The following is a 461,373-nucleotide window of genomic DNA, read 5'->3' on the forward strand; positions in this document are numbered from 1 at the left end:
CACAAAATTACAATTTCTCACGCTTGGTACACGCACCGTATACGCAATGCACAAGAACGAAAAACGCCCCGGGCGCAGAGCACTCCGGGGCGTAGATGGCCGTGGCAATTGCCCGTGATGACAAGGCAGTTACATACGGCAGTGGTGGGTCGCGGCTTATTCGGCCGGACGACCTACCAGTGAACGACGCTCTTCACGGGCTTCGGTCAAGGAGACCTTGATGATGTCGCCCAGTGAGTAACGCAGCTCGTCTTCGATGCGCACGCGGCCTTCCTTGTCATCGATCGCGACCTTCTTGCGATCGCTGTGGATCAGCGGTGCCGGAATGAAGACGCTGGCGCCATTCTCTTCCAGACGCACACGCATGCCGCCACGACGGATGTCGATGATCTCGCCAGTGAAGACCTGCTGTTCTTCGGCGGCCTTGGTCAGGTAGCGCACGTAGAGCCAGTCCTTCACATCGCGCTCGGCCATGCGGTTGAGACGACGACGTTCGCTGAGGTGCTCGGTCAGCTGCTCGGTGGCTTCCGCCGGCACGTCCTGGCCGAGAATCACGCGCTTGATCAAGCGGTGGTTGACCATGTCGCCGTACTTGCGGATCGGCGAGGTCCAGGTCGCGTAGGCTTCCAGACCCAGACCGAAGTGCGGCCCCGGCTGAGCGGACATCACGGTGTAACCCTGGAAGCGACGCATGCGCACGTCCAGCCAGGTGTCTTCGCGGCTGTCCAGCTCCTGACGGATCAGGCGGTAGCCTTCCAGGCTGCCCAGCTGTTCCGGCGTGGCGGTGATGTTCTGACCAGCCAGGAACTCGATGGTGTCGTCGTACTTCTCCGGCGCGAAGCCCTGGTGCACGTTGAAGATACCGTGACCGATGTGCTTGGAGAGCAGACGTGCGCAGCTCAGGTTCGCGGTGATCATGGATTCTTCGATCATGCGATTGCTGATGCGGCGGTGGTCGGCACGTACGTTGAGCACGTTGCCTTCCTCATCCAGCTCGAACTCGAAGTCCGGACGCTCGCGGAAGACCTGGGAATTGCGTGCACGCCAGGCGATACGCGCCTGGGTGAAGGCTTCCAGCTGACGCAGACCTTCGGCCAGCTCTTTGGTTTCCGGCTTCCAGCTGCCTTCCTGGCCTTCGATCCAGTCGGAGACGTTGTCGTAGGTCAGGCGGTGGTGGGAGCGCATGGTGGCCGCAAAGAACTTCGGCTCGCCGATCACGCCATCGGTATCGATGTCGACGATGCACATCAGCGTCGGGCGGTCTTCACCTTCCTTCAGCGAGCACAGGTCGTCGGCCAGGATTTCCGGCAGCATGGTGACGTTCTGGCTCGGCAGGTAGACGGTGAAGGAGCGCGTGCGCGCCTCTTCGTCGACACGGCTGCCTTCCGGGACGTAGGCGGTCGGGTCCGCGATGGCGATGCTCAGGGTCCAGCCGCCTTCCGGGCGCTCGACGATGTGCAGGGCGTCATCCATGTCACGCGTCTTCTCACCATCGATGGTGAAGAAGGGTACGTGGGTCATGTCTTCGCGAGTCAGGCCTTCCTCGAGCAGCGGCCAGTCAGTGCCGCCCTCCGGAGAGGCCTGTTCCAGCGCGTGACGCGCCAGGGTGACGCGCCACGGCACACGCGGGTTGTCCACGGTGGCGATGACTTCCTCGATCTGGGCGAAGAAGCTGCGGTCGTCCTTGCGCATCGGGTGACGCAGCAGACGTGCCACGACCCAGTCGCCATCATTGAGGGCTTCCTCATTGATGCCACGCTTCACACGCGCTTTCATGCGCGTGTTGATGGAGGGATGATCCGGCATCACGTTCAGGCGGCCATCACGCTTGCCGACACGAGCGACGAAGCGATCGACACCCGTCTCAATCAGCACTTCCGGCTGTACGGACTTCTTCTCACCTTCCACCTTGACGGTCGCTTCGACGGTATCGCCGTGCAGTACCTGCTTCATGGCGGGTGGCGGCACGAAGTAAGACTCGCCGTCCTCGCATTCGAGGAAGCCGAAGCCCTTGTCGGTGCCTTTGATCACCCCCGTGACACGGGGAATTTCCTGGCGGATTTGATCTTTCAGCTGCGCCAGCAGCGAATTGTTCTGCAGCATTTCGGAAGTTCTGTTGGCGGGGTCAGTGGCTCACTATACGGACATGGAGCATGGGGGGAAAGCTACCAGATGGCCCAACGCCCGCGCGGGTTGCGCGCAGGCGTGGATGAGCGGCAGGTCAAGCGCGGGCAAGCCTGGTGAAAGCGGCCTGCCGGTGTACTTTGCCACAGGCTCGGACGTGCACTCAGTCGGCGGTCGTCGTGGCGTTCAGCAGACCCGAAACCGGCGTATCACCGTCGAACAGGGTGAAGATGGGCGCCTTGCGATGACGGCCACCGATCTCGCGGGCCTTGATCAAGCCAAGCAGGAACTCGGCGACATTGGCCCGCGAGACCTGCATCTCGTCGGAGTCATCGGCGTTCTGGGTCAGCTTGCCGCTGCCGCTCTCGTTGGTGAGACGGCCGGGCTTGACGATGACATGACGCAGGCCACTCTCGGCGAGGCACAGGTCAGCGGCCTTCTTGGCCGCGAAGTAGGGGCGCATCGCCGCCGGACCGGCCAGCGGTGTCTCGGAGCGAATCGAGCTGACCTGGATCACGCGCGACAGCCCGAATTCGGCAGCCAGCTCAGCGGTGCGCATCGCACCGTGCAGGTCGATGGTCAGTGTCTTGTCCGGGCCGGTATTCGGGCCGGAGCCCGCAACGAACACCGCCTGATCGCAGCCATAGAAGGCCTGGCGCATCTCGCCTTCCAGATCGCCCAGAACCGTCGGGATGCTGCGTTCATGGAACCAGCTCTGCTGCTCGGTCGAGCGGATCATCGCGACGACGGGTTCGCCGGCGGCCTGAGCCTTCTCGCAGAGTTGACGACCGATCTTGCCGTTGGCACCGATGATGAGCGTCTTGCGCATGCTGTCTGCTCCTTCGCGAATCAAATGGCGAGGCGGCTGGCGAGTGATATTGCCACTCACTGCCGCGCCCCTCCTGGTACAGCAAGGTCTGCGGGCTGAGCCACGTGACTTCAAGGGGACTGCTGTTCGATGGCGGGCATTACGCGGCGACTCGCTCGCGGGATGAAGTCTGCGATGGACAAGCATTAAAGGCGGCTGTCATCTCTGTCTGTGGCACGGGAGCCTTGCTAGGATGGCGCTGCCAGGCACGACTCCCTCAAGATTGCGCCAACGACAAGGATGCCCGATGAGCCGCATAGCCCACCCCGCCACTGATGATCACAGCGACACCGCCGCATGGCACGGCGCCGCCTTCCCCTCCGAGAGCGCGATCCGGGTCGGGCTGATCGGTTATGGCATGGCGGTGCGCACCTTCCACGCGCCCTTGATCGAGGCCACGGACGGGCTGGCGCTGGTGGCGCTGTCCACCTCGCGGCCCGAGGTCGTCAGGGCCGAGCGCCCGCAGCTGGAGGTGGAGGCCACCCCGGAGGCCTTGCTTGCGCGTGACGATATCGACCTGATCATCATCGCGACGCCTAACGAGACTCACGCCCCGCTGGCCTCTGCGGCGCTGGCGGCAGGCAAGCATGTGGTCGTCGACAAGCCCTTCACGGTGACGCTTGAAGAAGGCGAGGCCCTGACCCGCCAGGCCGAGCAGGCCGGACGGGTGCTGGCGGTATTTCACAATCGGCGCTTCGATGCCGACTTCCTGACGCTGGCGGAATTGATCAACGACGGCACGTTGGGGCGCATCGCGCATCTGGAATCCCACTTCGACCGCTTCCGCCCGACGGTGCCGAACCGCTGGCGTGAGCAGGCACTGCCCGGCAGCGGCCTGTGGTATGACCTCGGCCCGCACCTGCTGGATCAGGCGCTGTGCCTGTTCGGTGAACCGAGCGCCATCCAGCTCACGCGTCGCGCCCAGCGCGAGGGCGCGGTGACCGATGATTTCTTCCACGCCGTGCTCGATTACGCCCACCATCCAGGGCACCCCGGGCTGGTGGTGGAGCTGCACGCCAGTGCACTGACGGCGGCGCCGACGGCACGCTTCGCCGCGCACGGTACCCGTGGCAGCTATGTGGTGTTCGGGCTCGACCCTCAGGAGGATTGCCTCAAGGCCGGTGACTGGCCCTCGCGTGACCCGCAGGAGCGCCATGCGCGCCAGTGGGGGCGGGATGCGCGTCCCGGAATGCTGACCGTGCTGGAGGCCGACCCAGACGGTGCCGAAGGCGAGCAGGTGCTGGTGGGCGGCACCCATCAGGGCCGCGATGGTGACTATCCGGCCTGGTATGCGGGGCTGCGCGACTGCATTCGCGGCCAGGGCGGCAATCCGACCTCGCCTCATGAGGCACTGCGCGTGATGAAGTGGCTGGAGGCCGGCATCGCCAGCGAAGGCTGAAATCCTCGAAGGCTGAAAGCATCGAAGGTGAGATGACTCACGAAAGACGCGCGCCCTGAAGGCCCGAATGGCCAGCTATCAGAGGCGCGCGTCTTGTTTTTCAAGGCAGTGGCAGCGGAGGCGCGGCCTGCTCAGCTCGCGTCGTCCTCGCCCTTGTCGGCCTTGCGCATGCGCGAGAACAGCTCCGCGCGCAGCTCACCGATGCGCGGCACCTCCTCGGCATGGAAGGGGATGGGGCGCAGCAGGCGCATGGCGCGCAGGCCGAGACGTGCGTTCATCAGGCCACTGCCCAGCCCCTGACCGGCCTTGGTGGAGAGGCGGCCGGCCAGATTCATCGACAGCAGGTCCATGCTGGCCTCGGCGGCCAGTTCGCTGGCACCGGCGAAGACCATCGAGGCCAGCACCTCCTTGAACAGCCGCAGGCGGCTGGCATAGCCCAGCTCCAGCCCGTAGAGGCGCGACAGGCGCTCCATCATGCGCAGCCCGCGCCAGGCCACCAGACTCATGTCGACCCAGGTCAGCGGCGAGACCGCCACCATCACCGCCGTCTCGCCGCTCATGCGCGAGATCAGACGCCGCGCCTCACGATCCCGCGGCCCCAGCACGTGGAAGGCGAACAGCTCGCGGCGCTCCGACGGGGAGTGATGCGCTTCACAGGCGGCGCGCCAGGCGCGCACGCCGGCATCATCATCGCCGAGCTTCATCTGACGACGCAGCTGTTCGAGCAGGTCTTCCTGCTGGCTGTCGGCTTTGCCGCCTGCCTTGCCCGAGTCCTCGTCAGGCGTGGGCTGCGCATCACCGCGCTGGCCAAAGCTTTTTTGGCTAACGCCTCCTTGACCAAAGCTCTCTTGGCCAAAGTCATCCTGCTGATGTTCTTCCAGCTCGGCGCGCAGCGCGACGTGCTTGCGCAGGTGACGCAGCCTGAAGAGCTCCTTGCCCAGCGCACGGGCGCCGAGCCCGATGGCGCCAAGCCCCAGCAGGCCCCAGGCGCCGGCGATCAGATCACCGCCCATGGCCGCCTGATAGAGCGCATGACCGGCTTCGACACCCCCGAGTGTCAGGGTGCCGAGCAGCAGCCATTTGAGGCCGCGATGACGTGGCCGGGCGCTCAGCGTCGCATCGAGTCCCGGCGTGGCGGGTTCCGGTTCGGCCGCCGCCAGGGGCTGGCTTTCCATCTCCGGCGAGAAGTGACGCGCGCCGCGCAGGGCCTCTGCCGCGCTCTCGGTGGGGCGCTCGGCATAGGTGGTCGAGGCGGCATCGGCCTGCGCCGAATCGGGGCTCGTGAAGCGTTTGCCCGGGCGCGGATGGCGGGATTCGATGGTCATTTCAGGTGGTCTCCCAGCAACCAGTCGAGCACGGCGTCCATGCGAATGTGAGGTGGCGCATTGCCGTCGATCTTCGGCGGCGCGAAGTGGGGGAAGTCGAAGCGACTTTCGGCCCAGAAATTCGGGTCGGGCAGCCGCGAGGGCACCTCGCCTGGGAACAGCAGCACGGACTCGCGGCCGGCGCCTTGCGTATCCGAGTTGCTCGCCCCCTCGTGCTCGCCGAGCAGTTGTCCCGCCAGCGCCGGATGACGTTGGCCATTCTCGACCACCTCACGCGCCTCGCTGGCGCGGATGGCGGCGATGGTGAAGGCCTTGAGCGGCACATCGCGATAGCGCAGGCGCTTGAGCGGGTCCGCCAGCAGCTGTTCGAGCAGGTCGCGCATCGCGCCATGCTGCTCTGGCGTGACGTGGTCGGCCTTGGTGGCGGCGATGGCCAGGCGGTCGATGCGGCGGTCCATCAGGCGCGCCAGCAGGTGGCGGCGGCCATAGGCGAAGCTGTCGAACAGCTTGTCCAGCGCACGGCTCAGGTCGCGGAATGGCGCCGGGCCGGCATTCAGCGCGCCCAGCACGTCGATCAGCACGATCTGGCGGTCAAAGCGCCGGAAGTGGTCATGATAGAAGGGGCGCACCACGCGGCGGCGATAGTGATCGAAGCGGCGTGCGAGGGTGCGATACAGGCTGGCTTCCGGCAGGGCGGCCAGCGCGTCGGGTGTCCAGTCACCGAGTCCCGGCAGCGGGAAGAACTGCAGCACCGGCGCTTCGTCCAGCTCGCCGGGCAGCAGGAAACGGCCCGGTGTCAGGTCGACGAAGCCACCCTTGCGGCGCGCGGCGTGCAGATAGTCGGTATAGAGGCTCGCGATCTCGGCGAGGCGGTCTTCATCCACCTCACTGTCCGGTGTCAGGCCCTCGATGGCTGCCATCCAGTCATGCGCCCAGTCGCCACGCCCGTCGGCCAGCTGGGTCTCGCACTCGCTGCTCCAGCCGCTGAAGTCCTGCTCCAGCATCGGCAGGTCCAGCAGCCATTCGCCGGGATAGTCGATCAGGTCCAGCGTCAGGGTGGCGCGCTGGCTGTCGAGCATGCGCGCGGCGCGCGAGGTGGGGCGAAAGCCGATCTTGAGACGCAGCTCGCTGATGCTGCGGGTCGGCGTCGGCCATTCGGGGCCGTGCGGCGAATGCTGGCCGGACAGCGAGCGCAAGCCGGCTTCCAGCGGGAAGCGCGGGATGGAGAGGTCCGGCTGGCTGACGCGTTCCGCGCCGAGCAGGCGGCCATCGCGTGCGGCGGGCAGCAGTTCCAGACGCGCGCCGAGTCCGGCATGACGCAGCTGCTCGATCAGCGAGACGAGAAAGGCGGTCTTGCCGGCACCGGACAGGCCCGTGACGGCGAGCCGCAGCTGGCGGTCGAGACCGCGCTCCAGCAGGTCATGTGCTTCGCGGCCCACATCGCGGGCAAGCTGGCGGGCGTTGCGGGTCATGGTGTTGAACATCAGGCATTCCCTGTCAGTGGGGGCGAGGCGGCGGCGCGATGTGATGGCGTCCTGGCAGCTGATGATGAGCTGGGTGATGGCCGGGACTTGTCAGCGTGCGCCGCACGGCTCGCCATCATCCCTCTATCTGCGGGCGATCGGCGCGCAAGGCAAGCTGACGCCACGCCAGCAGGGCGATGGGCAGCAGGCAGGCGGGGATCAGCAGCAGGTTGAGCAGCGCCCAGCCCAGCGTACTGACCAGGGGGCCGGCCAGCAGCGCCGTCACCGCCCCGGTGGTGAAGACGAGGAACTCGTTGGCGGCCTGGGTGCGGGCCTTCTCGTTGGGGCGATGGCAGCGGGTCAGCAGCGTGGTGGCGGGCAGGAAGGTGAAGTTCCAACCGATGCCGAGCAGGATGAGACCGAGGAAGAACCCCTGGGTTCCCGTCAGGTAGTCGGCGGCCAGCAGCTGTGCGGTGGCAAGGCTTGCCAGCAGAAAGCCGCAGCCGGTCACGATCATGGTGCCCGCCCCGAAGCGGTCGACCAGCCGCCCGGTGAAGAAGGACGGCAGAAACATGGCGACCACGTGCCATTGAATGGTGGTGGCGACGTGATCGAAGCCGTGTCCGGCATAGGCCATGGCCAGCGGTGTGGCCGTAATCGCCAGATTCATCACCCCATAGCCGACCATCGCGCTGAGCACGGCCAGCAGGAAGGTCGGTTGACGCAGGATCACGCCCAATGGGCGTGCAGGCGCCACTGCATCATCGTCGGCTGACTGGGCGTTGCCGTCACGGGGCAGGCGGATGAAGGCCAGCAGCAACAGCGCCAGCAGATAGAGCGCCCCCAGCCCGATGAAGCTGCCCAGGAAGGGGGTGTCGGCCAGTGCATGACTGGTACGCGCCAGCCAGGGCCCGAAGAAGGCCGCCAGCACGCCACCGCCCATCACCAGCCCGATGGCGCGCTCACGTTGCTCCTCCGGGGCGGCCTCCATCGCGGCGAAGCGATACAGCTGGCCGAAGCCGATACCGATGCCCACCAGCCAGGTGGCAAGCAGGAACAGTCCGAAATGCTGCAGATGCAGCGCCAGCACGGCCAGCCCCGCGCCAGCCAACCCGCACAGATTGCCGAGCACGAAGCCGCGCCGCCGCCCGAGACGGGCGGTGATCAACGAGGCGGGAATGGTGGCGCACATCAGGCCCAGCCACTGGGTGGCGACCGGCGCGGTCGACCAGCTGCTCGAGGCCAGCTGAGCACCGATCAGCGGTGAGACCGCGATCAGCAGGATGTTGCCGCTGACCAGCAAGGCCTGACACAGCGACAGCAGCGTGACGGCCAAGGGCAGGCGTGCCCGGTCGGCAGCGGGAGAAGATAGTGGCATGAAGGCGCAGCTCCGTCGGATGTCGGCGCCCGGCGCGCCTGATCTGATTATGCCTGTGCTCCGCTCAGGCGTTCCAACTCCGTGTTCAGGATTGCGCTCACGTTGAGCCTAGTCTCCCGCCCATTCCCGCAGGCTGCCCTGGCGCACGCGGCGGATGGCATGTGACAGCTCGCCCTGCTCGGCAAGACGATGGATGACCGCAGGCAGCGCAGCGCGGACTTGCGCGGCTGACATGCCGGGGGAAAGTTCCGGGGCATACAGCATCTTGAGCAGTACGTAATCCAGCGGGCTCAGCCAGGTATCCACCGTGACGTCACTGAAGACGGAGGGGAAGACCCTGTCTGAATCATTGGGCAGCCCCATCAGCTGGGCGCTCTCCTCGACGACGCAGTCCACCAGACGCGCCTTCTGGCGGGCATAGTCCGCGGGAATCAGGATCAGGCCGCTGGTGATGGCGTGATCCGGCCCGGTCTTGAACAGCGTCAGGCACACGCCTTCACGCAATGCCTTGCGCATGCCCGGGGTGGCGGCCTGCTGCTTGCCGACGTAGGCGGCGGCCTCGCGCGTCATGTGGTCCCGGGCGATGAAGGCGATGCGCAGGTTGGCCTTTCCGGCGGAGGACACGAAACTCAGCGGCTGGCCGGTGATGGCGGCCAGATGACGAAACTGGACCTCGCTCATCTGTCGCTGCATGCGCGAATTGCCCAGCTGCGAATCGACCCGCACCTTGATGGGCGCCTGCCAGCGCACCAGCGAGGCGCTGCTGCCGGGTTGGTATTCACGCTTGAGTGCCACTTCCATGAAGCTGTCCGTCAGCACATCGGCCCGCTGCCAGCGCTCGGCGGCCTGGCTCGGGCTGACGACGGCCAGACTGGGCAGCAGCAGGGCGATGCCCAGCGCCTTGAGCGCCCTGAGCGAGGAAAAGAAAGGAGCCCTCAGCGAAGAGGAGAAAGAAGCCCTCAGCGTGGAAAAAAACAGCCCTTTGAGCTGGCGATGGGGTAAGCAGGGCATGGGCGACCTCTTCAGGGAACATGCAGTTCAGCATGCCTGAAATGCACACGCCCCGCGTGTCCGAGAGGGCAACGCGGGGCGTGATACTCAATTGATGACGATTTGTCGTTTTGAAGCGGCGACTATCAGGCGTCAGATGAAGGCCAGATAGATGGCGATCACCAGCACGACCAGCAGCAGCGCGCAGACCTTGGCGCCTTTCCAGGGCGTCATGTCGATGGCGCCGACATCCTGCTGGATCCACGGCTCGTCACGCGGCGCCAGCTTGCCGATGATCAGCATCATCGCGATCAGCAGCACGAACACCAGGCCGACGAAGTGGAACTCGTGGATCACGTCGAGCACGCCGGAGAAGGCCGGCACGAAGTAGACCACCCCAATCACGCTGCAACCGATCAGCAGTGCCAGGTTGGCGGCGATGGTCGGCACGCGACGCGTCAGCAGCCCCATCAGCACCACGGCGAAGATCGGGATGAAGTAGATGGCATTCATCTTCTGCAGGTAGCCGAACAGACTTTCCTGGCCGGCCAGCAGCGGCGCGAGGGTCATGGAGGCGATCGCCAGCACCCAGCCGAAGCCCTTGGAGACCTTGACCACTTCCTCGTCGCTGGCCTCACGACGCAGATGCGCCTTGTAGATACCGGTGGAGAACAGCGTGGTGGTGGCGTTCAGCGCCGAGTTGAAGGACGACAGGATCGCGCCGACCATCGCCGCGGCGAAGAAGCCGGTCAGCGGCGCGGGCAGCACATCGAAGACCAGCTGGCCGTAGGCGCTGTCGGCCTTGACGCCGGAAGAGGCATAGAGGTGATAGGCGATGATGCCGGGAATCACCAGATACAGCGGGCCCAGCAGCTTGAGGGCACCGGTCAGCAGCACGCCTTTCTGGCCCTCGGCGAGGGTCTTGGCGGCGAAGGTGCGCTGGATGATCTGCTGGTTGGTACACCAGTAGAAGAAGTTGATGATCATCACGCCGGTGAACAGGGTCGAGAAGGGCACCGACTGGCCTTCACCGCCCATGGAGTTGAATTTCTCCGGATTGGCGGCGGTCAGCGTGTCCCAGCCGGCCATCACGCCCTGGCCATCACTCACCGCATCGAGGCCGAAATAGACGATCAGCATGCCGCCGATCAACAGGCCCACGCCGTTCAAGGTGTCGGAGATCGCGATGGAGCGCATGCCGCCGAACAGGGCATAGATGGCGCCGATGATGCCGACCACCCAGATGGTCATCCACAGCAGTGCATTGGGCGAGCTGATGCCGGTCAGCGAGGGCAGATCCAGCATGCCCTGCAGGCCGATGGCACCGGAGTAGAGGATGATCGGCAGCAGGATCACCGCGTAGGCGAACAGGAAGATCAGGTTGGTGATCAGCTCGGTGCTGCGGCCATAGCGCAGGGCCAGCAGCTCGGGCAGGGTGGTGATGCCACTCTTGAGGAAGCGTGGCAGGAAGAACATCGCCATCACCACCATGGCCAGTACCGCCATGACTTCCCAGGCCATCACCGACAGGCCATCGGTGAAGGCGGCGCCATTCAGGCCGACCATCTGTTCGGTGGACAGGTTGGTCATCAACAGGGAACCCGCGATCAGCGGGAAGGTCAGGCTGCGTCCGGCGAGGAAATAACCGGTGGAATGCGAGGTGTCATCGCGGTGTGTCCACCACCAGGTCAAGGCGGCGACCAGGCCGGTAAAGAACACGAAAGAAACAAGTGTCAAGGCATGCATGGGGGAGAATTCCTTTAGGCGTGCGGCGGCGAATCATGAGGCGGTGGGCAGGTGACCCGGGTAGCGATTCGACGCCGATCCAGCCGTGGCGATGCAATGCACACAGCAAGCTGTGTCATCGTCCGTGAAGAGACTCACCGGTAACATTCACGGCAAGACTGGCGCTAGTGTAGGTATCTCCCGATTTCTCGCTATCCGCCATTTGTAGAACATACGTAGGTTTCGGGGTGTGGTTGGCGTCGATTGAGCGTTGAGAATGAACAGGCGGTCATTGCTTCTCAGTCTCTGGTATCAGGCATTGATCGCAGTGTCGTAAAAAGACACATGTCGCGGCTTTCACCGCGTATTGCGGGTCATCCTTCATGCTCAATCAGAGACGCCAGCGCCCCGCCATCGGTAAGGATGACGGGGCGCTGGCGTACTCATTTCATACGCTCATGTCGTGCACTCATATCGTGAGGTCATGGCGATGACGATGACATGTGGCGTGCGATCGCGCTATGCGAGTGGGGCGATCAGCCGGCGAAGGCCAGATAGATGGCCATCACCAGTACCAGCAGAATGATGCTGGCGATACGCGTGCCAGCCCAGGGCGTCATGTCGATGGCACCGACGTCCTGCTGGATCCAGGGTTCGGCGCGCGGTGACAGCTTGCCGATCACCAGCATCATGGCGATCAACAGCACCAGCACGATGGCGATGAAGTGGAAGTTGTGCACCCGATCGACCAGCTCGGAAAGCGTCGGCACGAAGTAGAACAGGCCGATGACTGCGCAGCCGAGCACCAGCGCCAGGTTGGCGGCGATGGCCGGCACGCGCTTGGACATCAGCCCCACCACGATCACCGCCAGCAACGGGATGTAGTAGATGGAGTTCACCTTCTGCACGTAGACGAACAGGCTTTCCTGGGTCGCAAGCAGCGGCGCGATGGCCATCGCGGCGGCGGCCATGATCCAGCCGGCCCACTTGGAGGCCTTGACCACCTCTTCATCGCTGGCCTGCGGCTTGAGGCGTGCCTTGTAGACATCGAGGCTGAACAGGGTGGCGGTGGAGTTGAGCGCCGAGTTGAAGGACGACAGGATCGCGCCGACCATCGCCGCGGCGAAGAAGCCGGTCAGCGGCGCGGGCAGCACATCGAAGACCAGCCGGCCATAGGCGGCGTCGGCCTTGATGCCGTCACCGGCGTAGAGCTGGAAGGCGATGATGCCCGGCAGCACCAGATACAGCGGGCCCAGCAGCTTGAGGGCACCGGTCAGCAGCACGCCCTTCTGGCCTTCGGCGAGGGTCTTGGCGGCGAAGGTGCGCTGGATGATCTGCTGGTTGGTGCACCAGTAGAACATGTTGAGCAGCAGCACCCCGGTGAACAGGGTCGAGACCGGCACTGACTGGTCATCCCCGCCCAGCGAATTGAGCTTCTCCGGGTGGGTCTCCTTGAGCGTCTCCCAGCCGGCGAGAATGCCATTGCCGTCGCCGACACGGTCCAGCCCGTAGTAGACGATGATCATGCCGCCGATCAGCAGGCCGATGCCGTTCAAGGTGTCGGAAATGGCGATGGAGCGCAGGCCACCGAAGAGGGCATAGATGGCGCCGGCGATGCCGACGGCGATCACGGTGCCGGTCAGCAGTACCATCTGCGAGTCGATGCCGGTCAGGGCGCGCAGGTCGAGCACGCCCATCAGGCCGAGGGCGCCGGAGTAGAGAATGCTGGGCAGTAGAATGATGGCGTAGGCCAGCATGAAGATCAGGTTGGCCAGTAGCTGGGTGGTGCGATCGAAGCGCAGTGCCAGCAGTTCCGGCAGGGTGGTGATACCGCTCTTGAGGAAGCGTGGCAGGAAGAACATGGCCATCGCGACCAGCGAGACCACGGCCACCACTTCCCAGGCCATCACGGAAAGGCCGTCGGTGAAGGCGGCGCCGTTGAGGCCCACCATCTGCTCGGTGGAGAGATTGGTCATCAGCAGGGAGCCTGCGATGATCGGGAAGGTCAGACTGCGTCCGGCGAGAAAATAGCCGGTGGAATGTTGATGGTCGTCACGACGGGTCAGCCACCAGGTGATCACGGCGACCAGCCCCGTGAAGAACACGAAGGAGCTCAGGGTGAGGGCGTTCATGGCATTATCCTTGTTGAACAACAGGGCTCGGAGGCCTGCTTGCTCAGCTGCCCATCGTCTGCAGAACATGCCTCACCGTTGGCGCGCGGTACCACGAGACACGCTGTCAGCGACCGACATCTAGCGTGCCGATCAGTGTCAAAGAAATGCCTGACCCTCACCATTGACAATTTGTCTGACATTTTTCTGCAATTGTCTGATTCGTGCAGACATAGCCTGCCAGCGGCTGTCGACCTGTCGCCATGACCAGAACGCCCCGCCTCTTGCGTGTCGGTCGACAGCAGGAGGCGGGGCGTTGTCGTTGTCAGAAGCTGGTATCGGAAGTCGGTGTCAGAAGCCGATAGTCAGCAGCGAGTGCCACATGCCGACATCAGAAGCGAGTGCCAGAAACCGACACCGCTGTCAGGCGCTGGCGGCGGCGGGGGTCAGCACCTGCTGGTAGAGCGAGGCACCGTGGATGTCCTTCAGCGTCACGGTCAGCGCTTCGCTCTCGGGGTCGAGATCCACCTGGCCGAAGAACTGGAAACCCTCGCTGGGCGACATGTTGGCCCGCCCCTCAGGCGGCGCCTTCACGAATTCGAGTTTCGGCCCGAAGGTGTTGTCCAGCTCACCGGGACCGAAGGTGCCGGCGTGGATCGGGCCGCTGACGAATTCCCAGAACGGCGTGAAGTCCTTGAAGACGGCGCGCTCGGGCGAGTAGTGGTGCGCGGCGGTGTAGTGCACATCGGCGGTCAGCCAGACCAGATTCTGGATGTCGTGATCGCGCACGAACTTGAGCAGTTCGGCAATCTCCTGCTCGCGCCCCAGTGCCTCGCCATCGCCATTGGCGCCGTTCTCGAAGTTGCCGCCGTCACGCACCAGCAGCCCGATCGGCATGTCGGAGGCGATGACCTTCCAGGTAGCGGTGCTGGCCTTGAGCGACTGCTTGAGCCATGCCAGCTGATCGCGACCCAGGAAGTCGGTCTGTGGCCCGCGCCCCGTCTGGCGGTTGGCGGAATTGGCACCGCGGAAGCTGCGCATGTCGAGCATGAACATCTCGAGTCCCGGCCCGAAGCTGAAGTTGCGGTGGATGCGCTCCGGCGCGGCTGGGCCGGTGCGCAGCGGCATGTTCTCGAGGAAGGCGCGACGCGCATTGGCGGACAGCACGTCGAGATTCTTCTCGGTGTAGCGATCATCCTCGAGAATCTCGCCCGGGTACCAGTTGTTGGTGGTCTCGTGGTCGTCCCACTGGGCGAACATCGGCACTTCGGCATTGAAGCGGCGCAGGTTCTCGTCCATCAGGTTGTAGGCGTACTGGCCACGATACTCGTCCAGCGTTTCTGCCACCTTGGACTTGGCGGGCGTGACGATATTGCGCCACAGGCTGCCGTCGTGCTGGGTGACGCTCTCCTCGAGCGGGCCATCGGCGTAGATGGTATCGCCGGAGTGCAGGAAGAAGTCCGGCTTGACCTGGCGCATGGTCTCGTAGAGGCGTAGGCCACCGAAGTCCGGGTTGATGCCCCAGCCCTGACCGACGGTGTCACCGGACCACACGAAACGCAGCGCACGCGGTGTCTGGGCGCTCGGCGGCAACACCAGGCGACCGGCGGTGGCCTCGCTGATGGCGCGGTGATCATCCAGCGCCGCGTAGCGCACCCGATAGAAGACCTCGCCGCTGGCGTTGGCGCGAGTGCCGATGCGGGTCAGGTCGAGCTTGCTGGTCAGGCCGTCCGCCGGCAGGGCCACCGGGCCACGCATCTGGAAGGCGCCGCGCATCTCGGGATTGTCGGCCAGTTCGATCAGCATGCGTGCCGGCTTGTCGCTCTGGCTCCACAGCATGGCGCGGCTGGCGGTCACGTCGCCGCTCATCACGCCGGAGGGCATGCGCGGGCGCCGTCCTTCGGCCATCACGATGGCGGGAGCGCCGAGCAGGCCCGTGGTCGCCAGCAGCCCGACCCCGGCACCTTGCAGGCCGCGCCCCAGCAGCTGGCGGCGGTCCATCCGTGACGGGGCGCCGGCGGGGGTGACTGTCGAAGCGTCATTGCCGGCTGGCGCAGCGCTTGGCGAAGCGGGGGATGTAGGGGTGGTTTGAGCGGCGTGGGACTTGCGAGAGGAACGCAAAGGCAGCAGATCAGACAGACGGCGGGACATGACGGGCTTCCTTGTAACGGTCTGGCGTCAGGTTGGGATAGAGAGTGGCAACACAAGTGACATCAGGGCACCAGCCAGCGCGGGACATGCCGCAAAGGCTGACAGCGCTGATGGGAGAGGCTACTTTCCACGCTCAAGATGAAGATCCGGTGTCAGAACCATGATCGCCCCGCGCCGCTCAGGCCCGACACTCGCAGTGCAAGGTGGTGCGCTCAGCCAGGCCTGTCGCGCGGCTTCCTTCCCGACTCCACCCAAGGACACCTTCGATGCCCCCCTCCATGCCCCCCTCAAGCCCCTCGGAATCCCCGCAACCTGACGCCGCCAGGCTGATCGCGGACAGCCATCCCCAGGCACGGCAGGTACTCGATTACTGGTTCACTCAGCTGACGCCCAAGGACTGGTTTCGCAAGAGCGATGCCCTCGATGGCCAGCTGCGTGAGCGATTCGCCGCGCGGCTCGAGCAGGCACTTGCCTGTGAGCTGTGGGAGTGGCGGGCGAGCGTCGGTGGACGGCTGGCGGAAATCCTGCTGCTGGACCAGTTCGCGCGCAATATCCATCGCGATACTCCGCGCGCCTTCCGTGGCGACAACCTGGCACTCGCGCTCTCCCAGCAGGCCGTCGCGCTGGGCGACCTGGACCGCCTTCCGCTGGCCTGGCAGCCCTTCGCGATCATGCCGTGGATGCACAGCGAATCGTTGCGCATCCATGAACATGCCGAACAATTGTTCGCACGCCCCGGTCTCGAGCACACCTTGCGCTACGAGCATCTGCATGCGGACATCGTGCGTAGATTCGGCCGCTATCCGCATCGCAATGCGATTCTCGGTCGCGAGTCCACGCCGGAAGAGATCGCCTTCCTGGGCCAGCCCGGCTCCTCATTCTGACAAATGAAAGATCGCCCCCTTTTAATTGTGTGACGTCGTCTCCAAGACTTGTACAGCGGCGCCAAGCGCCTGTACATCAGCAAGGAAGGAGACAGCAGATGGGTATCATTCTCGGGTTGATCATCGGTGGTCTGGCCGGCTGGATCGCAGGCAACATCATGCGCGGCGGCAGCTTCGGCATTCTTGGCAACATCGTCGTCGGTGTCGTCGGCGGCCTGCTGGGCAGCGTCATCTTCAAGCTGCTGGGGCTGGCCTCCACCGGCATCATCGGCTCGCTGGTCGTCTCGGTCGTGGGGGCGGTGGTGTTGCTGTGGATCGTCTCGAAGGTCAAGTCCAAGGCCTGACGGCGCGGTGTCGAGCCCCGTCAGGCGCGAATTAGCAAGCGCAAGCAGCAAGCGCAAGTAGCAAGCGCTAGCAGCAAGTGCAGTCGTCAACAGCAAGTGAAGTCCCTTGCGGGTGTCTGGATGGATTCGATGTAGATACCCGCAGCAGCAACGCCTCTTGTCACCCGGGGCACCTGACTGCCCGGTGATCTGTCACGGCGCCGAGAGGTGCCTTGTTCGAGAAGTGCTTTGACAACAAGCACTTTCACGACAAGTGCTTTGAGAAGAAGTACCTGGACAAGAAGTACGCCGGCAAGAGGCGGCAAGGCCGAATCATCCTTCAGCGCCACACTAGTGGCGCGTTGCGGATCTAGCGAAAACAGGAGCGTTTGAGCATGGCGAGCAATGAGCACGATTCAGCACCCTCTTCCCAGTCGAATGCCGACAGCGCGAAGTGCCCCTATCACGAGGGCCAGAATCGCTCGGCGGAGGGAGAGAACCCCTATACCCATCCCAACCGCAATGGGCCGCACGACACCAAGCCCAATGCCGGTGATGGCCATGCCAAGGACGAGGCGCTGGAGACCTATCGCGCCGACGCCGAAGGGCATGACCTGCGCACCAACCAGGGGCTGCGCATCGCGGACAACCACAACTCGCTGAAGGCGGGGGAACGCGGTCCGACCCTGATGGAAGATTTTATCTTCCGCGAGAAGATGAACCACTTCGACAATGAACGTATTCCTGAGCGTATCGTTCACGCGCGTGGCGCGGCCGCGCACGGGTATTTTCAGGCCTACGACAATGCCGCCAGGTATTCCAAGGCCGGCGTGTTCAGCGACCCGTCCAAGAAGACGCCGGTGTTCGTGCGTTTCTCGACCGTGCAGGGCTCGCGTGGCTCCAACGACACGGTACGTGACGTGCGTGGCTTCGCGACCAAGTTCTACACCGATGACGGCAACTGGGACCTGGTCGGCAATGACATCCCGGTGTTCTTCATCCAGGACGCGATGAAGTTTCCTGACTTCGTGCACGCCGTGAAGCCGGAGCCGCACAACGAGATTCCCCAGGGCCAGTCAGCCCACGATACCTTCTGGGACTTCGTGTCACTGATGCCGGAAACCACTCACACCGTGCTGTGGACCATGTCGGACCGCGCCTTCCCGCGCCATTACCGCAACATGGAAGGCTTCGGTGTGCATACCTTCCGTCTGATCGACCGTGAAGGCGTGTCGCGCTTCGTCAAGTTCCACTGGAAGCCGGTGGCCGGTACCTGCTCGCTGATCTGGGATGAAGCCCAGAAGCTGTGGGGACGTGACCCGGACTTCAACCGTCGCATGATGTGGGATGACATCAAGAGCGGCGCGCCGCTGGAGTGGGAACTGGGCATCCAGGTGGTCGAGGAGAAGGACGAGCACAGCTTCGACTTCGATATCCTCGATCCGACCAAGCTGATCCCCGAATCGCTGGTACCGGTGGTGCCGATCGGCAAGATGGTGCTGGACCGCAATCCGGACAACTACTTCGCCGAGACCGAGCAGGTCGCCTTCAATCCGGCCAACATCGTGCCGGGGATCGACTTCTCCAATGATCCGCTGCTGCAGGGGCGTCTGTTCTCCTATCTGGATACCCAGATGCTGCGTCTTGGTGGGCCGAACTTCCACGAGATTCCCATCAACCAGCCGGTGTGCCCGTTCCACAACAACCAGCGCGATGCCCAGCATCGTCAGACCATCAACACGGGGCAGGCGTCCTACGAGCCGAACTCCATCGATGGTGGCTGGCCGGCCGAGACACCGCCGTCCCAGGACGCCCATGGCGGTTTCGAGCCGTATCATGAGCGCATCGAGGCGCACAAGGTACGTGCGCGCAGCGCCTCCTTCGGGGATCACTATTCCCAGGCCACCCTGTTCTGGAACAGCCAGACTGACGTGGAGAAGGAGCACATCATCGCGGCCTACACCTTCGAGCTTTCCAAGGTCGAGCGTCCGTGGATCCGTGAGCGGGTGATCACCGAGATCCTGCCCAACATCGATCTGGAGCTGGCACGTCGCGTCGGTGAGAATCACGGCATCGAGACACCGACCAGCAAGCCCGCGCCGGACGGTGAACTGGGCACCAGCCAGGTCGACAGCGACCCGGCGCTGAGCCTGATGGCGCGCCTGCCGGACTCCATCGCCACCCGCAAGGTCGCGATCCTGGCTGCCGATGGCGTCGCCATGGAAGATGTTCGCTCGATCAAGGAGCAGCTGGCCGCCGAGGGTGCCGAAGGGCTGTTGATCGCCCCGAGCATGGCGCCGATCAAGGCCGGAGACGGCACCATGCTGTCGCCGGATGCGATGCTCAATGGCCTGCCGTCCGTGACGGTGGATGCCGTCGTCGTCGCTGGCGGCGCGGGTAGCGTCGAGGCGCTGAGCGGCTCGGGCCTGGGACTCTATTATGTCCAGGAAGCCTACAAGCACCTGAAGCCCATCGTGGCGATCTGCGAAGGCAAGGAGCTGCTGGCCGCCGCCCGCGTGCCGGTCGAGGAGGGCGTCATCCTGGTGGATGATGTGCTCGCCGCCAGCCTGCCGCTGCGTGATGCCCTGATGGCTCACCGTGTATGGTCGCGTGATGCGCGTGCCAACCAGATGCCGGCATGAGGCGCTGACGCCCCACAAGGTATGATGTGACCCATATAGCCCCCTGACCTGCGAAGGTCAGGGGGCTTTTTCATGGTCATGATGCGGTCATTTCCGGACGTGAAGATGTGATGGCGGAGAAAGGTGAAAACAGGGTTGGTGACACCTCCGGGTTGAGAGCCGTCCTGCGGTTCTCGCCGCTGAGGGTGGCTGATAGGCTCAGTGATAGAGGCTGATTATCGAAGGCATGCTGGTAATTGATTATCGCTAGAAGCACCAGGTGCGTAAGGTAAGCAGGCATCAAGGGGCCACAAGCCAGCACATGCCGGGCAGGCATTGGCCCCGACCCGATTCGACAATGGGCTGCAGGCCTTCACATCAAGCAGCGCATGAAAATGTGACATCAGCAGCATCTGGCCTTGCCAGTCGAGTTTGATAGCGCTTTTTTCTACCTGACAGGAGAACGTCTACATGTCCCAGACTCCACGCTATACCACAGGTAACGGCGCCCCGGTGCCTCACGATGACATCAGCCAGACAGCGGGCCCGAATGGTTCACTGACCTTCGACAACTGGCGTCTGTTCGAGAAGCTGGCGCACTTCAACCGTGAGCGCATTCCGGAGCGTGTCGTCCACGCCCGTGGCGTCGCCGCCTACGGCACCTTCACCCTGGCCCGTGACCTGTCTGACCTGACCATCGCCCGCTTCCTGCAGGGTGTCGGCAAGCAGACCCCGTTGCTGGCGCGTTTCTCCACCGTGGCCGGTGGCCAGGACAGCGGCGACAACACTCGCGACGTGCGCGGCTTCTCCTTGAAGTTCTACACCGAGGATGGCAACTGGGACATGGTCGGCAACAACACGCCGGTGTTCTTCATCCGCGAGCCGTCCAAGTTCCCTGACTTCATCCACACCCAGAAGAAAGACCCGCGCACCAACATGGTCGACTGGCAGAACCGTTGGGAATTCTGGGCCAACCATCCGCAGGCGCTGCATCAGGTCACCATCCTGATGTCCGACCGCGGTATTCCGAAGTCGCTGACCACCATGAACGGCTACAGTTCGCACACGCTGAGCCTGTGGAACGACAAGGGCGAGCGTGTCTGGGTCAAGTGGCACTTCAAGACCGACCAGGGCCACGAGACGCTGACCGACGATCAAGCGGCGCAGGTCGCACCGGACTTCCACCAGCACGACATGTTCACCCGCCTCGAGCGTGGCGAGCGTCCGAGCTGGACCGTCAACCTGCAGGTGATGACCGAAGCGCAGGCACGTGACTACCACATCAACCCGTTCGATCTGACCAAGGTGTGGCCGCACGGTGACTTCCCGCTGATGGAAGTCGGCAAGATGGAGCTCAACCGCAACCCGGAGAACTACTTCGCGGAAGTCGAACAGTCCGTCTTCTCGCCGTCCAACTTCGTGCCGGGTATCGGCGCCTCCCCGGACCGCGTGCTGCAGGCTCGTCTGTGGGCCTACGCCGATGCACACCGCTACCGTGTCGGTGCCAACGCCGAGCAGCTGCCGGTCAACCGTCCGGTCTGCCCGGTCAACCACTACCAGCGTGATGGCGTGATGGCGGGCATGTGCCCGGTCACCGGTCACGGTGGCGGCCCGCTGGGCGGCCAGGTCGGTCAGGGTGTACCGGGAGAAACGAAGGAAGGTGGCCAGTACTCACGCACTAACTTCTACCCCAACGAGCGTGCCGATCAGGGCGCCCCGGTGCCGGACGCTACCGTCGCCGAGCCGGCGATGCCGCTGGAGCAGAACGCCTGGATGGGCTATCACGACAACAGCGATGAGGATAACTACAGCCAGGCCGGCAACCTCTATCGTCTGTTCGATGAAGGCCAGAAGACGCGCATCACCGACGTCATCGCCGGCACCATGGTAGGCGTCAGCCACGTGGTCCAGGACAAGATGATCGCGCACTTCCGTCAGGCGGATGCCGATTATGGTGATCGTATCGCCACCAAGCTGGCCAAGCTCGATCCGCGCTGAGTCAGTCATGTTGCACCCTTCGTCAGGTCAGTAGTGACCCTTTGAGCTGACGAAAACATCAAGGCCCCCGCCGGGTAACCGGCGGGGGCCTTGTCGTATGCGGCTGTCAGGGTGCTATCCGACAGTCACAGCGCTGTGCGAAAGACACGCAAGCACAGGCACCTCAGTCGTCGCGCGTGGCCTCATTGCCGTCGGCTTTCTCGCACACGCCCAGCGCCCACAGCAGGAAGGCGTCCTGGCGCGCATTGTCACGCCACGCCTTGAAGCGACCCGAGGCACCGCCGTGGCCGGAGCTCATGTCGGTGCGCAGCAGGACCGGGTGCGGCGTGCAGTCCATCTGGCGCAGACGCGCATACAGCTTGGCCGGCTCCCAGTAGGGCACGCGGGTGTCATGCCAGCTGCCCTGCAGGAACAGCGGCGGATAGGGCGCGGCACTCAGGTTGTCCAGCGGCGAATAGGCGCGGATGCGACGCCGCGCCTCGTTCTCGTGCGGGTTGCCCCACTCGGTGTATTCCGCGGTGGTCAGCGGCAGCTCCGGATTTTCCATGGTGCGCAGCACATCGACGAAGGGCACATCGAGCACCGCGGCGCAGAAGGCCTCGGGACGCTTGTTGAGGCTGGCGCCGACCAGCAGACCACCGGCGCTGGCACCGTAGGCGGCGATGCGATCCGCGGCCCCGACGCCTTGCTCGACCAGCGCATCACGCGCGGCGAGGAAGTCGTTGAAGCTGTTTTCCTTGTGCTCCAGCTTGCCGGCCAGATACCAGGGCTCGCCACGGTCCCCGCCGCCACGCACGTGGGCGACCGCGAAGGCGACGCCGCGCGTCAGCAGTTCCAGGCGGGCGATCGAGAACCAGGGGTCCAGCGTCTCGCCGTAGGCGCCATAGCCATAGAGCAATACCGGCAGCGGGGCGTGGGGGTGGCTTGCGTCATCACACAGGTCGCGCCGCATGACCACCGAGACCGGCACCTGCTCACCATCGTCGGAGGTCGCCCACAGACGGCGGCTGATCAGATGCTCGGGCGCGAGATCGCCATGCACGGTCTGACGCTTGAGCAGGCGGCGCTCCCCCGTGTCGAGGTCGAGCTCGATCCAGCTCGGCGGCGTGGTGAAGCTTTCCTCGCGGATGCGCAGGCGGCGAGCATCGAAATGCGGGCAGTCACCCAGCCCCTGGCTCAGCGGTTGCTCCGGCATCGCCAGGCGCTCGTCGCGGCAGATCGTCTGTGTCGGCGCCGTGCCCTCGAATTCGATCACGCGCAGCCAGGCCTGGGCCTGACGGTGGTCGCGTTCATCGACCATCAGCCCCCAGCTGAAGGCTTCGACACCTTCCAGCGTCACCTCATCGCGGGTGGCGATCAGCGGCTGCCAGTCGCCGGGCGCATGCTCGGAGGCGATATCGAGCTGGAAGTGCGGCGCTTGCCTGTTGTGCAGCACATAGAAGTGGCCGGGGCGGTGATCGACGCCGTACTCGACACCGGTCTCGCGGGCGCGCACCAGGCGCATCTCACCCAGCGGGGCATCGGCCTTGAGCAACCAGGTCTCGCTGGTGTCCTTGGAGGCGGTCTCCAGAATCAGCCAGGCGCGTGAGCGGGTCTTGCCCATGCCGACCCAGAATTCGCTGTCTTCCTCGCGATAGAGCAGCGTCTCGGCGCGGCTCGTGACATTCAGACACCAGATCTCGAAGGGGCGCTGAGTGCTGTCATAGCGCGTGAACAGCAGGTGCTGGCCGTCCTCGGCCCACACCAGGTCCGGCCCGATATCCTCCAGCAGACACTCGTCATCGTGGCCGGCGTTGCGTGAGTCGCCATTCGCCGCGTTCAGTGTTGCAAGACGCAGGCTGAACACCTCGTCGCCGCTGGTGTCCAGAGTCCATGCCAGTTGCTGCTCATCCGGGGAGATGGCCATATCGCCCAGCTCGACGAAATCGTGATGGCGCGACAGGCTCTGCAGGTCCAGCAGGCATTCGTGCTGGCGGGTATCGGCGGGGTCGGCGCCGATCGCATGGCGCCACCAGACCGGATAGTCGGCGTCAGCGGCGGTCTCGCTCCAATAGACGTAGTGATCCAGTGCCTCGGCCAGGCTTGAGACGGCCAGTTCGCGGCGCGCAAGATGGCCGTGATAGAGGGCGTCGCTCAGCGGCGCGAGCGGGGCGAACCAGCGATCACTCTCGGCGTTGGCCGCCGTGAGAAAGGTGGTGACCTCTGGCGTGTCGCGTTCTTCAAGCCAGTGCCATTCGGGGTCATCGGCACGATAATGGCGCTGGACGGGGCTATCGGGCATGGCTACCTCTTGAAAGTGGGGTGCTCGAGTGTGTCGGGCGGGCATGGAGTGTAACATTGAGCCTGTCCCACAGCGTGCGCAAGCCCTTGTCTCATGGGAGGCATCGCCGCCGTGAGAGATGAATGCGCAGCCTCTGGTGCCACGCAACGTGTGGCCCCGATGATGGGATGACTCGATGGCTGAACTGAGGTGCCGGCTGCTTCTGCACAGGACAGGCACCCCTCAGAATGTCAGTCTCGACAGGATGTTATGACAGGAGTGAAGGGCATGATGATTTCCGATTCGCTGCCGCAGATGTGGCTGATCTATTTTGGCCTGGCGGCGGTAGTGCTGTTTACCGGCTATATGGCGGTGCGAATACTGCCGCGTTTCCTGCGCTGGATCCTGGTCGGCGGTATCGCCGGCATGATCGCCGTGCCGACCAGTTTTCACGTCACGGCCAGCGTCGCGGAAGATGCCTACACCGGCCTTGCACCGGCCATCGTGGCCTTTGCCGTCAGCGTGGTGCAGAAGGATGGTGGTGGCATGGCCTCGGCCTTCGGCATGCTGGTACTGGGCATCGGGGCCGGCGTGGTGCTGGGCCTGGTGATCTGGTGGCTGGGTCGCGGACGTGAACAGCGTCGCCGCGCCGCCCAGCAGCGCCGCGAGCCTCATGGCCACGAGCAGGAGGATGAGGAAGTGCGCGAGGGCCACGCCGCTGGCGCCAGCTTGCGTAGCGAGAAACGTGGCACGTCGGCGCGTACCCGCGCAGGCCGTGACCGTCAGGAACCGTCGCTCTGATCGAGCGTCGTTCGATCAGCGCCAGCCGTGCATTGTCCGAGCGTGGACTAAGGATCTGTCATGCCCCGTGATGTAGCTGTCACTTCGTCTCTTGAGCCAGTCCGTTCACCTGGGCTTGCGTCCGGCTCTTCATCCGGCCCTCTAGCGAAGGGCGCGGGGGCGCGCTGGCTGGCGGCCCTGATGCTGGCGGGCATCAGCCTCGCGTCGCCCTCGGCCTTCGCCGAGCAGGCATCATCAGCGGAGAACCCCTCGGTCAGCGAGCCGGTGAGCGAGTCGGTGAGTGAGCCGGCAAATGAGTCGGCAAGCGAACAGGCTGAGCAGATGCCGTTCGTGGCCCGGGATGTCGCGAGTGACGCGAATGCTGCCAGTGGCTCGGCGCGCGACATTGTGCCTGACCTGCGCATGGCGATCGATGTCTCCGGCAGCATGAAGCACAACGACCCGACCAATCTGCGCGCCAGTGCGCTCGACCTGCTGGTCACCTTGCTGCCGGAGCGCTCGCGTGCGGGGCTGTGGGGCTTCGGTGAGCAGGTGCAGCCCCTGCTGGCGCTGGGCGCGGTCGATGCGGGCTGGAAACAGGCGGCCCGCGGGCTGGAAGGGCGGCTGGACGATTACGAGCAGTACACCGATCTCGAGGCGGGCCTGCGTGCCGCCGCCGAAGGCGCCGATGCGAGCATCGATGGCCAGGGGCCGCGTCAGGTCATCCTGCTCTCCGATGGCATGGTCGACCTGCGTGAGCCGAGCAGCGAGAAGACCGCCTCGGACAGCGCCTCGCGCCAGCGCATCACCGATGAGCTGACGCCACAGCTGGCGGCGCACAACGTCACGGTGCATACCGTCGCGCTGTCGCGCAATGCCGATATCGATCTGCTGCAGCAGGTTGCCGATGGCACCGGCGGGCTGGCGACGGTCGCCGAGACCCCGGAAGACCTGCTGCGTGCCTTCCTCGGGGCGCTCGACCGTATCGTGCCCGGCGAGCTGGTGCCGCTCGAGGACAAGCGCTTCACCATCGATGGCAGCGTCGAGGAATTCACGGCGCTGGTCTTCCATGGCCCCGATGACAGCGCGCCGGTATTGATCGCACCGGATGGTCAGCGCTATTCGCTGGCCGACAAGGCGTCGTTGCCCGAAGGCGTGCGCTGGGAACATCAGCCGCGCTATGACCTGATCACCGTGACCGACCCCGAGGCCGGGCAGTGGCGTATCGAAGGGCAGGTGGGCGTCGATAGCCGCATCACCGTGGTGTCAGACCTGGCGCTGGTGTCGCGCCCGCTGCCGGCCACGCTGTATCGCGGCTTTGGCTATTCCCTTTCAGCCTCGCTGGTCGACGGTGCACGTGATGTCGCTGAGCAGGACTTTCTGGCGACGCTGGACGGCAATGCGCGTCTGGTGCCGGAAGACGAGGGTGGCATGTCAGCAGAAACGGCAGCCGTGACCAGCGCCCAGCAGCGCGGTCTTGAGCGTGACGGCGCGCAGTTCAGCGTCAACATGCCGCCGCCGCAGCAACCGGGTGGCGCTCGCCTGACGCTGACCATCGAGGGCCAGCGCGATGGCGCGCCCTTTGCACGTCAGTTGAGCCAGCGCACCAGCGTGGTCGACCCACTGCTGGTCGAGCCGATCGGTGGCAATGCGCAGAATGCGACGCCGCCGAGCGCGCTGGAGGTCAGCGCGCGTCATCCGTTGCTCAACACCGCCAACACCCAGCTGGACGCGACGCTGCAGGGCGAGCCGTTGAGTGTGGCGGAAGCGGGCGAGAGTCGCTGGCGTATCGAACTGCCGCCGCTGGAGCGTGACGTCAGTGCCGATGTGCAGATCAGCGCGCGCATCGCGCTGGGCGGGAGTTCGCGGGTGATCGATCTCGCGCCCTATACCCTCAATGAGAATGCGGCGCGGCGTGCCGCCAATCTGGATCGCTCGCCCATCGAGGGTGAGTCCTTTGGTGAGATTCAGGGCCTGGATCAGGCGGTAGAAGAGAAGGAAGACCTCAATGATCTGCTGATGAAGGGCCGTCTGCCCATCGACAAGGTGCCTGCGTTGATCAGTCAGTGGTTCGAAGGAGCTTCGGACTTTGCCCAGCGTGAGGCAGAATCACCGCAAAGCCGCATGATCGCTTACGCCGTGGCCGGTGTGATCGGCCTGCTGGTAGTGATCATGCTGGTGCGTCGCATGACGCGCAAGCCGACTCAGCGGGAGGAACCCCATGTGTGAACTGCTCGGCATGAGTGCCAATGTGCCGACCGATATCTGCTTCAGCTTCGCCGGTTTTCTGCAGCGAGGCGGTGGTACTGGTCCGCACCGCGATGGTTGGGGAATCGCCTTCTATGAAGAGGGCGGTTATCGCGAATTCCGTGACCCGCATCCGTCGGTGGATTCGCCCATCGCGCGCATGATTCTCGATTATCCGATCAAGTCGCAGATGGTCATCAGCCATATTCGCCAGGCCAATGTCGGCCAGGTGACACTGGCCAATACCCACCCGTTCACGCGCGAGCTGTGGGGCCGTCAGTGGTGCTATGCCCACAACGGTCAGCTGGCGGACTGGCAGGCACTGCCCCTGCCGTACTATCGCCCGGTGGGCAGCACGGACAGCGAGCACGCCGCCTGCTTCCTGCTCGGCGAGATCCGGCGCGCCTTCCCGAATCCGCCGGCGCGGTGCGAAGACCTGTGGCGGCATCTGCACGCCCAGTGCGAGCGTCTGCGCGGGCTTGGCGTCTTCAATCTGCTGCTCTCCGATGGCGTGCATCTCTACGCCTACTGCTCCACCAAGCTGGCGCACATCACGCGCCGTGCGCCCTTCGGGCAGGCGAGCCTCACCGACTTCGAGATGAGCGTCGACTTCCAGCAGCACACCACCGATGCCGATGTGGTCTCGGTGATCGCCACCGATCCGCTCACTGACAACGAGCAATGGCAGCGCCTGCTGCCGGGGCAGCTGGTGGTGTTCCGCGAAGGCGAGCTGGTCGCCAGTCTCGGTGGCGAGTTGCCGCTGAGCCAGGAAGAGCCAGGGCAGGAGCAGGCCGAGAGCGGGGCGGTCGATCGCACCGCGACCGCGCGCCGCAAACCCGACTGGCTGGCTTCAGACTTGAGCTGCTGACGTTTGGCTGAGTCGCTGACGTTTGGCTGAGTCGCTGACGCTGAGTGACGTAGAAAGAGCTTGAATGCCAGACACACGAAGGGCCGCAATCGCGGCCCTTCGTGTTTGCGGCTTTTGCCTGGTCAACGCGTGAGGCTCAGCCTTCGACGTCGTCGAACATGCCGGCGAACATCGGCGAGGACAGGTAGCGCTCGCCGCTGTCCGGCAGGATGACGACGATGGACTTGTCGGCGTAGGCCGGGTCTTCCGCCAGACGCAGCGCCGCGGTCATCGCCGCCCCGCAGGAGATGCCGCACATGATGCCTTCTTCCTGCATGATGCGACGCGCCATGGCCATGGCGTCTTCACTGGCGACCGGCTCGACACGATCGATCAGCGCCAGGTCCAGGTTGTCGGGAATGAAGTTGGCGCCGATGCCCTGGATCTTGTGCGGGGCCGGCGTGATCGACTCGCCCTGCATGCGCTGGGTGATGATGGCGGATTCCGCCGGCTCCACCGCCACGGCTTCGAGTGACTGGCCGCGCACCGTCTTGAAGTAGCGGGCGATGCCGCTGATGGTGCCGCCGGTACCGACGCCCGCCACCAGCACGTCCATCTCGCCATCCAGCGCGTCCCACAGCTCCGGGCCGGTGGTCTCTTCGTGGATGCGCGGGTTGGCCGGGTTGGAGAACTGCTGCGGCAGGAAATAGCGTTCCGGTTCGGCCTTCTGCAGCTCGCAGGCCTTGTCGATGGCGCCCTGCATGCCCTTGGCCGGATCGGTCAGCACCAGGTTGGCGCCGAGGGATTTCAGCACCTTGCGACGTTCCATGCTCATGGAGGATGGCATGGTCAGCGTGACGGGGTAGCCACGCGCCGCGCCGACGAAGGCCAGCGCGATGCCGGTATTGCCGGAGGTCGGCTCGATGATCTCCATGCCCGGCTTGAGCACGCCGCGCTCTTCGGCGTCCCACACCATGCTGGCACCGATACGGCACTTGACCGAGAACGCCGGGTTGCGGGCTTCCACCTTGGCGTACAGGCGTGGATGGCTGCTGAGGCGGTTGATCTTGACCAGCGGCGTATTGCCGATGGCTTGCGAGTTGTCCTGATAGATCTTGGCCATGCGAGGTCCTCTGGGTATCTGGCGGCTAGACAGCGAGCATGCCCGCTGCTTGAGTGAAGTGATGACGCTCAGCAGCGCCTGTCGCGACTGTATGAGCATAAGGTTAAGGGCTAGCCGAGCGCGACTCAAAGGCCTGAAGCGCATAACGACATGGCAAGGTTGGCAGTCGCGGCTAGCCTCTGACCAAGGTCGTACAAGAGTAGTGATCTGATTTAACGAGACTTTTTGGGATGTGAACGATGGTTTCAATCGGTCGTTTTACATCGTTGGCGTGACTGGTTAAGGTGAAGCGCGGCGGCCCTGGAGGTTCTTGCCGGGGTGTCGTCGGTGTATTGCCGGCACCTGCGCGCGCGCTGTCGCGCCGTCCTTTTCCCCATCACGCCGTCATTCATGTCATTGTTCACATGTGGGCGTGACGCCCTGATAACAACAAGTGCTGAATTCTCGCCTGTGGCTGCCAGTGAAAGACTCCGCGCCCGGCCACGATCCAGCAGACGAATGCAGTCATGGAGCCCAAGCCATGCATGATGCCAATCCTGCCAACGCCTCGGCAGACCCGGAAGCCGACAAGGCGTCTGATCACGCTGGCCCCGTGACCGGGGACGCCAACCTGATCGTCAGTGGTGAGCCGTTGTCCGGTCTCGAGGATTACCCCTCGATTCTCGAGGTCTTCGAGGCCAGCTGCGCCAACTATGCCGAGCGTCCGGCCTTCAGCTGCATGGACAAGACGCTCAGCTACGCCGATGTGGACCGCCTGTCGCGCAATTTCGCCGCCTGGCTGGAACACGAGACCGGCCTTGAGCCCGGTGATCGCATCGCCATCCAGCTGCCGAACCTGCTGCAGTTCCCGGTGGCGGTGTTCGGTGCATTGCGCGCCGGTCTGGTGGTGGTCAACACCAACCCGCTCTACACCGAACGCGAGATGCAGCACCAGTTCCATGACTCCGGCGCTCGCGCCATCGTGATTCTGGCCAACATGGCGGACAAGCTCGAGAAGGTGCTCAAGCGCACCGACATCGAGGAGGTCATCATCACCGAGATCGGTGACCTGCATGACTTCCCCAAGCGTCCGCTGATCAACCTGGCGGTGCGCTACGTCAAGAAGATGGTGCCGAAGTACCACCTGCCCGACGCACACGGCCTGCGTGACGTGCTCAAGCGCGGGGCGGGGCTCTCGCACACGCGTGTCACGCGCCAGCCCGAGGACATCGCCGCGCTGCAGTACACCGGCGGTACCACCGGGGTTGCCAAGGGCACCATGCTGACCCACCGCAATCTGGTCGCCAACATGCTGCAGGCGCGCGGCGTGATCAGTGATGTGCTCAATGAAGGTCAGGAGGTGCTGATCGCGCCGCTGCCGGTCTATCACATCTATACCTTCACGGTGAATTGCCTCTACAGCATGGAGAGCGGCAACCACAGCGTGCTGATCACCAATCCGCGCGATATCGATGGCTTCATCAAGACACTGGCCAGGACACCGTTCACCGCCTTCGTCGGCCTCAATACGCTGTTCTCGGCGCTATGTCAGCGTGATGACTTCAAGGCGCTGGACTTCTCGAGTCTCAAGCTGACCATCTCCGGCGGCATGGCGCTGACGCGCAGCGCGGCCGAGCGCTGGGAAGCCGTCACCGGCTGCCCGATCGCCGAGGGCTACGGCATGACCGAGACCTCGCCCATCGTCAGCTTCAATCCGCCGCGCGAGCTGCAGCTGGGCACCATCGGCAAGCCGGTGCCGGGCACCGAGCTCAAGGTGGTGGACGCCGATGGTGTGACGCTGGGGCGCGATGCGCCGGGCGAGCTGTGCGTGCGCGGCCCCCAGGTGATGAAGGGTTACTGGCAGCGTGACGACGCCACGCGTGAGGCGATGGATGACGAGGGCTTCATCCGCACCGGCGATATCGCGGTCATCCAGCAGGATGACTTCGTGCGCATCGTCGATCGCAAGAAGGACATGATCATCGTCTCCGGCTTCAATGTGTTCCCCAACGAGATCGAGGACGTGGTCAGCGGCCATCCGGATATCGTCGAGGCGGCGGCAGTGGGCGTGCCGGACGAGCAGAGCGGCGAGGCGATCAAGCTGTTCGTGGTCTCAAGCAACCCGGATCTGGATCGCGACACCCTGCGAAGCTGGTGCAAGGAGCAGCTGACCGGCTACAAGGTGCCGCGCTTCGTCGAATTCCGCGATGAACTGCCCAAGACCAACGTCGGCAAGGTGCTGCGCCGTGAGCTGCGCGACAGCGAAGAGAGCGGTGGCAATACGCCGCTACGCGAGCACTGAGAAAAGCGCTGAGCCGGCGGCGTGGCAGGGAACAAGCGCCGCCAAGGTTGGGCGCGGCTACGCGCAGGGCTACAATGGACGGCCCGTCACTTGTTGACGGGCCGTTTTGTCATTCAGGTGTCATGGCTTGCTGCCTCGTGCAGGCGAGCGTGAGGCTGAATTCCCGAGAGTTTCCGGCTGCGCGCGTGGCGTGTGGTCGCTGGTTGAGAAGAGGCAGTCCTTGAGCGACACCGCTACCGCACCGTCCGAACATGCGCGTCTTGAAGCCCTCGCGGCTCGCCTTGAACGCGCCCTGAGCCGTGATCAGCGCGAGCTGGGCAAGCGCCTGGCTGGCCTGCGGCGGCGTCTCAAGGAAGGCAAGCCGGTCGATCGTGCCATCAACGATATCGAGAGCCGCCTGGAGGCGAGCATCGCCCAGCGCGCCGCCCGCGAGACGGCACTGGCACGCTGGCAGACCCCCGCCGCGCTCAACTATCCGCCGGAACTGCCGGTGGTGGAGCGTCGCGAAGACATCCTCGCCGCGCTTGCCGAGCATCAGATCGTGGTGGTCGCCGGTGAGACCGGCTCGGGCAAGACCACTCAGCTGCCCAAGCTGTGTCTGGAGATGGGGCTGGGGCGCAACGGCCTGATCGGCCACACCCAGCCACGTCGTCTGGCGGCGCGCTCGGTGGCGGCGCGTCTGGCCGAGGAGCTCGAGACGACACTCGGCGAGACGGTCGGGTATCAGGTGCGCTTCAACGACACCACCGGCCCGTCGACGCTGATCAAGCTGATGACCGACGGTATCCTCCTGGCGGAAACCCAGCATGATCCGGACCTGAGCCGCTACGAGGCGATCATCATCGATGAGGCCCACGAGCGCAGTCTGAACATCGACTTCCTGCTGGGTTATCTCAAGCGTCTCACCGCGCGCCGTCCGGACCTCAAGATCATCATCACCTCGGCGACCATCGACGTGGAGCGCTTCAGTCAGCACTTCGCGGCCCAGGATGGCACGCCGGCGCCCATCGTCTCGGTCAGCGGGCGCAACTTCCCGGTCGAGACCCAGTACCTGCCACTGGTGCGCGACGCCGAGGATGAGGAAGACCTCAGCCTGCAGGAGGGTATCCTGCGCGCGGTGGAAGAGTTGTCGGTGATCGAGCGCGAGAAGGGCTGGATGCAGGGCCCGCGTGACGTGCTGATCTTCCTGCCCGGCGAGCGCGAGATCCGCGCCACCGCGGACACCCTGCGTCGCGCCCAGCTGCGTGATACCGAGGTGCTGCCGCTGTACGCGCGCCTCTCCAACGAAGAGCAGAACCGCGTCTTCCAGCCGCATCGTGGCCGCCGCATCGTGCTGGCCACCAATGTCGCCGAGACCTCGCTGACCGTGCCGGGCATCCGCTACGTGATCGACCCGGGCCTGGTGCGCATCAGCCGCTACAGCTATCGCTCCAAGATCCAGCGTCTGCCGGTGGAACCGATCAGCCAGGCCAGCGCCAACCAGCGCAAGGGCCGCTGCGGGCGTATCGCCGAAGGCCTGTGCATCCGCCTCTACAGCGAGGAGGACTTCCTCGCGCGTCCGGAATACACCGAACCGGAAATCCAGCGCACCAACCTGGCCTCGGTGATCCTGTCGATGCTGTCGCTCAAGCTGGGCGATATCGAGAAGTTTCCCTTCGTCGATGCGCCGGACTCGCGCTTCGTCACCGATGGCTTCCGCCTGCTGCGCGAACTGGGCGCGGTGGATGAACACAACCGTCTGAGCCGTGATGGCCGCACCCTGGCGCGTCTGCCCATCGACCCGCGTCTGGCGCGCATGGTGCTTGAGGGCGCCTCGCGCGGCTGCCTGCGTGAAGTGCTGATCATCGTCAGCGCGCTGTCGATCCAGGACCCGCGCGAGCGCCCTGCCGACAAGCGCCAGCAGGCCGATCAGATCCACCATGAGTGGGATGACGACAATTCCGACTTCGTCAGCTGGCTGAATCTGTGGGAAGGCTTCGAACTGGCGCGGGATGCGCTGGGTGCCAACCCGCTGCGCCGCTGGTGCAAGGCGCGCTTCCTCAACTATCTGCGCCTGCGCGAGTGGCATGACACCTTCCGTCAGCTCAAGCAGCTGACGCGCGACCTGGGGCTGGAGATGACCAGCGCCCAGCATGAGCGCGACACCGAGGCCCAGGCCGAGGTCACCGCGCGGGTACTGGCCTCACCGGGGCAGGGTCGCCGCCCGTCGGTGGCCATCGATCACGAATCACTGCATCGCGCGCTGTTGACCGGGCTGCTCTCCAATCTTGGCCTCAAGCAGGAAAATCGCGAGTATCTCGGCGCGCGCAACCGACGCTTCTTCGTCCACCCGGGCTCCGGCGTGGCCAAGAAGTCGCCCAAGTGGGTGATGGCGGCCGAGATGGTCGAGACCACCAAGCTCTACGCGCGTCAGGTCGCGGCGATCAAGCCCGAGTGGGTCGAGCCGCTGGCCGAGCATCTGGTCAAGCGCAGCTACAGCGAGCCGCACTGGGAGATGAAGCGTGCCCAGGTGGTCGCCAGTGAGCAGGTGACCCTGTTCGGGCTGCCCATCGTCACCGCGCGCAAGGTGCATTACGGCCCGCTGGCGCCGGAAGAGTCTCGCGAGCTGTTCATTCGCCGTGCGCTGGTCGAGGGCGAATTCCAGACCCGTGCGCCGTTCTTCGCCCACAATCGCGGCCTGATGGATGAGGTCGGTGAGCTTGAGGACCGCGCGCGCAAGCGTGACATCCTCGTCGACGAAGAGACGCTGTTCGCCTTCTATGCCGAGCGGATTCCGGAAGGCATCTACAACGGGCGCAGCTTCGACAAGTGGCGCAAGGAGGCCGAGCGCGACAACCCCGATGTCCTGCATCTGAATCTCGACGACCTGATGGCGCGCGACGCCGAGGAAGTCACCGTCGCGCGCTACCCCGAACAGCTGCACCACAATAGCGTCGCCTACCCGCTGAGCTATCACTTCGCGCCCGGCGCGGTGGATGACGGCGTGACGATGATCGTGCCGGCGGCGATGCTCTCGCAGCTGCCACGCTATCGCATCGAATGGCTGGTGCCGGGGCTGTTGCGCGACAAGGCCATCGCGCTGATGAAGTCGCTGCCCAAGCAGTACCGCAAGCAGGTGGTGCCGATTCCCAATTGGGTCGACGCCGCACTTGAGGCGCTGACCCCGGACGACGTGCCGCTGACCGATGCGCTGGCCGAGTTCATGCGCGTCAAGACTGGCTTGCGCCTGCCGCAGGATGCCTGGGCGCCCGAAACGCTGGAACCGCACCTGAAGATGAACCTGCGTATCGTCGATCAGGACGGCAAGGTGCTGGGCGAAGGGCGTGATCTCGAGGCGCTGGAGGCTCGCTTCAAGGACTCGGCCGCGGCCGCCGCGCGGGCGATGGCCAGCCGCAGCCGTGAAGCCGACAGCGAAGTGCTGGAAGATCTGCCGGAGGCGCCGATCGCCACCTCGCACAGCACCACCCAGGCGGGCATTCGCGTCGAGGCCTATCCGGCGCTGGTGGTGAAGGCGGCAGCGCCTGCCGACGGCGGCATGAGCGCCAAGCAGCGCAAGCTGGCGCGCAAGACCGGCAAGAACAGCGCGCCGTCCAGCCATGCGCCTGCCAGCGCGACGGCTCAGGTCGAGCAGAATCTGAGCGTGGAGCTGTTCGATCATCCGGCCAAGGCCGCCGCCGCGCACCGTGATGGCATCACGCGTCTGGCGATGGCACGCCTGCCGGACCAGGTGCGCTATCTGGACCGTGACCTCAAGGCGCTGGAGCGCTGTGCGCTGCTGTTCGCCAAGGTCGGCACGCGTCGCCAGCTGGCGGATGACTTCATCTACAGCGTCTTCGAGCAGGTGATGGCCGTCGAGCCGCTGCCGCGTTCGCGCAGCGAACTGCAGGCGCGTCTCGATGACAGGCGGGCCGAGCTGGTGCCGCACGCCGAGGCGCTGCTCAAGCCGCTGGAAGCCGCACTCAAGCAGCATCTGGAGCTTTCCAAGCGCCTCAAGGGCAAGATCGACTTCTCGATGGCGCTGGTGGTGGCTGATCTCAAGGCCCAGCAGGCGCGCCTGATCACGCCGGGCTTCATCCAGGCCTCCGGTGAATGGCTGCATCAGCTGCCGCGCTATGTGGAGGCGATGCTGATCCGTCTCGACAAGGCGCCGCGTGAGCGCATGCGCGACCAGCGTGACATGGAGGAGGTCAAGGGCTTTGAATCCCGCCTTGATGCCCGTCTGAGCAAGGCGCGCGAGCAGGGGCTGCCGGATGCGGAGCTGGAAGAGTTCGGCTGGTGGCTGCAGGAACTGCGCGTCTCGCTGTTTGCCCAGCAGCTCGGCACCCTGGAGACCGTCTCCGCCAAGCGCCTCGAGAAACGCTGGCAGGAGCTGATGGCGCGCCGCTGATGTCCTGAGGCTGGGCTCTGCCCTGGCTGAAGCTCTGTCATGGCTGAAGCTCTGCCTTGTCTGGGCCATTCCAGGGCGCTGTGCGTGGCATCAGGGGCTTGCGTGACCGGTACGTGGAGGCGTGCCGCGGCGGGATGGCCCAAGCTGCAGACAGGAATTGCTGTTTAAGCATTCACTGTGATCGCCCGACAAATGCTGACTCGGGCGTCTGGAATCGCCGAGACAGCGTACACTGAACATGGGGCATGACGACGCGGCGCCGGGTCGTGCCCCGCTCAATTCTGGTGATATCCCGCGGGATAGCACTGTCAGGAGTGGATGCATGCCAAACAATGACAATGATCACGCTGCCGATACGCAACACGCCAACGCCGGTCAGTCCATGAGCGCCAGCGGCAATCATCGCGTACTGATCACCGGCAGCGGGCTCTACACGCCGCCCAATGCCATCAGCAACGAGGCATTGGTGGCGTCCTTCAATGCCTGGGTGGCGGCGGACAATGCCGCCAATGCCGACGCCATCGCACGTGGTGAGCGTGAGGCGCGCACCGAGTCCAGCGCCGAATTCATCGTCAAGGCCTCGGGTATCCACAGCCGCTACGTGCTGGATGCCGAGGGCATTCTCGACCCGGAGCGCATGCGCCCACGCCTGCCGGCGCGCGCCAATGACCAGCCCTCGGTGCAGTGCGAGATGGGCGTGGCGGCCGCGCGTGAAGCGCTGGCGGCGGCGGGCGTCAACGCCGCGGACCTGGATCTGGTCATCGTGGCCTGTTCCAACCTCGAGCGCCCCTATCCGGCGGTGGCGGTGGAACTGCAGGCCGCGCTTGAGGCCGGTGGCTATGCCTTCGACATGAACGTGGCGTGCAGCTCCGCCACCTTCGGCATCGAGACCGCTGCCAACGCGATTCGCAGCGGCAGTGCCAGGCGTGTGCTGATGGTCAATCCGGAGATCTGCAGTGCGCATCTCAACTTCCGCGACCGTGACAGCCACTTCATCTTCGGGGATGCTTGCACGGCCGTGGTGCTGGAGGCGGCGGATGTCGCCACGCGCACCGATGGCTTCGAGGTGCTCGGCACGCGACTGGTGACGCGCTTCTCCAATGCGATACGCAACAATTTCGGCTTCCTCAATCGCACGGCGGTGCTTGAGGACGACGTGGCATCCGCGATGACACTCGACAGCGCAAGCCATCGTGTAAAGGCCGATGACAAGCTGTTCATCCAGGAAGGGCGGCGCGTCTTCCGCGAGGTCTGCCCGATGGTGGCCGAGCTGATCACCACCCATCTGGGCGAGATCGAGGCAGACGGCGGTGATGTTGATCGCATGTGGTTGCATCAGGCCAACCGCCACATGAACGACATGATCGCGCGGCGTGTGCTGGGGCGTGACCCGTCGAGCGAGGAAGCGCCGATCATTCTCGATCGCTACGCCAATACCAGCTCCGCGGGCTCGGTGATCGCCTTCCATCTCCATCACGCTGATCTGGCGCCGGGGAGCCTCGGGGTATTGTGTTCTTTCGGGGCAGGCTACAGTGCCGGCAGCGTGCTGCTGAAACGCTGCGGTTGAAGCAGGACATTGCGCGAATCCACGTGGCCTGTGCTGGCTCTTGGCGGGCGCGGAACGTATAAAGAAGACCGGACCTGACAGCCAGGGATGTGGCAAGGACCGCTGCAGGAATCCAATAGACTTACAGGTGACGAGATGCACACGATCAAGACTTCCCTGCCGGCACTGCTGGCCATGTCCCTGCTGGCGGGTTGCGCCAGTACCGGAGACAGCGAGCCGAACCCTCAGGACCCCTGGGAGGGCTTCAACCGTAACGTCTATACCTTCAATGACACCCTGGATCGCTATGCCCTCAAGCCGGTCGCGCAGGGCTATGACTATGTGACGCCGGAGCTGGTACAGGATGGCGTGGGCAACTTCTTCTCCAATCTGGGAGAGGTCAGCACCATGTTCAACTCGGTGCTGCAGTGGAAGTGGGCCAATGCCGGTGTCTCCACCGGCCGTCTGCTGCTCAACTCCACCGTCGGCATCGGCGGCCTGTTCGACCCGGCCAGCGAGCTTGGCTGGACAGTGGATGAGGAAGACTTCGGTCAGACCCTCGCCGTCTGGGGCGCAGGGCAGGGGCCGTATCTGGTGCTGCCGCTGTTCGGTCCGAGTACCGTGCGTGATACCGCGGGCATGCCGGTGGATTACTTCGCTGATCCCGTCAACTACGTCGAAGACGACAAGGTGCGTTACGGCCTGAAGGCGCTGGATCTGGTCGATACCCGTGCCGGTCTGCTCGAGCAGGAGAAGCTGATCCAGGGCGATCGTTACAGCTTCATTCGTGATGCCTACCTGCAGCGCCGCAACTTCGAGATCAACGATGGCAAGCTGGGCGATGATCCCTTCGCCAGCGGCAGCTTCGATGATGCCGATCTCGACGGTGCCTTCGCACCGGAAGACGACAGCCAGTAACGCGTCACCCGCAGCAGGCGACCGGTACCGTGAAGGGTCAGTGGTGCCGGTCGCGAGGGCAAGCAGCATCAAGACTGCGAGTGGATGGCAGTAAGGACGGGAATGAGGGGTTGGCATGGCGGATGAGCAAGGCAAGCGTCTGTTGATCGGTCTGATTGATCTTCCCGGCTCGCGGCGTGATGCGCTGGCGAACCTGTTGACGGATGAACGCTGTGCGGTGGCGGCCTGTGATGGCATCGCGACACTGCCCAGCGGGGTGGCGGTGGTGGTCGCGCATGTCGAGGCCGTTTCCAGTCATGAGTGGGCGCGGCTGGCCGAGCGCCTGCCGACGGTGGTGGTGGCCGAGAGCCGTGGCGATGAATGCCTGCTGCCGGCGGTGGAGGCCGGGCTGGTCGATTACCTCATCTCGCCGCGCGAGCATGGCTCGGTATTGCGCAGTCTGCTCAAGCGGGCGGCGGAGCATCACCAGCTGGCCCATGAGCACGCCAAGGCACGCGCGCGCCTCGAGGAGCTCAACGAGCACCTGGAGACGCATCTGGCGCTGCTGCGTCAGGACCAGCAGGCCGGTGGCCAGATCCAGCAGCGTCTGCTGCCCCAGAGCGGGCAGCACATCAACGGCGTCAGTTACGAGTACTGCCTGTCGCCGTCGCTGTATCTGTCGGGTGACTTCCTCGAGTATCAGGCGATCGACGAACGCTTCAGCCTGTTCTACTTTGCGGATGTCTCCGGTCATGGCGCCTCGTCGGCCTTCGTGACCGTGCTGCTCAAGCTGCTGTTCGCACGCGCGATCCGCCACTGGGAGGAACATACGCCGGAAACCTTCGGCCCCGAGTGGCTGGCGCTGCTCAACCGTGAACTGATCGACAGTGGTATCGGCAAGCATGCCACGGTGATGTGTGGTGTGATGGACCGTGACACGCGCACGCTGCATTACACCCTGGGCGCCCAGCTGCCGATGCCGGTACTGGTCACGCCCGATGGCGAGCTGCGTGAGCTGGAAGGCAGCGGTCGGCCGGTGGGGCTCTTCCCAGACACCCGCTATCCAGCGTATCGTGTGGCGCTTCCTGAGCGGTTCCGTCTGTGGCTGGCCAGTGATGGTGTACTGGAATGCCTGCCGGGCGAGGCGCTGGAGGACAGGACTCGAGCACTGCATCAACGGATTCTGAGCAGTGAGGATGTGCAAGGATTGCGTCGTGGACTGGCGCTGGATGGCGAGCTGCCGGATGACCTTACCTTGATGACGCTGACAGGATTCCATGATGGATGAAGGACGTATCCAGGCCGTGTTCGAAGACGGCCTGTTCGTGCTCAAGCTATCCGGTGATGTACGCCTGACGCTGTGTGCCACGCTGGATCAGCAGGTACAGCGCGTGGCTGCGGTTGAGGGACTGGAAAGCGTGATCATCGATCTGCGCGAAGCGACCAATGTCGATTCCACCGCACTGGGCTTTCTGGCCAAGCTGGCGCTGGCGGTCCGCGACCGGCTGGTGATGCCGGCGCAGGTGGTGGCTGCCCATCCCGACGTGCTGACCATGCTCAAGGTGATGGGGTTCGACGAGGTGGCCAGTGTCGTGGACGCCGGCAGCCTGCCGGAGGCGGACCAGGCCGATCTGGACGGGGCTTCCTGCTGCAACGCGCCAGCGCTGAACGAGTCTCAGGATGACGCCGATGCCTCGCCCCAGCAGGAACAGGAGCTGCGCGGACGCATTCTCGAGGCTCACCGGCTGTTGATGTGCCTGAACGGCCACAACCGCCTGGAGTTCCAGCCGCTGATCGAGCTGCTGGAAAGCGAGGAGCATCGCCAGCCGCACTGAAGGCGCGCTGGGACGTTGAGCCTCACAGCACGCTGCTGAAAGCACGAATCTGACAGCGCGATCCAGACAGCACGTTTCTGAAAGCACAAAAAAGCGCCTGCCGTGAAATACGGCAGGCGCTTTTTGTTGCCTTGGCCATTCAATGAGCTCTTGCTTAACAAGAGCTCATCATCGGCGTTATGCTCCGTTGGCTCAGTGGCTGCGCAGTTCGGCCAGCAGAGTCTCGAGCTTGCGCTGATCGGCCATGAACTTGCGGATACCTTCGCCCATCTTCTCGGTGGCCATGGCGTCTTCGTTCATGTCCCAGCGGAAGTTGGACTCGGTCAGCACTTCCGGCACGTTCTGCTCGGCATCGGCGGCCAGCAGGCGACGTTCCAGCGGGCCGGTGCTCTCGGCCAGCTCACCCAGCAGTGCCGGCGAGATGGTCAGGCGGTCACAGCCGGCCAGCGCTTCGATCTCGCCGGTGTTGCGGAAGCTGGCGCCCATCACGATGGTCTTGTAGCCGTGACCCTTGTAGTGCTCGTAGATGGCCTTGACCGACTTCACGCCCGGGTCGTTGTCGCCGCTGAAGTCGGCATCCGGCTGATTGGCCTTGTGCCAGTCGAGGATACGACCGACGAAGGGCGAGATCAGCGTCACGCCGGCATCGGCACAGGCCTGGGCCTGGGCGAAGCTGAACAGCAGCGTCAGGTTGGTGCGGATGCCTTCGCGCTCGAGCTTCTCGGCGGCGCGAATGCCTTCCCAGGTGGAGGCGGTCTTGATCAGGATGCGTTCCTGACCGACGCCATTGGCGGCGTAGCGCTCGATGATGCGATGCGCGCGACGGATGGTCTCGTCGGCATCGAAGGACAGGCGGGCGCTGACCTCGGTGGAGACATAGCCCGGCACCAGGCCGGCGATCTCGGTACCGATATCCACGGCCACGGCATCGACGGCATCATCGATGTCGGTGGCCTTGCGCGCGACTTCGGTCAGGCGCTCGCGACGTGACGGGTCCTGAGCGGCCTGCAGGATCAGTGACGGGTTGGTGGTAGCATCAGTGGGCGCGAAGCGACGAATGGCCTCGAGGTCACCGGTGTCGGCGACGACGGTGGTCATTTCCTTGAGTTGGGAGAGCTTGTCCTGTGCCATGCAAGAGTTTCCTGTACTGAGCGTGAGCCACCCGAAGGGGTGAGTGGCCCTCATGAATAAGGCAAGAGGTGAAGGGCAGGGGCCGCCGGAGCGAGCGCTGCCACCGAGTGTGCACCCACGCCTGCCGGCTGTGAAGGCATCGCGGGCCGATCGCCCCAAGTGGATGATCCGCGGGGATTTCATCAGCGTGATGTGACATTCGTCACCTGTGTAGGTCAACTGTATCAATTGTGCGGCGGCGCGCCCACTGTCGTCATCTGACGGCAAGGGCGTGGCGTTTTCGGCACGTGGACATACCATCGACAAACGATTGCAGGAGGGGATGTGGACAAGCGTCAAACCCGTCAGCTGGCCTTGCTGGTCGCGGCCAATACGGCCCTGGCTCCATTGGCCATCGATGCCTATCTGCCGGCATTGCCGGCCATGGCAGAAGACCTGGCGACCACGGTGCACCATACGGAGCTGTCGCTGTCGGTCTTCCTGCTCGGCTTCTCGCTGGGGCAGCTGATCTTCGGCCCGCTGTCAGACCGTATCGGGCGCAAGCCGGTCCTGCTGTCAGGCATCTTCGTTTTCCTGCTGGCGAGTCTGGCCATCACTCAGGTCGAGAGCCTCGAAGGGCTCTATGCGCTGCGCTTCCTGCAGGCGCTGGGCGGCGGCGCCTCGGTGGTCAATTCCTCGGCGATCGTGCGCGATTGCTTCAGTGGCCGCGAGGCGGCCAAGGTGCTGTCCACCGTCGCGGTGATCATGATGCTGGCGCCCTTGATCGCGCCTGCCATCGGCAGTCTGCTGCTGGGCATGGCGGGCTGGTGGCTGATCTTCGCCTTCCTGGCCGCCTATGCCGCCTTCCTGCTGGTGGTGCTGCCGCTGCGCTTGCCCGAGACCCGACGCAAGCGCGAGGCGGACGAGCCGCCGGCCAGTCTCCTGCAGGTCGCGCGTGACTATGCCAGCGTGCTGCGCCACGGGCCGGCGATGGGCTATGCGCTGACGCAGGCGATGGGCTTCGGTGGCATGTTTGCCTTCATCACCGCGTCGCCCTACGTCTATATGCAGCATTTCGGAGTGACGGCGGCCTGGTACCCGGTGCTGTTCGGCGCCAACATCCTGTTCATGTTCACCGCCAACCGTCTCAACGTGCGCCTGCTGTCACGCCTGTCGCCGCCGCGCCTGCTGCGCATCGGCATCGGTATCCAGCTGTCTGCCGCCATCCTGCTGGTATCGGCGTTGGCGCTGGGGCTGGACCTGCTCTACGTCATCGCGCCGCTGCTGATGGTGTTCGTCGGGGCCAACGGCATGGTGGCGCCCAACGCGATCTCCTCGGCGCTGGAGTATTTCCCGCGCATCAGCGCCACGGCCAATGCGCTGATCGGCAGCATGCAGTTTGCCAGTGGCGCCGTGATCGGCATGTTGATCGCAGGTCTGGCGATGGACAGCCTGTGGCCGATGATTCTCGGCATGCTGGGCACGGCGCTGGTCAGCAATATTCTGCTGCGGGTGCTGGCAGGGCGTCGCGCCCTGGCGCGCCATGAGACGCCGTCCGACTGAGAAAGGCTTGAGCCGGCGACTGTCACACAGTTGTCATGAATGCTTGGCAAGGTACTCCCTGTAGACAAGAAGCCACCTCACTGGCTCATTCCTATCGCAAGGAGTTTCAGGCATGAAGGCGTTCCTCAAGTCCGGTCTCGCAGTGGCTGTCATCGCTGCATCAGTTGGTGCTGCAGAAGCCCGTGAACAGCTGCGCATCGTGGGTTCTTCCACGGTCTATCCGTTCTCCAGCTACGTCGCTGAAGAACTGGGTGCCACCAGCGATTTCCCGACTCCGGTCATCGAATCCACCGGTTCCGGCGGCGGCATGAAGCTGTTCTGTGAAGGTGTCGGTGACAGCACTCCGGACATCACCAACGCCTCTCGCCGCATGAAGACGTCTGAATTCGAGCGCTGTGAAGAGAACGGCGTGACCGATATCACCGAAGCCATGATCGGCTTCGACGGTATCGCCTTCGCCCAGTCTGTCCGCGATGGCAGCATGGACCTGACCCGTGAGCAGATCACCCTGGCGGTCGCCGCTCAGGTGCCGGTCGACGGCAAGCTGGTCGACAACCCCTACACCAAGTGGTCCGAGATCGACTCCTCCCTGCCGGACCGCAAGATCACCGTCTACGGGCCGCCTTCCACTTCCGGTACCCGTGACGCCTTCGAAGAGCTGGTGATGGAAGTCTCCACCGAAGAGATGGAAGGCTACGGCGGTGAGGGTTACACCAACATCCGTCAGGACGGTCACTACATCGCTGCCGGCGAGAATGACAACCTGATCATCCAGAAGCTGGTCGAGAACACCGAAGCCTTCGGTATCTTCGGCTACTCCTTCCTCGAAGAGAATGCTGACAAGGTCGTCGGTGCTTCCATCGATGGCGTGCAGCCGGAAGCCGATGCCATCTCCTCTGGCGAGTACCCGGTCTCCCGCTCCCTGTTCTACTACGTGAAGAACCAGCACAAGGATGACGTGCCGGCTCAGCAGGCCTACAACGACCTGTTCATGAGCGAGAAGATGATCGGTGAGCTGGGCTACCTGAAGGGCATCGGTCTGATCCCGCTGCCGAAGGAAGAGCGCGCCACGCTTCGCGAGCAGGTCGCTGAGCGCACCAAGCTGACTCTGGCCGATCTCCAGAAGTAAGCAACGCAGCTGACCCTCTGACGCGGCCGGTTGCCCTTGGCAGCCGGCCCGTTTGCTTGACTGGTCGCAGGGTTTCGCAAGGCATGAAGCCTTCCCCCTGTGAACAACGCGACTCCGGGACCCGAAAGATGCAGACTCAGCAGATCTTTCTCTTCTTCATAGGCATCGTGGCGCTGGCTGGCCTGGTGGCCTTCTTCAGCGGCCGCAGCAAGGCACAGCGTGTGCGTGCCAGCGGTGCTGAAATGTACGCCCAGCCGGATCAGTACGGCTGGTTCACGGCAATCTCCAGCGCAGGGCCTGCTCTGCTGGTCGGTCTGGCAGCCGTCGTTGCGATTGCCACCGCAGATATCGATATCGAAGGCATGCAGCTGCTGATCGCCAGTCTGGTCGTCGCAGCCGTCGGCCTGGTCATCGGCCTCGCCTTGGTGAAGCCTGATTTCCATGCGCGCAATGCCATCGAGACCCTCATTCGTTATGTGTTGATCGGCGCGGCGATGATCTCCATCGTCACGACGTTCGGCATTCTGGTCTCGATCATCTTCGAGGCCATCCGCTTCTTCCAGATGGAAAGCTTCTGGACCTTCATCACCGGCACCACCTGGGATCCGGGCAACAGCTTCCAGATGGCCGCCGGCCGTGGTGAAGGTGTCGAGAGCACCGCCAACTTCGGCGCCGTACCGCTGTTCGCCGGTACCTTCATGATCACCCTGATCGCGATGCTGGTGGCCATTCCCATCGGTCTGCTCGCCGCGGTCTACATGGCAGAGTTCGCCCCCGAGAGCGTGCGTACCGTCGCCAAGCCGGTGCTGGAAGTGCTCGCCGGTATCCCGACCGTGGTCTACGGCTTCTTCGCCGCCATCACCGTCGCGCCGCTGATCGTCGACATCTTCTCGCCGCTGGGCATCGAGGCGTCCTACAACAACGCGCTGGCGCCGGGGCTGGTCATGGGCATCATGATCATTCCGTTCATTTCCTCACTGTCCGATGACGTCATCACCTCCGTGCCGGACACCATGCGTCAGGGCTCTCTGGCGCTGGGCATGACCCACGGCGAGACCATCCGCAACGTCATCCTGCCGGCCGCGCTGCCGGGCATCATCTCCGCGTCTCTGCTGGCCATGTCACGCGCCCTCGGCGAGACGATGATCGTGGTGATGGCGGCGGGCATGCGTCCGAACCTGACCGCCAACCCGCTGGAAGACATGACCACCGTCACGGTGCGCATCGTTGCCGCGTTGACCGGCGACCAGGAATTCGCGAGTGCCGAGACACTGTCGGCCTTCGCGCTGGGTCTGGTGCTGTTCGTTGTCACTCTGCTGCTGAACATGGTCTCGGTGGTCCTGATCCGCCGCTTCCGTGAGAAGTACAGCGCCAACAACCTCTGAGGCCGAGACTAGACATGAGCCATTCATTCGACGATATCTCGGCCCAGCTGAAGGGCCGTCATCGCCGCACCAAGCGCCTGAAATTCATGTCCATGGGCGCACTCGCCCTGGCCGCCACCTTCCTGGTGGTCTTCATCGGCGACATGGTCATGCGCGGCTACCCGGCCTTCCAGCAGGCAGAACTGCACGTGCCGGTCACCTACAGCGAGCAGTCGCAGGAAATCCCGCTGGCAGCGGTGGAAGAAGACGTGCGTGACCTGGTCAGCCGCGGCTGGCTGCGCCAGCTGCCGCGCGACATGGCCGCTGACGCCAGCCTGATGGGGCAGACGATCGACCGCTGGGTGATCGCCGATGACCAGGTCGATCAGTACCTCAAGGGCCACAAGTCACACCTGAAGCCCAAGCAGACCGCCGTGCTGGACCGCATGATCGAGAACGGCACGGCTGAGCTCAAGTTCAACATCAACTTCTTCACCACCGGTGATTCGAAGTTGCCGGAATACGCCGGTATCTGGTCGGCCGCGATGGGCACGATCCTGACGCTGCTGGTCACGCTGGCCTTCGCCTTCCCGGTCGGCGTGCTGACGGCGGTCTATCTGGAGGAGTTCGCTCCGGACAACCGCTTCACCCAGGCCATCGAGATCAACATCAACAACCTGGCGGCGGTGCCGTCGATCCTGTTCGGTCTGCTGGGTCTGGCGATCTTCATCAACTTCTTCGGCATGCCGCGTTCCTCCCCGCTGGTCGGTGGTCTGACGCTGGGTCTGATGACCTTGCCGGTGATCATCATCACCACGCGCTCGGCGCTGCGCAGCGTACCGGACACCATTCGTCAGGCCGCTTTCGGCGTCGGCTGCTCCCGCTGGCAGGTGGTGCGTGACCACGTGCTGCCGCTGTCACTGCCGGGGATTCTGACCGGTTCCATCATCGGCCTGGCACAGGCGATGGGCGAGACCGCGCCGTTGATCATCGTCGGCATGGTGGCCTTCATTCCGGATGCGCCGACCGCCATCACCCAGGCTGCCACCGTGCTGCCGGCCCAGATATTCACCTGGGCGGGCGAGCCGGAGCAGGCCTATGTTGAACGTACTGCGGCGGGCATCCTGGTGCTGCTGTCAGTGCTGATCCTACTCAATGCCGCAGCCGTGATGCTGCGCAAGAAATTCGAGCGTCGCTGGTAGGCAGCTGCGAGGCGGCCCGCCGATTGGCCGGTCGCCTTCCACCCTTAGCCCTGGCCCACGACTCATCAAGGAATACGAGACATGAACAGCACCGTCGCCACTCCCGCCAAGCCTGCCGCCGCCACTCGCCCCGGTAGCCCGGTCGTCATCAATGAAGATGCCAACCACGAGCTGGCCATTCGCGTGGAAGACCTCAACCTGTGGTACGGCGAGAAGCAGGCGTTGAAGAACATCAACATCGATGTCTTCCAGAAGAACGTCACCGCCCTGATCGGCCCGTCCGGTTGTGGCAAGTCGACCTTCCTGCGCTGCCTGAACCGCATGAATGACCTGATCCGCAGTGTGCGCATCGAAGGTCTGGTCGAGATGGATGGCCGTGACGTCAACGCGCGCAACATGGATGAAGTGGCATTGCGTCGTCGCGTCGGCATGGTGTTCCAGAAGCCGAACCCGTTCCCCAAGTCCATCTACGACAACATCGCCTACGCACCGACCATGCACGACCTGGTCAGCCGTCGCGCCGACAAGGATGATCTGGTCGAGAGCGCGCTGCGTGATGCGGGTCTGTGGGAAGAAGTGAAGGACATTCTCGACCAGCCGGGCACTTCGCTGTCCGGTGGTCAGCAGCAGCGTCTGTGCATCGCGCGTGCCATCGCGGTCAAGCCGGACGTCATCCTGATGGATGAGCCGACCTCGGCACTCGACCCGATCTCCACCGCGACCATCGAAGACCTGATGGACAAGCTGAAGACCCAGTTCTCCATCGTCACCGTGACGCACAACATGCAGCAGGCGGCACGTGTCGCCGATTACACCGCCTTCTTCCACATGGGTGAGCTGGTGGAGTACAACGACACCAAGACCATGTTCTCCAACCCGAATACCAAGAAGGCCGAGGACTACATCACCGGTCGCTATGGCTAAGCGGCGCCTGCGTCAGGGGCTCGGATGGCTGAGCCCCTGATCGCTGCCTGAGAGCATCGCAGGCCGCACGACGACACGAGGCCCGGATCATTGATCCGGGCCTCGTGTCATTTCAGGGCAATGCTTTGTCTGCCGCCTGTCTCGTATCAGTCTTCCAGTTCGACGGCGATCGCGGTGGCTTCGCCGCCACCGATGCACAGCGCCGCGATGCCGCGCTTCTTGCCGCGACGCTCCAGCGCGTTGATCAGGGTGACGATGATGCGCGAGCCGGTGGAGCCCACCGGATGCCCCTGGGCGCAGGCGCCGCCGAAGACATTGACCTTGTCATGCGGGATGTCGTGGGCGTCCATCGCCAGCAGGGTGACCACCGCGAAGGCCTCGTTGATCTCGAACAGGTCGACGTCTTCTGTCGTCCACTCCAGGCGCTTCATCAGCGAGTCGATGGCGCCGATGGGCGCCAGCGTGAATTCGCTGGGGTGCTGGGAGTGGGTGCTGTGACCGAGGATACGCGCCTTGACGGCCAGCCCGCGCCGTTCGGCTTCATCACGGCGCGTCAGCACCAGTGCCGAGGCGCCATCGGAGATGGAGCTGGCATTGGCGGCGGTGATGGTGCCGTCCTTGGCGAAGGCCGGGCGCAGGGTGGGAATCTTGTCGAGATTGGCCTGGAAGGGCTGCTCGTCCTGCTCGACCACGCTCTCGCCCTTGCGGCTCTTGACCGTGACGGCGGCGATTTCCGGTGCGATGTCACCCGATTCGGTGGCCGTCATGGCGCGCCTGAGCGATTCGATGGCGAAGTCGTCCATGCGCTGGCGGTCATAGCCGCGGGCATCGGCCACTTCCTGGGCGAACACGCCCATCAGCTTGCCGGTCTCGGCGTCTTCCAGCCCATCGAAGAACATGTGGTCCTTCAGCTCGCCATGGCCGAGGCGATAGCCGCCACGCGCCTGGGTGAGCAGGTGCGGGGCGTTGGACATCGATTCCATCCCGCCGGCCAGCATGATGCGGTTGGTGCCTGCGCGAATCAGGTCATGCGCCAGCATGGTGGCCTTCATGCCGGAACCGCACAGCTTGTTGATGGTGGTGGCGCCGATGCTGTCCGGCACGCCGGCCTGACGCATGGCCTGCCGCGCCGGGCCCTGCTTGACGCCGGCGGGCAGTACGCAGCCGAAGATGCCTTCGTCGACATCGGCCGGCGTGAGGCCTGCGCGCTCGATGGCCGCCTTGATGGCCACGGCGGCGAGCTGTGGCGCGCTCAGCGTCGAGAGTGAGCCCTTGAGGCCACCCATCGGCGTGCGGGCACCGGCGAGAATGACGATGTCATCGGCGCTGGCGGCGGGGCTTGGCGTAGTGCGGGAAGCGGTGGTCATGACGGTCTCCTGTGTCTTGTTATTGGAAGATCGAGTCGTGCAGTCGGCGTTGTGATCACTGCGTGGCTATGCTTTGATCCATTCAATCCCATAAACCAAGCAAGCGCTAGTTATACGATGAATGTAGCCACCGCCTCACCCCGTCGCAAGGAGCTGGTCCGTATCGCTGCCCGCCTGTTCGTCGAGGAGGGTTTCGATCGCACCACCGTCCGCATGCTGGCCCAGGAAATGGGCATCAAGTCCGGCAGTCTCTTCCATCACTTCGCCGACAAGCAGGAAATTCTGTGCGCCGTGATCGAAGAGGGCATGTTCAGTGCACTGGCCATCGCCCGTGAGCATCTGGCGCGCTGCGAGCCGTACCAGGCAAGCGAAGTGACCGCCTCGGCGGCGTCGCAGCAGCAGGCGCGTGAGCGACTGCTGGCCCTGGCGCGTGCACATCTGGACACGCTGCTCACGGATCGCAATGCCCATGTGGTCGCGCTCTATGAGTGGCGGCGGCTGGAGGGCCCGGCGCGCGAGCATCTCGTCCAGCTGCGCGATGACTACGAGGATCTGTGGCGTGACGCCATCGCCTCCGCCGTGGCCGCAGGGCTGCTCAAGGGCGACGCCGCGCTGCTGCGCCAGTTCATGCTCGGCGCGCTCAACTGGACGGTACGCTGGTATCGCCCCGATGGAGAGCGCTCCCCCGATGAGCTGGCCGAGGCGCTGGTCGACAGCCTGTGTCGTCTGCCCTGAGCGAGTGTCTGCTGCACGGCGTCCGTTACACCGCCTCTGCAACTTTTGGCCAGTCGAGCGTCACAATGCTTGCCGCCCGACAGGCTTGTCGCTAACTTGACGTTTACGTTAACTGTAGATGGCTGGCGCCCAGTCATCTCACATCGCCCCGGAGCACCACTCAGGAGCCAGTCACGCCATGACGCCAAGCGATACAACAACAAACCGCACGTCACGCGCCGCCTCTGCTGCATCTGCGAATTCACACGCCATGCAACCCGCCGCCAGCCAGACGCTGAGCGATTATCTGGCCGCCTTCGATATCCAGGCATTGCGCGATGAACTGTTCACCACGCCGCTCGACACCAATGACGAGGGCGAGCTCGGCAATGCCTATGAGGCGTGTGTCGGGCGTCATCTGCGCGCCGGGCAGGGCGAACGTATCGCGCTGGTCCACGAAGACGAACAGGGCCGGGTGCGTGAGCTGAGTTACGCACAGCTCGATGAGCAGAGCGCGCGGATGGCGGCTGCCTTGAAGGCACAGGGCGTGATGGCGGGGCAGCGGGTCGCCTGCATGCTGTCGCGCACGCCGGAGCTGATGATCGCGCTGGCCGCGACCTGGCGGCTGGGCGCCGTCTATCAGCCGCTGTTCACCGCCTTCGGCACCGATGCGCTCGACTATCGCCTGTCGCGCGCCGAGACGCAGATCGTGATCACCGAGACGAGCCAGCGCAGCAAGTTCACTGAGCTTGCCCGCCATCCCGTGATCATCTGCGTGCGCGGTGAGGGAGATGCGCTGGAGGCGGACGATCTCGACTGGCAGACATTGATGCAGAGCGAGCCACTGACCGAGCCGCCGGTGTGGCTTCCGGCGGAGGCGCCCTTCCTGCAGATGTTCACCTCCGGCACGGTCGGCAAGCCCAAGGGCGTGGCGGTGGCGCTGAATGCGCTGCCTGCCTTCTGGCTCTATCAACGCCTGGCGGTGGACCTGCGCCCCGGCGAGCGCTTCTGGAACATGGCCGACCCCGGCTGGGCCTACGGCCTCTACTACGCCATCACCGGCCCACTGTTGCTGGGTGCCACCACCTACTTCATGCAGGCGCCGTTCAGTGCAGAAGGCGGGCTGGCGTTCATGGAGCGTCACCGCATCGACAATTTCGCGGCCGCGCCCACGGCCTATCGCATGCTCAAGGCCTCCGGGCTCGGTGAAGGCGCCTTCGAGCGCCTGAACCTGCGGGTCGCAAGCTCCGCCGGCGAGCCCCTCAACACTGAGGTGGTGGGCTGGGTCGCGCGGGAGCTGGGCTGTGCGGTGATGGACCATTACGGTCAGACCGAGACCGGCATGACCTGCTGCAATCATCACGCGCTGGCCCATGAGGTCGTGGTCGGCAGTGTCGGCTTCCCGCTGCCCGGCTATCGACTGGCCGTGCTCGACGCCGAGTATCGTGAGCTGCCGCCGGGCGAGCCGGGTGTGCTGGCGGTGGATATCGCCCGCTCTCCCGCGCACTTCTTCGCCGGCTACACCTGGCAGGAGAAGCAGCCCTGCGTCGAGGGCTATTACCTGACTGGAGACGTGGTGGTGGCAGAGCCCGATGGCCGCTTCACCTTCGCCGGGCGTGATGACGACATCATCACCACCGCGGGCTATCGCGTCGGCCCGGCGGATGTCGAGAACGCTGTGCTGGTGCATCCGGCGGTGGCGGAATCGGCGGCGGTCGGCAAGCCGGATGCGCTGCGTGGCGAGATCATCAAGGCCTATGTGGTGCTGCGCGATGGCCATGTCGGCAGTGACGAGCTGGCGGAGGAAATTCGCGCCAGCGTGCGTCAGCGACTCTCGGCGCACAGCTATCCGCGCGAGATCGACTTCGTCGACAGCCTGCCCAAGACGCCGTCGGGCAAGATCCAGCGTTTCCTGCTGCGGGCACAGGCGCGCGCGAGCTGAACACCGAGCCATGTACGTGGCTTTCAGGCACGGCCGGCTATCCGACGGGGCTTGTCTGTTACCACGCGCCTGTTACCACGCGCCTGTCACCACTGCCTCTCATCACCTTTCCTGCCATCACCTTTCGGGAGACTCGTTTCATGAAGATCGCCGACCACTGCTTTCTGATCACCGGCGCAGCATCCGGCCTCGGGGCCGCCACGGCCTCACGTATTGTCGCGGCCGGCGGCCAGGTGGTGCTGGCGGACCTTGCCGAGGCCGCACGTGAACAGGCCGATGCGCTTGGGGAGGCGGCACGCTTCTGTCATTGCGATATCACCGACAGCGCCAGTGTCGAGGCCGCGCTGGATGTCGCGGAGCAGACCTTCGGTGCCATCCACGGCGTGATCCACTGTGCCGGCGTGGTGAGCGTCGCCAAGCTGGTGGATCGTGACGGCGAGCCTGCTCCGCTTGAGGGCTTCGAGAAGACACTGGCGATCAACCTGAGCGGCACCTTCAACGTGGCGCGCCTGACGGCGGCACGCATGGCGCGCAATGCCGCCGAGGGCGAGGACGGCGAGCGGGGCATCATTCTCAATACCGCCTCGGTCGCGGCCTTCGATGGCCAGGTGGGGCAGTGTGCCTATAGCGCCTCCAAGGCCGGGGTCGCCGGCATGACGCTGCCGATGGCGCGCGAGCTGGCACGCCATGGCATTCGCGTGATGGCGATCGCGCCCGGCGTGTTCGAGACACCGATGATGGCCGGCATCCCGGAGCCGGCTCGCGAGGCGCTGTGCGAGGCGGTGCCGTTTCCCAAGCGTCTGGGCAAGCCCGATGAGTTCGCGCGTCTGGCCGAGCACATCATCACCAACAGCATGCTCAACGGGGAGGTGATCCGCCTCGATGGCAGCATTCGCATGGCCTGAGGCTGGCGGGTAAGACCTTTATCGTCTGGATCGGGCTCTCTGGATCGGCTCTGGGGAGAGAGCACGGTACACAAGGAATCTTGCAGGACAGGTTATCTCTGGGGGAGATATTGCTCGATCGCGGCTGCGGTCGGGCTTTTTTGTGTCTGTTTTTTGTGTCTTCTTTTGTGTCTGCCGTGCGCGAGGGCGGCCTGGAGACAGGGTTCGCCACTGATGAGACAGGGCTTGCCACCAATGTCGCAGGCCAGAAATCAAACGACCGCTTGACGGTATGGCGAAGGAGGCGTTAATTTCAAACACATGTTTGATAGTGTTGCGTCAGACCTGTTCGCCGCCAGCGACTCGCTTCTTCATTGCTCGAGTGAGTGCTGCGCCGCCTGACAAGCGTCCTGCCGCCACCTGTCGTTGTTCAGGTCAGCGCCGCCGCGTCGCGACGGCTCAAGGAGTAAAGCATGCCGGACTATCAGGCGCCGTTGCGCGACATCCACTTCGTGATGAATGAGCTGCTCGACTATCCCGCGCACTATGCCAGCCTGCCGGGTGGCGATGAGGCCAGCGACGATATCGTGACCGCCATCCTGGAGGAGGGCGCACGCTTCGCGCACGAGGTGCTGACGCCGCTGAACCAGTCGGGCGATCGCGAGGGCTGTACCTTCGAGGGCGGCGAGGTCAAGGCGCCGAGCGGCTTCAAGGCTGCCTATCAGCAGTATGTCGAGGGCGGCTGGCCGAGTCTGGCTGCCTCACCGGAGCATGGCGGTCAGGGTCTGCCGCCGTCACTGGCGATGGTGCTCTCGGAAATGGTCGCCTCCGCCAACCTGTCGTGGGGCATGTATCCGGGCCTGTCGCATGGCGCGATGAATGCGCTTGAACATCACGGCAGCGAGGTGCTCAAGCAGACCTATCTGACCAAGCTGGTCGAAGGCAGCTGGACCGGCACCATGTGCCTGACCGAACCGCATTGCGGCACGGACCTGGGGCTGATCAAGACCCGCGCCGTGCCGTTGGCTGACAGCGATGGCAGCAAGGGCTACCGCATCAGCGGCACCAAGATCTTCATCTCGGCCGGTGAACATGATCTTTCCGAGAACATCGTGCACCTGGTGCTGGCCAAGCTGCCGGATGCTCCGGAAGGCTCGCGTGGCATCTCGCTGTTCGTGGTGCCCAAGTTCCTGCCCGACGCCAATGGCGAGGCCGGTGAGCGCAACGGCGTCAGCTGTGGCTCCATCGAGCACAAGATGGGCATTCACGGCAACGCGACCTGCGTGATGAACTTCGACTCCGCCACAGGCTATCTGGTCGGCCCGCCGCACAAGGGGCTGGCCTGCATGTTCACCATGATGAATGCCGCGCGTCTCGGCGTGGGGATCCAGGGCGTGGCGCTGGCCGAGGCCAGCTTCCAGAATGCGCTGAGCTATGCGCGTGACCGTCTGCAGATGCGTGCCCTGTCTGGCGCCAAGGCGCCTGAGAAGGCGGCCGACCCGATCATCGTGCATCCGGACGTGCGCCGCATGCTGCTGACCCAGAAGGCCATCGCCGAGGGCGGGCGCATGCTGGTGATGTACGCCGCCCAGTTCAATGACATCGTCGAGAATGCTCCGGACAGCGAAGACAAGGCACGTGCCGATACCTTGCTCGGCCTGTTGACGCCCATCGTCAAGGCCTTCCTGACCGAGACCGGCTTCGAGGCGACAAACCATGGCGTGCAGGTCTATGGCGGCCACGGCTTCATTCAGGAATGGGGCATGGAGCAGTTCGTGCGCGATGCACGCATCACCCTGCTCTATGAAGGCACCACCGGTATCCAGGCGCTGGACCTGCTGGGCCGCAAGATCCTGATGAGCCAGGGCGAATCGCTCAAGGTCTTCACCAAGGAGATCCACAAGTTCTGCCAGGCCAGCGAAGGCAGCGAGTTTGCCAATCCGCTCGCTGAGCTCAACCGCGAATGGGGCGAGCTGACCATGGCGGTGGGCATGGGTGCGATGCAGGACCGCGAAGCGGTCGGCGCGGCCAGTGTCGATTACCTGATGTATGCCGGTTACGTCACGCTGGGCTACCTGTGGGCGCGGGCCGGTGAGACGGCCAGGGCCGCGCTGGCGGCCGGCGAAGGGGACGCTGCCTTCTATCAGGCCAAGCTGGATACCGCGCGCTTCTACTTCCAGCGCATCCTGCCGCGCACGCAAGGCCATGCCGCGATGATTCGTGCCGGTGGCGAGACGCTGATGGCGCCGACGGTGGAAGGCTTCGGCAGCGGCTTCGAGATCTGATGACGGTTTCAAGCCTGACAGCAGTTTCAAGCCTTACAGCAGCTTCAAGACTCAGCAGTTCGATGTATCGGCAACAGTCGTGTCTTATGCCTCCAGTCAGTGCGCTCTGACTCGGTACCCTTGGGGAGACTTCGGTCTCCCCATTTTTTGTGCGCTTGGTGTCAGGCAGGAGTTTTTCCCGACACGAGCAATCAATCTCGTTTCAGTCTTGGCTTGTGACAGGCATGCGCCCAAGATAGGCGCATCGAAGGCTGCCCCGCGGTTTCCTCGGGACAGCGACGCGCATGTACTTATGGCAAGTACTGATGGCAAGTACTGATGGCAAGCACTGACAGGATAGGTGGCGCAGGATGCACGCGAACGACACGCCTGACGAAAGATCGCGACACGAGGAAGTGCCGCCCGAGGCGCAGATGGCTGACGCGCAAGCGCCTGACGATAGCGTTGGCGAGCCACGCAGCGTCAGTGAGGGCACTTCCATCGAGGAGGCCGTGACACGCATGCAGGTGCCACGCGACGAGCGTCAGCAGGAGGCGCTCGAACGCTCCGGACGTTCTCGCCATGCGCCCAATGTGCGCCGCGCGCTGGAGATTCACCCCTTGCTGGTCGGCATGGCCGCAGTGGTCATCATCATCGGCGGCCTCAAGCTGGCGGCGGACCTGGTGGTCCCGCTACTGCTGGCGGTGTTCGTCGCTGCGGTCTGCGATGCGCCGGTGCGCTGGCTGGCCCGTCACGGCATCGGGCAACGCTTCGGGGTGCCGATCGTCATCCTGACGGTCTGCGTGCTGTTCTCGTCGCTGACGGCGCTGCTGGTCTCGCGCTTCACCCTGTTCAGCGATGAGATGCCCAAGCTTGAGGAGAGCCTGCGCGAACAGTATCAGAGCATGCTGGAATGGCTGGCGGACAGTGGCGTATCCATCGCGCCGGCCCGCTTCAGCGAGCTGGTCGATCCGGCCTCGTTGACCCAGTGGGTGCCGAACCTGCTGACCGGGCTTGGGGGGCTTCTGTCCTCGAGTGTCATCATCGTGCTGACGGCCACCTTCCTGCTCTATGAGGCGCTGTCACTGCGCGACAAGCTGGTCAGCACGCTGCGCAGCCCGCATGTCAGCCTGCGCCGCTTCACGCTGTTCTCGCTGACGCTACGCCGCTATCTGGCGGTCAAGACCTTGATCAGCCTCGTGACCGGGGGACTGGTCGCGATCAGCTGTCTGGTGCTCGATGTGGAGTTCGCCTTCCTGTGGGCCACGCTGGCCTTCTGCCTCAACTACATCCCCAACATCGGCTCGGCGCTGGCCGCGGTGCCTGCGGTGTTGCTGACGCTGGTGATGCCGGAGGGTGGCGCGGTCAAGGCGCTGATGCTGGGCGGCTGTTATCTGGCGATCAACTTCATTCTCGGCAACTTGATCGAACCGCGCGTGATGGGGCGCACCCTGGGGCTGTCGACGCTGGCCGCCTTCCTGTCGCTGGTGGTGTGGGGCTGGGTGTTCGGGCCGGTGGGCATGCTGTTGTCAGTGCCGATCACCATGACGCTCAAGATCGCCTTCGACTCGCACCCGGGCACGCGCTGGGCGGCGCGTCTGCTGGGCCCCTCCGTGCGCCGGATCCGCCGTCGTCGACGCATGGCGGAGGAATGACCCGCGAGCCAGCTCTGCGTGGATGACCCGCTGCCAGAATGCCAAAGGCCCCGTCACGCTGTGCGTGACGGGGCCTTTGGTTATCGAATCAGTGCGCGGTGGCTGGCGGGGCAGTCACCTGTCAGCAAGTCGACTCAGAGGTTCTGCTCGATGAACTGGCTCAGCTGACCCTTGGACTGGGCACCGACCAGAGAGGCGACCTTGGCGCCGGACTTGAACAGGATCACGGTCGGCACGCCACGCACGCCTTGCTCGGCGGCGATTTCCGGCGCGTCATCGACATTGACGTTGACGATCTTCAGGCCTTCGCCTTTCTCGTTGGCGACTTCTTCGACGACCGGCGCCATCATCTTGCACGGACCGCACCACGGGGCCCAGAACTTCAGCAGGACCGGGGCTTCAGCGTTGAGAACTTCCTGTTCGAAGTTGGCGCCGGTGACATCGACGTGATTGGACATCTTGTTTCTCCAGGGGATTCGTTTCGCTGTCTGCGGCATTGCCGGACATGCAGGCTGCGTCCGATGGTAGCGCCACTTTGCATCACTGACAAATGGGCATTGTCCATCGGCTCAATAGCACGGGGTTATGATCGCTAGTGTTTTTATAGCTGTTTTATTGGTTTGAGGGAATAGCAACGGGGCAGGCAATGTGGATTGCCCGCCCCGACTTTGGTATTGCCTATGCGAAAGATCCCGCAGCAAGGAGAGCTCAGAAGAAGGCGTAACGGATGCCCAGCCCCAGCAGCAGTGTCGTCAGCAGGCCCTGCAGCAGGCCGCTGGGCATGTGGCGCGTCAGGCGTGCGCCCAGGCTGATGGCGGGCAGTGAGCCGACCAGCAATGCGCCGAGCAACAGGAAGTCGACGTTGCCCAACCACAGGTGGCCCAGTCCCGCCACCAGGGTCAGCGGTACGGCGTGAGCGATATCGGTGCCGACGATGCGCGCGGTGCTCAACAGCGGGAACAGCATGATCAGCACGGCAGCGCCGAAGGCGCCGGCACCCACGGAGGACAGGGTGACGCACACGCCGAGCACGATGCCTGACAGCACGGTCAGCGGTGCCGCGTGGCGTACGATGAAGCTTTCCGGGCTGATCAGCCCCAGCAGGCGCTTCTTGAACAGCAGCACGCCGGCGGTGAGGATCAACATCACACCCAGCATGCCCTTGATCAGGCCCGCGTAGGCGGTGGGGTCAGTGAAGAAGGTATGCAGGACCGCAATCGTCAACAGTGCCGCCGGCAGCGAGCCGATGGCCAGGCGCCGGGCGATGGTCCAGTCCACATGGCCCTGGCGATGGTGCGCGAAGGCGCCGCCCGCCTTGGTAATGGAGGCATAGAGCAGGTCAGTGCCCACGGCGATGTGCGGCGGGAAGCCGAACATCAACAGCAGGGGCGTCATCAGCGAGCCGCCGCCCACGCCAGTGACACCGACCGCGAAACCCACTCCGGCGCCTGCCAGCACGTATAGCAGCAGTTGTGTGACTTCCATCCCTACCTACCCCCTTGTCAGGTTACTGTCGCCAATCTACTCTTGAGCGTATATTCCCGAAAGGAATCATTATTCATGATTTTATCGCCCGATCATCTTAGCAAGGTGACCGGCCATGTCCGGGCCACTGTCACGCCGCGTCGCGTCGATGGTGCTTCTCAGGAGAGTGAAGCCGCATGAAACTCCAGCAGTTGCGTTATATCTGGGAAGTCACCCGCCACAACCTGAACGTGTCCGCCACCGCGCAAAGTCTGTATACCTCCCAGCCGGGCATTTCCAAGCAGATTCGTCTGCTGGAAGATGAGCTTGGCGTCGAAATCTTCGCACGCAGTGGCAAGCACCTGACGCGGGTGACCCCGGCCGGCGAGTCCATCGTCGAGCTGGCAAGCCAGGTGCTGCGCACGGTGGAGAACATCAAGCACGTCGCCCAGGAGCACAGTGACGACCGTCGCGGCAGCCTGTCGATCGCCACCACGCACACCCAGGCGCGTTATGCCTTGCCGCCGGTGATCGCCGATTTCACGCGCAAGTACCCGGATGTCGCGCTGCACATGCAGCAGGGCACGCCGAAGCAGATCGCCAACATGGTCAGTGAAGGTCAGGCCGATTTCGCCATCTGCACCGAGTCGCTGGAGCTGTTCAACGACCTCATCCTGCTGCCGTGCTATCGCTGGAACCGCTGCGTGCTGGTGCCCAAGGATCATCCGCTGGCCAATGGCGAGGAGCTGACCCTCGAGTCGCTGGCCAGTTATGCGCTGGTCACCTATACCTACGGCTTCACCGGCCGCAGCCAGCTGGACGATGCCTTCAAGTCCCACGGCCTGGCGCCCAACGTGGTGCTGACCGCCTCGGACGCCGATGTCATCAAGACCTATGTGCGTCTCGGCATGGGCATCGGCATCGTCGCGCACATGGCGGTGGACGAGGTGGCTGACGAGGACCTGGTCGCGCTGGATGCCACGCATCTGTTCGAGAGCTCCACGACCAAGATCGGCATCCGTCGCGGCACCTTCATGCGCAGCTACATGTTCGAATTCGTCGAGCGCTTCGCGCCGCACCTGACGCGCGAGCGTGTCGAAGCGGCACTGGCCGCCGGCCCGCGCCACGAGCACGAGATCTTCCACGACATCGAGCTGCCGGTGCGCTGAGTGCCGGTGGGCTGAGTGCCGGTGGACTGAGTGTCGGTGGACAGTGTCGGTGGACAGTGTCGGTGGACAGCCCCGGTGAACTAAGTCCCGCTCGTCAGATCTGCCACAGCGCAGATGAAAAAGCCCGCCTCCTGAGAGGCGGGCTTTTTGCTGGCTGGGCGGTGCGAGCACACAGCATCAACCACAAGGCTCAGTGTGCCAGGTGCAGGCCACACTCGCGGTTGTCTTCCGCCTTGGTCGGGTCGACGTAGTCGAACTCGTTGGGCAGGTCGTGGGCGACCAGATACTCGTGCATCTGCTTGGATGACCAGTTGAGCACCGGGGCGACCTTGATCAGGCCATCGCCGTTCAGCGAGACCGGCTGCATGCCGGCACGGAAGGCGGTGTCACTGGCGCGCACGGCGGTGAACCACATCTCGGGGTTCAGTTCGCGCAGTGCACGCTCGAAGGGTTCGAGCTTCACTTCACGGGTGAAGGCTTCGTGGCGCGGGTCATCGATATGCGGCGTGAGACCATCGACGGCTTCACGGTGGGCACGCGTGCGCTGCGGCAGATAGATGATGCGGTTCAGGTTCAGCTTGCGCGTCACTTCATCGGCGAAGCGATAGGTGGCATCGGTGTTGTAGCCGTTGTCCATCCACACGATCGGGATGTCAGGACGGAAGCGCGTCACCATGTGCAGAATCACCGCCTCGAAGGGACGGAAGTTGGTGGTGCAGATGGCGTGCTTGTCCAGTGACAGGGCCCAGCGGGTCAGGGCTTCCGGGTCGTTGCCGAATTCGGCATTGATGCGGGCGAGATCGAAGGTATCGGACATGAGGAGTCTCCAGAACGAGGGCACGTCCGATGGAGCGGGGCGCAGGGCTGATCAATGGCCAGCAAAGACCATCAGCAGAGGCGGGTAGCGCTCAAGGAGACGTGCAGGAATGCGCCTACCCTATCAAAGGCAGGCACTACTTCCCCAATACGAATTCGTTCGAACGTTATATGCCATCGAGTTATGGCGCTCATGACGCCTTATAACGCCGCCTGTCAGCCAAGCGCTTCCATCAGACGCTGGATCTTGGCCAGGCTCTCGCGGTATTCGGCCTCTTCCTCGGAGTCGGCGACCAGACCGCCGCCGCCCCACAGATGCACCTGGCCCTCGGCGATCACCGCCGTGCGGATCGCGATGGAGGTATCCATGTGGCCGCGGATATCCAGATAGCCGAGGCTGCCGCAATAGGCGCTGCGGCGCACCGGCTCCAGCTCCTCGATGATCTGCATGGCGCGGATCTTGGGCGCGCCGGTGATGGAGCCGCCGGGGAAGGCGGCGCCGAGCAGGTCCAGCGCATCGCGTCCTTCATCCAGGGTGCTGGTGATGGTGCTGACGGAATGGTGCACGTTGGCGTAGCTCTCCAGCGCGCACAGTGAGGGCACCTTGACGCTGCCGGGCGCGGAGACGCGGCCCAGGTCATTGCGCAGCAGGTCGACGATCATCACGTTCTCGGCGCGGTCCTTGGGGCTTTCAAGCAGCTCGGCGGCAAGTTGGGCGTCCTCTTCCGGCGTCGTGCCACGTGCGCGGGTGCCCTTGATCGGCTTGGTCTCGACCGCGCGGTGATTGACCTCGACGAAGCGCTCCGGCGAGACGGAGACGATCGCCATCTCCTCACCCTGGGGGTCCTGCCAGCTCAGATAGCCGGCGTAAGGTGTCGGCGTGGCCTGACGCAGGCGCAGGTAGGCATCCCAGCTGTCGCCACTGCAGTCGGCGGAGAAGCGCTGGGTCAGGTTGATCTGATAGCAGTCACCGGCATGCAGATACTCCATCACCTGGCGGAAGCGTTCGCCGTAGCCCGCGCGGTCCAGCAGCGGCGCGAAGGGGGTGTCGAGGGCGAAGTCGGCGCTGCGCGGCGCCGGTTGCTCCAGCCACTCAAGCACCTGCCTGCGCCGTTGGGGCGAGGCGATCAGCCAGCTCTGCTGGCGCTGATGGTCACTGATCAATGCCCAGTCATAGAGACCGAGACGCGCCCAGGGTAGCGCGATATCGTCCTCGGTCGTGGCGGGCAGGTCTTCCAGCGCGCGCCCGAAGTCGTAGCTCCAGTAGCCCAGCAGGCCGGCAATGAATGGCAGGTCTTCGGCTGTCAGGTCATGCCGGGCGAGCTCTTCGCGTGCCAGTGTCTGTGGCAGCAAAGTCAGCAGCTGGCGCTGGGCCTCGATCACCGGCAGGCGGGCGAGGCGCTCCAGCGCTTCACTGAACTGGCTCAGGTCACGCATCGACTCCGGCAGCGGGCCAGTGAGCTTGCCGCCGTGTGGGCCTTGCTCCAGCACGGCCAGCGGGTCGCTGCTGATGATGTCGAAGCGGCCACCGGCCAGCGACGGCTGGCCGCTGTCGAGCAGCACGGCGTCGGGACGTGAGCGCAGGCGTGCGAAGCGCGACAGCGTGGAGGCTTCATCCTCGGCGGCGAGGGCGTAGGGCAGGGCGTTGATTTCGAGCGAGATGGTCATGACAGCTTCCGTTGGCGGACAGGGCATTCTAGGCATCCGAAGGCGTTTTGTCCGCCCATGCGTGCGGATTCCGGTGAGGGGCTGTCCTTGTCGGCTTGCCGTTCTCCCGTGCGCTGATTAAGGTGCCTGCCTCTGAACGCCCTGCGCCGTCATCGATGACTGCCCTGACGCACGTGCTGACGTTCGCCCAGCCCTCTTGCCCAGTCTCTTGCCCAGCCCCTGGCACCCCACCGGAGCCCCTGCATGCATCCCGAGTTCGAACATGGCCAACATCTGCTGTCACGTCCCGATCAGAACATCTTCTGGCAGCGTCTCAAGCGGCATGACGCACAGGGCGGGCGTCGACTGCTGATGCTGCACGGCGCGGGCGTGGCCGGCACGCTGACCTGGGCACCGCTGGTCGGGCATCTTACGGCCCATGATGAGCTGATCATCCCGGACCTGCGTGGCATGGGGCAGACGCTGGCGCCGCAGGGCGGCGAGCCTCCTTTCACTCTCGAGCAGGTGGTCGAGGACGTGATGGCGCTGATCGAGACCCAGCGCATCACGCATTTCGACCTGATCGGCTACAGCTTCGGCGGGCTGGTCGCCATGCGTCTCGTCCAGCGTCTGCGCGCCGAGCGCCCGGAGGTGAAGGTCGGCGACATCAGCCTGCTGGAGCCGGCACTGCTGGAGCGCGAATGCCACGCCACCATGGTCAAGGTGCGTGACGGCTACGCCGAGGCGGCGCGCGCCATGCGCGAAGCCTCAAGTCCCGAGGCGGGCATCACCGCCTTCCTCGACCTCATCTCGCCGCACCGTACGCGCAACCCGCGCGCCGAGCGCATGATGGTGGCGCGACTGGCGCATCGTCATCTGGGCTTCGCCAATGCGCTGGACTGTGTCACGCATGCCGTGCGCGAGATCGACCGTGAGGCACTGCTGGCCGACGTGCTGGCCTCAGGCAGCGAGGTGCGCAGCCTGGTCGGCGGCAAGAGCCCGCAGACCCTGCGCGACTATCACAGCCTGCTGGCCGAGCGTCATGCGGGCTGGCAGTCGCTGGAAATCCCCGGCACCGATCACTCGCTGCCTTTCCAGAAACCCCGCCGCATCGGCGCGGAGCTCAGCTTCGTATAAAACATGTGATTGTCGACAAGCCGGCCGATGAGCGGTCTGGCATTGAGACTCAAGACGCCCCGTCAGCCTGTGCTGGCGGGGCGTCTTTCGTCTTGGCTGCTACCGTCTGGAGTGCCTCTGGCATGGTGACGCGGGAAGACTGGCATGGCGGCGCCTCAGGCGGTTCGGCCTTGTTCTGGCAGCCTTTTGTCCAGCGCATGCCAGCTCTCTTACGCCAAAGGTGTAGAGGATTTGGCGGATTGCATCTTGACCCACTCAGGCTCGCTGGCTAGTCTGGCAGTCATTGAATGATTGTCGACAATGGTGCTGAAAGTCCCTCATCGCCATTGTCCTGTCTCAGCCCCTTGTCCAGCCGGATTGCCTGACCGCCATGACCACCGATGCCTTTCACAATGCCACCACCGCTCGAAGCCTCGCGCGCGGCGCCACTGCCGAGCAGGCAGGCCACACCGCCTCCGCGAGTGCTCCGACGCCTGAGGTGCGCACCCTGGCCGAGCGCGTCTTCCACCAGCTGCAGGACGCCATCGTGCGCGGTGAGCTGGCACCGGGCAGCAAGATCACAGAGCCGGGGCTGGCGCAGGCCTATGGCATCTCGCGCGGCCCGCTGCGTGAGGCGATGCGTCGCCTCGAGGTCCATCGCCTGATCGAGCGCGTGCCCCACGTCGGCGCGCGGGTGGTCAAGCTCTCGATGACCGAGCTGCTGGAGCTGTTCGACGTGCGTGAGGCGCTGGAGAGCATGGCCGCGCGTCTGGCGGCGCGGCACATGACGCAGGAGGAGGTCACGCGGCTGCGCAGCGTGCTCAAGACCCACGAGCAGCAGTCGGACCTCAAGACCGGCACCGCCTACTTCCAGAAGGAAGGCGATCTCGACTTCCACTACCAGATCGTCCTCGGCAGCCATAACCACATGCTGATGACGATTCTCTGCGACGACCTCTACTACCTGGTGCGCATGTATCGCACCCAGTTCAGCGCCAGTGGCTCGCGTCCGCAGAAGGCCTTCGTCGAGCACCACCGTATCGTCGATGCCATCGAGGCTGGCGACGAGGAGCTGGCGGAGCTGCTGATGCGGCGCCACGTCAGCGCCTCGCGGGAGAACGTCGCCCGCCGCTATGCCGCCACGCTCAAGGAAGAGCAGGGCGAGGAGTGAACTGCCACACCGCTTGCGACCGGATCACCCCCAACAATTCCAACCCCGTCATGGGCCCAGCCCGGGAGATGTCATGTCACGCCATCTGAGTTCCACCGCCTTGCCAAGCCCCGGCGCCCGCTTCCGCGCGGCGCTGGAAGCCAACCGTCCGCTGCCCATCGTCGGCACCATCAATGCCTATACCGCCATCATGGCCGAGCGCGTCGGGCATCAGGCGATCTACCTGTCCGGTGGTGGCGTAGCCAACGCCTCCTACGGCCTGCCGGACCTGGGCATGACCAGCATGAATGACGTGCTGGAAGACGCGCGCCGCATCACCGCCGCCAGCGAGCTGCCGCTGCTGGTGGACATCGATACCGGCTGGGGCGGCGCCTTCAACATCGCACGCACCATTCAGGAGATGGAGCGCGCCGGCGTGGCGGCCGTGCACCTGGAAGACCAGGTCGCCCAGAAGCGCTGCGGACATCGCCCCAACAAGGCCATCGTCTCCAGTCAGGAAATGGTCGATCGCATCAAGGCGGCCGCCGATGCCCGCCGTGATGACGACTTCTATCTGATCGCGCGTACCGATGCCTTCCAGAAGGAAGGGCTCGAGGCCGCCGTGGCGCGTGCCAATGCCTGTGTCGAGGCCGGGGCGGATGCCATCTTCGCCGAGGCGGTGCATACCCTCGAGGACTACCGCGCCTTCTGCGAGGGCGTCGACGCGCCGATTCTGGCCAACATCACCGAATTCGGCGCCACGCCGCTGTTCAATCAGCGCGAGCTGGGCGACGTCGGCTGCCGGATGGTGCTCTATCCGCTGTCGGCCTTCCGCGCCATGAACGCCGCCGCCCTCAAGGTCTACCAGAACATCCACGACAAGGGTGACCAGAAGGACGTGGTCGACGACATGCAGACCCGCATGGAGCTCTACGACTTCCTCGATTACCACACCTTCGAGCAGAAGCTGGACACCCTGTTCGAGGCCGAAAGCCGCAAGGATTGATGCCAGACGCTCGAGACGGACGCCATGTCTCGCATCAGGAGGCCACTGGCTTCACGGGCCGGCACTTCCGGCCCGACCGTTTCTCCCTCGCTGGCAAACGCCTGGCCGGCGAGGGGCTTGACGCTTTATGCCCTACAAGAAAAAGAACAACTCAATGACGTCACTGCCAAGGAGATCGCGCCATGTCAGATACCACCGCTACCCCGAGCCCTAGTGCCTCCAGCGGCCTGCGCGGCCAGAGTGCCGGCGAGACCGCCCTGTGCACCGTCGGCCAGACCGGCTCCGGCCTGCGCTATCGCGGCTACGATCTGGAGGATCTCGCCGCCCACGCAAGCTTTGAAGAAGTCGCCTATCTGCTGCTCAAGGGCAAGCTGCCCAATCGCGAAGAACTGGACGCCTACATCGCGCGCCTCAAGGGCCTGCGTGGCCTGCCGGATGCCCTGAAGGCAGTACTGGAGCAGATTCCGGCCAGCGCCCATCCGATGGACGTGATGCGCACCGGCTGCTCGATGCTCGGCAATCTGGAGACCGAAGAGAGCTTCGATGAGCAGTCCGACCAGGCCGACCGCATGCTGGCCGTGTTCCCGTCGATCATCAATTACTGGTATCGCTTCAGCCATGATGGCGTGCGCATCGACACCGAGACCGATGACGACTCCATCGGCGCGCACTTCCTGCACCTTTTGCACGGCGAGGCCCCCAGCGAGCTGCATGCCGCGGTGATGAATACCTCGCTGATCCTCTATGCCGAGCACGAATTCAATGCCTCGACCTTCACCGCGCGTGTCTGCGCCTCGACGCTCTCCGACCTGCACTCCTGTGTGACCGGGGCCATCGGCTCGCTGCGCGGACCGCTGCATGGCGGTGCCAACGAGGCGGCGATGGCGATGATCGAGCACTGGCGCTCACCGGAGGAAGCCGAGCGCGAGATTCTCGGCATGCTGGAGCGCCGCGAGAAGATCATGGGCTTCGGCCACGCCATCTACCGTGAACGTGACCCGCGCAACGCCATCATCAAGGAGTGGTCACGCAAGTTGTCCGAGGATGTGGGCGACACTCAGCTCTACGCCGTCTCCGAGCGCGTCGAAGCCGTGATGTGGCGCGAGAAGAAGCTGTTCTGCAATGCCGACTTCTTCCACGCCAGCGCCTATCACTTCATGGGCATTCCCACCAAGTTGTTCACGCCGATCTTCGTCTGTTCACGCCTGACCGGCTGGGCGGCGCATGTCTTCGAGCAACGCGCCAACAATCGCATCATCCGCCCGAGCGCCGATTACACCGGCCCGAAGCATTGCGACTGGCTGCCCATCGAGCAGCGCGACTGACCCTTTCCTCGGCCAGTCAGCGTGCTGGCCGATCGTTTGCTTGACCGCCTGATGAGTCCGGATGCCCATGAATACCGAGTATCGCAAACCCCTGCCTGGCACGGCGTCACCGGGTACCCCGGTCGACTACTTCGATGCGCGTGCCGCCGTGGAAGACATCGCCCCCGGCGCCTACGCCGGTCTGCCCTATACCTCACGCGTACTGGCCGAGAACCTGGTGCGTCGCTGCCCGCCGGATCAACTGCGTGACAGCCTCGTGCAATTGATCGAACGTCGGCGTGATCTCGATTTCCCCTGGTACCCCGCGCGCGTCGTGTGCCATGACATCCTCGGTCAGACCGCGCTGGTCGACCTGGCCGGCCTGCGCGATGCCATCGCCGAGCGCGGCGGAGACCCGGCCAAGGTCAATCCGGTGGTGCCGACCCAGTTGATCGTCGACCACTCGCTGGCGGTGGAGCACGCCGGCTTCGACAAGGGCGCCTTCGCCAAGAACCGCGCCATCGAGGAGCGGCGCAACGAGGACCGCTTCCACTTCATCGACTGGACGCGTCAGGCCTTCGAGAACATCGACGTGATTCCGCCGGGCAACGGCATCATGCACCAGATCAATCTGGAGCGGATGTCGCCGGTGATCGAGTCGCGCGCCGATGAGAAGGGCCATCAAGTCGCCTTCCCGGATACCCTGGTGGGCACCGACAGCCACACGCCGCATGTCGATGCGCTGGGCGTGATCGCCGTCGGCGTCGGCGGGCTCGAGGCCGAGAGCGTGATGCTGGGGCGTGCCTCCTACATGCGTCTGCCGGACATCATCGGCGTGCGCCTCACCGGGCGTCCGCAGCCGGGCATCACCGCCACCGACATCGTGCTGGCGCTGACCGAATTCCTGCGCGCCGAGAAGGTTGTCTCCTCCTATCTGGAATTCTTCGGCGAAGGCGCGGCCAGCCTCACCCTGGGCGATCGCGCCACCATCTCCAACATGACGCCGGAGTACGGCGCCACGGCGGCGATGTTCTACATCGACCAGCAGACGCTGGACTATCTGACGCTGACCGGACGCGAGCCGGAGAACATCGCGCTGGTCGAGCGCTACGCGCGTGAGACCGGGCTGTGGGCCGACGAGAGCGGTCATATCGAAGGCGCGGTGGAATATGAGCGCGAGCTGACCTTCGACCTGTCCTCGGTGGTGCGCACCCTGGCGGGCCCCTCCAACCCGCACAGTCGCGTGCCGACCAGTGAACTGGCCGCACGCGGGATCTCCGGGGTGATCGAGCATGAGCAGGACGAGGACGGGCGCGACCTGATGCCGGATGGCGCGGTGATCATCGCCGCCATCACCAGCTGCACCAACACCTCGAATCCGCGCAATGTCATTGCCGCCGGCCTGCTGGCCAGACGCGCCAATGCGCTGGGGCTGACGCGCAAGCCGTGGGTCAAGACCTCGCTGGCGCCGGGCTCCAAGGCCGTGCAGCTGTATCTGGAAGAGGCGGAACTGCTGCCGGAACTCGAACAGCTCGGCTTCGGCATCGTCGGCTTCGCCTGTACCACCTGCAATGGCATGAGCGGTGCGCTGGACCCGGCGATCCAGCAGGAAATCGTCGAGCGTGATCTCTATTCCACCGCGGTGCTGTCCGGCAACCGCAACTTCGATGGTCGTATCCACCCCTACGCCAAGCAGGCCTTCCTGGCCTCGCCGCCGCTGGTGGTCGCCTACGCCATCGCCGGCACCATCCGCTTCGATATCGAGAAGGATGTTCTCGGGCATGCGCCGGACGGCTCGCCGATCATGCTCAAGGACCTGTGGCCGAGCGACGAGGAGATCGACGCCATCGTCGGCTCCAGCGTCAAGCCGGACCACTTCCGTCAGGTCTACATCCCGATGTTCGAGGCCCGTCAGGATCGCGACGACACGACCAGTCCGCTCTACGACTGGCGCGAGATGAGCACCTACATCCGTCGTCCGCCGTACTGGGAAGGCGGCCTGGCCAGCGCACCGACGCTCAAGGGCATGCGGGCACTGGCGGTGCTGGGGGACAACATCACCACCGATCACCTGTCGCCCTCCAATGCCATCATGGCCAGCAGTGCGGCGGGTGAGTATCTGGCCGCGATGGGCCTGCCGGAGGAGGACTTCAATTCCTACGCCACTCACCGCGGTGATCACCTCACCGCGCAGCGGGCCACCTTCGCCAATCCCAAGCTGATCAACGAGATGGCCGTGGTGGAAGGGGCGGACGGCAAGCGCGAGATAAAGCAGGGCTCGCTCACGCGCCTGGAGCCGGAAGGCAAGGTGGTACGCATGTGGGAGGCCATCGAGGCCTACATGCAGCGCAAGCAGCCGTTGATCATCATCGCGGGCGCGGATTACGGCCAGGGCTCGTCGCGTGACTGGGCGGCCAAGGGCGTGCGGCTGGCGGGCGTCGAGGCCATCGTCGCGGAAGGTTTCGAGCGTATCCACCGCACCAATCTGGTCGGCATGGGCGTGATGCCGCTGCAGTTCGCCGCCGGTACCACGCGCAAGACGCTGGCGCTGGATGGCAGCGAGATCTACGCCGTCGAAGGCGAGCCGGCGCCGGGGGCAGAACTCACGCTGGTGATCGAGCGCACCGCCGGCGACAAGGCAGGCCAGCTCGAGCGCGTGCCGGTCACCTGCCGTCTCGATACCCGTGAGGAAGTCTCCATCTACTCGGCGGGCGGCGTGCTGCAGCGCTTCGCCGAAGACTTTCTGAGCTCCCAGGCACCGGGCGAGCCGGCGGCGGAGGTATCGGCATGAGCCAGCAGGCACAGCTCAGGATTCCCGCCACCTATCTGCGTGGCGGCACCAGCAAGGGCGTGTTCTTCCTGCGCGATGAGCTGCCGGAAGCGGCGCAGGTGCCGGGCCCGGCGCGTGATGCCCTGCTGTTGCGCGTGATCGGCAGCCCCGACCCCTACGCCAAGCAGATCGACGGCATGGGGGGCGCGACCTCCAGCACCAGCAAGACGGTGATCATCAGTCGCAGCGAACAGCCGGACCACGACGTCGACTATCTGTTCGGCCAGGTCTCCATCGACTCGCCCTTCGTCGACTGGAGCGGCAACTGCGGCAATCTCTCGGCGGCGGTCGGGCCCTTCGCCATCGAGAAGGGCCTGGTGCCGGTCGAGCGCCTGCCGCGTGATGGCATCGCCGAGGTGCGTATCTGGCAGGCCAACATCGCCAAGACCATCATCGCTCGGGTGCCGATGTGTGAGGGGCGCGTCCAGGAAAGCGGCGACTTCGCCCTGGATGGCGTGACTTTCCCGGCTGCCGAAGTGGCGGTCGCCTTCCGCGACCCCGCCGCCGGCGAGGGCAGCATGTTCCCCACCGGCAATGTGGTCGATACGCTGGAAGTGCCGGAATCGGTGGTCGCGGGCGGGCGGATCCAGGCGACCCTGATCAATGCCGGCATCCCGACCATCTTCGTCGCTGCCCGCGATCTCGGCTATCAGGGCACCGAGCTGCAGGAGGCGATCAACGCGGATGGCGAGGCCCTCGCGCGCCTCGAGACATTGCGCGCCCACGGCGCACTGCGCATGGGGCTGATCCAGGAGCTGGGCGAGGCCGCCAGACGTCAGCACACCCCCAAGGTCGCCTTCGTGGCACCGCCGGTGGATCACGTCGTCTCCAGTGGTCGCGAGATCAAGGCCGACGAGATCGACGTGCTGATTCGCGCCGTGTCGATGGGCAAGCTGCACCACGCCATGATGGGCACCGCGGCCGTCGCCATCGCCGCTGCGGCCGCGGTGCCCGGCACGCTGGTCAATCTTGCCGCCGGTGGCGGGGCCGATGCTGAGTCTGGGGTCGGACAGACTGGCACCGCGCGTGACTCGGTGTGCTTCGGACATCCCTCCGGCACGCTCAGGGTCGGCGCGAGTGCCCATCGTCAGTCACCTTCGGGTCAGGACGGTGACGACCAGCAAGGCGAGGGCGAATGGACCGTCAGTGAGGCCGTGATGAGTCGCAGCGCGCGTATCCTGATGGAAGGCTGGGTGCGGGTGCCGGCGGAGACCTTGATGCGCTAGCGCCGGTATTGGCAGGCGATGGTCTACTGTCAATATATCTCTCTTGATATTCCTCCTGCGGCATCCCGATGAAAGCCGGCCTGGCATGCATGTGCAGAGGGCCGGCTTTCGCGTTTCCGTGGTGAGGACACAGGTATTTCGGGGGATGTGCCGGCATCGCGGGAGATGCATGCGAGCAAAGACGATCCACGACAGGAGGTCACACATGAGCACGCCATCCTCTGATCAGACGGGCGACAGCCGTCTCAGCGCCACTCAAGCCAGTACAAGTCAGGCCAGTACCAACCAGGCCAGCACCAATCAAGCCAGTACCAATCAGGCCAGCGCCAACCAGCGCCCGGACTATGACCCGGAGCTGCAGCAGATCGCCGACTATGTGCTGGGGTATTGCGATGGTCTGCATACCGCGGATGCGGATGCGGATACGGATGCGGATACGGATGTGGATGGCCTGGCCGGTAAGAGCGAGCGCTCAGGTCCCTCGGCAGAGGCGATGGACACCGCTCGCCTGTGTCTGATGGATACCCTCGGCTGCGGCATCCTGGCGCTGCGCTTCCCGGAATGCACCAAGCATCTCGGGCCGCTGGTGGCCGAGACCGTGGTGCCGCATGGTGCGCGGGTGCCCGGCACCGCCTTCAGTCTCGATCCCGTCAAGGCGGCGTGGGATATCGGCTGCACCATCCGCTGGCTGGATTACAACGACACCTGGCTGGCGGCGGAGTGGGGGCATCCCTCGGACAATCTCGGCGGCATTCTGGCGGTGGCGGACCACCTCTCGCGCCAGCGTGTCGCGCTGGGCAAGCCGCCCCTGGTGATGCGCGATGTGCTGGAGAGCATGGTGATGGCTCACGAGATCCAGGGCGTGCTGGCGCTGGACAACAGCTTCAATCGCGTCGGGCTCGACCATGTCATGCTGGTCAAGGTGGCGACCACCGCCGTGACGGCGCGCTTGATGGGGGCGAATCGCGAGCAGTTGCTGTCGGCGCTGTCGCACGCCTTCGTCGATGGCCAGAGTCTGCGCACCTATCGCCATGCGCCCAATGCGGGCTCGCGCAAGAGCTGGGCGGCGGGGGACGCCACCTCGCGGGGCGTGCGGCTGGCGGACATCGCCCTGCGTGGCGAGATGGGCGTCCCCGGCGCTCTCAGTGCGCCGCAGTGGGGCTTCAATGATGTCTCCTTCAGTCACGGCAATAGCGATCTCGCGCTCAAGCCTGAAGACGAACGGCACCTGACGCTGGCGCGCCCTCTGGGCAGCTATGTGATGGAGAACGTGCTCTTCAAGGTCTCCTTCCCGGCTGAATTCCATGCCCAGACCGCCGCCGAGGCGGCCGTCCAGCTCCATCCCGAGGTGCGCGACCGGCTCGAGGAGATCGAGCGCATCGAGATCACCACCCACGAATCGGCGATCCGCATCATCTCCAAGCAGGGCGCGCTCGCCAATGCGGCGGACCGCGATCACTGCCTGCAATACATGGTCGCGGTGCCGCTGATCTTCGGCGAGTTGAACGCGGACCACTATGAAGATGGCTTCCATGCCGCTTACCCGGAGATCGACCGGCTGCGTGACAGAATGGTCGTCAAGGAAGAGGCGCGCTTCACCCGCGAGTATCTGGAAGCCGACAAGCGCTCGATCGCCAATGCCCTGCGGGTAGTCTTTTACGATGGCAGTGCCACCGAGCAGGTGACGGTGGAATACCCGCTGGGACATCGTCGGCGGCGTGAAGAGTCGCTCGTTCCGCTCGAGGACAAGTGCCGGGCCAATCTGGCCACCTGCTTCCCACCCACGCGGTGCGACACCTTGATGGCGTTGCTGGGCGATCGCGAGCGACTCGAAGCACTGCCGGTGCACGAGTTCATGGCGCATTGGGTGCCGTGAGGTTGCCAGTCGCATGATGCCCCGTTGGCAATCAGTCATCCAATTGACTGGTGCCGTCATCCGGTATGGGTAAACTGGAAGCGGATTGCACAGGAAGATCGACAGGGGCGCTTGCAAAGACTCGCCGGAGAGCGGGACAACGCCTGCCGGGCCTTCATTGCAAAGGCATCATCACAAGGGACTCATCATGAAAACATTTCTGCTGCTGGGCGCCATCGCGCTGATCGTCATCTACGTGATCTCGATCTACAACAAGCTGGTCAGCCTCAAGGCGCGCTTCGAGAATGCCTTCGCGCAGATAGAGGTGCAGCTCAAGCGGCGCTACGACCTGATTCCCAATCTGGTCGAGACGGCCAAGGGCTATCTGAGTCATGAGCGTGGCACCTTGGAAGAAGTGATCAATGCCCGCAACAAGGCGATGGCCGCCTTGAATGCCGCAGCGGCGCATCCCGGCAGCATGGACAAGCTGGCCAGTCTGGCCGGTGCCGAGCAGGGGCTGGCAGCGAGTCTGGGCAAGCTGGATGTGGTGGTCGAGGCCTATCCGGAGCTCAAAGCGGACCAGACCATGAGCGACCTGATGGAAGAGCTGACCGCCACCGAGAACCGCGTCGCCTTCGCGCGTCAGGCCTACAACGATGCCGTCACCGACTACAACGTCTATCGCCAGAGCTTCCCGCAGGTGGTGTTCGCGCCGACCTTCGGTCATCGCAGTGATGCAGGCCTGCTGGCCTTCGATGACAGCGTGAAGATTCGCCAGGCCCCGGATGTCAGCTTCTCTTGAGTCGACCGGTTGATGCTTCTCTCGCAGCGGCCTTGCGCTGTGATCCTGACTGGGTAGATGGCGAGCGCGAATGAATTTCTATCATGAGCAGGACAGTGCGCGGCGTCGTACGCGGCTATTGCTGCTGGCCTTCACGGCCATGTCGCTGGTGGTGTCTCTTGCCGCCGGCGCCGTGGTGCATGTCGCGATCAGCAGTTTCCTGGGGCGTCCGGCCTCCACGACGTTTGAATATGTCTGGCCAGTGGCGAGCATCATCTTTCTGTGCAATGCACTGGTCGCGGCGCGTGAGCTGCGGCGTCTGCAGCAGGGCGGTGCGGTCGTGGCCGCACGCCTGGGCGGCAAGCTGGTGGATGTCGAGACCCAGGACTCGAGCGAGCGGCGGGCACTGAATGTCGTGGAAGAGATGGCGATCGCCGCCAATCTGCCCACGCCGCAGCTGTTCCTGCTGCCGCATGAGGCGATGATCAATGCCTTCGCGGCGGGCTATCGGCCCCATGATGCGGTGATCGCGCTGAGTCGCGGGGCGTTGGAGCAGCTGGATCGCAACGAGCTGCAGGGCGTGGTCGCTCACGAGTTCGCCCATATCGCCAATGGCGATATTCGCCTCAACCTGCGTCTGGCGAGTGCGGTCCACGGCCTGGTGTTTCTCTCCGAGGCGGGGCGCTTCCTGATGGGGGCGGGGCGCATCGGCTTCGTGTTGGGCAGGGCGCGCTCCTCCGGTTCCGACAGGAAAGGCGGCATGCCACAGCTGATGCTGGTAGGTGTGGCGCTGTGGTTGCTCGGCAGTCTCGGCGGGCTGGGCGGCAGGCTGTTGCAACGCGGGGTCGCGCGCTCACGCGAATATCTCGCCGATGCCAGTGCAGTGCGCCTGACGCGTTTCCCGGATGGCATCGCCTCGGCCCTCAAGCGTATCGGTGGCATGGGCTGGCAGGGGCGCATCCAGCATCCGCGCGCCATGACCTACAACCACCTCTTCTTCGTCGAAGCGCGTCCGCCATGGCTGACGGGCTGGTTCGACTCGCATCCGCCGCTGGATGAACGCATCAAGCGCCTGGAACCCCGTTGGGACAGACAATATCTGAGCGCGCGCCAGCAACCGGTGCATACCTTCGAGCAGCAGGGGCCCATCGGGGCCGAAGTGCTTGGCGGGGTCATGGCGGGTATCGCCGGCGCGGCCGTCATGGGCGAGCTGTCGCGTTCCCGGGGTGAACTCGAGAACCTGACGCTGTCGCGCTTTCTCTGCCCGCAGCTGGTGGTGGCGATGATCGCGCCTTCGGAGCTCACCCGGCGTGGGGTCTGGCTCACCGAGCTTGAGCGTCAGCATGACTGGCTGGATGGCAAGCGCGTGCGCGAGGCGCGGCGCAAGCTCGAGTCCTTGCCGCGGGTCGAGTGGATCCCCTTGCTCAATCGGTTGATACCGCGCTGGCGGGAAGCGGATGAGCGCGCGCATCGCATGCTCAAGGCGCAGACACCTCCGCAGGACATGTTCATCTGGTGTCTGTGGCAGTTGCTGCTGGAGTCACTGGACCCGCGAATCGATCGCAAGAGTGACTCGCTGGCCCTGCAGCAATGCCAGCCGGCCTGTCAGCATTGGCTCGTGCTGATGGTCGGACTTATCGACGATGAAGCGCTGCGCGAGGACATCTTCCTGGATGCCAGTGCAGAACTTGGTCTGGCGCTTGCGTATCCGCAGTCGCAACCGGATGGGGATAACCCTGCGCTGCGCTGCCGTCATCTTACGCAGCTGGCTCACCTGCGCCCGATGGACAAGCAGCGCTGGTTCGCGGCGCTTGCCCAGGTGGTGCATGCCGATCAGAAGCTTGCAGAGGAAGAGGTAGCCCTGCTGACTCTGCTGGCGCGCGTCATGCAGCTGCCGGAGGCGCGTCTGGAAGCGGCGCTTGAGACACAGTCGCATTCGCGTGGTGGCTGGCAGGCGCGCCCAGTGTCACGACCCGCGGACGGCAAGGCGGTCTGAGTATCGACCAGGCGAGTGGCTGTTTTCTGCGTCAAAGCCCTTGCCATCAAGCCGATTCCTGCGTAAAGTACGCATCCGCTGCCGGGGACGCATGGCCTTACCAGCGGTGAAAGAGGTTTGCAGGTGATTGTTTTGCTTGGTGTTTTTGAAGTCCGCTTCTAAACCATCGGTTGACAATCCCGGGCGATTCGCTAGAATACGCCGCACTCCTTACGGAACAGGTGATCGAGCAACGCTCCTCACCGCTTGATGATGCTTAGAGGCAGTCGACCGACTCATCATCAAGTGCTTGACTTCTCAAGCGTTCCGGGTAGAATATGCCTCCTCGCTTAGCAGCGACGCTCTTTAAAAATTTGATCAGGTAATTCGTGTGAGCGCTTGCCGATGAGTGGTGACAAGGTCACCAAATATCGGAGCAAGCCTCTCACGAGAAGTTTGACTCTGAACCAAGTTTGGTCTGCTTAACAGACTATCAAGCTTTCAACTGAAGAGTTTGATCATGGCTCAGATTGAACGCTGGCGGCAGGCTTAACACATGCAAGTCGAGCGGAAACGATCCTAGCTTGCTAGGAGGCGTCGAGCGGCGGACGGGTGAGTAATGCATGGGAATCTGCCCGATAGTGGGGGACAACCTGGGGAAACTCAGGCTAATACCGCATACGTCCTACGGGAGAAAGCAGGGGATCTTCGGACCTTGCGCTATCGGATGAGCCCATGTCGGATTAGCTTGTTGGTGAGGTAATGGCTCACCAAGGCGACGATCCGTAGCTGGTCTGAGAGGATGATCAGCCACACTGGGACTGAGACACGGCCCAGACTCCTACGGGAGGCAGCAGTGGGGAATATTGGACAATGGGCGAAAGCCTGATCCAGCCATGCCGCGTGTGTGAAGAAGGCCTTCGGGTTGTAAAGCACTTTCAGCGAGGAAGAACGCCTTGGGATTAATACTCCCGAGGAAAGACATCACTCGCAGAAGAAGCACCGGCTAACTCCGTGCCAGCAGCCGCGGTAATACGGAGGGTGCAAGCGTTAATCGGAATTACTGGGCGTAAAGCGCGCGTAGGTGGCTAAGTCAGCCAGGTGTGAAAGCCCCGGGCTCAACCTGGGAACGGCATCTGGAACTGCTTGGCTAGAGTGCAGGAGAGGAAGGTAGAATTCCCGGTGTAGCGGTGAAATGCGTAGAGATCGGGAGGAATACCAGTGGCGAAGGCGGCCTTCTGGACTGACACTGACACTGAGGTGCGAAAGCGTGGGTAGCAAACAGGATTAGATACCCTGGTAGTCCACGCCGTAAACGATGTCAACTAGCCGTTGGGTCCCTTGAGGACTTAGTGGCGCAGCTAACGCAATAAGTTGACCGCCTGGGGAGTACGGCCGCAAGGTTAAAACTCAAATGAATTGACGGGGGCCCGCACAAGCGGTGGAGCATGTGGTTTAATTCGATGCAACGCGAAGAACCTTACCTACCCTTGACATCCAGAGGACTTTCCAGAGATGGATTGGTGCCTTCGGGAACTCTGAGACAGGTGCTGCATGGCTGTCGTCAGCTCGTGTTGTGAAATGTTGGGTTAAGTCCCGTAACGAGCGCAACCCCTATCCTTATTTGCCAGCGAGTAATGTCGGGAACTCTAAGGAGACTGCCGGTGACAAACCGGAGGAAGGTGGGGACGACGTCAAGTCATCATGGCCCTTACGGGTAGGGCTACACACGTGCTACAATGGCAAGTACAAAGGGTTGCAATACTGCGAAGTGGAGCCAATCCCATAAAGCTTGCCTCAGTCCGGATTGGAGTCTGCAACTCGACTCCATGAAGTCGGAATCGCTAGTAATCGTGGATCAGAATGCCACGGTGAATACGTTCCCGGGCCTTGTACACACCGCCCGTCACACCATGGGAGTGGACTGCACCAGAAGTGGTTAGCCTAACCTTCGGGAGGGCGATCACCACGGTGTGGTTCATGACTGGGGTGAAGTCGTAACAAGGTAGCCCTAGGGGAACCTGGGGCTGGATCACCTCCTTATCGACACTGTCTATCGCTCGCGGCAAGTGCTCACAACGAATTACCTGATCAAGTTAGTTTATCGAGTAGTAGTGTCGGGTCTGTAGCTCAGTTGGTTAGAGCGCACCCCTGATAAGGGTGAGGTCGGCAGTTCAAATCTGCCCAGACCCACCAAAAGCTTCGTGCTTTTGTCGACACGGTTTTGCCGACTTTGGGGCCATAGCTCAGCTGGGAGAGCGCCTGCCTTGCACGCAGGAGGTCAGCGGTTCGATCCCGCTTGGCTCCACCATGAAAGTCCGGTTCAGCTTCTACTACCTGATAACGCTGCACAGTCCACAGTGACAAGCATATCGCCTTCCTCGTGAAGGTTGTGTGACTTCTCACTGTTCTCTGAACAGCCGCTCTTTAACAATGTGAATCATGCTGACGATAGATGTGTGCGCCAAGCGCATGTCTATCAAAACGATATGTCGGAGAGGTCCGACAGATTCGTAATCCTTGACAGACCCCTTGGGGTTATATGGTCAAGCGATTAAGCGCATACGGTGGATGCCTTGGCAGCCAGAGGCGATGAAGGACGTGATAGCCTGCGATAAGCGTTGGCGAGGTGGCAAATACCCTGCGACCCAACGATTTCCGAATGGGGAAACCCACTCACCATCAGGTGAGTATCTATAGGCCAATACATAACCTATAGAGGCAAACCCGGGGAACTGAAACATCTAAGTACCCGGAGGAAAAGAAATCAACCGAGATTCCCCAAGTAGCGGCGAGCGAACGGGGACCAGCCCTTAAGCGTGACAACTGACAGACGAACAAGCTGGGAAGCTTGACGATACAGGGTGATAGTCCCGTAGTCGAAGTCTGAGTCACGTGAAATCGAGTAGGTCGGGGCACGAGAAACCTTGACTGAACATGGGGGGACCATCCTCCAAGGCTAAATACTCCTGGCTGACCGATAGTGAACCAGTACCGTGAGGGAAAGGCGAAAAGAACCCCGGCGAGGGGAGTGAAATAGATCCTGAAACCGTATGCGTACAAGCAGTGGGAGCACCTTCGTGGTGTGACCGCGTACCTTTTGTATAATGGGTCAGCGACTTATATTCTGTGGCGAGCTTAACCGTATAGGGGAGGCGTAGGGAAACCGAGTCTTAACTGGGCGACCAGTCGCAGGGTATAGACCCGAAACCGGGCGATCTATCCATGGCCAGGGTGAAGATTGAGTAACATCAATTGGAGGCCCGAACCCAAGTATGTTGAAAAATGCTGGGATGAGCTGTGGATCGGAGTGAAAGGCTAATCAAGCCCGGAGATAGCTGGTTCTCCTCGAAAGCTATTTAGGTAGCGCCTCACGTATCACCGCTGGGGGTAGAGCACTGTTTCGGCTAGGGGGTCATCCCGACTTACCAACCCGAGGCAAACTCCGAATACCAGTGAGTGCAGCGTGGGAGACACACAGCGGGTGCTAACGTCCGTTGTGAAAAGGGAAACAACCCAGACCGTCAGCTAAGGTCCCAAAATCCTGATTAAGTGGGAAACGATGTGGGAAGGCTCAGACAGCTAGGAGGTTGGCTTAGAAGCAGCCATCCTTTAAAGAAAGCGTAATAGCTCACTAGTCGAGTCGGCCTGCGCGGAAGATATAACGGGGCTAAATCAGGTACCGAAGCTACGGGTTCATCCTCTGGATGAGCGGTAGAGGAGCGTCGTGTAAGCCAATGAAGGTGGATTGAGAAGTCTGCTGGAGGTATCACGAGTGCGAATGCTGACATGAGTAACGATAAGGGGAGTGAAAAACTCCCCCGCCGGAAGACCAAGGTTTTCTGTTCTACGTTAATCGGAGCAGAGTGAGTCGGCCCCTAAGGCGAGGCGGAAACGCGTAGTCGATGGGAAACGGGTTAATATTCCCGTACCGGATGTGGTTGCGATGGGGGGACGAAGAAGGCTAGGTGAGCCAGGCGTTGGTTGTCCTGGTGAAAGCATGTAGGCCGAGGAATCAGGCAAATCCGGTTCCTCTGAGGTCGAGATGCGAGACGAACTGACCACGGTCAGGAAGTCATCGATGCCACGCTTCCAGGAAAAGCCTCTAAGCTTCAGATCACATGCGACCGTACCCCAAACCGACACAGGTGGTCAGGTAGAGAATACCAAGGCGCTTGAGAGAACTCGGGTGAAGGAACTAGGCAAAATGGCACCGTAACTTCGGGAGAAGGTGCACCGGTTCGAGTGAAGGACTTGCTCCGTAAGCTCCTACCGGTCGAAGATACCAGGTGGCTGCAACTGTTTATTAAAAACACAGCACTCTGCAAACGCGCAAGCGGACGTATAGGGTGTGACGCCTGCCCGGTGCCGGAAGGTTAATTGATGGGGTTAGCTCACGCGAAGCTCTTGATCGAAGCCCCGGTAAACGGCGGCCGTAACTATAACGGTCCTAAGGTAGCGAAATTCCTTGTCGGGTAAGTTCCGACCTGCACGAATGGCGTAATGATGGCCACGCTGTCTCCACCCGAGACTCAGTGAAATTGAAATCGCAGTGAAGATGCTGTGTACCCGCGGCTAGACGGAAAGACCCCGTGAACCTTTACTATAGCTTTACACTGGATGCTGATGTTGTCTGTGTAGGATAGCTGGGAGGCTTTGAAACCACGTCGCCAGATGCGGTGGAGCCAACCTTGAAATACCAGCCTGACATCATTGGCGTTCTAACTCAGGTCCGTTATCCGGATCGAGGACAGTGTATGGTGGGTAGTTTGACTGGGGCGGTCTCCTCCTAAAGAGTAACGGAGGAGCACGAAGGTACCCTCAGCACGGTTGGAAATCGTGCATTGAGTGCAAGAGCATAAGGGTGCTTGACTGCGAGACAGACACGTCGAGCAGGTACGAAAGTAGGTTCTAGTGATCCGGTGGTTCTGTATGGAAGGGCCATCGCTCAACGGATAAAAGGTACTCCGGGGATAACAGGCTGATACCGCCCAAGAGTTCACATCGACGGCGGTGTTTGGCACCTCGATGTCGGCTCATCACATCCTGGGGCTGAAGTCGGTCCCAAGGGTATGGCTGTTCGCCATTTAAAGTGGTACGCGAGCTGGGTTTAGAACGTCGTGAGACAGTTCGGTCCCTATCTGCCGTGGGCGTCGGAAGTTTGAGAAGAGCTGCTCCTAGTACGAGAGGACCGGAGTGGACGAACCTCTGGTGTTCGGGTTGTCATGCCAATGGCATTGCCCGGTAGCTACGTTCGGACGGGATAACCGCTGAAAGCATCTAAGCGGGAAGCCCCCTTCAAGATGAGACTTCCCTGAGGCCTTGCGCCTCCTGAAGGGCCCTTGAAGACTACAAGGTTGATAGGCTGGGTGTGGAAGCACAGCAATGTGTTGAGCTAACCAGTACTAATTGCCCGTGAGGCTTGACCATATAACACCCAAGGGGTTTGCGCAGGCAAACCGCCGGGATTGCGACAGGATCGAGACATATCGGTCAGCATGATTCATATTGCGAGTCGCGAGGCCACAAGCCTCGGGACTCAGGCATCGCAAGATGCCACCGTTTCGCCTGACGACCATAGCGAGCGTGAACCACCCGATCCCATGCCGAACTCGGAAGTGAAACCGCTTAGCGCCGATGGTAGTGTGGAGTTTCTCCATGTGAGAGTAGGTCATCGTCAGGCACTTATACTGAACCGCCCCTGTAGCCTTGCTGCAGGGGCGGTTCTCTTTGTGGTGAGAAAAGTTGCGCAAAGCAAGAGACGTACGCGCTTCGTGAGGCGTCTGCTGCGCCCATGACGACGGCCTGAGCGTTGTCACAGCCCCATCACGTACATGCACGCTTGTAGAAGGCAGAGGCGAGAGGCTAGACTCCCCAGCCTTCTGTATTGGAGATGATGATGCAACCTCAAGAACTGTTGCTGTATTGCCGCCCTGGCTTCGAGGCTGACCTGGCCGCAGAAGTCAGCGAGAAAGCGGCGTATATCGGCACGCCGGGTTATCCGATTGCGGCACGCGACAGTGGCTTCGTGCGTTATGTGGTGACGGGTGATGAGCCCGCCAATGCCCTGCATCGTGACATGCCGCTACAGGCGTTGGTCTTCGCTCGTCAGACCCTGGTGGCGCTGGAGCCGCTGGTCGGCATGTCGCGGGAGAATCGTGTCTCGCCGATTCTGCAGCAGGTGGTCGACGCCGGCTGGAGCTTCGAGGAGATCCGCCACGAGATGCCGGATACCAATGATGGCAAGGCACTGTCGGGGCTGGGCAAGGCCGTCGGTCGCCCGCTGGAGTCCGCGCTGAAGAAGCGGGGTGCCCTGCGCCGCAAGGCCGGTGGTCGGGCGTTGCATGTCTTCTGGACGGATGGCGATGAAGTCCAGCTGGGCATGAGCTTCCCGGGCAACCGCAGCGAATATGCCAATGGCATTCGTCATCTGCGTTCGCCGAGTCGTGCGCCCAGCCGCTCCACGCTCAAGCTGGAAGAGGCGTGGCACGAATTCGTGCCGCGCGATCAGTGGGAGCGTCGCATCGCCACTGGCATGCAGGCAGCGGATCTTGGTGCCGCCCCGGGTGGCTGGACCTTCCAGCTGGTCGAGAAGGGCATGTTCGTGTTCGCGATCGACAATGGTCCGATGAACAAGGACCTGATGGCGACAGGACAGGTCGAGCATCTCAAGGAAGATGGCTTCACCTGGGAGCCGCCGCTGCGCCTGGATTGGCTGGTCTGCGATATCGTCGACAAGCCGATTCGCGTGACCGAGATGGTCGAGCGCTGGCTGAAGAAGCGCTGGTGCAACGAGGCCGTCTTCAATCTCAAGCTGCCGATGAAGCAGCGCTGGAAGGAAGTCTCTCGCTGCCTCGACTATCTGGCCGCCAGTCTCGAGCGTTCCAACGTCGGTGCCGAGATTCGCTGTCGTCATCTGTATCACGACCGTGAAGAGGTCACTGTGCACGTGCGCATCACGCACTGACTGGCTGTTGCTCAATCAGCATGCACGAGTGGCACATGCCCCATACAAGAACCCCACGGCCTGCCCAGGTCGTGGGGTTCTTGTATGGGGCGCCTGATGCCTTCGCTCGCCGGAGAGGCGCGCTCAGGTATGCTCCAGCAGGATTATCCGCTCCGGTTGGGATAGCATGGGCGCCAGGCGCGCCATCATGCGATCTCTGGCCGGACTGACCGACCATTCCTGCCATGCTCGCGCATCGCGCCATGAGGTGATCAGGATGCGGTGACCCGCGCGGCCGGTTTCCATCAGATTCTCGCCCGAGATGAAGCCCGGGACATGCGTAGCCTCGCGTACGACTTCACGCGAGGCCTGTTCGTAATCCTGTTCCAGTCCCGGCATGATATGCCGTTCGATCAGAACCTTGATCATGCCTGTCTCCCCTTTTTTGTACGTGCCGCCAGCCAGGGCGGCAGGATTGTCAGGAGTCTTCGATGACCGATATCACATTGCCCGAGGCCGATGCCGAACTGGAAACCAGTGGCCTGTATTGCCCGGAACCCATCATGATGCTGCACAACAAGGTGCGTGAGCTTGCCTCGGGTGATCTGTTGCGGGTGGTGGCGACCGACCCTGCCACCACCCGTGATGTGCCCAAGTTCTGCGCCTTTCTCGGCCACACCCTGGAGCTGAGCCACGAGACGCCGGAACAGTTCCTGTATTACATCCGCATCAGTTGAGCGCCATCCGCAGCCGCTGAGTCGCTGGCCATGACTAGTCCTCAGGCTTCGCGGTCATGGACCTCGACGCAGACCTGGTCGCTCTCGCCGGTCATCATCAGCGCGAGAGCCTCCAGCGTCGCCGGGTCCTGCTCGCGAATCTGATTGGCGATGGCGCGCTGGAAGAAATAGACCACATCATGTCGGCTGCGCCCCGGGTACAGGCAGTCGTCGCCGGCCAGCACGGGTGTCTGGGTGACGCGAGCCTCATCGACCAGCAAGGCCTCGATGTTGCCATCGCTGTAGAGACGCCAGCCGAAGACCTGCTTGAGCTGCCACTGAGTCTCGCCGTTGGTCATGCACAGCGCATGGGTACCCAGCGTGTCCGGCAGTTGCTGCAGCAGCGTCGTCTTGTCCGAGACTTCATAGTCGTAATAGGCCGCGGCATGTTCGAGCTCGAACACCTTGTGGTCAGGCGCCAGCATGAAGACTTCGTCGGTTTCCGGGTCGCGATAGCCGACGAAATGCCCCTGCTGCGGGTCTTCCAGCTCGTGGCAGGGCATCAGCCCCTCCATCCACGGCACCATGCCGACGACTTCACCATCCTCGCGCAGCCCCCAGGCCAGTACCGGAATGCTGTAATAGCTGTCCGGGTCGCTGTCGAGCTGATAGAGCATTTCCAACCCGTCGTGTTCCGGCGCCAGCCGGAGAATACGACGTCGTGCACGCATCCTGTCACGCATGACACTCAGGTCGATGACCTTGGCGGAGCGGGGGGAAGATACTGGTACGCCCATGACGAACCCTCCTCAGCAGCTTGTCGATCGTCCTCGGCGTGTGCTGGTGCGTTCTCTCGCTTCTGCCATGTGTGTCGTCAGCGAGAGAGCACTGCCTTGAATAACCATTAGCACAGCCAGAGCCCTGACGGTAACCCCTCCTTGGACGAAATGACCGTCTATCAGCTTTTTCGTGTTTAAACGCAAAAGCCCCGCGTCACCTTGTCGGGTGTCGCGGGGCTTGCTCATCATGGCGATTCAGGCAGCTGTCAGCCCAGCATCCGGGCCGAGCTTCCTGTTGGAATGCAGGCTGAGATGCAGGCGCTATCCGGCAGGCATCACTGGCTCGCCAATGCCTCGTCGCGCACGCCACGGCGCGCGATGATCCACAGGCGCCAGCCGAGCAGCAGCGCCGCCACGGTCAGGCCGGCCACCATGCCGATCCAGTAGCCATAGACGCCCATCTGCTCGATGGGCCAGGGCGAGATCGGGAAGGCCTCACTGCCGACGCCCAGCAGGTGTCCGCCTCCCAGCCCGACTACCCAGTAGGCGAACATGGTGATCAACATGATGATGCGCGTGTCCTTGAAGCCGCGCAGTGCGCCTGCCATCGCGACCTGCAGGGAGTCCGAGACCTGATAGAGCATCGCCAGGGTGATCAGCGACATGGCCAGGGCCTGGACCTTGAGGTTGCTGGTGTAGAGCGCCACGGCCGGCTCGGCCAGTACCCAGATCACGATGTCATTCACCAGCGCCACCACCAACGAGAAGGCCACGCCATTCCAGGCCACGAAGCGTGCTTCGCGCATGTCGCCACGGCCGATGGTGTGACCGACGCGCACGGTCAGGGCCATCGCCATCGACAGCGGCAGCATGAACAGCAGCGAGGTGAAGTTGAGCGCGACCTGGTGGGCCGCGACCTTGATCTCGCCGAAGCTGGCCACGAACAGGGCGATGACCGTGAACAGCGTGACCTCGAAGAAGATCGCGATCCCGATCGGCAGGCCGACCTTGAGCAGTTCGCCCATCTGCTTGAAATGGGGAGCGCTGGGTTGGCACCACAGCGCCACGGCGCGATATGCGCTGCTGTAACGCGTGTAGGCGAACATGCTCAGGCACATGATCCACATCGCAAGGCCGGTGGCGATACCGCAGCCGGCGGCGCCCATGGCCGGAATGTCGCCCAACAGTCCCGGCAGGGTGATCCCCAGCAGGTCATCCACGCCCGCAGACCCGTAGATCAGCACGTAATTGAGCGGGATGTTCGATATCAGGCCGATCAGGCTGATGATCAGTGCCGGGCGGGTATGGTTCATGCCGTCCGAGTAGGCGCGCAGGACCTGATAGAAGGCGGCACCCGGCATGCCCCAGGCGATGGCCATCAGATAGAGGGTCGCCTGCTCGGCCACGGCCTCAGGCACCTCCATCAGGGTGAAGATCGGCGCGGCCAGATACCACAGCGCAAGCCCGGACAGGCTGCCGAGCACCAGCGAGATCCACAGCGATTGATGCACGTTGCCACGCACCTCACCACTGCGATTGCCCCCCATCAATTGCGCGACCACCGGCGTCAGACCCATCAGGGTGCCCGCCATCAGCAGCAGCAGGGGCACCCACAGGCTTGAGCCCACCGACACGGCTGCCAGGTCCGTGGCCGAGGAGCGTCCCGTCATCAACACGTCCACGGCACTCATGCCTGCCTGAGCCAGCTGCGCGCCACAGATCGGCAGCGCCAGAGTCAGCAGGCGTGAGGTTTCCGCTCTGACGCGGGGAATCAGTGGCGGAGGCGGAGAACCGGGGGCCGTCTGAGGCTTGGAGGGGGTGGATGAATCGGCGGGGGGCACGGCAGGCTCCTGCTAGTAATCGAGAATCATTCTTGCTTGGCGCGCCATCCTAGCAGATAAGCAGGTTTCATGAACGCAAGCTGATGAATTATCACGGCTGTGAGCGACACTGTCAGCTGAAATGACGCGCTATACGCTAGCCACGTACAATGAGCCATCCGACAGAGCAGGTTTTCCTGCCGCCATCGAATGCCCACACACTGCCAGCGCTTGCCGAGAATTGCCGTGTCGTCCCATGAGTCCCTACCTGCCGTCCATTGCTCTGATTCCGCCAGCGGGAGTCCCCGTCGTGCGCATGACCTCGCCACCTTGATGGCATTGTTCGACGGTCTGTTCGGCGACACCTTCAACACCTTGCTGCGCTGTGATCCCGAGGAGCCGCTCTATCTTCCGGCCGGCATGCAGGGGGAAGGCAGGCATGTGCCGGAATCAGAGCTTGGCTATCACCGCATCTATCTGGCACGTGGCTTCTTTTCCAGCGCGCTGCATGAGATCAGCCATTGGTGCATCGCAGGCGCCAGACGGCGGCTCGAGGAAGATTACGGCTACTGGTATGCACCGGATGGCCGCGACGCCGAGCAGCAGCGTGCCTTCGAGAGTGTCGAGGTCGCGCCGCAAGCGCTGGAGCTGCTGTTTCACCGGGCGGTGGGCAAGCCGTTTCATGTCAGCGTCGACAATCTTGAGCTGGAGGTGGATCGAGACGCCTTCGCGCAACGTGTGATGCAGCGCGCCGCCGATGTCGAGCAGCGCGGCCTGCCCGCCCGGGCCGCTGCCTTCCGCCACGCACTCGCCGGTGTCTGGCAGCAGGGGATGCCGCTTGAGCAGGCCATCGCCCATGCCAGGCCCCTGTTGCCTGCGGTGGGGGAGGACGGCCGACTGGCGTGATGCCTTGTCTGAGCATGCCAGGCGGCAGTGGCGTCGCCCGCTGGGCTTGCCTCCCGGTACTCGCCTCCCTGAGCGGGATTGCATTATCTGCAAATCAGCGTTGCACTCACGTTGCAGGTGTCAGGGCTTTGTGATTAGAATGATTCGCATTGACACAATGGTTCCGCTTTTACTGTCCTGCAGGTCTGCTCTTGGCAGTCCTCGTCAGGACAGGACACCTTGAACAGGGGTATTCGATGACTGCTGTATCCATGATTTCTGCATCCTCCGCTCGCAAGCTGTTGTTGAGTGCGCTGGTCGGCGTGACGGCTGTCACGGCCATGCCGGCGCAAGCCCAGGAAGAGGTGAACGTCTACTCCTATCGTCAGGCCTATCTGATCGAGCCGTTCCTCAAGGAGTTCACCGAGGAGACCGGCGTCAAGGTCAACGTGGTATTCGCCAAGCAAGGTCTGGCCGAGCGTCTCAAGCGTGAGGGTCGCAACACGCCGGCTGACGTCCTGCTGACGGTGGATATCGGTCGCCTGCAGGAGCTGGTCGACGAAGAGCTGGTCAAGAGCGTCAATGACGACGTCATCGAAGCCAACCTGCCCGAGCAGTATCACGGTCCTGACAACCAGTGGTTCGGTATCACCACCCGTGCACGCGTGCTCTACACCAGCGTCGAGCGTCTCGAGGCCGGTCAGGTCGCAAGCTATGACGACCTGGCGGACCCGAGCCTCAAGGGCCGTGTCTGTTCGCGTGCCGGGGATCACCCCTACAACGTGGCATTGATCGCCTCGCGTATCGCCCACAACGGCGAGGAAGCGACCCGCGAATGGCTGGAAGGCTTCAAGGACAACCTGGCGCGCAAGCCGCAGGGCGGGGACCGCGATCAGATCAAGGCGATTCGTGACAACGTCTGTGACGTGGCCATCGGCAACAGCTACTACTACGGCAAGATGCTCGACAACGACGAGCAGCGTCCGTGGGCCGAGAAGGCACGCATCGAGTTCCCGGACCAGAACGGTGTCGGCACGCACATGAACATCTCCGGCATGGCGATGACCAAGTACGCGCCGCACGAAGAGAATGCGCTCAAGCTGATGCGCTTCTTGACCGAGAAGACCGCCCAGCACATGTATGCCGAGGTCAATTTCGAGTACCCGGCCAACCCGGCTGCCGAAAGCTCGGAGCTGCTGACGTCCTGGGGCGAGTTCAAGCAGGATGACCTCTCGCTGACCGAGGTCGCCAAATACCGCAAGCGTGCTGCTCAGATGGTCAATGAAGTCGGCTTCAACCAGTAACGGCACTCACCGCTGGCGCAAGCCATCGGGTGGGATGTCATGAACGAAGAGGGGCTGTCGCGATGCGACAGCCCCTCTTCGTTTGAGTGAACAATGTAAAATAGACGCAATTGCAGTTGGCAGGTCAGTGAGGAAGAACAGATGACGCAAGGCAAGCGGCTGTTGGTAAAGCGAGGTGCGAGCCTTGAAGAGGAAGCCTGCACGGCAACCAGCGCGACGGAGCTCGCCCTGGAGCGCGCGACTCACGGCACGTCAGGCGCCGAAGACGCGGCGATAAGACGCCGTCAGCGGCGCCTGGGCACGCACATGGGGTGGTTCGCGACGGCCTGGGGGGTCGCCGCGCTGGTGGTGATGCCGGTGCTGGCCGTCATCTGGCTGGCGTTGTTCGGCGATGATGGCAGTGATCAGGCCGGTGACGGCATCTGGCCGCACCTCGTCTCCACCGTGCTGCCTGACTACGTCATGACGAGTCTGGCGCTGGTGGCCGGCGTGGCGGTGCTCAGCGGCAGCATGGGCGTGGTGTCGGCGTGGCTGACCACCATGTATCAGTTCCCGCTGCGGCGTACCTTCGAGTGGTCGTTGCTGCTGCCGTTCGCGATTCCCGCCAACGTCATCGCCTACATCTACACCGATGTCTTCGAATATGCCGGGCCCTTCCAGGGCGCGCTGCGTGCGCTGTTCGGCTGGGACTCGCCGCAGGATTACTACTTCCCCGAGATACGCAGTCTGGGCGGCGCCATCCTGATGCTGTCGCTGGTGCTGTTTCCGTATGTCTTCATGCTGGCGCGCTCGGCATTTCTCGATCAATCGCCGTCACTGCGCGATGCCAGCCGCACCCTGGGTTGCAATGGCTGGCAGAGCTTCTGGCGCGTGGCGCTGCCCAGTGCACGCCCGGCGATCGCCGTCGGCCTGGCGCTGGCGATGATGGAGGCGCTCAATGATTTCGGCACCGTCGATTACTTCGCGGTGCGTTCGCTGACTGCCGGCATCTTCAATGTGTGGCTCAACATGGGCAGCCTGCGCGGTGCGGCCCAGATCGCGCTGTGCCTGATGATCTTCGTGGTCACGCTGATCTGGCTGGAACGGCATGCCCGGCGCCGGCAGCGTCAGTTCGGCAAGGGCGATCGCTATCGTCGCTATCGTCGTCCGACCTTGCATGGCTGGCGCGCCGGGCTGGCGACACTGGCTTGCCTGCTGCCGCTGCTGTTCGGCTTCCTGTTGCCGGTGGGGCTGCTGACGCGGCATGCCATTCGCTACTTCGAGGAGTCGTGGACGCCGGACTTCGCCGGTTACGCGCTCAATAGCCTGATGCTGTCGGTGAGTGCTGCCGTGCTGACGCTGATCATCGGGGTGCTGCTGGCCTACGCCAAGCGGCTGGATCGCACCGCCAGCGTACAGCAGGCGCTCAAGCTCTCGAGTCTCGGCTATGCCATGCCGGGGGCCGTGCTGGGGCTGGGCGTGCTGGTGCCGCTGTCCGGTTTCGACAACGCGCTGGACAGCTTCCTGCGCGCCAACTTCGGGTTCTCCAGCGGTCTGCTGCTGACGGGCACCATGGGCGCGATCATCATCGCCTATGTGGTGCGCTTCCTCGCTATCGCCGCGGGTTCCATCGAATCGAGCCTCGACAAGGTCACGCCTTCGATGGACATGGCGGCGCGCTCGCTGGGCGAGAACACCTTCTCGACACTGCGCCGGGTGCACCTGCCCTTGATCCGTCCCGGCTTGCTGACCGCGGCGCTGGTCGTCTTCGTGGATGCCATGAAGGAGCTGCCGGCCACCTTGCTGCTGCGGCCCTTCAACTTCGACACGCTCGCCACCCACGTCTATCAGTACGCCTCGGATGAAATGCTTGAGCAGGCGGCGTTGCCGGCGCTGGTGATCGTGGTGGTCGGCATCCTGCCGGTGATCGTGATCTCGCGCACCATCGTGGCCTCGCGCAGCGAGTCATGATGAAGACAGCGTCGGCATCAGCTTATTGCCATATGAGAGTTGTTCCTCGTGTGGAGATCGCCTAGGGTGCAGCGCTCGACACTGACAGAACAACGCCGGAGATGATTCGCACGATGCTCAAGCCTTACGTAGCCAAGATGCGTGGTGGCCCCCTGAAGCGGGGCAGGCCGCATGTTGCCGATGCCTTGTGGTCATGGCTCGGGGCCTTTCTGGGCATGGCGCTGATCGGCTGGCTGTCCTCGCACTATCTGGCGGTCAGCTCGCTGTTGCTGGTGGGGTCCTTCGGCGCGACCTCGGTGCTGCTCTACGGCGCGCCGCACAGTCCGCTGGCCCAGCCGCGCAATGTGCTGGGCGGCAACATGCTGTCGGCACTGGTCGGTGTCGCCTGCTATCACTGGCTGGGCGATGGCTGGCTGGCGGCGGCCATGGCGGTCTCGGTGGCACTGCTGGTCATGCAGTTGACGCACACCCTGCACCCGCCGGGCGGCGCCACGGCCTTGATCGCGGTGATCGGCGGTCAGCCGCTGCACGAGCTGGGCTACTGGTACGCCCTGTTGCCGGTGGGGCTTGGCTGCTTGGCGATGCTGGTGCTGGCGGTGTTGATCAACAATCTGGCGCGTCATCGCCGCTATCCGCTGCACTGGCATTGAACCCATCGGATGCGCGCTTCTGCAGGCGACGGCGGAAGATGGTAGACTGGGCCATCGCCTGACGCGAGCGACTGGCAGCAGCCGGATGAGGTCCCTCTGACCGACTCTTTCTTTTCTGCGCCTGATACGCCTCGCTCCCTCTCCCGGCACGTGCCCGGCCAGGCGCCATTCCTTAATGATCGACCAGCACGTGGCCGGTCAGCCGAAGAGATATTGATGACTGAGACTACTGCCAATTTCGTCCCGGCGTTTGCCTCCCTGGGGCTGTCCGCTCCTGTCCTGAAAGCGATCGCCGAGATGGGCTATTCCACGCCGTCTCCCGTCCAGGCAGGTGCGATTCCTGCCGTGCTGGAAGGCCGTGATGTGATGGCTGCCGCGCGCACCGGGACCGGCAAGACCGCCGGTTTCGCCCTGCCGCTGGTCGAGCGCCTCTCGCAGAGCGCTCCCGCGGGTGCCCGCAAGATCAAGGCCCTGATCGTCACGCCCACGCGTGAACTGGCCGCGCAGATCGACGAGAACGTCACTGCCTATTCCCGTCACCTGAAGCTGCGCAATGCCGTGGTATTCGGTGGCGTGAAGATCAACCCGCAGATCAGCCGACTGTCCTCTGGCGTCGAGATCCTGACCGCCACGCCGGGCCGCCTGCTGGACCTGCACTCCCAGAAGGCCATCGACTTCTCCGATCTCGAGACGCTGGTGCTGGATGAAGCGGATCGCATGCTGGACATGGGCTTCATCCACGACATCCGCCGTCTGCTCAAGCTGCTGCCGACCAAGCGTCAGACGCTGCTGTTCTCCGCGACCTTCTCCGATGAGATTCGCGGCATGGCCAACAAGCTGCTGAATGACCCGGTGGCGGTGGAAGCCAGCCCGCGCAACACCACGGCCGAGAAGGTCGAGCAGCATATCCACACCGTGGAGAAGAGCCACAAGCCTTCACTGCTCAAGCACCTGATCATCAAGGAAAACTGGCACCAGGTGCTGGTCTTCACCCGTACCAAGCACGGTGCCAACCGTCTGGCGACCAAGCTCGAGAAGTCCGGCATCAGTGCCGCGGCGATTCACGGCAACAAGAGCCAGAATGCGCGTACCAAGGCACTGGCCGGCTTCAAGAACGGCGAAGTGCGCGTGCTGGTCGCGACGGATATCGCAGCGCGTGGCCTGGATATCGAGCAGTTGCCGCAGGTCGTGAACTACGAACTGCCCAACGTGCCGGAAGACTACGTGCACCGTATCGGGCGTACCGGCCGTGCCGGCGCCAGTGGGCGTGCCATCTCGCTGGTCTCCAGCGATGAGCGCAAGGAACTCGGCGGCATCGAGCGTCTGCTCAAGGGCAAGCTCAAGCGCGTCGAAGTGGAAGGTTTCGTGCCGGAAGTCGATGTCGAGCCGGAACGTGAACCGCGTCAGCCGCGTGGTGGCCAGCGTTCGGGTGGCCAGCGCTCTGGCGGCGCACGCTCTGAAGGTCAGCGTTCTGGCGGCCAGCGTACTGGCAGCAAGCCTGCCGGTGAAGGCCGTGGCAATGGCGGCCAGCGTTCTGGCGGTCAGCGCTCTGAAGGCCAGCGCACTGGCGGCAAGCCTGCTGGTGAAGGTCGTGGCAATGGCGGCCAGCGTTCTGGCGGTCAGCGCTCTGAAGGTCAGCGTACTGGCGGTCAGCGCTCTGAAGGTCAGCGTTCTGGCGGCGCGCGTTCTGGCGGCCAGCGCACTGGTGGTCAGCCTCAGCAGATCGCACGTGTCGATGATGACAATCGCGGCAACCGTGCACCGGTGCAGCGTGAAGTCGATGGCAATCGCGTCGCGCCGCAGCCGGAGGTGAACGGCAACCGTGCGCCGAATGCGCCGAGCAATGATGAGCGTCCGCGTCGCCGCTCACGTGGTGGTCGCAACCGCTCCAGCGGTGGCAACGGTGGTGGCCGCTCCAACGGCTGAGCCGCGCCGTAGAGGCCAAGGCTGAAACGAGAACGCCCCGACAACCTTGCGGTTGTCGGGGCGTTTGCGTGTCAGGAGCAGGAGCGTCTGTTCAGACGTCTTCTTCCCAGTCGATCTCGTAATCCGGGCCAGTGCCCTGGATGTCTTGCTCGCCACGCACGCCATCACCGCGCAGGCGGGTATGGATGGCCAGCATCACCAGCACCTCGTTGTCCGGACGGAAAGGCTGCAGGCCCTGTTCGAACAGCATGTTGTTGCGCTCGCGCGCCCAGTCACCCGGGGCAAGCTCAGGGTAGAGGCCTTCCGCCGGCGCGAACTCGATGAAAGGGTCCATGTTGTAGGCGTCGAACAGGCGGGCCAGTGCCTGCTCGTCATCCATGACGCCGGTGGTATAGAGCGTGGTCTGGTAGTAGTCCTGCTCCAGCTCCTTGAGCACATCGAGGGGGCTGACGCCGAAGCTGCGCAGGTCGTCCAGGCTGTAGTCGCCCAGCTCCAGCATCTCGCCATCCAGCCATTCGTCGTCCGGCTGGATCAGTACATGCTTCATCTGGCCATCGGGCAGCGCCCAGGCGATGGCCAGCGGCAGACTGGAGTCCTCGCCGGTCTCGACGGCGATGAAGGCGGGGAAGTCCCCTGTTTCGGGTTCATATTCGTGCATGGTGATGTCCAGAGCAGGGAAGCGTGCAGGGAAAGTCGTTGATGCCGATTACAGGCGGAAGAAGCGTGTGGCAGTGGCGGTGGTAGCCTGTGCGAGTTCTTCCATGTCGATACCGCGCAGCGCCGCGACCTCCGCCATGATCCACACCAGCAGTGAGGGTTCATGACGGCGCCCCTTGAGCTTGGCGGGCAGATTGCGCGGTACCAGATAGGGGCAATCGGTTTCCAGCATCAGACGCTCGAGTGGAATCTCGCGGCACAGGCTGCGCAGGTGTTCGCCTCGGCGCTCATCACACAGCCAGCCGGTCAGCCCGATGTGCAGGTCGAGATCGAGATAGCCGTAGAGCGTCTCGCGCTCACCGGTGAAACAGTGCACGACGGCGTGACTGATATCGTCGCGCCAGTGCTTGAGCATCTCGAGCATCTGGCGACCGGCGTCACGTTCATGCAGAAACAGCGGCAGGCCTGTCTCGGCGGCCAGCGTCAGCTGCGCTTCGAACGCCCGGGCCTGTTCGGCGGGGGTCGAGAAGTTGCGATTGAAGTCGAGGCCACATTCCCCCACCGCGACGACCTCTGGCTGCGTCAGTAGCTCTCGGATGCCGCGTTCGACGCCATCGTTCCACTGACTGGCCTCATGCGGATGCACGCCGGCGGTGGCAGAAAGGCCACGATAGCGTGCCGCCAGCGCCTGGGCCTCACGCGAGCCATCCAGGCTGGTGCCGGTCAGGATCTGCCGGCTGACGCCCGCCGCGCGTGCTCGCAGCAAGGTGCCCTCGACGTCGCGCGCGTAGCTCTCATGCGTCAGGTTGACGCCGATGTCGACCAGCGCAGAGGGGCTGGCGAAACGCAGCTCCGGTGCCAGCAGCGTCAGCGCGGCCGCGATATCGGCCTCGCCGAGTTCAAGGTCGTCACACAAGGCGGCAAGCGTCTCGTCGGACAGCCGCTCGCTATCATAGTAGGGCAGGGAGGCAGGATCGGCATGCGGGGGAAGCGCGGACATCGGACACCCTTGGGATCGCGGGGAGGGAGAAGACACGTGACAGCGCAAGGCCGGGCAATAGCCCGTCGGCCTGGCACTCGATAGCGCTGCATGACAGGCGGGCCTTGGCAGTGCAGGGCACGTGACGTGATTGCAAGCGGTCGGCCATTCTACCCAAGGCGCCGGCGTCTTTCAGCCCTTGCGGCGTCTTCCATCGCCTGCACGCTGCGCCTCGGGTAGAATGGCAGCATTCTCCGGCGCGCGTCGCTGGCGGCGGCCTGTCCGCCTGACTCCCACTTCCTCCGTGGCCTTCCCGGCCGTGGACCCGTCACGAGTTGCTGCTGCACATGGCATTGTTACGACTGGAAAATCTTCAGCTGGCCTATGGCCATCACGTCTTGCTCAACGGGGCGGACCTTGTCGTCGAGCGCGGCGAGCGTCTGGCGCTCGTCGGCCGCAACGGCACCGGCAAGTCGACCCTGCTCAAGCTGATCACCGGCGAATTCCAGGCCGATGCCGGTGAGCTGTGGAAGGCGCCGGGCCTCAAGATCGGCGTGCTCTCGCAGGACCTGCCGGCCGCCGAAGGACGCACTATCTTCGATATCGTCGCTGAAGGCCTGCCGAAGGCGGGCGCGCTGCTGGCGGAGTACCATCACCTGATCAGCGACCCCGAGCCGGACCTCAAGCGTCTCGAGCATGTGCAGGTCGCGCTGGAAAGCGTCGATGGCTGGCAGTTCCAGCAGCGTATCGATACCGTGCTGACCCGCCTGGGCCTGCCGGAAGACACCATGATGGAAGACCTGTCCGGCGGCTGGCGTCGTCGTGTCGCGCTGGCGCGTGCGCTGGTCTCCGACCCGGACCTGCTGCTGCTCGATGAGCCGACCAACCATCTGGATCTCGATACCATCGCCTGGCTGGAAGAGCAGGTCGCGGCCTTCTCCGGCGCCGTGCTGTTCATCACCCACGACAGGGCCTTCCTGAAGCGCCTCGCGACCCAGATTCTGGAGCTGGACCGTGGCCGTCTCGGGCGTTATCCGGGCGATTACGCGGCCTACCAGGCCCAGAAGCAGCACGAGATGGATGTCGAGGCCAAGGAGAACTCCGAGTTCGACAAGAAACTGGCCCAGGAAGAGACCTGGATCCGCCAGGGGGTCAAGGCGCGTCGTACCCGCAATGAAGGCCGTGTGCGTGCGCTGGAGAAGATGCGTGCCGAGCGTGGCCAGCGGCGTGAAGTGCAGGGCCGTGCGCGTATCGCCGTCGACTCCGCCGAGCGCAGCGGCAAGCGGGTCGTGGAGCTGGAGAACGTCAGCTATCGCTACGACGAGGCGCAGGAGCAGTGGGTCATCCGTGACCTGAGCGTCGAGATCCAGCGCGGCGACAAGGTCGGCCTGCTCGGGCGCAACGGCGCGGGCAAGACCACGCTGCTGCACATTCTGCTCGGTCAGCTGGAAGCCAGCGAAGGCAAGCGCATCGAAGGCACCAAGCTGCAGATCGCCTACTTCGATCAGCTGCGCAAGGGCCTCGACATGGAAGCCACCGTCTACGACAACGTGGCGCGCGGCAGCGACCGTGTCACGGTCGGCGGGCGTGACATGCACGTGATGAGCTACCTGCAGAACTTCCTGTTCACGCCGGACCGCGCGCGTCAGCCGGTTCGCTCCCTGTCAGGGGGCGAGTCCAACCGTCTGCTGCTGGCGCGTCTGTTCACCATGCCGGCCAACGTGCTGGTGCTCGATGAGCCGACCAACGATCTGGATGTCGAGACGCTGGAGCTGCTCGAGGAGCTGTTGCTCGACTTCGACGGCACCGTGCTGCTGGTTTCCCACGACCGTGCCTTCATGGACAACGTGGTCACCAACATCCTCGCCTTCGAGGGCGACGGGGTCGTCAAGCCGTATGTCGGGGGTTACAGCGACTGGATACGTCAGGGCGGGCATCTGCCGCCGGCGCCGTGGGAAGTCGAGCGTGAGCGTGAGGAAAATCACCGTCGTGATGCCCAGGCAGAAGACGAGCGCCGCAAGCGCGAGGCCGCCCAGGCGCAGCAGGCCAACAAGAAGGTCAAGCTGCCCTACAAGTTCCAGCGCGAGCTGGACCTGATTCCGGCGACCATCGAGAAGCTGGAAGCGGAGATCGCGACGCTGGAAGCCGAGATCGCGGCGCCGGAGTTCTACACCGGGGATGCCAAGACGGTGAAGAACACGCTGGAGAAGCTCAGCCACAAGCAGCAGGTGCTGGAAGAGACGATGGAACGCTGGATGGAACTTGAAGCCATGCAGGAAGGCTGAAGCCGCAAGTGACGGTCTTGAGCACGTACGGTCATGAGTGACGATGCTTGATGACCGTACGGTGCAGAAAGTCCGTCAGCTGAACACACAAGAGGGCTGCCCATGTGCAGCCCTCTTGTCGTCCCTCACATGTCGTCGACGTGAGGTGTCGTCTGGCATGAGGTGTCGTCTAGCCGGCCGTCATCATTCCTCGCTGTCATCCGCGCCGACGCGCACCGCCAGCACGTCGCACTGGGCGCCGTGCAGGACACCCGTGGAGGTAGAGCCCAGCAGCAGCGCAAAGCCATGTCGACCATGCGAGCCGACCACGATCAGGTCCACGTCGTGTTCGGCCGCGAAGCGATGGATCTCGCTGTCCGGCATGCCGACCACCACGTACTGGTCTTCGGCGGCGATATCATGAGGGGAGGCGATCTCGCCAAGTCGTTCACGGGCGTGGGAATCCAGCTGGTCCTGGATGCTGGTCAGGTCCATCGGGATATCACCGCCATAGGCAAAACCCAGCGGTTCCAGCGTATGGATGATGGAAATCTTGGCGCCGTTGCGCTTGGCGATCGGCAGTGCCCGCTCCAGCACCAGATGGGAATCCTTGGTCAGGTCGACAGCGACCAGTACATGCTTGTATTCGTTGCTCATCCTGAGGTCCTCCCGCAGAGGTTGGCCATTCGAGTGGCGTCGTGCACCTGCTTCCATGCTAGGCTTGCCGCCCCCTTGAACACAATGACTTACATCAACGTAATGGCAGTGCGTGATACGCAACTCTGCGGGGCTGCATAGCCTATCCTGCGCTTTCACGCCACGTCCTGCTTGATGAAACCCTTGAATAGACAACCGTTGGATAGACGATGACGACTGCGCTGATCATCATTTTTGTCGTGCTGGCGATGCTGTCGCCGCTGACCTGGTTACGCCCCAGCAAACGCGAGACGCGCACTTCACTGGTCCGCAAGGCGGTGATCGCCGATGGCATGCGGGTGGACCTCAAGGCGCCGGCGCTTTCTGACGCGCCCAAGGGCATCGTCGGTTACCGCCGCCCCTGGCCGACCGAGCGCGATGTCACGCCCTTCATTCTGGTGCAGGATGAATGGGCCAGTGATGCCCTGCGTGAGGCGGTGCCGGGCTATCGCTGGCGCGAAGAGAGCCGCCTGGCGGATGACCCTGATGTCGCCGCGGCGCTGCTGCGCTTCACGCGCACGCTGCCGGAGGATGCCCTGATGCTGGAGTCGTCGCTCTCCGGCCTGACGCTGTGGTGGGGCGAGAGTCTGGATGTGGAGAGCTGCCACGACTGGCGGCGCGAATTCGAGGCCTTGCATGCGTTGTTGATCGACAAGGCGCCTATCTCGCACAAGCGTCGACCGCTGGTGGGCACCGAGCCGAAGATGCCGGACGCCTGACACGCGCAGCCTGCCCGCCTTCAGAAAAAAGCCCCCATCGAGTCACTCGGTGGGGGCTTTTTCATGTTCTGCTTGCGCTCATGTCCTGCTGGCGCGGCCGGCCACTTTCGGTCGGCGTATAGGCTCAGGCGCTCTCCGGCACCTTCTCGGAGATTTCCAGGCCATTGCGCTCCATGACGCGCAGGCATTCACAGAATTGATCGACCTGCGCCTCGCTCAGGCCCTCGAGCATCTCGATGCGAGTCTGCTCGGCGATGGCATCGATCTTCTCGATCAGTGGCAGCGCCTTGCGGGTCAGGAAGATGCGCTTGGTGCGGCGGTCTTCCTCACAGGCGCGGCGCTCGACCAGGCCCTGCTCGGTCAGTTGGTCCAGGGTGCGAACCAGCGACGGGGCTTCGATACCGATGGAGCGAGCCAGATCACATTGGGGCTGACCATCGCCCATGCGCCACAGGTGTACCAGCGTCATCCAGCGAGTCTGGGTCAGCCCTAGTGGGGACAGTCGCTGGTCCAGAATGGCGCGCCACAGGCGCGGCAGGCGGGAAAGCTTGAGTCCGATATCTTCATGCATGGATAGGTCGTCCGCTGAGTGCAAATGTGAAGGGGCTTTTGTCATTGGCGCGCGTCCAGCATCACTCAAACCTGAATGAGACTGATTCCTTGTGCGCGCCGCCCTTCACATCAGCATGCTAGGCAGTCTGGATAATTACAAGCCTGCGAACGAATTTTACGTCCAAGGTCGAGTAACTCAGCGTTCCCGCTTGTGGAGCGACTCATGATGACGACTGTCACAAACCCGGAATCAGGTTGGTGATACGCCAGCCGGGGATGCCGGGCGGCTGGCTGATGGTGCTGTCGGCCAGGGTCGCCAGCTGCGGATCCTCGCTGACCACGAAGCGCAGACTGCCGATGCGCTGTCCGTTCATCGTCTCGACATCGATGCGCCACTCGCCCTCGCTGCCCTGCGGGAAGGCCGTCTTGTGCGTCCAGGCTCGGTAGCCTTCGCTGCGCCCGCCGTTGATGTTCAGGGCGATGCGATCGACGACTTCGCCGTCATGCCGCCAGACGTGATAGACCTTCTCCGACAGGCCGCGCGGGGCGCGGATGGCCGTGAAGGCGTAGAGGCCTCGGGCGGAGAGTTGCGCAGGCGTCAGCTGCATCTCGCCACGGGGTGCGCGCGCCGCGGTATCGAAGTCCGGCGACAGGCTGCTGGCATTGATCCACAGCGTGGCGGGCGGGATCCAGGCGCGTGCCCCCCATGCGCCTACCCCGAGCATCACGCTGATGCCGATCATCGCCAGACCGCCGACCACCCCACGCGCGATGCGCAGGTTGGCGACGCTGGGCAGCGCGAACAGGCTCATGGCGGCACAGGCGGCCAGCAGGCTCTCACCCGTGGTCAGTTCCAGCAGCAGGGGCAGGGTGACCAGTACCACCACGAACACGCACAGGGCGTGGAAGCCGAAGTACAGCCAGCGATGGCGCTCGGCCAGCCGGTAGTAGAAGGGATCGAGAATCGACAGCAGGGTCGCGCCGCACAGCAGCAGCGTGAAGCCCGCCTGGCCGCTGGCCCAGTCGGTGGTCGCCAGGAAGAACGGCAGGGTGAAACACAGTGTCTCCTGCTGGATCAGCTGGGCCACGAAGGTCGCCAGCTTGCGGGGCAGGGCATTCTGGCCGCGGTGGCGGCGCAGACGGCTCCACAGGCCTTCGGCGATCAGGATCAACCAGGCCAGCATCATGCCCAGCGCCAGCATGCCGCCCAGCCATTGCTGACGATTGACAAGGAAGAAACTGCAGATGCCGGCGGCGAAGCCGATGGGCGGCCATAGCCAGTGCCAGCGCTTGGTGCGTTCGACAAGGCCGGTCAGGCGCAGATACAGGGCGGTGAGAGTGCTGCTCATGAAAGCATGATATCGATGAGGCCTTTGAAAGCCTGCTGGCGCGCGAGGAGGTGTCGCGGCCAGCATGCGGGTTGGGAAAGCGTTCAGGGTAACGCGGCTGCCTTGTGCGGTGTAGCGTCGATCTTTGCCTACATCGGCTGTCGATGGCGTGCGCCAGTCTGCCCGGGCCAGTATACAGACGCCCCGTGACCCCCGACCTTTCGCTAATGTCCGCAGGCTTGATCTTTGCCCGTCACTGGCCCAAGCTGGCTGTATTCAAACGCTTGTATGAAGCGCTGTGATGAGAGATGACTCTCGCGCGGTGCCTCTGGAAGCGGCGAGTCCGGCGAGGCCGGTTGCCAGCGCCCTCATGGCCAACGCCAAATGGCAGTGACCCTCGAGCGCCCGGCAGCCCCTTCACCTCTTTCTCTTGTGGAGATCCGTGGATGATCTATTCAGGCAAAACGCTAACCGTCGAGGCCAATCAGGACGCCATCGCCCTGTTGACCCTCGATCTTGAAGGCGAATCGGTCAACAAGCTGGCCAGCTACGTACTCAAGGAGCTGGGAGAGGCGGTCGAGGCCATCAAGGCGACGGCCGATCTCAAGGGGCTGGTCATCCGCTCCGCCAAGGAAGCGTTCGTGGTCGGTGCCGACATCACCGAGTTCCATCAGATGTTCGAGAAGGATGAAGCCTTCCTCATCGACATGAACATGAACATCCATGGCATCTTCAATGCCATCGAGGATCTGCCGTTCCCCACCGTCACTGCCATCAATGGGCTGGCGCTGGGCGGCGGCTGCGAGATCACCCTGACCACCGATTTCCGGGTCATGGCCGACAGCGCCAGGATCGGCCTGCCGGAAACCAAGCTCGGCATCATCCCGGGCTGGGCGGGCTGTGTACGACTGCCGCGTCTGATCGGGGCGGACAACGCCATCGAGTGGATCTGTGGTGGCACCGAGAACCGTGCCGACAAGGCGCTGGCAGTGGGCGCCGTCGATGCCGTCCTGCCGGTGGCCGAGCTGGATGCGGCGGCACTCGACATTCTGGCGCGTGCCAATACCGGCGAGCTGGACTATCAGGCGCGTCGTCTCGAGAAGACCTCGCCGCTCAAGCTCAATGCCATCGAGCAGATGATGGCCTTCGAGACCGCCAAGGGCTTCGTGGCCGGCAAGGCCGGTCCGCACTATCCGGCGCCGGTGGAGGCCATCAAAGTCATCCAGAAGGGCGCGGGGGAATCGCGTGAGCGTGCCCAGGCCATCGAGGCCAAGACCTTCGCCAGGATGGCGCTGACCGACGTGGCCTTCAATCTGGTCGGCCTGTTCATGAACGATCAGGTGGTCAAGAAGAAGGCCAAGGGTTACGAGAAGCAGGCCAGCGAGATCAAGCAGGCCGCCGTGCTGGGGGCCGGCATCATGGGCGGCGGCATCGCCTATCAGAGCGCCAGCAAGGGCACGCCGATCCTGATGAAGGACATCAACGGCGAGGCTATCGAACTGGGCCTGAAGGAGGCTCGCAAGCTGTTCGGCAAGGGGGTCGAGCGCGGCAAGCTGACCACCGAGAAGATGGCGCAGGGCCTGTCCAACATCCGCCCGACGCTGTCCTACGGTGACTTCGGCAATGTGGACCTGGTCGTCGAGGCGGTGGTCGAGAATCCCAAGGTCAAGGCCTCGGTGCTGGCCGAGCTCGAGGACAACGTCGCCGAGGACGCCATCCTGACCTCCAACACCTCGACCATCTCCATCACGCGGCTGGCCGAGTCGCTCAAGCGTCCCGAGAACTTCTGCGGCATGCACTTCTTCAACCCGGTGCACCGCATGCCGCTGGTCGAGGTCATCCGTGGCGAGAAATCCAGCGATGCGGCCATCGCCGCGACCGTCGCCTATGCCCGCCAGATGGGCAAGACGCCGATCGTCGTCAACGACTGCCCGGGCTTTCTGGTCAACCGCGTGCTGTTCCCCTACTTCGGTGGCTTCAGCCTGCTGGTCGAGAAGGGCGCCGACTATCAGCGCGTCGACAAGGTGATGGAGAAGTTCGGCTGGCCGATGGGTCCGGCCTACCTGCTGGATGTGGTCGGCATGGATACCGCGGTGCACGCCAATGCCGTGATGGCGGAAGGCTTCCCGGACCGCATGGCGCGTGACGGCAAGACCGCCATCCAGGTGATGTACGACAACAAGCGCCTCGGCCAGAAGAACGATCTGGGCTTCTACCGCTACGAGGAAGACCGCAAGGGCAAGCCGAAGAAGCTGGCAGATGATGAGGCTCAGGCGCTGGTGGCACAGGTCGTCAGCGAGACGCGCGAATTCTCCGATGAAGACATCATCGCGCGCATGATGGTGCCGCTGTGCATGGAAACCATCCGCTGCCTGGAAGACGACATCGTCGGCAGCCCGGCCGAGGCCGACATGGCCTTGATCTACGGCATCGGCTTCCCGCCGTTCCGTGGTGGCGCACTGCGCTATGTCGACGCCATGGGCGTGGCCGAGTTCGTCGCACTGGCCGACAGCCTGGCCGATGAGCTGGGGCCGCTGTATCGCCCGACCGAGGCGCTGCGCGAGCGCGCCAAGCGTGGCGAAGCCTTCTACTCCTGAGCCTTTGATGGCTGAGCGCCCGAGTGGCCGCCAGCACTATCCGACCAGAATTTTCGGCCCTCGCGACAGCGAGGGCCATGAGGGAGCCAGACAATGAATCTGAATCCAAGAGATGTAGTAATCGTCGATGGCGTGCGTACCGCCATGGCCAAGGCCAAGAATGGCGCCTTCCGACACGTGCGCGCCGAGAATCTGTCCGCCGCGGTGATGCAGGCGCTGTTCGATCGCAATCCCGGCCTGGTGCCGGCCGAGGTCGACGACATCATCTGGGGCTGCGTCAACCAGACCCTGGAGCAGTCCATGAACATCGCGCGCAATGCCGCCATCATGACCGGCATTCCGCGCACCGTACCGGCGCAGACGGTCAACCGCCTGTGTGGTTCCTCGATGAGTGCCCTGCATATCGCCACCGCCAACATCAAGGCCGGCATGGGTGACTTCTATATCATCGGCGGTGTCGAGCACATGGAGCACGTGCCGATGGCACACGGGGTCGACGTCAACCCGGCGGCCAGCAAGCATGCGGCCAAGGCGGCGATGATGATGGGCCTGACCGCGGAACTGCTCGGCAAGATGCATGGCGTGAGTCGTGAGCAACAGGATGAGTTCGGCGTGCGCTCTCACCAGCGTGCCCAGGCCGCCGCCGATGAAGGCCGCTTCGATGACGAGATCATCGGCGTCGAGGGCCATGATGCCGAGGGGCGTCGCGTGATGGTGACCCGCGATGAGGTCATCCGTGGCGATGCCAGCATGGAATCCATGGGCAACCTCAAGCCGGTGTTCGATCCCAAGGGCGGCAGCGTGACGGCGGGTACCTCCTCCGCGCTGTCGGTGGGTGCCTCGGGCATGGCGGTGATGAGTGCCGAGCGCGCCGAAGCGCTGGGCCTCAAGCCCATCGCTCGTGTGCTGTCCACTGGCGTGGCAGGCTGTGATGCCTCCATCATGGGCTACGGGCCGGTACCGGCCTCCAAGCAGGCGCTCAAGGCGGCAGGCCTGACCATCGAGGACATTCAGACCGTCGAATTGAATGAGGCCTTCGCGGCGCAGTCGATTCCGGTACTCAAGGACCTTGGCCTGCTGGAGCGTGTCGATACTGCGGTCAACCTCAACGGCGGCGCCATCGCGCTGGGCCACCCGCTGGGCTGTTCCGGCTCGCGTATCTGCACCACGTTGCTCAACGTCATGAAGCAGCAGAACACGCGCCTGGGTCTGGCGACCATGTGCATCGGCATGGGCCAGGGCGTCGCGACCGTGTTCGAGCGCCTCGACTGAACGTCAGCGCCTTTGGTCAGCGTCTTCGATAAGCGATCAGGCCTCGCCTGATACCTCAAGCGGCATGTCTTCGGACATGCCGCTTTTTCGTTGGCAGGCTTTTGTCTGGAAACGAGAAGGGCGGCGCAGTATCGTGGCAATGGGCGATCGAGCGTCACGTCGCCCCGGGCTTGATGATTGAGGTTACGCGAGGGAGTCGCATCGATGGACTGGAATCATGTCGAGCAGGATCTGCCGCGCGCCACGCCGCCCAGACCCTTGCCACACCCCCTGACCTTCCGGTTGCCGGCGGGCAGTATAGATTGTCACCTTCACCTGTTTGGTGACCCGGTGCGTTACCCATTGGCGGCGGACAGAACCTATGACCCGGCCCCCGTGGGGCTCAATGAAGCACTCGAGATGCATCATGCACTGGGCGCCAGCCACGGCGTGCTGATACAGCCCAGTGTCTATGGCTATGACAATCGCCTGCTGTGCGACAGCCTGCAGAGCTGTCGTGAGCGTGGGCTGGATTACCGTGGCGTGGCGGTTGTCACCCCCGACATCAGTGATGCCGAGCTTGAGCGGCTCTCCGAGCTGGGTGTCTGTGGCGTTCGCCTCAACCTGATCTTCGCCGGTGGGTTGCGCTGGCGGGATGTGGTGCTGCTGGCGGATCGCCTGGCACGCTTCAAGTGGCACCTGGAATGTCTGATCGATGTCTCGACCTTCCGTGACATGGAAGCGCGCCTCGGCAGCTTGCCGGTGCCGGTGGTGATCGACCACATGGGCCATCTGGCGGCCACGCGTGGCCCTGAATGTCCCGGCTTTGCCGCGCTTTGTCGACTGCTCAAGCAGGGGCGCACCTGGGTCAAGCTGTCGGCGCCTTACCGACTGACCACGCGTGGTCGCTTGCCTTACTCCGATGTCACGGCGCTGGTGCGGGCGCTGGTGGCGGCCAATCCGGAGCGCGTGGTGTGGGGCAGTGACTGGCCGCATCCCTATATCGGCGTCGAGATGCCGGAAGAGGACACCCTGGCCGAGCTGATGCAGCGCTGGTTGCCGGAGCGCGAGATGCGCGAGAAGATCTTCCGCGACAATCCGCGCAAGCTTTATGGCTACAAGGCGTTCGTGAAGTCCAAGGCGGATGCGGCGCACTGAGCGAAGAGTTGTCACGCTCGCAGGGCGCAATTGAGTGACGCGGCATCACTTGTATAAGCCGCAAAAGCCGCATAAGCCGAATGACAAGACGCCCCCATCAGCCTGCTGGTGGGGGCGTCTTGATGATTGGCGAAGAAAGACAAGAGGGGAGCCGGAGAGAAAGACAAGAGGGGAGCCGAAGAGAAAGACAAGCGAGGAGCAGGGGAGAAAGACAAGCGAGAAGGCCCGCAGCGTCTAGCGGGTCTGGAAGGCCACGCGCGTGCCATGGGCCAGCAGGCTGGCATTGTCGATCGGCGTCGTGGGCAGGCCGATCATCTCATCCTGTACTTCCGCCCAGGTCTGCACGCCGTGGGTCAGCCCCAGCGGCAACAGCAGGCGGCTGATCCACTGGGTGCCGGTGAAACTCAGGGACTGGCCGTTGTCATCGACCAGACGACTGATGCCAGCGGCGTGATGCAGGCGGACCACATGAAGCCCTTGATCCAGCGTCTGCACTTCCACTGTCAGGGTATTGCCTTCGGCGAGCCACAGCCGCAGGGTCTCGACGTCGACGGCTTCGCCAAGCGTGCTGGAGGAAGTCTGCATGCGTTCTCCCGGGTGTCTGAATCACACCACCTTGTAGGCGTGGGGCAGTTCGGCCAGTGGGCCGCGTCCGCCGGCGAGCGTCAGGGCGAGATCGACCATCCCGTCCCAGATGGGCAGCGTCATCCCGCCCTTGATCGCCATGTCGAGTCGCTGCGAGAACAGCAGCAGCTTGTGCAGGCGCTTGTGGGGCAGGCGGTTGAGCGCCTGTTGATAGAAGGGGCGACGCTTGTCGAAGATCATCGGCTTCTGCGCCTTGCAGGCATGCTCGAAGCTCTGGCCTTGATCGAGGTGCTGGCGCAGCGAGAGCAGGGTGCGCAGCTCGCGGGTCAGGGCCCACAGGATCACCGGCGGCTCGACGCCTTCTCCCCGCAGCCCGAGCACGATGCGGCCACTGCGCTCGACTTCCCCCTTCAGACACGCATCGGCCAGCGTGAAGACATCATAGCGGGCATTGTCCTCGACGCCCTGGACGATGGCATTGCCATCCAGGCGTGCGCCCGGCGGGTGCAGCAGTGCGAGCTTCTGCAACTCCTGATCCGCGGCCAGCAGATTGCCCTCGATGCGCTCGGCCAGCAGGCGAGCGGCGTCCTGATTCAGCTCGAGGCCGTGACGACGGGCGCGATCGCGAATCCAGAAGCCGAGGCGGGAGTGGTCCACCGGCCACACCGCGATGAAGACGCCGACCTTCTCCAATGCCTTGAACCACGCCGTCTGCTGCACCTTGCGATCGAGACGCGCTGCGGTGATCAGCAGGATGTCGCCATCCTTCTCGATGCGCTCGGCGTAGGCCTTGAGGACCTTGCTGCCTTCCTGGCCGGCACTCTGGGTGCCCATGCGCAGCTCGATCAGCTTGCGTGAGGCGAACAGAGACATGCTGGCGGCAGACTCGGTCAGGCGGCCCCACTGAAAGCCGTTCTCGACATGCAGTACCTCGCGCTCCTCGACACCGGCAGCGCGCGCCGCACGCCGGATGGCGTCGCAGCTTTCCTGGTGAATCAGCGGCTCATCACCGGCCACGATGTAGACGGGAGACAGGCGCTTGTTGAGCTGCTCGTCGAGCTTGTCGGGATAGACCTTCATGAATGTCCTTCGATACTGCGCGGGTCTGGTGGGCAAGTGCGCCTAAAGGCTCGGGCGGCCAGTCACGAGCAGGGTGCTAGCCCCGGCGTGATGGTGGCCCTGAACAGGCACGGCCCCATGATGATCGGTTGCCCGATATCGTGGAGCCGTGCCTGGCGAACGTTGCGATTTCCAATCTCTACCAATCTCTACCAATTGCTGCCAGCTTCCTTCCACTTCTCCCGGCTTCGCCTGTCGTCAATCGGCTTGTCGTCAATCGTCTGGCCTTTCAGCACTCATGGATCACGACTCATGACTTACGAACGGGGCGCCTCACTGCGGGAGCGTGGAGCTCAGGGCTTGATCGCGCGCAGGCGCTCAAGCAACTGACGGCTCAGATCACGATTGACTTCCCTGGCCGCACGCTCACGCAGGTCATCGGTGTTGAGCAGGTCGTCATCGTTGGTGTAGTAGAAGCTGCTGGCCTGCAGTTCCTGCTGGTTGGCCAGGTAGGCCCCATCGGACTTGCGCTGCAGCGAGTAGGTCAGGCGATAGGTCAGCTCACGCTTGATGCTGCCGGCATCGCCGTAGGTGATCTGCTGCACGTTCTCACGGACTTTGCCCAGGTTGAGGGTCAGCGGGGCGCTGTCGCTCAACTGGACGTCGGCACGCTCGAGGGCGTCTCGCAGGGCGTCGTGGGTCTTGGTGATCGGTGCCTGGACGTCCAGCTCGGTGATGGCCATCGGCGCATCGTTCACGCCGCGCAGCTGGAAGCCGCAGCCGCTCAGTGTCAGCGCCAGGCCGACGCCGAGGGCGGCCAGCACACGACGGCGGCCAAGGCCGCGGGATGCATGCTCTGATGTGTCTGCTGAAACACTGGAAGACTTCGCTTGCGTCACCGTGACCTCCTGTCATGAACGAGTGTCATGAATATCTTGCGAGAGCGCTGCGTGGGGCCTGTCAGCATCACGCAGCGCACGGAATATGGCCGTCAGAGACCGACATCCTTCCAGCTGCCTGTCGGGCTCTGACGGGACCGGCGACTCGGGCCGCCGGTATCTTGCTCTGCCTGGTCGGGTCGCTATCAGTTGGCGACGATATTGACCAGCTTGCCCGGCACCACGATCACCTTGCGCACCGTCTTGCCATCGGTGTGCTTGGTGACATTGGCATCTGCCAGCGCCGCGGCTTCGATGGCGTCGCGATCGGCATCGGCGGCGAAGGACAGGCGCGCACGCAGCTTGCCGTTGACCTGCACGACCAGCTCGATGCTGTCCTTCTTCATCGCCTCGGCATCGGCGGCCGGCCAGCTGGCGTCGATCACGGCTTCGTCGTGGCCCAGTGTCGCCCACAGCGAGTGGCTGGCATGCGGGATGATCGGCGACAGCAGCAGCACGCAGGCCTCGACGGCTTCACGGCTGACGGCCAGACCCTGCTCGGAGGTGTCCTCGAAGCGGCTGATGGCGTTGACCAGCTCCATCACGGCCGCGATGGCGGTGTTGAAGGTGGTGCGGCGGCCGATGTCGTCGCTGCACTTGGCGATGGTCTCGTGTGTCTTGCGACGCAGCGCCTTGTGATCATCGTTCAGGGCAGACACGTCCAGTGCGCCCGGAGTGCCGGCGGCGACATGCTCGTGAACCAGGCGCCAGACGCGCTTGACGAAGCGGTGCGCACCCTCGACACCGGAGTCGGACCATTCCAGTGACTGCTCGGGCGGCGCGGCGAACATCATGAACAGACGCACGGTGTCAGCGCCGAAGCGGTCGATCATCGACTGCGGGTCCACGCCGTTGTTCTTGGACTTCGACATCTTCTCGGTGCCGCCGATCTCCACCGGCAGACCATCGGACTTCAGCACGGCCTTGACGGCACGGCCCTTGTCGTCGGTCTCGACTTCCACGTCCAGCGGGTTGAACCAGTCACGGCCACCCTTGGCGTTGATGCGGTAGTAGGTATCGGCGACCACCATGCCCTGGGTCAGCAGCTGCTTGAACGGCTCGTCACTGTCGACCAGGCCGAAGTCACGCATCAGCTTGTGGAAGAAGCGCGAGTAGAGCAGGTGCAGGATGGCGTGCTCGATGCCGCCGATGTAGTAATCGACCGGCAGCCAGTAGTTGGCGCGCTCGTCCAGCATGGCATCCTGGTTGTCCGCGCAGCAGAAGCGCGCGTAGTACCAGGAGGACTCCATGAAGGTGTCGAAGGTGTCGGTCTCGCGCTGCCAGCCATCGCCCAGGTCACTGAAGGACGGCATCTTCTTGATCGGCGAACCGCCGGAAGCGTCGAATTCGACTTCCAGCGGCAGAGCGACCGGCAGTTCGTCGTCGGTCAGCGGGATGGATTCACCGTTCGGGCCATTCTTGACCGGAATCGGCGCGCCCCAGTAGCGCTGACGGGAGACGCCCCAGTCGCGCAGACGGAAGTTGGTCTTGACCTCACCACGGCCCTGCTCGACCAGGCGCGCGGCGATGGCATCGAAGGCGCTCTCGAAGTCGAGGCCATCGAAGTCACCGGAGTTGATCAGCACGCCGTGCTCGGTGAAGGCGGCTTCGCTGACGTCGGGCGCATTGCCGTCGGCATCGGCGATCACGGCTTCGATCGGCAGGTCGTACTTGGTGGCGAATTCGTGGTCACGCTCGTCGTGGGCCGGCACGGCCATCACGGCGCCGGTGCCGTATTCCATCAGCACGAAGTTGGCGACGAAGACCGGCACTTCACGGCCCGTCAGCGGGTGGATGGCCTTGAACCCGGTGTCCATGCCGCGTTTTTCCATGGTCGCCATGTCGGCTTCGCTGGTGCCGCCACGCGCGCACTCGGCGTTGAACTCGGCAAGCTCCGCATTGTGCTCCGCCGCGGCCTTGGCCAGCGGGTGAGCGGCGGCGACGCCGACGTAGGTCACACCCATCAGGGTGTCCGGACGGGTGGTGAAGACGGTCAGGGATTCCTGCACCTGGCTGGCCTTGGCATCGAGGCCGAAGCTCAGCTCGACACCGCGCGACTTGCCGATCCAGTTGCGCTGCATGGTCTTGACCTGCTCCGGCCACTCGACCTTGTCGAGGTCGGCCAGCAGCTCTTCGGCGTAATCGGTAATGCGCAGGAACCACTGCGGGATTTCCTTGCGCTCGATCAGCGCGCCGGAACGCCAGCCACGGCCGTCGATGACCTGCTCATTGGCGAGCACGGTCTGGTCCGCCGGGTCCCAGTTGACGATGGAACTCTTCTTGTAGACGACACCTTTCTCGACCAGCTTGGCGAAGAACCACTGCTCCCAGCGATAGTATTCCAGGTCGCAGGTGGCGAACTCACGGCTCCAGTCGTAGGCGAAGCCCAGCGCCTTGAGCTGATCGCGCATGTAGGCGATGTTCTCGTGGGTCCACTTGCCCGGCGCGACGTTGTTCTTCATCGCGGCGTTTTCCGCCGGCAGGCCGAAGGCGTCCCAGCCCATCGGCTGCATGACGTTCTTGCCCTGCATGCGCTGGAAGCGCGAGATCACGTCACCGATGGTGTAGTTGCGCACGTGACCCATGTGCAGCTTGCCGCTGGGGTAGGGGAACATCGACAGGCAGTAGAACTTCTCGCGGTTGGCATCTTCCACCGCCTTGAAACACTGATTTTTCTCCCAGTACTGCTGGGCAGCCTGTTCGATCTGATCGGGAGCGTACTGTTGAGAAGTATCCTGTGAATCCATCGGGTCCGTCACTACCTTGGCATTGGCCGCTACCCGTCACCAGGGACAGGCAGGGCGTGAAGAGGTGGGCGGTCACATCCGGGATGGGCCGCCGCTGTCTGCGATGGGGTCAAGTCTACCCCAGACGCCAGGACTCAGGTAGGGGAGGCGAGTGCTGTGGCGCCAGGCGAATGCGCTTCATGCTGGCAGTGTCACGCGCTTGATGCGTGTCAGGGAGTGGAAGCGTGTGGCTTGTGTCGCAACGCCAACGCCACCATGCTGAAGGTAGAGCGCCATGCCCTCCCGCAGTACGGGAGAAGGTGAAGACACAAGGAGAGTCCATGAGCCAACCACGTGAACCCCGCGATCCCCATGAGCCGATCAGCGCCACGGATCGTGATACGGCTGCCACGTCCTCGCATGACAGTGGCTTTGAAGATACGCCGATGCCCTCGCGCTCAGCCTCCAGTCAGCCGCAGGGCGAAGGTGAAGGGCGTCTCGGCGATGCCTATGGGCGAATCCTGACGCGGCTGGAAGACAGCAGCGGTGAGCTGTCGTGGGATGGCCTCAAGGCCGAGCTGGATGAAGCGGTCAAGTTCGAGGCCGAGGTCGAGGAATTCACGCTCGACGAGCTGGCGCTGCTGCGTGCCTGGGTCGAGCGTGACATGCGCGAATTCCGCCGCCATCTGGCGACCGGCGGAGAAGGGATCGCCAGCTGGCTGGGGATCGATCTCTCGGTGCTGTCGCGCAGTGTCAGTTCCGCGCTGATGTCGATCGCGGACCGCACCGTGGTGGACCGCGCCCACTTCGAGGAAGACCTCGAGGCCGCGCGCGCCGACTACACCAGCGGCGAGGTCATCGCGCCGGGGCTATTGCATTGCGTGCACTGCGAGTCGACCACCACGCTCACGCGGCCCAGCGTGCTGGAACCCTGCCATGCCTGTGGACATCGTTTCTTCTCGCGTGGCGCGCCGCCCGTCTCTCGTCAGCCTCCCGCGGCCGATGAGAGTGATCAGGGCTGATGGCGACACCGTCAGACTGGTTCGCCCCGGCGCATGCCACCTGGAGCGCCGGTCAGCGCCACAAGGCGTTGCAACAGCTGATCGAGCACTTCAATCAGCGCCCGCGTCCACGTGAGGCGGGCCTCTTCAAGCAGATCTCCTATTACCTGTTTCTGCTCGCGGATTATCGCTCGGCCAGCCAGATTCTGGCCCAGGGGCATGTGGAGTGTCCTGCCGATGAAGAGATCGCGCTCAATCAGGTGGTGTGTCTGTCGCGCGCCAATGATGCCGCCGGCTCGCTGGCGGCCGGTGAGGCATTGGCCGCACGAGGCTGTCTCAATCCGGTGCTGTTCGACTCGCTGGCCAGCAGTGCGGCCAGACTCAAGCGCCATGACGAGGCACGCGAGCATGGCAGTCGCGCCCTGGCGCTCAAGGACGAGCAGCATGGGGGCCTGGCGTTGGCGAAGGGCTGGCGACTGCCCGCTGAATCCCCCTCGGCAGTCGCCGCCGGCAAGACGCGCGTGCTGTCCTTTGGCCTCTGGGGCAAGGGGCCGCGCTACCTGAACGGCATGCTGCATAACCTGCTGTTGGCGCCGGTGCTGTATCCGGGGTGGCGGGTTCGGCTCTATCACGATGACAGCGTGCCCGAAGACTTCCTGGCCCTGGCGCGGGAACTGGACGCCGAGCTGATCGAGCGTCCCTCCAGTGACACCCTGAGACAGCGACTGTGTTGGCGCTTCGCGGTCGCCGATGACCCGACGGTGGGCTACTTCGTGGTTCGCGACTGCGACAGCGTCATCAGCCTGCGCGAAGTGCGAGCGGTGCAGATGTGGCTGACGTCCGGGCGCTTCTTCCATGTCATGCGTGACTGGTGGAGTCATACCGATCTGGTACTGGCGGGGCTGTGGGGCGGGGTGGCCGGAGTCCTGCCGCCACTCGAGACATTGCTGGCCCAGTGGCAGCCACAGCATGTCGAGACGCCGAATATCGATCAGTGGTTCATGAAGGAATGCGTGTGGCGGTACCTGCGCGAAAGCCTGGTCAGCCACGACCGGTGTTACTCGTTGCAGATCAAGGGTCGCGACAGCCTGAAGTTCCCGGATGATGTGCTGGGAGAAGCGCCTGGCGGCACGGCGCATGTCGGCAGTGACGAGTGGACGCGCGATCGCGCCTTCCAGCTCCGCCAGCTGGGGCCATGGCTCAAGGAGGCCAGCTGGATGCGTGACAGCGACGACTGAGCGTAATCCTGCGATAAGCGACTGATGAGCGGGTTATATAGACACACGAAGGGCTGCCCATGGGCAGCCCTTCGTGTGTCTTGCCAGCAGTCCTTCGCTTGTCTTGCCAACAGCGCTGTCGGGGCTAGCGACCCACCAGCCAGCCGATCCATTCATGCAGTGCCCAGCGCGACTGGGTCAGCGCGGAGCTGTTGGGGATCCAGGCATCGATGCCCAGCCCGGAGACCGTGGTGTAGCCCACCGGCGCCGGGATGATGGTGCGGAAGCCCTGGTTCTGGAAATTGCGCATCGCGCGCGGCATGTGCCAGGCGCTGGTCACCAGCACGATCTTGTTGATGTCGTCCTGCTCGAGCATCTCGCGCGTGAAGAGTGCATTCTGCTGGGTGTTCTCGCTGCGATTCTCCAGCCAGCGCGCCGGGTAGTCGAATTCATCGATCAGCGAGCGCTGCATCAGCTCGGCGAGGGTGCCGTCATCGGAAGACGATACCTTGCCACCGGTGAGCAGAATCGGCAGCTCCGCGTTGCGGGCCACGCGGACGCCTTCGTCCAGGCGGCTGAGCGTCTCGCCATTGATGCGATCGCGGCCCTGCAGCTCCGGGGCGTCGTAGTAGCGTCCGCCGGAAAGCACGACCACGGCCTGCGCCTGGATCCACTCTGCCGGCTCACTGGGCTGAATGCGCTCCAGCCCTGACATCAGGCGCGTGGAGACGACAGGCGAGGACAGCAGCCACATGCCCAGAATGGCCACGACCATCATGGCGCGTGCCAGGCCCGGCCAGCGCTTGAGCACGAGCATGGCCAGAAACAGCAGCAGGAGAGGCCCGCCGGGCGGCAATACCAGGTCCTTGATGATGCCGAGTAACTCGGTGATGCCCATTGTGGTCTCGCTTGTGCAGAGGCAGTGCCGGGCATCGGCCCGGCAACGGGTAAGGTTGAGCGTTCAAGCGTCTGAGGCCCTGGGGACTCACACGTTCTGGCCCTCAGGCGTCCTGCGGGCGTTGACGGCGCGCCTTGAGGCATTCGTTGATGCCCAGCACAAGGCCCGGCGCCAGCAGCAGCGCGATCAGGATCCACACCGGCAGTAGGCCGTAGTGCATCCAGGGCGTCATGCCCAGTTGCAGGCGGATATCGCCAGTGACGGTGGCCTCCTCGAACTGGGGTGCCTGGGCGATGATCTCACCCTGCGGCGAGATGATCGCCGTGACGCCATTGCTGGTGGCCCGCAGCAGATAGCGGCCGTTTTCCAGCGCGCGCAGCTGAGCCATCTGCAGGTGCTGCAGCGGGCCGATGGAGTGACCGAACCAGGTGTCGTTGGAGACGGTCAGCAGCACGGTAGAGCTCAAGGCGCGCTGGCGGACCAGCTCCGGATAGACGATCTCATAGCAGATCGCCACGCCGATACGCAGACCGCTGACCATCAGTGGCGGCTGCTGGCTGTCGCCTGACTGCATGCTCGACATCGGCAGGTCCAGGAAGCCGATGATGCCCCGCAACCAGCTTTCCAGCGGCACATACTCGCCGAAGGGCACCAGGTGCTCCTTGCGATACTGGGACGACGGGTCATCGATGGGAATCACGCTGTTGTAGAAGCGATTGTCGGCGTCACGCTCGACGATCCCGGTGATCAGACCGGTCTTGGGCGGCAGAGTTGCCTGGATGCGCTCGAGGAAGGGCTCGGCCTGATCGCGCAGCATCGGCAGTGCCGTCTCCGGCCAGACGATCAGGTCGGCATCGTCCTGCACGGCGTGCGTCATCGCGGCGTAGGTATTGGCCGCACGACGCTGCCCTTCGGCACTCCACTTGATCAACTGCGGCAGGTTGCCTTGCAGCAGGGCGACGCGTGCCGGCTGGCCGCCGGACTGCGTCCAGCTGGTCGGCAGCAGCAGACCCGCGCTCCACAGCACGAGTAGCGGCGCGATCGCCCACCAGCGGCGACGCAGCGCCAGATTCCACAGCAACGCCCCGGACAGCGCGATGATCAGCGAGATACCGTAGACGCCAAGCACCGGCACCCAGCTGGCCAGCGGCGAGCCTACGGCGCTGTTGCCCAGCAGCAGCCACGGGAAGCCGGTGAAGGCCCAGGTGCGGAACAGCTCGCTGAGCACGAACACCGCGGCGAATGACAGCACATCGAGCTTGCGCGAGCAGAAGCGCTGCCACAGGCCCATCCACAGCATCGGGAACAGCGCCATGCAGGCCACGAACAGCATCGTCAGCAGCACCGCCAGCGGCATGCCGGTATAGCCATAATCATGGATCGAGACGTAGACCCAGCTGGCTCCGCTGCCGAACAGGCCGACCCCGAACCACCAGGCGCGCAGGAAGCCACCGCCTTCCATGCGCAGCGCCCCGTAGAGCAGGCCTGCGCCGATCGGGCCCAGCCACCACTGCTCGAAGGGGGCAAAGCTCAAGGTGACCAGTACCCCGGCAATGATCGCCAGTACATTGGCCAGCAACGAGGCGCCCGGGAAGCTCCTCGCGCGGGGGGAATCTGACATGCCGCTCTCCTTGTAAAATGCCAGACACATCGGCGGATGTGTCTGGCATTGTCCTCTATCGGGTCAGCCTGTGATCAGGCCATGAATCACTCGCCGCTGATGTGCGCACGATGCTCGGCCGAGGGCGGCGCGTCACCGGTGGCATCTTCCAGACGACATACCTGTACCTGACGAATGCGACGATTGTCCGCATTGAGCACCGTGAAACGCCAGCCAGCGAAATCGGTGGATTCCTGACGGCGCGGCATGTGACCGAAGCGCTGGATCATCAAACCGCCGATGGTGTCGAATTCCTCATCGGAGAAGTCAGTATCGAAGTGCTCATTGAAGTCATCGATGGTGGTCAGCGCGCTGACGGCGAATTGGCCATCGCCCAGCTCGCGGATGTCCTCATCCTCATCGGTGTCGTGCTCATCCTCGATATCCCCGACGATCTGCTCGAGGATATCCTCGATGGTGACAAGGCCTGCCGTGCCGCCGTACTCGTCGATGACCACCGCCATGTGATTGCGGGTCTCGCGGAATTCCTTGAGCAGGCTGTTGAGGCGCTTGGATTCGGGGATGAACATCGCCGGACGGATCGCTTCGCGCAGATCGAAGCGCTTGCGCTCGCTGTCATTTTGCAGAATCAGCGGCAGCAGGTCCTTGGCCAGCAGGATGCCGAGCACCTCGTCGAGGTTCTCGTCGATGACGGGATAGCGGGAGTGAGCCGATTCGAGAATCAGCGGCAGGTACTCCTCCGGGCGCTGATCGACCTGAATGGCCTGCACCTGGGAGCGGGGGATCATCACCTCGCGCACCTGCTGGTCGCTGATTTCCAGCGCGCCTTCGATGATGGCGATGGCGTCCTGATCGAGGTTGAGGCGTGGGCCTACCTCAGCCAGAAACTGGAGCAGCTCGCTACGGGAGCTGGGTTCGTCGGTGTCGCTTGAGAAGGCGCCGAACAGCTTATCGAGCCAGGTTTTCGATTGGCTTCCCGATCGGTCTTCGCTCATGCGTTAGTTTCTCTTTTCCTCGGTGGCGATACCCCATCGTCGTGGTGGTATCGGGGCAGCCGAGTGACCCGGGGACAAGCCCCGAGTCACCCGACGGCGGGTGCTGCCGGTGCGCAGGGGCGCCGGCATCAGTGATTCTCTTCCCGGTAGGGGTCGGCGATGCCGAGCCCTGCCAGCACATGACGCTCGAGCGCTTCCATGCGTTCGGCTTCATCGTCCTCGATATGGTCATAGCCGAGCAAGTGCAAGGTGCCATGGACCAGCATGTGGGCGAAATGATTTTCCAGCGACTTGCCCTGTTCCCGCGCTTCGCGGGCGACGACATGCACGCTGATGATCAGGTCGCCCAGAAAGCGCTGCTCATCAAGAACTTGTTCATCAAGAGCCTGCTCAGCCGCGGTCTCGGGAGCCGCAGAGCCGAGGGCAGAAGACGCGGTGCCAGAAGTCGAGAAGCCAGAAGGCGCGGCATCAGAGACGTCTGCCTCATCAGCTTCGCTCATGGCGTCTGACGCCAGCATGACATCGTCGCTGTTGTGACCGTCGAGACCTTCCTCTTCACCGGCGTCCAGATCGCCCTCCGGCATGCCCGCAAGCGGCAGGCTGTCGTCATCGCCTTCCTCGGCGAAGCGCGCAGCCAGTTCCGGCGGCAGGGCGAAGTCGTCCAGATCCAGCGGCTCATGCGGGAAGGACAGCACGTTGGTCGGGGAGTCCTTGCCGCGATAATCGCGATTGAGGCCCTGACTCTCGGCTTCTTCCACCAGACGCACGGTCAGCTCGTACGGCGCCGCGGCGTCGCTGGCATCGCGCTCCAGCGCGCCGTCTTCCGCGGCGGCCAGCAGCGCAGCCGCCACCCAGGCTTCCAGCTGATGGCTGGCCGGCAGCAGCTGGCCATCGAATTCACTCTCGCCGATGGCCAGTTGCAGGTCCACGACGACCGCAGGGGCTTCGCTCACTGGCTACCTCCCGTCGGGGTGCTGGCAGGCGGCACGTTGCTCTGGGCATTCAGCGCCGCCATGCGGGCTTCGCGCTCGGCCTGACGCTGCTCGCGACGCTCGCCTTCCTGCTGCTCTTCCGCGGCTTCGAAGGTGTCGTAGGCCTCGACGATGCGCTGCACCAGCGGGTGACGCACGACGTCCTTGGCCAGGAAGCGCGTGATGCTGATCCCCGGCGTGTCCTTGAGGACCTCCATCACGTGCGCGAGACCTGACTGGGTGCCACGTGGCAGATCGACCTGCGAGACGTCACCGGTGATGACGGCGGTGGAGCCGAACCCGATGCGCGTCAGGAACATCTTCATCTGCTCGCGCGTGGTGTTCTGGGACTCATCGAGAATGATGTAGGCGTTGTTGAGCGTCCGGCCGCGCATGTAGGCCAGCGGCGCTATCTCGATGATCTGGCGCTCGATCATCTTGTTGACGTGCTCGAAGCCGAGCATCTCGTACAGGGCGTCGTAGAGAGGACGCAGGTAGGGGTCGATCTTCTGGGCCAGGTCCCCCGGCAGGAAGCCGAGCTTCTCGCCGGCCTCGACCGCCGGACGCACCAGCAGGATGCGTCGCACTTCGTTGTTGTTGAGCGCTTCCACGGCAGCGGCGACGGCAAGGTAGGTCTTGCCGGTACCGGCCGGGCCGATGCCGAAGTTGATGTCGTGATTGCGCATCTCGGTGACATAGCCCTGCTGATTGAAGCCGCGCGGGCGCACCAGCACCTTGGGCGTGCGGATCACCACATCACCGTAGGTGGCGCCCTGGTCCTCGGCGGCCTCGACCAGCGCCTCGACGCCGGATTCCTGCAGGAACAGATGAACGGTCTCGGCATCGACTTCGCCGGCGCCGGTCTCGCGATACAGATGCTCCAGCACGTTGGCGGTCGCCTTCACGGCGGCCGCGGGGCCTGCGATCTGGAAGTCGTTGCCGCGGTTGCGCAGGGTGACACCGAGCCGGGATTCGATCAGCTTGAGATGCTCGTCGCGCTGGCCGGTCAGGCTGGCCAGACGCTGCGGGTCTGCCGGCTCAAGCGTCATGTTGAGAATGCGATTGGCTTGCTGTGACTGGTGGCTCAAGGCGTCGAATATCCTGATAGTGATGAGTGACGATGATGCTTGGCGATGAGGGGCAGCCGCGATGGCGGATGCACGCGCTCGATGCACGGGGCGTTCTACCCGCCACGGCGCATGACGGCGCCATTTCAGTGTCAATGGTGACGCGTTGCCGAAGTCTCAAGAGAGCTTAATGCGCGATGGCCGTACAGGGCAATTGTCCTGTACGGCCAGCGTGGCTATCTGCTTGATAGTGGGGGCTGATGGCGCCTCGTCAATGTCGTGAGCGACGAGCGATCAATAGCGGTAGGGCGAGCTGAGCTCACCGCGCAGCGAGTTGGGGTAGGCCTCGGTGATCTCGACATCCACCAGGTAGCCGATCAGCTCGGTCGGGTTGGCGGCGCGGAAGTTGACCACCCGGTTGTTCTCGGTGCGCCCGGACAGCAGGCCCGGGTCACGCGGCGAGAAGCCGGAGACCAGGATGCGCTGGGTGGTGCCGACCATCTTGCGACCGATCTGCATCGCCTGCTGGTTGATGCGCTCCTGCAGGATGAGCAGGCGCTCCTTCTTCACCTCTTCCGGAGTGTCATCTTCCAGATTCGCCGCCGGGGTGCCCGGACGCGCGGAGTAGATGAAGCTGAAGGAGTGATCGAAGCCGATCTGGCCGATCAGGTCCATGGTGTCCATGAAGTCCTGATCGGTCTCGCCCGGGAAGCCGACGATGAAGTCGGAGGAGAAGCTGATGTCCGGACGCAGCGCGCGGATGCGTTCGAGCTTGTCGATGTAGAGGTCACGCTCGTGGCCGCGCTTCATGGCCGCCAGGATGCGGTTGGAGCCCGACTGCACCGGCAGGTGCAGGTGGCTGACCAGCTCCGGGATCTCACCGAAGGCCTCGATCAGCGAGTCCTTGAACTCCAGCGGATGCGAGGTGGTGAAGCGGATGCGGTCGATGCCCTCGACCTGCGCCACGCAGCTGATCAGCTCGGCGAGGTCGATCTCCTCGCCCAGCTGGTTGAGACCGGCGTAGGCGTTGACGTTCTGGCCCAGCAGGTTGATCTCGCGCACGCCCTGGTCGGCCAGGTGGATGACTTCATCCATCACCTTCTCGAAGGGACGCGAGACTTCCTCACCGCGGGTGTAGGGCACCACACAGAAGGTGCAGTACTTGGAGCAGCCTTCCATCACCGAGACGAAGGCGCTGGCACCGTCGCTCTTGGGCGCGGGCAGGTTGTCGAACTTCTCGATCTCGGGGAAGGTCACGTCGACCACGGAAATCTGCTTGAGGCTGTCGCGGCGGGTGTCGAGCATCTTCGGCACGCGGTGCAGGGTCTGCGGGCCGAACACCATGTCCACATGCGGGGCACGCTTGCGCAGGTTGTCGCCTTCCTGGCTGGCCACGCAGCCGCCGACGCCGATCACCAGCTCCGGGTTCTTTTCCTTGAGCTTCTTCCAGCGTCCCAGCTGGTGGAACACCTTCTCCTGCGCCTTCTCGCGGATGGAGCAGGTGTTGAGCAGGATGACGTCTGCTTCGGATTCGTCGCTGGTGACTTCCATCTGATGCGATTCGCCGAGCAGATCCGCCATGCGCGCGGAGTCATACTCGTTCATCTGGCAGCCGTGAGTCTTGATGAAGAGTTTCTTCGCCATTGCCTTGTGTGAACGCTCTGAGCTGCGCGCCCGGGCTTCGTGCGCCTCGCGCCCGGGCACATGATGGCGGCGGGCAGCGTCAGCGGTCAGGAGAAGCGGGCGCGACTTGTAATGAATGAGCCCCGGCGCCGATGGCTGGCCGGGAATCGAGGGCGCGACGATACTGTGCCAAGCGGCACGCTGATCGGGTCGAGGCCAAAATCGGGACGGCACAGTATAGGAGTCTGCCGGCCATGCGGCCAGCCCTGTCGCATCGCTGTCAGCAATGAGGAGGATGCCTGCCAACCACCGGTTCAGCCTGATGGTGGCTGTGGTATCCTCACGAGAAAGCCCGCGCATGCCCTGACGCTACAACAGGGGCTTGGCATGTTTCATAGTTATCAGGCAGGTGTTGCGCAACGCACATCAGGCTGTCAATGGCTTGATTTGTTGAGGTTTTCATGCCGATAGCCCGGCTGCCTGAGCTGGTTAAAATTTGATCGATTTGTTGGCGGGGCAGGCATTTCGCCGTGCGCAGACCTGCCCCTTTGAGGTTGTCCCAAGACTTATCCACAGAAAGTGTGGATGTCTGAAGACACTGAAATGACAGTCTCGGATTTTTCTCGCGGCAATTTCGTTACCGTACGTCCAAGCGCGACAGCGATGCCAGGCAGGACGCCTTGCATTGCGCAACCTGGCAGACACCGCATGGGCAGACAGGGCGAGCCTTCCTTCGCCCAAAAGCGGTCGATCATGTTCGGCATGTGGGGACGCAGGATTCAGCGCGCTTGCTCCTTGTGCCCACACGCCTGACACGGTCGGCTTACGCCCTTAGACAGCCATGAAGAACACGATATGACGCGATTCTCCATTACCAGCACCCCTTCATCTTTCGGCCTCCTGTCACCCCGATCGCCGTGTTCGACGCTTGCGCGCTCACTGCGCCGTGTGGTGCTGGGGGCTGGCGTCGCCGGCAGCCTGCTGCTGGGCGCACCGCTGGCCAATGCGGCCACCGACCGCTGGGTCGCCGATGACCTCACCACCTTCGTGCGCAGTGGCCCGACGGATGGCTACCGCATCGTGGGCACGGTGGAAGCCGGCCAGCCGGTCGAGCTGCTCGAGGTCCAGAATGACTACAGCAAGATCCGCACCGCCAGCGGTGACGTGGTGTGGATTCCCTCCGCTGACCTGCAGGACACCCAGAGCGTCAATGCCCGGGTGCCCGAGCTGAGCGCCAGGGTCAAGGAATTGACTGCCAAGCTCGATGGCATCAATGAGGAGTGGGAAACCCGTGTCGAGGACATGAAGACCGGCCTCGAGACGCGTCAGGCGCGCATCGAGGAGCTTGAGCAGGCCAGCAACAGCCAGTCAGCCGAGCTTGCTCAGGCGCGCAGCAAGATGCAGGACATGGAAACCAAGCTCGATACCAAGAAGCAGGACCTGCTGATGCGCTACTTCATGTACGGCGGTGGCGTGGCGGGTGTCGGCCTGCTGGTCGGCCTGATCGTGCCGCACCTGCCGCGTCGCAAGAAGAAGCGTCACGGCTTCCTGTAAGGCATCCCGGTAACCGATAGCAGAGGGAGTGCGCCAGCTCATGTCGGCACAAGACACGACGATGGACGCGACGCCGGCCAGTGACCCTTGGCTGGCGCGATGGCAGGAAGGGCGGATCGGCTTTCATCTGCCCGCCACGCATTCGGCGCTGGAGCGCTGGTGGCCGCGGCTTGAGATCGCGGCGGGCGCCAAGGTGCTGGTGCCGTTGTGCGGCAAGAGTCTCGACATGCGCTGGCTGGCGGCGCAGGGCTATCCGGTGCTGGGCATCGAGCTTGCACGCCAGGCCTGTGAGCAGTTCGTCGCCGAAGGCGCCGGGGATGTCTCGCGCTATCGGCTGGAGCACTTCGAATGCTTCCGCCAGGGCATGGTCGAGCTGTGGTGCGGAGACTTCTTCCACTTCCATATCGACCATGTCGATCATCTGGACGCCTTCTATGATCGCGCCGCGCTGATCGCCTTGCCGTCGGCCACCCGGCAGCGCTACGCCTTCCATCTGGCGCAGCTGCTGCCCCCGGGCGCGCGTGGCCTGTTGATCAGTCTCGAGCGGCAGACGGAGCAGCATCAGGGCCCGCCGTTCCATGTCGCCGAAGACGAGATTCGTCAGCTTCTGAGCGCCAACTTCACGCTTGAGGTGCTGGAGCGTCGCGCCCCGGATGAGCGCGGTTTGCGTGAGACGGTATGGAGTCTGGTGCGCAAGGGACCGCGTCGCTGACGACTCAGGGGTGACCTTGTCAGTCAGGTCCAGTCTTCTTGAAGGTCCAGTCCTCATGAAAAACGCCACCGCCGCCCAATGGGCGGCGGTGGCGTTTTCGTTGGTGGCGAGCTGCTGATCGAACTTGCTGATCGAGCTTGCTGATCGAACCTACTGGTCGAGCTGGCGGATCAGCGTAGTGTCCTGGAAAGCGCGAGTCAGCGCATCGCCGATCACCTCAGAGACCATCTCGGTGTTCTTCTCCTGGCTCGGCTTGAGGGCATAGCCCTGATCACGCGTCGCGGTATAGCTGCCGGTATAGCGCTGCTTGCCGGACACGGCGACGGCCTTGATCACGCCATTGAGTGTCGCGGTATCGGTGATCAGGCCGCCACGCTTCACGCCATAGGCCAGCTCGGTCAGCGAGATGGTCAGCTCTGCTGCGCCCTGGTTGGCCTGCTCGGCGGACACCGGCACGAAGCCCATGCGGCGCAGGGCGCTGACGGTCTGGGCCTCAAGCTTGGGTGTCAGGTCGCCGGTCGGCACGACCAGATAGCTTGAGGCATTGGTGGCGCCATCGCGAGAGCCGATGCGCTCTGACGGACGCTCATCGAGCACATCCACCACCACCTGTTGCCCGTGGCCGACCACACCCATCTCGCCGACCTGCGGATTGACGTACAGGCGTTGCGGGCTGGTGCCGCAAGCGCTGAGAAGTGCCGCCGTGGCGATCAGTGCCACGCTCATGCAGGTGGTGCGCAACTTGTGCATCATCATCGGGGTTCCTGGGCCTGAGGCCGGTTGTCATGGGAGTCATCTCGGCCATCCGTTGCCAATATCTCGCCTGCAGCGCGGGATGGCCGGAGCGCAATGGCGCGAGTATAGGGCCAGAATGGCGCACGGGCGTAGTGGAAATTCAGGCTCACGGCTGTCCTCTGCAAGCGACAGTGGTCGAGGTATGGCCCATAGCCCATGGCTCATAGCTCATGGCTCATGCACCGTCGACGCGTCTGCTCAAGGCCAGCAGGCCCAGCAGCGGGCCGGGCAGCAAGGCCAGCAGCAGCAGGCTGCCGTGGCCGACGATCAGCGGCGTGAGCAAGGCGATCGAGACCAGCGACAGGCTGAAGCCGAAGGCATTCATCATCGCCAGGGCGCTGGCCTGCAGCTCGACCGGGGTGCCGCCCGCGGCGAGTGCCGAGAACTGCGGCGAGTCGATCACGGCCAGAAGGCTCCACAGCGCCAGCAGTGCCAGCAGCACGCCGTAACTGGCCTCAAGCTGCGTGGCGGCGACGAAGACCAACGTCAGCGTCACCGAGCCGGCGAGCCCGAGACGCGCCACCCACAGACTGCCGCGACTGCGCGAGAGCCAGCCCCCGATGACACAGCCGGGCGCGCCGATGGCGATCACCAGGAAGCTATGCCAGGCCAGGGTGGCAGGAGAGAGCGTCACGCCTGTCGCGCTGGCCATCTGGGTCAGCAGCAGAGGTGTCAGCGCCCACAGGGTGTACAGCTCCCACATGTGGCCGAAGTAGCCCAGTGCGCCGCGCACGAAGCCGGGATATTGCCAGGCCGCCAGGCCTCGAGTGGCACGCGTGAGAAAGGTGTTGCGGCCGTCTTTCGCCGCTGGTGCTTGACGGGGCGCCGAGGTGGCTTTGGCCACCGGTGGGGCCAGCATGGCGACCAGACCGGCACCGACGATGGCCAGCAGCGAGGCGGTGCTGATGGCCGCGCCCCATGGCAGCTGCATGCCTTCGCCCTGTTGCAGTGCGGCCAGCGCATGCGGCAGCCCGGTGCCAAGCACCAGCATGCCGACCAGCCAGGCGAGTGCGGCACCGGCACGGTCCGGTGCGGTCTGCACCATCAGCTTCAAGCCGATGGGGTAGATGCCGGCCAGTGCCAGCCCCGTCAGCACGCGCAAGCCTGAGGCGCTCAGTAGTCCCGGCGCGATCAACAGCGCCAGATTGGTCAGCGCGCCCAGCACGCAGGAAGCCATGAACAGATGGCGCGCCGCGAAGCGGTCCGCCAGGCCGGCAAGCCCCAGCACCAGGGTGCCGACGATGAATCCGCCCTGCACCGAGGAGGTCAGCTGGCCGAGTGCCGCGGCGCTATCGCCGGCGAAGTCCCAGCTCGCCAGCATCGGCGTGAGTACTGCATTGGGGGTGAACCACAGGCTGGTGCCGAATAGCTGCGCCAGGGCGATCAAGGCGACCGGATAGCGGTTGGCCCATTGCCGCCAGCCAGAGATGGGCGGCGTGAGTGACTTGGTTGAGGACACGAGGGCACCTTGTAGGGCTGATGGCGTGATGGCACGGCAAGACGCGAACGGGCGACACCGAAGTGTCGCCCGTCACAGATAGCCCGCCCCAACAATGGGGTCAAGGCGTCATTGATGGGGCAGCTCGGCGATGCGATGCAGAGACTACCCCGTCGTAGCCATCGTCTACAGCCCCATGGCCGAAGAGGTGGAGCGACGCGGGTCAGCACCGCCGTAGAAGGTGCCGTCGTCGATCATGATCGACTGGATGGCGCCCATGGCGTCCTTGGTCACCACCTTGTGGCCCATCGCCTCGAGCAGACGGATGGTGTCCTTGCTGATGCCTGCCTCGATGCGAATCTCGTCCGGCAGCCACTGGTGGTGGATGCGCGGTGCGCTGACCGCCGACTGGATGTTCATGCCGTGGTCGATCACGTTCATGATCACCTGCAGCGTAGTGGTGATGATGCGCGAGCCGCCGGGGCTACCGGTGACGAGGAAGTTCTTGCCATCCTTCATCACGATGGTCGGGCTCATGGAAGACAGCATGCGCTTGTTCGGCTCGATCTTGTTGGCGACGCCACCGATCAGGCCATAGGCATTCGGCACGCCCGGCTTGGCGGAGAAGTCATCCATCTCGTTGTTGAGCAGGAAACCTGCGCCATCGACCACGATGCCGGAGCCGTAGCTGAAGTTGATGGTGTAGGTATTGGAAACGGCCAGACCATTGCCATCGGCAATCGAGAAGTGGGTGGTCTGATTGGACTCATACGGCTGCGGCTTGCCGGGCTTGACCTCACTGGAGGGCGTTGCCTTGTCGAGCTCGAACTGGGCGCGCAATTCCTTGGCGTAGTCCTTGGAGATGATGCCCGACAGCGGCACATCAACGAAGTCGGTGTCGCCCAGATACTCGGAGCGGTCGGCGTAGGCGCGGCGCATCGCTTCTGCCATCACGTGGATAGTGGCGGCGGAATTGAAGCCCATCGCCTGGATGTCATCGCCTTCGAGCATGTTGAGAATCTCGACGATGTGCGCGCCGCCGGAGGAGGGCGGGCTCATCGAGAAGATGTCGTAACCGCGGTAGGTGCCGTGGACCGGTTCGCGGATGGCCGGCTCGTAGGCCTTGAGGTCATCCAGCGTCATGATGCCGTCGTGGCGCTCCATCTCGGCGACGATCAGCCGGGCGGTCTCGCCCTCGTAGAACTCGCGCGCACCATTGGCGGCGATGCGCTTGAGGGTCGCGGCCAGTTCCGGCTGCTTGAACAGCTCACCCGCTTGATAGTTGCTGCCATCCGGCTTGTAGAACACCTTGGCGGTGCTGTCCCACTTGGCCAGGCGGTCCTTGGCATCTCTCAAGCCCTTGGCGAAGCGTGTCGGAACCACGAAGCCGTCTTCGGCCAGCTTGATGGCCGGGGCGAGCGCCTGCTCGAGACTCAGGGTGCCGTAGTCTTCCAGCGCCTTGGCCAGGCCAGCGACGGTGCCGGGCACGCCTGCCGCGCGGTGGGTGAAGCGCGACCACTCGGAGACCGCCTCGCCATTCTCGTCCTGGAACATCGTCTCGCTGGCCGCCGCCGGGGCCTTCTCGCGGTAATCGATGGCCACTACTTCGCCGGTCTTCTCATCCGACACCAGCATGAAGCCGCCGCCACCGATGTTGCCGGAGCGCGGCTGGGTCACGGCCAGCGCGAAGCCTGCCACCACGGCGGCGTCGACGGCATTGCCGCCATCGGCCAGCACATCGCGTGCGACCTGAGAGGCCAGATAGTGGCTGGTCGCGACCATGCCGTGCTGACCTTCCTGGGGGTGGAAACGCTCGCCTTCCAGAATCGCGGAAGACTCGGCGAAGGCGGCGGGAATCGCCGTCGGTAGCAGACCGGCCAGCGGCAACAGTGCGGCGGCGGCCAGCGCCTTGAGATGTCTGCGGTTTGCGAGAGAGGTGTCGAACATGAGAGGTGTCGGTTCCTGTTATCGTTATAAGAGATGCGACATGACGCGTGCAGTGCGAGGAACATGCGCAGAAGGCCAGCGAGCTGCTCACTGGGCCGAGAGAACAGCTTAACTATCAGTTGCTAATGCACCAATTTCAACTTTGCACGGCAATATTCTTGTTGGCGTCTGATCTGGGAAGGGGATGAGGGCTTGGTGTGAGGGCGGCTTGAGGGTGTGAGTCGCAGTGGAGTGCCTGGCGTGGGCCGGCGGCGACGGATCGGCAGCGACGGACCGGCAGGCTGGCGGTGCACATTCACACAGCGCCTGTCTTTTGTGAGAGGGTGGCGTAAAATGCCTCTTCCACTTCTCGCTGGCGCCTGATGACATGTCTGAACTACTGCCGAATGACTTCAAGATTGCCCCGTCGATCCTCTCTGCTGACTTCGCCCGCCTGGGGCAGGAGGTCGAGGATGTGCTGGCCTCCGGGGCCGATATTGTCCACTTCGACGTGATGGACAATCATTACGTGCCCAACCTGACCATCGGGCCGATGGTGTGCAAGGCGCTGCGTGATTACGGCATCAGCGCCGAGATCGATGCCCACCTGATGGTCACGCCGGTCGACCGCATGATCGGTGACTTCGCCGAGGCCGGTGCCAGCTACATCACCTTCCATCCGGAAGCTTCCGACCACGTCGATCGCTCGCTGCAGCTGATTCGTGATGCGGGCTGCAAGTCCGGTCTGGTATTCAATCCGGCCACGCCGCTGTCCTACCTCGACTACGTGATGGACAAGGTCGACATGATCCTGTTGATGAGCGTCAACCCGGGCTTCGGTGGTCAGTCGTTCATCCCCGGTACCCTCGACAAGCTGCGTGAAGCGCGTCGTCGCATCGATGCCTCCGGCTACAACATCCGTCTCGAGATCGATGGTGGCGTCAAGGTCGACAACATCGCCGAGATCGCGCGTGCCGGTGCCGATACCTTCGTGGCCGGTTCCGCCATCTTCAATGCGCGCAGTGACAGCGATGCCAACCGCTACGACAGCGTATTGGCGAAGCTGCGTGCCGAGCTTGCCAGCGTGCGCAGCTGATCGCGTGACGGATGACAGCGCGCGAGCTGGCGAGGCAGTCGACGGCTCGGTTCACGGCGCGGCGCTCAGCGAGTGGTCGCTGTATGTGCTCGAGACGGCCCAGGGGCGCCTCTACACCGGTATCAGTACCGATGTGGCGCGCCGCCTGAGCGAGCATGAGGGCGGCAAGCGCGGTGCGCGGGCGCTGCGCGGCAAGGGGCCGCTGACGCTGTGTTATCAACAGGTGGTCGGCGATCGCTCGCGGGCGCTCAAGCTCGAGTATCGCGTCAAGCAGTTGAGTGTGGCGGCCAAGCGCCGCTTGATCGCCGGTGAGATGACACTGGACAGCCTGCTCGGCGAGACCTGACGGTCTGCTTGATTGAATGCGTGAAATGAAAACGCCCCCGACGGAATCCGTCGGGGGCGTTTTGTTGACTGGCGACCCTGCCGGGCAGGCAGGCTCAGTCTCAGTGCAGTTTCATCTTCGGGCGCAGGTAGCGGTTCAGGCCATCGACCACCACCGTCATGCCGGTCTTGACCACGCCGTGGATCGCCATCTGGTGCATGCGATACAGCGAGGCGTAGAAGAACTTGGCCAGGCGGCCCTCGATGAACAGCGAACGCGCCGAGGCACCGCGCATCAGCGAGCCGACGGCATCGAAGTGCGCCAGCGAGATCAGCGAGCCGTGGTCCTTGAATACGAAGTCCTTGAGCGGCTTGTTGGCCATCGCGGCGCGCAGGTTCTTGACCATCAGGCTGGCCTGCTGGTGAGCGGCCTGGGCGCGCGGCGGGACGCGCTTGTCATCCGGCTGCGGGCAGCTGGCACAGTCACCGAGGGCAAAGATGAACTCATCATCAATGCTCTGCATGGTCTGGTGCACCTTGACCTGATGGTTGCGCTCGGTGGACAGACCCAGCTCGGACAGGAAGGCGGGCGCACGGATACCGGCGGCCCACACGCTCAGGTCGGCTTCGATCAGGGTGCCATCGGCAGTGGTGATGCCGCGTGAGTCGGCGCAGGTCACCCGGGTATCGACGTGGATATCGACGCCCAGCTTGGTCAGCTCCTTGGCGACCGGCTTGCCGATGCGTTCCGGCAGGGCGGGCAGGATGCGCGGTGCGGCCTCGATCAGGTGGACCTTGACCTGGCGGTCTTCCAGCGAGGAGAAACCGTAGCTGTGCAGCATCTTGGAGGCATCGAACAGCTCGGCGGAGAGCTCGACCCCGGTGGCGCCGGCACCGATGATGGCGACGTTGAGCTGCTGGCGCTCACATTCCTCGCCGTTGGCGCTGAAGCGCAGGAAGGTGTCGAGCATGTCGCGGCGGAATTTCTCGGCCTGCTGCGGGCTATCCAGGAAGTGGCAATGTTCGGCGACGCCTTCGGTGCCGAAATCATTGGACACGCTGCCCAGTGACAGTACCAGATAGTCATAGCTGAGCTGGCGGGCGGGCAGCAGCACGTTGCCCTTGGCATCGTGGATGGCGGCCAGGGTCAGCTGCTTCTCTTCGCGCTCCAGGCTTTCCAGGGTGCCGCGCTGGAACTTGTAGCCGTGGGCCTTGGAATGGCCCTGGTAGGAGACTTCATCGAGACCGGAATCCAGCACGCCGGTGGCCACTTCGTGCAGCAGCGGCTTCCAGATGTGCGTGGAATTGCGGTCGATCAGAATGATCTCGGCTTTCTTCTTGCGGCCCAGCTTGTGGCCCAGTTTGGTGACGAGTTCCAGACCGCCGGCGCCTCCGCCAACGACTACGATGCGGGGAATGGCCATTGAGTGCTCCTCAGTGACAAGATTGATGGGAAGGTGTGAAAAGTGTCGGCCGGCTATCGAGTCAGGACATGCAAGGCCCGGAGTCGATAACTGGCGTCGCGATACCGCTATGATAACAAGATAATGAGCGTGCTAAATAGTGCTGCATGCGCGAAATGTCGTTATTTTACGTATATTCGCCATGTGCACGCGAGAACTCGGTGTTGCGCTTTTGGCACCTACACGAATTCTGTCGCTGAAAAGGAGCAAGGATGCACGATCATCCCACATTCACAGGTCCGGTACATCCGTCGCTCAGGGCGATCGAGATGGTCGCCTTCGACCTCGATGGCACCCTGATCGACTCGGTGCCGGACCTCGCCCATGCGATCGACTGCATGCTTGAGCAAGAGGGGCTGGCGGCGCAGGGGGAGGCGCGGGTACGCGACTTTGTCGGCAATGGATCGCGGGTACTGGTGGAGCGCGCCCTGGCAGCACATGGCCTGGCGACCGATGACCTGGCGCGGGTCGAGCAGGCGCATCAGAGCTTTTTGGCACATTACGCCGCCGACCCCAGCTCGCGTACGCGACTCTATCCCGGCGTGCGGGAATGCCTGGAGGGGCTGCGCCAGGCCGGGATCCCGCTGGTGCTGATCACCAACAAGCCGGAAGCCTTCATCGAGCCGCTGCTTTCGCACTTCGCGCTGAGCGAGCATTTCGCGCTGGCGCTGGGCGGCGATAGCCTGCCGACGCGCAAGCCGGACCCCGCGCCCCTGCTGTTCGCCGCCGAGCGGCTGGGAGTGGTGCCGCGTCAGGCCTTGATGGTCGGTGACTCGCGCCACGATATCGCGGCAGGCCGCGCCGCCGGTTTCCGCACCCTGGCGGTGCCTTACGGCTACAACCATGGCGAGCCGATCGCGCGCAGCCACCCGGACTACCTCGTCGACTCACTCGCCGAGCTGGTCGTGGCTGGCTGAGTGACGCTGATTGATGGGAATTGATTGGAATTGATTGACAGAGCGAGGCTGGTGTCCCGCCCGGGCGCACAGTGAGGCATGAGATGGCAGAACTTGCCTCCACCAGCGCTGCCGCCAGCGACCCGCGATGATAGACTGAGTCCCAGACAAGCCGGCCCTGTGTCGGCAACGCACCCTCCGTGGAAGGAACTGCAGGTCATGATGACCCCACAACACTTCGCTGAACTGGCCGAAGCCGGTTACAACCGCATTCCCGTCACCCGTGACGTGCTGGCGGATCTCGACACGCCACTGTCTACCTATCTCAAGCTGGCCGACATGCCGTGGACCTTCCTGCTGGAGTCCGTGCAGGGCGGAGAGAAGTGGGGGCGCTACTCCATCATCGGCCTGCCGTGTCGTGAGCGCATCGAGGTGCGTGGCCAGGTGGTCTCGCATCTGATCAATGGCGAGCAGACCGGCATGACCGAGGTCGAGGACCCCCTCGACTGGATCGAGCAGTTCCAGACCCGTTTCCGTGTGCCGGTCATCGACGGTGCGCCACGCTTCAATGGTGGTCTTGTCGGCTACTTCGGCTATGACACCGTGCGTTATATCGAACCGCGCCTGCGCGGCGTCGAGAAGCCGGACCCGCTGGGCGTGCCGGACATCCTGCTGATGGTCGCCGACGAGCTGGTGATCTTCGACAACCTGTCCGGGCGTCTGATGCTGTTGACCCACGCCGACCCGGCAACGCCGAACGCCTACGAGGCTGCCTGCGAGCGTCTCGAGCGCCTCGAGATCCAGCTGCGCAGCGCGACGCTGAATACCGTCAGCCCCGGCACCGGCGGCGAGCCGGTCAAGGAGACCGACTTCACCTCCGGCTTCACCGAGGAAGGCTTCAAGGGCGCAGTGGAGAAGATCAAGGAATACGTGCTGGCCGGTGATGTCATGCAGTGCGTGCCGTCGCAGCGCATGTCGATTCCCTACCGCGCCGCGCCGCTGGATCTCTACCGTGCACTGCGCAGCCTGAATCCTTCGCCGTACATGTTCTTCTTCAACCTGGATGACCACCACGTCATCGGCTCGTCGCCAGAGATTCTCTCGCGTCTCGAGGATGGCGAGGTCGCGGTGCGCCCGATCGCCGGTACCCGCGTGCGCGGCGCCACCGAAGAGGAAGACCTGGCGCTGGAGAAGGACCTGCTGTCAGACCCCAAGGAAGTCGCCGAGCACCTGATGCTGATCGACCTGGGTCGCAACGATGCCGGTCGCATCAGCCAGACCGGCAGCGTCAAGGTGACGGACCAGATGGTGGTGGAGCGCTATTCCCACGTCATGCACATCGTCTCCAACGTCACCGGCAAGCTGAAGGAAGGCCTGGGGCCGATGGACGTGCTGCGGGCCACCTTCCCGGCAGGCACCCTGTCCGGCGCGCCGAAGATTCGCGCCATGGAGATCATCGATGAGGTGGAGCCGGTCAAGCGCGGCATCTATTCCGGCGCGGTGGGCTATCTCTCCTGGCACGGCAACATGGATACCGCCATCGCGATCCGCACCGCGGTGCTCAAGGACAAGGTGCTGCACGTCCAGGCCGGCGCCGGCATCGTGGCCGATTCCGTGCCGCAGTCCGAGTGGGACGAGACACTCAACAAGGGGCGTGCCCTGTTCCGTGCCGTGGCGATGGCGGAGCGCGGTCTGGACAATCTGGACTGATCGGCGCGTCAAGCATTTCGGGAGTGACTCGCCAGTGTTCGCGGGTCACTCCCTGCAATGGCGCATGTGATTGACACTCCTGGCAGCTCAACGCACTATTGACCCATGACGCTACGTAACCCGCAAGACCTCAGCCAGCAGTGGTGGCGCTCCTGACAAGGGGGCGGCTTTCGCATGTCTGAAGTTCGAGGACGTACGACCAGAAGAATGCCGCCGACCAGGGCGGCATTTTTGTTGCTGGACGGCGGGAACGACACCACAGGAGAGCGGGCAGGCCGGTCAATCACGGCGCATGATCCGCTCCCGAGAATGGACACTGACCATGCAGACATTCACTTCGCAGGACGCCAGCACGCCACGCGTGCTGATGATCGACAACTTTGACAGCTTCACCTACAACATCGTCCAGTATCTGAGTGAGCTGGGCGCGGAAGTGCTGACCGTGCGCAATGACGCCATCACGCTCGAGCAGATCGAGGCGCTCGGCGCTTCACATCTGGTGCTGGGTCCGGGGCCGTGCACGCCCAACGAGGCCGGCATCACGCTGGAAACCATTCGCCACTTTGCCGGCAAGCTGCCGATTCTGGGCGTGTGCCTCGGTCACCAGGCCATCGGTCAGGTCTACGGCGGCAAGGTGGTACGTGCGCCCCAGGTGATGCACGGCAAGACCTCCGCCGTGCGTCACGACAACAGCGGTGTCTTCGCCGCGCTGGCCGAGCCGCTGGAAGTCACGCGTTATCACTCGCTGGTGGTCGATCGCGAAAGCCTGCCCGAGTGTCTGATCGTCACCAGCTGGACGGATGATGACGATGTCACGCCGCAGTTGATAATGGGCCTGCGCCATCGCGAGCTGGATGTCGAAGGCGTCCAGTTCCACCCTGAGTCGATCCTGACATTGCAGGGTCATGAGCTTCTGGCTAACTTCCTGCGTCGCGGCGAGGCTGTGAAAGCCGCCTGAGCGGGCGTTGATCGCAAGAGTCACATCCTATTTTTTCATGCGTCAGCCACCGAGGCTGGCGCCTGCGGAGACACAACATGCAGATGCGTGAGGCGATTGGCGCCGTGATGCGCCGCCAGCACCTGAGCTACGACGACACTCATGCGGTCATGACGGCCATCATGACCGGCGAGGCGACCCAGGCGCAGATCGGGGCCTTGCTGATGGCGCTGTCGATGAAGGGCGAGACCGTCGATGAGCTGGCCGCCGCCGCCCAGGTGATGCGTGAGCTGATGACGCGCGTCACGGTGCGTGCCACCGATGCAGTGGATATCGTCGGCACCGGCGGTGATGGTGCCAACCTGTTCAATGTCTCCACGGCGGCAAGTTTCGTGGTGGCGGCCGCCGGTGGCCATGTGGCCAAGCATGGCAACCGCAGTGTGTCGTCATCGTCCGGCAGTGCCGACCTGCTTGAGTCGGCCGGCATCAATCTGGCGCTGGACGCCGAGCAGGTCGCACGCTGCATCGATGATATCGGGGTCGGCTTCATGTTCGCGCCCAACCATCACGCCGCCATGAAGCACGTGATCGGCCCGCGCCGCGAGATGGGCGTGCGTACCATGTTCAACATCCTCGGTCCGCTGACCAATCCTGCCGGCGCCACCCGTCAGGTGCTGGGGGTCTATGACCCGGCGCTGGTACCGCTGATGGCCGAGGTGCTCAAGCGCCTCGGGGCCGAGCATGTGCTGGTGGTGCACAGCGATGATGGTCTGGACGAGATCTCGCTGGCGGCACCGACGCTGGTCAATGAGCTCAAGGATGGCGAGATCCGCGAATACCGCATCGCGCCGGAAGACTTCGGCATCGCGCGCCAGTCGCTGGAAAGTCTGGCAGTGGAGACCTCGGACGCCAGCCTCAAGCTGGTGCAGCAGGCGCTGCGCGGTGATGAAGGCCCGGCCAGCGACATCGTGGCACTCAATGCCGGTGCGGCCCTTTACGTGGCGGGCATCGCGGACAGTCTCAAGGAGGGTGTCAGCATTGCCGAGGACGTGCAGGCCAGCAAGCTGCCGTTCGAGAAGATGAAGGAATTGGCGGATTTCACCCGTGTCTACGCCCAGGTCAATGATGAAGGAGCGACCCGCTGATGAGCACCGAGCAGACCACTGACAAGGCATTGCCGACCATCCTGGCCAGGATTCTGGCGCGCAAGGAAGAAGAGATCGCCGAGCGCAGCGCCGCGGTGAGCGAGGCGGACCTGCAGACTCTGATCGAGAAACAGAGCGCGCCGCGCGGCTTCATCGAGGCGCTGACGTCGCGCATCGACCGTGGCGAGCCGGCCATCATCGCCGAAGTGAAGAAGGCGTCACCCTCCAAGGGCGTGATCCGTGAAGATTTCGTGCCCGCCGAGATCGCCGTGGCTTACGAGCAGGCCGGTGCGGCCTGTCTGTCGGTGCTCACCGATGCCGACTTCTTCCAGGGGCATGAGGACTTCATGATCGAGGCGCGCGACGCCGTCTCGATTCCGGTGATTCGCAAGGACTTCATCATCCATCCGTATCAGGTGCTGGAAGCGCGTGCCATCGGCGCCGACTGCATCCTGTTGATCGTCGCGGCGCTGGACGACGCGCGCCTGAGTGCTCTGTATCGTCAGGCGCGTGAGCTGGGCATGGATGTGCTGGTCGAGGTGCATGACGGCGAAGAGCTCAAGCGTGCACTGGCGCTGGGCATCGAACTGGTTGGCATCAACAACCGTGACCTGCGTACCTTCGAGACGTCGCTGGAGACGACGCTGGACCTGCTGACCGACATGCCGCAGGGCGTGCGTGTGGTCACCGAATCCGGTATCCATACCCGTGACGACGTGGCGAAGATGCGCGACGCCGGTGTCCATGGCTTCCTGGTAGGGGAGGCCTTCATGCGCTTTGATGATCCGGGTGAAGGTCTGCGGGGATTGTTCTTCGGGGATTGATAGCCGGTAGTTGGCGTTATTCGTTATCTTGTGGATAACAAAATCCCGCATGGCTATGCCATGCGGGATTTTTCATGCCTGTCTGCTGACTTCTGTCCAAAGGCGTGAGGCCGTCATCCTGCTGGAGGCCTGTGGCCGCCATCAGGTACAGGGTCAGGCGTCTGTCTTGACGCTCTCGACTCCCTTGCGTGCCGTGAGCAGAGCCTCGGCGATTTCCTCGACCCCGGCGCCATGACTGTGGCGTGTCACCCAGCTGGGCTCCCAACCGAGTGCCGCACGGTGCTGGATGATGTTGGCCACGCCCACGGTGTGGCGGAAGGTGGCGAACATCGGCGCATCATTGGGCGCATCGCCGACGTACATCACCTCCTGCTCCAGCTGCATGCGGTCCAGGCCGAAGGTCTCGGTGAGGACCCGCACCGCCATGCGCGCCTTGTCGAACTCGCCCTGCCACGCATTGATGTGGATGGAGCTGGCGCGCGCCTGAATACCGGCGGCCGTGAAGCCGGCGATGATGGCGCGTATCTCGCTCTGGGCCAGCGGGCCGACCGCCTGACAGTGGTCCACCGCGACATCGGCGAAGCGGAAGGGCTGGTCCTGGGCCAGTGCTGCGCGCGGATGGTTGAGCAGCAGCTGGCGGGCGACGGTCATGACATGGCGCTGGCGAGCGCGCAGGCGCTGCTCGTCTTCCCACCAGGTGGTGAGGATGCGCTGCCCCTGGCGGCGGAAGGCAAAGGCGCCGTTCTCACCGATCACGCTGGCGACCGGCCAGGCGCGTGCGATGTGATCACACCAGCCCGCACAACCGCCCGTGACGGGGATGACCTTGATGCCGGCGGCATCCAGGCGCTCCAGCGCCGCCAGCGTCGATGCCGCGAGACGCCCTTCATGGGTGAGGGTGTCATCGATATCGGTCAACAGATACCGGATACCCGACAGGGTGCTGGCAGGACAGTGGGCGAAGGCTTGCATGGTGATTCCAGAAATCCTCAGAAGGTAAGCGGGCGCGCGGCTGTCATCAGTCGCGTGTCCCTTCAGTATCGTCGATGCGTGCCGGCTTGCGCGACGCGCCTCGGTTCAGGCAGTGAAGCGCACCGACAGGCTCTGCTGGCTGGCAGCCTCCAGCGCGCTGCGATAATCGGGCTGATGGGGCAGCTCATCGGTGACCAGCAGGTCGATCTCCTCGAGCGGGGCGATGCGGCACATGGCGGCGCGCCCCCATTTGCTGGCGTCGGCGACCAGAATCCGGCGCTGGGCGTGATGGACCAGCGCACGGCTGACCGCGGCTTCTTCCGGGTCGAAGTCGAGCAGTCCTCCGGCATCGAGACCGCCACAGCCGAGGACCGCGATATCGACCTGATGACGCGCGAAGAAGGCCACGGTGGCGCTGCCGACCACATCGAGGTCCTGCGGGCGCAGTTGTCCTTCCGCCAACTGGACGGCGACATCCGGGTGGGTCGAGAGCGCCTGCGCCACCTGCAGGTTGTTGGTGATCACGCGCAGGCCGCGTCGGGCAAGCAAGGCTTCGGCGACCGCCACCACGCTGGTGCCGATGCCCAGCGCCAGGGTGGCGCCATCGGGAATCTCGGCGACCACGCTGGCGGCCATGGCCTGCTTGGCGGTCCGCGCCAGCATGATGCGCTGGGAATGTCCCAGGTTGTAGCCGCCCGGTGGGCGCTCGATGCCGCCGTGACGCCGACGCGCCAGCCCGCGCTCACACAGCACGCCCAGGTCACGCCGGATGGTCTGGGGCGTGACGTCGAAGGCGAGGGCCAGCGGATCGACCGCCAGCTGGCCCTCGCGGGCCAGTCGCTCGAGAATCTGTTGCTGGCGCGGCGTCAGTGCATCATTGCTCGCGTGTTCAACGCTGCGACTGTCGCGCTCGATGCCCGGGGTCATGTCTGGGGTAGCCCTTGCGTGGTGGTGTCGTGCGGTAGAGTGGGCTCGCGATCCTCCTCGCTGAAGATGGCCGGGTCATCGCTGATGACGGCATCCACACCCCAGGCCCAGCGCGGCGCGAAGGCGGCTGCATCGTTGGGCGTATAGCAGAGCAGCTTGTGGCCACGGCTGGTGATGTCACTGGCCGCGGCCCGCGTCAGGGCGCGCCAGTCGGCATGCACGGAGCTTGCGTTCAGCTCATCGGCCAGACTCTGCCAGTCGTCGGGGATGTCATCGTAGAGCAGGCCGATATGCACCTGCGGGTCGCGTTGACGCGTCAGGCGCAGCGCCTGGGGATCAAACGACGAGATGATCAGGTGTGAGGCGGGCAGATGGGCACTGGCCATCGGGATGGCGGCATCGACCAGCGCCTGGGCATCGTGGCCAGGGCTGAGCTTGAGTTCCAGATTCAGGCGCATGTCCAGGCGCGCGATCAGCTCCAGCGCCTGCTTGAGCGAGGCCATGCGCTCACCGGCAAAGCACGCATTGAACCAGCTGCCGACATCGAAGGTCTGCACGCTGTCCCAATCCAGATTCTTGAGCTTGCCACGCCCATCCGAGCAGCGATTCACGCCGGCATCGTGCCAGATGACCGGCGTGCCATCGCCCAGCAACTGCACGTCCAGTTCCACCCATTGAAAGCCTGCCTCATGCGCCGCCTGAATGGCGGCCAGGGTGTTTTCCGGCGCATAGGCCGACAGGCCGCGATGTGCGATCGCCAGGGGCAGGGACAGGACGCTGTCAGTTGAATGTGATGCGTCGGCTGAATGTGACGATGAAACCATGGTGAATCCTCACAGAAAGAATGGCATGTCTGCCCGCTACGCAGCTGTGGCGCTGATCGGTCGAGGCGGATCACTGATGCTCAGACGCGAGACGGATCAGGGCAGGTCTCAAGCATTACCATCCAATGATGACGTTATCAGGGCAAGGGGTTCCGTCGGCCCGCGACAGGACGAAAGCGCTCATTCGATGGCCGCTGTCGCCTGCTCGCGGGTTGCCAGCCGCTTGCCGTCGGCGCCGAACAGATGGGCACGCGCCGGAAGGATGGCCAGGCGCAGCGTCTGTTCTTCCGCGACGGCGTGCTCGCCATCCAGTCTCACCACCAGCGGCTCGCTCTGGCCTTGCAGTCGGCAGTACGCCAGGGTGTCCGCGCCCAGCGGTTCGACCAGCTCGATGCGCGCCTCAAGCTCCGCGGCCCCTGCGGGCAGGGCATCGGCTGCTCCCAGTACCTGCAGGTGCTCGGGGCGAATGCCGAGGGTCAGCTCAGCGCCCGTGGCCAGGCCTTCGCCCTGCAGGGCAATGGTTGCGCCACACGGCAGCGCAAGGCCGGTCTGTGCCTGGGTGGCGCTCAGGAAGTTCATCGCCGGCGAGCCGATGAAGCCGGCGACGAACTGGCTGGCGGGCTGATCGTAGAGCGCCATCGGCGTGCCGAACTGCTCGACATGGCCGCCATTCATCACCACCAGGCGATCCGCCAGGGTCATGGCTTCGGTCTGATCATGGGTCACGTAGACGGAAGTGACCTTGAGGCGCTTCTGCAGGCGACGGATCTCGAGACGCATCTGCACGCGCAGCTTGGCGTCCAGATTCGAGAGCGGCTCATCGAACAGGAAGACCTGCGGCTTGCGCACGATGGCGCGCCCCATGGCGACTCGCTGACGCTGGCCGCCGGAGAGCTGCTTGGGGCGGCGATCGAGCAGCTCGGTCAGGCCCAGCAGCTCGGCGGCCTCGCTGACGCGCTGCTGGATCTCGTCCTTGGGCGTGCGCCGGTTCTTGAGGCCGTAGGCCATGTTGTCGAACACGCTCATGTGCGGGTAGAGCGCGTAGTTCTGGAACACCATCGCGATGTCGCGCTCGGCGGGTTCCAGCTCATTGACGCGCTTGCCGTTGATCTCCAGATCGCCCTCGGAGATGTCCTCCAGGCCTGCCAGGGTGCGCAGGAGGGTCGACTTGCCACAGCCGGACGGGCCGACGATGACGATCAGCTCGCCTTCGCCGAAGGCCAGGTCGATGCCATGCAGGGCCTTGTAGCCATTGGGGTACTGCTTCTTGAGCTGCTTGAGCGCCAGTGTTGCCATGAGTTGTGTATCCAGAGCGGTGGCGTGACGGGCAAGTCTGTCCATCACGGCGTAACGGAGTCAGGGGGCGAGGTGTCGCGGGTCGGAGCGCGAGATCACTTCTCGCTGTCCACCAGGCCCTTGATGAAGTAGCGCTGCATGAACAGGATCACCAGTACCGGCGGGCCCATGGCCAGCAGCGTGGTGGCGGTGACGTCCTGCCACGGCACCAGGCCATCACCGGTGGTCAGCATGCGCTTGAGGCTGACGACGATGGTCAGGTAGTCGGCATCGGTGGTGATCAACAGCGGCCACAGATACTGGTTCCAGCCGTAGATGAACATGATCACGAACAGTGCCGCGATGTTGGTCTTCGACAGCGGCAGCAGGATGTCCTTGAGAAAGCGCCACGGCCCGGCGCCATCGATGCGCGCGGCCTCGACCAGCTCCGCCGGGATGGTCAGGTAGAACTGACGCAGCAGGAAGGTCGCGGTGGCGCTGGCGATCAGCGGCAGGATCAGGCCGGCGTAGCTGTCCAGCATGTTGAGGTCGGCCACCACCTTGAAGGTCGGTAGGATGCGCACCTCCACCGGCAGCATCAGGGTGATGAAGATCAGCCAGAAGCACAGCTTGCGGAAGCGGAACTCGAAGAAGACGATCGCGTAGGCGGCCAGCACCGAGATGATGATCTTGCCGATGGCGATGCCCAGTGCCATCAGCATCGAGTTGAACAACAGGGTCATCACGTCGGCGCCGAGACTGCTGACCGGGTCTGCCAGAAGCTGGCGGTAGTTGTCCAGGCCAGCCTCGCCGATCCAGACGGGGGCGACGTTGGAGTAGAGGTCACCCATCTCGTGGGTACTGGCGCTGAAGGCGATCCAGACCGGCAGGAAGAACAGTGCGCAGCCGACGATCAGCAGGGCATGGCTTGCGATATCAAGCCCGGGGCGGTTGTAGCGCATCAGTACTGCACCTTCTTCTCGACATACTTGAACTGGATCAGCGTCAGCACGCCGACGATGACCATCAACAGCACGGACTGGGCAGCACTCGAGCCCAGGTCCTGCCCGACGAAACCATCTTCATAGACCTTGTAGACCAGGGTGCGGGTCGAGCCGGCCGGACCGCCCTGGGTGGTGGCATCGATGGTGCCGAAGGTCTCGAAGAAGGCGTAGACCACGTTCATCACCAGCAGGAAGAAGCTGGTCGGCGAGAGCAGCGGGAAGGTGATGGTCCAGAAACGCCGCCAGGGGCCGGCGCGGTCCATCGCGGCCGCTTCCAGCAGGCTCTTGGGGATCGCCTGGAGACCTGCGAGGAAGAACACGAAGTTGTAGCTCATCTGCTTCCAGATCGAGGCCAGCACCACCAGCAACATGGCCTGATCGCCATTGAGCTTGTGGTTCCAGTCGATGCCGATGGCGGACAGCAGCTCCGGCAGAATGCCCAGCGTCGGGTCGAACAGAAACAGCCACAGCACCCCGGCCACGGCGGGTGCCACGGCGTAGGGCCAGATCAGCAGGGTCTTGTAGGCGTGTGCGCCGCGCAGCACGCGGTCGGCCAGTACGGCCAGCCCCAGCGCCAATGCCATGGCGCCGAAGGCCACTGCAAAGGAGAAATAGGTGGTCGTCCATAGTGTCGTGAGATATTCCGGCTCGCTCAGCACGCTGACGAAGTTGCTCAGCCCGGTGAATTCCCGCGAGAGCCCGAAGGCGTCCTCGACATAGAAGGCCTGTTCGATGGCCTGGTAGGCCGGCCAGAAGAAGAACACGGCCACGATCAGCAGCTGAGGCGCCAGCAGTATCCAGGGCGTGATGGGGTGTCGATTGAAATGGGCCATGCAGCAGGGGTCTCGCAAGCAAGGAGGGACTGGGTGGTTCCGTCGGTAGCATGGAGTCGGCAAACCTCGGCCGCTCCTGCGCCATCAAGCCGTGAGAGAAGGGAAAGGACACCGGATGTCGGATGCGCTTTCCGCTCTCTGGCTGGAGAAAATAGCGGGAGGGCGAGCCCGGCATGGGCCCGCCCCCGGTGTGGCGATGATCAGCCGTTGGCGCGTTCGAACTTCTCGAGCAGCGAATCGCCGCGCTTGACGGCGTTGTCGAGGCCGTCCTGCACGCTTTCCTTGCCGGAGAAGATCTTCTCCAGCTCTTCATTGATCACGTCACGAATCTGCACCATGTTGCCCAGGCGCAGGCCTTTGGAGTTCTCGGTCGGCGTCGCGGAGGTCATCTGGGTGATGGCGACGTCGGTGCCCGGGTTCTCGGCGTAGAAGCCCTGTTCGCGCGTCAGCTCTGCCGCGGCAGTCGTGATCGGCAGATAGCCGGTGAACTGGTGCCAGTCGGCCTGCACTTCAGGCTTTGAGAGGTACTGGAAGAACTTGGCGACGCCCTGGTATTCCTCATCGCTGTGACCGGACAGCACCCACAGCGAGGCGCCACCGATGATGGAATTCTGCGGCGTCTCGATCACGTCGCTGTCATAGGGCAGCGGTGCCACGCCGAACTCGAAGCCCTTGGCGCTTTCCTTGACGCCGGCATAGCTGGCGGAAGAGCCCATCATCATCGCGCACTCGCCGGAGTAGAACTTGGGTGCCGCGTCATCGAAGCGACCGCCGAACACGAAGCGCTTGTCGGCCTGCCAGTCATCGAGACGCTGAATGTGGTCGACCACGGCGGTCGTGTTGAATTCGAGGCGGGTATCGGTGCCGGCGAAGCCATTGGCCTGGCTGGCGAAGGGCACGTCATTGCGCGCCGAGAAGTTCTCCAGCATCACCCAGGATGGCCAGGTGGTGGTCAGGCCACAGCTGGCGGCGCCGGAATCGACGACCTTCTTGAGCGCAGCGCCCATTTCCTGCCAGGTCTGCGGGAGGGAGTCGACGCCTGCCTTGGCCAGCACGTCCTTGTTGTAGTAGGTCACTGGCGTGGAGGAGTTGAACGGCATCGACAGCATCTTGCCGTCGGTGTCGGTGTAATAGCCGGTGACGGCAGACAGGTAGGCGTTCGGGTCGAAGGCGGTGCCTTCCTTAGGCGCGAAGTCTGCCATCAGCTGATGCACCGGGACGATCGCACCCTTGGCGCTCATCATGGTGGCGGTGCCGACCTCGAAGATCTGCACGATGTCCGGGCCCTTGCCGGCGCGGAAGGCGGCGATGGCGGAGGTCATGGTCTCGGAGTAGTTGCCCTTGAAGACCGGCTTGACGACGTAGTCGTCCTGGCTTGCATTGAAGTCGGCCGCGATCTCGTCGACCTTCTTGCCGAGCCCGCCCCCCATGGCGTGCCACCATTCCACCTCGGTGGCGGCGAGGGCACTGGCGGAGGCGGAGGCGAAACCGATGGCCAGTGCGAGGCTGGCGAGGCGACGAGTCGCGGTGGCAGTCGTACGGGTGCTTGCATGATAGGTCGGGCGGCGCATGGTCAAACTCCTGAGAGGTTCCCCTGGCCAGCTTCCGCAACAAAGAAGAAGGACGCTGGCCGCTGACGATCGATGGCGACGATCAAGTGAACATTTTCTTGTTCTTTTGATGATCGTCCGAAAAGCGTAGACGACTCTATAGCGCCCGCCTTACAACTTTGTGACAGGAAGATGTTCATTCGAGCGAGGCTGAACTTATGGCTGAGCAGCCGGTGTGTGGCGCCGCCAGCTCGGCTCAGGCTGGCAAGCGAGGCGCCGGGGGCAACTCAAGGCCGGAATAAGCGGCCGGCGAGCGAGTGTGCTAGTCTTGCGCGCTGAAAATGCCTGTGGCGGAGAACGCGATGAAAGTGGTTGAAGTGAGTGCCGGTGCCCGACGTGATGCCTGTCTGGCGATGCTGTGCGCCGAAGTCCATGGCCGCGAGGGTGGTCTGGATGCGCTGGTGAGTTACGCCGGCGTGCGTGGGGTGTGGTTCGAGAATGAGATGGCGCGCCTGTTCGCGCTGGTCGACGATGCCGAGCGCATCCACTCTGCCGCGCTGCTGGTACTCGACGAGAACGCACGTGGCCTGAATCTGGCGCTGTGGGCGACACCGACGGTGCATCGCGGTCACGACCACGGCATCGCGCTGGTCTCCCAGCTGTCCGATCACGGCCGCCTGCAGGTGCGCATCACCGACAGCTCACTGGTCAGCGTGCTGCGTCGCGCCGGCATCAACGACTGGCTGGAGGCCGAGGCCGAAGGCGATCAACCGCGCGAGCTGGTCGGCATGAATCCGGCGGCGCGTGTCGGCAACCTGGCGGCCCTCGACGCGCCGCTGCGCCTGGACCGCGAGCGCATCAAGCGCTCCTTCAAGGCGCGCCCGAAGGACTTCGAGACCTACAAGAACGCCTTCGTGCGTGACCTGGAGCACTTCGCGCGTCATATCTGAGGATGAGATGACGCAAGCGAATGACATGCTCACCAAGACAAAGGCCCCGCTCATTGAGCGGGGCCTTTGTGGTTCAGCGATCAGTGATCAGTGATCAATTCCTGCGCCGATCAAGCGGGCGTCGGCCAGTCATCAGGCGGCGTCCTGCTGCGGGTTGGAGGCGGTGCCGTCACTCGCCATCGGCTTGCGCACGAAGGCGTCGAATTCGAAGTGGTCGACGGTCAGCATGTCGAGTACCTCGGCTTCGAAGACGCGCATGAAGTCGCCATCCTCGGCGGACAGGATGCCTGCCTCGACCGCCGCTTCGATACGCGCTTCCGGAGACAGTGCGTCGGCCGGAATCTCGCCCTTGTGGTAGGCCTTGGCCAGCGCCTTGTAGATCGGCTCGGCGCGCGGGTAGTCCTTGAGCAGCGCGTTGTAGCGGGCGAGGGCATTGTCCTGCTGGCCTTCGTCCTGGGCGTCCCAGGTGTTGTCGATCAGCTTGGCACGCAGTGCAGTGTCGGTGGAGACGGCTCGGGCGATCTCGCGGGTCAGGCTGTCCTTGGGCATGGCGAACTGACGGCCACGCGGCAGGGCGATCACGCGCAGGGCAGTGCCCAGTGCACGGTTGGGCAGGTTGGCGAACAGCTCATCCAGTGCCTTTTCCGCGCGGTGCAGCAGCCACTGCATGCTGAAGTGGAACAGCGCCTCTTCGTGTTCGCAGGCTTCGGTTTCGTGCCACTGCTTGAGCGTCAGTGACGCCAGATAGAGGTTGGAGAGCACGTCGCCCAGGCGCGCCGACAGCATCTCGCGCGCCTTGAGGCTGGAACCGAGACTTGCCATGGCCGCGTCGGCAGACAGCGAGAAGGCGGCGCTGAAGCGGTTGATGTGGCTGGCGTAGGGCGTGGCGACGGCGTCGAAGCCAGTGGCCTTGCCGCCGATGCCGAAGCTCTGGGTGAAGGCGCGTGCCGCGTTGCCGAAGATCAGGCCGGCATGGCGGAAGAAGGCCTTGTCGAAGGCGTTCAGGTCATCGGCGTCCTTGGCGGCCAGCTCCTCCAGCACGTAAGGATGGCAGCGGATCGCGCCCTGACCGAAGATCATCAGGTTGCGGGTCATGATGTTGGCACCTTCCACCGTGATCGAGACCGGGGTGCCAGCGTAGGCCACGCCGATGTAGTTGCGCGGGCCAAGCGTCACGCCGCGTCCGCCGTGGATGTCCATGCCGTCGGCCAGCAGCGAGCGGGCCATCTCGGTCAGCTGGCTCTTGAGGATGGCGGAGGGCACCGCCGGCTTGTGGCCATTGTCGATCATGTTGGCGGTGTGCAGCACCGACGCCTGGCTGATGTAGTTCATCGCGGCCATGCGTGCCAGGGGCTCCTGCACGCCTTCCATCTCGGCCACCGGCAGATTGAACTGACGACGGATGCGCGCAAAGCCGGCGCTCCAGCCCAGTGCGTAGCGCGAGATGCCCGCGGAGCCGGACGGCAGGGTGATACAGCGACCCACCGACAGACACTCGACCAGCATCTTCCAGCCCTGGCCGGCCATCTGCTCACCACCGATCAGATAGCTGAGCGGAATGAAGACGTCCTTGCCGAAGATCGGGCCATTCATGAACGGCGCGCCGATCGGGTGGTGACGACGGCCGATGTCCATGCCGTCGGTGTCGCGCGGAATCAGGGCGCAGGTGATGCCGATGTCTTCCACGTCACCCAGCAGGTGCTCGGGGTCGAACATGCGGAAGGCCAGGCCGACCACGGTGGCGACCGGCGCCAGGGTGATCCAGCGCTTCTCGAAGTTCAGGCGAATGCCGACGACTTCCTCGCCGTCATGCATGCCGCGACACACGATGCCGGTGTCCGGGATGGAGGTCGCGTCACTGCCGGCACGCGGGCCGGTCAGACCGAAACACGGAATCTCGCGGCCATCGGCCAGGCGAGGCAGGTAATGGTTCTTCTGTTCTTCGCTGCCGTACTTGAGCAGCAGCTCGCCCGGGCCGAGGGAGTTGGGCACGCCGACGGTGACCATCAGCGTCTCGTTGACCGCCAGCTTCTGCAGCACCAGCGACTGCGCCTTGGTCGAGAAGCCCAGGCCGCCATATTCCTTGGGAATGATCATGCCGAAGAACTTCTCGCGCTTGAGGTATTCCCACAGCGCTTCGGGCAGATCGGCACGCTCACGCGCGATCTCCCAGCTGTTGGTCATGCCGCAGGCGACAGAGCATTGATCGTCGATGAAGGCCTGCTCTTCGCTGGAGATGCCGTCGTTGCGCTGTGCGGTCAGGGTGTCCCACTGCGGCTTGCCGGAAAAGAGCTCGGCGTCCCAGAACACGGTGCCGGCTTCCAGCGCCACCTTCTCGGTGTCCGAGACCTTGGGGGAGACCTTCTTGAACATCGCGAACAGGCGCGGGCTGAGCCACTTGCTGCGCAGGGCCGGCAGGCCACACACCGCGACCAGTGCCGCGCCGATCAGCAGCAGGCAACCCAGTACCGGTGCGTCGACCGCCAGGCCGACGATACCGATGATGGCGAGAACGCCGATGGCCGCGAGGGCCCCGGCTTCGCGTGCCATGACGGCCAACAGACCGGCAACAGCGACAAGGATGAGGATGAGCTGCGTCATGGCAGGATCTCCGGGTGGCGAGGGATGGTGTCTTTGCATGGCGTTTCTACAGCGTAGCAGCCATGCGTTTAGAACAGTTGTTTGAATTCTCTTCAGCGTATCCCATGTTGCCCGACCCTGCAGTACGTCCAAGGTCTAAGGTGTGCGGATTCATTCTCGAAAAGGGCAGTCGCCCGGGGGAGGCAGTCGGCGAGCGCCAGACCGGGCTGAGTGAAAGCTGTCTGGCAGGCATGAAAAAGGCCCCGCAATGCGGGGCCTTGGACGATCGATAGCGCTTGCGTGCGTGAGGTCAGACTACCTGTCGCAGGCGTTGACTCGCACGGGCTATGGCGTTGATCAGTGCTCAGTCATTGATCAGTGCTTAGCCATTGACCAGTGCTCAGTCATTGATCAGTGCTTAGCCATTGATCGGAGCGGAGTCGATCTTGCGCTTGGCGGGCTTCTTGGCCGGCGTGCCGGGTTCGATCACGAAGTAATCGGCGTCGGACGGTGGCAGCGGCGCGCGGCCACGAATCTTGTCGGCCATCTTCTCGGCCAGCATGATCGTCGGCGCATTCAGGTTGCCGGTCGGGATGACCGGGAACAGCGAGGCATCGACGACGCGCAGGTTGTCGAGGCCATGCACGCGACCGGCACCATCGACCACTGAAGTCTCGTCGCTACCCATGCGGCAGCTGCCACACGGGTGGTAGGCGGTCTCGGCGTGGTTGCGCACGTACTCGTCGAGCTCGGCGTCGGTCTGTGCCTGGGCGCCCGGTGCCAGCTCGCGGCCGCGGTAGGGGTCCAGCGCGGGCTGGGCGATGATCTCGCGGGTCAGGCGGATGGCGGCGCGGAACTCTTCCCAGTCACGTTCCTCGGCCATGTAGTTGAAGAAGATCGACGGCGCGGCCTTGGGGTCGAGTGAGGTCAGGCGAACGCGGCCCTTGCTCTGGGAGCGCATCGACCCGACGTGCGCCTGGAAGCCGTGGCCCTGCACTGCGCTCTTGCCGTTGTAGCTGATCGCGATCGGCAGGAAGTGATACTGCAGGTTCGGCCAGGCCTCGTTGTCATCGCTGCGAATGAAGCCGGCGGCCTCGAACTGGTTGCTGGCGCCGACACCGGTGCCCTTGAGCATCCATTCCAGACCGATGGGCGGCTGGTTGTACCACTTGAGGGACGGATACAGCGAGATCGGCTGGGTGCACTCGTACTGGATGTAGAGCTCCAGGTGGTCCTGCAGGTTCTCGCCCACGCCCGGCAGGTGATGGACCATCTTCACGCCCAGCGGCTCGAGATGTTCACGGTTGCCGACGCCGGAGCGCTGCAGGATCTGCGGCGAGGCGATGGCGCCGGCGCACAGCAGCACTTCCTTGCGCGCACGCACGCGGTGGTCCTGGCCCTTGCGCTCGTACTTCACACCGACCGCCGTCTTGCCTTCGAACAGGATGACGTCGGTGGTGGCACGCGTCTCGATGGTCACGTTGGAGCGCTTCTTGGCGGTATCCAGATAGCCGCGTGCGGTGGAGGCGCGACGGCCTTCTCTGGTCACGAAGCGGTCCATCGGGCCGAAGCCTTCCTGCTGGTAGCCGTTGACGTCTTCGGTGGCCGGGTAGCCCGCCTCGATGCCTGCCGCGATGAAGGCATGATAGAGCTCGTTGTTGCCCTGCTTGGGCGTGGTGACCGACACCGGGCCGTCGCCGCCATGGTAGTCATTCGGGCCGATATCGCGCGTCTCGCACTTGCGGAAGTAGGGCAGGCACTCACGATAGTTCCAGTCGGCCAGGATGGGGTCCTTGGCCCAGTTGTCGTAATCCAGCGCATTGCCGCGGATGTAGCACATGCCGTTGATCAACGAGGAGCCGCCCAGGCCCTTGCCGCGGCCACATTCCATGCGACGGTTGTTCATGTGCGGCTCGGGATCGGTCTTGAAGTCCCAGTTGTAGCGCTGACCCTGCAGCGGGTACGCCAGCGCGGCGGGCATCTGGGTGCGGAAGTCGAAGCGGTGGTCGCGGCCACCGGCTTCCAGCAACAGTACACTGACATCGGCGTCTTCGCTCAGGCGGGTGGCCAGCACGTTGCCGGCGCTGCCGGCGCCGATGATGACGTAGTCGTATTCACGCTCGAATTGGCTCATGGAAGGTCCTCTCGTATCGGGTGCCACATGCGGGCACATGACGCCCCGTTCACGACGGGGAGTGGCCACTGCCGGGCTGCTGGATACGTTTGCTTGTCTGTGGTGAGCCGTCGGGGCACCGCATGACAGCAAGCTGCCATCGGGGGCTCAACGACTCATCGGGATTCGGGCACTGCGCGCGGCACTGGCGAGCGACGCAGCGTGCAGCCGGCATGGCGAGTGTTCGACATGCCGGCAGGTGGGGCATCTGGCGCGTTGTCGTACTTGAGGTCCGGTGCTTAGGCCCGGTCTTGAGGTCCGGTTTTGAGAGCCGGTACTTCAGCCTCTGGCGCCAGAGGGTGCTGCTGTCATCAGGCCTTGCGGCCAGTGATGGCTCAGAAGGCGGACTCGAACGGGCCCATCTCGATCAGCACGGACTTGGTCTGGGTGTAATGAGACAGCGTCTCGACACCGTTCTCGCGACCGATACCGGACTGCTTGTAGCCGCCGACCGGCATTTCGGACGGCGACTCGCCCCAGGTGTTGACCCAGCAGATACCGGCTTCGAGCTGGTGAATCACGCGATGCGCGCGGTTCAGGCTCTCGGTGAACAGGCCAGCCGCCAGACCATAGGTGGTGTCGTTGGCGCGACGGATGACTTCCTCTTCACTGTCGAAGGACAGGATGGACATCACCGGACCGAAGATCTCTTCCTGCACGATACGCATGTCATCGCTGCAGTCGGTGTAGACGGTCGGTGCGACCCAGGCGCCCTTGGCGAAGTCGCCTTCGCTCATGCGCTCGCCGCCGACCAGCAGACGTGCGCCGTCCTGTTTGGCGATCTCCAGATAGGAGACGACCTTGTCCAGGTGCTCGAAGCTGACCAGCGGACCGAAGGTGGTGGCGCGGTCCTGCGGGTCGCCGGCCTTGATGCGCGCGACGCGCTCGACGATCTTGGCTTCGAAGGCGTCCTTGACGCTGGCTTCGACGAACACGCGGGTGCCGTTGGTGCACACCTGACCGGAGCTGTAGAAGTTGGCCATCATGGCACCGTCGGCGGCACGGTCGAGATCGGAATCGGCGAACACCAGCAGCGGGGATTTGCCGCCCAGCTCCATGGTGACTTCCTTGAGGCTGGAAGAGGCGGACGCGGACATGACCTTCTTGCCGGTGCCGGCTTCCCCGGTGAAGGAGATCTTGGCGATATCCGGGTGCTCGGTGAGCATCACGCCGACACGGGCATCGCCCTGTACGACGTTGAACACGCCATCCGGCAGGCCGGCTTCGGTGAAGATCTCGGCCAGCTTCAGTGCGCTCAGCGGCGTGACTTCGCTGGGCTTGAAGACCATGGCGTTGCCGGCGGCGAGGGCCGGGGCAGACTTCCAGCAGGCGATCTGGATCGGGTAGTTCCAGGCACCGATGGCGCCGATGACGCCCAGCGGCTCCTTGCGGGTATAGACGAAGGCTTCCTGACGCAGCGGCATCTGGCTGCCTTCGATGGCCGGCGCGAGGCCCGCGTAGTACTCGAGTGCATCGGCACCGGTGACGATGTCGACCGCTTCGGTCTCAGACAGCGGCTTGCCGGTGTCGAGTGTCTCGAGCAGCGCCAGTTCGTCGTTGCGCTCGCGCAGCAGGTCCACGGCGCGACGCAGGATGCGTGAACGCTCCATGCCGGTCATTGCGGCCCACACCTTCTGACCCTGCAGGGCGCTTTCGACGGCGGTATCGACGTCGGCACCGCTGGCCTGCTGGATCTCGGCGATGACTTCGCCGGTGGCCGGATTGACGGTCTCGAAGGTCTCGCCGGAGGTGGCTTCGACCCGACGGCCACTGATGTAGAGGGTCTGGGTCGGGAAGCTTGCGTTGCCGTTAGCCATGCGTGCGCTCCTTACTGGGTTCAGGGGAAGTGGGGGAGTCTGTCGCGTTCAGGGATGCTGCCATGTGACGTGTCAGCTGGTAGTCAGCGTATTCGTAGGCGAGGCGGCGTGCGCGCTCGACATCGAGGCCGGTCGGGTCCAGCGTACCGCGCAACCACAGGCCGTCGATCAAGGCGGCCAGTCCGGCCGCGGAATCACGTGCCTCGTTCAGCGGCATGCAGCGGCGGAACAGGGCACACAGATTGGAGATCAGCCGTCTGTCGTTGACTCGCTGCAGGCGTTCCAGCGGAATGCGATGCATGCTGGAGGCCCAGAAGGCCAGCCAGGTCTTGGAGACGCTCTGGCTGACTTGGCTGCGATCAAAGTTGCCGTCGATCACCGCGCGCAGATGGCTGCGGACGTCATCGTCGGCCAATGCGGCGCGACGCTCACTGACGGCGCTGCGCAGGTCAGTGAGAATCTGGCGCATGGTGGCTTCCATCAAGCCATCCTTGCCGCCGAAATAGTGGCTGATGATGCCGGTGGACACACCTGCGTGACGGGCGATGCGGGCCACGGTCGCGTCGGCGAGTCCTGCCTCATCGATGGCCTGCATGGTGGCCTGGATCAACTGGCGGCGGCGGATAGGTTCCATTCCCACTTTGGGCATCAACGGAGTCCTTTTCGTATATCGGGTCGGTGTGACACTTGGTGTGGCCATGGTACTGGATCATCACCGGTTTGCCGCGAGCGCTGCACCATGCTGTCGTGCGCAAAGTTTTTATTGAACGTTCAATTAACAAAAAGTGTAGAGGCTGGTTCCCGATGCGTCAAGTTGAGGCAAGGTGGGGCGGTCAGGGGGCGGTCAGGGATGGTCAGGAGGGGGAGGCGGGCGAGGCATCGAGGGCCGGTGGCGGCCAGCGATAGGCGGGCGTTCAAGACTGTGGGTTGGCGAGGCCGGTTGGTAAAAGCGCTACAGTGCGGTAGAACATGGAGGGGCAGCATGTCGATCTCAACGTAGGTTGAACGTTGCGCCGACGCTCGAGAGTTGAATGACAACGAACAATAAAACAAGGGGTTAGCATGAAACGATCACCTGGTAAGGTGCTGTTGGCACTGGGCGTCATCGCCGTGCCGGTCATGGCGAATCAGGCCCAGGCCGCCGTGTCGGAGGAATGTCGCACAGTGCGTTTCGCCGAAGTCGGCTGGACGGACATCACGGCAACCACCGCCCTGACGCGTGCCGTGCTGGAGGGGCTGGGCTATGAGACGACCTCTGACACCATCTCGGTGCCGATCGCCTATGCCGGCATGAAGAATGATGACTTCGATGTCTTCCTGGGCAACTGGATGCCGTCGATGGCCTCCATCAGTGACCCTTACATCGACAAGGGGCAGGTCGATCGCCCGCGCGCCAATCTGGAGGGCGCGAAATACACCCTGGCGGTGCCGCAGTATGTGCTGGATGCCGGCGTGACCTCGGTGGCGGACCTTGCCGACAATCTCGAGAAGTTCGATGGCCGCATCTACGGGATAGAGGCGGGCAACGACGGCAACATGATCATTGCCGACATGATCGATGACGACGCCTTCGGCATGGGTGAGTTCGAGATGATCGACTCCTCGGAAGCCGGCATGCTGGCGGAAGTGAAGTCGAAGATTGCCGCCGAGGAGTGGGTCGTGTTCCTCGGCTGGGAACCGCACCCGATGAATACCCGCTTCGAGATGGGCTATCTGGAAGGGGCCGATGATTACTTCGGGCCGAATCTGGGTGGTGCGACGGTGTATACCAATACCCGTGCGGGCTACAGCGAGGCATGCACCAACGTCGGGGCCCTGCTTTCCAATCTCGAGTTCACCCTGGAGATGGAAAACCAGCTGATGGGCGACATCATGGATGGCGGCGAAGACCCGGATGACGCGGCGGCCAGTTGGCTCAAGCAGAACCCGCAGGTGCTGGAGGCCTGGCTCAAGGGAGTCGAGACCGTGGAGGGTCAGCCTGGCCTTGCCGCGGTGAAGACATCGCTGGGGATCTGATCGGCCCGTCGGGCTCGTCTGTTGAGCTTTTGATAAAAAGTGCTTGCAATTCAGCAGCCTGACCTGCAATATACGCCTCGTCGTGTGGCTACATAGCTCAGCTGGTTAGAGCACATCACTCATAATGATGGGGTCCCCTGTTCAAATCAGGGTGTAGCCACCAGTGATTCCAAGGCCTGCATCCGTGCGGGCCTTGTCACATCTGGATGTCGCTTCGTGCGCTTTCGGAGGTGGATCCGGCAGGAGGAATCGAACGAGTTCTGCGGTGGCCTGAATGGCCGAAGGTGGTTGACGCCATTGAGTATTTCCGTATAATTCGTCGCGTGTTCAAGGTTGTTCCTCGATAGCTCAGTTGGTAGAGCAAATGACTGTTAATCATTGGGTCACAGGTTCGAGTCCTGTTCGAGGAGCCAATAGCACATGCAGCATGCTTGAAATGTCAGCCTGATAGCATCCATGATGATGTCACTGACAGATGGATTTCCGGTCGTTCCTCGATAGCTCAGTTGGTAGAGCAAATGACTGTTAATCATTGGGTCACAGGTTCGAGTCCTGTTCGAGGAGCCAATCCAAGGCTTCCTGCCAATGCCGGAAATGACGCTGATAGATGAGTTTCTCGTCGTCAGTTTCGATATCGCCCTGATATCGATCGATATTTTGTTGTTCCTCGATAGCTCAGTTGGTAGAGCAAATGACTGTTAATCATTGGGTCACAGGTTCGAGTCCTGTTCGAGGAGCCAATATCACTTCCCTGCTTCCCCTCGTGTTTTCTGCTGGTCGCACCATCGCTGCCTGAGCCTTGCTTGTTGGCTCTGTGCCTGAGCCCTATTCGCAAGCCCTGTTCATCATTTTTGCGTCTGAGCGCTGTTCGCAAACCCTGCTTCCTCAGTTCTGCTCGCCAGTCCGCTCCTGCTCCGCATCTTGCTTTGGTATTTCGTGCTGCTTCGGCATTTCGTGCTTTCTGCCTCGAGAGCGTGTTCCCGTGTCGCCAGCATTCTGCTGTCATCCTCTGCGCGGCAGCTGCCTGGCGTTGCGATGCATGCCATTCCGTTTCTGCTGCTACGTTTTCTGTCTTGTCGTTGCTTCGTATGTGTTGCTGCCTGTGCATTGTTGTGCGCGCGTTGCTGCCTCGCGCGGCCGTGATGCTGCGTACCACAGGCTTTCTTTGTGGCATGAAAAAAGCCCCTGCGCTCGGTGTTGCATGAGAGCAGGGGCCTTGGCGGTCGACCAGCTTCGTCAGACTCGGGTCATGGTGCGAGTCACGAGAGTCTAGCGATCACCGGTGAGGTGGGCGTAGTCGAGCAGGATCTCGGCACTTTCCTGAAGCTGGGCCTGATCGATCGGGTCCTTGGCTTCCTTGTCGCTGCTGGCTTCTTCGATATCGGCTTCCTGCTCGGGATCACTCTCGGGGGAAGAGATGTGGTCGCTGGCGGCATCGAGTTCGGCAAAGCTTGTCAGTGGCTCGAGGTTGAGGGCACGACGGCGCTTGTTTTCCAGTGCCAGCTGCTCGGCTTCCTGGGCATCCATCTCGCGTTTGCGCTGCTCACGATTGAGGCTGATGCTGGTCTGCTGCGCGCGCAGTGCCTTTGACAGCGCGACTTCGCTCTTCAGGTAGTTGAAGTTGGGGTCCTGTTCGGCGCGGCTCTGGTGGCGGGCGCGCAATGCGGCCAGGTAGCGTGCCGGATCACCGTAGCGGCGATACTTCACCGGGCGTACCTGGTCCCAGGGCAGCGCGTAGTCGAGGCTGGATTCGCCGATCTCCTGCGGGTCGATGACGCTGGGGAAGGCGATGTCCGGTTTGACGCCCTTGTTCTGGGTCGAGTCGCCGGAGATGCGATAGAACTTGGCGCGGGTCAGCTTGATCTCGCCTTCGCTCAGCGAGGAGATGGTCTGCACCGTGCCCTTGCCGAAGGTCTGGCTGCCGAGTATCGGGCCGCGGCCGTAGTCCTGGATCGCACCGGCGAAGATTTCGGACGCCGAGGCCGAGAGGCGATTGACCAGCACGGTCAGCGGGCCGTCATAGTGGGTGCCGGCGTCGGTATCGCCGTAGAGGCTGATACGGCCGCGTGCGTCACGCACCTGCACGGTGGGGCCGCGATCGATGAACAGGCCGATCATCGAATTGGCTTCCTGCAGGGCACCACCGCCGTTGTTGCGCAGATCGAGAATGATGCCTTCCACCTGCTTGGCCTTCAGTTCGTCGATCAGGCGCGCCACGTCGCGGGTGGTGCTGCGGTAGTCGTCTTCACCGGCCTGCCAGGCATCGAAATCGACATAGAAGGCGGGCACATGAATGACGCCGATCCTGTGGACGCCGTCATCGCGCTTGACGTCGATGACCTTGGCATTGGCGGCCTGGTCCTCGAGCTTGACGGTGTCGCGGGTGATGTCCAGTTCACGCGTTTTGGTGACATCCAGCGACTGGGCCGGAATCACTTCCAGGCGCACGACGGAGCCCTTCGGGCCGCGGATCAGGTCCACGACGTCATCCAGGCGCATGCCGACCACGTTGGTCCACTCGCTGTCGCCCTGACCCTGGCCGACGGCCACGATGCGATCGGCCGGCTTGAGCTCGCCATCCTTCTCGGCAGGGCCGCCGGGCACGAGGCTCGAGACCTTGACGTATTCACCTTCGGATTGCAGCAGGGCGCCGATGCCATCCAGCGACAGCTTCATCTGGATATCGAAGGATTCGCCCTGGCGCGGCGAGAAGTATTCGCTGTGCGGATCGATGCTGCCGGTTACGGCATGCATCACCAGCGTCAGGATATCTTCATCGTTGGTCTGCTTGATGCGCTTGAGTTGGTTGGAATAACGCTCGCTGAGCGTCTTGGCGATCTCGTCATCGCTCTTGTCGGACAGTGACATCGATAGCCAGGCGTTCTTGAGGCGCTTGCGCCACAGCTCGTCGAGCTCCTGCTCGCTATCGGCCCACGGGCTATCCTTGCGGTCCAGCGCCAGGCGATCATCCTTGTCGAAATCGAAGCTCGGCTTGGCGTCCAGCGTCTTCACCAGCCAGGTGAGGCGTGCGGTGAGGCGTTGCTGATAGCGCTCGTAGAGGCCATAGATACGCTCGAGATCACCATCGACCATGGCGTCGTCGAAATCGTGACGCAGGTCGCTGAACTCGCTGATGTCCGCATCCAGCAGATAGGCTTTCTGGGGGTCGAGAGTCTTGAGGTATTGCGTAAAGGCGCGGTTGGCCCAGTGGTCATCCAGGGTCACATCTTCGTAATGCCCATAGCGCAAAGACTCGGCAACTTCGCGAGCAGCCTGTGCATCGGCGTCAGTAGGGGTGACCGCGGCACTGGCAGGGCCGGCCATGGCAAGACACAGGGCAACGAATGCCGTGCGCCGGACGTTTGCGAACAGGCTCATCAATGAAGCACTCCCGATTCATGTACACTCTGCTCCCTGAACGACCTCCCCGCAGGGGGTCGAGCGGGCATTGTAGCAGTCTCACGCACCATACACAGTTGTCTGGCGTTGATGCGTTGGGGTTGTGAAAACTCTGTCAGCGCAGGGCTTTGGCTGGCATGCCGCGCTTCTCGACGCCCCGCTGAATGGTGACTGGATGGCAGTCATGTCATCGAAGGGTCGTCACAGGTTTTCCCCATCATGTTTCTTCTTATACAGTGCCTTGCATATATCTTCGAGGACCAGACGCCATCATGACTCATGCGATTGCGGATTCCCGCGTTCCCGCACTGCTCGACTTCCTGTCTTCTTCTCCCACGCCGTGGCACGCGACGGCTTCCATGGCGCAGCGTCTTGAACAGGCGGGCTATCGTCGCCTCAGCGAGACGTCTTCCTGGCAGCTGGTGCCCGGTGAGCGCGCCTATGTCACGCGCAATGATTCCTCGTTGATCGCCTTTCAGCTCCCGAAGGGTGATACGTCACTGAGCTCACTTCGGATGATCGGTGCGCACACCGATTCGCCCTGTCTGCGCCTGAAGCCCAATCCGGCGCAGGCCAGTCAGGGCTGGTTGACGCTGGGCGTCGAGACCTATGGCGGCGTGTTGCTGAGCACCTGGTTCGATCGCGATCTGGGCCTTGCGGGCCGCGTCCAGGTGCGGCATGCGGACGGTCGTCGCGAGACGCTGCTGCTGACGGTCATGCGTCCGTTTGCCTGCGTGCCGAGCCTGGCGATCCATCTGGATCGTGACGTCAACAGCGGGCGTGCCATCAATGCCCAGACCCAGATGTCAGCCGTGGTCATGCAGCTTGGGGAAGAGGTCGGGACGCCCGCGGAGGCCTTCAATGCGCTGTTGATCGAGCTGATCGAGGAGCAGCACGGCGTGCGGGTCGCGGATGTCGTCGACTTCGAGCTGGGCCTGCACGATCTGCAGCCGGCGGCGCAGTCGGGGCTGAAAGGTGAGTTGATCACCAGTGCGCGCCTCGACAATCTGCTGTCCTGCTTCGTCGGTCTCGAGGCTCTGCTGGAGGCCGATGGCAGTCAGGGGGCGCTGTTCGTCACCACCGATCATGAGGAAGTCGGCAGTGCCAGCGCCTGTGGTGCCCAGGGGCCCTTCCTGGCTGATGTGCTCAAGCGCATCAATCACTACGTCGGCTTGGACAGCGAAGAAGGCTATCAGTGCCTCGTGCAGCGCTCCTTGATGATTTCTTGCGATAATGCCCACGCCGTGCACCCCAATTTCGCGGACAAGCATGATGCGGGGCATGGGCCGAAGTTGAATGCCGGGCCGGTCATCAAGGTCAATGCCAATCAGCGTTACGCCACCAACAGCACCACGGCCGGGCTGTTCCGCGAGATGTGTCGCGAGCAGGATGTGCCGGTGCAGACCTTCGTCAGTCGTGCCGACATGGGCTGTGGCAGCACCATCGGGCCGATCACCGCCAGTGAGGTGGGGGTGCCGACTCTGGATGTAGGGCTGCCGCAGTGGGGCATGCACTCGATTCGTGAGACATCCGGCAGTGCCGATGTCGCTATGCTGATCAAGGTGCTGGTAGCCTTCTGCAATCGCGAGCAGCTGGACTGAGTGGTCGAGCCGGATTGTGCTGAGATAGCGGGCGCGTAGCGTAATATCGTAAAAAGACGAGCCTGGAAAAAGGGCGGCCTGCGGGTCGCCCTTTTTGATGCCTGTGACCTGGCTCGAGGGCTGCGGAGCGGGGCGCTAGGTGCGCGAGCGAAGCGCGGTCAAGGTCCGATCAAGGTCTCGGCGCAGAACGCGCACAACGAAAAAGGCCTGACTGCAAGCAGTCAGGCCTTTCGAATCTTGGTTGGTGGCTACACCCTGATTTGAACAGGGGACCCCATCATTATGAGTGATGTGCTCTAACCAGCTGAGCTATGTAGCCGTCCAACGGAGGCGAATATTACGGATTGTCCGTGATGTTGTCAACGCATCAGCGCGAAAAAGTGGCAGGGAATTCATCAGACTAGCGTCCCGGCCGCGCAGCGAGGGCATCAGGTAGGCTGTCGGAGAGAGAGCTGGGGAGAGCCTCTCGCGAGATGGCGCGTGCGATGAGGTCGCCACTGGCGCAGGCCAGCGTGAAGCCCAGGCTGCCATGGCCGACGTTCAGCCACAGATTGTCCGGGCTGTTCGCTTGCCGGGGACGGCCGAGGATCGGCGGCCCCTTGGGCGTACTGGGGCGCAGTCCGGCCCAGGGAGTGGCCTGCGCGAAATCGCCGGCTTCGGGGAAGGTATCGCTGGCCAGCTTGCGCAGGGCGGCAATGCGCTGCTCATCCAGTTCGGGGTGGAAGCTGTCGCGTTCCCGCTGGCCGATATCCACCATCGCCGCGACGCGCAGCTGGCGCGATGCCGACGACTCCAGGTCGGCGTAGACCACCTTGCGTGCCGAGTCGGTGACGCTGATGCGCGGCGCGGCCGTCTCCGGGGTGTCAGCTGCCAGTGGCAGGGTGAGGCTATAGCCCTTGAGCGGCTGCAGGGGCAGGTGGATGCCCAGTGGGCGCACCAGCTCGGCGGCATGATTGCCGGCCGCGATGACGACCTCTTCGACGGCATGGCATTCTCGGCGGCCATCAAGGTGTCTGAGCTCGAGCTGCGCGATGCGACCGTTGCGTGCGCTCAGCGGGGCGACGCGCGTGTTGGCGATGCGCGTGTAGCGCCTGGAGGCCTGCAGCTTGCGCTCCAGCGCCTGACAGAAGGCATGGCAATCCGCCGTCTCGTCCGAGGCGCTGAAGATGCCGCCCGACAGATGGGCTTGCTGATGGGCCAGTGAGGGCTCCAGCGCGATGCATTGGCGCGCATCGAGCACCTGCTGGTCCTGCGGGGCGACGCGCGCGGCGGCCGCCTTGTCGAGCGCCACCGGGTCACGATGGATCACCAGCTTGCCGCGCTGCTGCCAGGCGAAGTCGCCGAGCGCATCTCGAGTGCGCCACTCGCTCATGATCGCCTGGCTGTGCAGGGCCAGCGAGAGCATTTGCGCTGCGCTGGCCTGATGGGTGCGGTGATTGCAGGCGGCCACAAAGCGGGCCATCCAGCGCCATTGTGCGGGGTCCAGATTCGGGCGCAGTTTCAGCGGTGCCTCATTGCCTGCCAAAAGCCACTTGATGGCCTGGCGGGGCACGCCGCTATCGGCCAGTGGCGCCACATAGCGATAGCTCAGCTGGCCGCCATTGGCGTGGCTGGTCTCGCTGGCGACCTCGGCATGGGCGTCGATCAGGGTCACGCAGTGGCCGGCGCGTACCAGGGCGTGGGCACTGGCGAGGCCGATCACGCCGCCTCCGATGAGAGTCACGTGGCGTTGCATGCTGGGCTCCCGGGTCGTGAAGGTCGTGTTGCGTTGTGTTCGAGCTTGCCGGTCGCTGGCGTGAGTGGCGAATGAAAAGGATGTGCTGCGCCATAACCCGAGGTTATGGGGTAATCTGATGCGCAGGCGCTCAATTGCGCCCTCAAGTACGCCCTCAAGTAAGCCCTCTAGACAACCGGACAGGGAGATAGCGCATGCGGCTCAGGGACCTGGAGATCTTTCACGCCGTCCTGCAGGCCGGCAGCGTGACCGGTGCGGCGCGGTTGCTGCATATCTCCCAGCCAGCGGCGAGCAAGGCGCTGCAGCAGGTCGAGCGCCAGTGGGGCATCACGCTGTTCACGCGCAGTGCAGGGCAGCTTCATCCCACCGAGGAGGCGCGCAAGCTGGAAGCGGCCAGTCAGGGAATGCTCGGTCAGCTGGACGATGTGAGACGGCTGGTCGATGGCTTGCGTGAGGGCGAGGCGCGCACGCTCAAGGTGGTGGCGACGCCTGCCATCGCCCAGCAATTGCTGCCGCAGGCGCTGGGTCAGTGGCGCCGGCGTCAGCCGCGGGTCAGCTGTGAGCTGGCGACCCAGCATACCCGCGAGATCGTCGATGCCCTGTTGCTGCATGAGGTCGATATCGCCTTCACGCTGAGTGCGCCGACGCATCCTGCGCTGATGACGCGACCGTTGGTGCGCATGCCGCTACTGGTGCTCGCGCCCGCAGGGTATTGGGCACAGGACTGTCAGCAGACGCCGATGACGGTGGCGGAGTTAGCCGGTCAGCGCCTGATCGCGCTGGGAGCGCACGACCCGCTGGCGCGGCGACTCGATGGTCTGCTGGCGAGCGTGGCGCAGGAAGCTTCAAGCGCTTTGCCATCTTCACCGCGCATCGTGACGCGTGTGCAGACCTATCCACTGGCGGCGGCGCTGGTTCAGGCGGGGGAGGGGCTGGCGGTGGTCGATGCGCTCACGGCGCATGCCGCCACTACGGAGCGCGGCTTGAGCGCGCGTCAGATGCCCCAGGCGGGTGAGCTGGTGCTGAGCGCCGTGTGGCGACGCGAGGCGGGGCGTTCGCGGCTGGCCCAGTCGCTGGCGGACCAGCTCGCCAGGCAGGCCGCGCAGTGGCTGCAGGTGCCGCTGGCAGAGCACTCTACGGTCTGAGTCCATCGCTGGTTGAGGTCTCCACTGGTTGAGACCTCCATGGCTTGATCGGTGTCCCTGCTTGAGCAGTTTCCCGCGCCACAACGCAGAACGGCCCTGACCTCGTGAGAGATCAGGGCCGTTCTGTCAGGACGGGCTGTCAGGGCGTCAGCTGGGCCCGGGCGTCGCCGGGCACCGGTGAGCCATCAGACATTGAAGCGGTAGTGCACCACGTCGCCATCCTTGAGGATGTAGTCCTTGCCTTCCAGGCGCCATTTGCCGGCATCCTTGGCGCCTTGCTCGCCCTTGTAGGCGATGAAGTCGGCATAGGAGATGACTTCGGCACGGATGAAGCCTTTCTGGAAGTCGGTGTGGATGACACCAGCGCCTTCCGGTGCGGTAGCGCCGATCTTGACGGTCCAGGCACGCACTTCCTTCACGCCAGCGGTGAAGTAGGTCTGCAGACCCAGCAGCTCGTAACCGGCGCGGATGACGCGGTCCAGGCCCGGCTCTTCCATGCCCAGTTCGTCGAGGAACATCTCGCGCTCTTCCTCGTCCAGCTCGGCGATCTCGGCTTCGATCTTGTTGCACACCGGCACGACGCTGGCGCCTTCGTTGGCGGCAATGCCGCGCACGATATCGAGGTAGGGATTGTTCTCGAAGCCTTCCTCGCTGACGTTGGCGATGTACATGGTCGGCTTGAGGGTCAGGAAGCCGAAGCCGCGCACGATCTTCAGGTCGTCATCGCTGAGACCGAAGCTGCGCAGCGGCTGGCCTTCGGCCAGGTGCGGCTGGATGCGTTCCAGCACGGCCTTGGTGGCGATGGCTTCCTTGTCGCCGCCCTTGGCGACGCGGGCCAGACGCTGGATGCTGCGCTCGACGCTGTCGAGATCGGCCAGGGCCAGCTCGATGTTGATGGTCTCGATGTCGGCGGCCGGGTCGACGTGGTTGGCGACGTGGATGACGTTGTCATCCTCGAAGCAGCGCACCACGTGCGCGATGGCGTCGGTCTCACGGATGTTGGCCAGGAACTTGTTGCCCAGACCTTCGCCCTTGGAAGCGCCCGCGACCAGACCCGCGATGTCGACGAATTCCATGGTGGTCGGGATCACCTTCTCCGGCTTGACGATCTCGGCCAGCGCGTTCAGGCGAGGGTCAGGCATCGGCACGATACCGGTGTTCGGCTCGATGGTGCAGAAGGGGAAGTTCTCGGCGTCAATGCCAGACTTGGTCAGTGCATTGAAGAGAGTGGACTTGCCGACGTTCGGCAGGCCGACGATGCCGCAATTGAAACCCATGGCGCTAGATCCTGGTGTGACGTATCGAATGGGGCGTGGCACTGGCAGTCGTCTCGACCAGCAGGCTCTGAGTGCACAGGCACTGGGCATGCGGGGAAACGAGTGGGCAGGCACGGAATGAAGACAGGCGGGAAGTGTAAGGCCTCATGCCGCCGAGGTCATCCATTGGGCGCATGTCGCGCGGCAAATGATGCCTTTTGCTGCTGATCGCGTGGCGAGACGCGCGCACGCAAGCGAGGTGATGCGCTGAGCGAATCACCGAAATTCGGAGAGGGGTGATGCCGGGTGATGCAGAGGTTCAGCTCTTGAAGGAATGCAGGCGATTCATGGCCCGTGCCCATTCGCCACTGATGGCGTCGGGGAGGGTCATCACCACTTCGTCGATGGCGTCGTCGATGGCCTGGCGTTCAGCCTTGCCGGGACGCCCGAGCACGAAGTTGGTCACCAGCTTGGCATTGCCGGGGTGGCCGATGCCGATGCGGGCACGATGGAACGACTTGTCGTTGCCCAGTGCACTGATGATGTCGCGCAACCCGTTGTGACCGCCATGGCCGCCACCCTGCTTGTAGCGGGCGGTGCCGGGGTCGATGTCCAGCTCATCGTGGGCGACGAGCAGTTCATCCGGGGCGAGCTTGTAGAAGTTGCACAATGCGGCCACGGCCTGACCGCTGCGATTCATGAACGTCGATGGGAACAGCAAATGCAGATCCTGACCGGCGAAGTGGACCTTCGCGTATTGGCCATGGAACTTGCGTTCCGGACGCAACGTGGTGTGACCGTGGCGCGCAAGAGCGTCAAGGAGCCAGACGCCGGCATTGTGACGGGTGTCTTCGTATTCGTTCCCCGGGTTACCGAGGCCGATGATCGCTTTCACTCGTGACATGCGCTGTCTGGCTCCTTGATCAGGCTGCGTTATTCTGCAGCAGGTGCTTCTTCGCCTTCAGCAGCATCTTCTGCGTCAGCAGAGATGTTCGGACGAGTGACGTTGACCACAGCGGTGTCGTGATCGGCACCGTGGGACAGGGCAACGGACTCGGCGCCTTCCGGCAGAGCGATGTCGGACAGGTGCAGGGTGTGGCCAACTTCCAGCTTGGACACGTCCAGCTCCAGGTATTCCGGCAGGGCTTCCGGCAGGCAGCTGATTTCGACGTCAGTCGCCAGGACGTGCAGGACGCCGTCCTGGTCCTTGACACCGACACAGGCTTCCTGACCAGTGATGTGCAGCGGCACGTTCATGGTCAGTTTGTGGGTCGGATCGATGCGCAGGAAGTCAACGTGAGTCAGCAGCGGCTTGAACGGGTGACGCTGCAGGTCACGGATGACGACTTTCTCGGTCTTGCCCGCAACATTCAGGGTGATGATGGAGGAGTAGAACGCCTCATCGTCAACCGCCTTGTACAGGCTCGGCTTGTCGATCATGACCGGAGTCGGGGCCTGGTCGGCACCGTAGATGATGGCCGGCACGAAGTCGTTCGTACGACGCAGGCGGCGGCTCGCACCTTTCCCCAGGTCTTCACGAACTTCAGCATTCAGTTTGAACAGTTTCATTTTGCAGATACCTCAAGGGTCTAATGAGAATCCGGTAGCCCCCGCGACCAGAGCGCTACCGGATCCATGAGGCCGGCCCGGAGATTTCCGGGCCGGCCGCTTGTCGGCAGATGACGGATCATCTGCCGTTGTCAGTGCCTCTTCCCCGAGCAGCGGCGAGCAGGGCCCGCCGACAGGACTCAGTGGAACATGGCGCTGACGGATTCTTCATTGCTGACGCGACGGATCGCCTCGGCGATCAGGCCAGCGACTGTCAGCTGGCGGATCTTGCCGGAACGACGCGCGGCGTCGGACAGCGGGATGGTGTCGGCAACCACCACTTCGTCGAGGACGGAGTTGGTGATGTTGTCGACCGCCGGGCCAGACAGGATCGCGTGGGACGCATAGGCCACGACGCGGTTGGCGCCATGATCCTTGAGTGCCTCGCCCGCCTTGCACAGGGTGCCGGCGGTATCGATCATGTCATCGACCAGCACGCAGGTGCGGTCCTTGATATCACCGATGATGTTCATCACCTGGGCCTGGTTGGCCTGGGGACGACGCTTGTCGATGATGGCCAGCTCGCAGTTGAGCTGCTTGGCGATGGCACGGGCACGTACCACGCCGCCCACATCCGGGGAGACGACGATCAGGTTGTCATAGTTCTGACGTTCGATGTCGTCGAGCAGGATCGGTGAGCCGTAGACGTTGTCCACCGGCACATCGAAGAAGCCCTGGATCTGATCGGCATGCAGGTCCATGGTCATGACGCGATTGACGCCAGCCTTGACCATCATGTCCGCGACCACCTTCGCCGAGATCGGCACGCGAGCAGAGCGCACGCGGCGGTCCTGACGGGCGTAACCGAAGTAGGGAACGACCGCAGTGATACGCGCCGCAGACGCACGACGCAACGCGTCCACCATCAGGATCAGCTCCATCAGGTTGTCGTTGGTCGGTGCGCAGGTGGACTGCATGATGAAGACGTCCTTGCCGCGAACGTTTTCGTTGATTTCTACCGCAATCTCGCCATCGCTGAACTGACCGACGGTTGCATGGCCCAGGCGGGTATCGAGGGCTTCAGCTACCTTGCGGGCGAGAGCGGGATTGGCATTCCCCGCGAATACCATCAGTTTTGACACGCGCAGCCACCTTTGGAGTCTTGTGGGATCTCGGGAGTGGAGAATTCCGGGTTGACCGGGAACGGCCAGGATTGGCTGGGGTACCAGGATTCGAACCTGGGAATGTCGGTACCAGAAACCGGTGCCTTACCACTTGGCGATACCCCAGCAACGTTCACTTCAACCAGTTGCTGTGCTCAGGCCGAAGCCAGAGCGGCATGTAGAGGGGAGATATTGCAACCGCGTGCCGAGAAGGCGTGCCACATCGGGCGCTCGAGTTCGAGTCGACCCAGCACCTCGCTGGCCTGTCGTGCGTCGTCAAACGCACAGAACACACAGGCGCCGGTGCCCGTCAGTCTGGCGGTGCCGAACTGGTCCAGCCAGTCCAGGGCGTCGGCGACTGCCGGGTACAAAGTGCGCACCACGACTTCACAGTCGTTGCGGCCCCCCTGCAGTGCGCGCGCCATACTAATCGCGAGGCTGGAACGTGTCAATTGCGGGTGGCCGAACACGGCGGGTGTCGCGACCTCGACACCGGGGTGGATCACCACGAACCATGGGGTGTCCAGCGGGGCTGGCACCAGGCGTTCGCCGATGCCTTCGGCCCAGGCGGCGAAGCCACGCACGAACACCGGCACATCCGCGCCGAGCGACAGCCCGAGCTCGGCAAGGGCGTCTTCGCCAAGCTCGAGCCCCCAGAGTCTGTCCAGTGCCAGCAGGGTCGTGGCGGCGTCGCTGCTGCCGCCCCCCAGGCCGCCACCCATCGGCAGCACTTTCTCCAGCGTGATATCGACACCGGGCAATGCGGTGGGTGACGCGACCTTGCCCTGCGCGTGTGCGGCTTCTCGCAGCAGGCGCGCGGCGCGCACGATCAGGTTGGCCTCTTCGGGCACGCCTTCAATAGGCGGTGAGAGGCGGATGGCCTCATCGTCGCGCAGCGTGAAGCTGAGGCTGTCGCCGTGCTCGAGAAACTGGAACAGCGTCTGCAGCTCGTGATAGCCATCGGCGCGCTGGCCCGTGATATGCAGCATGCGATTGAGCTTGGCCGGTGCCGGCAGGGTGAGAGTCATGGTCGATGCGGATGCGGCTGTCGGGGTCGTCATGGAAGAAGGAGAAGGTGTCACGATCACAGCGCCTGCCACTGGTTGACGATGAGCGTGGCGGTGAGGTCGCCGTAGTAGAGCTTCATCTTGCGCGGCAGCCACAGGCCTTCGGCGCGGGTCCAATCCTGATAGTCCACTTCCCAGCCGTCCTGGTAGAGGGTGGTCGGGAAGCCAAGTTGATCTGTCTCGATGTCATGCTCGCCAGCGGCCGGTACGCCGCGCACCCAGTTGTCGAGGGCGCCCAGCGGCAATGACCAGCCCAGTTGCGCCAGCATCAGGCTCTCGGCATCCGGGGCCTCGAAGTCCCCCTCGGAGGAGGAGAGGCGCACACCATCGGCGTCACGCACCAGAGTCGTGCGCCCCGCGCCCAGCGGCCCGGTGATCAGCATGTGGTAGTCATCGCCGTCCTGCTGCCAGTCGAGGTTGGCGCTATGGCCTTCCTCGGGGGTGCGAATGCCGACCTTGCCTGCCAGCTGCCAGTGGGTCAGGGCGGCAAGTTGCGCGTCCTGTTGCTGCCAGTCGCCGTCGCTGCGCGTCAGATCACCGGCATTGTCGCTGGCCATCTGGCTGGCGCAGCCGCTGAGTACCAGTGTCATGGCCAGCAGGGCTGGCCCGAGCAGGCGGCGTGCCTGGCTCAGCAGGGGGAGTGGCAGGGGAGAAGTGATCATGACGCGAAGGCCTTCCGGATGGCGAGAAGATGAGTGACGGTGAGTGAGACTCCACTCACTGACGGGTCAGGATAATGGACTCGCCAGTGGGCAGAAAGTGCCGGGTAGCGTGGCAGTGCCCTTCAGGGCGCGTCGACGACCGGGCGCAGCTCGGGGATGTGCTGGAACAGGGCTTCGAGCTCGCTGGCTTCTTCAAAGCGCTCGCTCAGCTCTACCGCCAGGCCACGGGCTTCATCCTCGCGGCCCAGCGCCCACAGCACCTCGATGAGATGGGCGCCGATCTCGGCATCCTGCTGCTGGGCCCAGGCGGCTTCCAGCGGTGCCAGCGCATTGTCGAGGTCGTCGGTCAGATAGCGGCCCCAGCCGAGGCTATCCAGAATGGCCGCGTCGTCGGGCGACAGCGCATGGGCGCGCTCGATCAAGGCCAGTGCTTCCTCGAGGCGGTCCGTCTCCACCAGCAGGGTGTAGCCGAGCGCGTTGTAGGCTCTGGCGTTGTCGGGTTCCAGCGCGATGACTTCTCGCAGGTCTTCTTCCATGCCGCCCAGCTGATCATCTTCCAGGCGGCGGATGCCGCGCAGGAACAACAGGCTGCCCAGCTCGCTTTCCAGCGTGTTGCGCGTGTCGGTCTCCTGGGTGGCGATGGCTTGCGCAAGCGCCTTGCGGCGCGTGGTGATGCTGCTGCTCAGCAGGGCCTCGGCCTCGGCATGCGCCTCCTGGGAGTCGAGCAGGTCGATCTCGAAGCTGAGCAGCGTCATGGCATGACGCGGATGGCGCAGGCGTTCCACGGCCAGGAACTGACGGGCCTCGTCCGTGCGCTCATGTTCGACCAGCAACTGGGCGGCGCGGGCGCGGCTGGAAATGTAGCGCTCGCCGTCCGGCACCTGACGGTAGTAAAGGATGGCGTTGTCGACGTCGCCGCTGGACTCGGCGGCCAGCCCCAGCAGGGCGTAGGCGGCATCCGGCACCGGGTCTTCGTCGAGCAGCGGCAGCAGCAGGCGATGGGCGTCCTCGGGGGAATCGGCATCAAGATAGAGGCTGGCCAGCGCCAGGCGCAGGCGTGGCGCGTTGGGGTGGCGGGTGACGAGGCTGTCGATGCGTTCGCGTGCCGCGTCCAGATCGCCGCTGGCCAGTTCGGTCTGCGCGGCGCTCAGGATCAGGCGGCTGTCATCGGGAGCGATCTCAAGGCCTCGGGCCACCGCGCGCCGCGCCGCCTCGAGACGCCCCGCACTGCGTTCGATCTCGCTGCGCGCCAGCCAGAGCTCCGCCAATGTGGCGTGAGCGCTTTCCAGGCGCACCAGGCGTGCACGCGCCGCTGTCTCATCGCCCAGCGCTGCCTCGAACAGTGCCGCGGCAATCTCGGGCATCGGCTGCTCGGGATACTGGGCGATATGCGTCTCCAGCATCGCCAGCAGGGGTTCGAGCTCGGCACCGGCATCGATCGCCTGCTCGGCCAGGGTCGCCAGATTGCCATTGCCGCCACTGGCGGTGAGCATCAGGCGCTGCTCGAGCGCGGCCTGCCAGTCGCCTCGCTCGACCGCCAGGCGGGCGCGGATGATGCCGGGCTCGCTGGCGGACTCATCGAGTTGCTGCCAGCGTTCGGCGGCGCGCTCCAGCAGGGCCGGGTTGTCGGCGAAACGGGCCGCGAGCACGGCGCGTCGCGCCAGTTCCGGGTCATCGAAGTGACGGCTGGCGGCCAGATAGCCATTGGCGGCGCGGGGATAGTCACCGCGCTGTCCGGCGAGTTCGGCGCTCAGCAGCTGATTGAGGCTGTCGGCATCCAGGCCCTGCTGGATGGGCGGCGCCGTGGCCAGCGGGTCGGGCTGCGCCATCAGGGGCGCGGAGTCGCTCATCGACTGACAGCCGGTCAAGCCCAGCAGCAATCCGCCCACGACGCAGGACTTCCACCCGGCGCGCGGGCGACGGGGGGCATCAAGGCAGGCGTGCGCGTGCGGGGGGCTATGTTCAGCGGCAGTCGAAGCGTGCATGCAACCTCGCGTTTGTCAGTGGGGGCAGGATGAGAGAACGGGGCGGTCGAGCCGCAGGCCGGGTCATGCGCGCAGCGTGGCGCTGACGAAGGCGTCGTGTCTTGCAGCATAACGGCTGGTGGCGAGCGGGGATAGCGTTGCCGATGCAAGCAAGTGGCATGACCCACCGGATGCCTCGTATGCCGACAGATACGCCGCGCGGGCTGATAGCGATAGCCTGCCAGCATCATGGAAAATCCTCATCGGCTGCGACATGCTGCGGGGTCGCGTGGTCCAGACGCTGTGGTAGAATGAGCGCGCTAATATTACGATCTCAGCCGCTTCGGCAGTCCTGTGTGCCTTTATGTCAGCCGCCTTTGTCCCCATTGAGTCGACAGGTGTAAAGGCACCGAGCCTGCGCGGATTACCTGCTGTCCTGGCCTTGGCCTCGCGGCAGGCCAGCACCGAGAGCCGCCTGACATTGACGCCGATTCCTGCCGGCCAGACCCTGACGACTGACTCCATGACCCTTCTTGCCCTTGGCATCAATCACCGCACCGCCGCCGTTGACGTGCGCGAGCGCGTTGCTTTCACGCCTGCGCAGCTCGATGCCGCGCTGGGCGAATTGAAGCGCCTGCCGGCGGTCTCCGAAGCGGCGGTGCTGTCGACCTGCAACCGTACCGAGCTCTACTGCGTGACCAGTGATGGCGCCAAGTCGGTGCTCGAGTGGCTGGGGCGTTTTCACCGCCTGCCGGTGGAGGAGCTGTCGCGTTGCAGCTATCAGCACCTGGGAGAAGAGGCGGTACGCCATCTGATCCGTGTCGCGGTGGGGCTGGACTCGATGGTACTGGGCGAGCCGCAGATTCTGGGCCAGCTCAAGGACGCCTATCAATTTGCGCGCAACTCGGTGGGGCTGGGCGGTGAGCTCGAGCAGCTCTTCCAGCATATCTTCCAGGTCGCCAAGCAGGTACGTACCGAGACCGGTATCGGCGAGAACCCCGTCTCGGTGGCCTACGCCGCCGTCAGCATGGCCAGCCACATCTTCGATGATTTCTCGCGGGCCAATGCCTTGTTGATCGGTGCCGGCGAGACCATCGAACTCGTCGCGCGTCATCTCAAGGAAGCGGGCATCGCCAACCTGTGCATCGCCAACCGCACCGTGTCGCGCGCCGAGCGTCTGGCCGATGAGCTGGGCGGGAGCGCCATCGGCCTGGAAGGCATTCCGCATGCCCTCGAGAATGCCGATATCGTGATAGCCTCCACCGCTTCCCAGCTGCCGATTCTCGGCAAGGGCATGGTGGAACGCGCGCTCAAGAAGCGCCGCTACAAGCCGGTGTTCATGGTCGACATCGCCGTGCCGCGCGATATCGAGCCGCAGGTCGGTGACCTCGACGACGTCTTCCTCTATACGGTCGATGACCTGCAGGAAGTGATCGATGAGAATCGTCGCCATCGCGAGCTGGCCGCTGCCCAGGCAGAAGAGCTGATTCGCCAGGGCGTCAACGCCTGGTTGCACCTCAAGCGAGTGCGCAGTGGCGGCGAAGTCATCAAGCGCTACCGCAGCCATGGCGAGCAACTGCGCGCCGAATGCGAGGCGCAGGCGCTGGCGGAGCTCGATCAGGGACGCGACCCCCAGGAAGTGGTCGCGCAGCTGGCACGCCAGCTGGCCAATCGCTTCATGCATCACCCGACGCTGGCACTGCGCCAGGCCTCGGGAGACGATCGCCAGGATATTCTTCAGACGGCCCAGACGCTTCTGCTCGCGCCGGCTGATTCATCACAGGACCCTTCATGAAAGACAGCCTCATCACCAAGCTCGACACCTTCCATGACCGCTTCGAGGAGATCTCCGCACTGTTGTCGGAGCCCGAAGTGATCGGGAACCAGGCCAGGTTCCGCGACCTGTCGCGGGAGTATGCCGAGCTTGAGCCATTGATCGAGGCATGGCGCCGCCATCGTGGCCTGAACGAAGACCGTGACGCCGCGCTGGCGATGGCGGAGGACAGTGATCCAGAGATGCGCGACATGGCGCGAGAGGAAGTCCGCGAGACCGAGGCGGCGCTCGAGACGCTGGAAGCCGAGATCACCCAGTTGCTGATTCCGCGCGACCCGGATGATGGTGCCAACGTCTTCCTCGAAGTGCGCGCCGGCACGGGCGGTGATGAGGCGGCGCTGTTCGCCGGCGACCTGTTCAAGATGTACTCGCGCTACGCCGAGCTCAAGGGCTGGAAGGTCGAGACCGTCAGCGCCAGCCACGGCGAGCACGGCGGCTTCAAGGAAGTCATCGCCCGCGTGAAGGGCGAGGGCGTCTACTCGCGCCTCAAGTTCGAGTCCGGCGCGCACCGCGTGCAGCGCGTGCCCGCCACCGAATCCCAGGGGCGAATCCATACCTCGGCCTGCACCGTGGCGGTGATGCCCGAGGCCGATGAAGTCGGTGACGTCGACATCAATCCGGCCGACCTGCGCGTGGACACCTATCGCAGCTCCGGCGCCGGTGGTCAGCACGTCAACACTACCGATTCCGCGATTCGCATCACCCACCTGCCCACCGGCGTGGTGGTGGAGTGTCAGGACGAGCGCAGCCAGCACAAGAACCGTGCGCGCGCCATGTCACTGCTGGCGGCGCGCCTCAAGCAGGCCGCGGTGGATACCCAGGCACAGGCCACCTCCGATGCCCGTCGCAAGCTGGTCGGCTCGGGTGATCGCTCCGAGCGTATCCGTACCTACAACTTCCCGCAGGGGCGTCTGACCGATCACCGCATCAACCTGACGCTCTACAAGCTCAATGAAGTGATCGCCGGCCAGCTGGACGAAGTGATCGAGCCGCTGGTGGTGGAATACCAGGCCGATCAGCTGACCGCACTGCAGGAGCAATAAGGTGAGAATCGATGTCACCCTGGCAGCCGCGACTGCCCGTCTGAGCGAGGCGGGCAGCGATTCTCCGCGTCTGGATGCCGAGCTGCTGCTGGGCGAGGTAATGGGACGAGAGCGCACCTGGTTCTACACCTGGGGCGATCGTGATCTCGGGAGTGAGGCCGGCGCCGAGGGTGTGGCACGTTTCGAGGCGCTGCTGGCGCGTCGCGCCGAGGGCCATCCCGTGGCGCATCTGCTCGGGCGGCGTGAATTCTATGGCCTGACGCTGGCCTGTTCACCGGCCACACTGATTCCGCGCCCGGACACCGAGGTCATGGTGGAGTGCGCGCTGGAACTGGCCGAGGCCACCAGCGGCAAGCTGCTGGATCTCGGCACCGGCACCGGTGCCATCGCGCTGGCCTTTGCGCGTCATCGCCCGCAGTGGCAGGTGCTGGGGGTCGATCTCATCGAGGAAGCCGTGCAGCTTGCGCGTGGCAATGCCGAGCGTCTGGCGATCGTCAATGCCGAATTCCGCCAAAGTGACTGGTTCAGTGCCGTTACCGAGAGCGGCTTTGCGCTGATTACCGCCAACCCCCCTTATCTGGCCGATGATGATCCGCATCTCGCGCTGGGCGATGTGCGCTTCGAGCCGCGCTCGGCGCTGGTCGCGGCCGAGGCAGGGCTGGCGGACTTCCTGCATCTGATCGCCACTGCGCCGCAGCACCTGGCCGCAGGCGGCCACCTGATGCTGGAACATGGCCTTACCCAGGGCAATGAAGTGCGCGAGGCACTGCGTGCCGGCGGCTTCGTCGACGTCGAGACCCTGGAAGACCTGGGCGGGCGCGAACGCATCACGCTGGGCAAGCTGGCCTGATGCTCGTCGGGCGCCGGATAGCGGTGCCCGTGTGTGGTCCCCACTGACATCCTCGCGCTTGGCACCCCTGTAGTGCATTCCACCGTTTTCAGTGGAGTCTGCGTGGAATCCTCGTCACAGTACCGCCAGTGAAGGCGTATCCCCTGTTGGCCGGGTATGATAGTAATGAACCTGCATGATTGGCATGGTCATCTGATAACCCCCTTGTTATCCGACGGCCTGACTGCACGGAAGCCAGGAGCACGGATGATCCTGCTGCAAGTCACCCTGCTGGGAAAACTATTACAATGAAAGCAAAATCACGCTCTCTGGACCGCATCGACCTCAAGATTCTGCGTTGCCTGCAAGAGAATGCCCGTATCTCCTATGTCGACCTCGCCTCGGAAGTCGGCCTTTCCACCACGCCGTGCCTGGAGCGCGTCAAACGCCTCGAGCGCGCCGGCGTCATCCGCGGTTACAAGGCGGTGCTCGACCCCAAGGCGCTCAAGGCCAATCTGTTGGTCTTCGTCGAGATCAGTCTCGAGACGCAGTCGCCGTCGGTGTTCGATGAGTTCCGCCGCGCCGTCTCCAAGCTGCCGCAGATCCAGGAGTGTCATCTGGTCTCCGGTCAGTTCGACTACATCCTCAAGTGCCGGATTCCGGAAATGTCCGCCTATCGTCAGCTGCTCGGCGATGTGGTGCTGACGCTGCCCGGCGTCAAGGAATCCAAGAGTTATGTGGTGATGGAAGAGGTCAAGGAGCAGTTCTCGCTGCATGTGCCCGATATCGAGGAGCTGGATGCCAAGTAATGGCAAGCCCTGTTGTTGTTGTTGGGCAGGGCTCATGGCTTCTCACTTCATTTACCGATAGGCGGCTTTTCTCCCATGCAAGATTCGCAATTGCTGCGCTACTCGCGCCAGATCCTGCTCCCTCAGGTCGACATTGCCGGGCAGCAGCGCCTGTTGGCGGCGCGGGTTCTGGTGATCGGGGCGGGTGGCCTGGGCTGCCCGGCAGCGCTCTATCTGGCAGCCGCGGGCATCGGCACCCTGGTGGTGGCCGATGATGACCACGTCGAGTTGTCCAATCTGCAGCGCCAGATCGCCCATGGTGACGCCGACATCGATCAGCCCAAGGCGCAATCACTCGCCGCCTCGCTGTTGGCGATCAACCCTGATACCGAGGTGATCGCGTTGTCAGAGCGGCTGCAGGGTGAGGCGCTGGCCGAGCAGGTGGCCGCCGCAGACGTGGTGCTCGATTGCACTGATCGCTTCAGCTCACGCTTCCCGATCAACGCCGCCTGCGTGGCAGCGGGCACCCCGCTGGTGTCCGGCGCCGCGATACGCTTCTCCGGCCAGCTGGCGGTGTTCGATCGCCGTGAGCCACAGGCGCCGTGTTATGGCTGTCTGTACCCGCCGGATGAGCTGGGCGATGAAGAGCTGACCTGCGCTGAAAGTGGTGTCATCGCGCCGCTGGTCGGCATCATCGGCGCCTTCCAGGCATTGGAGGCGCTCAAGCTGATCAGCGGTGCCGGCAGCGTGCATCGCGGCCTGGCCACCTTCGATGGCCTGAGCGGTGAATGGCGACGCATGGGCCTCAAGCGCGACCCCGGCTGCCAGGTGTGTGGTCAAGCGTCATGATGTAGCCGGTCAAATCGACGGTATATCTCCAAGTCGCATGTCTTCAGGACAGCATATCTTTAAAAAGCCCCGCAGCCTTTCTGGCTGGCGGGGCTTTTTTGTCGCATGTTGTGGTGGAGCGGCCGGCGCTGCGCATGCCGCGTGTGCGCACCACCAGGGTGCGCCAATGCCGTGGGGTGTTGAAGATTTCTCCCATGCAGCGCAATCAACATGCAGCATTCCAGCGAAACGTGTGGTAAATATCGAAAATATTCCAGTCGATGGTGAATAAACTCAACAAGAGCGGATGAGGAGGTGCATGGGCGGCTTCAGATCAGGCACGCAGAGCGAGTGTGCTGGCTCGTATTCCTACTACCAGGCCAGCCAGCGTGTGACGCTTGACCCATGCCCGCCTCTAGCTGGTGAGCAGCGTGCCGATGTCTGCGTGATCGGCGGCGGTGTCACGGGCTGCTCCGCTGCGCTGCATCTCGCCGAGCGTGGCTATTCGGTCATTCTGCTGGAAGCGCAGACTATCGGTTTCGGGGCCTCCGGGCGCAGTGGCGGCCAGATCCTGCCGGGGCTCGGCACCGATATCGCGACGGTCGAGAAGGCGCTGGGGCGCGAGCAGGCACGCGCCATCTGGGAGATGAGCCGCGAGTCCGTGCGCCTGACCGCCGAGCTGGTTGCCCGGCATCAGATTCCCTGCGATTTCACCCAGGGCTACCTGCATGCCGCGGTCAAGCCGCGTCATGTGCGCGCACTGCAGGAGTTCCAGGCGCGCATGGCACGCGATTACGACTATCACGCGCTGCAGTGGCTGCAGGGCGATGCGCTGCGCGAGCGGGTCGTCACCGACGCCTATCCGGGCGCGTTGCATGATGGCGAGGGCGGTCATCTGCATCCGCTCAACTATACCCTCGGACTTGCGCGAGCTGCCCAGCAGGCCGGCGTCACGCTCTGCGAACAGAGCCGGGTGCGTCAGCTTGACCACGGCCAGAGCGGCGATACACCCGATGGCACCTCACGGCGTGCTCGTATCCATACCGAGCATGGCTGCGTGAGCGCCGAATTCGTGGTCGTGGCCACCAATGCCTACCTCAATGGCCTCGTCGCCTCGCTGGAAGAGCGCATCATGCGTGTCGCCAATTACATCGTCGCCACCGAACCGCTCAGCGAGGCTCAGGTCGCGCAGGTCCTGCCGCAGGATGACGCGCTTTCCGATGCCAACTTCGTGCTCGACTACTACAGTCTTTCTGCCGACAGGCGCCTGCTGTATGGCGGTGAGGTGAGCTATACCGGTCAGGAGCCGCGTGGCCTCAAGGCGCGCATGGACAGCAAGATTCGCCGCCTGTTTCCGGTGCTCGATGGCGTGGCGATCGATTACCGCTGGGGCGGTGACGTGGCCATCACCATGAACCGCGCGCCGGACTTCGGGCGTCTTGCGCCGAATGTCTATTACGCTCAGGGCTACTCGGGACATGGCATGTCGCTTGCAGGATTGGCGGGCAAGCTGGTTGCCGAGACCATCGCCGGTCAGGCAGAACGTTTCGATATCTTTGCCGCCATGCCGCATCGTCCCTTCGTGGGCGGGCGCTGGCTGCGAACTCCTCTGCTGGTCCTGGCGACCAGCTTCTACACGTTGCGTGATCGGCTATAGGCCGAGGCCATGATGAAGGTGCTGCACATTTGACACTGTTGAACACCCCGACAGCCCAAGAGCTGGAAACGACTGGTGAGTAATCGCAAGGGAGGCGCGATGAGCGCGGTGGATGGCAAGGACGCTGGTACGCCCGAGCAGCACATGACGAGAAAGCCTGCCGGCGCGCGGGCGCCTGGCGGCACGCACGCCAGCGAGAGCGTCAGTGAGCATGTCGGTGAGAGCTTCGACGATAACGCCGGTGAGAACCTTGGCGATACCGTCAATGAGAGCGTCGGCGAGAGCCACGGCACCAATGCGGATCAGCCCGCGCTGCCGCGACGCGCGGCATCCTCCATCCAGCTCAAGGGGCTGCACAAGCGCTTCGGCAATGAGGTGGCGGCGCTGGATGGCGTGGACCTGAGCATCCAGCCCGGCGAGTTCTTCACGCTGCTGGGGCCTTCGGGCTGTGGCAAGACGACACTGTTGCGGATTCTGGCCGGTCTCGAGGCGCTGGATGAAGGTCAGGTGGTGATCGGCGGGCGGGACGTCACCGAGGTGCCGCCGCATCAGCGCAGCGTCAACACGGTCTTCCAGTCCTATGCGCTGTTTCCGCATCTGTCGGTGCGCGACAACCTGGCATTCGGCCTGAAGATGCGCGGTGTCGCCCCCCGGGAGCGCGAGGCCAGGGTTGCCGAGATGGCGGAGTTCATCAAGCTGGGCAGCCTGATCGATCGCCGGGTCGACCAGCTCTCCGGTGGTCAGCGTCAGCGCATCGCGCTGGCGCGGGCGCTGGTCTGCGAGCCGGATGTGCTGCTGCTGGATGAGCCGCTGTCGGCGCTGGATGCCGGCCTGCGCAGCCAGATCCAGATCGAGCTGCTGCGCCTGCAGAAGCGCCTGGGCATGACCTTCGTCTTCGTTACCCATGATCAGCAGGAAGCGATGGTGATGTCGGACCGCATTGCGGTGCTCGACAGCGGTAGCCTCCAGCAGGTCGGCTCGCCGCGTGAGATCTACGAGCGTCCGGCCAATGCCTTCGTGGCGCGCTTCATGGGCCATGCCAATCTGTTCGACGTCACGGCTCGCGATGACAGCCGCAGTGACGCCATCCGACTGACCACGCCGCTGGGCGTACTGACCGCACAGGCGCCGGGCACTGGCAGTCTGCTGCTGTTGCGTCCCGAGACGCTGGACCTGCGCCGGCGACCCGCCAGCGAGTTCGAGCGTCACGACGTGCTGGAGAACCACTTGCCGGGCCGAGTGCAGGAGCGACTCTACCGCGGCAGCCACGCCGAATATCGTGTCGAGGTGGCGGGTGTCAGCGTGCAGGTGGTGGTCAACAACCGGGGGGGCCAGTTGCCGGAAGTCGGCGACCAGGTCGATGTGGTGGTCGCCGCGCAAGACCTGATCACGCTGAGGGGATGACGATGGCCTATCACACAACCCTGGCCACCGCGCGCAGCCGCGCGGTGGTCGCCGAGTCACGCCACCTGTTGCTGACGGTCGCGCCCGGTGCACTGTGGATCATCGTCTTTCTGGTGCTGCCCAGTCTCTATCTGATGAGCGTGGCCTTCATGACCAACGGCCCCTATGGGCTGCCGGAAATGCCGTTGTCATTGACCTCGTTTCAGCAGCTGGCCGGACAGGGCTTTCTCGGCTGGAGCCCGGGCAACCTGATGACGCTGGGGCGCTCGCTGTGGCAGACCGTGCTTTCCACTGTGCTGGTGGTGCTGGTGGCCTATCCGATCGCCTATTACATCTCGCAGTCAGACCAGCGCTGGCGGCCGATCATGCTGCTGGCGGTGGTGGTGCCGTCCTGGACCAATCAGGTCATTCGCACCTTCGGCTGGATGAATCTGCTGGCGCCGGGCACGCCGCTGGCGGAGCTGGCGGAAGCCATGGGCATGATCGCGCCCAACATGGGGCTCTATCCGTCCAATTTCGCGGTCACTCTGGGGCTGGTCTACAACTTCCTGCCGTTCATGGTGCTGCCGCTGTACGCCGCCTTCGAGAAGTTGAATCTTTCACTGGTGGAGGCGGCGCAGGACCTCTACGCCTCGCCGCTCAAGACCTTCTGGCACGCGGTCTTCCCCCAGACGCTGCCGGGGCTGTTGGCGGGTGTCGTGCTGGTGGCGATTCCGGCCTTCGGCATGTACGTGATTCCGGAGCTGCTGGGCGGCGGCAAGGGCATGATGCTGGGCAATCTGGTCGCCAATCAGTTCGCTGGCAGCGCCAACTGGCCGCTGGGGGCGGCGGGCGCGATCCTGATGCTGATCGCCACTTTCATTGGACTGTATGCGATGCGCCGTATCGGCAAGCGGCTGGGCGGCGGTGAAGAGGTGGTGATATGAGGCGCGGTGGTTTTCACAAGGGATTGCGGGGCTTCTGGTGGCTGACGCTCGGTTTTCTGTATCTGCCGCTGATCGTGGTGATGCTGTTTTCCTTCAATGCCTCCAACAGTGCCGCCAGCTTCACTGGCGTGTCGCTGCGCTGGTATCGGCGCCTGCTGGGCAATGACGCGATTCTGTCGGCGCTGGGCAATTCGCTGCTGCTGGCGGTGGTGTCGTCATTGCTGGCGCTGATGATCGGCACGCTGATCGGGTATGGCATGTATCGCCATCGTCACCGCAAGCTGGGTTGGCTGATCGTGCTGATCTATCTGCCCATCGTGCTGCCGGACATCGTGTTCGGGATCTCGGAAATGACCTTCTTCGTCAAGATCAATGAGCTGACCGGTCTGCTGTCGCCGGGACTGGCCACCATGACCATCGCACATGTCACCTTCCAGGTGCCGTTCGTGGCGTTGATCGTCTACTCGCGCTTCGTCGGGCTGGACCCGACGCTGTTCGAGGCGGCCAAGGACCTCTACGCGACACCGCGGCAGCGCGTGCAGTTCTTCATGTTGCCGACACTCAAGCCGGCATTGATCTCGGGCTTCCTGCTCTCCTTCACGCTGTCGCTGGATGATTTCGTGATCAGTTTCTTCACCGCCGGACCGGAGAGCGCCACCTTGCCCATCTACATCTGGAGCGCGATACGCAAGGGCGTGACTCCTGAAATCAATGCCATCGCCACGTTGATGATGGCGGCGGTCGCCCTGGCGGCGCTCACGAGTCTGGTGCTGTCGCGCCGGCGCGCGGCGTCGTGAGAATACGCAATATCCACAGGCGGTCTGACACTGCTGTCCTTGCCGACGTCGGGTCTGATCATTCATCACGCACGTCCCATCACTTCTCAAGCACGTTGAGCGGAGCATCACAATGACAAACAACACGCTGCGTTTCGCTGTCGCCATCGGCAGTCTGCTGCTGGCAGGTGCCGTCCAGGCCGAAGACAAGAAGCTGTATCTCTTCAACTGGACCCAGTACATGGACCCGGAAATCATCACCGCTTTCGAGGAGAAGTTCGGCGTCGAGGTGGTCGAGAACTACTACAACTCGCTGCCGGAGATGCTGGCCAAGCTCAACGCGGGCGGCGTCTCCCAGTACGACATCATCGTGCCGTCCAACTATTACGTGCCGCGTCTGATCGAAACCGGCCTGGTGCAGAAGATCGACAAGGCCAAGGTCCCGAACCTGGCCAATGTCGCCGAGCAGTTCAGTGACCCGAATTTCGATCCGGGCGCCGAATATACCGCTCCCTATCAGTGGGGCGTGACGGGACTGGTCTACAACGCCAGCACCTTCAAGGACGCTCCCAAGAGCTGGTCCTTGCTGTTTGATCCTGCCGTCAATGGCTATTACCCCTTCAGCCTGATGGGCGATGGTCAGGTCAGCATGGGGTCTGCCTGTGCCTATCTCGGGCACGGCTACGACTGCACCGACCTGGATGACTGGCGCGAAGCCGCCAGGCTACTGATCGAGACCAAGCACCGCGACAACTTCAGCGGCTTCTCCGATGGCACGCCGGCGCTTCAGCAGCTGGCGCGCAAGGTCACCCATGGCGCGTTGTCCTACAACGGCGACTACCTGTTCTATCTGGAGGAAAACCCGGAGTCCTTCGCTGACATCAAGTTCGTCATTCCTGACGAAGGTGCCGAGAAGTGGGTGGATTCGATGATGATTCCGGCCAAAGCACCGCACCCGGAGCTGGCGAACGCCTTCATCAACTTCATTCTGGATGCCAAGGTCGGCGCGCAGCTCTCCAACTACAACTACTACGCCAGTCCCAACGCCGCCGCTGCGCCGTATCTGGATGAGGTACTGACTCAGCCACCGATTCAGCCCTCTGAGGATGACATGGCGCGCCTGCGTTTCTCACCGAGTCTCTCCGGCCAGCAACTGCAGGTATTTCAGCAGCTGTGGTCTGAGGTGCAGTCGCGCTGAACCGAGGGGCTCTGAACCGAGGGAGCTCTGATTGATGTCTGAGTCGAAGCCACGCATGGAGCATCACGATGACAACTGACACGCTGCGTTTCGCTGCGGCCATCGCCAGCCTGTTGCTGGCCGGTGGCGTCCAGGCCGAAGACAGGAAGCTGTATCTCTTCAACTGGACCCAGTACATGGACCCGGAAATCATCACCGCCTTCGAGGAGAAGTTCGGCGTCGAGGTGGTCGAGAACTACTACAACTCGCAGCCGGAAATGGTCGCCAAGTTGAATGCCGGGGGTGTCTCCCAGTACGACATCATCGTGCCCTCCAGCTACTACGTACCGCGCCTGATCGAGATGGGCCTGGTGCAGAAGCTCGACAAGGACAAGGTGCCGAATCTGGCCAATCTCGCCGAGCAGTTCCGTGATCCGGTGCTGGGGGAGGGGCTCGACTATGCCGCGCCCTATCAGTGGGGTGTCACCGGGCTTGTCTACAACGCCAGCACCTTCAAGGAAGCGCCCAAGAGCTGGTCGATGGTGTTTGATCCGACCATCAATGATGCCTGGCCGTTCGGCTTGATGACCGGTGGTCAGGTCAGCATGGGCATCGCCTGCGCCTATCTCGGCCATGGCTACGACTGCACGGACCTGGATGACTGGCGCGAGGCCGCCAGGTTGCTGATCGAGACCAAGCATCGCGGCAATTTCAGTGGCTTCTCCGACGGCACGCCCGCACTTCAGCAGCTGGCGCGCAAGGTCACGCATGCCGGGCTGTCCTTCAATGGCGACTACCTGTTCTATCGTGAGGAAAATCCGGAGTCCTTCGCTGATATCAAGTTCGTCATCCCCGATGAGGGCACCGAGAAGTGGGTGGATTCGATGATGATTCCCGCCAGGGCGCCACACCCGGAGCTGGCGAATGCCTTCATCAACTTCATTCTCGATGCTCGGGTCGGCGCGCAGCTCTCCAGCTACAACTACTACGCCAGCCCCAATGCCGCGGCAGAGCCGTATCTGGATGAGGTGCTGACTCAGCCACCGATTCAGCCCTCCGAAGAGGACATGGCGCGACTGCGTTTCTCACCGAGTCTCTCCGGCGAGCAGCTGCAGATCTTCCAGCAGCTGTGGTCCGAGGTGAAGGCGCGCTGAGCGCTGGCAATCGGGTCTATCGAAGCAGGCTGCCGAGCGCGTGGCCTGCCCTGTAGCGTTCAAGGAAGGTGTCATGAAGTACGAACCCAATGGTCGCGAAGACGACGAAGCCGTGCTGCAGGAATGGTTCACGGCACATGGCATCACCGAGGTGGAATGTCTGGTCACCGACCTGACCGGCATTCTCAAGGGCAAGATCATGCCGGCGCGCAAGTACCTCAATGGTGGGCGACCGCGCCTGCCGGACTCCATCTTCATCCAGACCGTCACCGGCGGGTATCCGGATGATGAAGACAGCCGCTTCTGGAATCCGGCCGAGCAGGACATGCAGCTGATCCCGGATACCAGTGCCGTCTATCTGGTGCCATGGGCGGAAGACCCCACCGCGCAGATCATCCATGACTGCTATTACCTCAATGGTGATCCGGTGGAGCTGTCGCCGCGCTATGTGCTCAAGCGAGTGCTGGCACTGTATGCCGCACGCGGCTGGAAGCCGGTGGTGGCCCCCGAAGCCGAGTTCTATCTCGTCAAGACCAACAAGGACTCCGACTATCCGCTGGAGCCGCCCATCGGGCGCAGCGGTCGTCAGGAGAGCAGCCGTCAGTCCTATTCCATCGATGCGGTCAATGAGTTCGATCCGCTCTTCGAGGAGATGTATGACTACTGCGAGGCCATGGGGCTGGATCTCGATACCCTGATCCATGAGGAGGGCGCCGGGCAGATGGAGGTCAATTTCGAGCATGGTGACCCGCTGGCGCTGGCCGATCAGGTCGTGATGTTCAAGCGCACGCTGCGCGAGACGGCATTGCGCCACGGCATGTACGGTACCTTCATGGCCAAGCCGATGGCCTATCAGCCGGGCAGCTCGATGCATATCCATCAGAGCCTGGTGGATGTCGCGACCGGCAGGAACCTGTTCGCGGATGATGAAGGGCGGGCCAGCACCCTGTTTCGCAACTTCATCGGCGGCTTGCAGACCTACATGCCGTCCGCGATGCCGTTCTTCGCGCCCAACGTCAATTCCTATCGCCGCCTGATGCGCAGCGAGACCAGTGGCTCCGCGCCGATCAACGTGGAGTGGGGCTTTGACAACCGCACCGTCGGCTTGCGGGTGCCGGTGTCAGATGCCGAGGGGACGCGGGTCGAGAACCGTCTGGCCGGCGCCGACGCCAATCCCTATCTGGTGATGGCTGCCTCGCTGGCCTGCGGCTATCTGGGCATGATGGCGCAGATCGAGCCGCGTCCGCCGGCCGTGGGCTCTGCCTGGGAGGGCGGTAATTCCTTGCCGGACGATATCGGGCCTGCACTGAATGCGCTGCACTCCTGCAAGCCGTTGGCGGATATTCTCGGCGAGCGCTTCGTGAAGAGCTATCTGGCCGTCAAGCGTGCCGAGCATCGTGAGTACTTCCAGGTCATCAGCTCGTGGGAGCGGGAGCACCTGCTGCTGCGTGTCTAGCCCTTCGGAACATGTCCTGTGTGTCTAGCACTGTGTATCTCACCCTGCGGGGCAAGCCCATGAGGGAGCCGAGAGGCCGTGACAGTCGTCACGGCCTCTCGGCGTTTCAGGTGGGGCGCTCTGTGATGGCAGGTTGCTGCTTGTGGTGATTATTGCATGTCAAGGTCGGCGTGATTGGCTCGATGATCCGTGATATCGTGCTTTTATGTTGATTAAAATAACCAAAAGGAAATTGTCATGAGTGCCTCTCTGCCCCTGGAACATGCTGCCTCCTGGTATGCCGCCTCAGCCAATGCCGCGCCCGAACGGCCCCCGCTAGCGGGAGATGTCAGCTGTGATGTCTGCGTCGTCGGGGCTGGCTTCACCGGCATCTCGGCGGCGCTGCACCTGGCCGAGCAGGGCCTCAAGGTGATGGTGCTGGAGGCCGCCCGCGTGGGTTACGGCGCATCCGGTCGCAATGGCGGGCAGATCGTCAACAGCTACAGCCGCGACATGGATGTGATCGAGGAGCGTTTCGGCGCCCAGACGGCACGTGCGCTGGGCGACATGGCCTTTGAAGGCAACCGCATCATTCGTGAGCGTATCACCGGTTATGGCATCGATTGTGACCTGCGCGAAGGCAATCTGTTTGCCGCCTGCAATGCGCGTCAGCTCAAGGGGCTCAAGGAGCACAAGGCGCTGTGGGAGCGCTATGGCAACTCCAGTCTTGAATTGCTGGAAGGCGATGCCTACAAGCGTGAAGTGAGTGCCGAAGGCTATACGGGCGCGCTGGTCGATCACTCCGGTGGCCATATTCATCCGCTCAATCTGGTGTTGGGCGAAGCCGCAGCCTTCGAGTCGCTGGGCGGCGTGATCTTCGAGCACAGCCCGCTGCTGAGTCTCGAGCATGGCAGCCCCGTCGTGCTCAAGACCGCGGGCGGTATCCTGCGGGCCGACCGCGTCGTGATGGCGGGCAATGCCTACCTCAATGGTGTGCTGCCGGAGCTTGAAGGAAAGTCGATGCCCTGTGGTACCCAGATCATCACCACCGAACCGCTGGCGGAGGATGTGGCGCGTAGTCTGCTGCCCAACAACATGGCGGTGGAAGACTGCAATTACCTGCTCGATTACTACCGCCTGACCCGTGACAACCGACTCATCTTCGGTGGCGGCGTCAATTATGGCGGCGAAGACCCCAGCAATATCGAAGCCTTGATTCGTCCCAAGATGCTCAAGGCCTTCCCGCAACTGGCCAAGGTCAAGATCGACTACGCCTGGAGCGGTACCTTCCTGATGACGCTCAATCGTCTGCCTCAGTTCGGCGTGCTCAATGACAACGTCTACTACGCCCAGGGCTATTCCGGGCATGGCGTGACCTGCAGCCATCTGGCAGGGCGCTTGATCAGTGAGGTGATGACCGGCCGTGATGGCCGCTTCGATGCCTTCGCCGGCCTGCCGCACCTGCCGTTCCCCGGTGGCCGCATGCTGCGGGTGCCGCTGTCTGCCGTGGGGGCCTGGTACTACCAGACCCGCGACAAGCTCGGTATCTGATCAGCCTGTTCTCCAGAATGCCCCAAGCCGCCTTCCTTATCGGGAGGTGGCTTTTTCATGGGCTGGAAAGCACGCCTGACCTGGCCCGAAACGCACTGCGCCCCGCCTGTGAAGGCGGGGCGCAGTGCATGTCTGGCCGATTCATGGCGTGAGCGCTGGGTCAGCCGGCGATCCAGAATCCCATCAGCAGGAAGCCCAGCGTCGTGACCAGCGCACCGATCAAGGTGTAGGGCAGTTGCGTCAGCGCATGCTGCATCGGCTGGACCCCGCAACCCTGTGAGGACAGTACCGAAGAGTCCGAGAAGAAGCAGGCGTGGCTACCGAAGCTGGAGGCTGACAGCAGGGCACCGACGATCAGCGGCAGCGAGGTATCCATGTGCAGTGCGATGGGAATCACGATCGGGATCGAGATCACGAACACGCCCCAGGAGGAGCCGGTCGCGAAGACCACGACGGCCATGCTGACGAACACGATGGCCGGCAGGATCGCCGGAGTCAGGTAGGGTGTCAGGCTCTCGATCATGAAGGTGGTCATGCCTAGCTGGTCATTGACCTCGCGCAGCACGAACCCGACCGCCACGATGGCCAGGGGCAGCATCATGGTGCGAAAGCCGTCCATCACCGCGTCCATCAGCGAGGAAAACGACACCAGGCGCTGGGCGAGATACAGCAGGATGGTGAACAGCGTAGCGACGATCACGCCCTTGAGCAGGTCGATCTCGAACCAGGCGCTGGCGCCGATCAGCACGGCCATTGGCAGCACGAAGTTCATCAGACCGATCCATGGGCTGGATTTCGGCGCTTCTGCTTCCGGCAGGGGCTCCGGGGCGCCGTCAGGAATCGGCTGGCCGGCCTTGGCGCGTCGCTCGGCGGCCTTCATCGGTCCGATGTCCGGCATCAGGCCAATGGCGACCAGCATGGCCAGCGCCATCGCGATCCAGCCATACAGCATGTAGGGAATCGCCTGGATATAGAGCGACATGCCGCTTTCGGTGGCACCGCCTTCCTCGAGCAGTTGGGAGAAGTACACCGCCCAGGTCGAGAGGGGCACCAGAATGCAGATGGGCGCGGCAGTCGAGTCGACGATATAGGCCAGCTTCTCACGCGAGACCCCGAAGCGGTCCGTCAGGCGTTTCATCGCCGCCGGCGTCGCCAGGGCATTCAGATAGTCATCGATGAAGATGAGAATGCCGAGGATCACGGTGCCGATCAGCGACTGACGACGGGTCTTGAGCAGGCGACCGATCATGTTGCTGAAACTCAGCGTGCAACCGGACTTCTCCATCATGGCGATGAAGCCGCCCATCAGCCCACAGACCAGAATCAGCCAGGCGATGGTCTCGTTCATCATCATGCCCAGCGAGATATCGGCCAGCTCTCCGATGTAGTCGTCAGGCTGCAGTATCAGCAGACCCGCGAGCGCGCCGATGGCCAGGGCTTCCAGGGTGCGATGGGTCGCGATGGCGACCACCAGCACGATCAGCGATGGCACGAGGCTGATCCAGCCGAACGGCGTGCCGGCCTCATGGGTAAAGGTGATGCCCAGCACCAGTGCCAGGATGACGCCGAACATGGCAATGCTGCGCCCCTTGCCACGGACGCTGACGGAGGGAGCGAAGGGGTGTGGGGGCGCTGGGGGGACGGGAGAGACCTGATTCATGCCCGGGCCTCCCATGCAGCGAGGAAGTGCTCGGTACTGACTTGGTCGGTACTGACTTGCTCGGTACTGAGTTGGTCAGCGCAGCAGCGCTCTGCGGGGAGCCGGTCTGCAAAGCCGTGGCCATGCAGTGAGTGACCAACGAAGTCGCGGGCAGCGACGGTTTTTATGATTGTCATGTCCTGAGCCCTGGAGTTGGTGGAGGGGTCGGTGTGGATCAGATGTTGCGCAGGTACCAGTCGTATTCCAGACGGCTGATGATCTGCATGGCCGCTTCACGCTCCGCGCGACGGCCAGCAATGAAGACGTTCAGGAAGCGCTCGCTGAAGGCGTGGGCCAGTGCTTCACTCTCCTCCAGCAGCGTCAGTGCCTCGGGCCAGCTGTTGGTCAGGCTCGGCTCGAACTGGTCATAGGCATTGCCGGTGACCGGCTCGCCCGGCGAGACCTGATGCGTGATGCCGTGGATCACCGAGGCCAGCAAGGTGGCCAGCAGCAGGTAGGGATTGACGTCGGCCCCGGCGACACGGTGCTCGAGACGACGTGCCTCGTTGGGGCCGGAGGGGATACGGATGGCGACCGAGCGATTGTCGAAGCCCCAGGTCGGCGCCATCGGCACGTACAGGCCCTGCTGAAAGCGGCGATAGGAATTCAGGTTGGGCGCAAACAGCGCCATCGAGGCGGGCATCAGTTCCAGCAGGCCGCCGATGGCGTGACGCAGGGTCTCGGTGCCCAGCGGATTCTCGTCCTGCGCGGCGAAGACATTGTTGCCGTGCTGGTCCAACAGGCTCATGTGCGCATGCATGCCGTTGCCGGCCTCGTCGCCATACGGCTTGGCCATGAAGGTGGCATCGAAGCCGTGGCGCAGGGCGACGCCCTTGATCAGACGCTTGAGCAGGACAGCGCTGTCACAGGCCTTCATGACATCGTCGAGATGGATCAGGTTGATCTCGAACTGGCCCGGCGCACATTCCTTGAGCGCGGTATCCAGCGGCAGCTGTTGGATGCGCGCGGCAGTCTGGATCTCGTCGAGGAAGTCGGCGTACTCATCCAGCTCGCCGATGGAATAGAGCTGGCTTTCGCTGGCGCGCTCGCCTGTCAGCGGGGAGCACGGCGGCTGCACCATGCCCAGGTCATCGCGTTCGCGATCGACCAGATAGAACTCCAGTTCCAGCGCGACGACCGCCGTCAGGCCCATGTCGGCAAGAATATCGACCTGTTTCTGCAGCTGATTGCGCGGGTCGGCAAAGAAGGGGCCATCCTTGTCATCACGCATGTTCATCAGCAGCTGCCCCTGCTTGCCGTTGCGCAGCCAGGGGGCTGCCATCAGGGTGCCGGGGATGGGGCGGCAGACCTGATCACTGTCACCGCTGCTGAGCCCCAGCCCGGTTTCCTCGATGGTGTTGCCGGCGATATCCAGTGCGAAGACGGAGCCTGGCAGGTTGATGCCATTCTCATAGGCCTTTTCCAGATTCTCGCGCGGGATTCGCTTGCCGCGCTGGATGCCGCTGATGTCACTGATCAGCAGATCGATGTTCTCGATTTCCGGATGACGGTCCAGAAATTCTCTGGCCTCATCGACGGGGAGGCTGTACATGGATATCACCTGTGGGCATGGGATGTTGTGGTTTATATATCGCCATCATGGCCATTGTTGTCAAATATTTTACAACACTTGACGGTTTTCGTGGCTGGATGGCTTTGGTGTTATGGCGATAAATCCTTTTTAAACAGTGTGTTGTATGGATTTTTGTGAAATCGTCGTTTCGTCGGGTTGGCAAGGAAAGGCGTTCAGTCTATGTTGATTAAAACATACCAATCATCCAAGGCCTGCTTGTTCGCCTCAAAGGAGATCCCATGCCACCTCGTCCCCTGGTGGGCGTCATTGCCTGCCGTCGCACCGTAGAAGGTCATCCGGCGCATATGGTGACCGACAAGTACGTCAGCGCTCTGCGTGAATTCGGACTGGATCCGGTGGTCATTCCGGTCTGGGAGGATGTCGAGCCCGACGCCGCCAGCGCCCTGCTGGCACGCCTGGATGGTCTGCTGCTGACTGGCAGCTATTCCAACATGCACCCCTCACGCTACGGCGAGACCAGCGCGCCGGAGAATACCTATGAAGACCCGGCCCGCGACGCTGCGGTGCTCTGCTGGGTGCCGCTGGCGCTTGAGTTGCGACTGCCGCTGCTGGGGATCTGCCGCGGGTTTCAGGAGCTGAACGTTGCCTTCGGCGGCAGCTTGCACCAGGCGGTGCAGAAGGTGGCAGGCCTGATGGATCATCGTGAGCCCAAGGGCGATCTCGAGGCGCAGTTCGCGCCATCGCATGCCATCAGCATCTCGCCCGGCGGAGTGCTGGCAGGGCTTTACGCCGCGCCCGAGGCGCAGGTCAATTCCTTGCATCAGCAGGGGGTCGCCCGTCTTGGTGAGGGCCTGAATATCGAAGCGGTTGCCCCGGATGGGCTAATCGAGGCGGTCTCGGTCAGTGGTGCGGCGTCCTTCACGCTGGCGGTGCAGTGGCATCCGGAATGGAAGCCGCGTGAGCACGCCTTGTATCAGGCGATTCTGGAAGGCTTTGCCGCGGCCTGTCGTGACAAGGCCGAGGGTGGCACCTTGCCGACCTGTCACCCGACTCGCGAGGAGGCGTGAAGATGGCAATGAATGACGCTGGCGAACGCCTGAAGGCGCTGGATGCGCGCCACCACCTGCACCCCTTCACCGACTTCAAGCAGCTGGGCGAGCAGGGCAGTCGAATCATCACCGGTGCCAGCGGCGTCTATATCCATGACGCCGATGGCCAGCGGATTCTCGATGGCATGGCGGGGCTGTGGTGCGTGAACCTCGGCTATGACCAGCCGGAACTGGTCGCGGCGGCCAGCCAGCAGATGACGCAGCTGCCGTACTACAACACCTTCTTCAAGACCGCCCACCCGCCGGCGATCGAGCTGGCGGCCGAGCTGTGTCGTCTCGCGCCGGAGCATATCAATCATGTCTTCTTCACCGGTTCCGGTTCTGAAGCCAATGACAGCATGCTGCGCATGGTACGGCGGTTCTGGGCGCTCAAGGGCCAGCCGGAAAAGCAATGGATCATCGCGCGCGAGAATGGCTATCACGGCTCGACCGTCGCGGGCATGAGCCTGGGTGGCATGGCCCCCATGCATGGTCAGGGTGGCCCCTGTGTGCCCGGCATCACGCATATTCGCCAGCCCTACTGGTTCGCGGAAGGGCGTGGAAAGGCGAGTGAAAGCCCGGAACTTGTGACACGGAGCAGAGACGATTTCGGGCGATTGTGTGCCGAAGCACTGGATGCGCGTATTCAGGAACTGGGCCCGGACAACGTGGCCGCCTTCCTGGCCGAGCCCGTGCAGGGTGCCGGCGGTGCGATCATGCCGCCTGACAGCTACTGGCCTGCCATCAAGGCCGTGCTGGCGAAATATGACATCCTGCTGGTGGTGGATGAGGTCATCTGCGGCTTCGGTCGCCTCGGCGAATGGTTCGGCAGTCAGCATTACGACCTGAAGCCCGATCTGATGCCCATCGCCAAGGGGTTGTCCTCCGGTTACCTGCCGATCGGTGGTGTGCTGGTCGGCGATAGGGTCGCCGATACGCTGATCGAAGAGGGCGGCGAGTTCTTCCATGGCTTCACCTATTCCGGACACCCGGTGTGTGCCGCCGTGGCGCTCAAGACCCTCGAGATCATGCAGCGCGAGGATATCGTCACCCGGGTGCGTGACGACCTGGGGCCGTATCTCGCCAGTCGCTGGGCCACGCTTGCAGACCACCCGCTGGTCGGCGAGGCGCGTTCGCTTGGCCTGATGGGGGCGCTGGAGCTGGTGGCCGACAAGGCCAGTGGCGAGCGTTTCGATTCTTCCCAGGCCGTCGGCAACCTGTGTCGTGATATCTGTTTCGAGACGGGACTGGTGATGCGCTCGGTGGGCGACACCATGATCATCTCGCCGCCGCTGGTGATCACGCATGAGCAGATCGATGCGCTGGTCAGTCTGGCGCGCGCGGCACTGGATGAAACGGCGCGCCAGCTGGCGAGTCACGCCGCCGCTTGCTCTTCCGCTGCGCTGAAGGCCACTTCGCCCTCGTCCTCGCTGCCTTCTTCACTCTCCTCTGCTCCATCCTCTGAACCTTCCTCTTCCCTGACCTCGGAATCCTGATCATGAGCCGTCCTCAGACATTGGCCGAATGGCAGGCGCTGGCCGCCCGCCTGACCCCGCAGTTGCAAGGCAATGCCTTCATCAATGACGAATTCGTGCCGGCGGTCAGCGGCGAGACTTTCGAGAGCCTCAACCCGGCCACCGGTGAGCGGCTGGCGATGGTCGCCAGCTGTGACAGCGCCGATGCCGAGATCGCCATTCGTCATGCGCGTGCCGCCTTCAAGAGCGGTGTCTGGTCGCGCATGGCCCCGACCCGGCGCAAGCAGGTGTTGCTCAGACTCGCCGAGCTGATGGAAGCCCATCAGGATGAGCTGGCGTTGCTGGATAGCCTCGACATGGGCAAGCCGGTCACCAGCGCGCTGAACGACATGGCCGGGGCGATCGGCTCGATCCGCCACCAGGCCGAGTCCATCGACAAGCTTTACGGTGAGGTCGCCCCGACCGGTCAGCAGGCGCTGGGCATGGTGCTGCGCGAACCGCTGGGCGTGGTGGCCTCCATCGTGCCGTGGAACTTCCCGCTGATGATGACGGCGTGGAAGATCGCCCCGGCGTTGGCGGCGGGCAACAGCGTCATCCTCAAACCGTCGGAGAAGTCACCGCTGTCGGCGCTGCGTCTGGCGCAGCTGGCGCGTGAGGCCGGTATCCCGAGCGGCGTCTTCCAGGTGCTGCCGGGCTTCGGGCATACCGTCGGGCGTGCACTGGCGCTGTCGATGGACGTCGAATGCCTGGCCTTCACCGGCTCCACCGCCGTCGGCAAGCAATTGATGCAGTATGCCGGGCAGTCGAATCTGAAGCGGGTGTTCCTGGAGTGTGGCGGCAAGAGCCCCAACATCGTCTTCGCCGATTGCGCCAATCTGGATCGCGTCGCCGAAAGTGCCGCTGCCGCCATCTTCTACAACCAGGGCGAGGTCTGTATCGCGGGTTCACGTCTGCTGGTGGAGAACTCGATCCGTGATGCCTTCGTCGCCAAGGTGGTCGCGGCTGCCGAGCGCATGCAGCCGGGCGACCCGCTGGACCCGGCAAGCTTCATGGGCGCGATGGTCGACAGTACCCAATATGAGCGCGTGATGGGCTATATCCGCCAAGGTGTCGAGGAGGGCGCGGCACTGCGCGCCGGCGGTGAGGAGGTCGAAGGGTCCGGACTCTTCATTCGTCCTGTGGTCTTCGATGGCGTCACGCCACAGATGGCGATCGGCTGCGAGGAAATCTTCGGCCCGGTGCTGTCCGTGTTCGGCTTCGAGACCGAAGACGAAGCGCTGGCGTTGGCCAATGACAGTGACTTCGGGTTGGCGGCAGGGGTGTGGAGTCAGGACATCGATCGCATCATGCGCGTGACGCATCGTCTCGAATCCGGTCAGGTCTTTGTCAACAACTGGGCGGGGGGCGATCAGACCATGCCCTTCGGTGGGGTGAAGCAGTCCGGCAACGGCCGTGACAAGTCACATCACTCGCTGGCGGAGTACACCCAGCTCAAGAGTGTCTGGATCGAGCTGAGCTGAATTGGAATGCGCTGAACTGAAATGAAATGAGCTGTGTAGGCCCCCGTGAACTCAGGGGCTTGCGGAGAAAGAAGAGGCCACGCGATTGCGTGGCCTCTTCTTGCTTGCCTTCGCCACAAGGGCTAGAACATCCGCGCCGGCGTCGCGCAGCTGACCAGGCGACACTCGACATCACCGATGTTGCGGAAGCGATGCGGCACGTTGGTATCGAAGTAGTAGGCGTCGCCCGCCTTCAATACCCGCGTGTCGCCACCGATGGTGATCTCTATCTCGCCCTCGATGACCACGCCCGCTTCCTCACCCTGATGGGTGATCATCTCGCGGCCAGTGTCAGTGACGGGCGGGTAGGTCTCGATCATGAACGACAGGGCGCGGTCACGCCGCTTGGCGCCCACCAGCTTGAAGATGACATCGCCGCTGCCGACGTTGATCAGCTCCTCCTCGCTGTAGAACACCTTGGCGGTGTTCTCGAGCTCCATGGTGAAGAAGTCGCCGACACTCATGGGAATGGCGGCGAGAATCTTCGACAGTGAACTCACCGACGGGCTGACCTTGCCCTGTTCGATCAGTGACAGGCTCGAGTGTGTCACACCGCAGCGCTTGGCCAGCTCGCGTTGCGAGATGCCACGCAAGGTACGCAATGCCCGCAGGCGGGCACCGACATCATCTGCCATCAGAACATCCTTCATGTCGCGACGAGTTGAGGAGAGGGGCAAGCCCTTCCAGACCGACGACGGCCAGCCACGGAGCTCCGCGACTGGCCGTCGTTCACGTGCTGGTGGTCGAGATCAGGGGCATCGGCATCAGAGCCGGCGCTGTCCTGATCATCGACAACGCGATCAGCTGAGGCTATCCAGCTTGTCTTTCAGCACCTTGTTGACCTGTTGCGGATTGGCGGTGCCGCGCGAGGCCTTCATCACCTGACCAACGAAGAAGCCGATCATCTTGCCACGCTTGTCCGGCTCGGCTTCCTGATACTGGGTCACCTGGGCCGGGTTGTCGGCGATCACCTGATCGACCACGGCTTCGATGGCACCGGTGTCGGTGACCTGCTTGAGGCCGCGCGACTCGATGATCTCGTCGGCACTCTTGCCTTCGCCATCCCACAGCGCGGCGAACACCTGCTTGGCGGCCTTGCCGTTGATGGTCTCATCGACGATGCGCTTGATCAGGCCACCCAGCTGGGCCGCGGAGACCGGGCTGACGGTGATGTCGAGGTTTTCCTTGTTGAGGCGACCGGCCAGCTCGCCCTGCACCCAGTTGGCGGCCTGCTTGGCGTCGCCGCAGACATCCTTCACTTCCTCGAAGAAGTCGGCCATCTCGCGGCTGGCGGACAGCACGCTGGCGTCATAGGCGGACAGGCCCAGTTCGCTTTCGAAGCGCGCGCGTTTCTCGGCCGGCAGTTCCGGCAGGGTCTGGCGCAGGTGTTCGATGTAGGCCTCGTCCACTTCCACCGGCAGCAGGTCCGGGCACGGGAAGTAGCGGTAATCGTTGGCTTCTTCCTTGGTGCGCATGCTGCGCGTCTCGTCGGCGTCCGGATCATACAGGCGGGTTTCCTGTACGACCTTGCCGCCGTCCTCGATCAGCTCGATCTGACGCTCCACCTCGAAGTGGATGGCGCGCTCGATGAAGCGGAAGGAGTTGACGTTCTTGATCTCCGCGCGGGTGCCGAAGGCTTCCTGGCCCTTGGGGCGCACCGAGACGTTGACGTCGCAACGCAGGGAACCTTCGGCCATGTTGCCGTCGGAGATGCCCAGGTAGGTGACGATGGCGTGGATCGCCTTCACGTAGGCCACCGCTTCCTTGGCGGAACGCATGTCAGGCTCGGAGACGATTTCCAGCAGCGGCGTGCCGGCACGGTTGAGGTCGATGCCGGTCATGCCCTGGAAGTCTTCGTGCAGCGATTTGCCGGCATCTTCCTCGAGGTGGGCGTGGTGGATGCGGATCGACTTGCGCGTGCCATCTTCCAGCAGGATCTCGAGCACGCCAGGACCGACGATGGGCTGATCCATCTGGCTGGTCTGGTAGCCCTTGGGCAGATCCGGGTAGAAGTAGTTCTTGCGTTCGAACACCGAACGGCCGGCAACGGCGGCATCGACGGCGAGGCCGAAGCGCACGGCCATGGCCACGGCCTGCTCGTTGAGCACCGGCAGGGTGCCCGGCAGACCGAGGTCCACGGCGCTGGCCTGGGTGTTGGGCTCGGCACCGTAGGTGGTGGAAGAGCCGGAGAAGATCTTTGACTGGGTGGCGAGCTGAGCGTGAACCTCAAGCCCGATTACGACTTCCCATTGCATCAGGCTTGCTCCTGTCCGAATTCCGGGCGCTGGCGGTGCCAGTCGGTGATTTGCTGGAACTGGTGCGCGACGCCCAGCAGGGTCTGCTCACCGAAGTGCGGGCCGAGAATCTGCAGACCCACCGGGCGCTTGCCTGCCAGGCCGGCCGGCACGCTGACGCCCGGAATGCCTGCCAGGTTGATGGCGATGGTGTAGAGATCCTGCAGGTACATGGACAGCGGGTCCTTGTGCGCGCCGAGATCGAACGCCGGGGTCGGTGCCGCCGGGCCCATCAGTACATCGACCTGGTCGAAGGCATCGAGGAAGTCCTGACGGATCAGGCGACGCACCTTCTGGGCCTTGATGTAGTAGGCATCGAAGAAGCCTTCGGACAGGGTGTGCGTGCCGATGATGATGCGACGCTTCACCTCGTCGCCGAAGCCTTCCTCGCGGGTGCGCTTGTAGAGGTCTTCCAGGTCCTGCGGGTCCTTGCAGCGATGGCCGAAGCGCACGCCGTCATAACGCGACAGGTTGGAGGAGGCCTCGGCCGGTGCGATCACGTAGTAGGTCGGGATGGCCAGGTGGGTATGCGGCAGCGAGATTTCCTGCACGCTGGCACCGGCATCCTCGAAGACCTTGATCGCGGCACGCACGGAGGCTTCGACTTCCTCGGACAGGCCTTCGCCGAAGTATTCCTTCGGCAGGCCGATCTTCAGGCCCTTGAGGTTGTAGTCCAGCCCTTCGACGTAATCCGGCACGCCACGCACCACGCTGGTGGAGTCGCGCGGGTCGGCGCCGGCGATCACGTTCATCAGGCGCGCGCAGTCTTCGGCGGAGCGGGCCATCGGGCCGCCCTGATCGAGGCTGGAGGCGTAGGCGATCATGCCGTAGCGCGAGACGCGACCGTAGGTCGGCTTGAGGCCGGTGATGCCACAGAAGGCGGCCGGCTGGCGGATGGAACCGCCGGTGTCGGTGCCCAGGGCGGCCGGCGCAAGGCCAGCGGCGACGGCGGCGGCACTGCCGCCGGAGCTGCCACCCGGCACGGCGGACAGGTCCCACGGGTTCTTGACGGCGCCGTAGTGGCTGTTCTCGTTCGAGGAGCCCATCGCGAACTCATCGAGGTTGGTCTTGCCGAGAATCACCACGCCTTCGGCCTTGAGCTTCTCGATCACGGTGGCGTCGTAGGGCGCGACGAAGTTGTCGAGCATCTTCGAGCCGCAGCTGGTGCGCACACCTTCGGTGCAGAAGATGTCCTTGATGGCCATCGGCACGCCGGTCAGCGCGGCGGCATTGCCAGCGGCACGGCGCGCATCGGCGGCATCCGCATCACGCAGCGCGTCTTCGCGGCACAAGGTGATGTAGCTGTTGAGCTCGCCGTCGAGGCGTTCGATACGGGCCAGGAAGGCTTCCGTCAGCTCGCGGCTGGTGTATTCGCCGGCCTCCAGGCCTTGCGCCAGCTCACTGAGCGTCTTGTCATGTAGTGCAATGGACGATGACATGTTCGATTCCATCAGTGCAGACGATGCGCCGGGCATCGTCCGCAGAAATTCCGGGGCGGACGGGGCGTGCCGCGTGACGTGGTATCCGATGGCAGCCGGTCACGATGCGTGAGCGACCTGCCAGGCGAGATCACTCGACGACGCGCGGAACCAGATACAGACCCTGCTCTGTGGCCGGGGCCACCTGCTGAAAACGCTCGCGCTGATTCGATTCGGTGACTTCGTCCGCGCGCAGGCGTTGCGTGGCTTCCAGCGGGTGTGCCAGCGGTGCGACGCCGTCGGTATCGACCTGTTGCAGCTGGTCGACCATGGCGAGAATCCGGTCGAGATCCTCGACGTAGGCTTCGGCATCCTGCGAGGCAAGACCCAGGCGTGCGAGGTGAGCGGCACGCAGCACATCTGAATGTTCAAGGGCCATTGAAGTTTCCCTGTCTTGGCTTCGAGAGGCTTGAGGTGACGGCAGGAGTCGGAGACGACCACGCGGAATCGGATTGGCGCGACGAGCGCGAAAAGCCGAATTCGAAAATTGTGGTGTCCCGGCAAACCCGATGCCCGTTACCCTGTAAAACAGCGCGCTTTGCAGCGATGGAGCAATCTGTCGCCGAATGCGCCGTTACAGTGTGATTCGGCGTGAAATGTACCACATCTGCGTCGCTCTGGCAGGCGTGTCAGCTTGCCGCCATGGGGTGGCAATGGTACCGTTCGCGTCTGCACAGGGTTCCGGTCTGGACTAGGTGATCAACTTCCATGTTTAAACGTTTACGTGGGCTGTTCTCGAGCGATCTGTCGATCGATCTGGGTACTGCCAACACGCTTATTTATGTGCGCGGTCGCGGTATCGTGCTCGACGAGCCCTCAGTCGTGGCCATTCGCCAGTCCGGGAATGCCCGCAGTGTGGCGGCCGTCGGTGCCGATGCCAAGCGCATGCTGGGGCGTACCCCCGGCAATATCACGGCCATCCGTCCGATGAAGGACGGCGTCATCGCCGACTTCACCGTTACCGAACAGATGCTCCAGCATTTCATCCGCAAGGTGCATCAGAGCACCTTCCTGACACCCAGCCCTCGTGTGCTGGTGTGTGTGCCGTGCATGTCGACCCAGGTCGAGCGTCGCGCCATCAAGGAATCGGCCGAAGGGGCCGGCGCGCGTGAGGTTTACCTGATCGAGGAGCCGATGGCTGCCGCGATCGGTGCGGGCCTGCCGGTGGAAGAGGCGATGGGCTCCATGGTGGTCGATATCGGTGGTGGTACCACTGAAATCGCCATCATCTCGCTCAACGGCGTGGTCTATTCCGAATCCGTGCGTATCGGCGGTGACCGCTTCGACGAAGCCATCACCTCCTATGTGCGTCGCCATTACGGCAGCCTGATCGGTGAGGCGACGGCCGAGCGCATCAAGGAAGAGATCGGTTGTGCCTACCCGGGTGGCGAGCTGCGCGAGATCGACGTGCGCGGCCGCAACCTGGCCGAGGGCATTCCGCGTTCCTTCACGCTCAACTCCCATGAGATTCTCGATGCGCTGCAGGAACCGCTGGCGGCCATCGTCTCGGTGGTCAAGAGCGCGCTCGAGCAGTCTCCGCCTGAGCTGGCCTCCGACATCGCCGAGCGCGGCCTGGTGCTGACCGGTGGTGGTGCGCTGCTGCGTGACATCGACAAGTTGATCGCGGAAGAGACGGGCCTGCCGGTGATCATCGCCGAAGACCCGCTGACCTGCGTGGCGCGTGGCGGTGGCAAGGCGCTGGAAATGATCGATCAGCACACCTTCGAGCTGCTGTCGAGCGATTGACCTCGTCCGGGGCCGGGCATGCTGTGTGCTGTACGGCTGGTCCCGGCCTGTCGGAGGAAGTGCTATCAAACCCCTGTTCACGCGTGGCCCCGTGCCCGGCTACCGCATGCTGTTGTGCGCGGTGCTGTCACTCGCGCTGATGTTTGCCGAAGATCGCTTCAGCTGGATGGTCGATGTGCGCGCCAGCATGGCGACGCTGGTATCGCCCGTGCAGTGGGTCGTCAGCTTGCCGACGGAAGGCATCAGCTGGGGCGCGCTGGTGTTTGCCGACCAGCAGGAGCTGGCCGACGAAAATCGCGCGCTGCGCGAACAGCTGCTCAATCTGTCCAGCCGTGTGCAACGCATGGCGAGCCTGGCCTCCGAGAATACGCGCTTGCGCGAATTGCTCAATGCCGGGCAGCGTAGCGACATCCCCTATATCACCTCCCAGTTGCTGACCCTCGATGCTGACCCGTTCTCCCACCGCATGGTGGTGGACCGCGGCGAGCAGGATGGCGTGCGCATTGGCTTGCCGGTACTCGATGCCTATGGCCTCGTCGGCCAGGTCATCTCCACCTCGGCCTACAACAGTCGCGTGCTGATGATCAGTGATGCCAGTCACGCCGTGCCGGTGGAGATCAATCGCAATGGCCTGCGCTTCATCGCCCAGGGCAGTGGCAAGATCGATCAGGTCGATGTGCTGCATGTGCCGGACACCGCTGACATTCGTGTCGGTGATCTGCTGGTGACTTCCGGACTGGCGCTGCGCTTTCCGCGCGGCTTGCCGGTGGCACGTGTTACCGAGGTCTATCATGATCCCGGCAAGCCGTTTGCCCGCGTGAGTGCCGAGCCCATCGCGCAGCTGGAGCGCTCGCGCAACTTCCTGATCCAGATGCCGCCACCGGTGGATACCGACAACCTGTATGTCGATGACAGTCTCGATGAGTTGCCGCGTGACAACCTGGCGGCGCCCAGGCCCGAGGGTGACGACGCCGCGCAAGGCTCCGCCGAGGATGCGGCAGACGCTCAGGCACCCACCGATGCTGCCGGGGAGAACAACTGATGGCCTTTCGTCCCCAGACCACCTTGCTGTGCTGGTTCTCGCTGCTGCTGGCGCTGTGTCTGCAGGTCATGCCATTGCCGGATGTATGGCTGATCTGGCGGCCCCAGTGGCTGGGCCTGATGCTGGTCTACTGGTGCATCGTCTCGCCGCAGAGTGTCGGTGTCTTCCACGGCTTCCTGTTCGGGCTGGCGCTGGATGTCCTGCAGGGCGCACCGCTGGGGCACAACGCCCTGGTACTGTCGCTGACGGCCTTCATGGGTGTGCTGCTCTATCAGCGCATTCGCGCCTACTCGCTGTTGCAGCAGGCGTTGCTGGTAATCGTGGTGCTGGGCATCGCGCAGTTGCTGGATCAATGGCTGCGCAGTCTGTTCGGTGCCGGCCCCGTCAGCCTGTCGTTCCTGCTCTCGGCGGTCATCGGCGGCGCATTGTGGCCGTGGCTCTATACCCTGCTGCAGATGCTGCGTCGGCGGGTCGCGGCCTGAGTGCCACTGGCACGTCGCTAGCGCTTCTTATGAGCTTCCAAAAGCCGCCTACGGGCGGCTTTCTGGTACTTGTCAGCCATGTTTCTCTTCACGAGGTCTTCCATGTCATCCAGTTCAAGGTCATCCAGTTCAAGGTCATCCACTTCCAGGCCATCCACTTCCAAGCCATCCACATCTGACACTGAAAGCCCCACTTCCTCACTCTTTGCGAACTCTGACGCCGCGACGCAGCGCAAAGTGATGTCTCAGGGCGTTGCTCAACAGGGCACTGATCAACAGGGCGCTGCTCAAGCGGAATTGATTCTCGCTTCGGGATCGCCGCGTCGACGCGATCTGCTGGCCAGTATCGGCATCCAATGTGAGGTGGCGCCGGTGGATATCGATGAGACGCCGCAGGCCAATGAGTCGCCGGAGCATTACGTGCTGCGGCTGGCGCGGGAGAAGGCGCAGGCCGGTTTCGCGGCCCTGGCGCAGCGGACGGCAGGCCAGACGGCGGGGTGGCGAGTGCTCGGCGCGGATACCGCGCTGGCACTGGATGGACGCATTCTCGGCAAGCCCCGCGATGAGGCTGACGCGCGCGCGATGCTGCTCAGCCTGTCGGGGCGCAGCCATCAGGTGCTCAGTGGCGTGGCGCTGTGTCATGGCGACGCCGGGCGCGACATGCGCTGCGCGAGCGAGCTGGTCGAGAGCCGCGTGACTTTCCGCACCATCACCCCAGAGGAGGCCGCACGCTACTGGGCGACCGGTGAGCCGGCTGACAAGGCAGGTGGCTACGCCATCCAGGGGCTCGGCGCTGTCTTCGTCAGTCATCTCGAGGGCAGTTACAGCGCCGTGGTCGGGTTGCCGCTGCATGAGACCGCAGAGCTTCTGAGCAAGGCGGGCGTTCAGCCGTGGCAACCGCTCTGACGGGCGATGTTCCGCACTGCGTCAGTCGGGTGTCGAGACAGCACTCCAGCGCCATCGTGAAGGACGATGGCTTGCGTGCGTGGCACAAAATACCCGTTGCAGGAAATCCTTAGTCGATAGATCACAGCCGGGGGCTCCCTTGCTATGTCATAATCGCAAGCAACGACTTTACAAGGACTTGCGCTATGAGCGGCGAGGTATTGATCAACCTGACACCGATGGAGACCCGCGTGGCGGTGGTCGAGAACGGTGTCCTGCAGGAAGCCTTCATCGAACGCAGCGGGCGACGCGGCATCGTCGGCAACATCTACCGTGGCAAGGTGGTGAGAGTGTTGCCTGGCATGCAGGCGGCCTTCATCGACATCGGTCTCGAACGGGCCGCCTTCATCCATGCTCAGGAAGTCATGCCGGCGCACACGCCGCATGATGAGCAGCTCTCGATCCGCGAGCTGCTCAGCGAAGGCCAGCCACTGGTGGTGCAGGTCACCAAGGACCCCATCGGCACCAAGGGCGCCCGGCTGACCACGCATCTGTCGGTGCCGTCACGCTATCTGGTCTACATGCCGGACTCACCGCATACCGGCGTGTCGCAGCGCATCGAGAGCGATGCCGAGCGTGACCGACTCAAGGAGCTCACCGAGCAGTGCCTGACGGCGCTTGACCCGGAAGCCCCCGGCGGCTTCATTCTGCGCACGGCGGCCGAAGGCATCAGCGAGGCCGAGCTCAAGCAGGACATGCACTTCCTGCTGCGCCTGTGGCGCAAGGTCAGCGAGCGTCGCCTGACCGCCGCCGTGCCCAGCGTGATCTATGATGATCTGCCGCTGTTCATGCGCACGCTGCGCGACGTGATGCGTGACGAGATCGAGCGCGTGCGCATCGACTCGCGCGAGAACTTCATCCGGCTCAAGGAATTCGCCAGCGAGTTCATGCCCGACATGGAAGGGCGCATCGAGTATTACCCCGGCGAGCGGCCGATCTTCGATCTGTTCAGTGTCGAGGATGAGCTGCACAAGGCGATGGGCCGCAAGGTGCAGCTCAAGAGTGGCGGCTATCTGGTGATCGACCAGACCGAGGCGATGACCACCATCGACGTCAACACCGGGGGTTTCGTCGGTCATCGCAACCTCGAAGAGACCATCTTCAAGACCAATCTCGAGGCGGCGACCGCCATCGCGCGCCAGCTGCGGCTGCGCAATCTCGGCGGCATCATCATCATCGACTTCATCGACATGGAAGAGACCGAGCACCAGCGCCAGGTGCTGCGCGTGCTCGAGAAGTCGCTGGAGCGTGATCATGCCAAGAACAAGATGACCGGCGTGACCGAGCTGGGCCTGGTGCAGCTGACGCGCAAGCGCACGCGCGAGAGTCTGGAGCAGGTACTGTGCGAGGCCTGCCCGACCTGTCAGGGGCGCGGCACCCTCAAGACGCCGGAGACGGTCTGCTACGAGATCTTCCGCGAGATCATGCGCGAAGAGCGCGCCTACAGCCCGGATACCTACATGGTGCTGGCCTCACAGAACGTGGTCGATCGCCTGCTGGACGAGGAATCGGCGGCCGTGGCGGACCTCGAGAGCTTCATCGGCAAGACCATCCGCTTCCAGGTCGAGGCGCATTACACCCAGGAGCAGTACGATATTGTGCTCATGTGATCTGTCAGCCGCCGCGCCTGCGATGAAGCCGGGAGTCGCGTTATCCACATCGTGAGTCTGTCCTGTTCGGAGAACCACCAGTGACCCGTTCTACCTCACCAGAGGCGGCACGTTCTACCTCGCAAGAGGCGGCGCAGGAGGGCGTCGAAGACGCCCCGTCTTCGTCAGCTGCGACGCCAGCGCCACCCTCGCGTGGGCGGCGCTGGGCGCGCAGGCTGCTGATGGCGCTCGCGGTGCTGCTGGCGGTGCTGGCCATCCTGATCGGGGGCCTGCGCTGGTGGTTGACCACGTTGGATTCGCGCAGTGAGTCCATCAGTGACTTCATTGCCACCCAGACCCATTCCAATGTGGGGATGTCATCGCTTGAAGGCCGCATGGATCACCTTGATCCGGCCATCAAGCTGTCGGGGCTGAACCTCTTTCGTCCCAACGAGATGCAGGCGGCGCCGCTGTTGAGCGTGTCCCATCTGGAAACCCGTCTCGATGTACTTTCCTCCCTGCGCCATCTGGCGCCTGTCTTTGATCGCGCCACCGCCACCGGCGTCATCGTGCACCTGTACCAGCGCGAAGATGGCAGCTGGGGCTGGCCGGGGCCGCCGCGTCCTCCCGAAGCGCTCGAACCCGAAGGACAGATGAGCCTTGCGCAGACGGAGCAGGGGCTGGCGCTGCTGGCACGTCAGCGTGTGCGGCTCGAGGACGTGCGCCTGGTGCTGCATGGTCGCAACGATACCCTCAACCTGAATGCCGCCGAGCTGTTGCTGTCGGGAGAAGGCGATCGCGCGCATCTGGAAGGCCAGTTGCGGGTTGGGGAATCGCCTCAGGCCGGTGTCAGTGCCGTGCTGGAAGTGCTGCCGGGAGACGACGGCCTCGCCGACTACTCGGCCCAGTTGCAGGTGGAGCTGGACGCCGGTGCGCTGGCGAGTGTCGGGCGCCTGATGGGCGAGCGCGACAGCCTGATGCTGCGCGACGCCGATGGCAACGCGACGCTGTGGGCGCGCTGGCGTGACGCGCGACTGGAAGATGCTCGCCTGCGTCTCGATCTCAATCGCCTGACGCTGGATCACCATGGCGCCCAGTTGGCGCTCAAGGACATTCATGCGCGTGGCCAGTGGCTGCGCGACCTGGCGGGCAGTGATCGCTGGCAGGCCTGGCTCAATCAGATCTCGGTCGGTGCCACGCAGCTCGATGATGCCCCGGCGGCCGGCGCTCCGGCGGCCGACGCTTCGGCGCCCGGCGTTCCGGTGGCAGATAGTGACGGCCAGACGCCGCAAGCGGCGTCATCGTCAGAAGTCTCCGCGGCGCTTGCCAGTCTGCCCGAGCGTATTTCGCTGTCGGGGGATCTCGCCGAGGGCAGCGTGTCACTGATCACCAGCAGTTTCGATCTGGAGAAGGTGGCACGTTGGCGCAATGTGCTGGCGCTCGGCGAGCTGGGCGATGTGCTCGAGTCTCTCGATCCGCGTGGCACGGCCACCGGCCTCTCCCTGTCGCTGGCCGGGATCGGCCTCGATACCCCGCTGACCATGAAGCTGGCGCTGGGCCTCACCGGCGCCGAGGTGGAACCCTGGCAGGGCGCTCCGGGGCTCGGTCCCCTGGCGGCCTGGGTCACCGCGCAGAGTCTTGATGAGGGTGGCATCGCGAGCCGGATCACGTTTCGCGGTGACCCGGGCATGCGCTTCCACTTCCCCGAGGTCTTCGGCGACGGCTGGCAGCTCGAGGCTGCCGACGGAGTGGTCGAGGTCAAGGTCGATGACAGTGGCAGCAGCGTCTCGGGGCATGACCTGCATATTCAGCGCGCTGGCGCCGATGTGACGGGCGGCTTCGGTCTGCAGATTCCCGCTCAGGATCATGATCGCTTCCAGCTGGATCTCGAGATGCGTGATGTGGATGCCCGCAGCATTCCGCTGGCCTCCTGGTTGCCGATGAAGGTGCTGGACCCGGCGCTGAGCGAGTGGTTGACACGCGATGTCGCGGGGCAGGTCCCTGAGGGCAGCCTGCATCTCACCCAGGTGTGGGATGACGACAATGGCGAAAATGGCTATGGCCCCGGCGATTCGATGGACCTTGAGCTGGCCATCGAGGATGGGCGACTCGGTTATGCCGAGGGCTGGCCTGCGCTGGAGGGCGTGAAGGGCAACCTCGCGCTGCATGACAATACGCTGAGTGCCACGGTCGCGGCGGCGCACTCTCAGCCGGTCACGGCGCTGGGCAGTGCAGCGCCCCTGGCGGTGCGTCAGGCCGACGTCGACATGCAGGACAACACCTTGAAGATTCAGGGTGATGTGACCGGCAGCGTCGAAGCGCTGTTCGATCTGCTCTCGCATGCGCCGCTGGAGGATACCGCTGCGCTGATCGCCGAATGGCAGGGCAAGGGCTCGGTGGATGCGACGATGGATATCCGCGTGCCGCTGGAGGACGCCGAACAGACGCGCATCACGGCGGCGGGCAAGGTCGGCGAGCGCCAGGCGGCGACGCTGGCCTTCCCGGGGCCGGGCATCGAGGTTGACGGCATTCGCGGGCCGCTCGAGTTCGTGCATGACCCATCCCGCCCCGAGGGACGCCGTGAGCAGTTGACCGGCAATCTCTCCGGCAAGTTGTTCGGCGGTGCGGTCAAGGCGGCGCTCAACATCGGGCAGGCAGATTCAAGCAGCAAGGGCGCGATCACCTTCGACGGCAAGGCGCCATTGGCGCCGGTGCTGGGCTGGCTGGGCGCGCCCGAGCACCTGATCGGCGATGCCGCCGAGAACACCCGGGCCGCCTTGCAGGACGGCGAGACCCCGCGTGCGCTGGGCGGCGAGTTCAGCTACCAGGCGCGCCTGATGCTGCCGGATGACGGCGCCAGTCTGGCGCTCTCGAGTGACCTCAAGGGAGTCGCCATCAATCTGCCGGCACCCTTTGGCAAGACGCGCGATCAGGCGGCTCCGCTGGCGGTGGATATCGGGCTCGCGGAGGGTGGCGGCGATGTTCGCCTCGACAATCGCGCCCGCGCACGCTGGAAAGGCGGCAATACGCGTGACGATGGCAGCACGGTGCCGATGACGGGGCAATTGTGGCTGGAGCGTTGGCCGAGTGACCCGCAGTGGCCCACCCAGACCGGCTGGGACATCGCCTGGCGCACGCCGACCCTCGCCCCCGAGCTCTGGAAGCCGTGGGCGGGAGCGCTCTCCGGTGATGGCAGCGCGAGTGGTGAGGGCAGCGCGAGTGATGGGGGCAGCGACGCTGAGCAGAGCGACCCCCTGCGTGCCTTGTCACGCCTGCGCGTTGCCACCGATTGCCTGATGATCCAGTTCCGGTGTACGGGGCCGATGACGCTCGAGGCCGCGCCGCGCCAGAGCTCGCAGCAGCAAGGGCTGGGGCTGGCCGCGACGCTGGATGGTCAGCTCGCCAGTGGCGAGCTGGTGTGGCAGTCAGGCGCCGCGCGACCGCTGATTCTGGACCTGGATACCCTGAATCTCGATGCCCTGTGGCCCGCGGATGCCGAGCAGGAGGCGCAGACTGCCAGTGCACCAAGCAACTTTACCGAGGCTATCGATGTCGGCATCGAGCCGACGCCGTATCCCGCCGAGCTTGCCGACCTGCCCGCGGGCAGTCTGCGCCTGGCACACCTCATCTGGCGCGATCAGCAGCTGGGACCGATCAGTGCCGACTGGACCGCCGACAGCCAGCAGCTGGTGGTGTTGCCGCTCTCCATCACGCTGGGCAAGATCACCGCGGTGGGCAACATCACCTGGGAAGATGCCGGCGCCAACAGTCTGACGCGCGCTCGCCTGTCCGCTGATGGCAGTGACCTGGGCGGGTTGCTCGAGCGTCTCTCCCAACCGCGCGGCATCGAGGCGGACCGCGCCCGGGCCGAGGTCAAGCTGGCCTGGCCCGGCGCGCCGCAGGACTTTGCCCTGTCGCGCTCCAATGGTCGCGTCGAGATCAAGCTGGATGATGGACGCTTCCTGAATCTGGGCTCGACCTCTGCCCGCCTGCTGGGGCTGGTCAATGTGGATAACCTGCTGCGCCGCCTGTCGCTGGACTTCTCTGACGTCACCGACAAGGGGACGGCCTTCGACAAGGTACGTGGCGCAGCGACGCTCTTCGATGGGCGGCTGGAAAGCGATGGCCCCTTGCGTATCGAGGCGCCGTCCACCACCGTGACACTCAACGGGCAGGTCGATCTGCTTCGCGGTACCCTTGATCAACGCATGGCCATCACGGTGCCGGTCAGCCAGAACCTCCCGCTGGCCGCCGTGCTGGCAGGCGCACCCGCCGTGGGCGGGGCGCTGTTCGTGGCCGACAAGATCTTCGGCCGCTTCATCGACAAGGTGACGCAAATTCACTATCGGGTATCAGGCCCCTGGGGCGACCCGAACATTACTCTGGAAAGTGCCGAATGACGCAAAATGCGAGTTCCGGTCGCGTGCTCGACGATGCCGCGGCCCTGTTGCTGACCCCGGGCGGGCTCAGCCTGGATGATCTGGATGCTGGCCTGGCACATGCCATGGGCCCGGGCACCGACTATGCCGACCTCTACTTCCAGCGTATCTGGCAGGAGAGCTGGGTGCTGGAAGACGGCGTCGTCAAGGACGCCAGCTACAACATCGATGGCGGCGTGGGCGTGCGCTCACTGGCGGGGGAAAAGACCGGCTTCGCGTACTCCAATCAGATCGATGCCGCCGCGCTTGCCGACACTGGCCGGACTGCGGCGGGTATCTCGCGCAGCGGCAGCAGTGGCTCGGTCGCAAGCTCGATCATCACCGAGGCACCGTCCTTCTATGCGGGCATCGACCCGCTGAATGGCCTGAGCGCCGAGGACAAGGTCGCGATGCTCAAGGAAGCGGACCGCATCGCGCGCAGCCTTGACCCGTCCATCAGTCAGGTGTCGGCCTCGCTGTCGGCGCTTTACGAGGTGGTGATGGTGCGTGCCAGCGATGGCACCCTCGCCGCGGACCTGCGTCCGCTGGTGCGTTTCAACATCAGCGTGATCGCGGTGCGCAATGGCCGTCGTGAGCGTGGCAGTGCCGGTGGCGGTGGTCGTTTCCCGCTGACCCGTCTGCGCGATGAAAATGTCGCCGAGCGTTACGCGCGTGAAGCCGTGCGTCAGGCGCTGGTCAATCTCGAGGCCATCGATGCACCGGCCGGCCAGATGCCGGTGGTGCTGGGCAATGGCTGGCCGGGCGTGCTGCTGCACGAGGCGGTCGGTCATGGTCTGGAAGGTGACTTCAACCGCAAGGGCAGCTCTGCCTTCTCGGGTCGCATGGGTGAGCAGGTCGCGGCACGCGGCGTCACCGTGGTCGATGATGCGACCCTGGCTGATCGCCGAGGCTCGCTGTCCGTCGATGACGAAGGCACCCCGGGACAGTACACGCCGCTGATCGAGGATGGCATCCTCACCGGCTACATGCAGGACAAGCTCAATGCCCGCCTGATGGGCATGGCGCCGACGGGCAATGCGCGTCGTGAGTCCTTCGCGCACCTGCCGATGCCGCGCATGACCAATACCTACATGCTGGGTGGCGATCGCGATCCGCAGGAGATCATCAAGAGCGTCAAGCGTGGCCTCTACGCGGTCAGCTTCGGCGGTGGTCAGGTCGACATCACCTCCGGGCGTTTCGTGTTCTCCGCCAGCGAAGCCTATCTGATCGAAGACGGCAAGGTGACCACGCCGGTCAAGGGCGCCACCCTGATCGGCAACGGGCCGGAAGCCATGGGCCGCGTCTCGATGATCGGCAACGACCTGGAGCTGGATACCGGTGTCGGCGTGTGTGGCAAGGACGGCCAGTCCGTGCCCGTCGGCGTCGGTCAGCCGACGTTGAAGCTCGATGAGCTGACGGTCGGCGGCACGCAATCCTGAGCGGGTCGCGTTCACAATGAAGCGATGAATACGACGACACCGCCGTGGCAGGGCCATGGCGGTGTCGAGGAAGCGCTTGAGGATCAGTGCATGAGGTTCAGCACGAGAGACGCAGCGCGTGAGCGGCAGACCCCGTGTCAGAGGTCGAGTTCGGCCCGCAGCAGCTTGAAGAGCTTCTTGGCACTGTTGGGCTGTTTGCCGGCGTCACGTTCGGCACGCGCATTGCGGATCAGCTGACGCAGGGCCTGACGGTCCACGTGAGGATAATCCTCGACGAAGATCACGAAGGCTTCATCGTCGTCCAGCAGGCGATCGCGCCAGCGTTCGAGACGCTGGAAGGAAGCATCGCGACGCACGTTCTGCTGCTCCATGGCTTCGAAGACGGCACGCACGGCGTCCAGGTCTTCCTTGCGCATCAGCTTGCCGACGTACTGCATGTGGCGACGCAGGCCTTCGTGACTACGAATGCGATGGGTCTCCTCGATGGCGGCCAGCATGTCGTCAGAGAGCGGGAACTTGGCGCGCTGGCCTTCCGGCAGATCGATGATCTTCTTGCCCAGCGCCTGCAGCTCGATCATCTCGCGCTTCAACTGGGACTTGCTGGGGCGCTCGACGAGCTCCTCGGGTCTTTCTTTACGCATGCCAATTCCAATGAGTCGGGGAAATTTGCGGCAGTATAGCACTGCCGGGCCCCCGTCTCCTCAGAAGGAGAACAACATGAGCCAGGCCTTTGATGCCGTTGCTCAGCAACAACTGCTCGAGCGTCGCGTCAGCGAAGCTCTCGAGCTTGCCCGCAGCCTGGGTGCCGACGCCTGTGAGGTCGGTGCCAGCGTCGATCAGGGCGTCAGCATCTCGGTGCGTGACGGCGAAGTCGAGACGGTCGAGCTGTCGCGTGACCAGGGCATCGGCGTGACCGTCTATCTCGGCAATCGCAAGGGCAGCGCGACATCTTCCGATGCCGGCAGCGACTCGATTCGTGCCGCGGTCGAGAAGGCGGTCTCCATCGCGCACTATACCGGCGAAGACAGTTTTGCCGGTCTGGCGCCGGCCGAGCTGATGGCCACCGACTTCCCTGATCTCAAGGCGCATCACCCTTGGGCGATCAGCGTCGATGAAGCGACTGACCTGGCGCTGGCCTGTGAGCGTGCCGGGCTGGAAGTGGAAGGCATCGTGCAGTCCGAAGGCGCCAGCTTCTCCAGTGGTGAAGGCGTTCAGGTCTATGGCAACAGCCATGGGTTCCTGGCCAGCCAGTGCGGCAGCCGCCACTCGATGTCATGCATGCTGATCGCCAAGGATGCACAGGGCATGCAGCGTGACTATGACTACACCAGCGTGCGCAATCCGGCGGACCTGCGCTCCCCCGAGTCGGTGGGGCGTGAAGCCGCGCGCCGTACGCTGGCGCGTCTGAATGCGCGCAAGGTGGCGACGGGTCGCATGCCGGTGCTGTTCGACCCGCAGATGTCGGCCGGGCTGGTCGGTCACTACCTGTCTGCCATCGCCGGCGGCTCGCTGTACCGTGAGTCCAGCTTCCTGTGCGATAGCCTGGGTCAGCCGCTGTTCCCCGACTGGTTCACGCTGGGTGAGAAGCCGCGGGAAGTTGGTGGCATGTCCAGCGCCGCCTTCGACAACGATGGCGTCGCGACGCGTGACAATGTCTACTTTGCCGACGGCAAGGTGCAGAGCTACATGCTGAGCGCCTACAGTGCCCGTCGCCTGAACATGCAGACCACCGGCAACGCCGGCGGCGCGCGCAATGTGCGCATCACCGCGCCGCTGACCTCGCTCGATGAGATGCTCAAGCAGATGGGCACCGGCGTGCTGGTGACCGAGCTGATGGGCCAGGGCGTCAACGGCGTCACCGGTGACTACTCACGCGGCGCCTCCGGTTTCTGGGTCGAGAACGGCGAGATCCAGCATGCGGTCGAGGAGTTCACCATTGCCGGCAATCTGCGCGACATGGCGGCCAATCTGCTGGCGGTCGGCGATGATGTCGATACGCGTGGCAGCATCCACAGCGGTAGCTGGCTGATCGATGGCATGACCGTCGCGGGCATGTCCGAAGGCGAAGACGAAGAGCTGGAAGGCTGATCGCTGAGGCTTCTCTGATCGTACGACAGGCGAGATGCAACACGGCCGCTCCCGAGGGAGCGGCCGTGTTGTTTCTGGAGCAGTCACTGGAATCCGTCGGGCGTATTACAGGTAGAGCCAGGTCGCCAGCCCGAGGAAGGCCATGAAGCCGATCACGTCGGTCACGGTGGTCAATATCACGCTGCCGGAGAGGGCTGGGTCGATATTGAGCTTCTTGAGCAGTACCGGCAGCAGCGTGCCCGTCACGGCGGCGATCAACAGGTTGATCATGATCGCGGCGCCGATGATGGCCCCCAGCTGGACATCCCCGAACCACACGATGGCGATGCCTGCCACCACCACGGCCCATAACAGGCCGTTGAGCCCCGCGACGATGACCTCGCGCTTGAGTAGCCAGCGGACATTGCCGCTCTTGACGTGCCCCAGCGCGATACCGCGAATCAGGACGGTGAGTGCCTGCGAGCCCGCGATGCCGCCCATGCTGGCGACGATGGGCATCAGCACGGCCAGCGCGGTGATCTTCTGGATGGTGCCTTCGAACATGCCGATCACGGCGGAGGCCATGAAGGCGGTCAGCAGGTTGATGCCGAGCCAGACGGCGCGGCGCCACGAGGTCCGCATCACCGGAGAGAAGGTATCTTCGTCCTCATCCATCCCCGCCATCGACATCACCTGGTGCTCGGCGTCGCCACGGATGACGTCGACCACGTCATCGATGGTGATACGACCCAGCAGGTTGCCATCGCCGCCGACCACGGGCGCCGAGATCAGGTCGTGCTTCTCGAACAGCGAGGCGACTTCGGTTTCCGGCATCAGGGCTGGAATCACCACGCTGTCGGTGTCCATCACTTCGCGCACCGTGACGCCGGGGTCCGAGACCAGCAGGCGATTGATGGGCAGCGCACCGATGAATTCATCGCGGCGCGAGACGACTAGCAAAGTATCGGTGGAGTCGGGCAGGCGCTCGTGGCGGCGAATGTAGCGCAGCACCACGTCCAGGGTGATGTCCGGACGAATGGTGATGGTGTCCGTGTTCATCAGGCCGCCGGCGGTGTCCTCCGGGAAGGACAGTACCGTTTCGACGCGCAGGCGCTCCTGCGCCTCCATGGAGTCGAGGACCTCGAGAATCACCGCATTCGGCAGGCGCTGCAGAATGTCGGCGACATCATCCGGTTCCAGGTTCTCGGTGGCGGCGAGAACGTCGACGGCGTCCATGTCCTTGAGGAAGTCGGTCTGGATGTCTTCGCCAAGGTATTGAAGGACATCGCCCTGCAGCTCGGCATCGACCAGCTCCCAGAGCAGATTACGCTCCTTGGGGGGCGAGGATTCCAGCAAGTGGGCCACGTCCACCGGCGCGAGACCGCGATTGAGCATGCGTCTTGCCTGTTCCAGCTCGCCGCTTTCCAGCGCCTGTGACAGGCGATCAAGTCTTGGCTTGAGTTTACGAGACGTCTTGCTCATCTGTCGGCTTCCCCTGTCGACATGAAGGACAGCGCTGATTCTACCATTGGCTTAGGGGGGCGCGTCGATAAAAGAAAACAGTGTTTCTTATCGAAAGGACTATCCGCGTTCCGCCATTGGCACAAAAGCAGCGTTGCATGGCTGCCAGGCGCAAGGATAGGTGCTGGGATTGGTGTAAGGGTAGGCGCAAGGACAGGTGCAGGAACCGGTGCAAGAACAGGCGCTAGGCATCCTGCGCGAGCAGTTAATGGTGTTGCCAGGGGACCGCCAGAGGGGGCTGGCCGATAAGAGAGCGGGCCGAAAAGATAGTTGACCAAGAAGCGAGCTGGCTGAGGGAGGAAGGCTGAGCGCACAGCGCAAATGCACAGCGCTGTCAGTGGCGGTTATTCGTCTTCCTCGAAACGCGCCTCGAACAGCGCCTCGATGGCCAGCATCGCCTCATCGGCCTGTTCGCCCTCGACATCGATCAGCAACGTGGTGCCGCAGGGCGCGGCCAGCATCAGCAATGCCATCACATTGGCTGCATTGGCGCGTCGCTCGCCATGGCTGACCATCACCGTCGCGCAATAGGGCGCACAGCAATTGACCAGCTTGGTGGCAGCGCGGGCGTGCAGCCCGCGGCGGTTGGTCAATGTCAGCTCACGAGAGGCCATCGCGATGCTCCTGCTGATGCTCTTGCTGATCACTTGTCTCACCCGCGTTGCTCAGCGCGGTGTGAATGCCCAGCTCGCGGTGACGCAGGCGCACCTCAGGCAGGCGCTCGGCGAAGTAGCTCGCCAGCTGCTCGCACAGGTAGACGCTGCGATGCTGGCCGCCGGTGCAGCCCACGGACACCGTCAGGTAGCTGCGGTTGCTGTCCTGATAGGCGGGCAGCCAGCGTTCCAGCCAGCCGGCGATATCGTCATGCATCGCCTGGACGGTGGGGTAGCGCTGCAGGAATTCGGCCACGCTGTCATCGCGACCGGTATCGCCGCGCAGATTGATGTCCCAGTACGGGTTGGGCAGGCAGCGGGCATCGAACACCATGTCGGCGTCGGTCGGCACGCCATGCTTGAAGCCGAAGGATTCAAAGGTCAGCGTCAGGTGGCGGGAGCTGTGCTGGGCGACCTGCTCGGTGATCCGCGAGCGCAGGTCGTGCACGCTCAGGTTGGTCGAGTCGATGACCAGATCGGCCTTCTGGCGAATGGGAGCGAGCGTCTTCTGCTCGATCTCGATGGCCTCGGCCAGGGTATGGTCGTTGTCGCGCGTCAGAGGGTGACGACGACGGGTCGCCGAGTAGCGTTCCAGCAGCACTCGCGAATCGGTGGTCAGGTAGACGACCTGCACGTCCATGCCGCTCTGGCGGACGTTGTCGAGCAATTCGGGGAAGCGGGTCAAGGCTTCCGGCAGGTTGCGGGCATCGATGGAGACCGCGATGCGCCGACGCGCCGGGCTGTCCTTTTCGAGCTGATCGACCAGTGGCGCCAGCAGCATGCCGGGCAGATTGTCGATGGCATAGTAGCCAATGTCTTCCAGCGCCTGGAGAGCGATGGATTTCCCGGAGCCGGAGCGGCCGCTGATGATCACGATCTTCATGAAGTGCTCTCCAAGGGCGAGGTCAACGTCGAAAGAATGCAGGGGTGGGGCAGAAGGCTGCCCGCTATCAGTGCGCTGTACGTCGGCCGATGGAAGGCCAGCAAGACGAAAGCCCGGACGATGTCCGGGCCTGTCATTCAGCGCGCCGGTAATTCGGCGATGGCTTGGGTCAATGCCTCAAAGAGTGCACGCTGGCTGTCTGCCTGGCGCAGGGCCGAGCGATTGGTCGGGGAATTGAGCAATTCCGCAACCTGCCCGAGCAGCGTCAGATGGGTCTCATCCGCTTCCTCAGGCACCAGCAGCACGAACAGCAGATCGATGGGCTCTCCGTCGATGGCATCGAAGTCGATGGGTTCACCGAGCTTCAGAAACGCAGCGATTGGCGTCTTGCAATGCGGGCTGCGTGCATGGGGCACGGCCACACCGTGGCCAATGCCGGTCGACCCCAGTCTTTCGCGCCCGATCAGGCGCGAGAAGACTTCCTGGCTATCCAGGCTGGGAATGTTCTGTGCGATGAAGGTGCTGAAGAATTCAAGCACCCGCTTCTTGCTCCCCCCGGGGACACCGTACAGCGTGCGCTCGGGGGGAAGGATCTGATCAAGTGTCATGGCTGAAGGTCAACGGGTCCCGGTGCCCTGAGAGCGAGCCTGGGACTTTTCCTTGTGTTTGACCAGCTGGCGATCCAGCTTGTCGGCGAGCGCGTCGATGGCAGCGTACATGTTGGGGTCTTCTGCCAGGGCGTGGAGGTCAGCGCCTGCCGCGTGCAAGGTGCAGGCAGCCTGCTGGCGCTCCTTCTCGATCGACAGTGTCACCTGAACATTGGTGATGTTGTCGTAATGCCGTTCGAGGCGAGCGAGCTTCTCGTTGACATAATCGCGGAGAGGATCGGTAAGTTCCACATGATGCCCGGTGATATTCACTTGCATGGACACGCTCCTTTATCCAGCGGGTTGCCATTCAATTGTAACCCTTTTTGACTACGAGCAAACCCTGATCGGACGCTCTGCAACAGGCTTGACGGCCACCGTCTGGCGATGTTTTCGCACCCTTGCCAGTGGCATCAGATGTCGTGAGCGTCTGTACCGACAATGCCCAAGCTTTGCGCAAAGATCAACGCTGCGCTGCATCGTGGCTCAGTGCTTGTCTTCAACTCAGTGAGGGGTATCGGAGTGGACTTCAAGGGCACGTCTGGTGGGTGGTGCGTGAAAGACGCGCAAGAAGGCGGGTTTTCGTCGCCAATCCCTGCATGTACGTCGCCTTTCAGGCGCTTCGATTGCGTGGAGCAAGCGGCGTTCCGGGGGGGGGCTCCGGGTGTCATCCAGGTGCAATGCGCGCAAAAGTGACTTTAAAAACATGCGATTGACGGTGAATGACGCTGCCGGAACGGCGGCTTTTTACCGTCATCCTGCGCGCCGTCATGGCCAATGACGGGCAATTGATGAGCGGTTGACGGCATGACAGAGCGCGCGACAGGCGTACCGCTACCCGCGAAGTCAGAGGCTGATGAGCGGAAAATCCAGCGCTTGAGGTTGGCGGCGGCTGCCATTGTGGAGGTGAAAGCAGGGCATGGCAGCCGCAGGTGACGCGTCAGGCCAGACGCTTGCGCTCGCTGGAGGAGGGGATGCCCATCGCTTCGCGATACTTGGCCACGGTACGGCGTGCGACCTCGATGCCATCGCTGGCGAGCAGATCGACCAGCCGCGAGTCGGAGAGAGGCTTGCGGGCCGGCTCTTCCGCGATCAGCTTGCGGATGCGGGCACGAATGGCGGTGCTTGAGTGGGCGTCGCCACTGCCGCTGCCACCGACCTGGCTCGAGAAGAAGAACTTGAGCTCGAAGACGCCGCGCGGGGTGTGGATGTACTTCTGGGTCGTGACCCGCGAGATGGTCGATTCGTGCATCTCGACCACTTCGGCGATGTTGGCCAGAATCAGCGGCTTCATGCCTTCCTCGCCTTGTTCGAGGAAGTCGATCTGGCGCGTCATGATCTCGCGGCCGACCTTGAGCAGGGTGTCATTGCGCGATGACAGGCTCTTCATCAGCCAGCGCGCTTCCTGCAGGTTGTCCTTGAGGAAGGTGTTGTCGGCGGACTTGTCGGCACGCTTGATCAGGGCGGCGTATTCCGGCTGGATGCGCAGCTTGGGTAGCGCTTCCGGGTTGAGCTCGACCTGCCAGCCGTGGCGTGTATGGCGTACCAGCAGATCAGGGATCACGTAATCGCTGGCGGGCTCGCCCCAGGCGGATGCCGGACGCGGATCGAGCGCGCGCACCAGGCGGATGACGTGATCCAGCTCGTCATCGTCAAGGCTCAGGCGGCGCTTGAGCAGCTTGCGGTCATCGTTGCCCAGTGCCTCGAGGAATTGACGTACCAGGCGGCGCGCCTGCGCCAGCAGCGGCAGATCATCCGGCAGCAGTGCCAGTTGCAGCAGCAGGCATTCGCGCAGATCACGAGCGAAGACGCCGGTCGGGTCGAACTGCTGCAGACGCAGCAATACCTGCTCGAGCTCGGAGGCCTTGAGGCCGGGCAGGCCCTGGCCGCGCAGGCCATCGACCAGCTCGTCGAGTGACAGGCTCAAGTAGCCTGCTCCGTCGACGGCATCGATCAGGCTCTCCGCCATCTGGCGTTCACGGCCATCGAGGTCGGTCATCGCCAGCTGCCAGCGCAGGTGGTCCTGCAGGCTCTCGACGCTGGTATTGCGATCGAAGTCCGGCCCTTCTTCACTCCCGCTGCCACTGCCGGAGCTGGTCAGGCTACCGGCGTGGTCCTGGTAGAGGTCCGACCAGTCACTGTCGAGGGGGTATTCCTCGGGAATCTCGCTCGAGGAGTCGGCAGTGGAGATCTCGCTCGAATCCTGTGTCTCGACGACATCCAGCGACTCGTAGTCCTCGTCGAGCTCCAACATGGGGTTGGACTCGAGGGCTTGCTGAATCTCCTGACGCAGGTCGAGCGTCGACAGCTGCAGCAGCTGGATCGCTTGCTGGAGCTGCGGCGTCATGGTCAGCGAGGTGCCGAGGCGGAGTTGCAGGGTGGGTTTCATGGAGTCAGTCAATTCACGGCAAAGGAACGTGCTTACTACGCTATACCGTGACTCGGGGCACTGACAAGTGGTTGTCGTGAATATTCAAGCAACTTGCATGCCATGTTTCCACCAAGGTGGTATGGACGTCATGCATGCGTCTGATGTCAGACATGAAAAAGCCGCTACGCGATAAAATCACGCAGCGGCTTTTGAAGCTTTCGCCTCCGGTGGGCTCAGCGCATCCGCTGACCCTAGAGCGTGAACTCGTGGCCCAGGTAGACGTCGCGCACCTGCTGGTTGGCCAGGATGGAGTCCGCATCACCGTGGGCGATGATCTGGCCATCGCCGACGATATAGGCGGTGTCACAGATATCGAGCGTCTCGCGCACGTTGTGGTCGGTGATCAGCACGCCGATGCCACGATCGCGCAGTTGGCGCACGATGCTCTTGATCTCGCCCACCGAGATGGGGTCGACGCCGGCGAAGGGCTCATCGAGCAGCACGAAGTCCGGCTCGGTGGCCAGTGCACGGGCGATCTCGACCCGACGACGCTCCCCGCCGGACAGGCTCATGCCGGCACTGGCGCGGATATGCGTGATGCTGAATTCCTCGAGCAACTCTTCAAGGCGTGCCTTGCGGCCATTGCGATCCAGGTCCTTGCGGGTCTCCAGAATCGCCATGATGTTGTCGGCCACCGACAGCTTGCGGAAGATCGACGCCTCCTGCGGCAGATAGCCGATGCCGGCGCGTGCGCGCTGATGCATGGCGGCAGCGGAGAGGTCCTTGTCATCGATGGAGACGTTGCCGGCATCGGCGCGCACCAGCCCGACGATCATGTAGAACGAGGTCGTCTTGCCGGCGCCGTTGGGGCCCAGCAGGCCGACGATGTCGCCCTGGCGGATCTCCAGCGAGATGTCCTTGACCACCTTGCGGCCCTTGTAGGCCTTGGCCAGATGGCGAGCGCTCAGCGTACGCGGAGTAGCAGTCATGACTCAGTTTTCCTTGCTGGCATTGGCGCCGCGCGGCGTCAGAGTCATGTGCACGCGACCGCCTTCGGTCTGCTGTGCCGTCTTGCTGTTGTTGGCGTTCACCTGGCGCTTGTCGAGGAAGTACTCCACGTAGCCGCCTTCGAAGGTGTCATCGCCTTTCTCGAGACGCGCGTTGCCGACCAGCTCCACGCGGCGCTCCAGCGCATGGTAGCGGATGGTGTCGGCCCAGCCCTTGACCAGCTTCTCGTCGGGAGCGGGCTGCTGTTCCAGGTAGGCACGTTTGCCGGTGGCCTTGACCAGCGAGATCTCGCCGCTGCCGGCACGGCTGATATCGACGCGACTGGCATCGAGTTTCATGCTGCCCTGGCGCATCTCCACCTGGCCGGTGTAGGTGGCGGTACCGGCCTTGTCATCAAGCGACAGGGCGTCCGCGGCGATGTTGATCGGCTGGCTGGCATCGCTGTCCAGCGCCATGGCGGCCGGGGCGAAGGTGGACATGCCCAGTGCCAGGCAGAGCGCCATGACACCGCTGTTGAGGGTCTGGCGACAGGCCGTCAAGGGCTTGCGAGTCGTGGAAGTCATGGTGGCTCCTTGGCATGACGGGGTCGCCGCCCGAGCAATGATGCCATCGAGCGGCAGAGAAGAAGGTGGTGCGGCGCGGGTCATGGCGTGACGGCCAGCCCGGCGGGTTCATTCACCGCTGGCAGGCGCTGCCTCGAAGGTGCTGTTGACGCGCCCATCATCGGTGGTGGTGCTGTCGGCGCCCGAGTCGATGCGCTCGGCTTCCTTGCTGGCCTCGCTCTGGCCTGTGCCGGGTTGCAGGACGCTGCGAACACGGCCCTGCAGCACGGCGGAATCCTGTGAGAGGTCGGCGCTGAAGCTGTCGCTTTCGACATGCTGGCCATTCTGGGTGATCACGACCGGCACGTCACTCCAGGCGCGATTCTGATCACGGCTGTAGTGCAGGACATCGGTATCCAGGGTCCAGCGGTCATCGGGCTGGCGCAGTCTGGCATTGCCCTCGAGGGTGAAGGTGTCGCCGCCGGCGCTCAACACGCCACTGTCACCCGTGGCATACCAGCGGCGGTCTTCACTGTCGTTGGTGCGAATCTTCGGGGTCTGCGCCCGGGTCACGTCATCGCCTGGCGTGTGCTCGATATGCGGCGAGGTCATGGACTGGATCGCCACGCCGCGCGCATCGAAGCGTGTCATGTCTGCCCCGTCGAGATAGTAATCCGGCTCACTGCTGTCGACCTCGACATTGACGGTCGATTCCAGGCTGTTGCGCTGCTCGATCAGCGCCAGCACGCCACCGACGAGCAGCAACAGCAGCATCAGCCAGAGACGCGGAGAAGGGCGGGGCAGACGTAACATCAGGGACGCGACTCCTGCAGGTAGGTATCCAGCACCGAGGCCCAGTGGCCCTGTGCCTTGAGCAGCAGATCACAGAGCTCGCGCACGGCGCCATCGCCACCCTGGCGTGAGGTGACCCAGTTGGCCTCGCTCATCACGTAGGCCATGGCGTTGGGCACGCTGACGCCGAGACCGACACGACGAATGGCCTCGCGGTCCGGCAGGTCATCGCCACAATAGGCGACCTCTTCCAGCTCGATCCCGTGCTCGCGGCACAGGTCGGTCAGCGCGACCAGCTTGTCTTCACGGCCCTGGATGACATCCTGAATGCCCAGTTCCTTGGCGCGACGCTCGACCATCGGCGAGCTGCGGCCGGTGATCAGCGCGACGCGAACGCCACTGCGCAGCACCAGCTTGAGGCCATGGCCATCCTGGACATGGAAGGACTTGGTCTCGACACCGTTGGCATCGTAGTGCAGGCGGTTGTCGGTGAGCACGCCATCGACATCCAGCGCCAGAAGACGCACGCGGCGTGCGCGGTCGATGATGTCCTGCGGATATTCTTCGCTCAGGGAATTCGTGTCGCTCATGGTCTTTCTCCTCGCACTCCGTGCATGCTTGACGCTGTCCTGTGAACGGCGCTGATGGGCGTTGAGCGGTGGCGTCTTGCCGGGACGATCTGCCGTCGAACAGAGACAGCGAACGCCCGCGGGAGTTCAGATCACGCCGCTGGCCAGCAGGCCGTGCATATGGATGGCTCCGATGGGGTGCTCATCCTCGTCACAGACTACCAGAACGCTGATGCGGTTTTCTTCCATGATGCGCACCGCTTCGGCGGCCAGCATGCTGGCGCGCACGGTCTTGCCGCCACGGGTCATGACATCATCGACCTTCAGCGCGCGCAGATCGCCATGCTGGTCGAGGGTGCGGCGCAGGTCACCATCGGTATAGACGCCGACCAGGTGGTCGTCATCATCGATCACGCAGGTGAAGCCCATGCCCTGACGCGTGATCTCGAGCAGCGCATCGCGCAGCGGGCTGCCGAGTGCCACGCGCGGCAGGGCATCGCCGTGGTGCATCACGTCCTGAACCCGCAGCAGCAGGCGTCGGCCCAGGCTGCCACCCGGGTGGGAAAGCGCGAATTCCTCGGCAGTGAAGCCGCGGGCCTCCAGCAGTGCCACCGCCAGGGCGTCGCCCATCACCAGCGCGGCGGTGGTCGAGGCGGTGGGTGCCAGATTCAGCGGGCAGGCTTCCTGGGCGACGCTGGTGTCCAGATGCGCCTCGGCGTCACGCGCCAGGGTCGAGCCGGGCTTGCCGGTCATCGAGACCAGCGGGGTGCCCATGCGCTTCAATAGCGGCAGCAGCGCCGTGACCTCGGCGGTCTCCCCGGAGTTGGACAGCGCCAGCACCACATCGGCCGGCGTGATCATGCCCAGATCGCCATGGCTGGCTTCACCGGGATGGACGAAGAAGGCCGGCGTGCCGGTGCTGGCCAGGGTGGCGGCGATCTTGCTGGCGACATGGCCGGATTTGCCCATGCCGGTCACGATGACGCGGCCCTTGGTGGCCAGCATCAGCTGACAGGCGCGGTCGAAGTCGTCATCGAGATGGCTTTCGAGCGCGGCGATGGCCGCTTCCTCAATGGCGAAGGTACGGCGGGCGCTGGCGCGAAAATCCGCCTGGCTGGCCGGAGTCTCATCGGCGGCGGACTGGCTGGCGGCGGTCTGACTTGAAGCAGAGGCGCCAGGCGCGGTGGCGTGCGGGGTGCTGGAAGGCTCGGTCATGATCGAATTGTTGCCTGTGGTTGGCCAGGGCTCAAACCGCGCGGAAAGGGCGTGTCATCCCGCGCGGCGGCGTGGCAAACGATGATGAAGACGCTGCCGTCAGCGAGTCAGGCTGATGGCAAGCCAGGCCGTGTAGGCCAGATAGCAGGCGAGCAGGATAACACCTGGGCCGCGGCCGATGCGCCCACGGCGCTGCCAGATGAGCAGCGCGGCCAGCAGCAGCGTCAGCCCCAGCATCACCGGATAGTCACGGCTGATGGCGCTGCCATCCACCGGGCCCGGCGCCAGCAGGCCCGGCACGGGCAGCACGGCGAGGATGTTGAACAGGTTGGAACCGATGACGTTGCCGATGGCGATGTCGTGATGGCGCTTGAGGGCGCTGGCCACGCTGGCGGCCAGTTCCGGCAGGCTGGTGCCGATGGCGATCACGGTCAGGCCGATGATCAATTCCGGCACGCCGAGTGCCTGGGCGATGTCGGTCGCTCCCCACACCAGCGCACGCGAGCTGGCGATCAGCACCGCCAGCCCGACCAGCAGCCAGAAGATGGCGCGTCCGGTGCTCATCTCGGGCACGTCATCCTGGCTTTCCGCCTCGCTCGGCGAATCGACCTTGAACAGCCACACCAGCGTGAAGACCAGCAGGGCCAGCAACAGGATGCCATCGAGACGCTCGAGCCCGCTGTTGGACAGCGCATAACCGCCCAGCGCCGTGGCCGCCAGCAGCAGCGGAAGCTCGCGGCGCACCAGCCCGAAATGCACCGGAATCGGGGCGATCAACGCCGTGACGCCGAGCACCAGGCCGATATTGGCGATGTTGGAGCCCAGCGCATTGCCGGTCGCGATATCCGGAGTGCCATCAAGAGAGGCCATGATGGAGACGACGATCTCGGGGGCAGAGGTGCCGACGGAGACGATCGTCATCCCGATCAGCAGCTTGCTCATCCCGGCGCGCCACGCAGTGGCCGCGGCTCCTTCGACGAAGCGATCAGCACTCCAGACAAGACCAATCAGGCCGATGACGACTGCAAGGATGGGATATAGCATCAGAACTCTCGGGGCAGGGGGCAGGGCGGTGGCGTATCGCCGGGAACCGCGCCATTAAACGCATCCCCCCAATCCTTTGCAAGACAGTGGCCATGTTCCCATTGTCGAGCCTCTTGCCGAGCGCTTTGTTGAGCGCGTCACCACCCGCGGCACGGCTCTGTTGCCTTGATGAGACTGGCGGCACAGGGGTGGGTTCGGATACGATGTTCGCTAACTAACTTGATCCTTGGATCCCATGACTCGGACATTCGACCTGTTCGCGAGCCGACTGCGTGTGGCTCGTTACGGCGAAGGTCCCTCACAGCGGATGCTTCTATGACTGATTTGCCCGGTCAGACCGCAACCCGGACGGGTGCGGACGGCCAGGATGCGCAGGCTTCTTCACGCGGCGCGGCAGGCGAGATCAATCTCGATGACGCCCTGATTCGTGTCGAAGGCCTGCGGTTCACCCGTGGAGAACGCGAGATATTCTCCGGCATCGACCTCAAGATCCCGCGCGGCAAGATAACCGCCATCATGGGGCCTTCCGGTACCGGCAAGACGACACTGCTCAAGTTGATCGGCGGCCAGTTGACGCCCTCGGCAGGGCGCGTCGAGATCGCCGGCTTGCACGTGCATGGCCTGTCGCGGCGCGAGCTGTTTCGCATGCGCCGTCGCATGGGCATGCTGTTTCAGAGCGGTGCCCTGTTCTCCGATCTGAGCGTGTTCGAGAACGTCGCCTTCCCGCTGCGCGTCCACACCGATCTCCCCGATGCGATGATTCGTGACATCGTGCTGATCAAGCTCGAGTCCGTCGGGCTGCGCGGCGCGCGTGAATTGATGCCGGCCGAACTCTCCGGCGGCATGACGCGGCGTGTGGCACTGGCGCGAGCCATCGCGCTGGACCCGGACCTCATCATGTACGACGAGCCCTTTGCCGGGCAGGACCCCATCTCGATGGGCGTGCTGGTCAATCTGATCCGGCGCCTCAACGATGCGCTGGGCATGACGGCGCTGGTGGTCTCGCACGACATCAAGGAAACGCTGACCATCGCCGATTACGTCTATGTGATCGCCGATGGCAAGGTGATGGCGCAGGGCACCCCCGAGGCGCTGAACGCCGAATCGGACCCGCGTGTGGCCCAGTTCATCCACGGCAAGCCGGATGGCCCGGTGCCCTTCCATTACCCCGCCCCGGACTTCGCCGGCGACATTCTCGATGGTCGCGAATCGGCAACCCGCAGGAGAGAGTCATGAGTGGTCTGAATCGTGGCCCGCTCGGGGCCATCACGTCACTGGGCCGCAGCAGCATCGATGTGATCGCGGCCATCGGGCGTGCCGGCATGCTGCTGGTGCAGGCCGGCATCGGCATTCCGTCCCGTGAGGGCATCGGCCTGTGGGTGCGGCAGATGCACTTCGTCGGTGTGCTGTCGCTGGCCATCGTGCTGGTCTCGGGGCTGTTCATCGGCATGGTGCTGGCACTGCAGGGCTACACCATTCTGGTCGGTTTCGGCGCCGAGGAGGCGCTGGGGCAGATGGTGTCGCTGTCACTGCTGCGCGAGCTGGCGCCTGTGGTCGCGGCCTTGCTGTTTGCCGGGCGCGCGGGATCGGCGCTGACGGCGGAGATCGGCCTGATGAAGGCGACCGAGCAGTTGACCAGCATGGAGATGATCGGCGTCGATCCGCTCAAGCGCATCGTCGCGCCGCGCCTGTGGGCCGGTTTCGTCTCGCTGCCACTGCTGACCATCGGCTTCAGTGTCGTCGGCATCTGGGGCGGCAAGCTGGTGGGGGTCGACTGGCTGGGCATCTACGAGGGCGCCTACTGGAGCAGCATGCAGTCGAACGTCGATTTCATCGGTGATGTCATGAATGGCGTCATCAAGTCACTGGTCTTCGGGCTGGTGGTCAGCTGGATCGCCGTCTTCCAGGGCTATGACCTGATCCCGACCTCGGAAGGCATTTCGCGCGCCACCACGCGTACCGTGGTTTATTCATCTTTGGCGGTGCTGGGACTCGACTTTGTCCTCACGGCCGTCATGTTCGGAGAGATTTGATGAAACGTACCCGCATGCTCGAGTTCGGCGTGGGCCTGTTCATACTCGCTGGTTTCCTGGGAATGGTCTTCCTGGGACTACGTGTCAGCGGCGTCACGTTCCAGCAGGCCGATGACACCTTCGTGCTCAATGCCAACTTCTCAGGGATCGGAAGCCTCAAGGCGCGGTCAAAGGTCACGATGGCAGGTGTTGCCGTCGGCAGCGTCGAGAAGATCGAGCTGGACCCTAAGTGGTTTGACGCCCGTGTCACGATGAAGCTCGACAGCAGCCTGCGTGGCAAGCTGAGCAAGGACACCACCGCCGCCATCCTGACGTCCGGCCTGCTGGGCGAGCAGTACATCGGCCTGAGCACCGGGGGAGATCCGGACGTGCTGGAGGATGGCGATACCATTCGCGATACCCAGTCTGCACTGGTGCTGGAAGAGTTGATCCAGCAGTTCGTGTCCAATTTTTCGAAGAGCTGATTCTCGTAGCGTTGATTCTGGATGCGCTGTTCATCCAAGTGCAGGCATCCGGCGCACGCGTGTGATGCACCGGAAGACCTGACTCGGTGCCTGCGGTTTCACGTTCGAGCACGATGCACATTTTCAAGGAGCAACCCTGATGACCTCTAGCCTCAAGAAGCTGATTCGTCCGTTGAGCGTGCTGAGCCTGTCCGCCCTGATGGCGCTGAGCCCGCTGGCCATGGCCGCCCCGCAGGAGCCGGACGTGCTGCTGCGCGACACGGTCGAGGGCCTGACGACCAAGATCGATAGCCGCGAGAGCTACTACAAGGACAACGTCGACGAGCTGGAAACCCTGGTGGATTCCGCGCTGAAGCCGGTGGTGGATTATCGCTACATCGCCGCCAGCGTGATGGGCAAGTACTTCAAGGGCGCCTCTCCTGAGCAGCGCACCGAATTCTCCAAGGTCTTCCATGACACCCTGATCGGCACCTACGCCAAGGGTCTGGTGAGCTTCGATTACGCCAGGTTGGACGTGAAGGACAGCGAAGGCGAGCGTCGCTATGAAGACCAGGACACCGTCTACATGGACGTGGTCGATACCAAGGGCAAGGTCTACCCGGTGGCCTATTCCATGCGTCTGCGCAACGACGAGTGGAAGGTGGTCAACGTGATCGTCAATGGCGTCAATCTGGGCCTGACCTTCCGCAACCAGTTCGATCAGGCCATGCGTGACAACGGCCGCGACATCGACGCCGTCATCAAGGGCTGGCAGCCGGATGTCGACCTCGAGAAGGGTGAGGGGGATCAGGGCAACAGCTGAGCCCTGTCGTCGCCATGACCATGAAAACTCTCTTCGATCGCGAGGGCGTCACGCTGCAAGCCGGTGACGCACGGCTGAGCCTGAGTGGCCAGCCGGATTTCGACAATGCCGCAGAGCTGGCGGATTCCGGCAGGAAATGGCTGGGGCGCCGCGAGGATGGGGTTTCCATCGATCTGTGCGGCGTGGATAGCGCCAGTACCGCCACCCTGAGCGTACTGCTCGAGTGGCAGCGCCATCTGGCGGAGCATGGTGGGCATGTCGCTCACCTCGCGCTGTCTCCCGCATTGAGCCGACTGGCGGCAGTCTCCGGACTGGAAAACCTGCTGCCGGGGCTGAATGTCGCTGAGATCAGCGCCGAGCCCCCGCTGTCACTCGAGACGTCCTGAGTCAGCGGCGGCCTGACCGTCTGTCAGGCCGCACCGCTCTGCTGGAGGCTCGAGGCTTGTCCGTATCGCCATTCATGCGCGCGGCAACGTGGAGGCAGCGATTGACTGCCAATCGCGTTCCCGCGCGCTTTTGATTACCATGTGCGGTCATATCGCATCGATCGTCGCGCAAGGATTCCCTGCCACGATCCCGACATGTACCGCGAAGGAGTCACCGCCCGTCATGCAACCGAATGATGTCAAGGCCCTGCTCGAGGCTCGTATCGAGAACGTCGATTTTCATATCCAGGGTGAAGGCTGCAATTTCCAGGTCGTCGCCGTGGGGGATGTCTTTGCCGAGCTGAGCCGCGTCAAGGCCCAGCAGCTGGTCTACTCCGCACTCAATGACGAGATCCGCTCTGGCGCGCTGCATGCCATCAGCATTCGTACCTATACCCCGGCGCAGTTCGAAGCTGCCGCCGGCAACGCTCAGGGTTGACCGGAACATTTCATGGATAAGCTGATCATCACTGGCAACGGGCCGGTCAACGGGGAAGTCTGGGCCAGTGGCGCCAAGAATTCGGCACTGCCCATTCTGGCAGCCACGCTGCTGTCGGAAGGTCCCGTGACCATCAGCAACCTGCCGCATCTGCAGGACATCACGACCAGCCTCGAGCTGCTCGGACGCATGGGCGTCGAGCCGGTGATGGGCGACAACATGACCGTGCAGCTGGATGGCTCCAAGGTCGAGCATTGTCACGCGCCCTATGACCTGGTCAAGAAGATGCGTGCCTCGATTCTGGTGCTGGGCCCGCTGCTGGCGCACTTCGGCAGTGCCGAAGTCTCGCTGCCGGGAGGCTGCGCCATCGGCTCGCGTCCGGTGGATCTGCACATCCGTGGCCTGGAGGCGATGGGGGCCGAGATCACGGTCGAGAACGGCTACATCCGCGCCAAGGCGCCGGGTGGCCGCCTGAAGGGCGCGCGCATCGTCTTTGACGTCGTGACCGTCACCGGCACCGAGAACCTGCTGATGGCCGCGACCCTGGCCGACGGCCGCACCGTGCTGGAAAACGCCGCGCGTGAGCCGGAAGTCGTCGATCTGGCCGAGTGCCTGATCGCCATGGGCGCCAGGATCACGGGCCAGGGCTCCGACACCATCGTCATCGACGGTGTCGAGAAGCTGCACGGCTGTGAATACTCCGTCATGCCGGACCGCATCGAGACCGGCACCTTCCTGGTCGCGGCGGCTGCCTCGCGCGGCAAGGTGCGTGTCACGCGTACGCGCGCCGACACCCTGGACGCCGTACTGGCCAAGCTGGAAGAAGCCGGCGCCACCATCACCACCGGTGATGACTGGATCGAGCTTGACATGCACGGCAAGCGGCCGAAGGCGGTCAATATTCGCACGGCGCCGTACCCGGCATTCCCCACCGACATGCAGGCCCAGTTCGTGGCGATGAATGCGGTCGCGGAAGGCACCAGCACCGTGATCGAGACCATCTTCGAGAACCGCTTCATGCACGTGCAGGAGCTCAACCGCATGGGCGCCCACATCGCCCTCGAGGGCAACACCGCGGTCGTGACCGGCACCGAGCGCCTGTCCGGTGCGCCGGTGATGGCGACGGACCTGCGCGCCTCTGCCTCGCTGGTAATCGCGGCGATCGTCGCCGACGGCGAGACCATGGTCGACCGCATCTATCACATCGACCGCGGTTACGAGTGCATCGAAGAGAAGCTGTCCGGGCTGAACGTGATCATCCGTCGCTCCGCCGGCTGATCAGTGCCCCACCTCGCGCTGCCGGCCTTGATTGACCGGCAGCGCGTGCCGAATTCCTACGTACAAGCACGGGCGAATACCCCATGAGCAAGCAACTGGTCGTCGCCCTCTCCAAGGGGCGTATCCTCAAGGAAACCCTGCCGCTGCTGGCTGACGCTGGCATCGAGCCGCTGGAAGATCTCGACAAGAGCCGCAAGCTGCTCTTCGATACCAATCTGCCGGACGTCAAGCTGGTCATCATCCGTGCCACCGACGTGCCGACCTACGTGCAGCTGGGCGCCGCCGATCTCGGCATCGCCGGCAAGGACGTGCTGCTCGAGCATGGTGCCGAAGGCCTGTACGAGCCGCTGGACCTGGAAATCGCCAAGTGTCGCCTGATGACCGCCGGTGTCGTCGGTCAGCAGCAGCAGGGCGCTCGCCGCCGTGTCGCGACCAAGTTCGTCGATGTCGCGCGTCGCTATTACGCCGAGCAGGGCATCCAGGCCGAAGTCATCAAGCTTTACGGCGCGATGGAACTGGCCCCGCTGATGAATCTGGCCGACGAGATCGTCGATATCGTCGACACCGGCAACACCCTGCGTGCCAACGGCATGGAGCCGCGTGAGCTGATCACCGACATCAGCACGCGTCTGGTGGTCAACAAGGCCGCCATGACCATGAAGCACGATCGCCTCAAGCCGCTGATCGATCGCCTGCGTCAGGCCGTGGAAGTCCGCCGCGAGGCGTGATGGCCGCGTGCTGTCGGCATCGACCCGATGGATACCCAAGGTCGCATAGATGACCGTGGCAGAAGATGACTCTCGAAACGCCAGCTGCCGCCCCTGCTCGTCACGATGCTTATCAAGATGATGCGGGCAGGCGCTGGACGGAGCCCGTCCGGTTCAGCCTTCTCTGCCAAGCAATGAGAAAAGAGGTTCGCATGGATACCTTGATCAACCGGCTTGATAGCCGTGATACCGATTTTACTGCCCGCCTGGACCGCTTGCTGTCATGGGAGGGCGTGTCCGATGCCGAGGTACAGCATCGTGTCACCGACATCCTCGCGCGCGTCAAGCAGGAAGGCGATGCGGCGCTGGTGGAGTTCTCCAACCGCTTCGACCGCCTGAATGTCTCGAGCATGGCCGAGCTGGTCATCGGTGCCGAGCGTCTGGCCCAGGCCTATGCCGACCTGCCGGCGGATCAGCGCGAGGCGCTGGCCGTGGCTGCCGAGCGTGTGCGTGTCTATCACGAGCATCAGAAGCCGGAAAGCTGGTCCTTCAAGGACGAGCACGGCAGCCTGCTGGGCCAGAAGGTCACGCCGCTGGACCGCGCCGGGATCTACGTGCCGGGCGGCAAGGCGGCCTATCCGTCTTCCGTGCTGATGAACGCGATTCCGGCGCATGTCGCGGGCGTGCGCGAGATCATCATGGTCGTGCCGACGCCGGACGGCGTGGTCAATGAGCTGGTGCTGGCCGCGGCGCACCTGGCGGGTATCGATCGTGTCTTCACCATCGGCGGCGCCCAGGCCGTGGCAGCGCTGGCCTACGGCACCGAGTCCGTGCCGCGCGTCGACAAGATCGTCGGTCCCGGCAACATCTACGTGGCGACTGCCAAGCGTGCGGTGTTCGGTCAGGTCGGTATCGACATGATCGCCGGGCCGTCCGAGATTCTGGTGGTCAGCGATGGCGTGACCGACCCGGACTGGCTGGCGATGGACCTGTTCTCCCAGGCCGAGCACGACGAAGATGCTCAGGCGATCCTGATCGGGTGGGATGACGAGCACCTGGCCGCCGTCGAGGCCGCCATCGAGCGTCTGGCGCCGACCATGGAGCGTGCCGAGATCATCCTGACCTCGCTGCGTGAGCGCGGTGCCCTGATTCGCGTCAGCGGACCGGAGCAGGCACTGGAGCTGACCAACCGCATCGCGCCGGAGCACCTGGAGCTTTCGGTAGCGAATCCCGAGGAGTGGGTCGAGGGCGTGCGTCACGCCGGTGCCATCTTCATGGGTTCGCACACCTCCGAGGCGCTGGGCGATTACTGCGCCGGGCCGAATCACGTGCTGCCGACCTCCGGCACCGCGCGCTTCTCCTCGCCGCTGGGCGTCTATGACTTCCAGAAGCGCTCCTCGCTGATCCAGTGCTCGCCAGAGGGCGCGTCGGTGCTTGGGCGTACTGCCTCGGTACTGGCGCGTGGCGAGTCACTGACGGCGCACGCGCGCAGTGCCGAGAATCGCATTCTCGACTGAGCCTGAGCCTTGTCTGGTCAGTGAAAAAAGCCCCGCGACGGATGCCGTCGCGGGGCTTTTTGTCATCATGGGGCGGGGTCTGCCCAAGGCGCTGCGCCGATGTTCCGGCTCAGCCCTTGTCCTGCAGGGACGGCTCGACGGCCGCCGGCGTGTTGTCGGGAATCGGGCGCTCGCCGACCTTGACGTCGATGTCCAGCGTCTTGCCGTCACGCAGCAGGCGCAACTCCAGCGCATTGCCGGGTTTGACGGCGGCGATGTCGGCCATCGCCAGGCGAGCATCCAGCAGGCGCTTGCCGCCGATGGCGGTCAGGATATCGCCCGGGCGCAGGCCGGCACGCGCGGCAGGGCCGTCACGCAGCACGGCGGCCACCACCACACCTTGCGGGGCGCTCAGGCCGAAGGAGTGCGCCAGCGACGGCGTCAGCTCCTGCACTTCCAGGCCCAGCCAGCCTCGAATCACGCGCCCGTGGTCGACCAGTGACTCGAGGATGTCGCGCGCCAGGTTGGCGGGGATGGCGAAGCCGATGCCCTGCGAACCGCCGGAGCGCGAATAGATGGCGGTATTGATGCCGACCAGTGAGCCGTCGGTGTTGATCAGCGCGCCGCCGGAATTGCCGGGGTTGATCGCGGCATCGGTCTGGATGAAGTCTTCATAGGCGTTCAGACCAAGATGGTTACGTCCGGTGGCCGAGATGATGCCCATGGTGACCGTCTGGCCGACCCCGAAGGGGTTGCCGATCGCCAGCGAGACATCGCCGACGTGGACCTGGGTGGAATCGGCGATCGCCACGGTGGGCAGGTTGTCGAGGTCGATCTTGAGCGCTGCAAGGTCGGATTCCGGGTCCACACCCACGACCTTGGCGAACGTCTCGCGGCCATCGCGCAGGGCGACCTGAATCTGGTCGGCGCCCTGGATGACGTGGTTGTTGGTCAGGATATAGCCGTCACTGGAGAGAATGACCCCAGAGCCCAGGCTCGACAGCATGCGCTGGCTGCGCAGGGCGTCTTCCCCGTAGAACTGGTTGAAGAAGGGGTCGGACATCAGCGGATGCTTGCTGTCGTCCTTGATCTCGCGCGAGGAGTAGATGTTGACCACCGCCGGGGCGGCGGCGTCCACCGCGGCCTGATAGCTGGCCGGGCCGCTGTTGCGCTGCAGCGGCGGTGCTTCACGCAGTACCGGGTCTGCCGACTCCTCGCGCTGCGCCGCTGACAGCGTCAGGCTCGGAGGTGGCAGCACCTGCTGATTGGCGGCAGAGTTCTGAGATGGGCTCGGGTAGGGGGTGTTGCCGGCCTGCTCGTTCTGCTGCGGGGCGGGCTCGCCCAGACCCAGCGTCGGAAAGCGATCCAGCACGACGACGGCCAGCAGGACGCCGGTGACGACGGGCCACAGTAGCGGGAGCAGTGTGCTGCGAAGAGAACGGGGCATCGGATTACCTGATAAAAATTCCGCGCACCGACGCGATGCTGCGGACATGAAGATGAATAGCCTGAAGATCCACGTGCCACGCGAAGGGATGGCCCCGGTCAAGGCGCGACACGCTTACATGGCGCCGATGCGCCGTTACAATGCTCGCCAGTGTAACACTCGATGACTCTGACTGCTGGAGGCCCAATGGCTGATCGTGACACGCTGATGAAGGCGCTGGATGGCTGTCTGGAGGCGCAGGCCTTCAAGGACTATACCGTCAATGGCTTGCAGGTGGAGGGGCGCCGTGAGGTGCGCCGCGTGATGACCGGCGTGACGGCCAGTCAGGCGCTGCTTGATGAGGCGCTCGCCTGGCAGGCCGACCTGGTGCTGGTGCATCACGGCTACTTCTGGAAGAACGAGCCGGCCCAGATCACCGGCATGAAGCGTCGGCGCCTCAAGACCTTGCTGGCCAATGACATCAATCTGGCGGCCTATCACCTGCCGTTGGATGCGCATCCGACACTTGGCAACAATGCTCAGCTGGCCGAGCGTCTGGGGCTGGTCAGTGAAGACTGTCTGGATGGCGTGCCCGGGCGTGGTCTGGTGCATGTCGGGCGTCTGGCCGCTGAGGTGGAAGGGCTGGACAGCACCGCGCTGGGGGCCGAGTTCAGCCGGCGTCTCGGGCGTGAGGTGCTGGTCGTGGCCGGCCATGATCGCCCCATCAAGCGCATTGCCTGGTGCACCGGCGGCGCTCAGGACTATATCGGTCTGGCCATCGAGGCCGGTGTCGATGCCTTCCTCTCGGGCGAGATCTCCGAGCGCACCACCCATAGCGCCCGCGAAGAGGGAGTGACCTACTTCGCGGCGGGCCATCATGCGACCGAGCGTGACGGTGTGCGGGCCCTCGGCGAGTGGCTGGCCGCCGAGCATGGTGTAGAGCACCGCTTCGTGGATATCGACAATCCGGCGTGACAACTGATGCCGGAAACGACAACGGCCACCTCGAGAGGTGGCCGTTGTCGTTTTCAGATGCCGTGAGAGGTTCACGACAGCAGGGCGATCAGATACGCGGCGGGTTGGCAGCCGGTGTCTCGCCTTCACTCGGTTGCGGCTTGAGGCCGAAGTCCTCTGACAGGGTGCCACGGTTGTCGGCGTAATCACGCGGCAGGTCGACCTTGTCGGTCTCGCTGTCGTCCGGCGTGGTGTCAGTGTCCAGCAGGCGGCGCTTGAGCTGGCTGTCATCGCACAGCGCGGTGGCGCCAGTGGCCAGATGCTGGCGCAGCTCATTGCCGGCGCGCTGGATCTGGTCGGTCAGGTCGCTGGCCTTGGAGAAGTGGTCGTTGAGGGCATCGCGGAACTGGGTCAGCTCCAGCTCGCGCTCAGCCAGCTTCTGGCGGGTCTTCTGGTTGCGGGCCACGTTGGCATTCAGCAGGTGGTAGCACAAGGCGCCGATACCGATGCCAGCCAGAAAACAGGCAATGGCCAGGATCCAGTCAATGTTGCTCTCGTTCACGTCGCTCTCCTTGTGTCACGACTGCGGTGATCGTCACCGCTGGGGCATGGTAGCGCTGAGATACGATGCCGGTATTCAATGATGTTCCATCACGCCGATCTCGGGATCGGTCTGGTGTCCAGCAGGTCGGCGCCGCTTGCCGCCGTCCTTCTTGCGTCAGTCTTGCGTGTCTCTTTCTTTGCGCTGCCCTTCTTTGCGCTGCCTTTCTTTGCGCTGTCTTTCGTGGCTCTGTCCTTCTTGCCTCAGTCTTTCGTGCCGCTTGCGTTTCAAAAGCGTCCACGCGCCATTATATCGGTGTGGTGCAGCGATGCGTCAATTCACGCGGCGCGCGACCTTGGTCGCCTGTCGGCGTAGCCGGCGGGGTGTGGGCGGGTACCAGCCAATGCCTTGCGCGTGATGCGCGCGGCGAAAGTCACGTCGCGCAGCCGATTGCTGGCCGGTGAGTGGGTAAAGTGGCCATCAAGGCGTATAATGCCGCGCAATTTCGTCCTTGCCTGCCCGCCGTGTCGGGTCAGGCGTGATCTTGTTCCTTTCATGTCAGGCGTGCGCCAGTGCGTGGCGCCTGACCTGCAGCGGGTTTCTCAATGCCAGCACCGACGCCTCTCGAGAAGTACCAGGCAGACCTCAAGCGTGATGACTTTGCCTACGATGCCGCCCAGGAAGATGCGGTCCGCCATCTGCAGCGTCTCTACGACGACCTCGTGCGCGCGCCGCGCCAGACGCCCGACAAGGTGTCCGACGCGACGGGTGGCGGCGGGCTGGGCTCCAAGGTGCGTCGTCTGTTCGGCAAGCCGTCACGCACGGCGCCTGTCGATGAAGCGCCCGAGATCATGGGGCTCTACTTCTGGGGCGGCGTGGGGCGCGGCAAGACCTATCTCGTCGATACCTTCTACGAGAGCCTGCCGTTTGCCGACAAGATGCGCACGCACTTCCACCGTTTCATGCAGCGTGTCCACAATGAACTCGGCCACTACAAGGGCGAGAAGAACCCGCTGACTCTGGTGGCGGCCAAGTTCGCCGTCGAGGCGCGCGTGATCTGCTTTGACGAATTCTTCGTCAAGGACATCACCGATGCGATGATTCTCGCCACCCTGTTCGAAGAGCTGTTCAAGCAGGGCGTGGTGCTGGTCGCGACCTCCAATATCGTGCCGGATGACCTCTACAAGGACGGCCTGCAGCGGGCGCGCTTCCTGCCGGCGATCGACCTGGTCAAGCGTCACTGCACGGTGGTCAACGTCGATTCCGGCATCGACTACCGCCTGCGCGCACTGGAGCACGCCGAGCTCTTCCATAGCCCGCTGGGCGACGACAGTGCCGCGCGGCTGGCGCGGGAATTCCGCTCCATCGCCGGTGCCGAAGGCCATGCCGATGAAGGTCTGAGCATCAATCACCGCGTGCTGCACGCCCTGCGTCGTCATGAGGACGTGGTGTGGTTCCACTTCGATGAGCTGTGTGATGGCCCGCGTAGCCAGAATGACTACATCGAGCTGGCGCGTGAGTTCCACACCGTGCTGGTGTCCGAGGTGCCGCAGATGGGGCGCGACAGCGACGACCAGGTGCGTCGTTTCATCAACATGGTCGATGAGTTCTATGACCGTGGCGTCAAGCTGCTGATGAGCGCCGCGACGCCCGTCGAGGACCTCTATACCGGCGGCAACCTGGATTTCGAATTCCAGCGCACGCTGTCACGTCTGCAGGAAATGCAATCGCGTGAGTATCTCGCGCTGCCGCACAAGCCGTGAGACCTGCTGCGAGGGCAAAATAGCCTTTGTGGTAGGCGGGCATGGCATGTACAATGCGCGCTCGCTCGAACTGTTGACCGGTTCTCGAGCCATCCTGAGTCATTCACTCCTGATGGGCGAGGGCAGTCTGGAGATGAGAGGACAGTGACTGCGCAAGCAGCACGCCGCTCGCTGCCAGACGTCGGACAACCAAGAAAAATAGGGATTGGTCGCGCACACAAGTGCAAGACCCGACTATAGGTGATTCATCCATGAAGACGTTTACTGCTAAGCCGCAGTCCGTCCAGCGTGACTGGTTCGTCGTCGACGCAGCCGGCAAGACGCTGGGCCGTATGGCTACCGAAATTGCTCGTCGCCTGCGCGGCAAGCATAAAGCCGAGTACACTCCGCACGTTGATACTGGCGATTACATCGTCGTCATCAATGCCGAGAAAGTCGCTGTGACAGGTCGCAAGGCAGAAGCCAAGACCTACTACCGTCACACCGGTTACCCGGGCGGCCTGCGCTCCATGAACTTCAACCAGATGATCGAGCACAAGCCTGAGCGCGTGATCGAACTGGCTGTCAAGGGCATGCTGCCGAAGGGCCCGCTGGGTCGTGCCATGCAGTCCAAGCTGAAAGTCTATGCTGGCTCCGAGCATCCGCACGCTGCGCAGCAGCCGCAAGAACTGAACATCTGAGGGAAGCATCGCCATGACACAGCAGCACTACGGTACCGGGCGCCGCAAGACTTCTACCGCGCGCGTCTTCCTGAAGCCGGGCACCGGCAAAATCACCGTCAACCAGCGTGACCTGAACGACTACTTCGGTCGTGTGACAGGCCGCATGGTTGTCCGTCAGCCGCTCGAGCTGACCGAAACTACCGAACAGTTCGACGTCTACGTCACTGTTGCTGGTGGTGGTGGTTCTGCTCAAGCCGGCGCTATCCGTCACGGCATCACTCGTGCCCTGATGGCTTACAACGAAGACTTCCGTCCGGCCCTTCGCGCCGCCGGTTACGTCACTCGTGACGCCCGTGAAGTCGAGCGTAAGAAAGTCGGCCTGCGCAAGGCCCGTCGTCGTCCGCAGTTCTCCAAGCGTTAAGAGAACTCGCGTCGACCACAAGAACGTCCAGTGCCCGCAAGGGTGCTGGACGTTTTTTTTGCGGTCTCGCTGCACGATTGACGAAAGCGGCTTTGGTCAAGGTGGCTTTCTTGAGTTGTGAGCGCTCTGTTCTTGCCCTTTAATACAAGCAAGCATCAAGTGCTCGGCAAGTGGATGGCCCAGCATCAAGCGGTAGTGTTTGGGAGATAACAATAAAATGTCAGATCAAGCTGTGAACCGAGGGCGACGCCGCTTCCTCGTCAGCGCAACCACCGTGGTCGGGGCGGTAGGGGTGGTCGGTATCGCAACGCCCTTCCTGGCGTCCTGGCAGCCAAGTGCGCGTGCCCGTGCGGCAGGCGCGCCTGTCACGGCGGATATCTCGCGGCTGGCACCCGGCCAGCAGATGACCATCGAGTGGCGCGGCAAGCCGGTGTGGGTGGTGCGTCGCACCCCCGAGATGATTGCCGATATCCGCGCCATCCCCCCCGCAGAGCTGCAGGACCCCGAGTCACTGCGCCCCCAGCAACCCCCTTATGTCGATGCCGTGTTGCGCTCCATCAAGCCGGAATATGTGGTGTTGGTGGGTATCTGCACGCACCTGGGCTGCTCGCCTGGCTATCGTCCCGAGATCGGAGCGGCGGATCTCGGTGCGGACTGGCCGGGCGGCTATCTGTGTGCCTGTCATGGGTCCAAGTTCGATCTCGCCGGGCGAGTCTTCACCGGGGTGCCGGCGCCTTCGAATCTGGAGGTGCCGCCGCATCGCTACGAGAGTGAGCAGGTGCTGGTGGTGGGTGTCGACGAGGAGGCTGCCTGATGGGGAATCCAAACCGTGCCAAGGCGCCACGCGGCATCATGCGCTGGATCGATGACCGCCTGCCGGCCACCCAGTTTCTGCAGGACCATCTGACCGGCTACTACGCGCCGAAGAACTTCAACTTCTTCTACTTCTTCGGCTCGCTGGCCTTGCTGGTGCTGGTCAATCAGATATTGACCGGCATCTGGCTGACGATGAGCTATACGCCGAGTGCCGAGGAGGCCTTTGCCTCCATCGAGTACATCATGCGCGATGTGGAGTACGGCTGGCTGATCCGCTACATGCATTCCACCGGTGCCTCGGCCTTCTTCGTGGTCATCTATCTGCACATGTTCCGTGGCCTGCTGTATGGCTCCTACCGTGCGCCTCGCGAGCTGGTATGGATCTTCGGCATGTGCATCTATCTGGCGCTGATGGCCGAGGCCTTCATGGGCTATCTGCTGCCCTGGGGGCAGATGTCCTACTGGGGGGCGCAGGTGATCATCTCGCTGTTCACGGCGATTCCGGTCATCGGGGCAGACCTGGCGCAGATGATACGTGGCGACTACCTGATCTCGGGAATCACCCTGAACCGCTTCTTTGCGCTGCATGTCATTGCCTTGCCGCTGGTGATCGTCGGGCTGGTGGTGCTGCATCTGGTGGCGCTGCACGAGGTGGGCTCGAACAATCCCGATGGCATCGAGATCAAGGACCGGAAGGATGAGGCGGGGCAGCCGCTGGATGGCATTCCCTTCCATCCCTATTACACGGTGAAGGACCTCGTCGGCGTCGGTGTCTTCCTGTTCGTGTTCTGTGCGGTGATCTTCTACTTCCCCGAAGGCGGCGGCTACTTCCTGGAGACGCCGAACTTCGAGCCGGCCAATTCGCTCAAGACGCCCGAGCACATCGCGCCGGTGTGGTACTTCACGCCGTTCTACGCCATGTTGCGCGCGGTCAATTATCCGCTGTTCGGCGTGGATGCCAAGTTCTGGGGCGTGGTGGTCATGGGGCTGGCGATCGCCATCCTGTTCGTGCTGCCGTGGCTGGATCGCTCGGCGGTGCGCTCGATCCGCTACAAGGGCTGGCTGTCGCGTATCGCCATCGTCATCTTCGTGGTCAGTTTCGTGACGCTGGGCGTGCTGGGGGTGATGCCGCCCACGCAGGAGCGCACGATCATCGCGCAGCTGGCGACCGTGGCATATTTCGCCTTCTTCATACTGATGCCGCTGTATACGCGCTTCGAGACGACGCGAGCGGTGCCTGACAGGGTGACGGGCCGATGAGCGCGCTGATGGGTGGGTCAAGGGAGTGGCTCAAACGCGGGCTGGCAGCAGGGTTGCTGGCCGTAGTGAGCCTGATGGGGTCGGGCATGGTGAGCGCGGCGAGCAGCGCGGTGCCGCTGGAGACGATGGAGCCGGATCTACACGATCAGCCCTCGTTGCAGCGAGGCATGCAGCTTTACACCAATTACTGCCTCGGCTGTCATAGTCTGCAGTATCAGCGTTACTCGCGTGCCGCAGAGGACCTGGGGATGCCCGAGGACCTGGTCGAGCAATATCTGATTCTCTCGCCAGCGCTCAAGATCAATGACACCATGCGCACGGGCATGCAGAAAGATGACGCGGCCGGCTGGTTCGGCACGCCGCCACCGGATCTGTCGCTCGAGGCGCGTCTGCGCGGCACGGACTGGATCTACACCTATCTGAAGAGCTTCTATCGCGATGCGTCACGACCGTGGGGCGTGAACAATGCGGTCTTCCCCCAGGTCGGCATGCCGCATGTGCTGGAATCGCTGCAGGGCGTGCAGGAAAAGGTCTGTGGACAGAGTGACCTGGCGGTGGCGGGGGCGGAGATCGATCCCGACACGGGGCGTTATGCCTCCTGTGATATCCTAGAGATCACCCAGCCTGGCAGCATGACGGCAGGGGAGTTTGATCAAGCGATGTGGGATCTGACCAATTTTCTGGCCTATGTCGGCGAGCCTTCGCGACTCAAGGCTGAGAGCATGGCCCCCAAGGTGTTAATATTCATTCTGATCTTTACCTTGCTGGCGTATCTTCTCAAGAAGGAATACTGGCGCGACATTCATTGATGGCCCCCGGGGCGGGGTCTCAGTGATAATGGCGAGCCGGCAGTGACGGGCGCGCGGCTGATCAGTCGCGCGCCCGCTTGCGTCGCCTTGAGGTGGCGCAGGCTGACCCTCTGGCAGGGCCCGTTGTGACAAGGGCAGGCCAGAGGAAACTTATCCCCGTTTGTCAGGCCAAAAGCTGACACGGGCATGTCTCGAACAGATGCGAGGACAGTTTCATGGGTGTTGTGGCCAAGCGTTCATCGATGACCTTCTACTCCGGTGGTGACGACCACTTCAGCCACCGTGTACGGATCGTGCTGGCCGAGAAGGGTGTGGCAGTCGATATCATTGATGTGGATGATGACAGCCGTCCGGCCGAGCTGGCCGACCTGAACCCGTACAACAGTGTGCCGACGCTGCTGGATCGCGACCTGGTGCTCTACGAGTCCAAGGTCATGATGGAATATCTGGACGAGCGTTTCCCGCATCCGCCGCTGTTGCCGGTGTATCCGGTGGCGCGCGCCCAGAGCCGTCTGTGGATGCATCGCATCGAGCGCGAATGGGTGCCGATGATGGAAACCATCCAGACAGGCACCAAGAAGGAAGCCGACAAGGCGCGCAAGGAATTGCGTGAAAGCCTGATCGGCATTTCCCCGATCTTCGACGACATGCCGTTCTTCATGAGCGACGAGTTCTCGCTGGTGGACACCTGCATTGCCCCGATCCTGTGGCGCTTGCCGACACTGGGAATCGAGCTGCCGGAGAAGCAGGTCAAGCCGCTGCTGACCTACATGGAGCGGTTGTTCGGGCGTGATGCCTTCAAGGCGTCGCTGTCCGAGGCCGAGCGCGAGATGCGCATCTGATCCGTGCGTGATCCTTCGGTCGCTGATCGATCGGTCACGCATTCGGGCTTTCGTCCTCGCTCATCAGTCTGTGGATGATGGATGTGAGCGATGTGCGGGGCGTTGGCCCGTTGGCGGAATGGACTTCGGTCGTCGCTGACACTCATTGCAGTTCAAGAGGTTCTCCCATGCTTTCCAGTCGCCCTTATCTGGCACGCGCACTCTACGAGTGGCTGCTGGATAACGACAATACGCCGTACATCGTGGTGGACGCCGAGCAGGAAGGTGTCCAGGTTCCGCGTCAACACGTCCAGAACGGCCAGATCGTGCTCAATATCGCACCCGGTGCGGTGCGTGATCTGTTGATCGCCAATGAAGGGGTCAGCTTCAATGCCCGCTTCGGTGGTCAGCCGATGCACGTCAGCGTGCCGACGGCGGCCCTGGTCGCGCTGTATTCGCGTGAAAACGGTGTCGGTATGGTCTTCGGTCACGAGCCAGTGATGCCGGGTGCCGATGAGATGACATTCGGTGAAGCCGCGCCAGATGCCGAGCCGGCCGCCGCAGCGCGCCCGACGCTGGCCAGTGTCGGCAGTGCGCCCGCCGAGGAAGAGGTGCCTGAGTCAGCGGATGCGTCCGTCGAGACAAGTCCAGGCGCTGATGCCGAAGTCGCCGGTGAAGAGCAGGCGTCAGACTCGGCCAGTGACGAGCAGGGGGCTGATGACAATGATCAGCCCAAGCCGCCGCGCAAGGGGCGTCCTTCGCTGCGCGTGATCAAGTAATCACGTCGGCAGGTGGGGGCGATGGATGAGGGTTGGCCATTGTCCGCCTGATGTCGCTCCTGTCATGAAAAATGCCCCGCAGGCTTCGGCCTGCGGGGCATTTTTCATTCTGGGCACTATTTAATCAGGGCACTTTTCGTTCAGGGCGCTTTTCGTTCAGGGCACTTTGCATGTCAGGCATGCAAGCGCGCCACCTCGATCAGTCGAGGTACTCGAAGACCTTGGCGATACGCTGGATGCCGCCGACTTCAGAGACCTTGCTGACGATCTGGTCGGCTTCGGCGCGGGTCACGATACCCATCAGGTAGACGCTGGCATTCTCGGTGAGTACCAGGATGCGGCCGGAGTCGATGTTGGCATCTGCCGCCAGCGTGGCCTTGACGCGCGTGGTCAGCCAGGTGTCCTGCACGCGCTGGCTGGCCGGGGCATTGGCGCTGATTTCCAGCGCGTTGTGCACTTGGCGCACGCGACGCACATCCTTGGCGATGTCCGTGGCCTTCTGCTTCAGCTCGTCACTGGCGACCTGGCCGGTCAGCAGCACCATGCCGTTGTAGGAGTTCACGTTGACGTGGGCATCATTGAAGCGGGCATCGGTCTTGCCGAGATTGACCTCGATCTTGGTCTCGATGCTCTCGTCTTCCACCTGGGCGCCCAGGGTGCGATCGCCATAGTCTTCGTCGATCGGGCCGCTGTTGGTCAGGTCGGCGACGGTGGTGCAGCCGGCTAGCGTCAGGAAGCCGGCGGTGGCCATGAGGGAAAGCAGGTTCTTGGGCGTCATGCCGTTTTCTCCTGGTGAATGCCGTGGGGCGCGCGGATTACTCGTTGCTGCCGAACAGCTGATGATCAATCAGGTCGCACAGGCAGTGGATGGCCAGCAGATGGACTTCCTGGATGCGTGCCGTAGAGGTGGCGGGAACACGAATCTCGCAGTCTTCACTGCCCAGCAGTGACGCCATGTCGCCACCGTCACGACCGGTCAAGGCGACGACACGCATGTCACGGTCGTGAGCCGCCTGGATGGCCTGCACCACGTTGGCGGAGTTGCCGCTGGTGGAGATGGCCAGCAGGATGTCGCCGGGCTGACCCAGGGCGCGGATCTGCTTGGAGAACACCTCGTTGTAGCTGTAGTCGTTGGCGATGGACGTCAGCGTGGAGGTGTCGGTGGTCAGCGCGATGGCCGGCAGGCTCGGGCGCTCACGCTCGAAGCGGTTGAGCAGCTCGGAGGAGAAATGCTGGCTGTCGCCGGCGCTGCCGCCGTTGCCGCAGGCCAGGATCTTGCCGTCATTGACCAGGCTCTGGACCATCATCTGGCTGGCCGCTTCGATGAAGGGCGGCAGCACTTCGCTGGCGTAGGTCTTGGTGTCAATGCTGGCGTTGAAATGGCCGAGAATACGCGATTGGAAATCCATGATGGCTCTTGGTCGTTGGCTTCAGAACGCTTCGAAGGCGTGGCGAATCCAGTGAATGGAACGAGGGGAGGCCCCCTCCACGCCTACCACGTCGAAGCGGCAGGAACATGATAGCCCGTGCTGGGCCAGATAAAAACGCGCGGCAGTGATCAGCCGGCGTTGCTTGGTATGGGTCACGCTTTCCAGTGCGCTGCCGAAGCGGGAGTTGGCCCGGTAGCGCACCTCGATGAAGACCAGGGTCTCGGCGTCACGCATGATCAGGTCGATCTCGCCGCCCTTGGCATGCTGGTTGCGCGTGACGGGTGTCAGGCCACGCGCTGCCAGCCATTGTTCTACCTCCGCCTCGATGACGGCGCCGCGCGCTCGGGCGCGACGCTGGGGAGGCGGGTGCGCCTTGTCAGAGGGCGAGTCGGCGCGTGTCATGTCAGGGCGTGTAGGCTTCGACGGTGCGGCTGTTGGCGCCTTTCAATGGCGGACGCGGTACGCCACCTCTGAATTCAGCCCAGGGCAGCGTGCGCTCGATGCGGCCATCGTGGCGCGGGAAGAGGCTGCCGGTGGCGCCGAAGAGTTCGCCGCCCGCACCGGCCAGCATCAGCGGTACGCGCTGGGCCAGGCGATAGGCATCGACCCCCATGGCGTTGAGCTTGAGCATGCGCGGTGAGGCATCGGACAGGGCGCGGTAGGTGTCGACTTCCGGCAGGGACGCCTTGCCGCCGGAGGAGGCCTCCGGCACTTCCCAGGGAATGTCCACGAAGTCGACGCCATTGAGGTCGCCATCCTGATCGGGCTGCGGTGCGCCATCATAGAGATGGGAGGTGCCGTAGATCGGCAGGTCGCCCGCGTAGTAGAAGTCCAGCATCGGCGGCACCTGACGCGCATAGCTCGGCAGTGCCAGCAGGAAGATCATGTCGATGTTGCCGGAATGGGCGCGGCCGTATTTGCTGCCGGATTTCTTGGCGGACTTCATGCGCGCCTGATCCTGGCTCGAGACCGACAGCAGGTCCTTGACGGCTGAGCTGACGGCGCCCTTGGGGTTGTAGCGCTCGATGGAGACGATGTCGCCGCCCTCCTGCTCGAAGCGGTCGCGGAAGGCGCTGTAGACGCGCTGGCCCCAGGCATTGTTGGGCACCAGAGCGGCGGCGCCACGATGGCCGTCGAGTGCGGCGCGCATGGCGACCTGGCGGGCTTCGTCCTCGGCGGACAGGCCGTACTGGAACAGGTTGTCGGCACGGTTGCTGTCATGGGTGCCGTAGTTGAGGGCCAGTGTCGGCAGCGGCAGGCTGTTCTGGGTCTCGAGCTGACTGACCAGCTTCTTGTCCAGCGGGCCGAGCACGACCTGGGCGCCATCCATGGTGGCACGGGCATACAGGGTCTTGAGGTCCGCGCTCGAGGTGTCATAGAAGCTCAGCTGCGGGGTGGCCTCGGCATTGTCGATGGCGCTGCGATGGCGCGCCTCGATGCCTTCACGGATGGCCTGGGCGATCCGCTTGAGCGAGCCGGACTCGGGCAGGAAGACGGCAATCTTGCGCACTTCCTGGCCGGAGAGCTCGCGCAGGTCGAGTATGCCCTGCGGCATCTGGCGTGCGGCGGGATGCTGCGGGTTGGCGTCCGACCAGTCGTTGATGGCGGAGAACATCTGGTCGATGTTGCCACCGAAGCGACGCTGCAGGCGCAGCAGGTCCGTCCAGCCACTGGCGGTGGGGCTGGCACTGGCCAGCTCATTGAGCTGACTGGGCGAGAGGCGCGTGAGCTGCTCCCACAGGGTGTCGTTGATGCTCAGGTCATCGCTGTCGGCCTGCAGGGCGATCAGGGTCTGGGCGCTGGCCAGGGGTTCGCCGACCATGCCGAGTGCCAGGCCGCGACGCTTGCGCAGTGTGCGCTGGTCATCGCCGGACATCTGGATGCCGTCCTCGAGCACCGAGGTGGCCAGGATCGTGTTCCAGCCGTCCTGCTGCTCAAGCGCGATACGCGACAGCAGCAGGGCCCATTGCACGCGTTCCTGCGGCTCGAGGCTTGTCGGGTCGATGTCGGATGCGATGGTGATCGCCTGCGCGTTGTCGCCGCTGCGTGCTAGGATGTCCGCAGCTTGCAGGCGCGTACTGGCCGCTTGCTGACCCTGTTGCTGCTCGGCCTGAGCGAGCAGGGCATCGGCCCCGGGGCCGCTGGAAAGCGGTGACTGTCCGGCACACCCTGCCAGCAGCAGGGCGGAGGCGGCGAGGCCCGCCAGCGTGCGCAGGCCGGAACGTGAACGGCGCGCGGCCTCCTGCCGGATGGCTGACGAAGTGCCCAGCGTATTGGCTGATGCACGATTCCATGTCTGGCGCATGTACGACGGTCCCTTGGCTGATGGGCGATGTGGTCAGGACTGCATCGCCGCCTACTGTGATGAAGGGTGAAAGGCATCATGGCACTCGGTCGATCAGGGCCACGCATGCAGCGTCCTTCGGATGAAATGTCCCAAGGCAATCTGCCTGTGTCTGACGACCATTTCTACCATTGAGTTCAACGAGTCGAAGCATTGAATGTCCGAGTCTTCTGAAGGCGTATTGTACGTGGTCGCCACGCCGATTGGTAACCTCGATGATCTCAGTCCCCGCGCCGCGCGGGTGCTGGGAGAAGTGGACCTGATCGCAGCCGAGGATACCCGCCACAGCGCGCGGTTGCTGCGTCACCTGGGCCTGGAAGTGCCCATGATGTCCCTGCACGATCACAATGAACGTGGTCGTGTCGACCAGCTGTGTCAGGCGCTGGAGGCAGGCCGACGCGTCGCGCTGGTCTCCGATGCCGGCACGCCGCTGATCTCCGATCCCGGCTTCATCGTCGTGCGCGCCCTGCGCGAGCGTGGCTTCAAGGTAGTGCCGCTGCCGGGGCCGTGCGCGTTGATCACCGCCCTCAGCGCGGCGGGTCTGCCGACGGATCGCTTCACCTTCGAAGGCTTTCTGGCCCACAAGGGTGGCCCGCGTCAGGCGCGCCTTGCCGCGCTGCGCGATGATAGCGCCACCCATGTGCTGTACGAGTCTCCGCACCGCATCCAGGCGCTGCTCGGCGATATCCGCGAGGTGCTGGGCGAGCGCCGGGTCGTGCTGGCCCGTGAGCTGACCAAGACCTTCGAGACCTTCCTTGATGGCACGGCGGCCGAGCTGCTGGCGCAGATGGACGCTGACAGTGATCAGACCCGCGGTGAGTTCGTGGTCATGATCGAAGGAGCGCCGGCACGTGACGGCGACGAGGCGGCCAGTGTCGAAGGCGACGCCCTGTTGCAGGTGCTGTTCGAGGAGGGTGTCGGCGTCAAGCAGATGGCCGCCATCGCCACGCGTCTGGTGGGTGGGCGCAAGAAAGCCTGGTATGCCAAGGCGCAAGCCATGAAGGACGCGGCGGAGGAATAAGCAAACCTCTGTCACGCCAGACTTTTTTGCCGCTGCCATTGTTCGGCCTGCGCGGGCTTCGTCTTGTGAAAGGCCCATGACACTGGTAGTCTTGCGCGCTTGGGAGACGGCCAGACAGTCGCCGCCAGCGCAAGCTGGGGGAGGAAAGTCCGGGCTCCATAGGGCAAGGTGCCAGATAACGTCTGGGCGGCGCGAGCCGACGGCAAGTGCAGCAGAGAGAAGACCGCCTACGTCAGCTTCGGCTGACCGGTAAGGGTGAAAGGGTGCGGTAAGAGCGCACCGCGCGGCTGGTAACAGTTCGCGGCGAGGTAAACCCCACCTGGAGCAAGACCAAATAGGCCCCCTATGCTGCTGCCCGCAGTGGGGGCGGGTTGGTTGCTTGAGCCCTGAAGTGATTCAGGGCCTAGATGAATGACTGTCCACGACAAGACCCGGCTTATCGGCCATCTCCCGCCTTATAACGTCAGTGTGCTGCCAGCCTTCGCGATGCGAGCGATGGCAGCACACCCTGAATTCGCATGACCGGCGCCGTCCGCTGCGTGTTTCGTGAATGACCATTGCAGTTGGATGGCAACGAACACGCTGCCGTGACAGGCGCCGGTTGTCGGTTATGGCACTTGAATTCGTGTTTCAGCCGCTTGCCTGCTGCACGCAGGCGCTGTCTCCGCTCTTATGCTGTCGGTGCCCTTTGCCACCGGCTTTCACTGCTCGCATCGCGTGCCAAGGTCCAGAGTTTCGTCATGTCCAAGCCCAGCGCTCCTTCCGTTACCGAGTCTGCCGATACCGAGTCCGTCGAAGTGGCTGATCGCTTCGCGCATGTCAGTGTCATGCTCGATGGCGCGGTCGATGGCCTGATTCAGGACACGGCCGGCGTCTACTTCGACGGCACCTTCGGTCGCGGTGGCCATTCGCGTCTGATCCTGTCGCGTCTGGCGCCCGAGGGGCGTCTGATCGCCTGTGATCGTGACCCCCAGGCGCTGGCGGAAGCCGCGACCATCGATGACGAGCGTTTCAGTATCCATGCCGGTGAATTCGCGCGTCTTGGCGAGTATGCCGAGCGTGAGGGCGTGCACGGCCAGCTGGATGGCATCCTGCTCGACATCGGCGTGTCATCCCCGCAGCTGGATGATGCCGAGCGTGGCTTCAGCTTCATGAATGATGGCCCGCTGGACATGCGCATGGACCCCACCAGTGGCGAGAGCGCCGCCGAGTGGCTGTCGCGTGCCAGTGCCGAGGACATGGCCTGGGTCTTCAAGACCTATGGTGAGGAGCGTTATGCCAAGCGTCTGGCACGCGCCGTGGTGGAGCGTCGCGCCGAGCGACCCATCACGCGCACCGGCGACTTCGCCAGCCTGATCAAGGATGCCCACCCCAACTGGGAGAAGCACAAGCACCCGGCGACGCGTGTCTTCCAGGCGATCCGCATTCACATCAATGGTGAGCTGGATGAGCTGACCCGCGCGCTGGATGCCGGTCTCGAGGCGCTCAAGCCCGGCGGTCGTCTGGTCGTGATCAGCTTCCACTCGCTGGAAGACCGCATCGTCAAGCGCTTCATGCGTGACAAGGCGCGGGGGGATCAGGCGCCGCGTGGCATGCCGATCCGCGAAGACCAGCTCAACAAGCGTCTCAAGCTGGTAGGCAAGGCGCAGAAGGCCTCGCAAAGCGAAGTCGATGCCAATGTCCGTTCGCGCAGTGCCGTGATGCGCATTGCCGAAAAGCTCAAATAGCGTCAGTGCTCCCTCCGGGGAATCGTGCCTCTTTCTGCGCCTGCCTACCGGCAGGCGCGCGCGCAAGTGGGCTGTGGTGAAAGGACGACACAAGTGTTGCCGTGCTGCAACTCTTAGCGGCTAACGCCACTTGCTGACATAATGCGCCGGGCGCTTCAAACAAGTGAGCGAACATCGCGCCTGCACGTTGGCAGTCTGCAAGGATATTCGTGATGCGGGGCATCACGTTCAGAGTGATTAGGGAGTCGGCATGGCGGGACGGAGACAGGATGGCTGGACGGGTAACTGGCCGATCAAGGTGCAGATGCGTTGGCGTCACCTGTGTTTCGCGGTGCTGATGCTCAGTCTGCTCGGCTCTGCCGCTGCTGTCGTGATCAGCTCCCACCTCTCGCGCGGCCAATATGCCCAGCTGCAGAAGCTGGAAGCGGCGCGCGATGATGCGCGTGCACGCTGGGGCCGCCTGTTGCTGGAAGAGAGCGCCTGGTCGGCGCCGGCGCGTATCGAAAGCATCAGCATCGAGCGACTCGAGATGCGTGTCCCGGATGTCCACGATGTCGAGGTCATTCGCTGATGGCCACGCGTCGCCCGCCTTCGTCTCGCCCGCGCAAAGCCGCCGGCGCTGAGACGCCCGCTCGTACCAAGGCCGCAGGCGGTGCCCGCAAGAGCGCGCGCGCGGCCATGGGGCCAGCCCGCTATCGCATCATGCTCTTCATCGTGCTGGCCGGGCTTGTCGCTCTGGTCGGCCGCATCGGCTATCTCCAGCTCTTCGATCAGCAGTTCCTGCAGGATCAGGGCGACGCACGCACCCTGCGTGTCGACAGCATCAATGCTCACCGCGGCATGATCACCGATCGCACCGGTGAGCCGCTGGCGATCTCCACGCCGGTCATCACCCTGTGGGCCGACCCGCGCAAGGTGCCCGACGACCCCGTGCGGCTGTCATTGCTGGCGCGCGCGCTGGGGCAGAAGCCGGATGACCTGATCGCACGCGTCCGCCGCTATCGTGATGCCGGCAAGGGCTTCATGTACATCAAGCGTCAGATGACCCCGCCGCAGGCCCAGCCTGCCATCGACCTCGATATTCCGGGCGTCAGCCACAAGCAGGAATACAAGCGCTATTACCCCTCCGGAGAAGTCTCCGCCCAGTTGATCGGTGTGACCAACGTCGATGACAAGGGCCAGGAGGGGCTCGAGCTTGCCTACAATTCCTACCTTTCCGGGACACCGGGCAAGCGACGTGTGCTCAAGGACCGCAAGGGGCGCCTGGTGCGTGACCTGCATCTGATCAGCGAAGCCAAGCCCGGTGGCGACCTGACACTCTCCATCGACCTGCGTCTGCAATACATGGCCTACCGTGAGCTCAAGGCGGCCGTGGCGGAGCACCGCGCAGATGGCGGCACCCTGGTGATGATGGATGCGCGCACCGGCGAAGTGCTGGCGATGGTCAATCAGAAGTCCTATAACCCGAACAACCGTGCCGGGCTTGATCCCGCCGGGCTGCGTAACCGCGCGATCACCGATGCCTTCGAGCCCGGCTCGGTGATGAAGCCGCTGTCGATGAGCGCCGGCCTTGCCTCCAGCAAGTATCAGCCGGACTCGGTGATCGATACCACGCCGGGTTACATGCGGGTCGATCAGTTCACCATTCGTGACTTCCGCAACTACGGCAAGCTCGACATGGCGGGCATTCTCTATCACTCCTCGAATATCGGCATGAGCCGCATGGCGCTGAGTCTCGAGGATGATGCGGTGTGGAATCGCTACTATGAGCTGGGCCTCGGTCAGGCGCCGGGCACCGGCTTCCCGGGCGAGACGACCGGCGTGCTGCCGCCGCCGACCAACTGGTCGCGCAGCAAGCGGGCCTCCATCTCCTACGGTTACGGTATCAGCGTCTCGGCGCTGCAACTGGCCAGCGCCTACACCGCGCTCGCCAACGACGGCCGTCGTGTGCCGCCGTCGCTGCTCAAGGTCAAGACGCCGCCAGTCGGTGACCAGGTGATCTCATCGGACAACGCGCACGCCTTGCTTGGCATGATGGAGAAGATCGTGCAGCCCAACGGGCCTGCCAAGCGGGCGGTGGTCGAAGGCTATCGCATCGCCGGCAAGACCGGCACCGTACGCAAGGTGACGGCCGGTGGTTATCAGAAGACCGCCTATCGTTCGTTGTTCGCGGGTGTGGCACCGGTGTCTGATCCGCGTATCGTGACCGTGGTGATGATCGAGAACCCCAAAGGGGAAGAATATTACGGCGGTCTGGTGGCGGCGCCCGTGTTCGGGCGCGTGGTGGGCAAGGCATTGCGCCTGCTGGATGTGCCGCCGGACAGCAAGGTCGGTGAGTAACGCTTTTCATGTGGCACGGTCGTCGGCCTCGGGCGGGCGACTGCGTCTTTTTTCTCATGTAGTGAATACGTTCCGGGACATCGGGAACAAGGAAGGTCTTCCGACATGACTTCACCGCACGATACCAGGCGCCTGGGCGAGTTTCTGGCGCGCCCGTTGGCCACGGCGACAGACATGCTGGCAGCGTTGCTGGCGCTGTGGCCAGGCGCCCTCGATGACGATTGCCGTGCACGGCTTGCCGCGCGCGATGACTGGCACCTGACGATCGACAGTCGCAGTGCCGCGCAGGGCTCCCTCTTCATCGCCATCCCCGGCATCGCCAGCGATGGCCGCGACTATATCGCCGCGGCGCTTGAGGGCGGTGCCGAGCTGGTGCTGGCCGAAAGACCCGCAGGCGGGGATGCACGCCTCGCGCTGCATTCAGACGATGCCAGAGTCGTCTGGCTCGAGAATCTGGGCGAGCAGCTCGGTGAGCTGGGCCGCCAGGCCTTCAGTGTGCCCGAGTCGCTGACGCTGGTCGGGGTCACGGGCACCAATGGCAAGTCTTCCGTCACCCATTACATCGCCGAGCTGGCCGAAGCGATGGGCACGCCCGCCGGCATGATCGGCACGCTCGGCATCGGGCGTCCCGGCGCGCTGGTCGCGGGCGAGCGCACCACGCCTGATGCCCTGGCCGTGCAGGCGGCGCTCAAGGGCCTGAGCCTGGTCGGTGCCGAGCTGATCGCGATGGAAGTCTCTTCCCATGCGCTGGATCAAGGGCGCGTCAATGGTTGCCGCTTCACCGTCGCGGGCTATACCAATCTTTCGCGAGACCACCTCGACTACCACGGCAGCATGGCGGCCTATGCGGCGGCCAAGGCGAAGCTGTTCAAGCGCCCCGAACTCAAGCTTGCGGTGCTCAATGCCGACGATGCGCTGGCGCGTCTGATGCTGGCCGGCATGCAGCGCGGCGTGCGCGTGCTGGCAATGGGGCGTGATGATGTCGCGACCCTGCGCGTGCTGGATGTCTTCCCCGAGCCGCTGGGCCAGGTTGCCGTGATCGCGACGCCGGATGGCGAGCGTGAGCTGGGCCTCAATCTGATGGGGCGCTTCAACCTCGACAACGCCTTGCTGGCAATGCTGATCCTGCATGGCCTCGATTATTCGTTCGAGGGGCTGTTTGCCGCCGCGCCGCGTCTGACGCCGGTACCGGGTCGCATGCAGCGCCTGAGTCGTGATGGCGCGCCGGTGGTGGTGGTCGACTATGCCCACACGCCGGAGGCCGTCGAGACGGCGCTGACCGCGCTGCGTGCCCACCTGCCGGCGCGGGATGATGCCCGGCTGTGGTGTGTACTCGGCTGTGGCGGCGATCGCGACAGCGGCAAGCGCCCGCTGATGGCCACGGCCGCCGAACAGGGCGCCGACCGTGTCGTGATCACCGATGACAATCCTCGCACCGAGGATGCCGCCGCCATCCGTCAGCAGATGATGACCGGCATCCATGCCCGCGAGCGCGTGCTGGATATCGCCGAGCGTGGCGAAGCCATTGCCCAGGTCATCCGTGATGCCGGCGAGCATGATGTCATCCTGATCGCCGGCAAGGGGCACGAGGACTATCAGGAAATCGACGGTCAGCGACTGCCGTTTTCGGATGTGGCCCATGCGGTCGCGGCGCTGGAGCGTCGTGAGCTCTCGATGCTGGAAGGTCAGGAGCGTGACGCATGAGTGCGCCTGAACAGCCCGTTGGTCTGAGCACCTTCGAGGAACTGGCCGCGGTGCTCGGGGCGCAGTTGCCACAGGCATTGCGCGATCAAGCGCTGGGCGCCATCGAGACGGATACCCGCAAGCTTGGTGAGCAGGCCGCACCGCTGTTCGTGGCGCTGAAGGGTGAGCGCTTCGATGCCCATGACTTCCTCGCCCAGGCTCGCGCCAATGGCGCCGTCGCGGCGCTGGTCGAGCGGGCAGTGGATGATCCGCTGCCGCAGATCGTCGTCGCGGATACCCGGCTGGCCTTCGGGCTGCTGGCGGCGGCGCGTCGCCGTGCCTGGGGGAGGCCGCTGATCGCGGTGACCGGCAACAGCGGCAAGACCAGCGTCAAGGGCCTGGTGCATGCCATCCTTGTGCGGGATGCCGCGCGTTTCGAGGCCGAAAGCCTCGCCAATCACGGCAACCTCAACAACGATTTCGGCCTGCCGATGACGTTGCTGCGCTTGAGCAATGCCCACCAGCACGGCGTGGTCGAGCTGGGCGCCAATCATCTCGGCGAGATCGCCTGGACGACGGCCCTGGCGCGCCCGCAAGTGGCGGTGATCACCAATGTCACCGGCGCCCATGTCGGCGAATTCGGCGGCATGGGGCAGATCGCCCAGGCCAAGGGCGAGATTCTGGCGGGCTTGAGCCCGTTGGGAGGGCGACGTCCGGTCGCGGTGCTCAACCGTGATGACGCCTACTTCTCGCTATGGCAGGCGCTGGCCGCAACCGGTCAGGCGGTCGATGTCATCGACTTCAGCGTTGCGGATAGCGTTGCGGATGGCAGCGTGGATAGCGGTGATCGCCCGGCACGCCTGCAGGCACGTGAGCTAGGCGCGGATGAACTCGGGCGTTATGCTTTCGAACTGACGTTTGATGGCCGCTCGCTCGGTCGTGTCCAGCTGGCGTTGCTGGGGCGTCACAACGTGGCCAATGCGCTGGCGGCTGCCGCGGCGTGCCTGGCACTGGGCATCGACAGTGATCTGGTGATCGCCGGACTCGAGAGCGCCGAGAGCGTACCCGGCAGGCTGGGTGTCGTGGCGGGCATCAATGGCTCGCGTCTGCTGGATGACAGCTACAACGCCAACCCCGGCGCCATGCTGGCGGCGCTGGATCTGCTGGCGACACTGCCTGCGCCGCGCTGGTGCCTGATGGGCGCCATGGGCGAACTCGGAGCAGACGCCGAACGTCTGCATGCCGAGGTGGGCGATTACGCCCGCAAGCTGGGCATAGATTTCATTGCCACCTGCGGCGAGGGCGCTCAGGCGACTGCCGCGGCCTTCGGGGCCGGTGGCAAGCACTTTATCGAGCGGGCAGAGCTGGAAGCTTACGCCCGTAACCATCTACCCACCGGGGCCAGTGTTCTGGTCAAGGGGTCTCGCAGCGCTGGCATGGAGAATGTCGTTGCCGCGCTCAAGGTCGACGCATCAAGGTGAATGTGAGTCATGCTGCTGCTGCTTGCTGAGTTTCTGGCCCAATTCAATGGCGCCTTTACGGTTTTCAATTATCTGACCCTGCGCGTGGTATTGGCCACGTTGACGGCACTGTTGCTGTGTCTGTGGCTGGGTCCCTGGGTCATACGCAAGCTCGTCGATGGCCAGATCGGCCAGGCCGTGCGCGACGATGGCCCCAAGTCTCACCTTTCCAAGGCCGGCACCCCGACCATGGGCGGCGTGATGATCCTGCTGTCGATGGCCGTCTCCACCCTGCTGTGGGGCGACCTGACCAACCTGTATGTCTGGGTGGTGCTGGCCGTCACGCTGGGCTTCGGCGCCGTCGGCTGGGTCGATGACTACCGCAAGGTGGTGGAGAAGAATCCGCGTGGCCTGCCGGCGCGCTGGAAGTACTTCTGGCAGTCGGTGGTGGGCATCGGCGCCGCCGTGGTGCTGTATCTGACGGCGAGCACGCCGGCCGAGACGGGTCTGCTGGTGCCGTTCTTCAAGGACGTCGTCATCCCGCTGGGCGTGTTCTACATGGTGCTGACCTACTTCGTGATCGTCGGCAGCTCCAATGCGGTCAACCTGACCGATGGCCTCGATGGTCTGGCGATCATGCCGACCGTGCTGGTCGCCATGGGCCTGGCCATCTTCGCCTACGCCTCGGGCAACCTGAAGTTCGCCGAGTATCTGCACATTCCATTCATCGCCGGTTCCGGCGAGCTGGCGGTGTTCTGCGCTACCATCGCGGGTGCCGGCCTCGGTTTCCTGTGGTTCAACACCTATCCCGCCCAGGTCTTCATGGGCGATGTGGGCGCGCTGGCACTCGGCGCGGCACTGGGGGTCGTGGCGGTCATCGTGCGTCAGGAAATCGTGCTGTTCATCATGGGCGGCGTCTTCGTGATGGAAACCGTCTCGGTGATCCTGCAGGTCGGCTCCTACAAGCTGACCGGGCGACGCATCTTCCGCATGGCGCCGCTGCATCACCACTTCGAGCTGAAAGGCTGGCCGGAGCCGCGCGTCATCGTGCGCTTCTGGATCATCACCGTCGTGCTGGTGCTGCTTGGCCTGGCCACACTCAAGGTTCGCTGAGGACGCATTCGCGATGACCCTCTCTGTCACCTCTCAAGCACCGGCCTCGCCGGTGCCTGCCAAAGGACCGACCCTGGTGGTCGGTCTTGGTGTCTCCGGACAGGCGATCGCTCGCCATCTGAGTGATCGCGGCATCGACTTTGCCGTCGCCGATACCCGCAGCGCACCGCCGGGCCTCGAGAGCCTGCGCGAGCATGCGCCGCAGGCCGAGGTCCATCTCGGCCCACTGGAAGCGCTGGACCTGTCACGCTTCGGCGAGGTGGTGCTCAGTCCGGGCATCGACCCGCGTCAGGCGGTGTTCGATGGGGTTCGCGAGCGGCTGGTCGGCGAGATCGCACTCTTCGTACGCGCACTGGATGAGCGTCAGGCCCGCGATGCGCAGGGCAAGCGGCCAACGCTGGTCGCGATCACCGGCTCGAATGCCAAGTCCACCGTGACCACGCTGATCGCGCAGATGGCCGCGCGTGCCGGTCGTGACGTGGCGGTCGGCGGCAATCTGGGCACCGCCGCGCTGACATTGTTGCTTGAGCAGCCCGATGCCGAGCTCTACGTGCTGGAGCTGTCGTCCTTCCAGCTCGAGACCACACCTGAGCTCAAGGCCGATGTCGCCTGCTTCCTGAATCTCTCCGAAGATCATCTTGATCGCCACGATGGCATGCGCGGCTATCAGGCCGCCAAGCGCAGCATCTTCCGCGGCGCAGGCCTTGCGGTCATTAATGCCGATGACGCCTGGAGCTGGCCGGCCGAGAATGATGCGGTGGCGCGAGTCAGCTTCAGCGTGCAGCTCGGTGAGTCGGCCGATAAGTCGACCGATGAGGCTGCCAGGCAGGCGCAATGGCGCCTGGCGGAGCAGGGCGGCACGCTGTCGCTGTGTCATGTCGAGTCTGGCCAGCTGCGCGGCGTGATGCCTGCTGCGGAGGTGCGTCTTGCAGGCCGCCACAATCAGGCCAATGCGCTGGCGGCACTCGCGATGGGCACGGCGATCGGTCTCGACGAGACGGCGATGGTCGCCGAGCTAGCAAGCTTCGCGGGGCTGCCGCATCGCGGCGAGCTGATCGCCGAGGTGGCGGGCGTGCGCTGGATCAATGATTCCAAGGGCACCAATGTCGGGGCGACGCTGGCGGCGATTGCCGGTCTCGGCCCGACGCTCGAGGGCAAGCTGATATTGCTGGCCGGCGGCCAGGGCAAGGGCGCGGACTTCACGCCGCTGGCGGCGCCATTGGCCCGTTACGCCCGTGAGGCGGTGGTGTTCGGACAGGATGCGCCGCTATTGACGCAAGCCCTGGCCGATGACGTATCCGTGACGCCAGTCATGACGCTGTTGGAGGCCATGCGTCATGCTCGACAGATCGCACAGGCGGGGGACTGCGTACTGCTGTCACCGGCCTGCGCCAGTCTCGATCAGTTCCCCAATTACCTGGCGCGCGGCGATGCGTTCCGTGATTGGGTCACGCAGCACATCATGTCCGGTGCTGACTGCAATTCTGGCCCTGGCGGCAGCGACAAGGAAGCCTGCGATGCGTAACAAGGCCCGGCGAGTCCATGACACCCTGACGGCAGAGCGTCAGCCCGTCGACGGCTGGCTGCTGTTCTGCGCGCTGGCGATCCTGTGTATCGGCTGGGTGATGGTGACGTCTGCCTCCAGCGAGATCTCGAGCGAGCGCTTCGATGGCAATGCCTTCTACTACAGCATGCGCCACGGCATCTTCATCGTGATCGGCCTGGTGGCCGCATTCTGTACGCTGCGCGTGCCGATGTCCGCCTGGCAGCAGCGCAGCTTCGCGATGCTGATGCTGGGCTTCGTGCTGCTGGTGGTCGTGTTGGTGGTCGGGCGCGAGATCAACGGCGCCAAGCGCTGGATACCGCTGCCATTGGTCGGTGGGGTGCAGGCCTCCGAGATCGCCAAGCTGTGTCTGATGATCTGGCTGGCCGGCTATCTGGACCGCCGCCTCGACAAGGTGCGCGCCAGTGTCGTCAACGGCCTCATTCTGCCCTGCGTTCCCTTGTTGCTGATGATCGTGCTGCTGGCGCTGGAGCCTGACTTTGGCTCCATCGTGGTCATGGGCGGTGCCGTGATGGGCATGCTGTTGATGGCGGGCGTCGCCTGGTGGGGCTTCATCGTCTTGCTGGGCCTGGCCGGCGGTGGTGGTTGGCTGTTGGCGATCGCCGAACCCTATCGCTGGGAGCGTCTGACCACCTATACCGACCCGTGGGCCAACATGTATGACAGTGGCTACCAGCTGACCCAGGCGTTGATCGCCTTCGGTCGTGGCCACCTGAGCGGCATGGGGCTGGGCAACAGCGTGCAGAAGCTTTTCTATCTGCCGGAAGCGCATACCGATTTCGTGTTCGCCGTGCTGGCCGAAGAGCTGGGCTTGATCGGGGCGACGGCCGTGGTGGCGCTGTTCGGACTGCTGATCTACCGCGCCTTCAAGATCGGTCGCCGCGCTGAACTCGCCGGCTTGCCGTTCAGCGCCTACCTCGGCTACGGTATCGCCCTCGTGCTGGGGGCGCAGGCCTTCATCAACATCGGTGTGGCCAGCGGACTGCTGCCCACCAAGGGGCTGACCCTGCCCCTGATGAGTTATGGCGGTTCCAGCCTGATCGTCAGTTGCGTGCAGATCGCGATACTGCTGCGTATCGATGCCGAGACCCGCAAGCTGACCCGCACACCGACAGGAAATGCCGCCGCGCCCCGGCGCAAGGCCAAGAAGCCGACCGAGACACCGCAAGGAGCACAGGCATGACGTCATCTTCTTCTACCATCGCTCCCGAGGGGGCGGTTGACTCGGTAGACACTGTCTCCAGGGGCGTCGTGCTGATGATGGCCGGCGGGACGGGAGGGCATGTGATCCCGGCGCTGTCGCTGGCGCGTGCCCTCGCGGCGGCCGGTCACGAGATCCATTGGCTGGGCAGCCCGCGTGGCATCGAGAACCGTCTGGTGCCTGACGCCGGCTATCCGCTGCATCGGGTCGAGGTCGCGGGCCTGCGTGGCAAGGGGCTGGCGGGCTATGCGGCGATCCCGTTTCGTCTCGCGCGTGCCGTCCTGCAGGCGCGGCGCGTGATTCGTGAGCTCAAACCGGTGCTTGTGGTGGGCCTCGGTGGCTTCGCCAGTGGTCCGGGCGGGCTCGCGGCGCGCCTTGAAGGCATTCCGCTGGTCATTCATGAGCAGAACGCCATCGCGGGCCTGACCAACAAGGTGCTGGCGCGGATGGCGACGCGTGTCTACGCCGCCTTCCCGGGCGCCTTCCCGCCCGCTCTCGGGGCTCAGGTGGTGGGCAATCCGGTGCGTGATGAGATCGCGAATGTCGGTGCCGCAGGTCATGCGTCCGAGTCTGCTGTCGAGACGGCAGGCGAGGCGCGTGCGTTGCATCTGCTGGTGATGGGCGGCTCGCTGGGGGCTCAGGCGCTCAACGAGACGCTCGCGCCGGCGCTGGCCTTGCTGCCGGAAGCCTCGCGCCCCGTGGTGCGCCATCAGGCCGGACGTGACAAGCAGGAGGCGACCCTCGCCGCCTATCAGGCAGCCGGTGTCACGGCTGAGGTCAGCGAGTTCATCGGTGACATGGCCGAGGCCTACGCCTGGGCAGACCTCGTGGTCTGTCGCGCCGGCGCGCTGACCGTGGCCGAGCTGGCTGCGGCTGGTCGGCCTGCGGTGCTGGTGCCGTTCCCCCACGCCGTGGATGATCATCAGACCGTCAATGCCGCGGTATTGGTCAAGGCGGATGCCGCGCGCCTGATTCCCCAGAATACGTTGACTGCAGAGCGCCTCGCCGAGACGCTGGCAGAATTGCTCGACCCCAAGATACTCACTGGCATGGCCGCTCGCGCCCGCAATAGTGCGGAACTCGATGCGGTAGCGACCATGCTGGCAGGCTGCATGGAGACTCGCCTTGAACGCTAGCAATTCTGATCGCGGTGCAGGTATGCGCCGCATCCGTCGTATCCACTTCGTCGGCATCGGCGGTGTGGGCATGTGTGGTATCGCCGAAGTACTGGGCAACATGGGCTATGAGGTCAGCGGCAGTGACCTCAAGGAATCCGCCGTCACGGCTCACCTGCGTGAGTGCGGCGTGCGTGTCGCCATCGGTCATGCGGCCATCAATGCCGAAGGCGCGGATGTAGTCGTGGTCTCGACCGCGGTGGACACCACCAACCCGGAAGTGGCCTGGGCGCGGGAGCATCGCATTCCCGTCGTGCGTCGTGCGGAGATGCTCGCCGAGCTGATGCGCTTCCGCCAGGGCATCGCGATTGCCGGCACCCACGGCAAGACCACCACCACCAGCCTGACCGCGACCCTGCTCGCGGAAGGTGGCATGGACCCGACCTTCGTCATCGGCGGCAAGCTGACCAGTGCGGGCACCAATGCCCGTCTGGGCGAGGGCGAGTATCTGGTCGCCGAGGCGGACGAGTCCGATGCCTCCTTCCTGCATCTGCAGCCGTTGATCTCGGTGGTGACCAACGTCGATGCCGATCACATGGCCACCTATGAGGGCGACTTCAATCGCCTCAAGGACACCTTCATCGAATTCCTGCACAACCTGCCGTTCTACGGTCTGGCGGTGCTGTGTATCGATGATGCCAACGTGCGTGAGCTGCTGCCGCGTGTTCAGCGTCAGTTCGTGACCTACGGCTTCAGCGACGATGCCGATTACCGCATCAGCGATTTCCGCCAGGGTGGCGGTCAGCTCAGCTTCACGGCGCTGCGTCCGGAAGGCCATGCACCGCTCGAGATCACCCTGGCGATGCCGGGTGAGCACAATGCGCTCAATGCCCTGGCGGCGATCGCCATCGCCACCGATGTCGGTGTCAGCGATGAGGCCATCGCCCGCGCGCTGGCAAGCTTTGCCGGTGTCGGTCGTCGCTTCCAGGTGCACGGAGAATTCGCGGCACCCGATGGTGAGCAGAGCGTGATGCTGGTGGACGATTATGGCCACCACCCGCGCGAAGTGGAGATGGTGATTCGCGCCGTGCGCGCCGGCTGGCCGCAGCGCCGTCTGGTGATGGCCTACCAGCCGCACCGTTATTCGCGCACCCATGATCTCTATGAAGACTTCGTGCGTGTGCTGTCCGAAGTCGACACCCTGTTGCTGCTGGATGTCTACAGTGCCGGGGAAGCGATGATTCCGGGCGCCGATGGCCGCTCGCTGGCGGGCTCGATCCGTCAGCGCGGTCAGGTGGACCCGCTGTTCGTCGAGCACAAGCGTGCGTTGCCGGACCTGCTCAAGAACGTGCTGCGTCCGGGCGATATCCTGATTACCCAGGGGGCGGGCGATGTCGGTGGCATTGCGCTGGCACTGGCGGGGGCCGACCTCAAGCTTGACGAGGTGACGCTATGACCGTCTCTTCCTCCCCGTCCGGATCGACAGGCGTGAATCCTGAGCTGGCTACGCGCTATGGACGTGTCGTGGTGCTGTTCGGTGGCCTGAGCGCCGAGCGCGAGGTGTCGCTCAAGAGTGGTGCGGCGGTGCTGGCGGCCCTGCAGGGCGCAGGCGTCGATGTGCAGGGCTATGACATGGCGCATGGGCTGGCCGGTCTCGAGGCTTTGCGCCCCGACCGTGTCTTCATCGCCATGCATGGTCGCGGCGGCGAAGATGGCACCTTGCAGGGTGCGCTGGAATTGCTGGGCATCCCCTACACCGGCAGCGGCGTACTGGCCTCTGCACTGGGCATGGACAAGCTGCGCACCAAGAAGCTCTGGGATATCGAAGGCTTGCCGACGCCGCGTTCCTGTCGCCTGGCGGCGGACACGGACTGGCAGTCGGTGCTCGAGACGCTCGGTACGCCGGTGGTGGTCAAGCCGGTGCATGAGGGGTCGACACTCGGCATCCATATCGTCGAGGACGCCCAGGCGCTCCAGGATGCCTGGACGGATGCCAGCCGCTTCGATGCGGTGGTGATGGCCGAGCGTTTCATCAAGGGCCCGGAATACACGGTGTCGGTATTGGACGGCGAAGTCCTGCCGGCCATTCGCATCGAAGCCGATAGTGGCTTCTATGATTACGATGCCAAATACATCGCCAATACCACGCGCTATCTGCTGCCTTGTGGTCTGAGCGCTGCGCGCGAGGCGGAATTGGCCGAGATCTCGCTCAAGGCATTCAACGTGCTGGGCTGCGAGGGTTGGGGCCGTGTCGATGTGATGGAAGATGCGGACGGCGCCTTCTGGCTGCTGGAAGTCAACACCTCGCCGGGCATGACCGATCACAGCCTGGTGCCGCAGTCCGCGGCGCATGTCGGGCTCGATTTCGCCACCCTGGTGCTGCGTATTCTCGACACGACTCTCGCCGAGCGGGACGCAAACGACGCGTCAGTCGCTCAGCAGAGTGGTCATTGATCGATGGCGGCGCGTAGCACTACCGGCGCAATCTTCGGCCTCGTTCTCGGTCTTGCGCTGCTGGTCGCGGGCGGACAGGCATTGTGGACCTGGCTTGACCGTCCCATTGAGCGAGTCACCATCAAGGGTGACTTCGATCATGTCAGTGCTGCCTACCTTCAGCGTCATATCGCGCCGTTGATTCGTGGCCAGAGCTGGCTCTCTGTCCCATTGGGCGAGGTTCGGCGTCGCGCGTTGGCGATCGATTGGCTGAGTGAGGTCAGCATCTCGCGTCGCTGGCCGGATACACTCGAATTCGAGCTGTTTGAACAGCAGCCGGTGGCCTACTGGAATGATGGCGAATTGCTCAATGTGCGCGGTGATGCCTTCCAGGCGGGCCCGGTCACGCAGCTGGGCAATCTGCCCAATCTGGCGGGGCCCAAGGGCAGTGGGTCCGAGGTGCTGGCCGAGCTTGACGCGCTGCAGAGCCAGTTGGGCGGGCTGGGGCTCAATGTCTCCCAGTTGCGATTGGAGCCACGCGGCGCCTGGCGCTTTCAGGTCAATGATTCGGTGTGGGTGATGCTGGGTCGCAATGATCGAGAGGCACGTCTGGCGCGTTTCATGGCGGCCTGGCAGCGGCGTCTGGGTGATGAGGCGTCGCAGATCCGCTACATTGATCTGCGCTACCCCAACGGAGTGGCAGTGGCGTGGCATGGGGAGACGACGGCACCCGAAGAAGGCAAGGACAGTTGAGGCAAATGGCGACACTCACTACATGCTTCGTTTGCGTGTGAGTATTAGCAAAATGGCGACATCGCCAGTTTCATTTGTCGTCAATCCCGCCTATTCTAGCGGGGATTTGCGCCCCTCGGTATTTTAGGCTGGTATGCCCCAAGTGGCTGCTCCTATACTGGGAAGTCAAATCCCTCTGTACGGGTTAAACGGAACGTAAACCCGTTTTGGGTGGTGCGGCAGACATGTTGTCTGTCAAAGCGCGCAATTATTTTCATGATGAACCAGAATCAAGGAGCTGGCCCGACCTATGGCAGGACATTCCAAATCACAGGATATGGTGGTCGGGCTGGACATCGGAACCTCCAAGGTAGTCGCGATCGTGGGTCAGCCGACCGATGATGGCGGTATCGAAATTGCGGGAATTGGCTCCCACCCTTCACGTGGCATGAAGAAGGGTGTGGTGATCAACATCGAATCGACCGTACAGTCGATTCAGCGCGCAGTGGAGGAGGCTGAGTTGATGGCCGGCTGCGATATCCACTCGGTATATGTGGGCATCGCCGGCAGTCATATCAGTTCGATGAATTCCGATGGTGTCGTGGCGATCAAGGATCGCGAAGTGACGCCGTCTGATATCGAACGCGTGATCGACTCGGCGCGCGCTCGAGCGATTTCTGAAGGTCAGCGCATTCTTCACGTGCTGCCGCAGGAATATGCCATTGACCGTCAGGAAGGTATTCGCGAGCCGTTGGGCATGTCCGGGGTGCGTCTTGAGGCGCGCGTTCACCTGGTCACTGCCGCACTGAATGCCGTGCAGAATATCGAGAAGTGCGTGCGTCGCTGCGGGCTCGAAGTCGACGACATCATTCTCGAGCAGCTCGCCTCGAGTCATGCGGTTCTGACCGAGGATGAGCGTGAATTGGGTGTGTGCATGGTGGATATCGGCGGTGGTACCACGGATATCGCCGTCTTCACCGAAGGTGCCATTCGTCATACGGCTGTGATCCCCATCGCGGGTGATCAGGTCACGAATGACATCGCCATGGCGCTGCGTACACCGACGCAATATGCAGAAGAAATCAAGGTCAAGTATGCCTGTGCTCTGACCCAGCTGGCCTCCAGCGACGAGACGATCAAGGTGCCGAGTGTCGGTGACCGACCGGCACGTGATCTGTCCCGTCAAGCGTTGGCCGAAGTGGTCGAGCCCAGGTATGAGGAACTGTTCACCCTGGTCCGCGATGAATTGCGTCGTAGTGGCTATGAAGATCTCGTGGCTGCGGGCGTGGTTCTGACGGGTGGAACGTCACGCATGGAAGGTGTCGTTGAGCTGGCGGAGGAGATCTTCCACATGCCGGTTCGCATCGCTTGCCCGCAAAATGTGCGTGGACTGGCGGATGTGGTCCGCAATCCGATTTATTCCACGGGTGTGGGTTTGCTACATTATGGGATGAAACAGGAGCGGCACACGCCATCGTCGACGACCGTCGCGGTGCGCAGAGAGGAATCTGCCGCGCGACGCGTTCACGGCCAAGAGCACGACACCTCCACGCTGGAGCGGATCAAGGGCTGGTTCAAGGGAAATTTCTGACAGGGATTACAGAAAGACTGTGATCCAGGAGACAGGGCATATGTTCGAACTGGTAGATAACGCACCCTCCAGCAGCGCGGTCATCAAGGTGATCGGTGTTGGCGGCGGCGGTGGTAACGCCGTCAATCACATGGTCGAGAGCAACATCGAAGGCGTCGAGTTCATCTGCGCCAACACCGATGCTCAGGCGCTCAAGCGCGTGGCCGCCAAGACTGTCCTGCAGCTGGGCAGTGAAATCACCAAGGGGCTTGGCGCTGGCGCCAACCCGGAAGTGGGCCGCCAGGCGGCGATGGAAGACCGTGAGCGTATCGTCGAGCTGCTGCAAGGCGCCGACATGGTCTTCATCACGGCTGGCATGGGGGGTGGTACCGGTACCGGCGGTGCTCCTGTCGTGGCGCAGGTCGCCAAGGAGCTGGGCATCCTGACCGTGGCCGTCGTCACGCGTCCGTTCCCGTTCGAAGGGCCGCGTCGTCAGAAGGCGGCGGAGCAGGGCATGAAGGAGCTCTCCGAGCACGTCGACTCCCTGATCACCATCCCCAACGAGAAGCTGCTGTCTGTGCTGGGCAAGAGCGCCAGCCTGCTGAGCGCCTTCAGCGCCGCCAACGACGTGTTGCTGGGTGCCGTGCAGGGGATCGCGGAGCTGATCACCAGCCCGGGCATCATCAACGTCGATTTCGCCGACGTGCGCACTGTCATGTCCGAGATGGGCATGGCGATGATGGGTACCGGTGACGCCATCGGCGAGAACCGTGCTCGTGAAGCCGCCGAGAAGGCCATTCGCAGCCCGCTGCTCGAAGACATCGATCTGCACGGCGCGCGCGGTATCTTGGTCAACATCACGGCAGGCCCGGACCTCTCCATCGGTGAATTCAACGATGTGGGTGCCACCGTGCAGGAGTTCGCTTCTCCGGACGCCACCATCGTGGTCGGGACGTCCATCGACATGGACATGACCGACGAGCTGCGTGTCACTGTCGTGGCGGCGGGTCTCGACGGTCGCGTCGAGAAGCCGGCGGCGCGTGAAACGGCACCGGCCAAGCGTACCGTCGAGAAGCCGGCAGACTACCGCAGCTTGCAGACGCCGACGGTCACCCGTCAGGCCAAGGAAGAGCAGGAAGCGGCAGCCAAGAAGTCGGAGCCGCGCAAGTCGCGTGATATGGATGACTATCTCGATATCCCGGCCTTCCTGCGTCGCCAGGCTGACTGATGCGCACTGACTGACACGTCATTGACGCTCATGTGCCAGTCGGCACGAGGCTGAGATGGCACGGCTCATCATGAGTCTGACTTCACCCATCCGGGGCTTCCCGGGTGGGTGAAGTCGTTTCCGGGGCAGACAAAAGGGGCTTTCGCCGCCGGCGCGGGGCGCTGCCTGTGCGTCACGGGTGCATCCGCCAGTGACGTGGGCGCGTAGGGAAGGGAGGACTTCAAGCTGTCTTGCACATTGATTATCGTTTTATGACAGTGCGAGTGAGAACTGTTTGGTGATTGCGTGTTCATACTCAGCACGAGGCCAGCAGGCGCGCGGGTCAGCCTCAATGGTGCTCGAAAGGCAATGTTGAATTTCCCTAACAGCGGCAGGTGACAATTTGTTGAATTCCTGCATTGCTGTTATCATGAACACTGTTTCCAAATTCAGGCTGACTGGCTATCTCCCTATGATTCGACAAAAAACACTCCAGAATACGATCCGCGCCACAGGCGTTGGTCTGCACTCAGGTGACAAGGTTTACCTGACGCTGCGTCCCGCTCCGGTCAACACCGGCATCGTCTTCATCCGTACCGATCTCGAGCCGCAGGCTCATATCCGTGCCGATGCGATGAGCGTCCGTGATACCACCATGTGCACCGCCGTCTCCAACGGTGAAGCCAAGGTGACGACCGTCGAGCACCTGATGTCCGCCTTTGCAGGCCTGGGCATCGACAACTGCTTCGTCGAGCTGTCCGCGCCGGAAGTGCCGATCATGGACGGCAGCGCCGGTCCGTTCGTCTTCCTGATCCAGTCCGCTGGTATCCAGGAGCAGTCGTCGCTCAAGAAGTTCATCCGCATCAAGCGCGAGATCGAAGTGCGTGATGGTGACAAGGTCGCGACCTTCCTGCCGCACAATGGCTTCAAGGTGTCCTTCGCCATCGACTTCGATCACCCGGTGTTCGAGCAGCAGAAGCAGACCACCACGGTCGACTTCTCTACCACCTCCTTCGTCAAGGAAGTGTCTCGCGCGCGTACCTTCGGCTTCATGCGTGACCTCGAGTTCCTGCGCTCCCAGAACCTCGCGCTGGGTGGAAGCCTCGACAACGCCATCGTCGTCGATGACTATCGCATCCTCAACGATGAAGGCCTGCGTTACGACGATGAGTTCGTCAAGCACAAGGTGCTGGACGCCATCGGTGACCTCTACCAGCTGGGTCACAGCATCATCGGTGAGTTCCGTGGCTACAAGTCCGGTCATGGCCTCAACAACATGCTGTGCCGCGCGCTGCTGGAAAATGCCGACAGCTACGAGATCGTCACCTTCGAGAACTCCGATGCGATGCCGATTTCCTATGCCTCTCCGGCGCTTGCCGTCTGAGTCGAGGCCAATGACATCTGCGAAAGCTGCAAGACGAGGTATTTCAAAAGAAAAGCACTCAGAGAGACAGTACGAGCAGAACACTGTGACCTAGCCCGTCCAGCCTGACAGCACTGCTCCGGCCTTAGCCAGCCGGAGATGGAAACGACAACAGCCGCGCCGCCCTTCTGGGCGGCGCGGCTGTTTGCATGGCAGACAAGAAATGCTTGAGTTGGCTCAGGGCGTCTCGGTGTCGTCGCTCGAATCCGATGCGTGAGCTGCCAGTCGCTCCAGGGCGAGGCGCAGACGCTCGTCCCGGGTATGGGAGGCGCAATCCAGCAGATGTTCCGCGGCAGCCTCTGGCAAGTGGCGTGGTTGGCGCGCGGGCACGAAGGCCGGACGGATCGGGCGGACCTTGAAGGCCAGGCGGGCGAGGGTGGCGAGTTCTGGCAGCTCGCGCAGCACACTGATCAGGCGACGCTGCTCATAGCGCAGCCAGGTCAGCCAGGAGGCGCGGCTGGTGATCAGCGTCAAGGTGTCATCGTGATAGCCGCCGACGAAGACCTGTTCCTGCATGTCTTTGGGCAGTGCAGCACGCAGGTGCAGCTGGGCCTGCTCGAGCATGCGCGCCTGGCGCATGACGCTGCCAAGTTGCCCCTTGCCGTTCAACAGGCGCGCCGCGGGCTGGGCGCGGAAACGCTTAGCCTTTATACTCATGGGCTTGCATGCCGGTTCGGTGATTTCCGGCAATCTATCATGAGCGGGAGTCCGGCAACAGCATGAGCCCTGTCGATGCCACAGCACGCCCTCGTGCGTTACCGGATTCCGGTAGCGGCGCTTCGCGTCGCTGGTCGGTACGCACGGCGCCGCGCTGGCTGCTGGCAGGCCTGCTGCTCAGCTGTCTGTTCCCCGCTGGACTGAGCGCGGCGCAGGTCGAGCGCGTCAATCTGACGCTGGCCAGCATCCAGTTGCTGGCACCCGCGGTGATACGTGCCGAGAGTCGCCGTCAGGGGCTACGCTGCCTGCGCAAGCGGGTGCGTCGTGCGCCCCAGGCCAGTCCCAACCTCCCGCGCCAGCGCTCCTTCGTTTCCTGCACCCGCGTCCTGCTGCGTGGCCTCGTCAATGCCATCGCGCCGCGTGCGCCGCCCCTTCTGTCCTGACACCCCGTTCATCGTTCGCGTCGCGGATGATGAGGTTCGTTTTCTCTTTCGAGCGTAATGCCTGATGGGCCCCGGGCCACATCGAGCTGCCCTGTCATCGCGTTTGGCGGCAGCGCTTGAGTGTCATGATATGTGAAGGCGTGACCCGACCCCGGGTCACGTACAAGGACAGAATATGCTGGGTAAATTCCTGACCAAGGTAGTGGGTTCCAAGAATGATCGCGAAGTGAAGCGCCTGCGCAAGCGGGTCAACGCGATCAATGCGCTCGAGAGCGAGCTTGAGCCGCTCTCCGATGAGGCGCTGACAGCCAAGACCGCGGAATTCCGCGAGCGTCTCGCGCAAGGGGAACATCTCGACAAGCTGCTGCCGGAAGCCTTCGCGACCGTGCGTGAGGCCAGCAAGCGCATCATGGGCATGCGTCACTTCGATACCCAGATGGTCGGCGGCATGGCGCTGCACGAAGGCCGCATCGCCGAGATGAAGACCGGTGAGGGCAAGACGCTGGTGGGGACGCTGGCGGTCTACCTGAACGCACTGACTGGCGAAGGTGTCCACGTGGTGACGGTCAACGACTATCTGGCCACCCGTGATGCCAACTGGATGCGTCCGCTGTATGAATTCCTCGGCCTGAGTGTCGGTGTCATCTACTCCGGCCAGCCCAATGAAGACAAGCGCGCCGCCTATCAGGCCGATATCACCTACGGCACCAACAACGAATACGGTTTCGATTACCTGCGCGACAACATGGCCTTCTCGCTGGAAGACAAGGTCCAGCGAAAGCTGCACTTCGCCATCATCGATGAGGTCGACTCCATCCTGATCGATGAGGCGCGCACGCCGCTGATCATCTCCGGTCCGGTGGAAGAGAATACCGACCTCTACAAGATCATCGATCGCATGGCGCGCGAGCTCGAGCAGTGCAGCGATGAGGAAGATCCGGAAAGCGGCGACTTCACCCTCGATGAGAAGCAGAAGCAGGTCGAGCTGACCGAGTTCGGTCACCAGAAGGTCGAGGCGCTGCTGCGTGCCCAGGAGCTGCTCGGGGAAGAGGATTCCCTGTATGCGGCCCAGAACCTGAGCCTGCTGCACCACGTGCACTCTGCGCTGCGTGCCCAGAACCTGTTCGTGCGTGACGTGGATTACATCGTCAACAACGGTGAAGTGGTCATCGTCGATGAGCACACCGGGCGTACCATGGTCGGTCGTCGCTGGTCTGAAGGCCTGCACCAGGCGGTCGAGGCCAAGGAAGGTGTTGCCATCCAGAAGGAAAGCCAGACGCTGGCATCCACAACCTTCCAGAATTACTTCCGTCTCTACGACAAGCTGTCCGGCATGACTGGTACGGCCGATACCGAGGCCTTCGAATTCCGTCAGATCTACAACCTCGACGTGATGGTCATCCCGACCAACAAGCCCATCGCGCGCAAGGACATGAATGATCTGGTCTATCTGACCGCGGAAGAGAAGTTCAGCGCCATCATCGAGGATGCCCGCGAGAAGGTTGCGGAAGGGCGTCCGGTGCTGGTGGGTACCGCCTCGGTCGAGACCTCCGAGCTGCTGTCACAGATGATGCACAAGGCGGGCGTCAAGCATCACGTCCTGAACGCCAAGCAGCACGTCAGCGAGGCCGCCATCATCGCCCAAGCGGGTCGTCCGGGCGCCGTGACCATCGCGACCAACATGGCCGGTCGTGGTACCGACATCATGCTGGGCGGCAACTGGGAAGCCGAGCTTGCCGAGCTGGAAGCGCCGACCGAAGAGCAGATCAACGAGATCAAGCATGGCTGGCAGGAGCGTCACGAAGCCGTGCTGGCGGCAGGCGGTCTGCACGTGATCGGGTCCGAGCGTCACGAATCACGCCGTATCGACAACCAGCTGCGCGGTCGTGCCGGTCGCCAGGGTGACCCGGGCTCCACGCGCTTCTTCCTGTCGCTGGAAGATAGCCTGATGCGTTTGTTCGGTTCTGACCGCGTGCAGCGTCTGATGGGCGCGCTGGGGCTCGAGAAGGGCGAAGCCATCGAGCACAAGATGGTCTCCAATGCCGTCGAGCGCGCGCAGAAGAAGGTCGAGGGTCGCAACTTCGACGTGCGCAAGCAGCTGCTCGAGTACGATGATGTCGCCAACGATCAGCGCAGCGTGATCTACGAGCAGCGCAACGACATCCTCGAAGCCGACGAGATCGCCGAGAACATCGCCGGCATCCGTCGCGAAGTGCTCGATGACGCCATCTCCCTGCGTGTGCCGCCGCAGAGCCTGCCGGAACAGTGGGACCTGCCGAGCCTCGAGAACGACCTTAAGACCGACTTCAACCTCGATCTGCCGCTGGTGCAGTGGGCGGAAGAGGACGAGCACTTCCGTGAGGAAACGCTGCGTGAACGTCTGCAGGCCGCCCATGAAGCGCTTTATGCCGACAAGGTCGAGGCCGTTGGCCCTGAGCTGATGCGCCGCTTCGAGAAGCAGGTCATGCTTCAGGTGCTGGATACGCGCTGGAAGGAGCACCTGCAGGCGATGGACAACCTGCGTCGCGGTATCCACCTGCGCGGTTATGCCCAGAAGAACCCGAAGCAGGAATACAAGCGCGAAGCGTTCGAGCAGTTCCAGACGCTGCTGGTCAACATCAAGTCCGACGTGGTGCGCATTCTCAGCCACGTGCAGGTGCGTCGCCAGGAAGAGGTCGACACGCTGGAAGAAGAGCGTCGTGCCAACCTCGAGCGTGAGCAGGCCAGCGCCGAAACGCGTCGTGTCGATGAAGATGCGGTCAGTGAAGACGGTGTCCAGGCGGCCGAAGAGGTCGTCGAGGCACAGTACGGTGCGCAGCCTCAGGCCCAGGGCGATGGCGAGCCGATGCGCCGCGATGTGCCCAAGGTCGGCCGCAACGACCCGTGCCCATGCGGTTCCGGCAAGAAATACAAGCAGTGCCACGGCAAGCTGAGCTGACACTGCGCCAAACAGCCTCCCTGTGAGTCACGTCGATTCGGCTCGCAGGGGGCAGTTGTCACAGAACACCATGATTGGAGACGTGAGCGATGGCGGTAGGGCCTTCCACTTTTCCCGCTGACATGCCGGCGGTTTCCGGCTTTCAGATCGGGGTTGCTGAAGCCGGTATCAAGAAGCCGGGTCGTCGTGATCTGGTGATCATGGCCCTCGAGGCAGGGTCGCGTCTTGCAGGCACTTTTACCCGCAATGCCTTCTGTGCGGCACCGGTCCATGTCGCACGTGAGCACCTCACGGCAGGCGTCGAAGGGCCGCGTTATCTGGTGATCAACACCGGCAATGCCAATGCGGGAACCGGCGAGCAGGGCATGACCGATGCTCACGCGACCTGCCAGGCCTTGGCGGAGATCGCCGGCTGCGATGCCCGGGCAGTGCTGCCGTTCTCGACCGGCGTGATCGGTGAACCGTTGCCGATGGATCGCCTGACGGCGGCGTTGCCGACAGCCTTTGCCAACCTGGGCGAGGGCGACTGGTCTGCCGCGGCGCATGGCATCATGACCACCGATACGCGGCCCAAGGGCAGCTGGCGGACGCTTGCGCTGAGCAATGGCGAGAGCGTGACGCTGGCGGGTGTTTCCAAGGGCTCCGGCATGATCTGCCCGAACATGGCGACCATGCTGGGCTTCGTGGCCACCGATGCTGATCTCGCCATCGATCAGGCGGCTCTCGACGCCATGCTGCGCCGGGTGGTGGTCAAGAGCTTCAACAGCATCACCGTCGATTCCGATACCTCCACCAATGACGCCTGCATGCTGGCTGTCACGGGGCAGGCCGGGCGTGTCGAGGGTGAAGACCTGATCGCGTTCGAGGCCGCCCTGGCAGAGGTCATGCTCGAGCTGGCTCAGGCCATCATTCGTGATGGCGAGGGGGCGACCAAGTTCGTCACCATCGAGGTCAGCGAGGCGCGTTCACAGGAAGAGGCGCGTGCCGTCGGCTTTACCGTCGCGCACTCGCCGCTGGTCAAGACAGCCCTCTATGCCAGTGACGCCAACTGGGGGCGCATTCTGGCGGCCGTCGGACGTGCGCCGCTGGAAGAGCTGGACGTCACGGGTGTCGCGATCACGCTCAATGGCGTCACCATCGTCGAGCAGGGCGGCCGTGCCGACAGCTACACCGAAGCCGCCGGCAGTGCCGCCATGGCCGAGGAGGAGCTGGTGATCGGCATCCGCCTGGGGCGTGGACAGCAGGAAGCTCGCATCTGGACATCGGATCTGTCCCACGATTACGTCTCGATCAACGCTGATTATCGTAGCTGACGCCCCAGGGCGGAGGCTTACGCTGAAACGGTAATGCAATATCTCCCGCAGGCTTCGCCTCTCGAGGCGGAGTCGGATGTACAACGCGAGTCAAAGGTACAGGCATCATGCCGAAGCGAAGGGTTCACGTGGCGGCTGCCGCCATCTTAAACGAACAGGGCCAGGTCCTGATTGCACGTCGTCCCTCGACGGTGGATCAGGGCGGCTTGTGGGAGTTTCCGGGTGGCAAGCTGGCGCCTTACGAAACCGGTCTGGAAGCGCTCAAGCGTGAGCTGTGCGAAGAGCTGGGCATCGAGATCATTCGTGCTCAGCCGCTGATCCGTATTCATCACGAATACCCGGACAAGCACATCCTGCTGGATGTGTGGGAAACGCGTCAGTTCACTGGCGAGCCCTTTGGTCGTGAAGGGCAGGCAGTGCGCTGGGTCGAGATCGAGGATCTTTACAAGTACGCCTTCCCGGCGGCGAATCTGCCGATTCTGCGGGCGGTCTCGCTGCCGCGTGAGTATCTGATCACGCCGGAAGAGGCCGATGAGGACGTCTTCGAGACGCGTTTGACGCGTGCGCTGGATGAGGATGGCGTGCGTCTGGTCCAGCTGCGCGCCAAGGAGCTGGATGAGGCGGCCTATATCGTGCGTGCCGAGAAGGCGCTGGCGATCTGTCATGCGCGTGGTGCTCGTCTGCTGCTCAACGCTGAACCGTCCATGCTCGGCAAGGTCGATGCGGATGGTATCCACCTGACCAGCGTGCGTCTGGCGGAGCTGGCGGAAAAGGGCGAGCGTCCGATTGCTGCCAACAAGTGGCTGTCTGCCTCCACCCACGATCAGCAGCAGCTGGACCAGGCCGGCCGTGTGGCGTGTGACTTCGTGTCACTGTCGCCGCTGCGTGTGACGCCGTCGCATCCGGAGCGTCCGCCGCTGGGTTGGCATGACTTCCAGGGGCTGGTCGAGCAGGCGTGCATGCCGGTCTATGCGCTGGGAGGCATGTCCCGCTATGACAGCGATCATGCACGCGCCGTCGGTGCCCAGGGTATCGCATCGATCCGTGATTTCTGGAAATGATGATCGCGCGTTGATGGCAGTTGCCTGAACGAAAAAGACCCTCGAGGCTAGCCTCGAGGGTCTTTTTTATGCCCAGCGTCTTGAGTGTCTAGCTCTGCATCAGCCTGAACCAGCAGGGCTCTGTCGAGCGCTACTGCTGATGCATGTCGCGTTCCATGCGCGCCACCATCTCGTCGATGCTGGTCTCATCCATGGCGGGCTCACCGGCGATGCTGTGGGATTCGTCAGCCCAGGCGCCTAGGTCCAGCAGTTGGCAGCGCTTGCTGCAGAAGGGGCGAAACTCGCTGGCGGCACTCCATACCACGTCGGTACGGCATTGCGGGCAAGCGACAGTCAATGGTGTCTTGCCATTGTGGGAAGCGGTGGCATCAGACATGAGGGGTGTCCTGAAACGGTGTATGGGGGGCGCTCAGTGATCGATAGTAGGCATTCATGGCCACTACCTGTTCACGAAGATGCGCCTGACTTCCGTCATTGTCGATGACATCGTCGGCCTTGGCCAGTCGTGTCTCGCGTGGCAGCTGGGCCGCGAGGATGGCGCGCACCTGCGCTTCGCTGACACCATCGCGGCTCAGCGTGCGCGCCAGCTGAACATCCTGGCTGACATCCACCACCAGGGTGCGTGAGACGAGGCTGTCCTGGCCGGACTCGAACAACAGCGGAGAGACCAGCAGGCGATAGGGACTGGTCATGGCCGCCAGGTGCTGCACGATCCGCTCCCGGATACGCGGGTGGGTGCAGCGCTCCAGCCACTGGCGCTCCTCGGGGGCTGCGAAGATCCGCTCGCGCAGCGCGGCGCGATCAAGCTCGCCCTGCGCCGTGACGATCGATTCGCCGAAGTGGGCAATGATCTCGGCCAGTGCTGTCTCGCCGGGGCGCACGATCTCGCGCGAGACATCATCGGCATCCACCCACTGGATGCCCAGCTCGCCGAACAGCCGCGCGACGCTCGATTTGCCGCTGCCGATGCCGCCGGTGACACCGATGATGGGGCCTTGGGGTACAGAAGTCGTCGTCATGCGCCGATCACGCTCAGGTAGAGGCTCATCAAGGGCGTGCCAAACAGCAGAGCGATCCAGCCGGCAACCGCCAGGTAAGGCCCGAAGGGCATCGGGACGCCGCGCAGACGCGGTACCAGCAGTTGCAACAGGATGCCCAGAACGGCCCCGAGACCGGCGGACAGAATCAGCAGCAGCGGCAACCACTGCCAGCCGAGCCAGGCACCGAGAGCGGCAAGCAGCTTGAAGTCACCGTAGCCCATGCCTTCCTTGCCGGTGACCAGCTTGAATAGCCAGTAGAAGCTCCACAGCACCAGATATCCCGCCATCGCGCCGATCACGGCACTGGGCAGCATCAGAGGCTGGAACAGCAACTGATAGGCGAGGCCTGCCCACAGCAGTGGCAGAGTGATGGCATCTGGCAGCAGCTGGGTGCGGAAGTCGATGACTGACAGCACCAGCAGGGTCAGACAGGCGCCGAAGATCCACAGGCTCTGTGCCTCCAGGCCGTAGATCAACGCGATGGAGGCGCCGAGCGCGCCACCGGCCAGTTCCACCAGCGGGTACTGCGCGCTGATGCGCGTATTGCAGCTGGCGCAGCGGCCACGGCGTTTCAGCCAACCGAGGATGGGGAGGTTGTCATGCCACTTGATCGGCGTGTCACAGCCCGGGCAGCGTGATGCGGGCACCAGCAGATTGAAGCGCGGTGTGTCTTCGGCTTCCAGCTCCAATGCCTCGCGGGCCTCGGCGCGCCATTGGCGCATCATCATCACGGGCAGGCGAGTGATGACGACATTCAGAAAGCTGCCGACCAGCAAACCGAATATACCGGCCAGGCAGGCTTGCAGGGTGGGAGAGAGTTGGGCGAGTGATTCCACGAGTCGTCCTTGTCAGTAAATGACACGGCCGCGTCCTTTTGGTGGCGCGGCCGCTTGGCATGAAAGCTTCTTTCGAGATACAGGCCGCGTGCTAGATCGCGTTGCCCAGCTCGAAGATGGGAAGATACATCGAGACCACAAGCCCGCCCACCAGGGTGCCTAGCACCACGATGATCAAGGGCTCCAGCAATGAGGTCAGCGCATCTACCTTGTTGTCGACATCTTCTTCGTAGAAATCCGCCACCTTGTTGAGCATGGCATCCAGTGAGCCGGATTCCTCGCCAATCGCCACCATCTGTACTGCCAGTGTCGGGAATAACTGGGTATTGCGCATGGCAAAGTTCAGCTGCTGGCCAGTAGAGACATCTTCCTTGATCTGGGCAATGGCGCGCTCGTAGACCTTGTTGCCTGAGGCGCCGGCGGCAGTATCAAGCGATTCCACTAACGGCACACCTGCCTGGAAGGTCGTAGCCAATGTGCGTGAATAACGAGCGACAGACGATTTATCCAGAATATCGCCGAGCACGGGTACCTTGAGCATGAAGCGGTGACTGGCGTAGGCAAACTTCTCAGAGCGCTTGATTCCCTGTGCAATAAGAACGACGGTCAGGATTATCGCGCCTAGCGCAACATACCAATAATTCTGCGCATACTCGGACAAGGTGATCGTCAGCTGAGTAAATGCTGGCAGCTCTGCGCCGAAGCCTTGGAAAAGGCTTTCAAATTGCGGAACTACCTTGATCAACAGGATAGCTGTTACCCCGATCCCGACACCGATCACGGCGATAGGGTAATAAAGGGCTTTCTTGACGCGCGCCTTGAGAGAATCAATCTTTTCTTTATAAGTCGCGACACGGTCAAGCATCTTGTCCAGGGCGCCAGCTTGTTCGCCGGCTTCGACAAGATTGGCAAACAGGTTATCAAAATGCTGGGGGTGTTTGCGCAAGGCTTCCGAAAAGCTGGCGCCTGCTCCCACCTGATTCATCATGTCTTCGACCAGATGACGCATGCCTGGACTCTTCATGCTCTCAGCCACGATGCCAAATGCCTGAAGCACCGGTACGCCAGCACGGATCATGGTCGCCATCTGACGGGCGAACATGGTGACATCCTTGCCACTGACCTTCTTGCTGCCGCCAAACAGGGAGGACTTCTTGCGCAGGCGCTTGAGCACGATCCCCTGGCTGACCAGCGTGTTCTTAACCTGATCGACGTTGGCCGACATCAGCTCGCCCTTGACGTTTTCACCGCGCGAGTTCTTGCCCGACCATTGCCAAGTTTCAATGCCCGCTTTTTTCTTGTCTTTCTTGGCAGTTCTGGGAGTTGCCATGTCAGTTATCGTTCCCTGATAAATGGGGAGCAGGCATTGAAGGTCGAGCCATGATCAATGCCTGGGTCATCTTGTCTTCAATGTGCCTGATGACTGAGCAAAAGTCAGCTATCTGGCGTATTGATCGCTGTCAGCCAGAATGGATAACCATTTCATGCTTGGCCTGCAGCAGCGACTCAGTCCTTGGTGATGCGATTGACTTCTTCCAGCGAGGTCATGCCCGACATCACCTTGCGCAAGCCGCTACGTCTCAGGTCTGAAAGCCCTTCCTTGCGCGCCTGGTCAGCCAGCTCGATAGCGGTGCCCTCACGCATGATCAAGCGGCTCATCTCATCCGAGATCGGCATGACTTCATAGATGCCGACTCGCCCCTTGTAACCCAGCGTGCACTGGCTGCAACCGACGGGGCGGAATATGGTTGCGGCTTCGAGTTCTGCTGCACTGAAGCCATTGTCTTCACTGAAGCCCATCGAAGCCATCGCCTCGGGCGGAATTTCCGCGGGCTGACGGCAGTGGGTACACAGGCGGCGAGCAAGGCGCTGAGCGATGATCAACGAGACGGAACTCGCGATATTGAAGGGGGCAATTCCCATGTTGCTCAGGCGAGTCAGTGTCTCGGGCGCCGAGTTGGTGTGCAAGGTAGAAAGTACCAGGTGACCGGTCTGCGCCGCCTTGACGGCAATCTCGGCGGTTTCCTTGTCACGAATCTCCCCCACCATTACCACATCGGGATCCTGGCGCAGAAAGGCGCGCAGGGCCGAGGCGAAATCCAGGCCTATCTTGGGCAGCACGTTGACCTGATTGACGCCTTCTACCTTGAGCTCGACCGGGTCTTCCGCCGTCGAGATATTGCGCTCCGGTGTATTGAGGATATTCAGGCCGGTGTAGAGCGTCACGGTCTTGCCGCTACCGGTCGGGCCAGTGACCAGGATCATGCCCTGTGGCTGATCCAGCGTCTTCTCGAACATGGCGCGCTGTTCAGGTTCGAAACCCAATGCCTCGATGCCCATTTTGGCCGAGCTAGGGTCCAGGATACGCAGCACCAGCTTCTCGCCGTACACAGTGGGCAGTGTGTTGACACGGAAGTCGATGGAGCGGGACTTGGACAGGCGCAGTTTGATCGCGCCATCCTGTGGCAATCGTCGCTCGGAAATATCCATGCGCGACATGACTTTCAGGCGCGCCGAGATACGGTTACGCATATTAAAGGGGGGGCGGGTGTTCTCGACCAACATGCCATCGATACGAAAACGAATACGATAGGTGGATTCGTAGGGCTCGAAGTGGATATCCGAGGCACCACGCTTGATGGCATCCAGCAGTACCTTGTGAACAAAGCGCACGACTGGCGCATCATCACTACTTGCGGTGATGGCCAGATCGTTGTTGTTATCTTCTTCGCCTTCGAAATCCAGCCCATCAAGCGCTTCGCCATCTTCGCTCAGCATGTCCATGGCGCTTTCTTCGCCGGCTTCCAGGTACTGCTCCAATGCCGGCGTCAGCTGGTCGGCGGCGACCAGGACACTCTCGATCGACAAGCCGGTGGCAAACTGCAGCTCATCAAGATGCGTGAGCGTCGATGGGGAGGGCACGCCAACTGTCAGGCGATGCTCACGGCGATAGAGTGGCAAGACGCCCAGCTTGCGCAGGACCTTCTCGGGCAGCTCATCAATGGAGGGCAGCGAGTCGATACGAAGGGCATCGAGATCCACATACGGCAGGCCGTATTCCCAGGCGGCCGCCAATGTCGCATCACGTGCCGTCACCAGGCCATGCGCGATGATATGCAGCAACAGGCTTTCCCCTGCCTCATTGGCTTCCTGTTCAGCCAGCTGTGCTGCCTGTGGTTCGAGCAGGCCAGAGTCGACCAGTCGAGCGGCAAATCCTTTTAGCGTGTGTTCTGACTGGGGCATGACACTCTTCCTGTTGCAGTTGCCGATGGGCCTACTCGCGCTGCTTCAAACGTGAAGTAGGCACTGATGCGCTGTGCGCAAACTGTGGTGCGGCAAGCCATCGTATTACAAACATCGTCTTGCAGAAGAGTGTAGCTGGATTGCCCAGCGCTAGGAATGGCGCATTCTTGACATGGGAAGGGGATAGAGTGAGTGGAAAGTGCTGGCCAAACGCTGATGGGCTGGGAGTGACGTTGAAGAGAGTCTGAATCTCGATCACAAAGTTTTTGTGTTCGTTGCTTGCAATGTCACTGAGTGTAATCTATTGTAACAACCAAGCAGCCGTCAGCGCCGCCAAGCAAGCGTCTTGCGACATGGCAATGGCACCTGATCTGTGGCTGTGGTATCACTCGTCCCGTCCGGTCGACACCCCGTGATATCAAGATGTTATGCTGGTGAAGATGTTATTGGGAATATTAGAATCAAATGCCCATGCTGACATTCTTCTGTAACATCCTGCTGGTCAGGGAAGGTAACCGGGGTATCAGGACGTACGACCTGATCTCACTACGCAAATGCAAGGGAGTCACACCATGATACGCAAGCAACAAGCTGGTTTTACACTGATCGAGCTGATGATCGTTGTGGCGATTATCGGTATTCTGGCAGCCATCGCGATTCCGCGTTATCAGGATTACGTAGCTCGATCTCAAGTGTCTAGAGCTTATTCAGAAATGGCTGCTATGAAGACTGCAGCAGAAGAAGCTTATGCTCGTGGAGTTAATGCTACCACTGCGGATGCATTGGGTTGGACGTCTTCAGATCTGTTTGATAATGATCCGACAGTTTCTATCACAGCTGACGACTCTACTGATGCTGATACTATCGCTGGAACGTTGAATGGCAACGTAAGTGGTGATTTGTCCGGTACAACTCTTACTCTTACGCGCACTGCATCTGATGGTTGGACCTGTGCTCTGAATTCAAGCTCAGCCGCTGGTGATGCAGCTGACTATGCTCCGTCAGGTTGCACAACTGCCAATCAGTAAAAAACCGCCCTTCGGGGCGGTTTTTTATTGAGTTCAATAAAGCGCTTCTTCTTCCTCGACTACATCCTTCAGCAGCTCCAGGAACAGCTTGTCCGCATCGGAGTGCTCTGCCGGGTCTTCCGGGATATGGATGCTGGTAGTGTCAGAAATCTCGTTGGCGATGATAGCCAGCACCGCTTGCTCATTCTTTCCTTGTTCTGCCCCTTCTTTGAGGCGCGCTCGCGCCACGACCAGTGACTGCTCGAGAATCTTCGGGTCTTGCAGCAGCTTGCGGATGAAACCTTTCAGCTCACTGATGATACGTGTCTTGTGCATTTCGCCGGATGCGTTGCTCATGGCGTGCTCCTTGTCTGGTGGATGTCTGTCTTTGAGTTCGAACGTGAATTCTGGTCTAGATGGCTTTGACTTGAGCTCTCTTGAACGCTCTTGAGCGATGAGGGGGCAACCCAAGCCTGCCTCTGAAGTTCAGGATGCCATGTCTGCCTTTGCCTGCAGTGTAACTCACACGTCAGCGCTGGTGGATATGTGACATCACGCCAATCTCCAGCTTGCCAAACCACTCAAGCCCTGCTGCAAGGCGTTCCATCTCGACGATTGATGCGTTGCGCGAGTCAGTGTCGTGGTTACATTGCAGAGCCGTTTCCGAGGCGGCTTGCGTAGCACAACTTGGCAGCTCCAGCAGGATATCCACATGCGGGGCCGACGAGTCGGTGTCAGCAGGTGTAGTGGCATGGTTGACGTAATGCAGGGTGAGGCCGCTGCGCGCCTGCCAGAGAGGTGATTGCTGCCAGCATTTCTCGAGTGCGGCGATGATGTCGCTACGCAGGGGCAGGGGCTGCTGCAGCGTGGGCTGCGCCAGGCTAGCCTGGCCGAGATGCGAGTCGTCTTCAGGGTCGATGTGATAGAGCACATCACTGAGCTGAGGGAATTCGGCCTTGAGGCGAGCCACGGCGTGATGGCCGATGGCATGGCCTTCCGAGACGCTGATGCGTGGCGCGACCAGCAGGTGGACTTCGAGCACGATACGGCCGGCCAGCGTGCGGCTGCGCAGGTCATGTGCACCACGCACCTCCGGCAGTGACAGCAAGCACTCACGCATGGCGTGTTGCTGTTCGCGTGGCAGGGCGGTGTCGATCAGTTCGCGTGAGGCCTCCCAGGCCAATGAGGTGCCGATCTTGCCTACCATCACGCCAACGACGACCGCCGCGATGCCATCCAGCCAGCTGGCCCCCAGCTGGGTACCGATCAGGCCTATCAGCACCGCCACAGTAGAGAGCGCATCGCTGCGCGAGTGCCAGGCATTGGCTTCCAGCAGCTTGGATTTCTGCTTGCGCGCGACCTTCAGCGTGGCGCGAAAGATACCTTCCTTGCCGAGCAGCGAGATGATCGCGATGCCGATGCCCAGCGCGCCGGGTAGCGGAATGGTCAGTGAGCCGAACATCAGCTCCCAGCTGCGCAGGATACCTTCCCAGCCAATGGCGCCCGCCACGGCCAGCAGCAGGCTGCCGAGCACCAGGGTGCCGAGCGTCTCGATGCGCTCATGCCCCCACGGATGTGAGCGATCCGGTGCCTGGCGGCCGTAGTGAGTCGCCACCAACACGAAGGCGTCTGTCACGAGGTCTGACAGGGAATGGATGCCATCGGCGATCAGCGCCTGCGAGCCGACCAGCTTGCCGATGACAAGCTTTGCGACACCCAGCACGCCATCCAGCGCCGCGCCGATCAAGGTGATGCGCTGTGCTTCACGCTTGGCGCTTGCCGTGCTGGCGGCATCTGCGGGTGACGATTGAGGCATGGGAAGGCTCGCTCAAAGGGGAGTCGGGGGCGCCATGAAGTCAGCGCCTACTTCTGCGCAGGTCGGGCAGGAGTCAGCGCACACAGCTGTCTTCAGAGATCTCGCCGCTGGGGCGCAGGCGCCGCGCGAGGCTGTCAACGCCGATATTGAGTATGGCGGTGAGCACCAGCAAGGCAAATGCCTGATCAAACATCAGGTATTCGAAGCTAGAGTCGATATGGAAGCCCAGCGTTACCACCCCCAGCATGCCGAGAATGGCCGTCTCGCGAATGATGGTCTCGGCGCGGTAGAGCAGCAATGCGAACATGCCGGGAGCGACACGCGGGTTGAGCTCATAGAGCCAGCATTCGAACTTGCCCTGCGGGCGGCTGGGCGGCAGCTGAATCTGGTTGGCATGGCGAGCACACAGGAAGGCGATAATCGCACCGTTGTGCAGCGCCAGCGCCAGCCAGGCGGGCAGCAGTGAGGGCCCCAACAGCAACAGCAGGATGAAGGCCAGTATTAACTCCGGCGTGGTGCGCAGGAAGATCAGCAGGCCGTTGGTCGAGTGTTGCGAGAGACGATTGCCCACGTGGCGGCTGGCCAGCGGCCATAGCAGCATGGCGATCAGCAGACTGCCGGCGGTGCCCAGCAGGCCGAGCAGTAAGGTGTTACCGATGGCGGGCAGCAGATCGGGCAGGTGGCTTGCCCACTGCAGCAGGCCTGTCGCGAGCTCGCCCGAGGTCAGCGACTCGAATGATGCATTGACCAGCGGCGCCGGCCAGATGTCATGGCTGATGAAGCGCCACAGCAGGGTCGGGCTGATATCGGGCCATGGCCCCAGCCACCAGAGGCTGGCGATGGCCAGTACCGGCAATACCCGACGGTGCCCCCACCATGGGAGCGTGGCGATTAGCAGATAGAAGATCCACAGCAGAGCGCCCGCCTCGGCGTAACGGCCCTCGCGAAAGGCGCTTTCCAGATAGAAGCCCAGCGTGGGCAAGCCGACGAAACCGAGCAGAACACTGGCGCGCAGTCCGCATTCGAAGCGATAGCGGGTGTAGCTGGCCATGCGCCGCCACGCCATCGGCAGTTCAGCATACACAAAGCGCATCGCGCGCGAGCTGGCCCAGGGCAGTGCCTTGAGTGGCGCCTGCGGCAGTTGTTCGAGAATCTCAGCATAGACCTTGGCGAAGGTCGCGGCATAGGGAATCGTGATCGCCGCCAATGCCGTGGCGGCCGACAGCCCGAACACCTGCAGCAACAGCAGCGCCCAGAACAGCTCATGTACCGCTCGCAGCCCGGCACAGATGCCCCGCAGCAAGCGTGAGCGAGAGTAGACCAATGCCAATGGCAGCCCGATCAGCGCACCCAGCAGGGTGCCCCACAGCGCAAAAGCGATGGTCAGGATCAGAGCGTGCAGCGGGGATTCCAGCGCGCCGGGAGCCGGCGACGCCAGACCCGTCAGCATGCGGCCCAGTTCCTGCCAGGGATCGCGCGAGGTAACGGAGAGATCGGCGAAGGGCACCAGTACCAGCATGGCGATGACCAGACCACCACCGAGGTGCAACAGGCGCGCACCGTCACTGCGTGCCTGCCACCAGCGAGGAGGATGGCGCAGCTCTGCCGTCATGGTGGAGGGGTCAGCTGACATCGGATGACTCGCGGGTCGCCGCAGCGGGGTACAGGAAATCCAAGTCGCCAGGCGTCAGTCCGTCGGTCGCGACATCCAGCAGCACGTGCCCCTGACCGTCAGCCTGTTTGCCAAGCCCGATCACGCGCGTGAAGTGAGTGAGCGCCAACTCGCGCTGATGAAGCGCTACCACGCTGGTGGCGTGGCGGGCGTGAATCAGCTGGATCAACTGGCTGGCCTGATGTGGGTCCACGCTTGCGACGGGCTCGTCACCGAGGAACAGGTCATGGCCCTGATAGAGCGCGCGTGCGATGGCGACACGCTGGCGCTGACCGCCGGAAAGCGCCTCGACGGAGCGCTCCATCAGGCCGGCAATACCCAGCGGTTCGCACAATGTGGCAACCGCCTGCCAATGAGCCGGTTTCGGGCGCAGCAGATTGAGCAGGTTGGTCAGCCGTGAGTGCTGGTCCAACCGGCCCATGAAGATGTTGTGGTAGACCGACAATTGCGGCACTAGCCCCTGGCGTTGAGGGCACCAGGCGGCTGCTACGTCGCGCTGTTGCAGCGCGGCGCGCAGGGCTTCCAGCAGCGTGGACTTGCCTGCGCCACTGGCGCCGAGCAGGGCGATGCGCTCGCCCGGCAGGAGGCGAATATCCAGATCACGCAGGACCACCTCGGCGCCATGGCCGAGGTGGTCCTGCGAAAGGTGCAGCAGTGGAGAGGGTGTTTCCTGGGTCATGAGCTCAGCGCAGCAGACCGAGCTGCTCACCGACGGTCTTGATCGGCGCGTAGTCATCGTTGCTGGCCGGAATGAAGCCGGAGCGCGGGAAGCTCTCGAGCAGGTCCGGGTCCTTCATGTCCAGCAGCGCCTGGGTGACGTGGGCGGTGAAGTCCGTGCCGAAGTGGCTGTCGGCATCACCACGAATCGTCCACTGATAATCCGGGTAGGCCGGTGTCTGCCACAGCACCTGCACCTTGCTCGGGTCGACCTTGCCGTCCTTGACGGCCGCTTCCCACACCGCGAAGTTGACCGCGCCCACGTCGTAGGTACCGGCGGCGACCAGTGCGATGGTGCGGGAGTGATCGCCGGAGAAGCCGACGCGGCTGAACAGGGCGTCCGGGGCCTGCTGGAACTGCTCGCGCAGATAGTATTCCGGCATCAGGCGGCCCGAAGTGGAGGTCTTGGCGCCGAAGGTAAAGGAGTGGCCTTCGACGGAGTCGGGCAAGGCATCCAGCGGCTCGGCGGCATCGCCGGCCAGCTTGAGGTCGCGACGCGCGATGAAGTAGCTGCGGAAGGCAGCGTCTTCCACGCCTTGGGCGATGGCGACGGAGCCCGGCACCATCTGACGCGCCTGAACACCAGTCAGGCCGCCGAACCAGGCCATCTGGATCTGATCGTTGCGGAAGGCGCTGACGGCGGCGCTGTAGGATTTGACCGGCACATACTCGACATCGACGCCCAGCTTCTCTTCCAGATAGTCGGCGACCTTGTCGAAACGCTCGACCAGGCGTGACTCGTCTTCATCCGGAATCGCCGTGAACTTGAAGGTGTCGGCCTGAGCCAGACTCATGGTCACGGGAAGGGCGGAAATCAGGGTCAGAGCAGCAGTGGCCAGCCAGCGCATGGGAAGCATCCTCAGCATTCACGACATGAGACATCATGCGGCGAGCACCGCATGTCAGGGGGTATGGCGCGTATTGTTGTGTCTTGATCACGCGGGTGCAAGCCCCGCGCCATGCCTGAAGGATCGCTCAAGTGACGCTGAAGAGTCAGTAGCGCGTTGAATGGCTGCGCAGGAAGAGCTCATTTGCCGTGGCTGGGGTTGATGACTTGGTGGCTATTGCTCAAGACTCCGGTGGGAAACGGGTGTCCTTCAAGCTGTCCTTGATCTTCTTGAGGTGCTGTTGGAAGTCTTCTCCACGGCGCAGCGTCACGCCGGTGGCCAGCACGTCGATCAGGGCCAGGTGGATCATGCGTGAGGTCATCGGCATATAGATATCGGTGTCTTCCGGCGCCATGACTTCCAGCACTTCGGTGCACTCGCGTGCCAGCGGAGAGTCCGGTGCGGTGATGCCCAGTACCGCGGCGCCATTGCTGCGTGCGAGCTTGGCGATATCGACCAGCTCACGGGTGCGTCCGGTGTAGGAGATGATCACGATCACGTCGCCGGTATGGCAGGCGGCGGCCACCATGCGCTGCATGAGCACATCTTCATAGGCCATGACCGGCAGGTTGAAGCGGAAGAACTTGTGCTGGGCATCCGCCGCGACCGGGCCTGAGGCGCCAAGGCCGAAGAAGCAGATCTGCTTGGCCTGGCTCAGGTAGTCGACGGCGCGTTCGATGCGTCTGGGGTCCAGTGCGCGACGGGCATCGTCGAGCGCGGCCACGGTGGCGCCGAGAATCTTGTCGCCATAGGCGGCGGCATCATCGTTCTGATCGACACTGCGTGACACATAGGGCGTGCCGCCGGCCAGGCTCTGGGCCAGCTTGATCTTGAAGTCGGGGAAGCCCTTGGCATCGAAGTTGCGACAGAAGCGGTTGACGGTCGGCTCACTGACCAGTGAGGCCTGAGCGAGCGCCGCGATGCTCATGCCGGTGGCCGCAGCCGGGTCCGCCAGAATGACGTCGGCGACCTTGCGCTCGGAGCGATTGAGCTCGTCGAGACGTTCACGGATGCGATTGATGAGGTCGTGTACTGCCATTCGCCTGTTACCCTGCCATTGTGTAGTGAAATAACTACGTAATCTGGGCATCCTAGCCTCACTCGTCTGGTAGGCCAAGCATCTCTTTGGGTCACTTGCTGATCCAAGGGCGCGAAGGACGAGGCGAAAGCGAAAGCGCCGCTGACTACCACTTTTAGGTAAGTTTACCTATTTGTGGGGCGAATTGTCTTGAGTGACAGCGGCGTTATCGCTACATTTGTTGTTAATATAACCAGCCATGTATCGCCAACGCCTTCCCGGTGCCGTGTGTCATTCGAGCCTCTCCTCGCCGCGCCAGCCTGCGCAGCCTTCCAGGAAGCGGGTTCGAAGTCGCCCACCTTGTCGGTCATTTCGGCATACAGGGCAGTTTCGACGGGAGAAATCGGCGGCATGAGTTCCGACATCATTCCGGGCGTGGATATTGCCCTGTTCGGCGCCTTGGGCGACCTCGCCAAGCGCAAGCTATATCCAGCCCTCTATCACCTCGACCGTGACGGTCTGCTCGAGAAGGCAACCCGCCTGATCGGTCTGGCGCGTCAGGATGTCAGCCTCGAATCCTTCAAGGACACCGTGCAGGCGGCGCTCAAGGAGCGCGTCAAGCCGGAACACCTCGAGAAGGAATGCATCGAGCGCTTCCTCTCTCGCATCAGCTATGCGGCGCTGGACTTCAGTACCGTGGAAGGCTATTCCGCGATCGCCGATTGGCGAGTGGATGACAAGGGCAAGCCGTCGCCGCGCCCGCTGATGATCTATCTGTCCGTACCGTCGCGTATCTACGGCGACATCAGCAGCAATCTGCAGGCAGCTGGCTGCCTCGACGAGCACTCGCGTGTCGTGGTCGAGAAGCCGATCGGCTCTGATCTGGAGAGCTCGCGCGTCGTCAACGACGCGATCGGCGCCGTCTTCCACGAATCCCAGATCTACCGTATCGATCACTATCTGGGCAAGGAAACCGTCCAGAACCTGATCGCGCTGCGCTTCGCCAACCCGATGTTCGGCAATCAGTGGAATCAGAACCAGATTTCCCACGTCGAGATCACCGTGGCGGAGAAGGTCGGCATCGAAGGGCGCTGGGGCTACTTCGATCAGGCCGGTCAGCTGCGTGACATGGTGCAGAACCACCTGCTGCAGCTGCTGTGTCTGATCGCGATGGACCCGCCGTCCAACCTGGACGCGGACGCCATTCGTGACGAGAAGGTCAAGGTGCTCAAGGCGTTGCGCCCGATCACCGGCGAGCGTCTCAACACGGATCTGGTGCGTGGCCAGTACATCGCGGGTGCCGTCGACGGCCAGCACGTGCCGGGCTATCTCGAGGAAGAGGGCGCCAACACCGAATCCCAGACCGAGACCTTCGTGGCCTTCAAGACCGAAGTCTCCAACTGGCGCTGGGCCGGTGTGCCGTTCTACCTGCGGACCGGCAAGCGCATGCCGGAGAAGCTGTCACAGATCGTGATCCACTTCCGTCAGCAGCCGCACTACATCTTCGATCCGGACCAGCGCTCGCTGGCGGCCAACAAGCTGATCATTCGTCTTCAGCCGTCCGAAGGCATCTCCCTGCAGGTGCTGACCAAGGACTCCGGTCTCGACAAGGGCATGCGTCTGCGCCCGGGGCCGCTGGATCTCGACTTCAACAGCGCCTTCCCCAAGCGCCGTATTCCGGAAGCTTACGAACGTCTGCTGCTGGAGGTCATCAAGGGCCAGCAGTATCTGTTCGTGCGTCGCGACGAGATCGAACACGCCTGGCGCTGGGTCGATACCCTCATCGATGGCTGGGAATCCCGCGCCGCCACGCCGCGCCGTTATCCGGCCGGCTCCTGGGGGCCCGTCTCCTCGATTGCGATGATCACGCGCGACGGTCGCAGCTGGTATGAGGAGTATTGAGATGAGCGCCACTGTGACTGAGCAGGACCCGCGCGTACAGACCGCACACAGTCTCGCCGAGTATCTGGCCGCTGCCTTGCGTGCTGATCTCGACGTTGATCCGTCAGCGCGTGCGCTGCTGGTGGTTTCCGGCGGCTCCACGCCCAAGCCGCTGTTTGCCGCGCTGCGCGATAAGCCGCTGGACTGGTCGCGTGTCGATATCACCCTCGCCGATGAGCGTTGGGTGAGCGAAGACGCCGATGACAGCAATGCACGCTTCGTGCGTGAGCACCTGCTGAGCGGTGCGGCCAGTGCCGCCACCTTCCATCCGCTGACCAACGCCGAGGCAGAGCCGGAAGACGGTTGCGCAGAAGTGAGTGCTCGCATCGCGGCGCTCCCCTGGCCGGCCTCCGCACTGATTCTCGGCATGGGCGGCGATGGCCACACGGCCTCGCTGTTCCCGGATGGTGACCGTCTGCAGGAAGCGCTGACCAGTGCGGATTGCTGTGTCCCGATGCGTGCACCCAGCGTGCCGCAGGCGCGTATCACGCTGTCTCTCGAGCGTCTGCGCCAGACGCGTCGTACCGTGCTTCATCTCACGGGGACCGACAAGCAGGCCGTGCTGTCGCGCGCGCTGAGCGACGTCGAGGCGGTCAGTGAACTGCCGATTCGTGCCTTCCTGTCCGCGCCGCTGGCGCTTTACTGGGCCCCCTGATCACATCGGCCGCGGCCAGCCACAAGGGAGGCTGGCCGCGGCACAAGGAGAACGCCATGAGCTTTGAAAAACAGCTTCCGTCGACTCGCACCACCGAGATCGACAGCATCTGCCAGAAAGCCTCCGTGCTGCCGGTGATCGCCGTCGAGCGCATCGAGGACGCCGTACCGCTGGGCAAGGCCCTCTACGAAGGTGGCTTGACCGTACTGGAAGTCACGCTGCGTACCGACTGCGCGCTGGAAGCCATCCGTCTGATGCGTGAAGCGCTGCCCAACGCCAGCATCGGTGCCGGCACCGTGCTGACGCCGGAACAGTATCGCCAGGTGGAAGAGCTGGGTGTCGACTTCATCGTCACGCCGGGCACCACCGAAGCGCTGTACCAGTACGGCGTGACCAGCAGCGTGCCGATGCTGCCAGGTGTCGCGACCGTCTCGGAGCTGATGACGGGCTGGCAGTACGGTTACCGTCGCTTCAAGTTCTTCCCAGCGGAAGCCGCGGGCGGCGTCAATGCGATCAAGTCCTTCGGTGGCCCGATCAGCGAAGCTCGCTTCTGCCCGACTGGCGGCATTTCCCTGAGCAACGCCGCCGACTACCTCGCGCTCAAGAACGTGATGTGTGTCGGTGGTAGCTGGGTCGCGCCGCAGAAACTGATCGATGCGGGTGACTGGGATGGTATCCGCGAGCTGGCGCGTGAAGCCTCAGAGCGTTTCCACCGCTGAAGCCTGATATCTGGATGAGTGCTGGCCACTGATCCAGCGGTTGCCTGCCAACGTCATGCACGCCGTCGTGCTTGAGGCTGACAGGCTGCCAGTACTGCTCTCTCTCGACAGCTTGGCTGTTGCTTGTGACCCGTCTCTCGCGAGGCGGGTCTTTTTTATGCGCGTCATCTGGGGAGAGAGGCGAGGCTAACTTGTCTGGCTGGAGTCGCTGGAGTCGCTGGAGTCGCTGGGCTGGTTGTGATGCCGGTCTCAGCGCTGCGGCGTGCTCAGCTGACAGTAGAGGTCATCCAGCAAGGGCAGGGCCAGCCCATGTCGGGCGGCGGCAAGGCGCAATGGGCCAAGGATCGCCTCGACCTCGGTAGGGCGACCGGCGAGCACATCCTGCAGCATCGAGGCGCGATTGTTGGCGGTCGCGCGGATGACCTGCTCGACCAGCGCCTGCCAGCCTTCCCTCGGGGCAGAGATGCCTTCGCTATCCAGTACCGCGCTGATCTCCTCGACCGCCTGGCGCACTATCGGGGCAAATGGCCGGTCGCGCAGCTGGCCATTGCGGATGCGATAGCGTGCCACCAGGGGATTGATCGCCGCATTGATCGCCAGCTTGTGCCACAGGCGAGTCTGGATGTCCGGTGTCTGCTCGCACGCAAACCCCGCAGCCTTGAGCCAGTCACATTGCACGAGAGCGGCCTGGTCGGACTGGCTGTCGGTATCGCCGTCGCCGTCACTCTGCCATGCGCCCAGCCAGGTGTGGCCGCGCCCGGCGTGTTGCACGCCAAGGTGCTGGAGTTCATCCGCGGTTGAGCCAGCGTCAGGCGTCGCGCTTGCGCCAGTCTCGGCTGGCAGCCAGGCGCCTTCGGTAGTGCTGGCGCATAGCAGATTGGCGTGGCGTTCGGCCAGCCACGGCTGAGCGCTCAGGCCATTCTGCCAGCAGGTCGCGGGAGTCTCGGGCGTGATGTGTGGTGCCAGTTGCTGCCAGACGGCGGGTACGCCGTGGGCCTTGGTCGTCAGCCAGATGGCGGAAGGCTTTTTGGATGGCGAGTCTTGTAGTGTGTCAATTGTTGAATAATTTATCTTTGCGCTAACAGCGTGTGATTCTGGCGTGGTCATGTCGAGCATGACCGCTTGCCCCGACATTGCCTGACGCCCCAGCAGCAAGACACGCGGTAGTGCGGATGCTCCCTGCTCACGAAGCTCTCGCTGGCGCGCTGCCATCAGCGAAGCCGCCAACAGACGCCCGATGGCGCCTGGACCGATGATCCACAGCCAGTTATCTTCCGGATCAGTCATTGTGTGCATATTTGTCATCTTGTCATGGAGAGCAGTGCGTGAGCGCGGGAAAGGCCGGTTGTACTTCACCCGACCCGCTGTCAGCTATCGGTCTTGCGCCGTGACCCAGTCGCTCGCTTGCGGGGACTTCTGGATGAGGCACTTTTACGAGAAGCGCCGTCCTTATTGCTGCCAGCAGTGCTGCCAGAAGCTGCCTTGCCTGAAGCAGTCTTTCCCGAAGAGCTGCCAGAAGCGCGCTTCTTGTAGGACGTTGCCTTGCGCCGCGAGCCGCCCTTGCCACCGCCCTTGCGTGGCGCGGGTGTCGCACCGCCGACGCTGGCCAATGCCGTGCTCAGACGGCTGGCGGAGCTATCGGCGAGCAGCGCACGCAGATCCACGATCAGCTCGCTCAAGAAGGGCGCCGCCGGGTCGCCTTGCTCGTGGATCATGCTCAGGCGTTGCTCCCACTGTGCGGTGCGCTCCGGACGCGATACGGCAGGCGGCAGCGCATGAATCAGCGCGCGACCGATACGCGTCGAGCGCATCGCCTGGCCTTCGCGTACCAGATAGCCGCGATTGATCAGTGTCTCGAGCATGCCGGCGCGTGTCGCCTCGGTGCCAAGGCCATCCACATCGCGCAGCGTGCGACGCACCGCTTCATCCTCGACGTAGCGTGCGATGTTCATCATCGCCTGAATCAGGCTGGCGTCATTGAAGGGTTCCGGCGGGCGGGTCTCTTTCTCCTCGATACCACAGTCGAGCACGCAGGCCGGTTCGCCTTCCGTCAGGGCGGGCAGCGGCGGTGGGGTCTTGTCATCGGCGGCTGCGTTCTTGGCAGAGGCCTTCTTGTCAGCCACATCTTTGTCAGCTGCCTCGCTGGCCTCCGCTGTGCGCTGGAACAGCACCTTCCAGCCCTCGTCGATGACGCTGCGGCCACTGGCGCGGAAGGGCTCCTTGGCGAAGCGCAGCTCGACCTTGACCTCGCGATAGCGATAGGCCGGATAGAACTGGGCCAGCACGTTGCGCGTGATCATGCGGTAGAGGTTGGCTTCATCGCGCGAGAGGCGCGCATAGTCCGGCTCGCGCCCGGTCGGCGCCAAGGCGTGGTGCGCGCTGACCTTGCTGTCATTGAAGGCGCGTGAGCGCAGGCTGAAATCGGCACCGCCACTGAAACGTTCAAGCTCGCGGTCACCCACGCAGGCGCTGATCATCAGATTGGCCATGCCGGCGTGATGTTCGCGCGGCAGGTAGCGGCAGTCGGAGCGCGGATAGGTGATCAGCTGATGGCGCTCGTAAAGCGCCTGACAGGTGTCGAGTACCTTCTGGGCGGGCAGGCGAAAACGGCGCGCGGCATCGACCTGCAGCGCCGAGAGCGAATAGGGCAGCGGCGCGGGCTGAGACTTGTCGCTGGCCTCGACACTTTCGACATGGCCATCGCCGAGGGTGGTCAAGGTCGCGAGATGGCGGGCGAGGCGCTCGGCGGGACGGCTATCCAGCAGGCGACCCTTGTCATCGAGTGGCAGCGGGGTGCCCTTGTCCGCCAGACGTTGCAGCCAGGGTGAGCTGGGCGCATGCCACCAGGCCTTGAAGCTGCCCGTCGCCACGCCAGCCTCTATCCACAGCGGGAAGAAGGCGCGGGGCTCGAAGGCCTCGATTTCCTCATCACGGCGCACGACCAGCCCCAGCAGCGGCGTCTGCACACGGCCCACCGACAGCACGCCGTCGTGGCCGGCCTGACGCCCGGTCAATGTCCAGGCGCGGGTCAGGTTCATGCCATACAGCCAGTCGGCGCGCTGGCGCGCCAGTGCGGCTTCATAGAGCGGCTGCCAGCGCTGATTGTCGTCCAGCTTGTTGAGGGCACGGCTGACGGCAGGGCGGTTCATGTCACTGATCAGCAGGCGTTTGACCGGCCCGCGCCAGCGCATGTGCTCCAGTACTTCCTGCACCAGCAGCTGGCCTTCACGGTCGGGGTCGCCGGCATGCACGACCTCATCGGCCAGCTTGAGCTGCTCGCGGATGGTCTTGAGCTGACCGCGCGCCTGGCTGCGTGGCTTGAGCTTCCATTGCTCGGGAATGATCGGCAGGTGATCCAGCGACCAGCGCTTGAAGCGCTCGTCGTAGTCATCCGGCGGGGCCTGCTCCAGCAGGTGGCCGATGCACCAGGTGACACGGGTGTCACCGGCATCGATATAGCCGTCGCGCTTGCTTGAGCGTCCGGGCAGCGCCTCGGCAATGGCGCGGGCGAGGCTGGGCTTTTCGGCGATGATCAGGCGCATCGGGCATCCTGCGGTCAAAGGCTGTCGATATGATGATCCATACAGTATGCCGTTGGCCCGAGGCGGGGATCAATCGTCGTCGAGCGCGCGACGTGCCTGGACGAGGGCGCGATACCAGTCGCGGTTGGCGGTCTGGATCAGCGGGGGGCGATTGGAGAGGTAGCTGACCGGGTGGTGGTCGGCGGGCTGATAGTTGCTGAGCATGTTGAGCGTCGCTTCACGGGCGCCGAAGGTATCGCGCAGGAACTCGATGGCCAGCGGCTCCAGCTCGACGCGGTAGTGGCGCACCAGCGCGATGGCCAGGGATTCGGCGGTGCGAGACAGGTCATCATCGATCTCGCGCACCATGGCGCTGCCCAGGGCCGCCTTGGCCGCCGCGGACTGATTGGGTTCCAGCTGGCCGAAATAGGCGGCATTGGAGCCATTGATGGCGCGCTGCACGGCCGGGCGTGACAGGTGTATGTGGGGCTCCAGCGCGAGGGCGATCTCGACCGCCATCGCCTTGGCCTTGTCGACACCGACGCGCAGCACCGTCTCGCGCGCCTGATAGGCGATCTCGCTGTCGACGCGCTTGATGCGGCTCTCGTTCAAGTGATCGGCCAGATGCTTGCAGACCTCCGCCTTGGCTTCATCGTCCAGCGCGATGGTCTTTTCCTGGATGCGCAGACCACGACGGCCCGGGCCGACCCGCAGGCGGGTGGCGTCATCGGACATCTGCGAGGCGATGTTCTCCCAGCGCTTGGACATCTTGAGGAAGACGGCGTGGCTGCGCCCGACCTGCTCGTAGGCATTGGTCACCGTCTTGTAGAGGCGGATGGCGTTGGTGAGGATGTCGGCCCGCGAGCGCAGCGCGGCGCGGTGTTCACGATCGCCCTCATTGACCGCGATCGCCAGGTGCGTCACCTGCTCGGCAAGGGCGTCCATCGCCTGGGTTGAGCGCTCCAGCAGTACCTCGGCGCGCAGGCCGGAGGCGGCATCCTCCACCAGGGTGCCGGACTGCTCGGCCAGATAGACCGTCAGCGCCTTGAGACGTGACAGGCCGGTGGCCTGACGAATGCGATACCGCGAGCGGGCATGCTCCAGGTTGTCCAGCGCGCGCGCCAGCTTCCAGCGGCCACGGTATTCGAAGGTCAGCAGCGGAATCTTGCGCCCGCTGATCAGCTCGAAGGCCAGAATCAGCATCTCCTCCACGTCCTGCAGGGTCATCAGCAGGTCGTTGTCCTGCTCGATGGCGGCCAGCACACGCTCGATGAAGTTCTCGTCACGCGGCACGCCGCTGTGCAGATCCGGCGCGCGTCCTTCGAAGCGCTCACGCAGCAGGCCGATGGCCTCGGGGGCCAGCTCGGCCAGCTCATTGAACTGGGGCTCGAGCCATTCGCGGTTGAGGCTGTTCATGTCGCGGATACGCGCATGCAGGCCCACGCGACGGTAGACGTCGATCTGGCTGATGATGCGCGCGGCATCACGGTCATCGAGCAGCTCCAGCGCCGCCAGCTCGACCCCCTCCGGCGCCAGGTCCTGCTTGCGCAGCAGCATGGCCGCCGCTTCACGCCGGCGGGCATCGCCTTCCAGGCTCTCGACGATCAGATTGCGCGTGGCGAGAATCAGCTCCGGCACGGTGTCGATGACGCGCTCGATCTTGGCTTCGGTGCGGTCATAGCGCCGTGAGCTGGTCAGGTTGTGGGCGATATTGGCCACGATGCCCGCGACACCGGTGATGACGGTGTAGGAGATGAAGAAGATGTAGTTCTCGAAGGTCGGTTCCTTGCCGTAACCGAGCAGATAGCCGCCCCAGGCGCCGATCAGCGTCACCGGGCCTGCGGTCCACAGGATCTGCATCAGGCTCACCGACCAGGGCACACGCTCCACGGCCTGGGTAATGCGGCGAATCTCGTCGCGGCCCTCACGCTCCAGACGCACCTGGGGCGCGTCGTTGGCAGTGTTGGCTCGGGGACGAAAGGGGCTCGGCAACAGCAAGGCAGGCTTCCTTGATTGAACGGGGTGGGGCTTCTGGCACGACATGGGCTGCCGAGAGGTTCGTGAGCACGAGCCTCGAGCGCAGCGCGGGGCAAAGGGTGTCGTCAACAGTAGCATTGGGCAGCCTTTTGGCTCCAGTGAGCAAGGGCCGCAAGCGGGTCGAGCGTGGTAGAATTTCGCCCGCCACTGACTGGCCAGCGGGTCTCGCCAGGTCGTCAGGCTCACGCTAGGACATCAAAAAGCTCTGGAGGTTGTGTGGAACGAGACTTGGAAGCAGGAAAGGGTGCAGGTGACGGGGCTGAAGTCGTGCTGCTGGACGGCGGCATGGGCCAGGAACTGGTGCGTCGTAGCGGTCGTGAGCCGACGCCGCTGTGGTCGTCTCAGGTGATGCTGGACCAGCCTGAGCTGGTGCGTGACCTGCACCTGGATTTCATTCGTGCCGGCGCGCGCGTCATCACGCTCAATACCTACACGGCCACGCCGCAGCGTCTGGGCCTGGCGGGTGTCGGCGAGTCGATCGCGGCCATTCATGCCGCCGCCGGCAAGGCCGCGCGGGATGCCATCGCCCTGAGTGGCGAGGCGGATGTGCGCGTGGCAGGCTGCCTGCCGCCGCTGGTCGCCACCTATCGCCCCGATGTCGCGCCGAGTGCTGACGAATCCCTGGCCAGCTATCGCCGGCTGGTGGAATTGCAGGCACCGCTGGTCGATGTCCTGCTGTGTGAGGCGCTGTCTTCCTGCGTCGAGGCTCGCGCCGCTGCCACCGCCGCACTCGAGAGCGGCTTGCCGGTGTGGGTCTCGCTGACGGTGAAGGATGATCTGACCGCGACCCTGCGCAGCGGTGAGCCGCTGGCCGACGCGATCAGCATGCTGCAAGCGATGGGCGTGGACGCGATCCTGATCAATTGCAGCGCGCCGGAAGCCATTCAGGGTAGTCTGGAAAATCTGCTGGCCAGCCCGCTGCCGACCGGTGCCTATGCCAACGGCTTCACTTCCATCGCGGAGCTCAATCCCGGCGGCACCGTCAAGGACCTCAAGGCGCGCGAAGACCTTGGGCCTAAGCAGTACGCGGCGCATGCACTGGGGTGGGTCAATGCCGGCATTCGTATCGTCGGCGGTTGCTGCGAGGTGGGCCCGGCGCATATCGCCTGCCTGGCCGAACAGCTCAGGTCAGCAGGTTATCGCTGCGTCAGCCGCTTGAGTGAGTGAACGATGAGGGGCGAGGCTTCCTCGTGATAGACTTCGCCCCTTGATTCGCAGGTTCTGACGGGCATCGCGCCTGGGGAAACGCCGAGGTGAACGCCAAGGCGAAGACCGGGGCGCGGTGCCTGCAGGGCTGTGAAACGCTTTTTTAGGGAGATGCCATGCTTGCCGAGTGGGTCGAACGGCTCTTGAGTTACGCCAGTGGGGCACTTGATGCCATCCGCGCCGATGAATCCTTTCCTGCCTTCATGCAGTGGGCGCATTCGGAGGGCGTGAACTACAGCGGTGGCGACGAAGCGCTGGCGGTAGCGCTGGCGCCGGTGCTGTGGAGCCAGACTCCGCTGGTGCGACTCGATTTCGCGCGCGAGTCGTTGGCACCGCCCGGACGCAACGAGCCTTGCTGGTGTGACTCGGGTCGCAAGTACAAGCAGTGCTGCGACAAGGTGCAGCTGCCGGCGATTCCGGATCATCTAATGTGGATGCTGTCGCTGCGCGAGTTCAAGGGTGAACAGCTCAAGGCGGCGCTGGCCTCTGGTCTCGCGCCGGCGCAGGCGCTGCTCGAGGCGGGGCTGATCAGCGCCGAGAGCGGCAATCGCGGTCGGGCTCAGCAGATCATGGAGGCGCTGTTCGATACCAGCGACTGGTCGCGTCTGCCCGAGCAGGCCGAGCCTGGCTTCGAGCTGCTGCTGGACCTCTATCAGGAGCGCGGCTTCACCCGCAAGAAGGCGCTGCTGCTCGATGAGGTGCTGGAGCGTGGCCCTGCCTTCCTGCGCGGCGTCGCCCTGGAGCATCAATGTCTGCTGCATCTGGACAGCGATGATCTGGGCTCGGCGCGCGCCGCCTTCATTCGTGCCCAGCAGACGCTGCCCGATTCGCCGACGCTGGCGTATATCGAAGCCATGCTGCTGCTGCACGAGGGCCAGCCGGAAGAGGCGCAGGATCGTGCGCGCTTCTGGTGGCGTCGACTGTCCAAGCAGAAGGACATCGAGCCCGGTCAGCTGGAATTCCTGGCGGATCTGGCCGAAAACCCGCGTGCCACGCTCGCCGAGCAGATGGTCAATTCCGATGAGTCGCTGTCGGATTCACTGGCCGCCCTGCAGGCGCTGTTCGAGGTGATCGAGCATCCGCCGCGTCTGGCGCTTGAAACGCAGGAAGATAGCAGTCTGCTGTTCCGTCAGAATGCGGAGCAGGCCGTGACACTCGGGCTCTGGGAGGCGGTCTTCCCGGCGCGTATCGAGGAAGAGGCGGCACTGGCGCTGGATATCGATCCCTGGGATGTCCAGGACCCCAACGAGTGGCTGCAGCAGCTGTGCGCCAGCCCCGAATGGCTGGACGTTCCGGCGGTGTGTCAGGGGCTGATTCTGGCGCTGGCCAGTCGCTTCGGTAGCCTGCCGTGGATGTCGGACACCTTCTTCGTGCCGCTGGCAAAGCGCTTCGATCGTTGGCTCGATCAGATCGAACAGGCCGGCGGCCTGCTGCGCTGGGAAGATGGCGACAACGCCCAGTTGCTGCGCTGTGGGCTGGGGCTGGTGATCGGCATGGAGCGCGGTGAGCGCGAGCGTTCGCGCCAGTTGGCGGAGCGCCTGCTCAAGCTTGACGAGGAAGACAGCCTCGGCCTGCGTGAGCTGGTGCTGGATCAGCTGCTGCGCGAAGGCCGCAACGACGAGGCCGTGGCCCTCGCCGAGCATGATATCGAGCGACGTGCCGTCGATGAGGAAATGCCGCTGTTGGGCATCCTGATGGGCCAGGTGCTGGCGCTCTATCGACTGGGTCGCGACAAGGACGCCGAGCAGGCACTCGAGATCGTGCGGGAAGCCAATTCGCATCTGATCAGCCTGCTGCTGGCGGAGCATCCGCGGCCGGTGAGTCTGGCGGTGGAAGCACCGGAGCCCGGCACGCGTGGTGAGGCCTGGCAGTACCGCACCTTGATGCGCGACCAGTGGAAGCGCAGCGAAGGCGCGCTTGCCTGGCTGGCCAAGCATCGCTGAGCCGGTGTCAAAGGCTGCTCATGCTGCCTGACGAGTGATCGCAAGCGCTCGTATGACTAGACCTCGTGTGACAAGGCCCCGTATGAAAAACCCCGCAGTGCCACGGCACTGCGGGGTTTTTTTGTGTCTCGCCTTGCATCGCGAGGCGGGCTCAGGGGGAAGCGTGAACGGAGGCGATCACTGCTGCTTGCCTTGCTGACGCAGACGCCAGGCTTCTCGAATGGCGCCGCGTAGCCCCGGCGTCTGGCCGACCTGGATGGCCTCCAGCGTCGCGGCGAAGGCATCCGGTGTGGCGCGCCAATCCGGGGGCTGGATGGCACCTGCACTGCTGATGCCGACCCTGTCCAGTGGCGGTGGCGAGCGCTCGGGCAGTGCCCCGAAAAGCCGCATGCGGCTGTCCTGCACCTGGCGCAGGCGATGGCGAAGCTCCTTGTAGCGTGAGCCGAAGGGGCGTGTGGCCAGGGTGATCAGGGCCGCCAGAATCCGCTCTTGCCATTCAGGGCGTGCCGGGTTGCGGTAGGCGACGCCGCGTTGCGAGGCGGCACCTGCCTGGCGGCGGTCCTTGAGCCAGTGCGGGGCCGTCCTGTCGAGCGCCTCGCCTTCGAACAGGATGCCGGCGTTGACCTGCTGGCCACCGTGCACGCGGGTGAAGGGCAGGATGACGCAGTCCTCGAGCATGGCGCCTTCTTCCACGTAGCTGCCCTGTTCGAGGCAGCAGTGTCCCTTGAGCAGCACGCCGGGCTCCACATGGGTGGTGATGCCGGCGAAGCCGCCAGTGAGGCGCGATTCATCCAGGCGGGTCGCGCCGGCGGCGTAGTAGACGTGGTGCAGGTCCTGCTCGCCGGGCAATACTCCGCGCTCGCCATGTGGTGTCAGGCCTGAGTCATCGGCATCCAGTGCCTGCATCACCAGGGCGTGATAGTGCGACAGCGAGGCCAGCAGGGCCGGCCCCAGCCCGGGATTGTCGCGCAGCTCCGGCCAGTGCAGGCGAGCGAGCGACGGGTCTGCCACGCTGGCCGGATGGCAGACCGGCGCGCCTGACGCCATGGCCTGTTCGCTGATCGCGAGGCTGTCATCCTTGAACCACTCCGGCATCAGCAGCACATCGGCGCGCAGCACCGGGGCGGGCAGGGCAGCCATGGCGCCGAGGCGCTTGATCTGCTCGCGCGGGTCTCGCTCGCCGGGCATCGGCAGAATGTCGAGATCGATGCCCCAGCGTGAGCCATCGGCGATACGCGCCCGGAACCACTCGGGGTCACGGGCGATGATCAGGCTGATATGCGTCACGCCTCGCCCGACCAGCAGGTCGAGGTTGCGCTCCAGCACGCTGCGGCCGGCAATCGGCAGCAACGCCGGTGAGTAACGGCGGTCAATCGGCGCGACTTCCTGGCCGAGGCGGTCCGCCAACAGGATCACATGCATTGCACACCTCCTTGGCATGAGTCGTGACACTGGTGCAGCGCAGCACGAATGAGAGAGGGAGTCTCACGCATCAGTAGGCTCCACGGCTGGTCAGAACGGCAGGTATCGTGCGCAACAGCAGCTTGATGTCTTCCTTGATGCCCTGACGATGCAAGTAGAAGATATCCAGATGGATCTGTTGCTCGAAGGAAAGGTCCGAGCGGCCCGACACCTGCCACAACCCGGTCAGCCCCGGCGTGGCATCCAGTCGCATGCGCGCGCGCGCTTCGTAGAGGGCCACCTCGCGGGCGAGGGCGGGGCGCGGCCCGACCAGCGCCATCTCGCCGCGCAATACGTTCCACAGCTGCGGCAACTCATCGATGGACAACTTGCGGATCACGCGACCTACCCGCGTGATCCGCGGGTCCTGCTTCATCTTGAACAGCACGCCACCCTCGCTCTCGTTGGCGGCTTGTAGTTCGCGAAGACGCTCTTCGGCGTCGATGTACATCGAGCGGAACTTCCACAGCTTGAACGGCTTGCCGTGGCGCCCGATACGCTCCTGACCGAACATCACCGGGCCTGGCGATTCCAGGCGGATGGCCAGCATCGTGCCCAGCAGCAGCGGCGACAGCACCAGCAGTACGCCGCTGGCACCGACGATATCCATGGCGCGGCGCGCGCGCGGAGTGAGCCAGTTGCTTGCTCGCCAGCGAAAGTGGCGCCAGTTGGAGCGTGTTTTCATCCACAGGCCGCGGCCGGGAATCGCCTCGCCCCCATATTTTCGTACGCTTAATAAGAAGCCTGGATTGCCAAGTACGTAGCGCTTGAACATGCGGCGTGGCTCCATCAGCAGCCGCCAGGCCCATTCCATGCCCAGTCTGCGCACGATGCCCGGCGCACGCGGGATGCGCTGGGCATAGAAGTCGAACAGACCGCCGACGCCCATGATAAGGGGGACCTCGAGTCGCTCACGATAGGTCGAGATCCACTTCTCCTGTGCCGGCACGCCCATCGCCACCAGTAACAGGTCAGTGCCCTGATTGATCTTCGCCAGCACGTCGTCGATGATTTCCGGGCCGATGAAGCCGTGGTGCACGCCACTGATCTCGAGCGTCGGCCATTGCTCGCGGAGCTTGTCGGCCATCCTGTCGGCCACGCCCGGCGCGGCGCCGAGCAGGAACAGGCGCTTGTTCTCCGCCACCAGCATGTCGCACAGGTGTGGCAGCAGGTCGGTGCCATTGAGGTTGGCTTCGAGCTCCTGGCCGAGCATGCGGCAGGCCATCTTGACGCCGCTGCCATCAGGCAGCAGCAGGTCGCTGTCTTGCAGTACCTGCATGTAATAGCGATCGACCTGGGCCACGTTCAGGCAGTGTGCATTGACGAAATTGACGGTGCGCGGCTGCGGGTCGCTGATCCAGCTCTTGAGCAGGCTCAGGCAGGTGTCGAGACTGGTGTTGACGAAAGGCACCCCCAGCACCTTGACGTGAGGCAGCGTCTTGACGCGCTCAGTGGTGAAGAGGGCTTGATCCAATGGCTGGCTCATCATGGCGACTCCACTTCATGAGCTTCCTGCTGTTGATTCGGTCTGGCCGGCTGCGGGCGCGGCGCATTGTCGATCTTCTTCTTCTGCGCCTTGCCGATGACCCCCTGGGCGAGCCCTTCACAACGCAGATAGAGACTCTTGGGCATCACGCGCAACATCAGGGCGGCCCCTGCCGTGGCAGCGGTGCGCCCGAATTCCGCCTTCCAGATGCCCGGCCATGCCTTGACGGCGCGGCGGCAATACGCCCAGGCAGCATCCCCGTCACGAAGGCGAATCGCCTGACGAGACAGGTAGCGCAGTTGGTAGGCCTGGGCGCGGGGATACCATTGTTCGATGAAGTCAGGCGCATAGGCGCGCGTCAGCTCGACGATCGCAAGCCAGCTCTGGTACTGGCGCTCCAGTTGTGCCGAAAGCCCGCCTTCATTGAGCCGGTAGCGGGTCAGTGGCTCGGGAATGCCTTCCACCGTGGTGCCGGTCTTGAGGGCGATGCGTGTCCAGCACTCGATGTCTTCGCTCTGGCGCAGACTCTCATCGAAATAACAGGGCAGCACGCCCCCCCCCTTGACCTCACAGTCGAAGGCGATGGCCTCGAGAATCTCGCGGCGGATGACCGGTGCCGAGCCATTGCCCACCGGGTTGCGACAGAACAGCAGCCCCGGCGTGATGTCGGTCAGGCTCGGCATCTGGTAGTAGTCCAGCGGTTCGCCGTCGGCATCGATGAAGGCCGAGCGCGAGAAGGACAGACCTACCTCGGGGCGTGCCTCGAGGTGCTCGCGGTGGCGTGCCAGTTTGGCGGGCTCCCAGATGTCATCGGAGTCCAGGAAGGCCAGATAGCGGCCCTGAGCGGCACGCACGCCTGTGTTGCGAGCCCCGGCCAGGCCGCGATTGACCGGATGCGTGATCAGCGTGAGACGCGGGTCGTCGTAGGCCTCGCAGATCGCCCGGCTGCCATCGGGGGAGCAGTCGTCGATGATGAGCAGTTCGAAGTCGCCATCCTCCTGCGCCAGCACGCTGTCGATGGCGGCCGCGACGAATCGTTCGACGTTGTAGATCGGCATGATGACCGAAAAGGTCGGGGTCATGGTCTGGCCTCCTGGACGTCCCTGTCTGGGGAAAGCGATGCGGTGGATGCTGCGTGAGGTGTGTCTGGCGAGTCTGGTGTGTCTGGCAAGTCTGGTGGCGGCGCATCTGTCACCCGGCCGTCCTGAGCGAGGATCAGCCGGCGTGTCCACAGGTAGCCGGGCAGGGCGGCCAGGCTGATACCGACCAGAATGCCGGCCGCGACGCCATTGATGCCGAAGGGCACGCCGGCGAACATGCCGGCGGCGAGCATCAGCGTCATGAAGATCTGCAGCTTGAGGTCTGCCCCGGGCATGCCCTGGGCGCGCAGCAACTGGCCGCAACTGTCGAGCAGGATGCGCGGCAGGGCGGAGAGGCAGATCAGGATCAGGATCGGCAGGGCGCCACGCTCGACCCAGGCCTCCCCGAACAGGATCGGCACATACCAGGGTGCCAGCAGGCTCTGGGCGATGATGGCGGGCACGGCGACCAGCGCGAACAGACGCATGCCGTGGTGCATGCGTGCCAGTCGTTCGCGAGACGTCATGTCGCCGCACAGCTGCGGGAAGATGGCGGTGGAGTAGGCGCGCAAGAGGCCAAGGCTGATGCCGAGTCCGGCATTGAAGGCAAAGAAGTAGACGCCGAGCACGTCCATGGCGAACAGGGCACCGACCAGCAGGTAATCCATCTGCTGACGCAGCACCGAGACCACCTCGACGCCCATCATCGGGCGCGCGAAGCTCATCAGCGGACGCGACCACAGCGTGGAGGGGCGCTCATCGATGCGCCATGATTCGCACCAGCGGTAGGTCAGGGTCCAGATGGGCGTCACGATCAGCTTGGGCAGGATCAAGGCCCAGAACCCGGCGCCCATGGCGGCCAGCAGCATCACGCCGACGGCCTCGCCGATGCTCTGGCCCATCTCGATGCGCGCCGTGATGTGCAGGCGGTTGCTGCGCAGAATTCGCGCCGCGTTGATGGCGGCGGGGGGCAACATCGGGAAGATCAGCGCCAGCGCCATCAGCGGCAGGGTCAGATCGGGAGCGTCATAGAGGTAGGCCAGCAGCGGGGCCAGTGCCATCTGCAGCACCATCAGGCCAAGACACACAACCCAATTGAACCAGTAGGCATCGCGACACAGGCGTTCATATCCCTCGCGCCCGGCCTGCACCAAGGCGGGTACCACGGCGGCATTGGAGATGGCGTGCATGATCTCGTGCGCGGTAAGCACGATGGCGGCGATACCGAAGGACTCCGGCGCGATCATGCGTGCCGCCACCAGGGTCGCGCCCAATCGCGCGATGCGGTGCACCCCTTGCGACATGCCCATCCAGGCCAGATTGCGGATCAGGCGGCCATTGCCACCGTCTCCGCCACCTGTCAGACGTGTCTTGAGTCGCGTGATCACACCCATCGCCTGGCTCCCTGGCTTGTCGTGCCTTTCCAGGCATCTGGTCTTGTCGGTCATGCTTTTGAACGGCTGGTGTAGCCACTCTAGCGCAATGTACTGATGAATTGGCGTGATCTGGCGCAGCCTTGTTCCACTATCCCGTGATCGGGCTAGGTTGCCGTATCGCTGCTGCCGGCATCGGCGGAGGCGGGTGCTGCCCTTGAAAGCGGCTTCTCCACATCCACCGGCCCCATGTTGTGGATATGCCCTTCGCTGGCGGGCAGGCCCGCCAGCTGGTGCGCCTTGCCGATCAGGATCAGGCCCGGCCAGATCAGGTAGGCCAGAATCTCCAGGTTCTCGCCGAAGGAGTAGACGAACAGCAGGCCGACCATGATCAAGCCCAGCTGCACGACAGGGCGGCCGACCACGAAGCGCAGCAGATGCAGCAGGCTGACCAGCATCGGCACCAACAGCGCGAACAGGCCGAAGATGCCCTTGACGAACAGCAGCCCATACCAGCTGTGGTGTGAGCCGATCGGCATGTACTCCACCAGGTGCGGGCCGCGTTCGACGATGCCGTGGCCGAACCACGGCGCCTCGTTGCGCCAGCGATCCACCGCGATGCGCCCCAGCGCGGCCCGCACGCGGGTCGAGTCCGCCCGCGAACCCTTGAAGGCGGCGATGAAGTTGTCGATGGCCTCCAGAATCGGCGCGCCGAGAAAGCCACCGATCAGGCTGACGCCGGAAAAGCTGAACCACAGCCATGGCTTGTGCAGACGCTTGAGCAGGAACATCCCGGCGCTGATCAACACCAGCGACACCAGCGCCATGCGCGAGCCGGACATCAGGATCATCAGCACACTGCCGCCGATGCCGATCGCCTTCCACAAGGGGTGTTTCTCGAGCAGGGCGCAGGCGAAATAGATGCTGGCGACAAAGCCCACCGCCGGCGCCCAGGGCGTGAACAGGCGCCAGCGCGGCATGCCGCTGCCGGGGTCGATCTCATAGAGCGAGACGGCGAAGAATTCCGGCCCCGGCCCGCCGATGGCCTGCAGCGGCGAGACGAAGGGCACCTGGGGCAGCCCCGCCAGCCAGGCGCCGACGAACACCGGCAGCAACAGCATGGTATGCAGGCAGACATGCATGGCCGCGCGGATGATCACCGCCGGGCGGATCGCCAGACAGCCGATGATCGGGAAGACCGCCAGCAGCGCCCAGCCCTTGGCCCAGCCGATGGAGGACTTGATCAGCTTGCCGGTGCCGAGGTTCTCGATCAGGTGGCCGGCCAGCAGCGAGAACTCCATCACGATCATGCCGATGATCCACACCCACAGTGGCCAGGGCAGGCGCGGAAAACGCTGGCGGCCCTTGAGGTGCAGCCAGGCGGCACGCATCACCAGTGACCATGCCAGCACCGGTGCCAACACGTAGAGGCCGCCGACCAGATAGAACAGATAGGTCGCGGTGATCGAGAACCAGATGATGCGTTCTTCCGGGGTCTCGGGGCGGACATCCGCCTCTGGCCCCGCCTTCAGGGAAAACATCGGCGGCTCACACGCTTTGCTGCAGACGCAGCAGGTAGGGTTTTCTGATCCACAGGAGAATCAGGCCGATGATGCTGAAGACGCTCGCGGCGAGCGCACCGACGATGGCCAGCTTGATGCCCAGCGAATCCGCCTTCTCGGGCAGTGGCGGCGGATCGAGGATCTGCAGCATCGGGTAGCTGGCGAAGGGGTCGATCTGACCGATATCAATCTTGGCCAGCGCCGTGGTGTAGACCGCCGTGGCGACCTGTTGCTCGCGCAGCAGGTCCTGCAGCTGGGCAGCCTTGGCGACGCTGTTGTCCAGCCGCTGCTGGCGGGCCGCCAGATTGGCCCGCCCGGTGGCAAGCTCGCTGATCACGCCGCGCCGCTGGGTATCCAGGGTGATCAGCTCGCCGACCAGGGTGTCCTGATTGGCATGGCCGGACGCGGCACGCAGGGCATTCTGGTTGCGCGAGGATTGGCGGGGCAGCAACTGGCGCATGCGTGAGGCCAGCGAGCGCTCGAGGGAATCAAGCCCCGCGGCCAGATTGATGACTTCCGGATTGCGCTCGCCCCATTTGCCGCGCGCTTCATCGAGACTGGCCGCCTGCTCCGCGGCTTGAGTCAGCAGCGCCTGATAGCGGGCGTCGCGCTGCAGGGCGATCACGCCACCGGCCTGGCCGGCGTCCAGTCCCAGGCGACTGGACAGGGTGGCGAGCCGGGCGTTGAGGGCCGACAGCTCGCCATCCCGCGTCTCGAGTGTGTCCTTGAGCGCCTCGACACTCAGCGTCAGTTCCTTGAACTGCTCCATGGATACCAGCCCGGAGGTGGACTGGAACTCGAGCAGCTTGCGCTGGGTTTCCTTGAGCGTGCGGTCGTAGGTCTCGAGCGAGCGGCGGATGACGGCTTCGCGGCGCGCCTGCTCATCATTGCGCAGCTGTTCGATCACCTCATTGAAGGCATCGATGTGCGCATTGGCGCGTGCAAGCGCGGACTTGGCGCTCGGCGCGCTGGTCTGGAAGGCGATCAGCGCGGTCTGGTCGGTCAGCTTGATCTTGGGCTTGCCGTAATCGTCGGGATGCATGTTGACCGTGCTGGCGGCACGCTCGAGCACGGCGGGACTCTCGGCGATGGCGCGATAGTTGACCTTGGGGTCCAGCGAGGAGCTGGAGTAGGAAGAGTTGGCGCTGGTGCTGGCCTGGCCGATGCTCTCGAAGTTCACCGACAGGCCGGAGCCGGTGCCGGGCAGGATCATCGTCCAGCTGGTGGTGTAGGTGACAGGTGCCACGGCGATGAAGGCGATGGTCAACCCCCAGATGACACTCAGGATGGCGGTCGCCAGCAACAGGTAGGCCGCGCGGCGGGTGCGCGGGCGCATGCTGGAGCCACGCGCCGCCCAGCCCAGCAGGACGCCCAGGAGTCGGCGCCCCAGTGAGGGCTTGGCTGCGTCTTGTGGTGTGTCGGGTGAGCGGGACTCTGTCATGCACATCCTTGTCGCGTGGTAGTGATCAGTCGCATTCCATCAACGGACAGGCGATGGGTTACAGCAGAGTGGCCGGCGTCAGCAGGTCAGTCAGCGTGCGGGCGATATCACGGATGTTGGTGACACCGGAGTCATAGCAGCCGACCACATCTTCGGGCATCAGATAGGGATTGACGCCCACATCCGCCGGATTGGCCAGCAGGGCATCGATACCGCGATCGACCACGACCGGCTGATGCGTCATCGGGTTGGTACTGATCAGCACCGCGCGGCGCGAGCCGGAGGTCGCCTGGATACCGCCGACGCAGTTGGCATTGATCACGCCCTGCAGCATGCGCACGCCGTAGGGCACCTGCGAGCGCAACACCGTGTAATTGCTGACGTTGTTGTTGTTGGCAGGGGTGGTCAGGTTGGAGGCATAGATGACGATGCCCGGCGCGGTGAGCGGCGAGGGGCGCATCAGCGCGGCCTGGAAGGCGCCGCTGGAGGGCACGTGGATGCGGTCGCCCACACGCAGCCAGGGATTGGCGGCATACTCGCCGTCGATCAGGCCGCGCATGTCGAGAATCTGTGTCTGGCCGTCGCGAATCAGCTCGATATGGCTCAGGTCCGCGTCGGGACGGATGCCGCCAGCCGTGGTCAAGGCCGCCGACAGACGACGTTGTTGACTGGCATCGCCGCCGGCGAAATCGCGGCGCACCATGCGCTCTTCGGGCAGGCGGGTATTGATGACCGCCTCGCCCGGGAAGAACACCGCGCCGGACACCGCAACGGCCAACGGCGCCCATTCCTCGAGCCGGATGCTGACATGCGCCAGACCCGGGCGAATTAGCTCTTCCTGCACCAGACGCCGGGTGATCTCATCCGCCAGGGCGTCGATGGTCTTGTTGGAGGCCTCGACCGGCGAGAGCCACGGCAGGCGCAGGCGTCCATCATGATCTACCTCGTAGCTGCCATCGAAGAGTTCACTGCCGGCGACCCTGACGCTCAGGCGATCACCCGCCGCCAGCCGCTGGTCATCGCCCGCGGGCAGTTGCATGAAGCGATCATCGGCATGAGGGGCAGGCAGCTCCAGCGGCCAGTGGGTCGCCTGTTGCCAGTGATCTTCGGCGGGAGTGTCGTCCAGCATGATCGGCGTACAGCCGCCCATCAGGCCGGCCGTGATCGCGACACCCAGCAGGCGTCGAAGAGAGCAGACAAGGGAGCTGGGCCGAGTCAGGTCGCGTTTCATCAGGCTACCTCACGAGAAGGCCCTGTCCGGGTGTCACCGCTCGACTCCAGCAGCGGGTCGCGCTGATAGTAGATATCGAAGAGCTCGAACAGGCGCACGCGCTCCAGCTCTGTCTGCATGACCGGCGAGGGTTCGACCACCACCAGCGCCGCCGGGGACAGCGCATCATGCAGGCTGACCAGCACCGAGAGCCCATCGGCATCGATGGCCTCGACATGGCTGAGGTCCACCGCCAGCGTGCCGGTGTGCTCAGGAATCATCGCCAGCATCTCCTGGCGGAAATAGCGCGCGAGCTCGCCTGTCAGCTGGGCAGGCGGCGTGATCATGATGCCTTCGTGAATCCGGGTGGTGATGGGCATGACGGGCTCCCTGTGCTTGATGTCACCGCCTGGCGCCAGCTGGGCCTGCGGTGCAGCTTGTTATCTTTATGCACTATGCCGCATAAGCATCGTTTACCTGCTGTTACAGTGTCAACGACGCCGACTGACTTGCCTCATTCTTTCTTGCTGGGTTTCGTGGTGCTACCTGCTGTTTTCGGGCTCTCCTGCTGTTTTCGGACTGTCCAGGTTGCCTGCGCGGCGTTGTCACTCGCCCGACATGGCAGGTGACTTGTGTGGCGTGGCCAGCATCGCGCCCCAGTGGCGGAAGCGCAGCAACAACAACAGGCCCGGTATGGCGGCCAGCGTGCAGATCCAGAAGAAGCTGTCCCAGCCGGCCGCATCGGCCAGATAGCCGGAGGGCGCGGCGATCACCACGCGCGGGAGGCCCATGATCGATGAGAGCATCGCGTACTGGCCGGCGGTGAAGCGCTTGTCGGTCAGCGCGCCCATGAAGGCGATGAAGGCGGCGCTCCCCATGCCGGCCGCCAGATTCTCGAAGGCGACCACCGCCGCGAGCCACGCCAGCGAATCACCGACGTGATGCAGCCAGACGAAGCCGGCAGTCGATACCATCTGCAGGATGCCGAACCACCAGAGCGCCCGATAGATGCCGATGCGCATGATCATCAGGCCGCCGAAGAAGGTGCCGGCCAGCAACGGCCACAGGCCGAACAGCTTGACGGTCGCACCGATCTGGGAGTTGCTGAAGCCGATGTCCTTGTAGAAGGGCGTGGTCAGATTGCCCGCCACGGAATCGCCCAGCTTGTAGAGCAGGATGAACAGCAGCAGCCAGATGGCACCATCGCGCTTCATGAAGTGGCGGATGGGGTCCCACAGGATCTCATGCAGATGATGGGCGCGCGGCGCGGCCTGTGCTTCGGGCTCCGGTGCCAGCAGGGTCACCAGCATGCAGGCGCCCAGGGTCGCGGCCATGATCAGGTAGGTCACGCGGAAGCCGATCATGTCGGCCAGCACCAGGCCACCGGCCGAGGCCATCAGCATGCCGATGCGGTAGCCATAGACATAGAAGCTGGAGCCCAGCCCCAGCTCGTTGTCCGGCAGATGCTCGCGCCGATAGGCGTCGATCACGATGTCCTGTGTGGCGCTGAAGAAACTGACCGCCAGCGCGATGGCGCCCATGGTCAGCGGCGACATGTGCGGGTCCTGCAAGGCAAGCAACGCGATCAGTGCGGTCAGGGCCAGCTGGGCGATCATCAGCCAGCCACGGCGCCGACCGAGCACCGGCGGCATGATGCGGTCCAGCAATGGCGCCCACAGAAACTTGAGGGTGTAGGGCAGGCCGACGAGCGCGAGCAGGCCCACGGCGTCCAGTGAGACACCGGCATCCGTCATCCAGGCCTGCAGCACGCTGCCGGTCAGCAGCAGTGGCAGCCCGGAGGCGAAGCCCATCAGGAACGTGATACCATGACGGCCAACGAGTAAGCGTAAATCCTTTGAAGTCAAAGCCTTGCCTGTCCATGCAGAGGGTGTGGCCGCGCGTGTCACACGCACGGTGAGCGGCTATCTGCCGCTTGCGTCATTCATGGCCGGATTGTCGCACTGCCTGAGGGCAAGAGCCATGCATTGTCCTGCCGGTCAGCCGACAGGCATGATGCAGGTCGAGACACGCATGAGTGGGGCAGGCAGGCAATGAGAGGTCATCATGAGTGAAGCCCGAGAAGCTGCCAAGGCGCATTGGTATCTGATCCAGTGCAAGGGCGGGGAATCCTTCCGTGCGGCGGAGAACCTCACCAATCAGGGATTTCACGTCTTCCACCCCCTGTTGGAGGTGGAAAAGAAGCGCGGCGGCAAGCTGCGTTGGGTCGAAGAGCCGCTCTTCCCCTATTACCTGTTCATACGCCTTGATCAGATGGATGACAACTGGCGGCCGATTCGCTCGACCCGTGGCGTGCTCAAGCTGGTCAGCTTCGGCAACACACCGACGGCGGTGCCGACGCCCCTGGTGGAAGCCCTGATCGCCAGCGGCGAGCAACGCCAGGAGCAACCGCCGGAGAATGTCTATTTCCGGGCCGGCGAGCAGGTCGAGATCATCGATGGCCCCTTGAGTTCGCTCAGTGGCGTCTTCGAGAGCGCGAAGGGCGATGAGCGCGTCATCGTGTTGCTCAATCTGATCAATCAGCAACAGCGTGTCGAGCTGTCCAGTCGTCAGCTGCGGCGTAGTGAAAGCTGAGCTGCCGTCCTGTCTCATCCGACTTGATCCGCGAGACCGCATTGCACCTTTCTTCTGGAGTGGTTCCCATGGCGATTACTTCCCAGCAGGTCGTCAGCCTGCATTACACCCTGCGCACCGCTGATGGCACTGTGCTGGATAGCTCCCTTGAGCGTGAGCCGATGGATTACCTGCATGGCCACGACAATATTCTGGCAGCGCTCGAGAGCGCGCTTGAGGGCTGCGATGTCGGCGACCGCAAGGTCGTCAATCTGACGCCAGCCGAAGGCTTCGGTGAGCGGGATGAAGGCCTGGTGCAGTACTTCGGGCGTGATGCCTTCGGCCCGGGTGAGATCAACGCCGGCATGCGCTTTCAGGCCCGCACCCCGGAAGGCCAGCGGTCGGTCACGGTGCTGGAAGTCGGTGAGCAGCAGGTCAAGGTCGATGCCAATCATCCGCTGGCAGGTCAGGCGCTGAGCTGGGAAGTCGAAGTGCTGGAAGTGCGCGATGCCACGCGTGCCGAACTCTCGGCCGGTCATCCGCTCGGTCTCGATGTCAGTCATACCGAGATCGAAGACAAGAAGGTGCGTCGCTGAAGTAGGCATTGCGGATGGGTGCGACGCTCAAGCTCATCGTTGCAGCCCCTCTTCAACAACAGACAGCCCCGCTGCCGGAATCCTCGGCAGCGGGGCTGTCTGTTGTTGGGGCCTGTAGCGATGGAGAAAATTGATATGGATCAGTCGTCTGCGCGCCAGCCGCACGGATCGAGCCGTGAAGCCTTCAGGACTTGATGCAGATCAGATTCGTGCGGGGCGTGGAGGGGTAGAGTGTCCTTGTCGAGGCCGCAGCAGGCCGACACAGGCGAAAGAGCTATTGATGTCAGAGCTATTGATATCAGAAGCACTGGTGTCAGCTGCCGACAGAGGCTGGCATTCAGGGAGCCCCTTGGGGAAGGGGCAGGCCAGGATGGCCGCTGTCAGAATCGGGCTTTTGCAGGTGCCGATTCGCCGTCAGGGGAGGGGGAAACCCCGCTAGCCGACCTTCGGGTCGGCTTTTTTGGTTGTGGGGTTCAGTGGGGAAATGGCTAGCACTGCGTTTGCATGACGCTGGCTTGTCTGCGGGCTGCTTGAAAGCTTTTGCCAGTTCTTGCCAGTTCTTGCCAGTTCTCTGGGAGAAAGAGAGTCGCTGGGCAGGCAGCCCCGCAACTGACACGAGGTTGCCTGCCCGGCGAGACGGCTCAACTATTGTTGCTGGCAGTCTTGAGGCTCTCGACTTCCTTGTGGGAGTCGACGGCCTTCCCGGTGGTGGTCTTGTCGATGCTCTGACTTTTCTTGACAGCCTGGCTTTTCTTGACAGTCTGGCTCTTCTGGATAGCCCCGTCTTGCTTGACCGACGGGCTCTTCGTGTTGATGGCCGAGGTCTTCTTGCTTGGCTTGCCCGGCTCGCCCAGCGTCAATGTCGTGTTCATTCGCTTGAGCGTATTGGGGCCGATTCCCTTGATTTCCGTCAACTGTGCCACGTCGGTGAAGGGGCCGTTCGCCTTGCGCCACTCGATGATGGCCTGGGCCTTCTTGCCACCGATGCCCTTGAGCTCGGTCAGTTGTGCGGCAGTGGCGGTGTTGATGTTCATGTCTGCGGCCTGGCTGGTCGGTGACAGTACCAGCAGGCTGGTCACGAGAAGTGTTCCTAGCAGGGTTTTCATGGTCGCTTCCTATGCTCACATCAGGGCGGTCGATTGGAAGTGCGCGGGGCGACCACCCGAGGCCCTGCGCGAGAAATACTCTGGCTCAGGTATTAGATTTGTAGTCATTTAGATTTAAACGATTTCTCATCCTTGCGCGGCTTTCTGCGCTCAACGCAAGAAAGCACTACGAGCGTTAGCCTGCTGATTCGATTCATCTTTCCCTGGGCATACAACGACAGAGCCGAGCGCTATAATGTTGCCCCGAGCCCATGACCTCCTGTCATTGCGCCTGCCACATCGCCTGGAGCCCGGATGCCTGCCACGACTTCCCCCCTGATCATCGCCCTCGACTACCCGGACATGAGTGCTGCGCTTGCCATGGCAGACCAGCTGGATCCTGCGCGCTGTCGCGTCAAGGTAGGCAAGGAGCTGTTCACGCGTGTGGGTCCCGAGATTCTCAAGGCATTGCATCAACGCGGCTTCGAGGTCTTTCTCGATCTCAAATTCCATGACATCCCCAACACCACCGCCCAGGCCGTGCTGGCGGCAGCGGAGCACGGCGTGTGGATGACCAATGTCCACGCCTCTGGTGGGGCGCGCATGATGCAGGCCGCCGCCGAGGCGCTCTCGACTCGCGGCCTCGATACCCAGCTGATCGCCGTGACGGTGCTGACCAGCATGGAACAGACCGATCTGGCCGGTATCGGGCTGGATGTCACGCCGCTTGCGCAGGTCGAGCGGCTGGCGGCCCTCGCCCAGCAGAGCGGCATGCACGGTGTGGTGTGCTCCGCACGTGAGACCCCGAGCCTCAAGGCGCTGTGTGGCCCTGAGTTCCTGAAGGTGACGCCGGGTATTCGCCCGAGCTTCGCGCAGGCCGGTGATCAGCGGCGCACCATGACGCCCGGTGAAGCCATGGTGGCCGGTAGCACCCATCTGGTGATCGGGCGTCCTGTCACCCAGGCGGAGGATCCGCTGGCGGCGCTGGCGCTGATCGAGCAGGAGCTGGGCGCCTGATCGGCTGATTGTCTGCCTCATGGGCAAAAAAATACGCCAGTCGCAGACTCTGCGACTGGCGTATTTTTCATGGCAGTAATCAGCAGCAGTGATCACTGCTGCTGATTACTCGCTCACGTTTTGCGCGACTGCCTCAATCGGCAGACTTGATATGCCAGCTGACCTGAACGCTGCTCTCGAGGCTCAGCTCGCCGGGGCGGTATTCGCTGCCGCTGCTCTTGGCCTCTGCCATGTCGGCACGCATTGCCATCATCTGCGGGCGCGGGCTGTGTGAGGACTCATTGATCGACTGCACGCTGCCCAGGGTTGCGCCGAGGGTCTCGGCCATCAGTTGTGCCTTGTGGCGTGCCTTGGTCAAGGCTTCCTGCAATACCTTGTCTTCCAGGGCGTCCCGTTCACTGATCTGATACTGCACACCGGCCAGTTGATTAACGCCAGCGCCCAGCAGCAGGTCGATGACTTCCGGTACCTTGTCCAGGTCATCGAGAGCGAGGCTGATCGGACGCTCGAGGTGTGTACGGCGCCATTGCTGGGGCTGCTGCTGACCATTGTTGCGCTCGTAGTACTGCTCAGGACGCAGGTTGAGGCTGCCGGCGCTGATCTGACGGCTGTCGATGCCCGCTTTTTCCAGTGCCTGAATCAGTGTCGTCATGCGTGATTCCAGTGACTCGCGCGCCTTGCGGGCTGCCTGGCCCTCGGCCTTGCTGTCGGGAGCCTTGTCATCCACCTTGCGCGCGGGCGTCTTCTCCCACAGGCGCGCCTGGATGGTTGCCTTGTCGGGCGCCGCCTCCAGGCTGGCGCTGGCGCTGACATGCACCAGAGCCGGTGCGGGCGTCTGGTCGGCGCGGGCCAGGTGTGTGGCGCTGGTGGTGCATAGCGCCAGGCCGCATAGCATGGCGGTACGACGCAGGCGCTGGGCGAGGGGGGCGGGGCCTCTGGTGGCGTAGTTCATCAGCATGGGAATTCCCTTGAGTAAAGTGGCAACATTGTTGCCTGGCGCTTGGTGAGGGGCATGAATGCGGGCGCGATAGGCTTGAAAGTATCAGCAATGGGGGCGATGCGTGAAGGTACACGAGAGACTGCGCTGGATACGTGGCGCTGCACAGGCAGTGTTGGTGCTCGTCATGACATTGCTGATGGCGCTGCCTGCCCTGGCCGCAGGGCGTGAGGTGATCGACGATGCAGGCGACGTCGTGACGCTGTCACAGCCAGCGCAGCGGGTGGTCACGCTGGCCCCGCACGCGGCCGAGCTGGTGGCGGCGGCGGGAGGCTTGCCGGCCTTGATCGGTGTGAGTCAGGGCAGTGATCATCCCCCTGCGGTCAGCGAGCTGCCGCGCCTGGCCAGCTATCACGGCCCCAACCTGGAGGCGCTGCTGAGTGCCCGGCCTGATCTGATCGTGGCATGGGGCAGCGGGCTTTCCGGTGAGATGCATGAGCGTCTGACAGCGTTGGGGATGCCCGTCTTCGTCAGCGAGCCCGCCACACTCGACGACGTGCTGTCCAATATCACTCGGCTTGGCACCTTGCTGGGCACCCGTGACATCGCGGATAAGCATGTGACGACGCTCGCAGCGCGCATCGAGCAGCTGGAGCGCGCGCGCGACAGCGACCCCTTGCCGGTCTTCTTCCAGCTGGGGGAGAGCCCGATGACGACATTGGGTGGCAATCACCTGGTCAATGAGCTGATTCGGCGCTGCGGCGGTGAGCCGCTGCTGACGGACTCGCCCGCCGTGGTGCCGCAGATCAATCGGGAAGCCTTGTGGCTGGCCAGGCCGCGTCTGATTCTGCATCCGGTCGCGAAGGGGCCGGCGCGCGAGGAGTGGATTGCCGCCTGGCGCAATGAGGCTGGGCCGCTTTCCGAGGTGGCACTGGCGGGTCTGACTCCTGACCTGATCAGCCGTCCCGGCCCGCGCAGTGTCGAGGCGATGGCAGAGGTCTGCGCTGCCATCGCGAAGGTGCCGGCGTCGGACTGAGGGCATCGGAATAAGCGCGTCGGGCGCTCAGAAATCGATGCCGCGCCGCGCCTTGAGACCATGATTGAAACCGTGGCGAATCTCGGTCATCTCGGTGACGGTATCGGCACAGGCAACGATTTCACGATTGGCATTGCGCCCGGTGATGATGACGGTCTGCACCGCAGGGCGATTCTCGAGTGCCGTCATCACCTCCTCCAGCGGCAGATAGCCGAACTTGACCATGTAGGTCAGCTCGTCGAGCACCACCAGATAGACGCTGTCATCGCGCATCAGGCGCTGCGCTTGCTGCCAAACGGCCTGACAGGCGGCGGTATCGGCCTCACGATTCTGGGTGTCCCAGGTGAAGCCGGTGGTCATGGCATGCACTTCGAGATTGGCATCCTCGGCGAGCCGTTCGCGCTCGCCGCATTCCCACAGCCCCTTGATGAACTGGATGACACCGACCTTGTAGCCATAGCCCAGCGCGCGGGTGATGGTGCCCCAGGCGGCGGTCGTCTTGCCCTTGCCATTGCCGGTGAACACCAGCAGCTGGCCGCGCTCCTCAGTGGCCTGCGCCACCTTGTCATCGACATGCGACTTGAGTTTTTCCATCGCGGCCTTGTGGCGGGTATTGCGATCCGTCATGCGTATGCTCCGTAGTCAAAGGCACAGCACCGTCCCGGGGGACGGTGCTGTGATCGGTGCTGTGGTATGTGTGGCTGCTTGTCGCCCGAGGCTCTTCAATAGAGGCACCCCGGTAAAGCCGCTCAGAAGAAGAAGGTGACGCCACCTTCCACATAACGGCCCTGGGTGTTGTAGCCATTGACCAGTTGGTATTCGCGATCGAAGACGTTATCCAGCTTGGCGCTCAGCTTGACGTTCGGCATCACCTGCCAGCTGGTGCGCAGATCGACCACGCCATAGCCAGCGATTTTATAGTCATCATATTGACTGTTATCACGCCTGCTTGAGCCACGAAGAGTGGTTCCGAAGCTCCAGTCGTCGAATGCGTAATCTACATCGATGCGCGCAAAGCGCTTGGCGCGTCTAGATAATTGGGTATTGTTAGTCTTATCTATAGGATTCTGCCAAGTAGTAGAGGTCTTGATGGTTAAATTATCATTTTTCCAGCCAGTACTTAATTCAATGCCTTGAATGCGGGCCTTATTTACATTGTAAGAAGTTTGAGCATTTTGATCATAGGTAATCAAATTGTCGATATCGGTCTGGAAGGCATTGAGGCCCAGATGCCAGTGGTGTCGCTGCAGGCGCCAGAATAGCTCGGCCGTGGTGGAGGTCTCGGCATCGAGGTCCGGATTGCCGGAGCCATAGGGGTTGTAGAGGTCGATCAGGTTCGGTGCCTTGAATGCGCTGGAATAGCTGGCACCGAGCTGTTGCGCGGCCGTCAGGTCATAGGCGTAGCTGGAGCCGCCCGTCATCTGATGGCCATAACGATTGTCGTCGTCATAACGCAGGCTGGTCGTGACGTGGTGACGCTGTTGCTGAAGATGCCAGCTGCCGTAGACGCCGGTGGCATAGCGGCTATCGACGCTGTAGCCCTCGGCATCCAGGCTTTCCTCGCGATGGTCCACCCCCAGACTGAGCGTGCCGAGGTCGGTGTAGAAGTCGTGGCGCAGGCCGACCTCGTTGCGAGTACTGGCGACACGCCCGGCATCGCTGCCGGCTTGGGTGTTCTCGTACTCATCCCGCGTGCGCGCCACGCTGACCGTCATGTCCCAGTTCGGGTTCAGGTGCGTCAGCAGGCTGGCATCCAATACCATCTGGCTGCCTTCGCCGTGGCAGTCTTCCGAGGCACTGGAGCTGCTGTCGTAGCAGTCGTCATAGTCGTAATCGGTCTCGGTGTTGGCGACGCCGAGGCTGAGCGTGGCCTGCTGACCGAAGTCGTGGCCAAGACGCAGTTCGGCGCCCGTGGCCTCGTAGCCATCCTCTTCACTGCCGGTATCGCGGGCCGAGAAGCCATCGCTCTCATCATGATGGAGATTGGCCGAGAGGCGCGTGTCGTCTTCCACCGAGCTGAACTGGGCGTTCTGGCGGAAGGTGCCGTCGCTGCCGGCACGCAGGGTGACTTCTGCATGCTGACCGACTTCGTTGCCGCCACGCGTGATCAGGTTGATCACACCGCCGATGGCATCGGCGCCGTAGACGCTGGCACGCGGACCACGCACGATCTCGACACGCTCGACGGCGGCGAGTGGCAGGAACTCGAAATGCGCCAGGCCATCGGCACTGTTGGCGACACGCTGGCCATTGACCAGAATCAAGGTGTGGTCGGACTCGGTACCGCGCATGAAGAGGCTGGTCTGGCTGCCCATCGGGCCGCTGCGGGCGACCTCGATGCCATTGCGTGATTGCAGCAGATCGACCAGCGAATTGGCCTGCAGGCGATCGATCTCGTCACGCGTGATGACGTCGGTGCTGGCCAGCACATCATTCTGCAGCTGCGGAATGCGATTGGCGGTGACCTGAACGGTGTCCAGGTCCTCGGATGAATCGGTGGTCAGCGCATCAGCAGCGACGGCGGGCGGGGTCAGCAGCAGCAGGCTACCGACGAGGATGAAGCTGGCCTGCGCAGATGCGCGACCACGAGTGTTGTTGTGTTTCATGAATGATCCTCAAGCGTCAGACGCAATGAGGAGGACAGCGTGACAGGGTGCGCGAGCACACGCCCCCCGCGCGCGCTGATCAAGCAGGCCCGTCGCGGGAGACTTGCCACTGGTGAGGCCCTCCGCATCAACCAGTGTGGAAGCGAGGGCCGGTCTCCGGACTGACGCCTGGTGGACTCCAATGGCAGGAGTCTCACCCTCTCATGCGCCTTCCCACCTCCTTCCCTTGGGGGAGGCCTGAATAACAGGACCTCCCGGAGGCAGTGGCTGGCCGTGTCGATCTTGTCGATCGTGGTCGACCTGCATGAGCGTTGCGATCACCGTTGCGGGGGCAGTACGGGGTTTTCACCCGTTTCCCGAACACCCTGGCTTCAACGTGAACTATTGTCTGGGGCGGGGGTGAGGGAGTCAATCGGCAAACCGGCGTTGCGCAGGCTGCCACCCAGGGCCGCTCAGGTGCGGTCATTCAGGGGGAAAAGTCAGAGGGTAAGCCAGAGGCTGCGTCAGAGGGTAAGTCTTCGGTTGTGCCAGATACGACAACGCCCGCACGGGGCGGGCGTTGTCGAGATGACGGTCTGGCCAGATGGCGGTATCTGCTCGATGGAAGCTCGTGCTACAGAAAGCCAGCTCTCTGGAGACTGGCTCACAAGCGAGCGTCTCTAGAGAGACAGGAACAGACCGGCGAGACTCGCTGACATCAGGTTGGAGAGCGTGCCGGCGAGAATCGCCTTCATGCCCATCTGCGCGATATCACCGCGACGGTTCGGAGCCATCAGCCCCAGACCGCCCATCAGGATGGCGACCGAGGACAGGTTGGCGAAGCCGCACAGTGCAAAGATGATGATGGCTTCAGAGTGCTCGGACAGCTTGATCTGGTGGCTGGCGAGGTCGGCGAAGGCGACGAACTCGTTGAGCACCAGCTTCTGACCGATGAAGCTACCCGCCTGGATGGCTTCGTGCCACGGCACGCCGATGACCCAGGCCACCGGGGCGAAGGCATAGCCCAGCAGCAGCTGCAGCGTGATGTCTTCATAGCCGAACAGGCCGCTGACCCAGCCGACGATGATGTTGCCCAGCGCGATCAATGCGATGAAGGCCAGCAGCATGCCGCCGACATTGATCGCCAGCTGCACGCCAGAGGCCGCGCCGGAGGCGGCGGCATCGATGACGTTGGTCGGGCGATCGATGTCCTTGCCCAGCGCTTCTTCGACGCTCTGGGTCTTGGTCTCGGTCTCAGGGATCAGCATCTTGGCCATCAGCAGGCCACCCGGCGCCGCCATGAAGGAGGCTGCCAGCAGGTACTTGAGGTCGATGCCCAGCGAGGCATAGCCCACCAGTACGGAACCGGCCACCGAGGCCAGGCCACCGGTCATCACGGCGAACAGCTCCGAGCGGGTCATGCCGGCAATGAACGGGCGCACGACCAGCGGGGCTTCGGTCTGGCCGACGAAGATGTTGGCGGCCGCGGACAGGGACTCCGGACGGCTGGTGCCGAGCACCTTTGACAGGCCGCCGCCGAGCACGCTGATCACGACGTTCATCACGCGCAGGTGATAGAGCACCGCGATCAGTGAGGAGAAGAACACGATGATCGGCAGTACGCGCAGCGCGAACACGAAGCCGCCGCCGCCGAAGACTTCGAACATCTTGTCGCTGACCAGGCCGCCGAACAGGAAGTCCATGCCGACGTTGGCACTGGACATTACGGCCTGTACACCTTCGCTGAGCCCAAGCAGCATGCTCTTGCCGGCAGGCACGTAGAGCACGAAGATCCCCAGCATCGCCTGGATGGCAAAGGCACCCAGTACGGTGCGCAGGCTGATGGCGCGTCGGTTTTCAGAGAGAAGGAAGGCAATCCCCAGCAGGGCGAAGACGCCCACCAGGCCCATGACGATCTGCATCAAGCAGCTCCTGAATGCGTAGGTGTTACGTTGAGGACAAGGCAATAGCGCTGGCCACAGGACGTATGGCCAAAACTGGCGCGTACTCTACCAGTATTTTTGCCCTCTGTCGGAGTCTGCCACTAACGTTTGACGGATTTTTTGTGAATCGCGCGAGGCGTGCCTGCGTCAATACGCACGAGGCCCGCCATGGGCGAGCCGCGTGTTTTCCGCCTTGCTGTACCGTCGTGATGTTCCGACGTGATGCTGAGTCTGCCCGCTGTCAGGTGCCGGCGCCCGGCAGTCGACTGGCCGGCAGGGGGCCTGACCCCGAGCCCGGCGGCGTCTGTGAGGACTTGCCGCCCGCGGCCTTGTCGGCCTGGGGAGCTTCCGCCTTGTCGGTCCTTGGCTGGGAAGACTTGTTCAGCTCCGGCGAGTCGGCATGGATCAGGCTGATCAACGTCTCGCCGGCCTTGGGCTCCAGCGCCACGGCCGTGTTGGCGATCCGGATGCGACCCTGACTGCTGATGCAGAACAGCGGCAGCAGGCGCTCTTCATGAATTCTCCGGTAATCCTCGAGGCTGAAGCTCTCGGTGATACGCGCACGCCGGAATTGCGCGCCCTGAGAAAGCAGGCTCGCCAGCTTGGCATAGGTGATCTTGCCATCGAACAGCAGCGGCAGATGCCCCAGCGCCTGGTCCTGCTGGCGCTTGGCATTCTTGCCATTGTCCTCGGCGAGTCGGAAGACACGCCCATGACCCAGGATGTGCTCGAAGTGCAGCGCGGCCAGGCTATTGAGTTCGCGATAGGGCGACAGCGGCATCAGGTGGCCGATGCCGGTCAGCTCGAGATGCTGGGCGGCATGTTCAGACAGCGGATTGCCGTAGTAGACCGGCAGGCCCGCCATGCGCGCTTCCTGCACGGCGTCCCAGTTGGTATCGGTCAGGCGCACCGAGAAGCCGGCATCGACCAGTTCACGGGCGACCTGGCGCGACACCGAGTTGGCGCCCAGGATCAGGAACCCCGAGGGCGGTGGCTCGCCGACGCCCAGCACCTTGACGATGGGACGCGACAGCAGGCTCTGGACTACCACGGTGCCGATGATGACCAGGAAGGTCATCGGTACCAGCATCTCGGCGCCCTCGATGCCCTGGGATTCGAGCTTGAGGGCGAACAGCGAGGCGACCGCTGCCGCGACGATGCCGCGCGGCGAGAGCCAGGCCAGCAGGGCCTTCTCGCGCAGCGTCAGCCCGCTGCCCAGGGTGCACAGCCAGACCGTCAGAGGGCGTGCGACCCACATCAACACCGCCAGGAAGATCCACGCCGGCCACGACAGCAGGGACAGCTGCTCGACGGTCAGGCGCCCCGCCAGCAGCAGGAACAGTCCCGAGATCAGCAGGACCGTCAGGGTCTCCTTGAACTCGATGATCTGCTGGGTCGGCACGCCGCGCATGTTGGCCAGCCACACGCCCATCACGGTGACGGTCAGCAGGCCGGATTCATGGAACAGAGTGTTGGAGATGGCGAACAGCCCCAGCATCACCATCAGGGTGCCGAAGTTGTGCAGCTTCTGCGGCAGCCAGAAATGACGCAGCACCAGCCCCCAGCACCAGCCACCCAGCGCGCCCATGCCGAGCCCGAGGCCCACCGTCTGGGCGAACAGCAACAGGGTGTGCGAGGCCGCATTGCCGGTCATGCCGAGCGCGACGTACTCATAGACCAGTACCGCCAGCAGCGCGCCGACCGGGTCGATCATGATGCCTTCCCAGCGCAGGATCTGGGTCAGGTTGCCGCGCGCGCGCAGCGTCTGCAGCAATGGCATCACCACCGTCGGGCCTGTCACCACCAGCAGGGCGCCGAGCACGGCGGCCATCTCCCAGCGCATGTCGAGCAGATAGTGGGCGGCCACGGTGCCGATCACGCCGGTGATCACCACGCCGGTGGTGACCAGTCGCCTGACGATATGGCCATGGCCGCGCAGGTCCTTGAAGTCCAGCGTCAGGCTGCCCTCGAACAGGATGACCGCTACCGCCAGCGAGACCAGCGGGAACAAGAGATCGCCGAGCAGCTCATCCGGCTTCAGCCAACCCGTGACGGGGCCGGCGAGGATGCCGACGATCAACAGCGGCAGGATGGCGGGCAGACGCATGCGCCAGGCCAGCCACTGGCAGCCGAGGGCCATCAGACCGATCAGGGTCAGGGCCAGAGCAGGTTCGGTCATCGGGTGTCTTCCTTGGAGTCAGCGAAAATGAGCGGTGCCACTGTTGCGGTCACCGCTCATCGTTTCGTTGTGTCTCAGCCGTCTGTCAGTGGCCCTTGCCCCTGCTTGTCTGCAATGTCTTGAAGCAGGGGCAAGGGCCACTCAGCTGCCGCGCGGCAGGCCGAAAGGGCGCAGCCTAGCGATTGATTCCGTGGTATGCAACGTCGCGTTGCCTTATCGCGCTCTCCTCATTTCCTTTCTCTGTCGTGCCCGCGTGATGGCGTCGGGCAGATGCGATCACTCATTGGGCGCGACGCAGCAGCGGCAGCAATGCCTGCAGCGGATGCGGCAACTGGCTGCCGGAGAAACGCTTGCTCTGACTGCGGCACGAATAGCCACTGGCGACCAGCTTGCCCTGATTGGCGTCGTCTTCGACCACGGCCTTCCATGACAGGTCATAGATGGCACGCGAGGTCTCGAGATTGCGCGCTTCGTGGCCGTAGGTACCCGACATGCCGCAGCAGCCGGTGGCGATGGTCCCGAGCTTGAGGCCGAAGGCGGAGTAGACCTGCTGCCAGGCCTTGGCCGAGCCCGGGGCATTGGTGCTCTCGGTGCAGTGGCTCAGAAGCTTCATGCCCGGGTCCATCTTGCCCAGCACCGTCTTGGTGACGCCGACCGGCAGCAGCTTGCGCAGGCTGATCAGCCATTCCTGCAGCAGCAGGACATCGGGCACTGCGTCCGGGCCGAGGGTCTTCACGTACTCCTGACGATAGGTCAGGGTCATCGCCGGGTCGATGCCGACCAGCGGCACGCCGAAGTCGGCGATCGCCTTGAGGCGCTCGGCCTGGGCACGCGCGGTACGCTGGAAGGCGCCGGTGAAGCCCTGCACCTGCAGCGGCTTGCCATTGGGGGCAAAGGGCGCGACGAAGACATGGATGTCGAGTCGCGACAGCAGCTCGATGATGTCGATCACCAGCTGGGCCTCGAAGTGACTGGTGAAGGCGTCCTGCACCAGGATCACGCTTCTGGCCTTCTGGGATTCGGTCAGACGGCCCAGCTGGGTCGGCGTCGCCTCGGACACGCCCCAGCTCTTGAGCTGTCTGCGCAGGCTGGCGCGTGACAGGCGCGGCGCATCGACCATGCCGATCGGGCCTTCCAGCAGACGACTGACTAGCTTGTTGGTCAATAGGCCGTTATAGAGCGGCGTGACGCGCTCGGCCCACGGCAGCACGAATTCGAGGCTGCCGATCAGGTAATCGCGCAGCGGACGCTGATAACGATGGTGATAGACCTCAAGGAAGCGGCTGCGGAAATCGGGCACGTTGACCTTGATCGGGCACTGGCCCGCGCAGGACTTGCACGCCAGGCAACCGGACATGGCGTCGTAGACCTGCTGGTCGAAGTTGGCGTCAGACTGACCCTCAGCCTGTGCGGTACCGGCACGCCGCGCCTTGAGCGAGGCGCTGATGCGCGCGGGCAGACGCGCCAGCCACATGCCGGTGCCCATGAGGCCCGGCGTACGAGCGGCCTGGGCTTCGGCGATCACGTCGCGTCCGGCGTTGCCTTCCAGGCGCAGCCACTCACGCATCAGGCTGGCACGTCCCTTGGGCGAGTGGATGCGCTGGCGGGTCGCCTTCCACGACGGGCACATGGCGTCGTTGGGGTCGTAGTTGTAGCAGGCGCCATTGCCATTGCAGTAGACGGCACTGGCGTATTCCTGCCACACGCGCTCATCGATCTGACGGTCGAGATCGCCGCGCATGGTCACGTCATCGATACGCATCAAGCGGGGGTCGAAGGCCTCGACGGCGCTGTCAGCGTGATCACGCTTGGCGCTCTCGTTGCCCCCTTCGCTGGCGCCAGCGTCACTCGTGCCAGCGTCGTCGCCCAGCGCCACTGACAGGCGCGGGGAGGCGATCTTGCCCGGATTGAGCTGGTTGTGCGGGTCAAAGGCTGCCTTCACGTCCTGCAGCGCACCGTAGAGACTGCCGAAGAAGCGAGGGGAGTACTCGGAGCGCACGCCCTTGCCGTGCTCACCCCACAGCAGGCCACCGTACTTGTGGGTGAGGGCGGCGACCTCATCGGAGATCTCGCGGATCATCGCCTGCTGGGCGGGGTCCTTCATGTCCAGCGCCGGGCGCACGTGCAGCACGCCGGCATCGACATGCCCGAACATGCCATAGCGCAGGCCACGGGCATCCAGCGCGGCGCGGAATTCGGCGATGTAGTCGGCCAGATGTTCCGGCGGAACAGCAGTATCCTCGACGAAGGGCAGCGGGCGGGCTTCGCCGTCGACATTGCCCAGCAGGCCCACCGAGCGCTTGCGCATGCCATAGACACGACCGATCTGCGCGCGACCGCGGGCTTCGGTGAAGCCGAGACGCTCGACGCTGGTATCGCTGACCAGGTGCTCGCTGAAGGCGCGGACCTTGGCATCCAGCACCTCTTCGCTGTCGGCATTGAATTCGATCAGGTTGATGCCGCCGATGGCCGGGGTGCCTTCGGCGCTGGCCGGGAAGAATTCCTCGACGCTATCCCACACGAAGTCCTGCATGGCGAGGTTGAGCACGGTGTCATCCACCGTCTCGATGGAGGTCGGGCGATTGCCCTCGACCGCCATCAACGCCTTGGCGTCGCGCAGTGCATCCATGAAGCTTGCGTAGCGCAGGTTGATCAGCGTCGAGCAGGGCGCGATGGGCAGCGCATTCAGCTCGGCCTCGACCACGAAGCCCAGCGTGCCCTCGGCGCCGCACAGCAGGCTGTTGAGGTTGAAACGCCCATCGGCCTCGCGCAGGTGGGCGAGGTCGTAGCCGGTCAGGCAGCGGTTGAGCGGCGGGAAGATGTCGGCGATTTCCTCGGCGCGCTCATCGGCGATCGCGCGTGCGGTGCGGTAGACCTCACCGATGCGATCCTCACGTGCACACAGTGTCTCGAGCTCGGTGTCGTCGATGGCATGGCTCGACAGTCGTGTCCCGTCGAGCAGGACGCTGTCGAGCGCCAGCACGTGGTCACGCGTCTTGCCGTATTCGCAGCTGCCCTGGCCGGAGGCATCGGTATTGATCATGCCGCCAATGGTGGCGCGGTTGGAGGTCGAAAGCTCCGGGGCGAAGAACAGGCCATGGGGCTTGAGCGCGGCATTCAGCTGGTCCTTCACCACGCCGGCCTCGACGCGCACTCGGCGGTTCTCGACATCGATCTCGAGAATGCGGTTCATGTGCCGCGAGACATCCACCAGCACGCCGTCATTGAGCGACTGGCCATTGGTGCCGGTACCGCCGCCGCGTGGCGCCAGGGTGACGCCCGAAAAGCGTGGCTCGTGGGAGAGGCGCGCGATGCGCTGGACATCCTCGGCATGGCGCGGGTAGACCACGGCCTGAGGCAGCACCTGATAGAGCGAGTTGTCGGTCGACAACACGGTGCGGTTGGCGTAGTCCGGACTGATGTCACCGGCAAAGCCTGCATCTCGCAGGGCGGCCAGGAAGTCCAGATAGAGGGAATCGACGGGGGCGGGCATATCCAGCAGGCGTTCGGTCATGATCTCGCTCGGGCAGTGAGTCGCGTCAGGCAGGCATCCAGGGCCAATGGGCCTAAGCTTACCTGAGCTGGGCGTGTGGCCCCAGCCCAGCGCGGCATTGCGTCACTCGCGAGACGGGAATTCAGGTGAAAGGAGTGAGGAATGACTACGCTGTGAGGAGTCATCAAACCAAGGCGTGTGCGCCCGAATGCAAGCAACAAGGGGGATGATGTGCACATGCTGCGGGCGATTGTCAGGCGTCAGTCGCCGCTTCAGTGGTACCGTCAGCCATCGCAAGGCAGGCCGTCATGGCGTATCCCCTCCGTTTCTTGCCTTGAAGCTGTCTTCCCTCTTCCGCTGAGTCATCAGGAGTTAGCTCATGGCATCGTCCACCTATTCCTCGACCTCCACCTGTCATCGCGAGTCTCGCCAGCCGCCCACGCGATTGGGAGTGCTGGGGGTGGGGGAGTTGGCGGAGCCATTGCTGGTCGCGTTGGCGCGCGGTTGTCAGCGCGAAGGCCGCTCGCGGCATGATCTGGAATTCCACCTCTCGCCGCGCAACGACGTGCGCAGTCACCGTCTGGGCTGGCGTTTCGGTGCCATCCGCCACGTAAGCAATGTCGCGGTGTGTGAATCGAGCCTGTGCCTGCTGGTCGGGGTGCGACCAGAGCAGCTCGAGGCGCTGGCAAGTGAGCTGCGTGAAAGCCACGCACTGAGCAAGGACCATCACCTGATGGTGCTGGCGGCCGGGGTGCCACTGCAGCAGCTGCAGCGCTGGTTCGCGCCGGCGCGAGTGGTGCGGGTGATGACGGGGCTGGCAGTCTGTGAAGGGCAGAGCGCCCTCACGCTCTATCCGGAAGACCCGCTGACGCGCGACCTGCTCGGGCCGGCGGTCCGGCAGATCATCGCCTTCGATGATGAAGCGGCCTTCGAGGCCAGCATGCTGGCGGTCTGCGTGAATGCCTGGCAGATGGCGCAACAGCAGGCGTTGCTCGACTGGTTCCAGACGGTGCCCGGCATGAGCGGCCCCCAGGCGCGCCTGTTGCTGATGGCGCAGTTGCGCGATGCGCTGGCCTTGATGGAAGCCCACCCCGATACCCCGCCCGGCGAGCTTGCCTCGCGTATCGGCACCCCCGGCACCTGGACGGCACGCGGTCTGGAGCAGCTGGGGGGCAAGGAGGGCGCACACCGCCAATGGCAGCATGTGCTGGAGCAACTGCGCGCGGAGATCGAGCAGGGCAGTGCGTCACCCGGCAGTGAATGAGACGCTCTGCCGCCTGATGTCTTCCGCTCTCAGCCACCCCTCAGACACCCGCGATGCCCATTGGTCAGGAGGCGCATCGCGGGTGTCGTGCTTTGTTCAACCTGCCTTTCGTGAGTCGTGGATTCCCCGTGGCTGGCGATTTTCCTACAATGGAGCGCTAGGCGGCACCCTCGGGTGCCAGAGTGGCTGGCGGCCGATCCATGGTGTTGCCCAGCGCTCACTCGCAATGAATCGAGCACGGGGCATACAAGGCACATGGGAACCTGGTTGGCAGTAGCAGCGGGCGGCGCCATCGGGGCGCTGGGACGGTATCTTGTCAGTGGCTGGATCGTCGGCGCCGCCGGGCGTGGTTTCCCGTGGGGGACCCTCGGCGTCAATCTGATCGGCAGCTGCCTGATGGGGTTCCTGTTCATCTGGGTGACCCAGGAGCTCAAGCTGGCCCCCGTCTGGCAGGCGATCATGGTGGCCGGCTTCACCGGTGCCTTCACCACCTTCTCCACCTTTGCCCTCGAGGCGCTCAATCTGATGATGAGCGGACGCATGCTCGCGGGGCTGGTCTATGTCGCCGTCAGTGTGGTGGCGTGTCTGGGCATGGTCGCACTGGGCATGAAGATCGCACGTGTCCTGCTGTGATTCCCGTGCCCGGGCGCGCCATCCTGTCGCCTGGGCGGCTGCGAAGCAGGGCATGGCTGAGGTAGACTAGTGCGCATAACCTTTCCGCGCCGCGATGCGGCCTGAGTGATCCGACGAGAGAGCCTTCCCACATGCTGGACCCGAAACTTCTGCGCGCTGATCTTGAAGCGACTGCCGAGCGCCTCGCACGTCGTGGCTATCAGCTGGATACCGAAGCCTTTGCCGCGCTGGAAGCGCGCCGCCGTGACCTGCAGGTCGAGACGGAATCCCTGCAGAACGAGCGCAACACCCGCTCCAAGTCCATCGGTAATGCCAAGGCACGCGGCGAAGACATCGCGCCGCTGCTGGCAGAAGTCAGTGATCTGGGCGAGCGTCTCGATGCCGCCAAGTCCGAGCTCAATGAGCTGCAGGCCAAGGCCGACGCCATGGCGGCCAGCCTGCCGAACCTGCCGGACGCCGAAGTGCCGGAAGGCGCTGACGAAAGCGACAACGTCGAGCTGCACCGCTGGGGCACGCCGCGTGAATTCGATTTCGACGTGCGCGACCACGTCGACCTCGGTGAGCTCAAGGGCCAGCTGGACTTCGAGTTGGCGGTCAAGATCACCGGTTCACGCTTCGCCGTGATGCATGGCTCCATCGCGCGCCTGCATCGTGCGCTGGTGCAGTTCATGCTCGACAAGCAGACGCTGGAGCATGGCTACGAAGAATATTACGTGCCCTATATCGTCAACCGCGACTCCCTGATGGGCACCAGCCAGCTGCCCAAGTTCGAGGAAGACCTGTTCAAGCTCAACGACGATCGTGATTTCTTCCTGATCCCGACCGCCGAAGTGCCGCTGACCAACATGGTGCGCGACGAGATCATCGACGCCGGCAGTCTGCCGCTCAAGTTCACCGCCCATACCCCGTGCTTCCGCAGTGAAGCCGGTGCCTATGGCCGTGATACCCGCGGCATGATTCGCCAGCACCAGTTCGACAAGGTCGAGATGGTACAGGTCGTCGCAGCGGAGAAGAGCGACGAAGCCCTCGAAGAGATGCGCGGCCACGCCGAAGCCATCCTGCAGGCGCTGGAACTGCCGTACCGTGCCGTGACCCTGTGCACCGGCGACATGGGCTTTGCCGCCGCCAAGACCTATGACCTGGAAGTCTGGCTGCCGAGCCAGGCGACCTACCGCGAGATCTCCTCCATCTCCAACTGCCGTGACTTCCAGGCGCGCCGCATGCAGGCGCGTGTGCGTGTCGAAGGTCAGAAGAAGCCGCAGCTGGTGCATACCCTGAATGGGTCCGGTCTGGCCGTGGGCCGCTGCCTGGTCGCCGTGCTGGAAAACCATCAGAACGCCGATGGCTCCATCACTGTGCCGCAGGCGCTGCGTGGCTACATGGGCGGAGTGGAAACCATCAACGTCTGAGGTGCGTGAATCGCCGTAGTGGATTCGCGTAGTCAAGGCCCCCGCTTTCCCATGGAAGCGGGGGCCTTCGTTTATCGCGAAGACAGAGGCCTTGCCCGATCGCACCACTCGTTATTCCCTCACTCGTTATTTCCTCTGCGTGACTACAACGTAGCGCCAGGGTTGTTATTCTTATTGGTTATTTTAGAGAGTGGTTCTTATGCTCTAAAATGCGATCCATCGAAGGCTGCTCCCCAGCCTCGCCGCGTTTGTGGATGTGCCCCATGGAATTTCTCAATCTCTCCTGTGACCCCTCACGTCTCCAGCTGTGCCTGATCGGTGGCGGCCAGGAGGCTGTCGCGCTGGCCGAGCGTTTCGCCGGCCTCGGTGCAGACCTGTGTGTCTACGGCGATGCCCGCATGCCGATGCTGGAGACCCTGTGTGGTCGTGAAGGTTGGGAGGTTGCCGATACCCTGTTGCCCGTGCCGGCCCCCGGCCAGCTATGGCTGGTCGCCACCGGCAGCGAAGGGCGCGATCGCGGTATCCTGCGTCATGCGCGCGAGCAGCACGTGATGGTGTTCGCGCCGAGTCACCCCCGGGACTCCAGCGTGCGTCTGCCGCCACGCCTGGTGGCCGGCGAGGCGGTGTTGCCCGTGAAGGAGGAAGACCGCTTCACGGGCACGCATGGCCAGGTGGCGTTGGTCAGCGCGGGGCCGGGCGATCCGGAGCTGCTGACGCTCAAGGCGCTGCGCCATCTGCAGCAGGCCGATGTCATCATTCACGATCGACTGGTCAGTCACGAGATTCTGGCGCTGGCCAATCCGGACGCACGTCGCCTGTACGTCGGCAAGGCGCGCAGCGATCACAGCGTGCCCCAGGAAGGCATCAATCAGGCGCTGGTGGATTACGCCCGCGCCGGGCATCGCGTGGTGCGCTTGAAGGGCGGTGACGCCTTCATCTTCGGGCGCGGTGGGGAAGAGCTCGAGACCCTGGCCGGCGCCGGCATCAGCTTCGAGGTGGTGCCGGGCATCACGGCGGCTTCCGGTTGCGCGGCTTACGCGGGTATCCCGCTGACCCATCGCGACCACGCCCAGTCGGTGCGCTTCGTCACCGGCCACTTGAAGGATGGCAGCTGTGACCTGGATTGGGAGGCGCTGGCGCGTCCGGCCCAGACGCTGGTCTTCTACATGGGGCTCGGCAGCCTGGGGCTGATCTGTGAGCAGTTGATCGCCAATGGCCTGGCGGCGTCCACGCCGATCGCGCTGGTCGAGCAGGGCACCACCGCGCGTCAGCGTGTGCATGTGGCAACGCTGGCGGACATGCCGGCGCAGATCGCCGGTCAGGGCCTCAAGCCGCCGACGCTGATCATCGTCGGGGATGTGGTCAAGCTGCACGATTCGCTCAAGTGGTTCTCGCCGAATGCCAACAGCAGTCTGGGGTGGGAAGATGGCAAGCACCCGACGCCGCTGGCCAATGTGGTATCGGTCTAGAGCGACCGTAGCGAAAGCGCTAAAAGCAACGACATGAGCAGTGACAAGACGCCGCCTCGGTAACCCCGGGGCGGCGTCTTGCGTTGTTGGACTGGTTATCGCGGGCCTGATCATCGTGCTGGCGCATGGCTGGGCGGCTCTTGGGCCAAGGTCGAGATGACGTGGCATCTGATTGCGCCTATTGTTTCAAGCATTCGTTTGAATTCTGCTGAGCGAAGCCCGTCGTTCATCACGGGGTGAGAGGCAAATCTTTCGCGAAAGCCCTAAGCACATGAGTCAGTGAGGATAGTGATATGGCCAAGTATCAGGCGCCACTCAAGGATGCACGCTTCATTCTCGATGAGGTGTTCGCCGCCGAGCAGGAATGGGCGGGCATGCCAGCCACCGAAGAGGTGAATGTCGAGCTGGCCGAGGCGATTCTCGAGGAAGGTGCGCGCGTGACCCAGGCCGAGCTGCTGCCGCTCAACCTGAGCGGTGATGCCGAGGGTGCGCGTTTCGAGAATGGCCACGTCACGACGCCCAAGGGCTTCAAGGAGGCCTATCGGGTACTCGCCGAAGGCGGCTGGATGGGACTGGGCGGCAATCCTGAATACGGTGGTCAAGGCATGCCCAAGATGCTCACCGTGGCCTTTGAAGAGATGCTCTACGCCACCAATACCAGCTTCGCGCTCTATCCAGCGCTGAATGCTGGCGCCTGTCTGGCGGTGGACAGCCACGCGCCGGAGTCCGTCAAGCAGGTGTTTCTGCCGCGCATGTATGCCGGCGACTGGCTGGGCACCATGTGTCTGACCGAACCGCATTGCGGCACGGACCTCGGCCTGATCCGCACCCGTGCCGAACCCCTTGAGGGCGATGACCCGCTGCTGGGGCTGCCGCGCTATCGCCTCACCGGCACCAAGATCTGGATCACCGGCGGCGAGCACGACATGGTCGACAATATCGTGCATCTGGTGCTCGCCAAGCTGCCGGATGCGCCGCCGGGGACGCGTGGCATCTCGCTGTTTCTGGTCTCCAGGCACCTGCTCGATGCCGACGGTCAGCCGACGACACCGAATGCGGTCAGCTGTGGCTCCATCGAACACAAGATGGGCATCAAGGGCAGCGCGACCTGCGTGATGAACTTCGACGGTGCCGAAGGCGTGCTGATCGGCGAGCCGCATCAGGGGCTGGCGGCGATGTTCACCATGATGAACTACGAGCGTCTCTCCATCGGTCTGCAGGGGCTGGGGTTGGGCGAGGTGGCCTATCAGAGCGCGATGGACTTCGCCGCCGAGCGTCTGCAGAGCCGGGCACCGACAGGCGCCAAGGCGCCTGACAAGCCGGCCGACCCGATTCTGGTGCATCCTGACGTGCGGCGCATGGCGCTTGAGGTGCGCGTCTGGAACGAGACAGGGCGGGCCTTTGCCGTCTTCGTGGGCCAGCAGCTGGACCGCGTCAAATATCACGCCGATGACGCGGTGAAGGCCGACGCGGATGCGCTGGTGCAATTCATGACGCCGATCGCCAAGGCGCTGCTGACCGACCGTGGCTTCGATGCCACCGTCATGGCGCAGCAGCTCTATGGTGGCAATGGCTACTGCGTGGAGTGGGGCGCCGAGCAGTACGTGCGCGATGCACGCATCGCGATGATCTACGAAGGCACCAACGGCATTCAGGCGATGGATCTGGTCGGGCGCAAGCTCTACCGCAACCGTGGCGGCCATGTGGCGAGCTTTGCCGCCCTGGTGCGAGCCGAGCTTGAGCGTCAGGCCGACGACGCCCAGACCCGCCCGTTCGCCGAGGCCTGCAAGACGGAGCTTGAGCGCCTGGAGCGAGTGTCCGAGCAGTTGCTGGCCCGCGCCGATGACAACCCGGAAGAGCTTGGCGCGGCGGCCTGTGACTACCTCAATCTGGCAGGGCTGTGTGTCTACAGCTATCTGTGGCTGCGCATGGCGCGAGCTGCGGCGCATGGACTGGCGCAAGCAGGTGCCAGCGGTGAGGGCTTCTATCGCCGCAAGCTGGCGCTCGGGGAGTACTTCGTGGCACGCGTGCTGCCGCGCGCCGTCGCCCTGGAAGCCCAGATCAGCGCTGGTGCCGCGCCATTGATGGCCTTCAGCCTCGAGGATTTCGCGCCGGAGCAATGACGCAAGCCACAAGTCACCGTGACCGTCAGTAGCGTCCAATGAAAAGCCCAGCGACCATATCAGGTCGCTGGGCTTTTTGTGTTGTCGGGATCCCTGTCCACCGGGCCGTGTCGGCAAGCTGCATGCTCACAGGCCCGCTCATGACCGCTCGGTCGGTTCATCCTGCTTCAGCAGCCAGTCACGCATGGCGGGGAACAGTTCGACCAGCACGAACAGCGGGCCGATCAGCAGCTGACGCAGGTCATCGAGGAAGGCCGGTTTGCGGCCCTCGATCCGATGGCCGACGACCTGACCGATCCAGGCGACCACGAAGGCTGCCAGCATCATCGGTGTCACCGGCCAGTTGAGCCCGAGCATCACGAACATCAGCGCCAGGCTTGCCAGGGCCCAGACGGCCATCACGCCAAGTACCCTGAGGGAGAAGCGCGCATAGATGGCCAGGACTGCCAGGGTGACCACGCCACCGGGCAGCATCCACACACCCAGCCCCGGTTCACTCGATAGCCCCTGCCCCCCGAGCAGTCTCCACAGCAGGATCAAGCTGGCAGTGAAGATGACAGGCACGCAGACAAGATGCATGCGGATGTTCTCACGATGCTGATGACTGGCCGCGTAGTGCTCGAGAGCTTCATGCAGGTGCCGGTGAGCGGCTGTCTTGACATGAGGGTGCGATAATATACCCATGAGGCATTCTCCAGACAGACATTGAAAATGCCCGCATGCGCAGGTGCGCAGCGGGATCGATGGCGTGTTATGTCAAGGAGCAATGGCGTGAGCCAGCAGGGTCCGGCAACCCTGCTGGCTCCTGTCAGCGTAGCGTATTGCCACGCGGACAGCCTGTGTCAGCACAGGGCTGACTGTCGAACCCGGCACTTTTCAGGCGTGAATCAAGTGGCCCTGGCTCTTCAGAGGTGAAACTGACCGCAGGCTTCCGGCTGATGCAGGATGGCTTCCAGGCGGATGACGTCACTCTGGCCATCTTCCCGGGGCAGCGTGATCTGCTCGCCGACCGCCATTCCCAGCAGCGCGATGCCCAGTGGCGACATGATGCACAGCGCCAGTGAGGTCTCTTGCTCTTCGGGTTGCGGCAGGTGGCTGCGCAGCGACATGCACTCACCATCCTCCGGGGTAGGGTAGTGCAGTGTCAGCTCGCTATCGCCGGAGCGCGACCCCTTGAGGCGCAGGCGGCTGCGCATGCTGACGCGGTCTTCGGGGAAGTCATCGGGGGGCACGATCTCTGCCTGGATCAGGCGGCTTTCGAGGCGAAGGGACAGCTCATCATCGTGTTGCTGAGCGTCGATCAGGCGCTGGAGGCGGTCAGCATCCAGGCGGTTGATGATCAGTCGTTGCCGAGTCATCGTGGGGTTCCTTGTTATCGAGTCACTGCGCGATATCATGCGCAGCAAGACGGCGCCAATCCTGGCTTGGTCAATACGGAGAGACGGACAGGGAATCCATCGGCCGTGATTGTCCATGGATTGTCCGCTAATTAATCCTAGCGGCTTTTGACGGGGTGCGGGAGTCGTCTGATGCCGACAACTTTCATGGCGCTGTCACCCAGGGCTGCCAACCTCACGCGAGACTCATCGATGTCGATTCTCTGGATATATCCGCTGGCGGCGCTCGCCGAGATCGCCGGCTGCTTCAGTTTCTGGGCCTGGTGGAAACTGGAGCGCAGCCCCGGCTGGCTGATCCCCGGCATGCTCAGCCTGGCGCTGTTCGCCTGGCTGCTTTCACTGGTCGACGTCAGTCACGCCGGGCGCGCCTTTGCCGTCTATGGCGGTGTCTATATCGCCGCGTCAGTGGCCTGGCTGTGGCTGGTCGAGCAGCAGTTGCCCAGTCGCTGGGACCTGCTGGGGACACTGGTCTGCCTGGCGGGCAGCGCCATCATCGTGCTGGGCGCCCGTGCGCAATGAGCGCAAATGTCTTGTTTATTAGTATTTTATTAAATATGTCGGGCGTTGAGCATGAGAGCGCTCATTGTTGGGTATACTGCGCCAGGATGAGGCAATGACCCTCGGGATTCGATCTGACGCAATGAGGCACCAGCATGCAGTGGGAATGGTTATGGGGGCTGGGCGGCCTTGGCATCGGCGGTTTCATCGGCTTCTGGCTCGGTCGCTGGCAGCCGCGCAGAGAGGAATGGAATCAGGCCGTGCATCCACTGCTATCGGCATTGGTGGAGGCGGAGCCAGACGTTGCGCGTGGTGAGCGGTTGGCGCTTGATCCCTCGCTGCTCGACGCCTTTCGCCAGGTGGCCTCGCGTCGCGAGTTCTATCGTTTCACCAGCGGAATCGAATACGTGAACCTGCAGCTCGCCGCGGCGCATGCCGCGCATCATGACCGTGAAGAGCGCCAGCTGTTGCTGGATCAGGCGCGTGTCAGCCTGGCCAGTCTGCAGGACAGCCTAAGACGACGCTGAGGTTCGTCCAGACGCGCGAATGCCGCACCGCAGAACGTCCGGGGGCGCAAGGCAGAGGATCGCAAAGCAGGTTGTTTGCAAGGCAGAGTAACGCAGAGAGAGGGCGTGAAACGGGTTTAGCAACCGACGGGAAGGCACTGGCAATGATGATGGGTGCAGAAGGCATCAGATGACACGACGCATGCACGACAGACAAAAGCGGGAGGACTTGCTGACTGCGCGAGGCAGCTGGGGAGCATCAGCAAAGGCTTGCTGATGGTGCGGAAGGGGGGACTCGAACCCCCACACCTTGCGGCACCAGAACCTAAATCTGGCGTGTCTACCAATTCCACCACTTCCGCGAGAAGCAGGGCTGCATTTTACCTGTGACGCCTTTCAAGTCAATCGCTTGTGTCGATTATCCCCTGAATTTTCCCGCCTTGTGCTGCGCCTTCAGCGCCTCACTCCTGTACGACATGCACGCTGCGTGATTCCAGCCCGCAGGGCAGTTGCAGATAGCTGGCGGCGCGCTCGGCGGCGTGGCGTGTATTGGAAAGATCTTCATCGCACATCCACGGTACGACGCCCAGGCAGGGGGCTCGCAGCGTGCGTGACAACGTCGCCATGTTGTCTTCGCTGACCTCGATATCCGCTTCCAGATGGTTGATGACGTAGCCGGCGATCTCCAGCCCATCGCGCTCGATGGCCTCAAGCGTCAGGCGCGCATGATTGATGCAGCCCAGGCGTAGCCCGACGACCAGAATCACCGGCAAGCCCAGCTCGATGGCCAGGTCCGAGAAATCCTCATCGTCATTCAGCGGTACCCGCCAGCCGCCAGCGCCTTCCACCAGCAGCAGGTCGCGCGGTGCGCTTGTCTGCTGGCCCCGTACATGCGCCGCGATTTTCGCCACCTCGAGATTGACCCCCACCTGACGCGCGGCAATGTGCGGCGCGATGGCCGGCGCGAAGCGCCAGGGGTTGATGCTTTCATAATCCGCTTCCGGTTCGCACTGCGCCTGCAATGACAGGGCGTCGGCGTTGACCAGACCATCGTGATTCTCGAAGCAGTCAGAGGCCACGGGCTTGAGGCCCAGCGTGGTCAGGCCGCGCAGGCGAGCACGTGCCAGCAGGGCACTGGCGATGAAGGTCTTGCCGATTTCGGTATCGGTACCGGTCACGAAGGCGGCGATGCCATGTTCGGCTCGCGCAGGTAAAGCAGTTTCCCGTGACGAGCTGTCCGCGGTTTTCATGTCAGTTTTCATTGTATCCGAGCGAGGCAGGTAATTGCCTTCAAGCAAAGTATCAGTGTTGTCCGTACGCAATTCTGAACGGTTTTTCGAGCACAAGTTCAATGACTTGATAGCTTACAGGCAATCCCTTCGCGGTACGCAACGTTTCATGCCGCGCCTTGGCTTGCTGCACCTCAGCGCGTGTCAGGCGCCGGCCAGTGGCGGTCTGTGCCCCGATGCCCTTGATCGAGGCCATGACAGCGGCGACATCGGGATAGTGAAATACCCGCGGGCGTAACTGCCAGTGGCAGCGCAACCCGGCGGCTTCTGCATGGCGGGCAATATGGGTGGCGCTGGGGAAGTGGCGCACGGAATCATCCGCGCGCTGCCAGGCATGGCGTACTTCCTTGAGGGTGCCGGGCCCCAAGGTGTTGATGTGCGCTCGAGCGCCGGGTTTCAAGGTGCGTGACAGTTCCGCGAGCCATTGCCGAGGGCTGTCGCACCATTGCACGGCGAGGCTCGAGAACACCAGGTCCAGACTCGCATCGGCCAGTGGCAGGCGCTCGGCATCGGCGAGTAGCCAGTGCAGGCGTTCAGGGCTGACACTCGCAAGCTCGCTTGTCTGGCGTGCGGCTTCACGCAGCATCTCAAGCGAAAGATCCAGCCCCATGCAGCAAGCCCCAGAGTAGCGCTGCGCCAGTTCGAGCGTCCAATGTCCGGGCCCACAACCGAGATCGAGCACACGGGCATCGGCCGGCAGCCGCTCAGGGAGCGAGGCGAACAGGGTGGCCGCCATGGCGTGCTGCGCCTGCGCCAGCGTGAGGTAGTCGGCAGCGCCGCGATCAAAGGCGCGGGCAACCTGCTGACGGCTCGTGGCAGGCGTGAGCGGGGGCGTTGCAAGCTCTGCAGGCGGCACGCTGACGGCAATCGACATCTCAGGCCTCCTCGCTGATGCGCGTGACGTGGGAGGCGAGGCCCATGCGTGTAAGCAGGGCATCGGCAAGCGCCTCGGTCGCGCTCAATGGCAGGCAGTGGCCGCCCTCGAATTCCGCGACCGCCTGGCCCTGCGCGCGCAGCGCCGCACTCAGGCCCGGTGCCAGCAGCGGGTCCTGCTTGCCGAGCCAGAACTCGAGCGGTAACTCTGATTGAGGCGCCAGCGACATCTGGCGGCTGGCCAGTTCCGCCAGTCCTGCCGCCAGCACTGCTTCACGACTGACGGGGTGACGACCGATCAGTTCACGCAATTGTCTGAGGCAGTCACGCGCAGAGGCCTCACCACTGGCCTGCCAGCGCAGAAAGTGTTGCCAGCTGGCGGCAGGGTTGCGCGCGAAGGCTGCGCGGAAGTCCTCCAGCACCTCTGGTGCCAGAGCGGGGAGCTTCTGCTCAGATGCGGCCTGGTCGATGAAGCTTGGCCCCATGGCCAGCGAGACAAGGGCGGCCGGCGCCTGCTTCTTCGCCAGCGCCTCGGCCCGCAGGGCGCCCAGCGACCAGCCCAGCCACAGGGTATCGGCACCGCCCAGTGAGGCTTGCGAGGCAGTCGGTTCTGAGCCTGCCTGTGACTCGGCTTGCGGGCCTTCTTCTGGCCAATCCGGCGCGATGATCTCCAGCGGGCGTCTCTTTGCCTGATCATCTGCCCCGTCATCTGCCTCATCATTCGTCTCAGTGACGTGAGCGAGGCGTGCATGCAGGCAGGCGATCAAGGGCTGCCAGATGCGCGCATCGATACCCCAGCCGCTGAACAGCACCAGACGAGTCAGCGTCATGGCGTGACTCCTTCTGGGCTGATGGTTGGGGAAGCCGAGCGGGGCTGGGCCTTTTCCGCTGCCAGTACCGCTTCGAGAGCGTCGAGCAGTACCGCGATATCCTCGGCCGTGTGCTCGGCGGAGAAGGTGAAGCGCAGGCGCGAGCTGCCGGCGGGCACCGTGGGCGGGCGGATGGCCGAGACCAGCACGCCGCGCTCGCGCAGTGCCGCGCTCCAGGCCAATGCCCGCGCTTCGCTGCCCAGAATCAGCGGCTGAATCGGGGTCAGCGGGGCGGAGGATGAAATGTTCGTGTCGGCTGACGACAGCCCGAGCGCGAGCCCACTGCCTGCCAGCAGATGCGTGCAACCCTCACGGAACTGCTGCACGCGGGCCTGCAATTGCTCACGGCGCTGCGGCTCGCGCGCGACGATCTCCAGCGCCGCCAGGGTAGCGGCGGCGACATGCGGTGGTTGCGCGGTGGTGTAGATGTAAGGGCGCGCCAGCTGGATCAGGCTCTCGATCAGCGCATCGCTGCCGGCGACGAAGGCGCCGCTGCTGCCGAGCGCCTTGCCCAGGGTGCCGACCAATACCGGCACGTCAGCCAGCGGGGTATCGCGCCCGACCAGGCCTTCGCCATGCTCGCCCAGCACGCCCAGCCCGTGGGCATCATCGATCATCAGCCAGGCGCCGTGCCGGGCGCAGGCCTGGCTCAGGCCCGCGATATCGGCGCAGTCGCCATCCATGCTGAACACGCCATCGCTGATCACCAGCGTGTCATCGGCCCGGGAGCGCGTCAGCTGGCGCTCGAGGTCCTCGATATCGCGATGATGGAAGCGACGCGAGCGCACGGCAGTAGTGCCGGAGGATGCCAGGCGCGCGCCGTCGAGGAGGCTGGCGTGATTGAGGCGATCATGGAAGATCTCGAGGCTGCGACCGGCCTCGCGCGAGGCACTCGCCAGCGCATCGATCACGCCCAGATTGGCCATGAAACCGGTGGAGAACAGCAGCGCGCGTGGCCGCCCGGTCAGCTCGGCCAGGCGAGCCTCCAGCTGGTGGTGAGCGCGCTGGTGGCCATTGACCAGGTGGGCGCTGCCGCTGCCGACACCGAATTCACGCGCCGCGCGACAGCCGGCCTCGACCAGCGCCGGGTGGTTGGCCAGCCCCAGATAGTCGTTGGCGGTGAAGTTGAGCAGCGGGCGCATTCCTGCACCGGCTTCCTGCCCGGCGAGGTTGACGTGGGGGCCCTGTGGCGAATCCAGCGTCAGGCGCCGGCGATAACGGCCGACCCGCTCACGCTGAGTGAGCAGGTCCTCCAGATGCGTGAAGCTGGCGCTGGACTGAGGGCTTAAGCGCGCGCTGGCGGGCGTGTCGGTGGCCACGAGCGATCAGACCACCAGGCCGCAGGGCTTGCGCTCGCGCACCTGGCCTTCGCTGCTGGCGGGCGTCGCCTCGCGCGTGGCGTCATAGAACAGGCTGCCCTCGACATTGGCACGTGCCTGTTCTTCCATGGCGGCCTTCAGGGCGGCTTCGCGCACTTCGTCGCTGGCGACTTCCTGGCGGGTTTCCGGGTGCAGACCGAGGCGCTCGAACAGCTCGCGGTCACGGTTGGCCTGCGGGTTGCCGGTGGTCAGCAGACGCTCGCCATAGAAGATGGAGTTGGCGCCGGCGAGGAAGGCCAGTGCCTGAGTGGAATCGTCCATCTGCTCGCGGCCGGCAGACAGGCGTACGTGACTCTTCGGCATCATGATGCGCGCCACGGCGATGGCGCGGATGAACTCGATGGGATCGAGGTCATCGACATTCTCCAGCGGCGTGCCCGCCACCTTGACCAGCATGTTGATCGGCACCGATTCCGGCTGCGGCTCCAGATTGGCCAGCTGACGCAGCAGGCCGGCGCGGTCGGTGGTGGTCTCGCCCATGCCGAGGATGCCGCCGGAGCACACCTTCATGCCGGCTTCGCGCACGCTGGCGAGGGTGTCCAGGCGCTCGCTGTAGCTGCGCGTGGTGATGATCTCGCCGTAGTACTCCGGTGAGGTGTCCAGATTGTGGTTGTAGTAGTCGAGTCCGGCATCCGCGAGCTTTCTGGCCTGATCGGTATCGACCATGCCCAGCGTCATGCAGGTCTCGAGTCCCAGCGACTTCACCTGACGCACCATCTCGGTGACCACTTCGAGGTCGCGCTCACGCGGGCTCTTCCAGGCCGCACCCATGCAGAAGCGGCTGGCGCCGGCGTCCTTGGCGGCACGTGCCTGCTCGACCACCTTCTCGATCTCCATCAGCTTTTCCTTGCCAAGGCCGGTGTTGTAGTGGCCGGACTGCGGGCAGTACTTGCAGTCTTCCGGGCAGGCGCCAGTCTTGATCGACAGCAGGGTGGAGACCTGTACCGCATTCGGGTCGAAGTGCTGGCGGTGCACCTGCTGGGCACGGAACAGCAGGTCATTGAAGGGCAGGGCGAACAGCGCCTCGATTTCCGCGACGCTCCAGTCATGGCGTACCACGCTGTCATCGGCAGGCGCAGGGATATTCGTGGCTTGTGTGGTCACGCGGGAGGCTTCTACGGTCATGAGCTTGAGGTCCTTCATCAGGCGGGCAGAGCGAGAGCGCGCTGAGCCGGTCATCCGTGGGTGAGTCCGGGAGTCGGCAGCCGAGCTGGCAAGTGGCCAGTCAACGCATCGAGTAAGGTCAGGTTAACTGAGATGATAGAGTTTCCGCGGGCGCTGTCAACGATGAGAGCTCTGCTGGTTGACCACTGGCAGCTGTCGCGACCCTGCGCCTTCTGTCAGCGTCAGCTGACGACAGCCATGTCAGGCGCGACCGAACGGCAGAGCGCTTCAGTGTCACCTCCCCATTCATTTTCCTCTCTACCGTCACGCTCGCCTGATGAGCGAGGGCTGTCATCGCGCCGCGAGTGGTGCGACGCCTGCGAGGCGAGAATCGCGCGCAATCAGCATGCCTGCCCGCGCTGTGCTGAGCCTGTCGCCTCACTGGCATTGAGTCAGCAGGCTTGTGCGCGGTGCCTGTCGTCACCGCCCGCCTTTGCACGCTGCTTTGCGCCGCTGCGGTATGAAGGGTTGCTGGCGGGGCTGTTCCAGCGCTACAAGGACCAGCATCAGCGCCGCGCCGGGCGACTGCTGCGCCAACTCATGCAGCGGGAGCTTGCGCACTTCTGCCGCGAGTGGCGCCAGGCGCATCCTCACGGCGTAGTGATGCTGGTACCGGCAGATGCCTATCGTCGTCGCCAGCGCGGCCATGATGCGCTGGCGGAACTGTGTCGCGGGCTGGGCCCCGCCATTGCTGGCCATCCGCGGGATATGGCGCGGGTGCGCGACAGGCGCATGCCGCACGAGGCGTCAGCCGCGGTGGCCAGGGCAGCGCCGGATCAGCGCCTGCGGGATAGGCGCGGGCGTCTGAAGGCCCAGCGTGGGCGTTATGACATTGACGGCCTCTTGCCCGAGCACGTGCTGCTGATCGATGACGTCATGACCAGCGGTGCGACGCTCGACAGTCTTGCTCAGGCCTGCCTGCGAGCCGGTGCCCGTGAGGTCGATGCCTGCGTGCTGGCGCGGACTCCCCTGGCCTTGCGTGGGGCGCTGTGACCCGCAAACGCGACACGAAGTAGAGCTGCCCGACACATGCCGCCGGGGCTGAGCCTCGAAACGGGCGTTGAGCTCAGCGGGCATGCGGGGTCAATCAGGGAGAAGACTGGCGTGCAGAGGGTCTAATCTCATAGCATGCAAGGTCCGGCAGCCGTTTGCTGGTCCATGCCCGAGGAATTGCCATGCCTATTGATCCTGTTTCCCCCGATGACTCGCAATCTTCCGGCACCTCGCGCGAGTTGGATGCGCGCTCCAATGGCAACACCTGGTCGACGACATCCGCGCCAGAGGGCCATGGAGACACGCGTTTTCATCCCTTCGATGCTCTCGCGCCGGACCGTGTCGTGGCCGCTGTCGAATCGCTGGGCTTCTGGTTGCCCGGCGAGCCGTTCGCGCTGAACAGTTACGAGAATCGTGTCTACCATCTCGCCGATGATGACCGACGCCGCTGGGTGGCCAAGTTCTATCGCCCCGAGCGCTGGAGCCGTGCCCAGATTCTCGAGGAGCACGCCTTCCTGGCCGAGCTGGATGAGGCCGGTGTCCCCGGCGCCCCCGCGTGGGCGAACGAGGCCGGCGAGACGCTGCATCGATTCGAGGGCTTCGACTTCGCTCTCTTCCCGCATGTGGTGGGGCGCGCGCCGGAGCTTGAATCTGCCGAGCACCTCTATCAGCTGGGTGAGCTGATCGGTCGCGTGCACGCGGTGGGGCGCAAGAGCGCGTTTCGCGAGCGGGAGACGCTCTCGCCGCTGCGGATTCTGGAAGAGAGCTGCGCCAGCGTACTGGCCTCCGACTGGCTGAGTGAGCGCCAGCGCGACAGCTACCAGCGCGTCATCGAGGCATTGCGCCCATTGGTCGCGGAGCAGAGCTGGCCGGAAAGCGCCCTGATCCGTACCCACGGCGACTGCCACATCGGCAACATGCTGGGGCGCGATGACAGCTTCGCGCTGGTCGACTTCGATGACTGCCTGAGCGCCCCGGCGGTGCAGGACCTGTGGATGCTGTTGACCGGTCAGAGCGACCCGGAGCTGCACATGCAGCTGTCCGAGGTGCTGGAGGGCTACGAGCAGCATTGTGAGTTCAATCGCAGCGAGCTCAAGTGGATCGAGACCCTGCGCACACTGCGTATGGTGCGTCACAGTGCCTGGGTGGTGCGGCGCTGGTCGGACCCCGCCTTCCCGCAGGCCTTCTCGCATGTGGCGAGCCTGGGCTACTGGGACGACCACATTCGCAGCCTGGAACAGCAGCGCGTCGCGCTGTCTGCGCCGCGTTGGCTGGCCTAGCGATCGCGATATGGCCTGGCAGTCGTGACATGACCTGAAGGTCGTCGCGAGGCCTGAGCCCCTTTGGCGAAGTGAGTGACATCGCCCCTTCATGCGCCCCCATCGGTTACCGATGGGGGCGCATGTGTTGCATGGATACGACAATCGCGTGAACAGACCTGCGTTGACGGCATGCCTGAGGTAGAATCTGGCCCTGACATTGAACACGAAGTTATACGATTTCTTGCCATCTGATCGCTTGTGTATGACTTTTGTGCTTTACCCCTGCTATGCGTGCGCTAGTGCGCGCCCCTGACCGATACCATAGGCAGACGGATGACCGAAGAGATTGCCAACCACTACCGCCAGATCATCACCGCGTTGGGTGAGGATCCAGAGCGTGAGGGCCTGCTGGATACGCCCAAGCGCGCGGCCAAGGCCATGCAGTACCTGACTCATGGCTATCAACAGTCGTTGGAGGAGATCGTCAACGGCGCTGTCTTCACCTCCGATACGGACGAGATGGTACTGGTCAAGGACATCGAGCTTTACTCGATGTGCGAGCATCACCTGCTGCCGTTCATCGGCAAGTGCCACATCGCCTATCTGCCGTCTGGCAAGGTGCTCGGTCTGTCCAAGTTCGCGCGTATCGTCGACATGTATTCGCGTCGCATGCAGATTCAGGAAAACCTCACCAAGCAGATCGCCGAGGCCGTTCAGCAGGTCACCGGTGCACGTGGTGTGGCCGTCGTGGTCGAAGCGCGTCACATGTGCATGATGATGCGTGGGGTGGAAAAGCAGAATTCCAGCATGAAGACGTCCGTGATGCTGGGCGCCTTCCGCGACAATCAGCCGACCCGTCAGGAATTCCTGACGTTGATCAGCTGACAGCAGAGTGAAGACGCCGCCTTTCGAGGCGGCGTTCTTGTCTGGGAGTCATCTCGCGCGTTTCCCTTGATCAGGAGTCCCTGCCGATGCCGATGCATGCCTTGCACGATGAACATCTCGATCACGATCTCGCCACCATTCGCATCAAGAACCTGCGCCTGAGAACCTATATCGGGATCAATGAAGACGAGATCCAGAACCGCCAGGATGTCGTGATCAACGTGGTGATCCGCTATCGCGCGGCACGCGCCGTGCAGTTCAATCACATCAGTGAAGCGCTCAATTACCGCACCATCACCAAGCAGTTGATCCGTCATGTCGAGGAAGGGCGCTTCGCGCTGCTCGAACGCATGACCCGTGAGGTGCTGGATATCGTGATGGCGCACGAACAGGTGCTGACGGCGCAGGTCGAGATCGACAAGCCGCATGCCTTGCGCTTCTCGGACTCGGTGTCTATCACCCTGTCGGACAGTCGCGAAGCGCATGACTAGTCGGCCAGGGCAGGCGTAGAAACGCTCAGGCGTAGAGAAGCTCAGATGTCGAGAAGCTCAGATGTCGAGAAAGTCAGATATCGAGAAAGTCAGGCGCAGAAGCCTGAAGAGTCGGGAGACATGATGTGATCGGGGAAATCATCCATTTCGATGATGCAGAACAGCAGGGCACCATTCGGGACGAGAAGGGCGGTGAGCACGCCTTCGATCTGGTCGGCTGGCGCGGGCGTGGCTTGCCGGGGCCGGGACTGGCGGTGGACTTCGAGCTTCGCGACGGGCGTGCAGTGCAGGTCTTCAATGCGCGAATCAAGCAGCAGAAGGCGCGGCGAGTCGTCTCGATGCCGCCCGAGAGCGAGGCCGGCGAGGCGCCCGGGCCCACGGCTGACGCCGCCAGGCCGGCAACGCGCAAGCGCTGGTGGCTCGCCGGGCTGGCCATCGTGGTACTAGTACTGGCAGGGTTGTGGATCTAGCGCCACGCCCGCATCTAGGCTATATCAGGTTAGTCTTGAGTAGTCTCGGGTAGCCGGGAATCACTGCCTTGACCCACAAGCACGCCTCGGGAGTCTTCATGGAACATCTCAACGATACCAGTCTGTTTCGTCCATTTGCCTATATCGACGGTGGCTGGGTAGCCGCGGATTCCGGCGAGCAGATCGAGGTCGACAATCCTGCCACCGGCGAGATCATCGGCCGCGTGCCTCGGCTGGGTTACGCCGAGACCGAACGTGCCATCGAGGCGGCGCAGCACTCCTTCGCGGACTGGAAGGAGACGCCGGCGCTGGAGCGCGCTGACATCCTGATGAAGTGGTACGCCCTGATGCTGGAGCACAAGGATGATCTGGCGCAGATCATGACGCTGGAGCAGGGCAAGCCCCTCGCCGAAGCCGCCGGTGAAATCCAGTACGCGGCCAGCTTCCTGCGCTGGTTCGCCGAAGAAGGTCAGCGCGTGTATGGCGACACCATTCCGGCCGCCAAGCGTGACCAGCGTATTCTGGTGCTCAAGCAGCCGGTCGGGGTGGTGGGGGCGATCACGCCGTGGAACTTCCCGGCCTCGATGATCACCCGCAAGGCGGGCGCCGCGCTGGCCGCAGGCTGCCCGATCGTGGTCAAGCCGGCCAGCCAGACGCCGTTCTCGGCGTTGGCGCTGGCGGTGCTGGCGGAACGTGCTGGCGTGCCGCGCGGTGTCTTCAACGTCGTGCCGGGCTCGGCCAAGGACATCGCCAAGGCGATGACCGATTCCAGCATCGTGCGCAAGGTGACCTTCACCGGCTCCACGGAAGTCGGGCGTGGCCTGATGGCAAATGCCGCGCAGCATATCCAGAAGATCTCGCTGGAGCTTGGCGGCAACGCGCCCTTTCTGGTGTTCGAAGACGCCGATCTCGATGCGGCGGTGGAAGGCGCGATGGCGGCCAAGTTCCGCAATGCCGGCCAGACCTGCGTCTGCACCAATCGCTTCCTGGTGCAGTCCAGCGTGGTCAATGCCTTCAGCGAGAAGCTGGCCGCTGCCATGAACGCTGAGCTGACCGTGGGCAATGGCCTGGAAGAGGGCGTCAAGGTCGGTCCGTTGATTGATGGCGACGCCGTCGAGAAGGTCACCGAGCATGTGCAGGATGCCCTCGACAAGGGCGCCGAACTGCTGCTGGGCGGCCATCCGCATCCGCTGGGGGGCAGCTTCTTCACGCCGACCCTGATCTCGCAGGTGACGCCGGAGATGAAGGTCGCCCGTGAGGAAACCTTCGGTCCGCTGGCGGCGATCTTCCCCTTCGAGAGCGAGGAAGAGGCGATCGAGATGGCCAACGACACCGAATTCGGCCTGGCCAGTTACTTCTACAGCAGCGACCTCAAGCGTGTCTGGCGCGTATCGGAAGGTCTGGACTACGGCATGGTTGGTATCAATACCGGGCTGATCTCCAACGCCGCGGCGCCCTTTGGTGGCACCAAGGCGTCGGGGTTGGGCCGTGAAGGCTCCAAGTATGGCCTCGAGGAGTACATGGAAACCAAGTATCTGTGTCTCTCACTTGGCTGATCCATCGTCATCGGATCTGCGCTGTCGATCTTTGCTTGAGCCTTGCATCCTCGAACTTTGCCTCCTGGAGCTTTGCATCGCTGATTGATGGCCAGCGCTCAAGGCAGTGATTGGACACGCCATCAGCTGGCAAAAAGCCCGCCCGGGAAACCGGGCGGGCTTTTTCATGCCATGCATTTATCCCACCTGCCTGCGCCGAGTGTGGCTGCAACTTGGCCATGGAATTTTCGCTGCTGATGAGAGCGATCTTTCACTGTTGATGAGAGAACGGCATGCGCGAGAGGTGGGCAAGCTCGCGACAAGAGGCGCATGAGTCATTGGTCGTAGAGATGGAGTGGCTCGAGGATCGATGGCGCTGCGCGTGTCAGACCAAAGCGGTATATCGCGGCCTTTTAGCGCAGATCAGGGCCAAAGACAGGTGTGCTTTGTCGGCATTCTCTTACTTGTGCATATGCTTATTTAAGCTACAGTCAAAGAGCGGGACCTGTGGTGATAGTCTTCAAGGATTGAAGACAGGGCGAGTGGCGTGGCGGACGCGACTCGCCCTTTTTTATTGCCGGAACTCTTATCTCTTATCTCTGATCTCGGGTTCGGATCTTGGCTCTCGCGCCGCAACCCTCATGCCGCAACGCTCACTTCCCAGCCCCCATCTCAGTCCTCACTTCTCGGCTCGCAGGTCTCACCCCAGTGGCGAAAGCCCCATGCCCGCCACCAGGCCTTCCAGTGCATGTCGCCCGGCAATCGAGTTGCCGTAGCCGTCCAGGCGTGGTGACCAGACGCAGATGCTCATCTGTCCCGGCAGGATGGCGATGATGCCACCGCCGACGCCACTTTTGCCCGGCAGACCCACCCGCCAGGCGAAGTCGCCTGCCGCATCGTAAAGCCCGCAGGTCAGCAACAAGGCATTGAGCTGGCGTGTCTCCAGCGGCGAGACCACTTCCTTGCCATCCAGCGGATTGACGCCGCGATTGGCGAGGAAGGCGAAGCTGCGCGCCAGTTCCACGCAGTTCATCGACACCGAGCAGCTGTGGAAGTAGGTATCCAGCAGGTCATCCACATCGGAATGCACATTGCCGTAGGCCTGCATCAGATAGGCCAGCGAGGCGTTGCGCGCCTTATGGTCCATTTCCGAGCGCGCGACCTTTTCATCGAAGCCGATATCGTCGCTGCCGGACAGACGCCTGAGCTGCTCACGCAGGGTGTTCTGGATCGAGACGATGCGCGATACCAGCAGGTCGGTGATCAGCAGGGCACCGGCATTGATGAAGGGGTTGCGCGGAATACCGTTCTCGACCTCCAGCTGCATGATCGAGTTGAAGGCCTGACCGGAAGGCTCACGGCCGACGCGCGACCAGATCTCGTCGCTCTCCAGGCGCTGCATCGCCAGTACCAGCGCATGCACCTTGGAGATCGACTGGATCGAGAAGCGGGTATGCGCGCTGCCGGCGTACTGGACACGGCCATCCACATGGCAGACGGCGATGCCGAACTGGTCAGGGTCGACCTGTGCCAGGGCCGGGATATAGTCCGCGACCTTGCCCTCGTTGAAGCAGCGGCTGGCATCATCGGACAGGCGTTCGAGCAGTGTCTGGAGAGCATCGGGGTCGAGTGGCGGCGTCATGGCAACCTTGAAGCAGCGGTAGAGGGAAAAGGGCGCGAAGCTGGCCGGGCCATCGTGACAACGGCGCCATCGGCATCAGGCCGAGAGTGGCGCGAGGGGCCGGCAGGGCATTCTAGCGGATATGGCCGCAGCTGGCGCGCTCGATGCCGCTGGCAGGGCGTGCCGTCAGGCCGGCTCAATCGCGTGATAGTTGACGCTTATCAGCCAGGTAGTGCAAAGTGATTTCTATATGCAGTTGAGAATCGTTATTATTGGTTAATCAAGGCAGCACGCAGTTGCCTGACCCCATGACATGCGACGCGCTGAGGCTCAGCGTCTCGCTGAGTAGACCGCCCGGAGGGCAGCCAACATGATCAAGACATTGACCTTTGCCAGCATGCACTTCTCCATCGCCTTCGGTGTCACCTACCTGCTGACCGGCGATATCGTGGTCGGCGGCCTGGTCGCCATCGTCGAGCCGGCGGTCAACACCGTCGCCTTCTTCTTCCACGAGAAGGTCTGGAACCGTGTCACCGCACGCCGCCAGCAGGCTGCTGAGAGCGAGGCGAACTCGCGAAACGCCATGAGCGGGGCGGCGCTGGCGGGCTGAGGCTGCTTGCGCGTGGCAGGGATGCGCCGCAGAATCGAGCGACCTTTTCCCGGAGCTCCCCATGCTGAAGCTTGCCCCTCGCATCGTCCGTTCCTCTCTTCCTGCCAGGGCCTCTTGTCCTGCCCAGCCCTCTCACCCTGCCCGCGCCCGCCAACGTCCTCTCGTCCAGGGGGCGTTGGCGTTGCTGCTGGGGCTTGCCGGCAGCCTGTCTGCTCTCGAATCCGTGTCAGCCGACGAGACGCGCGATTATCACTACAGCGACGCCCACCTGCACTTCGTGGACTTCTTCCAGCAGGGTGATGGTCTGGGGGCCTTGCTGGATGCCATGGACGAGGCACAGGTCGATCACGCCCTGGTCACGGGCATTGGCGTCGCCAAGAAATGGCAGCAGGACGCGCCCAAGAAGCCACGTTACTACATGGGCGATGATGCGCCGGTCTACTGGTATTCCGGTACCGACTACATCCTGGCCGAGGCGCTGACTCGCGCGCCCGAGCCGGTACAGGCGCGTTTCTCGCCGTTCATCACCGGCTTCAACCCCACCGATCTGAACGCTGCCGACGAGATTCGCCAGCTGATGGCGATCTATCCCGGCTTCTGGAAGGGCATCGGGGAGGTCTTCACGCGCCATGACGACCTGACGCGCCTGACCGAAGGCGAGACGCCGCGCGCCAATCATCCGGCCTTGATGAAGGTCTATGCGCTGGCGGCGGAGAAGGGGCTGCCGGTGATGGTGCATTCCAACATCACCAGCAAGCGGGAAGGGCATGAGGGCCTGTATCTCGAGGAATTCGAGAGTGCGGTGCGCGACAATCCGGACACGACCTTCATCTGGGCACACGCCGGGACCAGTGCCGAGCTCAATCGCCGTCTGGGGCGCATGACCTGGCTGCACGGCGAGATCGAGCGCATGCTGGAAACCTACCCCAACCTGAATATCGACCTGTCCTGGTCGGTGCTGGAACCCTACCTGCTGGATGATGAGGGACAGCCGCGTTCGCGTTGGGTGGCGCTGGTCGAGCGCTTCCCACAGCGCTTCGTGCTCGGCAGTGATGTGGTCGGACGCTTCGGCTCGGTGGGCGATATCCTCGCCAGCTATACGCCCTTCCTCGATGCGCTGTCGCCACAGGCGGCGCGCAATGTCGCGCGCGACAACTTCCTGCGCTGGGTCAACCTGCCGGTCAAATGACCGCGTTTCTTGTCAGATGCGCATGAAAAAGCCCCCGCCAGCATGTCGCTGGCGGGGGCTTCTGCGTGGGCGCTAGCTTAGGCGCCCGTGCAGGTCAGCGTTATCTGATCAGTGACGGAAGTGACGCATGCCGGTGAAGACCATGGCGATGCCGGCTTCGTTGGCCGCATCGATGACTTCCTGATCGCGCATGGAGCCACCCGGCTGGATGACGGCAGTGATGCCAGCTGCCGCAGCGGCATCGATGCCGTCGCGGAACGGGAAGAAGGCATCGGAGGCCATCACGGAGCCCGGCACTTCCAGACCTTCATCGGCGGCCTTGATGCCGGCGATCTTGGCGGAGTACACACGGCTCATCTGGCCGGCGCCCACACCGATGGTCTGGCCATCCTTGATGTAGACGATGGCGTTGGACTTGACGAACTTGGCCACTTTCCAGGCGAAGGTCAGGTCGTTGAGTTCCTGTTCGCTCGGCGCACGCTCGGTGACGACCTTGAGCTCATCGCGGCCGACCATGCCCTGGTCGCGGTCCTGGACCAGCAGGCCGCCGGTGACACGCTTGAAGTCGTGACCGCCGGTACGTTCGGCCGCCCAGGCATCCGCGACGTCGAGCAGGCGCACATTGGCCTTGGTGGCGACGATGGCCGCCGCTTCTTCGCTGATGCCCGGGGCGATGATCACCTCGACGAACTGACGCGAGACGATCGCCTGCGCGGTCTCGGCGTCCAGCGGCACGTTGAAGGCGATGATGCCGCCGAAGGCGCTGGTCGGGTCGGTCTGGAAGGCACGCTCGTAGGCGGCCAGGGCAGACTCGCCGATGGCGACGCCACACGGGTTGGCGTGCTTGACGATGACACAGGCGGTCTCGTCGAAGGCCTTGACGCACTCGAAGGCGGCATCGGTGTCGGCGACGTTGTTGTAGGACAACGCCTTGCCCTGCACCTGCACGGCCGTGGCGACGCTGGCCTCGGTGGCATCATCCTCGACGTAGAAGGCCGCCTTCTGGTGCGGGTTCTCGCCGTAACGCATGTCCTGCTTCTTGCTCAGGCTGACGTTGTACTGACGCGGCAGGCCTTCGCTGCCCCCTTCGACACGCTGGCCCAGCCAGTTGGCGATGGCGCCATCGTAGGCGGCGGTGTGCTCGAAGGCGGCCACGGCCAGGTCGAAGCGCGCGCCATCGCTGACGGCGTTGTCGTTGGCATCCATCTCGGCGATCACGCGGTCATAGTCCGAGGCGTTGACGACGATGGTGGTGTGGGCGTGGTTCTTGGCGCAGGAACGCACCATGGTCGGGCCGCCGATATCAATGTTCTCGATGGCGTCTTCCAGCGAGCAATCCGGGTTGGCCACGGTAGCGGCGAACGGGTACAGATTGACGATGACCATGTCGATGGGGTCGATGCCGTGCTCGGCCATCACCGCATCATCCTGGCCGCGGCGGCCGAGAATGCCACCGTGGATCTTCGGGTGCAGGGTCTTGACCCGGCCATCCATCATTTCCGGGAAACCGGTGTGCTCGGACACTTCCGTGACGGCAAGGCCGTTGTCCTTGAGCAGGCGGAAGGTACCGCCAGTGGACAGCAGGGCGACGCCGCGGGCGTCCAGGGCACGAGCGAATTCGACGATTCCGGTCTTGTCGGAAACACTCAGGAGGGCGCGACGGATGGCTTGGGGCTTGGCTTGCATGATGCTCCACTCGTGGATCAACAAAAAGACGCCGGGGCACCTGTAAAGGTGCCCCGGCGGGGTCAGATCAGATCAAACTGCTTGAGCTTCTTGCGCAGTGTGCCTCGGTTGAGGCCCAGCATGTCGGCGGCGCGGGTCTGGTTGCCCTGCGCGTGGGCCATCACCGCCTCCAGCAGCGGCGCCTCGACCTCGGCCATCACCATGGCATGCAGGTCGGTGACCTGCTCGCCATCCAGGTGGGCGAAGTAGCGCGCCATGGAGTGCTCGACGGCCTCGCGCAGGGTCTGATGGTGCCGCACGGGCGTCATCAGGGTGGCCTGGCTTGCGTCGTCGGGTGAAAGAGGGTGCCTGCTGGTCATGCTGCGTGACTTCCTTGCGTCTCGGTGCGGGCGATGCCTTCCGGCTCGCCGAACAGGCGGGTCAGGAACTGGCGCTGTTGTTCCGGCTCCTCGAGGGGATTGAAGTGGCGCTTGAGCTCACTGCCATCCTCCCGCGTCGCCAGATACCAGCCCACATGCTTGCGCGCGATGCGCGTTCCCATGTAGTCACCGTAGAATTCGTACAGGGCCTCGAGGTGGGTGCGCATCACGAGGGCGCGCTCCGCATCGCTCGGGCCACAGGCTACCTGGCCGGTGGCCAGGTAGTGATTGATCTCGCGGAAGATCCAGGGGTTGCCCTGGGCCGCACGGCCGATCATCACGGCGTCGGCGCCCGTATAGTCAAGCACATGTCGCGCCTTCTCGCCGCTGTCGATATCGCCATTGGCGAAGACCGGAATCGACACCGCGGCCTTCACGGCGGCGATGGTGTCGTATTCGGCCTCACCGGTATATTTCTGCTGGCGAGTGCGACCATGCACGGACAGCGCCTGGATGCCGGCGTTTTCGGCCATGCGCGCGATGGCGATGGCGTTGCGCGTCTCTTCGCACCAGCCGGTGCGCATCTTGAGCGTGACCGGCACGTCCACGGCGCGTACCACGGCATCGAGAATCTCGCCGACGAGCTTCTCGTCGCGCATCAGGGCAGAGCCGGCGGCTTTGTTGCAGACCTTCTTGGCCGGGCAGCCCATGTTGATGTCGATGATCTCGGCACCCATCTCGGCGTTGAGCGCCGCGGCCTCGGCCAGCATGGCGGCGTCACCACCGGCGATCTGCACGGCACGCGGGCCGGGTTCGCCGGCATGGTTCATGCGCGTGCGGGACTTGACGGTATTCCACAGCCGCTTGTCACTGGTCACCATCTCCGATACCACCAGCCCGGCGCCCAGCTCACGACATTGCTGTCGGAACGGACGATCGGTGACACCGGCCATCGGGGCCAGAATCACGCGATTGGGAAGCTGATGTACGCCGATGCGGGGCAGGTCGGCGGGAAGCGGGGTATCGGTCATGGGTCTCGTGTCATGCGAGTGGTGTCAGGCGCGCGAGCCGCTGTCGTGTCAGGGATTCGCGGGGGCGTCATGATACCTAGAGCGCCGCAGGGTTTGAAGGGCTATTTCATCCACAATGCATCGCGGATGCGTTCTCCCTGCGCGGCTGCGGCGCTCATGGCATGGCTCATGGCGTGGCTCAGCCCATCAGTGGACGCTGACCATTGAGGCGTACCCAGCCATCGCGCTCGGTGGGCTCTTCCATGATCAGGCCGGCCTCACGATAGGCGTCGAGCACCTCTCCCGCCTGGGGCGCGAGAATGCCGGAGAGCGCCAGCAGGCCACCCGGGGCGACGCTGCCCGCGATCTGCGGGGCCAGTTCGACCAGCGGGCCGGCCAGGATGTTGGCGACCACGATCTGATAGCCCGCGTCTGGCAGGCGGTCCGGGTAGCACAGGGTCAGCTGGTCGCTGACGTCATTGCGCTGGGCGTTCTCACGCGAGGCCTGCAGCGCCTGCGGGTCGATATCGGTGCCCAGCGCATCCACCGCGCCGAGCTTGAGGGCGGCGATGGCGAGAATGCCGGAGCCGCAACCGAAGTCGAGCACGCTGTGCTGGGCGAGCTTGCCATCGACGGCCAGCCCATCGAGCCATTCCAGGCACAGGGCGGTGGTCGGATGGGTGCCGGTGCCGAAGGCCAGGCCGGGGTCGAGCATCAGGTTGACGGCGTCCTGTTCCGGCGCATCGTGCCAGCTGGGCACGATCCACAGGCGCTGGCCCATCTTGAGCGGCTCGAAACCGTCCATCCATTCACGGGCCCAGTCACGGTCCTCGAGGATCTCGACCTCGATCTCCGGGCAGGGCTCATCGGGAATCAGTGCCGCCCAGCCGGCCTTGACCCGCTCGCGCATGGCCTCGATGCCTTCGGTGCCATCCCACAGGCCAGTGAGGACAGTCTCGCTCCATAGCGGCGTGCTGCCGAGGTCCGGTTCGAACAGCGGTTGGTCTTCTGCATCCTGCAGCGTGATGGCGCAGGCGCCTTCTTCCATCAGCAGATGCTCGAGAATCTCGGCGTGGTCGGGGGCGATACGCGCCTTGAGTTGCAGCCAGGACATGGTGACTCCTGTCGATGGGCGATAAGAAAGGGGAGGAGGGCACAGACGACAGAAGGGCAGCCGAGGCCACCCTTCTGTCGTGCGTCTATCGGCAACACGCGTCACCGATCTCAAGCGGGGCGTCTTACAGGCCCAGCTTCTTCTCCAGATAATGGATGTTGACGCCACCTTCCTGGAAGCCGGCATCACGCACCAGATCCTTCTGCAGGTCAGTGTTGGTCTTGATACCTTCCACCAGCAGCTCATCGAGGGCATTGCGCATGCGCGTCAGTGCGATCTCGCGGCTCTCGCCCCAGGTGATCAGCTTGCCGATCAGGGAGTCGTAGTGCGGCGGAACGGTGTAGCCGGAGTACAGGTGCGAGTCCATGCGCACGCCCAGACCGCCCGGCGCGTGATAGAGCTCGACCTTGCCCGGAGACGGCATGAAGGTGCGCGAATCCTCGGCATTGATACGGCACTCGAAGGCGTGACCGCGCAGCTCGATATCTTCCTGTTTCACGGACAGCGGCAGGCCGGAGGCGATGCGCAGCTGTTCCTTGACGATATCGATGCCAGTGACCATCTCGGTCACCGGATGCTCGACCTGAACACGAGTGTTCATCTCGATGAAGTAGAAGCCGCCGTTCTCGTACAGGAACTCGAAGGTGCCGGCGCCACGGTAGCCGATCTCGATGCAGGCATCGGTGCACGACTTGAGTACCTTGGCACGCGCTTCTTCGTCCAGCTGCGGCGCCGGTGCTTCTTCCAGCACCTTCTGGTGACGACGCTGCAGGGAGCAGTCGCGGTCATACAGATGGATGGCGTTGCCCTGGCCATCGGCCAGTACCTGGACTTCGACGTGACGAGGGTTCTGGAGGAATTTCTCCATGTACACCGTGCCGTCGCCGAAGGCCGCAGCCGCTTCACCCTGGGTGATGCTCACCGAGGACAGCAGGCTGGCCTTGGAGTGCACCACGCGCATGCCGCGACCACCACCGCCAGCGGCGGCCTTGATGATCACCGGATAGCCGATGCGCTCGGCGATGGCGTACATCTCGTCTTCGTCTTCCGGCACCGGGCCGTCGGAACCCGGCACGGTCGGAACGCCGGCCAGCTTCATCGCCTCGATGGCCGCGACCTTGTCACCCATCATGCGGATGGTGTCAGCGCGCGGGCCGATGAAGGCGAAGCCGGAACGTTCGACCTGTTCGGCGAAGTTGGCATTTTCCGACAGGAAGCCGTAGCCCGGGTGGATGGCGTCGGCGTCCGTCACCTCGGCGGCTGCGATCAGCGCCGGGATGTGGAGATAGGATTTGGCAGAGGAGGCCGGGCCGATGCACACAGCTTCATCCGCCAGGCGGACGTGCATCAGGTCGCGGTCGGCCTTGGAGTGCACCGCTACCGTCTTGATGCCCAGTTCCTTGCAGGCGCGAAGGATGCGAAGGGCGATCTCGCCGCGGTTGGCAATCAGTACCTTGTCGAGCATGGTGACGTGTCCGTTGGGATCAGGAAATGACGATCATGGGCTGGTCGAATTCAACCGGCTCGCCGTCTTCGATCAGAATGGCTTCGACGACGCCATCCTTGTCGGCTTCGATCTGGTTCATCATCTTCATGGCTTCGACGATGCAGACGGTATCACCTTTCTTGACGCTCTGGCCGACTTCGATGAAGGCTTTGGAGCCCGGCGCCGGAGAACGGTAGAAGGAGCCGACCATCGGGGAATTGATGGTGTGACCCTGCGGCGCAGCCGGTGCTGCCGGAGCGGCCGGTGCTTCAGCGGCGCCAGCGGCTGCCGGAGCGGCCTGCTGCATCGGCTGCTGCTGCATCATCATCGGGGCCTGCATCATCGGCTGCTGGGCGAAGCCCTGCGGATGGCGGCTGATGCGAACGGACTCTTCGCCTTCCTGGATCTCGATTTCGCTGATGTTGGACTCTTCGAGCAGCTCGATCAGCTTCTTGACCTTGCGGATATCCATGAAATTAATCCCGATGTAAATGTGGCTGGAAATGGGGGTGTGCAGCCGTGATAGCGGCGGCTGCGGGCGACAGCCCCGACGGCTGTCCCGACCATGGCGATGGCCGGTGAATCCTGGTATCAGGCAGTGATGAGGCCTGATGGCGGTGCGTGAACACCGCTCTGGACGTGCCCTTACTGCGCGAGATCGTCCAGGGCGGCGTCAAGCGCCATGTCATAGCTTCGAGCGCCAAAGCCCATGATCACGCCGCGTGCCACATCGGAAAGATACGAATGGTGGCGGAACGGCTCGCGGGCATGGGTATTGGAAAGGTGCAGCTCGATGAACGGGAGTGCGACGCCGAGTAGCGCATCGCGCAGCGCAACGCTGGTATGGGTAAAGGCCGCCGGATTGATCAGGATGATGGCGGTGCCATCTTCACGGGCAAGGTGAATACGCTCGATCAGCACATGCTCGGCATTGGACTGCAGCCAGTCCAGCTGATGGCCGGCCGCGCTGGCGCGCTGGACCAGACGCTGGTGGATATCCTCCAGCGTGGTGGTGCCATACACCTCGGGTTCACGGGTCCCCAGCAGATTGAGATTGGGGCCGTTGAGTACCAGGATGCGCGCCATGAAAGTCCCTTGTGTCAGCCGTGCTCGAGCACCAGGCTCATTGAGCTGTTAACCCATGAAGAAAATGCAAAGATACCGTCACTATCCACGACGTTTACCTATTGAGCGTAGGCTGTTGCCGTAGTGACGCGGATTCTGCCGAAATTCTCGAACGCTGTCCAGTTTGGCACTGAACCGAAGATTTTGCCGCATTCTTCGTCCTCGCGTGCGTCTCGGCAGCAACTGCGCCGCGCCGGGCCTGTGACAGGCACACCTTTCAGTTGGCGCGCTGTGACGTGCCGCGCAGCTGATCCAGCACCGATGTCAGGTGCTGGCCGAGCTGACTGGCGTCGACTTCTCCCTGGATGCGCGCCGCCGTGAGCTCGCGTTCATCGGCGAAGAACAGCAGGCTGGGAGGGCCGAACAGGCCGAATTGCTTGAGCAGCGCCTGGGTGGCGGCCCCGGTACTGGTGACGTCGGCGCGAATCAGGTGGAACTGGCGCAACTGGCTGGCGACTTTGGGGAAGACCTCGCGCTCCATCACCTTGCACGAGATGCACCAGTCGGCGTAGTAGTCGACGAACACCGGCTGGCCGCGGCTGGCGGCAATTGCCAACTCATGTTCGAGCTCGTTCATGTCGCTGACGGTGGTGAAGTCCAGTGACGTCTCGGCGGCCTGCCCGGATGATGTGCCGCCAGTGAAGGGGGCCAGCGGGCGCAGCGGGTCGCTTGCGCCGCCTGCCACGCCCAGCAGGCTGATCATGCCCCAGCCCAGCGCGACCAGTCCCAGTGCCTGACGGGCACGCGCCCAGCCTCGGGTCTGTGTGCTGAGCGCCCCCAGCGCCACGCCGGTGCCGATGGCCAGAATGGCCCAGCCCAGCACTGCCAGTGAGGCCGGCAGCAAGCGCTCTACCAGCCACAGCGCCACCCCCAGCAGCAGGATGCCGAAGGCCTGCTTGATGCCCTCCATCCAGCCGCCGGCCCTGGGCAGCAGGCTGGCGCCGAAGGTGCCGACCAGAATCAACGGCACGCCCATGCCCAGCCCCAGCGCGAAGAGTGCCAGTCCGCCGGTCATGGCATCGCCACTGGCGGAGAGATAGACCAGCGCACCGGCCAGAGGTGCCGAGACGCAGGGCGATACCACGAGTACCGATAACGCGCCCGCCAGCGCCAGTCCGCCGGGGCCGGCGTTCATCAGGCGCCCTTGCAGCGCGTCGAGCCGTGAGTGCATGCCGCTGGGCAGTCGTAGATTGAAGGCGCCGAACATGGCCAGCGCGAACAGCACGAACAACGCAGCGAAGGGGATCAACACGGCCGGCGCCTGCAGATGCGCCTGCAGGTTGAGCCCCGCGCCGAACAGGCCCATCAAGGTGCCGGCCGCGGCGTAGGTCAGGGCCATGCCCAGGGCGTAGCTCGTGGACAGCAGCAAGGCGCGCGGGCGGCTGGGGCGCTGGCCGACGATGATCGAACTCAGGATCGGAATCATCGGCAGCACGCAGGGCGTGAAGGTCAGGCCGAGTCCGGCGAGGAAGAACAGCCCCAGAGCCGTCAGCAGGCTGGCATCCGCGAACAGTGCGCTGAAGCCGGCATCGGTGCCGCTGATCGGGGCTGTTGTAGTGCGACTTTCCGTCGACGCCGTCGTATCGCTCGACTGGCTGGCGGTCGGCATCAGCTGCGCGAACGGGGCAGGGGCACTCTGCTCACCGGCCTGCAGAGTGACGGTCTCCGGCGGATAGCAGAGCCCGGCATCGGCGCAGCCCTGGAAGGTGATGGAGAGCGGGACCGGGCCGCTGGTCGGTGTGTCGTCATGCACTGCCTTGCCAGTGGAGGCGCTCATAAGCGGGATGCGAATGACCAGCGCATCGTGGAAGACATGCACCTCGCCCATGTAGGGGTCGTTCTTCAGCTCTCCCGGCGGCAGGTCGGCGTCGCCCAGCATGACCTGGTCGCTGGTGGTCGCGAAGCTGAACTGATGCCGGTAGAGGTAATAGCCTTCGGCGCTGGTGAAGCCGACATACAGGGTGTCGCCCTCGCGCCAGCTGCGCGGCTTGAAGGCTTCACTGACCGGCAGGAAATCGCCCTGATTGCCGCCGCCGAACAGGCTGGACGCCGCACTGCTGGAGCCGCTGCCGACGTTTGAGCTTGAGCCTGAACCTGAGTCTGAGCTGAACAGACCGGCATTGGCGGGCAGCGCCGTCATCGCCTGTGCGACCACCAGCGCGATTGCCAGCAGGGTTGCCAGCAACTCAGGGCCCAGCAGACGCGAGAACGCGGAGGGGCGTGCGCGGCCCGTTGGCAGCGCCATGCTGACTTTCAAGAACGAACGAAGCACGGAAGCATCCTTATACAGTGCCGAAAGAACATCCTGCAGGCCTCAAGGCACCGCAGTCTCGCGCCGCCATTATCCTGCTCGGGGGCGAGCGCTGGATCGAGAGCAGGCCCATCATCGCCGCGCACGACTTGCACGCGGATGAATGTGCCACCATGTAGCAGACATCCGCTCGTGTGAGGGCGTGTGAGGACGTATTGACTCGAGTGGTGAAGCCGCCTGCGCGGGTGGCAGTCTGGTCCTTCGCCCCGCCTGCGACTCGGTCCGCGGCTCGGCCCACGACCAGGCCCGTGACCCGGCCCGCAATCCGGAGCGCATCGCACCTTGCCACAGAATCGGCACTTCACCGAGTGCGACTGGCACGTGCAGGGGCGCATGATAGGATAGGACGTACGTCATGAGTACCGGCGCTGGATGCATCGGCGCGGCTCACATCCGTTCAGGCAGGTCTGACTCGTCTCTCACACGGCTTTTTCTACAAGGCTTCATACAAGGAAGAACGCATGGCCCTATTCGGTAAAGGCAGCAAGCGCGGCGCCAATCGCGATGTGCTGGAAACGCCTCAGTATGGCTGGATCTGGAAACCACTGATCGGGCTGTTCGTCATTTACCTGCTGGTCTGCGTTGGCCTTGGTATCTACTGGAGCAGTGAACCGGACGAGTTCAACATCGATCAGGCCACGCGCACCGAACTGGCTCGCGTGCATGGTCTGGCCGCGCCGGTGGCCAAGGTCGAGGGCGAAGAGCCGGCACCGGCTTTCGAGACCCTGCCGACAGGCACCGCGACCGTCGCCACCCTGATGAAACTCAACGATACCCTGCTGCACAAGCCGGGTGGTTATCTCAAGAATGATGTGGCGCCGCCGGGGCTGATGCTCGACAACATGCCCAACTGGGAATATGGCGTGCTGGTACAGGTGCGTGACATGACGCGTGAGCTGCGCAAGGAATTCAGCCGTTCGCAGTCCCAGTCCAGCGATGACAAGGCACTGGGCAAGGCCGAATCCCTGCTGTTCATCGATGCCAATGCCTGGATGCTGCCGGAAGCCGAGCACGAATATGCCGACGCCAACCGTGAGCTGGGCGACTACCTCAAGCGTCTGAGCGATGACACCCAGAACAACGGCCAGTTCTACGCGCGTGCCGACAACCTGGTGGCCTGGCTGTCCGATGTCGAGAATCGCCTCGGTTCCCTGTCCCAGCGCCTGTCGGCCAGTGTCGGCAAGTCGCAGCTCAACCTGAGCCTGGCCGGCGACAAGAGCGCCACCTCGGCCAAGAGCACCCAGACGGAAGAAGAGATCAAGACGCCGTGGCTCGAGATCGATGATGTCTTCTATCAGGCACGCGGCACCTCCTGGGCGCTGATCCATCTGCTCAAGGCAGTGCGTCATGACTTCCAGGGCGTGCTGGAAGATAAGAACGCGCTGACCTCCATCGACCAGATCATCCGTGAGCTGGAAGCGACCCAGACCGATATCGGCAGCCCGATCATCCTCAATGGCTCCGGCTTCGGCTTCTTCGCCAACCATTCGCTGGTGATGGCCAACTACGTCGCGCGTGCCAACTCCGCGATCAGTGACCTGCGCAGCCTGCTCGAGAAGGGCTGATCCCGTGACGCCCGATGTTGGCTGAGGGTTCTCCTCGCCGGTGTCGGGCGTGAGCTGGAAACGAAAAAGCCCCCGTCATTGACGGGGGCTTTTTGCATCGTGATGCCTGAATCGCGCATCACCTCAGAAGGACTCAGTCCTTCTGGTAGGCAGCGGCTGCCTTCTCGATCGCGGCACGGGCGGCATCAGCACCGTCCCAGGAATCGATCTTGACCCACTTGCCTTTCTCGAGATCCTTGTAGTTCTCGAAGAAGTGCGCGATCTGCTGACGCAGCAGTTCCGGCAGATCAGTGACTTCCTGGACGTCGTCGTACAGGGAAGTCAGCTTCTGGTGCGGGACGCAGACCAGCTTGGCGTCTTCACCGGCTTCGTCGCTCATGTTGAGCACGCCGACCGGACGCGCACGGATGACGCTGCCCGGTGCGACCGGATACGGGGTCACGACCAGCGCGTCGAGGGCATCGCCATCGTCGGCCAGGGTGTTCGGGATGTAGCCGTAGTTGGCCGGGTAGAACATCGGGGTGGCCATGAAACGATCCACCATGAGCGCATCGATGTCCTTGTCGATCTCGTACTTGATCGGCGCGTGATTGGCCGGAATCTCGATCGCTACGTAGACGTCGTTCGGCAATTCCTTGCCAGCGGGGATCTTGTCGAAACTCATTGTCGAGTCCTTGGGTTTGCGGGTTGAAGGCCTGCGGGTCAAAATTCCGCTGAATTATACGAACTGGCAGACCGTTTTGCCATTATGCCACGCTCGATCGCCTTGCGTTGCACCAACGAGTGGTGGCACTGCAGGCTGACTCGGGTAACACTTGGGGCCGTCCAGCGCGGCGCAACGGCGATTGTGCGTTCAGCATCGGCTGGCGCTGCGTCACCACCGCATGCATGAAACGTAACGGCAGGATCGAGACGCAAGGAGACCGCCTTGGCGGATGCAGAGCTTTCACTCAGTTACGGTCAGGCCTTCGTGGCTCCCGACCGCAAGCGTCATCGCAGCTCGATGTCGCTGGAGATACCGCTGGAGCGCGGCCCGCTGGCGGCCAAGGGCGGCTGTGCGCTGATCGCCGACACCACCAGCAAGAACGCGATTGCCAAGCAGGCCGGCGACCTTGCCGTGCGTGGCTTTCTGGCCGATTACTTCGCCACGCCCGACAACTGGAGCGTCAAGTATTCCGCGACTCGCGTGCTGCGGGCGCTGAACAGCTGGTGTTACAGCCAGAGCCGCTTCGTGCGGGGCGGCAGTTACGTGACCTCGATTTCCGCCGTCGTCTTCCGGGGCCAGTCGGCGCATCTGTTCCATGCCGGCGACACGGTGGTCTTCCGGCTGCGTGGCGGCGAGTTCGAGCAGATCTCGCGCGACCATGTCACCGATCTCGGCGGCTATCGTTATCCGTCGCGGGCGCTGGGCATGGATGTCAGCCTCGACATCGACTACATCGAGCTGCCGCTCAAGCAGGGCGATATCTTCCTGTTCACGACCCAGGCGGTGCGCGGCACCCTGCTGCCTTCCGATTTCGTGTCACTGATTCGCGATGACGTCTCGGATCTCGATGCCGCCAGTGAGCGCCTGGCCCATGCCGCGGCGGACCGCGCCGATGAGCGCGGCTACACGGCCGATCAGTTCTGCTTCCAGCTGGTGCGCATCGATCGCCTGGCGACTGCCTCTGACGATACGCCGGGGCGCGTCTATGGCGACCTGCCGGTACCGCGTGAGCTGGAGCCGGGCGACCGTATCGATGGCCTGGAAGTGATGGAAGTCATGTCACGCAGCGCGCGGGTACGCGTCTACAAGGTGCGTGACCTCAAGAGCCGGCGCGTGATGGTGATGAAGGCGCCCAGCCCGGAGCTGTCGCTCAAGAACGCCTATCTCGAGCACTTCCTGCTCCAGCAGTGGGTGGTGGACCGCGTCAGCTCGCCCTTCGTGGTCAAGGTGGTGGAGCCGTCACGCCCGCGTGATCATCTCTACTATCTGCTCGAGCATCTGGAGGCGCAGACACTGACCGAATGGGCGCGCATGCACCCGCAGGCCAATCTCGAGCAGCGTCTCGATATCGCGCGCCAGCTTGGCAAGGCCGTGCATGCCCTCAATCGTCGTGAGGTGCTGCACCAGCTGATTCACCCCGACAACGTGATGATCGACCGTCATGGCAAGGTGGTGCTGGTCGATTTCGGCGCCTGCCATCTGCGTGAAGGGGATGGCCATGAGAGCGCCGGTCCGCTGGCGCGTCAGGTCGGCCTCACCGAACACAGCGCGCCGGAATATGCCCTTGGTGCCGATGTCAGTCGACGCAGCGATCAATACGGCCTGGCCTCGGTGATCTACTGGCTGCTGACCGGCATGCAGCCCTACGCCCAGTCGATGGAGCAGCTGCGCACTCACACCGACCTCGAACTGCTGGAATATCAGCCAGCCCGCATGCGCAATCCCCAGGTGCCACAGATCCTGGACGACGCCCTCAGGCGCGCCCTGGACCCGCAGCGCACCCTGCGCTATCGCCGCCTGTCTGAGCTGCTCTACGCGCTGCGCCTGCCGCAGCAGGACCCCGGCAAGGCGCTGACGCCCTCGGAGGCGATACGTGAACCGGCCAATTTCTGGCAGGGCGTCGCCGGCATCCTGCTGTTGCTGCTGGTGCTGTCCTGGCTGCTCAAGTGAGTGCAGAGCCTGATGGCGCTCAAGGCCATGGTGGGAGGAAGAGGTGTATGGGACAGACCGCGATCGTGATCGGGGCGACCGGCGTGGTCGGGCGCGAGGTGGTGGCTGAGCTGATCGCCTGCGAGGCCATCGCCCGAGTCATCACGCTGACGCGCCGGCCGGTGCCTGGCGACTCTGACAAGGTCGAGAACCATGTGGTCGACTTCGCGCGGCTGGAAGACTGGGCCCACTGTTTTCAGGCGGACCTGCTGTTCTCGTGCCTGGGCACCACGCTCAAGCAGGCGGGGTCGCTCGAGGCCCAGCGGCGTGTCGATATCGATCATCAACTGAGTGCCGCCCGGCTGGCGGCCGCCCAGGGAGTGACGCACTACCTGCTGGTCTCCTCCAGCGGCGCCAATCACGCGAGCCGCAATGGCTATCTCAGGATGAAGGGCGAGCTGGAAGTGGCCATCAAGGCGCTGCCCTTTGCGCGTATCAGTGTCTTCCAGCCGTCATTGCTGGTAGGGGAGCGCAGCGAGTTCCGCCTGGGCGAGTCGCTGGCGCGCTATCTGTTGCCGGTGCTCACCCGCTTGCCGGGCCTGCAGCGCTATCGACCGATCCGTGGCGCTCAGGTGGCGGCGCGTATGGTCGAGGTCAGCCAGCGTCAGCAGCAGGCGCATGCGGTGTACCGGCTGGAGGAGGTGTTTCCCCGTCCCCCCGAATGACAACTGCCAGCCATCAAAAAGCCCCGCACAGTCGCCTGTGCGGGGCTTTTTTTACACTCGCTTCACTGTCTACTACCAGCTCTGTCAATGACCGGCTCTGTCAACGACCGGGACAGTCAGCGACCGGTACTGTCAACGACCGGCTCTGTCAGCAGCTAGCTGTGTCAGCGACGGGCCGCTCAGGCGCATCAACGCCAGGCGATCAGATCGTGAACGGTGTCAGCTTCTTCTCGACCTTGGCCAGCGTGAGCCTGGCGACCGCCGGCAGACCATTGACGAACGGCGGGAAGTCCTCGCCCTGGATCAGCGGCGACAGATATTCACGGCAGGCGTCGGTGATGTAGAAGCCATCTTCGGTGATGAACTCCAGCGGCATGAACTTCTCGTGGTTGGCGATCTGCTCCAGCGGCGCCTCGATGATGTCCCAGGAGTAATCAGAGCCATCGCCGAGACGACGGATCGCCGGCATCACGGCATTCTTGCCGGCCAGCGCCATCTCGACGGCGGCACGGCCAGTGGCGTAGGCCTGCTCGACGTCGGTCCTGGAGGCGATGTGACGCGCTGCGCGCTGCAGGTAATCGGCCACCGCCCAGTGGTACTTGTAGCCCAGGTCCTGCTTGACCATGCCGGCCAGTGTCGGCGCGACGCCGCCCAGCTGACGGTGGCCGAAGGCATCGGTATTGCCGGCATCGGCCAGGAAGGTGCCATCTTCGTAACGCGCACCTTCGGAGACCACTACCACGCAGTAGCCGTGTTCCTTGACGCAGGCATCGACGCGCGCCATGAATTCCTTGCGGTGGAAGGCGACTTCCGGGAAGACGACGATGTGCGGCGGCTGGGTGGCATCCTCACCGGCCAGGGCACCGGCAGCGGCGATCCAGCCCGCGTGACGGCCCATGACTTCCAGGATGAACACCTTGGTGGAGGTGGCGCACATGGAGGCGATGTCGAGACCGGCTTCGCGGGTGGAGGTGGCGATGTACTTGGCCACGCTGCCGAAGCCCGGCGAGTTGTCGGTGATCGGCAGGTCGTTGTCCACGGTCTTCGGCACGTGGATGGCCTGGATCGGGTAGCCCATGGTCTCGGCCAGCTGAGAGACCTTCAGGCAGGTATCGGCGCTGTCGCCGCCACCGTTGTAGAAGAAGTAACGGATGTCGTGGGCCTTGAACACCTCGATCAGACGCTCGTACTGGGTACGGTGGTCCTCGATGCTCTTGAGCTTGTAGCGGCAGGAGCCGAAGGCACCGCCCGGCGTGTGGCGCAGCGCGGCGATGTTCTCGTCGCTTTCCTGGCTGACGTCGATCAGGTCTTCGGTCAGGGCACCGATGATGCCGTTGTGACCGGCATACAGCTTGCCGATCTGGTCGCCGTTTTCACGAGCGGCTTCGATGACGCCACAGGCACTGGCGTTGATGACGGCGGTAACGCCACCGGACTGGGCGTAGAAGGCATTGTGCTGGGGCATGGGCTTCTCGTCTCTGCTTCCTTGTCATGGTCTTGAACGGGCTGGCGCTTACCCGCCGCATCATATCCGAAAGACATGACCCCTGCACGACGCCCGAATGCCACTGGGGGTGTCGTCCATCCCTGACAGGCCGCGCGCTACTCGCCGCCTGGCGGGCATGCTAGGCTGCTCGGGCTTCCGGATTGGAGAAACAGATGCACCTTCACGTCATCGGTATTTGCGGTACCTTCATGGGCTCTCTGGCGCTTCTGGCGCGCGCACGCGGTCATCGCGTCACGGGGAGCGATGCCAACGTCTATCCGCCCATGAGCACACAGCTGGCCGAGGCCGGTATCACCCTGATGGAAGGCTATGCGGCTGACAATCTCGTCCCCGCGCCTGACCTTACGGTGGTCGGCAATGCCGTCTCGCGCGGCAACCCCGAAGTCGAGGCGCTGCTCGAGCGTGGTCTGGCCTATACCTCCGGCCCGCAATGGCTGTGTGACGAGGTGCTGACCGGCCGTCCGGTGATCGCCATCGCCGGCACCCACGGCAAGACCACCACCGCGACCATGACCGCCTGGATTCTCGAATGCGCAGGCCTCGCGCCGGGCTATCTGATCGGTGGCGTGCCGCCGCAATTGGGCGATTCCGCGCGTATCGGCGACCCCCGGGCACCCTTCGTGGTCGAGGCCGATGAATACGACACGGCCTTCTTCGACAAGCGTTCCAAGTTCGTGCATTACCGGCCGCGCATCGCCGTGCTCAACAACCTCGAGTTCGATCACGCCGACATCTTCCCGGATCTAGCCGCCATCGAGCGTCAGTTTCACCACCTGGTACGTACCGTGCCGGCAGGCGGCAAGCTGGTGGTCGCGGCGGACGCCGTCGCCGGTGCCGAGGCGCTGGAGCGCGTGCTGGATCAAGGCTGCTGGACGCCGGTGACGCGCTTCGGCGATGAGAGCGGCATCGAGAATGCCGGTGGCGACTGGCGCTATCGCCTGATCAGTGCCGACGGCAGCCACTTCGCGCTGGCACCGCCGTTTGATGATTCAGGCGAGGCGGACCGCTTCGTCGAGTGCCAGTGGGCGATGCGTGGACGCCATAACGTGGCCAATGCCTGCGCCGCCGTGGCCGCGGCCGTCGAATGCGGCGTGAGTCTCGCGGTGGCACTGGAGGCGCTTGCACGCTTCGCGCCGCCCAGGCGTCGCCAGGAGCTGCGTGGTGAGGTGGCAGGCGTCAAGGTCATCGATGACTTCGCGCACCACCCGACCGCCATCGCCACCACGCTCGAGGGCCTGGCGCCGGGCGTGGCGGCCGAAGGGCAGGGCGGTCGCCTGTGGGCGGTGATCGAACCGCGCTCCAATACCATGAAGCTCGGCACCATGAAGGCGCGTCTGCCGGCTTCAGTGACCGCGGCCGACCGCGTCAGCTGGTTCGCGGGCCCCAGCCTCGGCTGGTCGTTGGAGGAGACGGTCAGCGAGTGCCGCGCGCTCGGCGTGGAGGCGGAGGTCGAGCAGGACCTCGACGCCCTGATCGCGAAGATCGCCAATCAATCCCGCGCCGGCGACTGGGTGGTGGTGATGTCCAATGGAGGCTTCGGCGGTATCCACGAGCGCCTTCTGGCGGCGCTGGCAGCACGTGAAGGTGAAGCATGAAGACGCAAGCGGCAGCCCCAGAGGGCGAGTTCAAGTCGGCGGTCACCGTCGCGCTGACCGGGGCCTCCGGTGCCCAGTACGGCCTGCGCCTGATCGAGTGTCTGGTCGCGGCCGGTCATGAAGTGATGGTGATGGTCTCCAAGGCGGCTCACATGGTGATCGCCACCGAGACCGACGAGGAGCTGCCGGCGCGCCCGGCGCGTCTCACCGAGGTGCTCACGCAGCGCTACGCCGCCAGACCCGGCCAGATTCGCTGCTTCGGACGCGAGGACTGGATGGCCCCGGTGGCCTCCGGCTCCGGCGCGCCGAGCGCCATGGTGGTGTGTCCGTGTTCCACCGGCTCGCTGTCCGCGATCGCGACCGGGGCCAGCAACAACCTGATCGAGCGCGCCGCTGACGTGGCACTCAAGGAGCGTCGCACCCTGATTCTGGTGCCGCGCGAGACGCCGTTCTCGGCCATCCATCTCGAACACATGCTGAGTCTGACGCGCATGGGCGCCGTCATCCTGCCCGCCGCGCCTGGCTTCTATCATCGTCCGCAGACCCTCGATGACATGATCGATTTCATCGTCGCGCGCATTCTCAACCAGCTGGGAATCTCGCATGCGCTGATGCCGCGCTGGGGCGAGGGGCATGTCAGCGGCGATTGAAGGGCGGTCAGTCGATCCGCTCGGGTGAGAGCTTGTCAGAGGCGTCCCTCTGGCACTGCTTCAGACTGTGCAAGGAGAGCAGGGAATGCTGAATTGGTCATTGTTGTCGGTGTTCGTGCCGACGTTCTTTCTGGTCTCGCTGACGCCGGGAATGTGCATGACGCTGGCGATGACCCTGGGCATGACCCAGGGCGTCAAGCGCACCCTGTGGATGATGGTGGGCGAACTGCTGGGCGTCGGGCTGGTGGCGGTGTCGGCGGTGATCGGCGTCGCGACCATCATGCTGCGCTATCCGATGGTGTTCTCGGCCTTCAAGCTGGCGGGTGGCGCCTATCTGGCCTGGCTGGGGATCCAGATGTGGCGCTCACGTGGCCGCCTGGCTCTGGGGGTGGCAGGGGAGGATGCGGCGGCACCGCGCGCCTCGCGCCGTGCTCTGGCGGCACAGGGCTTCGTCACCGCGATCGCCAATCCCAAGGGCTGGGCGTTCTTTATCGCGCTGTTGCCGCCGTTTCTGGATGCCAGCCTGCCGCTGGCGCCGCAGTTGATCGCGCTGGTCGGCATCATCCTGACGCTGGAATTCACCTGCCTGCTGCTCTACGCCGGCGGTGGCAGCAGCCTGGCGCGCTGGCTGGGGCGTGGCTCGCGTGTGCGCCTGATGAACCGCGTGGCCGGCACGCTGATGATCGGCGTGGGAATCTGGCTCGCGACCGGTTGATCTCGGCATGACTGAGCCAGGCATTGCAGCTTGTAAATACATCAAGGCCCGCCATTGGCGGGCCTTGATGCATTCAGGGGCGCGGCTTTGATTCAGCTGCGGCGCAGGGTCTCAAGTGCTGCCGCCGCCACGATGAAGCTGCCGCCGACCAGCGTCAGCCAGGTGGGCACCTCGCCGAGAATCAACCACGCCAGCAGCACGCCGTAGACGGGTTGCAGGCAGCCGATCATGCCGACGGTCTTGGCCTTGAGGCCGCCGAGGGCGAAGGTCATCAGTGCATGCGGCGCAGCCGTGAAGACGATGGCCAGCACCAGCATGGCGATCCCCGTCGAGGGGCTGGCATCCATGATCTCGCCGGAGACGAATGGCAGCGTCAGCACCACGACGCCCAGCGCCTGCAGGCTCATCGACAGCACCGGATTGAGGTGGCTGAGACGGTAGCGCACCAGCAGATTGCGCGCCGCGAACAACAGGCCCGAGAACACGCCCCATAACACTCCCGCCAGGCTGTCGCCCTGCGCGCTGCTGTCGCCGCCAGGGACGAGCAGCCAGACGCCGATGCAGACCAGCCCCGCTGCCGCCAGGTCCTTCGCTTTCAGGCGCGTGCCTTCCACCCAGGGCTCCAGCAGCACGATGAAGATGGGATAGGTGAACAGCGCCAGCATGCCGGTGGCCACGGAAGACACCTGCATCGAGTGAAAGTAGCTCACCCAGTGCGCGGCCATCAGAGCGGCGGCGATGCCCAGCAAGGCCCAGTCGCGCCCGCTCAGACGCAGCGAGACATGCCATTTCAGGCGCGCCAGCCACAGCAGGAACAGCCCCGCCAGCAGGCTGCGCCAGGCGGTGATATCGAGTGCCGAGAGGGGCACGCCTTTCGAGAACAGCGCCGTACCGCCGAGCAGCGCGATGCCGAGATGAATCGACATCAACGCCTGGGGCTGGTTGGAGGGAGGGGCAGCAGGGCCGGGCATGAGGTTCCTCGTCATCAGGGGGTAGTGAAAAAGCCGCCATCTCAGGCGGCTCATCGGTTTACAGCGCTATCACGGCAACGTTATCGCGACGGCCTGAGCGGCAGCAGTCTGATCGCGACAGACTAGAGCGGCAGCCAGACGAAGCGTGCCGCCAACAGCAGCAGGCTCGCCATGCTCAACCACAGCAGCGGGGCTGGCGAGTCGAGGGGGGCCGAGGGCTGGCGCACGAAGGCGGGATAGCTGATGCGCACCAGCGCACAGACCAGCAGGCCCAGACAGGCACCGCCCAGCACATCGCTGAGGTAATGGACGTCAAGCGTGATGCGTGACAGGCCGACGAGCGTACAGGCGGCGATGGCTGCCCAGTAGATCCAGCGACGTCGCGAGGAGGGCTGGCGCTCGGCGATGAAGGCGGCGGCCAGCCCGAACACTGCCACGCTGCCGGCGGCATGGGCGCTGGGAAACGACATCGATCCTTCCAGGAAGGCGGGGGTATCCGGACGCGGGCGCTGGATCAGGTGCTTGAGCACGGTATTGGCGCTGGCGATGCCCAGCCAGGCGGCCGTCAGATGCAACCACACCGCGTGGCGACCCTTGAGCAGCAGCCATACCAGCCATGGAGCCACGAGCGCCGCCAGGCCGGTGCCATCGGCGAGGCGAGACAGCACGAGGCTTGCCTCGCGCAGCCAGTCCTCGGGCATCAGTGAGGTGAGGCTTGCGGCCAGCGAGGCGGCCACGCGGTCGATCCACCACGGCTCGGGATGGGCCAGCACCGCCAGGCTCATGGCGGGCACGCTGATCACCGCGAAGATGAGCAGCGCCATCGAGGCGAGCGGAAACTCGCCCTCGGGGTCGGGATGGCGCAGCTGCCACCACAGACGCCGCCCGGAAGGGCTGCGACGCATGCGACGAGCCAGCCAATGATAGAGGCGGCCCTCGCGGCCCAGCTGGCGGCGCAGGAAGGAGAAGGCGAAGGCACAGGCGATCAGGCCGCTGGCCAGGCCGACCAGCAGGCCATCGGCTCCTTCCGGCAGGGTGAACAGTGACTGCCAGGTCTGGCCCAGTAGATAGCCCGGCAGCAGGTAGGCCGGTGCCCAGGCCAGCGCCGAGAGGCCATTGACCAGAAAGAAGCGCGCCGGCGGCATGTCGAGCATGCCGGCGACCAGCGGGATGATCGGGCGCACCGGGCCGACGAAGCGCCCGAAGGCGATCGACCAGCTGCCGTGGCGATGAAAGAACTGCTGACCATGCTCGATCCACTCGGGATGGCGCGAGAAGGGCCAGCGGCCGGGCAGTTGATCGCGATAGCGGATGCCCAGCCAGAAGCTCACGCCATCGCCGATGATGGCGCCCAGCGCACCGGCGGCCAGCAATATCGGCAGCGAGAGTTCGAGATGGCCGGCCAGTGAGGCGCCGGCGGTGAGAATGACCACGCCCGGCACCAGCAGGCCGATGATGGCGAGAGATTCAAGCAGTGAGACCAGGCCGATGACGGCGACAAGGGCTGCCGGGTGATCGCTCAGCGTGGTCATCAGGGTATCGATCATCACACTGGGGTTCAGCCAATGCAGCAGTGACGCAAGGGTGTCGCTCATTCATTGAGATCCATCAGGGCAAGCTGGCTGGCCAGCAGGCGTTGCTCGAGTTTCTGGGTGGTGTCATCGGCCTTGTACGTCACCAGGCGCGCGCGGGCAATGATGGAGCCGGTTTCCGGCTGTGTGGCCGCTGCCAGCGCCGCGGTCAGGCGCTCGCGCATGATCAGCGCTCCCGCCTCGCCGGTATTGGGCAGCATCAGCCAGAAGGACGACTTGTCGCTGCGACACAGCAGGTCGCCCTGGCGCGAGACCTCCTGCATCACGTCGCAGGCCATCGCTAGGCATTCGACGCGCCTGTCCTCGCCGAACTGCTCGCCGAGCATGTCCAGTTGCGGCAGATAGACGACCAGAATGCTGAACGGTTGGTCCAGCGCCCGCGCACGCGCCGCCTCACTGATCAGTCGTTGCTGACCGGTGCGGGCATTGAAGGCATTGCACTCGGTTTCCTCGCTGGCGGTCAGGCTCATGACACCTGCCTGCAGGCTGTTGATGACGAACGGCTGGCTGGCCACCAGCAGCAGACACAGGTAGCGCAGTATCTCGCCGAAGTTGTCTTCCTGCTGGCCCAATAGCCATAGCCACAGCGGTGCCAGCACCAGATTGAGCAACATCGCCGGCGCCAGGGGCAACAGCAGCAATGTCAGCACGCTGGGCAGCCCCAGCCACAGCGACATGCCCGGATAGGTGCCCGGCGCCTCGAGTGCCAGCATCAGATAGCTGGCGATCAGCGTCAGATAGGAAGGCAGCGGCTGCTCATCATCGAGGTGATTGAGGCCGGCGGCAATCGCCATCAGCAAGGTGGCCAGCACCGGCGTCAGGATATGCTCGAAATCGCCCACCAGGTAGCGCCACAGGGCATAGGTGGCGATCACCGCGGCGGCCAGCAGCATGATCAGTGTCTTGCGATTGGCGAGTTCGCGACGCTCGCGATGGGCCAGGCTGTGCAGAGGAGACATCAGTGATCATTCCCCCGCGACGGTGCCACGGCGACCTTGTCTGCCGCGCTGGCCGGTTTGAGGATGTCTCGCCCATGGTCTGTCGGGGCATCGCCTGTCGAGGTTTCATCTGACGAGGCATCGGCAGGCTTGCGAGGCAGTGGCGGCAGCAGGGTGATCGGCTGCGGTTCATCGCTCAGGTGGGCGCTGAGGCGCTTGAGGTCCAGCGCATTGGGGTCGCTGTCGTTGAGGGGCTGCACGCGGGCGCGGATCGGCATCGCGAGATGCTCGATCAACTGGCGACGGCGCAGACTGGCCATGCGCTCGCCGCGGGTGACCAGCAGGACGGCCAGTGCTCCGTCATCGAGCTGGTAGCGGGTCTCATGCGGCAGCGCGGCACTGTCGAGGGTGTTCATCAGGCGACGATTGGCCAGACGACCGGTATTGACCGGTGCCAGCAGGATCAATTCGATATGGATGTCCTCGCGATCGGCACGGGCAATTTCCCGCGGCAGGTCGCGCATCAGCTGGTATTGTGACCAGATCGCGCGGCTGGAATCACGCCGACCACGCCGCTCCAGCTGCATCCATACCTGCTGCTGGCGTCGCCCACCGATGGCACCGAGCGCCATCAGGGTCGCGGTGATGCCGATGCCCAGGCTCAGCCAGTCGCTGCCCAGCTGAGCGAGCGCCAGCCAGGTGGTGACCAGCCCGATCAATGCGCAGGCCGGTGCCAGCCAGCGCGGGCGCGGATAGAGCAGCAGGACGGCAAAGCCCCACAGCCACATCAGGTGCTGTTGCGGGGCCAGCAGTACCAGCGCACTCATGATCAGCGCGACGCTGAGCATCACCAGCGTGCGGAACCAGCGCAGGGTGAACAGCTCGTGGGCGAGAGAGACCACCAGCAACATCGTGCCGCCCACCGCCAGCAACAGGGCAGTGAGCGTCAGGCCGATACTGATCTGTCGTGCCGCTTCCAGCAGCAGCAATACAGAGCCGAGCAGACAGACGAACTGACTGAGACGGACTTTGAACTTGATCTCCATGGTGACTTATATTGGCACCTTTGCCGTGGATGGCGCGAAATCGGCCGAATTCCCTGGCCGAACGGTCTGTGACGTGGGCATTGCCTGCACGTTTGCAAGATGCGACGGTGCTCCGATCATGCAACGTCGTCTGCAATAATGGCAGCATACCCCAAACGGCGAGTGACAAAAGTGTCTACGCCTCTGAGGCTTTCACATACGACCACCACGTCTGGCCTTCACATCAGGCCTTCACGTCGGGCTGTACGTCAGGGCTTCATGTCGAGGCTTCTCTGGGGAATGCCCTCACGGGGCCCGGCCGATGATGAAATGAGCACGTGGACACTGACAACCAGCGAGATTAGGCACATGAGTGAGCAGGGCAAGCACGACACCACGGACGTCGTGGCGTACATGAATCGTCTGGGGCACGCAGCGCGCGCGGCAAGCGTCGTGATGCGTCGCGTCGACAGCGGCATCAAGAATCGTGCTCTGCAGACCATGGCGCGTCTGATCGATGAGCGTCGCGAGACACTGGCAGAGGCCAACGCCGAGGACCTGGCGCGTGCACGCGCCAATGGGCTCTCGGAGGCGATGGTCGATCGTCTTGCGCTGACGCCGGCGCGTATCGACGGCATGATCGAAGGGCTCGAGCAGGTCGCGGCACTGCCGGACCCGGTCGGCGAGGTCGATGGGCTGCGCTCGCGTCCGAGCGGCATTCAGGTCGGCCACATGCGCGTGCCGCTGGGCGTGATCGGCATCATCTTCGAGTCACGCCCCAATGTGACCATCGAGGCGGCCAGCCTGTGTCTGAAGTCCGGCAATGCCTGCATCCTGCGCGGTGGCTCCGAGGCTGCGTCCAGCAACCGTGCGCTGAGCGAGATCATCAGCGAGGCGTTGGTGCTCTCCGAGCTGCCGGCCACGGCAGTGCAGGTCGTCGCCACCACGGACCGCGCCGCGGTCGGTGAGCTGATCGCGATGCCCGAGTTCGTCGACGTCATCATTCCGCGCGGTGGCAAGAGCCTCATCTCGCGTATCTCGCGTGATGCGCGCGTGCCGGTCATCAAGCACCTCGATGGCATCTGCCACGTCTATATCGATGCCACGGCTGACCTGGCGATGGCGGTCCGGATCGCCGAGAACGCCAAGACCCACCGCTACGGCACCTGCAACACCATGGAGACCCTGCTGGTCGATGCGCCGGTTGCCGCCGAGGTCCTGCCGCGTATCGCCGAGCGTCTGGCGGCACATGAGGTCGAGATTCGCGGTTGCGAGCGTACCTGCGAAGTGCTGCCGCAGGCCGTGGCCGCCAGTGCGGAAGACTGGGATACCGAATACCTGGCGCCGATTCTGGCGATTCGCGTCGTGGATGGCGTGGATGAGGCGATGGCGCATATCGAGCGGCACAGCTCCGGGCACACCGAGGCCATCATCACCGAGAACTATGCGCTGGCGCGCCGCTTCATGGCGGAAGTCGATTCCAGCTCGGTGATGGTCAACGCCTCCACCCGCTTCGCCGATGGCTTCGAATATGGCCTGGGCGCCGAGATCGGCATCTCCACCGACAAGCTGCATGCGCGTGGTCCGGTCGGGCTTGAGGGCCTGACGACCCGCAAGTACATCGTGTTCGGTGATGGGCAGATTCGCCAGTGAAGGACCAGGTCTCACCCGCCGAGGATCAGGTCGCGCCCGCGCAGACCTTGACGAACGAGCAGGCCCTGTCGCCCGAGGCGCTGGAGGATACCCAGCGCCCCTTGAATGCCGATGGTCTCGCGCAGAAGCGTGAGGCCGTGCATCACGGCACCGAGTCGGCACATGATTCGCGCTCAAGGACTGACACGGCAGCGGAGCCGGGCTTTGAGGGCTGTCTCGGCCCGGTGCCGCGTGTCGCCATGCTCGGCGGTACCTTCGATCCCATCCATCACGGCCATCTGCGCAGTGCCATCGAGCTGCGCGAAGCGCTGGGGCTGGACCATGTGCTGCTGGTGCCTTCGCATCAGCCGCCGCATCGCGCCGCGCCCGGCGTCAGCAGTGATCAGCGGCTGGCGATGCTGGAAGCCGCGATAGAGGCAGAGCCGGGCCTCAAGGCCGATGGGCGTGAGCTGCTGCGCGATGGGCCTTCCTACAGTGCCGACACCCTGGCCAGTCTGCGCGCCGAATACGGCCCGCAGGCGCGGCTGGTGATGGCCATCGGCCATGACGCCTTCCTCAAGCTCGGGGAGTGGCATGCCGCCGATCGTCTGTTCGATGATGCCCATGTGGTGGTGATCGAGCGGCCGGACCATGATGCACCGCTGCCCCGGGCGCTCGAAGCGTTGATCCAGGGGCGCGAGGTCGACTCGGTGGCGGCCTTGATGGCGCGCCCGGGTGGCCACCTGTTGCGCCTGTCGCTGCCGACACGCATGGCTATCAGTGCCACCTTCGTGCGCGAGCGCCTCGCGCTGGGTGACAGCGTGCGCTATCTGCTGCCGGAAGCGGTGATCCGTCATATCGAGGCGCATGGCCTCTATTGTCCGTCATCGACCTGAGCCCATCATCGAGCTGAGCGTTGTGGCTCTGAACGTCTAGTCGCGTGCGAGCGTGGCATCATGAGAGGGGCGTCGCTGCCGCGATCCCGCATCGCCGTGCGTGGCGCCCCTTTGGCGAGTAAATGACGATGCCCATAGGCGCGCGCATCGCCAACGGGTAGAATGCGCCCCCTGCCGAACAAACTTCCGAGGAATCATGCAGACCGAAGCTCTTAAAAACCTGGTTGTCGACGCCCTTGAAGAACTCAAGGCCCAGGAAATCAGCGAGATCAATGTCTCCAAGCTGACCAGCGTCACCGATGTGATGGTGATCGCGACCGGTACGTCCAGCCGCCATATCTCCGCGCTGGCCAACAACGTGCAGGTCACCGTGAAAGAAGCCGGCGTCAAGCCGCTGGGTTGTGAAGGCGACAACGGCTCCGACTGGGTGCTGCTGGATCTGGGCGATGTCGTCGTCCACGTCATGCTGGCCGAAACCCGTGCCCTGTACGACCTCGAGCGCCTGTGGAGCGATCTGCCCCGCGAAACGCGTGAAGAGTACGAGCAGAGCCACTGATCCTGCCAGCCTGACCCGACGGGTTGCTCGTCGGGGCATGTCAACCGCGCGTTACGTCCTTGCCGGTCGCGATGTCGCGGGCAGGGAGTATCCGATGGAAGGACTGCGGGCTTGCCCGTCGTTCTGACACAGCACGGGACAGGACATGAAGATCCGAGTTTTGGCGGTCGGGCAGAAGATGCCGGACTGGGTGGAGAAGGGTAGCCGGGAATATCTCAAGCGCATGCCGCGGGATTTTTCGCTTGAGTTCATCGAGCTGGCGCCCGGCAATCGCGGCAAGAATGCGGACATCGCCCGTGCCATGGCCAGTGAAGGCGACCGGATGCTTGAAAAACTCAAGGGAAATGAACATGTTGTCGCCCTTGATGTCCTAGGTAAGGCCTGGAGTACCGAGCAGCTTGCCCAGCATGCCGATGATTGGCGGCTGGGAGGGCGAGACGTGGCCATCCTCATCGGTGGTCCGGATGGGCTCGACCCACGCCTGCTGGCACGTGCCGATCAGCGCTGGTCGCTCTCGGCACTGACGCTGCCGCACCCCCTGGTGCGCATCGTGCTGGCGGAACAGCTTTACCGCGCCTGGACATTGCTGGTCGGGCACCCCTATCACCGGTAAGCGCCTGCCGCTTGCGACACGACACTGGTTGCGAGACCCGCCATGCGCCAACGCCGGGCGACGATAAAGAATCCTCAACAGGAAGTGCGGATCTTTCGCCTTCGCAGCATCGTGGCTGCCGGCCTTGTGCTGGTGCTGGCCGGATGTCTGCTGGCGCGGCTGCTCTTCCTGCAGGTCGTGGAACACGACATCTATACGACGCGCTCGGACAAGAACCGTGTGCGTGTCGAGCCCTTGCCGCCCACGCGCGGCTTGATCTATGACCGCAATGGTCAGCTGCTCGCCGAAAACCGTCCCAACTACAATCTCACCATCGTGCGCGAACGCGCCGGTGATCTCGAGACGACGCTTGAGCGCCTGGTCGAGATTCTCGATCTGCCGCCCGATGAAGTCGAAGACTTCAAGGAACGCTCGCGTCAGCGTCAACGCCCCTATCAGCCCGCCCTGTTGATGAGTGAATTGAGTCAGGAGCAGATCGCGCGTCTGGCCGTCAATCGCTATCGCCTGCCCGGCGTCGAGGTCGAGGCGCAGCTGCTGCGCTACTACCCGGACGCCAAGCCGCTGTCGCATACCCTGGGATACGTGGGGCGCATCAATCAGGCCGAGCTCAAGACCCTCGACAAGGGCAACTATTCGGGCACCCACTTCATCGGCAAGACCGGTATCGAGCGCTTCTATGAAGAGGAGCTGCACGGTCAGGCGGGCCTGCGCAAGGTGGAAACCAATGCGCGGGGTCGCGTGCTGCGTGAGCTGTCGCGGATCGACCCGGTGCCGGGCAAGGACCTGACGCTGACCATCGATCGCGGCCTGCAGGATCTCGCCTATCGGCTGCTCAAGGGGCGACGTGGTGCCATCGTGGCCATCGAGCCCGAGACGGGCGACATCCTGGCGATGGCCTCCGTGCCGGGCTTCAACTCCAATGAGTTCGTCACCGGCATCAGCGTCAAGAGCTATCGCGCGCTGCAGAATGATATCGACCTGCCGCTGTTCAATCGTGCCATTCGCGGCCAGTACCCGCCGGCCTCGACCGTGAAGCCCTTCATGTCGCTGGCGGGGCTGGAGAACGGTGCCATCACCACCAGCACCACCTTCTACGATCCCGGCTATTTCCAGCTGCCCAATGACAGCCACAAGTATCGCAACTGGCTGCGCTGGGGGCATGGGCGCGTCAACATGCGGCGTGGCATTGCGGTGTCCAATGACACCTTCTTCTACAACGTCGCCTATCGCCTGGGGATCGACCGCATCAGCGAGTACATGCACAAGTTCGGCTTCGGTGAGCAGACGGCGCTGGACGTGCAGGGCGCGCTGCCCGGCCTGATGCCGTCCAAGGAATGGAAGCGCAATCGCTACGACAAGCCCTGGTACCCCGGCGAGACCATCTCCATCGGTATCGGTCAGGGCTACTGGCTTGCCACGCCGTTGCAGCTCGCCTCGGCGGAGGCCGTGCTGGCCAATCGCGGCAGACACGTGACGCCTCACCTGGCCAAGCGCATCGGTGACGAGACGGTGTTGCTGCCCCGTAGCGAGGAAAAGCCGGATGTGGTGCTGGACAATCCGGCGTGGTGGGACGATGTCATCGCCGCGCTCGAGGACGTGGTCAGCGGGCGAGAAGGCACGGCGCGCAAGTATGTCGGCCCCGGCCTCAAGTACCGCATGGCCGGCAAGTCCGGTACCGCACAGGTCTTCACCCTCGGACAGGACCAGAAATACAACGGCAAGGAGCTCGCGGAGCGTCTGCGTGACCACGCCCTGTTCGCCGCCTTTGCGCCGGTCGAGCACCCGGAGATCGCCGTCTCCGTGGTGATCGAGAACGGCCAGGGCGGCAGCTCCGTGGCGGGCCCGATGGCGCGCGCCGTCACCGATTACTGGCTGTTGCCGCGCATTGACCCCGAGGCGCGTGAGGCGGCGCTCACGCTGGCTGCCGCTCTGGCACCCCCGGAGGCACCGGCGGGCGAGGGTGAGCAAGGAGAGAACGATGCCGACTGATTATCAGCGCTCGATGCGTGGTGTAGGCGGGGACCTCAGTCATCGCCGCCGCACCAGCCTGTGGGAGCGTATCCACCTCGATCCCTGGCTGTTGCTGTTGCTGCTGGCGGTGCTCGGCTGCGGGCTGATCGTGCTCTACAGCGCCAGCGGCCAGGATATCGACTTCACGCTGCGCCAGGCCTCACGCCAGGCGCTGGCACTGGTGATCATGATCGGGCTCGCCCAGCTGTCACCCGCGACCCTTTACCGCTGGGCGCCGGTCGCCTACGGTGCCGGCTTCCTGATGCTGGTGGCGGTGGAGGTGCTCGGGGATGTCGGCATGGGCGCCCAGCGCTGGCTGGTCATCCCCGGGGTGGTGCGCTTTCAGCCCTCTGAGCTGATGAAGCTGGCGATGCCGATGATGGTCGCCTGCTGGCTCGGTCAGCGCCCGCTGCCTCCTCGCTGGCGAGACTTGGCCATCTGCGCCGTCATCATCGTCGCGCCGGTGCTGCTGATCGCGCGCCAGCCGGACCTCGGCACCTCGTTGCTGGTCGCCGCGGCGGGCGTGTTCGTGATCCTGTTGGCGGGGCTTTCCTGGAAGCTGATCGCCTTCTTCGGCGCCTTGATCGCCTCGGCATTGCCGCTTCTGTGGATGGTGATGCACGACTATCAACGCCGCCGTGTGCTGACATTCCTCAATCCGGAGTCTGACCCGCTCGGCGCGGGCTGGAATATCATCCAGTCCAAGACCGCCATCGGCTCGGGCGGCATCTTCGGCAAGGGCTATACCCTGGGGACCCAGTCCCAGCTCGAGTTTCTGCCGGAGCGCCATACCGACTTCATCGTCGCGGTCATCGGGGAGGAGTTCGGCCTGATCGGCATGAGCTTCTTCCTGGGGCTCTACGTGCTGATCGTGCTGCGCGGGCTGGTGATGTCCAACAATGGCCAGGACAGTTTTGCACGGCTGACGGGGGGCGCGATCATCCTGACGTTCTTCGTCTACGTCTTCGTCAACATCGGCATGGTATCGGGTATCTTGCCGGTCGTTGGCGTCCCGTTGCCGCTGGTCAGTTATGGTGGGACCTCCAGCGTGACCTTGCTGGCAGGCTTCGGTATTCTCATGAGCATTCATACCCACCGGCGCCTATTGTCGCGATGACGTGGCGGCCAGTTGCCGAGTGGCAAGGACATTCGCGAGCCCAAGCTCGCAGACAGGCAAGGAGAGAGTCGATGACGGTGATCAATGCGCGTGGGCGACGTCTGAAGCACTGGGGCGCAGCCCTGGTGATGGTGGCACCGCTGCTGGGAATGTCAGGCGTGGCCAAGGCGGCGCCTGATGGCTTCGCCCCGGCGACTCACCCGGAAACGGCCAAGCTGGTCGACGAGCTGGTGGCCAAGGGGCTGGATCGCGATCGCGTGACCGAGCTGATGAATCAGGCCGATTACAGTCAGAAGGTGCTGGATGCCATGTCGCGTCCGGCGGAAGGTCATCTGCGCTGGGACCAGTACCGCGCCATCTTCATGAAGCAATCACGCATCGAAGCCGGTGTGAAGTTCATCGCCGAGCATCGTGAGACCTTCGATCGCGCCCAAGCCGAGTATGGCGTGCCGCCGGAAGTCATCGCCGCCATCATCGGTGTCGAGACCTTCTTCGGCAAGCACACCGGCACTCACCGCGTGATCGATTCACTGTCCACGCTGGCCTTCGATCATCCGCGTCGCGGCAAGTTCTTCCGTGGCGAGCTGGCAGCCTTCCTGCAGCTGACGATTGAGCAGGGCATCGACCCGCTCTCCATCAAGGGTTCCTACGCCGGCGCGATGGGCTATCCACAGTTCATCCCGACCAGCTATCAGGCCTATGCGGTCGATTTCGATGGCGATGGCGTGCGTGATCTGTGGCACAACCCGGTCGATGCCATCGGCAGCGTCGGCAACTACTTCGCGCGCCATGGCTGGAAGGCCGGTGCGCCGGTGGTCAGCGCCGCGGATGGCCCCGGGACGCCGCCGTCCTCCGTCACCTTCAACAAGACGAAAAAGCCGTACATGAGCGTTTCCGCGCTCGAGGCGGCCGGTGTCCAGGTGGCAGACGACGTGGCCGGCAATACCCAGGTGATTCCGTTGGCGCTGGACCTGAAGCAGGGCTACCGCTACGCCGTCGGCTACGACAACTTCTACGTCATCACGCGCTACAACCACAGCCACATGTATGCGATGGCCGTGGATGAGCTCTCCCGGGCGATCAAGCGTCGTCTCGAGGACGGAGGTGCGGGATGAGCTGGTCACGTGCGCTACCGCTGACACTCGCGCTTGCCCTGCTGGCCGGCTGTGCCAGCAGTGGGGGTGGCACCCAGGTCAGTGATGGTGCCTCGGCGAGCACCGGCAAGAAGGCTGGCAAGAACAGCCGCTACGAGATGGACAGCGATGCCTATCCCGATGATGCGCCGGATGTCTCGGCGGTGCCCGATGAGGTGCCACGTGTCGAACCCTATACCCGCAGCGGCAATCGCAGCGAGTACGAGGTATGGGGCAAGACCTATCGCGTGATGGATGATCCGCGCGGTTACGTGGCCGAGGGCACGGCTTCCTGGTACGGCAAGAAGTTTCATGGCTACGCCACTGCCAGTGGCGAGATCTATGACATGTACACCATGACGGCGGCCCACAAGTCGCTGCCATTGCCGACCTATGCGCGTGTCACCAATCTGGACAATGGCAAGCAGGTCATCGTCAAGGTCAACGACCGCGGCCCCTTCCATGAAGACCGCCTGATTGACCTGTCCTACAGCGCGGCGTGGCGCCTGGATATGCTGGGCCATGGCACCGGGCATGTGCGTGTCGAGACTCTCGACGCCACGACCTGGAAGCCGGGTCCGAGTCCGACCCAGGGCACGGCAGAGTCCGAGCGTCTGCTGGCGCGCAGCCAGGCGGTACGCCGCGAGCAGGGCATTGCCGGGCTTGACGCGATGGAGGCAACCGGTGGTTCCGTGGCCTCGAGCGCTTCCGGCGCGAGCGTTGCCGCCAAGCCCGTGGTAGCCTCTGCTGCGCCGAGCAGCACGTCCTCCGTGGCGAACGGGGAAGCTGCCTTCCTGCAGGTCGCGGCGGTCAGTGATCTGAGCAAGGCCGACAGCATTCGTGCCAGTGTCAGCTCCCGTCTGGGACGACCGACTCGCGTGCTGGGCAGCGGCGACCTCTACAAGGTTCAGGTCGGCCCGCTGGAAGACAATGTCCGTATTGAATCGCTCAAGTCGGCGCTGGCCGATGCTGGCTATGCCGGGGCCTTCAGCGTCACGGCAGAGCGATAAGGGCCGCAGGCCCGTTTTCATCCATCATGCGCTTCGTGAAGAGGCGCAACCTGGCCGAGGCGCAAGCCTCGGCTTATGCATGAGTGTCAAAGAGATTCCAACATGTCCCTGAAAGCCCGACTTCTTCCTCTTCGGCGTCGATTCTCCGCGCTGATGGCGGCCAGCGGCATTGCGCTGTTCGCAGGCGTTGCCGCCACCCCGGCCCAAGCCATCGAGACGGATACCCTGATTCCGGCGGCGCCGCAGCTGGCGGCATCTTCCTGGATCCTGATGGACGCCAATTCCGGGCGCATCCTGGTCGAGCACAATGCCGACAAGCGCCTGCCGCCGGCCAGCCTGACCAAGATGATGACGGCCTACCTGGTCGAGAGCGAGATGGACGACGGCAAGCTGAGCCCGGACGAGAAGGTCCGCATCAGCGTCAATGCCTGGAAGACGGGTGGCTCGCGCATGTTCATCCGCGAAGGCACCAGCGTCACCGTCGATGACCTGCTGCACGGTGTCATCATCCAGTCCGGCAACGACGCCAGCGTCGCGCTGGCCGAGCGCATCGGCGGCAGCGAAGGTTCCTTCGCCGACCTGATGAACCAGCACGCCAAGCGTCTGGGCATGAAGAACACCCACTACATGAACGCCACTGGCCTGCCGCACGCGGAGCATTACTCCACGGCGCACGACCTGGCGATTCTGGCGCGTCGCATCATCAAGGACTACCCGGATCACTACGAGATCTACTCCCAGAAGTACTTCACCTGGAATGGCATCAAGCAGCCGAACCGCAACAAGCTGCTGTGGCGTGACAAGGATGTCGATGGCCTGAAGACCGGCCACACCGAAGAAGCCGGCTACTGCCTGGTGGCATCCGCCAAGAAGGAAGATACCCGCCTGATCAGTGTCGTGATGGGCACCAAGTCCGAAGAGGCGCGTGCGCAGGAATCCCAGAAGCTGTTGACCTACGGCTTCCGCTACTTCGAGAGCAAGAAGCTCTATGACAAGGGCGCGGTGCTCAACCAGGCGCGTGTCTGGGGTGGCGAGAAGGACCAGGTGCGTCTGGGCATGGCTCAGGACGTCTTCCTGACCGTGCCGAGCGGCCAGGCTGACAAGCTGACCGCGCGTCTTGATCTCAAGGACACCATCAAGGCCCCGGTTCAGGCCGGCGAGCAGTACGGTACCCTGCAGATCAAGCTGGACGACAAGGTGCTGGCCGAAGAACCTCTGGTCGCACTGGAGCCGGTGGAGCAGGGCGGCCTGTTCAAGCGTCTGTGGGATGCCCTGATGCTGTTCTTCCACGGCCTGTTCAACTGAGTCAGTCGTCTGGCTGTGCGAAGTGACGCGGCCGATGACATGATTCAGTGATGGCAGTGGGGCGCGCGTGCTGGCGGTGCCAGGCGCGCGCCCCTGAATATCGCGGTCGTGTACTCAACAAAGGGCGATCCGGCTGACGGATCGCCCTTTGTTGAGTAGAATGGTCGGAAATAGAGTTACCTGAAGGGCTATCCCCATGGCCAAGACGCCAGCAGCTGGTGGGCAGACGCCCCCGAAGATTGAATTCCCGTGTGATTTCTCCCTCAAGATCGTCGGCACCGCCGCAGAAGATCTCGTCGAAGTGGTCTGCAATATCCTGGAAGTGCATGCGCCGGGCTTCGATGCGACGGCCATCACCTGGCAGGACAGCAAGAACGGCAACTACCGCAGCATCCGTGTGGTGATCCGTGCCACCGGTACCGATCAGCTGGATGCGCTGCACCGTGACCTCAAGGCCACCGGTCGCATCCATATGGTGCTGTGATCCAGGCATGAAACGCTGGATTTCCTTGTCTTGCGCCTTGATGACAGGAGCGCATGCATGAACACGATTCACGTCTACCACCTCGGCCTCAAGGCCTATGATGAGGTGTGGTCGGCCATGCGCCACTTCACCGATACGCGTGCGGCCGATGCGCCGGACGAGCTGTGGGTGGTGGAGCACCCGCCGGTCTTTACCCAGGGCCAGGCGGGTAAGCCGGAGCATCTGTTGATGCCGGGCGACATTCCGGTGGTGCAGACCGACCGTGGCGGCCAGGTGACCTATCATGGGCCCGGCCAGCTGGTGCTCTACCCGCTGCTCAACGTCAAGCGAGGCGGCATCGGCGTTCGCCAGCTTGTGACGGTGCTGGAAGAGACGGTGGTGGCGGCGATGGCCGAGCATGGCATCGAGGCCTATCCGCGTCCGGACGCGCCTGGCGTCTATGTGAAGAAGTCGGCGCAGCGTGGCGATGACCCGCGTCGTTCGATGGAAGAGGCCAAGATCGCCTCGCTGGGACTGCGCATCCGGCGTGGTTGCAGCTTCCATGGTGTGGCGATCAATCTGGACATGGACCTCGCGCCCTTCGGGCGCATCAATCCCTGCGGCTATGCCGGCATGGCGATGACCCAGCTGCGCGATCTCGTTCGCGCACCGGTGGATCTTGCCAGCGAGCGTGACCGCCTGGTGCGTTGTCTGGGCGCAAGCCTGGGCGATGTGACCCTGACTCCGGTGAGCGGCCTGCCCGCGGCACTGGCTGACATTTCTCGAACAGCAGGACAGAACTGATGACCGAGACCATCGCTACCACGAAGCCCGCTCCCTCCGCTGCTCCTGCCCGCAAGGAGCGTGGCGTGAAGCTGCGCGGCGCCGAGAAGGTTGCCCGCATTCCGGTCAAGGTGATTCCCACCGAGACCTTGCCCAAGAAGCCGGACTGGCTGCGTGTGCGCATGCCGGCCTCGCCGGAAGTCACGCGCATCAAGCAGACGCTGCGCAAGCACGGCCTGCACACGGTCTGTGAAGAAGCCTCCTGCCCGAACCTGGGCGAGTGCTTCAGCGGCGGCACCGCGACCTTCATGATCATGGGTGACATCTGCACCCGTCGTTGCCCGTTCTGCGACGTGGCGCACGGTCGTCCCAACGCGCTGAACGCCGACGAGCCGCGCGAGCTGGCCGAGGCCATCGCCGAGATGCGCCTGAATTATGTCGTCGTGACCTCCGTCGACCGTGATGACCTGCGCGACGGTGGCTCCAACCACATCGCCGAGTGCATCCGCGAGATTCGCGAGAAGTGCGATGGCACCGAGATCGAAGTGCTGGTGCCGGACTTCCGTGGCCGCATGCAGGTCGCGCTGGACGTGCTCGAGCAGACACCGCCGGACGTCTTCAACCACAACCTGGAAACCGTGCCGAGCCTTTACCGTCGCGTGCGTCCGGGTGCCGACTATCAGTGGTCACTTGATCTGCTCAAGGGCTACAAGGAGCGTCGTCCGGAAGTGAAGACCAAGTCCGGCCTGATGCTGGGTGTCGGCGAGACTGACGAGCAGGTGCTCGAAGTCATGCAGGACCTGCGCAACCACGGTGTCGACATGCTGACCCTGGGTCAGTACATGCAGCCGTCGCGCAACCACCTGCCCATCGACCGCTGGGTGCACCCGGACACCTTCGATTGGCTCGGCCAGAAGGCGCGCGAGATGGGCTTTTCGCATGTCGCCTCCGGCCCGCTGGTGCGCTCTTCCTACCACGCCGACAAGCAGGCGCACGGTGTGGAAGTGAAGTAAGCCGCACTGCTGACATGCCGTCAGTTGCCTGAACGAAAAAAACCGCCATGGAGCTTGTCTCCATGGCGGTTTTTTCATGTGGTTTGCGCCATCAGGGCGCTATGTTCATTGCTCGGTCGCCAGCGGCAGGCAGGCCACGCTGTGCCCGGGGATGGGCTCCATCGGCGCGCTGAAGTGAGCATTGAGCTCCGGCAGCAGCTCGCGCACGAAGCGCAGGAACAGCTCGGTGACCGGCGTGGGATAGCGGTCCTTGGGGTAGACGGTGCACCAGCTGCGTCTGAGCGGGAAGCCCGGCAGCGAGGGCGAGGCCAGCAGGCCTGAGGCCAGCTCGAGCTGAACCGACAGTCGCGGCAGGATCGCCACGCCCAGGTGCGCCATCACACCTTGCTTGATGGCCTCATTGGAGCCCAACTCCAGCGTATGGCGCAGCGAGACGCGCTCGCGTGCGGCGAACTCCTCGAAGGCGGTACGAGTGCCGGAACCGGGTTCACGCATCAGCATGTAGTACTGCGCGAGGTCTTCCAGCGTGATGCCCTTGACCTCCAGCAGCGGATGACCGGGCCAGACGACGGGGATCAGCTCGTTGTCGAGAATCGGCATGAAGGCCAGATTGGCGTCATCCGGCACCATGCCCATGATCACCAGGTCATCGCGCCGCTCGGCGAGGCGCTCGAGCGCCTGACCGCGATTGCAGACGCGCAGGCGCACCGAGACTTCCGGATATCGCGCCCGGAAGCGCGCCAGAATATGCGGCACCACGTACTGAGCGGTGGAAACGGCAGCCAGATTGAGCTCGCCGCGGATGGTGCCGGCGATCTCCGACAGCTCCATCTGCAGGCTCGAGACCTCGCCGAAGATCGACTGCACCGAGTTCGCCAGGGCGTCAGCCGCCGGCAGGATATGCAGCGTCTTGCCGGCATATTTGAACAGCGATTGCTCGAGTGCCTGCTCCAATTGACGAATCTGGGCACTGACGGCGGGTTGCGTCAGGCCAAGTTGCTCGGCCGCACGGGAGTAGGACTGTTGGCGATGAACCGCTTGGAACACCTGTAACTGTCTGAAAGTTAAGCGATTCAACAAGTTTGGACGCGACATGACACACCCAGTCATAAGGTTTTACTTATAGATTGGCAAAAAAATATCAACTTTTCTATTGGTCTCTCGCTGGGTAGCGTGGAACGCATGCTACCTCGTGTCTGTCAGCGCCGTTGTCGCGTCTGGCGGTCAATGACAAGCGCACGACCAGAGCACCACAACAAGATCACGCGTCACGTCCGGGAGAGTCACCATGTTTCGCAAGTTGCTGATTGCCAACCGAGGGGAAATCGCAGTGCGCATTGTACGCGCCTGTGCCGAGATGGACATCCGCTCAGTCGCTGTCTACACCGAACCTGATCGTTTCTCCTTGCACGTCAAACGCGCCGATGAAGCGCATTTCATCGGCGAAGACCCGCTGGCCGGCTATCTGGATGCCCGCCGCCTGGTCGATCTCGCGCGCGAGACCGGCTGTGACGCCATCCATCCGGGCTACGGATTCCTGTCGGAGAACGCCGAATTCGCGGCTATCTGTGAAGCGGCGGGAATCGCCTTCGTGGGGCCTGCCAGCAGTGTCATCGCCCGCATGGGTGACAAGACCCAGGCCCGCGATGCCATGAAGGCGGCCGGCGTGCCGGTGACGCCGGGCTCGGCCGGCAATCTGGCCGATGTCGAGGAGGCGCTGAGTGTCGCCGAGCAGGTCGGCTACCCCGTCATGCTCAAGGCTACCTCAGGCGGTGGGGGGCGCGGTATCCGGCGTTGTGATGATGCTCATCAGCTCGAGCAGGCCTGGGGGCGCGTGATCTCGGAAGCCACCAAGGCCTTCGGCAGCGCCGATGTGTTCCTCGAGCGTTGCGTGGTCGACCCGCTGCATATCGAGGTGCAGATCCTGGCCGACAATCACGACAACGTGATTCATCTGTTCGAGCGTGACTGCTCCATCCAGCGTCGCAACCAGAAGCTGATCGAGATTGCCCCCAGTCCGCAGCTGACACCGGAGCAGCGCTCTTACGTCGGCGAGATGGCGGTACGTGCCGCCCGCGCCGTCGGCTATCGCAACGCCGGCACCGTGGAGTTTCTGGTCAAGGGCAACGAGATCTACTTCATGGAGATGAACACTCGCGTGCAGGTAGAGCACACCATCAGCGAGGCCATCACCGGCGTGGACATCGTGCGCGAGCAGATCCGCATCGCCTGGGGCCACAAGCTGGCCTTCCGTCAGGAAGACATTCGCCATCACGGCTATGCGATCCAGTTCCGCATCAACGCCGAGGACCCCAAGAACGACTTCCTGCCAAGCTTCGGGCGCATCACGCGCTACTACGCGCCGGGCGGGCCTGGCGTGCGTACCGATACCGCGATCTATACCGGCTACACCATCCCGCCGTATTTCGATTCCATGTGTCTGAAGCTCATCGTGTGGGGGCTGACCTGGGAAGAGGTCATCAATCGTGGTTCACGTGCCCTCAATGACATGCGTCTGCAGGGCGTCAAGACCACGGCGCCTTACTATCAGGAAATCCTCAAGCACCCTGATTTCCGCAACGCACACTTCGATACCGGCTTCGTGGCCGCCCACCCGGAATTGACCCAGTACTCGGTCAAGCGCCTGCCGGAACAGACGGCGCTGGCGATCGCGGCGGCCATCGCGGCCCACGCCGGTCTCTGATGCGCACCTGATGCCCCTGATGTCGTGAATCTTCCCTGAGCTTCCCCCGGTTCACGTAGCCAACAATTAGAAGGACCCCAGACATGACAGCTGCAACCCACAACGCCCCCGCCGTCGATCACGCCGAGCGCGTCAAGGTCACCGAAGTCGTGCTGCGCGATGGCCACCAGTCGTTGATCGCGACCCGCATGCGCACCGAGGACATGCTACCGATTGCCGCCCGCCTCGATCAGGCCGGTTTCTACAGTCTCGAAGTGTGGGGCGGCGCGACCTTCGATGCCTGCGTGCGTTTTTTGAAGGAAGATCCCTGGGCGCGCCTGAAGGCGCTCAAGGAAGCCATGCCCAACACCCCGCTGCAGATGCTGCTGCGCGGCCAGAACCTGCTCGGCTATCGTCACTACGCCGATGATGTGGTGGAGGCCTTCGTCGAGCGCGCCGCGGCAGGTGGCATCGATATCTTCCGTGTCTTCGATGCCCTGAATGACCTGCGCAACATGGAAACCGCCATGCGTGCGGTCAAGAAGGCCGGCAAGCACGCCCAGGGCACCATCTGCTACACCGTGAGCCCGGTGCATACGCTGGAGATGTACGTCGAGCAGGCGCGCAAGCTGGTCGAGATGGGGGCCGATTCCATCGCCATCAAGGACATGGCCGGCCTGCTGACGCCGTATGCCACCTACGACCTGGTCAGCGCGCTGGTCGAGGCGGTCGGGGTGCCGATCCACCTGCACAGCCACGCCACGGCAGGCCTGGCGCCGCAGTGCCAGATCAAGGCTGTCGAGGCGGACTGTCGCCACATCGATACCTGCATCTCGGCCTTCGCCGGCGGCACCAGCCATCCGGCCACCGAATCCTTCGTGGCCTCGCTGCGCGGCACCCAGTGGGATACCGGCCTTGAGCTGGAGTCGCTGCGCGAGATCGGCGATTACTTCCACGAGGTGCGCAGCAAGTACTCAGCCTTCGAGAGCGAATTCACCCGCGAGGATGTCTCGGTCCAGATCAGTCAGATCCCCGGCGGCATGATGTCCAACCTGGCCAGCCAGCTGAAGGAGCAGAACGCCCTGGAGCGCATCCGCGAGGTGTTCGATGAGATTCCGCGTGTGCGTGCCGATCTCGGCTATCCGCCACTGGTCACCCCGACCTCGCAGATCGTCGGCACCCAGGCGGTACTCAACGTGCTGACCGGCGAGCGCTACAAGAGCATCACCAACGAGGTGAAGCGCTACCTGCAGGGCGGCTATGGTCAGGCGCCGGCACCGGTCAACGAAGAGGTGCGCTCGCGTGCCATCGGCAACGCGCCGGTGGAAGTCGGGCGCCCGGCCGACCTGCTCGCGCCGGAGATGACGCGCCTCACCGAGGAGCTGGGCGAGCTGGCCGAGTCCCCCGAGGACGTGCTGACCTTCGCCATGTTCCCGGAGCTGGGACGTGACTTCCTCAATGAGCGCCGTGCCGGCACGCTCACACCGGAAATCATCCCCCAGGGCGAGGCGGAACGTCCGGTGACCTCTGGAGTGCCGACAGAGTTCGTCATCGACGTGCACGGCGAGTCCTACGCGGTGCAGATCACCGGCGTCGGCGGTGCCAAGGGAAGCAAGCGTCACGTCTACCTGACCCTGGACGGCATGCCGGAAGAGGTGGTGTTCGAGGCCAAGGACGATTACGTGGCGGGCGGCCAGAGCGGCGGACGTGCCAGCGCCTCGGCGCCGGGCCATGTTACCACCGCGATGCCGGGCAACATCGTCGAGGTGCTGGTCGCGGTCGGTGACAGCGTCACCGCGGGCCAGTCGGTGCTGATCAGTGAGGCGATGAAGATGGAGACCGAGATCGCCGCGCGTGTCGACGGTACCGTCAAGGCCATTCATGTCGCGCGTGGCGATCGTGTCACGCCGGGGGAAGTGCTGATCGAGATCGCGTGATGCCAGCGGCGGCGAGGTTGCAAAATCTGGCCGCCGTCACCATCTGACAGCTATACGATCACCAGGGGCGGCCGGGCATCTTCGAGGCTCTGCCGTCCTTTCCTGTGGAAGGACCAACATGGCAACACATTTCGAGCAGGTTCCCGGCCTGAGTGAGCAGATCGACCCGGCCACCCGTGGCTACGTCTTCAACCAGACCATGCTGCGCATCAAGGACCCCGAGCGCAGCCTGGATTTCTACACCCGCGTGCTGGGGATGCGTCTGGTGCGCAAGCTCGACTTCCCGGAAATGCAGTTCAGTCTCTATTTCCTCGCCTATCTGGATGACGACCAGGCCAGTGAAGTGCCCGGTGATGACCTCAAGCGCACCACCTACACCTTCGGGCGTGAGGCAATGCTGGAGCTGACCCATAACTGGGGCACCGAGAATGACCCGGACTTCGCCTACCATGACGGCAACGCCCAACCGCAGGGCTTCGGCCATATCGGGGTCAGCGTGCCGGATGTCTATGCGGCTGCCGAGCGTTTCGAGTCGCTGGGCGTCGAGTTCGTCAAGCGCCCCGACGATGGCAAGATGAAGGGTCTGGCCTTCGTGAAGGACCCCGATGGCTACTGGATCGAGATCCTGCGCGCCGATACCTTCGAGCGTCAGGCCAACGGCGAAGCCTGAGGCAGGCCGCCGCTGTAAACAACCGCCACCACCGGCATGCCCGGGGTGGCGGTTTTTCGTTTATACGAAACTCCGCGTTGCAGGGGTGTCAGCGGCATTCGCTTGCTGCAATGATGATGTCTGACTGACACTCGCAAGGCGCTCATTATTGATGGCCCTTGAGGTCGATCGCCCATGACGAAAGAGGAGGCAGTTATGTCGGAGAATGCACAGCGGTTGAGCGGCAAGGTGGCGGTAGTCAGTGGGGCTTCACGCGGGATCGGTGCCGGGATCGCGCAGCGCCTGGCGGCGGATGGCGCTCACGTCATCGTCAACTATCGCAGCGACAGTGATGGCGCCTTGCAGGTCGTGACGGATATCGAGTCGCGGGGCGGCAAGGCGATCGCCGTTCAGGCCGATGTCGGTGTCAGCAGCGACGCGGCACAATTGTTCACCGAAGCCCGGCGCGTGTACGGCGGCGTGGATATCCTGGTCAACAATGCCGGCATGAGCATCTACAAGCCCATCGCCGATTTCACGGATGACGACTTCGCCAACCTGATGCAGGCCAATCTGACCGGCTCCTTCAATCTGATGCGTGAGGCGGCGCGGCATCTGCGCGATGGCGGACGTGTGATCAACATGTCCACCTCGGTGACGCGGCAGATGTTCGCGACCTATGGGCCCTATGCGGCTTCCAAGGCCGCGGTGGACCAACTGACGCGGGTGCTGGCCAAGGAAGTCGGTGAGCGAGGCATCACGGTCAATGCCGTGGCGCCGGGCCCGACGGACACCGGCCTGTTTCGTCACGGCAAGAGTGAAGAGACCATCGAGCGCCTCAAGGGCATGGCGGCGCTGGGGCGCATTGCGGACCCGCAGGATGTCGCAGCCGTGGTGGCCTGGCTTGCCAGCGAAGATGCCGGCTGGGTGAGTGGCCAGGTCATCGGTGCCAATGGCGGCTTTGCCTGAGGTCACCGAGGTGGGTTTTGCCTAACACCGCCCATGTTTGCGGCTATGCTGTTGTCAGGATGAGGTTTGTTCAGACATTGGCATGAGGGGCTGGTATGAAGGTGACAGCTAGCGAAGTCCACGGCGATATCTCGCCGCAGGGCGTGATCCCGGCTCCCGATGGTTTGCGCGTGGGCTATCCCGGGCACCTTGGGGGTTACTCGCGCGAGTGCGCGCTCAAGCTCTATGCCAACGACGCCCAGCTCAAGGCTTACGCAGGCATCGATGAGGTCATCAGGGCGCTGGCGGAAGGCGAGATCGATACCGCCGTGGTGCCCTGGTCGCGTGGGCATCAGCGTCCGGTGCGCACCACGCATCAGGCGCTGGCCTTCTGGACGGGCATCTGCGTCGAGCGGCGGGTCTTCCGTGCCATCAGTCTCAGTCTGCTGGGGCCGCCCGGGGCTTCACCGTCGGCGGTGAGGCGTATCGTGGCACGCGAGGCCCTGTTCGAAGAGTGCGATGCCTGGTTGCAGCAGAACCTGCCGGAGGTCGAGCGGGTGGAGTGTCTGCACATGGCGGATGCGCTGGACATGGCAGAGAGTCGCAGCGATACGCTGGCCATCGCGCCGCCATCACTGGCGCGCCGCCCGGGGCTTGTGTGCCTCGCCCAGCGCATCGAGGATGACCCCGGCCGTGTGGCGCAATTCGCGGTGCTGAGGCGTGATCACTCGCGGGTGCGCGGCCAGTGCTTTTCCTGTGATGCCACGGTGGATGAAGGGCAGGGCAACGCCGTGCTGTCCGGTACCAGCGAGCCCACCGGGTGAGGGTCGCCGCTCGGCCCTGAGTTCCGTTATGCTGAAGGCCATTCGTCATCAGAGGCCTTTTGTATGGTGTCTTCCGACCAGCGCTCATCCGCACCCTCCGTATCCCCTACATCAGAGACGCAGGACGCCGCGACTTCATCCGATGTCGCGGCGTCCTGCGTGGTGCAACGCATTCCTGCCACTCCCGCCGAGTGGAAGACCCTCGGCGAGCTTGATGCCCGCCTGCCGGTGCGGCCGGCCGTGGTGCCGGTCTCGCTGCCGACGGCCGGGCTGATCATCGTCGATGAGATCAACGGCTTCTGTCAGGTCGCAGGCGGTGCGCTGGCGCCTCAGACGCCCAATGCCCAGGTCAGCAGGATGATTGCCCTCAGCGATGCTCTGGCGCGAACCTTCAGTGAGCGCAAGCGCCCCTTGCTGGCCTTCATTGATTCCCATGCGCCGGGCAAGCCGGAGCCGCCTTATCCCGCCCATTGTGAGCAGGGCAGCGGTGAGGATGAGCTGGTGGCGGAACTTGCCTGGCTGGAGGAGGAGCCGCAGGCCACGCTGGTGCGCAAGGACTGCATCAATGGCTATGTCGGCGCGATTGATCCCCATACCCAGGTCAATGCGCTGCAGGAGTGGGTGAGCGACGAAGGGCTGGAAACCCTGGTCGTGGTAGGCATCTGCACCGATATCTGCGTGATGGATCTGGTATTGACGTTGCTGTCGGCGCGCAATCACGGCCTGCTGGGCAAGGTGCGTGACATCGTGGTGCTGGAGCCCGGCTGTGCCACCTACGATCTGCCGGCCGAAGTGGTTGAGCAGCTGGGGCTCCCCGATACGGCGACGCATCCCCAGGCAGACAGTCATCACATCGGACTTTACTGCATGGCGGCGCGTGGTGCGGTGATCGCCAGTCAGCTTGAGCTGACTTCTTGAGCAGATGTCGTGAGCTGCTGTCATGGATTGAGCTGCGTCTCTCGTAGCGTCGCCGGAGAGAGGGGTAGACGATTAGAGAGTAATTGAAGAGAGAGGAAGAGCAGGGGTGGTGGCAGGAAGGCAGCAATTTCGCCAACTGCCGCGCAGGCAATACTGCTCGTCTGCGCAAAAGGTAGTTTGATTACAACATCTGGCCATGAAAACGCCGCCTCTCTTGCGAGCAGGCGGCGTTTTCATGGGGCGACAGCCAGCGTCATTCAGGCGCGGGTGCTGACCCAGTCGTTGGCGTCGGGCACGGCGACTTCGACTTCCTCGGAGATCAACTTCGAGTGGAAGAGGAAGTCCGCGCTGGCCGCATTGCTGGCGACCGGCACGTTCCACAATGCCGCCAGGCGCAGCAGCGCCTTGACGTCAGGATCATGCGGCATCGGCGCGAACGGGTCCCACAGGAAGACCAGCAGGTCCAGATTGCCTTCGGCGATGCGCGCGCCGATCTGCTGATCACCGCCCAGCGGGCCGCTCAGCAGGCCTTCGACCTCGAGGCCCAGCTCCTTGCTGATGCGGCGGGCAGTCGTGCCCGTGCCCAGCAGCTGGTGGCGGGATAGCTCATCGCGCCAGCGATTGGCCCACGCCAGCATTTCATCCTTCTTGCCATCGTGCGCCACCAGCGCAATGCGCTTGCGTGCTGGCAGGGTGCGCCGTGCCTGGCGCTTGGGTCGTTGTTCGCTCATTCCCTGACCTCCTGAGGATGGGGCAATGTCGCTGGCCTCCCGCCTCGAAAGGTCCGGGGCGGGAGGCCAGCGAGGCCGATCAGTCGATGGTGCTGCCGACAGTGACGATCTTCATGGTGTTGGTGCCGCCATGTGCGTTCATCTGGTCGCCACGGGTCAGGATCACCAGGTCACCGCGAGTCGCGATGCCACGGGCTTCCAGTTCCGCGATGGCGCGGCGGTTGATTTCCGCCGCCGGCAATTCGCTGGAATCGAAGGGCAGTGACACCACACCACGGTAGAGCGCCATGCGACGCTGGGTCTTCTGGTCCTGCGCCAGGCCGACGATGGGCAGACCGGAGCGGATGCGCGAGGCGATCAGCGGGGTATAGCCGGATTCCGTCATGCACACGATGGCCACGACACCGGTCAGGTGGTTGGCGGCATACATCGCGGACAGCGCGATGGTCTCGTCGGTCTTGCTGAAGCCTTCGTGGATGCGGTGCTGGGATTCCTGCGCGGCACGCTCACGTTCGGCGCCCAGGCAGACGCGATCCATGGTCTCGATGGTCTCGACCGGGAAGTCGCCGGCGGCGGTCTCGGCCGACAGCATCACGGCGTCGGTGCCGTCGAGCACGGCATTGGCGACGTCGAAGACTTCGGCGCGGGTCGGCAGCGGTGCGCTGATCATGGATTCCATCATCTGGGTGGCCGTGATGACCACGCGGTTGAGGCTGCGCGCGCGGCGGATCATGCGCTTCTGCACACCGATCAGCTGAGCATCGCCAATCTCGACGCCCAGATCGCCACGCGCCACCATCACGCCTTCACTGGCGAGGATGATGCCATCCAGCACGGCGTCGTCGGCCACGGCTTCGGCGCGCTCGACCTTGGCGATCAGGCCGATGTCACGACCTTCCTCGCCCAGCAGTTCACGTGCCAGCTGCATGTCGGCGCCGCTGCGCGGGAAGGACACGGCCAGATAGTCGACGCCGATATCGATGGCGGTCTTCAGGTCAGCCTTGTCCTTGTCGGTCAGGGCTTCGGCAGACAGGCCGCCGCCCTGCTTGTTGATGCCCTTGTTGTTGGACAGCTTGCCGCCGACCTTGACGGTGGTGTGGATCTCGTTGCCCTTGAGCTCATTGACCTCAAGCACCACACGGCCATCGTCGAGCAGCAGCACGTCGCCCGCGACCACGTCATCGGCCAGTTCCTGGTAGTCACAGCCGACACGCTCGACGGTACCTTCATCACGGCCCAGGCCGATATCGAGGATGAACGGCTGGCCTTCGCTCAGCTTGACGGCGGTATCCTTGAAGCGCGCGATGCGGATCTTCGGACCCTGCAGATCGCCCAGCACGGCGACGCTGCGGCCCTGGGCGGCGGCGGCCTGACGTACGGCCTCGGCGCGCATGCGGTGGTCTTCGGGGCTACCGTGGGAGAAGTTGAGGCGTACCACATCGACTCCGGCACGAATCATCGCGTCGAGCACACCCGGCTTGTCACTGGCAGGGCCGAGAGTGGCGACAATCTTGGTGCGGCGGATCGGGCCGTTGAACGCGTGCGGCATGAAAGCATACTCCTTGAACACTGGCGTGATGGACTGGCTGAAAACGCAAACCAGGTTGTTGTCATTTTACTACATTGAAGGCTGAAAGGGAGCCTGTCGAGTATCGTCGGCTGTCGTTGTCCATTCTCGTGATCACGATCGGGACTGCAAGGGGTGACGTGAAGTATGCCGAGCGATTGTTGCGAATACGTTGTCGCGGGTACGCGGACACGGGCTGGGGCGTCAGGGTATGCCGCGCTGCGCCATGTGGGCGCGGCCCGTCATTTCGAGGCCTGACGGCCAGGCGTCGCATGTTCTCTGCGGCAGCGTCGTGGTGACCGCCCCGTCACGCCAATGTCCGCTGGCTGGCTTTCACTGACAGCCATTCCAGTGCTACCTATATAGTGGCAATACCCTGCTGAGCGAAATTTCCGCTCATCGGACCAGCTCAGACCGTGCACCGGCCCCGTGTATCGGGCCCGTTGACCGCTGCCATGCGCTGATGACCTATGCTCAAACCCGGCTCGAATGCCGGATTGCCACGACCACATGCCTGATGGCTGTCGATGTCATTCGGCGCAAGCCGCATGCTGACATGGCGGGTGGCATGGCATGTCTCGAGGCTGTCGCAGAGGCGCCCTGTCGAGCCGCCCTGACGAGGCGTCAGTCTCAACATTGCTGGTCAGCGCTGAAATGCTGGGGTAGGGTAGGCGCATTTTTCGGCTGGGACAAAACCCAGCGCGACGAGTCATTCGCCGGCGCAATCAGCGCCGGCCAGGAGATGCGAGCAACCATGGGCAAGTCACTGGTGATCGTCGAGTCGCCCGCCAAGGCCAAGACCATCAACAAGTATCTCGGCAACGACTTCGTGGTGAAGTCGAGTGTCGGGCACATCCGCGACCTGCCGACCAGCGGAAGCGGCAAGCAGGCCACCGACCCCAAGGAACGTGCCCGTCAGGCGGCGGAGACTCGCAAGATGTCGCCCGAGGTCAAGGCGGCTCACAAGGCGCAGAAGGCCAAGACCCAGTTGATCCGCCGCATGGGGGTCGATCCGGAGAATGGCTGGGAGGCGCATTACGAGATCCTGCCCGGCAAGGAAAAGGTCGTTTCCGAGCTGACGCGTCTGGCCGAGAAAGCCGACACCATCTATCTCGCGACGGATCTGGACCGCGAAGGTGAGGCGATTGCCTGGCACCTGCGCGAGACCATCGGTGGCGACGATTCGCGTTACAAGCGCGTGGTGTTCAACGAGATCACCAAGAAGGCGATCACGGCGGCCTTCGATGAGCCGGGCGAATTGAAGATGGATCGCGTGCATGCCCAGCAGGCACGCCGCTATCTGGATCGCGTCGTCGGCTTCATGGTCTCGCCGCTGCTGTGGGCCAAGGTCGCTCGTGGCCTGTCTGCCGGTCGTGTGCAGTCGGTTGCCGTGCGTCTGATCGTCGAGCGTGAGCGCGAGATCCGCGCCTTCATCCCTGAAGAGTTCTGGGATGTCCACGCTGAGCTGGCCGCCGCCAGTGGTGAAGCGATTCGTTTCGAGCTGGCGCGTCAGGATGGCAAGGCCTTCCGCCCGACCAGCGAGAAGGAGACGATGGACCGCATCGCGGCGCTGCGCACGGCCAAGCTCGCGATCACCAATCGTGAAGACAAGCCGACGCGCTCCAAGCCGAACGCGCCGTTCATCACCTCGACCCTGCAGCAGGCGGCCAGTGGTCGTCTCGGCTTCTCGGTCAAGAAGACCATGATGATGGCCCAGCGTCTCTACGAGGCGGGTTACATCACCTACATGCGTACCGACTCGACCAATCTGTCGGCGGACGCGGTGGCCACGGCGCGCGACTTCATCAGCGAAGAATACGGCAGCAACTACCTGCCGGAAGCGGCCAACGTCTACTCCAGCAAGGAAGGCGCCCAGGAAGCGCACGAAGCGATTCGTCCTTCCGAAGTGTCGCGCCGCGCCACCGATCTCGCCGGCATGGAACGTGACGCCGAGCGCCTGTATGAGCTGATCTGGCGTCAGTTCGTGGCCTGTCAGATGCTGCCGGCCGAATACCTGTCCTCCACGCTGACCATCGAAGTGGATGGCTACGAGCTGCGTGCCAAGGGCCGTGTGCTCAAGTTCGACGGCTACACGCGTGTCATGAAGCCGATGGGCAAGAAGGAAGAGGACCAGTCGCTGCCGGACCTCGCCATCGGCGAGAAGCTGGACCTGGTCGAGCTGCAGCCGCTGCAGCACTTCACCAAGCCCACGGCGCGTTACACCGAGGCCAGCCTGGTCAAGGAGCTGGAGAAGCGCGGTATCGGTCGTCCGTCTACCTATGCCGCCATCATCTCCACCATCCAGGACCGTGGCTACGTGGCGCTGGAAAACCGTCGCTTCTATGCCGAGAAACTGGGCGACATCGTCACCGATCGCCTCAGCGAGTCCTTCAAGGACCTGATGGACTTCGGCTTCACGGCGCGCATGGAAGACTATCTCGATGAGGTGGCCAACGGCGGGCGCAACTGGCGCGAGCTGCTGGACACCTTCTACGCCGAGTTCAAGGCCGAGCTGGACCACGCCCAGTCCGAAGAGGGCATGCGTCCCAACCAGCCGGTGCCGACGGACATCGCCTGCCCGACCTGTGGGCGTGAGATGCAGATTCGTACCGCCTCGACCGGGGTCTTCCTGGGCTGTTCCGGCTACAACCTGCCGCCCAAGGAGCGCTGCAAGACCACCATCGATCTGCTGCCGGGCGATGAAGCCGTGGCGGCCGATGCCGGTGAAGATGCCGAGACGGATGCGCTGCGCGCCAAGCGTCGCTGCCCGATCTGCGCCACCGCGATGGACAGCTACCTGATCGATGAGCAGCGCAAGCTGCACGTCTGCGGCAATAGCCCGGACTGTGTCGGTCATGAGGTCGAGGAAGGTCAGTTCCGCATCAAGGGTTACGATGGCCCGGTGATCGAGTGCGACAAGTGCGGCTCCGACATGCAGCTCAAGACCGGGCGTTTCGGCAAGTACTTCGGCTGCACCAACGAGAATTGCAAGAATACCCGCAAGCTGCTCAAGTCCGGTGAAGTGGCGCCGCCGAAGATGGACCCGATTCCGATGCCGGAACTAGCCTGCGTCAAGGTCGAGGACCACTACGTGCTGCGCGATGGCGCCAGTGGCCTGTTCCTGGCGGCCAGTCAGTTCCCCAAGAATCGCGAGACGCGTCCGCCGCTGGTCAAGGAGCTCAAGGCGCACGCCGACGAGCTGCCGGAGAAGTATCACTTCATTCTCGAGGCCCCGGATCAGGACCCGGACGGACGTCCGGCGCAGATTCGCTTCTCGCGCAAGGTCAAGGCTCAGTACGTCATGACCGATGAGGAAGGCAAGGCGACCGGTTGGAAAGCGACCTACGACAACGGCCGCTGGGTCGTCGAGGACAAGCGCAAGGGAGCCAAGAGCTGATGAGCCAGCGTGCCCGTACCAATCAGCTGCTGTATCAGGCCGAGTTGCTGCTGGCCCAGTCAGCAGCCTCTGGCGACGATGAGCATGCCGTGGCGCGTCGCATGGCCGGTGAAGAGGGTGCGCTCGCTCTGCTGGAGCTGGCGCTGGCGTCATTGCTGGAAGAATGTGCCGTGACGGCGCGCTGGCCGCAGGGGAGCTGGCGCGAGCGCCTGGCGTCGCCACCGACGCCCATCGCCGAGGTCGAGCAGCTGCGCAGCCTGCTGGAGCGCCCCGACAGCTGGTTGTCTGAGCTGGTCGCGGATGTGACCCGCCTGCATGAAGAGGGCGGCGTCGCTCGCCGCGAGGAATCGCGTTCGCGTGGTGATGGTCTGATCATCGCGGCAGCCTCGAGCGCCTCGCTGGCCGAGCGTCTCAGCGCCGCCATCACGGCATTCAAGGCGCTGCTGCCGCAGCTGCGTGAGTCGAGTGTCGAGTGGTAGGTCAAGGCGTTGATCTGGTGCTGCACGCTGGTGATGACTGGCGCATGGCAATCGGGTGACGTTTCGCCTTCACGGGTGCTAGACTGATCGCATTGTGGCAAGCCCTGCATTCTCCGGTACGACCATGGCTCTGGCTGTGGTCGTACTTTTTTCTGCGTCGCTGATGGCAACGCGGTGCCGGGCTTGCCAGCCGTCGCGCTGACGATTACAACGACGCCGGTATCTCGCGAGATGCCGTGCAGGAGGAATGACGTGTCCGATCCCGCCGTACTTGAAATTGTGCAAATGGAAGATGGTGAAGTGATTCTGCGCGCCGCGGAAAGCGAAGGTGAGCCGCTGCTCAGCATTCGCATTTCGGACGAGGCCGCTGATCTGCTGCGTGACAATCGTTTCGAGGTTGCGCGTGAGATGATCGACCACGCCATCACCCGGACTCGCCTCTGGGATGGCGAAGAAGACGAGGACGAGCAGTCAGAAGGCATCGTGCACTGATTCATCGCTCGCGCTTCGCGCACAAAAAAACCCGCCTCGAGGCGGGTTTTTTTGTGCAATGCGTGCGGCTTTTCTGTTGCTCAGAGCTCTGCGAGAAAGGTGCTGCTGGGCATAGCTCGTTGCTCAAAGCGCTGCTGGTCAAGGCCTCAGTGCAGGCCACCATCGCGGATGACGCCCACCCCGAGACCCTCGATCTCCAGGCTGTCCGTGCGCAGGTCGACCTTGATCGGTGAGAAGTCCTCGTTCTCGGCTTCCAGCCACACGTAATGCCCGTCACGGCGGAAGCGCTTGACGGTGACCTCATCCCCCAGACGTGCCACCACGATCTGGCCGTCACGCACGCTGCTGGTGCGGTGCACGGCCAGCAGGTCGCCTTCCAGAATTCCCACGTCCTTCATCGACACGCCGCGTACACGCAGCAGGTAGTCGGCAGCCGGCGAGAAGTAGTCGCTCGGTAGCGGACAATGACGGTCGATATGCTCGCTGGCAAGAATCGGGCTGCCGGCGGCCACTTCCCCGATCACCGGCAGGCCATCGTTGGCGCTGTCGTCGACGTCAGCCAGCGACGGCACGCGAATGCCGCGTGAGGTGCCCGGCACCATCTCGATGGCGCCCTTGCGCTTGAGGGCACGCAGATGCTCCTCGGCGGCATTCGGCGAGCGGAAGCCCAGCGCCTGGGCGATTTCGGCCCGCGTCGGCGGGTAGCCAGAGGACTTGATGGTCTTGATGATGAAGTCGAAGACATCCTGCTGGCGCGGAGTAAGCGGCTGGGTCATGGCATTGCCTTTGGCCTGGGCGGCATCTTGAGCTGACGGCACGGGGTGTGCATCCATACAACTGTCATTGTATCCAGTCATGGCGGTCATGCAAGGCATCGTGGCTTGCGTGGTGGCCTCAAAGGGCAGGTAGTCGCCGGGATATCGCTGTCTGGCGACTTTTCCTGCCGATATCCGAGGCATTCTTTCTTGAAGGGAATGTCTGGAAGCGAATGTCTGGAGATGAACCCGGCCTGGCTCTGGCGGGGTGGACAGTCACCGAGCATGACGAGCCCTTGAATCGGGATGGTCAGCGCTGAGGGAATATCAGGCTTGGCTAAACCTCTGGCGTTTGAAACGCGAGAGAATTGTCAGTCATGGCATGGCGCGCTAGAATCAAGGTGTTTCAAACGAATGTTCGCCGAGGGTAGTGCTCACGGGTGTCATGATCGAACGCGCCTTGCGGTGAACCTGCACCACCTCATGAGAGAGTCGCCGCGCGGGGCTTGCGCCGTGACCTACGACTCCAGTCCTTTTCTACCTGACAAGGGTTCCGCCCATGGCCCAGACCGATACCGTTACCCGCATCCTCGATACTGCCGAGGTGCTGTTCGCCGAGCGCGGCTTCGCCGAGACCTCACTGCGCAACATCACCAGCAAGGCCAAGGTCAATCTGGCGGCGGTGAACTACCACTTCGGCTCCAAGAAATCGCTGATCCAGGCGGTCTTCGCACGCTATCTCGATCCGTTCAGTGAGCGCTTCCACGCGGCACTCGACAGCGTCGAGCAGCAATACGCCGGGCGTCAGGTGCCGCTGGAGGTCCTGCTGGAGGTGATGGCGCGTACCGTGCTGGAGGTGCCGGCCGAGCGCAACAGCCTGCGTACCTTCATGCGCCTGCTCGGGCTTGCCTATACCCAGGGGCAGGGCCACATGCGGCGCTATATCCGCGAGCATTACGGCACGGTCTTCAGCCGCTTCGCCGAGCTTCTGAAGCTGGCGACGCCTGATCTGCCGGACAACGAGCGCTTCTGGCGCCTGCACTTCATGCTCGGCAGCGTGATCTTCACCTTCTCGGGCCTGGATGCGCTGCGCGATATCGAGGAGGCCGAGTACGGCCATCACACCACGGTGCGTGAGCTGATCCAGCACATGCGTCCGGTGGTGGTCGCGGCGATGGCAGCGCCGCTGCCGGCCTCGCTCGGAGATGGTGAGGCGGTCACCCAGGCGGTCACCCAGGCGGCCAGCTGATGGCCTGCTGGGTAGCGGTGGACCTCTCGCGCCAGAGCCTTGAGATACGCAATGACATGCCGAGTGGCAGTCGTGATGCGCCGCCCCCCGCGGCCAGCCCTGACGCGCTGGTGCACGCCTGCGCGATCTCCAGCGGCCTCAACGGTATCGGCGAGCTCGACGGCAGCGGTTGCACGCCAACCGGCTGGCATGTGATTCGTGCCGCCATCGGGGCGGGCAATCCGTGTGGCGCCGTCTATCGCGGCCGGCGCTTCACGGGCGAGGTGTTCACGCCCGAGCTTGCCTTAGAGCATCCTGAGCGTGACTGGATCCTGACGCGCATTCTGTGGCTCAGCGGCCGCGAGCCCGGCGTCAATCGTGGTCGCAATGCCCGCGGCGAGCGGGTCGATAGCCTGCGTCGCTACATCTATTTTCATGGCACGCCCAGCACGGAGCCCATGGGGGGGGCGGCGTCCCACGGCTGCATTCGCTTGCGTGATGACGACCTGCTGCGACTCTTTGCCGAGGCTGTGCCCGGCACTCCAGTGCTGCTGCATGCCTGAAGGCGTTGGTGTCTGAGTCTGATACCCTCCATGAGCTGTCACCGGAACCTACGTGACAGCCCCTTGCCGGGGCGCAGCTGGCCGCGACTGTTCGATAGGGGTTCAGTCGGCTAGAATTGCGCCTTTCCTCGCGCTGGCAGCCTGATTCATCACGTTTCTTCCAGGCTGCCGAGCCCCGTAAAAGACATGAAGTCCTGGCGGTCGTGATTCCTCTCTTCACGGGACATCACTGCCGCAGGCCATGGACAGGAAGGATGACATGACACAGCCGCTGGGCTCCGTAATGGTCGATGTTGCGGGGCTGACCCTCGCCCGCGACGAACGTGAACTGCTGGCACGCCCTGCCGTCGGGGGCGTCATCCTGTTTGCGCGCAATTGCGCCTCTCCCGAACAGGTGCTGGAGCTGAGCCGCGAGATTCGCAGCGTCAATCCGCACCTGCTGATCGCCATCGATCAGGAAGGCGGGCGCGTCCAGCGTCTGCGCGAGGGCGTGACACGCCTGCCGTCGATGCGCAGCCTGGCACAGTGCTGTCTCGGACGTGACTGTGAGGGTTGCGGCGAAGACGCCCAGGCCGCAGGCCTGGGGCTGGCACGCGATGCCGGCTGGCTGCTGGGCATGGAAATGGCAGCCATCGGCTGTGATATCACCTTTGCGCCGGTACTGGATATCGATGTGGCGGGCTCGACCATCATTGGCGATCGCAGCTTCGGCGCCACGCCGGAAGACGTCATCGCGGTGGGCGGCGCCTTCATCGACGGGCTGCAGGAGGCGGGCATGTCCGCCGTCGGCAAGCACTACCCGGGGCATGGTGGCATCTCGGCAGATACCCATCTGGAGCGCGTGGTCGATCCGCGCCCGTTCCGCGAGCTGCGCGAGCATGACCTCAAGCCCTTCGCGGCCCTCGCCGAGCGTCTGGGCGGCGTGATGCCGGCGCATGTGATCTATCCGGATTTCGATGCACGTCCTGCGGGCTTCTCGCCCAGCTGGTTGGGCCTGCTGCGCGAAGAGTTCGGCTTCAAGGGCGCCATCTTCTCCGATGATCTCGGCATGGCGGCGGCCGTCGCGGAAGGCGGCCCGGCAGAGCGTGCGCGCCTGGCGCTGGACGCCGGCTGCGACATGGCGCTGGTCTGCAATGACCCGGCCGCCGCGCGCGAAGTGCTCGACAGCCTCGATGACGATGAGCAGCGCCACCGAGGCAAGCGCCAGGCGCGGCTACGCTATGCGCGGGCTCGCCCGACGCTTGATGGTCTGGTGGGGCTGGCACGCTGGCGGCGCACCCACGCGCGGCTCGAATCGATGGCGGCCAGTCAGGCATCACAGCAGGCTGCCATGCCCTCGGGCACGCTAGGCGCTGCCGAGGCGCCTGACGCGTCTGACGCACGGTCGGCCTCTGAGTCCGGTAGCGCGCAATAATCAGGCACGCGGTGCCTCTTTCGAGTCGAAGACTGGCAAGGAATTCCCATGGCTGAGCAATCCGCCACCGAGGCTGCTGCCGACAAGCTGGCAGCGCCTGCCGAAGAGATGATCAATCAATGGGTCGAGCCGCTGCGCCACTGGGTCGAGCAGACCTTTGGTCTGCCGCTGTGGGGCATCAATCTCGCTCTGCTGCTGCTGGCGGTGCTGTTGCTGCACCTCATCGAGCGAGTGGTGCTCAGCCGCCTGGCGACGCATGCCGAGAAGAGTCGCAACCTGTGGGATGACGCCCTGGTGCATGGCCTGCGTCATCCCTTGTCATTCTGGCTCTACAGCATGGGGGTGTTGCTGGCGCTCGGCATCATCGCCAGCCAGTTCAGCCTCGGCGGGGCCGAAAAGTACCTGGGCACGGCGCGCCAGATCGTGACACTGCTGGCGCTGGCCTGGGCGTTGATCCGCATGGTCAAGCGCTTCGAGGCGCTGCGCACCATGCCGCCGCCCGGCACCAACGTCAACGCGATGGATGCCACCACGGCCTCGGCGATCAGCAAGCTGCTGCGGGCGGTCGTGGTCGTGCTGGTGGGGCTGGCCATCCTGCAGAATCTCGGCGTCTCGTTGTCCGGGGTGCTGGCCTTCGGGGGTGTCGGCGGTATCGCGGTCGGCTTTGCGGCGCGGGATCTGCTGGCCAACTTCTTCGGCGCCCTGATGATCCATCTCGACCGGCCCTTCAAGGTCGGCGACTGGATCCGCTCACCGGACCGCGAGATCGAGGGCACCGTCGAGGATATCGGTTGGCGCCTGACGCGCATCCGCACCTTCGACATGCGGCCCCTCTACGTGCCGAACGCCATCTTCACCAGCATCTCGGTGGAGAATCCGTCGCGCATGTACAATCGCCGCATCTTCGAGACCGTGGGGCTGCGCTATGAGGATGCCGCCCAGGTCGGCCCCATCGTTGCCGCGGTACGCGAGATGCTGGAAGGCCATGACGAGATCGATCAGACGCGCACCCAGATCGTCAACTTCACCACCTACGGTGAGCATTCGCTGAACTTCTTCGTCTATGTCTTCACGCGCACCACCGACTGGGTGAAGTACCACGCGATCAAGCAGGATGTCCTGCTCAAGGTGCACGACATCATCCGTGAGCATGATGCCCAGGTGGCGCTGCCGGGCCAGCGTCTGCATTTTGCCGATGTACTGTCCTTCGAAGGACGCCACCATGAACACGACGCCGAGGCTGAGAATGCCGCGGCGTCATCAGACGCGCAGACGCGCGGGTCCCGCCGCCGTTCTGATTCAACCGCCGCTGCTACATCCTCCTCTGCGCCCGTCCGGCGTGGAGATGAGGCCAGTGACACCCAGGAAACTCCCGATGCTGACTCCGACGCCTGAGACCCTCACCGCCCTGCATGACGAAATGCGTGAGGTGATGGACAATGCCGATTGCCTGATCCCGCAAGCTGACCTTGAAGTGGCACTCGACCGCATGGCCATTGAGCTGACGGAACGCCTCGGCGATCGCATGCCGATCTTCTATTGCGTGATGAACGGCGGCCTGATCACCGCCGGCCAGTTGTTGACCCGCCTCGACTTCCCGCTGGAAGTCGATTATCTGCACGCCACTCGCTACCGTGGCGCGATGCGCGGCGGCGAGCTGTTCTGGCGCGTCAACCCGGAGCTGCCGATGGCCGGGCGCGACGTGGTGATCGTCGATGACATCCTCGATGAGGGTGGCACCCTGGCCGCGATCCTCGAGTACTGCCGTGAAGCCGGCGCGCGCAGCGTGTCCAGCTGTGTGCTGGTCGACAAGAAGCATGACCGCAAGGCCTACCCGGGCTTCAAGGCCGATTTCTGTGGTCTCGACGTCGAAGACCGCTTCCTGTTCGGCTTCGGCATGGACTACAAGGGCTACTGGCGTAACGCGCCGGGCATCTACGCGCCCAAGGGTCTGTAACCCAAGGGCTTTAACCCAAGGGCTTTAACCCAAGTGTCTGTGACATGAGCCGCCGGATGGCAGTCTCCATCGCGTGCGATAGCCATCGTCAACGCTGGCATTCGTTCACCACCCGCCCGGGCAACCGCGGCGGGTGGTGTCGTTTTCGGGGCCTTTTCTGTTCTCCTGGCGCAGAGCGTGACGATTGTGCTTGTCGTGGTCGGTTGGCTCGGAGTAGCGTTCGCTGAGGATCGGAGTGTCCGGTCCCGAGAGATTCCTGCACATGGGTGGCAAGGAGGCGGGCGATGCTGGCGGTGATCGGTGGGACGGGGTTCGGCAGTTGGGCAGGCATGGAAGTGCTCAAGCGCGGCGGGCAGGAAACGCCCCTGGGGGCGGCCTCCTGTGGTGTCGTGGAGGGGCGCTTTAATGGGCAGTCGCTGCTGTTTCTGGCCCGTCATGGTCAACCGCATAAGGTGCCGCCGCATCGCATCAACTATCGCGCCAATCTGTGGGCGCTCAAGCAGGCGGGCGCGACCCATGTGGTGGGAGTCAACTGCGTGTCCGGCATCGACCCGACGCTGGCCCCGGGCACGCTGGTGGTGCCGGACCAGTTGATCGATTACACCACCGGTCGCGAGGGTTCGTTCTTCGATGGGCGTTTCAAGCCGTTCCAGCATGTGTCGTTCGCCTGGCCATATCATCGGGTCTGGCGTGAGGAGCTGCATGCGGCGGCCGCCGAGGCGGGGTTGCCCCTCACGGCCGGCGGGGTGCTGGGCGTGGTGCAGGGGCCGCGGCTGGAGACGGCCGCCGAGATCCGCCTGATGGCGCGCGATGGCAATACGCTGGTCGGCATGACGGGCATGCCCGAGGCCGTGCTGGCGCGCGAGCTCGAGATGGAATACGCCAGCCTGTGTCTGGTGATCAGCCATGCCGCGGGCGTCGGCGAAGAGGAGCCGACCCGCGCAGGCACGGAATCCGTGATCGAGGCCGGCATGCCCAGGGTGCAGCGCTTGCTGGCGGCGCTGTTGGCGCGCCGTGCCTGAGCTGCCTGGCCTCAGGAGGAGAGTGGGGGTAGGCGGTGGTGTAGGTAGGCGGTGGTGTAGGGAGGGCGTGTAGAGGGTATGCCCGCACGAAAAAACGGCCTGCATCCGCGATGCAGGCCGTTTTATTTTTCGTTCACGCTCAAGTTCATGCCCAAGTTCGATCCCCAGGCGCCTGGCAGCGCAGGGCGCGTCAGGCCGCCTTGGTCTTGGCGTTGAGCAGGTCCAGCAGGGTCTCGCAGAAGCTGAAGCGCGCCTCGGCGTCATCCATGTCGGTGGCGAAGCGCAGCGTGTCGGCGCCTTCCAGCTTGTAGACATCCGACTGGCGCTGGATCAGGTTGACCAGCGTCAGCGGATCGACTGGCGTCTGGGCGCCGAAGATGATGCGACCACGTCCGGCGCCGGCCTCCAGCTTGATGATGCCCAATGCCTGGGCGCGCTGGCGCAGCTGGGTCTGGCGGAACAGCGTCTTGACCGGTTCCGGCAGCAGGCCGAAGCGGTCGATCATCTCGACCTGCAGTTCGCGCAGGTCGCTTGCGTTCTCGGCGTTGCTGATGCGCTTGTACATCATCAGGCGTTGCTGGACGTCGTGCAGATAATCGGCCGGAATCAGTGCCGGCAGATTCAGGCTGACCTCGACGCCTTCATCCAGCGGCGACTCGATATTGGGCGTCTTGCCCGCCTTGATGGCCTTCACGGCGCGATCGAGCATCTCCATGTACAGCGAGTAGCCGATGGTTTCCATCTGGCCGGACTGCTCGTCACCCAACAGCTCACCCGCGCCGCGGATCTCCATGTCATGGGAGGCCAGCGTGAAGCCGGCACCGAGGTCCTGGGATTCGCTGATCGCCTCCAGACGCTTGACCGCATCGCGGGTCATCGCCTTGGGGTGCGGGGTCAGCAGGTAGGCGTAGGCCTGGTGATGCGAGCGCCCGACGCGGCCACGCAGCTGGTGCAGCTGGGCCAGGCCGAACTTGTCGGCGCGCTCGATGATGATGGTGTTGGCGCTCGGGATGTCGATGCCGGTCTCGATGATGGTCGAGCACACCAGCACGTTGAAGCGCTTGTGATAGAAGTCCGACATGCGCCGCTCCAGGCTGCGTTCCGGCAGCTGGCCGTGGGCGACGCCGACATTGGCCTCCGGCACCAGCTCCGCGATGCGCGCGGCGCTCTCCTCGATGGTCTTGACCTCATTGTGCAGCACGTAGACCTGCCCGCCGCGCAGCAGCTCGCGCAGGATGGCTTCCTTGACCACGCCGTCGTTGCGCTGCTGGACGAAGGTCTTCACCGACAGGCGGCGCGCCGGCGGCGTGGCGATGATGGACAGGTCGCGGATGCCGCTCATCGCCATGTTCAGCGTGCGCGGAATCGGCGTGGCGGTCAGGGTCAGGATGTCGACCTCGGCGCGCAGGCTCTTGAGACGCTCCTTCTGGGAGACGCCGAAGCGGTGCTCCTCATCGATGATCAGCAGCCCCATGTTGGGCAGCTCCAGCGATTTGGAGAGCAGCTTGTGAGTGCCGATCACGATATCGGCCTGGCCGTTCCTGATGCGCTCGAGCGAGGCTTCCTGGCCCTTGCCGCTGGTGAAGCGCGACAGCAGGGCGATCTCCACCGCGGTGTCGGCGAAGCGATCGCGGAAGTTGTCGTAGTGCTGCTGGGCGAGCAGGGTGGTGGGCACCAGCACCACCACCTGACGGCCGGAGTTGACGGCGAGGAAGGCGGCGCGCATCGCGACTTCCGTCTTGCCGAAGCCGACATCGCCACATACCACGCGGTCCATCGGCTGGGGCGCGCACATGTCCTGGATCACCGCGCCGATGGTCTGCGCCTGGTCCGGGGTTTCCTCGAAGGGGAAACTGGCCGCGAAGCGTGCGTAGTCCTCGGCGGGGAAGTCACAGGCATGGCCGACACGCGCCTCGCGGCGTGCATAGACATCCAGCAGCTCGGCGGCGGTATCGCGGATCTTCTCGGCCGCCTTGCGCTTGGCCTTCTCCCATTGCTCGGAGCCCAGCTTGTGCAGCGGCGCCAGCTCGTCACTGGCCCCGGAATAGCGCGAGATCAGATGCAGGCTGTCCACCGGCACGTAGAGCTTGGCGCCATCGGCGTATTCGAGCGCGAGGAACTCGGCCTCCTGGCCACCGGCGTTGATGGTCTCCAGCCCCAGATAGCGGCCGACGCCGTGGGTGTGGTGCACCACCGGCGCACCTTCACGCAGCTCCGAGAGGTGACGCACGGCCAGCTCGTTGTCATCGGTGGCGCGCGCCTGGCGGCGGCTCTGACGTACCACTTCGCCGTAGAGCTCGGTCTCGGTGATGACCACCAGCCCCTTGTGGCTGTCGCTGTCATCGCTGGACAGGGCATCTTCTGCCTGCGCGCTGGCCACCCAGGTGCCATGCGTCAGGCCACCGACGGTCAGGCCGGCGGCGGCTGGGCTATCCACGAAGTGTTCGAAGCTTGCGAAGTCATCCAGACTACGCAGCCCGAAGCCGCGCAGCAGCGGGGTGAGCTGCTCCTCGACGACTTCGCGGCGGCCCTGGGTCTCGGCGACGAACAGCACGCGCTGGGCATGCTCGCCGTTCAGGCGCTGCTTGAGGAAGCTGGCCAGGGCCTGGGTCGGGTCGGCGCTGCGTGCATCGATGGCCAGGCTCGGCAGGGGCTGGTGGCCGAATTCGATGGCGTGGGCATTGGGCTCACGTACCAGCTCGATGCGCTCGTGCTGCTTGATCAGGCCCAGCAGCTCATTGACCGGCACGAAGGCGCGGTGTGGTGGCAGCAGCGGGCGTGTCGGGTCGACGCCCAGATTGGCGTAGCGGGTGGTGATGGCGTCCCAGTGGCTCTCGGCCGCTTCGCGCACGCCGGGCAGCATGGCGATGCGCAGCTCGTCGCCCATGTGGTCGAACAGCGTCGCGGTCTCGTCGAAGAACAGCGGCAGATACTGCTCGAGCCCCGGCGAGGGAATGCCCTTGATGGCGTCGTTGTAGAGAATGCACTGGCGCGGGTCGACGTCGAACAGCGTCTCGAAGCCCTCGCGGAAGCAGGCGATGGCGCCGCGCGTCAGCGGGTATTCATGCGCGGGCAGAATCTCGATCGCCTCGACCTTGTCGCCACTGCGCTGGGTGTCAGGGTCGAAGGCACGCAGGGTGTCGATCTCATCATCGAACAGGTCGATGCGCAGCGGCTGCTCGCTGCCCATGGGGAACAGGTCGATCAACGCGCCGCGCAGCGCGTATTCGCCCGGCTCGTAGACCGTCTCCACTGCGCGGTAACCGGCGCGCGACAGGCGTGAGCGGAAGTCCTCGCGATTGAGGATGTCGCCCTTGGCGAGACTGAAGACCTGGCCTGCGATGTAATCCACCGGCGCGAGGCGCTGCATCAGGGTGTTGACCGGCACCGGCACGATGGCGCGGCGGCTGGTCTGCAGGGTGCGCAGGGTGCGCAGACGCTCCGAGACGATGTCCTGGTGCGGCGAGAAGCTGTCGTAGGGCAGCGTTTCCCAATCGGGGAAGGGCAGCAGGCGCTCGGGGTGGCGCGTATAGAAGCGCAGGTCGGCTTCCAGGCGCTGGGCGCTGGCGGTGTCCGGGGTGATGACCATCAGCGGCGCTTCATCGGCATCGGCCAGTCGCGCCAGCGCCAGCGCCGCGGCGCTGGGGTCATTGAGCATCCAGAAGGTGGTTTCGCGGCGCGAGCGCGGCAACGGGGGCGTCAGCGGAGTCTCGAACATGGGCTCTGGTGTCTTGTGTCCTGGGCTTGGGCGCAACGCCTTGCGGCGTTCACGGCACGGGATGACGTCACGGGCAGGGCCCGAGTGAATAAGGTGCTGGGTCAGTCGCTCATGGTGAGCGGCCCACGCATGCAGATGACGCTGAGCGACTCATGGGCGCAAGGCAGTCTGTTGGATGCACGGCACGCTCATGAGCGCGCGGCACATTCAATAGCGCGCAGAATACTCATGAGCGCGACAAGGCAGGCGCGATGCCTTGGCTTGCCGGGCGCGCTTCAACGCAAGCTGTCGCAGCGCAAGGGGCTGCAACGTCAGTCGCCGCCATGAAAGGAGTCGCGCTTGATCATAGCAAGTCAGTCGCTATATGGGGGCAAGTGATGCGCTTTTCAGCACCGTGGACACAGATGGCCGAGCGCGGGATGGGGGAAACGCTTTTGTAGTCAAATCGTTGATTCTGTAGCACTACTACCCTGCGTGCGACCATCCTTTCATTGTGGTGCATAGCCGCGTTACGCATACTCAGCTGGCCTTGTCCGGCGTCGCCAAGCGCTCGGTGACGACCATCATTATTTGCCCGCACGTGAGAGGATGCACCCGTGAGCCAAGAGAATCTCGAAGCCTGTTTCAAGCAGTGGCAGGACAATGAAGCCCTCGCGGAGCAGATGATCCCGCTGTTGGGAGATCTCTACCGCCGCTTCAACGTCGTGCCCTCCATCTACGGGCGTTCGCTGATCAATCGCTCGATGGTGCGCATCCTCAAGAACCACCGTTGGGTGCGCAAGGCCGAAGGCGTCGAGCTGTCAGTGGAAGACACCTTCCCGCTGGTGCGCGCCATGATCGAGCTCAACCTGGGCCCGGCCCACGTCGACATCGGCAAGCTGGCGGTCGCCTTCAAGCGCTCTGACGAGACGGACATCACCGCCTTCCTCAAGCGTGAGCTGGCCGACATCGTCGGTGGCTACGTCGAAGGCGGCATGGGCGGCGACCCGAAGGACGTCGTCCTGTATGGCTTCGGGCGTATCGGTCGCCTGTTGGCGCGCATCATGATCGAGAAGGCTGGCGGCGGTAACCTGCTGCGTCTGCGCGCCATCGTGGTGCGTGGCAGCAAGGATGATCTGGAGAAGCGGGCCAGCCTGCTGCGTCGCGACTCGGTGCACGGTCCCTTCGAGGGCAGCATCACCGTCGATGAAGAAAACTCGGCGCTGATCGTCAACGGCAACTACATCAAGATCATCTACGCCAATTCGCCCACCGAGATCGATTACACCGCGCACGGCATCGACAACGCCATCGTGGTCGACAACACCGGCAAGTGGCGCGACGAAGCGGGTCTGGGTCAGCACCTGGAGTGCAAGGGCGTGGCCAAGGTGCTGCTGACGGCACCGGGCAAGGGCGATCTCAAGAACATCGTCTACGGTGTCAACCACACCGACATCAGCGATGATGACCGCATCATCTCCGCGGCCTCCTGTACCACCAATGCCATCGTGCCGGTGCTGAAGGTGCTGCACGACGAGTACGGTGTCAGCCAGGGTCACGTCGAGACGGTGCACTCCTACACCAACGACCAGAACCTGATCGACAACTTCCACAGTGGTGATCGTCGTGGCCGTGCCGCGGCCCTCAACATGGTGTTGACCGAGACCGGCGCCGCCAAGGCCGTCGCCAAGGCGCTGCCGGAGCTTTCCGGCAAGCTGACCGGCAACGCGATCCGCGTGCCGACGCCCAATGTCTCGATGGCGATCCTCAACCTGACGCTGAATACCGCCAGCGACGCCGAGCGCATGAACGGCTTCCTGCGCACCGCCTCGCTGCATTCCTCGCTGCAGAAGCAGATCGACTACGTCGATTCCTGTGAAGTGGTGTCCTCGGACTTCGTCGGCAACCGCCATTCCGGCATCGTCGATGGCCAGGCGACCATCGTCACCGACAAGCAGGCCGTCGTGTACGTGTGGTACGACAACGAGTTCGGTTACAGCTGTCAGGTGGTGCGTATTCTGCAGCACATGTCCAACGTGCGTTTCAGCTACTTCCCGACGCGCTGAGTCAATGCGCCGCGTCTGTGGCGTGACTTGCGAAAAATTGAAATAAATACCTGCTGTTACAACGCCCCCGCCCTCAATGATGGCGGGGGCGTTGGCGTTTTCGGCGTGTGCACCACTTTAGTGTCGTATGGTCTTTCCGGCCTCGCATCTTTATAATGAGCCGGATTTTTTTGGGCCGGTCCAATCTCTGGGCTACACCTCCAACCGTCTGATAAGAAAAGCATTCACATTGCCTGATACGCGAAAATCGCGAGGTTGCCTGGTCAATTATCGGCCTCGAGGCGTATCTACGATGGGTGATCTTTCCTGAACAACATCAGATCCGACAATTGGGCGAGTCTATGATCGAAGTCAAACGTGGCCTGGATCTCCCCATCGCCGGGGCGCCGGAGCAGCGTATCGAGGATGCGCAGCCCGTTCGTCGCGTAGCGATCCTGGGTGTTGACTACGTCGGCATGAAGCCGACGATGGAAGTCCGTGAAGGGGACAAGGTGAAGCAGGGGCAACTCCTGTTCACCGACAAGAAGACCCCGGGCGTCCGTTACACCGCGCCTGCTGCCGGTACTGTGGTCGAGATCAATCGTGGCGAGAAGCGCAAGCTTCTGTCCGTGGTCATCGAGATCGACGCGCAGGGCGAAGCTGTGGAATTCACTGCACATGGCGACGCCGCCATTGCAGGTCTCGAACGTCAGGTCGTGGTCGACCAGCTGGTCGAGTCCGGCCTGTGGACGGCGCTGCGTACCCGCCCGTTCTCGCGTGTGCCGGCGCTGGATGCCAAGCCGGCAGCCATCTTCGTCACCGCCATCGATACCCATCCGCTGTCCGCGGATCCGGCCGTGGTGCTCAAGGGCCAGGAAGCCGCTTTCCGTCAGGGTCTCGTCGCACTGACGCGTCTGACCGAAGGCAAGGTGTTCCTGTGTCAGGCGCCGGGTGCTGATATCCCGGGTGGCGACGTCTCCGGTGTGGTCAGCGAGTCCTTCAAGGGCCCGCACCCGGCGGGTCTGCCGGGCACGCACATCCATCACCTCGCACCGGTCAGCCTGCAGCGTCAGGTCTGGCATGTCGGTTATCAGGATGTGGTCGCCATCGGTACGCTGCTGGCGGAAGGTCGCCTGGACACCACGCGCGTCATCGCCGTCGGTGGCCCGCGTGCCACCAAGCCGCGTCTGCTGCGCACCCGTCTGGGCGCCAGCACCGAAGAGCTGCTCAAGGGCGAAGTCGAGCAGCCGGAAGACACGCGTGTCATCTCCGGTTCGGTGTTCTCCGGCCTGACCTGTGAAGGGGCGCTGCGTTTCGTCAGTCGCTACCACAATCAGGTGAGCCTGCTCGAGGAAGGCAACAAGCGTGCCTTCATGGGCTGGCTGTCGATGGGCGCCAAGCGTCACTCGGTGCTGGGTATCTACCTGTCGAAGCTGACCGGTCTGACCGACTACCGCCCGAACACCTCCACCAACGGCTCCGAGCGTGCCATGGTGCCGGTGGGCGCGTACGAGGCGGTCATGCCGCTGGACATTCTGCCGACGCAGCTGCTGCGTTCGCTGATCGTGGGTGATATCGAGACCGGCATGCAGCTTGGCTGCCTGGAGCTTGATGAAGAGGACCTCGCGCTGTGCACCTACGTGTGCCCGGGCAAGTACGAGTACGGTCCCATCCTGCGTGACAACCTCACCACGATCGAGAAAGAGGTCTGATGATGGGCATTCGACAGACTCTGGATAACCTGGAGCCGCACTTCCACAAAGGTGGCAAGTACGAGAAGTTCTACGCGCTCTACGAAGCCGTGGACACCATTTTCTATGCGCCGGCGAGCGTCACGCGCAGCACCACTCACGTGCGTGATGGCATCGACCTGAAGCGCATCATGATCACGGTCTGGATGTGTACCTTCCCGGCCATGTTCTTCGGCATGTACAACGCCGGTCTGCAGGCCAACGAGGCCATCGCTGGCGGTTACAGCGCACTGGGCGGCTGGCGTGAAGCCATTGTCATGCTGCTGGCGGGTAGCCACGATGCCGGCAGCGTGTGGGCCAACTTCATCCTGGGGGCCACCTACTTCCTGCCCATCTATCTGGTGACCTTCGCGGTCGGCGGGTTCTGGGAAGTGCTGTTCGCGATGCGTCGCGGCCACGAGGTCAACGAAGGCTTCTTCGTCACCTCGGTGCTGTTCGCCCTGACACTGCCGGCGACCATTCCGCTGTGGCAGGTCGCGCTCGGTATCACCTTCGGTGTGGTGATCGGCAAGGAAGTCTTCGGCGGTACCGGCAAGAACTTCCTCAACCCGGCACTCTCCGGCCGTGCCTTCCTGTACTTCGCCTACCCGGCCAGCATTTCCGGCGACGCGGTATGGGTGCCGGCAGACGGCTTCACCGGTGCGACCGCGCTCTCCACTGCCGCGCAGGATGGCATGGGTGCCCTGATGCAGCAGATGAGCTGGACCGACGCCTTCCTCGGCTTCATACCGGGCTCGGTGGGTGAGGTCTCCACACTGGCGATCTTCCTCGGCGCCGCGGTGCTGCTGTGGACGCGTATCGCCTCGTGGCGAATCATGCTGGGCGTCCTGCTGGGCATGATCGCGACCTCGGCGCTGTTCAATGCCATCGGCAGCGACACCAATGCCATGTTCGAGATGCCGTGGTACTGGCACATGGTCATCGGCGGCTTCGCCTTCGGCATGGTCTTCATGGCCACCGATCCGGTCTCCGCGTCCATGACCAACAAGGGCAAGCTGGTATTCGGTGCACTGATCGGCGTGATGACCGTGCTGATCCGTGTCGCCAACCCGGCCTTCCCGGAGGGCATCATGCTGGCGATCCTGTTCGCCAACCTGTTCGCTCCGCTGATCGACCACTTCGTCGTGCAGGCCAACATCAAGCGCCGCGTCAAGCGCGAGACTGCCGGCATCGCGAACGAGGAGACCGTCTGACATGGCCAGCAACAACTCCATCAAGAAAACCCTCGGCGTCGCGCTCGGGCTGTGCATCGTCTGCTCGGTGGTGGTTTCCACCGCAGCGGTCGTGCTGCGTCCGATGCAGATGACCAATGCCGAGCTGGACCGCAAGAGCAACATCCTCGCGGTCGCTGAGCTGCTGCAACCGGGCGAAGACATCGGTCAGCAGTTCCGTGACAAGGTCACCGCCAAGGTGGTGGACCTGGATTCCGGTGAATACGTCGACGACATCGACCCGGAAAAGTACGACCAGGCCAAGATGTCCAAGGACCCGGCCACCTCACGCACCCTGTCTGGCGACGAAGACCTGCCGGGCATCAAGCGTCGTGAGCAGTACTCCGTGGTCTACCTGGTCGGTGATGTCGAGCAGCCGGACGAGATCATCGTCCCGGTGCGCGGCAACGGCCTGTGGTCAATGATGTACGGCTATCTGGCACTGAAGGGTGACGGCAACACCGTGGTCGGTCTCTCCTTCTACCAGCAGGGCGAAACTCCGGGGCTTGGCGGCGAAGTCGACAACCCGAAGTGGAAGGCCCAGTGGGATGGCAAGAAGATCTATCCCGAAGGCAGCATGGACCCGGAAGTGCACCTGAAGAAGGGCGGCGTGAATCCGTCTTCTCCGGATGCCAAGTACCAGGTCGATGCGCTGTCAGGGGCTACCCTGACCAGCAACGGCGTGACCAACCTGTTGCAGTTCTGGATGGGTGAGAATGGCTTCGCCAAGTACCTGACCCAGTTCCGTGACGTCAAAGGAGCGTAATGATGGCAGCCGAAACTCCTAAAGGTGTCTTGACGACGCCGATCTTCAAGAACAACCCCATCGCGCTGCAGATCCTCGGTATCTGCTCCGCGCTGGCGGTGACCAACTCGATGAACACCGCCCTGATCATGGGTATCGCGGTGTGCTTGGTGACAGCGTTCTCCAGCATGTTCATCTCGTTGATCCGCAATCACATCCCGTCGTCCATCCGCATCATCGTGCAGATGACGATCATTGCCTCGCTGGTCATCGTGGTCGACCAGTCGCTGAAGGCCTTCGCCTTCGAGACGTCCAAGCAGCTGTCGGTCTTCGTCGGTCTGATCATCACCAACTGCATCGTGATGGGTCGCGCTGAAGCCTACGCCATGCAGAATGGCCCGACGATGAGCTTCATCGACGGTATCGGCAACGGTCTCGGCTACACCGTGATCCTGCTGGTGGTCGGCTTCGTGCGTGAGCTGTTCGGTTCCGGCTCCCTGTTCGGCGTGACCATCCTGCAGACCGTCAACGACGGTGGCTGGTACATCCCGAACGGCCTGATGCTGCTGCCGCCGTCCGCGTTTTTCGTCATCGGTCTGTTCATCTGGGTGCTGCGCAGCATCTACCCGGAGCAGGTCGAGAAGGCGGAGTACAAGATTACCGCCAACACCAAGATCAAGGAGGCTGTGTAACATGTTCGAACACTATCTGAGCCTGTTCATCAAGGCCGTGTTCGTCGAGAACATGGCACTGGCCTTCTTCCTGGGCATGTGTACCTTCTTGGCGGTGTCCAAGAAGATCCAGTCCGCGATCGGTCTGGGCGTGGCCGTCATCGTCGTGCTGGCGGTGACCGTTCCGGTCAACAACCTGATCCTGAACTACCTGCTGCGTGAAGGCGCACTGACCTGGACGGGGCTGGAAGGGGCGGAGAGCATCGACCTGTCCTTCCTGGGCTACCTGTCCTACATCGGCGTCATCGCGGCGATCGTCCAGATCCTCGAGATGTTCCTCGACAAGTTCGTGCCGGCGCTCTACAACGCGCTGGGCGTGTTCCTGCCGCTGATCACGGTCAACTGCGCCATCCTCGGTGCGGCCCTGTTCATGGTGCAGCGTGACTACACCTTCGGTGAGTCCGTCATCTATGGCGTGGGTGCCGGCTTCGGTTGGGCACTGGCCATCGCTGCACTGGCCGGTATCCGCGAGAAGCTCAAGTACTCTGACGTGCCGGCTGGCCTGCAGGGTCTGGGCATCACCTTCATCACCGTTGGCCTGATGTCGCTGGGCTTCATGTCCTTCTCCGGCGTCCAGCTGTAACGCAACCGAGCATAAGGAAATCGAAATGGTAGATACCTCCATCATCGTGCTCGGCGTCGTCATGTTCACCGTGGTCGTTATCGGCCTGGTGCTCGTGATTCTCGCGGCACGCAGCAAGCTGGTCTCGAGTGGTGACGTCCAGATCGAGATCAACAACGACCCCGCCAACACCCTGACGACCCAGGCCGGCGGCAAGCTGCTGCAGACCCTGGCCGCCAACGGCATCTTCCTGTCCTCCGCCTGTGGTGGCGGTGGCTCCTGTGCCCAGTGCAAGTGCCGGATCTCGGAAGGCGGCGGTTCCATCCTGCCGACCGAAGAATCCCACTTCACCATGGGTGAGAAGAAGGAAGGCTGGCGCCTGTCGTGCCAGGTGCCGGTCAAGCAGGACATGAAGATCGAAGTGCCGGAAGAGATCTTCGGCGTGAAGAAGTGGGAAACCACCGTCACCGCCAACCCGAACGTCGCGACCTTCATCAAGGAGCTGAACCTGCAGCTGCCGGAAGGCGAGGAAGTCAACTTCCGCGCCGGTGGTTACGTGCAGCTGGAAGCGCCGGCCTACGACATCAAGTTCTCCGACTTCGACATCGAAGAAGAGTATCGTGGTGACTGGGAGAAGTTCGGTCTGTTCAACGTTCAGCACAAGAACGAAGAGCCGGTCATCCGTGCTTACTCCATGGCGAACTATCCGGAAGAGTACGGCATCCTGAAGTTCAACATCCGTATCGCCACTCCGCCGCCGAATTCCCAGCATCCGCCGGGTCTGATGTCCACCTACGTCTTCTCGCTGAAGCCGGGTGACAAGGTGACCGTGATGGGGCCGTTCGGTGAGTTCTTCGCCAAGGACACCGACGCCGAGATGGTCTTCATCGGTGGTGGTGCCGGCATGGCGCCGATGCGCAGCCATATCTTCGATCAGCTCAAGCGTCTGAATTCCAAGCGCAAGATGTCGTTCTGGTATGGTGCGCGCTCCATGCGCGAGTCGTTCTACAACGAGGAATACGACAAGCTGGCCGAAGAGAACGAGAACTTCGAATGGCACCTGGCGCTGTCCGATCCGCAGCCTGAGGACAACTGGGAAGGCCCGACGGGCTTCATCCACAATGTCCTGTACGAAAACTACCTCAAGGACCACCCGGCGCCTGAGGATTGCGAGTACTACATGTGCGGGCCGCCCATGATGAACGCCGCCGTCGTCAAGATGCTCACCGACATGGGTGTAGAGCCGGAGAACATCCTGCTCGATGACTTCGGTGGTTGATCGATGATGTCACGCGTCGCAAGACGACTGGCAGGGCCGGCCCTCATGGGGCTGGCCCTGCTGGTTGCAGGCTGTGAAAATTCCAGCAACCCTGAGTTGCATCGCTTCGCCGGCCCCATCTTCGGCACCGGGTTCCATGTCACGGTAGCTGCGGACCTGGACGCCGATGAGGTGGCGTCGCTCAAGCAGGCGAGCCTCGAGGCGCTCGACAAGGTCGACTGGCAGATGTCGACCTACAAGGACGCCTCGGAGCTCTCGAAGCTCAATCAGGCGCCGCTGGATACGCCGATCACGCTGTCGGATGGCCTGGCGCAGGTGCTGGCCGAGTCGCAGGACATCGGCAAGCGCTCCGACGGGGCCTTCGATATCACCGTCGGCCCGGCCGTCAATCTGTGGGGCTTCGGCCCGGATGAGCGTCTCGACAAGGCGCCGAGCGATGAACAGATCGCGCAGGCGCTCGAGAAGGTCGATCATCTGGCGCTGGAGCTCGATGGCAATACGGTGATCAAGCGCAAGCCGGTGTATGCCGATCTGTCGGGGATCGCCAAGGGCTATGGGGTGGACAGAGTCGCCGATGTGCTCGAGGCCAATGGCATCGAGAACTATCTGGTCGAAGTCGGTGGCGAGATCCGCGTCAAGGGTGAGAAGCCCGGCCACAAGCCGTGGCGGATCGCCATCGAAGCGCCGAAGTCCTTCGAGCGCTCGGTGCAGCGGATCATCGATCCCGGCAATGCCGCGGTTGCCACCTCCGGTGATTACCGCAACTATTTCGAGCAGGACGGCGTACGTTACTCGCACACGATCGATCCACGTACCGGTCGACCGATCCAGCACAGCCTGGCCTCGGTCACCGTGATCACGCCGGATTGCGCGAGTGCGGACGCCTGGGCCACGGCACTCAACGTGCTGGGCGCCGAGAAGGCAATGACGATCGCAAATCGCGAGAACATTGCCGCCTATTTCATTGTCAAAACGGATGATGGCTTCAAACAGTCCTGGAGTCCGGCATTCGCGCCCTACCTGAAGGACGCGCCGGCGACAGGCGACACGAAGCCCGCAGATGAAGCCGGCGCCTGAGCCCGGTCTATCGAGAGCCGGTCTATCGAGAGCCGGTCTGCCAAGAGCCGGTCTGCCGAGAGGTAGCCGGCCGGGCTTTCTCATCTGCCATCTGTCGAGACACGCCTCCCACAGGGTCGGGTGCTTAGATTGCATGGCATCTTCTGGATGCTGTCCTGAATGATCCACAGGATCGACAGGGGGCAAGCTGCGCTGGAGCCGACCCGTGCGAGAGGTTCACAATGGGGGCCAAGCCCCGGGAGGAATGACATGACGATCTGGTTACTGGTGTTCGCCGCGATGTTGCTGCTGATTGGCGTGATGGCCGTCGGTGTCCTGATGGGCCGCAAGCCGATCGCCGGCTCCTGCGGTGGTCTCAACAACCTCGGGCTCAAGGATGGCTGCGACATCTGTGGCGGCAAGGACGAGGAGTGCGAGAAGGAGCAGGATCGCCAGCGTCTGATGGCAGAGAGTGGCGGCAAGCCGGCCAGCGATCTGGCCTACGACGCCGCACGTCGCTGATTTCTGCTCTGATGGCTCAGAGCCCGCCGGCCGCAAGGCCTGCTACCGGCCCTGACATGGCAGTGTCACCGCGAGGTGAGACCGTACGTGTCAGGGCCGGTCTACGAACAATCAAGGAGCAAAGCGAGTCTCATGGCAGTCTATAACTACGATGTCGTCGTGATCGGTACCGGTCCGGCAGGGGAAAGCGCGGCAGTCAACGCGGCCAAGCATGGCAAGCGTGTCGCCGTGATCGAGGCTCAGTCTTCCGTGGGCGGCAACTGCACCCACAAGGGCACCATCCCTTCCAAGGCGCTGCGCCACGCGGTCAAGCAGATCATCGAGTTCAACACCAATCGCATGTTCCGCGATATCGGCGAGCCGCGCTGGTTCTCCTTCCCCAAGGTGCTGGAGCGTTCACGCCGCACCATCGAGCAGCAGGTCGAGATGCGTACGCGCTTCTACGCCCGCAATCGCATCGATGTGTTCTTCGGTACCGCGCGCTTCAAGGACGAGCACACCGTCGTGGTGCGCGATGCCCATGAAGGGGTCGAGGAGCTGCACGCGGAGAAGGTCGTGATCGCCACCGGCTCGCGTCCCTACCGCCCGGCGGACGTCAACTTCCGCCACCCGCGCATCTATTGCTCCGATACCATCCTGGGGCTGTCACACACGCCGCGCACGCTGATCATCTACGGCGCCGGTGTCATCGGCTCCGAGTACGCCTCGATCTTCTCCGGTCTTGGCGTCAAGGTCGACCTGATCGATACGCGTGATCGTCTGCTGTCCTTCCTGGATAACGAGATTTCCGACGCGCTGTCCTATCACCTGCGCAACAACGGCGTGCTGGTGCGTCACAACGAGGAATACGATCGCATCGAGGGCGACGAGTCCGGCGTGGTCGTGCACCTCAAGTCCGGCAAGAAGCTGCGTGCTGACGCCTTCCTGTGGGCCAACGGTCGTACCGGCAACACCGACAGCCTTGGTCTCGAGAATGTCGGCCTGCAGGCCAACGGCCGCGGTCAGCTGACCGTCGATGATCAGTACCGCACCGAGCTGGACCACGTGTATGCGGTGGGCGATGTGATCGGCTGGCCGAGCCTGGCATCCGCGGCTTACGATCAGGGCCGCTTCGCCTCAGCCAACCTGCTCGGTGAAGAGTTCAAGTTCGTCAATGAGGTGCCGACCGGTATTTACACCATCCCCGAGATCAGCTCGGTGGGGCGCGGCGAGTCCGAACTGACCGAGGCGCGCATCCCCTACGAAGTGGGGCAGGCGTTCTTCAAGGACACCGCCCGCGCCCAGATCACCGGCGATACCGTCGGCATGCTCAAGATCCTGTTCCATCGCGATACGCTGGAAATTCTCGGCATCCACTGCTTCGGTGACCAGGCGTCCGAGATCGTGCACATCGGTCAGGCCATCATGCAACAGAAGGGTGAGGCGAATACGCTCAAGTACTTCGTCAACACCACCTTCAACTACCCGACCATGGCGGAAGCCTATCGGGTTGCGGCCATGAATGGACTCAACCGTCTGTTCTGAGCGGCGTGGGCCTCGCGCCCGCTGACTTGAAGGCACACCACAAGGCCCCGACATCATTGATGTCGGGGCCTTGTGGTTTTCGGGCTCCCAGCTGGGAAACCTTGTTGATGAGCCTTGAGGAAATGACGCATGCAGGATGATTCGCAGCAACACGACACTCGGCAGTCGGGTGCCCAGTCACGCGAGACACTGCAGGATGATCCGACCTCGGACCTCACGCTGCGGCTTGGCCATGAAGAGCTGATCATCCATCGCCGTTATGAGCTGGCCAGCATCATCAATGAGCTGGTGCTGGGCCTGCTGTTCACGATCGGCAGCGTGTGCTTCTTCTGGGAAGAGTGGATGACGCTGGGAATCTGGCTGTTCGTGATCGGCTCGCTGCAGCTGACGCTCAAGCCGGTGATTCGCCTGGCGCGCCGCATGCACCTCAAGCGGATGCCGGAATCGGCGCTGGACCTCTAGCGGGCGGCTTCACGGCCTGGCTGTCTCACCGGCTCTCTGGCTCTCTGGCTCTCTGGCTCTCTGGCTCTCTGGCTCAGCGATAGCGATGCACGCGCAGACTCTTGAGGAAGGGCGTGTCCTCGATGCGCACGTCGCCGCGGCGGGCGCGGGTGCGCTCGGTGGGCGGCGTCGGGCTTGGCTGGTTGAGTGCAGGCAGGCGCAGGTCATCATGCGGCAGGAACAGCGGCAGAGAGACATTCAGCGCGCGGCGCGTGCGTAGCTCACCGTCTTCGCGCATCATCGGCTCACGGTAGAACAGGTTGGCGCGCATCAGCGGCGCCTGGGGCTGGATGCGGGCCAGAATCTCATCCGATGGCAAGCCAGCGAGCAGCTTGAGCTGCAGGCGGACGTGCTCGGCCTCGGTATCCAGCTTCATCAGCAAGGCTTCACACTCCGCCACGCTGACGCGCTGGATCGAACGCCCGGAGCTGTACCAGGCGAAGCGCACCCGCGCCACCGGCGCTTCGGCCACCGGAACTCGGCGCCAGCATTGTTTCAAGTGCAAACGGGCAAGGCCATCGCCCCTCAGGTGCTGATTCAGCCCCGGATGGCGGAAGGGCAGAATCGCCTTCAGTTCAGCCAGCTGGTCGGGATACTTCTCGCGCAGCTCGGCGAAGAGCTCCGCCAGCTGCTCCTTGGCCGCGTTGAGCGCCGCGACGCGCTCGATCACTGTCGGGCCTGCGGCGACGACGCCCAGATAGGGGCGGGTGACTCGGCCGTCCTGGCCATCCTGATACCACACGTCCTGCAACGCCTGGCTGAGCCATTCGCTATCGGCACTGACGCCATCCAGCCGCCAGAGTGGCGAATTCTCTTCTCTGACCGCGGTGATGACCTGATCGGCGGCATCGATCTGCGTATCGAAGGCCGCTTCTATTCTGGCCATCAACTGGTATTCGGGCATGCTCTGCGTCCTGATTGCAGCAAGGGAGACGTGATTTTTTATCGCGTTATCTTGTTTAGCCTAGCGTGACCAGGATGGCAAGTCAGACCATGGCGGCATGCGCGGACAGAAGAGGGGCTCCGAGAGACTGAATCACCCGGAATGGAGTGACGGGATAGGTCGGCTGCGCCGGCGCCGACAGACCGAAACAGAAGAGGGCGCCACGCTGGGCGCCCTCTTCTGTTTCTGCGGGGGGCTGTGTGATCTCGACAGGGTGCTGTTGTCAGGCCGGCACCTGCAAAAGCCCGCTGGGCTCAGCGGTCGCGATAGCGCTCGGTGAGATCACCATAGGCATCGATGCGACGATCGCGCAGGTAAGGCCAGATGCGGCGCACATCTTCGCCGCGCGCCAGGTCCACATCGACCAGCAGTTCCTCGGGCTCGGTGCCGCCATGCGCCAGCAGCTCGCCCTGGGGGCCGCAGATGAAGCTGCCGCCCCAGAACTGGATGCCTTCGCTGGCAGGCGTCGGGTCCGCTTCATGGCCGACCCGGTTGGCGACGATCACCGGCACGCCATTGGCGACGCCGTGGCTGCGCTGGATCAGGGTCCAGGCATCCTTCTGGCGTTTCTGCTCGGCTTCATCGTCGCGCGGGTCCCAGCCGATGGCGGTGGGGTAGAGCAGCATCTCGGCACCGGCCAGCGCCATCAGGCGTGCGCCTTCGGGGTACCACTGGTCCCAGCAGACCTGCACGCCCAGACGGCCGACCGAGGTGTCGATGGGCTCGAAGCCGCGGCGCGGGGACTGTGCGCTGGGTGCATCGCCCGGCGTGAAGTAGAACTTCTCGTAGAAGCCGGGATCATCCGGAATGTGCATCTTGCGGAAGGTGCCGACCAGGCCAGCGGCCTTGTCGAGCACCACGGCGGTATTGTGATACACGCCCGCCGCGCGGCGCTCGAAGATGGAGCCGACGATCACCAGGCCGAGTTCGGCGGCCAGGCCGGTCAGACGCTGGGTGGTCGGGCCTTCGAGGGGTTCGGCGAGATCGAAGATCTCGGTGTCTTCGGTCTGGCAGAAGTAGTGGCTGGCATGCAGCTCCTGCAGCATCACCAGCTCAGCGCCATCGGCGGCAAGGCGACGAATGGCGGCTTCGCTGGCCGCCAGGCTTGTGTCCTTGTCGGGCCAGCCCTGTTGCTGGACGACACCGACCTTGAGTGTACGGCGGGAAGCAGTCATCACAGTGCTCCTTGAGAGGTGTTCGAGGTGGCCAGCGTGCCTTTGGGCAGTTGCATGGTCATGCAGTGCAGGCTGCCATGCTGGCGAATCACGGCGCGGCAATCGACCGGAATGATGTCACGCTTGGGGAAGGCGCTGGCGAGGGCCTTGAGGGCGATCATGTCGTGACGATCGGCGTAGGTCGGCACCAGCACGGCCCCGTTGATGATCAGGAAGTTGGCGTAGGTCGCCGGCAGGCGATGGCTGTCGTCCGGATCGAAGCAGGCATCCGGCCACGGCAGCGGCACCAGGAAGTACGGGTCGCCATTGGCGTCGCGCAGGGCTTCAAGCTCGGCTTCCATCGCCTTGAGCGCCGGGTAATGCGGGTCGTCGCGATCATCGCAGCGAACATAGGCGATGGTGCGCGGGTCGCAGAAGCGCGCCAGGGTGTCGACATGGCTGTCGGTGTCATCGCCTTCCAGATGACCATTGGCGAGCCACAGCACGCGTTTGACCCCGAAATCGGCCTTGAGTTGCGCCTCGACCTGGGCGCGGCTCAGGCCGGCATTGCGGTTGTCGTTGAGCAGGCAGGCCTCGGTGGTCAGCAGGGTGCCCTGGCCGTCGCTCTCGATGCCGCCGCCTTCCAGAATGAAGTCGCGGCTTTCCACCGGGCTTGCGTAAGCCCCCTGCGCGGCGAGGGCGCGGGTCAGGGCGTTGTCGCGGGCGGCCTCGAACTTGCCGCCCCAGCCGGTGAAGGTGTAGTCGAGCAGCACCGGCTGGCCATCACGTTCGATGGTGATGGGGCCATGGTCGCGCGTCCAGGTGTCATCCAGCGGCGCCACGAAAAGATGCAGGCGCTCGGCGGGCACGCCGAAACCGGCGAAGCGCGCGGCAAGGCGCTCGCGGGTGGCGTCATCGCTGACGCTGATCAGCACGTGCTGATAGCGGCTGATGGCGATCACCATGGCCTCGCAGGTGGCTTCGATGCTCTCGAGCATCTCGCTCCAGTCACTGTGCGGGCTGGGCCAGCTGAGCTGGATGGCGTCCTGCGGGTGCCATTCGGCGAGCAGACGGGTGGCCATGGGCATCTCCCTGATGAAGAGGTAACGATAAAGGCGCAAGCCGCAATGCCGCGGACTCGGCGCGCGATGATAGCAGAGCCATGCGCCGACGCTAGCCCTGTGGCGTCTGACGTGCACATGTCTCGCCATGCTGGCGGTTCATGTTGGCCACAGACGAAGGCTGGCAAACTGCGTTCGAATATGGCTCCATGCGCCGAGCCTGCGGAATGCGTATCATGGCCCGCGACCCTGACCCAAGGAATCGACTTCGATGCTGCTGGATCGCCTACCCTTTCTGATCGGCCTGCGCTATACCCGCGCCAAGCGCCGTAACCATTTCATTTCCTTCATTTCCTTGACCTCGATGCTGGGGCTGTCGCTGGGCGTCGCCGTGCTGATTCTGGTGCTGTCGGTGATGAACGGCTTCGACCACGAGCTGCGCACCCGCGTGCTGGGCATGGTGCCGCATGTGCGCGTCGAGGCGCGTGACAGCGTCACCGACTGGGAGACGCTGGCCGGCAAGCTGCGCGAGAAGCCGCATGTCGTCGGTGCGGCGCCCTATATCGAGCAGCAGGGCATGTTCACCACCAACGGCCGCAACAAGGGCGCGTTGGTCACCGGTATCGATCCGTCCGCGGAGGATCAGGTCTCGATCATCAGCGAGCACATGGTGCAGGGCAGCCTGGCGGATCTCACGCCCGGCAGCTGGGGCATCGTGATGGGCGAGCTGCTGGCGCGCAACCTGGGCGTCGGCGTGGGGGATCGCGTCACGCTATTGGTGCCCGAGGCCTCCATCACGCCCGGGGGCATCTTCCCGCGTCTCAAGCGCTTCACGGTGACCGGTATCTTCAAGGTCGGCGCGGACGTCGATGCCAGCCTTGCCTACACCGATATCTCGGACATGGCCAAGCTGGCGCGCTTCAAGGAAGGCGACGTCCAGGGGGTGCGCCTGAAGCTCGATGACCTGTTCAGCGCCGATCAGGTCACCCGCGACATCGTCAGCCAGCTGGGGCCGCAGTATCGCGGCATGGACTGGAAGCGCACCCACGGCAACCTGTTCGCCGCCATCCAGATGGAGAAGAACATGATCGGCCTGCTGCTGATGGTGATCGTCGCCGTCGCGGCCTTCAACATCGTCTCGACGCTGGTGATGATGGTGACGGACAAGCACGCTGACATCGCCATCCTGCGCACCCTCGGGGCCAGGCCCGGTTCCATCATGGGCATCTTCATCGTGCAGGGGCTGACCATCGGCGTGATGGGCATCATCATCGGCGCCATCGCCGGTGTGGCGCTGGCGCTGAGCGTCTCCGACATCATCGCCTGGGTGCAGTCGACCTTCGGTATCCAGTTCCTGGACCCCAACGTCTACTTCATCAGCTATCTGCCATCGCGCCTCGAGATGAGCGACATGGGCATCATCATCGGCTCCGCGCTGGTGCTGAGCTTCCTGTCGACGCTGTATCCGGCCTGGCGCGCCTCGCGCATCCAGCCGGCGGAGGTGCTGCGCTATGAGTAATCCGTCGACACCGTCTGATGCATCCATCCGTTCCGCTGCTGGAGACACCGCCATGCCGACGCCGGCTTCTGACACTCACGCGCCGGGTCAGCCCCACGGCAAGCCGATGCTGATCTGTGAGCGCCTGAGTCGCAGTTATGATGAGGGCCCGCAAGAGGTGCAGGTGCTCGACGAGCTGGAGCTGCGCGTGCATGCCGGTGAGCGAGTCGCCGTCGTCGGCAGCTCCGGCTCCGGCAAGACCACGCTGCTCAACCTGCTTGGCGGGCTGGACCATCCCAGCCAGGGCATCGTGAAGGTGGCCGGCCAGCGCCTGTCCGAACTCAGCGAGTCGGCACTGGGCAGCTTCCGTAATCAGCACATCGGCTTCGTGTATCAGTTCCACCATCTGCTGGCGGAATTCAGTGCCGAAGAGAACGTGGCGATGCCGCTGATCATCCGTGGCCACAAGCGCGCCGAGGCCGCCGTCAAGGCGCGCAAGCTGCTGGAGCGGGTCGGCATGGCGCCGCGCGCCGATCACAAGCCGGGCGAGCTGTCCGGGGGCGAGCGCCAGCGCGTCGCCATCGCGCGTGCGCTGGTGACCGACCCGAGCCTGGTGCTGATGGACGAGCCGACCGGCAACCTGGATCAGACCACGGCGGCGCGCATTCTCGAGCTGATGGATGACATCGCGCGTGAAGCGCAGGCGGCCTTCATCATCGTGACCCACGACAACGGTCTGGCCGCGCACCAGCACCGTGTGCTGCGCCTGGACGGCGGCAAGCTGCACGAGGACTGAATCGAGCCGCTGCCTGATTCACGCTAGCCAGAAAGCCAAACGCCCCGCCATCTCTCGATGGCGGGGCGTTTTTCATGCGTGTCTGTCGGCAGCGTTCAGAGCTTGTCGGTGTCCTGCTCAGCGTTCTGGCGTGACGATTGCTCCTTGCTGCAACGTCTGGCGGCCAGGCGCGCCTTGCGGCGGCTGCGCCAGTTGCGCACCACCTGATAGCGCCACAAGAGGCGGACCAGCATGTTGGCCAGCAGCGCGAGGACGACGGCGCTGACCAGCGAACCCAGCGCCAGGGCGGGCAGGATGTCTTCCAGCTGGTTGGCGAACCAGGCCGCGGAGACCTGGTCCGGCATCACGCGTGCGGGCGTGTCCAGCATCCAGGCACCTACGCGGTAAGTGGCGTAGTAGACCACCGGCATGGTCAGCGGGTTGGTCACCCACACCAGACCCACCGACAGCGCGAGGTTGCAGCGCAGTGCCCAGGCACCGAAGGCGGCCACCACCATCTGGAAGGGAATCGGCAGCAGCGCACAGAACAGCCCCACCATGCAGGCATTGGCCACAGTGCGTCGCGACAACGCCCACAGTGCGGGATCGGCGATCAGGTGATGCATGAAGCGCAGCGACTTCTTGCGCTTGAGGGCATCCGGTTCCGGCATGAGCCGCTTGAGTAGACGACGAGGCATGACTTGGCCATTTGGCATTCAACGCCGGCCATTATCCATACATGGCTACAGGACTGCCATGCTGACTGCGCAGTTATCCGGTTCGTGATCTGCAACCCGCGTGTCTCGATTCGGCACTGAGTACAGCAAAGCCCGCGCCATGCCTGACGGGCTGCGCCATGGGTGACCTTGCAAGAGGCCAGCAACATGTCAGGCGCCACCGTGAATAAATCGTCCCATCCCGCTCGATTCCGGCTGTCACCGGCCTCGCTGGCCCAGCTGCTGGCGGGACTGGTGGCGGGCATCTGGCTGTCACGCCAGGGCGAGTGGGGCGCGGATTGGCAGTCACGCTCATCGGCAGGGCTCGGTGCGCAAGAGAGTGGGGCGCATGGCTGGGCCGCCTTCATGACGCTGAGCGACAACCTGATGTTGGCCGCCTTGCTGCTCTGCTGGCTGATGGTGGCGGGGGCCTTGGCCGCCATTCCCGCCCGTGCTTTCGCGCACCCTGCTCCCGACGCTGGGTCACGCCGCTTTCGGCTCGGGGCCTTGAGTCTGCGGCTCTCGACAGCGCTGGGGGTCGGGCTGGTGATCGGCCTTCATCAGCAGCCGCTCGTGATGGCGGAGGCGTTGACGCGCCAGGAGCTGTGGCTGGAAGGCCGGGTCGAGCAGGTCAACCGCGCACTGCCGACGCCTGATGACTCGGTGCGCCTGGTGCTGCGTGTCTCGCGCTGTGATCTCTTCCAGCCGACGGAGGTCCCCGGCGCGGATGCCGGGCGTCAGGCCGCCTGTCAGCGGCTGCTGGATCAGCGGGTCCAGCTTCGGCGTTACTGGCCGCGCAAGCTGCCCCGCGATGTTGCGACACGCGAGGCGCTGGCGACTCCCTGGCAGGCCGGTGAGCGTTGGCGCATGGTCGTGCGTCTGGTACCGCCTCATGGTGTCAGCAACCCTGCCTTCGGGCGCTCAGCGAGCCCTGCGGAGTTTGACCGTGTCGCCTGGCTATGGCGTGAAGGTATCGTCGCCACGGGTTACGTGCGCCAACTGTCCCTTGCGCAGCGCTTGGCGCCACCCGGCGGGCTGGCAGCACTGCGTCTTCATGCCGAGCAGGCTCTGTGGCAGCGCTGTGGCGAGGGCGAGGGCGAGGATAAAGGTGGAGGCGAGGCACTGGTCGACTGGCCGGGTTCGCCCTGTCGCTGGCTGGCGGCATTGACGCTGGGCAAGGTCTCGGCACTGACCCATGACGACTGGGACACGCTGAACGCCACCGGGCTGACGCATCTGGCGGTGGTGTCGGGGCTGCATGTCGGATTGATGGCAAGCCTGGTGGTGGGGCTGAGTTTCGGCGTGCTGCGTCTCTGGCGACCGGGCGGATGGCGATTCAGCGTCGCGCCCTGGTGGCTTGCCTGTCTGGCGGCCTGGAGTTTCGCCTTGCTGGCAGGCCTGGCGCCGCCGGCATTGCGCGCCGCCTTGATGGTGACGGTCGGGCTTTGGATGGCGAGTGGCCGCAGCGGCCTGGGTGTCTGGCAGGTCTGGATGCTGGCGCTGATTCTGGTGCTGGGGCTGGACCCGCTGGCGCTGTGGCGCTCGGGTACCTGGCTATCATTCATCGCCGTGGCGGTGTTGTTGCTGGCCTGGCAGGGCCGCTCGCGACCGCGAGGAATGCGCGGCTGGTGTCTGGCCACGTTGCGCAGCCAGTGGTTGCTGACGCTGGTCATGGGTGCGGCCCTGCTGCTTTCGCGCGGCCAGCTGTCCTGGTTGTCGCTGCCGATGAATCTGCTGATGGCGCCCTTGGTGACGCTATTGATCGTGCCGCTTGGCATGCTGGGCTGGGGGCTTGCGGGACTCGAGCAGCTGTTGCTGTTCACGGGACTCGTCCCGTCACGGCCCGCGGCGATGCTCGCCGACGGTGTGTTCAGCGGCGGTCTATGGCAGCTGCTGGCACAGGGTATGGCGCAGACGATGGAGATATTGTCTTCGCTTGCGTCGACGCAGGGGCGCTGGCCGCAGACGCCAATGGCGGCGGGGCTGTCGGACGCCACTCCCTCGGCCTTGATCCTGACGCTCGCGCTGATGGCTCTGCTGGGTGCCTGGCTGGCGGAGGGGGTGCCGGGCCTCGATGGCCGTCTGAAGCGCCTGTTTGGCAGCGTGGCACTCTGCTGGGGGCTGTCGCTGGCGGCGCTGGCCTTGCCGTGGTCACCGGCGGCGCTGGCCACCGTCGGGCGGGACGCCGGCGCGCGCGCGACAGAAACCGCCTCGTTCTCGCCCCGGGCGCCCGCGCTCAGTCTGACGGTGCACGATGTCGGGCAGGGGCTGGCGCTGTCGCTGCACAGTCATCTGGCGCCGAGCGCGAGTGACTCGACTGACGCGTCACGGCAGGTGCCGAGGCACTGGCGTTACGACCTGGGGGCGGCGTCGCGCAATGCCAGCGCCCGTTTGCCGGGGGCAATGCCCGTGGCGGGAGAGCCTATCGGCGTGATCATGAGTCACGGGGATGGCGATCACGCCGGTGGACTGCAGGCGCTGTCTGCCGAGGAGATCACCGCCTTGTGGGTGCCGGCCGGGCAGCGGGCGCGACTGGAGCATCAGGTAAGCTGGCTCGATGAGGTGGCAATGCGGGAGTGTGTCGCCGGGCGCAGCATCACCCTCGGTGAGCTGCAGGGCCAGCCCGTGCGTATTGAGATGCTGTGGCCGCCAGCAGGGTTGAAGACCCGACGTGACAACGCGCACTCCTGTGTGGTCTTGATAGCACATGGCGCGCGCCCGCTGGCGTTGCTGACCGGCGATATCGGCCAGCAGCAGGAGCGCGAGTTGCAGGCGACGCTGCGCCAGCGGTTTGCCGGGCGCGGCTTGCCGTTGCTGGTGGTCGCGCATCACGGCAGCCGCTCCAGCAGTGGTGATGCTTGGCTTGAGAGTCTGGCGGCGCGTCACGCGATTGTCAGCGCCGGTCGCTACAATCCGCATGGTCATCCGCATCCGGACGTGGTGGAGCGTCTGGCGCGTCATGTCGAGTGTCTCTGGCATGTCGGGCTGGATGGTGCCTTGCACTGGGAGTGGTCGCCGCAGGGGGAGCGGCTGCAACCAGCGCGCAGGGCTGGCGGTATCGGAGTGAGGTGCCTTGGGGTAAAATCCGCTGAATGATCAGATGCATGGCGGATTCATACGGCCTGCGCGACAGGGATGGCGCGTGACATCTGACACGACAACAATGGTGCCCGCAGAGGCATCGAGACCAAGGGAGAGGTCACATGCTGGAAGCCTTGTACGCAGGGGGAGTCTTGATGCTCCCCATTCTCGGATGTTCCGTCGTGGCACTGGCCATCATCCTCGAGCGCCTGTGGACGCTGCGTCGTCGACGCATCGCGCCGAAGGGCCTGGGACAGCAGGTGTGTGAACTGATCAGCCAGGGACAGGTCAATGTCTACTGGCTGGAGAGTCATTCGCCGCTGGGCAACGTGCTGGCGGCGGGGCTGCGCAATGCGCGCCTGGGCAATGAGCAGGTACGCGCGCGCATGCAGGAGTCGGCCGTGGCCGTCATCCATGACATGGAACGCTTCCTGAGTCCGCTGGGTACCATCGCCGCCATCACGCCGCTTTTGGGGCTGCTGGGCACGGTGGTCGGCATGATCGACGTCTTCGCCGTGATCGTCGATGCGGGCAGCGCCGAGCGCGCCCAGGAGCTGGCCGGCGGGATTTCCCAGGCACTGGTGACGACGGCGTCCGGCTTGACGGTGGCGATTCCGGCACTGATGTTCCATCGCTATTTCCAGCGCTGTGTCGAGGACATCACCGTCAACATGGAGGAGCAGGCAGGGCAGGTGGTGGAGTATATCTCGCACCATCAGGGCGAGCTCGGGCTGGCCGAGAGCCATGACGGCATCGACCGTCGCCCGGGCCAGCGCCCCGGCCAGGTGCCGGAGCCCCATGAGCGCCTGCCGGAAGACCTGCCGGCCTACATGCGTCGTGACGCCGATGACCCCTATGGTGGCGATGATGGCAAGGGGGCAGGTGCCGGGAGGCCGTCATGAGGTTTCCGCGTCGCCAGCGTGAGTCGGTGGAGGTCAATCTCACCCCGCTGATCGACGTGGTGTTTCTGCTGCTGATCTTCTTCATGGTCTCGACCACCTTCGATAGCCGTCGAGCGCTGGACCTCATCCTGCCGCAGTCCAGTCAGGCCAGCGCGGTAGAGCAGGCGCCCTTGATCCTGAGCATCGGGGCGGCAGGTGATTTTACGCTCGGCGAGGCAAGCCTCGGCGAGAATGAACTGGGAGCGCAACTTGCGCAGTACAAGGACCAGGCAGATCGCTTCGGGTTGATCCTCGAAGCCGATGGCCGCACGCCCCACGCCAAGGTGGTCACGGCGCTGGACGCCGCCGCTGAAGTGGGTATCACCCGTGTGCGCATCAGTACGCGTATCGGGACGGAATCATCATCACCGGATGCCCCATGAGGGCGCCGCCCAAGTCTATGGAGACCCCGTGAGTCGCGACTCCACCTGGATTCATTACCGCCGCTTGCTCGGCTATGTTCGCCCGTACTGGAAGATGTTTCTGGCCGCCGTCGTCGGCTACATCATCTACGGTGCCTCGAGTACGGCGCTGGCCGAGATGATGAAGCGCCTGATCGACGGCATTCAGAATCCTGACGCCCAGTTCAGACTGTTCCTGCCGCTGTTCGTGATCGGCATGTTCGCCGTGCGCGGCGTCGGCACCTTCCTGGGCACCTACTGCATGAGTGATGTGGCGCGCAACGTGGTGCACACCCTGCGTACCACGGTGTTCAACCACATGCTGCACTTGCCGGGGCGCTATTTCGACGAGAACTCCACCGGCCATCTCATCACCCGCGTCACCTACCATGTCGAGCAGATCACCGGCGCGGCCACCAAGGCGCTGACCATCATCCTGCGCGAAGGCTTCTTCGTGCTCGGCCTGCTGGGCTATCTGTTCTGGACCAACTGGAAGCTGACGCTGGTGTTCATCGCGGTCACGCCGCTGATCGGCTGGGTGGTCAGCTATGCCAGCAAGCGCTTCCGCAAGCTCTCCAAGCGTATCCAGGGCTCGATGGGCGAGGTAACCCATGTCGCCTCCGAGGCGCTGTCCGGCCATCGTGTCGTGCGTACCCACGGTGCCGAGGATTACGAGAAGGCACGCTTCGCGGCGGTCAGTGAGTACAACCGCGAGCAGAAGATGAAGGAGGCGCTGACCAAGGCCACCGCCACGCCGGTCATCCAGCTGTTGATCGCCGTGGCGCTGGCCACGCTGGTGTGGCTGGCGATGGCGCCGGAACTGATGGCCGGCATGAGCGCCGGTGAGTTCGTCGGCTTCATCACCGCGGCTTCGATGATGGCCAAGCCGGTGCGTCAGTTGACCGAAGTCAACGGCGAGATCCAGAAGGGCATGGCGGCCTCGGAAGAACTGTTCGGTCTGCTGGATACGCCGGCAGAGCCGGACAACGGCACCCTGGTGCCCGAGGGGCGTCTCGAGGGGCGTGTACGCTTCGACAATGTCCACTTCCGTTATGCAGACCATCAGCCGGAGGTGCTCAAGGGCATCGATCTGGAGGTGAAACCGGGGCAGATGGTGGCCATCGTCGGGCGTTCGGGGTCGGGCAAGTCGACACTGATGAGCCTGTTGCCGCGCTTCTATGCACCGACCACCGGCCGCATCCTGATCGATGATGTCGCCATCGAGGACTACAAGCTGCGCCCGATGCGTCAGCAGATCGCGCTGGTCTCGCAGAATGTCACCCTGTTCAATGCCGACCTGACCGCCAACATCGCCTACGGCACCGGCGAGGTCGACAAGGCGCGGGTGGAAGAGGCGGCGCGTGCAGCCTATGCCCACGAATTCATCGAGCGGATGAGCGAAGGCTACGACACCATCGTCGGCGACAATGGCGTGATGCTCTCCGGTGGTCAGCGCCAGCGTATCGCCATCGCGCGTGCCATCTACAAGGACTCGCCGATCCTGGTGCTGGACGAGGCCACCTCGGCGCTGGATACCGAATCCGAACGCTATATCCAGCGCGCGCTGGAAGAAGTGTGTCAGGGCCGGACGACCTTCGTGATCGCCCACCGTCTGTCCACCATCGAGAAGGCGGACCGCATCCTGGTGATGGATGATGGCGAGATCATCGAAGACGGCACCCACGAATCATTGATTGCTCAGGAAGGTGCTTATGCCGCGCTGCATCGCATCCAGTTCCGGGAGACGGCAGACGCATGAGTGAACGACTGGTAGACGCCTGGTATCGCGGCGCTGGCTGGCTTCATCTGCTGCGCCCGCTGGAACATGTCTACAAGAATGTGGTGGCGCGCAAGCGCAATGCCTATCTCACCGGCAAGCGTGAGGTCTGGAAGGCGCCGGTGCCGGTGATCGTGATCGGCAACATCACCGTCGGTGGCACCGGCAAGTCACCACTGGTCGCCTGGCTGGGGCGCTGGTTGAGCGAGCAGGGCTGGCGCCCGGGCATCATCTCGCGCGGCTACGGCGGGCATTCGCCGCGCTATCCCCTCTACGTGCAGGCCGATACCGATCCTCAGCATGCCGGCGATGAGCCGGTGATGCTGGCCCAGCAGACCGGCCTGCCGGTGGCGGTCGACCCGGATCGCCCGAGCGCGGCGCGGCGCCTGATTGCCGCGGGCTGCGACATTCTGCTCTCCGATGACGGTCTGCAGCATCATGCGCTGGGGCGCGATATCGAGCTGGTGGTCGTGGACGGTGAGCGTGCCTTCGGCAATCAGCGTTGCCTGCCCGCCGGGCCGCTGCGCGAGCCGTTGTCGCGCCTCGCCAGTGTCGATGCGGTGATCTCCAACGGTGTCATCGACTGCTCGCGCCTGCCGGTGGAATCGCATTGCATGAAGCTGACGCCGGTCCACTGGCGCCACCTGATCGACGACGTGCGCTATCCTGCCCATCAGCTGCCGTTCAGCGGTCAGGTGCATGCGTTGGCCGGTATCGGCAATCCGCAGCGCTTCTTCCGCACCCTGACCAACCTCGGGGTCGAGCATCTGCCGCGTCCGCTGGCGGACCACCATCGCTTCACGCCGACGGATCTGCGCTTTTCCGACAATCTGCCCGTGGTGATGACCGCCAAGGACGCCGTCAAGTGTCGCAGCTTCGCCAATGAGCGCTGCTGGGCGCTGGATGTCGAGGCGCGTCCGGATCAGGCGCTGGTGGATTGGCTCGCCAAACGCCTTGAAGCGCTCTGAGAGCTTGATCGCTGAATTTTCTTTCTTTTCTGCTGTTATTCCGGAGATGTCTCGATGGACAAGGAACTGCTCGCGCTACTGGTTTGCCCGCTGTGTCAGGCCAAGCTGACCTATGATGCGGCGAATGCCGAGCTCAAGTGCTTCTACGATGGCCTCGCCTATCCGGTACGCGACGGCATTCCCGTCATGCTGGAAGAAGAAGCGCGCCAGATGGATGCCGACGAGAAGCTCAAGGGGAGCCGCGGCTGATGAGTGACCTTCTGCAGCAGGGGCAGGCAGACGACAGCCGTTCAGAGGACGAGTCCGGCTTCGTGGTCGTGATTCCGGCGCGCTTCAACTCCTCACGCCTGCCGGGCAAGCCCCTGGCGGACATTCATGGCCAGCCGATGATCGAGCACGTCTGGCGCAATGCCTGCGCCAGTCAGGCCAGCCGGGTCGTGATCGCCACCGATGACGAGCGCATCCGTGAGGCCTGTGAAGGCTTCGGGGCCGAGGTGGTGATGACGCGTGCCGATCACCCCAGCGGGACGGACCGTCTTGCCGAGGTAGTCACGCTGCTGGCGCTGGCCCCCGAGACCCTGGTGGTCAACGTCCAGGGCGACGAGCCGCTGCTGCCGGCGGCGCTGATCGATCAGGTGGCGGTACGCCTCGAGGAAGACGAGGGTGCCTCGATCGCCACGCTGGCGGAGTCGATCGCCAGCGTCGACAGCCTGTTCAATCCCAATGTGGTCAAGGTGGTGCGTGATCTGCGTGGGCGTGCCCTGTACTTCTCGCGTGCACCTATCCCGTGGGACCGCGAGCACTTCACCACGCCGCCGGACATGCTGGCCACCGATTCCTGGCTGCGCCATATCGGTCTCTACGCCTATCGTGCCAGCTTCCTGACCGATTACGTCGACTGGCTGCCGGCCCCGCTGGAGCAGCTCGAACAGCTCGAGCAGCTGCGCGCGCTGCATCATGGTCATGCCATCCAGGTGGCCATTGCCTGCACGGCGCATCCGGCCGGTGTCGATACGCCGGAGGATCTCGAGCGCGTGCGCGACTGGCTGGCGCAAGCAGCGGCAGGCAGCGAGAGCGGAGAGGCCTGATGAGCGAGCTTCTTGAGCAACTGGCCCAGCGTCAGGCGCCATTGGAGCGCATCCTGATGGTGTGCCTGGGCAATATCTGCCGCTCGCCGAGTGCCGAAGGCGTGTTGCGTGCGGCGCTGACGCGCCATGGTCTGGAGCAGGTCGTCACGGTGGACAGTTGCGGCACCAGTGACTGGCATGTCGGCGGTCAGCCTGATTCGCGGGCCATCGCCCATGCGGCCAAGCGCGGGCACGACATCAGCACGTTGCGTGCCCGTCAGTTGTGCGAGCAGGACTTTCACGACTTCGATCTGATTCTGGTGATGGACGATGCCAATCTTGCCGATACCCGTGCCTTGGCTGCGCGCAGCAACAGTGGTGATCAGGCGCTGATCGGTCGCCTGCTGGACCTGCTGCCGACCCCGTTGCCCGCGCTGGCAGCGGGCAGTCGTGAGGTGCCGGACCCCTACACCGGAGGCCCCGATGCCTTCGAGCGTGTGCTTGATCTGATCGATGTGGCCTGTGAGGCACTCATTGCGGCACTGCCTGCGGCGACCACGGCGCGGGCGCGCTCATGACTCCGGTAACAAGTGATCAGAACGCTGGCGACACCTCGCAACGTGAGGGTGTGGCGCTGGATGGCTGCAATACGCTGGGCTTCTCGGCGCGTGCCCGCGCCCTGAGTGAGCCACACACCGTCGAGGCGGCCAGGGCGCAGGTGCTGGCCTCCCGGCAGGCTGGAGAGCGCCTGGTGGTGATCGGCGGCGGCAGCAATCTGGTATTGCTGCCGTGGCTGGATGCCCATGTCATGCGTCCGGCCTTTGATGAGGTCACCATCACGCCGGCAGAAGACGGCCTGACAGCCACGGTCTCCGTCGAAGCCGGCAAGCGCTGGCATGCCCTGGTGATGGAGCTGGCCGCCGCCGGCTGGTGGGGCTATGAAAATCTGGCGCTGATTCCCGGGTGCTGCGGTGCGGCGCCTATCCAGAATATCGGTGCCTATGGCGTCGAGCTGGCAGACCATCTGCTGCGCCTGGAAGTCATGTCGCTGGAAGATGGCAGCTGCCGCTGGATGAATCGTGAGGAATGCGGTTTCGGCTATCGCGACAGCATCTTCAAGGGCGCGCTTGAGCATCGCGTGCTGATCACGCGTCTGGAGTTGCAGGTGTCGCGCCAGGCGTCGCCCCGGCTCGGTTATGGTGATCTCGCCCAGCGCGTCAGTGCGGCGCTGCCGCAAGGAGAGGAGGCGACGCCGTTGCAGGTCGCCCGGGCGGTGATTGCCACGCGCAGTGAGAAGTTGCCCGACCCCGCGCAACTGGGCAATGCCGGCAGTTTCTTCAAGAATCCGCAGCTTCCCCAGGCCGAGGCCCAGGCGCTGCTGACCCGCTTCCCGGGCTTGCCGCATTACCCGCAGGCCGATGGCAGCATCAAGCTGGCAGCAGGCTGGCTGATCGATCAATGTGGTCTCAAGGGCGCGCGCAGAGGCCATGTCGGCGTACATGCTCGGCAGGCGCTGGTGCTGGTGCACTTCGGCGAGGGGGCCGTCACGGAGCTGCTGGCACTGGCGCAGGAGGTGCGTGAGGCCGTCCACACCCGCTTCGGGGTCTGGCTCGAGCAGGAGCCGCGGGAGCTTGGGATGATGCCTGAAGGGTGATGCCCGAGGGCTGAGGCCCAGAGTCGTGCACACGAGACCTGCGCTGAAGTGAAGGCATGCACACCAGGCGCTGAAAATAGCATGCACTGAAAACAAGAACGCCCCGCAGGCAAGCCTGTGGGGCGTTCTTGTTTTCAGTGCTTGGTTCTGACTTGCTGCTCAACGGGAGCGGCTGGCATAGACCTTGGCATAGTCCCTGTCTTGCTGCCTTTCTGGCGCCCCCTTCAGCGCTGGTGGCTGAAAGGGGCGCCAGAGTGACGGCAGGGGCAGGGCGCCAGCCTCAGGACTCAGTGAGACGTGTTGCTGTCATCCTGAGCGGTCGTGTCCTGAGTCTCTGCGCTGGCCTGTTGTGCAGCAGCACGTTCGGCAGCTTCACGCTCACGACGACGCACTTCGCGCGGATCGTTGTAGGCGCGTTCGCCACGGCGACGGCGGGTTTCGGTGGCTGGCTGCGTGCTGTCCTGCTGCGCGCCTTCTGCCACTGTCGTCTCGTCTTGCTCGCTCGGCGCCTGCTTGTGCTCGCTGTCAGCAACTTCCCCAGTGTGGGAGTCGTTGCTCACGGCTTGCGCCACGGCGACATTGTCGTGACGCTCGGCAGTCGCGAACGCTGTCTCGGCCGGCGCATTCTCGACGCTGGCGCTGACGTTGACGGCGCTTTCGGCACCTTCAGCAGCAGCATCAGAGCCTTCAGCGTTTGCAGAGCCGTCAGCAGAATCAGAGCCCTCAGCTGATTGAGAGCCTTCAGCTGATTGAGAGCCTTCAGCAGCTTCAGCGACAGTATCTGCGGTGCGCTCAGTGCTGACGGCAGGCTCAATCTCAGTGCTGGCCACGTCAGCGCTTTGCGTCACCTTCGCCTCGCTGGTCTCAGTCTGCTGGGGAGCCTCTTCGTGCGCGGCCTCCTGTGCTGGCTGTTCAGCGGCTGCTTCTTCCAAGGCAGGTTCTTCCGCCACAGGCTGCGCAGGCTGGCTGGCAGTGTCGGCTTCAGCGGCGACCGCTTCCTCTGCTTCAGCGACAGGTGCCTGAGCTTCGGTCTGCTCGGCAGCTTGCGCTTCGGCGGCCAGTGCCTGGGCGCCTTCCTCGGCGACGGCTGGCGCTTCAGGCGAAGCGGCTTCGCTGGTCACGCTTTCCTTCAGCGACTGCTCATCGGCCGCGGCTTCCGGCGCGACTTCTGCCGCGGTGACGGCCGGCGTGTCGACGGCGTCGTCAGCTTCGCTGGCCTGCGGCTGGTGCACGCTTGGCTGCTGGACGGCGTGCTGCTCAGTGCGCTGGGCGGCGTGTTGCTCAGTCTTCTGCGCCTGGTGAGCGCCAGTGACAGGCGCTTCGGACGCCTCTTCGACTGGTGCTTCGACAGGTACTTCGACGACCAGCTCGGGCACTTCCGCTGTCGCTGGCTCAGACTCAGACGCTTGCGCATCGGATGCCGCTGACTCAGGGGCTACCGTCTCTCTCAGCGTCTCGTTGCTCGGCTCGCTGACTTCCGGTGCAACGGAAGCCGTGAGGTCTGCGCTGGCAGACTGCTCGGCGCTGGCCGGTGCGTCCTGTGCCGCGGTGCTGTTTTCACCCTGCGGGGCGCTGGTTTCAGCCTGCGAGGCGCTGTCGTTGCTTTGCGGGGCGCTTTCCTTGCCTTGCGGGGCATTGGCTTCGCCTTGCGGGGCAGCGGTAGTGGCGCTGACGGCTTCGGCACCTTCCTCGGCAATGGCCGGTACCGCAGTGGTTGCCGAAGTGGCGGCTGCCGAAGCAGCGGCTGCCTGCGGGCCTGCCAGCGTCATGGCCTTGAGCGACTTCTGCTCTTCGACCGCCTGCGGGTTCAGAGCATGCTGACGGCTGCGAACACGCGGGTTGTTGCGGGTCTGCTGGTCTTCGTTGCTGACCTGCTGTTCCACCTGCTCGGCCTGTTCGGCTGCCTTGATGGACTCGCGTGCCTGCTTGCTGTCGACCTGCTCGGCCTTGTCAGTCTTGGCCGGCTTTTCACCACGCGCCGGCTTGTCGCTGCGCTTGCCGGAATCGCGCTTGCTGGCGTTGTCGGCCTTGGCGTTCTGGCTGTCGCTGCTCCTGGCTTCGGCTTTCGGGCTGTTGTCAGTCTGCGGCGTCTGCTCCGGTTCAGCCTGCGGCTTGCTGTCGTTGGTGACGATTTCCTGCTGGCTGTCCTGACGCGACTCGTTGGACTTGCGACGGTTGCCACGGTCGTTGCGCTGACGGCGCTTGTTGCTGCTGCGGCCATCGTTCTGGCTGTTGCTGTCAGCGTCGTTGCCGCGGGAATCGTTGCCGCTGTTGCGTGACTCGCCGTCGTTGTTGCGTGACGCGTTGTCATTGCGACGACGGGAGTCCTTGCGGTTGTCATCACGCTCGTTGCCACGGCCGTCGTTGCTACGTTCGTTGTTGCGGTCGTTGCTACGTTCAGCGTTGCGGCCATTGCGGGAGTCGTTGCGAGCCGCTGCTGGAGCGCTGGCTTCACTGACGGTCTCGCGACGCTCGCGGGCCTTTTCCAGTGCCTTGCGGGCTTCGCTGGACTTGGCCGGCACGGCGGTGTCGCTGTCATTGCCCAGCAGGCGGCTGAAGCCTCGGGCCAGACGCGACAGCAGGCCGCCACCGGCGGCCGGAGCGGCAGTCCTGGCGGGAGTCTGGGCTGACGACTGCGCCACGACTTCCTGCTTGCTGGCCTGAGCGCGGGTGTCATTGCCCTGGCTCGAACGGTTGCCCTGACGGTTGTCATTGCGCGAGCTCTGACGGCTGTCGTTGCGGCCTTCGCTGCGAGTGTCGTTACGAGACTCGTTGCGCGACTCCTGGCGGTTGCGACCGTTGCTGCTGCCGTTGCCGTTGCGACGACGATTGCCGTTGTTCTTGCCGTTGCCGTTGCGGCTATCGCTGTCATTGCTGCTGTCAGCGCTCTCTACCACGGCGGCGGGCGCTGCGGCAGGCGCTTCCGGTGCGGCAACCGGGGCAGGCGTGGTGTGGGACACGCTCTTGACGGCTGCTTCAGTACGCGCCGGCGGCTTGTCGAAGTTCGGATCCGGTTCCTTGCCGACTTCGGTCTCGACGGACAGCTCGAAGCTGGACTTGTCGGCACCGTCTTCATCGACGTGGTCGTCACGCAGACGCACGACTTCGTAGTGCGGCGTGTCGAGCTCCGGGTTCGGCAGCAGCACGACATTCACGCCCTGACGACGTTCGATGTCGAACAGCGTGGCGCGCTTCTCGTTGAGCAGGTAGGTCGCGACCGGCACCGGCAGGATGGCGCGGATCTGCGAGCTGCGCTCCTTCATGGCCTCTTCTTCGATCAGGCGCATGATGGAGAGCGCCATGGAACGCACGTCACGAATGGTGCCCTGGCCGTCACAGCGCGGGCAGACCACGCCGCTGGTCTCGCCCAGTGAGGGGCGCAGACGCTGACGCGACATTTCCATCAGGCCGAAGCGTGAGATACGACCGATCTGGACGCGAGCGCGGTCGATCTTGAGCGCGTCGCGCACACGATTCTCGACTTCACGCTGGTTGCGTGCCGGTGTCATGTCGATGAAATCGATCACCACCAGGCCGCCGATGTCGCGCAGACGCAGCTGGCGGGCGATCTCGTCGGAGGCCTCCAGGTTGGTCTGCAGCGCGGTTTCCTCGATATCACTGCCGCGGGTGGCGCGAGCGGAGTTGATGTCGATGGAGACGAGGGCTTCGGTGTGGTCGATGACGATGGCGCCACCGGAGGGCAGCTTCACTTCACGCTGGTAGGCGGTCTCGATCTGGGATTCGATCTGGAAGCGCGAGAACAGCGGCACGTCGTCTTCGTAGAGCTTGATCTTCTGCTGGTAGCTCGGCATCACCTGACGCACGAAGGACAGCGCTTCTTCCTGGACTTCCGGAGAATCGATCAGCACCTCGCCGATGTCATTGCGCAGGTAGTCGCGCATGGCGCGGATGATGACGTTGGATTCACGGTAGATCAGGAAGGGGGCAGGGCGGCTGGAAGCGGCCTTGGTCACCGCGTCCCACACCTGGGCCAGGTAGTCGAGGTCCCACTGCAGCTCTTCGGCGCTCTTGCCGATGCCGGCGGTGCGCACGATGACGCCCATCTTGTCCGGCAGGGTCAGGCTGTTCATCGCTTCCTTCAGCTGAGCGCGCTCTTCCCCCTCGATGCGGCGGGAGATACCACCGGCACGTGGGTTGTTGGGCATCAGCACGAGGAAGCGGCCGGCCAGACTGATGAAGGTGGTCAGGGCGGCGCCCTTGTTGCCACGTTCTTCCTTGTCGACCTGGACGATGACTTCCTGGCCTTCCTTGAGCACTTCACGAATGTTGGGACGGCCCTGGCCGGGGTCCTTGGAGAAGTACTCGCGGGAGATTTCCTTGAGCGGCAGGAAGCCGTGGCGCTCGGCGCCGAAGTCGACGAAGCAGGCTTCGAGGCTGGGCTCGATGCGGGTGATCTTGCCGCGGTAGATATTGGCTTTCTTCTGTTCGCGGGCGCCGGACTCGATGTCGAGATCGTAAAGGCGTTGTCCGTCGACCAGTGCGACGCGCAGCTCTTCCGGCTGGGTCGCGTTGATGAGCATCCGTTTCATGTCGTCTCGCTAGACTGGGCGTGCCGAAGGGCAGCCGCATTGTGCGTCGGCGACGAGGAACCGTTTTCCGCTTCGTGTTGTGCTCAGCGCATGTCGTGGAATGCGTTTTTCGCATGCAGGCAAGTCCGTGGACGGGCCACATGCGGCATGATCATGTTGAGTACTTGGAAGAGGCAGGACGTGTTGCGGGGATTTGTACTCCTCCGGCCCTGCGGTCTCTTCCCTAACACCTGGCATTTGCCGATTCATCGACGCCGGCCTTCGGCACGGATATCGAATGATTACCCGGGCTTCATGCCCGAGCGGTCTTGTGTCGTTGGCCCATGAATGACTGGGCGTCTTGCTGTCTTGCCTGCGCAGGCGGCTTTCGGGCTCCCGCGACATCATCTCGTGGAGTCTGCAACGAAGGCTCGAAGGGCGATTGCGCTGCGGCGCGCGGCGTCATGCGTTCCGCGCCCGCTGATACCGTCATCAGGTCCTGTGAGACCTGAGCGACATCGATGTTTTGCGTCAGCTGTTGGTCTGGCCACTGGCCGCGAATGACTGTCCTTGGGGCGGCCTTCGCTGCCTGTGATTGACAGGTGCGATGCGCGGGACAGCACGCTACCGACAGGGTAGATGACAACAGGGTGCTTGCGTGACCTGCACGGTGCTGATGTCGGTGCGCGTTGCTTCATTGCGGGCCATCTGACCCTCTCCGCCGGCGTGAAGCACCTTGTTGAAGTGCCGGGTGCGCCGTTTTTCCGGCCGCTGTGACAGGGCTGCGGAGACGATGATCGGGCATATAGAGAAGGCCCATCTCACTGCGCTCGAATATACCAGTAAAGGTATGTACCAGCAATTCAGCTGCCAGATCAAACGCTTCGCTACATCGCCCGAGATACGAGGCCCGGCGAGCCGCGGATGAGAGCGGCATATGGCACGATGATTCCCCATTGGTCGCATGACACCGTAGAATGACCGGTCTGAGTGCGCCCAGGCGCACGGCAACAAGATGAGCAGGCCGCGCGAAGGCGGGGCCGGAAAGGAGTGCGACATGGCCGAAGGCCAATCAGTCCAGTGGATCGAGGTTGCCCCGGAATTGGCCGGGCAGCGCATCGACAACTTTCTGCGTACCCGCCTCAAGGGCGCACCCAAGGCGTTGATCTATCGCATCGTGCGCAAGGGTGAAGTGCGCGTGAACAAGAAGCGCATCAAGGTCGATTACCGCCTGCAGGCGGGTGATCTGGTGCGGGTGCCGCCGCTGCGCCTCTCGCCGGAAGCCGCCGTGCAGGAAGTCAGTGACAACCTGCGCGAGGTACTGGCGGGCTGCATCGTGCGCGAGACGGATGACTTCATGGTCATCAACAAGCCCTCGGGGCTTGCCGTGCACGGCGGCAGTGGCGTCAAGATCGGCCTGATCGAGGCCATGCGCCAGATTCGCGCCGACCTGCCGTTCCTGGAGCTGGTGCACCGCCTGGACCGTGATACCTCCGGCTGCATTCTGCTGGCCAAGTCGCGGGCTGCGCTGTTGCAGCTCAATGCCGACCTCAAGGCCCACAAGATGACCAAGCTGTATCTGGCGCTGGTCGAGGGGCGCTGGGATTCACGCCGCGATTACGTCAATGCGCCTCTGGAGCGCTACGACGGTGGCAATGGTGAGCGGCGGGTGCGCGTCGATGAGGCCGGCAAGACGGCCAGCACCCGCTACGCGGTGCGTGAGGCCTATCCGAGCATGACGCTGGTCGAGGCCGAGCCGATTACCGGGCGTACCCACCAGATCCGCGTGCACTCGGTGCATGCCGGGCACCCGCTGCTCGGCGATACGAAGTACGGCACCGAGCGCGGCAATGCCCTGGCGAAGAAGGTCGGACTCGAGCGCCTGTTCCTGCATGCCGCCCAGCTCAGCTTTCCTGATCCGATCGACGGGCGAACCGTCACCGTGCGCGCGCCGCTGGACAAGCGGATGAAGCGCGTCCTCGCCACTGCCAGAGAGCTGGGAGCTCGTCATGACTGATCTCACCGCAGGACTGCCGCAACCGCGCTATCGCCTGGTCATCTTCGACTGGGATGGCACCCTGATGGATTCCGAGGCGCGCATCGTCGACTGCCTGCAGGCGGCCTCGCTGGCGACAGGCATGGGCGAGCTGCCTGCCCATGCGGCGCGCGACATCATCGGGCTCGGGCTGCCCGAAGCCATGGAGCGCCTGTTCCCGGGGGCGACGGTCGAGCAGTGCGAGGCGCTGGTCGCGGCCTACAAGGCGCATTTCGTGGCGGTCGATACCACGCCGCTGGACTTCTTCCCCGGTGTCGAGGCCGGCATCCAGCGTCTGCGTCGCCATCCCGAGCAGCTGCTGGCCGTCGCGACGGGCAAGAGCCGGCGCGGGCTGGACCGCATGTTCACGGCCCATGACTGCGGTGACTGGTTCCATGCCTCGCGCACCGCGGACCTGACGCTGTCCAAGCCGCACCCTCGCATGCTCGAGGAATTGCTGGCCGAGCTGAACGTTGAGGCGCATGAGGCGCTGATGGTCGGCGATACCGAATATGATCTGGAAATGGCGCGTGCCCTTGGCATGCACAGTGTCGGTGTCGACTACGGCGTACACAGTGTGCCGCGTCTTGAGGCCTGTGCGCCGCAGCGCATCGTCTCGCATTTCGATGAATTGATGGATTGGCTGTACGTGGCCAGGTAACGGCCGCGATCGCCCAGCACAGGAGCAGCAATCGATGAGTGACAGGCCGCAGGATCCCTGGCGTGAAGGCGCGGGTGGCAAGGACGAGAGCGAAGCGGGCTTGAGCGGGCCGGGCATGAGTGGGCAGGGTATGAGTGGACAGGGCGCGGCTGACGCCTCCGACCGTGAAGTGAACTGGCAGGCGCGCGAGCGCACCGCGCAGCTCGAGATGATGGACCGCTGGGTGCAGGGCGTAGTCACCGAGCAGCGTCGTTCGCGGCGCTGGAAGCTGTTCTTCCGCTTCCTGTTCGCCTTGCTGTTCATCGCCTCGATCGCGACCTCGGTGACTCTGTTCACGCTCGGCAGCCAGCCAGCGGCGCTGCCCGGCGAGCAGCATCTGGGCGTGGTGCGCGTGAAGGGCGTGATCGAAGCGGATGGCGAAGCCAACGCCGAGCGCATCATCAAGGGGCTGCGCGCGGCCTGGGAGTCACCGGCCTCCGTGGCGGTGGTGCTCGACATCAACTCGCCCGGTGGCAGCCCGGTGCAGTCCCGGCGCGTCTATGACGAACTGATGCGGCTGCGCGAGCGGGGCGACAAGCCGGTGATCGCGGTGATTGAAGACCTGGGCGCCAGTGGTGCCTATTACATGGCGGCCGGCGCCGGTGAGATCATCGCGGCACCCTCGAGCCTGGTGGGCTCCATCGGCGTGATTTCCTCAAGCTTCGGGCTCAAGGGGCCGATGGAGAAGCTGGATATCGAGCGTCGCGTGTTCACGGCGGGAGACAACAAGGCGTTTCTTGATCCGTTCTCGGAAATCTCGCCGGACCAGCGTGCCTTCTGGCAGAGCGTGCTGGCCACGACGCACCAGCAGTTCATCGCGGCGGTCAAGGCCGGGCGCGGTGAGCGCCTCAAGGACGATCCCGAGCTGTTCTCGGGGCTGATCTGGACTGGTGAGCAGGCGCGGGGGCTGGGGCTGGTCGATCGTACCGGCACGCTGGAAGAGCTGGCGGCGGAGCTGACGCCAGAGGCGGAGCTGCACGATTACACGCCGCGTCAGGCCCCCTTCGAGCGCTTCACGCGGCGCTTCGCTGGTGTGATGGCCAGTGCGATGGGGCTCGAGACGACGGTGTCGCCGGTCAGCTACCGCCTGCCCTGGTAGGCGAGTCAGGGCCGCAGCCCTCGTCGCTCAGGGCTGCGGTGTCTCTCAGGCCTACGGTATCTCTCGGGGGCGCGGCGCCACTCAGGAGCGCGGCGCATCCAGCAGAGGGTCGACGCCTGCCTCGCGCAGCAGTTCGCACAGGCGAATCAGTGGCAGGCCGATCAGGCTGTTGGGGTCACGCCCCTCGAGACGCTCGAAGAGCGTGATGCCCAGGCCTTCCATGCGGAAGCTGCCGGCGCTGTCGAGGGGGCGTTCGCGCTCGACGTAGCGTTCGATCTCGGCGCTGGTCAGGGAGCGGAAGACGACCTCGTGGTCTTCATGACAGACCCAGTGACGCGCGGATTGGGTGTCGATCAGCGCCAGACCGGTCACGAAGCGCACGCGACGTCCGGAGAAGCGCGCCAGCTGGGCGCTTGCGGCTGACAGATCCGCCGGCTTGCCCAGTATCTCGCCTTCGAAGACGGCGACCTGATCGCTGCCGATGATCAGGTGGTGGGAGTAGGCGTCCGCCACGGCGTTGGCCTTGCCGAGTGCCAGACGATGGACCAGTGTCTCGGCACTTTCTGCGCGTCGCGGCGTCTCATCGATACTGGGGGCTGTCCAGGTGAAGGGCAGCCCGAGGCGTTCGAGCAGTTCACGACGCCAGCGTGAGCTGGACGCCAGGACCAGTGGAGTCATCATGGCTCTCCCGTCGGGGCGCGTTGCGGGCATTGGCTGGGCGGCGCGCGGCAAGTATATGAAAAACAAGGGCTGCAGGATGCCGTAAATCCTCTCGGCATTGAAGCGTCAGGCGCGTACAATCGCGCGCTGGACGTGTAGCCCAGTGTCAGTTGTCGCATATCGACGTGAAAGCGTGATGGTGAGGGGGCTGGCAAAAGCAACAAGTTGCTCATGCATTTTGACACCGGGAGGGGGAATCCCTATTATGGCGCGCCTATGTTGACCACAAGACTGCCGACCAAGGTCGAGCCCTACCGGCTGGCGTCAGCGGGTAAACGCCTTGAAGGCGTGATTCCACTGGCGAACATGCCCCGTGTTGTTGAGGCCATCGGTGCTCAGGAAGGGGACGTCAGCGTCTCCATGACCTTTGACATCGACACTCAACGTCGCAGCTTCATCGAAGGCTCCATCGCCTTCGAGGCAAGTCTGCTATGTCAGCGTTGTCTGGGACCCACCGAGCCGGAGCCGCTTTCCAGCGAGTTCCTGTTGGGTCTGGTGACCAGCGATGCGCTGGCAGCGCAGCTGCCCGGTGAGTACGAGCCGGTAGTGGTGGAAAACGAACAGCTGGATCTCCTGACAGTGATCGAGGATGAAGTGCTCCTGGTCCTGCCGCAGGTGGTCTACCACGAGGAGGCCGATTGTGCCGTCTCTCGCGACCAGCTGGCCAGCGGTGTGGAACCCGAGGCCTCGGACGCACCCGCTGTGAATCCATTCAGTGTGCTTCGCACCCTGAAGGACAAGCACTGAACTCAATTTGTCGACAAGATTGGAGTAATCCCCATGGCAGTTCAGCAGAACCGCAAAACTCGTTCCAAGCGTGGCATGCGTCGTAGCCACGATGCCCTGACTGCACCGACCCTGTCCCAGGACAAGGAAACCGGTACAGTTCACCTGCGTCACCACGTCTCTGCCGACGGTTTCTACCGTGGCCGCAAAGTCGTTGATGCATAAGGCATTGATGCAGCGCGCGGCGTAACGCCGTGCGTATCGCCATCGATACGATGGGCGGGGACTTCGGTCCCCGCGCTACGTTACGGGGCACGGCCAGTGCGCTGTTGCGAGACTCGCAACTCAGCGCCATCCTGGTCGGCCCGCAGCATCTACTGGATGCCGAGTTAGACTCCCTCCCTGCTTCACTCTCCCGTGTTCGTGATCGCCTTCAGACACTCGCTGTCGACGGCATTGTCGCGTCTGATGCTCGCCCGTCCCGCGTCCTGCGCAGTCGCGAGCCCAGCAGCATGTCTCAGGCCCTGGGCCTGGTGGCGAACGGCCAGGCGGATGCCTGTGTCAGTGCCGGCAATACCGGCGCCTTGATGGCGCTGGGCATGCGCGAAGTGGGAAGGGTGAAAGGGGTGGAGCGACCTGCCATCTGTGCCGCGGTGCCCACGCGCGGCGCGCGCGCCTGCAGCCTGCTGGATCTCGGCGCCAACGTCGATGTCGCACCGCATCACCTGCTGGCGTTCGCCCGCATGGGCGCGATGCGCAGTCGCCTCATCGACGCGGTCGAGCGTCCACGAGTGGGGCTGCTCAACGTGGGGGTCGAGTCGGTCAAGGGGACTGCGCAGGTGCAGGAAGCGCACGCCCTGCTGGCTGGCAGCGAGTCGGATTTCGACTACCTTGGCTTTGTCGAGGGCGGCGACCTCTTCTCCGGCAAGGTAGATGTGGTGGTCTGTGACGGCTTCGTCGGCAATGTCGTGCTCAAGAGCAGTGAAGGGCTCGCGCAGATGCTGTCGGCACAGCTGGGGGCGACCCTGGCGGCCAGCTGGCGCACGCGCCTGATGGCGTGGCTGGCGCGCCCGGCGCTGACACGACTCTCGCGTGAACTGGACCCGGTGCGCTATAACGGCGCCAGCCTGCTGGGCCTGGCGAGCGTGGTGGTGAAGAGCCACGGCGGCGCGGCGGCGGAAGGCTTTGCCTTTGCCGTCACGCGCGCGGCCAGCGAGGCTCGCGAGCAGTTGCCCTCGCGCCTGGCGCAGGCCCTGGAAGGCACATACTCACGCTGAATGAGTAAATTGGTCTGATTTGTTCCTGTTGGGGTCGAGCTTCGGCGCACACGGTGCGACAATGCCAGCGCTTCGCGGCCGGGCGGTGAAGGCGGACGGGAATCAGGGGCAGGCAGCTCCTGCAGGAAGCCCCCGCAGGACAGCAGCATGACGTAAATGACAGGAAGCAGGCTTTCCCCTGGCAGAAGCGTGAGACACGACAGTGGTCGTCTCGCTTGCGAGCCAGTGGAAATCGGGTTTCTTGACCCGTGTCAGTCCCACCTGAACAGATGGAAATGGTGACAGCAATGACAGATTCCCTGGCCCTCATCTTCCCGGGACAGGGCTCCCAGCAGGTCGGCATGCTGCGGGAGCTGGCGGAGCGCTATAGCGTGGTCCGCACTACCTTCGAGGAAGCCTCTGACGCGCTGGGGCGCGATCTCTGGCACCTGACACAGGAAGGCCCGGCGGAGGAGCTCAATCGTACCGAGCTGACCCAGCCGGCGCTTCTGACCGCCAGTGTCGCCATCTGGCGCGTCTGGCAGGAGCTGGAAGGCCCGCGCCCGGCGCGCATGGCCGGTCACTCCCTGGGTGAATACAGCGCCATGGTCTGCGCTGGCGTGATCGGTTTCGCCGAGGGCGTCAAGCTGGTCAATCTGCGCGGCGAAGCCATGCAGACTGCCGTGCCGCAGGGCCAGGGCGCGATGGCGGCCATTCTCGGTCTCGAGAATGCCCAGGTCGAAGCCGCCTGTGCCAGTGCGGCACAGGGTGAAGTGGTCGCGGCAGTCAACTACAATGCGCCGGGACAGGTCGTCATCGCCGGTGGCACCGCTGCCGTCGAGCGTGCCATCGCGGCATGTCAGGAAGCGGGTGCCAAGCGCGCCATGCCGCTGCCGGTGTCGGTACCGTCGCATTGTGATCTGATGCGTCCGGCGGCCGACAAGCTGGCCGAGGCGATGAATGCCATCGATTTCCGTGCGCCGCGCTATACCGTCATCCAGAATGTCGATGCCAAGGCGCATGACGATGTCGAGACACTGCGTCAGCGTCTGATCGAGCAGCTCTATCAGCCGGTGCGCTGGACCGATTGCGTCAATGCCATGTTCGACAGTGGCGCGCGCAGCTTCATCGAATGCGGCCCGGGCAAGGTGTTGACCGGCCTTGGCAAGCGCATTCAGCGTCAGGCACGTGGCCTGGCCGTGAATGATCCGGATAGCCTGGAAGCGGCGCTGGAACTTGCCCGCGAGACCGCTGCCGAACAGAATCAGTAAGCTCGTGGCTGGCCCATCTGGCCGGCCATGTGACTTGGATCAGCCAACTCAGGACTCAAGATGACGAGCGAACGCAGAATCGCACTGGTGACCGGTGCCAGTCGTGGCATCGGCCAAGCCATCTCCCGTGAACTCGGCCGTCAGGGCCGTATCGTGATCGGTACTGCCACCAGCGAGAAAGGGGCAGCGGCCATCGGCGCTGACCTCGAGGCGCACGGTATCGAAGGCGCGGGCATGCTGCTCAACGTCACCGATCAGGCCAGCGTCGACGCCGTGCTCAAGGAAATCGGCGAGCGCTTCGGCGCCCCGACCATTCTGGTCAACAATGCCGGCATCACGCGTGACAACCTGTTGATGCGCTTGAAGGAAGACGATTGGGACGCGGTGCTCGACACCAATCTCAAGTCGGTCTTCCGTGTCAGCAAGAGCTGCCTGCGCGGCATGACCAAGGCGCGCTTCGGCCGCATCGTCAACATCTCGTCCGTGGTCGCGACCATGGGCAACCTCGGTCAGGTCAACTATGCTGCCGCCAAGGCAGGCATGGAAGGCTTTGCCCGCTCGCTGGCGCGCGAAGTCGCGTCACGCAATATTACCGTCAACTCAGTGGCGCCGGGCTTCATTGCCACTGACATGACTGAAGCATTGCCGGAAGCGCAGCACGAAGCGTTGCTCGGCAACATCCCGCTGGCGCGCCTTGGCCAGCCGGAAGAGATTGCTGCGGCAGTCGGCTTCCTGACCAGTGATGCAGCAGGCTACATTACCGGTGAGACGTTGCAGGTGAACGGTGGCATGAACATGCGCTGAACCCCACGCAGGGACGTGGTTGCGTCCTTTTGGGGTGGCCTATAAACTACGCCCAGCTTTTTCGAGCTGCGGATTCCGTACCACTAGGAGTGATTGTTAAATGAGCACCATTGAAGAACGCGTCAAGAAGGTTGTGGCTGAGCGCCTGAACGCCAAAGAAGAAGAAATCCAGAACTCTTCCTCTTTCACTGAAGACCTGGGCGCCGATTCCCTGGACACCGTCGAGCTGGTGATGGCTCTTGAAGAGGAATTCGATACTGAAATTCCTGACGAAGAAGCAGAGAAGATCACCACCGTGCAGGAAGCTATCGATTACATCGTCAACCACCAGTAAGGTGTGTTGAAGCGATCACGGAGCAACCTGTTGCTCATGGTCGTGATGCAATTGTCTGTACGTTCAAGAGCCGCACTGTTCCTCAGTGCGGCTCTTGTCGTTCAGGGATGTGCTGCGCAATGCCGCGCCGACAGGGCGCGCATTGCCTGGTGGTAGGCGGTGGGCTTCGTGACAAATGTCCCCTTGTGGCAAGTGTCGGAATTCCTTCGTGAAAGTGGCCAGAAAAGCGCTTGAAAACCGACTGCCCACGCATGGCCAGGTTTCTGTATAATGCGCTCAATTACCGTCCGGGCGTCCATGGCCCTGGCGTGCCAATTCGATAGTTTTGGAGGAGACACGATGCCTCGCAGAAGGGTAGTGGTAACAGGTCTTGGCCTGGTAACCCCGGTCGGGAATACCGTCGAGGAAAGCTGGAGCAACATCAAGGCGGGCAAGAGTGGCATCGCGGCCATCGAGCATTTCGATGTCAGCGGTTTCAATACCCGTTTCGGTGGCTCCATCAAGGACTTCGATGTGGGTCAGTACCTGAACCCGAAAGAGGCCCGCAAGATGGACCTCTTCATCCAATACGGTATCGCGGCGGCCCACCAGGCCATCACCGACTCCGGCATTGAATGCACCGAAGACAACGCCGAGCGCATCGGTGTCGCCATCGGTTCCGGTATCGGCGGCCTGCCGATGATCGAGCACAACCACAAGGCGCTGGAGAAGGGCGGTGCACGTCGCATCTCGCCGTTCTTCGTGCCGGGCTCCATCATCAACATGATCTCCGGCAATCTGGCGATCCAGTTCGGTTATCGTGGTCCGAACATCGCGATCACCACCGCCTGTACCACCGGGACGCACAACATCGGTTACAGCGCACGTACCATCGCCTATGGCGATGCCGACGTGATGGTGGCCGGTGGCGCCGAGATGGCGACCACGCCGCTGGGTCTGGGTGGCTTCTCCGCAGCGCGTGCGCTGTCGACCCGCAACGATGATCCGCAGGCGGCCAGCCGTCCGTGGGACCGTGACCGCGATGGCTTCGTGCTGTCCGACGGCGCCGGTGTCGTCGTGCTGGAAGAGTACGAGCACGCCAAGGCGCGTGGCGCGACCATCTACGCCGAGGTGCTCGGGTTCGGCATGTCCGACGACGCTCACCACATGACGGCGCCGCCCGAAGACGGCCGTGGTGCGGCCGCCGCGATGCGCAACGCCATCCGTGATGCCAAGCTCGAGCCGAGCCAGATCGACTACATCAATGCCCACGGCACCTCCACCAATGCCGGCGACAAGGCGGAAAGCCTCGCCGTCGAGTCGGTGCTGGGTGACGCGGCACGTGATGTGGCGGTCAGCTCCACCAAGTCGATGATCGGTCACCTGCTGGGCGCTGCCGGCGCGGTCGAGGCCGTGTTCTGCGTGCTGGCGATGCGTGACCAGATCGCGCCGCCGACCATCAACCTGGACAACCCGGCCGAGGGCTGCAATCTCGATTACGTGCCCAACGTCGCACGTGACATGAAGATCGAGTACACCCTGTCCAACTCGTTCGGCTTCGGTGGCACCAACGGCTCGCTGGTGTTCGGCAAGCTCAAGGACTGATCACACGCTTTCGTGTTCTCTCTCCTCAGACGCGCTCCCATCCGGGGGCGCGTTTGTCTGTGGGGTGTCACCTGCCTTGCGTATCGTGTCCGCAACCGTTCTCTGGAGGGCTGTATCGATGACGACTGATGCCTCTGGCAGCAAGAGCTCAGATGACCGGGCCTCTGATGAAAGGAGCGCTTACGACAAGCGCTCTCTTGCGGCGCTCGCCGCCGATCTGCCCAGTGATGACCGTGGCCTCGCCTATGGCGAGGGCGTGTTCGAGACGATCCTGGTGCGTGAGGGCCAGCCGCAGCTGTGGTCCTGGCACGAGGCGCGCCTGACGCGCGGTTGTCAGCGGCTGGGAATTGCGGCGCCTTCGTCAGCTGAGCTGGCGGGCTGTCTGGCGGTCTGCCAGGGCGAGGGGCTTGAAGTGCTCAAGCTGATCGTCACCGGCGGCTCCGGCGGGCGGGGCTACAGGGCACCTGAGTCACCGGAGACGCGCTTGCGGGCACGTGCGACGCCTTTTGCGGTCAATCAGCAGGCGCGGCGTGGCATCACGGCGCGGGTTTGCGAGCTGCGTGTGGCCGAGCAACCGGCACTGGCGGGGCTCAAGCACCTCAACCGGCTCGAGAACGTGCTGGCGCGCCGTGAGTGGAGCGACACGGCCATCAGCGAGGGCCTGTTGCTCAATGCGCAGGGCGAGCTGATCGAGGCCACCAGCATGAATCTGGCCTGGTATCGTGACGGGCGCTGGTTCACGCCGTGTCTTGATCGTGCCGGTGTCGAGGGCACGCTGCTGGCGGCGCTTGAGGCCGAGATGACGTTCGAGCGAGTGCGCGAGGGGCTTGAGTCACTCGCGTGGGCCGAGCAGGTCGTCGTCATGAATTCCGTGCAGGGCGTCTGGCCGCTGCGCACCCTGCTCAAGCCCGATGGCGCGATTCTGGCTGAGTGGAAGGATGAGGCGCATCCGGCGCTGGACGAGTTGAATCACACTGTCGCGCGCTTGCTGGGCGAGCCCGCGAACTGACGGAAGACGACGAGTGTCAGCAGGCATGCCTGTGCGGTCGTCGCCTTCGCCATGAAGACTGGAAACCTGATTATGCGAGTGTTCAAGATCCTCCTGATGCTGGTAGTGCTGGCCGTGGCTGCGGGTGTGGTGGGCTTTCGTTATTGGCAGGCGCAGTTGCTGTCACCGTTGGCGATCGAGAAGGAACAGCTGTTCGAGGTGCCCAAGGGCGCCAGCCTGACCAGGGTCGTGGGCGAGCTCGAGTCACAGGGCATCATCGAGGCGAGCTGGCCGTACAAGGTGTGGTCGCGCCTCGAGCCTGAGGCCGTCAATGGCCTGCGCGCCGGTGAATTCCGTCTCACGCCGGGCTTGAACGGCCGTGAGCTGGTGGCGCTGCTGTCCAGTGACGATGTGGTCAGCTATACCTTGACCGTGCCGGAGGGCTGGACCTTCGCCCAGATGCGCACTGCCATGGACGCCTCGCCCAAGCTTGAGCACACGACTCGCGACATGAGCGATGAAGAGTTGATGGCGGCCGTCGGTGCCGAGGGCGAGAAGCCGGAAGGGCGCTTCTTCCCGGACACCTACCGCTATCACAAGGGCATCAGCGACCTCTCGCTCTACAAGCAGGCCTATAGCCGCATGAGCAAGACGCTGGAGGAAGTCTGGGCCGGGCGTGACGACGACCTGCCGATCACCAGCGCCTACGAGGCGCTGATCATGGCGTCACTGATCGAGCGCGAGACCGGCGCGCCGGAAGAGCGCGACGAGATCGCCGGCGTCTTCAAGCGTCGCATGGAGCGTGGCATGCGCCTGCAGACCGACCCGACCGTCATCTATGGCCTGGGCAAGGACTATGATGGCTCGTTATCGCGTGCCGACCTGCGCAAGCCGACGCCCTGGAATACCTATGTGATCACCGGTCTGCCGCCGACGCCGATCGCGATGCCCGGGCGCGCCGCGCTGGAAGCGGCGGTGCACCCCAAGGAAGGCGATACCTACTACTTCGTCGCCAAGGGTGAGGGCAGGCATCACTTCTCGCGCACGCTGCGCGAGCACAACAATGCCGTGCGCCGTTATATTCTCAATCGGTAATGCGTGGCGAATGAGCTGAAACCCGTGTGGCGAACAGGGTCTGCCATGCTGCACGGGGCTTTCGTCGCGAGTCATCTGCTGTCTGAATCAGGAAACATCATGTCTTCACGTCCGAGCGCATCAAGCACGACGTCTTCTCGCCACGCCGCCAGCGCGGCGGCCACCCAGGCTTCGCCCGCTGGTCGCTTCATCACGCTGGAAGGCGGTGAAGGCGTCGGCAAGAGCACCAATGTCGCCTTCGTGGTCGCCGAGCTCGAGGCGCATGGCCTCGAGGTCGTGCGCACGCGTGAGCCGGGTGGCAGCGAGCGAGCGGAAGCCATTCGCCAGTTGCTGCTGGACCCGGCGCCGGCCGAGTCGCTGAGTGATGATGCCGAACTGCTGTTGATGTTCGCCGCGCGTGCCCAGCATCTGGCCGCGACCATTCGCCCGGCGTTGGCGCGCGGTGCCTGGGTGGTGTGCGATCGATTCACCGACGCGACCTTTGCCTACCAGGGCGGTGGCCGCAACCTGCCGCTGGCCGATATCTCGGCGCTGGAATCCCTGGTGCAGAAAGGCTTGCAGCCGGACCTGACCCTGCTGCTGGACATGCCGGTCGAGGCGGCGCGTGGCCGTCTGGCCGCTCGCCGCGCCGAGACCGGTGAAGGCGCCGACCGCATCGAGCAGGAAGCCGAGCAGTTCTTCGAGGCGGTGCGTGTCGGCTATCACATGCGTCGTGATGCCGACCCCGAGCGCTTTGCCACCATCGACGCCGGTCAGTCGCTCGAGGCCGTGCAGGCCGATATCGCGGCGGTACTGGCGGCTCGCGTGGCGGCCTGGCAGGCGAACACTGCCACGGATGAGCAGCCATGAGTGCTTCAGACGTCAGCAGTGGTGTCACGCTTTCGAGCTTCTCACCGCTGCCGTGGCAGCATTCGCTGTGGCAACACTTCACCGCGGTACACGACAACGGTCGCCTGCCGCATGCGGTGATGCTCAGCGGGCCATCGGGGCTTGGCAAGCATGAGCTGGCCGATGCGATGATCGCCCGCGTGCTGTGTCGCACCGCCCAGGGCAAGCCCGGCGCGGCGGCCTGTGGTGAATGTCATGGCTGTCATATGCTGGCGGCCGGGCATCACCCTGATCTGATGGCGGTCGCGCCGCAGGATGTCGGCAAGATGATCCGCATCGACCCGATCCGTGAGGTCAATCGCTTCGTCTCCCAGACGGCCCAGCAGGGCGGCTACCGCGTCATCCGGCTGCAACCGGCGGAGTCGATGAACATCGCCTCGGCCAACGCCTTGCTCAAGAGCCTCGAGGAGCCCGGTGCCAATACGCTGTTCATTCTGCTCAGCGACATGCCGTCACGGGTGCTGCCGACCATCCGCTCGCGCTGTCAGCAATGGCCGTTGGTGATTCCGCCGGCCGAAGAGAGCCTGCCGTGGCTCACGCAGCAGCTGGGCGAGGATGCTCAGGCCCTGCTGCGCATGGCGGGCGGTCTGCCGCAGCTGGCGGTGCGTCTTGGCGAGGCGGAGCAGCGTCAGCTGCGTCAGGCCTTGCGCGAGCTGTTCGATGCGCTGGTGCGCGGTGGTGAGCCGGTGGCCGAGGCGTGGCGACTGGAGCGCCAACCGCTGGCGCAGGTGCTGTGGTACGGTATTGCCTGGCTGGAAGACCTGATTCGCATGGGCCTGTCCGGCAACGCCAGTGACCTGCGTGACCCCAGTCTCGAGCCGCTGCTGAGACAGGCGGTCAAGAACGGGCGCACCCAGGACTGGTTCAAGCTGCTGGACTTCGCCCGCGAGCAGCGCCGTCTGCTGGCCGCGGGCGGCAACCCCAACCCACAGCTGGTGCTGGAAGCCTGGCTGGTGCGTTGGGCCGCCTTGCTGCGCTCCTGAATGCGCAGCTGGCTTTTTCTGGCGTGATGGTCCGAGTGAAGGTCTGAGCGAAGAGCCGAGGAAAGGGCTGAGCGATGCCCGCGTGGAAAGCCACGAGGCTGCGCGAGGCAAGGCGGGCAGGCTAGACTGAAGCCAGCCAGGCCGCTTGCTCGCCTTGCGTCAGATAACAGCAGGCAATGGCCGAAGAATACGCATTGATACGCAGCGTGAGCCCTCATGTGAGCGCTGACGCTCGTCACGGGACTGCATGTGCCGGGAGACCGGCCGGAGGTGAAGGATGGATACCGCTCCACAGCAAGGCCAGAAGGCGCTCTCGCTGACCATTCGTGATCAGAAGACCCTGTTGGCCGCCTACATGTCGACCCTCGTGCGCGGCGGCATCTTCGTGCCGACCACCGAGCGCTACACCATGGGCCAGGAGGTCTATCTGCTGCTGACCCTGCCTGAGGAATCCGAGCGCATTCCGGTCACCGGGCGCGTGGTATGGATTTCTCCGCAGGGCGTCAGTGGCCGGCGCACTGCCGGGATCGGCATCCACTTCAGTGAAGAGGACCGCCAGGTGCGCGATCATATCGAGAACCACCTGGCCGGCATGCTCGGCAAGGGTCACGCGACCTATACGCTGTAGCGCGAGCGCAGCGTCGCTTCATCATCTCGACCGGCAGTGCCATGGGCGCCCGCCGGTCGAGCACGTTTTTCGCCGCGCAGCGCGTGGCCATCAGTAGTGAGAGTTCCGGATGTTTGTCGATTCGCATTGCCACCTTGATCGTCTGAAACTGGAAGAGCACGGCGGCAGCCTCGAGGCTGTGCTGGACGCCGCGCGCGCCCGTCACGTGCACCAGTTTCTCGCCATTGCCGTCACGCTCGACGATGTGCCCGAGATCTCGGCCATCGCCCAGCAGCATGAGGATGTGGTGATTTCCGCCGGTGTGCATCCGCTGCATCAGGTCGACCCGGAACCCACGGTCGAGGACATCAAGAAGTGCGCCGAGCGCTTCGGCGCGGTGGCCATCGGCGAGACCGGTCTCGATTATCACTACGAGAGCGTCAGCCGCGAGCTGCAGTACGAGCGCTTCACGCGCCATCTGATCGCCGCGCGTGAGCTCGAGCTGCCGGTGATCATCCACACCCGCGAAGCGCGCGAAGACACCCTGGCGCTGATCAAGCAGCACACGGACCCCGCTGTCGGTGGCGTGCTGCACTGCTTCACTGAAGATCTCGACATGGCGCGCGTCGCGGTGGGCCACGGCTTCATGGTCTCCATCTCCGGTATCGTCACCTTCCGCAACGCCGAACACGTCCGCGAGCTGGCACGCGCCATCCCGCTGGACCGCCTGCTGATCGAGACCGACAGCCCCTATCTGGCGCCGGTGCCGTACCGTGGCACCTCCAATGTGCCGGGCAATGTGGTCGAGGTCGCCGAATGCATCGCCACCGAGCGCGGCATCACCGTCGATGAGCTGGCGATGCAGACCACCGCCAACTTCTATCGTCTGTTCCGCGCCGCTGCGCCGGAAGCGCCGGACAACGTTCGCGAAGCGCTGGCCAGCAGCGGTATGCTCATCGATTGAGCGTGATGCCCCGCATGATCTGACCACCAGGGAGGGAACGTCATGAATCCAGCCGCTATCCTCACCCAGCTGGGCGACAAGGCCACCAGCGGCAAGGCATTGCCGCCGGTGGATCAATGGCACCCGGCGCATTGTGGCGAGATGGACCTCGTCATCTGCGCCGACGGGCGCTGGATGCACGAGGGCACGCCCATCGGCCGTGCGCGGCTGGTGCACATGCTGTCGCGTGTCCTGCGCCGCGAGCCCGATGGCAGCTACTGCCTGGTCACGCCGGCGGAGAAGGTCACCATCCAGGTCGAGGACCGCCCCTTCCTGGCGGTGGACTGCTCCCGCGTCGAGAGTGATTCTGCGCCGGCTGAGCTCGGTCAGCCAGAGCCCGGTCAGCCAGAGCCCGGACAGACAGAGCCTCGGCCGGACGTCTGGCAGCTGGTCACCGATCAGGGCGATGTCGTGCGGCTGGAAGGGGAGACCTGCCTGACGCTGAGTGAGACGCCGGACGGCCTGTGGCTACCGGAAGTGCCGGTGCGCTTCGGCCTTGCCGCGCGCCTGCACCGCAATCTCTACTATCGGCTGCTCGAGAGCGCCGAGACGCATGAGCAGGAAGACGGTAGCCTGACACTCGGCTTCATGAGCGGCGGGCGCTTCCAGATTCTGGGGCAGCTGGCGGCCGATGAGGTCGAGGCCTGAACCTGTCTGAGCCTTTTTGAGCCTGCCGCCTTCCGCTCTCTCTTTCGTATGCCCCTCGCGTTCTGCTTCGCTCCTTTTCTCTCGCCGTCAGCCATTGCAGGTCTTCATGTCGTCACCACTTCCTCCCATCGAGCCCGACAGCACCGCAACCTCCGGGCCAGACGTTGCAGCATCGCCACTGGCGCTGGCCGTCGATCAGCTGACGCAACGGCTGACGGATCAGCAGCGCGCCGTGGTGGCGCATCGTGGGAGGCATGCGCGGGTAGCGGCGGTGGCGGGCTCCGGCAAGACCACCACGCTGGTGGCGCGGGTGCTGAGCCTGCTGGCGGAAGGCATTGCGGCTCAGCGGATTCTGGTGCTGATGTTCAACCGTTCGGCGCGCGAGGACTTCGTCGCCAAGCTGGCGCAGTCGGCCCCGCCGGGCACACGGCTACCCGACATTCGCACCTTCCACTCCATCGGCCATCGCCTGACTACCACCCTGGTGCGCTGGGGCAGCCTCGAGCCGCGCGAACTCATCCAGCAGGACTGGGCGTTGGAGCGTCTGCTCAAGCAGGCCGCCCAGCGTGCGCTGGGCGATGCCGATCGCGCCGATCGTGAGGCAGCGCTCGAGGGCGAGCGTCTCGAAGCGCTCGCCCAGTTCTGTGATCTGGTCAAGGCCGAGATGTGCGAGCCGACGCTGCTGTATGAGCGCATGAATCTCGGCGAGCACACCGGCCACTTCGTCGAGTCCTTCGCTCAGCTGGAGCAGCTGCTCGAGCAGTACGGCCAGATGACCTATGCCGATCTGCTCTACCGGCCGCTGCGTCAGCTGGAGAAGGAGCCCGAGACTCGTGCGCGCATCCAGGGGCATCTGCAGCACGTCATCATCGATGAGTATCAGGACATCAATGAGGCGCAGCAGCGCATGCTGGCGCTGCTGGCGGGTGCGCCGTCCGGCGGCGAGTCGTCGCCCGCAGCCTCCAGCGCCATGGCAGAAGTCATGGCCGTGGGCGATGCCAACCAGTGCATCTACGAGTGGCGTGGCGCGCGGCCTGACTACATGCTGACGCGCTTTGCCGAGAGCTTCGCCGCGCCGCTGGATTTCCCGCTCAGTTACACCTTTCGCCACGGTCATCGTCTGGCGCTGGCGGCCAATCACGCCATCGCCGCCAATGCGCGCCGCCCGGACCAGCTGTGTCTGGCCGCGCCCGGCACGCCGGCGACGCGTTTGTTCGAAGGCCAGGGCGCCGCCAGTCTGGTCGCGGCGCTCACGGCCTGGCGAGAGTCGGGTCGCAGTGGCGCCGAGGCCGCCGTGCTGGTGCGCAGTTGGGCGCTGTCGGTACCGGTGCAGTTGCAGCTGCTCAAGGCCGGCATTCCCTTCCGGCTGGGGCAGGGGGATCGCTTCGTGTTCCGTCTGCCGCTGGTGCAGGCGCTGGCGGGCTATCTGGAGCTGGCGCGTGATGCCACGCGTCTGCGCGACCCGGCGCACCTGCTGCTGCTGTTCACCCAGCCCACCGCCTTCGTCGCGCGCGAGCGCCTCGAGCGCCTGTGTCAGCAACTAGCCGACAGCCAGCGCTGGCCACGCAAGGAAGACCCTATCCTCGAGGGGCTCAAGCCGCTGCAACGCCGCAACCTGCACAAGCGCTGGAAGCTGTTGTGTGATCTGCCCTCGCTGGGCGATTGGGCGCCCGCGCGGCTGCTGCGTCATGTGGTCGATGAGCTGGAGGCCGACAAGGTGCTGCGCCGCGCCGCGGCCCGGCGTGACAAGGGCGAGGAGGATGTGCGCCTGCTGGATGTGCTGATCGAGCAGGCAGGGGAACTGGCCAATGACCCCGACGCCTTCATCAATCTGCTGCGCAATCCGGTCGAGGACGCCGCCGACGGCGTGCTGATCACCACGGTGCACGGGGCCAAGGGGCTGGAGTGGCCGCTGGTGGGGCTGTGGGGCATGAACGAGGAAGACTTCCCGGCCTACTCGCGTGACAACCCGCTGTCGCCGGAGCGCCTCGAGGAGGAGCGACGCCTGTGCTATGTCGGCGTGACGCGTGCCCGCGAGCAGCTGCACCTGTGGCGTGACGGCGGCACGCATACGCCAAGCCGCTTCCTGGCCGAGCTGTGCGTGGAGGACTGCACCCGCCTCGGCGACTGGATTCACGGTGCCGGCAAGCGCGCCAAGCTCGCCCGTCTGCAGGCCGAGGACGGCGATGAGGCCTCCCGCGAGTCAGCGGACGGAAGCGACGAGCGCCTGCGTGTGGCGGCGCCGGCACTTGGCGAGGCCTATCTGGCGCGGCTGCCTCTGGCACGTCACGGCATCACGCCGCCGACGCTGGAAGCGCTGCCGAAGAAGGTCGCCAAGTCCCCGGGCAAGCCGGCCAGCAAGTCGACTGCGCAAGGCCAGTCCAGCTCGGGCGGCACCTATGCTCGCGGCGCTCGACAGGGCAATCGCTCTCCACGCGGCGAGCCGGCCGTGCTGCGACGCGTCGGTGATTGGGAGGTCGGTCAGCGCTTGCGTCACGAGAGCTTCGGTGAGGGGGTGATCGAAGAGGTCTCCGGCAATGAGGCCAATCCGCTGATCGAGGTGCGCTTCGCCGATGGCAACAAGCGCCGCCTGATCGCCACGCGTGCCCCGCTGACAGCCTTGTGACCCTTGTGACCCTTGTGACAATGGACTTGAGACTCGGGCGACAAGGCAGCGCGATTGCCAAGCCTTGCGCCGAGCACCATCATGCCTGCAGCGCATCTTCGTCTGCCTGAAAAGGAGTTCCCATGGCTCAGTATCCTGATCCTGCCGCATTGGCGGCAGCCTCCGTCTCCGCCTCATCGCTGTTGGTGCCGGACCAGCGCCAGGCGCCCCTGATCGATGCCAGCCAGCTGGTGACCCAGCTGGCGATGGCGGGCCTCAAGTCGCCTGTGGTGCTGGATTGCCGTGCGCGTCTCGACGATGGGGAAGCCGGCGAGCGTCTGTGGCGTGAAGGCCATCTGCCGGGTGCCATCCATGTCGATATGGACCGTGATCTGTCGGCCGCCGTGCGCGAGGACGGCGTGGGCGGGCGGCATCCGCTGCCGTCACATCAGGCGACGGCCGAGCTGTTCCGCCGCCTCGGCATCACGCCCGAGCAGCAGGTGGTGGTCTATGACGACATGGGCGGGCAGATGGCGGCGGCGCGGCTGTGGTGGATGCTGACCTGGGCCGGGCATCCGGATGTGCGGGTGCTGGATGGCGGAATCCAGGCCTGGAATCAGGCCATGGGCGAGCTCAAGCGTGCGCCTGCCCAACCGGTGAGCCCCACACCCAGCGACTGGCAGCCGAGCTTTGATGACAGCCTGCTGGTCAGCGCCCAAGAGGTGGCCGTTACGGATGACAGCTTGCTGGATGCCCGGGCCGAGGCGCGTTTTCGCGGTGAGCAGGAGCCGGTCGATCCGGTGGCAGGCCATATCCCCGGGGCATTCTGCCGGCCGACCCCCAGCAATCTGGAAGCCAATGGCCGCTTCAAGGACCGCATGAGCCTGATGCGTGAGCTGCGCAGCCTGTTGCCGGCGCAGGGTGAGGTGATCGCCTATTGCGGTTCCGGTATCAGTGCCTGCCAGAACATCCTGGCCTTCGCGATCGCGGGGCTGCCGCTGCCGCGCCTGTATGCCGGCTCCTGGAGTGACTGGATCAGTGATCCCGCGCGTCCGGTCGCCACCGGTGAGGCCAGCGAGAAGTAGACGCACGCGCCAGTGCGATGACGGCTTCACAAATGACAACGCCCGCCAGAGAAACCTCTGGCGGGCGTTGTCATTTGTGGGGCGCTTTACCTGACTCTTTGCGTGCGTGCTTACGCTTGCGACTTGGGCTCCGCGGCGGGCTTGCGCGAATCGAAGCGTTCCAGCAGGGCGGCGTTGGCGCAGTTGCCCATCACGTTGAGGGCGGTGCGCAGGCCATCGGTGAAGCGGTCCACCCCGGCGACCACGGCCACGCCTTCCAGCGGCAGCCCTGCCGCGCCCAGCACGGTGGTCATCGCGACCAGCCCCGCACCCGGCACGCCAGCCGTCGAGAAGCTGACCAGCAGGCCGGTGGTGAACACGGTGATCACCAGCGAGGTGGTGACATCGATGCCGAACAGCTGCGCCACGAACAGCGCATTGAAGCCCTGCAGCACGGCGGCACCGTCACGCTTGAGGGCAGTCCCGAAGGGCAGCGCGAAGCTGGCCAGGGATTCATTCATGCCGTAGTCGCGGGCATTGCCCAGCGCCAGCGGCAGGGTCGCGCCGGAGCTTGCGGTACCGAAGGCGAAGCCCAGGCTCTGGCCGAAGTGGCGCACGAAGGCCAGCGGGCGGGCACCGGTGACGGCCAGCAGCACCAGATAGAGCAGTGCCATCAGCGCCAGCGCGATGATCAGGCCGATCACGTACATGCCCAGGCGCAACAGCAGGTCCAGCCCCTGGGTGGCGATCACCGAGGTGATCAGTGCGAAGACCCCCACCGGCGCCAGCTTGAGCACGAAGGACAGCACCTTGAGGCTGACGGTGTAACCGCTCTCGATCACGTGATGCAGCGGCGCGCTTTCCTTTGGCAGGGCGCGCATCGCCAGCCCGATCAGGGCGGCCGCGAAGATGACCTGCAGCAGGCCGCCGCCACCCAGCGCGGTGAAGGGGTTGTTGGGCACCAGGCCCACCAGCCACTGGGCGATGCTGTCGGCGTTGCGACCTTCAGGTGCTGAATCCACCAGGCTCTCGGCGCCGCTGCCCGGCGTCAGCCAATGCGCGACCAGCATGCCCAGCGTCAGTGCCACGGCGCTGGTGACCACATAGCTGCCCAGCAGGCGTCCGGCATGGCGACCGACGTCGGCGCCACCTTCGCGGTTGGTCAGGCTCATGATCAGTGCGCCGAACACCATCGGCACCACCACGAATTGCAGCAGGCGCAAGAAGATCTGACCCACCGGCGTCAGCAGGTGGCTGTCGAGCCAGGCGACGCTGCCTTCGGGCAGAGCGCCTGCCCCGGCGTTCAGGGCAAGGCCGCTGAGAATGCCCAGCCCCAGGGCGAGCAGTATCTGGCGTGTGACGGACATGGTGGCTCCGAAGCGATGGCGTGAGTCTGAATTCGAGGGAGGCTAATGTGCTACCGAGAAGCTGTTATATCAACAATCGCTTTGAGATTGTTTTGGAATAAAACAAGAAGCACTTACGGGGCGCAAGGCTTCCGCGCCTGTGGCGCTGAGGAATGAGGAGGGCCAGACACGACAACGCCGCCACGGCAGGGCAGTGGCGGCGTTGTCAGCTGGCGGGCAGCAGGGGCTTACATGTTGGGGTAGTTGGGGCCACCGCCGCCTTCCGGCGCGACCCAGGTGATGTTCTGCGCCGGGTCCTTGATGTCACAGGTCTTGCAGTGCACGCAGTTCTGGAAGTTGATCTGGAACTGCGGCTCACCGGCTTCCTCGACGATCTCGTAGACACCGGCCGGGCAGTAGCGCTGGGCGGGCTCGGCGTAGCGCGGCAGGTTGTCACGCACCGGAAGCTCCGGGTCGGACAGGCGCAGGTGGCACGGCTGGTCTTCCTCGTGATTGGTGTTGGAGAGGAACACCGAGGACAGCTTGTCGAAGGACAGCTTGCCGTCCGGCTTGGGGTACTCGATCTTGGTGCACTCAGCCGCCGGGCGCATGCGCGCGTAGTCCGGCGTGGTGTCATGCAGGGTCGGCAGGCGGCCGCCCGTCAGCTGGTCGAGGAAGTTGTAGGCGCCGCCGAGGAAGGTGCCGTACTTGTGCATGGCCGGGCCGAAGCTGCGCGAGGCGTCCAGCTCTTCATAGGCCCAGCTGTCCTTGAAGCGCTTGCCGAAGTCGACCAGGTCTTCACCGCCTTCGTCACCGCCCTTGATGGCGTCGAACACGCTTTCCGCCGCCAGCATGCCGGACTTCATCGCGGTGTGCAGACCCTTGATCTTGGCGAAGTTGAGGGTGCCGGCGTCACAGCCGATCAGCAGGCCGCCCGGGAAGCTCATCTTGGGCAGGCAGTTGAGGCCGCCCTTGGCAATGGCACGCGCCCCGTAGGAAACCCGCTTGCCGCCCTCGAGATGGCGGGCCAGGGTCGGGTGCTGCTTCATGCGCTGGAATTCATCGAAGGGCGACAGGTACGGGTTGTCGTAGGCGAGATCGACAATCAGGCCCACCACCACCTGCTGGTCATCGGTGTGATAGAGGAAGAAGCCGCCTTCGGCGTTGCCCTTGAGCGGCCAGCCGCTGCCATGCACCACCAGTCCCGGCTGGTGCTGTTCGGCGGGCACATCCCACAGCTCCTTCAAGCCGATGCCGTAGTGCTGGGCGTCCGCTTCGCTGTCGAGCGAGAAACGCGAGATCAACTGCTTGCCCAGGTGGCCACGGCAGCCCTCGGCGAACAGGGTGTACTTGCCGCGCAGCTCCATGCCCGGCATGTGGCCATCCTTCTCGCTGCCATCGGCGGCCACACCCATGTCACCGACCACGATGCCGCGCACCGTGCCATCCTCGCCATGCAGCACTTCCTGGGCGGCGAAGCCCGGAAAGATCTCGACGCCCAGCTCCTCGGCCTGCTCGCCCAGCCAGCGGGTCAGATTGCCGGCGCTGATGATGTAGTTACCATCGTTGTGCATGGTCCTGGGAACCAGTGCATTGGGGATGACCTGCGCTTTCTGGTCATCCTTGAGCAGCACGACCTCGTCACGGGTGACGGCCGTCTTGAGCGGTGCGCCGCGTTCGGCCCAGTCGGGGAACAGCTCGGTCAGTGCACGCGGTTCGAGCACGGCGCCGGACAGGATGTGCGCGCCGACTTCAGAACCTTTCTCGACCACGCAGACCGTCAGCTCCTTCTCGGCCGCGTTGGCCTGCTGCATCAGTCGGCAGGCCGCCGCCAGGCCGGAAGGGCCGGCACCGACGATGACCACGTCGAAATCCATGAATTCGCGTTCCATGACCCGTCTCCTCAATCTTTGCGCCGTCAGGGCCCCGCGGATCCGGCGGGGCGGGCGTGTCACGAACGACCACAGTCGTTCGCTGGGCAGTGAACCTCCGGCGTGGCGTGCGTCAGGGCACGACTCGTCGGAGTGAAAATAGGGGTGCGACTCACGCTGGTACGCCATGTCCTGCACGGACGATCGGCCGCTCGACACAAGGCGCTGGCGCGAAGCAGCCGCATAGCATGCCGCAACAGTAGCATTTAAAACGACCGTTTGTTTATTATGCTTGGGTCTGACGTAATAGCCACCGGGGGCGTTGCAGGAAATCGCCCGATGGGTTTCACGCTCGGGCGTGTTGAGAGTGATTGTCAGGTTTGACCCCGGCAACCAATTCTGCGCAAGATGCCCGCATGAGAATGGCGGCGCCCGGAGAGTGAAAACCACGCCGGTCTGGCTGACTTCATCCGTCGGGTGCCAGCGGATATCGTGGCGAGACACTTGTCATCACGGTCATCTGTGGAAGATATTCACCTATCAAACGCTTGCATGAATCGAGCGCTGGCGGCCTCACGGTCACTGGTACTCCATGAGAAATCAGCGAGGACACCATGAAAGTACTCGTCGCGGTGAAACGCGTCATCGATTACAACGTCAAGATTCGCGTCAAGGCTGACCAGTCTGACGTCGATCTGACCAACGTCAAGATGGCCATGAACCCCTTCTGCGAGATCGCCGTGGAAGAAGCGGTGCGCCTGAAGGAAAAGGGCGTGGCGACCGAAGTCGTGGCCGTCACCATCGGCCCGAAGGCCGCCCAGGAGCAGCTGCGTACCGCGCTGGCGCTGGGTGCCGATCGCGCCGTGCAGGTGATGACCGATGACGCCGTCGACTCGCTGGCCGTGGCCAAGCTGCTGGCCAAGGTGGTCGAGGAAGAACAGCCCGGCCTGGTGATTCTCGGCAAGCAGTCCATCGATGCCGACAACAACCAGACCGGTCAGATGCTGGCGGCACTCACTGGCATGGGGCAGGGTACCTTCGCCTCCGAAGTGGTGGTCGATGGCGAGAGCGTCAGCGTCACCCGCGAGATCGATGGCGGCCTGCAGACCGTCAAGCTGAACCTGCCGGCGGTGGTCACCACTGACCTGCGCCTCAACGAGCCGCGCTACGCCAAGCTGCCGGACATCATGAAGGCCAAGAAGAAGCCGCTGGACGTCAAGACGCCGGAAGAGCTGGGTGTCTCCACGGCCTCCAAGGTGTCACTGGTCAAGGTCACGCCGCCGGCCGAGCGTCAGGGCGGCATCAAGGTCGGCTCCGTCGATGAGCTGGTGGACAAACTCAAGAACGAAGCAAAGGTGATCTCATGAGCATTCTCGTCATTGCCGATCATCATGATGGCCAGCTGACCAGCAGCACCGCGAGTGTCGTGGCAGCCGCAACCGCCATCGGTGGCGATATCGATCTGCTGGTCGCCGGTGAGGGCGTAGGCGCCGTCGCCGAGCAGGCCGCCAGGCTTGCCGGCATCGCGCGTGTGCGTGTCGCCGACAATGCCGTCTACGCCCATCAGCTGGCCGAGAACCTGTCGGCACTGGTCGTGGCGTTGGCCGATGACTACAGCCATGTGCTGTCCAGCGCCTCCACCACCGCCAAGAACTTCATGCCGCGTGTCGCGGCACTGAAGGACGTGGCGCAGATCTCCGAGATCATCGCCGTCGAGAGCGCCGATACCTTCCAGCGCCCGATCTACGCCGGCAACGCCATCGCCACCGTCAAGAGCGACGATGTGCTCAAGGTCATCACCGTGCGTGCCACCGGCTTCGATCCGGTCGCGCTCGACGGACAGGCGGCCATCGAGGCCGTGGACGTGGTCGAGGATGCAGGCGTCTCGAGCTTCGTCGAGGAAACCCTGGCCGAAAGCGAGCGCCCTGAGCTGGGCTCCGCCAAGGTGGTGATCTCCGGTGGCCGCGGCATGGGCAATGGTGAGAACTTCGCGCTGCTCAACGGTATCGCCGACAAGCTGGGCGCCGCCATCGGTGCCTCTCGCGCTGCGGTCGACGCCGGCTTCGTGCCCAACGACATGCAGGTCGGCCAGACCGGCAAGATCGTCGCGCCGGACCTCTACATCGCCGTCGGCATCTCCGGGGCGATCCAGCACCTGGCGGGCATGAAGGACTCCAAGGTCATCGTCGCGATCAACAAGGACGACGAAGCGCCGATCTTCCAGGTCGCGGATTACGGCCTGGTCGGGGATCTGTTCGAGGTACTGCCGGAGCTGGAAGGCAAGCTCTGAGCAACGCCCCGCAAGGCTGAGGCCGAGACACCGCAAGGTGGCCTGGCCAATCAACGCGACCCGCTTCGGCGGGTCGCGTTTTTTTGTGTCTACAGGCAAGGGTTGGGGCGAGGGCAGGGGAGAGAGCGTCAGGAGAAAAGTGCAACGCTGCATTGCAGGTTTCAGGGCCTGCTGATGGGGCAGAGCGAGGCAAGATCAATTGATAATTGTTCTTGTTTGTAATACCGTCCATGCCAGTGATTTGCATTTCCACTCGGAAGCCACTAGCGGCCTGGCAGGCGACCGAGGATGCAACCAAGCCTAGTTCTTCAGGAGATGTCCGTGCGGCGTTCGACTTCTTTCCCCTTCCCGTGCGTGCGAGCCCTTGGCGGCCTGCTCCCGGCGCTGGTGCTGATTGCACCGCTGACAGCCACCGCATTGCCGGCGCATGCCGAGACACTGCGTGACAGTGCCGCCACTCATCAGGAAACCCAGCGTGAGCTGCAGGCGCGCATCGACGCCGCCGATGACGAGACGCGTGCGCTGCTGGTGCGCCTGCGTGAAGCGCGTCAGGAAGCCGCGCGTCTGGAAAGCTATACCGCGGAACTGACGCCGCTGAATGCTGACCGCGCGGCGCGTATCGAGCGCCAGCGCACGGCGCTGGAGAATCTCGAGGCCACGCGTGAGTCGCTGCCGGGCCTGTTGCGTCAGCAGGTCGAGGAGCTGGCGGACTTCATCGAGCAGGACCTGCCGTTTCTCAAGGGCGAGCGCCTCGCGCGCGTCCAGCGTCTGCGTGACAACCTCTCCAATGCCAGTTTGAGCAATGACGAGCGTCTTGATCAGCTGCTCAACGCCTGGCAGCAGGAGCTGAGCTACGGTCAGGGCTTCGATACCTGGCGCGCAGGGCTTGTCGGTGGGGAAGACACCGAGGTGCAGTATCTGCGTGTCGGCCGCGTCGGCCTCTATTACCTGACGCTGGATGGTCAGCATGGTGGCGCCTGGCAGGCCAGAAATGGCAGCTGGCAGGTACTGGATGACAGCGGCCTGGAAGCGCTGCGCAAGGGCATCAGCATGGCGCGTGACCAGCAGGCACCGTCACTGGTGACCCTGCCGCTGTCGGTGCCGGTCGAGGACGTCGAGCTGGCTCCGAAGGGGCGCCTGTCGCAGTCCGCGCTCGAGAGCGCCGATCAGGCTGCCGCGGCAGTCACCAGCACACGTACCACCACTACCCGTACCGCGCAGGAGTCCAGCTGATGGCGACGAATTCACAAGCGCCACGTGCGTCTCTGTCACGCCTGTTGCTGACGGCCGGCACCCTGGGGCTGCTGACGTTGTCATCTCCCGCCGTGCTGGCGGCGACCGGCAGTGCCGAGCAGTCACTGAGCGTCGAACAGTTCGAACAGGCCGCCAGTCAGGCCGAGGGCCGCGACCAGGCGCGTCTCGACACCCTGTTGTCGGATCGCGAGGCGCTGCAAGCGGCGGTCAGCGAGGCCGAGGCGCGGCGTGACAGTCTGCGCGAGACGCGCGCGACCCTCGAGGCCGAAGCGCAGGAACAACAGGCGACCCTCAGCGGTCTGGACGAAGAGCGTCA

General features: G+C 63.9%; 377 protein-coding genes, 9 tRNA genes, 3 rRNA genes, 1 other RNA gene, 1 pseudogene and 1 riboswitch (1 of these 392 cut by a window edge). Of the genes and pseudogenes, 237 read left to right on the forward strand and 154 right to left on the reverse strand.

Features of this window, described 5'->3' with window-relative positions:
- Positions 1-156: 156 nt before the first annotated feature.
- Together LCW13_RS02705 and LCW13_RS02710 are read right to left on the reverse strand one after the other, a co-directional pair.
- Positions 157-2,103 carry an exoribonuclease II gene (locus LCW13_RS02705; RefSeq protein ID WP_225347530.1) on the reverse strand — a complete coding sequence of 649 codons (1,947 nt, stop codon included), beginning with the start codon at positions 2,101-2,103 and terminating at the stop codon, positions 157-159.
- 184 nt (positions 2,104-2,287) lie between these two features.
- Positions 2,288-2,953, reverse strand: coding sequence for an NAD(P)-binding oxidoreductase (locus tag LCW13_RS02710; protein WP_225347531.1), 666 nt, complete (start codon positions 2,951-2,953; stop codon positions 2,288-2,290).
- 286 nt (positions 2,954-3,239) lie between these two features.
- Between LCW13_RS02710 and LCW13_RS02715 the strand changes: the two genes are divergently transcribed.
- On the forward strand, positions 3,240-4,391 hold the full coding sequence (locus LCW13_RS02715) for an oxidoreductase (protein ID WP_225347532.1): 1,152 nt from the start codon (positions 3,240-3,242) through the stop codon (positions 4,389-4,391).
- Positions 4,392-4,522: 131 nt separating this feature from the next.
- On the opposite strand, the gene LCW13_RS02720 is transcribed toward LCW13_RS02715, so the two are convergent.
- The 7 genes from LCW13_RS02720 to LCW13_RS02750 all read right to left on the reverse strand — a co-directional run bounded on the left by LCW13_RS02720 (position 4,523) and on the right by LCW13_RS02750 (position 15,534).
- Positions 4,523-5,716 (reverse strand): TIGR01620 family protein, encoded by a 1,194-nt coding sequence (locus tag LCW13_RS02720; protein ID WP_225347533.1) that lies wholly within the window; start codon positions 5,714-5,716, stop codon positions 4,523-4,525.
- Complete coding sequence (locus LCW13_RS02725; RefSeq protein ID WP_225347534.1) at positions 5,713-7,200, reverse strand: YcjX family GTP-binding protein; 1,488 nt, start codon at positions 7,198-7,200, stop codon at positions 5,713-5,715. Before LCW13_RS02725 ends, LCW13_RS02720 begins: the two co-directional genes overlap by 4 nt.
- Before the next feature lie 115 nt (positions 7,201-7,315).
- On the reverse strand, positions 7,316-8,521 hold the full coding sequence (locus tag LCW13_RS02730) for an MFS transporter (RefSeq protein WP_225348095.1): 1,206 nt from the start codon (positions 8,519-8,521) through the stop codon (positions 7,316-7,318).
- Between the two features lie 144 nt (positions 8,522-8,665).
- Positions 8,666-9,568: a DUF2927 domain-containing protein gene (locus LCW13_RS02735; protein WP_225347535.1), complete on the reverse strand. Its 903-nt coding sequence runs from the start codon at positions 9,566-9,568 to the stop codon at positions 8,666-8,668.
- Between the two features lie 132 nt (positions 9,569-9,700).
- Positions 9,701-11,293 carry a solute:sodium symporter family transporter gene (locus LCW13_RS02740; RefSeq protein WP_225347536.1) on the reverse strand — a complete coding sequence of 531 codons (1,593 nt, stop codon included), beginning with the start codon at positions 11,291-11,293 and terminating at the stop codon, positions 9,701-9,703.
- 515 nt (positions 11,294-11,808) lie between these two features.
- Positions 11,809-13,404 carry a solute:sodium symporter family transporter gene (locus tag LCW13_RS02745; protein ID WP_054555382.1) on the reverse strand — a complete coding sequence of 532 codons (1,596 nt, stop codon included), beginning with the start codon at positions 13,402-13,404 and terminating at the stop codon, positions 11,809-11,811.
- Between the two features lie 402 nt (positions 13,405-13,806).
- Positions 13,807-15,534: an alkaline phosphatase D family protein gene (locus tag LCW13_RS02750; protein WP_225347537.1), complete on the reverse strand. Its 1,728-nt coding sequence runs from the start codon at positions 15,532-15,534 to the stop codon at positions 13,807-13,809.
- A 266-nt stretch (positions 15,535-15,800) separates the two neighbouring features.
- On the opposite strand from LCW13_RS02750, the gene LCW13_RS02755 reads away from it, so the two are divergent.
- The 4 genes from LCW13_RS02755 to LCW13_RS02770 all read left to right on the forward strand — a co-directional run bounded on the left by LCW13_RS02755 (position 15,801) and on the right by LCW13_RS02770 (position 21,360).
- Positions 15,801-16,418, forward strand: coding sequence for a DUF924 family protein (locus tag LCW13_RS02755; protein ID WP_225347538.1), 618 nt, complete (start codon positions 15,801-15,803; stop codon positions 16,416-16,418).
- A gap of 98 nt (positions 16,419-16,516) precedes the next feature.
- The gene (locus tag LCW13_RS02760) at positions 16,517-16,762 is read left to right on the forward strand and encodes a GlsB/YeaQ/YmgE family stress response membrane protein (protein ID WP_043333988.1); all 246 of its coding nucleotides are present in this window, start codon (positions 16,517-16,519) and stop codon (positions 16,760-16,762) included.
- Between the two features lie 374 nt (positions 16,763-17,136).
- On the forward strand, positions 17,137-19,383 hold the full coding sequence (katE, locus tag LCW13_RS02765) for a catalase HPII (protein ID WP_225347539.1): 2,247 nt from the start codon (positions 17,137-17,139) through the stop codon (positions 19,381-19,383).
- Positions 19,384-19,833: 450 nt separating this feature from the next.
- On the forward strand, positions 19,834-21,360 hold the full coding sequence (locus LCW13_RS02770; protein ID WP_225347540.1) for a catalase: 1,527 nt from the start codon (positions 19,834-19,836) through the stop codon (positions 21,358-21,360).
- 163 nt (positions 21,361-21,523) lie between these two features.
- On the opposite strand, the gene LCW13_RS02775 is transcribed toward LCW13_RS02770, so the two are convergent.
- A complete protein-coding gene (locus tag LCW13_RS02775; protein ID WP_225347541.1) occupies positions 21,524-23,641 on the reverse strand; it encodes a S9 family peptidase in 2,118 nt (705 codons plus the stop codon).
- Between the two features lie 267 nt (positions 23,642-23,908).
- Between LCW13_RS02775 and LCW13_RS02780 the strand changes: the two genes are divergently transcribed.
- The 3 genes from LCW13_RS02780 to LCW13_RS02790 are packed head-to-tail and all read left to right on the forward strand — an operon-like array spanning position 23,909 to position 27,515.
- Entirely contained in the window at positions 23,909-24,421 is a 513-nt protein-coding gene (locus LCW13_RS02780; RefSeq protein ID WP_225347542.1) for a hypothetical protein, read from the forward strand.
- A gap of 60 nt (positions 24,422-24,481) precedes the next feature.
- A complete protein-coding gene (locus LCW13_RS02785; RefSeq protein ID WP_225347543.1) occupies positions 24,482-26,629 on the forward strand; it encodes a VWA domain-containing protein in 2,148 nt (715 codons plus the stop codon).
- Entirely contained in the window at positions 26,622-27,515 is an 894-nt protein-coding gene (locus LCW13_RS02790) for a class II glutamine amidotransferase (RefSeq protein ID WP_225347544.1), read from the forward strand. Before LCW13_RS02785 ends, LCW13_RS02790 begins: the two co-directional genes overlap by 8 nt.
- 136 nt (positions 27,516-27,651) lie before the next feature.
- Here LCW13_RS02790 and cysK read toward each other — a convergent pair whose 3' ends face one another.
- Positions 27,652-28,617 carry a cysteine synthase A gene (cysK, locus tag LCW13_RS02795; protein ID WP_043333985.1) on the reverse strand — a complete coding sequence of 322 codons (966 nt, stop codon included), beginning with the start codon at positions 28,615-28,617 and terminating at the stop codon, positions 27,652-27,654.
- A gap of 520 nt (positions 28,618-29,137) precedes the next feature.
- Between cysK and LCW13_RS02800 the strand changes: the two genes are divergently transcribed.
- The 6 genes from LCW13_RS02800 (at position 29,138) to LCW13_RS02825 (ending at position 39,563) form a co-directional block, all read left to right on the forward strand.
- Entirely contained in the window at positions 29,138-30,898 is a 1,761-nt protein-coding gene (locus LCW13_RS02800; protein WP_225347545.1) for an AMP-binding protein, read from the forward strand.
- A gap of 220 nt (positions 30,899-31,118) precedes the next feature.
- Positions 31,119-35,285: an ATP-dependent RNA helicase HrpA gene (gene hrpA / locus LCW13_RS02805; protein ID WP_225347546.1), complete on the forward strand. Its 4,167-nt coding sequence runs from the start codon at positions 31,119-31,121 to the stop codon at positions 35,283-35,285.
- A gap of 382 nt (positions 35,286-35,667) precedes the next feature.
- Positions 35,668-36,852 (forward strand): beta-ketoacyl-ACP synthase III, encoded by a 1,185-nt coding sequence (locus LCW13_RS02810; RefSeq protein ID WP_225348096.1) that lies wholly within the window; start codon positions 35,668-35,670, stop codon positions 36,850-36,852.
- A 135-nt stretch (positions 36,853-36,987) separates the two neighbouring features.
- Positions 36,988-37,749 (forward strand): MlaA family lipoprotein, encoded by a 762-nt coding sequence (locus tag LCW13_RS02815; protein WP_225347547.1) that lies wholly within the window; start codon positions 36,988-36,990, stop codon positions 37,747-37,749.
- A gap of 115 nt (positions 37,750-37,864) precedes the next feature.
- Entirely contained in the window at positions 37,865-39,016 is a 1,152-nt protein-coding gene (locus LCW13_RS02820; protein WP_043333982.1) for a PP2C family protein-serine/threonine phosphatase, read from the forward strand.
- Entirely contained in the window at positions 39,009-39,563 is a 555-nt protein-coding gene (locus LCW13_RS02825; RefSeq protein WP_043333981.1) for an STAS domain-containing protein, read from the forward strand. The genes LCW13_RS02820 and LCW13_RS02825 overlap by 8 nt, the downstream gene beginning before the upstream one ends.
- A gap of 192 nt (positions 39,564-39,755) precedes the next feature.
- Here the strand turns inward: LCW13_RS02825 and tal are convergent, their stop codons facing one another.
- Positions 39,756-40,694, reverse strand: a complete 939-nt coding sequence (tal, locus tag LCW13_RS02830; RefSeq protein WP_043333980.1) for a transaldolase — start codon at positions 40,692-40,694, stop codon at positions 39,756-39,758.
- 324 nt (positions 40,695-41,018) lie between these two features.
- On the opposite strand from tal, the gene LCW13_RS02835 reads away from it, so the two are divergent.
- From LCW13_RS02835 to pstB, 5 genes are all read left to right on the forward strand, one after another.
- Complete coding sequence (locus LCW13_RS02835) at positions 41,019-42,236, forward strand: Bcr/CflA family multidrug efflux MFS transporter (RefSeq protein WP_054555389.1); 1,218 nt, start codon at positions 41,019-41,021, stop codon at positions 42,234-42,236.
- A 112-nt stretch (positions 42,237-42,348) separates the two neighbouring features.
- Complete coding sequence (locus LCW13_RS02840; RefSeq protein ID WP_107335494.1) at positions 42,349-43,365, forward strand: substrate-binding domain-containing protein; 1,017 nt, start codon at positions 42,349-42,351, stop codon at positions 43,363-43,365.
- A gap of 128 nt (positions 43,366-43,493) precedes the next feature.
- The gene (gene pstC / locus LCW13_RS02845) at positions 43,494-44,750 is read left to right on the forward strand and encodes a phosphate ABC transporter permease subunit PstC (protein ID WP_043333977.1); all 1,257 of its coding nucleotides are present in this window, start codon (positions 43,494-43,496) and stop codon (positions 44,748-44,750) included.
- A gap of 14 nt (positions 44,751-44,764) precedes the next feature.
- Positions 44,765-45,931, forward strand: coding sequence for a phosphate ABC transporter permease PstA (pstA, locus tag LCW13_RS02850; RefSeq protein ID WP_043333976.1), 1,167 nt, complete (start codon positions 44,765-44,767; stop codon positions 45,929-45,931).
- Between the two features lie 81 nt (positions 45,932-46,012).
- A complete protein-coding gene (gene pstB / locus LCW13_RS02855; RefSeq protein ID WP_153635115.1) occupies positions 46,013-46,855 on the forward strand; it encodes a phosphate ABC transporter ATP-binding protein PstB in 843 nt (280 codons plus the stop codon).
- A 146-nt stretch (positions 46,856-47,001) separates the two neighbouring features.
- Here pstB and LCW13_RS02860 read toward each other — a convergent pair whose 3' ends face one another.
- Positions 47,002-48,222, reverse strand: a complete 1,221-nt coding sequence (locus LCW13_RS02860) for an acetyl-CoA C-acyltransferase (protein WP_225347548.1) — start codon at positions 48,220-48,222, stop codon at positions 47,002-47,004.
- Positions 48,223-48,339: 117 nt separating this feature from the next.
- Between LCW13_RS02860 and LCW13_RS02865 the strand changes: the two genes are divergently transcribed.
- The 5 genes from LCW13_RS02865 to LCW13_RS02885 all read left to right on the forward strand — a co-directional run bounded on the left by LCW13_RS02865 (position 48,340) and on the right by LCW13_RS02885 (position 55,681).
- Positions 48,340-48,957 carry a TetR/AcrR family transcriptional regulator gene (locus tag LCW13_RS02865; RefSeq protein ID WP_213113527.1) on the forward strand — a complete coding sequence of 206 codons (618 nt, stop codon included), beginning with the start codon at positions 48,340-48,342 and terminating at the stop codon, positions 48,955-48,957.
- 250 nt (positions 48,958-49,207) lie between these two features.
- On the forward strand, positions 49,208-50,878 hold the full coding sequence (locus LCW13_RS02870; RefSeq protein WP_225347549.1) for an AMP-binding protein: 1,671 nt from the start codon (positions 49,208-49,210) through the stop codon (positions 50,876-50,878).
- A 140-nt stretch (positions 50,879-51,018) separates the two neighbouring features.
- Positions 51,019-51,783, forward strand: coding sequence for an SDR family NAD(P)-dependent oxidoreductase (locus LCW13_RS02875; protein ID WP_215823860.1), 765 nt, complete (start codon positions 51,019-51,021; stop codon positions 51,781-51,783).
- Positions 51,784-52,235: 452 nt separating this feature from the next.
- Positions 52,236-54,047: an acyl-CoA dehydrogenase C-terminal domain-containing protein gene (locus LCW13_RS02880; protein WP_225347550.1), complete on the forward strand. Its 1,812-nt coding sequence runs from the start codon at positions 52,236-52,238 to the stop codon at positions 54,045-54,047.
- Positions 54,048-54,460: 413 nt separating this feature from the next.
- Positions 54,461-55,681 carry an AI-2E family transporter gene (locus LCW13_RS02885; RefSeq protein ID WP_225347551.1) on the forward strand — a complete coding sequence of 407 codons (1,221 nt, stop codon included), beginning with the start codon at positions 54,461-54,463 and terminating at the stop codon, positions 55,679-55,681.
- 134 nt (positions 55,682-55,815) lie between these two features.
- On the opposite strand, the gene trxA is transcribed toward LCW13_RS02885, so the two are convergent.
- Both trxA and LCW13_RS02895 read right to left on the reverse strand, forming a co-directional pair.
- On the reverse strand, positions 55,816-56,139 hold the full coding sequence (gene trxA / locus LCW13_RS02890) for a thioredoxin (protein WP_043333971.1): 324 nt from the start codon (positions 56,137-56,139) through the stop codon (positions 55,816-55,818).
- Between the two features lie 250 nt (positions 56,140-56,389).
- Complete coding sequence (locus LCW13_RS02895; RefSeq protein WP_043333970.1) at positions 56,390-57,166, reverse strand: sulfite exporter TauE/SafE family protein; 777 nt, start codon at positions 57,164-57,166, stop codon at positions 56,390-56,392.
- Between the two features lie 176 nt (positions 57,167-57,342).
- Here LCW13_RS02895 and cysB point away from each other — a divergent pair, with 176 nt between their 5' ends.
- Entirely contained in the window at positions 57,343-58,314 is a 972-nt protein-coding gene (gene cysB / locus LCW13_RS02900; RefSeq protein ID WP_043333969.1) for an HTH-type transcriptional regulator CysB, read from the forward strand.
- 190 nt (positions 58,315-58,504) lie between these two features.
- Here the strand turns inward: cysB and LCW13_RS02905 are convergent, their stop codons facing one another.
- On the reverse strand, positions 58,505-59,131 hold the full coding sequence (locus tag LCW13_RS02905) for a phosphoadenosine phosphosulfate reductase domain-containing protein (protein ID WP_054555396.1): 627 nt from the start codon (positions 59,129-59,131) through the stop codon (positions 58,505-58,507).
- Between the two features lie 215 nt (positions 59,132-59,346).
- Positions 59,347-60,798 (reverse strand): aminodeoxychorismate synthase component I, encoded by a 1,452-nt coding sequence (pabB, locus tag LCW13_RS02910; RefSeq protein ID WP_225347552.1) that lies wholly within the window; start codon positions 60,796-60,798, stop codon positions 59,347-59,349.
- A 243-nt stretch (positions 60,799-61,041) separates the two neighbouring features.
- Between pabB and LCW13_RS02915 the strand changes: the two genes are divergently transcribed.
- From LCW13_RS02915 to rlmM, 15 genes are all read left to right on the forward strand, one after another.
- A complete protein-coding gene (locus tag LCW13_RS02915; RefSeq protein ID WP_225347553.1) occupies positions 61,042-61,914 on the forward strand; it encodes an alpha/beta fold hydrolase in 873 nt (290 codons plus the stop codon).
- 370 nt (positions 61,915-62,284) lie between these two features.
- Positions 62,285-63,064 (forward strand): GntR family transcriptional regulator, encoded by a 780-nt coding sequence (locus tag LCW13_RS02920; protein ID WP_043333965.1) that lies wholly within the window; start codon positions 62,285-62,287, stop codon positions 63,062-63,064.
- Positions 63,065-63,137: 73 nt separating this feature from the next.
- The gene (prpB, locus tag LCW13_RS02925) at positions 63,138-64,049 is read left to right on the forward strand and encodes a methylisocitrate lyase (RefSeq protein ID WP_043333964.1); all 912 of its coding nucleotides are present in this window, start codon (positions 63,138-63,140) and stop codon (positions 64,047-64,049) included.
- Between the two features lie 182 nt (positions 64,050-64,231).
- A complete protein-coding gene (gene prpC, locus LCW13_RS02930) occupies positions 64,232-65,374 on the forward strand; it encodes a bifunctional 2-methylcitrate synthase/citrate synthase (RefSeq protein ID WP_225347554.1) in 1,143 nt (380 codons plus the stop codon).
- A gap of 67 nt (positions 65,375-65,441) precedes the next feature.
- On the forward strand, positions 65,442-68,144 hold the full coding sequence (acnD, locus tag LCW13_RS02935; RefSeq protein WP_225348097.1) for a Fe/S-dependent 2-methylisocitrate dehydratase AcnD: 2,703 nt from the start codon (positions 65,442-65,444) through the stop codon (positions 68,142-68,144).
- Positions 68,141-69,409 (forward strand): 2-methylaconitate cis-trans isomerase PrpF, encoded by a 1,269-nt coding sequence (gene prpF, locus LCW13_RS02940; protein ID WP_225347555.1) that lies wholly within the window; start codon positions 68,141-68,143, stop codon positions 69,407-69,409. The genes acnD and prpF overlap by 4 nt, the downstream gene beginning before the upstream one ends.
- Before the next feature lie 205 nt (positions 69,410-69,614).
- Positions 69,615-71,285, forward strand: a complete 1,671-nt coding sequence (locus LCW13_RS02945) for a bifunctional 2-methylcitrate dehydratase/aconitate hydratase (protein WP_225347556.1) — start codon at positions 69,615-69,617, stop codon at positions 71,283-71,285.
- 187 nt (positions 71,286-71,472) lie between these two features.
- Complete coding sequence (locus LCW13_RS02950; protein WP_054555402.1) at positions 71,473-72,066, forward strand: LemA family protein; 594 nt, start codon at positions 71,473-71,475, stop codon at positions 72,064-72,066.
- 70 nt (positions 72,067-72,136) lie between these two features.
- On the forward strand, positions 72,137-74,041 hold the full coding sequence (locus LCW13_RS02955; RefSeq protein ID WP_225347557.1) for a M48 family metallopeptidase: 1,905 nt from the start codon (positions 72,137-72,139) through the stop codon (positions 74,039-74,041).
- Between the two features lie 481 nt (positions 74,042-74,522).
- Positions 74,523-76,063, forward strand: a 16S ribosomal RNA gene (locus tag LCW13_RS02960).
- Between the two features lie 76 nt (positions 76,064-76,139).
- A tRNA-Ile gene (locus LCW13_RS02965) sits at positions 76,140-76,216 on the forward strand.
- 39 nt (positions 76,217-76,255) lie between these two features.
- A tRNA-Ala gene (locus tag LCW13_RS02970) sits at positions 76,256-76,331 on the forward strand.
- A gap of 233 nt (positions 76,332-76,564) precedes the next feature.
- A 23S ribosomal RNA gene (locus tag LCW13_RS02975) occupies positions 76,565-79,450 on the forward strand.
- Positions 79,451-79,587: 137 nt separating this feature from the next.
- Positions 79,588-79,703: ribosomal RNA gene (rrf, locus tag LCW13_RS02980) — 5S ribosomal RNA — on the forward strand.
- Together the 16S, 23S and 5S rRNA genes with 2 tRNA genes alongside form the textbook arrangement of a ribosomal RNA operon.
- Before the next feature lie 210 nt (positions 79,704-79,913).
- Entirely contained in the window at positions 79,914-80,987 is a 1,074-nt protein-coding gene (gene rlmM / locus LCW13_RS02985) for a 23S rRNA (cytidine(2498)-2'-O)-methyltransferase RlmM (protein WP_131431318.1), read from the forward strand.
- A gap of 123 nt (positions 80,988-81,110) precedes the next feature.
- On the opposite strand, the gene LCW13_RS02990 is transcribed toward rlmM, so the two are convergent.
- On the reverse strand, positions 81,111-81,395 hold the full coding sequence (locus tag LCW13_RS02990) for an antibiotic biosynthesis monooxygenase family protein (RefSeq protein ID WP_043335322.1): 285 nt from the start codon (positions 81,393-81,395) through the stop codon (positions 81,111-81,113).
- Positions 81,396-81,457: 62 nt separating this feature from the next.
- On the opposite strand from LCW13_RS02990, the gene tusA reads away from it, so the two are divergent.
- Positions 81,458-81,703: a sulfurtransferase TusA gene (gene tusA / locus LCW13_RS02995; RefSeq protein ID WP_054555155.1), complete on the forward strand. Its 246-nt coding sequence runs from the start codon at positions 81,458-81,460 to the stop codon at positions 81,701-81,703.
- Between the two features lie 41 nt (positions 81,704-81,744).
- Here the strand turns inward: tusA and LCW13_RS03000 are convergent, their stop codons facing one another.
- Positions 81,745-82,479 (reverse strand): hypothetical protein, encoded by a 735-nt coding sequence (locus tag LCW13_RS03000; protein ID WP_052384769.1) that lies wholly within the window; start codon positions 82,477-82,479, stop codon positions 81,745-81,747.
- A 317-nt stretch (positions 82,480-82,796) separates the two neighbouring features.
- On the reverse strand, positions 82,797-84,236 hold the full coding sequence (locus tag LCW13_RS03005) for an MATE family efflux transporter (RefSeq protein WP_225348098.1): 1,440 nt from the start codon (positions 84,234-84,236) through the stop codon (positions 82,797-82,799).
- A gap of 378 nt (positions 84,237-84,614) precedes the next feature.
- On the opposite strand from LCW13_RS03005, the gene LCW13_RS03010 reads away from it, so the two are divergent.
- The 5 genes from LCW13_RS03010 (at position 84,615) to LCW13_RS03030 (ending at position 90,996) form a co-directional block, all read left to right on the forward strand.
- Positions 84,615-85,187, forward strand: coding sequence for an elongation factor P hydroxylase (locus tag LCW13_RS03010; protein ID WP_107335481.1), 573 nt, complete (start codon positions 84,615-84,617; stop codon positions 85,185-85,187).
- 236 nt (positions 85,188-85,423) lie between these two features.
- Positions 85,424-86,470 (forward strand): Fe(3+) ABC transporter substrate-binding protein, encoded by a 1,047-nt coding sequence (locus LCW13_RS03015; protein ID WP_225347558.1) that lies wholly within the window; start codon positions 85,424-85,426, stop codon positions 86,468-86,470.
- Between the two features lie 141 nt (positions 86,471-86,611).
- Positions 86,612-88,420 carry an ABC transporter permease gene (locus LCW13_RS03020; RefSeq protein WP_225347559.1) on the forward strand — a complete coding sequence of 603 codons (1,809 nt, stop codon included), beginning with the start codon at positions 86,612-86,614 and terminating at the stop codon, positions 88,418-88,420.
- Between the two features lie 113 nt (positions 88,421-88,533).
- Positions 88,534-89,070, forward strand: a complete 537-nt coding sequence (locus LCW13_RS03025) for an HPP family protein (protein WP_043335366.1) — start codon at positions 88,534-88,536, stop codon at positions 89,068-89,070.
- Positions 89,071-89,286: 216 nt separating this feature from the next.
- Positions 89,287-90,996, forward strand: a complete 1,710-nt coding sequence (locus LCW13_RS03030) for a DEAD/DEAH box helicase (RefSeq protein WP_404813660.1) — start codon at positions 89,287-89,289, stop codon at positions 90,994-90,996.
- Positions 90,997-91,087: 91 nt separating this feature from the next.
- On the opposite strand, the gene LCW13_RS03035 is transcribed toward LCW13_RS03030, so the two are convergent.
- Positions 91,088-91,654, reverse strand: coding sequence for a hypothetical protein (locus LCW13_RS03035; protein WP_225347560.1), 567 nt, complete (start codon positions 91,652-91,654; stop codon positions 91,088-91,090).
- A gap of 48 nt (positions 91,655-91,702) precedes the next feature.
- A complete protein-coding gene (locus LCW13_RS03040; RefSeq protein ID WP_225347561.1) occupies positions 91,703-92,653 on the reverse strand; it encodes a TatD family hydrolase in 951 nt (316 codons plus the stop codon).
- A gap of 326 nt (positions 92,654-92,979) precedes the next feature.
- Between LCW13_RS03040 and LCW13_RS03045 the strand changes: the two genes are divergently transcribed.
- Complete coding sequence (locus LCW13_RS03045; protein ID WP_225347562.1) at positions 92,980-94,917, forward strand: ATP-binding cassette domain-containing protein; 1,938 nt, start codon at positions 92,980-92,982, stop codon at positions 94,915-94,917.
- A gap of 183 nt (positions 94,918-95,100) precedes the next feature.
- Here LCW13_RS03045 and LCW13_RS03050 read toward each other — a convergent pair whose 3' ends face one another.
- Positions 95,101-95,553, reverse strand: a complete 453-nt coding sequence (locus tag LCW13_RS03050) for a universal stress protein (protein WP_043335309.1) — start codon at positions 95,551-95,553, stop codon at positions 95,101-95,103.
- A gap of 209 nt (positions 95,554-95,762) precedes the next feature.
- Between LCW13_RS03050 and LCW13_RS03055 the strand changes: the two genes are divergently transcribed.
- Positions 95,763-96,311 carry a hypothetical protein gene (locus LCW13_RS03055; protein WP_054555152.1) on the forward strand — a complete coding sequence of 183 codons (549 nt, stop codon included), beginning with the start codon at positions 95,763-95,765 and terminating at the stop codon, positions 96,309-96,311.
- 124 nt (positions 96,312-96,435) lie between these two features.
- On the opposite strand, the gene slyA is transcribed toward LCW13_RS03055, so the two are convergent.
- A complete protein-coding gene (slyA, locus tag LCW13_RS03060) occupies positions 96,436-96,882 on the reverse strand; it encodes a transcriptional regulator SlyA (protein ID WP_043335305.1) in 447 nt (148 codons plus the stop codon).
- A gap of 217 nt (positions 96,883-97,099) precedes the next feature.
- On the reverse strand, positions 97,100-98,212 hold the full coding sequence (locus LCW13_RS03065; RefSeq protein WP_225347563.1) for a DUF5924 family protein: 1,113 nt from the start codon (positions 98,210-98,212) through the stop codon (positions 97,100-97,102).
- A gap of 425 nt (positions 98,213-98,637) precedes the next feature.
- Between LCW13_RS03065 and fadB the strand changes: the two genes are divergently transcribed.
- From fadB to LCW13_RS03080, 3 genes are all read left to right on the forward strand, one after another.
- The gene (fadB, locus tag LCW13_RS03070) at positions 98,638-100,788 is read left to right on the forward strand and encodes a fatty acid oxidation complex subunit alpha FadB (RefSeq protein ID WP_225347564.1); all 2,151 of its coding nucleotides are present in this window, start codon (positions 98,638-98,640) and stop codon (positions 100,786-100,788) included.
- 93 nt (positions 100,789-100,881) lie between these two features.
- A complete protein-coding gene (gene fadA / locus LCW13_RS03075; protein WP_043335293.1) occupies positions 100,882-102,060 on the forward strand; it encodes an acetyl-CoA C-acyltransferase FadA in 1,179 nt (392 codons plus the stop codon).
- A 204-nt stretch (positions 102,061-102,264) separates the two neighbouring features.
- Positions 102,265-103,197 carry an amidohydrolase family protein gene (locus LCW13_RS03080; RefSeq protein WP_107335475.1) on the forward strand — a complete coding sequence of 311 codons (933 nt, stop codon included), beginning with the start codon at positions 102,265-102,267 and terminating at the stop codon, positions 103,195-103,197.
- Positions 103,198-103,431: 234 nt separating this feature from the next.
- On the opposite strand, the gene LCW13_RS03085 is transcribed toward LCW13_RS03080, so the two are convergent.
- The 4 genes from LCW13_RS03085 to leuS all read right to left on the reverse strand — a co-directional run bounded on the left by LCW13_RS03085 (position 103,432) and on the right by leuS (position 108,526).
- The gene (locus tag LCW13_RS03085) at positions 103,432-103,782 is read right to left on the reverse strand and encodes a hypothetical protein (RefSeq protein WP_225347565.1); all 351 of its coding nucleotides are present in this window, start codon (positions 103,780-103,782) and stop codon (positions 103,432-103,434) included.
- Between the two features lie 21 nt (positions 103,783-103,803).
- On the reverse strand, positions 103,804-104,862 hold the full coding sequence (gene holA / locus LCW13_RS03090; RefSeq protein ID WP_043335288.1) for a DNA polymerase III subunit delta: 1,059 nt from the start codon (positions 104,860-104,862) through the stop codon (positions 103,804-103,806).
- Between the two features lie 332 nt (positions 104,863-105,194).
- A complete protein-coding gene (locus LCW13_RS03095) occupies positions 105,195-105,740 on the reverse strand; it encodes an LPS-assembly lipoprotein LptE (protein ID WP_225347566.1) in 546 nt (181 codons plus the stop codon).
- Between the two features lie 185 nt (positions 105,741-105,925).
- Positions 105,926-108,526: a leucine--tRNA ligase gene (gene leuS, locus LCW13_RS03100; RefSeq protein ID WP_225347567.1), complete on the reverse strand. Its 2,601-nt coding sequence runs from the start codon at positions 108,524-108,526 to the stop codon at positions 105,926-105,928.
- A 320-nt stretch (positions 108,527-108,846) separates the two neighbouring features.
- Between leuS and LCW13_RS03105 the strand changes: the two genes are divergently transcribed.
- Both LCW13_RS03105 and LCW13_RS03110 read left to right on the forward strand, forming a co-directional pair.
- A complete protein-coding gene (locus LCW13_RS03105; protein WP_318527671.1) occupies positions 108,847-109,527 on the forward strand; it encodes a zinc ribbon-containing protein in 681 nt (226 codons plus the stop codon).
- Positions 109,527-110,744: a tetratricopeptide repeat protein gene (locus LCW13_RS03110; RefSeq protein ID WP_225347568.1), complete on the forward strand. Its 1,218-nt coding sequence runs from the start codon at positions 109,527-109,529 to the stop codon at positions 110,742-110,744. The genes LCW13_RS03105 and LCW13_RS03110 overlap by 1 nt, the downstream gene beginning before the upstream one ends.
- 124 nt (positions 110,745-110,868) lie before the next feature.
- Here the strand turns inward: LCW13_RS03110 and LCW13_RS03115 are convergent, their stop codons facing one another.
- From LCW13_RS03115 to miaB, 6 genes are all read right to left on the reverse strand, one after another.
- Positions 110,869-111,621, reverse strand: a complete 753-nt coding sequence (locus LCW13_RS03115; RefSeq protein WP_043335281.1) for a YdcF family protein — start codon at positions 111,619-111,621, stop codon at positions 110,869-110,871.
- Between the two features lie 103 nt (positions 111,622-111,724).
- A complete protein-coding gene (lnt, locus tag LCW13_RS03120) occupies positions 111,725-113,242 on the reverse strand; it encodes an apolipoprotein N-acyltransferase (protein WP_225347569.1) in 1,518 nt (505 codons plus the stop codon).
- Positions 113,243-113,328: 86 nt separating this feature from the next.
- On the reverse strand, positions 113,329-114,237 hold the full coding sequence (locus tag LCW13_RS03125; RefSeq protein ID WP_052384764.1) for an HlyC/CorC family transporter: 909 nt from the start codon (positions 114,235-114,237) through the stop codon (positions 113,329-113,331).
- A 128-nt stretch (positions 114,238-114,365) separates the two neighbouring features.
- Positions 114,366-115,190, reverse strand: coding sequence for an rRNA maturation RNase YbeY (gene ybeY, locus LCW13_RS03130; RefSeq protein ID WP_404813661.1), 825 nt, complete (start codon positions 115,188-115,190; stop codon positions 114,366-114,368).
- Positions 115,187-116,296 (reverse strand): PhoH family protein, encoded by a 1,110-nt coding sequence (locus LCW13_RS03135; RefSeq protein ID WP_052384763.1) that lies wholly within the window; start codon positions 116,294-116,296, stop codon positions 115,187-115,189. The genes ybeY and LCW13_RS03135 overlap by 4 nt, the downstream gene beginning before the upstream one ends.
- Before the next feature lie 273 nt (positions 116,297-116,569).
- On the reverse strand, positions 116,570-117,919 hold the full coding sequence (gene miaB / locus LCW13_RS03140; RefSeq protein ID WP_043335279.1) for a tRNA (N6-isopentenyl adenosine(37)-C2)-methylthiotransferase MiaB: 1,350 nt from the start codon (positions 117,917-117,919) through the stop codon (positions 116,570-116,572).
- Between the two features lie 834 nt (positions 117,920-118,753).
- Between miaB and LCW13_RS03145 the strand changes: the two genes are divergently transcribed.
- The gene (locus LCW13_RS03145) at positions 118,754-119,452 is read left to right on the forward strand and encodes a TIGR04211 family SH3 domain-containing protein (protein ID WP_082388145.1); all 699 of its coding nucleotides are present in this window, start codon (positions 118,754-118,756) and stop codon (positions 119,450-119,452) included.
- Positions 119,453-119,492: 40 nt separating this feature from the next.
- Positions 119,493-120,164, forward strand: a complete 672-nt coding sequence (gene tmpT / locus LCW13_RS03150; RefSeq protein WP_225347570.1) for a thiopurine S-methyltransferase — start codon at positions 119,493-119,495, stop codon at positions 120,162-120,164.
- A gap of 150 nt (positions 120,165-120,314) precedes the next feature.
- Here the strand turns inward: tmpT and LCW13_RS03155 are convergent, their stop codons facing one another.
- The 3 genes from LCW13_RS03155 to ggt form a co-directional block, all read right to left on the reverse strand.
- A complete protein-coding gene (locus LCW13_RS03155) occupies positions 120,315-120,920 on the reverse strand; it encodes a YajG family lipoprotein (protein WP_052384762.1) in 606 nt (201 codons plus the stop codon).
- A 214-nt stretch (positions 120,921-121,134) separates the two neighbouring features.
- Positions 121,135-122,418, reverse strand: a complete 1,284-nt coding sequence (locus tag LCW13_RS03160; protein ID WP_225347571.1) for an MFS transporter — start codon at positions 122,416-122,418, stop codon at positions 121,135-121,137.
- 165 nt (positions 122,419-122,583) lie between these two features.
- A complete protein-coding gene (ggt, locus tag LCW13_RS03165; RefSeq protein WP_225347572.1) occupies positions 122,584-124,344 on the reverse strand; it encodes a gamma-glutamyltransferase in 1,761 nt (586 codons plus the stop codon).
- 367 nt (positions 124,345-124,711) lie between these two features.
- Between ggt and rpe the strand changes: the two genes are divergently transcribed.
- Together rpe and LCW13_RS03175 are read left to right on the forward strand one after the other, a co-directional pair.
- The gene (rpe, locus tag LCW13_RS03170) at positions 124,712-125,419 is read left to right on the forward strand and encodes a ribulose-phosphate 3-epimerase (protein ID WP_043335268.1); all 708 of its coding nucleotides are present in this window, start codon (positions 124,712-124,714) and stop codon (positions 125,417-125,419) included.
- Positions 125,420-125,423: 4 nt separating this feature from the next.
- The gene (locus tag LCW13_RS03175; protein ID WP_225347573.1) at positions 125,424-125,765 is read left to right on the forward strand and encodes a GIY-YIG nuclease family protein; all 342 of its coding nucleotides are present in this window, start codon (positions 125,424-125,426) and stop codon (positions 125,763-125,765) included.
- A gap of 100 nt (positions 125,766-125,865) precedes the next feature.
- Here LCW13_RS03175 and LCW13_RS03180 read toward each other — a convergent pair whose 3' ends face one another.
- A complete protein-coding gene (locus LCW13_RS03180) occupies positions 125,866-127,167 on the reverse strand; it encodes an NAD(P)/FAD-dependent oxidoreductase (RefSeq protein WP_043335266.1) in 1,302 nt (433 codons plus the stop codon).
- Between the two features lie 251 nt (positions 127,168-127,418).
- Between LCW13_RS03180 and LCW13_RS03185 the strand changes: the two genes are divergently transcribed.
- The 5 genes from LCW13_RS03185 to trpC all read left to right on the forward strand — a co-directional run bounded on the left by LCW13_RS03185 (position 127,419) and on the right by trpC (position 132,718).
- Entirely contained in the window at positions 127,419-128,123 is a 705-nt protein-coding gene (locus tag LCW13_RS03185) for a phosphoglycolate phosphatase (RefSeq protein WP_225347574.1), read from the forward strand.
- Positions 128,124-128,324: 201 nt separating this feature from the next.
- Entirely contained in the window at positions 128,325-129,812 is a 1,488-nt protein-coding gene (gene trpE, locus LCW13_RS03190; protein WP_225348101.1) for an anthranilate synthase component I, read from the forward strand.
- A 322-nt stretch (positions 129,813-130,134) separates the two neighbouring features.
- Positions 130,135-130,770: an anthranilate synthase component II gene (locus LCW13_RS03195; RefSeq protein WP_225347575.1), complete on the forward strand. Its 636-nt coding sequence runs from the start codon at positions 130,135-130,137 to the stop codon at positions 130,768-130,770.
- 77 nt (positions 130,771-130,847) lie between these two features.
- Positions 130,848-131,894: an anthranilate phosphoribosyltransferase gene (gene trpD, locus LCW13_RS03200; protein ID WP_043335260.1), complete on the forward strand. Its 1,047-nt coding sequence runs from the start codon at positions 130,848-130,850 to the stop codon at positions 131,892-131,894.
- Positions 131,894-132,718, forward strand: coding sequence for an indole-3-glycerol phosphate synthase TrpC (trpC, locus tag LCW13_RS03205; protein WP_213114585.1), 825 nt, complete (start codon positions 131,894-131,896; stop codon positions 132,716-132,718). The genes trpD and trpC overlap by 1 nt, the downstream gene beginning before the upstream one ends.
- 153 nt (positions 132,719-132,871) lie before the next feature.
- Here the strand turns inward: trpC and LCW13_RS03210 are convergent, their stop codons facing one another.
- The 7 genes from LCW13_RS03210 to ugpB form a co-directional block, all read right to left on the reverse strand.
- A complete protein-coding gene (locus tag LCW13_RS03210) occupies positions 132,872-133,690 on the reverse strand; it encodes an HAD-IIB family hydrolase (protein WP_107335461.1) in 819 nt (272 codons plus the stop codon).
- Positions 133,691-133,795: 105 nt separating this feature from the next.
- Complete coding sequence (locus LCW13_RS03215; protein ID WP_225347576.1) at positions 133,796-134,617, reverse strand: DeoR/GlpR family DNA-binding transcription regulator; 822 nt, start codon at positions 134,615-134,617, stop codon at positions 133,796-133,798.
- Positions 134,614-135,441, reverse strand: coding sequence for a glycerophosphoryl diester phosphodiesterase (locus LCW13_RS03220; protein ID WP_225347577.1), 828 nt, complete (start codon positions 135,439-135,441; stop codon positions 134,614-134,616). The genes LCW13_RS03215 and LCW13_RS03220 overlap by 4 nt, the downstream gene beginning before the upstream one ends.
- Positions 135,442-135,621: 180 nt before the next feature.
- Positions 135,622-136,737, reverse strand: coding sequence for a sn-glycerol-3-phosphate import ATP-binding protein UgpC (locus tag LCW13_RS03225; protein ID WP_225347578.1), 1,116 nt, complete (start codon positions 136,735-136,737; stop codon positions 135,622-135,624).
- 95 nt (positions 136,738-136,832) lie between these two features.
- Positions 136,833-137,678, reverse strand: a complete 846-nt coding sequence (ugpE, locus tag LCW13_RS03230; protein WP_043335925.1) for a sn-glycerol-3-phosphate ABC transporter permease UgpE — start codon at positions 137,676-137,678, stop codon at positions 136,833-136,835.
- Positions 137,678-138,553, reverse strand: a complete 876-nt coding sequence (gene ugpA, locus LCW13_RS03235; protein ID WP_043335922.1) for a sn-glycerol-3-phosphate ABC transporter permease UgpA — start codon at positions 138,551-138,553, stop codon at positions 137,678-137,680. The genes ugpE and ugpA overlap by 1 nt, the downstream gene beginning before the upstream one ends.
- A gap of 200 nt (positions 138,554-138,753) precedes the next feature.
- Complete coding sequence (ugpB, locus tag LCW13_RS03240; RefSeq protein WP_225347579.1) at positions 138,754-140,124, reverse strand: sn-glycerol-3-phosphate ABC transporter substrate-binding protein UgpB; 1,371 nt, start codon at positions 140,122-140,124, stop codon at positions 138,754-138,756.
- Between the two features lie 341 nt (positions 140,125-140,465).
- Here ugpB and LCW13_RS03245 point away from each other — a divergent pair, with 341 nt between their 5' ends.
- A complete protein-coding gene (locus tag LCW13_RS03245; protein ID WP_054555137.1) occupies positions 140,466-141,053 on the forward strand; it encodes a hypothetical protein in 588 nt (195 codons plus the stop codon).
- Positions 141,054-141,185: 132 nt separating this feature from the next.
- On the opposite strand, the gene LCW13_RS03250 is transcribed toward LCW13_RS03245, so the two are convergent.
- The 4 genes from LCW13_RS03250 to betI all read right to left on the reverse strand — a co-directional run bounded on the left by LCW13_RS03250 (position 141,186) and on the right by betI (position 148,272).
- Positions 141,186-143,654 (reverse strand): acyl-CoA dehydrogenase, encoded by a 2,469-nt coding sequence (locus tag LCW13_RS03250; RefSeq protein ID WP_225347580.1) that lies wholly within the window; start codon positions 143,652-143,654, stop codon positions 141,186-141,188.
- A 397-nt stretch (positions 143,655-144,051) separates the two neighbouring features.
- Positions 144,052-145,767: a choline dehydrogenase gene (gene betA, locus LCW13_RS03255; protein ID WP_043335917.1), complete on the reverse strand. Its 1,716-nt coding sequence runs from the start codon at positions 145,765-145,767 to the stop codon at positions 144,052-144,054.
- 374 nt (positions 145,768-146,141) lie between these two features.
- Entirely contained in the window at positions 146,142-147,623 is a 1,482-nt protein-coding gene (gene betB / locus LCW13_RS03260; RefSeq protein ID WP_225347581.1) for a betaine-aldehyde dehydrogenase, read from the reverse strand.
- Positions 147,616-148,272, reverse strand: coding sequence for a transcriptional regulator BetI (gene betI / locus LCW13_RS03265; protein WP_225347582.1), 657 nt, complete (start codon positions 148,270-148,272; stop codon positions 147,616-147,618). The genes betB and betI overlap by 8 nt, the downstream gene beginning before the upstream one ends.
- 413 nt (positions 148,273-148,685) lie before the next feature.
- Here betI and LCW13_RS03270 point away from each other — a divergent pair, with 413 nt between their 5' ends.
- The 5 genes from LCW13_RS03270 to LCW13_RS03290 all read left to right on the forward strand — a co-directional run bounded on the left by LCW13_RS03270 (position 148,686) and on the right by LCW13_RS03290 (position 150,379).
- On the forward strand, positions 148,686-149,639 hold the full coding sequence (locus LCW13_RS03270) for a choline ABC transporter substrate-binding protein (RefSeq protein WP_404813662.1): 954 nt from the start codon (positions 148,686-148,688) through the stop codon (positions 149,637-149,639).
- A gap of 86 nt (positions 149,640-149,725) precedes the next feature.
- Positions 149,726-149,802 (forward strand) — tRNA-Met (locus LCW13_RS03275).
- A 174-nt stretch (positions 149,803-149,976) separates the two neighbouring features.
- Positions 149,977-150,052: transfer RNA gene (locus LCW13_RS03280), tRNA-Asn, on the forward strand.
- Between the two features lie 78 nt (positions 150,053-150,130).
- Positions 150,131-150,206, forward strand: a tRNA-Asn gene (locus tag LCW13_RS03285).
- Between the two features lie 97 nt (positions 150,207-150,303).
- Positions 150,304-150,379: transfer RNA gene (locus tag LCW13_RS03290), tRNA-Asn, on the forward strand.
- A 529-nt stretch (positions 150,380-150,908) separates the two neighbouring features.
- On the opposite strand, the gene LCW13_RS03295 is transcribed toward LCW13_RS03290, so the two are convergent.
- Entirely contained in the window at positions 150,909-153,017 is a 2,109-nt protein-coding gene (locus LCW13_RS03295; protein WP_225347583.1) for a carboxy terminal-processing peptidase, read from the reverse strand.
- Positions 153,018-153,310: 293 nt separating this feature from the next.
- Between LCW13_RS03295 and LCW13_RS03300 the strand changes: the two genes are divergently transcribed.
- The gene (locus LCW13_RS03300) at positions 153,311-154,639 is read left to right on the forward strand and encodes a M18 family aminopeptidase (RefSeq protein WP_225347584.1); all 1,329 of its coding nucleotides are present in this window, start codon (positions 153,311-153,313) and stop codon (positions 154,637-154,639) included.
- A gap of 242 nt (positions 154,640-154,881) precedes the next feature.
- Here LCW13_RS03300 and LCW13_RS03305 read toward each other — a convergent pair.
- Positions 154,882-154,958, reverse strand: a tRNA-Met gene (locus tag LCW13_RS03305).
- An 81-nt stretch (positions 154,959-155,039) separates the two neighbouring features.
- Positions 155,040-156,374 (reverse strand): FAD-dependent oxidoreductase, encoded by a 1,335-nt coding sequence (locus LCW13_RS03310; protein WP_215823893.1) that lies wholly within the window; start codon positions 156,372-156,374, stop codon positions 155,040-155,042.
- A 194-nt stretch (positions 156,375-156,568) separates the two neighbouring features.
- Here LCW13_RS03310 and LCW13_RS03315 point away from each other — a divergent pair, with 194 nt between their 5' ends.
- The gene (locus LCW13_RS03315; RefSeq protein WP_215823894.1) at positions 156,569-157,519 is read left to right on the forward strand and encodes a LysR family transcriptional regulator; all 951 of its coding nucleotides are present in this window, start codon (positions 156,569-156,571) and stop codon (positions 157,517-157,519) included.
- A gap of 185 nt (positions 157,520-157,704) precedes the next feature.
- Here the strand turns inward: LCW13_RS03315 and ychF are convergent, their stop codons facing one another.
- The 8 genes from ychF to LCW13_RS03355 all read right to left on the reverse strand — a co-directional run bounded on the left by ychF (position 157,705) and on the right by LCW13_RS03355 (position 165,104).
- The gene (ychF, locus tag LCW13_RS03320; RefSeq protein ID WP_215823895.1) at positions 157,705-158,796 is read right to left on the reverse strand and encodes a redox-regulated ATPase YchF; all 1,092 of its coding nucleotides are present in this window, start codon (positions 158,794-158,796) and stop codon (positions 157,705-157,707) included.
- 298 nt (positions 158,797-159,094) lie between these two features.
- Positions 159,095-159,679, reverse strand: coding sequence for an aminoacyl-tRNA hydrolase (gene pth / locus LCW13_RS03325; RefSeq protein ID WP_043335900.1), 585 nt, complete (start codon positions 159,677-159,679; stop codon positions 159,095-159,097).
- A 29-nt stretch (positions 159,680-159,708) separates the two neighbouring features.
- Entirely contained in the window at positions 159,709-160,344 is a 636-nt protein-coding gene (locus LCW13_RS03330) for a 50S ribosomal protein L25/general stress protein Ctc (RefSeq protein WP_043335898.1), read from the reverse strand.
- Between the two features lie 179 nt (positions 160,345-160,523).
- Positions 160,524-161,465, reverse strand: coding sequence for a ribose-phosphate pyrophosphokinase (locus tag LCW13_RS03335; protein ID WP_172978614.1), 942 nt, complete (start codon positions 161,463-161,465; stop codon positions 160,524-160,526).
- 72 nt (positions 161,466-161,537) lie between these two features.
- Positions 161,538-161,612 (reverse strand) — tRNA-Gln (locus LCW13_RS03340).
- A 29-nt stretch (positions 161,613-161,641) separates the two neighbouring features.
- Positions 161,642-162,514, reverse strand: a complete 873-nt coding sequence (gene ispE / locus LCW13_RS03345; RefSeq protein WP_131431347.1) for a 4-(cytidine 5'-diphospho)-2-C-methyl-D-erythritol kinase — start codon at positions 162,512-162,514, stop codon at positions 161,642-161,644.
- A 56-nt stretch (positions 162,515-162,570) separates the two neighbouring features.
- Positions 162,571-163,215, reverse strand: a complete 645-nt coding sequence (gene lolB / locus LCW13_RS03350) for a lipoprotein insertase outer membrane protein LolB (protein ID WP_215823896.1) — start codon at positions 163,213-163,215, stop codon at positions 162,571-162,573.
- 122 nt (positions 163,216-163,337) lie between these two features.
- Complete coding sequence (locus LCW13_RS03355; protein ID WP_215823897.1) at positions 163,338-165,104, reverse strand: tetratricopeptide repeat protein; 1,767 nt, start codon at positions 165,102-165,104, stop codon at positions 163,338-163,340.
- 598 nt (positions 165,105-165,702) lie between these two features.
- Here LCW13_RS03355 and hemA point away from each other — a divergent pair.
- The 13 genes from hemA (at position 165,703) to LCW13_RS03420 (ending at position 180,581) form a co-directional block, all read left to right on the forward strand.
- Entirely contained in the window at positions 165,703-166,974 is a 1,272-nt protein-coding gene (gene hemA / locus LCW13_RS03360; protein ID WP_192838326.1) for a glutamyl-tRNA reductase, read from the forward strand.
- Positions 166,971-168,056, forward strand: coding sequence for a peptide chain release factor 1 (prfA, locus tag LCW13_RS03365; RefSeq protein ID WP_215823898.1), 1,086 nt, complete (start codon positions 166,971-166,973; stop codon positions 168,054-168,056). The genes hemA and prfA overlap by 4 nt, the downstream gene beginning before the upstream one ends.
- Before the next feature lies 1 nt (position 168,057).
- Positions 168,058-168,906, forward strand: coding sequence for a peptide chain release factor N(5)-glutamine methyltransferase (gene prmC / locus LCW13_RS03370; protein WP_225347585.1), 849 nt, complete (start codon positions 168,058-168,060; stop codon positions 168,904-168,906).
- A 287-nt stretch (positions 168,907-169,193) separates the two neighbouring features.
- Complete coding sequence (locus tag LCW13_RS03375; protein WP_043335877.1) at positions 169,194-169,694, forward strand: Lrp/AsnC ligand binding domain-containing protein; 501 nt, start codon at positions 169,194-169,196, stop codon at positions 169,692-169,694.
- A 75-nt stretch (positions 169,695-169,769) separates the two neighbouring features.
- Positions 169,770-170,522 (forward strand): HesA/MoeB/ThiF family protein, encoded by a 753-nt coding sequence (locus tag LCW13_RS03380; protein WP_043335874.1) that lies wholly within the window; start codon positions 169,770-169,772, stop codon positions 170,520-170,522.
- 298 nt (positions 170,523-170,820) lie between these two features.
- Complete coding sequence (locus LCW13_RS03385) at positions 170,821-172,158, forward strand: NAD(P)/FAD-dependent oxidoreductase (protein WP_225347586.1); 1,338 nt, start codon at positions 170,821-170,823, stop codon at positions 172,156-172,158.
- Between the two features lie 75 nt (positions 172,159-172,233).
- On the forward strand, positions 172,234-173,562 hold the full coding sequence (locus LCW13_RS03390; RefSeq protein ID WP_225347587.1) for an ABC transporter ATP-binding protein: 1,329 nt from the start codon (positions 172,234-172,236) through the stop codon (positions 173,560-173,562).
- A gap of 2 nt (positions 173,563-173,564) precedes the next feature.
- The gene (locus tag LCW13_RS03395) at positions 173,565-174,488 is read left to right on the forward strand and encodes an ABC transporter permease (protein ID WP_225347588.1); all 924 of its coding nucleotides are present in this window, start codon (positions 173,565-173,567) and stop codon (positions 174,486-174,488) included.
- On the forward strand, positions 174,485-175,285 hold the full coding sequence (locus tag LCW13_RS03400) for an ABC transporter permease (RefSeq protein WP_225347589.1): 801 nt from the start codon (positions 174,485-174,487) through the stop codon (positions 175,283-175,285). The genes LCW13_RS03395 and LCW13_RS03400 overlap by 4 nt, the downstream gene beginning before the upstream one ends.
- 112 nt (positions 175,286-175,397) lie before the next feature.
- Positions 175,398-176,462, forward strand: coding sequence for an ABC transporter substrate-binding protein (locus tag LCW13_RS03405; protein WP_225347590.1), 1,065 nt, complete (start codon positions 175,398-175,400; stop codon positions 176,460-176,462).
- Positions 176,463-176,530: 68 nt separating this feature from the next.
- On the forward strand, positions 176,531-177,595 hold the full coding sequence (locus LCW13_RS03410; protein ID WP_225347591.1) for an ABC transporter substrate-binding protein: 1,065 nt from the start codon (positions 176,531-176,533) through the stop codon (positions 177,593-177,595).
- A 73-nt stretch (positions 177,596-177,668) separates the two neighbouring features.
- Entirely contained in the window at positions 177,669-179,051 is a 1,383-nt protein-coding gene (locus LCW13_RS03415) for a glutamine synthetase family protein (RefSeq protein WP_225347592.1), read from the forward strand.
- A gap of 237 nt (positions 179,052-179,288) precedes the next feature.
- Positions 179,289-180,581, forward strand: coding sequence for an NAD(P)/FAD-dependent oxidoreductase (locus LCW13_RS03420; protein WP_225347593.1), 1,293 nt, complete (start codon positions 179,289-179,291; stop codon positions 180,579-180,581).
- A gap of 160 nt (positions 180,582-180,741) precedes the next feature.
- Here the strand turns inward: LCW13_RS03420 and LCW13_RS03425 are convergent, their stop codons facing one another.
- Positions 180,742-182,241: a Na+/H+ antiporter NhaC family protein gene (locus tag LCW13_RS03425; protein ID WP_225347594.1), complete on the reverse strand. Its 1,500-nt coding sequence runs from the start codon at positions 182,239-182,241 to the stop codon at positions 180,742-180,744.
- Positions 182,242-182,455: 214 nt separating this feature from the next.
- A complete protein-coding gene (locus LCW13_RS03430; RefSeq protein WP_054555114.1) occupies positions 182,456-183,832 on the reverse strand; it encodes a glutamine synthetase family protein in 1,377 nt (458 codons plus the stop codon).
- Between the two features lie 260 nt (positions 183,833-184,092).
- Here LCW13_RS03430 and LCW13_RS03435 point away from each other — a divergent pair, with 260 nt between their 5' ends.
- Genes LCW13_RS03435 through LCW13_RS03445 form a run of 3 tightly spaced genes read left to right on the forward strand, consistent with a single transcriptional unit; the run spans position 184,093 to position 187,897 of the window.
- A complete protein-coding gene (locus LCW13_RS03435) occupies positions 184,093-184,881 on the forward strand; it encodes a gamma-glutamyl-gamma-aminobutyrate hydrolase family protein (protein WP_225347595.1) in 789 nt (262 codons plus the stop codon).
- A gap of 2 nt (positions 184,882-184,883) precedes the next feature.
- Positions 184,884-186,398 carry an aspartate aminotransferase family protein gene (locus LCW13_RS03440; RefSeq protein WP_318527672.1) on the forward strand — a complete coding sequence of 505 codons (1,515 nt, stop codon included), beginning with the start codon at positions 184,884-184,886 and terminating at the stop codon, positions 186,396-186,398.
- A 2-nt stretch (positions 186,399-186,400) separates the two neighbouring features.
- A complete protein-coding gene (locus LCW13_RS03445) occupies positions 186,401-187,897 on the forward strand; it encodes an aldehyde dehydrogenase (protein WP_225347596.1) in 1,497 nt (498 codons plus the stop codon).
- 122 nt (positions 187,898-188,019) lie between these two features.
- On the opposite strand, the gene LCW13_RS03450 is transcribed toward LCW13_RS03445, so the two are convergent.
- The 4 genes from LCW13_RS03450 to gatC all read right to left on the reverse strand — a co-directional run bounded on the left by LCW13_RS03450 (position 188,020) and on the right by gatC (position 192,087).
- Positions 188,020-188,571, reverse strand: a complete 552-nt coding sequence (locus tag LCW13_RS03450; protein ID WP_043332584.1) for a cupin domain-containing protein — start codon at positions 188,569-188,571, stop codon at positions 188,020-188,022.
- A 165-nt stretch (positions 188,572-188,736) separates the two neighbouring features.
- Positions 188,737-190,191: an Asp-tRNA(Asn)/Glu-tRNA(Gln) amidotransferase subunit GatB gene (gatB, locus tag LCW13_RS03455; RefSeq protein WP_043332582.1), complete on the reverse strand. Its 1,455-nt coding sequence runs from the start codon at positions 190,189-190,191 to the stop codon at positions 188,737-188,739.
- On the reverse strand, positions 190,191-191,669 hold the full coding sequence (gene gatA, locus LCW13_RS03460) for an Asp-tRNA(Asn)/Glu-tRNA(Gln) amidotransferase subunit GatA (protein WP_225347597.1): 1,479 nt from the start codon (positions 191,667-191,669) through the stop codon (positions 190,191-190,193). Before gatA ends, gatB begins: the two co-directional genes overlap by 1 nt.
- A 130-nt stretch (positions 191,670-191,799) precedes the next feature.
- Positions 191,800-192,087, reverse strand: coding sequence for an Asp-tRNA(Asn)/Glu-tRNA(Gln) amidotransferase subunit GatC (gene gatC / locus LCW13_RS03465; RefSeq protein WP_054555110.1), 288 nt, complete (start codon positions 192,085-192,087; stop codon positions 191,800-191,802).
- A 329-nt stretch (positions 192,088-192,416) separates the two neighbouring features.
- Between gatC and LCW13_RS03470 the strand changes: the two genes are divergently transcribed.
- The 8 genes from LCW13_RS03470 to tldD all read left to right on the forward strand — a co-directional run bounded on the left by LCW13_RS03470 (position 192,417) and on the right by tldD (position 203,369).
- Positions 192,417-193,454 (forward strand): rod shape-determining protein, encoded by a 1,038-nt coding sequence (locus tag LCW13_RS03470; protein WP_043332576.1) that lies wholly within the window; start codon positions 192,417-192,419, stop codon positions 193,452-193,454.
- Between the two features lie 64 nt (positions 193,455-193,518).
- Positions 193,519-194,496: a rod shape-determining protein MreC gene (mreC, locus tag LCW13_RS03475; RefSeq protein WP_263643039.1), complete on the forward strand. Its 978-nt coding sequence runs from the start codon at positions 193,519-193,521 to the stop codon at positions 194,494-194,496.
- Positions 194,496-194,978: a rod shape-determining protein MreD gene (mreD, locus tag LCW13_RS03480; protein ID WP_043332574.1), complete on the forward strand. Its 483-nt coding sequence runs from the start codon at positions 194,496-194,498 to the stop codon at positions 194,976-194,978. Before mreC ends, mreD begins: the two co-directional genes overlap by 1 nt.
- Positions 194,979-195,007: 29 nt before the next feature.
- Positions 195,008-195,157 carry a hypothetical protein gene (locus LCW13_RS03485; protein ID WP_225347599.1) on the forward strand — a complete coding sequence of 50 codons (150 nt, stop codon included), beginning with the start codon at positions 195,008-195,010 and terminating at the stop codon, positions 195,155-195,157.
- A gap of 61 nt (positions 195,158-195,218) precedes the next feature.
- Positions 195,219-195,884 (forward strand): Maf family protein, encoded by a 666-nt coding sequence (locus LCW13_RS03490; protein ID WP_225347600.1) that lies wholly within the window; start codon positions 195,219-195,221, stop codon positions 195,882-195,884.
- 185 nt (positions 195,885-196,069) lie between these two features.
- Complete coding sequence (gene rng / locus LCW13_RS03495; RefSeq protein WP_043332570.1) at positions 196,070-197,533, forward strand: ribonuclease G; 1,464 nt, start codon at positions 196,070-196,072, stop codon at positions 197,531-197,533.
- 80 nt (positions 197,534-197,613) lie between these two features.
- Positions 197,614-201,912 carry a YhdP family phospholipid transporter gene (locus LCW13_RS03500; RefSeq protein ID WP_225347601.1) on the forward strand — a complete coding sequence of 1,433 codons (4,299 nt, stop codon included), beginning with the start codon at positions 197,614-197,616 and terminating at the stop codon, positions 201,910-201,912.
- The gene (tldD, locus tag LCW13_RS03505) at positions 201,909-203,369 is read left to right on the forward strand and encodes a metalloprotease TldD (protein WP_225347602.1); all 1,461 of its coding nucleotides are present in this window, start codon (positions 201,909-201,911) and stop codon (positions 203,367-203,369) included. Before LCW13_RS03500 ends, tldD begins: the two co-directional genes overlap by 4 nt.
- 137 nt (positions 203,370-203,506) lie before the next feature.
- Here tldD and yjgA read toward each other — a convergent pair whose 3' ends face one another.
- Positions 203,507-204,010, reverse strand: coding sequence for a ribosome biogenesis factor YjgA (gene yjgA / locus LCW13_RS03510; RefSeq protein ID WP_043332563.1), 504 nt, complete (start codon positions 204,008-204,010; stop codon positions 203,507-203,509).
- 76 nt (positions 204,011-204,086) lie between these two features.
- On the opposite strand from yjgA, the gene pmbA reads away from it, so the two are divergent.
- Positions 204,087-205,457, forward strand: coding sequence for a metalloprotease PmbA (pmbA, locus tag LCW13_RS03515; protein ID WP_225347603.1), 1,371 nt, complete (start codon positions 204,087-204,089; stop codon positions 205,455-205,457).
- A gap of 105 nt (positions 205,458-205,562) precedes the next feature.
- On the opposite strand, the gene mgtE is transcribed toward pmbA, so the two are convergent.
- The 12 genes from mgtE to LCW13_RS03575 all read right to left on the reverse strand — a co-directional run bounded on the left by mgtE (position 205,563) and on the right by LCW13_RS03575 (position 216,681).
- Complete coding sequence (gene mgtE, locus LCW13_RS03520; protein ID WP_043332561.1) at positions 205,563-206,918, reverse strand: magnesium transporter; 1,356 nt, start codon at positions 206,916-206,918, stop codon at positions 205,563-205,565.
- Positions 206,919-207,301: 383 nt separating this feature from the next.
- Positions 207,302-207,571 (reverse strand): HPr family phosphocarrier protein, encoded by a 270-nt coding sequence (locus LCW13_RS03525; RefSeq protein WP_043332560.1) that lies wholly within the window; start codon positions 207,569-207,571, stop codon positions 207,302-207,304.
- Positions 207,558-208,493: an RNase adapter RapZ gene (gene rapZ / locus LCW13_RS03530; RefSeq protein WP_225347604.1), complete on the reverse strand. Its 936-nt coding sequence runs from the start codon at positions 208,491-208,493 to the stop codon at positions 207,558-207,560. Before rapZ ends, LCW13_RS03525 begins: the two co-directional genes overlap by 14 nt.
- 137 nt (positions 208,494-208,630) lie before the next feature.
- Positions 208,631-209,101 (reverse strand): PTS sugar transporter subunit IIA, encoded by a 471-nt coding sequence (locus tag LCW13_RS03535; RefSeq protein ID WP_043332557.1) that lies wholly within the window; start codon positions 209,099-209,101, stop codon positions 208,631-208,633.
- A 9-nt stretch (positions 209,102-209,110) separates the two neighbouring features.
- Positions 209,111-209,419 (reverse strand): ribosome hibernation-promoting factor, HPF/YfiA family, encoded by a 309-nt coding sequence (hpf, locus tag LCW13_RS03540; protein WP_043332555.1) that lies wholly within the window; start codon positions 209,417-209,419, stop codon positions 209,111-209,113.
- Between the two features lie 661 nt (positions 209,420-210,080).
- Positions 210,081-211,529, reverse strand: coding sequence for an RNA polymerase factor sigma-54 (locus tag LCW13_RS03545; RefSeq protein ID WP_225347605.1), 1,449 nt, complete (start codon positions 211,527-211,529; stop codon positions 210,081-210,083).
- 233 nt (positions 211,530-211,762) lie between these two features.
- The gene (gene lptB, locus LCW13_RS03550) at positions 211,763-212,500 is read right to left on the reverse strand and encodes an LPS export ABC transporter ATP-binding protein (RefSeq protein ID WP_225347606.1); all 738 of its coding nucleotides are present in this window, start codon (positions 212,498-212,500) and stop codon (positions 211,763-211,765) included.
- Positions 212,501-212,503: 3 nt separating this feature from the next.
- The gene (gene lptA / locus LCW13_RS03555; RefSeq protein ID WP_225347607.1) at positions 212,504-213,082 is read right to left on the reverse strand and encodes a lipopolysaccharide transport periplasmic protein LptA; all 579 of its coding nucleotides are present in this window, start codon (positions 213,080-213,082) and stop codon (positions 212,504-212,506) included.
- A 108-nt stretch (positions 213,083-213,190) separates the two neighbouring features.
- A complete protein-coding gene (gene lptC / locus LCW13_RS03560) occupies positions 213,191-213,874 on the reverse strand; it encodes an LPS export ABC transporter periplasmic protein LptC (protein ID WP_225347608.1) in 684 nt (227 codons plus the stop codon).
- Positions 213,874-214,443, reverse strand: a complete 570-nt coding sequence (locus LCW13_RS03565; RefSeq protein WP_052384400.1) for a KdsC family phosphatase — start codon at positions 214,441-214,443, stop codon at positions 213,874-213,876. The genes lptC and LCW13_RS03565 overlap by 1 nt, the downstream gene beginning before the upstream one ends.
- Positions 214,444-214,569: 126 nt before the next feature.
- A complete protein-coding gene (locus LCW13_RS03570; RefSeq protein ID WP_215823915.1) occupies positions 214,570-215,637 on the reverse strand; it encodes a KpsF/GutQ family sugar-phosphate isomerase in 1,068 nt (355 codons plus the stop codon).
- 99 nt (positions 215,638-215,736) lie between these two features.
- Positions 215,737-216,681: a calcium/sodium antiporter gene (locus tag LCW13_RS03575; RefSeq protein WP_043332549.1), complete on the reverse strand. Its 945-nt coding sequence runs from the start codon at positions 216,679-216,681 to the stop codon at positions 215,737-215,739.
- Between the two features lie 315 nt (positions 216,682-216,996).
- Between LCW13_RS03575 and LCW13_RS03580 the strand changes: the two genes are divergently transcribed.
- The 9 genes from LCW13_RS03580 (at position 216,997) to hisD (ending at position 224,346) form a co-directional block, all read left to right on the forward strand.
- Positions 216,997-217,917, forward strand: a complete 921-nt coding sequence (locus LCW13_RS03580; protein ID WP_082388135.1) for an ABC transporter ATP-binding protein — start codon at positions 216,997-216,999, stop codon at positions 217,915-217,917.
- Positions 217,914-218,714 (forward strand): lipid asymmetry maintenance ABC transporter permease subunit MlaE, encoded by an 801-nt coding sequence (gene mlaE / locus LCW13_RS03585; RefSeq protein ID WP_043332547.1) that lies wholly within the window; start codon positions 217,914-217,916, stop codon positions 218,712-218,714. The genes LCW13_RS03580 and mlaE overlap by 4 nt, the downstream gene beginning before the upstream one ends.
- Positions 218,714-219,178, forward strand: coding sequence for an outer membrane lipid asymmetry maintenance protein MlaD (mlaD, locus tag LCW13_RS03590; RefSeq protein WP_043332545.1), 465 nt, complete (start codon positions 218,714-218,716; stop codon positions 219,176-219,178). Before mlaE ends, mlaD begins: the two co-directional genes overlap by 1 nt.
- 139 nt (positions 219,179-219,317) lie before the next feature.
- Positions 219,318-219,980: an MlaC/ttg2D family ABC transporter substrate-binding protein gene (locus LCW13_RS03595; RefSeq protein WP_043332543.1), complete on the forward strand. Its 663-nt coding sequence runs from the start codon at positions 219,318-219,320 to the stop codon at positions 219,978-219,980.
- Positions 219,981-219,994: 14 nt separating this feature from the next.
- Positions 219,995-220,366, forward strand: coding sequence for an STAS domain-containing protein (locus LCW13_RS03600; RefSeq protein ID WP_166019174.1), 372 nt, complete (start codon positions 219,995-219,997; stop codon positions 220,364-220,366).
- Between the two features lie 223 nt (positions 220,367-220,589).
- Complete coding sequence (locus LCW13_RS03605; protein ID WP_043332541.1) at positions 220,590-220,844, forward strand: BolA family protein; 255 nt, start codon at positions 220,590-220,592, stop codon at positions 220,842-220,844.
- A 12-nt stretch (positions 220,845-220,856) separates the two neighbouring features.
- Positions 220,857-222,122, forward strand: a complete 1,266-nt coding sequence (gene murA, locus LCW13_RS03610) for a UDP-N-acetylglucosamine 1-carboxyvinyltransferase (protein WP_043332539.1) — start codon at positions 220,857-220,859, stop codon at positions 222,120-222,122.
- 83 nt (positions 222,123-222,205) lie between these two features.
- On the forward strand, positions 222,206-222,850 hold the full coding sequence (hisG, locus tag LCW13_RS03615) for an ATP phosphoribosyltransferase (protein WP_131431369.1): 645 nt from the start codon (positions 222,206-222,208) through the stop codon (positions 222,848-222,850).
- Between the two features lie 191 nt (positions 222,851-223,041).
- On the forward strand, positions 223,042-224,346 hold the full coding sequence (gene hisD, locus LCW13_RS03620; RefSeq protein ID WP_225347609.1) for a histidinol dehydrogenase: 1,305 nt from the start codon (positions 223,042-223,044) through the stop codon (positions 224,344-224,346).
- Between the two features lie 109 nt (positions 224,347-224,455).
- Here the strand turns inward: hisD and LCW13_RS03625 are convergent, their stop codons facing one another.
- Complete coding sequence (locus LCW13_RS03625; protein WP_213113422.1) at positions 224,456-225,772, reverse strand: S1C family serine protease; 1,317 nt, start codon at positions 225,770-225,772, stop codon at positions 224,456-224,458.
- Between the two features lie 186 nt (positions 225,773-225,958).
- Here LCW13_RS03625 and LCW13_RS03630 point away from each other — a divergent pair, with 186 nt between their 5' ends.
- On the forward strand, positions 225,959-226,726 hold the full coding sequence (locus LCW13_RS03630; protein WP_279837038.1) for a Nif3-like dinuclear metal center hexameric protein: 768 nt from the start codon (positions 225,959-225,961) through the stop codon (positions 226,724-226,726).
- Between the two features lie 88 nt (positions 226,727-226,814).
- Here LCW13_RS03630 and LCW13_RS03635 read toward each other — a convergent pair whose 3' ends face one another.
- Positions 226,815-227,267, reverse strand: a complete 453-nt coding sequence (locus LCW13_RS03635) for a YhcB family protein (RefSeq protein ID WP_107335417.1) — start codon at positions 227,265-227,267, stop codon at positions 226,815-226,817.
- 584 nt (positions 227,268-227,851) lie between these two features.
- Here LCW13_RS03635 and zapE point away from each other — a divergent pair.
- The 8 genes from zapE (at position 227,852) to LCW13_RS03675 (ending at position 234,577) form a co-directional block, all read left to right on the forward strand.
- The gene (zapE, locus tag LCW13_RS03640) at positions 227,852-229,009 is read left to right on the forward strand and encodes a cell division protein ZapE (protein ID WP_225347610.1); all 1,158 of its coding nucleotides are present in this window, start codon (positions 227,852-227,854) and stop codon (positions 229,007-229,009) included.
- Positions 229,010-229,260: 251 nt separating this feature from the next.
- A complete protein-coding gene (rplM, locus tag LCW13_RS03645; RefSeq protein WP_043332524.1) occupies positions 229,261-229,689 on the forward strand; it encodes a 50S ribosomal protein L13 in 429 nt (142 codons plus the stop codon).
- Positions 229,690-229,702: 13 nt separating this feature from the next.
- Positions 229,703-230,092, forward strand: a complete 390-nt coding sequence (gene rpsI / locus LCW13_RS03650; RefSeq protein WP_043332522.1) for a 30S ribosomal protein S9 — start codon at positions 229,703-229,705, stop codon at positions 230,090-230,092.
- Between the two features lie 217 nt (positions 230,093-230,309).
- The gene (gene petA / locus LCW13_RS03655; RefSeq protein WP_043332520.1) at positions 230,310-230,906 is read left to right on the forward strand and encodes a ubiquinol-cytochrome c reductase iron-sulfur subunit; all 597 of its coding nucleotides are present in this window, start codon (positions 230,310-230,312) and stop codon (positions 230,904-230,906) included.
- Positions 230,906-232,168 (forward strand): cytochrome b, encoded by a 1,263-nt coding sequence (locus tag LCW13_RS03660; protein WP_107335416.1) that lies wholly within the window; start codon positions 230,906-230,908, stop codon positions 232,166-232,168. Before petA ends, LCW13_RS03660 begins: the two co-directional genes overlap by 1 nt.
- 8 nt (positions 232,169-232,176) lie before the next feature.
- Positions 232,177-232,977 carry a cytochrome c1 gene (locus LCW13_RS03665; protein ID WP_225347611.1) on the forward strand — a complete coding sequence of 267 codons (801 nt, stop codon included), beginning with the start codon at positions 232,177-232,179 and terminating at the stop codon, positions 232,975-232,977.
- A gap of 215 nt (positions 232,978-233,192) precedes the next feature.
- Positions 233,193-233,819 carry a stringent starvation protein SspA gene (gene sspA / locus LCW13_RS03670; RefSeq protein WP_043332516.1) on the forward strand — a complete coding sequence of 209 codons (627 nt, stop codon included), beginning with the start codon at positions 233,193-233,195 and terminating at the stop codon, positions 233,817-233,819.
- 167 nt (positions 233,820-233,986) lie between these two features.
- Complete coding sequence (locus LCW13_RS03675; RefSeq protein WP_225347612.1) at positions 233,987-234,577, forward strand: ClpXP protease specificity-enhancing factor; 591 nt, start codon at positions 233,987-233,989, stop codon at positions 234,575-234,577.
- Between the two features lie 199 nt (positions 234,578-234,776).
- On the opposite strand, the gene LCW13_RS03680 is transcribed toward LCW13_RS03675, so the two are convergent.
- The 4 genes from LCW13_RS03680 to LCW13_RS03695 are packed head-to-tail and all read right to left on the reverse strand — an operon-like array spanning position 234,777 to position 238,312.
- Positions 234,777-235,355: a BON domain-containing protein gene (locus LCW13_RS03680; RefSeq protein WP_054555092.1), complete on the reverse strand. Its 579-nt coding sequence runs from the start codon at positions 235,353-235,355 to the stop codon at positions 234,777-234,779.
- Positions 235,356-235,392: 37 nt separating this feature from the next.
- Positions 235,393-235,986, reverse strand: coding sequence for a phosphoheptose isomerase (locus LCW13_RS03685; RefSeq protein ID WP_043332512.1), 594 nt, complete (start codon positions 235,984-235,986; stop codon positions 235,393-235,395).
- Between the two features lie 21 nt (positions 235,987-236,007).
- Positions 236,008-236,409 (reverse strand): YraN family protein, encoded by a 402-nt coding sequence (locus LCW13_RS03690; RefSeq protein WP_225347613.1) that lies wholly within the window; start codon positions 236,407-236,409, stop codon positions 236,008-236,010.
- Between the two features lies 1 nt (position 236,410).
- Positions 236,411-238,312, reverse strand: a complete 1,902-nt coding sequence (locus tag LCW13_RS03695) for a penicillin-binding protein activator (RefSeq protein ID WP_225347614.1) — start codon at positions 238,310-238,312, stop codon at positions 236,411-236,413.
- Between the two features lie 196 nt (positions 238,313-238,508).
- Here LCW13_RS03695 and rsmI point away from each other — a divergent pair, with 196 nt between their 5' ends.
- The 17 genes from rsmI to lpxC all read left to right on the forward strand — a co-directional run bounded on the left by rsmI (position 238,509) and on the right by lpxC (position 258,901).
- Entirely contained in the window at positions 238,509-239,372 is an 864-nt protein-coding gene (rsmI, locus tag LCW13_RS03700) for a 16S rRNA (cytidine(1402)-2'-O)-methyltransferase (protein ID WP_043332510.1), read from the forward strand.
- A 102-nt stretch (positions 239,373-239,474) separates the two neighbouring features.
- Positions 239,475-239,827, forward strand: an RNA gene (rnpB, locus tag LCW13_RS03705) — RNase P RNA component class A.
- 285 nt (positions 239,828-240,112) lie between these two features.
- Complete coding sequence (gene rsmH / locus LCW13_RS03710) at positions 240,113-241,099, forward strand: 16S rRNA (cytosine(1402)-N(4))-methyltransferase RsmH (RefSeq protein ID WP_054555089.1); 987 nt, start codon at positions 240,113-240,115, stop codon at positions 241,097-241,099.
- 250 nt (positions 241,100-241,349) lie between these two features.
- Positions 241,350-241,670 carry a cell division protein FtsL gene (gene ftsL / locus LCW13_RS03715; RefSeq protein ID WP_043332508.1) on the forward strand — a complete coding sequence of 107 codons (321 nt, stop codon included), beginning with the start codon at positions 241,350-241,352 and terminating at the stop codon, positions 241,668-241,670.
- A gap of 107 nt (positions 241,671-241,777) precedes the next feature.
- Positions 241,778-243,439 carry a peptidoglycan D,D-transpeptidase FtsI family protein gene (locus LCW13_RS03720; protein ID WP_054555193.1) on the forward strand — a complete coding sequence of 554 codons (1,662 nt, stop codon included), beginning with the start codon at positions 241,778-241,780 and terminating at the stop codon, positions 243,437-243,439.
- Positions 243,440-243,544: 105 nt separating this feature from the next.
- Positions 243,545-245,143 carry a UDP-N-acetylmuramoyl-L-alanyl-D-glutamate--2,6-diaminopimelate ligase gene (locus tag LCW13_RS03725; protein ID WP_225347615.1) on the forward strand — a complete coding sequence of 533 codons (1,599 nt, stop codon included), beginning with the start codon at positions 243,545-243,547 and terminating at the stop codon, positions 245,141-245,143.
- On the forward strand, positions 245,140-246,603 hold the full coding sequence (locus LCW13_RS03730) for a UDP-N-acetylmuramoyl-tripeptide--D-alanyl-D-alanine ligase (RefSeq protein WP_225347616.1): 1,464 nt from the start codon (positions 245,140-245,142) through the stop codon (positions 246,601-246,603). Before LCW13_RS03725 ends, LCW13_RS03730 begins: the two co-directional genes overlap by 4 nt.
- Positions 246,604-246,612: 9 nt before the next feature.
- On the forward strand, positions 246,613-247,695 hold the full coding sequence (gene mraY, locus LCW13_RS03735; RefSeq protein WP_043332504.1) for a phospho-N-acetylmuramoyl-pentapeptide-transferase: 1,083 nt from the start codon (positions 246,613-246,615) through the stop codon (positions 247,693-247,695).
- 13 nt (positions 247,696-247,708) lie between these two features.
- Positions 247,709-249,220, forward strand: a complete 1,512-nt coding sequence (gene murD, locus LCW13_RS03740) for a UDP-N-acetylmuramoyl-L-alanine--D-glutamate ligase (protein ID WP_225347617.1) — start codon at positions 247,709-247,711, stop codon at positions 249,218-249,220.
- Positions 249,213-250,442: a putative lipid II flippase FtsW gene (gene ftsW, locus LCW13_RS03745; protein WP_052384394.1), complete on the forward strand. Its 1,230-nt coding sequence runs from the start codon at positions 249,213-249,215 to the stop codon at positions 250,440-250,442. Before murD ends, ftsW begins: the two co-directional genes overlap by 8 nt.
- A gap of 77 nt (positions 250,443-250,519) precedes the next feature.
- The gene (gene murG, locus LCW13_RS03750; RefSeq protein ID WP_153636776.1) at positions 250,520-251,596 is read left to right on the forward strand and encodes an undecaprenyldiphospho-muramoylpentapeptide beta-N-acetylglucosaminyltransferase; all 1,077 of its coding nucleotides are present in this window, start codon (positions 250,520-250,522) and stop codon (positions 251,594-251,596) included.
- A gap of 22 nt (positions 251,597-251,618) precedes the next feature.
- Positions 251,619-253,031: a UDP-N-acetylmuramate--L-alanine ligase gene (murC, locus tag LCW13_RS03755; protein WP_054555190.1), complete on the forward strand. Its 1,413-nt coding sequence runs from the start codon at positions 251,619-251,621 to the stop codon at positions 253,029-253,031.
- Positions 253,028-254,029, forward strand: coding sequence for a D-alanine--D-alanine ligase (locus LCW13_RS03760; RefSeq protein WP_082388132.1), 1,002 nt, complete (start codon positions 253,028-253,030; stop codon positions 254,027-254,029). The genes murC and LCW13_RS03760 overlap by 4 nt, the downstream gene beginning before the upstream one ends.
- 3 nt (positions 254,030-254,032) lie before the next feature.
- Positions 254,033-254,761 (forward strand): cell division protein FtsQ/DivIB, encoded by a 729-nt coding sequence (locus LCW13_RS03765; RefSeq protein ID WP_043332498.1) that lies wholly within the window; start codon positions 254,033-254,035, stop codon positions 254,759-254,761.
- Between the two features lie 289 nt (positions 254,762-255,050).
- A complete protein-coding gene (ftsA, locus tag LCW13_RS03770) occupies positions 255,051-256,331 on the forward strand; it encodes a cell division protein FtsA (protein WP_043332496.1) in 1,281 nt (426 codons plus the stop codon).
- Between the two features lie 40 nt (positions 256,332-256,371).
- Entirely contained in the window at positions 256,372-257,538 is a 1,167-nt protein-coding gene (gene ftsZ / locus LCW13_RS03775; RefSeq protein ID WP_043332494.1) for a cell division protein FtsZ, read from the forward strand.
- Positions 257,539-257,989: 451 nt separating this feature from the next.
- Positions 257,990-258,901 (forward strand): UDP-3-O-acyl-N-acetylglucosamine deacetylase, encoded by a 912-nt coding sequence (gene lpxC / locus LCW13_RS03780; RefSeq protein ID WP_054555085.1) that lies wholly within the window; start codon positions 257,990-257,992, stop codon positions 258,899-258,901.
- Between the two features lie 216 nt (positions 258,902-259,117).
- Here lpxC and LCW13_RS03785 read toward each other — a convergent pair whose 3' ends face one another.
- Positions 259,118-259,597, reverse strand: coding sequence for a DUF721 domain-containing protein (locus LCW13_RS03785; protein ID WP_054555084.1), 480 nt, complete (start codon positions 259,595-259,597; stop codon positions 259,118-259,120).
- A gap of 62 nt (positions 259,598-259,659) precedes the next feature.
- Here LCW13_RS03785 and LCW13_RS03790 point away from each other — a divergent pair, with 62 nt between their 5' ends.
- The 4 genes from LCW13_RS03790 to LCW13_RS03805 all read left to right on the forward strand — a co-directional run bounded on the left by LCW13_RS03790 (position 259,660) and on the right by LCW13_RS03805 (position 265,352).
- Positions 259,660-260,040: a hypothetical protein gene (locus tag LCW13_RS03790; protein WP_054555083.1), complete on the forward strand. Its 381-nt coding sequence runs from the start codon at positions 259,660-259,662 to the stop codon at positions 260,038-260,040.
- A 175-nt stretch (positions 260,041-260,215) separates the two neighbouring features.
- Positions 260,216-262,978: a preprotein translocase subunit SecA gene (secA, locus tag LCW13_RS03795; protein ID WP_225347618.1), complete on the forward strand. Its 2,763-nt coding sequence runs from the start codon at positions 260,216-260,218 to the stop codon at positions 262,976-262,978.
- Between the two features lie 89 nt (positions 262,979-263,067).
- Complete coding sequence (argJ, locus tag LCW13_RS03800; RefSeq protein WP_225347619.1) at positions 263,068-264,291, forward strand: bifunctional glutamate N-acetyltransferase/amino-acid acetyltransferase ArgJ; 1,224 nt, start codon at positions 263,068-263,070, stop codon at positions 264,289-264,291.
- Positions 264,292-264,398: 107 nt separating this feature from the next.
- On the forward strand, positions 264,399-265,352 hold the full coding sequence (locus LCW13_RS03805) for a Nudix family hydrolase (protein WP_225347620.1): 954 nt from the start codon (positions 264,399-264,401) through the stop codon (positions 265,350-265,352).
- A gap of 130 nt (positions 265,353-265,482) precedes the next feature.
- Here the strand turns inward: LCW13_RS03805 and yacG are convergent, their stop codons facing one another.
- The 5 genes from yacG to pilB all read right to left on the reverse strand — a co-directional run bounded on the left by yacG (position 265,483) and on the right by pilB (position 270,471).
- Positions 265,483-265,728: a DNA gyrase inhibitor YacG gene (gene yacG / locus LCW13_RS03810; protein WP_043332481.1), complete on the reverse strand. Its 246-nt coding sequence runs from the start codon at positions 265,726-265,728 to the stop codon at positions 265,483-265,485.
- Complete coding sequence (gene coaE, locus LCW13_RS03815) at positions 265,721-266,371, reverse strand: dephospho-CoA kinase (protein ID WP_225347621.1); 651 nt, start codon at positions 266,369-266,371, stop codon at positions 265,721-265,723. Before coaE ends, yacG begins: the two co-directional genes overlap by 8 nt.
- Positions 266,368-267,228: a prepilin peptidase gene (locus tag LCW13_RS03820; protein ID WP_225347622.1), complete on the reverse strand. Its 861-nt coding sequence runs from the start codon at positions 267,226-267,228 to the stop codon at positions 266,368-266,370. The genes coaE and LCW13_RS03820 overlap by 4 nt, the downstream gene beginning before the upstream one ends.
- 91 nt (positions 267,229-267,319) lie before the next feature.
- Complete coding sequence (locus tag LCW13_RS03825) at positions 267,320-268,558, reverse strand: type II secretion system F family protein (RefSeq protein ID WP_225347623.1); 1,239 nt, start codon at positions 268,556-268,558, stop codon at positions 267,320-267,322.
- A gap of 176 nt (positions 268,559-268,734) precedes the next feature.
- Positions 268,735-270,471, reverse strand: coding sequence for a type IV-A pilus assembly ATPase PilB (gene pilB, locus LCW13_RS03830; protein WP_225347624.1), 1,737 nt, complete (start codon positions 270,469-270,471; stop codon positions 268,735-268,737).
- A 572-nt stretch (positions 270,472-271,043) separates the two neighbouring features.
- On the opposite strand from pilB, the gene LCW13_RS03840 reads away from it, so the two are divergent.
- Positions 271,044-271,499, forward strand: a complete 456-nt coding sequence (locus LCW13_RS03840) for a pilin (protein ID WP_318527674.1) — start codon at positions 271,044-271,046, stop codon at positions 271,497-271,499.
- 33 nt (positions 271,500-271,532) lie between these two features.
- Here the strand turns inward: LCW13_RS03840 and LCW13_RS03845 are convergent, their stop codons facing one another.
- The 6 genes from LCW13_RS03845 to LCW13_RS03870 form a co-directional block, all read right to left on the reverse strand.
- Positions 271,533-271,835, reverse strand: coding sequence for a hypothetical protein (locus tag LCW13_RS03845; RefSeq protein ID WP_043332474.1), 303 nt, complete (start codon positions 271,833-271,835; stop codon positions 271,533-271,535).
- Positions 271,836-272,007: 172 nt separating this feature from the next.
- Positions 272,008-273,294, reverse strand: coding sequence for a cation diffusion facilitator family transporter (locus LCW13_RS03850; protein WP_225347625.1), 1,287 nt, complete (start codon positions 273,292-273,294; stop codon positions 272,008-272,010).
- Positions 273,295-273,367: 73 nt separating this feature from the next.
- Entirely contained in the window at positions 273,368-274,927 is a 1,560-nt protein-coding gene (locus LCW13_RS03855; protein WP_225347626.1) for an ABC transporter permease family protein, read from the reverse strand.
- On the reverse strand, positions 274,917-275,645 hold the full coding sequence (locus tag LCW13_RS03860; RefSeq protein ID WP_192838361.1) for an ATP-binding cassette domain-containing protein: 729 nt from the start codon (positions 275,643-275,645) through the stop codon (positions 274,917-274,919). The genes LCW13_RS03855 and LCW13_RS03860 overlap by 11 nt, the downstream gene beginning before the upstream one ends.
- A gap of 4 nt (positions 275,646-275,649) precedes the next feature.
- Positions 275,650-276,531, reverse strand: coding sequence for a putative selenate ABC transporter substrate-binding protein (locus LCW13_RS03865; RefSeq protein ID WP_225347627.1), 882 nt, complete (start codon positions 276,529-276,531; stop codon positions 275,650-275,652).
- A gap of 220 nt (positions 276,532-276,751) precedes the next feature.
- The gene (locus LCW13_RS03870; RefSeq protein WP_043332471.1) at positions 276,752-277,609 is read right to left on the reverse strand and encodes a MurR/RpiR family transcriptional regulator; all 858 of its coding nucleotides are present in this window, start codon (positions 277,607-277,609) and stop codon (positions 276,752-276,754) included.
- A 390-nt stretch (positions 277,610-277,999) separates the two neighbouring features.
- On the opposite strand from LCW13_RS03870, the gene zwf reads away from it, so the two are divergent.
- Genes zwf through LCW13_RS03885 form a run of 3 tightly spaced genes read left to right on the forward strand, consistent with a single transcriptional unit; the run spans position 278,000 to position 280,903 of the window.
- Positions 278,000-279,490, forward strand: a complete 1,491-nt coding sequence (gene zwf, locus LCW13_RS03875; protein ID WP_175088302.1) for a glucose-6-phosphate dehydrogenase — start codon at positions 278,000-278,002, stop codon at positions 279,488-279,490.
- Position 279,491: 1 nt separating this feature from the next.
- Positions 279,492-280,184 carry a 6-phosphogluconolactonase gene (pgl, locus tag LCW13_RS03880; RefSeq protein ID WP_054555072.1) on the forward strand — a complete coding sequence of 231 codons (693 nt, stop codon included), beginning with the start codon at positions 279,492-279,494 and terminating at the stop codon, positions 280,182-280,184.
- A 56-nt stretch (positions 280,185-280,240) separates the two neighbouring features.
- Positions 280,241-280,903 carry a bifunctional 4-hydroxy-2-oxoglutarate aldolase/2-dehydro-3-deoxy-phosphogluconate aldolase gene (locus LCW13_RS03885; RefSeq protein WP_043332465.1) on the forward strand — a complete coding sequence of 221 codons (663 nt, stop codon included), beginning with the start codon at positions 280,241-280,243 and terminating at the stop codon, positions 280,901-280,903.
- A gap of 249 nt (positions 280,904-281,152) precedes the next feature.
- Here LCW13_RS03885 and LCW13_RS03890 read toward each other — a convergent pair whose 3' ends face one another.
- From LCW13_RS03890 to LCW13_RS03900, 3 genes are all read right to left on the reverse strand, one after another.
- Complete coding sequence (locus LCW13_RS03890; RefSeq protein ID WP_225347628.1) at positions 281,153-282,199, reverse strand: ketopantoate reductase family protein; 1,047 nt, start codon at positions 282,197-282,199, stop codon at positions 281,153-281,155.
- Between the two features lie 71 nt (positions 282,200-282,270).
- Complete coding sequence (locus LCW13_RS03895) at positions 282,271-284,445, reverse strand: DNA topoisomerase III (protein WP_225347629.1); 2,175 nt, start codon at positions 284,443-284,445, stop codon at positions 282,271-282,273.
- Positions 284,446-284,514: 69 nt separating this feature from the next.
- Entirely contained in the window at positions 284,515-286,422 is a 1,908-nt protein-coding gene (locus LCW13_RS03900; RefSeq protein ID WP_043332458.1) for a coiled-coil domain-containing protein, read from the reverse strand.
- Between the two features lie 267 nt (positions 286,423-286,689).
- Here LCW13_RS03900 and LCW13_RS03905 point away from each other — a divergent pair, with 267 nt between their 5' ends.
- A complete protein-coding gene (locus LCW13_RS03905) occupies positions 286,690-287,628 on the forward strand; it encodes a homocysteine S-methyltransferase family protein (protein WP_225347630.1) in 939 nt (312 codons plus the stop codon).
- Positions 287,629-287,783: 155 nt separating this feature from the next.
- Positions 287,784-289,610 carry an SEC-C domain-containing protein gene (locus LCW13_RS03910; protein WP_225347631.1) on the forward strand — a complete coding sequence of 609 codons (1,827 nt, stop codon included), beginning with the start codon at positions 287,784-287,786 and terminating at the stop codon, positions 289,608-289,610.
- A 177-nt stretch (positions 289,611-289,787) separates the two neighbouring features.
- On the opposite strand, the gene LCW13_RS03915 is transcribed toward LCW13_RS03910, so the two are convergent.
- The 9 genes from LCW13_RS03915 to LCW13_RS03955 all read right to left on the reverse strand — a co-directional run bounded on the left by LCW13_RS03915 (position 289,788) and on the right by LCW13_RS03955 (position 301,033).
- On the reverse strand, positions 289,788-291,032 hold the full coding sequence (locus tag LCW13_RS03915) for a glycosyltransferase family protein (protein WP_225347632.1): 1,245 nt from the start codon (positions 291,030-291,032) through the stop codon (positions 289,788-289,790).
- 70 nt (positions 291,033-291,102) lie between these two features.
- Positions 291,103-292,557, reverse strand: a complete 1,455-nt coding sequence (locus tag LCW13_RS03920) for a WecB/TagA/CpsF family glycosyltransferase (RefSeq protein WP_225347633.1) — start codon at positions 292,555-292,557, stop codon at positions 291,103-291,105.
- Positions 292,557-293,639: a glycosyltransferase family 2 protein gene (locus LCW13_RS03925; protein ID WP_225347634.1), complete on the reverse strand. Its 1,083-nt coding sequence runs from the start codon at positions 293,637-293,639 to the stop codon at positions 292,557-292,559. Before LCW13_RS03925 ends, LCW13_RS03920 begins: the two co-directional genes overlap by 1 nt.
- Positions 293,636-295,030, reverse strand: a complete 1,395-nt coding sequence (locus tag LCW13_RS03930) for an oligosaccharide flippase family protein (RefSeq protein WP_225347635.1) — start codon at positions 295,028-295,030, stop codon at positions 293,636-293,638. Before LCW13_RS03930 ends, LCW13_RS03925 begins: the two co-directional genes overlap by 4 nt.
- A gap of 146 nt (positions 295,031-295,176) precedes the next feature.
- Positions 295,177-296,550, reverse strand: coding sequence for an O-antigen ligase family protein (locus LCW13_RS03935; protein ID WP_215823942.1), 1,374 nt, complete (start codon positions 296,548-296,550; stop codon positions 295,177-295,179).
- A gap of 7 nt (positions 296,551-296,557) precedes the next feature.
- The gene (locus LCW13_RS03940) at positions 296,558-298,012 is read right to left on the reverse strand and encodes a GumC family protein (protein ID WP_225347636.1); all 1,455 of its coding nucleotides are present in this window, start codon (positions 298,010-298,012) and stop codon (positions 296,558-296,560) included.
- 58 nt (positions 298,013-298,070) lie between these two features.
- Complete coding sequence (locus tag LCW13_RS03945) at positions 298,071-299,243, reverse strand: polysaccharide biosynthesis/export family protein (protein WP_225347637.1); 1,173 nt, start codon at positions 299,241-299,243, stop codon at positions 298,071-298,073.
- On the reverse strand, positions 299,243-299,602 hold the full coding sequence (locus tag LCW13_RS03950) for an STAS domain-containing protein (protein ID WP_043332452.1): 360 nt from the start codon (positions 299,600-299,602) through the stop codon (positions 299,243-299,245). Before LCW13_RS03950 ends, LCW13_RS03945 begins: the two co-directional genes overlap by 1 nt.
- A gap of 225 nt (positions 299,603-299,827) precedes the next feature.
- On the reverse strand, positions 299,828-301,033 hold the full coding sequence (locus LCW13_RS03955; protein WP_082388128.1) for an AmpG family muropeptide MFS transporter: 1,206 nt from the start codon (positions 301,031-301,033) through the stop codon (positions 299,828-299,830).
- Positions 301,034-301,286: 253 nt separating this feature from the next.
- On the opposite strand from LCW13_RS03955, the gene rfaH reads away from it, so the two are divergent.
- A complete protein-coding gene (gene rfaH, locus LCW13_RS03960) occupies positions 301,287-301,814 on the forward strand; it encodes a transcription/translation regulatory transformer protein RfaH (protein ID WP_176676340.1) in 528 nt (175 codons plus the stop codon).
- Between the two features lie 68 nt (positions 301,815-301,882).
- Complete coding sequence (locus LCW13_RS03965; RefSeq protein ID WP_043332448.1) at positions 301,883-302,389, forward strand: FKBP-type peptidyl-prolyl cis-trans isomerase; 507 nt, start codon at positions 301,883-301,885, stop codon at positions 302,387-302,389.
- A 641-nt stretch (positions 302,390-303,030) separates the two neighbouring features.
- Here LCW13_RS03965 and LCW13_RS17505 read toward each other — a convergent pair.
- Positions 303,031-303,495 (reverse strand): ComEA family DNA-binding protein, encoded by a 465-nt coding sequence (locus LCW13_RS17505; RefSeq protein WP_263643035.1) that lies wholly within the window; start codon positions 303,493-303,495, stop codon positions 303,031-303,033.
- Between the two features lie 294 nt (positions 303,496-303,789).
- On the opposite strand from LCW13_RS17505, the gene pyrF reads away from it, so the two are divergent.
- Complete coding sequence (pyrF, locus tag LCW13_RS03975) at positions 303,790-304,491, forward strand: orotidine-5'-phosphate decarboxylase (protein WP_225347638.1); 702 nt, start codon at positions 303,790-303,792, stop codon at positions 304,489-304,491.
- A gap of 133 nt (positions 304,492-304,624) precedes the next feature.
- On the opposite strand, the gene LCW13_RS03980 is transcribed toward pyrF, so the two are convergent.
- Positions 304,625-305,449, reverse strand: a complete 825-nt coding sequence (locus tag LCW13_RS03980) for an SIMPL domain-containing protein (protein ID WP_225347639.1) — start codon at positions 305,447-305,449, stop codon at positions 304,625-304,627.
- 166 nt (positions 305,450-305,615) lie between these two features.
- On the opposite strand from LCW13_RS03980, the gene LCW13_RS03985 reads away from it, so the two are divergent.
- Positions 305,616-306,464 (forward strand): helical backbone metal receptor, encoded by an 849-nt coding sequence (locus LCW13_RS03985; protein WP_225347640.1) that lies wholly within the window; start codon positions 305,616-305,618, stop codon positions 306,462-306,464.
- A gap of 27 nt (positions 306,465-306,491) precedes the next feature.
- On the opposite strand, the gene cobO is transcribed toward LCW13_RS03985, so the two are convergent.
- From cobO to LCW13_RS04010, 5 genes are all read right to left on the reverse strand, one after another.
- On the reverse strand, positions 306,492-307,091 hold the full coding sequence (cobO, locus tag LCW13_RS03990; protein WP_225347641.1) for a cob(I)yrinic acid a,c-diamide adenosyltransferase: 600 nt from the start codon (positions 307,089-307,091) through the stop codon (positions 306,492-306,494).
- Between the two features lie 122 nt (positions 307,092-307,213).
- The gene (locus tag LCW13_RS03995; RefSeq protein ID WP_225347642.1) at positions 307,214-309,070 is read right to left on the reverse strand and encodes a TonB-dependent receptor domain-containing protein; all 1,857 of its coding nucleotides are present in this window, start codon (positions 309,068-309,070) and stop codon (positions 307,214-307,216) included.
- 130 nt (positions 309,071-309,200) lie between these two features.
- Positions 309,201-309,453: riboswitch (cobalamin riboswitch) on the reverse strand.
- Positions 309,454-309,729: 276 nt separating this feature from the next.
- On the reverse strand, positions 309,730-310,971 hold the full coding sequence (locus tag LCW13_RS04000) for a NupC/NupG family nucleoside CNT transporter (protein ID WP_043332439.1): 1,242 nt from the start codon (positions 310,969-310,971) through the stop codon (positions 309,730-309,732).
- Positions 310,972-311,233: 262 nt separating this feature from the next.
- Entirely contained in the window at positions 311,234-313,171 is a 1,938-nt protein-coding gene (locus tag LCW13_RS04005) for a cation:proton antiporter (protein ID WP_225347643.1), read from the reverse strand.
- Between the two features lie 280 nt (positions 313,172-313,451).
- Complete coding sequence (locus tag LCW13_RS04010) at positions 313,452-316,685, reverse strand: FAD-binding and (Fe-S)-binding domain-containing protein (RefSeq protein WP_225347644.1); 3,234 nt, start codon at positions 316,683-316,685, stop codon at positions 313,452-313,454.
- Between the two features lie 358 nt (positions 316,686-317,043).
- Here LCW13_RS04010 and LCW13_RS04015 point away from each other — a divergent pair, with 358 nt between their 5' ends.
- From LCW13_RS04015 to LCW13_RS04035, 5 genes are all read left to right on the forward strand, one after another.
- Entirely contained in the window at positions 317,044-317,928 is an 885-nt protein-coding gene (locus LCW13_RS04015) for a hypothetical protein (protein WP_225347645.1), read from the forward strand.
- A gap of 255 nt (positions 317,929-318,183) precedes the next feature.
- On the forward strand, positions 318,184-318,561 hold the full coding sequence (gene crcB, locus LCW13_RS04020) for a fluoride efflux transporter CrcB (RefSeq protein WP_054555054.1): 378 nt from the start codon (positions 318,184-318,186) through the stop codon (positions 318,559-318,561).
- Between the two features lie 131 nt (positions 318,562-318,692).
- Positions 318,693-319,970, forward strand: a complete 1,278-nt coding sequence (serS, locus tag LCW13_RS04025; RefSeq protein ID WP_043332430.1) for a serine--tRNA ligase — start codon at positions 318,693-318,695, stop codon at positions 319,968-319,970.
- A gap of 263 nt (positions 319,971-320,233) precedes the next feature.
- Complete coding sequence (cobA, locus tag LCW13_RS04030; protein WP_318527675.1) at positions 320,234-321,439, forward strand: uroporphyrinogen-III C-methyltransferase; 1,206 nt, start codon at positions 320,234-320,236, stop codon at positions 321,437-321,439.
- A gap of 293 nt (positions 321,440-321,732) precedes the next feature.
- Complete coding sequence (locus LCW13_RS04035) at positions 321,733-323,562, forward strand: acyl-CoA dehydrogenase C-terminal domain-containing protein (protein WP_225347646.1); 1,830 nt, start codon at positions 321,733-321,735, stop codon at positions 323,560-323,562.
- A gap of 138 nt (positions 323,563-323,700) precedes the next feature.
- On the opposite strand, the gene LCW13_RS04040 is transcribed toward LCW13_RS04035, so the two are convergent.
- Positions 323,701-324,246, reverse strand: coding sequence for an Mpo1 family 2-hydroxy fatty acid dioxygenase (locus LCW13_RS04040; protein ID WP_225347647.1), 546 nt, complete (start codon positions 324,244-324,246; stop codon positions 323,701-323,703).
- Positions 324,247-324,467: 221 nt separating this feature from the next.
- Positions 324,468-324,920 carry a nucleoside diphosphate kinase regulator gene (locus tag LCW13_RS04045; protein ID WP_153635215.1) on the reverse strand — a complete coding sequence of 151 codons (453 nt, stop codon included), beginning with the start codon at positions 324,918-324,920 and terminating at the stop codon, positions 324,468-324,470.
- A 171-nt stretch (positions 324,921-325,091) separates the two neighbouring features.
- Between LCW13_RS04045 and LCW13_RS04050 the strand changes: the two genes are divergently transcribed.
- Positions 325,092-325,478: a YnfA family protein gene (locus tag LCW13_RS04050; RefSeq protein WP_318527676.1), complete on the forward strand. Its 387-nt coding sequence runs from the start codon at positions 325,092-325,094 to the stop codon at positions 325,476-325,478.
- Between the two features lie 134 nt (positions 325,479-325,612).
- Complete coding sequence (locus tag LCW13_RS04055) at positions 325,613-325,984, forward strand: hypothetical protein (RefSeq protein WP_225347648.1); 372 nt, start codon at positions 325,613-325,615, stop codon at positions 325,982-325,984.
- Between the two features lie 256 nt (positions 325,985-326,240).
- Here the strand turns inward: LCW13_RS04055 and LCW13_RS04060 are convergent.
- The 6 genes from LCW13_RS04060 to bioB all read right to left on the reverse strand — a co-directional run bounded on the left by LCW13_RS04060 (position 326,241) and on the right by bioB (position 331,498).
- A tRNA-Leu gene (locus LCW13_RS04060) sits at positions 326,241-326,325 on the reverse strand.
- A 99-nt stretch (positions 326,326-326,424) separates the two neighbouring features.
- Positions 326,425-327,213, reverse strand: a complete 789-nt coding sequence (gene bioD / locus LCW13_RS04065) for a dethiobiotin synthase (protein WP_225347649.1) — start codon at positions 327,211-327,213, stop codon at positions 326,425-326,427.
- Positions 327,214-327,265: 52 nt separating this feature from the next.
- A complete protein-coding gene (locus LCW13_RS04070; protein ID WP_225347650.1) occupies positions 327,266-328,126 on the reverse strand; it encodes a methyltransferase domain-containing protein in 861 nt (286 codons plus the stop codon).
- A gap of 1 nt (position 328,127) precedes the next feature.
- Entirely contained in the window at positions 328,128-328,955 is an 828-nt protein-coding gene (locus LCW13_RS04075) for an alpha/beta fold hydrolase (RefSeq protein WP_225347651.1), read from the reverse strand.
- Positions 328,952-330,313 (reverse strand): aminotransferase class I/II-fold pyridoxal phosphate-dependent enzyme, encoded by a 1,362-nt coding sequence (locus tag LCW13_RS04080; RefSeq protein ID WP_404813663.1) that lies wholly within the window; start codon positions 330,311-330,313, stop codon positions 328,952-328,954. Before LCW13_RS04080 ends, LCW13_RS04075 begins: the two co-directional genes overlap by 4 nt.
- A 6-nt stretch (positions 330,314-330,319) precedes the next feature.
- Positions 330,320-331,498: a biotin synthase BioB gene (gene bioB, locus LCW13_RS04085; protein WP_215823958.1), complete on the reverse strand. Its 1,179-nt coding sequence runs from the start codon at positions 331,496-331,498 to the stop codon at positions 330,320-330,322.
- Positions 331,499-331,768: 270 nt separating this feature from the next.
- On the opposite strand from bioB, the gene LCW13_RS04090 reads away from it, so the two are divergent.
- The 6 genes from LCW13_RS04090 (at position 331,769) to LCW13_RS04115 (ending at position 337,194) form a co-directional block, all read left to right on the forward strand.
- Positions 331,769-332,530 (forward strand): ComF family protein, encoded by a 762-nt coding sequence (locus LCW13_RS04090; RefSeq protein WP_225347652.1) that lies wholly within the window; start codon positions 331,769-331,771, stop codon positions 332,528-332,530.
- A gap of 182 nt (positions 332,531-332,712) precedes the next feature.
- The gene (locus LCW13_RS04095) at positions 332,713-333,810 is read left to right on the forward strand and encodes a serine/threonine protein kinase (protein WP_084589292.1); all 1,098 of its coding nucleotides are present in this window, start codon (positions 332,713-332,715) and stop codon (positions 333,808-333,810) included.
- A gap of 315 nt (positions 333,811-334,125) precedes the next feature.
- Positions 334,126-334,677: a GTP cyclohydrolase I FolE gene (gene folE / locus LCW13_RS04100; RefSeq protein ID WP_043332418.1), complete on the forward strand. Its 552-nt coding sequence runs from the start codon at positions 334,126-334,128 to the stop codon at positions 334,675-334,677.
- A gap of 86 nt (positions 334,678-334,763) precedes the next feature.
- Positions 334,764-335,168: a dihydroneopterin triphosphate 2'-epimerase gene (folX, locus tag LCW13_RS04105; RefSeq protein ID WP_043332416.1), complete on the forward strand. Its 405-nt coding sequence runs from the start codon at positions 334,764-334,766 to the stop codon at positions 335,166-335,168.
- A 125-nt stretch (positions 335,169-335,293) separates the two neighbouring features.
- A complete protein-coding gene (locus LCW13_RS04110) occupies positions 335,294-335,638 on the forward strand; it encodes a hypothetical protein (protein ID WP_225347653.1) in 345 nt (114 codons plus the stop codon).
- A gap of 98 nt (positions 335,639-335,736) precedes the next feature.
- Complete coding sequence (locus LCW13_RS04115; RefSeq protein WP_043332412.1) at positions 335,737-337,194, forward strand: NAD-dependent succinate-semialdehyde dehydrogenase; 1,458 nt, start codon at positions 335,737-335,739, stop codon at positions 337,192-337,194.
- A 7-nt stretch (positions 337,195-337,201) separates the two neighbouring features.
- Here LCW13_RS04115 and LCW13_RS04120 read toward each other — a convergent pair whose 3' ends face one another.
- Both LCW13_RS04120 and glsB read right to left on the reverse strand, forming a co-directional pair.
- The gene (locus LCW13_RS04120) at positions 337,202-337,414 is read right to left on the reverse strand and encodes a hypothetical protein (RefSeq protein WP_225347654.1); all 213 of its coding nucleotides are present in this window, start codon (positions 337,412-337,414) and stop codon (positions 337,202-337,204) included.
- Positions 337,415-337,873: 459 nt separating this feature from the next.
- Positions 337,874-338,815 carry a glutaminase B gene (glsB, locus tag LCW13_RS04125; RefSeq protein ID WP_054555045.1) on the reverse strand — a complete coding sequence of 314 codons (942 nt, stop codon included), beginning with the start codon at positions 338,813-338,815 and terminating at the stop codon, positions 337,874-337,876.
- Positions 338,816-339,164: 349 nt separating this feature from the next.
- Here glsB and LCW13_RS04130 point away from each other — a divergent pair, with 349 nt between their 5' ends.
- Both LCW13_RS04130 and LCW13_RS04135 read left to right on the forward strand, forming a co-directional pair.
- Positions 339,165-339,404: a DUF2061 domain-containing protein gene (locus tag LCW13_RS04130; protein ID WP_043331997.1), complete on the forward strand. Its 240-nt coding sequence runs from the start codon at positions 339,165-339,167 to the stop codon at positions 339,402-339,404.
- A 175-nt stretch (positions 339,405-339,579) separates the two neighbouring features.
- Positions 339,580-340,593: an amidohydrolase family protein gene (locus tag LCW13_RS04135; protein WP_225347655.1), complete on the forward strand. Its 1,014-nt coding sequence runs from the start codon at positions 339,580-339,582 to the stop codon at positions 340,591-340,593.
- Positions 340,594-340,701: 108 nt separating this feature from the next.
- Here the strand turns inward: LCW13_RS04135 and purH are convergent, their stop codons facing one another.
- The 8 genes from purH to dsbD all read right to left on the reverse strand — a co-directional run bounded on the left by purH (position 340,702) and on the right by dsbD (position 349,618).
- Complete coding sequence (gene purH / locus LCW13_RS04140; protein ID WP_225347656.1) at positions 340,702-342,279, reverse strand: bifunctional phosphoribosylaminoimidazolecarboxamide formyltransferase/IMP cyclohydrolase; 1,578 nt, start codon at positions 342,277-342,279, stop codon at positions 340,702-340,704.
- 62 nt (positions 342,280-342,341) lie between these two features.
- Entirely contained in the window at positions 342,342-342,638 is a 297-nt protein-coding gene (gene fis, locus LCW13_RS04145) for a DNA-binding transcriptional regulator Fis (RefSeq protein ID WP_043331993.1), read from the reverse strand.
- Positions 342,635-343,669: a tRNA dihydrouridine synthase DusB gene (gene dusB, locus LCW13_RS04150; protein WP_215823965.1), complete on the reverse strand. Its 1,035-nt coding sequence runs from the start codon at positions 343,667-343,669 to the stop codon at positions 342,635-342,637. Before dusB ends, fis begins: the two co-directional genes overlap by 4 nt.
- Positions 343,670-343,847: 178 nt before the next feature.
- A complete protein-coding gene (gene prmA / locus LCW13_RS04155) occupies positions 343,848-344,762 on the reverse strand; it encodes a 50S ribosomal protein L11 methyltransferase (protein WP_043331989.1) in 915 nt (304 codons plus the stop codon).
- A 124-nt stretch (positions 344,763-344,886) separates the two neighbouring features.
- Positions 344,887-346,227: an acetyl-CoA carboxylase biotin carboxylase subunit gene (gene accC, locus LCW13_RS04160; protein ID WP_043331987.1), complete on the reverse strand. Its 1,341-nt coding sequence runs from the start codon at positions 346,225-346,227 to the stop codon at positions 344,887-344,889.
- A 19-nt stretch (positions 346,228-346,246) separates the two neighbouring features.
- The gene (accB, locus tag LCW13_RS04165; protein WP_043331985.1) at positions 346,247-346,720 is read right to left on the reverse strand and encodes an acetyl-CoA carboxylase biotin carboxyl carrier protein; all 474 of its coding nucleotides are present in this window, start codon (positions 346,718-346,720) and stop codon (positions 346,247-346,249) included.
- 173 nt (positions 346,721-346,893) lie between these two features.
- Positions 346,894-347,334, reverse strand: a complete 441-nt coding sequence (gene aroQ / locus LCW13_RS04170; protein ID WP_043331983.1) for a type II 3-dehydroquinate dehydratase — start codon at positions 347,332-347,334, stop codon at positions 346,894-346,896.
- A 256-nt stretch (positions 347,335-347,590) separates the two neighbouring features.
- Complete coding sequence (dsbD, locus tag LCW13_RS04175) at positions 347,591-349,618, reverse strand: protein-disulfide reductase DsbD (protein ID WP_225347657.1); 2,028 nt, start codon at positions 349,616-349,618, stop codon at positions 347,591-347,593.
- Positions 349,619-350,145: 527 nt separating this feature from the next.
- On the opposite strand from dsbD, the gene LCW13_RS04180 reads away from it, so the two are divergent.
- Positions 350,146-351,249 carry a DUF2333 family protein gene (locus LCW13_RS04180; protein WP_043331981.1) on the forward strand — a complete coding sequence of 368 codons (1,104 nt, stop codon included), beginning with the start codon at positions 350,146-350,148 and terminating at the stop codon, positions 351,247-351,249.
- 133 nt (positions 351,250-351,382) lie between these two features.
- Here the strand turns inward: LCW13_RS04180 and ppa are convergent, their stop codons facing one another.
- A complete protein-coding gene (ppa, locus tag LCW13_RS04185; RefSeq protein ID WP_043331979.1) occupies positions 351,383-351,913 on the reverse strand; it encodes an inorganic diphosphatase in 531 nt (176 codons plus the stop codon).
- A gap of 264 nt (positions 351,914-352,177) precedes the next feature.
- Between ppa and LCW13_RS04190 the strand changes: the two genes are divergently transcribed.
- A complete protein-coding gene (locus LCW13_RS04190; protein ID WP_043331977.1) occupies positions 352,178-353,905 on the forward strand; it encodes a bifunctional protein-serine/threonine kinase/phosphatase in 1,728 nt (575 codons plus the stop codon).
- Positions 353,906-353,952: 47 nt separating this feature from the next.
- On the forward strand, positions 353,953-354,609 hold the full coding sequence (locus LCW13_RS04195) for an NAD(P)H-binding protein (RefSeq protein ID WP_225347658.1): 657 nt from the start codon (positions 353,953-353,955) through the stop codon (positions 354,607-354,609).
- A gap of 202 nt (positions 354,610-354,811) precedes the next feature.
- Here the strand turns inward: LCW13_RS04195 and LCW13_RS04200 are convergent, their stop codons facing one another.
- On the reverse strand, positions 354,812-356,074 hold the full coding sequence (locus LCW13_RS04200) for a 6-phosphofructokinase (protein ID WP_225347659.1): 1,263 nt from the start codon (positions 356,072-356,074) through the stop codon (positions 354,812-354,814).
- A gap of 194 nt (positions 356,075-356,268) precedes the next feature.
- Between LCW13_RS04200 and mpl the strand changes: the two genes are divergently transcribed.
- The 3 genes from mpl (at position 356,269) to LCW13_RS04215 (ending at position 359,076) form a co-directional block, all read left to right on the forward strand.
- Positions 356,269-357,711, forward strand: coding sequence for a UDP-N-acetylmuramate:L-alanyl-gamma-D-glutamyl-meso-diaminopimelate ligase (gene mpl / locus LCW13_RS04205; protein WP_225347660.1), 1,443 nt, complete (start codon positions 356,269-356,271; stop codon positions 357,709-357,711).
- Complete coding sequence (locus LCW13_RS04210) at positions 357,708-358,361, forward strand: flavin prenyltransferase UbiX (protein WP_225347661.1); 654 nt, start codon at positions 357,708-357,710, stop codon at positions 358,359-358,361. The genes mpl and LCW13_RS04210 overlap by 4 nt, the downstream gene beginning before the upstream one ends.
- Positions 358,362-358,446: 85 nt before the next feature.
- Positions 358,447-359,076, forward strand: a complete 630-nt coding sequence (locus LCW13_RS04215) for a LysE family translocator (protein ID WP_192838401.1) — start codon at positions 358,447-358,449, stop codon at positions 359,074-359,076.
- Between the two features lie 92 nt (positions 359,077-359,168).
- On the opposite strand, the gene LCW13_RS04220 is transcribed toward LCW13_RS04215, so the two are convergent.
- From LCW13_RS04220 to LCW13_RS04235, 4 genes are all read right to left on the reverse strand, one after another.
- A complete protein-coding gene (locus LCW13_RS04220) occupies positions 359,169-360,047 on the reverse strand; it encodes a DMT family transporter (protein WP_225347662.1) in 879 nt (292 codons plus the stop codon).
- 122 nt (positions 360,048-360,169) lie between these two features.
- Positions 360,170-361,642 (reverse strand): bifunctional DedA family/phosphatase PAP2 family protein, encoded by a 1,473-nt coding sequence (locus LCW13_RS04225; protein WP_225347663.1) that lies wholly within the window; start codon positions 361,640-361,642, stop codon positions 360,170-360,172.
- Complete coding sequence (locus LCW13_RS04230; RefSeq protein WP_052384343.1) at positions 361,639-362,598, reverse strand: diguanylate cyclase domain-containing protein; 960 nt, start codon at positions 362,596-362,598, stop codon at positions 361,639-361,641. The genes LCW13_RS04225 and LCW13_RS04230 overlap by 4 nt, the downstream gene beginning before the upstream one ends.
- Positions 362,598-363,623, reverse strand: a complete 1,026-nt coding sequence (locus tag LCW13_RS04235; RefSeq protein WP_225347664.1) for a hypothetical protein — start codon at positions 363,621-363,623, stop codon at positions 362,598-362,600. Before LCW13_RS04235 ends, LCW13_RS04230 begins: the two co-directional genes overlap by 1 nt.
- 348 nt (positions 363,624-363,971) lie before the next feature.
- Between LCW13_RS04235 and LCW13_RS04240 the strand changes: the two genes are divergently transcribed.
- From LCW13_RS04240 to lipA, 12 genes are all read left to right on the forward strand, one after another.
- Positions 363,972-365,255: a glutamate-5-semialdehyde dehydrogenase gene (locus LCW13_RS04240; protein WP_054555035.1), complete on the forward strand. Its 1,284-nt coding sequence runs from the start codon at positions 363,972-363,974 to the stop codon at positions 365,253-365,255.
- Positions 365,256-365,494: 239 nt separating this feature from the next.
- Positions 365,495-366,130: a nicotinate-nucleotide adenylyltransferase gene (gene nadD / locus LCW13_RS04245; protein ID WP_107336631.1), complete on the forward strand. Its 636-nt coding sequence runs from the start codon at positions 365,495-365,497 to the stop codon at positions 366,128-366,130.
- A 196-nt stretch (positions 366,131-366,326) separates the two neighbouring features.
- Positions 366,327-366,686 carry a ribosome silencing factor gene (gene rsfS / locus LCW13_RS04250; RefSeq protein ID WP_043331961.1) on the forward strand — a complete coding sequence of 120 codons (360 nt, stop codon included), beginning with the start codon at positions 366,327-366,329 and terminating at the stop codon, positions 366,684-366,686.
- Positions 366,687-366,831: 145 nt separating this feature from the next.
- Positions 366,832-367,299 (forward strand): 23S rRNA (pseudouridine(1915)-N(3))-methyltransferase RlmH, encoded by a 468-nt coding sequence (gene rlmH, locus LCW13_RS04255; protein ID WP_043331959.1) that lies wholly within the window; start codon positions 366,832-366,834, stop codon positions 367,297-367,299.
- Positions 367,300-367,341: 42 nt separating this feature from the next.
- Entirely contained in the window at positions 367,342-369,288 is a 1,947-nt protein-coding gene (mrdA, locus tag LCW13_RS04260; protein WP_082388120.1) for a penicillin-binding protein 2, read from the forward strand.
- A complete protein-coding gene (rodA, locus tag LCW13_RS04265) occupies positions 369,278-370,426 on the forward strand; it encodes a rod shape-determining protein RodA (RefSeq protein ID WP_043331958.1) in 1,149 nt (382 codons plus the stop codon). The genes mrdA and rodA overlap by 11 nt, the downstream gene beginning before the upstream one ends.
- 71 nt (positions 370,427-370,497) lie before the next feature.
- Positions 370,498-371,541 (forward strand): lytic murein transglycosylase B, encoded by a 1,044-nt coding sequence (gene mltB / locus LCW13_RS04270; RefSeq protein ID WP_225347665.1) that lies wholly within the window; start codon positions 370,498-370,500, stop codon positions 371,539-371,541.
- Complete coding sequence (locus tag LCW13_RS04275; RefSeq protein WP_225347666.1) at positions 371,538-372,569, forward strand: septal ring lytic transglycosylase RlpA family protein; 1,032 nt, start codon at positions 371,538-371,540, stop codon at positions 372,567-372,569. Before mltB ends, LCW13_RS04275 begins: the two co-directional genes overlap by 4 nt.
- A gap of 102 nt (positions 372,570-372,671) precedes the next feature.
- Positions 372,672-373,874 (forward strand): D-alanyl-D-alanine carboxypeptidase family protein, encoded by a 1,203-nt coding sequence (locus tag LCW13_RS04280; RefSeq protein ID WP_225347667.1) that lies wholly within the window; start codon positions 372,672-372,674, stop codon positions 373,872-373,874.
- A gap of 196 nt (positions 373,875-374,070) precedes the next feature.
- Positions 374,071-374,358, forward strand: a complete 288-nt coding sequence (locus LCW13_RS04285) for an HP0495 family protein (RefSeq protein WP_043331948.1) — start codon at positions 374,071-374,073, stop codon at positions 374,356-374,358.
- A 57-nt stretch (positions 374,359-374,415) separates the two neighbouring features.
- Complete coding sequence (gene lipB / locus LCW13_RS04290) at positions 374,416-375,141, forward strand: lipoyl(octanoyl) transferase LipB (RefSeq protein ID WP_225347668.1); 726 nt, start codon at positions 374,416-374,418, stop codon at positions 375,139-375,141.
- Positions 375,141-376,133, forward strand: coding sequence for a lipoyl synthase (lipA, locus tag LCW13_RS04295; RefSeq protein ID WP_052384342.1), 993 nt, complete (start codon positions 375,141-375,143; stop codon positions 376,131-376,133). Before lipB ends, lipA begins: the two co-directional genes overlap by 1 nt.
- A 105-nt stretch (positions 376,134-376,238) precedes the next feature.
- Here the strand turns inward: lipA and LCW13_RS04300 are convergent, their stop codons facing one another.
- The gene (locus LCW13_RS04300) at positions 376,239-377,228 is read right to left on the reverse strand and encodes a LysR family transcriptional regulator (RefSeq protein ID WP_043331946.1); all 990 of its coding nucleotides are present in this window, start codon (positions 377,226-377,228) and stop codon (positions 376,239-376,241) included.
- A 193-nt stretch (positions 377,229-377,421) separates the two neighbouring features.
- Between LCW13_RS04300 and LCW13_RS04305 the strand changes: the two genes are divergently transcribed.
- From LCW13_RS04305 to LCW13_RS04330, 6 genes are all read left to right on the forward strand, one after another.
- Entirely contained in the window at positions 377,422-378,837 is a 1,416-nt protein-coding gene (locus tag LCW13_RS04305; RefSeq protein WP_043331944.1) for an acetyl-CoA carboxylase biotin carboxylase subunit, read from the forward strand.
- An 83-nt stretch (positions 378,838-378,920) separates the two neighbouring features.
- Positions 378,921-380,753 carry a sodium-extruding oxaloacetate decarboxylase subunit alpha gene (gene oadA, locus LCW13_RS04310; RefSeq protein ID WP_225347669.1) on the forward strand — a complete coding sequence of 611 codons (1,833 nt, stop codon included), beginning with the start codon at positions 378,921-378,923 and terminating at the stop codon, positions 380,751-380,753.
- A 118-nt stretch (positions 380,754-380,871) separates the two neighbouring features.
- A complete protein-coding gene (gene gloA / locus LCW13_RS04315) occupies positions 380,872-381,423 on the forward strand; it encodes a lactoylglutathione lyase (RefSeq protein ID WP_166019255.1) in 552 nt (183 codons plus the stop codon).
- 195 nt (positions 381,424-381,618) lie between these two features.
- On the forward strand, positions 381,619-382,371 hold the full coding sequence (locus LCW13_RS04320; RefSeq protein WP_225347670.1) for an SDR family oxidoreductase: 753 nt from the start codon (positions 381,619-381,621) through the stop codon (positions 382,369-382,371).
- Positions 382,372-382,466: 95 nt separating this feature from the next.
- Complete coding sequence (locus LCW13_RS04325; protein ID WP_225347671.1) at positions 382,467-383,174, forward strand: prephenate dehydratase domain-containing protein; 708 nt, start codon at positions 382,467-382,469, stop codon at positions 383,172-383,174.
- Positions 383,175-383,237: 63 nt separating this feature from the next.
- Positions 383,238-384,092, forward strand: a complete 855-nt coding sequence (locus tag LCW13_RS04330) for an isochorismatase family protein (protein WP_225347672.1) — start codon at positions 383,238-383,240, stop codon at positions 384,090-384,092.
- A 257-nt stretch (positions 384,093-384,349) separates the two neighbouring features.
- Here LCW13_RS04330 and LCW13_RS04335 read toward each other — a convergent pair whose 3' ends face one another.
- Positions 384,350-384,823: a methylglyoxal synthase gene (locus LCW13_RS04335; RefSeq protein ID WP_054555025.1), complete on the reverse strand. Its 474-nt coding sequence runs from the start codon at positions 384,821-384,823 to the stop codon at positions 384,350-384,352.
- A gap of 79 nt (positions 384,824-384,902) precedes the next feature.
- Complete coding sequence (gene pyk, locus LCW13_RS04340) at positions 384,903-386,372, reverse strand: pyruvate kinase (protein ID WP_043331933.1); 1,470 nt, start codon at positions 386,370-386,372, stop codon at positions 384,903-384,905.
- A 772-nt stretch (positions 386,373-387,144) separates the two neighbouring features.
- Between pyk and topA the strand changes: the two genes are divergently transcribed.
- From topA to LCW13_RS04355, 3 genes are all read left to right on the forward strand, one after another.
- Positions 387,145-389,787, forward strand: a complete 2,643-nt coding sequence (topA, locus tag LCW13_RS04345) for a type I DNA topoisomerase (protein WP_107335351.1) — start codon at positions 387,145-387,147, stop codon at positions 389,785-389,787.
- Positions 389,787-390,266, forward strand: a complete 480-nt coding sequence (locus LCW13_RS04350; protein ID WP_213113358.1) for a DUF6586 family protein — start codon at positions 389,787-389,789, stop codon at positions 390,264-390,266. Before topA ends, LCW13_RS04350 begins: the two co-directional genes overlap by 1 nt.
- 252 nt (positions 390,267-390,518) lie before the next feature.
- The gene (locus tag LCW13_RS04355) at positions 390,519-390,758 is read left to right on the forward strand and encodes a hypothetical protein (protein WP_052384340.1); all 240 of its coding nucleotides are present in this window, start codon (positions 390,519-390,521) and stop codon (positions 390,756-390,758) included.
- 146 nt (positions 390,759-390,904) lie between these two features.
- Here the strand turns inward: LCW13_RS04355 and lexA are convergent, their stop codons facing one another.
- Entirely contained in the window at positions 390,905-391,534 is a 630-nt protein-coding gene (gene lexA / locus LCW13_RS04360; RefSeq protein WP_043332079.1) for a transcriptional repressor LexA, read from the reverse strand.
- A 538-nt stretch (positions 391,535-392,072) separates the two neighbouring features.
- Between lexA and LCW13_RS04365 the strand changes: the two genes are divergently transcribed.
- The 6 genes from LCW13_RS04365 (at position 392,073) to LCW13_RS04390 (ending at position 397,697) form a co-directional block, all read left to right on the forward strand.
- On the forward strand, positions 392,073-392,762 hold the full coding sequence (locus tag LCW13_RS04365) for a TetR/AcrR family transcriptional regulator (RefSeq protein WP_225347673.1): 690 nt from the start codon (positions 392,073-392,075) through the stop codon (positions 392,760-392,762).
- Complete coding sequence (locus LCW13_RS04370) at positions 392,762-393,304, forward strand: L,D-transpeptidase family protein (RefSeq protein WP_404813666.1); 543 nt, start codon at positions 392,762-392,764, stop codon at positions 393,302-393,304. The genes LCW13_RS04365 and LCW13_RS04370 overlap by 1 nt, the downstream gene beginning before the upstream one ends.
- Positions 393,305-393,563: 259 nt before the next feature.
- Positions 393,564-394,718, forward strand: a complete 1,155-nt coding sequence (gene nagZ / locus LCW13_RS04375; protein WP_225347674.1) for a beta-N-acetylhexosaminidase — start codon at positions 393,564-393,566, stop codon at positions 394,716-394,718.
- A 48-nt stretch (positions 394,719-394,766) separates the two neighbouring features.
- Positions 394,767-396,113: a mechanosensitive ion channel family protein gene (locus LCW13_RS04380; protein ID WP_225347675.1), complete on the forward strand. Its 1,347-nt coding sequence runs from the start codon at positions 394,767-394,769 to the stop codon at positions 396,111-396,113.
- Complete coding sequence (locus tag LCW13_RS04385; RefSeq protein WP_225347676.1) at positions 396,094-396,675, forward strand: hypoxanthine-guanine phosphoribosyltransferase; 582 nt, start codon at positions 396,094-396,096, stop codon at positions 396,673-396,675. The genes LCW13_RS04380 and LCW13_RS04385 overlap by 20 nt, the downstream gene beginning before the upstream one ends.
- Positions 396,676-396,959: 284 nt before the next feature.
- Positions 396,960-397,697, forward strand: coding sequence for an S-methyl-5'-thioinosine phosphorylase (locus tag LCW13_RS04390; protein ID WP_225347677.1), 738 nt, complete (start codon positions 396,960-396,962; stop codon positions 397,695-397,697).
- 190 nt (positions 397,698-397,887) lie between these two features.
- Here the strand turns inward: LCW13_RS04390 and mfd are convergent, their stop codons facing one another.
- The gene (gene mfd, locus LCW13_RS04395; RefSeq protein WP_225347678.1) at positions 397,888-401,415 is read right to left on the reverse strand and encodes a transcription-repair coupling factor; all 3,528 of its coding nucleotides are present in this window, start codon (positions 401,413-401,415) and stop codon (positions 397,888-397,890) included.
- A gap of 596 nt (positions 401,416-402,011) precedes the next feature.
- Between mfd and LCW13_RS04400 the strand changes: the two genes are divergently transcribed.
- The 11 genes from LCW13_RS04400 to LCW13_RS04450 all read left to right on the forward strand — a co-directional run bounded on the left by LCW13_RS04400 (position 402,012) and on the right by LCW13_RS04450 (position 413,282).
- On the forward strand, positions 402,012-403,460 hold the full coding sequence (locus LCW13_RS04400) for a glyceraldehyde-3-phosphate dehydrogenase (RefSeq protein WP_225347679.1): 1,449 nt from the start codon (positions 402,012-402,014) through the stop codon (positions 403,458-403,460).
- A 341-nt stretch (positions 403,461-403,801) separates the two neighbouring features.
- Positions 403,802-405,151, forward strand: a complete 1,350-nt coding sequence (locus LCW13_RS04405) for a Na(+)-translocating NADH-quinone reductase subunit A (RefSeq protein ID WP_054555019.1) — start codon at positions 403,802-403,804, stop codon at positions 405,149-405,151.
- The gene (locus LCW13_RS04410; RefSeq protein WP_043331920.1) at positions 405,151-406,383 is read left to right on the forward strand and encodes an NADH:ubiquinone reductase (Na(+)-transporting) subunit B; all 1,233 of its coding nucleotides are present in this window, start codon (positions 405,151-405,153) and stop codon (positions 406,381-406,383) included. The genes LCW13_RS04405 and LCW13_RS04410 overlap by 1 nt, the downstream gene beginning before the upstream one ends.
- A 1-nt stretch (position 406,384) precedes the next feature.
- On the forward strand, positions 406,385-407,167 hold the full coding sequence (locus tag LCW13_RS04415) for a Na(+)-translocating NADH-quinone reductase subunit C (RefSeq protein WP_043331918.1): 783 nt from the start codon (positions 406,385-406,387) through the stop codon (positions 407,165-407,167).
- 2 nt (positions 407,168-407,169) lie between these two features.
- Positions 407,170-407,838, forward strand: coding sequence for an NADH:ubiquinone reductase (Na(+)-transporting) subunit D (locus LCW13_RS04420; protein ID WP_043331917.1), 669 nt, complete (start codon positions 407,170-407,172; stop codon positions 407,836-407,838).
- A 1-nt stretch (position 407,839) separates the two neighbouring features.
- Positions 407,840-408,460 (forward strand): NADH:ubiquinone reductase (Na(+)-transporting) subunit E, encoded by a 621-nt coding sequence (gene nqrE / locus LCW13_RS04425; RefSeq protein ID WP_043331916.1) that lies wholly within the window; start codon positions 407,840-407,842, stop codon positions 408,458-408,460.
- 25 nt (positions 408,461-408,485) lie between these two features.
- Positions 408,486-409,718, forward strand: coding sequence for an NADH:ubiquinone reductase (Na(+)-transporting) subunit F (nqrF, locus tag LCW13_RS04430; protein WP_043331915.1), 1,233 nt, complete (start codon positions 408,486-408,488; stop codon positions 409,716-409,718).
- A gap of 3 nt (positions 409,719-409,721) precedes the next feature.
- Entirely contained in the window at positions 409,722-410,795 is a 1,074-nt protein-coding gene (locus tag LCW13_RS04435; protein ID WP_225347680.1) for an FAD:protein FMN transferase, read from the forward strand.
- A 249-nt stretch (positions 410,796-411,044) separates the two neighbouring features.
- The gene (nqrM, locus tag LCW13_RS04440) at positions 411,045-411,296 is read left to right on the forward strand and encodes a (Na+)-NQR maturation NqrM (protein ID WP_043331913.1); all 252 of its coding nucleotides are present in this window, start codon (positions 411,045-411,047) and stop codon (positions 411,294-411,296) included.
- A gap of 132 nt (positions 411,297-411,428) precedes the next feature.
- Complete coding sequence (gene sthA, locus LCW13_RS04445; RefSeq protein WP_043331912.1) at positions 411,429-412,820, forward strand: Si-specific NAD(P)(+) transhydrogenase; 1,392 nt, start codon at positions 411,429-411,431, stop codon at positions 412,818-412,820.
- A gap of 129 nt (positions 412,821-412,949) precedes the next feature.
- Complete coding sequence (locus LCW13_RS04450; protein WP_225347681.1) at positions 412,950-413,282, forward strand: YrhK family protein; 333 nt, start codon at positions 412,950-412,952, stop codon at positions 413,280-413,282.
- Between the two features lie 73 nt (positions 413,283-413,355).
- On the opposite strand, the gene LCW13_RS04455 is transcribed toward LCW13_RS04450, so the two are convergent.
- From LCW13_RS04455 to LCW13_RS04465, 3 genes are all read right to left on the reverse strand, one after another.
- Positions 413,356-414,225: a DNA replication terminus site-binding protein gene (locus LCW13_RS04455; RefSeq protein WP_225347682.1), complete on the reverse strand. Its 870-nt coding sequence runs from the start codon at positions 414,223-414,225 to the stop codon at positions 413,356-413,358.
- 293 nt (positions 414,226-414,518) lie between these two features.
- On the reverse strand, positions 414,519-415,439 hold the full coding sequence (locus tag LCW13_RS04460; protein ID WP_225347683.1) for a carbon-nitrogen hydrolase: 921 nt from the start codon (positions 415,437-415,439) through the stop codon (positions 414,519-414,521).
- Positions 415,439-416,500: an agmatine deiminase family protein gene (locus tag LCW13_RS04465; protein ID WP_107335343.1), complete on the reverse strand. Its 1,062-nt coding sequence runs from the start codon at positions 416,498-416,500 to the stop codon at positions 415,439-415,441. The genes LCW13_RS04460 and LCW13_RS04465 overlap by 1 nt, the downstream gene beginning before the upstream one ends.
- Positions 416,501-416,753: 253 nt before the next feature.
- Here LCW13_RS04465 and LCW13_RS04470 point away from each other — a divergent pair, with 253 nt between their 5' ends.
- Complete coding sequence (locus tag LCW13_RS04470) at positions 416,754-417,998, forward strand: lipoprotein-releasing ABC transporter permease subunit (protein WP_043332064.1); 1,245 nt, start codon at positions 416,754-416,756, stop codon at positions 417,996-417,998.
- A 52-nt stretch (positions 417,999-418,050) separates the two neighbouring features.
- Complete coding sequence (locus LCW13_RS04475; RefSeq protein ID WP_153635250.1) at positions 418,051-418,773, forward strand: ABC transporter ATP-binding protein; 723 nt, start codon at positions 418,051-418,053, stop codon at positions 418,771-418,773.
- A gap of 95 nt (positions 418,774-418,868) precedes the next feature.
- Here LCW13_RS04475 and LCW13_RS04480 read toward each other — a convergent pair whose 3' ends face one another.
- Positions 418,869-419,450, reverse strand: coding sequence for a DUF2062 domain-containing protein (locus tag LCW13_RS04480; protein WP_043331907.1), 582 nt, complete (start codon positions 419,448-419,450; stop codon positions 418,869-418,871).
- A gap of 201 nt (positions 419,451-419,651) precedes the next feature.
- On the opposite strand from LCW13_RS04480, the gene LCW13_RS04485 reads away from it, so the two are divergent.
- The 9 genes from LCW13_RS04485 to murB all read left to right on the forward strand — a co-directional run bounded on the left by LCW13_RS04485 (position 419,652) and on the right by murB (position 429,357).
- Complete coding sequence (locus LCW13_RS04485) at positions 419,652-422,564, forward strand: ComEC/Rec2 family competence protein (RefSeq protein WP_225347684.1); 2,913 nt, start codon at positions 419,652-419,654, stop codon at positions 422,562-422,564.
- A gap of 107 nt (positions 422,565-422,671) precedes the next feature.
- On the forward strand, positions 422,672-423,451 hold the full coding sequence (locus tag LCW13_RS04490) for a MotA/TolQ/ExbB proton channel family protein (RefSeq protein WP_082388116.1): 780 nt from the start codon (positions 422,672-422,674) through the stop codon (positions 423,449-423,451).
- Complete coding sequence (locus LCW13_RS04495) at positions 423,448-423,873, forward strand: ExbD/TolR family protein (protein WP_225347685.1); 426 nt, start codon at positions 423,448-423,450, stop codon at positions 423,871-423,873. Before LCW13_RS04490 ends, LCW13_RS04495 begins: the two co-directional genes overlap by 4 nt.
- 28 nt (positions 423,874-423,901) lie before the next feature.
- The gene (gene msbA / locus LCW13_RS04500) at positions 423,902-425,650 is read left to right on the forward strand and encodes a lipid A export permease/ATP-binding protein MsbA (RefSeq protein WP_225347686.1); all 1,749 of its coding nucleotides are present in this window, start codon (positions 423,902-423,904) and stop codon (positions 425,648-425,650) included.
- On the forward strand, positions 425,647-426,636 hold the full coding sequence (lpxK, locus tag LCW13_RS04505; RefSeq protein WP_054555010.1) for a tetraacyldisaccharide 4'-kinase: 990 nt from the start codon (positions 425,647-425,649) through the stop codon (positions 426,634-426,636). The genes msbA and lpxK overlap by 4 nt, the downstream gene beginning before the upstream one ends.
- Before the next feature lie 54 nt (positions 426,637-426,690).
- Complete coding sequence (locus LCW13_RS04510) at positions 426,691-426,885, forward strand: Trm112 family protein (protein WP_043331901.1); 195 nt, start codon at positions 426,691-426,693, stop codon at positions 426,883-426,885.
- The gene (gene kdsB, locus LCW13_RS04515) at positions 426,885-427,724 is read left to right on the forward strand and encodes a 3-deoxy-manno-octulosonate cytidylyltransferase (RefSeq protein ID WP_225347687.1); all 840 of its coding nucleotides are present in this window, start codon (positions 426,885-426,887) and stop codon (positions 427,722-427,724) included. Before LCW13_RS04510 ends, kdsB begins: the two co-directional genes overlap by 1 nt.
- On the forward strand, positions 427,724-428,281 hold the full coding sequence (locus LCW13_RS04520) for a low molecular weight protein-tyrosine-phosphatase (protein ID WP_225347688.1): 558 nt from the start codon (positions 427,724-427,726) through the stop codon (positions 428,279-428,281). Before kdsB ends, LCW13_RS04520 begins: the two co-directional genes overlap by 1 nt.
- Positions 428,278-429,357, forward strand: a complete 1,080-nt coding sequence (gene murB, locus LCW13_RS04525) for a UDP-N-acetylmuramate dehydrogenase (RefSeq protein WP_225347689.1) — start codon at positions 428,278-428,280, stop codon at positions 429,355-429,357. Before LCW13_RS04520 ends, murB begins: the two co-directional genes overlap by 4 nt.
- Positions 429,358-432,062: 2,705 nt before the next feature.
- Here murB and rne read toward each other — a convergent pair.
- Positions 432,063-433,907 (reverse strand): annotated as a pseudogene (gene rne, locus LCW13_RS17510) (ribonuclease E); the annotation flags it as partial.
- Between the two features lie 1,036 nt (positions 433,908-434,943).
- Here rne and LCW13_RS04535 point away from each other — a divergent pair.
- From LCW13_RS04535 to LCW13_RS04545, 3 genes are read left to right on the forward strand one after another with little or no spacing between them, the layout of a single operon-like run.
- Positions 434,944-435,903 (forward strand): RluA family pseudouridine synthase, encoded by a 960-nt coding sequence (locus LCW13_RS04535; protein WP_054555007.1) that lies wholly within the window; start codon positions 434,944-434,946, stop codon positions 435,901-435,903.
- Positions 435,896-436,582, forward strand: coding sequence for an HAD-IA family hydrolase (locus tag LCW13_RS04540; RefSeq protein ID WP_225347691.1), 687 nt, complete (start codon positions 435,896-435,898; stop codon positions 436,580-436,582). Before LCW13_RS04535 ends, LCW13_RS04540 begins: the two co-directional genes overlap by 8 nt.
- A 34-nt stretch (positions 436,583-436,616) precedes the next feature.
- Positions 436,617-437,720: a S49 family peptidase gene (locus LCW13_RS04545; protein ID WP_225347692.1), complete on the forward strand. Its 1,104-nt coding sequence runs from the start codon at positions 436,617-436,619 to the stop codon at positions 437,718-437,720.
- 81 nt (positions 437,721-437,801) lie between these two features.
- On the opposite strand, the gene LCW13_RS04550 is transcribed toward LCW13_RS04545, so the two are convergent.
- Positions 437,802-438,398, reverse strand: coding sequence for a Maf family protein (locus LCW13_RS04550; protein WP_225347693.1), 597 nt, complete (start codon positions 438,396-438,398; stop codon positions 437,802-437,804).
- A gap of 258 nt (positions 438,399-438,656) precedes the next feature.
- On the opposite strand from LCW13_RS04550, the gene LCW13_RS04555 reads away from it, so the two are divergent.
- The 16 genes from LCW13_RS04555 (at position 438,657) to LCW13_RS04630 (ending at position 454,317) form a co-directional block, all read left to right on the forward strand.
- Positions 438,657-439,187: a YceD family protein gene (locus LCW13_RS04555; RefSeq protein ID WP_107335333.1), complete on the forward strand. Its 531-nt coding sequence runs from the start codon at positions 438,657-438,659 to the stop codon at positions 439,185-439,187.
- A gap of 33 nt (positions 439,188-439,220) precedes the next feature.
- Positions 439,221-439,391 (forward strand): 50S ribosomal protein L32, encoded by a 171-nt coding sequence (gene rpmF / locus LCW13_RS04560; protein ID WP_065392644.1) that lies wholly within the window; start codon positions 439,221-439,223, stop codon positions 439,389-439,391.
- Positions 439,392-439,420: 29 nt separating this feature from the next.
- Positions 439,421-440,443, forward strand: coding sequence for a phosphate acyltransferase PlsX (plsX, locus tag LCW13_RS04565; RefSeq protein ID WP_192838427.1), 1,023 nt, complete (start codon positions 439,421-439,423; stop codon positions 440,441-440,443).
- A gap of 287 nt (positions 440,444-440,730) precedes the next feature.
- Positions 440,731-441,693, forward strand: coding sequence for an ACP S-malonyltransferase (gene fabD, locus LCW13_RS04570; RefSeq protein ID WP_043331894.1), 963 nt, complete (start codon positions 440,731-440,733; stop codon positions 441,691-441,693).
- Between the two features lie 60 nt (positions 441,694-441,753).
- Entirely contained in the window at positions 441,754-442,497 is a 744-nt protein-coding gene (gene fabG, locus LCW13_RS04575) for a 3-oxoacyl-ACP reductase FabG (protein ID WP_043331893.1), read from the forward strand.
- A gap of 100 nt (positions 442,498-442,597) precedes the next feature.
- Complete coding sequence (acpP, locus tag LCW13_RS04580; RefSeq protein WP_024950601.1) at positions 442,598-442,831, forward strand: acyl carrier protein; 234 nt, start codon at positions 442,598-442,600, stop codon at positions 442,829-442,831.
- Between the two features lie 339 nt (positions 442,832-443,170).
- Complete coding sequence (fabF, locus tag LCW13_RS04585) at positions 443,171-444,415, forward strand: beta-ketoacyl-ACP synthase II (RefSeq protein ID WP_043331892.1); 1,245 nt, start codon at positions 443,171-443,173, stop codon at positions 444,413-444,415.
- A gap of 118 nt (positions 444,416-444,533) precedes the next feature.
- Complete coding sequence (pabC, locus tag LCW13_RS04590; protein WP_225347694.1) at positions 444,534-445,424, forward strand: aminodeoxychorismate lyase; 891 nt, start codon at positions 444,534-444,536, stop codon at positions 445,422-445,424.
- A 72-nt stretch (positions 445,425-445,496) separates the two neighbouring features.
- The gene (gene mltG, locus LCW13_RS04595) at positions 445,497-446,498 is read left to right on the forward strand and encodes an endolytic transglycosylase MltG (protein ID WP_225347695.1); all 1,002 of its coding nucleotides are present in this window, start codon (positions 445,497-445,499) and stop codon (positions 446,496-446,498) included.
- A gap of 99 nt (positions 446,499-446,597) precedes the next feature.
- Positions 446,598-447,347, forward strand: coding sequence for a dTMP kinase (gene tmk, locus LCW13_RS04600; RefSeq protein WP_213113336.1), 750 nt, complete (start codon positions 446,598-446,600; stop codon positions 447,345-447,347).
- The gene (locus tag LCW13_RS04605) at positions 447,344-448,369 is read left to right on the forward strand and encodes a DNA polymerase III subunit delta' (RefSeq protein ID WP_054555003.1); all 1,026 of its coding nucleotides are present in this window, start codon (positions 447,344-447,346) and stop codon (positions 448,367-448,369) included. Before tmk ends, LCW13_RS04605 begins: the two co-directional genes overlap by 4 nt.
- Positions 448,370-448,646: 277 nt before the next feature.
- The gene (locus tag LCW13_RS04610; protein ID WP_043331891.1) at positions 448,647-448,997 is read left to right on the forward strand and encodes a PilZ domain-containing protein; all 351 of its coding nucleotides are present in this window, start codon (positions 448,647-448,649) and stop codon (positions 448,995-448,997) included.
- Positions 448,998-449,106: 109 nt separating this feature from the next.
- Positions 449,107-449,940, forward strand: a complete 834-nt coding sequence (locus LCW13_RS04615; RefSeq protein WP_225347696.1) for a TatD family hydrolase — start codon at positions 449,107-449,109, stop codon at positions 449,938-449,940.
- 42 nt (positions 449,941-449,982) lie between these two features.
- Entirely contained in the window at positions 449,983-450,627 is a 645-nt protein-coding gene (locus LCW13_RS04620; protein ID WP_225347697.1) for a DUF1285 domain-containing protein, read from the forward strand.
- A 106-nt stretch (positions 450,628-450,733) separates the two neighbouring features.
- On the forward strand, positions 450,734-453,253 hold the full coding sequence (locus LCW13_RS04625) for an ATP-dependent helicase (protein WP_225347698.1): 2,520 nt from the start codon (positions 450,734-450,736) through the stop codon (positions 453,251-453,253).
- A 122-nt stretch (positions 453,254-453,375) separates the two neighbouring features.
- The gene (locus LCW13_RS04630; RefSeq protein WP_225347699.1) at positions 453,376-454,317 is read left to right on the forward strand and encodes a sulfurtransferase; all 942 of its coding nucleotides are present in this window, start codon (positions 453,376-453,378) and stop codon (positions 454,315-454,317) included.
- A gap of 110 nt (positions 454,318-454,427) precedes the next feature.
- Here LCW13_RS04630 and LCW13_RS04635 read toward each other — a convergent pair whose 3' ends face one another.
- Both LCW13_RS04635 and LCW13_RS04640 read right to left on the reverse strand, forming a co-directional pair.
- Positions 454,428-455,663, reverse strand: a complete 1,236-nt coding sequence (locus LCW13_RS04635; RefSeq protein ID WP_225347700.1) for a dicarboxylate/amino acid:cation symporter — start codon at positions 455,661-455,663, stop codon at positions 454,428-454,430.
- A gap of 227 nt (positions 455,664-455,890) precedes the next feature.
- Positions 455,891-457,534, reverse strand: a complete 1,644-nt coding sequence (locus LCW13_RS04640; RefSeq protein ID WP_153635265.1) for an electron transfer flavoprotein-ubiquinone oxidoreductase — start codon at positions 457,532-457,534, stop codon at positions 455,891-455,893.
- Between the two features lie 593 nt (positions 457,535-458,127).
- Between LCW13_RS04640 and LCW13_RS04645 the strand changes: the two genes are divergently transcribed.
- The 4 genes from LCW13_RS04645 to LCW13_RS04660 all read left to right on the forward strand — a co-directional run.
- Positions 458,128-458,880 carry an electron transfer flavoprotein subunit beta/FixA family protein gene (locus LCW13_RS04645; RefSeq protein ID WP_225347701.1) on the forward strand — a complete coding sequence of 251 codons (753 nt, stop codon included), beginning with the start codon at positions 458,128-458,130 and terminating at the stop codon, positions 458,878-458,880.
- Positions 458,877-459,803: an electron transfer flavoprotein subunit alpha/FixB family protein gene (locus tag LCW13_RS04650; protein ID WP_225347702.1), complete on the forward strand. Its 927-nt coding sequence runs from the start codon at positions 458,877-458,879 to the stop codon at positions 459,801-459,803. The genes LCW13_RS04645 and LCW13_RS04650 overlap by 4 nt, the downstream gene beginning before the upstream one ends.
- Before the next feature lie 321 nt (positions 459,804-460,124).
- Positions 460,125-461,036 (forward strand): DUF3450 domain-containing protein, encoded by a 912-nt coding sequence (locus LCW13_RS04655; protein ID WP_225347703.1) that lies wholly within the window; start codon positions 460,125-460,127, stop codon positions 461,034-461,036.
- Positions 461,036-461,373, forward strand: partial view of a MotA/TolQ/ExbB proton channel family protein gene (locus LCW13_RS04660; protein WP_225347704.1) — the start only. The gene runs 1,114 nt beyond the window's last position; 338 of the gene's 1,452 nt are visible here — the first part of the coding sequence; the start codon lies at positions 461,036-461,038; its stop codon lies off the right edge, out of view. Before LCW13_RS04655 ends, LCW13_RS04660 begins: the two co-directional genes overlap by 1 nt.

This window comes from Cobetia amphilecti, from assembly GCF_020217465.1.
Lineage (GTDB): Bacteria > Pseudomonadota > Gammaproteobacteria > Pseudomonadales > Halomonadaceae > Cobetia > Cobetia amphilecti.

Bases quoted from the DNA above. Each gene is read 5' to 3' on its own strand.
- LCW13_RS02705 (WP_225347530.1), bottom strand. From the start codon at position 2,103: ATGCTGCAGAACAATTCGCTGCTGGCGCAGCTGAAAGATCAAATCCGC.
- LCW13_RS02710 (WP_225347531.1), bottom strand. From the start codon at position 2,953: ATGCGCAAGACGCTCATCATCGGTGCCAACGGCAAGATCGGTCGTCAA.
- LCW13_RS02715 (WP_225347532.1), top strand. From the start codon at position 3,240: ATGAGCCGCATAGCCCACCCCGCCACTGATGATCACAGCGACACCGCC.
- LCW13_RS02720 (WP_225347533.1), bottom strand. From the start codon at position 5,716: ATGACCATCGAATCCCGCCATCCGCGCCCGGGCAAACGCTTCACGAGC.
- LCW13_RS02725 (WP_225347534.1), bottom strand. From the start codon at position 7,200: ATGTTCAACACCATGACCCGCAACGCCCGCCAGCTTGCCCGCGATGTG.
- LCW13_RS02735 (WP_225347535.1), bottom strand. From the start codon at position 9,568: ATGCCCTGCTTACCCCATCGCCAGCTCAAAGGGCTGTTTTTTTCCACG.
- LCW13_RS02740 (WP_225347536.1), bottom strand. From the start codon at position 11,293: ATGCATGCCTTGACACTTGTTTCTTTCGTGTTCTTTACCGGCCTGGTC.
- LCW13_RS02745 (WP_054555382.1), bottom strand. From the start codon at position 13,404: ATGAACGCCCTCACCCTGAGCTCCTTCGTGTTCTTCACGGGGCTGGTC.
- LCW13_RS02750 (WP_225347537.1), bottom strand. From the start codon at position 15,534: ATGTCCCGCCGTCTGTCTGATCTGCTGCCTTTGCGTTCCTCTCGCAAG.
- LCW13_RS02755 (WP_225347538.1), top strand. From the start codon at position 15,801: ATGCCCCCCTCCATGCCCCCCTCAAGCCCCTCGGAATCCCCGCAACCT.
- LCW13_RS02760 (WP_043333988.1), top strand. From the start codon at position 16,517: ATGGGTATCATTCTCGGGTTGATCATCGGTGGTCTGGCCGGCTGGATC.
- katE (WP_225347539.1), top strand. From the start codon at position 17,137: ATGGCGAGCAATGAGCACGATTCAGCACCCTCTTCCCAGTCGAATGCC.
- LCW13_RS02770 (WP_225347540.1), top strand. From the start codon at position 19,834: ATGTCCCAGACTCCACGCTATACCACAGGTAACGGCGCCCCGGTGCCT.
- LCW13_RS02775 (WP_225347541.1), bottom strand. From the start codon at position 23,641: ATGCCCGATAGCCCCGTCCAGCGCCATTATCGTGCCGATGACCCCGAA.
- LCW13_RS02780 (WP_225347542.1), top strand. From the start codon at position 23,909: ATGATGATTTCCGATTCGCTGCCGCAGATGTGGCTGATCTATTTTGGC.
- LCW13_RS02785 (WP_225347543.1), top strand. From the start codon at position 24,482: ATGCCCCGTGATGTAGCTGTCACTTCGTCTCTTGAGCCAGTCCGTTCA.
- LCW13_RS02790 (WP_225347544.1), top strand. From the start codon at position 26,622: ATGTGTGAACTGCTCGGCATGAGTGCCAATGTGCCGACCGATATCTGC.
- cysK (WP_043333985.1), bottom strand. From the start codon at position 28,617: ATGGCCAAGATCTATCAGGACAACTCGCAAGCCATCGGCAATACGCCG.
- LCW13_RS02800 (WP_225347545.1), top strand. From the start codon at position 29,138: ATGCATGATGCCAATCCTGCCAACGCCTCGGCAGACCCGGAAGCCGAC.
- LCW13_RS02810 (WP_225348096.1), top strand. From the start codon at position 35,668: ATGAGCGCCAGCGGCAATCATCGCGTACTGATCACCGGCAGCGGGCTC.
- LCW13_RS02815 (WP_225347547.1), top strand. From the start codon at position 36,988: ATGCACACGATCAAGACTTCCCTGCCGGCACTGCTGGCCATGTCCCTG.
- LCW13_RS02820 (WP_043333982.1), top strand. From the start codon at position 37,865: ATGGCGGATGAGCAAGGCAAGCGTCTGTTGATCGGTCTGATTGATCTT.
- LCW13_RS02825 (WP_043333981.1), top strand. From the start codon at position 39,009: ATGGATGAAGGACGTATCCAGGCCGTGTTCGAAGACGGCCTGTTCGTG.
- tal (WP_043333980.1), bottom strand. From the start codon at position 40,694: ATGGCACAGGACAAGCTCTCCCAACTCAAGGAAATGACCACCGTCGTC.
- LCW13_RS02840 (WP_107335494.1), top strand. From the start codon at position 42,349: ATGAAGGCGTTCCTCAAGTCCGGTCTCGCAGTGGCTGTCATCGCTGCA.
- pstC (WP_043333977.1), top strand. From the start codon at position 43,494: ATGCAGACTCAGCAGATCTTTCTCTTCTTCATAGGCATCGTGGCGCTG.
- pstA (WP_043333976.1), top strand. From the start codon at position 44,765: ATGAGCCATTCATTCGACGATATCTCGGCCCAGCTGAAGGGCCGTCAT.
- pstB (WP_153635115.1), top strand. From the start codon at position 46,013: ATGAACAGCACCGTCGCCACTCCCGCCAAGCCTGCCGCCGCCACTCGC.
- LCW13_RS02860 (WP_225347548.1), bottom strand. From the start codon at position 48,222: ATGACCACCGCTTCCCGCACTACGCCAAGCCCCGCCGCCAGCGCCGAT.
- LCW13_RS02865 (WP_213113527.1), top strand. From the start codon at position 48,340: ATGAATGTAGCCACCGCCTCACCCCGTCGCAAGGAGCTGGTCCGTATC.
- LCW13_RS02870 (WP_225347549.1), top strand. From the start codon at position 49,208: ATGCAACCCGCCGCCAGCCAGACGCTGAGCGATTATCTGGCCGCCTTC.
- LCW13_RS02875 (WP_215823860.1), top strand. From the start codon at position 51,019: ATGAAGATCGCCGACCACTGCTTTCTGATCACCGGCGCAGCATCCGGC.
- LCW13_RS02880 (WP_225347550.1), top strand. From the start codon at position 52,236: ATGCCGGACTATCAGGCGCCGTTGCGCGACATCCACTTCGTGATGAAT.
- LCW13_RS02885 (WP_225347551.1), top strand. From the start codon at position 54,461: ATGGCTGACGCGCAAGCGCCTGACGATAGCGTTGGCGAGCCACGCAGC.
- trxA (WP_043333971.1), bottom strand. From the start codon at position 56,139: ATGTCCAATCACGTCGATGTCACCGGCGCCAACTTCGAACAGGAAGTT.
- LCW13_RS02895 (WP_043333970.1), bottom strand. From the start codon at position 57,166: ATGGAAGTCACACAACTGCTGCTATACGTGCTGGCAGGCGCCGGAGTG.
- cysB (WP_043333969.1), top strand. From the start codon at position 57,343: ATGAAACTCCAGCAGTTGCGTTATATCTGGGAAGTCACCCGCCACAAC.
- LCW13_RS02905 (WP_054555396.1), bottom strand. From the start codon at position 59,131: ATGTCCGATACCTTCGATCTCGCCCGCATCAATGCCGAATTCGGCAAC.
- pabB (WP_225347552.1), bottom strand. From the start codon at position 60,798: ATGACCATCTCGCTCGAAATCAACGCCCTGCCCTACGCCCTCGCCGCC.
- LCW13_RS02915 (WP_225347553.1), top strand. From the start codon at position 61,042: ATGCATCCCGAGTTCGAACATGGCCAACATCTGCTGTCACGTCCCGAT.
- LCW13_RS02920 (WP_043333965.1), top strand. From the start codon at position 62,285: ATGACCACCGATGCCTTTCACAATGCCACCACCGCTCGAAGCCTCGCG.
- prpB (WP_043333964.1), top strand. From the start codon at position 63,138: ATGTCACGCCATCTGAGTTCCACCGCCTTGCCAAGCCCCGGCGCCCGC.
- prpC (WP_225347554.1), top strand. From the start codon at position 64,232: ATGTCAGATACCACCGCTACCCCGAGCCCTAGTGCCTCCAGCGGCCTG.
- acnD (WP_225348097.1), top strand. From the start codon at position 65,442: ATGAATACCGAGTATCGCAAACCCCTGCCTGGCACGGCGTCACCGGGT.
- prpF (WP_225347555.1), top strand. From the start codon at position 68,141: ATGAGCCAGCAGGCACAGCTCAGGATTCCCGCCACCTATCTGCGTGGC.
- LCW13_RS02945 (WP_225347556.1), top strand. From the start codon at position 69,615: ATGAGCACGCCATCCTCTGATCAGACGGGCGACAGCCGTCTCAGCGCC.
- LCW13_RS02950 (WP_054555402.1), top strand. From the start codon at position 71,473: ATGAAAACATTTCTGCTGCTGGGCGCCATCGCGCTGATCGTCATCTAC.
- LCW13_RS02955 (WP_225347557.1), top strand. From the start codon at position 72,137: ATGAATTTCTATCATGAGCAGGACAGTGCGCGGCGTCGTACGCGGCTA.
- rlmM (WP_131431318.1), top strand. From the start codon at position 79,914: ATGATGATGCAACCTCAAGAACTGTTGCTGTATTGCCGCCCTGGCTTC.
- LCW13_RS02990 (WP_043335322.1), bottom strand. From the start codon at position 81,395: ATGATCAAGGTTCTGATCGAACGGCATATCATGCCGGGACTGGAACAG.
- tusA (WP_054555155.1), top strand. From the start codon at position 81,458: ATGACCGATATCACATTGCCCGAGGCCGATGCCGAACTGGAAACCAGT.
- LCW13_RS03000 (WP_052384769.1), bottom strand. From the start codon at position 82,479: ATGGGCGTACCAGTATCTTCCCCCCGCTCCGCCAAGGTCATCGACCTG.
- LCW13_RS03010 (WP_107335481.1), top strand. From the start codon at position 84,615: ATGGCATTGTTCGACGGTCTGTTCGGCGACACCTTCAACACCTTGCTG.
- LCW13_RS03015 (WP_225347558.1), top strand. From the start codon at position 85,424: ATGACTGCTGTATCCATGATTTCTGCATCCTCCGCTCGCAAGCTGTTG.
- LCW13_RS03020 (WP_225347559.1), top strand. From the start codon at position 86,612: ATGACGCAAGGCAAGCGGCTGTTGGTAAAGCGAGGTGCGAGCCTTGAA.
- LCW13_RS03025 (WP_043335366.1), top strand. From the start codon at position 88,534: ATGCTCAAGCCTTACGTAGCCAAGATGCGTGGTGGCCCCCTGAAGCGG.
- LCW13_RS03030 (WP_404813660.1), top strand. From the start codon at position 89,287: ATGACTGAGACTACTGCCAATTTCGTCCCGGCGTTTGCCTCCCTGGGG.
- LCW13_RS03035 (WP_225347560.1), bottom strand. From the start codon at position 91,654: ATGCACGAATATGAACCCGAAACAGGGGACTTCCCCGCCTTCATCGCC.
- LCW13_RS03040 (WP_225347561.1), bottom strand. From the start codon at position 92,653: ATGTCCGCGCTTCCCCCGCATGCCGATCCTGCCTCCCTGCCCTACTAT.
- LCW13_RS03045 (WP_225347562.1), top strand. From the start codon at position 92,980: ATGGCATTGTTACGACTGGAAAATCTTCAGCTGGCCTATGGCCATCAC.
- LCW13_RS03050 (WP_043335309.1), bottom strand. From the start codon at position 95,553: ATGAGCAACGAATACAAGCATGTACTGGTCGCTGTCGACCTGACCAAG.
- LCW13_RS03055 (WP_054555152.1), top strand. From the start codon at position 95,763: ATGACGACTGCGCTGATCATCATTTTTGTCGTGCTGGCGATGCTGTCG.
- slyA (WP_043335305.1), bottom strand. From the start codon at position 96,882: ATGCATGAAGATATCGGACTCAAGCTTTCCCGCCTGCCGCGCCTGTGG.
- LCW13_RS03065 (WP_225347563.1), bottom strand. From the start codon at position 98,212: ATGAGCAGCACTCTCACCGCCCTGTATCTGCGCCTGACCGGCCTTGTC.
- fadB (WP_225347564.1), top strand. From the start codon at position 98,638: ATGATCTATTCAGGCAAAACGCTAACCGTCGAGGCCAATCAGGACGCC.
- fadA (WP_043335293.1), top strand. From the start codon at position 100,882: ATGAATCTGAATCCAAGAGATGTAGTAATCGTCGATGGCGTGCGTACC.
- LCW13_RS03080 (WP_107335475.1), top strand. From the start codon at position 102,265: ATGGACTGGAATCATGTCGAGCAGGATCTGCCGCGCGCCACGCCGCCC.
- LCW13_RS03085 (WP_225347565.1), bottom strand. From the start codon at position 103,782: ATGCAGACTTCCTCCAGCACGCTTGGCGAAGCCGTCGACGTCGAGACC.
- holA (WP_043335288.1), bottom strand. From the start codon at position 104,862: ATGAAGGTCTATCCCGACAAGCTCGACGAGCAGCTCAACAAGCGCCTG.
- leuS (WP_225347567.1), bottom strand. From the start codon at position 108,526: ATGGATTCACAGGATACTTCTCAACAGTACGCTCCCGATCAGATCGAA.
- LCW13_RS03105 (WP_318527671.1), top strand. From the start codon at position 108,847: ATGAGCCAACCACGTGAACCCCGCGATCCCCATGAGCCGATCAGCGCC.
- LCW13_RS03110 (WP_225347568.1), top strand. From the start codon at position 109,527: ATGGCGACACCGTCAGACTGGTTCGCCCCGGCGCATGCCACCTGGAGC.
- LCW13_RS03115 (WP_043335281.1), bottom strand. From the start codon at position 111,621: ATGGGCATCACCGAGTTACTCGGCATCATCAAGGACCTGGTATTGCCG.
- lnt (WP_225347569.1), bottom strand. From the start codon at position 113,242: ATGTCAGATTCCCCCCGCGCGAGGAGCTTCCCGGGCGCCTCGTTGCTG.
- LCW13_RS03125 (WP_052384764.1), bottom strand. From the start codon at position 114,237: ATGAGCGAAGACCGATCGGGAAGCCAATCGAAAACCTGGCTCGATAAG.
- miaB (WP_043335279.1), bottom strand. From the start codon at position 117,919: ATGGCGAAGAAACTCTTCATCAAGACTCACGGCTGCCAGATGAACGAG.
- LCW13_RS03145 (WP_082388145.1), top strand. From the start codon at position 118,754: ATGACGCGATTCTCCATTACCAGCACCCCTTCATCTTTCGGCCTCCTG.
- tmpT (WP_225347570.1), top strand. From the start codon at position 119,493: ATGTCGGCACAAGACACGACGATGGACGCGACGCCGGCCAGTGACCCT.
- LCW13_RS03155 (WP_052384762.1), bottom strand. From the start codon at position 120,920: ATGATGATGCACAAGTTGCGCACCACCTGCATGAGCGTGGCACTGATC.
- ggt (WP_225347572.1), bottom strand. From the start codon at position 124,344: ATGTTCGACACCTCTCTCGCAAACCGCAGACATCTCAAGGCGCTGGCC.
- rpe (WP_043335268.1), top strand. From the start codon at position 124,712: ATGTCTGAACTACTGCCGAATGACTTCAAGATTGCCCCGTCGATCCTC.
- LCW13_RS03180 (WP_043335266.1), bottom strand. From the start codon at position 127,167: ATGGCCATTCCCCGCATCGTAGTCGTTGGCGGAGGCGCCGGCGGTCTG.
- LCW13_RS03185 (WP_225347574.1), top strand. From the start codon at position 127,419: ATGCACGATCATCCCACATTCACAGGTCCGGTACATCCGTCGCTCAGG.
- trpE (WP_225348101.1), top strand. From the start codon at position 128,325: ATGACCCCACAACACTTCGCTGAACTGGCCGAAGCCGGTTACAACCGC.
- LCW13_RS03195 (WP_225347575.1), top strand. From the start codon at position 130,135: ATGCAGACATTCACTTCGCAGGACGCCAGCACGCCACGCGTGCTGATG.
- trpD (WP_043335260.1), top strand. From the start codon at position 130,848: ATGCAGATGCGTGAGGCGATTGGCGCCGTGATGCGCCGCCAGCACCTG.
- trpC (WP_213114585.1), top strand. From the start codon at position 131,894: ATGAGCACCGAGCAGACCACTGACAAGGCATTGCCGACCATCCTGGCC.
- LCW13_RS03210 (WP_107335461.1), bottom strand. From the start codon at position 133,690: ATGCAAGCCTTCGCCCACTGTCCTGCCAGCACCCTGTCGGGTATCCGG.
- LCW13_RS03215 (WP_225347576.1), bottom strand. From the start codon at position 134,617: ATGACCCCGGGCATCGAGCGCGACAGTCGCAGCGTTGAACACGCGAGC.
- LCW13_RS03220 (WP_225347577.1), bottom strand. From the start codon at position 135,441: ATGGTTTCATCGTCACATTCAGCCGACGCATCACATTCAACTGACAGC.
- LCW13_RS03225 (WP_225347578.1), bottom strand. From the start codon at position 136,737: ATGGCAACACTGGCGCTCAAGCAGCTCAAGAAGCAGTACCCCAATGGC.
- ugpE (WP_043335925.1), bottom strand. From the start codon at position 137,678: ATGCGCTACAACCGCCCCGGGCTTGATATCGCAAGCCATGCCCTGCTG.
- ugpA (WP_043335922.1), bottom strand. From the start codon at position 138,553: ATGGCCCATTTCAATCGACACCCCATCACGCCCTGGATACTGCTGGCG.
- ugpB (WP_225347579.1), bottom strand. From the start codon at position 140,124: ATGCGCCGCCCGACCTATCATGCAAGCACCCGTACGACTGCCACCGCG.
- LCW13_RS03245 (WP_054555137.1), top strand. From the start codon at position 140,466: ATGAAAGTGGTTGAAGTGAGTGCCGGTGCCCGACGTGATGCCTGTCTG.
- LCW13_RS03250 (WP_225347580.1), bottom strand. From the start codon at position 143,654: ATGACGCAGCTCATCCTCATCCTTGTCGCTGTTGCCGGTCTGTTGGCC.
- betA (WP_043335917.1), bottom strand. From the start codon at position 145,767: ATGAGCCAATTCGAGCGTGAATACGACTACGTCATCATCGGCGCCGGC.
- betB (WP_225347581.1), bottom strand. From the start codon at position 147,623: ATGGCTAACGGCAACGCAAGCTTCCCGACCCAGACCCTCTACATCAGT.
- betI (WP_225347582.1), bottom strand. From the start codon at position 148,272: ATGCCCAAAGTGGGAATGGAACCTATCCGCCGCCGCCAGTTGATCCAG.
- LCW13_RS03270 (WP_404813662.1), top strand. From the start codon at position 148,686: ATGAAACGATCACCTGGTAAGGTGCTGTTGGCACTGGGCGTCATCGCC.
- LCW13_RS03295 (WP_225347583.1), bottom strand. From the start codon at position 153,017: ATGAGCCTGTTCGCAAACGTCCGGCGCACGGCATTCGTTGCCCTGTGT.
- LCW13_RS03300 (WP_225347584.1), top strand. From the start codon at position 153,311: ATGACTCATGCGATTGCGGATTCCCGCGTTCCCGCACTGCTCGACTTC.
- LCW13_RS03310 (WP_215823893.1), bottom strand. From the start codon at position 156,374: ATGCAACGCCACGTGACTCTCATCGGAGGCGGCGTGATCGGCCTCGCC.
- LCW13_RS03315 (WP_215823894.1), top strand. From the start codon at position 156,569: ATGCGGCTCAGGGACCTGGAGATCTTTCACGCCGTCCTGCAGGCCGGC.
- ychF (WP_215823895.1), bottom strand. From the start codon at position 158,796: ATGGGTTTCAATTGCGGCATCGTCGGCCTGCCGAACGTCGGCAAGTCC.
- pth (WP_043335900.1), bottom strand. From the start codon at position 159,679: ATGTCACGAGTGAAAGCGATCATCGGCCTCGGTAACCCGGGGAACGAA.
- LCW13_RS03330 (WP_043335898.1), bottom strand. From the start codon at position 160,344: ATGAAACTGTTCAAACTGAATGCTGAAGTTCGTGAAGACCTGGGGAAA.
- ispE (WP_131431347.1), bottom strand. From the start codon at position 162,514: ATGACTCTCACCCTGCCGGCACCGGCCAAGCTCAATCGCATGCTGCAT.
- lolB (WP_215823896.1), bottom strand. From the start codon at position 163,215: ATGATCACTTCTCCCCTGCCACTCCCCCTGCTGAGCCAGGCACGCCGC.
- hemA (WP_192838326.1), top strand. From the start codon at position 165,703: ATGACCCTTCTTGCCCTTGGCATCAATCACCGCACCGCCGCCGTTGAC.
- prfA (WP_215823898.1), top strand. From the start codon at position 166,971: ATGAAAGACAGCCTCATCACCAAGCTCGACACCTTCCATGACCGCTTC.
- LCW13_RS03375 (WP_043335877.1), top strand. From the start codon at position 169,194: ATGAAAGCAAAATCACGCTCTCTGGACCGCATCGACCTCAAGATTCTG.
- LCW13_RS03380 (WP_043335874.1), top strand. From the start codon at position 169,770: ATGCAAGATTCGCAATTGCTGCGCTACTCGCGCCAGATCCTGCTCCCT.
- LCW13_RS03385 (WP_225347586.1), top strand. From the start codon at position 170,821: ATGGGCGGCTTCAGATCAGGCACGCAGAGCGAGTGTGCTGGCTCGTAT.
- LCW13_RS03395 (WP_225347588.1), top strand. From the start codon at position 173,565: ATGGCCTATCACACAACCCTGGCCACCGCGCGCAGCCGCGCGGTGGTC.
- LCW13_RS03400 (WP_225347589.1), top strand. From the start codon at position 174,485: ATGAGGCGCGGTGGTTTTCACAAGGGATTGCGGGGCTTCTGGTGGCTG.
- LCW13_RS03405 (WP_225347590.1), top strand. From the start codon at position 175,398: ATGACAAACAACACGCTGCGTTTCGCTGTCGCCATCGGCAGTCTGCTG.
- LCW13_RS03410 (WP_225347591.1), top strand. From the start codon at position 176,531: ATGACAACTGACACGCTGCGTTTCGCTGCGGCCATCGCCAGCCTGTTG.
- LCW13_RS03415 (WP_225347592.1), top strand. From the start codon at position 177,669: ATGAAGTACGAACCCAATGGTCGCGAAGACGACGAAGCCGTGCTGCAG.
- LCW13_RS03420 (WP_225347593.1), top strand. From the start codon at position 179,289: ATGAGTGCCTCTCTGCCCCTGGAACATGCTGCCTCCTGGTATGCCGCC.
- LCW13_RS03425 (WP_225347594.1), bottom strand. From the start codon at position 182,241: ATGAATCAGGTCTCTCCCGTCCCCCCAGCGCCCCCACACCCCTTCGCT.
- LCW13_RS03430 (WP_054555114.1), bottom strand. From the start codon at position 183,832: ATGTACAGCCTCCCCGTCGATGAGGCCAGAGAATTTCTGGACCGTCAT.
- LCW13_RS03435 (WP_225347595.1), top strand. From the start codon at position 184,093: ATGCCACCTCGTCCCCTGGTGGGCGTCATTGCCTGCCGTCGCACCGTA.
- LCW13_RS03440 (WP_318527672.1), top strand. From the start codon at position 184,884: ATGGCAATGAATGACGCTGGCGAACGCCTGAAGGCGCTGGATGCGCGC.
- LCW13_RS03445 (WP_225347596.1), top strand. From the start codon at position 186,401: ATGAGCCGTCCTCAGACATTGGCCGAATGGCAGGCGCTGGCCGCCCGC.
- LCW13_RS03450 (WP_043332584.1), bottom strand. From the start codon at position 188,571: ATGGCAGATGATGTCGGTGCCCGCCTGCGGGCATTGCGTACCTTGCGT.
- gatB (WP_043332582.1), bottom strand. From the start codon at position 190,191: ATGCAATGGGAAGTCGTAATCGGGCTTGAGGTTCACGCTCAGCTCGCC.
- gatA (WP_225347597.1), bottom strand. From the start codon at position 191,669: ATGTCATCGTCCATTGCACTACATGACAAGACGCTCAGTGAGCTGGCG.
- gatC (WP_054555110.1), bottom strand. From the start codon at position 192,087: ATGGCCCTTGAACATTCAGATGTGCTGCGTGCCGCTCACCTCGCACGC.
- LCW13_RS03470 (WP_043332576.1), top strand. From the start codon at position 192,417: ATGTTTAAACGTTTACGTGGGCTGTTCTCGAGCGATCTGTCGATCGAT.
- mreD (WP_043332574.1), top strand. From the start codon at position 194,496: ATGGCCTTTCGTCCCCAGACCACCTTGCTGTGCTGGTTCTCGCTGCTG.
- LCW13_RS03485 (WP_225347599.1), top strand. From the start codon at position 195,008: ATGAGCTTCCAAAAGCCGCCTACGGGCGGCTTTCTGGTACTTGTCAGC.
- LCW13_RS03490 (WP_225347600.1), top strand. From the start codon at position 195,219: ATGTCTCAGGGCGTTGCTCAACAGGGCACTGATCAACAGGGCGCTGCT.
- rng (WP_043332570.1), top strand. From the start codon at position 196,070: ATGAGCGGCGAGGTATTGATCAACCTGACACCGATGGAGACCCGCGTG.
- tldD (WP_225347602.1), top strand. From the start codon at position 201,909: ATGACGCAAAATGCGAGTTCCGGTCGCGTGCTCGACGATGCCGCGGCC.
- yjgA (WP_043332563.1), bottom strand. From the start codon at position 204,010: ATGCGTAAAGAAAGACCCGAGGAGCTCGTCGAGCGCCCCAGCAAGTCC.
- pmbA (WP_225347603.1), top strand. From the start codon at position 204,087: ATGAGCCAGGCCTTTGATGCCGTTGCTCAGCAACAACTGCTCGAGCGT.
- mgtE (WP_043332561.1), bottom strand. From the start codon at position 206,918: ATGAGCAAGACGTCTCGTAAACTCAAGCCAAGACTTGATCGCCTGTCA.
- LCW13_RS03525 (WP_043332560.1), bottom strand. From the start codon at position 207,571: ATGGCCTCTCGTGAGCTGACATTGACCAACCGCCGCGGGCTGCACGCC.
- rapZ (WP_225347604.1), bottom strand. From the start codon at position 208,493: ATGAAGATCGTGATCATCAGCGGCCGCTCCGGCTCCGGGAAATCCATC.
- LCW13_RS03535 (WP_043332557.1), bottom strand. From the start codon at position 209,101: ATGACACTTGATCAGATCCTTCCCCCCGAGCGCACGCTGTACGGTGTC.
- hpf (WP_043332555.1), bottom strand. From the start codon at position 209,419: ATGCAAGTGAATATCACCGGGCATCATGTGGAACTTACCGATCCTCTC.
- LCW13_RS03545 (WP_225347605.1), bottom strand. From the start codon at position 211,529: ATGAAACCCACCCTGCAACTCCGCCTCGGCACCTCGCTGACCATGACG.
- lptB (WP_225347606.1), bottom strand. From the start codon at position 212,500: ATGACTGCTACTCCGCGTACGCTGAGCGCTCGCCATCTGGCCAAGGCC.
- lptA (WP_225347607.1), bottom strand. From the start codon at position 213,082: ATGACTTCCACGACTCGCAAGCCCTTGACGGCCTGTCGCCAGACCCTC.
- lptC (WP_225347608.1), bottom strand. From the start codon at position 213,874: ATGTTACGTCTGCCCCGCCCTTCTCCGCGTCTCTGGCTGATGCTGCTG.
- LCW13_RS03565 (WP_052384400.1), bottom strand. From the start codon at position 214,443: ATGAGCGACACGAATTCCCTGAGCGAAGAATATCCGCAGGACATCATC.
- LCW13_RS03570 (WP_215823915.1), bottom strand. From the start codon at position 215,637: ATGACCGAGCCTTCCAGCACCCCGCACGCCACCGCGCCTGGCGCCTCT.
- LCW13_RS03575 (WP_043332549.1), bottom strand. From the start codon at position 216,681: ATGCTATATCCCATCCTTGCAGTCGTCATCGGCCTGATTGGTCTTGTC.
- LCW13_RS03580 (WP_082388135.1), top strand. From the start codon at position 216,997: ATGACTGATTTGCCCGGTCAGACCGCAACCCGGACGGGTGCGGACGGC.
- mlaE (WP_043332547.1), top strand. From the start codon at position 217,914: ATGAGTGGTCTGAATCGTGGCCCGCTCGGGGCCATCACGTCACTGGGC.
- mlaD (WP_043332545.1), top strand. From the start codon at position 218,714: ATGAAACGTACCCGCATGCTCGAGTTCGGCGTGGGCCTGTTCATACTC.
- LCW13_RS03595 (WP_043332543.1), top strand. From the start codon at position 219,318: ATGACCTCTAGCCTCAAGAAGCTGATTCGTCCGTTGAGCGTGCTGAGC.
- LCW13_RS03600 (WP_166019174.1), top strand. From the start codon at position 219,995: ATGACCATGAAAACTCTCTTCGATCGCGAGGGCGTCACGCTGCAAGCC.
- LCW13_RS03605 (WP_043332541.1), top strand. From the start codon at position 220,590: ATGCAACCGAATGATGTCAAGGCCCTGCTCGAGGCTCGTATCGAGAAC.
- murA (WP_043332539.1), top strand. From the start codon at position 220,857: ATGGATAAGCTGATCATCACTGGCAACGGGCCGGTCAACGGGGAAGTC.
- hisG (WP_131431369.1), top strand. From the start codon at position 222,206: ATGAGCAAGCAACTGGTCGTCGCCCTCTCCAAGGGGCGTATCCTCAAG.
- hisD (WP_225347609.1), top strand. From the start codon at position 223,042: ATGGATACCTTGATCAACCGGCTTGATAGCCGTGATACCGATTTTACT.
- LCW13_RS03625 (WP_213113422.1), bottom strand. From the start codon at position 225,772: ATGCCCCGTTCTCTTCGCAGCACACTGCTCCCGCTACTGTGGCCCGTC.
- LCW13_RS03630 (WP_279837038.1), top strand. From the start codon at position 225,959: ATGGCTGATCGTGACACGCTGATGAAGGCGCTGGATGGCTGTCTGGAG.
- zapE (WP_225347610.1), top strand. From the start codon at position 227,852: ATGCCAGCACCGACGCCTCTCGAGAAGTACCAGGCAGACCTCAAGCGT.
- rplM (WP_043332524.1), top strand. From the start codon at position 229,261: ATGAAGACGTTTACTGCTAAGCCGCAGTCCGTCCAGCGTGACTGGTTC.
- rpsI (WP_043332522.1), top strand. From the start codon at position 229,703: ATGACACAGCAGCACTACGGTACCGGGCGCCGCAAGACTTCTACCGCG.
- petA (WP_043332520.1), top strand. From the start codon at position 230,310: ATGTCAGATCAAGCTGTGAACCGAGGGCGACGCCGCTTCCTCGTCAGC.
- LCW13_RS03660 (WP_107335416.1), top strand. From the start codon at position 230,906: ATGGGGAATCCAAACCGTGCCAAGGCGCCACGCGGCATCATGCGCTGG.
- LCW13_RS03665 (WP_225347611.1), top strand. From the start codon at position 232,177: ATGGGTGGGTCAAGGGAGTGGCTCAAACGCGGGCTGGCAGCAGGGTTG.
- sspA (WP_043332516.1), top strand. From the start codon at position 233,193: ATGGGTGTTGTGGCCAAGCGTTCATCGATGACCTTCTACTCCGGTGGT.
- LCW13_RS03675 (WP_225347612.1), top strand. From the start codon at position 233,987: ATGCTTTCCAGTCGCCCTTATCTGGCACGCGCACTCTACGAGTGGCTG.
- LCW13_RS03680 (WP_054555092.1), bottom strand. From the start codon at position 235,355: ATGACGCCCAAGAACCTGCTTTCCCTCATGGCCACCGCCGGCTTCCTG.
- LCW13_RS03685 (WP_043332512.1), bottom strand. From the start codon at position 235,986: ATGGATTTCCAATCGCGTATTCTCGGCCATTTCAACGCCAGCATTGAC.
- LCW13_RS03690 (WP_225347613.1), bottom strand. From the start codon at position 236,409: ATGACACGCGCCGACTCGCCCTCTGACAAGGCGCACCCGCCTCCCCAG.
- LCW13_RS03695 (WP_225347614.1), bottom strand. From the start codon at position 238,312: ATGCGCCAGACATGGAATCGTGCATCAGCCAATACGCTGGGCACTTCG.
- rsmI (WP_043332510.1), top strand. From the start codon at position 238,509: ATGTCCGAGTCTTCTGAAGGCGTATTGTACGTGGTCGCCACGCCGATT.
- rsmH (WP_054555089.1), top strand. From the start codon at position 240,113: ATGTCCAAGCCCAGCGCTCCTTCCGTTACCGAGTCTGCCGATACCGAG.
- ftsL (WP_043332508.1), top strand. From the start codon at position 241,350: ATGGCGGGACGGAGACAGGATGGCTGGACGGGTAACTGGCCGATCAAG.
- LCW13_RS03720 (WP_054555193.1), top strand. From the start codon at position 241,778: ATGGGGCCAGCCCGCTATCGCATCATGCTCTTCATCGTGCTGGCCGGG.
- LCW13_RS03725 (WP_225347615.1), top strand. From the start codon at position 243,545: ATGACTTCACCGCACGATACCAGGCGCCTGGGCGAGTTTCTGGCGCGC.
- LCW13_RS03730 (WP_225347616.1), top strand. From the start codon at position 245,140: ATGAGTGCGCCTGAACAGCCCGTTGGTCTGAGCACCTTCGAGGAACTG.
- mraY (WP_043332504.1), top strand. From the start codon at position 246,613: ATGCTGCTGCTGCTTGCTGAGTTTCTGGCCCAATTCAATGGCGCCTTT.
- murD (WP_225347617.1), top strand. From the start codon at position 247,709: ATGACCCTCTCTGTCACCTCTCAAGCACCGGCCTCGCCGGTGCCTGCC.
- ftsW (WP_052384394.1), top strand. From the start codon at position 249,213: ATGCGTAACAAGGCCCGGCGAGTCCATGACACCCTGACGGCAGAGCGT.
- murG (WP_153636776.1), top strand. From the start codon at position 250,520: ATGGCCGGCGGGACGGGAGGGCATGTGATCCCGGCGCTGTCGCTGGCG.
- murC (WP_054555190.1), top strand. From the start codon at position 251,619: ATGCGCCGCATCCGTCGTATCCACTTCGTCGGCATCGGCGGTGTGGGC.
- LCW13_RS03760 (WP_082388132.1), top strand. From the start codon at position 253,028: ATGACCGTCTCTTCCTCCCCGTCCGGATCGACAGGCGTGAATCCTGAG.
- LCW13_RS03765 (WP_043332498.1), top strand. From the start codon at position 254,033: ATGGCGGCGCGTAGCACTACCGGCGCAATCTTCGGCCTCGTTCTCGGT.
- ftsA (WP_043332496.1), top strand. From the start codon at position 255,051: ATGGCAGGACATTCCAAATCACAGGATATGGTGGTCGGGCTGGACATC.
- ftsZ (WP_043332494.1), top strand. From the start codon at position 256,372: ATGTTCGAACTGGTAGATAACGCACCCTCCAGCAGCGCGGTCATCAAG.
- lpxC (WP_054555085.1), top strand. From the start codon at position 257,990: ATGATTCGACAAAAAACACTCCAGAATACGATCCGCGCCACAGGCGTT.
- LCW13_RS03785 (WP_054555084.1), bottom strand. From the start codon at position 259,597: ATGAGTATAAAGGCTAAGCGTTTCCGCGCCCAGCCCGCGGCGCGCCTG.
- LCW13_RS03790 (WP_054555083.1), top strand. From the start codon at position 259,660: ATGAGCCCTGTCGATGCCACAGCACGCCCTCGTGCGTTACCGGATTCC.
- secA (WP_225347618.1), top strand. From the start codon at position 260,216: ATGCTGGGTAAATTCCTGACCAAGGTAGTGGGTTCCAAGAATGATCGC.
- argJ (WP_225347619.1), top strand. From the start codon at position 263,068: ATGGCGGTAGGGCCTTCCACTTTTCCCGCTGACATGCCGGCGGTTTCC.
- LCW13_RS03805 (WP_225347620.1), top strand. From the start codon at position 264,399: ATGCCGAAGCGAAGGGTTCACGTGGCGGCTGCCGCCATCTTAAACGAA.
- yacG (WP_043332481.1), bottom strand. From the start codon at position 265,728: ATGTCTGATGCCACCGCTTCCCACAATGGCAAGACACCATTGACTGTC.
- coaE (WP_225347621.1), bottom strand. From the start codon at position 266,371: ATGACGACGACTTCTGTACCCCAAGGCCCCATCATCGGTGTCACCGGC.
- LCW13_RS03825 (WP_225347623.1), bottom strand. From the start codon at position 268,558: ATGGCAACTCCCAGAACTGCCAAGAAAGACAAGAAAAAAGCGGGCATT.
- pilB (WP_225347624.1), bottom strand. From the start codon at position 270,471: ATGCCCCAGTCAGAACACACGCTAAAAGGATTTGCCGCTCGACTGGTC.
- LCW13_RS03840 (WP_318527674.1), top strand. From the start codon at position 271,044: ATGATACGCAAGCAACAAGCTGGTTTTACACTGATCGAGCTGATGATC.
- LCW13_RS03845 (WP_043332474.1), bottom strand. From the start codon at position 271,835: ATGAGCAACGCATCCGGCGAAATGCACAAGACACGTATCATCAGTGAG.
- LCW13_RS03850 (WP_225347625.1), bottom strand. From the start codon at position 273,294: ATGCCTCAATCGTCACCCGCAGATGCCGCCAGCACGGCAAGCGCCAAG.
- LCW13_RS03855 (WP_225347626.1), bottom strand. From the start codon at position 274,927: ATGTCAGCTGACCCCTCCACCATGACGGCAGAGCTGCGCCATCCTCCT.
- LCW13_RS03860 (WP_192838361.1), bottom strand. From the start codon at position 275,645: ATGACCCAGGAAACACCCTCTCCACTGCTGCACCTTTCGCAGGACCAC.
- LCW13_RS03865 (WP_225347627.1), bottom strand. From the start codon at position 276,531: ATGCGCTGGCTGGCCACTGCTGCTCTGACCCTGATTTCCGCCCTTCCC.
- LCW13_RS03870 (WP_043332471.1), bottom strand. From the start codon at position 277,609: ATGGCAGTACACGACCTCATCAATCGCATCCGTGAACGTCTCGACGAG.
- zwf (WP_175088302.1), top strand. From the start codon at position 278,000: ATGAGTTCCGACATCATTCCGGGCGTGGATATTGCCCTGTTCGGCGCC.
- pgl (WP_054555072.1), top strand. From the start codon at position 279,492: ATGAGCGCCACTGTGACTGAGCAGGACCCGCGCGTACAGACCGCACAC.
- LCW13_RS03885 (WP_043332465.1), top strand. From the start codon at position 280,241: ATGAGCTTTGAAAAACAGCTTCCGTCGACTCGCACCACCGAGATCGAC.
- LCW13_RS03890 (WP_225347628.1), bottom strand. From the start codon at position 282,199: ATGCACACAATGACTGATCCGGAAGATAACTGGCTGTGGATCATCGGT.
- LCW13_RS03895 (WP_225347629.1), bottom strand. From the start codon at position 284,445: ATGCGCCTGATCATCGCCGAAAAGCCCAGCCTCGCCCGCGCCATTGCC.
- LCW13_RS03910 (WP_225347631.1), top strand. From the start codon at position 287,784: ATGCTTGCCGAGTGGGTCGAACGGCTCTTGAGTTACGCCAGTGGGGCA.
- LCW13_RS03915 (WP_225347632.1), bottom strand. From the start codon at position 291,032: ATGCATGTGATCCTGTTGGCGGACCGCCTCGGCCAGGAAGTCGCGCCG.
- LCW13_RS03920 (WP_225347633.1), bottom strand. From the start codon at position 292,557: ATGAGCCAGCCATTGGATCAAGCCCTCTTCACCACTGAGCGCGTCAAG.
- LCW13_RS03925 (WP_225347634.1), bottom strand. From the start codon at position 293,639: ATGACCCCGACCTTTTCGGTCATCATGCCGATCTACAACGTCGAACGA.
- LCW13_RS03930 (WP_225347635.1), bottom strand. From the start codon at position 295,030: ATGGGTGTGATCACGCGACTCAAGACACGTCTGACAGGTGGCGGAGAC.
- LCW13_RS03935 (WP_215823942.1), bottom strand. From the start codon at position 296,550: ATGTTTTCCCTGAAGGCGGGGCCAGAGGCGGATGTCCGCCCCGAGACC.
- LCW13_RS03940 (WP_225347636.1), bottom strand. From the start codon at position 298,012: ATGACAGAGTCCCGCTCACCCGACACACCACAAGACGCAGCCAAGCCC.
- LCW13_RS03945 (WP_225347637.1), bottom strand. From the start codon at position 299,243: ATGAAACGCGACCTGACTCGGCCCAGCTCCCTTGTCTGCTCTCTTCGA.
- LCW13_RS03950 (WP_043332452.1), bottom strand. From the start codon at position 299,602: ATGCCCATCACCACCCGGATTCACGAAGGCATCATGATCACGCCGCCT.
- LCW13_RS03955 (WP_082388128.1), bottom strand. From the start codon at position 301,033: ATGGGCTTCGCCTCCGGGCTGCCACTGCTGCTGACCGGCAGCGTGCTG.
- rfaH (WP_176676340.1), top strand. From the start codon at position 301,287: ATGAGTGAAGCCCGAGAAGCTGCCAAGGCGCATTGGTATCTGATCCAG.
- LCW13_RS03965 (WP_043332448.1), top strand. From the start codon at position 301,883: ATGGCGATTACTTCCCAGCAGGTCGTCAGCCTGCATTACACCCTGCGC.
- LCW13_RS17505 (WP_263643035.1), bottom strand. From the start codon at position 303,495: ATGAAAACCCTGCTAGGAACACTTCTCGTGACCAGCCTGCTGGTACTG.
- pyrF (WP_225347638.1), top strand. From the start codon at position 303,790: ATGCCTGCCACGACTTCCCCCCTGATCATCGCCCTCGACTACCCGGAC.
- LCW13_RS03980 (WP_225347639.1), bottom strand. From the start codon at position 305,449: ATGCTGATGAACTACGCCACCAGAGGCCCCGCCCCCCTCGCCCAGCGC.
- LCW13_RS03985 (WP_225347640.1), top strand. From the start codon at position 305,616: ATGACATTGCTGATGGCGCTGCCTGCCCTGGCCGCAGGGCGTGAGGTG.
- cobO (WP_225347641.1), bottom strand. From the start codon at position 307,091: ATGACGGATCGCAATACCCGCCACAAGGCCGCGATGGAAAAACTCAAG.
- LCW13_RS03995 (WP_225347642.1), bottom strand. From the start codon at position 309,070: ATGAAACACAACAACACTCGTGGTCGCGCATCTGCGCAGGCCAGCTTC.
- LCW13_RS04000 (WP_043332439.1), bottom strand. From the start codon at position 310,971: ATGCAGATCGTCATGGGCCTGGTGGGCGTCTTCGCCCTGCTGGGGATT.
- LCW13_RS04005 (WP_225347643.1), bottom strand. From the start codon at position 313,171: ATGACCGAACCTGCTCTGGCCCTGACCCTGATCGGTCTGATGGCCCTC.
- LCW13_RS04010 (WP_225347644.1), bottom strand. From the start codon at position 316,685: ATGACCGAACGCCTGCTGGATATGCCCGCCCCCGTCGATTCCCTCTAT.
- LCW13_RS04015 (WP_225347645.1), top strand. From the start codon at position 317,044: ATGGCATCGTCCACCTATTCCTCGACCTCCACCTGTCATCGCGAGTCT.
- crcB (WP_054555054.1), top strand. From the start codon at position 318,184: ATGGGAACCTGGTTGGCAGTAGCAGCGGGCGGCGCCATCGGGGCGCTG.
- serS (WP_043332430.1), top strand. From the start codon at position 318,693: ATGCTGGACCCGAAACTTCTGCGCGCTGATCTTGAAGCGACTGCCGAG.
- cobA (WP_318527675.1), top strand. From the start codon at position 320,234: ATGGAATTTCTCAATCTCTCCTGTGACCCCTCACGTCTCCAGCTGTGC.
- LCW13_RS04035 (WP_225347646.1), top strand. From the start codon at position 321,733: ATGGCCAAGTATCAGGCGCCACTCAAGGATGCACGCTTCATTCTCGAT.
- LCW13_RS04040 (WP_225347647.1), bottom strand. From the start codon at position 324,246: ATGGGTATATTATCGCACCCTCATGTCAAGACAGCCGCTCACCGGCAC.
- LCW13_RS04045 (WP_153635215.1), bottom strand. From the start codon at position 324,920: ATGACTCGGCAACGACTGATCATCAACCGCCTGGATGCTGACCGCCTC.
- LCW13_RS04050 (WP_318527676.1), top strand. From the start codon at position 325,092: ATGCCGACAACTTTCATGGCGCTGTCACCCAGGGCTGCCAACCTCACG.
- LCW13_RS04055 (WP_225347648.1), top strand. From the start codon at position 325,613: ATGCAGTGGGAATGGTTATGGGGGCTGGGCGGCCTTGGCATCGGCGGT.
- bioD (WP_225347649.1), bottom strand. From the start codon at position 327,213: ATGAAAACCGCGGACAGCTCGTCACGGGAAACTGCTTTACCTGCGCGA.
- LCW13_RS04070 (WP_225347650.1), bottom strand. From the start codon at position 328,126: ATGTCGATTGCCGTCAGCGTGCCGCCTGCAGAGCTTGCAACGCCCCCG.
- LCW13_RS04075 (WP_225347651.1), bottom strand. From the start codon at position 328,955: ATGACGCTGACTCGTCTGGTGCTGTTCAGCGGCTGGGGTATCGATGCG.
- bioB (WP_215823958.1), bottom strand. From the start codon at position 331,498: ATGACCGTAGAAGCCTCCCGCGTGACCACACAAGCCACGAATATCCCT.
- LCW13_RS04095 (WP_084589292.1), top strand. From the start codon at position 332,713: ATGCCTATTGATCCTGTTTCCCCCGATGACTCGCAATCTTCCGGCACC.
- folE (WP_043332418.1), top strand. From the start codon at position 334,126: ATGACCGAAGAGATTGCCAACCACTACCGCCAGATCATCACCGCGTTG.
- folX (WP_043332416.1), top strand. From the start codon at position 334,764: ATGCCGATGCATGCCTTGCACGATGAACATCTCGATCACGATCTCGCC.
- LCW13_RS04115 (WP_043332412.1), top strand. From the start codon at position 335,737: ATGGAACATCTCAACGATACCAGTCTGTTTCGTCCATTTGCCTATATC.
- LCW13_RS04120 (WP_225347654.1), bottom strand. From the start codon at position 337,414: ATGGCCAAGTTGCAGCCACACTCGGCGCAGGCAGGTGGGATAAATGCA.
- glsB (WP_054555045.1), bottom strand. From the start codon at position 338,815: ATGACGCCGCCACTCGACCCCGATGCTCTCCAGACACTGCTCGAACGC.
- LCW13_RS04130 (WP_043331997.1), top strand. From the start codon at position 339,165: ATGATCAAGACATTGACCTTTGCCAGCATGCACTTCTCCATCGCCTTC.
- purH (WP_225347656.1), bottom strand. From the start codon at position 342,279: ATGCAAGCCAAGCCCCAAGCCATCCGTCGCGCCCTCCTGAGTGTTTCC.
- fis (WP_043331993.1), bottom strand. From the start codon at position 342,638: ATGACCAGCAGGCACCCTCTTTCACCCGACGACGCAAGCCAGGCCACC.
- dusB (WP_215823965.1), bottom strand. From the start codon at position 343,669: ATGACCGATACCCCGCTTCCCGCCGACCTGCCCCGCATCGGCGTACAT.
- prmA (WP_043331989.1), bottom strand. From the start codon at position 344,762: ATGTCCTGGCTGCAACTCAAGGCGCGTATCGCCCCCGACCACGCCGAG.
- accC (WP_043331987.1), bottom strand. From the start codon at position 346,227: ATGCTCGACAAGGTACTGATTGCCAACCGCGGCGAGATCGCCCTTCGC.
- accB (WP_043331985.1), bottom strand. From the start codon at position 346,720: ATGGATATCCGCAAGGTCAAGAAGCTGATCGAGCTGCTCGAAGAGTCC.
- aroQ (WP_043331983.1), bottom strand. From the start codon at position 347,334: ATGGCGCGCATCCTGGTACTCAACGGCCCCAATCTCAATCTGCTGGGG.
- dsbD (WP_225347657.1), bottom strand. From the start codon at position 349,618: ATGGCGCTGCCAACGGGCCGCGCACGCCCCTCCGCGTTCTCGCGTCTG.
- LCW13_RS04180 (WP_043331981.1), top strand. From the start codon at position 350,146: ATGGCCCTATTCGGTAAAGGCAGCAAGCGCGGCGCCAATCGCGATGTG.
- ppa (WP_043331979.1), bottom strand. From the start codon at position 351,913: ATGAGTTTCGACAAGATCCCCGCTGGCAAGGAATTGCCGAACGACGTC.
- LCW13_RS04195 (WP_225347658.1), top strand. From the start codon at position 353,953: ATGGGACAGACCGCGATCGTGATCGGGGCGACCGGCGTGGTCGGGCGC.
- LCW13_RS04200 (WP_225347659.1), bottom strand. From the start codon at position 356,074: ATGCCCCAGCACAATGCCTTCTACGCCCAGTCCGGTGGCGTTACCGCC.
- mpl (WP_225347660.1), top strand. From the start codon at position 356,269: ATGCACCTTCACGTCATCGGTATTTGCGGTACCTTCATGGGCTCTCTG.
- LCW13_RS04210 (WP_225347661.1), top strand. From the start codon at position 357,708: ATGAAGACGCAAGCGGCAGCCCCAGAGGGCGAGTTCAAGTCGGCGGTC.
- LCW13_RS04215 (WP_192838401.1), top strand. From the start codon at position 358,447: ATGCTGAATTGGTCATTGTTGTCGGTGTTCGTGCCGACGTTCTTTCTG.
- LCW13_RS04220 (WP_225347662.1), bottom strand. From the start codon at position 360,047: ATGCCCGGCCCTGCTGCCCCTCCCTCCAACCAGCCCCAGGCGTTGATG.
- LCW13_RS04225 (WP_225347663.1), bottom strand. From the start codon at position 361,642: ATGAGCGACACCCTTGCGTCACTGCTGCATTGGCTGAACCCCAGTGTG.
- LCW13_RS04230 (WP_052384343.1), bottom strand. From the start codon at position 362,598: ATGTCTCCTCTGCACAGCCTGGCCCATCGCGAGCGTCGCGAACTCGCC.
- LCW13_RS04235 (WP_225347664.1), bottom strand. From the start codon at position 363,623: ATGGAGATCAAGTTCAAAGTCCGTCTCAGTCAGTTCGTCTGTCTGCTC.
- LCW13_RS04240 (WP_054555035.1), top strand. From the start codon at position 363,972: ATGAGTGAGCAGGGCAAGCACGACACCACGGACGTCGTGGCGTACATG.
- nadD (WP_107336631.1), top strand. From the start codon at position 365,495: ATGCTCGGCGGTACCTTCGATCCCATCCATCACGGCCATCTGCGCAGT.
- rsfS (WP_043331961.1), top strand. From the start codon at position 366,327: ATGCAGACCGAAGCTCTTAAAAACCTGGTTGTCGACGCCCTTGAAGAA.
- rlmH (WP_043331959.1), top strand. From the start codon at position 366,832: ATGAAGATCCGAGTTTTGGCGGTCGGGCAGAAGATGCCGGACTGGGTG.
- mrdA (WP_082388120.1), top strand. From the start codon at position 367,342: ATGCGCCAACGCCGGGCGACGATAAAGAATCCTCAACAGGAAGTGCGG.
- rodA (WP_043331958.1), top strand. From the start codon at position 369,278: ATGCCGACTGATTATCAGCGCTCGATGCGTGGTGTAGGCGGGGACCTC.
- mltB (WP_225347665.1), top strand. From the start codon at position 370,498: ATGACGGTGATCAATGCGCGTGGGCGACGTCTGAAGCACTGGGGCGCA.
- LCW13_RS04275 (WP_225347666.1), top strand. From the start codon at position 371,538: ATGAGCTGGTCACGTGCGCTACCGCTGACACTCGCGCTTGCCCTGCTG.
- LCW13_RS04280 (WP_225347667.1), top strand. From the start codon at position 372,672: ATGTCCCTGAAAGCCCGACTTCTTCCTCTTCGGCGTCGATTCTCCGCG.
- LCW13_RS04285 (WP_043331948.1), top strand. From the start codon at position 374,071: ATGGCCAAGACGCCAGCAGCTGGTGGGCAGACGCCCCCGAAGATTGAA.
- lipB (WP_225347668.1), top strand. From the start codon at position 374,416: ATGAACACGATTCACGTCTACCACCTCGGCCTCAAGGCCTATGATGAG.
- lipA (WP_052384342.1), top strand. From the start codon at position 375,141: ATGACCGAGACCATCGCTACCACGAAGCCCGCTCCCTCCGCTGCTCCT.
- LCW13_RS04300 (WP_043331946.1), bottom strand. From the start codon at position 377,228: ATGTCGCGTCCAAACTTGTTGAATCGCTTAACTTTCAGACAGTTACAG.
- LCW13_RS04305 (WP_043331944.1), top strand. From the start codon at position 377,422: ATGTTTCGCAAGTTGCTGATTGCCAACCGAGGGGAAATCGCAGTGCGC.
- oadA (WP_225347669.1), top strand. From the start codon at position 378,921: ATGACAGCTGCAACCCACAACGCCCCCGCCGTCGATCACGCCGAGCGC.
- gloA (WP_166019255.1), top strand. From the start codon at position 380,872: ATGGCAACACATTTCGAGCAGGTTCCCGGCCTGAGTGAGCAGATCGAC.
- LCW13_RS04320 (WP_225347670.1), top strand. From the start codon at position 381,619: ATGTCGGAGAATGCACAGCGGTTGAGCGGCAAGGTGGCGGTAGTCAGT.
- LCW13_RS04325 (WP_225347671.1), top strand. From the start codon at position 382,467: ATGAAGGTGACAGCTAGCGAAGTCCACGGCGATATCTCGCCGCAGGGC.
- LCW13_RS04330 (WP_225347672.1), top strand. From the start codon at position 383,238: ATGGTGTCTTCCGACCAGCGCTCATCCGCACCCTCCGTATCCCCTACA.
- LCW13_RS04335 (WP_054555025.1), bottom strand. From the start codon at position 384,823: ATGAGCGAACAACGACCCAAGCGCCAGGCACGGCGCACCCTGCCAGCA.
- pyk (WP_043331933.1), bottom strand. From the start codon at position 386,372: ATGCCGCACGCGTTCAACGGCCCGATCCGCCGCACCAAGATTGTCGCC.
- topA (WP_107335351.1), top strand. From the start codon at position 387,145: ATGGGCAAGTCACTGGTGATCGTCGAGTCGCCCGCCAAGGCCAAGACC.
- LCW13_RS04350 (WP_213113358.1), top strand. From the start codon at position 389,787: ATGAGCCAGCGTGCCCGTACCAATCAGCTGCTGTATCAGGCCGAGTTG.
- lexA (WP_043332079.1), bottom strand. From the start codon at position 391,534: ATGACCCAGCCGCTTACTCCGCGCCAGCAGGATGTCTTCGACTTCATC.
- LCW13_RS04365 (WP_225347673.1), top strand. From the start codon at position 392,073: ATGGCCCAGACCGATACCGTTACCCGCATCCTCGATACTGCCGAGGTG.
- LCW13_RS04370 (WP_404813666.1), top strand. From the start codon at position 392,762: ATGGCCTGCTGGGTAGCGGTGGACCTCTCGCGCCAGAGCCTTGAGATA.
- nagZ (WP_225347674.1), top strand. From the start codon at position 393,564: ATGACACAGCCGCTGGGCTCCGTAATGGTCGATGTTGCGGGGCTGACC.
- LCW13_RS04380 (WP_225347675.1), top strand. From the start codon at position 394,767: ATGGCTGAGCAATCCGCCACCGAGGCTGCTGCCGACAAGCTGGCAGCG.
- LCW13_RS04385 (WP_225347676.1), top strand. From the start codon at position 396,094: ATGCTGACTCCGACGCCTGAGACCCTCACCGCCCTGCATGACGAAATG.
- LCW13_RS04390 (WP_225347677.1), top strand. From the start codon at position 396,960: ATGCTGGCGGTGATCGGTGGGACGGGGTTCGGCAGTTGGGCAGGCATG.
- mfd (WP_225347678.1), bottom strand. From the start codon at position 401,415: ATGTTCGAGACTCCGCTGACGCCCCCGTTGCCGCGCTCGCGCCGCGAA.
- LCW13_RS04405 (WP_054555019.1), top strand. From the start codon at position 403,802: ATGATCGAAGTCAAACGTGGCCTGGATCTCCCCATCGCCGGGGCGCCG.
- LCW13_RS04410 (WP_043331920.1), top strand. From the start codon at position 405,151: ATGATGGGCATTCGACAGACTCTGGATAACCTGGAGCCGCACTTCCAC.
- LCW13_RS04415 (WP_043331918.1), top strand. From the start codon at position 406,385: ATGGCCAGCAACAACTCCATCAAGAAAACCCTCGGCGTCGCGCTCGGG.
- LCW13_RS04420 (WP_043331917.1), top strand. From the start codon at position 407,170: ATGGCAGCCGAAACTCCTAAAGGTGTCTTGACGACGCCGATCTTCAAG.
- nqrE (WP_043331916.1), top strand. From the start codon at position 407,840: ATGTTCGAACACTATCTGAGCCTGTTCATCAAGGCCGTGTTCGTCGAG.
- nqrF (WP_043331915.1), top strand. From the start codon at position 408,486: ATGGTAGATACCTCCATCATCGTGCTCGGCGTCGTCATGTTCACCGTG.
- LCW13_RS04435 (WP_225347680.1), top strand. From the start codon at position 409,722: ATGATGTCACGCGTCGCAAGACGACTGGCAGGGCCGGCCCTCATGGGG.
- nqrM (WP_043331913.1), top strand. From the start codon at position 411,045: ATGACGATCTGGTTACTGGTGTTCGCCGCGATGTTGCTGCTGATTGGC.
- sthA (WP_043331912.1), top strand. From the start codon at position 411,429: ATGGCAGTCTATAACTACGATGTCGTCGTGATCGGTACCGGTCCGGCA.
- LCW13_RS04450 (WP_225347681.1), top strand. From the start codon at position 412,950: ATGCAGGATGATTCGCAGCAACACGACACTCGGCAGTCGGGTGCCCAG.
- LCW13_RS04455 (WP_225347682.1), bottom strand. From the start codon at position 414,225: ATGCCCGAATACCAGTTGATGGCCAGAATAGAAGCGGCCTTCGATACG.
- LCW13_RS04460 (WP_225347683.1), bottom strand. From the start codon at position 415,439: ATGACTGCTTCCCGCCGTACACTCAAGGTCGGTGTCGTCCAGCAACAG.
- LCW13_RS04465 (WP_107335343.1), bottom strand. From the start codon at position 416,500: ATGGCCACCCGTCTGCTCGCCGAATGGCACCCGCAGGACGCCATCCAG.
- LCW13_RS04475 (WP_153635250.1), top strand. From the start codon at position 418,051: ATGCCGACGCCGGCTTCTGACACTCACGCGCCGGGTCAGCCCCACGGC.
- LCW13_RS04480 (WP_043331907.1), bottom strand. From the start codon at position 419,450: ATGCCTCGTCGTCTACTCAAGCGGCTCATGCCGGAACCGGATGCCCTC.
- LCW13_RS04490 (WP_082388116.1), top strand. From the start codon at position 422,672: ATGCTGGAAGCCTTGTACGCAGGGGGAGTCTTGATGCTCCCCATTCTC.
- LCW13_RS04495 (WP_225347685.1), top strand. From the start codon at position 423,448: ATGAGGTTTCCGCGTCGCCAGCGTGAGTCGGTGGAGGTCAATCTCACC.
- lpxK (WP_054555010.1), top strand. From the start codon at position 425,647: ATGAGTGAACGACTGGTAGACGCCTGGTATCGCGGCGCTGGCTGGCTT.
- LCW13_RS04510 (WP_043331901.1), top strand. From the start codon at position 426,691: ATGGACAAGGAACTGCTCGCGCTACTGGTTTGCCCGCTGTGTCAGGCC.
- kdsB (WP_225347687.1), top strand. From the start codon at position 426,885: ATGAGTGACCTTCTGCAGCAGGGGCAGGCAGACGACAGCCGTTCAGAG.
- LCW13_RS04520 (WP_225347688.1), top strand. From the start codon at position 427,724: ATGAGCGAGCTTCTTGAGCAACTGGCCCAGCGTCAGGCGCCATTGGAG.
- murB (WP_225347689.1), top strand. From the start codon at position 428,278: ATGACTCCGGTAACAAGTGATCAGAACGCTGGCGACACCTCGCAACGT.
- LCW13_RS04535 (WP_054555007.1), top strand. From the start codon at position 434,944: ATGGCCGAAGGCCAATCAGTCCAGTGGATCGAGGTTGCCCCGGAATTG.
- LCW13_RS04540 (WP_225347691.1), top strand. From the start codon at position 435,896: ATGACTGATCTCACCGCAGGACTGCCGCAACCGCGCTATCGCCTGGTC.
- LCW13_RS04545 (WP_225347692.1), top strand. From the start codon at position 436,617: ATGAGTGACAGGCCGCAGGATCCCTGGCGTGAAGGCGCGGGTGGCAAG.
- LCW13_RS04550 (WP_225347693.1), bottom strand. From the start codon at position 438,398: ATGACTCCACTGGTCCTGGCGTCCAGCTCACGCTGGCGTCGTGAACTG.
- LCW13_RS04555 (WP_107335333.1), top strand. From the start codon at position 438,657: ATGTTGACCACAAGACTGCCGACCAAGGTCGAGCCCTACCGGCTGGCG.
- rpmF (WP_065392644.1), top strand. From the start codon at position 439,221: ATGGCAGTTCAGCAGAACCGCAAAACTCGTTCCAAGCGTGGCATGCGT.
- fabD (WP_043331894.1), top strand. From the start codon at position 440,731: ATGACAGATTCCCTGGCCCTCATCTTCCCGGGACAGGGCTCCCAGCAG.
- fabG (WP_043331893.1), top strand. From the start codon at position 441,754: ATGACGAGCGAACGCAGAATCGCACTGGTGACCGGTGCCAGTCGTGGC.
- acpP (WP_024950601.1), top strand. From the start codon at position 442,598: ATGAGCACCATTGAAGAACGCGTCAAGAAGGTTGTGGCTGAGCGCCTG.
- fabF (WP_043331892.1), top strand. From the start codon at position 443,171: ATGCCTCGCAGAAGGGTAGTGGTAACAGGTCTTGGCCTGGTAACCCCG.
- pabC (WP_225347694.1), top strand. From the start codon at position 444,534: ATGACGACTGATGCCTCTGGCAGCAAGAGCTCAGATGACCGGGCCTCT.
- mltG (WP_225347695.1), top strand. From the start codon at position 445,497: ATGCGAGTGTTCAAGATCCTCCTGATGCTGGTAGTGCTGGCCGTGGCT.
- tmk (WP_213113336.1), top strand. From the start codon at position 446,598: ATGTCTTCACGTCCGAGCGCATCAAGCACGACGTCTTCTCGCCACGCC.
- LCW13_RS04605 (WP_054555003.1), top strand. From the start codon at position 447,344: ATGAGTGCTTCAGACGTCAGCAGTGGTGTCACGCTTTCGAGCTTCTCA.
- LCW13_RS04610 (WP_043331891.1), top strand. From the start codon at position 448,647: ATGGATACCGCTCCACAGCAAGGCCAGAAGGCGCTCTCGCTGACCATT.
- LCW13_RS04615 (WP_225347696.1), top strand. From the start codon at position 449,107: ATGTTTGTCGATTCGCATTGCCACCTTGATCGTCTGAAACTGGAAGAG.
- LCW13_RS04620 (WP_225347697.1), top strand. From the start codon at position 449,983: ATGAATCCAGCCGCTATCCTCACCCAGCTGGGCGACAAGGCCACCAGC.
- LCW13_RS04625 (WP_225347698.1), top strand. From the start codon at position 450,734: ATGTCGTCACCACTTCCTCCCATCGAGCCCGACAGCACCGCAACCTCC.
- LCW13_RS04630 (WP_225347699.1), top strand. From the start codon at position 453,376: ATGGCTCAGTATCCTGATCCTGCCGCATTGGCGGCAGCCTCCGTCTCC.
- LCW13_RS04635 (WP_225347700.1), bottom strand. From the start codon at position 455,663: ATGTCCGTCACACGCCAGATACTGCTCGCCCTGGGGCTGGGCATTCTC.
- LCW13_RS04640 (WP_153635265.1), bottom strand. From the start codon at position 457,534: ATGGAACGCGAATTCATGGATTTCGACGTGGTCATCGTCGGTGCCGGC.
- LCW13_RS04645 (WP_225347701.1), top strand. From the start codon at position 458,128: ATGAAAGTACTCGTCGCGGTGAAACGCGTCATCGATTACAACGTCAAG.
- LCW13_RS04650 (WP_225347702.1), top strand. From the start codon at position 458,877: ATGAGCATTCTCGTCATTGCCGATCATCATGATGGCCAGCTGACCAGC.